The 461,373-nt window shown below is 43.6% G+C and carries 385 protein-coding genes, 23 tRNA genes, 9 rRNA genes, 1 other RNA gene, 8 pseudogenes, 1 riboswitch and 1 other annotated feature (1 of these 428 running past the window's edge); of the genes and pseudogenes, 291 read left to right on the top strand and 135 right to left on the bottom strand.

Annotated features, from left to right (window positions below):
- On the bottom strand, positions 1-397 hold the 5' portion of the coding sequence (locus OCV36_RS15415; RefSeq protein WP_135455757.1) for a glycosyltransferase family 2 protein. 371 nt of this gene lie to the left of the window's left edge; 397 of the gene's 768 nt are visible here — the first part of the coding sequence; the start codon lies at positions 395-397; its stop codon lies beyond the left edge, outside the window.
- A gap of 92 nt (positions 398-489) precedes the next feature.
- Positions 490-1,542: a glycosyltransferase family 9 protein gene (locus tag OCV36_RS15410; protein WP_135455755.1), complete on the bottom strand. Its 1,053-nt coding sequence runs from the start codon at positions 1,540-1,542 to the stop codon at positions 490-492.
- Positions 1,543-1,634: 92 nt separating this feature from the next.
- Between OCV36_RS15410 and OCV36_RS15405 the strand changes: the two genes are divergently transcribed.
- The 8 genes from OCV36_RS15405 to OCV36_RS15370 are packed head-to-tail and all read left to right on the top strand — an operon-like array spanning position 1,635 to position 9,708.
- Positions 1,635-2,348, top strand: coding sequence for a 3-deoxy-D-manno-octulosonic acid kinase (locus tag OCV36_RS15405; protein WP_135455754.1), 714 nt, complete (start codon positions 1,635-1,637; stop codon positions 2,346-2,348).
- Positions 2,349-2,407: 59 nt separating this feature from the next.
- The gene (locus tag OCV36_RS15400; protein ID WP_135455752.1) at positions 2,408-3,598 is read left to right on the top strand and encodes a UDP-N-acetylglucosamine 4,6-dehydratase; all 1,191 of its coding nucleotides are present in this window, start codon (positions 2,408-2,410) and stop codon (positions 3,596-3,598) included.
- A 12-nt stretch (positions 3,599-3,610) separates the two neighbouring features.
- Positions 3,611-4,762, top strand: a complete 1,152-nt coding sequence (locus OCV36_RS15395; RefSeq protein ID WP_135455750.1) for a LegC family aminotransferase — start codon at positions 3,611-3,613, stop codon at positions 4,760-4,762.
- The gene (locus tag OCV36_RS15390; protein ID WP_135455865.1) at positions 4,762-5,754 is read left to right on the top strand and encodes a GNAT family N-acetyltransferase; all 993 of its coding nucleotides are present in this window, start codon (positions 4,762-4,764) and stop codon (positions 5,752-5,754) included. Before OCV36_RS15395 ends, OCV36_RS15390 begins: the two co-directional genes overlap by 1 nt.
- A gap of 8 nt (positions 5,755-5,762) precedes the next feature.
- Positions 5,763-6,764: an N-acetylneuraminate synthase gene (gene neuB / locus OCV36_RS15385; RefSeq protein WP_135455748.1), complete on the top strand. Its 1,002-nt coding sequence runs from the start codon at positions 5,763-5,765 to the stop codon at positions 6,762-6,764.
- Entirely contained in the window at positions 6,764-7,927 is a 1,164-nt protein-coding gene (gene neuC / locus OCV36_RS15380) for a UDP-N-acetylglucosamine 2-epimerase (RefSeq protein WP_135455863.1), read from the top strand. Before neuB ends, neuC begins: the two co-directional genes overlap by 1 nt.
- A 27-nt stretch (positions 7,928-7,954) precedes the next feature.
- Complete coding sequence (locus tag OCV36_RS15375) at positions 7,955-9,013, top strand: nucleotidyltransferase family protein (protein WP_135455746.1); 1,059 nt, start codon at positions 7,955-7,957, stop codon at positions 9,011-9,013.
- Positions 9,014-9,015: 2 nt separating this feature from the next.
- Positions 9,016-9,708, top strand: a complete 693-nt coding sequence (locus OCV36_RS15370) for an acylneuraminate cytidylyltransferase family protein (RefSeq protein ID WP_135455744.1) — start codon at positions 9,016-9,018, stop codon at positions 9,706-9,708.
- Here the strand turns inward: OCV36_RS15370 and OCV36_RS15365 are convergent.
- The 6 genes from OCV36_RS15365 to rfaD form a co-directional block, all read right to left on the bottom strand.
- The gene (locus OCV36_RS15365; RefSeq protein ID WP_135455743.1) at positions 9,701-10,687 is read right to left on the bottom strand and encodes a glycosyltransferase family 52; all 987 of its coding nucleotides are present in this window, start codon (positions 10,685-10,687) and stop codon (positions 9,701-9,703) included. The two genes, OCV36_RS15370 and OCV36_RS15365, sit on opposite strands and share 8 nt — an antisense overlap.
- Position 10,688: 1 nt before the next feature.
- Positions 10,689-11,954 carry a lipid IV(A) 3-deoxy-D-manno-octulosonic acid transferase gene (gene waaA, locus OCV36_RS15360; RefSeq protein ID WP_135455741.1) on the bottom strand — a complete coding sequence of 422 codons (1,266 nt, stop codon included), beginning with the start codon at positions 11,952-11,954 and terminating at the stop codon, positions 10,689-10,691.
- On the bottom strand, positions 11,948-13,003 hold the full coding sequence (gene waaF, locus OCV36_RS15355) for a lipopolysaccharide heptosyltransferase II (protein WP_135455739.1): 1,056 nt from the start codon (positions 13,001-13,003) through the stop codon (positions 11,948-11,950). The genes waaA and waaF overlap by 7 nt, the downstream gene beginning before the upstream one ends.
- Positions 13,000-14,235, bottom strand: coding sequence for an O-antigen ligase family protein (locus tag OCV36_RS15350; RefSeq protein WP_135455737.1), 1,236 nt, complete (start codon positions 14,233-14,235; stop codon positions 13,000-13,002). Before OCV36_RS15350 ends, waaF begins: the two co-directional genes overlap by 4 nt.
- Positions 14,236-14,249: 14 nt before the next feature.
- Positions 14,250-15,263, bottom strand: coding sequence for a lauroyl-Kdo(2)-lipid IV(A) myristoyltransferase (gene lpxM, locus OCV36_RS15345; RefSeq protein WP_135455735.1), 1,014 nt, complete (start codon positions 15,261-15,263; stop codon positions 14,250-14,252).
- Between the two features lie 175 nt (positions 15,264-15,438).
- Positions 15,439-16,380 (bottom strand): ADP-glyceromanno-heptose 6-epimerase, encoded by a 942-nt coding sequence (gene rfaD / locus OCV36_RS15340; RefSeq protein ID WP_135455733.1) that lies wholly within the window; start codon positions 16,378-16,380, stop codon positions 15,439-15,441.
- Between the two features lie 152 nt (positions 16,381-16,532).
- On the opposite strand from rfaD, the gene OCV36_RS15335 reads away from it, so the two are divergent.
- Positions 16,533-17,696 carry a nucleotide sugar dehydrogenase gene (locus OCV36_RS15335; protein ID WP_135455731.1) on the top strand — a complete coding sequence of 388 codons (1,164 nt, stop codon included), beginning with the start codon at positions 16,533-16,535 and terminating at the stop codon, positions 17,694-17,696.
- Positions 17,697-17,853: 157 nt separating this feature from the next.
- On the top strand, positions 17,854-18,492 hold the full coding sequence (locus OCV36_RS15330) for a TetR/AcrR family transcriptional regulator (RefSeq protein WP_017074434.1): 639 nt from the start codon (positions 17,854-17,856) through the stop codon (positions 18,490-18,492).
- A 129-nt stretch (positions 18,493-18,621) separates the two neighbouring features.
- Here OCV36_RS15330 and OCV36_RS15325 read toward each other — a convergent pair whose 3' ends face one another.
- The 5 genes from OCV36_RS15325 to OCV36_RS15305 form a co-directional block, all read right to left on the bottom strand.
- Positions 18,622-19,773, bottom strand: coding sequence for a murein hydrolase activator EnvC family protein (locus OCV36_RS15325; protein ID WP_261887536.1), 1,152 nt, complete (start codon positions 19,771-19,773; stop codon positions 18,622-18,624).
- Positions 19,774-19,857: 84 nt separating this feature from the next.
- Positions 19,858-20,679, bottom strand: a complete 822-nt coding sequence (gene cysE / locus OCV36_RS15320; protein ID WP_135455727.1) for a serine O-acetyltransferase — start codon at positions 20,677-20,679, stop codon at positions 19,858-19,860.
- Between the two features lie 151 nt (positions 20,680-20,830).
- Complete coding sequence (gene gpsA, locus OCV36_RS15315; protein ID WP_017074436.1) at positions 20,831-21,877, bottom strand: NAD(P)H-dependent glycerol-3-phosphate dehydrogenase; 1,047 nt, start codon at positions 21,875-21,877, stop codon at positions 20,831-20,833.
- Between the two features lie 311 nt (positions 21,878-22,188).
- The gene (secB, locus tag OCV36_RS15310; RefSeq protein WP_017074437.1) at positions 22,189-22,665 is read right to left on the bottom strand and encodes a protein-export chaperone SecB; all 477 of its coding nucleotides are present in this window, start codon (positions 22,663-22,665) and stop codon (positions 22,189-22,191) included.
- A gap of 158 nt (positions 22,666-22,823) precedes the next feature.
- Positions 22,824-23,258, bottom strand: a complete 435-nt coding sequence (locus tag OCV36_RS15305; protein ID WP_135455726.1) for a rhodanese-like domain-containing protein — start codon at positions 23,256-23,258, stop codon at positions 22,824-22,826.
- 275 nt (positions 23,259-23,533) lie between these two features.
- Between OCV36_RS15305 and rfbB (OCV36_RS15300) the strand changes: the two genes are divergently transcribed.
- From rfbB (OCV36_RS15300) to OCV36_RS15260, 9 genes are all read left to right on the top strand, one after another.
- Positions 23,534-24,631, top strand: a complete 1,098-nt coding sequence (gene rfbB / locus OCV36_RS15300; RefSeq protein WP_135455724.1) for a dTDP-glucose 4,6-dehydratase — start codon at positions 23,534-23,536, stop codon at positions 24,629-24,631.
- Positions 24,631-25,518: a glucose-1-phosphate thymidylyltransferase RfbA gene (rfbA, locus tag OCV36_RS15295; protein ID WP_135455722.1), complete on the top strand. Its 888-nt coding sequence runs from the start codon at positions 24,631-24,633 to the stop codon at positions 25,516-25,518. Before rfbB (OCV36_RS15300) ends, rfbA (OCV36_RS15295) begins: the two co-directional genes overlap by 1 nt.
- Positions 25,518-26,399 (top strand): dTDP-4-dehydrorhamnose reductase, encoded by an 882-nt coding sequence (gene rfbD, locus OCV36_RS15290; protein ID WP_135455720.1) that lies wholly within the window; start codon positions 25,518-25,520, stop codon positions 26,397-26,399. Before rfbA (OCV36_RS15295) ends, rfbD (OCV36_RS15290) begins: the two co-directional genes overlap by 1 nt.
- A 4-nt stretch (positions 26,400-26,403) precedes the next feature.
- Positions 26,404-26,952 carry a dTDP-4-dehydrorhamnose 3,5-epimerase gene (gene rfbC, locus OCV36_RS15285; protein WP_135455718.1) on the top strand — a complete coding sequence of 183 codons (549 nt, stop codon included), beginning with the start codon at positions 26,404-26,406 and terminating at the stop codon, positions 26,950-26,952.
- A 50-nt stretch (positions 26,953-27,002) separates the two neighbouring features.
- A complete protein-coding gene (locus OCV36_RS15280; protein ID WP_135455716.1) occupies positions 27,003-27,809 on the top strand; it encodes an ABC transporter permease in 807 nt (268 codons plus the stop codon).
- 8 nt (positions 27,810-27,817) lie between these two features.
- Complete coding sequence (locus OCV36_RS15275; RefSeq protein WP_135455715.1) at positions 27,818-29,140, top strand: ABC transporter ATP-binding protein; 1,323 nt, start codon at positions 27,818-27,820, stop codon at positions 29,138-29,140.
- Positions 29,141-29,153: 13 nt separating this feature from the next.
- Positions 29,154-30,215: a sulfotransferase family protein gene (locus tag OCV36_RS15270; RefSeq protein ID WP_135455713.1), complete on the top strand. Its 1,062-nt coding sequence runs from the start codon at positions 29,154-29,156 to the stop codon at positions 30,213-30,215.
- Between the two features lie 149 nt (positions 30,216-30,364).
- Positions 30,365-32,455 (top strand): glycoside hydrolase family 99-like domain-containing protein, encoded by a 2,091-nt coding sequence (locus OCV36_RS15265; RefSeq protein WP_135455711.1) that lies wholly within the window; start codon positions 30,365-30,367, stop codon positions 32,453-32,455.
- Between the two features lie 75 nt (positions 32,456-32,530).
- A complete protein-coding gene (locus tag OCV36_RS15260; protein ID WP_135455709.1) occupies positions 32,531-33,634 on the top strand; it encodes a glycosyltransferase WbsX family protein in 1,104 nt (367 codons plus the stop codon).
- 19 nt (positions 33,635-33,653) lie between these two features.
- On the opposite strand, the gene OCV36_RS15255 is transcribed toward OCV36_RS15260, so the two are convergent.
- Both OCV36_RS15255 and OCV36_RS15250 read right to left on the bottom strand, forming a co-directional pair.
- Positions 33,654-34,397: a glycosyltransferase family protein gene (locus OCV36_RS15255; protein ID WP_135455707.1), complete on the bottom strand. Its 744-nt coding sequence runs from the start codon at positions 34,395-34,397 to the stop codon at positions 33,654-33,656.
- Between the two features lie 9 nt (positions 34,398-34,406).
- A complete protein-coding gene (locus OCV36_RS15250; protein ID WP_135455705.1) occupies positions 34,407-36,272 on the bottom strand; it encodes a polysaccharide biosynthesis protein in 1,866 nt (621 codons plus the stop codon).
- A 172-nt stretch (positions 36,273-36,444) separates the two neighbouring features.
- Between OCV36_RS15250 and OCV36_RS15245 the strand changes: the two genes are divergently transcribed.
- From OCV36_RS15245 to OCV36_RS15180, 14 genes are all read left to right on the top strand, one after another.
- The gene (locus tag OCV36_RS15245) at positions 36,445-37,389 is read left to right on the top strand and encodes a UDP-glucose 4-epimerase family protein (RefSeq protein ID WP_135455703.1); all 945 of its coding nucleotides are present in this window, start codon (positions 36,445-36,447) and stop codon (positions 37,387-37,389) included.
- Between the two features lie 113 nt (positions 37,390-37,502).
- Positions 37,503-38,051 carry a sugar transferase gene (locus OCV36_RS15240; protein ID WP_135455861.1) on the top strand — a complete coding sequence of 183 codons (549 nt, stop codon included), beginning with the start codon at positions 37,503-37,505 and terminating at the stop codon, positions 38,049-38,051.
- A gap of 313 nt (positions 38,052-38,364) precedes the next feature.
- Complete coding sequence (locus tag OCV36_RS15235) at positions 38,365-40,104, top strand: SLC13 family permease (protein WP_210114713.1); 1,740 nt, start codon at positions 38,365-38,367, stop codon at positions 40,102-40,104.
- 18 nt (positions 40,105-40,122) lie between these two features.
- The gene (gene cysD, locus OCV36_RS15230; RefSeq protein ID WP_135455699.1) at positions 40,123-41,037 is read left to right on the top strand and encodes a sulfate adenylyltransferase subunit CysD; all 915 of its coding nucleotides are present in this window, start codon (positions 40,123-40,125) and stop codon (positions 41,035-41,037) included.
- Between the two features lie 6 nt (positions 41,038-41,043).
- Positions 41,044-41,691: an adenylyl-sulfate kinase gene (gene cysC / locus OCV36_RS15225; protein ID WP_135455697.1), complete on the top strand. Its 648-nt coding sequence runs from the start codon at positions 41,044-41,046 to the stop codon at positions 41,689-41,691.
- Positions 41,691-42,653, top strand: a complete 963-nt coding sequence (locus tag OCV36_RS15220; RefSeq protein ID WP_135455695.1) for a DHH family phosphoesterase — start codon at positions 41,691-41,693, stop codon at positions 42,651-42,653. Before cysC (OCV36_RS15225) ends, OCV36_RS15220 begins: the two co-directional genes overlap by 1 nt.
- 142 nt (positions 42,654-42,795) lie before the next feature.
- Positions 42,796-44,202, top strand: a complete 1,407-nt coding sequence (cysN, locus tag OCV36_RS15215; RefSeq protein ID WP_135455693.1) for a sulfate adenylyltransferase subunit CysN — start codon at positions 42,796-42,798, stop codon at positions 44,200-44,202.
- A 353-nt stretch (positions 44,203-44,555) separates the two neighbouring features.
- The gene (locus OCV36_RS15210) at positions 44,556-44,795 is read left to right on the top strand and encodes a hypothetical protein (RefSeq protein ID WP_017629890.1); all 240 of its coding nucleotides are present in this window, start codon (positions 44,556-44,558) and stop codon (positions 44,793-44,795) included.
- A gap of 138 nt (positions 44,796-44,933) precedes the next feature.
- Entirely contained in the window at positions 44,934-45,638 is a 705-nt protein-coding gene (locus OCV36_RS15205; protein ID WP_135455692.1) for a YjbF family lipoprotein, read from the top strand.
- A gap of 21 nt (positions 45,639-45,659) precedes the next feature.
- Complete coding sequence (locus OCV36_RS15200; RefSeq protein WP_135455690.1) at positions 45,660-46,586, top strand: capsule biosynthesis GfcC family protein; 927 nt, start codon at positions 45,660-45,662, stop codon at positions 46,584-46,586.
- A complete protein-coding gene (locus OCV36_RS15195; RefSeq protein ID WP_135455688.1) occupies positions 46,586-48,868 on the top strand; it encodes a YjbH domain-containing protein in 2,283 nt (760 codons plus the stop codon). The genes OCV36_RS15200 and OCV36_RS15195 overlap by 1 nt, the downstream gene beginning before the upstream one ends.
- Before the next feature lie 506 nt (positions 48,869-49,374).
- Positions 49,375-50,508, top strand: a complete 1,134-nt coding sequence (locus tag OCV36_RS15190; protein WP_102571974.1) for a polysaccharide export protein — start codon at positions 49,375-49,377, stop codon at positions 50,506-50,508.
- Positions 50,509-50,621: 113 nt separating this feature from the next.
- Positions 50,622-51,062 (top strand): low molecular weight protein-tyrosine-phosphatase, encoded by a 441-nt coding sequence (locus OCV36_RS15185; RefSeq protein ID WP_102496974.1) that lies wholly within the window; start codon positions 50,622-50,624, stop codon positions 51,060-51,062.
- A gap of 167 nt (positions 51,063-51,229) precedes the next feature.
- Positions 51,230-53,401: a polysaccharide biosynthesis tyrosine autokinase gene (locus tag OCV36_RS15180; protein WP_135455686.1), complete on the top strand. Its 2,172-nt coding sequence runs from the start codon at positions 51,230-51,232 to the stop codon at positions 53,399-53,401.
- Positions 53,402-53,683: 282 nt separating this feature from the next.
- Here the strand turns inward: OCV36_RS15180 and OCV36_RS15175 are convergent, their stop codons facing one another.
- From OCV36_RS15175 to OCV36_RS15165, 3 genes are all read right to left on the bottom strand, one after another.
- Positions 53,684-54,019, bottom strand: a complete 336-nt coding sequence (locus OCV36_RS15175; protein WP_004733275.1) for a hypothetical protein — start codon at positions 54,017-54,019, stop codon at positions 53,684-53,686.
- 431 nt (positions 54,020-54,450) lie between these two features.
- Positions 54,451-55,041: an N-acetylmuramoyl-L-alanine amidase gene (locus OCV36_RS15170; protein ID WP_135455684.1), complete on the bottom strand. Its 591-nt coding sequence runs from the start codon at positions 55,039-55,041 to the stop codon at positions 54,451-54,453.
- Complete coding sequence (locus OCV36_RS15165) at positions 54,993-55,466, bottom strand: hypothetical protein (RefSeq protein ID WP_135455682.1); 474 nt, start codon at positions 55,464-55,466, stop codon at positions 54,993-54,995. The genes OCV36_RS15170 and OCV36_RS15165 overlap by 49 nt, the downstream gene beginning before the upstream one ends.
- 286 nt (positions 55,467-55,752) lie before the next feature.
- On the opposite strand from OCV36_RS15165, the gene OCV36_RS15160 reads away from it, so the two are divergent.
- The 24 genes from OCV36_RS15160 to cysN (OCV36_RS15045) all read left to right on the top strand — a co-directional run bounded on the left by OCV36_RS15160 (position 55,753) and on the right by cysN (OCV36_RS15045) (position 81,472).
- The gene (locus tag OCV36_RS15160; protein ID WP_135455680.1) at positions 55,753-56,928 is read left to right on the top strand and encodes a helix-turn-helix domain-containing protein; all 1,176 of its coding nucleotides are present in this window, start codon (positions 55,753-55,755) and stop codon (positions 56,926-56,928) included.
- A gap of 166 nt (positions 56,929-57,094) precedes the next feature.
- Entirely contained in the window at positions 57,095-57,415 is a 321-nt protein-coding gene (locus OCV36_RS15155; RefSeq protein WP_135455678.1) for a hypothetical protein, read from the top strand.
- Between the two features lie 414 nt (positions 57,416-57,829).
- Positions 57,830-58,954: a non-hydrolyzing UDP-N-acetylglucosamine 2-epimerase gene (gene wecB, locus OCV36_RS15150; protein WP_135455676.1), complete on the top strand. Its 1,125-nt coding sequence runs from the start codon at positions 57,830-57,832 to the stop codon at positions 58,952-58,954.
- Between the two features lie 17 nt (positions 58,955-58,971).
- Positions 58,972-60,234, top strand: a complete 1,263-nt coding sequence (gene wecC, locus OCV36_RS15145; protein WP_135455674.1) for a UDP-N-acetyl-D-mannosamine dehydrogenase — start codon at positions 58,972-58,974, stop codon at positions 60,232-60,234.
- A complete protein-coding gene (rfbB, locus tag OCV36_RS15140; protein WP_135455673.1) occupies positions 60,234-61,319 on the top strand; it encodes a dTDP-glucose 4,6-dehydratase in 1,086 nt (361 codons plus the stop codon). The genes wecC and rfbB (OCV36_RS15140) overlap by 1 nt, the downstream gene beginning before the upstream one ends.
- Positions 61,316-62,203 (top strand): glucose-1-phosphate thymidylyltransferase RfbA, encoded by an 888-nt coding sequence (rfbA, locus tag OCV36_RS15135; protein WP_135455671.1) that lies wholly within the window; start codon positions 61,316-61,318, stop codon positions 62,201-62,203. Before rfbB (OCV36_RS15140) ends, rfbA (OCV36_RS15135) begins: the two co-directional genes overlap by 4 nt.
- A complete protein-coding gene (gene rfbD, locus OCV36_RS15130) occupies positions 62,203-63,081 on the top strand; it encodes a dTDP-4-dehydrorhamnose reductase (RefSeq protein ID WP_135455669.1) in 879 nt (292 codons plus the stop codon). The genes rfbA (OCV36_RS15135) and rfbD (OCV36_RS15130) overlap by 1 nt, the downstream gene beginning before the upstream one ends.
- 5 nt (positions 63,082-63,086) lie before the next feature.
- Positions 63,087-63,623: a dTDP-4-dehydrorhamnose 3,5-epimerase gene (gene rfbC / locus OCV36_RS15125; protein ID WP_135455667.1), complete on the top strand. Its 537-nt coding sequence runs from the start codon at positions 63,087-63,089 to the stop codon at positions 63,621-63,623.
- Between the two features lie 94 nt (positions 63,624-63,717).
- A complete protein-coding gene (locus OCV36_RS15120) occupies positions 63,718-64,647 on the top strand; it encodes a hypothetical protein (protein ID WP_135455665.1) in 930 nt (309 codons plus the stop codon).
- Positions 64,637-65,227, top strand: a complete 591-nt coding sequence (locus OCV36_RS25480; RefSeq protein WP_280953054.1) for an acyltransferase — start codon at positions 64,637-64,639, stop codon at positions 65,225-65,227. Before OCV36_RS15120 ends, OCV36_RS25480 begins: the two co-directional genes overlap by 11 nt.
- Positions 65,228-65,231: 4 nt before the next feature.
- Complete coding sequence (locus tag OCV36_RS15110) at positions 65,232-65,900, top strand: sulfotransferase family 2 domain-containing protein (protein ID WP_135455662.1); 669 nt, start codon at positions 65,232-65,234, stop codon at positions 65,898-65,900.
- 5 nt (positions 65,901-65,905) lie between these two features.
- A complete protein-coding gene (locus OCV36_RS15105; RefSeq protein ID WP_135455660.1) occupies positions 65,906-66,700 on the top strand; it encodes a glycosyltransferase family 2 protein in 795 nt (264 codons plus the stop codon).
- Positions 66,693-67,862 carry an O-antigen ligase family protein gene (locus OCV36_RS15100; protein WP_135455658.1) on the top strand — a complete coding sequence of 390 codons (1,170 nt, stop codon included), beginning with the start codon at positions 66,693-66,695 and terminating at the stop codon, positions 67,860-67,862. Before OCV36_RS15105 ends, OCV36_RS15100 begins: the two co-directional genes overlap by 8 nt.
- Positions 67,852-68,919: a glycosyltransferase family protein gene (locus OCV36_RS15095; protein ID WP_135455656.1), complete on the top strand. Its 1,068-nt coding sequence runs from the start codon at positions 67,852-67,854 to the stop codon at positions 68,917-68,919. The genes OCV36_RS15100 and OCV36_RS15095 overlap by 11 nt, the downstream gene beginning before the upstream one ends.
- Positions 68,843-69,850 carry a sulfotransferase family protein gene (locus OCV36_RS15090; protein WP_135455654.1) on the top strand — a complete coding sequence of 336 codons (1,008 nt, stop codon included), beginning with the start codon at positions 68,843-68,845 and terminating at the stop codon, positions 69,848-69,850. The genes OCV36_RS15095 and OCV36_RS15090 overlap by 77 nt, the downstream gene beginning before the upstream one ends.
- On the top strand, positions 69,835-70,854 hold the full coding sequence (locus OCV36_RS15085; RefSeq protein ID WP_135455652.1) for a hypothetical protein: 1,020 nt from the start codon (positions 69,835-69,837) through the stop codon (positions 70,852-70,854). Before OCV36_RS15090 ends, OCV36_RS15085 begins: the two co-directional genes overlap by 16 nt.
- A gap of 1 nt (position 70,855) precedes the next feature.
- Positions 70,856-72,136, top strand: coding sequence for an oligosaccharide flippase family protein (locus OCV36_RS15080; RefSeq protein WP_135455649.1), 1,281 nt, complete (start codon positions 70,856-70,858; stop codon positions 72,134-72,136).
- A 412-nt stretch (positions 72,137-72,548) separates the two neighbouring features.
- A complete protein-coding gene (locus tag OCV36_RS15075) occupies positions 72,549-74,168 on the top strand; it encodes a heparinase II/III family protein (RefSeq protein ID WP_135455857.1) in 1,620 nt (539 codons plus the stop codon).
- Positions 74,168-75,394, top strand: a complete 1,227-nt coding sequence (locus OCV36_RS15070) for a glycosyltransferase family 4 protein (protein ID WP_135455647.1) — start codon at positions 74,168-74,170, stop codon at positions 75,392-75,394. The genes OCV36_RS15075 and OCV36_RS15070 overlap by 1 nt, the downstream gene beginning before the upstream one ends.
- A gap of 235 nt (positions 75,395-75,629) precedes the next feature.
- On the top strand, positions 75,630-77,369 hold the full coding sequence (locus OCV36_RS15065) for an SLC13 family permease (RefSeq protein ID WP_210114712.1): 1,740 nt from the start codon (positions 75,630-75,632) through the stop codon (positions 77,367-77,369).
- A 24-nt stretch (positions 77,370-77,393) separates the two neighbouring features.
- Positions 77,394-78,302: a sulfate adenylyltransferase subunit CysD gene (cysD, locus tag OCV36_RS15060; RefSeq protein WP_210114716.1), complete on the top strand. Its 909-nt coding sequence runs from the start codon at positions 77,394-77,396 to the stop codon at positions 78,300-78,302.
- Positions 78,303-78,308: 6 nt separating this feature from the next.
- Positions 78,309-78,956: an adenylyl-sulfate kinase gene (cysC, locus tag OCV36_RS15055; protein ID WP_135455644.1), complete on the top strand. Its 648-nt coding sequence runs from the start codon at positions 78,309-78,311 to the stop codon at positions 78,954-78,956.
- Complete coding sequence (locus OCV36_RS15050) at positions 78,956-79,918, top strand: DHH family phosphoesterase (protein ID WP_135455643.1); 963 nt, start codon at positions 78,956-78,958, stop codon at positions 79,916-79,918. The genes cysC (OCV36_RS15055) and OCV36_RS15050 overlap by 1 nt, the downstream gene beginning before the upstream one ends.
- Before the next feature lie 144 nt (positions 79,919-80,062).
- Positions 80,063-81,472 (top strand): sulfate adenylyltransferase subunit CysN, encoded by a 1,410-nt coding sequence (gene cysN, locus OCV36_RS15045; protein ID WP_135455641.1) that lies wholly within the window; start codon positions 80,063-80,065, stop codon positions 81,470-81,472.
- 295 nt (positions 81,473-81,767) lie between these two features.
- On the opposite strand, the gene OCV36_RS15040 is transcribed toward cysN (OCV36_RS15045), so the two are convergent.
- A complete protein-coding gene (locus tag OCV36_RS15040) occupies positions 81,768-82,658 on the bottom strand; it encodes a nucleotidyl transferase AbiEii/AbiGii toxin family protein (protein ID WP_135455639.1) in 891 nt (296 codons plus the stop codon).
- A 14-nt stretch (positions 82,659-82,672) separates the two neighbouring features.
- Positions 82,673-83,197: a type IV toxin-antitoxin system AbiEi family antitoxin gene (gene abiEi / locus OCV36_RS15035; protein ID WP_135455637.1), complete on the bottom strand. Its 525-nt coding sequence runs from the start codon at positions 83,195-83,197 to the stop codon at positions 82,673-82,675.
- 186 nt (positions 83,198-83,383) lie between these two features.
- Between abiEi and OCV36_RS25550 the strand changes: the two are divergent.
- A pseudogene (locus OCV36_RS25550) lies at positions 83,384-83,575 on the top strand (Rpn family recombination-promoting nuclease/putative transposase); the annotation flags it as partial.
- A 320-nt stretch (positions 83,576-83,895) separates the two neighbouring features.
- Here the strand turns inward: OCV36_RS25550 and OCV36_RS15025 are convergent.
- Positions 83,896-84,163 (bottom strand): annotated as a pseudogene (locus OCV36_RS15025) (type II toxin-antitoxin system YafQ family toxin).
- On the bottom strand, positions 84,156-84,434 hold the full coding sequence (locus OCV36_RS15020; protein WP_050652034.1) for a type II toxin-antitoxin system RelB/DinJ family antitoxin: 279 nt from the start codon (positions 84,432-84,434) through the stop codon (positions 84,156-84,158). The pseudogene OCV36_RS15025 and the gene OCV36_RS15020 overlap by 8 nt, the downstream one beginning before the upstream one ends.
- 340 nt (positions 84,435-84,774) lie before the next feature.
- Between OCV36_RS15020 and wecA (OCV36_RS15015) the strand changes: the two genes are divergently transcribed.
- Positions 84,775-85,854, top strand: a complete 1,080-nt coding sequence (gene wecA / locus OCV36_RS15015; RefSeq protein WP_135455635.1) for a UDP-N-acetylglucosamine--undecaprenyl-phosphate N-acetylglucosaminephosphotransferase — start codon at positions 84,775-84,777, stop codon at positions 85,852-85,854.
- A gap of 258 nt (positions 85,855-86,112) precedes the next feature.
- Here wecA (OCV36_RS15015) and wecA (OCV36_RS15010) read toward each other — a convergent pair whose 3' ends face one another.
- On the bottom strand, positions 86,113-87,177 hold the full coding sequence (gene wecA, locus OCV36_RS15010; protein ID WP_135455633.1) for a UDP-N-acetylglucosamine--undecaprenyl-phosphate N-acetylglucosaminephosphotransferase: 1,065 nt from the start codon (positions 87,175-87,177) through the stop codon (positions 86,113-86,115).
- Positions 87,178-87,530: 353 nt separating this feature from the next.
- On the opposite strand from wecA (OCV36_RS15010), the gene gpmM reads away from it, so the two are divergent.
- The 4 genes from gpmM (at position 87,531) to OCV36_RS14990 (ending at position 91,256) form a co-directional block, all read left to right on the top strand.
- Positions 87,531-89,063 carry a 2,3-bisphosphoglycerate-independent phosphoglycerate mutase gene (gpmM, locus tag OCV36_RS15005; protein WP_135455632.1) on the top strand — a complete coding sequence of 511 codons (1,533 nt, stop codon included), beginning with the start codon at positions 87,531-87,533 and terminating at the stop codon, positions 89,061-89,063.
- Positions 89,064-89,854: 791 nt separating this feature from the next.
- Positions 89,855-90,139 carry a type II toxin-antitoxin system RelB/DinJ family antitoxin gene (locus OCV36_RS15000; RefSeq protein ID WP_167853018.1) on the top strand — a complete coding sequence of 95 codons (285 nt, stop codon included), beginning with the start codon at positions 89,855-89,857 and terminating at the stop codon, positions 90,137-90,139.
- Entirely contained in the window at positions 90,136-90,414 is a 279-nt protein-coding gene (locus tag OCV36_RS14995) for a type II toxin-antitoxin system RelE/ParE family toxin (protein ID WP_135455628.1), read from the top strand. The genes OCV36_RS15000 and OCV36_RS14995 overlap by 4 nt, the downstream gene beginning before the upstream one ends.
- Positions 90,415-90,701: 287 nt before the next feature.
- On the top strand, positions 90,702-91,256 hold the full coding sequence (locus tag OCV36_RS14990; RefSeq protein WP_135455626.1) for a nucleotidyltransferase family protein: 555 nt from the start codon (positions 90,702-90,704) through the stop codon (positions 91,254-91,256).
- Positions 91,257-91,605: 349 nt separating this feature from the next.
- On the opposite strand, the gene OCV36_RS14985 is transcribed toward OCV36_RS14990, so the two are convergent.
- The 8 genes from OCV36_RS14985 to OCV36_RS14950 form a co-directional block, all read right to left on the bottom strand.
- Complete coding sequence (locus OCV36_RS14985) at positions 91,606-91,923, bottom strand: CcdB family protein (RefSeq protein WP_135455624.1); 318 nt, start codon at positions 91,921-91,923, stop codon at positions 91,606-91,608.
- Positions 91,923-92,168 (bottom strand): type II toxin-antitoxin system CcdA family antitoxin, encoded by a 246-nt coding sequence (locus tag OCV36_RS14980; RefSeq protein ID WP_135455622.1) that lies wholly within the window; start codon positions 92,166-92,168, stop codon positions 91,923-91,925. Before OCV36_RS14980 ends, OCV36_RS14985 begins: the two co-directional genes overlap by 1 nt.
- Before the next feature lie 103 nt (positions 92,169-92,271).
- Complete coding sequence (locus tag OCV36_RS14975; RefSeq protein WP_245300914.1) at positions 92,272-92,982, bottom strand: hypothetical protein; 711 nt, start codon at positions 92,980-92,982, stop codon at positions 92,272-92,274.
- Entirely contained in the window at positions 92,979-94,142 is a 1,164-nt protein-coding gene (locus tag OCV36_RS14970; protein WP_135455620.1) for a tyrosine-type recombinase/integrase, read from the bottom strand. The genes OCV36_RS14975 and OCV36_RS14970 overlap by 4 nt, the downstream gene beginning before the upstream one ends.
- A 421-nt stretch (positions 94,143-94,563) precedes the next feature.
- Positions 94,564-95,052: a helix-turn-helix transcriptional regulator gene (locus OCV36_RS14965; RefSeq protein WP_135455618.1), complete on the bottom strand. Its 489-nt coding sequence runs from the start codon at positions 95,050-95,052 to the stop codon at positions 94,564-94,566.
- Entirely contained in the window at positions 95,037-96,398 is a 1,362-nt protein-coding gene (locus OCV36_RS14960; protein WP_167853017.1) for a type II toxin-antitoxin system HipA family toxin, read from the bottom strand. The genes OCV36_RS14965 and OCV36_RS14960 overlap by 16 nt, the downstream gene beginning before the upstream one ends.
- 420 nt (positions 96,399-96,818) lie before the next feature.
- Positions 96,819-97,133 (bottom strand): helix-turn-helix domain-containing protein, encoded by a 315-nt coding sequence (locus OCV36_RS14955; protein ID WP_135455613.1) that lies wholly within the window; start codon positions 97,131-97,133, stop codon positions 96,819-96,821.
- Complete coding sequence (locus OCV36_RS14950; protein ID WP_135455612.1) at positions 97,120-97,446, bottom strand: type II toxin-antitoxin system RelE/ParE family toxin; 327 nt, start codon at positions 97,444-97,446, stop codon at positions 97,120-97,122. The genes OCV36_RS14955 and OCV36_RS14950 overlap by 14 nt, the downstream gene beginning before the upstream one ends.
- 28 nt (positions 97,447-97,474) lie before the next feature.
- On the opposite strand from OCV36_RS14950, the gene OCV36_RS14945 reads away from it, so the two are divergent.
- Entirely contained in the window at positions 97,475-97,606 is a 132-nt protein-coding gene (locus OCV36_RS14945) for a hypothetical protein (RefSeq protein ID WP_261887525.1), read from the top strand.
- Between the two features lie 26 nt (positions 97,607-97,632).
- On the opposite strand, the gene OCV36_RS14940 is transcribed toward OCV36_RS14945, so the two are convergent.
- From OCV36_RS14940 to OCV36_RS14915, 6 genes are all read right to left on the bottom strand, one after another.
- Positions 97,633-98,862 carry a hypothetical protein gene (locus tag OCV36_RS14940; RefSeq protein WP_135455610.1) on the bottom strand — a complete coding sequence of 410 codons (1,230 nt, stop codon included), beginning with the start codon at positions 98,860-98,862 and terminating at the stop codon, positions 97,633-97,635.
- Positions 98,859-99,194 (bottom strand): hypothetical protein, encoded by a 336-nt coding sequence (locus OCV36_RS14935; RefSeq protein WP_135455609.1) that lies wholly within the window; start codon positions 99,192-99,194, stop codon positions 98,859-98,861. Before OCV36_RS14935 ends, OCV36_RS14940 begins: the two co-directional genes overlap by 4 nt.
- 7 nt (positions 99,195-99,201) lie before the next feature.
- Positions 99,202-101,772, bottom strand: a complete 2,571-nt coding sequence (locus OCV36_RS14930) for a tyrosine-type recombinase/integrase (RefSeq protein ID WP_135455607.1) — start codon at positions 101,770-101,772, stop codon at positions 99,202-99,204.
- Positions 101,769-103,400, bottom strand: coding sequence for a site-specific integrase (locus tag OCV36_RS14925; RefSeq protein WP_135455605.1), 1,632 nt, complete (start codon positions 103,398-103,400; stop codon positions 101,769-101,771). Before OCV36_RS14925 ends, OCV36_RS14930 begins: the two co-directional genes overlap by 4 nt.
- A 691-nt stretch (positions 103,401-104,091) precedes the next feature.
- A complete protein-coding gene (gene nadS / locus OCV36_RS14920) occupies positions 104,092-104,376 on the bottom strand; it encodes a NadS family protein (RefSeq protein WP_017067989.1) in 285 nt (94 codons plus the stop codon).
- A 148-nt stretch (positions 104,377-104,524) separates the two neighbouring features.
- The gene (locus tag OCV36_RS14915) at positions 104,525-104,764 is read right to left on the bottom strand and encodes a hypothetical protein (protein WP_210114711.1); all 240 of its coding nucleotides are present in this window, start codon (positions 104,762-104,764) and stop codon (positions 104,525-104,527) included.
- A 190-nt stretch (positions 104,765-104,954) separates the two neighbouring features.
- Here OCV36_RS14915 and OCV36_RS14910 point away from each other — a divergent pair, with 190 nt between their 5' ends.
- Positions 104,955-105,113, top strand: a complete 159-nt coding sequence (locus OCV36_RS14910) for a hypothetical protein (protein WP_170962346.1) — start codon at positions 104,955-104,957, stop codon at positions 105,111-105,113.
- 67 nt (positions 105,114-105,180) lie between these two features.
- Here the strand turns inward: OCV36_RS14910 and OCV36_RS14905 are convergent, their stop codons facing one another.
- The gene (locus OCV36_RS14905) at positions 105,181-105,378 is read right to left on the bottom strand and encodes a hypothetical protein (protein ID WP_102481905.1); all 198 of its coding nucleotides are present in this window, start codon (positions 105,376-105,378) and stop codon (positions 105,181-105,183) included.
- A 185-nt stretch (positions 105,379-105,563) separates the two neighbouring features.
- Between OCV36_RS14905 and OCV36_RS14900 the strand changes: the two are divergent.
- The 3 genes and pseudogenes from OCV36_RS14900 to OCV36_RS14890 all read left to right on the top strand — a co-directional run.
- A pseudogene (locus OCV36_RS14900) lies at positions 105,564-105,842 on the top strand (2,3-bisphosphoglycerate-independent phosphoglycerate mutase); the annotation flags it as partial.
- Between the two features lie 441 nt (positions 105,843-106,283).
- Positions 106,284-106,730 carry an HI0074 family nucleotidyltransferase substrate-binding subunit gene (locus OCV36_RS14895; protein ID WP_135455603.1) on the top strand — a complete coding sequence of 149 codons (447 nt, stop codon included), beginning with the start codon at positions 106,284-106,286 and terminating at the stop codon, positions 106,728-106,730.
- The gene (locus OCV36_RS14890) at positions 106,720-107,043 is read left to right on the top strand and encodes a nucleotidyltransferase family protein (RefSeq protein ID WP_017093684.1); all 324 of its coding nucleotides are present in this window, start codon (positions 106,720-106,722) and stop codon (positions 107,041-107,043) included. Before OCV36_RS14895 ends, OCV36_RS14890 begins: the two co-directional genes overlap by 11 nt.
- A 36-nt stretch (positions 107,044-107,079) precedes the next feature.
- On the opposite strand, the gene OCV36_RS14885 is transcribed toward OCV36_RS14890, so the two are convergent.
- A complete protein-coding gene (locus OCV36_RS14885; RefSeq protein ID WP_017093685.1) occupies positions 107,080-107,331 on the bottom strand; it encodes a type II toxin-antitoxin system Phd/YefM family antitoxin in 252 nt (83 codons plus the stop codon).
- 107 nt (positions 107,332-107,438) lie between these two features.
- Positions 107,439-107,924, bottom strand: coding sequence for a methylated-DNA--[protein]-cysteine S-methyltransferase (locus tag OCV36_RS14880; RefSeq protein ID WP_135455601.1), 486 nt, complete (start codon positions 107,922-107,924; stop codon positions 107,439-107,441).
- A 124-nt stretch (positions 107,925-108,048) separates the two neighbouring features.
- Between OCV36_RS14880 and OCV36_RS14875 the strand changes: the two genes are divergently transcribed.
- Together OCV36_RS14875 and OCV36_RS14870 are read left to right on the top strand one after the other, a co-directional pair.
- Positions 108,049-108,327 (top strand): type II toxin-antitoxin system RelE/ParE family toxin, encoded by a 279-nt coding sequence (locus tag OCV36_RS14875; protein WP_102481902.1) that lies wholly within the window; start codon positions 108,049-108,051, stop codon positions 108,325-108,327.
- Positions 108,327-108,623 carry a HigA family addiction module antitoxin gene (locus OCV36_RS14870; RefSeq protein ID WP_135455599.1) on the top strand — a complete coding sequence of 99 codons (297 nt, stop codon included), beginning with the start codon at positions 108,327-108,329 and terminating at the stop codon, positions 108,621-108,623. Before OCV36_RS14875 ends, OCV36_RS14870 begins: the two co-directional genes overlap by 1 nt.
- Positions 108,624-108,685: 62 nt before the next feature.
- Here OCV36_RS14870 and OCV36_RS14865 read toward each other — a convergent pair whose 3' ends face one another.
- The gene (locus OCV36_RS14865) at positions 108,686-110,035 is read right to left on the bottom strand and encodes an MATE family efflux transporter (RefSeq protein ID WP_135455597.1); all 1,350 of its coding nucleotides are present in this window, start codon (positions 110,033-110,035) and stop codon (positions 108,686-108,688) included.
- A gap of 372 nt (positions 110,036-110,407) precedes the next feature.
- Between OCV36_RS14865 and OCV36_RS14860 the strand changes: the two genes are divergently transcribed.
- The 7 genes and pseudogenes from OCV36_RS14860 to OCV36_RS14830 form a co-directional block, all read left to right on the top strand.
- On the top strand, positions 110,408-110,698 hold the full coding sequence (locus OCV36_RS14860) for a co-chaperone GroES (RefSeq protein WP_004733324.1): 291 nt from the start codon (positions 110,408-110,410) through the stop codon (positions 110,696-110,698).
- Between the two features lie 51 nt (positions 110,699-110,749).
- On the top strand, positions 110,750-112,396 hold the full coding sequence (gene groL / locus OCV36_RS14855; protein ID WP_017086888.1) for a chaperonin GroEL: 1,647 nt from the start codon (positions 110,750-110,752) through the stop codon (positions 112,394-112,396).
- A gap of 234 nt (positions 112,397-112,630) precedes the next feature.
- Positions 112,631-113,416 (top strand): transporter substrate-binding domain-containing protein, encoded by a 786-nt coding sequence (locus OCV36_RS14850; RefSeq protein WP_135455595.1) that lies wholly within the window; start codon positions 112,631-112,633, stop codon positions 113,414-113,416.
- A gap of 325 nt (positions 113,417-113,741) precedes the next feature.
- The gene (locus tag OCV36_RS14845; protein ID WP_135455594.1) at positions 113,742-114,689 is read left to right on the top strand and encodes an amino acid ABC transporter permease; all 948 of its coding nucleotides are present in this window, start codon (positions 113,742-113,744) and stop codon (positions 114,687-114,689) included.
- Between the two features lie 17 nt (positions 114,690-114,706).
- Complete coding sequence (locus tag OCV36_RS14840; RefSeq protein ID WP_135455592.1) at positions 114,707-115,441, top strand: amino acid ABC transporter ATP-binding protein; 735 nt, start codon at positions 114,707-114,709, stop codon at positions 115,439-115,441.
- A 249-nt stretch (positions 115,442-115,690) separates the two neighbouring features.
- Positions 115,691-116,248, top strand: a complete 558-nt coding sequence (locus tag OCV36_RS14835; RefSeq protein ID WP_004733330.1) for a VC2662 family protein — start codon at positions 115,691-115,693, stop codon at positions 116,246-116,248.
- A 262-nt stretch (positions 116,249-116,510) separates the two neighbouring features.
- A pseudogene (locus OCV36_RS14830) lies at positions 116,511-117,389 on the top strand (cache domain-containing protein); the annotation flags it as partial.
- Positions 117,390-117,468: 79 nt separating this feature from the next.
- Here the strand turns inward: OCV36_RS14830 and istB (OCV36_RS14825) are convergent.
- A complete protein-coding gene (gene istB / locus OCV36_RS14825) occupies positions 117,469-118,209 on the bottom strand; it encodes an IS21-like element ISVch3 family helper ATPase IstB (protein WP_135459317.1) in 741 nt (246 codons plus the stop codon).
- A gap of 10 nt (positions 118,210-118,219) precedes the next feature.
- A complete protein-coding gene (gene istA / locus OCV36_RS14820) occupies positions 118,220-119,752 on the bottom strand; it encodes an IS21 family transposase (RefSeq protein WP_135459315.1) in 1,533 nt (510 codons plus the stop codon).
- A 230-nt stretch (positions 119,753-119,982) separates the two neighbouring features.
- Here istA (OCV36_RS14820) and OCV36_RS14815 point away from each other — a divergent pair.
- A pseudogene (locus OCV36_RS14815) lies at positions 119,983-120,588 on the top strand (GGDEF domain-containing protein); the annotation flags it as partial.
- 65 nt (positions 120,589-120,653) lie between these two features.
- On the opposite strand, the gene OCV36_RS14810 reads toward OCV36_RS14815, so the two are convergent.
- The 3 genes from OCV36_RS14810 to epmB all read right to left on the bottom strand — a co-directional run bounded on the left by OCV36_RS14810 (position 120,654) and on the right by epmB (position 122,814).
- The gene (locus tag OCV36_RS14810) at positions 120,654-121,142 is read right to left on the bottom strand and encodes an MgtC/SapB family protein (RefSeq protein WP_135459278.1); all 489 of its coding nucleotides are present in this window, start codon (positions 121,140-121,142) and stop codon (positions 120,654-120,656) included.
- 105 nt (positions 121,143-121,247) lie between these two features.
- The gene (locus OCV36_RS14805) at positions 121,248-121,778 is read right to left on the bottom strand and encodes a prepilin-type N-terminal cleavage/methylation domain-containing protein (protein WP_004733334.1); all 531 of its coding nucleotides are present in this window, start codon (positions 121,776-121,778) and stop codon (positions 121,248-121,250) included.
- Between the two features lie 13 nt (positions 121,779-121,791).
- Positions 121,792-122,814: an EF-P beta-lysylation protein EpmB gene (gene epmB / locus OCV36_RS14800; protein WP_135459276.1), complete on the bottom strand. Its 1,023-nt coding sequence runs from the start codon at positions 122,812-122,814 to the stop codon at positions 121,792-121,794.
- Between the two features lie 33 nt (positions 122,815-122,847).
- Between epmB and efp the strand changes: the two genes are divergently transcribed.
- Complete coding sequence (efp, locus tag OCV36_RS14795; protein WP_004733338.1) at positions 122,848-123,414, top strand: elongation factor P; 567 nt, start codon at positions 122,848-122,850, stop codon at positions 123,412-123,414.
- A 278-nt stretch (positions 123,415-123,692) separates the two neighbouring features.
- Here efp and frdD read toward each other — a convergent pair whose 3' ends face one another.
- The 4 genes from frdD to frdA are packed head-to-tail and all read right to left on the bottom strand — an operon-like array spanning position 123,693 to position 127,064.
- A complete protein-coding gene (gene frdD, locus OCV36_RS14790) occupies positions 123,693-124,079 on the bottom strand; it encodes a fumarate reductase subunit FrdD (RefSeq protein ID WP_054547900.1) in 387 nt (128 codons plus the stop codon).
- Between the two features lie 12 nt (positions 124,080-124,091).
- Positions 124,092-124,475, bottom strand: a complete 384-nt coding sequence (gene frdC, locus OCV36_RS14785; RefSeq protein ID WP_004733341.1) for a fumarate reductase subunit FrdC — start codon at positions 124,473-124,475, stop codon at positions 124,092-124,094.
- A 1-nt stretch (position 124,476) separates the two neighbouring features.
- The gene (locus tag OCV36_RS14780; RefSeq protein ID WP_004733343.1) at positions 124,477-125,241 is read right to left on the bottom strand and encodes a succinate dehydrogenase/fumarate reductase iron-sulfur subunit; all 765 of its coding nucleotides are present in this window, start codon (positions 125,239-125,241) and stop codon (positions 124,477-124,479) included.
- Positions 125,241-127,064 carry a fumarate reductase (quinol) flavoprotein subunit gene (gene frdA, locus OCV36_RS14775; RefSeq protein ID WP_017076353.1) on the bottom strand — a complete coding sequence of 608 codons (1,824 nt, stop codon included), beginning with the start codon at positions 127,062-127,064 and terminating at the stop codon, positions 125,241-125,243. Before frdA ends, OCV36_RS14780 begins: the two co-directional genes overlap by 1 nt.
- Positions 127,065-127,548: 484 nt before the next feature.
- On the opposite strand from frdA, the gene epmA reads away from it, so the two are divergent.
- On the top strand, positions 127,549-128,520 hold the full coding sequence (gene epmA / locus OCV36_RS14770; protein ID WP_135459274.1) for an elongation factor P--(R)-beta-lysine ligase: 972 nt from the start codon (positions 127,549-127,551) through the stop codon (positions 128,518-128,520).
- A gap of 152 nt (positions 128,521-128,672) precedes the next feature.
- Here the strand turns inward: epmA and OCV36_RS14765 are convergent, their stop codons facing one another.
- The 5 genes from OCV36_RS14765 to rsgA all read right to left on the bottom strand — a co-directional run bounded on the left by OCV36_RS14765 (position 128,673) and on the right by rsgA (position 136,008).
- The gene (locus OCV36_RS14765) at positions 128,673-129,560 is read right to left on the bottom strand and encodes a DMT family transporter (RefSeq protein ID WP_135459272.1); all 888 of its coding nucleotides are present in this window, start codon (positions 129,558-129,560) and stop codon (positions 128,673-128,675) included.
- A gap of 162 nt (positions 129,561-129,722) precedes the next feature.
- A complete protein-coding gene (locus OCV36_RS14760; protein ID WP_135459270.1) occupies positions 129,723-131,603 on the bottom strand; it encodes a methyl-accepting chemotaxis protein in 1,881 nt (626 codons plus the stop codon).
- A 561-nt stretch (positions 131,604-132,164) separates the two neighbouring features.
- Positions 132,165-133,580, bottom strand: coding sequence for an SLC13 family permease (locus OCV36_RS14755; protein ID WP_135459268.1), 1,416 nt, complete (start codon positions 133,578-133,580; stop codon positions 132,165-132,167).
- A 335-nt stretch (positions 133,581-133,915) separates the two neighbouring features.
- Positions 133,916-134,827: an archaetidylserine decarboxylase gene (gene asd, locus OCV36_RS14750; protein ID WP_135459266.1), complete on the bottom strand. Its 912-nt coding sequence runs from the start codon at positions 134,825-134,827 to the stop codon at positions 133,916-133,918.
- Between the two features lie 125 nt (positions 134,828-134,952).
- Positions 134,953-136,008 (bottom strand): small ribosomal subunit biogenesis GTPase RsgA, encoded by a 1,056-nt coding sequence (gene rsgA, locus OCV36_RS14745; protein WP_135459264.1) that lies wholly within the window; start codon positions 136,006-136,008, stop codon positions 134,953-134,955.
- Positions 136,009-136,157: 149 nt separating this feature from the next.
- Here rsgA and orn point away from each other — a divergent pair, with 149 nt between their 5' ends.
- From orn to OCV36_RS14655, 18 genes are all read left to right on the top strand, one after another.
- Positions 136,158-136,703 carry an oligoribonuclease gene (orn, locus tag OCV36_RS14740; RefSeq protein ID WP_135459262.1) on the top strand — a complete coding sequence of 182 codons (546 nt, stop codon included), beginning with the start codon at positions 136,158-136,160 and terminating at the stop codon, positions 136,701-136,703.
- A gap of 179 nt (positions 136,704-136,882) precedes the next feature.
- Positions 136,883-136,958 (top strand) — tRNA-Gly (locus OCV36_RS14735).
- Between the two features lie 77 nt (positions 136,959-137,035).
- Positions 137,036-137,112, top strand: a tRNA-Met gene (locus OCV36_RS14730).
- 96 nt (positions 137,113-137,208) lie between these two features.
- Positions 137,209-137,284, top strand: a tRNA-Gly gene (locus OCV36_RS14725).
- Between the two features lie 60 nt (positions 137,285-137,344).
- A tRNA-Met gene (locus OCV36_RS14720) sits at positions 137,345-137,421 on the top strand.
- Positions 137,422-137,496: 75 nt separating this feature from the next.
- Positions 137,497-137,572 (top strand) — tRNA-Gly (locus tag OCV36_RS14715).
- A gap of 60 nt (positions 137,573-137,632) precedes the next feature.
- A tRNA-Met gene (locus OCV36_RS14710) sits at positions 137,633-137,709 on the top strand.
- Positions 137,710-137,784: 75 nt separating this feature from the next.
- Positions 137,785-137,860 (top strand) — tRNA-Gly (locus tag OCV36_RS14705).
- Between the two features lie 60 nt (positions 137,861-137,920).
- Positions 137,921-137,997: transfer RNA gene (locus tag OCV36_RS14700), tRNA-Met, on the top strand.
- 75 nt (positions 137,998-138,072) lie between these two features.
- A tRNA-Gly gene (locus OCV36_RS14695) sits at positions 138,073-138,148 on the top strand.
- Positions 138,149-138,208: 60 nt separating this feature from the next.
- A tRNA-Met gene (locus OCV36_RS14690) sits at positions 138,209-138,285 on the top strand.
- A gap of 75 nt (positions 138,286-138,360) precedes the next feature.
- Positions 138,361-138,436: transfer RNA gene (locus OCV36_RS14685), tRNA-Gly, on the top strand.
- Positions 138,437-138,496: 60 nt separating this feature from the next.
- Positions 138,497-138,573: transfer RNA gene (locus OCV36_RS14680), tRNA-Met, on the top strand.
- Between the two features lie 76 nt (positions 138,574-138,649).
- Positions 138,650-138,725, top strand: a tRNA-Gly gene (locus OCV36_RS14675).
- Positions 138,726-138,785: 60 nt separating this feature from the next.
- Positions 138,786-138,862: transfer RNA gene (locus OCV36_RS14670), tRNA-Met, on the top strand.
- Between the two features lie 96 nt (positions 138,863-138,958).
- Positions 138,959-139,034: transfer RNA gene (locus OCV36_RS14665), tRNA-Gly, on the top strand.
- A gap of 60 nt (positions 139,035-139,094) precedes the next feature.
- A tRNA-Met gene (locus tag OCV36_RS14660) sits at positions 139,095-139,171 on the top strand.
- Between the two features lie 77 nt (positions 139,172-139,248).
- Positions 139,249-139,324: transfer RNA gene (locus OCV36_RS14655), tRNA-Gly, on the top strand.
- A gap of 632 nt (positions 139,325-139,956) precedes the next feature.
- On the opposite strand, the gene queG is transcribed toward OCV36_RS14655, so the two are convergent.
- Entirely contained in the window at positions 139,957-141,099 is a 1,143-nt protein-coding gene (gene queG, locus OCV36_RS14650; RefSeq protein WP_135459047.1) for a tRNA epoxyqueuosine(34) reductase QueG, read from the bottom strand.
- Between the two features lie 247 nt (positions 141,100-141,346).
- On the opposite strand from queG, the gene tsaE reads away from it, so the two are divergent.
- The 8 genes from tsaE (at position 141,347) to hflC (ending at position 150,863) form a co-directional block, all read left to right on the top strand.
- Positions 141,347-141,811 carry a tRNA (adenosine(37)-N6)-threonylcarbamoyltransferase complex ATPase subunit type 1 TsaE gene (gene tsaE, locus OCV36_RS14645; protein WP_004735870.1) on the top strand — a complete coding sequence of 155 codons (465 nt, stop codon included), beginning with the start codon at positions 141,347-141,349 and terminating at the stop codon, positions 141,809-141,811.
- Positions 141,805-143,514: a LysM peptidoglycan-binding domain-containing protein gene (locus OCV36_RS14640; RefSeq protein ID WP_017073488.1), complete on the top strand. Its 1,710-nt coding sequence runs from the start codon at positions 141,805-141,807 to the stop codon at positions 143,512-143,514. Before tsaE ends, OCV36_RS14640 begins: the two co-directional genes overlap by 7 nt.
- Before the next feature lie 51 nt (positions 143,515-143,565).
- Positions 143,566-145,809, top strand: a complete 2,244-nt coding sequence (gene mutL / locus OCV36_RS14635) for a DNA mismatch repair endonuclease MutL (RefSeq protein WP_135459049.1) — start codon at positions 143,566-143,568, stop codon at positions 145,807-145,809.
- Positions 145,810-145,905: 96 nt separating this feature from the next.
- A complete protein-coding gene (miaA, locus tag OCV36_RS14630) occupies positions 145,906-146,838 on the top strand; it encodes a tRNA (adenosine(37)-N6)-dimethylallyltransferase MiaA (protein WP_017073486.1) in 933 nt (310 codons plus the stop codon).
- Positions 146,839-147,031: 193 nt separating this feature from the next.
- Positions 147,032-147,298: an RNA chaperone Hfq gene (gene hfq / locus OCV36_RS14625; RefSeq protein ID WP_004735866.1), complete on the top strand. Its 267-nt coding sequence runs from the start codon at positions 147,032-147,034 to the stop codon at positions 147,296-147,298.
- 44 nt (positions 147,299-147,342) lie between these two features.
- A complete protein-coding gene (gene hflX / locus OCV36_RS14620) occupies positions 147,343-148,650 on the top strand; it encodes a ribosome rescue GTPase HflX (protein ID WP_135459051.1) in 1,308 nt (435 codons plus the stop codon).
- A 27-nt stretch (positions 148,651-148,677) separates the two neighbouring features.
- Entirely contained in the window at positions 148,678-149,880 is a 1,203-nt protein-coding gene (hflK, locus tag OCV36_RS14615; RefSeq protein ID WP_017073484.1) for an FtsH protease activity modulator HflK, read from the top strand.
- A gap of 2 nt (positions 149,881-149,882) precedes the next feature.
- Positions 149,883-150,863, top strand: coding sequence for a protease modulator HflC (gene hflC / locus OCV36_RS14610; protein WP_017073483.1), 981 nt, complete (start codon positions 149,883-149,885; stop codon positions 150,861-150,863).
- A gap of 434 nt (positions 150,864-151,297) precedes the next feature.
- Here the strand turns inward: hflC and OCV36_RS14605 are convergent, their stop codons facing one another.
- The gene (locus OCV36_RS14605; protein ID WP_135459052.1) at positions 151,298-151,486 is read right to left on the bottom strand and encodes a DUF2065 domain-containing protein; all 189 of its coding nucleotides are present in this window, start codon (positions 151,484-151,486) and stop codon (positions 151,298-151,300) included.
- Positions 151,487-151,658: 172 nt separating this feature from the next.
- Here OCV36_RS14605 and OCV36_RS14600 point away from each other — a divergent pair, with 172 nt between their 5' ends.
- Both OCV36_RS14600 and motX read left to right on the top strand, forming a co-directional pair.
- Positions 151,659-152,975 carry an adenylosuccinate synthase gene (locus OCV36_RS14600; protein WP_017073481.1) on the top strand — a complete coding sequence of 439 codons (1,317 nt, stop codon included), beginning with the start codon at positions 151,659-151,661 and terminating at the stop codon, positions 152,973-152,975.
- 314 nt (positions 152,976-153,289) lie between these two features.
- Positions 153,290-153,925: a flagellar protein MotX gene (gene motX / locus OCV36_RS14595; protein ID WP_135459053.1), complete on the top strand. Its 636-nt coding sequence runs from the start codon at positions 153,290-153,292 to the stop codon at positions 153,923-153,925.
- Between the two features lie 154 nt (positions 153,926-154,079).
- Here motX and OCV36_RS14590 read toward each other — a convergent pair whose 3' ends face one another.
- Positions 154,080-155,489 carry an amidohydrolase gene (locus OCV36_RS14590; protein WP_135459055.1) on the bottom strand — a complete coding sequence of 470 codons (1,410 nt, stop codon included), beginning with the start codon at positions 155,487-155,489 and terminating at the stop codon, positions 154,080-154,082.
- 248 nt (positions 155,490-155,737) lie between these two features.
- On the opposite strand from OCV36_RS14590, the gene rnr reads away from it, so the two are divergent.
- The 5 genes from rnr to rplI all read left to right on the top strand — a co-directional run bounded on the left by rnr (position 155,738) and on the right by rplI (position 160,756).
- Positions 155,738-158,236 (top strand): ribonuclease R, encoded by a 2,499-nt coding sequence (gene rnr / locus OCV36_RS14585; RefSeq protein WP_135459057.1) that lies wholly within the window; start codon positions 155,738-155,740, stop codon positions 158,234-158,236.
- Positions 158,237-158,392: 156 nt separating this feature from the next.
- Positions 158,393-159,133, top strand: a complete 741-nt coding sequence (gene rlmB / locus OCV36_RS14580) for a 23S rRNA (guanosine(2251)-2'-O)-methyltransferase RlmB (protein ID WP_017073477.1) — start codon at positions 158,393-158,395, stop codon at positions 159,131-159,133.
- Between the two features lie 358 nt (positions 159,134-159,491).
- Entirely contained in the window at positions 159,492-159,905 is a 414-nt protein-coding gene (gene rpsF / locus OCV36_RS14575; protein WP_004735855.1) for a 30S ribosomal protein S6, read from the top strand.
- A gap of 132 nt (positions 159,906-160,037) precedes the next feature.
- On the top strand, positions 160,038-160,265 hold the full coding sequence (rpsR, locus tag OCV36_RS14570; protein ID WP_000090472.1) for a 30S ribosomal protein S18: 228 nt from the start codon (positions 160,038-160,040) through the stop codon (positions 160,263-160,265).
- Between the two features lie 38 nt (positions 160,266-160,303).
- Positions 160,304-160,756, top strand: coding sequence for a 50S ribosomal protein L9 (gene rplI, locus OCV36_RS14565; RefSeq protein WP_017073476.1), 453 nt, complete (start codon positions 160,304-160,306; stop codon positions 160,754-160,756).
- Positions 160,757-160,991: 235 nt separating this feature from the next.
- Here the strand turns inward: rplI and OCV36_RS14560 are convergent, their stop codons facing one another.
- Positions 160,992-161,891 (bottom strand): DUF481 domain-containing protein, encoded by a 900-nt coding sequence (locus OCV36_RS14560; RefSeq protein WP_029224843.1) that lies wholly within the window; start codon positions 161,889-161,891, stop codon positions 160,992-160,994.
- Between the two features lie 175 nt (positions 161,892-162,066).
- Between OCV36_RS14560 and OCV36_RS14555 the strand changes: the two genes are divergently transcribed.
- The 3 genes from OCV36_RS14555 to OCV36_RS14545 are packed head-to-tail and all read left to right on the top strand — an operon-like array spanning position 162,067 to position 165,779.
- On the top strand, positions 162,067-163,458 hold the full coding sequence (locus OCV36_RS14555) for a replicative DNA helicase (RefSeq protein ID WP_017073474.1): 1,392 nt from the start codon (positions 162,067-162,069) through the stop codon (positions 163,456-163,458).
- Positions 163,459-163,464: 6 nt separating this feature from the next.
- Positions 163,465-164,550 (top strand): alanine racemase, encoded by a 1,086-nt coding sequence (gene alr, locus OCV36_RS14550; RefSeq protein ID WP_017073473.1) that lies wholly within the window; start codon positions 163,465-163,467, stop codon positions 164,548-164,550.
- 23 nt (positions 164,551-164,573) lie between these two features.
- Positions 164,574-165,779 carry a BamA/TamA family outer membrane protein gene (locus OCV36_RS14545; protein WP_135459092.1) on the top strand — a complete coding sequence of 402 codons (1,206 nt, stop codon included), beginning with the start codon at positions 164,574-164,576 and terminating at the stop codon, positions 165,777-165,779.
- Positions 165,780-165,873: 94 nt separating this feature from the next.
- Here the strand turns inward: OCV36_RS14545 and OCV36_RS14540 are convergent, their stop codons facing one another.
- Entirely contained in the window at positions 165,874-166,293 is a 420-nt protein-coding gene (locus OCV36_RS14540; protein ID WP_135459059.1) for a secondary thiamine-phosphate synthase enzyme YjbQ, read from the bottom strand.
- Between the two features lie 325 nt (positions 166,294-166,618).
- Between OCV36_RS14540 and pgi the strand changes: the two genes are divergently transcribed.
- A complete protein-coding gene (pgi, locus tag OCV36_RS14535) occupies positions 166,619-168,271 on the top strand; it encodes a glucose-6-phosphate isomerase (protein ID WP_135459061.1) in 1,653 nt (550 codons plus the stop codon).
- 187 nt (positions 168,272-168,458) lie between these two features.
- Here the strand turns inward: pgi and OCV36_RS14530 are convergent, their stop codons facing one another.
- Together OCV36_RS14530 and zur are read right to left on the bottom strand one after the other, a co-directional pair.
- Positions 168,459-168,920 carry a chemotaxis protein CheX gene (locus OCV36_RS14530; RefSeq protein WP_004735847.1) on the bottom strand — a complete coding sequence of 154 codons (462 nt, stop codon included), beginning with the start codon at positions 168,918-168,920 and terminating at the stop codon, positions 168,459-168,461.
- 17 nt (positions 168,921-168,937) lie between these two features.
- Positions 168,938-169,396, bottom strand: a complete 459-nt coding sequence (zur, locus tag OCV36_RS14525) for a zinc uptake transcriptional repressor Zur (protein ID WP_004735846.1) — start codon at positions 169,394-169,396, stop codon at positions 168,938-168,940.
- Between the two features lie 582 nt (positions 169,397-169,978).
- Between zur and OCV36_RS14520 the strand changes: the two genes are divergently transcribed.
- Positions 169,979-170,596, top strand: coding sequence for a hypothetical protein (locus tag OCV36_RS14520; RefSeq protein WP_135459063.1), 618 nt, complete (start codon positions 169,979-169,981; stop codon positions 170,594-170,596).
- A 58-nt stretch (positions 170,597-170,654) separates the two neighbouring features.
- On the opposite strand, the gene OCV36_RS14515 is transcribed toward OCV36_RS14520, so the two are convergent.
- On the bottom strand, positions 170,655-171,263 hold the full coding sequence (locus OCV36_RS14515; protein WP_135459065.1) for a S24 family peptidase: 609 nt from the start codon (positions 171,261-171,263) through the stop codon (positions 170,655-170,657).
- Positions 171,264-171,396: 133 nt separating this feature from the next.
- Here OCV36_RS14515 and OCV36_RS14510 point away from each other — a divergent pair, with 133 nt between their 5' ends.
- The 20 genes from OCV36_RS14510 (at position 171,397) to OCV36_RS14415 (ending at position 180,692) form a co-directional block, all read left to right on the top strand.
- Positions 171,397-171,651, top strand: coding sequence for a pyocin activator PrtN family protein (locus OCV36_RS14510; RefSeq protein ID WP_135459067.1), 255 nt, complete (start codon positions 171,397-171,399; stop codon positions 171,649-171,651).
- 9 nt (positions 171,652-171,660) lie between these two features.
- Positions 171,661-171,891 (top strand): hypothetical protein, encoded by a 231-nt coding sequence (locus tag OCV36_RS14505; RefSeq protein ID WP_102433520.1) that lies wholly within the window; start codon positions 171,661-171,663, stop codon positions 171,889-171,891.
- A 9-nt stretch (positions 171,892-171,900) separates the two neighbouring features.
- Positions 171,901-172,095, top strand: a complete 195-nt coding sequence (locus tag OCV36_RS14500; protein WP_082241958.1) for a hypothetical protein — start codon at positions 171,901-171,903, stop codon at positions 172,093-172,095.
- Complete coding sequence (locus tag OCV36_RS14495) at positions 172,095-173,924, top strand: replication endonuclease (protein ID WP_135459069.1); 1,830 nt, start codon at positions 172,095-172,097, stop codon at positions 173,922-173,924. The genes OCV36_RS14500 and OCV36_RS14495 overlap by 1 nt, the downstream gene beginning before the upstream one ends.
- 64 nt (positions 173,925-173,988) lie before the next feature.
- Complete coding sequence (locus OCV36_RS14490) at positions 173,989-174,297, top strand: hypothetical protein (RefSeq protein WP_135459071.1); 309 nt, start codon at positions 173,989-173,991, stop codon at positions 174,295-174,297.
- Complete coding sequence (locus OCV36_RS14485; protein ID WP_135459073.1) at positions 174,290-174,799, top strand: hypothetical protein; 510 nt, start codon at positions 174,290-174,292, stop codon at positions 174,797-174,799. Before OCV36_RS14490 ends, OCV36_RS14485 begins: the two co-directional genes overlap by 8 nt.
- Positions 174,792-175,229, top strand: coding sequence for a hypothetical protein (locus OCV36_RS14480; RefSeq protein WP_102538004.1), 438 nt, complete (start codon positions 174,792-174,794; stop codon positions 175,227-175,229). The genes OCV36_RS14485 and OCV36_RS14480 overlap by 8 nt, the downstream gene beginning before the upstream one ends.
- The gene (locus tag OCV36_RS14475; protein WP_135459075.1) at positions 175,204-175,953 is read left to right on the top strand and encodes a hypothetical protein; all 750 of its coding nucleotides are present in this window, start codon (positions 175,204-175,206) and stop codon (positions 175,951-175,953) included. Before OCV36_RS14480 ends, OCV36_RS14475 begins: the two co-directional genes overlap by 26 nt.
- A 139-nt stretch (positions 175,954-176,092) precedes the next feature.
- Positions 176,093-176,221, top strand: a complete 129-nt coding sequence (locus OCV36_RS14470) for a hypothetical protein (protein ID WP_017055733.1) — start codon at positions 176,093-176,095, stop codon at positions 176,219-176,221.
- 3 nt (positions 176,222-176,224) lie between these two features.
- Positions 176,225-177,055, top strand: a complete 831-nt coding sequence (locus OCV36_RS14465) for a major capsid protein P2 (protein WP_017078255.1) — start codon at positions 176,225-176,227, stop codon at positions 177,053-177,055.
- An 11-nt stretch (positions 177,056-177,066) separates the two neighbouring features.
- Entirely contained in the window at positions 177,067-177,399 is a 333-nt protein-coding gene (locus tag OCV36_RS14460) for a hypothetical protein (RefSeq protein ID WP_017055735.1), read from the top strand.
- Positions 177,399-177,524 carry a hypothetical protein gene (locus tag OCV36_RS14455; protein WP_017055736.1) on the top strand — a complete coding sequence of 42 codons (126 nt, stop codon included), beginning with the start codon at positions 177,399-177,401 and terminating at the stop codon, positions 177,522-177,524. Before OCV36_RS14460 ends, OCV36_RS14455 begins: the two co-directional genes overlap by 1 nt.
- Position 177,525: 1 nt before the next feature.
- The gene (locus tag OCV36_RS14450) at positions 177,526-177,699 is read left to right on the top strand and encodes a hypothetical protein (protein ID WP_210114741.1); all 174 of its coding nucleotides are present in this window, start codon (positions 177,526-177,528) and stop codon (positions 177,697-177,699) included.
- Positions 177,696-178,070: a DNAase gene (locus OCV36_RS14445; RefSeq protein ID WP_102360657.1), complete on the top strand. Its 375-nt coding sequence runs from the start codon at positions 177,696-177,698 to the stop codon at positions 178,068-178,070. The genes OCV36_RS14450 and OCV36_RS14445 overlap by 4 nt, the downstream gene beginning before the upstream one ends.
- Positions 178,071-178,073: 3 nt before the next feature.
- The gene (locus tag OCV36_RS14440) at positions 178,074-178,505 is read left to right on the top strand and encodes a hypothetical protein (RefSeq protein ID WP_017080092.1); all 432 of its coding nucleotides are present in this window, start codon (positions 178,074-178,076) and stop codon (positions 178,503-178,505) included.
- The gene (locus tag OCV36_RS14435) at positions 178,502-179,107 is read left to right on the top strand and encodes a hypothetical protein (RefSeq protein WP_135459076.1); all 606 of its coding nucleotides are present in this window, start codon (positions 178,502-178,504) and stop codon (positions 179,105-179,107) included. The genes OCV36_RS14440 and OCV36_RS14435 overlap by 4 nt, the downstream gene beginning before the upstream one ends.
- A gap of 1 nt (position 179,108) precedes the next feature.
- Complete coding sequence (locus OCV36_RS14430; RefSeq protein WP_135459078.1) at positions 179,109-179,750, top strand: hypothetical protein; 642 nt, start codon at positions 179,109-179,111, stop codon at positions 179,748-179,750.
- Between the two features lie 20 nt (positions 179,751-179,770).
- Positions 179,771-180,241: a hypothetical protein gene (locus OCV36_RS14425; protein WP_017055742.1), complete on the top strand. Its 471-nt coding sequence runs from the start codon at positions 179,771-179,773 to the stop codon at positions 180,239-180,241.
- A 95-nt stretch (positions 180,242-180,336) separates the two neighbouring features.
- Positions 180,337-180,534, top strand: a complete 198-nt coding sequence (locus OCV36_RS14420) for a hypothetical protein (RefSeq protein WP_048667348.1) — start codon at positions 180,337-180,339, stop codon at positions 180,532-180,534.
- Positions 180,534-180,692, top strand: coding sequence for a hypothetical protein (locus OCV36_RS14415; protein WP_167853064.1), 159 nt, complete (start codon positions 180,534-180,536; stop codon positions 180,690-180,692). The genes OCV36_RS14420 and OCV36_RS14415 overlap by 1 nt, the downstream gene beginning before the upstream one ends.
- 13 nt (positions 180,693-180,705) lie before the next feature.
- Here OCV36_RS14415 and dcm read toward each other — a convergent pair whose 3' ends face one another.
- Complete coding sequence (gene dcm, locus OCV36_RS14410) at positions 180,706-181,956, bottom strand: DNA (cytosine-5-)-methyltransferase (RefSeq protein WP_135459080.1); 1,251 nt, start codon at positions 181,954-181,956, stop codon at positions 180,706-180,708.
- Positions 181,957-182,090: 134 nt separating this feature from the next.
- On the opposite strand from dcm, the gene OCV36_RS14405 reads away from it, so the two are divergent.
- Complete coding sequence (locus tag OCV36_RS14405) at positions 182,091-183,119, top strand: hypothetical protein (RefSeq protein ID WP_135459082.1); 1,029 nt, start codon at positions 182,091-182,093, stop codon at positions 183,117-183,119.
- 94 nt (positions 183,120-183,213) lie between these two features.
- On the opposite strand, the gene OCV36_RS14400 is transcribed toward OCV36_RS14405, so the two are convergent.
- Positions 183,214-184,281 (bottom strand): site-specific integrase, encoded by a 1,068-nt coding sequence (locus OCV36_RS14400; RefSeq protein WP_135459084.1) that lies wholly within the window; start codon positions 184,279-184,281, stop codon positions 183,214-183,216.
- Positions 184,282-184,385: 104 nt separating this feature from the next.
- Here OCV36_RS14400 and dusA point away from each other — a divergent pair, with 104 nt between their 5' ends.
- The 21 genes from dusA to OCV36_RS14295 all read left to right on the top strand — a co-directional run bounded on the left by dusA (position 184,386) and on the right by OCV36_RS14295 (position 208,717).
- Positions 184,386-185,390: a tRNA dihydrouridine(20/20a) synthase DusA gene (gene dusA / locus OCV36_RS14395; RefSeq protein ID WP_004735817.1), complete on the top strand. Its 1,005-nt coding sequence runs from the start codon at positions 184,386-184,388 to the stop codon at positions 185,388-185,390.
- Positions 185,391-185,639: 249 nt separating this feature from the next.
- Positions 185,640-185,861, top strand: a complete 222-nt coding sequence (gene pspG / locus OCV36_RS14390) for an envelope stress response protein PspG (protein ID WP_135459086.1) — start codon at positions 185,640-185,642, stop codon at positions 185,859-185,861.
- A 135-nt stretch (positions 185,862-185,996) separates the two neighbouring features.
- A complete protein-coding gene (locus OCV36_RS14385) occupies positions 185,997-186,668 on the top strand; it encodes a TIGR04219 family outer membrane beta-barrel protein (protein WP_029224841.1) in 672 nt (223 codons plus the stop codon).
- 201 nt (positions 186,669-186,869) lie between these two features.
- Positions 186,870-187,100, top strand: coding sequence for a hypothetical protein (locus tag OCV36_RS14380; RefSeq protein ID WP_017073465.1), 231 nt, complete (start codon positions 186,870-186,872; stop codon positions 187,098-187,100).
- Positions 187,101-187,222: 122 nt separating this feature from the next.
- Entirely contained in the window at positions 187,223-189,088 is a 1,866-nt protein-coding gene (locus tag OCV36_RS14375; RefSeq protein ID WP_135459087.1) for an assimilatory sulfite reductase (NADPH) flavoprotein subunit, read from the top strand.
- Complete coding sequence (gene cysI / locus OCV36_RS14370) at positions 189,088-190,815, top strand: assimilatory sulfite reductase (NADPH) hemoprotein subunit (protein WP_135459090.1); 1,728 nt, start codon at positions 189,088-189,090, stop codon at positions 190,813-190,815. Before OCV36_RS14375 ends, cysI begins: the two co-directional genes overlap by 1 nt.
- Positions 190,808-191,584: a phosphoadenylyl-sulfate reductase gene (locus OCV36_RS14365; RefSeq protein ID WP_017073463.1), complete on the top strand. Its 777-nt coding sequence runs from the start codon at positions 190,808-190,810 to the stop codon at positions 191,582-191,584. The genes cysI and OCV36_RS14365 overlap by 8 nt, the downstream gene beginning before the upstream one ends.
- 664 nt (positions 191,585-192,248) lie before the next feature.
- Positions 192,249-193,803, top strand: a 16S ribosomal RNA gene (locus OCV36_RS14360).
- A 356-nt stretch (positions 193,804-194,159) separates the two neighbouring features.
- Positions 194,160-197,053, top strand: a 23S ribosomal RNA gene (locus tag OCV36_RS14355).
- 95 nt (positions 197,054-197,148) lie between these two features.
- Positions 197,149-197,264, top strand: a 5S ribosomal RNA gene (gene rrf, locus OCV36_RS14350).
- A gap of 413 nt (positions 197,265-197,677) precedes the next feature.
- Positions 197,678-199,232 (top strand): 16S ribosomal RNA (locus OCV36_RS14345).
- Positions 199,233-199,323: 91 nt separating this feature from the next.
- Positions 199,324-199,399: transfer RNA gene (locus OCV36_RS14340), tRNA-Glu, on the top strand.
- 314 nt (positions 199,400-199,713) lie between these two features.
- Positions 199,714-202,607: ribosomal RNA gene (locus OCV36_RS14335) — 23S ribosomal RNA — on the top strand.
- 95 nt (positions 202,608-202,702) lie between these two features.
- A 5S ribosomal RNA gene (gene rrf / locus OCV36_RS14330) occupies positions 202,703-202,818 on the top strand.
- Between the two features lie 413 nt (positions 202,819-203,231).
- Positions 203,232-204,786, top strand: a 16S ribosomal RNA gene (locus OCV36_RS14325).
- A gap of 67 nt (positions 204,787-204,853) precedes the next feature.
- A tRNA-Ile gene (locus OCV36_RS14320) sits at positions 204,854-204,930 on the top strand.
- Positions 204,931-204,951: 21 nt separating this feature from the next.
- Positions 204,952-205,027, top strand: a tRNA-Ala gene (locus OCV36_RS14315).
- A 304-nt stretch (positions 205,028-205,331) separates the two neighbouring features.
- Positions 205,332-208,225 (top strand): 23S ribosomal RNA (locus tag OCV36_RS14310).
- Positions 208,226-208,320: 95 nt separating this feature from the next.
- A 5S ribosomal RNA gene (gene rrf / locus OCV36_RS14305) occupies positions 208,321-208,436 on the top strand.
- Together the 16S, 23S and 5S rRNA genes with 5 tRNA genes alongside form the textbook arrangement of a ribosomal RNA operon.
- A 67-nt stretch (positions 208,437-208,503) precedes the next feature.
- Positions 208,504-208,580, top strand: a tRNA-Asp gene (locus OCV36_RS14300).
- Between the two features lie 60 nt (positions 208,581-208,640).
- Positions 208,641-208,717 (top strand) — tRNA-Trp (locus tag OCV36_RS14295).
- 806 nt (positions 208,718-209,523) lie between these two features.
- On the opposite strand, the gene OCV36_RS14290 is transcribed toward OCV36_RS14295, so the two are convergent.
- Complete coding sequence (locus tag OCV36_RS14290; RefSeq protein WP_135456103.1) at positions 209,524-210,804, bottom strand: cation:proton antiporter; 1,281 nt, start codon at positions 210,802-210,804, stop codon at positions 209,524-209,526.
- A 169-nt stretch (positions 210,805-210,973) separates the two neighbouring features.
- Here OCV36_RS14290 and metH point away from each other — a divergent pair, with 169 nt between their 5' ends.
- Positions 210,974-214,651 carry a methionine synthase gene (gene metH / locus OCV36_RS14285; RefSeq protein WP_135456105.1) on the top strand — a complete coding sequence of 1,226 codons (3,678 nt, stop codon included), beginning with the start codon at positions 210,974-210,976 and terminating at the stop codon, positions 214,649-214,651.
- 116 nt (positions 214,652-214,767) lie between these two features.
- Here the strand turns inward: metH and lysC are convergent, their stop codons facing one another.
- On the bottom strand, positions 214,768-216,135 hold the full coding sequence (gene lysC, locus OCV36_RS14280) for a lysine-sensitive aspartokinase 3 (protein WP_135456107.1): 1,368 nt from the start codon (positions 216,133-216,135) through the stop codon (positions 214,768-214,770).
- Positions 216,136-216,245: 110 nt separating this feature from the next.
- A riboswitch (Lysine riboswitch) is annotated at positions 216,246-216,423 on the bottom strand.
- A gap of 176 nt (positions 216,424-216,599) precedes the next feature.
- Here lysC and OCV36_RS14275 point away from each other — a divergent pair.
- Complete coding sequence (locus tag OCV36_RS14275; RefSeq protein ID WP_017073005.1) at positions 216,600-217,739, top strand: pyridoxal-phosphate-dependent aminotransferase family protein; 1,140 nt, start codon at positions 216,600-216,602, stop codon at positions 217,737-217,739.
- 104 nt (positions 217,740-217,843) lie between these two features.
- On the opposite strand, the gene OCV36_RS14270 is transcribed toward OCV36_RS14275, so the two are convergent.
- From OCV36_RS14270 to OCV36_RS14255, 4 genes are all read right to left on the bottom strand, one after another.
- Positions 217,844-219,607 (bottom strand): PglL family O-oligosaccharyltransferase, encoded by a 1,764-nt coding sequence (locus OCV36_RS14270; RefSeq protein ID WP_135456109.1) that lies wholly within the window; start codon positions 219,605-219,607, stop codon positions 217,844-217,846.
- Between the two features lie 96 nt (positions 219,608-219,703).
- Complete coding sequence (gene uvrA / locus OCV36_RS14265) at positions 219,704-222,535, bottom strand: excinuclease ABC subunit UvrA (protein WP_102573406.1); 2,832 nt, start codon at positions 222,533-222,535, stop codon at positions 219,704-219,706.
- 182 nt (positions 222,536-222,717) lie between these two features.
- Entirely contained in the window at positions 222,718-223,590 is an 873-nt protein-coding gene (gene galU / locus OCV36_RS14260) for a UTP--glucose-1-phosphate uridylyltransferase GalU (protein WP_102573407.1), read from the bottom strand.
- 156 nt (positions 223,591-223,746) lie between these two features.
- Positions 223,747-224,394 carry a LuxR C-terminal-related transcriptional regulator gene (locus tag OCV36_RS14255; protein WP_017073009.1) on the bottom strand — a complete coding sequence of 216 codons (648 nt, stop codon included), beginning with the start codon at positions 224,392-224,394 and terminating at the stop codon, positions 223,747-223,749.
- 278 nt (positions 224,395-224,672) lie between these two features.
- Between OCV36_RS14255 and OCV36_RS14250 the strand changes: the two genes are divergently transcribed.
- The 26 genes from OCV36_RS14250 (at position 224,673) to tldD (ending at position 256,002) form a co-directional block, all read left to right on the top strand.
- Positions 224,673-225,248, top strand: a complete 576-nt coding sequence (locus OCV36_RS14250; protein ID WP_135456111.1) for a single-stranded DNA-binding protein — start codon at positions 224,673-224,675, stop codon at positions 225,246-225,248.
- A 161-nt stretch (positions 225,249-225,409) separates the two neighbouring features.
- Complete coding sequence (csrD, locus tag OCV36_RS14245; protein WP_135456113.1) at positions 225,410-227,425, top strand: RNase E specificity factor CsrD; 2,016 nt, start codon at positions 225,410-225,412, stop codon at positions 227,423-227,425.
- 2 nt (positions 227,426-227,427) lie between these two features.
- Positions 227,428-228,870: an MSHA biogenesis protein MshI gene (locus OCV36_RS14240; protein ID WP_102450757.1), complete on the top strand. Its 1,443-nt coding sequence runs from the start codon at positions 227,428-227,430 to the stop codon at positions 228,868-228,870.
- A complete protein-coding gene (gene pilO / locus OCV36_RS14235) occupies positions 228,870-229,517 on the top strand; it encodes a type 4a pilus biogenesis protein PilO (RefSeq protein WP_017073013.1) in 648 nt (215 codons plus the stop codon). The genes OCV36_RS14240 and pilO overlap by 1 nt, the downstream gene beginning before the upstream one ends.
- Positions 229,510-229,842 carry an MSHA biogenesis protein MshK gene (locus tag OCV36_RS14230; protein WP_135456115.1) on the top strand — a complete coding sequence of 111 codons (333 nt, stop codon included), beginning with the start codon at positions 229,510-229,512 and terminating at the stop codon, positions 229,840-229,842. The genes pilO and OCV36_RS14230 overlap by 8 nt, the downstream gene beginning before the upstream one ends.
- Positions 229,843-229,857: 15 nt before the next feature.
- On the top strand, positions 229,858-231,495 hold the full coding sequence (mshL, locus tag OCV36_RS14225) for a pilus (MSHA type) biogenesis protein MshL (RefSeq protein WP_135456117.1): 1,638 nt from the start codon (positions 229,858-229,860) through the stop codon (positions 231,493-231,495).
- A gap of 53 nt (positions 231,496-231,548) precedes the next feature.
- Positions 231,549-232,388 carry an ExeA family protein gene (locus OCV36_RS14220; protein ID WP_017073016.1) on the top strand — a complete coding sequence of 280 codons (840 nt, stop codon included), beginning with the start codon at positions 231,549-231,551 and terminating at the stop codon, positions 232,386-232,388.
- A 2-nt stretch (positions 232,389-232,390) separates the two neighbouring features.
- Positions 232,391-233,533 carry a tetratricopeptide repeat protein gene (locus OCV36_RS14215; protein WP_135456119.1) on the top strand — a complete coding sequence of 381 codons (1,143 nt, stop codon included), beginning with the start codon at positions 232,391-232,393 and terminating at the stop codon, positions 233,531-233,533.
- Positions 233,523-235,247, top strand: a complete 1,725-nt coding sequence (locus tag OCV36_RS14210; protein WP_017073018.1) for a GspE/PulE family protein — start codon at positions 233,523-233,525, stop codon at positions 235,245-235,247. Before OCV36_RS14215 ends, OCV36_RS14210 begins: the two co-directional genes overlap by 11 nt.
- 12 nt (positions 235,248-235,259) lie before the next feature.
- Positions 235,260-236,483, top strand: a complete 1,224-nt coding sequence (locus OCV36_RS14205; RefSeq protein ID WP_135456121.1) for a type II secretion system F family protein — start codon at positions 235,260-235,262, stop codon at positions 236,481-236,483.
- 3 nt (positions 236,484-236,486) lie between these two features.
- Positions 236,487-236,942, top strand: coding sequence for an MSHA biogenesis protein MshF (locus OCV36_RS14200; protein ID WP_135456122.1), 456 nt, complete (start codon positions 236,487-236,489; stop codon positions 236,940-236,942).
- Between the two features lie 79 nt (positions 236,943-237,021).
- Entirely contained in the window at positions 237,022-237,597 is a 576-nt protein-coding gene (locus OCV36_RS14195) for a prepilin-type N-terminal cleavage/methylation domain-containing protein (RefSeq protein ID WP_102450763.1), read from the top strand.
- Between the two features lie 35 nt (positions 237,598-237,632).
- Positions 237,633-238,109, top strand: a complete 477-nt coding sequence (locus OCV36_RS14190) for a type II secretion system protein (protein ID WP_135456125.1) — start codon at positions 237,633-237,635, stop codon at positions 238,107-238,109.
- A 151-nt stretch (positions 238,110-238,260) separates the two neighbouring features.
- On the top strand, positions 238,261-238,752 hold the full coding sequence (locus tag OCV36_RS14185; RefSeq protein WP_135456128.1) for a prepilin-type N-terminal cleavage/methylation domain-containing protein: 492 nt from the start codon (positions 238,261-238,263) through the stop codon (positions 238,750-238,752).
- Positions 238,749-239,318: a type IV pilus modification PilV family protein gene (locus tag OCV36_RS14180; RefSeq protein WP_135456130.1), complete on the top strand. Its 570-nt coding sequence runs from the start codon at positions 238,749-238,751 to the stop codon at positions 239,316-239,318. Before OCV36_RS14185 ends, OCV36_RS14180 begins: the two co-directional genes overlap by 4 nt.
- Positions 239,318-240,058, top strand: a complete 741-nt coding sequence (locus tag OCV36_RS14175) for a prepilin-type N-terminal cleavage/methylation domain-containing protein (protein WP_135456132.1) — start codon at positions 239,318-239,320, stop codon at positions 240,056-240,058. The genes OCV36_RS14180 and OCV36_RS14175 overlap by 1 nt, the downstream gene beginning before the upstream one ends.
- Positions 240,048-240,476 carry an MSHA biogenesis protein MshP gene (locus OCV36_RS14170; protein WP_135456134.1) on the top strand — a complete coding sequence of 143 codons (429 nt, stop codon included), beginning with the start codon at positions 240,048-240,050 and terminating at the stop codon, positions 240,474-240,476. The genes OCV36_RS14175 and OCV36_RS14170 overlap by 11 nt, the downstream gene beginning before the upstream one ends.
- Before the next feature lie 2 nt (positions 240,477-240,478).
- Positions 240,479-244,939, top strand: a complete 4,461-nt coding sequence (locus OCV36_RS14165; RefSeq protein WP_135456136.1) for a DUF6701 domain-containing protein — start codon at positions 240,479-240,481, stop codon at positions 244,937-244,939.
- A 150-nt stretch (positions 244,940-245,089) separates the two neighbouring features.
- Positions 245,090-246,133, top strand: coding sequence for a rod shape-determining protein (locus OCV36_RS14160; RefSeq protein ID WP_017073028.1), 1,044 nt, complete (start codon positions 245,090-245,092; stop codon positions 246,131-246,133).
- Between the two features lie 94 nt (positions 246,134-246,227).
- On the top strand, positions 246,228-247,115 hold the full coding sequence (mreC, locus tag OCV36_RS14155; RefSeq protein ID WP_135456138.1) for a rod shape-determining protein MreC: 888 nt from the start codon (positions 246,228-246,230) through the stop codon (positions 247,113-247,115).
- Positions 247,105-247,593 (top strand): rod shape-determining protein MreD, encoded by a 489-nt coding sequence (gene mreD, locus OCV36_RS14150; RefSeq protein ID WP_017073030.1) that lies wholly within the window; start codon positions 247,105-247,107, stop codon positions 247,591-247,593. The genes mreC and mreD overlap by 11 nt, the downstream gene beginning before the upstream one ends.
- Positions 247,594-247,600: 7 nt before the next feature.
- Positions 247,601-248,245, top strand: coding sequence for a Maf family protein (locus tag OCV36_RS14145; protein ID WP_017073031.1), 645 nt, complete (start codon positions 247,601-247,603; stop codon positions 248,243-248,245).
- A 20-nt stretch (positions 248,246-248,265) separates the two neighbouring features.
- The gene (gene rng / locus OCV36_RS14140) at positions 248,266-249,735 is read left to right on the top strand and encodes a ribonuclease G (protein WP_004735923.1); all 1,470 of its coding nucleotides are present in this window, start codon (positions 248,266-248,268) and stop codon (positions 249,733-249,735) included.
- Between the two features lie 10 nt (positions 249,736-249,745).
- A complete protein-coding gene (locus OCV36_RS14135; protein WP_135456140.1) occupies positions 249,746-253,618 on the top strand; it encodes a YhdP family protein in 3,873 nt (1,290 codons plus the stop codon).
- Between the two features lie 106 nt (positions 253,619-253,724).
- Positions 253,725-254,537 (top strand): carbon-nitrogen hydrolase family protein, encoded by an 813-nt coding sequence (locus tag OCV36_RS14130; protein ID WP_135456142.1) that lies wholly within the window; start codon positions 253,725-253,727, stop codon positions 254,535-254,537.
- A gap of 19 nt (positions 254,538-254,556) precedes the next feature.
- Positions 254,557-256,002 (top strand): metalloprotease TldD, encoded by a 1,446-nt coding sequence (gene tldD / locus OCV36_RS14125; protein WP_135456144.1) that lies wholly within the window; start codon positions 254,557-254,559, stop codon positions 256,000-256,002.
- Between the two features lie 131 nt (positions 256,003-256,133).
- Here tldD and OCV36_RS14120 read toward each other — a convergent pair whose 3' ends face one another.
- Positions 256,134-257,513, bottom strand: a complete 1,380-nt coding sequence (locus OCV36_RS14120; RefSeq protein WP_135456146.1) for a PhoH family protein — start codon at positions 257,511-257,513, stop codon at positions 256,134-256,136.
- Positions 257,514-257,978: 465 nt separating this feature from the next.
- Here OCV36_RS14120 and rapA point away from each other — a divergent pair, with 465 nt between their 5' ends.
- Positions 257,979-260,888 carry an RNA polymerase-associated protein RapA gene (gene rapA / locus OCV36_RS14115; protein ID WP_017073037.1) on the top strand — a complete coding sequence of 970 codons (2,910 nt, stop codon included), beginning with the start codon at positions 257,979-257,981 and terminating at the stop codon, positions 260,886-260,888.
- 128 nt (positions 260,889-261,016) lie between these two features.
- Here rapA and OCV36_RS14110 read toward each other — a convergent pair whose 3' ends face one another.
- Positions 261,017-262,294 (bottom strand): NRAMP family divalent metal transporter, encoded by a 1,278-nt coding sequence (locus OCV36_RS14110; RefSeq protein WP_135456273.1) that lies wholly within the window; start codon positions 262,292-262,294, stop codon positions 261,017-261,019.
- A 156-nt stretch (positions 262,295-262,450) separates the two neighbouring features.
- Between OCV36_RS14110 and rluA the strand changes: the two genes are divergently transcribed.
- Both rluA and OCV36_RS14100 read left to right on the top strand, forming a co-directional pair.
- Positions 262,451-263,185 carry a bifunctional tRNA pseudouridine(32) synthase/23S rRNA pseudouridine(746) synthase RluA gene (gene rluA, locus OCV36_RS14105; protein ID WP_135456148.1) on the top strand — a complete coding sequence of 245 codons (735 nt, stop codon included), beginning with the start codon at positions 262,451-262,453 and terminating at the stop codon, positions 263,183-263,185.
- Between the two features lie 34 nt (positions 263,186-263,219).
- Complete coding sequence (locus tag OCV36_RS14100; protein ID WP_135456150.1) at positions 263,220-264,182, top strand: D-2-hydroxyacid dehydrogenase; 963 nt, start codon at positions 263,220-263,222, stop codon at positions 264,180-264,182.
- A gap of 149 nt (positions 264,183-264,331) precedes the next feature.
- On the opposite strand, the gene OCV36_RS14095 is transcribed toward OCV36_RS14100, so the two are convergent.
- The 4 genes from OCV36_RS14095 to argR all read right to left on the bottom strand — a co-directional run bounded on the left by OCV36_RS14095 (position 264,332) and on the right by argR (position 269,492).
- Positions 264,332-264,769, bottom strand: coding sequence for a universal stress protein (locus OCV36_RS14095; protein ID WP_029224773.1), 438 nt, complete (start codon positions 264,767-264,769; stop codon positions 264,332-264,334).
- Between the two features lie 107 nt (positions 264,770-264,876).
- Positions 264,877-267,456 carry a TRAP transporter permease gene (locus OCV36_RS14090; protein ID WP_135456152.1) on the bottom strand — a complete coding sequence of 860 codons (2,580 nt, stop codon included), beginning with the start codon at positions 267,454-267,456 and terminating at the stop codon, positions 264,877-264,879.
- A 253-nt stretch (positions 267,457-267,709) separates the two neighbouring features.
- Positions 267,710-268,678, bottom strand: coding sequence for a TAXI family TRAP transporter solute-binding subunit (locus OCV36_RS14085; RefSeq protein WP_017073043.1), 969 nt, complete (start codon positions 268,676-268,678; stop codon positions 267,710-267,712).
- 343 nt (positions 268,679-269,021) lie between these two features.
- A complete protein-coding gene (argR, locus tag OCV36_RS14080) occupies positions 269,022-269,492 on the bottom strand; it encodes a transcriptional regulator ArgR (RefSeq protein WP_017073044.1) in 471 nt (156 codons plus the stop codon).
- 350 nt (positions 269,493-269,842) lie between these two features.
- Between argR and mdh the strand changes: the two genes are divergently transcribed.
- Entirely contained in the window at positions 269,843-270,778 is a 936-nt protein-coding gene (gene mdh / locus OCV36_RS14075) for a malate dehydrogenase (RefSeq protein WP_135456154.1), read from the top strand.
- Between the two features lie 112 nt (positions 270,779-270,890).
- Positions 270,891-271,082 (top strand): hypothetical protein, encoded by a 192-nt coding sequence (locus OCV36_RS14070; RefSeq protein ID WP_135456156.1) that lies wholly within the window; start codon positions 270,891-270,893, stop codon positions 271,080-271,082.
- A 95-nt stretch (positions 271,083-271,177) separates the two neighbouring features.
- Here OCV36_RS14070 and ispB read toward each other — a convergent pair whose 3' ends face one another.
- Positions 271,178-272,149: an octaprenyl diphosphate synthase gene (gene ispB, locus OCV36_RS14065; RefSeq protein WP_135456158.1), complete on the bottom strand. Its 972-nt coding sequence runs from the start codon at positions 272,147-272,149 to the stop codon at positions 271,178-271,180.
- Positions 272,150-272,417: 268 nt separating this feature from the next.
- Here ispB and rplU point away from each other — a divergent pair, with 268 nt between their 5' ends.
- From rplU to folA, 6 genes are all read left to right on the top strand, one after another.
- A complete protein-coding gene (gene rplU / locus OCV36_RS14060) occupies positions 272,418-272,729 on the top strand; it encodes a 50S ribosomal protein L21 (protein ID WP_004740823.1) in 312 nt (103 codons plus the stop codon).
- Positions 272,730-272,748: 19 nt separating this feature from the next.
- Positions 272,749-273,006, top strand: coding sequence for a 50S ribosomal protein L27 (gene rpmA, locus OCV36_RS14055; protein ID WP_004735905.1), 258 nt, complete (start codon positions 272,749-272,751; stop codon positions 273,004-273,006).
- 324 nt (positions 273,007-273,330) lie between these two features.
- Positions 273,331-274,503, top strand: a complete 1,173-nt coding sequence (cgtA, locus tag OCV36_RS14050) for an Obg family GTPase CgtA (protein WP_017073047.1) — start codon at positions 273,331-273,333, stop codon at positions 274,501-274,503.
- Between the two features lie 166 nt (positions 274,504-274,669).
- A complete protein-coding gene (locus OCV36_RS14045; RefSeq protein ID WP_017073048.1) occupies positions 274,670-275,437 on the top strand; it encodes a threonine/serine exporter family protein in 768 nt (255 codons plus the stop codon).
- The gene (locus OCV36_RS14040) at positions 275,437-275,910 is read left to right on the top strand and encodes a threonine/serine exporter family protein (protein ID WP_167853026.1); all 474 of its coding nucleotides are present in this window, start codon (positions 275,437-275,439) and stop codon (positions 275,908-275,910) included. The genes OCV36_RS14045 and OCV36_RS14040 overlap by 1 nt, the downstream gene beginning before the upstream one ends.
- A gap of 71 nt (positions 275,911-275,981) precedes the next feature.
- Complete coding sequence (folA, locus tag OCV36_RS14035; RefSeq protein ID WP_390903428.1) at positions 275,982-276,512, top strand: type 3 dihydrofolate reductase; 531 nt, start codon at positions 275,982-275,984, stop codon at positions 276,510-276,512.
- A 45-nt stretch (positions 276,513-276,557) separates the two neighbouring features.
- On the opposite strand, the gene apaH is transcribed toward folA, so the two are convergent.
- The 6 genes from apaH to lptD all read right to left on the bottom strand — a co-directional run bounded on the left by apaH (position 276,558) and on the right by lptD (position 283,347).
- Complete coding sequence (gene apaH / locus OCV36_RS14030) at positions 276,558-277,370, bottom strand: bis(5'-nucleosyl)-tetraphosphatase (symmetrical) ApaH (protein WP_135456163.1); 813 nt, start codon at positions 277,368-277,370, stop codon at positions 276,558-276,560.
- A gap of 28 nt (positions 277,371-277,398) precedes the next feature.
- The gene (gene apaG / locus OCV36_RS14025) at positions 277,399-277,779 is read right to left on the bottom strand and encodes a Co2+/Mg2+ efflux protein ApaG (RefSeq protein WP_135456166.1); all 381 of its coding nucleotides are present in this window, start codon (positions 277,777-277,779) and stop codon (positions 277,399-277,401) included.
- A gap of 98 nt (positions 277,780-277,877) precedes the next feature.
- The gene (gene rsmA / locus OCV36_RS14020) at positions 277,878-278,693 is read right to left on the bottom strand and encodes a 16S rRNA (adenine(1518)-N(6)/adenine(1519)-N(6))-dimethyltransferase RsmA (RefSeq protein ID WP_017073053.1); all 816 of its coding nucleotides are present in this window, start codon (positions 278,691-278,693) and stop codon (positions 277,878-277,880) included.
- Positions 278,690-279,679, bottom strand: a complete 990-nt coding sequence (gene pdxA, locus OCV36_RS14015; protein WP_029224775.1) for a 4-hydroxythreonine-4-phosphate dehydrogenase PdxA — start codon at positions 279,677-279,679, stop codon at positions 278,690-278,692. Before pdxA ends, rsmA begins: the two co-directional genes overlap by 4 nt.
- Positions 279,669-280,964: a peptidylprolyl isomerase SurA gene (surA, locus tag OCV36_RS14010; RefSeq protein WP_135456168.1), complete on the bottom strand. Its 1,296-nt coding sequence runs from the start codon at positions 280,962-280,964 to the stop codon at positions 279,669-279,671. Before surA ends, pdxA begins: the two co-directional genes overlap by 11 nt.
- A 43-nt stretch (positions 280,965-281,007) precedes the next feature.
- Entirely contained in the window at positions 281,008-283,347 is a 2,340-nt protein-coding gene (gene lptD / locus OCV36_RS14005) for an LPS assembly protein LptD (RefSeq protein ID WP_135456170.1), read from the bottom strand.
- Positions 283,348-283,496: 149 nt separating this feature from the next.
- On the opposite strand from lptD, the gene djlA reads away from it, so the two are divergent.
- Entirely contained in the window at positions 283,497-284,351 is an 855-nt protein-coding gene (djlA, locus tag OCV36_RS14000; protein ID WP_102553877.1) for a co-chaperone DjlA, read from the top strand.
- A gap of 65 nt (positions 284,352-284,416) precedes the next feature.
- Positions 284,417-284,962 carry a DUF924 family protein gene (locus tag OCV36_RS13995; RefSeq protein WP_135456172.1) on the top strand — a complete coding sequence of 182 codons (546 nt, stop codon included), beginning with the start codon at positions 284,417-284,419 and terminating at the stop codon, positions 284,960-284,962.
- Between the two features lie 101 nt (positions 284,963-285,063).
- Here the strand turns inward: OCV36_RS13995 and OCV36_RS13990 are convergent, their stop codons facing one another.
- From OCV36_RS13990 to leuA, 5 genes are all read right to left on the bottom strand, one after another.
- Positions 285,064-285,846: a DUF547 domain-containing protein gene (locus OCV36_RS13990; RefSeq protein WP_135456174.1), complete on the bottom strand. Its 783-nt coding sequence runs from the start codon at positions 285,844-285,846 to the stop codon at positions 285,064-285,066.
- A 224-nt stretch (positions 285,847-286,070) separates the two neighbouring features.
- Complete coding sequence (gene leuD, locus OCV36_RS13985) at positions 286,071-286,673, bottom strand: 3-isopropylmalate dehydratase small subunit (protein ID WP_135456176.1); 603 nt, start codon at positions 286,671-286,673, stop codon at positions 286,071-286,073.
- A gap of 14 nt (positions 286,674-286,687) precedes the next feature.
- Complete coding sequence (leuC, locus tag OCV36_RS13980; RefSeq protein ID WP_135456177.1) at positions 286,688-288,100, bottom strand: 3-isopropylmalate dehydratase large subunit; 1,413 nt, start codon at positions 288,098-288,100, stop codon at positions 286,688-286,690.
- A 117-nt stretch (positions 288,101-288,217) separates the two neighbouring features.
- The gene (leuB, locus tag OCV36_RS13975) at positions 288,218-289,309 is read right to left on the bottom strand and encodes a 3-isopropylmalate dehydrogenase (RefSeq protein WP_135456179.1); all 1,092 of its coding nucleotides are present in this window, start codon (positions 289,307-289,309) and stop codon (positions 288,218-288,220) included.
- A 97-nt stretch (positions 289,310-289,406) separates the two neighbouring features.
- Positions 289,407-290,954 (bottom strand): 2-isopropylmalate synthase, encoded by a 1,548-nt coding sequence (gene leuA, locus OCV36_RS13970; RefSeq protein WP_135456181.1) that lies wholly within the window; start codon positions 290,952-290,954, stop codon positions 289,407-289,409.
- 567 nt (positions 290,955-291,521) lie between these two features.
- On the opposite strand from leuA, the gene OCV36_RS13965 reads away from it, so the two are divergent.
- The 10 genes from OCV36_RS13965 (at position 291,522) to OCV36_RS13920 (ending at position 306,566) form a co-directional block, all read left to right on the top strand.
- Positions 291,522-292,181, top strand: coding sequence for a TetR/AcrR family transcriptional regulator (locus OCV36_RS13965; RefSeq protein WP_135456184.1), 660 nt, complete (start codon positions 291,522-291,524; stop codon positions 292,179-292,181).
- Positions 292,181-293,518, top strand: coding sequence for an efflux RND transporter periplasmic adaptor subunit (locus tag OCV36_RS13960; protein WP_135456186.1), 1,338 nt, complete (start codon positions 292,181-292,183; stop codon positions 293,516-293,518). The genes OCV36_RS13965 and OCV36_RS13960 overlap by 1 nt, the downstream gene beginning before the upstream one ends.
- Positions 293,515-296,622, top strand: coding sequence for an efflux RND transporter permease subunit (locus OCV36_RS13955; protein ID WP_135456188.1), 3,108 nt, complete (start codon positions 293,515-293,517; stop codon positions 296,620-296,622). The genes OCV36_RS13960 and OCV36_RS13955 overlap by 4 nt, the downstream gene beginning before the upstream one ends.
- 285 nt (positions 296,623-296,907) lie before the next feature.
- The gene (locus tag OCV36_RS13950) at positions 296,908-297,432 is read left to right on the top strand and encodes a phosphatase PAP2 family protein (RefSeq protein ID WP_017073067.1); all 525 of its coding nucleotides are present in this window, start codon (positions 296,908-296,910) and stop codon (positions 297,430-297,432) included.
- A gap of 54 nt (positions 297,433-297,486) precedes the next feature.
- Positions 297,487-298,542 (top strand): MJ1255/VC2487 family glycosyltransferase, encoded by a 1,056-nt coding sequence (locus OCV36_RS13945; RefSeq protein WP_017073068.1) that lies wholly within the window; start codon positions 297,487-297,489, stop codon positions 298,540-298,542.
- Between the two features lie 346 nt (positions 298,543-298,888).
- Complete coding sequence (leuO, locus tag OCV36_RS13940; protein WP_004735878.1) at positions 298,889-299,848, top strand: transcriptional regulator LeuO; 960 nt, start codon at positions 298,889-298,891, stop codon at positions 299,846-299,848.
- 201 nt (positions 299,849-300,049) lie between these two features.
- Complete coding sequence (locus OCV36_RS13935; protein ID WP_017073069.1) at positions 300,050-301,858, top strand: AMP-dependent synthetase/ligase; 1,809 nt, start codon at positions 300,050-300,052, stop codon at positions 301,856-301,858.
- Positions 301,859-302,318: 460 nt separating this feature from the next.
- A complete protein-coding gene (locus OCV36_RS13930) occupies positions 302,319-304,076 on the top strand; it encodes an acetolactate synthase 3 large subunit (protein WP_135456189.1) in 1,758 nt (585 codons plus the stop codon).
- Between the two features lies 1 nt (position 304,077).
- Positions 304,078-304,572, top strand: a complete 495-nt coding sequence (gene ilvN, locus OCV36_RS13925; RefSeq protein WP_004735875.1) for an acetolactate synthase small subunit — start codon at positions 304,078-304,080, stop codon at positions 304,570-304,572.
- 110 nt (positions 304,573-304,682) lie between these two features.
- Positions 304,683-306,566 (top strand): sensor domain-containing diguanylate cyclase, encoded by a 1,884-nt coding sequence (locus OCV36_RS13920; protein ID WP_135456191.1) that lies wholly within the window; start codon positions 304,683-304,685, stop codon positions 306,564-306,566.
- A gap of 651 nt (positions 306,567-307,217) precedes the next feature.
- On the opposite strand, the gene OCV36_RS13915 is transcribed toward OCV36_RS13920, so the two are convergent.
- A complete protein-coding gene (locus tag OCV36_RS13915; protein ID WP_245300919.1) occupies positions 307,218-307,841 on the bottom strand; it encodes a GntR family transcriptional regulator in 624 nt (207 codons plus the stop codon).
- Positions 307,842-308,063: 222 nt separating this feature from the next.
- Positions 308,064-309,476, bottom strand: coding sequence for a pyruvate kinase PykF (gene pykF, locus OCV36_RS13910; RefSeq protein WP_017073073.1), 1,413 nt, complete (start codon positions 309,474-309,476; stop codon positions 308,064-308,066).
- A gap of 429 nt (positions 309,477-309,905) precedes the next feature.
- Between pykF and OCV36_RS13905 the strand changes: the two genes are divergently transcribed.
- Both OCV36_RS13905 and glmS read left to right on the top strand, forming a co-directional pair.
- A complete protein-coding gene (locus OCV36_RS13905) occupies positions 309,906-310,676 on the top strand; it encodes a DeoR/GlpR family DNA-binding transcription regulator (RefSeq protein WP_017073074.1) in 771 nt (256 codons plus the stop codon).
- A gap of 105 nt (positions 310,677-310,781) precedes the next feature.
- Complete coding sequence (gene glmS / locus OCV36_RS13900) at positions 310,782-312,614, top strand: glutamine--fructose-6-phosphate transaminase (isomerizing) (protein WP_135456195.1); 1,833 nt, start codon at positions 310,782-310,784, stop codon at positions 312,612-312,614.
- Positions 312,615-312,725: 111 nt separating this feature from the next.
- Here the strand turns inward: glmS and OCV36_RS13895 are convergent, their stop codons facing one another.
- The 6 genes from OCV36_RS13895 to rpsU all read right to left on the bottom strand — a co-directional run bounded on the left by OCV36_RS13895 (position 312,726) and on the right by rpsU (position 319,057).
- Positions 312,726-313,994 (bottom strand): O-acetylhomoserine aminocarboxypropyltransferase/cysteine synthase family protein, encoded by a 1,269-nt coding sequence (locus OCV36_RS13895; protein WP_135456196.1) that lies wholly within the window; start codon positions 313,992-313,994, stop codon positions 312,726-312,728.
- Between the two features lie 321 nt (positions 313,995-314,315).
- A tRNA-Ile gene (locus OCV36_RS13890) sits at positions 314,316-314,391 on the bottom strand.
- 163 nt (positions 314,392-314,554) lie between these two features.
- A complete protein-coding gene (rpoD, locus tag OCV36_RS13885) occupies positions 314,555-316,402 on the bottom strand; it encodes an RNA polymerase sigma factor RpoD (RefSeq protein ID WP_135456199.1) in 1,848 nt (615 codons plus the stop codon).
- 99 nt (positions 316,403-316,501) lie between these two features.
- Complete coding sequence (gene dnaG / locus OCV36_RS13880) at positions 316,502-318,253, bottom strand: DNA primase (RefSeq protein ID WP_135456201.1); 1,752 nt, start codon at positions 318,251-318,253, stop codon at positions 316,502-316,504.
- 119 nt (positions 318,254-318,372) lie between these two features.
- A complete protein-coding gene (locus OCV36_RS13875; RefSeq protein ID WP_017072778.1) occupies positions 318,373-318,816 on the bottom strand; it encodes a GatB/YqeY domain-containing protein in 444 nt (147 codons plus the stop codon).
- Between the two features lie 25 nt (positions 318,817-318,841).
- The gene (gene rpsU / locus OCV36_RS13870) at positions 318,842-319,057 is read right to left on the bottom strand and encodes a 30S ribosomal protein S21 (protein WP_004396009.1); all 216 of its coding nucleotides are present in this window, start codon (positions 319,055-319,057) and stop codon (positions 318,842-318,844) included.
- A 258-nt stretch (positions 319,058-319,315) separates the two neighbouring features.
- On the opposite strand from rpsU, the gene tsaD reads away from it, so the two are divergent.
- Together tsaD and OCV36_RS13860 are read left to right on the top strand one after the other, a co-directional pair.
- The gene (gene tsaD, locus OCV36_RS13865) at positions 319,316-320,332 is read left to right on the top strand and encodes a tRNA (adenosine(37)-N6)-threonylcarbamoyltransferase complex transferase subunit TsaD (protein WP_017072779.1); all 1,017 of its coding nucleotides are present in this window, start codon (positions 319,316-319,318) and stop codon (positions 320,330-320,332) included.
- Positions 320,333-320,492: 160 nt separating this feature from the next.
- Positions 320,493-321,308 (top strand): alpha/beta fold hydrolase, encoded by an 816-nt coding sequence (locus tag OCV36_RS13860; RefSeq protein WP_135456203.1) that lies wholly within the window; start codon positions 320,493-320,495, stop codon positions 321,306-321,308.
- Positions 321,309-321,400: 92 nt separating this feature from the next.
- On the opposite strand, the gene plsY is transcribed toward OCV36_RS13860, so the two are convergent.
- A complete protein-coding gene (plsY, locus tag OCV36_RS13855; RefSeq protein ID WP_016767764.1) occupies positions 321,401-321,997 on the bottom strand; it encodes a glycerol-3-phosphate 1-O-acyltransferase PlsY in 597 nt (198 codons plus the stop codon).
- Between the two features lie 138 nt (positions 321,998-322,135).
- On the opposite strand from plsY, the gene folB reads away from it, so the two are divergent.
- Genes folB through OCV36_RS13840 form a run of 3 tightly spaced genes read left to right on the top strand, consistent with a single transcriptional unit; the run spans position 322,136 to position 323,793 of the window.
- Complete coding sequence (gene folB / locus OCV36_RS13850) at positions 322,136-322,495, top strand: dihydroneopterin aldolase (protein WP_004735969.1); 360 nt, start codon at positions 322,136-322,138, stop codon at positions 322,493-322,495.
- Positions 322,492-322,974 carry a 2-amino-4-hydroxy-6-hydroxymethyldihydropteridine diphosphokinase gene (gene folK, locus OCV36_RS13845; protein WP_017072781.1) on the top strand — a complete coding sequence of 161 codons (483 nt, stop codon included), beginning with the start codon at positions 322,492-322,494 and terminating at the stop codon, positions 322,972-322,974. Before folB ends, folK begins: the two co-directional genes overlap by 4 nt.
- Positions 322,975-322,989: 15 nt before the next feature.
- Complete coding sequence (locus OCV36_RS13840; RefSeq protein ID WP_135456205.1) at positions 322,990-323,793, top strand: undecaprenyl-diphosphate phosphatase; 804 nt, start codon at positions 322,990-322,992, stop codon at positions 323,791-323,793.
- 113 nt (positions 323,794-323,906) lie between these two features.
- On the opposite strand, the gene OCV36_RS13835 is transcribed toward OCV36_RS13840, so the two are convergent.
- Positions 323,907-325,223: a multifunctional CCA addition/repair protein gene (locus OCV36_RS13835; RefSeq protein ID WP_135456207.1), complete on the bottom strand. Its 1,317-nt coding sequence runs from the start codon at positions 325,221-325,223 to the stop codon at positions 323,907-323,909.
- Between the two features lie 36 nt (positions 325,224-325,259).
- Here OCV36_RS13835 and OCV36_RS13830 point away from each other — a divergent pair, with 36 nt between their 5' ends.
- Positions 325,260-326,930, top strand: coding sequence for an ExeA family protein (locus OCV36_RS13830; protein ID WP_210114718.1), 1,671 nt, complete (start codon positions 325,260-325,262; stop codon positions 326,928-326,930).
- Positions 326,930-327,856: a general secretion pathway protein GspB gene (locus tag OCV36_RS13825; protein ID WP_135456209.1), complete on the top strand. Its 927-nt coding sequence runs from the start codon at positions 326,930-326,932 to the stop codon at positions 327,854-327,856. Before OCV36_RS13830 ends, OCV36_RS13825 begins: the two co-directional genes overlap by 1 nt.
- Positions 327,857-328,011: 155 nt before the next feature.
- Here OCV36_RS13825 and OCV36_RS13820 read toward each other — a convergent pair whose 3' ends face one another.
- The 3 genes from OCV36_RS13820 to OCV36_RS13810 form a co-directional block, all read right to left on the bottom strand.
- Positions 328,012-328,623 (bottom strand): TIGR04211 family SH3 domain-containing protein, encoded by a 612-nt coding sequence (locus tag OCV36_RS13820; RefSeq protein ID WP_017072786.1) that lies wholly within the window; start codon positions 328,621-328,623, stop codon positions 328,012-328,014.
- A gap of 205 nt (positions 328,624-328,828) precedes the next feature.
- Positions 328,829-330,091: an inorganic phosphate transporter gene (locus tag OCV36_RS13815; protein WP_004735961.1), complete on the bottom strand. Its 1,263-nt coding sequence runs from the start codon at positions 330,089-330,091 to the stop codon at positions 328,829-328,831.
- A gap of 128 nt (positions 330,092-330,219) precedes the next feature.
- Positions 330,220-330,900: a TIGR00153 family protein gene (locus OCV36_RS13810; protein ID WP_029224734.1), complete on the bottom strand. Its 681-nt coding sequence runs from the start codon at positions 330,898-330,900 to the stop codon at positions 330,220-330,222.
- A 207-nt stretch (positions 330,901-331,107) separates the two neighbouring features.
- On the opposite strand from OCV36_RS13810, the gene OCV36_RS13805 reads away from it, so the two are divergent.
- A complete protein-coding gene (locus tag OCV36_RS13805; protein ID WP_017072788.1) occupies positions 331,108-332,625 on the top strand; it encodes a CYTH and CHAD domain-containing protein in 1,518 nt (505 codons plus the stop codon).
- A gap of 39 nt (positions 332,626-332,664) precedes the next feature.
- Here the strand turns inward: OCV36_RS13805 and OCV36_RS13800 are convergent, their stop codons facing one another.
- A complete protein-coding gene (locus tag OCV36_RS13800) occupies positions 332,665-333,414 on the bottom strand; it encodes a potassium channel family protein (protein ID WP_102553861.1) in 750 nt (249 codons plus the stop codon).
- A 97-nt stretch (positions 333,415-333,511) separates the two neighbouring features.
- Between OCV36_RS13800 and OCV36_RS13795 the strand changes: the two genes are divergently transcribed.
- From OCV36_RS13795 to hldE, 3 genes are all read left to right on the top strand, one after another.
- Positions 333,512-334,768, top strand: coding sequence for a methyl-accepting chemotaxis protein (locus OCV36_RS13795; protein WP_017072790.1), 1,257 nt, complete (start codon positions 333,512-333,514; stop codon positions 334,766-334,768).
- A gap of 297 nt (positions 334,769-335,065) precedes the next feature.
- Positions 335,066-337,915 carry a bifunctional [glutamate--ammonia ligase]-adenylyl-L-tyrosine phosphorylase/[glutamate--ammonia-ligase] adenylyltransferase gene (glnE, locus tag OCV36_RS13790; RefSeq protein ID WP_135456212.1) on the top strand — a complete coding sequence of 950 codons (2,850 nt, stop codon included), beginning with the start codon at positions 335,066-335,068 and terminating at the stop codon, positions 337,913-337,915.
- Between the two features lie 121 nt (positions 337,916-338,036).
- Entirely contained in the window at positions 338,037-339,467 is a 1,431-nt protein-coding gene (gene hldE / locus OCV36_RS13785; protein ID WP_017087492.1) for a bifunctional D-glycero-beta-D-manno-heptose-7-phosphate kinase/D-glycero-beta-D-manno-heptose 1-phosphate adenylyltransferase HldE, read from the top strand.
- A gap of 159 nt (positions 339,468-339,626) precedes the next feature.
- On the opposite strand, the gene tolC is transcribed toward hldE, so the two are convergent.
- A complete protein-coding gene (gene tolC / locus OCV36_RS13780) occupies positions 339,627-340,955 on the bottom strand; it encodes an outer membrane channel protein TolC (RefSeq protein ID WP_017072793.1) in 1,329 nt (442 codons plus the stop codon).
- Between the two features lie 227 nt (positions 340,956-341,182).
- Between tolC and nudF the strand changes: the two genes are divergently transcribed.
- From nudF to parC, 6 genes are all read left to right on the top strand, one after another.
- Positions 341,183-341,812, top strand: coding sequence for an ADP-ribose diphosphatase (nudF, locus tag OCV36_RS13775; RefSeq protein ID WP_135456214.1), 630 nt, complete (start codon positions 341,183-341,185; stop codon positions 341,810-341,812).
- A 4-nt stretch (positions 341,813-341,816) separates the two neighbouring features.
- Complete coding sequence (locus tag OCV36_RS13770; protein WP_017072795.1) at positions 341,817-342,257, top strand: DUF1249 family protein; 441 nt, start codon at positions 341,817-341,819, stop codon at positions 342,255-342,257.
- A 60-nt stretch (positions 342,258-342,317) separates the two neighbouring features.
- The gene (cpdA, locus tag OCV36_RS13765) at positions 342,318-343,142 is read left to right on the top strand and encodes a 3',5'-cyclic-AMP phosphodiesterase (protein ID WP_102553856.1); all 825 of its coding nucleotides are present in this window, start codon (positions 342,318-342,320) and stop codon (positions 343,140-343,142) included.
- The gene (yqiA, locus tag OCV36_RS13760; protein ID WP_135456216.1) at positions 343,142-343,747 is read left to right on the top strand and encodes an esterase YqiA; all 606 of its coding nucleotides are present in this window, start codon (positions 343,142-343,144) and stop codon (positions 343,745-343,747) included. Before cpdA ends, yqiA begins: the two co-directional genes overlap by 1 nt.
- 239 nt (positions 343,748-343,986) lie before the next feature.
- A complete protein-coding gene (gene parE / locus OCV36_RS13755) occupies positions 343,987-345,867 on the top strand; it encodes a DNA topoisomerase IV subunit B (RefSeq protein ID WP_017072798.1) in 1,881 nt (626 codons plus the stop codon).
- A gap of 3 nt (positions 345,868-345,870) precedes the next feature.
- Positions 345,871-348,129, top strand: coding sequence for a DNA topoisomerase IV subunit A (gene parC / locus OCV36_RS13750; protein WP_017072799.1), 2,259 nt, complete (start codon positions 345,871-345,873; stop codon positions 348,127-348,129).
- A gap of 130 nt (positions 348,130-348,259) precedes the next feature.
- Here the strand turns inward: parC and degS are convergent, their stop codons facing one another.
- The 3 genes from degS to zapG all read right to left on the bottom strand — a co-directional run bounded on the left by degS (position 348,260) and on the right by zapG (position 351,416).
- The gene (gene degS / locus OCV36_RS13745; protein WP_029224735.1) at positions 348,260-349,324 is read right to left on the bottom strand and encodes an outer membrane-stress sensor serine endopeptidase DegS; all 1,065 of its coding nucleotides are present in this window, start codon (positions 349,322-349,324) and stop codon (positions 348,260-348,262) included.
- A gap of 154 nt (positions 349,325-349,478) precedes the next feature.
- Positions 349,479-350,834 (bottom strand): Do family serine endopeptidase, encoded by a 1,356-nt coding sequence (locus tag OCV36_RS13740; RefSeq protein ID WP_135456280.1) that lies wholly within the window; start codon positions 350,832-350,834, stop codon positions 349,479-349,481.
- A 126-nt stretch (positions 350,835-350,960) separates the two neighbouring features.
- Positions 350,961-351,416, bottom strand: a complete 456-nt coding sequence (zapG, locus tag OCV36_RS13735; RefSeq protein WP_135456217.1) for a Z-ring associated protein ZapG — start codon at positions 351,414-351,416, stop codon at positions 350,961-350,963.
- 219 nt (positions 351,417-351,635) lie between these two features.
- On the opposite strand from zapG, the gene zapE reads away from it, so the two are divergent.
- From zapE to sspB, 8 genes are all read left to right on the top strand, one after another.
- Positions 351,636-352,739 carry a cell division protein ZapE gene (gene zapE, locus OCV36_RS13730; protein ID WP_135456220.1) on the top strand — a complete coding sequence of 368 codons (1,104 nt, stop codon included), beginning with the start codon at positions 351,636-351,638 and terminating at the stop codon, positions 352,737-352,739.
- Between the two features lie 246 nt (positions 352,740-352,985).
- Complete coding sequence (gene rplM / locus OCV36_RS13725; RefSeq protein WP_010434689.1) at positions 352,986-353,414, top strand: 50S ribosomal protein L13; 429 nt, start codon at positions 352,986-352,988, stop codon at positions 353,412-353,414.
- 15 nt (positions 353,415-353,429) lie between these two features.
- A complete protein-coding gene (gene rpsI, locus OCV36_RS13720; RefSeq protein ID WP_004740758.1) occupies positions 353,430-353,822 on the top strand; it encodes a 30S ribosomal protein S9 in 393 nt (130 codons plus the stop codon).
- A gap of 331 nt (positions 353,823-354,153) precedes the next feature.
- A complete protein-coding gene (gene petA / locus OCV36_RS13715; RefSeq protein WP_017072804.1) occupies positions 354,154-354,744 on the top strand; it encodes a ubiquinol-cytochrome c reductase iron-sulfur subunit in 591 nt (196 codons plus the stop codon).
- A complete protein-coding gene (locus OCV36_RS13710; protein WP_017072805.1) occupies positions 354,744-356,009 on the top strand; it encodes a cytochrome b in 1,266 nt (421 codons plus the stop codon). Before petA ends, OCV36_RS13710 begins: the two co-directional genes overlap by 1 nt.
- A complete protein-coding gene (locus OCV36_RS13705) occupies positions 356,006-356,743 on the top strand; it encodes a cytochrome c1 (protein ID WP_017072806.1) in 738 nt (245 codons plus the stop codon). Before OCV36_RS13710 ends, OCV36_RS13705 begins: the two co-directional genes overlap by 4 nt.
- A gap of 98 nt (positions 356,744-356,841) precedes the next feature.
- The gene (gene sspA, locus OCV36_RS13700; protein WP_017072807.1) at positions 356,842-357,477 is read left to right on the top strand and encodes a stringent starvation protein SspA; all 636 of its coding nucleotides are present in this window, start codon (positions 356,842-356,844) and stop codon (positions 357,475-357,477) included.
- A 21-nt stretch (positions 357,478-357,498) separates the two neighbouring features.
- Complete coding sequence (gene sspB, locus OCV36_RS13695; RefSeq protein ID WP_017067238.1) at positions 357,499-357,978, top strand: ClpXP protease specificity-enhancing factor; 480 nt, start codon at positions 357,499-357,501, stop codon at positions 357,976-357,978.
- 158 nt (positions 357,979-358,136) lie between these two features.
- On the opposite strand, the gene OCV36_RS13690 is transcribed toward sspB, so the two are convergent.
- Genes OCV36_RS13690 through OCV36_RS13675 form a run of 4 tightly spaced genes read right to left on the bottom strand, consistent with a single transcriptional unit; the run spans position 358,137 to position 361,557 of the window.
- Positions 358,137-358,745: a BON domain-containing protein gene (locus tag OCV36_RS13690; RefSeq protein ID WP_017072809.1), complete on the bottom strand. Its 609-nt coding sequence runs from the start codon at positions 358,743-358,745 to the stop codon at positions 358,137-358,139.
- A 16-nt stretch (positions 358,746-358,761) separates the two neighbouring features.
- Positions 358,762-359,352 (bottom strand): phosphoheptose isomerase, encoded by a 591-nt coding sequence (locus tag OCV36_RS13685; protein ID WP_010434705.1) that lies wholly within the window; start codon positions 359,350-359,352, stop codon positions 358,762-358,764.
- A 2-nt stretch (positions 359,353-359,354) separates the two neighbouring features.
- On the bottom strand, positions 359,355-359,753 hold the full coding sequence (locus OCV36_RS13680; RefSeq protein ID WP_135456222.1) for a YraN family protein: 399 nt from the start codon (positions 359,751-359,753) through the stop codon (positions 359,355-359,357).
- The gene (locus tag OCV36_RS13675) at positions 359,740-361,557 is read right to left on the bottom strand and encodes a penicillin-binding protein activator (protein WP_135456224.1); all 1,818 of its coding nucleotides are present in this window, start codon (positions 361,555-361,557) and stop codon (positions 359,740-359,742) included. The genes OCV36_RS13680 and OCV36_RS13675 overlap by 14 nt, the downstream gene beginning before the upstream one ends.
- Positions 361,558-361,618: 61 nt before the next feature.
- Here OCV36_RS13675 and rsmI point away from each other — a divergent pair, with 61 nt between their 5' ends.
- From rsmI to OCV36_RS13565, 22 genes are all read left to right on the top strand, one after another.
- The gene (gene rsmI / locus OCV36_RS13670) at positions 361,619-362,485 is read left to right on the top strand and encodes a 16S rRNA (cytidine(1402)-2'-O)-methyltransferase (protein ID WP_102553848.1); all 867 of its coding nucleotides are present in this window, start codon (positions 361,619-361,621) and stop codon (positions 362,483-362,485) included.
- 177 nt (positions 362,486-362,662) lie between these two features.
- Positions 362,663-363,102: RNase P RNA component class A (rnpB, locus tag OCV36_RS13665), an RNA gene on the top strand.
- Positions 363,103-363,330: 228 nt separating this feature from the next.
- Positions 363,331-364,281 (top strand): 16S rRNA (cytosine(1402)-N(4))-methyltransferase RsmH, encoded by a 951-nt coding sequence (gene rsmH, locus OCV36_RS13660; RefSeq protein WP_135456226.1) that lies wholly within the window; start codon positions 363,331-363,333, stop codon positions 364,279-364,281.
- Positions 364,282-364,284: 3 nt separating this feature from the next.
- Positions 364,285-364,602 carry a cell division protein FtsL gene (ftsL, locus tag OCV36_RS13655; RefSeq protein ID WP_017072814.1) on the top strand — a complete coding sequence of 106 codons (318 nt, stop codon included), beginning with the start codon at positions 364,285-364,287 and terminating at the stop codon, positions 364,600-364,602.
- Positions 364,599-366,356 (top strand): peptidoglycan glycosyltransferase FtsI, encoded by a 1,758-nt coding sequence (locus tag OCV36_RS13650; protein WP_017072815.1) that lies wholly within the window; start codon positions 364,599-364,601, stop codon positions 366,354-366,356. The genes ftsL and OCV36_RS13650 overlap by 4 nt, the downstream gene beginning before the upstream one ends.
- A gap of 18 nt (positions 366,357-366,374) precedes the next feature.
- Positions 366,375-367,862 (top strand): UDP-N-acetylmuramoyl-L-alanyl-D-glutamate--2,6-diaminopimelate ligase, encoded by a 1,488-nt coding sequence (gene murE, locus OCV36_RS13645; RefSeq protein WP_017072816.1) that lies wholly within the window; start codon positions 366,375-366,377, stop codon positions 367,860-367,862.
- The gene (locus tag OCV36_RS13640; protein WP_135456228.1) at positions 367,859-369,232 is read left to right on the top strand and encodes a UDP-N-acetylmuramoyl-tripeptide--D-alanyl-D-alanine ligase; all 1,374 of its coding nucleotides are present in this window, start codon (positions 367,859-367,861) and stop codon (positions 369,230-369,232) included. The genes murE and OCV36_RS13640 overlap by 4 nt, the downstream gene beginning before the upstream one ends.
- A complete protein-coding gene (gene mraY, locus OCV36_RS13635) occupies positions 369,229-370,311 on the top strand; it encodes a phospho-N-acetylmuramoyl-pentapeptide-transferase (RefSeq protein ID WP_017072818.1) in 1,083 nt (360 codons plus the stop codon). The genes OCV36_RS13640 and mraY overlap by 4 nt, the downstream gene beginning before the upstream one ends.
- Before the next feature lie 57 nt (positions 370,312-370,368).
- Positions 370,369-371,685, top strand: a complete 1,317-nt coding sequence (murD, locus tag OCV36_RS13630) for a UDP-N-acetylmuramoyl-L-alanine--D-glutamate ligase (protein ID WP_135456230.1) — start codon at positions 370,369-370,371, stop codon at positions 371,683-371,685.
- 22 nt (positions 371,686-371,707) lie between these two features.
- The gene (ftsW, locus tag OCV36_RS13625; RefSeq protein WP_102513244.1) at positions 371,708-372,904 is read left to right on the top strand and encodes a cell division protein FtsW; all 1,197 of its coding nucleotides are present in this window, start codon (positions 371,708-371,710) and stop codon (positions 372,902-372,904) included.
- Positions 372,905-372,916: 12 nt separating this feature from the next.
- Positions 372,917-373,978 carry an undecaprenyldiphospho-muramoylpentapeptide beta-N-acetylglucosaminyltransferase gene (murG, locus tag OCV36_RS13620; protein WP_135456281.1) on the top strand — a complete coding sequence of 354 codons (1,062 nt, stop codon included), beginning with the start codon at positions 372,917-372,919 and terminating at the stop codon, positions 373,976-373,978.
- 13 nt (positions 373,979-373,991) lie between these two features.
- The gene (gene murC / locus OCV36_RS13615; RefSeq protein WP_135456232.1) at positions 373,992-375,452 is read left to right on the top strand and encodes a UDP-N-acetylmuramate--L-alanine ligase; all 1,461 of its coding nucleotides are present in this window, start codon (positions 373,992-373,994) and stop codon (positions 375,450-375,452) included.
- A gap of 190 nt (positions 375,453-375,642) precedes the next feature.
- The gene (locus tag OCV36_RS13610) at positions 375,643-376,398 is read left to right on the top strand and encodes a cell division protein FtsQ/DivIB (RefSeq protein ID WP_029224737.1); all 756 of its coding nucleotides are present in this window, start codon (positions 375,643-375,645) and stop codon (positions 376,396-376,398) included.
- A gap of 16 nt (positions 376,399-376,414) precedes the next feature.
- Entirely contained in the window at positions 376,415-377,683 is a 1,269-nt protein-coding gene (gene ftsA / locus OCV36_RS13605) for a cell division protein FtsA (RefSeq protein ID WP_017072823.1), read from the top strand.
- Positions 377,684-377,714: 31 nt separating this feature from the next.
- Positions 377,715-378,944 (top strand): cell division protein FtsZ, encoded by a 1,230-nt coding sequence (ftsZ, locus tag OCV36_RS13600; protein WP_135456233.1) that lies wholly within the window; start codon positions 377,715-377,717, stop codon positions 378,942-378,944.
- 95 nt (positions 378,945-379,039) lie between these two features.
- Positions 379,040-379,957 carry a UDP-3-O-acyl-N-acetylglucosamine deacetylase gene (lpxC, locus tag OCV36_RS13595; protein WP_017072825.1) on the top strand — a complete coding sequence of 306 codons (918 nt, stop codon included), beginning with the start codon at positions 379,040-379,042 and terminating at the stop codon, positions 379,955-379,957.
- Positions 379,958-380,345: 388 nt separating this feature from the next.
- Positions 380,346-383,072 carry a preprotein translocase subunit SecA gene (secA, locus tag OCV36_RS13590; RefSeq protein WP_017072826.1) on the top strand — a complete coding sequence of 909 codons (2,727 nt, stop codon included), beginning with the start codon at positions 380,346-380,348 and terminating at the stop codon, positions 383,070-383,072.
- A 339-nt stretch (positions 383,073-383,411) separates the two neighbouring features.
- Positions 383,412-383,810: an 8-oxo-dGTP diphosphatase MutT gene (mutT, locus tag OCV36_RS13585; RefSeq protein ID WP_135456237.1), complete on the top strand. Its 399-nt coding sequence runs from the start codon at positions 383,412-383,414 to the stop codon at positions 383,808-383,810.
- Positions 383,811-383,902: 92 nt separating this feature from the next.
- Positions 383,903-384,727, top strand: a complete 825-nt coding sequence (gene dapB, locus OCV36_RS13580; protein ID WP_017072828.1) for a 4-hydroxy-tetrahydrodipicolinate reductase — start codon at positions 383,903-383,905, stop codon at positions 384,725-384,727.
- Positions 384,728-385,230: 503 nt separating this feature from the next.
- Positions 385,231-386,388, top strand: a complete 1,158-nt coding sequence (gene carA / locus OCV36_RS13575; RefSeq protein ID WP_017072829.1) for a glutamine-hydrolyzing carbamoyl-phosphate synthase small subunit — start codon at positions 385,231-385,233, stop codon at positions 386,386-386,388.
- Between the two features lie 16 nt (positions 386,389-386,404).
- Positions 386,405-389,635 carry a carbamoyl-phosphate synthase large subunit gene (gene carB / locus OCV36_RS13570; RefSeq protein WP_017072830.1) on the top strand — a complete coding sequence of 1,077 codons (3,231 nt, stop codon included), beginning with the start codon at positions 386,405-386,407 and terminating at the stop codon, positions 389,633-389,635.
- A gap of 214 nt (positions 389,636-389,849) precedes the next feature.
- Positions 389,850-390,629 carry a TSUP family transporter gene (locus OCV36_RS13565; RefSeq protein ID WP_135456239.1) on the top strand — a complete coding sequence of 260 codons (780 nt, stop codon included), beginning with the start codon at positions 389,850-389,852 and terminating at the stop codon, positions 390,627-390,629.
- Here OCV36_RS13565 and OCV36_RS13560 read toward each other — a convergent pair.
- From OCV36_RS13560 to gltB (OCV36_RS13510), 11 genes are all read right to left on the bottom strand, one after another.
- Positions 390,580-391,425 carry a LysR family transcriptional regulator gene (locus tag OCV36_RS13560; RefSeq protein ID WP_135456241.1) on the bottom strand — a complete coding sequence of 282 codons (846 nt, stop codon included), beginning with the start codon at positions 391,423-391,425 and terminating at the stop codon, positions 390,580-390,582. The genes OCV36_RS13565 and OCV36_RS13560 overlap by 50 nt on opposite strands.
- Before the next feature lie 134 nt (positions 391,426-391,559).
- Positions 391,560-392,141, bottom strand: coding sequence for a flavodoxin family protein (locus tag OCV36_RS13555; RefSeq protein WP_017072833.1), 582 nt, complete (start codon positions 392,139-392,141; stop codon positions 391,560-391,562).
- 296 nt (positions 392,142-392,437) lie between these two features.
- Complete coding sequence (locus OCV36_RS13550; RefSeq protein WP_017072834.1) at positions 392,438-393,055, bottom strand: TRIC cation channel family protein; 618 nt, start codon at positions 393,053-393,055, stop codon at positions 392,438-392,440.
- A gap of 74 nt (positions 393,056-393,129) precedes the next feature.
- On the bottom strand, positions 393,130-393,999 hold the full coding sequence (gene btuF / locus OCV36_RS13545) for a vitamin B12 ABC transporter substrate-binding protein BtuF (protein WP_135456243.1): 870 nt from the start codon (positions 393,997-393,999) through the stop codon (positions 393,130-393,132).
- A gap of 1 nt (position 394,000) precedes the next feature.
- On the bottom strand, positions 394,001-394,954 hold the full coding sequence (locus OCV36_RS13540; RefSeq protein ID WP_135456245.1) for a cobalamin biosynthesis family protein: 954 nt from the start codon (positions 394,952-394,954) through the stop codon (positions 394,001-394,003).
- 10 nt (positions 394,955-394,964) lie between these two features.
- Positions 394,965-395,660 carry a 5'-methylthioadenosine/S-adenosylhomocysteine nucleosidase gene (mtnN, locus tag OCV36_RS13535; RefSeq protein ID WP_135456246.1) on the bottom strand — a complete coding sequence of 232 codons (696 nt, stop codon included), beginning with the start codon at positions 395,658-395,660 and terminating at the stop codon, positions 394,965-394,967.
- Between the two features lie 127 nt (positions 395,661-395,787).
- On the bottom strand, positions 395,788-396,216 hold the full coding sequence (locus tag OCV36_RS13530; protein WP_017072838.1) for a DUF1499 domain-containing protein: 429 nt from the start codon (positions 396,214-396,216) through the stop codon (positions 395,788-395,790).
- 113 nt (positions 396,217-396,329) lie between these two features.
- The gene (locus OCV36_RS13525) at positions 396,330-397,742 is read right to left on the bottom strand and encodes an FAD-dependent oxidoreductase (RefSeq protein WP_029224738.1); all 1,413 of its coding nucleotides are present in this window, start codon (positions 397,740-397,742) and stop codon (positions 396,330-396,332) included.
- 16 nt (positions 397,743-397,758) lie between these two features.
- Positions 397,759-402,222, bottom strand: a complete 4,464-nt coding sequence (gene gltB / locus OCV36_RS13520; RefSeq protein ID WP_135456248.1) for a glutamate synthase large subunit — start codon at positions 402,220-402,222, stop codon at positions 397,759-397,761.
- A 398-nt stretch (positions 402,223-402,620) separates the two neighbouring features.
- Positions 402,621-404,090: a glutamate synthase subunit beta gene (locus OCV36_RS13515; protein WP_017072840.1), complete on the bottom strand. Its 1,470-nt coding sequence runs from the start codon at positions 404,088-404,090 to the stop codon at positions 402,621-402,623.
- The gene (gene gltB, locus OCV36_RS13510; protein ID WP_135456250.1) at positions 404,090-408,637 is read right to left on the bottom strand and encodes a glutamate synthase large subunit; all 4,548 of its coding nucleotides are present in this window, start codon (positions 408,635-408,637) and stop codon (positions 404,090-404,092) included. The genes OCV36_RS13515 and gltB (OCV36_RS13510) overlap by 1 nt, the downstream gene beginning before the upstream one ends.
- A gap of 529 nt (positions 408,638-409,166) precedes the next feature.
- Here gltB (OCV36_RS13510) and OCV36_RS13505 point away from each other — a divergent pair.
- From OCV36_RS13505 to OCV36_RS13490, 4 genes and pseudogenes are all read left to right on the top strand, one after another.
- Positions 409,167-410,109, top strand: a pseudogene (locus OCV36_RS13505) (TIGR01212 family radical SAM protein).
- Positions 410,110-410,197: 88 nt separating this feature from the next.
- Positions 410,198-411,949 carry a diguanylate cyclase gene (locus OCV36_RS13500; RefSeq protein WP_135456252.1) on the top strand — a complete coding sequence of 584 codons (1,752 nt, stop codon included), beginning with the start codon at positions 410,198-410,200 and terminating at the stop codon, positions 411,947-411,949.
- A gap of 190 nt (positions 411,950-412,139) precedes the next feature.
- On the top strand, positions 412,140-414,545 hold the full coding sequence (arcB, locus tag OCV36_RS13495; protein WP_135456254.1) for an aerobic respiration two-component sensor histidine kinase ArcB: 2,406 nt from the start codon (positions 412,140-412,142) through the stop codon (positions 414,543-414,545).
- Positions 414,546-414,552: 7 nt separating this feature from the next.
- Positions 414,553-414,996: a hypothetical protein gene (locus OCV36_RS13490; RefSeq protein ID WP_017072845.1), complete on the top strand. Its 444-nt coding sequence runs from the start codon at positions 414,553-414,555 to the stop codon at positions 414,994-414,996.
- 207 nt (positions 414,997-415,203) lie between these two features.
- Here the strand turns inward: OCV36_RS13490 and arcA are convergent, their stop codons facing one another.
- Together arcA and OCV36_RS13480 are read right to left on the bottom strand one after the other, a co-directional pair.
- Positions 415,204-415,920 carry a two-component system response regulator ArcA gene (gene arcA, locus OCV36_RS13485; protein ID WP_004741534.1) on the bottom strand — a complete coding sequence of 239 codons (717 nt, stop codon included), beginning with the start codon at positions 415,918-415,920 and terminating at the stop codon, positions 415,204-415,206.
- A gap of 372 nt (positions 415,921-416,292) precedes the next feature.
- Positions 416,293-416,451, bottom strand: a complete 159-nt coding sequence (locus OCV36_RS13480; RefSeq protein WP_135456256.1) for a ribonuclease activity regulator protein RraA — start codon at positions 416,449-416,451, stop codon at positions 416,293-416,295.
- Between the two features lie 46 nt (positions 416,452-416,497).
- Here OCV36_RS13480 and OCV36_RS13475 point away from each other — a divergent pair, with 46 nt between their 5' ends.
- A complete protein-coding gene (locus tag OCV36_RS13475; RefSeq protein ID WP_017072847.1) occupies positions 416,498-416,983 on the top strand; it encodes a putative 4-hydroxy-4-methyl-2-oxoglutarate aldolase in 486 nt (161 codons plus the stop codon).
- Positions 416,984-417,122: 139 nt separating this feature from the next.
- Here OCV36_RS13475 and OCV36_RS13470 read toward each other — a convergent pair whose 3' ends face one another.
- A complete protein-coding gene (locus OCV36_RS13470) occupies positions 417,123-417,599 on the bottom strand; it encodes a DUF7840 domain-containing protein (protein WP_135456258.1) in 477 nt (158 codons plus the stop codon).
- A 317-nt stretch (positions 417,600-417,916) separates the two neighbouring features.
- Positions 417,917-418,036: a sequence feature (Thr leader region), on the top strand.
- 29 nt (positions 418,037-418,065) lie between these two features.
- On the opposite strand from OCV36_RS13470, the gene thrA reads away from it, so the two are divergent.
- Genes thrA through thrC form a run of 3 tightly spaced genes read left to right on the top strand, consistent with a single transcriptional unit; the run spans position 418,066 to position 422,779 of the window.
- Complete coding sequence (thrA, locus tag OCV36_RS13465) at positions 418,066-420,525, top strand: bifunctional aspartate kinase/homoserine dehydrogenase I (RefSeq protein ID WP_135456259.1); 2,460 nt, start codon at positions 418,066-418,068, stop codon at positions 420,523-420,525.
- Between the two features lie 17 nt (positions 420,526-420,542).
- Positions 420,543-421,499, top strand: a complete 957-nt coding sequence (thrB, locus tag OCV36_RS13460; protein ID WP_135456283.1) for a homoserine kinase — start codon at positions 420,543-420,545, stop codon at positions 421,497-421,499.
- Positions 421,496-422,779: a threonine synthase gene (thrC, locus tag OCV36_RS13455; RefSeq protein WP_135456262.1), complete on the top strand. Its 1,284-nt coding sequence runs from the start codon at positions 421,496-421,498 to the stop codon at positions 422,777-422,779. The genes thrB and thrC overlap by 4 nt, the downstream gene beginning before the upstream one ends.
- 78 nt (positions 422,780-422,857) lie before the next feature.
- Here the strand turns inward: thrC and OCV36_RS13450 are convergent.
- A pseudogene (locus tag OCV36_RS13450) lies at positions 422,858-423,028 on the bottom strand (autonomous glycyl radical cofactor GrcA); the annotation flags it as partial.
- Positions 423,029-423,169: 141 nt separating this feature from the next.
- On the bottom strand, positions 423,170-424,015 hold the full coding sequence (locus OCV36_RS13445; protein WP_135456264.1) for a hypothetical protein: 846 nt from the start codon (positions 424,013-424,015) through the stop codon (positions 423,170-423,172).
- Positions 424,016-424,695: 680 nt separating this feature from the next.
- On the opposite strand from OCV36_RS13445, the gene OCV36_RS13440 reads away from it, so the two are divergent.
- Genes OCV36_RS13440 through OCV36_RS13430 form a run of 3 tightly spaced genes read left to right on the top strand, consistent with a single transcriptional unit; the run spans position 424,696 to position 426,475 of the window.
- Positions 424,696-424,986 (top strand): hypothetical protein, encoded by a 291-nt coding sequence (locus OCV36_RS13440; protein ID WP_135456265.1) that lies wholly within the window; start codon positions 424,696-424,698, stop codon positions 424,984-424,986.
- A gap of 25 nt (positions 424,987-425,011) precedes the next feature.
- Complete coding sequence (locus OCV36_RS13435) at positions 425,012-425,536, top strand: hypothetical protein (RefSeq protein WP_104216229.1); 525 nt, start codon at positions 425,012-425,014, stop codon at positions 425,534-425,536.
- A 27-nt stretch (positions 425,537-425,563) separates the two neighbouring features.
- Positions 425,564-426,475: an AbiJ-NTD4 domain-containing protein gene (locus OCV36_RS13430; protein ID WP_135456267.1), complete on the top strand. Its 912-nt coding sequence runs from the start codon at positions 425,564-425,566 to the stop codon at positions 426,473-426,475.
- Positions 426,476-427,238: 763 nt separating this feature from the next.
- On the opposite strand, the gene OCV36_RS13425 is transcribed toward OCV36_RS13430, so the two are convergent.
- Positions 427,239-428,378 (bottom strand): hypothetical protein, encoded by a 1,140-nt coding sequence (locus OCV36_RS13425; protein WP_135456270.1) that lies wholly within the window; start codon positions 428,376-428,378, stop codon positions 427,239-427,241.
- Between the two features lie 542 nt (positions 428,379-428,920).
- On the opposite strand from OCV36_RS13425, the gene OCV36_RS13420 reads away from it, so the two are divergent.
- From OCV36_RS13420 to OCV36_RS13370, 11 genes are all read left to right on the top strand, one after another.
- Positions 428,921-429,808, top strand: a complete 888-nt coding sequence (locus OCV36_RS13420) for a hypothetical protein (protein ID WP_135456271.1) — start codon at positions 428,921-428,923, stop codon at positions 429,806-429,808.
- Between the two features lie 69 nt (positions 429,809-429,877).
- The gene (locus OCV36_RS13415) at positions 429,878-432,100 is read left to right on the top strand and encodes a hypothetical protein (RefSeq protein WP_210114719.1); all 2,223 of its coding nucleotides are present in this window, start codon (positions 429,878-429,880) and stop codon (positions 432,098-432,100) included.
- Positions 432,101-432,411: 311 nt separating this feature from the next.
- Entirely contained in the window at positions 432,412-432,729 is a 318-nt protein-coding gene (tnpA, locus tag OCV36_RS13410) for an IS66 family insertion sequence element accessory protein TnpA (protein WP_017037717.1), read from the top strand.
- Positions 432,726-433,079 (top strand): IS66 family insertion sequence element accessory protein TnpB, encoded by a 354-nt coding sequence (tnpB, locus tag OCV36_RS13405; RefSeq protein ID WP_076645428.1) that lies wholly within the window; start codon positions 432,726-432,728, stop codon positions 433,077-433,079. The genes tnpA and tnpB overlap by 4 nt, the downstream gene beginning before the upstream one ends.
- Before the next feature lie 59 nt (positions 433,080-433,138).
- Positions 433,139-434,668: an IS66 family transposase gene (gene tnpC / locus OCV36_RS13400; protein ID WP_135459318.1), complete on the top strand. Its 1,530-nt coding sequence runs from the start codon at positions 433,139-433,141 to the stop codon at positions 434,666-434,668.
- A gap of 610 nt (positions 434,669-435,278) precedes the next feature.
- Positions 435,279-436,811: an IS21 family transposase gene (gene istA, locus OCV36_RS13395; protein ID WP_135459315.1), complete on the top strand. Its 1,533-nt coding sequence runs from the start codon at positions 435,279-435,281 to the stop codon at positions 436,809-436,811.
- Positions 436,812-436,821: 10 nt separating this feature from the next.
- Positions 436,822-437,562 carry an IS21-like element ISVch3 family helper ATPase IstB gene (gene istB, locus OCV36_RS13390; RefSeq protein ID WP_135459317.1) on the top strand — a complete coding sequence of 247 codons (741 nt, stop codon included), beginning with the start codon at positions 436,822-436,824 and terminating at the stop codon, positions 437,560-437,562.
- A gap of 1,186 nt (positions 437,563-438,748) precedes the next feature.
- Positions 438,749-440,101, top strand: coding sequence for a tyrosine-type recombinase/integrase (locus tag OCV36_RS13385; protein ID WP_135458712.1), 1,353 nt, complete (start codon positions 438,749-438,751; stop codon positions 440,099-440,101).
- On the top strand, positions 440,088-442,511 hold the full coding sequence (locus tag OCV36_RS13380) for a hypothetical protein (RefSeq protein ID WP_135458714.1): 2,424 nt from the start codon (positions 440,088-440,090) through the stop codon (positions 442,509-442,511). Before OCV36_RS13385 ends, OCV36_RS13380 begins: the two co-directional genes overlap by 14 nt.
- 22 nt (positions 442,512-442,533) lie before the next feature.
- Positions 442,534-444,699 (top strand): site-specific integrase, encoded by a 2,166-nt coding sequence (locus OCV36_RS13375; protein ID WP_135458716.1) that lies wholly within the window; start codon positions 442,534-442,536, stop codon positions 444,697-444,699.
- Between the two features lie 8 nt (positions 444,700-444,707).
- Complete coding sequence (locus tag OCV36_RS13370) at positions 444,708-445,190, top strand: hypothetical protein (protein ID WP_135458717.1); 483 nt, start codon at positions 444,708-444,710, stop codon at positions 445,188-445,190.
- 3 nt (positions 445,191-445,193) lie between these two features.
- Here the strand turns inward: OCV36_RS13370 and OCV36_RS13365 are convergent, their stop codons facing one another.
- The 3 genes and pseudogenes from OCV36_RS13365 to OCV36_RS13355 form a co-directional block, all read right to left on the bottom strand.
- Positions 445,194-445,442 carry a plasmid replication protein RepB gene (locus OCV36_RS13365; RefSeq protein WP_135458719.1) on the bottom strand — a complete coding sequence of 83 codons (249 nt, stop codon included), beginning with the start codon at positions 445,440-445,442 and terminating at the stop codon, positions 445,194-445,196.
- 226 nt (positions 445,443-445,668) lie between these two features.
- Positions 445,669-446,046, bottom strand: a complete 378-nt coding sequence (grcA, locus tag OCV36_RS13360) for an autonomous glycyl radical cofactor GrcA (RefSeq protein ID WP_135458721.1) — start codon at positions 446,044-446,046, stop codon at positions 445,669-445,671.
- Between the two features lie 189 nt (positions 446,047-446,235).
- A pseudogene (locus OCV36_RS13355) lies at positions 446,236-446,448 on the bottom strand (autonomous glycyl radical cofactor GrcA); the annotation flags it as partial.
- Positions 446,449-446,774: 326 nt separating this feature from the next.
- Between OCV36_RS13355 and nfo the strand changes: the two are divergent.
- The 3 genes from nfo (at position 446,775) to OCV36_RS13340 (ending at position 449,476) form a co-directional block, all read left to right on the top strand.
- On the top strand, positions 446,775-447,683 hold the full coding sequence (nfo, locus tag OCV36_RS13350) for a deoxyribonuclease IV (protein WP_135458723.1): 909 nt from the start codon (positions 446,775-446,777) through the stop codon (positions 447,681-447,683).
- 474 nt (positions 447,684-448,157) lie between these two features.
- Positions 448,158-448,838, top strand: a complete 681-nt coding sequence (gene ung / locus OCV36_RS13345; RefSeq protein WP_135458724.1) for a uracil-DNA glycosylase — start codon at positions 448,158-448,160, stop codon at positions 448,836-448,838.
- Positions 448,839-448,924: 86 nt separating this feature from the next.
- Complete coding sequence (locus OCV36_RS13340) at positions 448,925-449,476, top strand: hemerythrin domain-containing protein (protein WP_017072855.1); 552 nt, start codon at positions 448,925-448,927, stop codon at positions 449,474-449,476.
- Positions 449,477-449,704: 228 nt separating this feature from the next.
- Here the strand turns inward: OCV36_RS13340 and OCV36_RS13335 are convergent, their stop codons facing one another.
- Entirely contained in the window at positions 449,705-449,893 is a 189-nt protein-coding gene (locus OCV36_RS13335; protein WP_017072856.1) for a DUF3545 family protein, read from the bottom strand.
- A 712-nt stretch (positions 449,894-450,605) separates the two neighbouring features.
- Between OCV36_RS13335 and OCV36_RS13330 the strand changes: the two genes are divergently transcribed.
- Complete coding sequence (locus tag OCV36_RS13330; protein ID WP_029224740.1) at positions 450,606-452,033, top strand: alanine/glycine:cation symporter family protein; 1,428 nt, start codon at positions 450,606-450,608, stop codon at positions 452,031-452,033.
- A gap of 242 nt (positions 452,034-452,275) precedes the next feature.
- A complete protein-coding gene (yaaA, locus tag OCV36_RS13325; RefSeq protein ID WP_135458726.1) occupies positions 452,276-453,052 on the top strand; it encodes a peroxide stress protein YaaA in 777 nt (258 codons plus the stop codon).
- Between the two features lie 161 nt (positions 453,053-453,213).
- Here yaaA and srmB read toward each other — a convergent pair whose 3' ends face one another.
- Positions 453,214-454,479, bottom strand: coding sequence for an ATP-dependent RNA helicase SrmB (gene srmB / locus OCV36_RS13320; RefSeq protein WP_017072859.1), 1,266 nt, complete (start codon positions 454,477-454,479; stop codon positions 453,214-453,216).
- 107 nt (positions 454,480-454,586) lie between these two features.
- Positions 454,587-455,315, bottom strand: coding sequence for a tRNA1(Val) (adenine(37)-N6)-methyltransferase (locus OCV36_RS13315; protein ID WP_102550875.1), 729 nt, complete (start codon positions 455,313-455,315; stop codon positions 454,587-454,589).
- A gap of 314 nt (positions 455,316-455,629) precedes the next feature.
- On the opposite strand from OCV36_RS13315, the gene brnQ reads away from it, so the two are divergent.
- On the top strand, positions 455,630-456,943 hold the full coding sequence (gene brnQ, locus OCV36_RS13310) for a branched-chain amino acid transport system II carrier protein (RefSeq protein ID WP_017072861.1): 1,314 nt from the start codon (positions 455,630-455,632) through the stop codon (positions 456,941-456,943).
- A 152-nt stretch (positions 456,944-457,095) separates the two neighbouring features.
- Here brnQ and fldB read toward each other — a convergent pair whose 3' ends face one another.
- Positions 457,096-457,617 (bottom strand): flavodoxin FldB, encoded by a 522-nt coding sequence (gene fldB / locus OCV36_RS13305; RefSeq protein ID WP_004735008.1) that lies wholly within the window; start codon positions 457,615-457,617, stop codon positions 457,096-457,098.
- A gap of 150 nt (positions 457,618-457,767) precedes the next feature.
- On the opposite strand from fldB, the gene xerD reads away from it, so the two are divergent.
- The 3 genes from xerD (at position 457,768) to recJ (ending at position 461,304) form a co-directional block, all read left to right on the top strand.
- On the top strand, positions 457,768-458,682 hold the full coding sequence (gene xerD / locus OCV36_RS13300) for a site-specific tyrosine recombinase XerD (RefSeq protein WP_135458728.1): 915 nt from the start codon (positions 457,768-457,770) through the stop codon (positions 458,680-458,682).
- A gap of 26 nt (positions 458,683-458,708) precedes the next feature.
- Entirely contained in the window at positions 458,709-459,488 is a 780-nt protein-coding gene (locus OCV36_RS13295) for a thioredoxin fold domain-containing protein (RefSeq protein WP_135458729.1), read from the top strand.
- 79 nt (positions 459,489-459,567) lie between these two features.
- Complete coding sequence (recJ, locus tag OCV36_RS13290; protein WP_135458731.1) at positions 459,568-461,304, top strand: single-stranded-DNA-specific exonuclease RecJ; 1,737 nt, start codon at positions 459,568-459,570, stop codon at positions 461,302-461,304.
- Positions 461,305-461,373 lie beyond the last annotated feature (69 nt).

Raw genomic sequence — 461,373 nt, 5'->3', positions numbered from 1 at the left:
CCCAGTCAGGCGACCAGCCGGAATGGTGAATTACTTTACCAAATGCATCGCTTAGTCGATTTATCTTGTAGGCAGTCTTTGGTAGGGCTGTTTCTATAACATCTATGATTTCTTTTTTTAGTTCTGGAGTGACCCGTTCATCTGCATCTAGCCAAAGTACAAAGTCAGAGGACACATGTTGCTGAGCTAATTGACGCTGTCGACCAAACCCTTTCCAGTCTTCATTTACAAAGAACTTGTCAGTATATTCAAGGGCTATACCTTTAGTATCGTCCGTGCTTCCTGAGTCCAGAATGATAATTTCATCAACCCAGCCGTGAACCGTCTCTAAGCAATCTCGAAGGTGCTTGGTTTCATTTTTTACAATAAGTGCAACTGCAAGGGTTGGTTTCGCCACTGTAATTACCTAAATTTAGTTAAATATCGAATTATACAGAAATATGGACCACACCATATTTAGCCATGGGAATTATGGTTCGCTTGCTTCAATTACAAACGAAGATCTTTAGCCACTGATTCAAACATATCAATGACTTTTTTACTGGGTATCCTCTGCATTGCAAGGGGATCTTTTACACGAGTTCGCCAATCCAATTGATCTGACGGTTTATTATGCTCAGCTTGGATTGCTTCTTCATACGCTGAAACAACATACTGTTGATAGTTGTATGGGCCAGTTCTATCAGGGTTATGGTGTGCATATAAACCAATAACTGGGGTGCTCATAGCATTAGCCATATGAGTCGGTCCAGTATCTGGTGCTATTACCATTGTAGCGTTGTCAATGAGAGCTAACATTTCAAGTATGCTGCTTTTGCCAACGAGGTTTAGACAGGGTGCGCTTAATTTTTTTTGAATATCTTGAGCTAATTCGACTTCAATTTTAGCAGGGCTTCCTGCTAACGTGACATGCCACCCTGATTGCCGTGCATGGATAATGACATCAACGTAACCTTGCACTGTCCAATTCTTATAACCTTTGCTCGCTGCGGGAACAATAACTAGTTTTTTGTTTGATCTAGAGAGTTGTTCTTGTGCCCATAATTTGTCTGCTTTGCTGTAGCTTAACGCCCAAGTTGGTCGTGCTTCTGGCACACCTAAAGTGTGAGTAAAAGCCATTAAACCATCGAGAACGTGCATTGTGGTCGGGGAGGGAACCTTTATATTGGTGAACAAAGTCTGAAAGTCTTGGCTACGTAAAGCATCAAACCCTAACTTATATTTGGCGTTGATGCCTAGAGCCGCAACGCTAGCTCTTAGGGCGTATTGCATGTGCAAGAGAGCATCAAACTGTCTACCCTTCAAAGATTTCCAGAGCTGAATATAGCCTTTTATTCCCGCTTTTTTATCGAATACTATGACATCTACGTTGTCTATAGATTGAAGGAGTTGAGACTCAAGTTTGCCTGTTATCCAAGTTATCTTTGTTTCAGGCCAGTATCGCTGAATCGACTGAATCGCTGCAATGGTGTTACATACATCGCCAATAGCAGAAAGGCGCAAGACACAAAGGGATTTTGGGGCGGACTTGAACAAAGACATATAGCAAACTCTATCGATATGATTAATAAGAATTATGCAGTTGCGACCTAGGAATGTAAAATAAAACGATCTATTAAGACAGGTATCCTTGTATGCAAACACTTAGACTCGACAATCAGATAATTTGGTTTGATCAAACAGTGATTGATGAAAAGCAAGTGCAGTTTGCGTTTGATGCTGACTATTGGCGAGAGAAAAGTTGTATTGTTGGCAGTGCATTAGGGCGAGGAACAACTTGGTTTGTTCAATTAGATTCGTCACAAGCCGCATTACGCCACTACCGACGCGGTGGATTGTTTAGTAAACTAATTGAAGATAGTTATTGGTTTAATGGGGAAGAAAACACTAGAAGTTTCCAAGAGTTGACGCTTCTTAATTACCTTCGAGAGTCTAATGTCCACGTACCACGGCCAATTGCTGCACGTGTTGTAAAAAGCGGATTCACTTATAGAGCGGATTTGTTAAGTGAAAAAGTGGCAGATGCTCGAGATCTTGTTGCTATCCTTAAAGAGAAACCATTAACTAAAACTATGTATCAGAAAATCGGTAACGAGATTCGTAAAATGCATGTTGCACAAGTAAATCATACTGACTTGAATATCCATAATATTCTGATTGACGGTGCTGACAAGGTATGGATTATAGATTTTGATAAGTGCTATCAACAACAAGGCGATACTTGGAAGCAAAGTAACTGGTCAAGATTAAAAAGATCTTTTGAAAAAGAGTGTTTGAAAAACGACATTTTTTGGACCAGTACCGAGTTTAGTCAGATGACTAACGACAAGGTCAATGTAGATGATTAGTTGCGCTTTTGCCTGTGCGCATGACTTAGATAATAAATTATTAGAGTATAGATATTAATATGAATGCCATTCTCCCCCTTATCGGTCGTACCGAATCCCTTTTCCCTCAAGATATTTCTAGTAATGAATCTGAGTTATCGCGCATCGTCTCGGAATCTCGCTTCCTTGTGCTTGGCGGTGCAGGCTCAATTGGCCAAGCTGTGACCAAAGAAATCTTTAAACGAAATCCTAAAAAATTACACGTTGTTGATATTAGCGAAAACAACATGGTTGAACTGGTTCGTGATATTCGTAGCTCATTTGGGTACATCGATGGTGATTTTCAAACATTTGCGTTAGATATTGGTTCTCTAGAGTATGACGCGTTTATCAAAGCTGATGGCAAGTTTGATTATGTGTTGAACCTATCAGCACTAAAACATGTTAGAAGCGAGAAAGATCCTTATACATTGATGCGAATGATCGATGTAAACGTATTTAATACAGATAAAACCATTCAACAATCTATTGATGCTGGCGCTAAGAAGTATTTCTGTGTATCAACAGACAAAGCAGCGAACCCAGTCAATATGATGGGCGCATCAAAGCGTATTATGGAGATGTTCCTAATGCGTAAAAGCGAACAGATGGCTATCTCAACAGCGCGCTTTGCCAATGTTGCATTTTCGGATGGTTCATTGTTGCATGGTTTCAACCAGCGCATTCAAAAGCGCCAACCTATCGTAGCTCCAAATGATATCAAGCGTTACTTCGTGACTCCTCAAGAGTCAGGTGAGCTATGTCTAATGTCGTGTATCTTTGGTGAAAATCGTGACATTTTCTTTCCTAAGTTGAGTGAAGCACTTCATCTTATTTCGTTTGCTGATATTGCCGTGAAATATTTAGAGCAACTTGGCTATGAGCCTCACTTGTGTGAAACAGAAGAAGAAGCTCGACAATTGGCTCATACACTTCCTGAACAAGGAAAGTGGCCATGTTTGTTCACTGCTAGTGATACAACGGGTGAGAAAGACTTTGAAGAGTTTTTTACGGATAAAGAAGAGTTGAACATGTCTCGATTTGCAAATCTAGGCATTATTAAAAATGAACCTCTTTATGAGCAAGAGCTACTTTCTTTGTTTGAAAATAGTATTTCAGAGATGAAAGACAAGCGAGCTTGGACCAAGGAACAAATTGTAAAACTCTTTTTTACAGTGATTCCTGATTTTGGGCACAAAGAAACCGGTAAATACCTCGATAGCAAGATGTAAGCGGAGTAAGTAATGAAAGCGACATCTATTGTTGAATTTGTTAGAGATACTTATAAAACTAATGAATTCATTCCGTTGCACGCACCAACGTTTAATGGCAACGAAAAAGCCTATGTTATGGAAACGATTGAAAGTACTTTTGTTTCTAGCGTGGGCAAATTTGTTGATGACTTTGAGAGAAAGATTGAAGCGTATACAGGTGCGGCTAAAGCGGTAGCGACAGTCAATGGTACTGCAGCACTACATGCGGCCTTGTACATGGCTGATGTTCAACGAGGAGACCTTGTTATTACACAAGCTCTGACTTTCGTTGCAACTTGTAACGCTCTTTATCATATGGGTGCCGAGCCTATTTTTGTGGATGTTTCGCCAGTAAGCTTGGGCCTATGCCCCAAAGCCGTGGATGCATTCTTAAGTGAGCATGCTGAAGTAACCAAGACGGGGTGTATTCACAAGAATACAGGCAAACGAATTAAAGCGGTTGTCCCTATGCATACCTTTGGTCACCCTGTAGAGCTTGATGAGCTGGTTGCAGTTTGCCTGAAATGGAATCTTGTTTTAGTAGAAGATGCAGCAGAAAGCCTAGGCTCTTTCTATAAAGGTAAGCACACCGGTACTATTGGTGATGTTAGTGCAGTCAGCTTCAATGGCAACAAAATCATTACCACTGGTGGTGGCGGTATGGTTCTATGTAAAACTCAAGAATTAGGAGCACGAACCAAGCATGTCACTACGACAGCGAAAGTGCCTCATCCTTATGAATTTTTCCATGATGAGCCTGGTTTTAACTACCGCATGCCAAATCTGAATGCTGCGCTTGGTTGTGCGCAAATGGAAGTGATTGAGGACTACCTTATTCAAAAACGCAGTCTTGCTAATCAATACATAAGTCTATTTGAAGGGACTGACATTAAGTTTGTTGTCGAACCCAAGTACGCTAAATCCAACTATTGGTTGAATGCCATTATTTGTCCTGATGTTGAACTTCGTGAACATATACTGCAGGAGACGAATGCTGCTGGTGTCATGACTCGCCCAATCTGGAAGTTAATGCATCGTTTACCAATGTTTGAAAATGCCATGTGTGGCGATCTAACTCAATCTGAGTTTATTGAAGCGCATTTGGTTAATTTACCTAGTACTCCAATTCTTAGAGCTGAATGATGACGAATATTACCATTACAGATTTGCCGTCAGACATATACTACCAGCGAGAATACTCTGCGCTATATGAAGGCGATGGTGAACATTTTGAATTTCAGTATGATGAGGATAGCTCTTATGTTCGGTTTAGTGCTTTAAAACGTCCAATCCGAAGTGTTGCTGGGCAAGACATCGCTGAAGAGTTGTATGACTTAGAAACACCTTACGGTTACGGAGGTCCAATTTCTAACTCTTCAGATACGTTATTTTTACAGCGTGCATTTAGTGCCTACAGAGAGCATTGCAAAGCTCAGAATATTGTGTGCGAGTTCATCCGTTTTCACCCTTTTAATACTGTCGGTGAAATGCCGTCGTTATTTGACATGCATTTCCCTGAGCGCCAAGTCGTTATTGTTGACCTAGAAAAGAATACAGAAGAGCGCCGAAAATTATACTCAAAAACAACAAGAAACATCGTTAAGAGAGCTGAGAAAAACTTATCTGTCGATACAACATCAGTACAACTCTCTGATTTTATGGAGATGTACTACGAAACAATGAATAAAAACTCAGCCAGTGACTTTTTTTACTTCCAAGAAAACTACTTCAATGATTTGAATGCTTTAGATGGTGTGTCTTTACTCGCCACAAAGAAAGAAAGTACATACGCGTCAGTGGGCTTTTTCATGTGTGGTAAAGAACTCGCGCATTACCACTTGTCTGCTAATAATCAGGACATCGCTAAGGAAAATGGCAATTATTTGCTACTTGATGCCGCTTTTGAGCATGCTAAAAGCCGTGGTTGTCGCTACATGATGCTAGGTGGAGGTCGAACATCTTCTCCTGACGACAGTTTGTTCAAGTTTAAGTCGAAATTCTCTCCTTTAACTATGCCATTTTATATTGCAGGGCTGGATTTTTTGCCCGAAAAACGCCAGATGTTGAATCAAATATGGATTGACCAAAGTAAAGATTCTACTACTCCGAAACTATTTCAGTTATACCGAGCTTAGAGGTAACTATGACAAACAAGACTTTTATTATCGCAGAAGCAGGTGTTAACCATAATGGCGATATTCAATTGGCAAAACGGTTGATTGACGTGGCAGCTGAAGCTGGAGTTGATGCTGTTAAATTTCAAACTTGGAAAACAGAGCTGCTCGTTACAGCAGATGCAAAAATGGCAGAGTATCAAATTGAGAATACTCAAGTCGAGGAATCTCAATTTCAAATGCTAAAGCGCCTTGAGCTTAGCTATGATGATTTCTTTGAGCTAAAAGACTACTGTGATCATAAAGCAATTACATTCATGTCGACTCCAGATGAAGAGCAAAGCGCAACCTTTCTAGATGGCTTGCAAGATGTTTTCAAAATCGGTTCTGGAGAGTTAACAAACATTCCTTTTCTTCGCCATATTGCACAATTTAAAAAGCCAGTCATTCTTTCTACTGGAATGAGTTATCTAGCAGAAGTAGAGCAAGCCCTAAGTGTTTTAGTTGAAGGAGGGTTATTGCTATCTGAAATTACAGTTTTACATGCGACTACCGATTACCCGACGGCACCCGAAGATGTAAACTTGAAAGCGATGAAGACATTAGAACAGGCTTTTCCAGGTATCCAAGTCGGTTATTCAGATCATACGTTGGGAATTGAAGTACCTGTGGCTGCAGTTGCGCTAGGCGCATCTATCATTGAAAAGCACTTTACGCTTGATCAGAACATGTCCGGCCCGGATCATAAAGCAAGCCTTAGTCCTGAACAACTAACCGCTATGGTTCGCGCGATACGAAATGTTGATGTCGCTTTGGGGCATGGTTTTAAGATTCCTACTGCGATCGAGAAAGAAAATCGAAAGATAGTAAGGAAGAGCATTGTAGCCGCTGTTGATATTATGGAAGGAACAGCAATTACTGAAGACATGCTCTCCATCATGAGGCCAGGTGGCGGTTTAGCGCCTAGCCGTTGGAATGAAGTGATTGGTACTCCAGCTCGCAAGTCATATAAGGTTGGAGAACTTATATGATAAAAAAGATTTGTGTGGTCACGGGGACTCGAGCTGAATACGGAGCGCTAAGATGTTTACTCCGTAGAATTCAGTTAGATTCTGATTTAGAGCTCCAGCTAATATCGACTGGAAGCCATTTATCGCATGAATTTGGTTATACCCAGAATCAAATTGAAGCGGATGGTTTTGAAGTATCAAAAAAGATTGAGATATTACTGTCTTCAGATTCCCCTATTGGTGTTAGTAAGGCTATGGGGTTAGCTCAAATTAGCTTCGCAGAAGCATTTGATGAACTCAAACCTGATATTTTGATTATTGTTGGTGATCGTTATGAATTACTTCCGATAGCGTCGGCAGCTAATATTGCACGGATACCCATAGCTCACGTCAGTGGAGGTGAGCTAACCGAAGGTGCAATTGACGATCAAATTCGTCATGCTTTGACTAAGCTCTCAAATGTTCACTTCACTGCAATGGAAGAATATTCAAATCGCGTTATTCAAATGGGAGAGCAACCTAGTACAGTTTTTACTGTAGGAGAGATCGGTTTAGATAACCTCCTAAGTATGAACTTGTTAGGTAGAGACGAGTTTGAAGATTCTATTGGCTGTCAGTTGAAGAAGAAAAACTTACTTTTTACTTACCATCCAGTGACTTCAAACTCAGTTGAAGAGACTCTGGCTGACTTTGAAGAGATATTGTCAGCACTTGATTGCCAAGAAGATACACTTATTATATTTACGAAATCGAATGCAGATGTAGGCGGAAGAGCGATAAATCAATTAATTGATGAATACTGCGCTCAGAATACAGATAAAGCCATCGTTTTTTCTTCTCTTGGACAGCTTCGTTATTTATCGGCCTTACAATTTGTTGATGCGGTGATTGGGAACTCTTCGAGTGGAATTTGGGAAGTACCTTCTTTTAAAACAGCGACGATTAATATCGGCGATAGGCAGAAAGGTCGTGTCATTGCTGATAACACGATTAATATTGATGCGAGTACCGATGAGCTCTTACTTGCCTTAGACAAAGTATACTCGGATGATTTTATTCGATTACTGCCTAATGTTATTAACCCATATGGTGATGGAAATAGCTCTGGTAAGGTCATCGAGATTATCAAATCGTTAGATTTGAAAGGGCTGACTCGAAAATCGTTTTATGACATAGATAAATAACGAGTAAAAATAACTCTAGGTAATTATATGAGCCATAGTTGGAAAAAAATTCTAATTCAGCCATCAACAACGTTGATCGAAGCACTGAAAGTGATCAATACAGAAGCATTAAGAATTGCCGTTGTGGTTGACGAAGATAAGAAGCTACTAGGTGTGCTGACCGATGGCGATATACGAAGAGGGCTGCTTGAAAATCTTCCTTTAACAACGGAAGTAGTAGAGGTGATGAATAAGCAACCCATTGTCGCAAAGTTGGGGACGCCTTGCGATGATCTGATTTCGGTAATGGAGTCTAAAGAGATTTTATCCATACCGTTAGTTGATGATAACGGAGTCGTTGTTGGTTTAGAGACACTTCAACATGCACTTAGCCACCCTGAGCTAGCTAACCCTGTATTTATCATGGCTGGGGGGTTTGGAACTCGTTTACGTCCTTTGACAGATAATTGCCCTAAGCCGATGCTTAAAATTGGCGATAAGCCTATTCTTGAAACTGTGATACGAAGTTTCATCAAGGCTGGCTTTGTGAACTTCTATATATCAACACACTATATGCCAGAACAAATCCAAGATCACTTTGGTAATGGCGATGAGTATGGAGTCTCTATTCGATATGTTCATGAGGAGAAGCCTTTAGGTACAGGGGGAGCTTTAGGGTTGTTACCAAATGACCTTCCTAAAGAGTTGCCAATCATCATGATTAATGGAGACGTGTTAACCAAAGTGGACTTTAAACGTTTACTCGATTTTCATTTAGAAAATGATGCTGATGCAACCATGTGCGTTCGAGAGTATGACTATCAAATCCCTTATGGTGTCGTCAATGGAGAGGGTAATAAAATTACGAGTATGGTTGAAAAGCCTGTTCAACGATTTTTTGTTAATGCTGGTATTTACGTAGTATCCCCAAGAGTTATAAATTCAGTTCCCAAAAATTATAATATTGATATGCCGACTTTGTTGGAGCAGCACATGAAAGATAGGGATAAAGTGCTAATGTTCCCTATTCATGAATATTGGTTAGACATAGGTCGCATGGATGACTTTAATCGAGCTCAAGCCGATATTCATGCATTAGGAATGTAGCGATGTTAAATAATAAGAAGATTATGGCATTTATTCCTGCTAGAGGCGGGAGTAAACGTTTACCTAGAAAGAATGTACTTCCCTTAGCTGGTAAACCGCTAATCAACTGGAGTATAGAGGCAGGAAAAAAGAGCCAATATATAGACCGTGTATTTGTCAGTACTGATGATAAAGAAATAGCAGACGTTGCTTGGCAATTGGATGTTGAATTACCTGAGTTGAGGCCTGCTGAACTAGCCTCTGATACTGCAAAAACAGAAGATGTTTTGCTTTATAGTTTAGAAAAATTTGCACCTGACGTTGATGTTGTGGTCTTACTTCAACCGACATCTCCTCTACGAACAGCTGAACATATTGATGAAGCTCTAGAGCTATTCATGGAACAGGAAGCATTTTCAGTTGTATCTGTTACGCCTTGTGAACACCCCCCTCTTTGGTCTAATACACTGCCTAAAGATAATTCTATGGGTGACTTTATTAGACCTGAGGCTCTATCAAGATCTCAAGACATAAGTCAATATTATCGACTCAGTGGAGCTATTTACATCTTTGATGTGAAAAAGCTCCGCGAATACAATGAAATACGTTATACATCAGAGACCTATGCTTACGTGATGGATAATGATGTCTCATTTGATATCGATACTGAAATCGATTTTGACTTAGCTCAGTTTTTTATGGAAAGGTCTATTTAGCGATAAATTCCTTTATGTTATTGCTTAACATCTGTTCCTTTAATTCCAATTCAAAAGCCTTATCAGGATAGTTACTCGAGATTGAATATATTGGCATTTTGGGGTAGAGAAGTCGACATGAGAACATCACGGTTGAGAATGTCCCGATAAGTGATGATAGCTTTATTTTTTTGTCGATAAGCTCTATTTCTAAAGGGTACTCACTACAATGGTACTTTACTTTCCCCGATTTAATTAGCACATCACGGACTGATTGCTTTTCTGTTCGATGAGGAAAGTAAAGGATCTCTTTTTGTGCATCATGTGAAATTTTTAATATCTCTGCTAAATATTCATCGATAGTTTTTTGGTTTTTGTCACCAATTGCACCTTGACCAATAAAACCTATTGGAGCATTTTCATCATACAGTGTGGGATGTCCATATTTGTCTTTTAGGCTTTTCAGAGAGTTTTTATGTACGGTGAACTTACTGGGTTTTAAATCAAACATAGTAAATATCTCTAGGTTTTCAGATTGAGCTAATCGACCTATTGGCTTACTGCCATTACAGCGAACGACAAAATCTTGAATTAGACGAGGTCGATAGAATTCATTCTCTGTAAGGATGAACTTTTGATACTCAAGAAGTGTTAATGTACCGTCATCAAAATAGATTTCTTTGTCGATGGGAAGGTTCCGAATAAGTAACTTCGTCCACCAAGCGTTATACTCAGCATAAAAAAAGTGAGACAGCCTTTTTGTATTAAGGATCTTTTTAACTTCTTTAATTACTTTAGGAAATACAAAGCTTCTGTTTCCTCGCTCGATTTCAATGACATGATCCCAATCATTTAGGTTTACGATTTTTCGTTGTTGAGTTAGTCCGTGAGTGCCATTTTGATTCATGAGAACTAGAATGTTATTTTTGCAGCGCAAGTGTTCTCGAGCTTCAACAGCACAGATGTACTGTAATGGTGATGTAACTAAAAAAAGATTCATTCTAATACTCGTTAACTAAGGTAAGTGTTTTATTTAGAGAACCGCTATTTTCTTGAACAAAATCAAGGAGCTTACTTGATTGCTCATCACGCTGATTATGTTCTAAAAGTAAGTCTGAGACAGTGCTTCCCAAATTTATGGACGTTGATATTTGGATAGCCCCTATGTTGATTAGGCTCTCGACAATAAATGAAAAATTATAGTAGCTTGGCCCTGTGATAATTGGGACACCTAAAGCTGCTGGCTCGAGAACGTTGTGCCCCCCGACCTCCGTTCCTAATAAGCTCCCGCCCATGAAGCAAGTATCGCTAGCTCCTATAAACGTTAGCATCTCACCCACTGTATCACCTAGATATACCTGAGTGGTTTTACTCACCTGTCTCTTTGATGTTCGTCTAACTGTCTCAAAGTTTTGTTGTGCACACAGCTCAAAAACATCATTAAACCTTTCTGGGTGTCTTGGAACCAATATAAGTAAAGCATTAGGTATTTCTTTTAAAACCTGCTTGTGAGCATTCAGTATGTGAATATCCTCACCTTTGTGAGTGCTCGCAGCTATCCAAATGGGGCGATCACTCCCAATGTTTTGTCGTAGATCTTTGGCCAATTTTTTAGCTGTGGTTGATATCTCAATATCGAATTTAATTGAACCAGTGATTTTCAATTTAGCGTGGGGGATGCCTAAAGAATGGAAATAGTCGGCATCTATTTTATTTTGACATAATACTTGAGTTAAACATGGCGTAATGAGGTTGAAGATTGGCTGAAATTTAGCGTAATTATTGTGCGATTTTTTAGAAAGCCTAGCATTTACAATAATTATCGGTACACCAAATTGGTGTACTTCATTGAGAGTATTTGGCCAGAGTTCGGTCTCTATTATTAGCATCTTGCGAGGCTGAATTATTTTTAGAAAAGACTTAACTGCAAACCTAAAATCTATCGGCATGTAGCGATGTTCGACCAAAGAACCAAGCTTTGAAATTTGTTCCGCGCCGGTACTTGTTGTTGTTGTAACCAAAATAGGTTGTGTTGGATTTTCTTTTTTCAATGCTTTAATTAATGGGGTAGCGGCGATGCACTCACCAACTGACACTGCGTGAATCCAGATCGGGCGATCATTTGATTTTAGTTTCTGGATTATCCCAAAATGTTCTTTCCAACGATTTCCAAATTTTGGCTTGTTTGGTTTGTTTCTATAGAGCCCAAATAATAGTACGGGGGAAACTAAAGCGAGAAATATAGTGTAAAGCGTGCGAATTAACATGAACTAACCGTAATCGCTTCAAGCCTTTGAATACTAGAGAGTACTTGTGCTGGTGATAGCTCACTCAAGCACTTGAGGTGGTTAAATTGACACTCACGCTTAAAACAAGGTCGACAGGCAATATCGGTATGTACGATTTCAACTTTCTTTGCTAAAGGTGGCGTGTATTTGGGTGATGTGGACCCATAAACTGCTACGACTTTACAACCAACCGCGGCAGCAACATGCATTAAGCCAGAATCATTCGCGACTACAGTTTGACATGCTCCAAGCAAGTCTACAGCTTCAATAAGGCTTGTTTGACCTGCTAATACATGAATGTTTTGGCGTAGCCCTTCTGGAACTAGATTCTTAATACTATTACAGGTTTCGAGATCTTTTTGCGAACCAAACAGCCAGACTTGTTTGTTCACTTTACTCATTGCCGTTGCAACTTCTGCGTAGTGCGCCTCTGGCCATTTTTTTGCGGGGCCAAATTCCGCCCCAGGACAAAGGCCGATGATACCGCCATCTAAAGCTAGGTTGAACTTTCTAGCGGTTTCGAGTTGCTCTTTCTTGTCAATTGTTAAAGCTGGTCGAGGTAAATTTTCGAGTCCACCAAGTGAGCTAGAATCAAGCATACTTTCTTTAGGGTGTGCTAACGCGACATAGCGTTCGACCATATATTGAAACGACTTTTTATTTGGTCGAAGGTCGTTCAATAGTCCATAGCGCATTTCCCCCTTCCATCCCGTTCGTTTTGGGATGTTTGCGAACCAAGGGATGAGCGCTGACTTTGCTGAATTAGGACAAATGAAAGCTTGGTCGTATTGAGTTGCTCGTAGTGTTTTACCTAAAGCACGACGACCCCAAAAATTGAACTCCCCATGGCCAATAGGCATATCGATTGCACGGTTAATTTCTGGCATACGCTCCAAAATGGGTTTACACCAATTTGGAGCGATAACATCTATAATCGCGTCTGGATATTGTTGCTTCAGTGTTGTGTATAGAGATTGAGACATCACCATGTCACCAACCCAAGACGGCCCTATTATGAGGATTTTCATGATGTCGTGGTCTCTGCTTTGATATCGTTTGAATAGGTGGCCCCAAAAAATATTGCAGTGCCTATTGTGTAGTAAAGAATACCAGAATGGTGCGCCATATAATGCTGGGTCAAACTAAAACCAATTACAGATGTTATGTGAACAATGCCCGCGATTGCAAAAAAATAATTATCATCTCGTACACATGACAGTTTGATTTTTTTCCACAGAAAGTAGAGTGGCACGCCAAAGAAAGCAAGTATGGCGGCTAATCCAATCAATCCTTTTGTTTGAAGTTCTTCAAAAAACTGGTTGTGAGCTCGTTTATAATTTAGAACACTTTTGTCAACTAAGCCTTTTTTTACTTGCTCTTTTTTTGCCTGTTTTACGCCTTCAAAACCTTGACCGAATATGGGCTTGTCTAAAGCTGAATAAGTCGCTGATTTCCACATCTCTAAACGAAATCCTGAAGATGTTTGAGAATCGTTGTTTTGATATTCATGAATGTCTGAAATCATAGAGCTGATTCTGGGCTCAATAGTCGGGTAAGAGAAAACCACTACAGCAGCTATTGAAAATATAGCTATAGCCTTAGAGCGAAAAGAAAAGTAGCTTCTATAATAATAGAATAAACAAGCAATAATTAGAGGAAGTAACACCCAAGCTCCACGGGCTCCTGCAAGTAAAGTTGCAGATAATCCAAGGATTATGCCTATCATTGATACTAAAACCAACGCACGGTCTTGAGTATGCTTCGCATAAATTAGAGATACAATGGACAGTAAAGCTAGGGAAGAAGCTATACCACCGGCTTGAATAACCATATATCCATTGTCAATAAATGCTCGGCCTCCGGAGCTTGTAAAGTCATAAATCGCTAGGCTCCCTGCAATGCTCGCACCTAAGCATATGGAATAAAAAATCACTTTTATTGAGGGGGGATAGGTCGAAATAAATAGCATGATAATGGTTGCAAATATGACGCGGGTGGGCATATCTAACTGGCCTAAATCACCACCATAAATGATTAATGATAATGCAGTGACCACAAAATAACTAAGTAGAGCACAAATCGTTGCTTTTACCTCTGGGCTATTTTTATGACGAATAGTCCATGGTAAAGAAAACAAAGCAATCAATAGAAGAGGAGTGGCTGCTAATTTATAACTAGAACCCGTTAACAGCAAACACGAAAAAAACACCCCAGAAACGAGTGAACTGGCGATATAGCGATTATTTGTGGATATGGTCATCTCTGGTCTTGTTCTTATCTTTTATGGTTTGTGTTATTGCTTGAACCGACTTTCCAGTCACTGTCATAGCGAGGTTTAAACAAATTATAGAAGTTCGTTCCATCTTGCTGTGTATAGAGAAGTTGGAGAATCCACATGTATTGTTCAGGCTTAGGTTCTACAAATGTTTCAATAGCCTGGTTCATCGCTCGAGCATCTGCTTGTTCTTCGCTTTGCAGTTCAAGGGCTGGTAAAACTTCTAATGAATACTTTCCTGTTTCAGGGTCGATGGATGCGAAAAGCGGTACTATCTTAGCTTTAGATAACTTAGCCAATTTACTTAGCCCTGGTAGGGTAGCTTTCGTTGTATCAAAAAAGCTAACGAACTCACTAAGCTCAGCTCCATGGTCTTGATCTGGAAGGTAATACCCCAAATAGCCATCTTTTATTGATTTGATAAATGGCTTTATTCCACCAGAGCGTTCATACACACGACCGCCATATTGAACTCTTTGACGATGCATAAGCCAATCAGACACCGGGTTCTTTTGCTTCTTTGCCATTGCAGAGACAGGGAGGCCCATTGAAGCAAGCATTACTGCTGGAATATCAATAGCCCATGAGTGTGGAACTAATAATATGACACTTTCACCGTTATCAGTGTGCTTGGTTAGGTTTTCTTTCCCAACGAATTCACATTGCTCCTGTAACCAAGATTTTGATTTTAAAGTCAGTAAGCTAAAGCGAAGTACAAAAACACTAGCTGTGTATAGCGTCTTATAAATTAATTGCTCACGCTCTTGAAAACTGAGGTTCGGAAAGCAAAGTTCAAAATTTACCCGGGCTCTATGAGCTGGGCCTTTTTTTGATTTAGATAGCCTTAAAGCAATAATGCGCGCTAACAATTGATGAAAGCGTAATGGAAGTAGGGCTACTGGGAGTGCCAATATAACGGCTAACCAAGTTCCCCATAGCTTAGGAGCGAGGAATGCCCATCGAAAGCTAGGGTTGTAAGCTTTTGGATCAAAGTCATCGCGTTGATTTGTCATTTAAAATCACTAACCTTAAAAGTTACTTAGCTTTTCTATACCACTTTACATTTATCGTATTCGAGGAAGATATAGAGTACTTGCTTGCAGCACTAATCTAATTTTTGCCTTGCCTGGTATTAGACGTCAGGAGGGCGGGGAGTGTTGTACCCCGCCCTCTAAGTTTAATGTGATGCTACTTATTTACAATTTGCATGTATTGAGCAACGCCTTGCGCTACGGTTTTAAAAACCACATCACAGCCAGCTGCTCGAAGTTTTGTAAGATCAGCTTGAGTAAACTCTTGGTAAGCGCCTTTCAAATGCTCAGGGAAAGGAATCGTTTCGATTTCACCTTTACCGTGATGCTTGATCACCGCTTTTGCTACTTCTAGGAAAGACTCCGCATTACCTGTACCTAGGTTAAAAATACCAGATACACCGTTTTCTAAAAACCATAGGTTTACTGCTGCAACATCACCGACATACACAAAATCACGCTGGAATGTTTCGCTACCTGCGAACAGCTTAGGGCTCTCTCCCGCGTTCATTTGGTTGTTTAGGTGGAAAGCAACAGAGGCCATACTACCTTTGTGCTCTTCACGTGGACCGTAAACATTGAAGTAACGGAAACCTGTGATTTGAGGTAACGTCTCGTTATGCGCTGCAGCATCCGCAGTTAGGCGGCGAACATAGTTATCAAATTGTTGTTTAGAGTAACCATAGACATTTAATGCGCCTTCATACTCTTTCTCTTCGATGAAAGTATCTGTCTCACCGTAAGTTGCAGCTGAAGAGGCATATAGGAAGGGGATCTCACGCTCAACACAGTAGTGCAGTAACTCTTTTGAGTACTCATAGTTGTTAAGCATCATGTATTTACCATCCCATTCAGTCGTTGCTGAACAAGCGCCTTCATGGAAAATAGCTTCAATAGGGCCGAAATCATCGCCAGCCATAACTTGAGTTAGGAAGTCGTCGCGATCCATGTAGTCAGTGATGTCTAGGTCTACAAGGTTCTTGAACTTTTTACCGTTCTTGAGGTTGTCGACAACTAGAATATCGTTGTGGCCTGCGTCATTGAGTGCTTTCACAATATTGCTGCCGATCATGCCAGCACCACCAGTTACGATAATCATATTTTTCCTACTCTTTTGAATATAAAACTACCGCGAGTATAGCAAGGAATGACAAAGACGGGCTAGTGGAATAATTCCTTAAGCGGAGTATGATATGAGCAGATTAGTCTTAGGTAAGTGCGCAGTAAGCACTCGAAATTATAGGTATTATCATGAAAATTGCAGTTGCGGGTACCGGTTATGTAGGTTTATCCAATGCGATGTTGTTAGCGCAGAATCATGATGTTGTTGCAGTTGATATCGTCGAAGAAAAGGTATCGATGTTGAACAACAAGCAATCGCCAATCATGGATGTAGAGATTGAAGAGTTTTTGGCTAATCGTGCTTTGAGTTTTCAAGCCACAACCGATAAGCAAGCGTATCAAGATGCGGATTTCGTTATTATCGCTACGCCAACCGACTATGACCCTAAAACGAACTACTTTAATACCAGTTCTGTAGAGTCGGTGATTCGTGACGTAATGATGGTAAACCCGAATGCCGTCATGGTGATCAAATCAACGGTACCTGTTGGTTATACTGAGCGCGTTAAGCAAGATTTGAACTGTGAAAACATTATGTTCTCGCCAGAATTTTTACGTGAAGGCAAAGCCCTGTACGATAACCTGCACCCATCACGAATCATTGTTGGTGAGTGTTCTGAGCGAGCTAAAGTGTTTGCAAACCTTCTTGTTGAAGGCGCAGAAAAAGAGAATATCGACGTACTATTTACTCACTCCACAGAAGCGGAAGCAGTAAAGCTCTTCTCAAATACCTACCTGGCGATGCGTGTTTCTTATTTCAATGAGCTCGATTCTTACGCGGAAGCGCATGGCTTAGATTCTCGTCAGATCATCGAAGGTGTGGGTTTAGACCCTCGAATTGGCAATCATTACAACAATCCTTCATTTGGTTACGGTGGTTACTGCTTACCGAAAGACACCAAGCAACTGTTGGCTAATTACCAAGATGTACCTAACAACATTGTGGGCGCTATTGTTGACGCTAACCGCACTCGTAAAGATTTTATTGCGGAGTCCATTATTAAGCGCTCGCCTAAAGTGGTGGGCATTTATCGATTGATCATGAAGGCCGGTTCAGACAACTTCCGTGCGTCGTCGATTCAAGGCATCATGAAGCGTTTGAAAGCTAAAGGTATTGAAGTGGTCGTGTTCGAACCTGTGTTGGAAGAAGAACACTTCTTTAACTCGAAGGTTTATTCTGACCTAGAAGAGTTCAAAGCCGTATCTGATGTGATTGTATCCAACAGAATGGTCGATGAAATATCAGACGTTGCAGATAAGGTGTACACACGAGACCTGTTTGGCAGTGATTGATTCCCGCAGCTATTGATTCTAGCAGCTATTAATTACAGGTGTGATGGATTGAAGGTGAATTTTAGCGTTTGCTAATTCGACCAGATGTTATCAGCTCGATCTATCCGCTTAGTGGCGATATACTGAACCACTAAACGGATAGGGATACTTATTATCAATGAAAACACGTGACAAGATTGTTTATGCTGCTCTAGAGCTTTTTAATGAGCATGGCGAGCGTAGTATTACGACCAATCATATTGCTGAGCACATCGAGATTAGCCCTGGTAATCTCTACTACCACTTCCGCAACAAACAAGAAATTGTCCGTGATATCTTTACTCTCTATTCGACAGAGTTGCTTGAAAGGTTCACACCGATTCAAGGGCAACAAGAAAGTCTGACGCTACTAAAGAGCTACTTAGATTCTATCTTCACGCTGATGTGGAAGTACCGATTCTTCTATGCGAACCTACCTGAAATATTGTCTCGTGATGAAAAGCTCCATCTTGATTACATGGCAGTTCAAGAAAAACTGCAAACTAATCTTGTGGGTATCATGAGAGCCTTCGTTGAGTTGAACTTGCTCAAAGCAACAGATGCAGAAATGAAATCGATGGTTACGTCTCTTCACTTGATTGCATCGGGTTGGTTGGCATATCAGTCTGCAATGTCTCCAAAAGCTCAAATTACTGAGCAAGTGGTCCATCAAGGAATGCTACAGATGATAGCGACCGTCAAACCGATTGCAACAACACAAGGCTTCGAGCAGCTGACATTATTGGAAGATGGTGTAAGGGCTTTGAATTCGAAGTAGAAAGAGATGAGTGAGCGAAAAGGGGATTTGAAGAGCGGGCAAGAGCTGACTCGAGTAGCTAGATAGCGGTAATGAAGTTCTCTTCAATTCCTAAATCAGCTCTAAATTTTTCGCATCCCGTATCTGCTTTTACCTAACCAACCAACTCTTCGGGTTCTGAGCTTGGCTGTTTCTACGAATCTCAAAGTACAGTGATGGACGAGTTTGGCCGCCAGTGTTACCAGCAAGTGCAATCGCTTCACCCGCTTTAACTTTGTCACCCTCTTTCTTTAAAAGCGCTTGGTTAAAGCCGTAGAGCGTCATATCGCCTTTGCCATGGTCAAGCAGTACTACTAAGCCATAACCACGCAGATATTCAGCGAATACCACTGTTCCTGAATAAACCGATTTAACTTGCTGACCGTATTTAGCGTTGATCACCATGCCTTTCCAGTTTACTTGGCCGGTTTGGCGCGAACCGTAGTTATGTAGAACTTTATCTTTGATTGGCCAAGGTAGTTTACCTTTACGTTTGGCTAACCCATCCATAGGGACGGCATTGCGTCTTTCACGAGCCGCTTTCTCGGCTTTCGCTATTTCAGCTTTCAGGCGAGTTTCATTTCGCTGAAGCTCTGCCAGATAGTTCTTGTCACCCGAGATGTTTTTCTTAATGCTGCCAACCGTTTGTTTACGCTGCGTTTGAGTCTGAGATAGCTTGTCGCGTTTTGAGGTTTGTTGTTTTAACAGCATAGCTATTTGTTCTTGCTCAAGTTGACGCTGTTTGTGGCTTTCTTCTAATTCAAGCTGCGTTCGTTCAAGCGTTTTGATTGTTGCCGAGCGCGCTTTGGCAAGGTGTTGATAGTAGTGGCTAATGCGATCTTCTTCTACCCCAGTATTGAGAATGTGAGAAGAGGCTTTAGCTCGGCTTGTCATGTAGTAAGTTTGAATGAGCTGTTCTAACTTGTCTGTCTGAATTTTTTTTTGTGCTGTGAGTGCTTCTATCTTGGTACTTAAGTTCGCAATATTAGCATTAGCAGTATTGAGTTGCTTTTTACTGTCTAGAATCGCTTTTTCAAGCGAAGCGATGGAGAGCTCTTGTTTCTTGAGGTTTGCCTGTAGGCTATCGAGTTTTTTCTGCTGTGAGGTAAGGTTTTTTTGTTGGCGAGATATTTCGCTCGATACGCCTTTTAGTTCCCCCTGAGAGGCGGCAAATGATGATGTAGATAAAAGAGCAACACAAAGGCTGGCAGATATCAAAAGAACAGTGCTAATTGCTTGGACTGGTTTCATCATTATCGTCATTTTGCTCTTATTCATTATCAACATCCGCTTTTAAATCTTTTCGCATCTCGGCTATCGGTTATTCATCGGATCCCGAATCTGCTCTTAAATCCCATCACCATGGATGAAGTTCTGAGAGCGACCGTTGAACCCTTGGTCCATATCCAAAGAAGGTTTGTCCGTTTTCGGTTTACCGACAATCTTAGCGGGAACACCTGCAACAGTCGTATGAGGTGGTACGGCTTGCAGAACTACAGAGCAAGAGCCAATCTTAGCGCCTTCACCCACTTCAATATTGCCGAGAATTTTGGCACCAGCACCGATCATTACACCTTCTCGGATTTTAGGGTGACGATCGCCACCTTCTTTACCCGTACCACCTAAAGTTACGTCTTGAAGGATAGACACATCATTTTCAACGACGGCTGTTTCACCAATCACGATACCTGTAGCGTGGTCGAGCATGATTGCTTTACCGATGCGAGCCGCCGGATGAATATCAACTTGGCAAGCAACTGAAATTTGGTTTTGTAAGTAAGTAGCAAGTGCAATACGCCCTTGTTTCCACAGCCAGTTAGCCACTCGGTAACCTTGCAGAGCGTGGTAGCCTTTCAGATAAAGCAGAGGCATCGAGTACATCTCGACCGCAGGATCTCGATTTACCGTCGCGCAAATATCACAAGCAGCCGCATCAATAATAGATTGGTCCTGCTTAAATGCTTGTTCAACCACTTCACGCACTGCCATTGCTGGCATTGAAGCTGTTTTAAGCTTGTTTGCCAAAATGTAGCTGAGTGCAGCCCCCAAGCTTTCATGGTTGATAATCGTGGCATGATAAAAACTCGCAAGCATAGGTTCTTGCTCCGACTGCTGTCGAGCTTCCTTCACAATGTATTGCCAAACTTTTTGTTGTTCACAGTGTTTCATTTTACCATCCATTATTTTTTAAGGGGCAGAGACGAGTGAGTTTAGAAGAGCCGATTAGAGTAGCGAGTAATGAAAAGCATTTTTCGTCGAACTTTGAATGTGCTCTTCATCTTTTCGAATCTAGCTTACTCGAATCTCTTTACTGCTCTTACTATCTTTCTGACTTCTTGTCTCGTGCAAGTAGATCTTGCGCCGCCAGGTGTGCATCTTTCCCTTGATACAACACTTGATAAATTTGTTCAACAATTGGCATCTCAACGCCCATGCGTTCTGATAATAACCAAACTTCTTTGGTGTTGCGATAACCTTCAACGACTTGGCCAATTTCTTCTTGTGCGGTATCCACATCTTTGCCTGCGCCAAGTGCCAAACCAAAGCGACGGTTACGTGATTGGTTATCAGTACAGGTTAGTACTAAGTCACCCAACCCAGCCATGCCCATAAAGGTTTCTGGTTGCGCGCCAAGAGCTGCGCCCAATCGGCTCATTTCCGCTAAGCCTCGCGTGATAAGTGCGGTACGAGCATTAGCACCAAAGCCAATACCATCTGACATGCCTGCGCCAATTGCGATAACATTTTTAACCGCGCCACCCAGTTGCATGCCGATGAAATCAGAGTTTGCGTATACGCGGAATGTTTTGCCGCAATGAATCTTCTCTTGTAGCTCTTCTAGGAAAACTTCGTCAGGTGAAGCGACAGAGATAGCCGTTGGCATACCCATCGCTAATTCTTTGGCGAAGGTAGGACCTGATAGAACAGCCAGTGAGTAACCATCACCAAGTACATCGTGGGCGACATCTTTAAGTAGGCGGCCTGTTTCTGGCTCTAAACCTTTGGTTGCCCAACAAATACGAGAGTTTGTCGTTAAGTGAGGTTTTAGGCTATTTAGAACGATACCAAACACGTGGCTAGGAACAACAACAAGAAGGTCTCGGCTTGCTGTTACCGCTTTCTCAAGGTCTGATTCGATGATGAGACTTTCAGGAAAATCGATATTCGGCAGAAACTCATTATTCGCACGCTCAGATTCAAGACGAGCCATATGAACCGGATCATGCCCCCAAAGAACAACGTTTGCACCGTTACGCGCTAGAGAGATCGCTAAAGATGTCCCATAAGAACCTGCGCCTACCACTGTCATCGCAATGTCTTTACCGTAAGCGTTTGTCGTGTTAATCGGGCGAGTTGTTTCTGTCATGCTTCCACCTAAAAATAATGAGGGAAATCGAAGAGTTCTGGAGAAGTTCTCTATAAAAGAAAGAGGTCTTTACCAAAAGATAGTGCTCCTACCAAATAAAGGCGCTCTCTACTAAATAACAGCGCTCTCCGCTAAAAGAAAACGCTCTTCACTAAAAGAATATACAAAAAATGCACACCGCAGAAGCTGCGATGTGCATTTAAAACTAACTATTTAATAAAAGCCAAGCTTCTAATCAAAACCAATCTTCTAATAAACTAAGAGTTTATAAGGACCATTGGCTAACTAAACGTTAAGTTCTACTTAGAAACTTAAGCTTGCTCGCCTTCAGTTTGTTCTGCTTGTTGAGCTTGGTTTTGTAGGTAGTTCATGAACAAAGCATCAAAGTTTACTGGCGCTAGGTTCAGTTGTGGGAACGTACCTTTAACCACTAGGCTAGAAATCGTTTCACGAGCGTATGGGAATAAGATGTTAGGGCAGAAAGCACCTAAGCAATGTGCTAGTTGACCAGCTTCCATTTCGCTTGCAGAGAAGATACCACCTTGTTGAACTTCACAAAGGAATGCTGTGTCATCTGCGTTCTTAACCGTAACAGTTAGACGTAGGATTACTTCGAACACGCCTTCGCCAAGTTCACGGCTTTGAGTGTCTAGGTCCAGTTTTACATCTGGGTTCCACTCTTTTTGAAACATGTCTGGAGAGTTTGGCGCTTCAAAAGATACGTCTTTTAGGAAGATACGTTGAATTGAGAAGTTTTGTTGTGCGTCTTGTTGTGCTGCTTCAGCCATTTTCTTGTCCTTAAAAATTTATAATTAGGTTTTGTTCGTCATATCTGCCGAACAAAACCTTAAAGTCATATTCGTGTAATTAGGTCAGCTTACTGCTTGTCGTTAACGGCTGTTTGTCTTTAAAGGCTTTTCACCTTTAACTACTTCTTGCCTTTAACCTATTTCTTACCTTTAACCAAAGGTAGGTTTGCTTCGCTCCAAGCCACTAAGCCACTTTTCAGTATGCTTACGTTTTCGAAGCCTGCTTTAACCAGTAGGTTAGCGCTTTCTTGAGCTGTCTGACCTGTCTTGCATACTACGATGATTGGGTCTGCTTTATGACTTTCAAGGCTACCAAAGCTATTTGCTTTGATATCTGACGGCAAAATGTGAAGTGCGTCAGTAATGTGGCCTTTTTTGAATTCATCTTTTGTACGAATATCCACCACAACGCCGTTTTCACGGTTAATCAGATGTGTGGTTTGTGCTGCCGTGATCTCTTTGTAGGCAGCGTTTGATGTTTTGATTACGTTCGCAATAATGGCAACAATCAAGCCAATCCATACGACGGCTAAAATCATATTCTCTTGAACAAATGGAACTAACTCTTGCATATCTTGAACTCTTATTCGTTATTGGGCGAAAAACTATAGGTCCGGAGTATAGCGAGTTTTGGGGTTTGGTGTACATAGAGTTAGCTTACCCGCGCACATAACTGGATTTTTTTTTGATTATATTCATTGATACATAGATAATAGAAGAATTTACATTTTAAAGTTTGAATGCGTAGTGTGGTTTCGCTTTGTGACCAAAGGGCGGTAGCATGCTTGGTGGAGATTGCTGTCGCGTGTTAACTTTTTGATTTTTAAGCTATATTTTAGGAGTTTTTGTGAAGATATTAGTCACCGGTGGCGCTGGTTTTATCGGCTCAGCAGTTATACGTCACATTATAAATAATACAACGGACAGTGTGGTAAACGTTGATAAGCTCACTTATGCAGGTAACTTAGAATCTCTTTTAGAAGTGGATTCGAATGAACGTTACGCGTTCGAGCAAGTGGATATCTGTAATCGTTCAGAGCTTGATCGAGTGTTCGCTGAGCACAAACCGGATGCTGTCATGCACCTAGCTGCCGAATCGCATGTTGACCGGTCTATCACTGGCCCCGCGGCATTTATTGAAACAAATATAGTTGGCACATATACGTTATTAGAGGCGACTCGCGAATACTGGAATTCGCTTGAAGAGTGTGCAAAAGCAGAATTTCGTTTTCACCATATCTCTACTGATGAAGTGTATGGGGATCTTCCACATCCAGACGAAGTGCCTGAAGACTCCGAGCTGCCGATGTTCTTAGAGACAACTTCGTATGAGCCATCAAGCCCATACTCGGCGTCAAAAGCATCGAGCGATCACCTTGTGCGAGCCTGGTTACGCACTTACGGCCTTCCAACGATGGTAACGAATTGTTCAAATAACTACGGCCCTTATCATTTTCCTGAGAAGTTGATTCCATTAGTAATTTTGAATGCTTTAGAAGGAAAAGACCTCCCAATCTACGGTAAAGGCGACCAAATCAGAGATTGGTTATTCGTAGAAGACCATGCGAAAGCGCTCTACAAAGTCGTGACTGAAGGGAAAGTCGGTGAAACCTACAATATCGGTGGTCATAATGAAAAGAAAAACCTCGAAGTGGTTAATACTATTTGTGAGATCCTAGATACGTTAGTACCGAGAGAGTCAGCGTACGCAGATCAGATCACGTATGTTCAAGACCGCCCTGGTCACGACCGTCGTTACGCCATTGACTCATCTAAAATGCAACTTGAATTGGGCTGGACGCCAAAGGAGACTTTTGAAACAGGTCTTCGTAAAACGGTTCAGTGGTATCTAGATAATTCTATGTGGTGCCAAAATGTACAAGATGGTAGCTACCAACGTCAGCGTTTAGGTGTAGAAACAACAGAATCAAAGGTGAAGAAATAATGAAAGGTATTGTTTTAGCTGGTGGCTCTGGCACTCGTTTATACCCGTTGACTCGTGGAGTATCAAAGCAACTTTTACCGATTTACGATAAACCAATGGTGTTTTACCCAATATCGACATTAATGCTCGCTGGCATTAAAGATATTTTGATTATTACCACACCGGAAGACAATGCAGGTTTTCAGCGTTTACTCGGTGATGGCTCTGAATTTGGTATTAACCTTGAGTACGCAATTCAACCAAGTCCAGATGGCCTAGCACAAGCGTTTATTATTGGTGAAGAGTTCATTGGTGGCGATTCAGTGTGCTTAGTCTTGGGTGATAATATTTTTTATGGGCAACATTTCTCTGATTCTTTACTTTCTGCTGCTAGCCAAAGCTATGGTGCTACTGTTTTCGGTTATCAAGTCAAAGATCCAGAGCGTTTTGGTGTCGTTGAATTTGATGAAAATATGAAAGCAATATCTATCGAAGAGAAGCCGGAAACACCAAAATCTAATTATGCAGTTACAGGCTTGTATTTTTATGATAATCGAGTAGTTGAAATGGCAAAGCAAGTGAAGCCGTCTCATCGTGGTGAACTAGAAATTACAACTCTTAATGAAATGTATCTCAATGATGGTTCGCTGAACGTGGAGCTATTGGGGCGTGGTTTTGCGTGGCTAGACACAGGCACCCACGAAAGTCTTCATGAAGCTTCATCTTTTGTACAAACTATCGAAAATGTTCAAGGGCTAAAAGTCGCTTGCTTAGAAGAGATCGCATGGCGCAATGGTTGGTTGAGTGATGAGCAAGTATTAACGTTAGCTAAACCTATGATGAAAAATGAGTATGGTCAATACTTGACACGATTAGTGAATGAAACTAGAGCGAAGGCAGAGGTTTAATGCGTATATTAATTACTGGCTGCCACGGTCAAGTTGGTTCTTGCCTCACTGAACAGTTAGCCAACAATGAAAATATAACAATATTAGCGCTTGATAGAGAGCATCTTGACATTACGAGTCAAGATGCTGTCAATGCTGCCGTTGTTGGGTTTCAACCGACCATCATTATTAATGCAGCAGCGCATACCGCGGTGGATAAAGCTGAAGAGGAAGTTGAACTGTCTTATGCGATAAATCGTGATGGTCCAAAATACTTAGCCCAAGCGGCCCAAAGTATTGATGCAGCTATTTTACATATCTCGACGGATTATGTCTTTGAAGGCAATAAAGCAGGCGAGTATGTGGAAACGGATGCTACAAACCCTCAAGGTGTATATGGTGAAAGTAAGCTCGCCGGTGAAATCGCTGTGGTACAAGCGTGTGAGAAACACGTTATCCTTCGCACTGCATGGGTATTTGGTGAGAATGGTAATAACTTCGTTAAAACCATGCTGCGTTTAGCTGAAAGTAGAAACGCCTTAAGTATTGTTGGTGACCAGTTTGGTGGGCCTACGTATGCCAGCGATATTGCCAATACATTGATCAAAATTGCGAAGCGTATTACTCAAGGTGATACGGTTGAGTACGGTGTTTACCATTACTCAGGTTTGCCACATGTGAGTTGGTTTGACTTTGCTAACGCGATTTTTGATATTGCCGTTGAGCAAAAGGTGCTTGCGAAAAAACCGAGTTTAACAAGCATTACTACTGATCAATACCCAACACCAGCAAAGCGTCCAAGTAATTCTCAATTGAGTACTGCCAAAATCACGAAAAATTTCTCTATTGGAGCGAGTGATTGGAAAGCAGCGTTAAATAATATTCAAGCGTATACAGGATAATAAAATGAAAGTAATTGATACTCGTATCCCTGATGTGAAAATTATAGAGCCAAGCGTATTTGGTGATGAGCGTGGTTTTTTTATGGAGACTTGGAATCAAAATAAATTTGAAGAACTAGTGACAGGTAAACCGACGCAGTTCGTTCAAGATAATCACTCTAAATCTACGAAAGGTATTTTACGTGGTTTGCATTACCAAACAGAAAATACTCAAGGTAAGTTGGTAAGAGTCGTTTCAGGTGAAGTGTTTGATGTAGCAGTAGATATTAGGAAAGGTTCACCAACTTTTGGTCAATGGGTGGGAGAGTATTTATCAGCTGAAAATAAACGTCAATTGTGGGTACCTGAAGGTTTTGCTCATGGGTTCTACGTGACTAGTGAGGCAGCGGAGTTTGTTTATAAATGCACGGATTACTACAACCCATCAGCTGAACATTCAATCCTATGGAGTGACTCTGATATTGGAATTGAATGGCCTTTAGTTGAAGGTGCCCCTTTATTATCCGAAAAAGATAAAAATGGTGAGTCTCTTGAAATCTCGTCATTTTTATAGTCAACAGATACCCCAAAATCGGTCAAGTATTAAAAATAGCTGGTATTATCATGTTTAGTAAATGTAATTATTTTACTCCTTTGCTCAGAAATTATGGACTAACTCATGCCATGGTTAAACGAGATATTATTTCTCGTTATAAAGGGTCAGTTTTAGGGGTATTGTGGAGCTTCATTAATCCATTAATGATGCTTGGAATTTATACGTTTGTATTTCAATATATCTTCAAAGCTAAATGGGGAGATGCACGAGAAATAACAGCGAACTTTGCTTCTATAATGTTTGCTGGTTTACTTATCCATATGTGGTTTGCAGAAGTGGTGACTAGATCAATAAATATGATTACTGGTAATGTAAACTATGTAAAAAAAGTAATATTTCCTCTAGAAATATTAGGTTGGAATATTATATTATCATCAGCAGTTCAATTCATGTGTGGTTTGATAGTTCTTGCACTAGTAATTGTTATCTTTGGTGGTGATCTACATCTAAACATGTTTTTATTACCATTAGCACTAGTTCCATTTGTGTTTTTTTTAATTGGATGTGTTTATTTAATATCAACATTGAGTGTTTTCTTTAGAGATATAGAACAAGTTGTCAATACCTCTCTAACCATGCTGCTTTTTACCAGTACAATATTTTTTCCTATTGATAGCGTTCCGAGTTTTCTTCAAGATATTATCAAAATTAATCCGTTGACGGTACCAGTTGAAACTATTCGTAGTATTATATTTGGTATGCATGGTTTTAATATATCCGATTTTATAGCTTATACTGTTTTTTCATTTTTATTTTCGATTCTTAGTTATTTGTTTTTTACTAGAATGAAAAATTCATTTTCCGATGTTATTTAGAGTGTGTAATGGTCTTAGAAATTAAAAATATATGTAAGGATTATTATATATTCAATAATCCAAGTGAAGTATTTATCAGTAAATTGACAAAAAACAATAAAGTCGAGAGATATACTGCGTTAAAAGATATAAGTTTCAACGTCTATAAAGGAGAAACTTTAGGCATTGTCGGACATAACGGTTCAGGAAAATCTACACTATTACAGATAATAACTGGTGTATTACAGCCAACTTCTGGTGAAGTTAAGTGTAACTTAAGGATCGCTGCACTACTTGAATTAGGTTCCGGATTTAACCCTGAGTTTACTGGTTTAGAAAATATATATTATAATGCTACGATACTTGGTTTAGAAAAAAGTGAGATTGATCGACGACTAGACTCAATAATTAAGTTTGCAGGAATTGGCGAATTCGTTCATAGGCAAGTAAAAACTTACTCATCAGGAATGATGCTTAGGTTAGCTTTTTCTGTGATAATTAATATTGACCCTGAAATATTGATTATTGACGAAGCATTAGCTGTTGGTGATGATGCTTTCCAAAGAAAGTGCTTTTCTAGGTTGCAGGAGTTACAGAACAAAGGTGTGACGATTATCTTTGTATCTCATGCTGCAGGGCAAGTTATCGAGTTATGTGACAGAGCGATATTGTTAGATCATGGTGAAATGTTAGCAAATGGAAATCCGAAATCTGTAATTGATAGCTATCACAAGCTTTTACATATGGAAGATGGAAAGAAGCAGACATTCAAAGAACAGCTTAGATTGATAGATTTTTCCAATGATACCAATAATACTTCTGAAATTTTTAATTTAAATGATGGGGTACAACCAGAATCCGATAGTTCCCAACTAGTAGATATGGATGATGAGTTAGTTACAACATGGTATGGAGAAAGGGGAGCTCAAATCTCAAATCCAAGAATATTGAACTCACAGGGTAAGAAAGTTAACGTATTATCTTCTCGGAACCAGTATCACTTCTGTTACGATATCGTTTTTTCGTTGGATTCATATCATGTAAGTTTTGGTATGATGATAAAGACGATTCAAGGTTTAGAGTTAGGAGGAAATTCTTCTCATAAGTTAAATGAATTGATATTGGAGCAGTGTAAAAAGGGTTCAAAATACACTGTTTCATTTGATTTTGAATGTAACCTAAGTGATGGTACCTATTTTATGAACGCTGGTTGCTTGGGCATGTATGATGGAAGTTTAGAATACTTACATCGAGGTGTAGATGTCCTCTCATTTAAAGTCATTGAAAATAGCTCCTTAGCTACGGGATTAATTGATTTTAAATCGATATTGAAAGTTAAGAATATTCATTGATTAGAGTGTCTATATGAGTACAGTATATGTTGTTTTAGGAATGCATCGTTCAGGAACTAGTTTGATTACTAAATCACTAGAACTATTTGATATCGATCTTGGACAAGAGTTAATGCCCTCATCACCAGATAATCAAAAAGGGTATTTTGAAGATGAGAATATTGTATCTATCAATACTAGGTTAATGGCGAATAGCGGTTGTTTTTGGTTTCAATCTGACATGGAAATAATACCTACAGACTATTATTATAGCCTTAAAAATGAAGCTATTGATGTTCTTAGAAAGAAGATAGATAAGTCAGATAATATAGCAATAAAAGATCCGAGAATGATTTTAACTCTTCCCTTTTGGAAAGAAGTATTCTTTGCCCTTAATCTTGATGTGAAATATATTCTTTCTACTAGAACAATTACAAGTACTGTTGATTCCCTGATTAAACGAGATTTATTTTCTAAAAATTTTTCGCTAGACCTTACTCTTCGCAGCCTTTACAAACAGTTAAATCAAGTCATGTATGAAAATCATGTTTTTATTTCTTATGATTTACTGTTGAGCGACCCAATGTTTGAGCTAGAAAAACTTGGTGATTTTATTGGTAAACCTGCAAAGCCAGATGTTTTAAATGATTATTGTTCAGGATTTATTGATCGCAGCTCAGACCACTCTAAAGGGTGGAGTATAGATGAAATTAATAAATACTCTCTAGAGAAGATTCTTGAATTATTGAGTAATAAAAATATTAATATCAATATGGTATTAGATGAATTAAAAATTGTCATTGATAAAAATGAACTAGTTTATAAATATAGCTCTATCGAATATGAACTACACGCAACTAAAGTATATATTTCAAGGTTTTATCCTGATTACTTTGATAAAATAGACGAAATTGAAGAAATTAAATCGAATAATAAAGCGCTAGTAATTGATCTAAATGAAAAAATACTTTCATACAAAGAGATGTTAAAAGAAAATGAAGCAGAATATGAAAATATAGTGAACTCTGTTAGCTGGAAATTAATGAAACCTCTTAGATTTATCGATAGTTTAATTGGTACTATATTCAATAAATAGACTATTAAAATAGTGTTTTTAGTACAAGCTTCTTTCATTACTAGATATAATTGTTAAATAATAAAATCATATTATAATTATTATGTATATTACTATTTAGTTAGTTATATGTACAATCTTATTTTATAATAGGCTTAAGAGAGATTAAAGTGAAAAAACTGACAAAGTTAGCAAATTCTTTAAGGTATGCATTTAATAAGAATGATGATGTATTCGCATTAATGAAACGTGGTTATTATGTAGCGAAAAATGAAGGTTTAGATGGTATAAAGCATAGAGTAAACGTATTTCATAATAACGATCAGTATGAACGGGGTGTATTTGGTGCCTATAGTGATATAAGCTCCCCTTATAAAGAATCATATCGAACTCGTTTTGAGCTTGCTAATAAAAATAAAAGTGAATATATAGAAGAGTGGAAATCTCGTAATTTTGATTATGAAACAAAGTTAATCGCTTTTTATCTACCGCAATTCCATTGCTTTCCTGAAAATGATGAATGGTGGGGGAAGGGGTTTACTGAGTGGCGCAATGCAACTAAAGCTTGCCCTCAATTTGTCGGTCATGAGCAACCACTACTCCCTAGCGATTTAGGTTTCTATGATCTAGAAAATAAAAATATTTTACCACAACAAGCTGAGTTAGCTAAAAATTACGGTTTGCATGGCTTTTGCTTTCACTATTATTGGTTTTCTGGTAAGAAACTAATGGAACTACCCATCAAACAGTTTTATGAAAATAAAAGCATAGATCTCAATTTTAGTATTTGTTGGGCAAATGAAAATTGGACTCGACGCTGGGATGGTAATGAAGAGGATGTTTTGATTGGGCAAAACCATTCTGTGGAGATAGATAGTAATTTTATAAATGACGTGGCTGATTACCTTCGTGATCCTCGTTATATTAAGGTCGATGGAAAACTACTTCTAACCGTTTATAGACCTGCCGTGATACCAGACATTAAAACTGTAGTAAATAATTGGCGAAAGTACTGTAAAGACAATAATATAGGTGAACTTCACTTAGTGATGGCTAAGTCATTTGAGCAGACAGATCCTAGCGAATATGGATTTGACGCAGCAGTTGAATTTCCCCCGCATCAATTGGGAGAGATTGTTGCACCTGAATCTCCGAGCTCATACGAAATGTTAAATCATAGTTTTTCTGGTTTGATATTTGATTATAACAAAGTAGTTGATGCAAAAGCTAAGCAATACCATGAAGATAAGACTACAGATTTATATCGAACTGTTTTTCCTTCTTGGGATAACGAAGCTAGAAAACCAGGGAGAGGCCATGTTTTTACAGGTTCAACACCTAGTAAATATCAAACATGGTTAGAAAATGCGATCGAATATAGTTTGAACAATAAAGTTAACGATGAGAGTGTAGTCTTTATTAACGCATGGAATGAATGGGCTGAAGGTGCTGTTCTAGAACCAAGCATAAATTTTGGTCATAATTACTTGAAAGCAACCCAACAATCACTCGAACGCTCTAAAGTACATGAGTTGTGTATATCTAAGAATGAAGCATTTTTGAAAAAAGAATCAAAGAGAGAGAACCTTGTAGTATTACACTTGTATTATGATGACTTGTTTGAAGAGTTATTTGAAAAAATATCTAATATTAGTGATGCCGATGTTATTATTAATTTTGGTAACGATATTACATATTTGAGAGCTGAAAAGATACTCAATAGTTTTGGGAACGTTGCAGGATTTGTGTTTGAAAACAGAGGGCGTGATATTCTTCCTCTTTTTGAAGTCATGGAGTTTGTTGAGAACTTACCATATAAACGTGTTATAAAAATTCATTCAAAGAAATCCAAACATCGTATAGATGGCGAGCAATGGAGACAGCAATTAGTCAATTCAATTATTGGCTCTCCAGATGTTGTATCTAAGAATTTCTCATTACTTGATAATGGTGCGAAGTTGGTTGCCCCAACAGGTCATCTTTTTAATTCATTAGATTATTTTGGTTCAAATGAGTCACATATGTCTCGATTGACCGAGCTGAAATCTAGTGAGTTAGCTCGAGTAAATTATAAGTTCCCTGCAGGGTCTATGTATATTGCAGACTTTAAATCTCTGAAAGAATTTTGCCATAAAGTAAATGATTTGGACCTAGATTTTGAACAAGAACTAGGACAAGTTGATGGAACTCTCGCACATGCTTTAGAAAGGTACTTGGGATACTATTTTGAAAATAATGCATTGAAAATGGTAGAGAGTTAAAAACATAATTTTTATTAAACAATAAGTGAAGTTTCATTTTATGTTCTTCACTTTATTTTAGAGTGAAAAATAAAAATGAATATATATGCGATCTATTTTCCTCAGTTTTATCCAATAAAGGAAAACTCAGAATGGTGGGGGAAAGATTTTACTGATTGGGAATTAGTTAAGTCTGCAGTACCTATATTTGAAGGGCATATTCAGCCAAGAAAGCCAAAGTTGGGATATCTAGATCAGTCATTGAGTGATACTATTATTAAACAAGTTGAGCTAGCCAAAGACTACGGTATAGATGGGTTTAATTTTTATCACTATTGGTTCAATTCTACACCTTACTTAGATATGCCTGTTGAAAACTTTCTTAAATCAGATATACATTCGTTTGATTTTTTCTTTACTTGGGCTAATGAAAGCTGGACAAGGCAATGGGTTGGGAAGCCTAATGAATACCTAATAAAGCAGAATCATTATACCTCAAAAAAGGATATCCAAGATCATTATCATTATTTATCGAAGTTTTTTAAAGATATTCGGTATAAAAAAATTGAAAACGAACCTGTATATTGTATTTATAGACCAGAATTAATAAGAAACTTAGATGAGGTTATCGAAGAGTTTAATTATTTAGCTCGAAAGGATGGTTTTTCTGGGGTTCATTTTATTGCATTTAGGTCATATACGACTTTGGATAGCTCAAAGCTATACAAAAATTTCAAAGCAATTGTTAACTTCAATCCTCGATATACAAACAACACATTTGAGAAACGTAAACAAGCACTTTTTTTCGATCGGTTAGTACGCTCTCTGCCCGAGAAAATACAGTCTCTGTTGAGTATTTTACGTATTAAATTACAGAAGAAAAAAATATTTTCTTATAGCTCTTTTCTTCGAGGTCTTGAGGATAGCGATGTTAGATTTGATTCTAAACCTGTTTATAACACTGTTTTCCCTGATTGGGATAATACTCCTCGTTATGGGAAGCGAGCCACCTTGTTTAAAGAAGTATCCTCTGAAAATTTTCATTCGGCACTAAAGATCGCGAGCAAAAAATGCGAAACATTTGATGAGAAAATGATTATTATAAATGCATGGAATGAATGGTCCGAATCTGCATATTTGGAACCAGATGATCGCTATGGTTATTCAAATCTAGAAAAAGTGCAGTCTTTAAAAAAATAGGTTGAGCATGGTTGAATAATCATCGAATAAAATATATGAGTGTACTTTTAAGGTAATATAGGAACTCTTTTGAAAGTAACTTTCTATTTGAGTGTTGAGCTAAGTGTACACCTTTGAGCTCTGGGTAGTAAGTTACTAAATCACCTTCATTCTTAGCTCTTTTGCATATATCCACATCCTCAAAATACATAAAGTATTTTTCATCAAATCCTTGTAGTTTTTTAAATACTTCACATTTGAATAGTAAGAATGACCCTGCGGCCCAGTCTATGTTAACTGGAGAAAAAATCTGACTTTTATCATATTGGTCATCGCGTTTAATATTTAAAATACTTTTTATGGGATTTAGTAATGATGGGAAGTGCCTGATTGAATTGTCAAACTTCGTCATCTCTCTATCTGTGAATAGGTTGATAGTTGAGATCGGTTTTCTTTCAATTGCTACTTTGGATATTAAGCTGTTTATAGTTGAATTATTTACTTCTATATCAGGGTTTAGTATAAGGAAATAGTCTTTATTTTTCATTTCTTTTTTATTAATTAAATAATTAAATACTTCATTATTATTGGCCCCAAAGCCTTTTTTGTTATCTCCTTGTATTAATGTAATCCCCGAACTTTGACAGTATTGTTTTAGCTTATAGGTTGCGATAGTGTTTGATTTTAATACTATAGAGTGCTCTTTAGCTAGTTTTTTCAGTGTCGGGTTAGCGCAAATAATATCGTCATGACTATGATTAACAACTGAGATAAATAGTGCCATTTCTCAACCTTATTGTTGTTTGATGTATCCTGTAGGAGCATCGAGTATAATCCGCATTATGCATTCTTCATCGAAGTTATGGCAACATACATCCAGCTGGTTAAGTAGCGGTTGCATTTCACTCCAACTTAACATCTGTTCTCTGGCCGTCATTATCTTTTGATGGCCGCTGCCTTCCACATTATCCCCAATTAAGAGCTCTTCATAGAGTTTCTCTCCTGGACGTAATCCTGTGAACTTTATAGAAATATCGCCTTCTTGAGAGTCGCCTTCTACATTCTCTTGCATACCCATTAAATGAATCATGCGTTTTGCTAGATCGAGTATTTTTACTGGCTCTCCCATATCAAGCACAAATACTTGACCGTTGTGACCCATAGTTCCAGCTTGAATGACCAGCTGTGCTGCCTCTGGGATCAACATGAAGTAACGAATGATATCAGGGTGAGTGACAGTTACAGGGCCGCCACATTTAATTTGCTTCTTGAACAACGGTACTACTGAACCTGATGAGCCTAAGACATTGCCAAATCGTACCATTGTAAAGTTGGTGGTCTTCTGCTTATCGGCTAGTGCTTGAAGAACCAGCTCTGCCATGCGTTTGGTCGCGCCCATTACGTTAGTTGGTCTTACAGCTTTATCTGTTGAAATGAGAGTAAAGTTCTTCACGCCTGTTTGGATCGCAGCTTCAGCGCAAGCAAGTGTACCAAACACATTGTTACGAACACCTTCAACAATATTATCTTCAACTAAAGGGACATGCTTATAAGCTGCAGCATGATAAACGGTTTCAACCTCATGTGCTGTCATCAACTTTTCTAAGCGGTTTTGTCTCTGAACCGAGCCAAGAGCTGCGACGATTCGAGTCTCGCTTTTTACGTTGATCTTTGTCGAATTGAGTTCTTGATCGATTTTGTAAAGGTTGTATTCATTTAGCTCAAACAGCACAAGTGTTTTGGGTTTCTGTGACATGATTTGACGACATAACTCAGAACCGATAGATCCACCGGCGCCAGTCACCATCACATTCTTATTAAAAATGTTTTGTGCTAAAAGTTCCTTGTCTGGGTCAATGGCTGCTCTCCCAAGTAGATCGGCGACATCAAGATCTTTCACGTCAGTAGCTGCTGCTTTCCCTGCTGCAATATCTTCTACCGATGGTACTGATTGCACTGCGATTGGCCAATGTGACAATTTTTCAACCAACCTCAAGCGCTCACCTTTATTAATCCCATTAATGGCTAAAAGCAGCTTTACGGGTTGATAAAGTGATTGGAGGTGTTCAAATTCACTTGGGTGGTGGACCTTAAGTCCAAATAATATTTGACCTGACTTTGTAGGGTCGTCATCAAGTAATACGACTGGATTGTATTCATCCCCCTGAATCAGAGCATATGTTAAGTCGCGGCCGGTAGCCCCTGCGCCATAAATAAACACATTGGGCTTTTGGCGCTTAAACCAGTGATAATAAATTGAACGGATAAGTATTCTGGGGCCACCTAGCGTCAGGGTAGCCAAGCCAGCATATATAAATGGGACACTTCTAGGGATGAACGATTGGAAAAAAAATCCGCTCATTATTAAAGCTAAGGTCGAGATTATAACCCCAAAGAAAATGTTGCCAACGGCTGGTAGCATCATATAGCGTAGGACGGCTCGGTACATTCCTAATTTAACGAAGCTATAAATTGTGATTGAAACAGTAATAAAAAGAGTGATTAGTTCCTCTATTTCGACTGAAAAAAATGCATTTCCAAGCCTTAAGGCAATGGCTAGATAGAGTGAAATCACGATAGCGAAAATATCATAGCCAATACTGATGAAACGCTTGTTCTTGCGTTTAGCATTAAGCAATATATGTATTGGTCTGATCATGGTGTTCCTTAGCGAGCCACTGAGCGTCTTAAGTTTGATAGTTATAGTTTTTAGACTGTATTTTAATGTTGTTGAGTGCGGTAAGCTAGTTGTAATTGATTGTTATGTGCCACTCGGTACCTTTACTGTTAATCTTGTTTGATATTTGCTCAATAGTTAGGCTTTTTGCATTATGAAAATTTTGGTCACAGGTAGTACTGGTTTTGTAGGCTCTAGAGTTGTTGAGTTGGCCAGAGAGCGTGACTGGGCTGTCATTCCGGTTGTGCGTCAGCAAATAGAGCCACTAACTAATAGCCTGGTTGTCCCTTCCATTGACACTTCTACTGATTGGTCTAGTGCATTCGAAGGTGTCGATTGTATTGTTCACTGTGCTGCTCGAGTGCATCAAATCAATGAGACCGAGCAAGATGCATTAATAGCCTATCGAGATATTAATACGCTGGGTACATTGAACTTAGCAAAGCAAGCTGCAGAAGCGGGCGTTAAAAGGTTTGTATTTGTCAGCTCTATTAAAGTTAACGGTGAATTCAGTGAGCCAAGTTTACCCTTTGAACCGAATTTAAAGAATACTCCACAAGACCCTTATGGCTTGAGCAAGTATGAAGCCGAAGTTGAGTTGGCTAAGCTTTCAAAAGAGGCAGGATTAGAAATGGTTATCATTAGGCCACCATTAGTTTATGGGCCTGGCGTAAAAGCGAATTTCTTATCTATGATGCGTTTGATTGACAAAGGCATTCCGTTACCGTTCGGCGCTATAAAGAACCAGAGAAGCTTGGTTTATTTGGATAACCTTTCCGATTTGATACTGACGGGTTGTGAACATCCTTTGGCTCCAGGGCATACTTTCTTAGCTTCTGATGATCACGATGTGTCGACTACTCAGTTAATGCGGACTATTGCTCAATCAATGGGTAAATCACCGCGATTAATTCCAATCCCAATGGCTTGGATACAAGCTGGATCGTCAGCTTTAAAAAAGAAGCACATAGCTCAAAGGATCTGTGGCAACCTCCAGGTTGAGATAGGTTTGACGAAAGAGATCTTGGGATGGAAACCTCCTGTAAGTTTTGAACAAGGGATCAAAAGCACAGTAGAAGCTTACTTGAAGTCGCATTGATGCGTTTTAGGTAGCTTATGGCTTTCTTATCCATAAATTCTTCAGGTATCCTTTATTGATTAGTGGCGCTTATAGCGCCCCCATGTTTTCAATCCGAATTTGATAGGACACATATTTTGATTCGTTTGTTAGATTTTGTTTTTGCTTTCTTTGGTCTGTTGTTCCTATGGCCAGTATTTCTTATTATTTGTATCCTTGGTTACTTTGATACGGGGTCGCCTGTCTTTTTTCAGACCCGTGTAGGTCGTAACAAAAAACCTTTCACCTTGGTGAAATTCCGTACAATGCCTGTGGAGACAAAGTCTGTAGCGACTCACTTAGTTGGAGCGAGTTCAGTGACTAAGCTCGGTGGATTCCTGCGTAAGACCAAGCTGGATGAGCTTCCTCAGTTATACAACGTACTTAAAGGTGAAATGAGTTTGGTTGGTCCAAGACCATGCCTGTTTAACCAGCAAGAGCTGATTGACGAGAGAGAGTCGAGAGGAGTGTTGTCGGTTAGACCGGGTGTGACTGGGTTAGCTCAAATCAATGATATCGACATGTCGACACCGAAAAAACTCGCGGAGTGGGATCAACACATGATTAACATGTTGAATACTAAATTGTATTTCCAATACATCATTCAAACAGTATTAGGCAAAGGCTCGGGCGACCGCGTTTAATTTGCCTCTTGCTTTCTTACCTATCTTTGACGTTTTTTAGAATCAGTTTTGTATGATAACGAGGCTTAGGCAAGGGGCTATAACGTGTAGTGAATGTGGCTGTTCAGATCTTAGGTTATTGAATTATAACCACCATTTTACGTAGCGAAGTCAGTGTTCGTTAGTTTTAGTGTTGACGAGAGCCATTAACTGACACCTGTATGTCCCTGTTTTATGGTGTCACTATACTTAAGCCTATAACGTCACCATGATAGGCTGTTCTCTTTGGTGTTTGTATTCTCATACCTTAGTTCGTTTATTTGGAGCATTGGTTTTGCTTGATTGGTTAATGAATCCTGCTGTTCAAGTACTTGGCTTGTTCGTTGCAACAATTTGCGGCTTGATACGCTTTCAATCTCAGTCTGATAGAGTGTTTGGTGTATTGTTGTTAGTGCTTTTTACTAGCTCTCTTGTTACGACAGAGCAGGTTATCCAAAGCTTTTCAAATATGGGTTTATTAACTTTGATGCTGTTGATTATTTGCTCTGTAGCATTAGAGAAAACGAAGCTACTAAGAGTAGTTACCAACTATGTTATTGGACCTAATTATCGTCTCACCTTGCTCAGGTTATTCAGCTTAACCACTTTTTCTTCAGCGATATTGAACAATACTGCGGTCGTTTCCACTATGTTGGCACCGATTCGCAACAACCCGCATCACAAAGCCAGTAAACTACTTATCCCTCTTTCTTATGCTGCCATACTAGGTGGAACCTTAACCTTAGTTGGAACGTCCACTAACTTAATCGTCAATAGTTTGGTTATCGACTCAGGTTTACCCAGTTTGAGGTTTTTCGACTTTACCATTGTGGGCTTATGTTTGGTGGTGGGTTGTGGGGCGCTTTTGTTTGTATTAAGCCCATCATTGCCAGAGTACGATAAGGGCCAAGTTCAGATTCGTGACTATATTATTGATACTGAAGTCGCTTCAGATTCGGATCTAATCGGAAAGTCTGTAGAACAGAACGGTCTTCGACATTTAGAGTCCTTATTTTTGGTTGAAATATTGAGAGAGGGGCGCTTGATTTCGCCTGTTACCCCCCAGGAGATTATTGCACCCAATGATCGCTTGTTGTTTAGTGGTGATGTGAAGAAGATCACGATACTAAGGGAGTTCAATGGCCTTTCTTTGTTTGCGAGTAATAGTGGTTTACCCCTCGATAACCTCTCCGAAGTGGTAATTAAACCGGAAAGTAACCTGGTCGGAAAAACACTTAAACATTCAGGCTTTCGTGCTTTGTTTGATGCTGCTGTCGTTGCGATTAAACGCGATGGCGTGGCGTTGTCGGGGAAGCTTGGTGAGGTAACGCTTGAGGCTGGTGACTACTTAGTGCTTGCAGTGGGAAACGATCACTATTCAAGAAATAATATCCGTAAGAATTTTTACTTATTGAGCGAAGTTGAAACGGATCAGTGCTTAAGTGGTTGGAGAGAAAAGCTGACTGTTGTTGGGTTTCTCGGTTCTATCTTGTTGGCGGCGTTAGGTGTTGTGTCTCTTTTTAAAGTGATGTTGATCTTATTAGGTGCACTTTTGTTGTCCGGGTGTTTAACGGCTAATGAGGTTCTGCAGCGTTTACCTAAAAATATTTGGTTAATTATATCCTCCGCCCTGCTCTTGTCTCAGGCTTTAACGAATAGTGGTGCTTTGGGGGGGCTAGAAACAATGGTTCATTCATATGATTATTTGTTTACTCCACTGACGGGCTTGATTGTTGTTTATTTGTTGGCGTGGTTAATGACAGAGTTGGTCACTAACAATGCGGCGGCTGCACTCGTACTTCCTATTGGAGTCGAATTGGCTTCGAGTTTATCTGCAAACCCCCAAGCGTATATACTTGCAGTAGCGTTTGGCGCCAGTGCCAGTTTTATTAGCCCGTATGGCTACCAAACTAACCTGATGGTGTTTAATGCGGGTCAGTATAAACTGCAAGATTTTGTGAAAGTAGGTGTGCCGATGTGCCTGCTTTATGGCGTGATTGTGTTAACCGCAATACCTGCCTTTATTGGATTGTAACTTAAGGACTTCTTTGAAATGAATGTTTCTCCAGAGCGTATGACTCATCTAAAGCAACTAGAAGCTGAGTCTATTTATATCATGCGTGAGGTTGCCGCTGAGTTTGATAACCCGGTAATGCTATATTCTGTCGGTAAAGATTCTTCGGTGATGCTCCACCTAGCGCAAAAAGCATTTGCGCCAGCGACGCCTCCGTTCCCGTTAATGCACGTAGATACCACGTGGAAGTTCAAAGAAATGATTCAGTTTCGTGACTATATGGCGGAAAAAGTGGGTATGAAGTTGATTGTGCATCAAAACCCTGAAGGAGTAGAGATGGACATCAGCCCATTTGTCCATGGCAGCTCTGTACATACTGACATCATGAAAACCCAAGGCTTGAAGCAAGCTCTGGACAAGCATGGCTTTGATGCTGCATTTGGAGGCGCACGCCGTGATGAAGAAAAGTCTCGCGCCAAAGAGCGTGTCTATTCCTTCCGCGATGAGCATCATCACTGGGATCCAAAGAATCAACGTCCTGAGCTATGGAATGTGTATAACGGCAAGGTAAATAAAGGCGAGAGCATTCGCGTGTTCCCTTTGTCAAACTGGACTGAGCTGGATATCTGGCAATACATCTACCTAGAGAACATTGAAATCCCAGGATTATACCTAGCGGCAAAACGTCCAGTGATTAAGCGTGACGGCATGCTCATAATGAAAGACGATGAACGTATGGAGCTCAAAGAAGGCGAAGTGATTGAAGAGAAGATGGTCCGCTTCCGCACGCTTGGCTGTTACCCGTTGACGGGAGCGGTAGAGTCCGAAGCCGCGACGCTGCCAGAAATTATCCAAGAGATGCTACTAACCACAACGTCTGAACGCCAAGGCCGTGCCATTGATCATGATTCTTCTGGCTCAATGGAGAAGAAGAAACGCGAAGGGTATTTCTAAACGGTTATGACGACTCCATACCAATATAAAAATAATGACTCGGTGAGTGATGATGTAGTGTGGCACAACTCAACGGTGACCCATGAAGACCGTGTAGCTCAAAAAGGGCAAAAGCCTGTAATACTTTGGTTCACTGGTTTAAGTGGTTCCGGTAAATCGACCGTTGCAAATGCCGTTGAAAGTAAACTGCTGCAAATGGGCAAGTACAGTTATCTACTTGATGGCGATAATGTGCGCCATGGCCTTAATAAAGATTTAGGTTTTTCAGATACAGACCGCATTGAAAACATCCGCCGCATTGGTGAGGTAGCTAAGCTGTTCGTTGATGCGGGTAATATCGTGTTAACTGCGTTTATATCGCCGTTTATTTCTGATCGCCAACAAGTGCATGAATTGGTAACTGAAGGCGGATTTCTTGAAGTGTTTGTCGATACACCGCTAGAGGTGTGTGAAGCACGTGACCCTAAAGGGCTCTACAAGAAAGCACGTGCTGGTGAGATTAAACACTTCACAGGCATCGACTCAGAATACCAAGCACCGGTAAACCCTGAAATCCATCTGTATACGGCAGATCTATCGATTGAAGCGTGCGCGGATTTTGTCGTAGCTGAACTTGAGAAGAAAGGCTATTTACAACTAGGAGAGCATGCTTAATGCATTATGACGTATTTAACGGTGATGCCGACGGCATCATTGCCTTGTTGCAATTGCGATTCGCTGGGCCAAAAGAGTCTACTTTGATTACCGGCGTGAAGCGTGATATCAAACTGTTAAAACAAGTGGATATCGACAACGCCAGATCAGTGACGGCGCTGGATATATCCATGGAGAAAAACCTACCAGAACTGGAAGCTCTTTTGCAAAACAACGTGAAAGTGTTTTATTGCGACCACCACCGCAGTGGCGATATCCCATCGTCAGACAACCTAGATGCACTAATTAATTTGGATGCAGAAGTGTGCACCAGTTTACTGATTAATGATCGCCTAGGGGGACAGTACGCTAAATGGGCTGTTGCGGCCGCGTTTGGTGACAACCTGTTTGCTTCAGCCAATAAGCTAGCACAAGATATTAGCTTAACCGAATCAGAAACCGAGTTCTTAAAAGAGCTGGGTACGTTGATTAACTACAACGGCTATGGCGCAGCGTTGAATGATTTGCACATTGAGCCTTTAGACCTGTATCAACAATTGACAGCCTACGTTGACCCGTTATCGCTACTCGATGATGAAAGCTCGCCGTATCACACACTGAAGAAAGGCTACGAGCTAGACCGTAACCAAGTGTTGAGCACCACGCCAACTTACTCGGACACGCAGTGCAAAGTGTTTGAGCTGCCGTGTGAAGCGTGGGCAAGACGCATCAGCGGCGTATTTGGCAACGAGCTTGCAAATCAAAGCCCTGACCTAGCGCATGCTGTACTAACGCTAAACGCGAGTGAGCAAGATTACACGGTGAGCGTGCGTGCACCATTGAACAACCGTGTGGGGGCGGATGACATCTGTTCATCGTTTCCAACTGGTGGCGGCCGTAGAGCAGCCGCAGGCATTAACGCGTTAACGCTCGATGACAAGCATAAATTCATTAACACGTTGTCAGCGTATTACGCCCATTAAATGAAATGTAATTGCGGAAGGTACACAGTCACCCTCTGCAATGTGGAGCTAAGGCTCCCGTACTCTAGAGTGCAAAGCATTCGAGTTGACAACCCAATTATACAGGGCATCGAAGCCTGAAAAATAAGATTAGGAGAACGATATGTCTCACAGCTCAGAGCTTATCGCATCGGATATCGAAGCGTATCTGAAAGTTCATGAAAACAAAGATTTATTGCGTTTCCTCACTTGCGGTAACGTTGATGATGGTAAGTCTACATTGATTGGTCGTCTACTTTACGATTCAAAGTTGATTTACGAAGACCAAATGGCGGCGATTGAGAAAGATTCTCAGAAATTCAACACCACCGATGGTGATTTTGATCTGGCGCTTTTGGTGGATGGTCTGCAGTCAGAACGAGAGCAAGGTATTACGATTGATGTAGCATACCGCTACTTCTCAACGGATAAGCGTAAGTTCATCATCGCCGATACTCCAGGACACGAGCAGTACACGCGTAATATGGTGACGGGCGCTTCTACTTGTGAGTTAGCAATTGTAATGGTTGATGCTCGTTACGGTATTCAGACTCAAACCCGCCGTCACAGCTATATCTGTAGCTTGTTGGGTATTAAGCACATCATTGTCGCTGTCAACAAAATGGACTTGATGGACTATAGCCAAGAGGTGTATCAGAAGATTAAGGCTGATTACCGTAAAATGGCGAAGAACTTCAACATCGATGATATCCGTTTTGTGCCAATTTCAGCCCTTAACGGAGACAACGTGGTGAAACCAAGTGAAGCGATGGATTGGTATCTAGGTGCAACGCTGATGAAGCTGCTTGAAACCGTCAAAATTGACCAAGATAAAGACCTTGAACACATGCGCTTCCCGGTGCAATACGTGAATCGTCCTAACCTAAACTTCCGTGGCTTCTGTGGCACGCTCGCGTCTGGTTTGGTGCAAGTGGGCGATGAAGTGACAGCGCTGCCATCAGGTAAGAGCTCTCGCGTAAAGTCCATTTATACCTTTGATGGTGAGCTGGATACCGCACGTCCTGGTCAAGCGATCACGTTGATTCTTGAAGATGAGATTGATGTGTCACGCGGTGATATGCTGGTGCACAACGGTCATGAGCCTAAAGTCACCAATCAGGTCAATGCTTACGTCGTATGGATGGGTGAGAACCCAATGCGTACGCATAAAGAATACATTTTTAAGTTTGCGACCAAATCTTGTGTAGGTAAAGTGACTGGCATCCCTCATAAAATTGATGTCAATACATTAAAACAGCACGCCGAAGAGAGTGAAACGTTAGACCTTAACGAGATTGCTTTGTCTGAGGTTGTATTGACGGACAAGATCGCTGTTGATACTTACCAAACACTGCCACAAACGGGGTCATTCATTGTGATTGACCGTCATAATAATGTGACAGTGGGTGCGGGTATGGTTGCATCGGTACCGGGTGAAAAAGAAAAAGGCCGTGTCTACTCTCCATCAGAAAAAGACTTGAACGCCTACGTGCGTAAGCACTTCCCTGAATGGGGCTGTGCAGAGGTATAACCTAATAATACTGTAGTTGCACACTGAGTTTGAACTACAGTTTTAGGCAAAGGCTCTGGTGTGGCTTGTCTTCTAGGCTTGGCAGAGGGTTTATCTTCTAAGCTTAACAATCGGTTTGTGTGCTTACCTTGCCTTACATAGGCATTAGCATGGGGATAGGTTTCTGCTTTGCACTCATATTTGTGTGACGCTATTTCCTAAATGATGCTTTATAAGGTATTGCTTATGATTTACTCATTTACTTGATTGTGGTTATTATCTATCATGATCAATCAGTTGTTTAAGCTGAGCAACTGATTGAGGGTGTGAAAATCACTCTCTACATATAAACGTTTATATTAATGGAAATCATTATGAAAAAGATGGCTCTAGCAGCTGCATTAGCAGTTAGCTTCTCAGGTGCTGCATTTGCAGCAGAAGAAACAGCGGCAGCTGGTTCAAGCACTGGCACAGCAGCAGGTACTGGTGCATCTGCAGCAGCAGCTGGCACAGCAACAACAGTTGCAGTAGCGACAGCAGCAGTAGCGGCAGCAGCAGCTGTAGCGGTTGCTTCTAACGAAAGCGGTGCAACAACTACAACAACTACTCGATAATTTTTGAGTAATACATGTTTTAGTTAATGTATGTTTAAAACCATTTTATGTGAAAGCATAAAGTGGTTTTTTTATACCTAATTGATTAATTTCCATATTGGACAGCAGCAACCAGATTGCTAGGAAGCAGAACTCGTCATGCTTAAACCTCTAATCATATCTATTGGCCTTTTTCTTGCTGGTTGTTCTCAGCAGTTTCAAGATGTTAACTCTACTTTTGATGAAGCTTTTTTTGGAAGCTCCGATGTTGAGCTATCCAAGGAATACATTCAAACCTTACCTTATTCCAGCATTTATGCAGAAGTGAATGACCAAGGTAAAATCTTTATGGTTTTAGCGTACGTCGGTGAAAACCCGCAAACGGGCGCAGAACAGTTAAAGTGGATGTCTTCTGACAAAGCGATGATCGTCACTGAAAATGGACGTATCGTACAAACACTATTGCTTCCTTACGAAAACCTTTCTGGTTTGGCATTCCAACCATTAAATACGTTCTCGTCTGGAAACAACTCGTCAGCCGATTCTTCTTCTGCGTTTGATGTGTCAGTGAACCCAGGTGCCCAAAAGTGGCAAGCGGTTTACGACTGGCAACCTAACTATCGATTTGGCTATACAGCAAATATTACCCGAACGTATGCGGGAAATGAAACGGTCGAAACACCGTTAGCGTCTTTCGATACTAAGAAATTCCAAGAAAAAATTAACTTCCCTATGTTAGAACAAGAGATCACCAACAAGTATTGGGTCGACAGTAAAGGCAAAGTGGTCAAAACCATACAGTATTTAGGCCCTGATATGACAAGGCTTGAGCTAACCGTCCTTAAGCATTATCAAAGCAATTAACGAATAGGGTAATGAACTAAAATGATGAATTATATGAGTCACGCATCAAAAATGACGGGACGTCGGTTGCCATTGGTGAGAACTTTATTAACGGTGAGAGCTCTGTTAATGATGAGCGCTTTGTTTGCTTTGAGCTCCGCTTCTGCGGCTTCTAATTTTGTTACACCTGATGGCTCTTCTTTAGTGAAAACAACAATCGAGCTTCCTCTTCAAGGTGTGACGCTTGAATATAAAGCTAATGTTCGATTGCTTCAGGTGTTAGACGACGCGAATGCTAGCTCTAACGAAAATGCTAGCGGCAGTATTGGTTACTTCCCCCTTTCGGCTCAACTGTTTGATGAAACCAATACTGAAGCGACTGCAGCTACTAGATTTAAAGAAGCTAACGAATCTATCGAAGCCAAAAAGCGCAATGTACTGAACCAGCTTGAAGCTTTCGCAGTAGAAGAGCCAGAAGCAAATTTAGTGCGCCAACAATTAGCCTCTTTCCAATATCTCAATCGAGTTTTTATTGAGCTAGACCGTAATGCCGTTATCTCGCAATCAGATAAGAATCCACTGCTTGTTTCAAGTTCTCGTACTAACAAGCCGTCAGCCAGTCAAACTCAAGCCTTTTCTCTGTACTTGCCACAACGACCAACGTCAATTCAGTTGATGGGGGCAATGAAAGAGTCGGTAACAATGAATCTGATTGAGCATGGAACCTTGAATGATTATCTCGATGCATTGCCGAACGGCTTTATTGGTGAATCCGCAGATAAAAGCGTGGCGTATGTTGTTCAGCCAGATGGCGTGGTGCAAACCATTCAATACGCTTACTGGAACGAACAGCCAGTTTACCTAGCACCCGGTGCCATCGTATTTATGGCGTTTTACTCTTTGCCATCGGAATACTCAACGTTGAACCAAGATATCGTCGATTTGCTACGTCATAAGGTTGGCCTGTAATGCTGAAACAGAAATCATTCCCTCTATCGGCAGTGTGCACAGCGGTTACCTGCGCCTTGTTAATAACGAACAGTGCACAGGTTTTTGCAGAGACGGTTTTTGCCGAAACAGCCATTGATTCTTCTTCGATTCGAGCAGAAAAATCATCATTCGACGACACCGAATACAAAACATCACAAATGAACTTTGGTGGTGTTGGCTTAATGCAAATGCCAACAGGCCGAATGGCACCAGAAGGCGAGTTTAACTTTAGTGCCTCGTTTAACAATGAATACCATTTTTATAACGTCAGCCTACAGGTGATGCCTTGGCTTGAAACCACCATTCGTTATACACAAGTACAAGACCTGCTTTATAGCGGAGGCGCGGACCAAGATTGCTCTCAAAACTCATTCAGTGGTTGTACTAAATACACAGATAAAGGTATCGACTTTAAACTGCGTTTAATCGAAGAAGGGTACTATTTACCGGAAGTATCGGTCGGTATGCGTGACTTTGGTGGCACCGGTCTGTTTGATGGCGAATTTATTGCGGCTACCAAACGCTTTGGCCCTGTTGATTTTACCTTGGGCATGGCTTGGGGATACATGGGCACCAGTGGTAACTTCACCAACCCATTGTGTAAAGCCAGTGACAAGTATTGTGATCGCCCTTCAGATACTAAAGGCAATGGTGGCAGTGTCGATTTTGAGCGTTGGTTTAAAGGTGATGCGGCGATTTATGGTGGTTTTGAATACCAAACCCCTTATAAGCCGTTAACCTTAAAGCTTGAATACGATGGCAATGATTACTCTCAAGACTTCCCTGTTGTACGTGGTGGTGTCGACATGACACAGCATACGCCATGGAACGTGGGCGCGGTCTACCGTTTCACCGATTGGGGCTCAGCGAAAGTGAGCTACGAGCGAGGTGATACGCTAACCCTTGGTTTTGACCTCTCGACTAACTTCAATGAAATGTATTCTGTGTGGCGAGATACCGAAACAGCAGAGTTACGCCCAAGCGGTGTCGAGACGGTTGACGATATTGATATGGCGGCCCTTGCAGAAGAGCTTGAAACCGTCGCAGGCTATGAACAAGCGCAAATCTTGGTCGACGATAACAGCATTGTAGTAAAGGGCACTCAGGTTAAATACCGAGACAGAGATATCGCCCTTGAACGCGGTGCGACCGTGATCGCCAACGCGGTACCGAGTTACATCGATACCTATAGAATCATCGAAAACGATAAATCGATGGAACTCACTGAGACAACGGTAGATGCACAAGCATTCAAAGCGGCGGCTAACAATCATTACCTTAACGCTCAAACCAGCGACGCAACAAGTACTCACGAATTAGAACGCAAGAAATCCGTGATTTATCATGATGGACGTGAACGATTCGACGTGTCGATTTCACCAAATCTAGCTCAATCGTTCGGTTCGGCTGAAAACTTCTACTTATACAGTTTGGGTTTATACACCAATGCTTCGTTCTGGGCGTTAAACAATGTCGAACTGTCGGGCTCGCTTTATGTCAACTTAGTCGATAACTACGACAAGTTTAATTACGAAGTCCCATCAGACGGCACCGACCAAACGCCAAGAGTAAGAACCTTGTTCCGCTCTTATGTTGACGATACGGTTCGTTTAGATCGCTTACAACTGACTTGGTTTGAAGACTACGGCAGCGGTGTCTACACCCAAGCCTACGGTGGTTACCTAGAGAGCATGTTCGCGGGTGTGGGTGGCGAAATCCTGTACCGCCCATTCAACCAAAACTGGGCCATTGGTGCAGACATGACCGCGATAAGTCAGCGCGATCCTGAAAGCTGGTTCGGCACGTTTGATCAAGAGATCCAAGTCAACCCAGACGACAGCAGCCGAACGTACAAAGTGATCGATAAAGGCACGACTGGCTTTATTACCGGTTACTACACACCACAATGGGACTTCTTGAGCGATACCTTACTGAAAGTCGGTGTCGGTAAATTCCTTGCCGGTGATATCGGTACTCGTGTCGACTTCTCTAAGCAGTTCAAGAGCGGCGTGATTGCCGGTGCGTTTGTCAGCTTAACCGACATGACAACCGAAGAATACGGTGAAGGCAGCTACACCAAAGGCTTCTACGTATCAATTCCGTTTGATTTAGTCACAGTGAAACCAAGCTCAAGCCGCGCTGGCTTTACCTGGTTACCGATCACACGTGACGGCGGCCAAGTGCTGAACAAGCAGTACAACTTGTTCGATCAAACCGATGCGCGCTCACCTTGGTTCCAAAGACCAAGTAGCGTTAAGTAGATTTTGGGGCAGATACGAAATAAAGGTTGATGCGAGATAAAGGCAGATACGAAATAAAGACAGATGCGATTAACGAGATTTGAAGAGTTCTTCGCTTTTCGTCTATTCGCATCTCGCTACTCTCATCCGCTTCTAGGCTCTCGCATCAACCCTTAAGCACTTTAATCTTGAAACCATTCAACTAGGTTGATAATAACCACAATTTGTGGATAATGCTTACGGATTAAACTAACCGTATGCAAGCGCATTTTTTTGCTACGTTTTAGACAAAATACGCCTATTCAAATTCCATATTGATAGGGGCAGATTAACTACGCAGTGTGATGTCGCGGAATATCAAGGGGCGGTAGCGTTTCTATCTTTGATATTAAGGTGGAAGCGAGATCACGGTAATAGCTCTCCTTAACTCTCTTAAATACTGCGTAGCTGATAAAATTGTTTGTTCTAACTTCTTTGGGTGTCCTTTGGGATATCACGACACATTCCGTTTCTATGACTTGGTTAACATGAAGATTAATAAAAATCGTCTCCTTATAGCGCTCCTTCCTGCATTGCTTGCAGGGTGTACTACTCCAGGAACTCACCTTTCTACTGGCAACAAGAATGTGATTCAGCCTTCAGAGGAACAGCAAGAATCTGATATCTCTGATGTGGTTAACCTTTACCCACTGACAGCTCAATCAGTATCGAGTTACCGAAACGAATCTTTATCGGTTTCCCAAGCTAACCCGACATTAGATGTTGATATTGCAAAGTATGAATACCAAGTGGGTGTCGGTGATATCTTAAATATCACGATCTGGGATCACCCTGAACTGACGATTCCTGCCGGTTCTTACCGTAGCAGTGCAGAAGCGGGTAACTGGGTTCATGCTGATGGAACCATCTTCTACCCTTACATTGGTACGGTAGAGGTTGCAGGCAAAACGGTACGCGAAGTTCGCGCTGATATTGCAACTCGCTTAGCTAAGTATATCGAAAGCCCTCAAGTTGATGTGAACGTAGCGGCTTTCCGCTCTAAGAAAACCTACATTACAGGTGAAGTGTCAAACCCTGGCCAGCAAGCCATCACCAATATACCATTAACTCTACTGGATGCAGTAAACCGCTCTGGCGGTTTATCTGAAGATGCTGATTGGCGTAATGTTTCATTAACCCGCAATGGCGTGGAAGAAAATCTTTCGCTTTATGGTTTAATGCAACGTGGTGACCTAACGCAAAACCGCTTACTGCAAGCGGGTGATATTGTTCACGTGCCTCGTAACGACAACCAAAAAGTGTTCGTGATGGGTGAGGTGAACGATCCTCAATTACTCAAGATTGATCGCGTTGGGATGAGCCTAACCGAAGCACTCAGCAACGTAGGTGGTATTAACCAGCTGACGGCAGATGCAACGGGTGTGTTTGTCATCCGAACTTCAGATGATAAATCAGAACGCATGGCGGACATCTATCAACTGAATATGGAAGATGCATCAGCTTTAGTCATTGGTACCGAGTTTGATTTAAGACCTTACGACATTGTTTACGTAACGGCAGCACCAATCAGCCGTTGGAACCGTGTAATTGGTCAGCTTGTACCGACCATTTCAGGCTTCAACGACCTAACCGAAGGTATGTTGCGCGTCCGTAATTGGTAATAAACCCTGATTAATCATCAGGTTGCATTTTGCATTTTGCATGTTACGTGTAACCTGATTTTTACATCTAAAAGTAAACCCAGCTTATAGGCCCAATACAATTAGAGACAATTATGTTTAATAAAATTTTAGTCGTATGCGTGGGCAACATTTGTCGTTCCCCAACTGGAGAGCGAGTTTTACAAAAATTGCTTCCCAATAAAGAAGTGGCCTCTGCGGGTATTGCTGCCGAAAAAAGTCGTTTAATCGGTAAGCCAGCAGATGAAACTGCAATCTTAATTGCCGCTGAAAATGGGGTCGATGTTGAAAATCATCAGTCTCAACAAGTGACGCCACAGCTTTGTGCTCAGTATGACTTGATCTTGGTGATGGAGAAGGGCCATTTAGAAGCGCTGACTCAAATATCGCCAGAGGCACGTGGTAAAACCATGCTGTTTGGTCAGTGGATTGGCCAAAAAGACATCCCCGATCCACACCGTCAAAGCCGTGAAGCGTTTGAATACGCTTACAAGCTGATTGACGAAGCGGCACAAGCTTGGGCAAAAAAGCTTTAGAGAAGAAAGTTAAGCGTTAGCTAAAGCTCGTTAAGCTTTCTATATAGTCAGTTAAGCTTACCCAGTAAAGCTGTGACATATAGCCATTAATAGAATCATATAAAAGAGAAGCAAATAAGCCGTATTTAGCTTCTCTTCAAAATACTAGTTTAGGAAGTAGCAAACAAATGACAACACAACCCTCTCAGCAATCACACACAGATAACTCTGATGAGATAGATCTAGGGAAACTGCTTGGTATTCTGCTGGACGCTAAATGGCTAATCATGCTGACCACATTTGTTTTTGCTGTGTTTGGTATTGCGTTTGCATTGCTTTCAACGCCGATATACAAAGCCGATGCCCTGATTCAAATTGAAGAAAAAAGCTCTGGCGGCATTTCATCGATGGTCGGAGATATGGGCGAGTTGTTCTCTCAAGAATCTTCTGCCACAACAGAAGTCGAGATCATTAAATCTCGTATGATCTTGGGTGAAACGGTTGATAAGTTTAACCTCACGACGGTGACATCACCTAACTATGCACCTATCGTCGGTAAGGGCTTTGCACGCTTAACTGGCGACATCAACCACATTGCGGTTAGCCGTTTTAACATGCCAAGCTATGCAAGCGACTACGGGCACACGATCCAGATCCTAGATGCCGAACAGGGCACTTACCAACTGGTTCGTGACGATGAGCGCGTTATCTTGCAAGGCAAAGTGGGTGAGTTAGCAACAGCCGACGACTACAGCTTGTTTGTGGCAGGTTTTGAATCGCATAACGGTTTTGAGTTCTCGATTGGTCAACGTAGCCGATTACAAGCGATAGAATGGTTGAAATCTTCTTTGTCTTTGTCTGAACAAGGCAAGCAAACCGGTATTCTGAAGCTAAGTTTTGAAGGTGAAAACAAACAGCAGATTTCTGCTCTCCTTAACCACATTAGCCAGATTTACTTTTTACAAAACGTGAAGCGTAACTCAGCAGAAGCAGAGAAGAGCCTAGAGTTCTTAGAAAGCCACCTTCCGGGCATTAAATCTGAGCTAACTGGCTATGAAGACGTACTGAACAATTATCGCCAAAAGAACGAATCGATCGACTTAGGCTTAGAAGCACAATCAACCCTAAAGGTAATGGTAGAGCTTGAAGCGCAATTGAATGAACTGACGTTTAAAGAGAGCGACATCAGCCAGCGCTTCACTAAAGATCACCCCGCATACAAAGCCCTGATTGATAAACGCAAAACGTTATTGGGTGAGAGAGAACGCCTAAACAAGCAAGTACAGAAGCTGCCAAAAACACAACGTGAAGTACTGCGTATGACACGTGATGTAGAAGTAAACCAACAGATCTACATCCAGCTGTTAAACAAGGTTCAAGAGCTGAGTATTATTAAAGCGGGTACGGTCGGTAACGTTCGCATCTTAGATGACGCTCAAGCGTATGCTCGCGCCGTTAAACCGAAGAAGCCGCTGATTGTTGTATTGGCGACGTTACTGGGTGGCATGTTAAGTGTCGCGTTTGTATTGGTGAAAGCGGCGTTCCACCGTGGTGTTGAAAGCCCTGACCAAATTGAACAAATCGGCCTTCCGGTATACGCAGCGGTACCAAAATCAGATTTACAAATTGAGCTAACCAACCGCTTTAAATCGAAGAAACAGCAAACCAAGGGCACTCAAGCACTGCTTGCTGAATCGAACCCTGCGGACCTTTCTGTTGAAGCACTGCGTGGCCTTCGTACCAGTTTGCACTTTGCAATGCTCGAAGCGAAAAACAACGTCTTGATGATCTCTGGCCCTGCGCCAGGCATTGGTAAATCATTCATCTCGACCAACTTTGCCGCAGTAGCTGCAAAAACAGGCCAAAAAGTGTTGTTGATTGATGCCGATATGCGTAAAGGTTACCTTCAACAAAGCTTTGGTGTGAACTGGGACAATGGCCTTTCTGATGTTTTAAGCGGTAAGCAAGAGTTTGCTCAATCTATTAAAGGAACACCAGTAGAGAACCTAGACATTATTACTCGTGGCCAAGTGCCACCCAACCCCTCTGAGCTTCTGATGCACCCACGCTTTGCAGAACTGATGGAATGGGCAGCAAAAGAGTATGACTTGGTGATTGTTGATACCCCACCCGTACTTGCGGTAACCGACCCAAGTATTGTTGGCGCCTTTGCGGGTACCACATTAATGGTGGCGCGTTACGGTCAAAACACCATTAAAGAGATAGAAGTAGCTCGTAACCGCTTCGAACAATCAGGTATCGAAGTGAAAGGCGTTATCTTCAACGCCATCGAGAAGAAAGCATCAAGCTCGTACGGCTACGGTTACTACAACTACGCATATTCGAGCGACAAGAAATAAAGAGCAGTAACGGGATGCGAGTAATCGGGTAACGAAGAGCAGAAAGGCAGATGCGAGATTCGAGTGGCGAGATACGAAAAGCGCCACTCGAATCCGCTCTTCATTTCTTCATCTCTTCGAATCTCGCTATTCTTCACCCGAATCTGCTCTTAAGCCTTTCGCATCCCGTTTACTCGCTACCCGCATCTGCTCTTTCAGCTCTTCGCATCCCGTTTACCCGTTACTCGCATCTGCTCTTTCAGCTCTTCGCATCCCGTTTACCCGTTACTCGCATCTGCTCTTCTACTTCTTCACCACCCCACCCGTTAAATACAATCCAATCGCTGCTAACACCGGATAACCAAACGCCTCATTGGTCATTTCCCCTAAAGGCTTCCAATCGTAACCATGCATGCAGCCCAGAATTACCATCACATGCAGTGCCACATAAGGAATGGTGAACAACAACACAATGTAGCGCTGTACCAACTTAAAAGGTTCATACGCCTTAAGCAGTGCCAGCTTGTGCTTCGCTTTTTCTTCATCAGTAAAAAACATCGCATCTCCTGTGTTGGTGAGTGCATCTAACCCCTTGCTAATAGAAGACTGGCTCCCGAATATTCTTCCGAACAATGTCATACTGCTCCTTGGTTTATTGATTGGCTTTGACCGCCTTTCTCGCCTTTCTCGCCTTTCTCGTCATTCCCCCATTCTGTTGCTTTAGAAGTGAGGAACGAAGTATCTGGAATTTGCTCTTAAGCCTTCCGTATCCTACTGACTCGAATCCCACATCTGCACTTTAAATGATTCGAAGACTTAGCTTTTGGTCCTCCCCCTTGAACGCCGGACTATTGTGAGTGGTGTAGTTAATAAAAGGGGGAGTTAGAGGGGGTTGCTAGCGAATGCCTAACCAACCCCTCCCAGCCTCCCCTTATATTGGATATTTTTTGCCAAGTAACAGTCGTGATAAAGGGGAGGAGCTAAAAGCACCACTCTCACTTTATTGTTCTCACTTTTCTCATCAGCTCTTAAGCCTTTCGAATCTCGATACTCGAATCCCGCATCTGCTCTTAAGCTCTTAAAGCCATAACCGGACATGCTTTATTCACGCCCCAATCTTTATGCCCCTTAACATTCTCATCTGAAATCAAGAACTGCTCTTGTAGCGCAGTCATCAAACCAAACAGCGCCTTACGCTGCGCAAGTGTGAAGTTATCTTCTGGTTGCAGCTCGGCATTACAGCCTCCGACCAAACAAACCCCAATATTGCCCTTGTTGTGTCCTTTCACATGCGCGCCAGTTTGTGACAGTGGCCTGCCAAGTTCGACATCCCCATTGCGACGAATAACAAAGTGATATCCCACATCGCGCCAGCCTTTCTTTTTATGCCATCGACGAATCTCGGCTACGTCTACATCTTGCTGTGGTGGTGTGGCGCTGCAATGCACCGTAATAAATGAGAATGCCGGGCAATGAGGCAAACGGAGTAAAACCGAAACGAGACTGAAGGAATAGGGCGCGAGTGAAAAGCAAGGCTCTAACGAAGGACTTCGCTCTTGCGTGCTAGCCCGCTCTTCCGAGTCATCCAGTTCTTGTGAATCAGCAGACGCTTCTAACGGCTGGTGTGGAACTCGATCAGTTGCTGGTGGAGTGTTTGACAAAATAAATCCTCGTGTTGTTGTAAATAGGCGATTAAAGACGTTGATAACGATTCTTTTAAATTAGGGTGGAATGCGATGTGTTGTCGCAAACTGGCGGCTACGGTTTTTGCATAACCAGAGTGTTGGTTTACATAACGCAAATACATCACGCAATAACCCAGTGGCTGCCTGCGCCGCGCTCGGCTGGTCATCCAACAAATATCCTCATAGCTGGGGACGTCACCGCATTCATCCTCATTAAAATAACAACCTTCCATTTGGCTTTCTTTATAACCGCCGGCTTCATAGCTCAGTACTTGGCCAGACCCATCACTATCAATAAAAAATAACGGCTGGCGTGATTGAATGAGGGAGTTAGCACGGCACTCGATGCTCGCCATACCGGGTTGATACGCTGAAATAAAAAGAGAAACTATCGCCTTCATTAAGCACCTTATTGCTGCATGGGGAGGGCAATGTACTTCACCATTCTTGATTGGGGTTGGCGGGAATAACACGAAAACAGAGGAACACAAAAAAGTGAGAGGTGCTTCGAAAAGTCATTGCTTAATAAGGTTGATGTTGCATATCTATCCGAGGCGATTAACCAAACATCTTTTCTTACAACTTATCTCATAGGCCTTTCGCCCCCAAAGCGCCAAAAAGTGTTGTTAATGCCCTTTATATCAATGGATTTCTGTACGAATGATCATTTAACAAGGAGCGTTACCCATGTGTGTTTCCCTCATTCTTTCTTTCATCCCATTAAAAACCGGATCGCCTATCAGTAAGTTGGTGCTATTAAAATTGGCCGACAATGCAGACGCGCGCGGCGTGTGTTTTCCTTCCCTAAATTACTTGGCGCAATATTGCGAAGTGTCGGTAAGAACCGTGAAACGACACGTTAACGAATTGGAAAAACAAGGCTTTGTGAAGCGGATAAAGCGGTTTGATGATTCAGGACGCCAGCGCAGCAATATATATCAGCTGCGCCTACCCAACGACAGCCACATTCAGCAGGCCGATCTAGACCAAGCAGCCAGAGCTCTAGATCAAGAAGACAGAGATCTAGACCTAAATGATCAAACCGACCTAGATAACGCCAATGTAGAACAAACAGACTTACCGTCAGCCTCGCCAGAAAATGTACAGAAGACAGAACGAGAAAAGAAAACAGAACAGGCGCAGAAAACAGACCATTCAGACACTCCCCTGGGTGACTCAAGATCCAACACGGAGAGTGATCACCTGGCACACATAATCTTTCATAAAGAACATAAAACAGAGTTGAGCTTGAAAAATGGCATCTTAGATGACACCGATGTACTTGATCCCCCAAGCGGTTCTGAACAACATGAGATCTCGACACCTCAAGCCAACGTCACCAAACCAATAAGCCAACAGAATGAAGCCGTGATTCATCTGCTCACTAAAGAGGGCAATGCGCCGATTTATCATGAGTTCACCACCATATTAGAACGTACCTACCCAAAGTTAGATGTGCTGCAAGAACTGCATGCCATGCAAGCGTGGTTGTACATCAACCCGGATAAGCGCAAACCCTTTGAGCACATTGGCCACTTTGTGAATGGCTGGCTAAGAAGAAGCGCCCAAGCCAAAGCGAAGCGAGACTCATCGCCAGTCTTTAAGCAAACACAAGCGGTGAAATCCTCAAAGAAAGCTCAATCGATAAAAGCCGTAGGATCAAGAAAAGTAGATGCGCCTACAACAGCTTCAAATCAAGCGCAGCCAATCAAAAGCAATCAAGCCGAAAGCAAACCTCAACAACCGACTCCTGTCTCTCAGGCACTAGCGGACTACAGAGCCAAAAGCACCACCAATCCGTTCGAAGCACGTATCAAGGCCCTAGTTCAATCCAAATCGCCCGGCACGGGTTCTAAGCAGTGACCATTCGATCATTCACAGACTAAGCGCTTGTTTACGCAGTCCTAAGCTATTGAAAAATTAAGAGCCTATAAAGACAAAATCTTAGGAAAACCAAAGGCTAAGGCAGAGCAAACGCGAATACAGACAAAAAACGGCAAGAAACAAAAGTAGAATTAGGAGAGGGAAAATGGACGATACCAGCCTAAAAAAACTGACAATGGAAGAAAAAGTAACCATTTTAGAAAAAGAGATAGCGCGAGTGGAAGGGCGTATAGGCGAGTTCTTGAAACTGCTGGTTAGCCACTACCCACAAGGGCTAACACGCACTGAAATTAAAGAGCTCTTAGTGGTAAACAACAACCCCAGCTTCGTGTCCCTGTACCGCAACGGCAACATTTTCATTGATATAGAAAAGCGCTATTGCGATGCAGCACAAGAAAACCGCTACCACATAGGCACTCAGTACCTGCAAGACGTACAATGCTTCCGGTGGCTGAATACGTGGTGAGTTGTTTGTCATGCCAGAGTCAATTTCAAACTGGTTAATATGCACTTACTTTGCTAGAATGCCCCGCATATTTAAAACCGTATGAAAAACGCATAAACCTGAAGCACAGTGATAAATTGTGATTCATTGCCTGTAGGAGCCAAACCTAATGGCGGTAGCGTACCCAAATGCAGCTTGTTAGCAAGTAATAGCAAGTTAAAAAGTGCGGCAAGCTTAAAGGTTGAAAAAGCTTTTTTTGCGGCCTATTAGGGCGGTTTTTGAAAAGGTAGTAAAATCTAGGTTTTATAAAGGATTGTCTGCAATAGACTGTCTCAAAATGAATAAAAAGTGTCTCAGTGCGTTTTTAATGCTGAGATCAAAAGTCACAAAAAATCACTTCTTTTAATATAACCTGTCGGTTGGAAACTTCATAAAATGACTAAGAAAAAAATTCTTACGGTTTTTGGCACGCGTCCAGAAGCCATCAAAATGGCACCTTTGGTTCATGCTCTAGCGGCCGATGATCGCTTTGAAGCCAAGTGCTGTGTGACGGCTCAGCACCGTGAAATGCTTGACCAAGTTTTAGAGTTGTTTGAAATAACGCCCGACTACGATTTGAATTTAATGAAAGCGGGGCAAACACTCAATGAAGTGACAGCGCGTATTTTGTTAGAGCTTAAACCCGTACTAGAAGAATTCAAACCTGATGTGGTTTTAGTGCACGGTGATACGGCAACAACGTTTGCTGCAAGCCTAGCGGCTTATTACGAACAAATTGCTGTCGGTCATGTGGAAGCTGGTCTCCGTACTGGTAATATTTACTCACCTTGGCCTGAAGAAGGCAATCGCAGATTAACTGGCGCGTTGACCAAATACCACTTTGCACCAACGCCAACATCACAAGAAAACCTGCTTAAAGAGAACTTTAATCCAGAAGACATTTCAGTAACGGGTAATACCGTCATTGATGCCTTGCTAATGGTCAAAGACAAGATCGATTCTGACAAAGATTTGAACGCTACGCTTTCTGCTCAGTTCCCGTTCTTAGACGTAAACAAAAAGCTGATTCTTGTGACTGGTCATCGCCGTGAAAGTTTTGGTGGCGGTTTTGAGCGCATTTGTGAATCGCTTGCTATTACGGCTAAAGCGCACCCGGATACGCAAATTCTGTACCCAATGCATCTTAATCCAAATGTGCGCGAACCGGTTAACCGCATTCTTGCAGGCATTGATAACATCCACCTTATTGAGCCTCAGCAATACCTGCCATTCATTTACTTAATGAGCCGCGCGCACATTATTTTGACCGACTCAGGTGGCATTCAAGAAGAAGCGCCTTCACTAGGCAAACCAGTTCTAGTAATGCGTGATACCACAGAGCGCCCAGAAGCGGTTGAAGCCGGCACGGTGAAGTTAGTTGGTACTGATGTTGACATGATTGTTGAGAATTTAAATCAGCTACTAACGGATGAAAGCGCTTATCAAGCGATGAGTTTTGCACACAACCCATACGGTGACGGTAAAGCTTGTAAACGAATCTTGAACGAATTAGCAAAATAAAACTTTAGGGAATAATAATGTCTTTTGAAACAATTTCAGTAGTCGGTTTAGGTTACATCGGGCTGCCGACAGCAGCGATGTTTGCATCGCGTAAGAAAAAAGTTATCGGTGTCGATGTCAATCAACACGCTGTAGATACCATCAATCGCGGTGAAATTCATATCGTAGAGCCAGATTTAGATATGTTAGTAAGTGCCGCAGTCCAGCAAGGCTTTTTAAAAGCGGTTACGACTCCAGAAGCTGCAGATGCCTTTTTGATTGCAGTTCCTACCCCATTTCTTCCTACTGAAAATGAAGGTGATATTCCAAAGCCGGATCTTCGTTATATCGAAGCGGCTTCAAAAGCAATTGCGCCAGTATTGAAGAAAGGTGACTTAGTTATACTAGAGTCTACATCACCAGTCGGTGCAACTGAGCAAATGGCGGAGTGGTTGAGTGAAGCGCGTTCAGACTTAACATTCCCACAAACGCACGGTGAAAGTGCAGATGTTAATGTTGCACATTGTCCTGAGCGTGTATTACCCGGTCATGTGGTAACAGAACTTGTACAAAATGATCGCGTAATTGGTGGTATGAGTAAGCGCTGTTCAGAGCGCAGTGTAGAGTTGTACAAAACCTTTGTTATGGGTGATTGTGTGATCACTAATGCACGTACCGCAGAAATGGCCAAGTTGACAGAAAATAGCTGCCGTGATGTTCAAATTGCTTTTGCAAACGAACTATCGATGATTTGTGATGATCTCGATATTGATGTGTGGGAGTTGATTGCTTTAGCAAACCGCCACCCTCGTATTAACATTCTACAACCTGGACCAGGGGTTGGTGGGCATTGCATCGCTGTTGATCCTTGGTTTATTGTTTCAAAAACACCAGAGCTAGCAAAGTTAATTAAAACTGCGCGTGATGTGAATGATAAAAAGCCTGAATGGGTCATTGATAAAGTTAAAATTGCATTGGCTGAATTTTTACAAGCGAACCCATCTAAAACCGCAAAAGATGTGACTATTGCTTGTTATGGTTTAGCATTTAAACCTGATATTGATGACTTGCGTGAAAGTCCTGCGTTAGATATTACAAAATCTATCGCAGATTTTCATTCAGGCCAAGTGTTAGCCATTGAACCTAATATTGAAGAAATTAAGCATGATAATATTAAACTAGTGACAATTGATGAGTCTCTAACAAAGACTGATATTCATGTGATGCTTGTGGATCATAAACAGTTTAAGAAGATTAGATTAACTGATTCATTTGTTATCGATACGAAGGGCATCTGGTAATGAAAATCCTCGTTACCGGCGGTGCTGGTTTTATCGGCTCAGCTGTTATTCGTCATATCATCAAGAATACTTCAGACAGCGTGATCAACGTTGACAAGCTCACTTACGCAGGTAATTTACAGTCTCTTGTTGACGTGGATTCAAGTAAACGTTATGCGTTCGAGCAAGTCGATATTTGCAATCGTTCAGAGCTTGACCGAGTGTTCTCTGAGCACAAACCCGATGCGGTAATGCACCTCGCGGCTGAATCACATGTTGACCGCTCAATCACAGGCCCTGCCGCATTCATCGAAACCAATATTGTTGGCACTTATACGCTGCTAGAAGCGACTCGCGAGTACTGGAATACGCTTGAAGAAGGTGTGAAAGCCGAGTTCCGTTTCCATCATATTTCTACCGATGAAGTGTATGGCGATCTCCCACATCCCGATGAAGTTCCAGAAGGTACAGTGCTGCCAATGTTTTTGGAGACAACCTCGTATGAGCCATCAAGCCCATATTCGGCGTCAAAAGCCTCGAGCGACCACTTAGTTCGTGCATGGTTGCGTACTTACGGACTGCCAACCATAGTAACCAACTGCTCAAACAACTACGGTCCTTATCACTTCCCTGAAAAATTGATCCCGTTAGTGATTCTTAATGCTCTAGAGGGTAAAGACCTTCCTATCTATGGAAAAGGCGATCAAATCCGTGACTGGCTGTTTGTTGAAGACCATGCGCGAGCGCTCTACAAAGTCGTGACCGAAGGTAAAGTGGGCGAGACCTACAATATTGGTGGTCATAACGAGAAGAAAAACCTTGAAGTTGTGAACACGATTTGTGAAATCCTAGACTCGTTAGTGCCGAAAGAGTCAGCGTATGCTGAGCAGATCACCAATGTGCAAGATCGCCGTTACGCGATTGATTCATCTAAAATGCAGCGTGAGCTAGGTTGGACGCCTGAGGAAACCTTTGAAACGGGTCTTCGCAAGACAGTGCAATGGTATCTAGACAACTCAGCGTGGTGTCAAAATGTGCAAGATGGCAGCTACCAACGTGAGCGTCTAGGTGTAGAAATTGTTGAACCAAAGGAAGGTAACGAATGAAAGGTATTGTACTAGCGGGTGGTTCAGGTACGCGTTTATACCCATTAACCCGTGGTGTTTCAAAGCAACTATTGCCTATCTACGATAAGCCGATGGTGTTTTACCCGATTTCAACGTTAATGCTGGCGGGCATTAAAGATATTTTGATTATCACAACATCAGAAGACAACGCAGGATTCCAGCGCTTACTTGGTGATGGTTCTGATTTCGGTATTAATCTTGAGTACGCGATTCAGCCAAGCCCAGATGGTCTAGCACAAGCGTTTATTATCGGTGAAGAGTTCATTGGTGATGACAGCGTCTGTTTAGTGCTGGGTGATAATATATTCTACGGTCAGTCTTTTTCTAAAACGCTGCAAAGCGCGGCGTCAAGAGAATCTGGTGCTACGGTATTCGGTTACCAAGTGAAAGATCCAGAGCGTTTTGGTGTGGTTGAGTTTGGTGAAGAGATGAAAGCCGTCTCTATTGAAGAGAAGCCTCAAGTACCAAAGTCCAACTATGCAGTCACAGGTTTGTATTTCTACGATAATCGAGTGGTAGAAATGGCGAAGCAAGTGAAACCATCACACCGTGGCGAGTTAGAAATTACTACTCTCAATGAAATGTACTTAAATGACGGCTCGCTAAACGTAGAGTTACTCGGTCGTGGTTTTGCATGGTTAGATACTGGCACACACGAAAGTCTGCATGAAGCCTCTTCTTTCGTGCAAACGATTGAGAATGTTCAGGGCTTAAAAGTCGCGTGTCTAGAAGAAATCGCATGGCGCAACGGATGGCTGAGTGATGAGCAGGTATTGACGCTCGCTAAGCCGATGATGAAAAACGAATACGGTCAGTATTTGACGCGTTTAGTGACTGAAACTCAGAAAAAGGCAGTAAGCTAATGCGTATTTTAATTACGGGTTGCCATGGCCAAGTGGGTTCAAGTTTAACTGAGCAGTTAGCGAACCATGAGAATACTGAAGTGTTAGCGCTTGATAGAGAGCACCTTGATATCACAAGTCAAGATGCCGTCAATGCAGCGGTTGCTGAGTTTAAACCGAGCATCATTATTAATGCGGCGGCACATACAGCGGTTGATAAGGCAGAAGAAGAAGTCGACCTTTCTTACGCGATAAATCGTGATGGTCCAAAATACCTTGCACAAGCGGCACAAAGTGTTAATGCTGCAATACTGCATATCTCGACCGATTATGTCTTTGAAGGCAATAAAGCCGGTGAGTATGGGGAAACGGATACGACAAACCCGCAAGGCATTTATGGTAAAAGCAAGCTCGCCGGTGAAATTGCCGTGGCGCAAGCGTGTGATAAACACATTATTCTTCGTACTGCATGGGTGTTTGGTGAGAGCGGCAATAATTTCGTGAAAACCATGCTGCGTTTAGGTGCAAACAGAGGCGCATTGAGTATTGTCGGTGACCAGTTTGGTGGGCCGACGTATGCGGGTGATATTGCGGGGGCATTGATTCAAATAGCCAAACGCATCACTCAGGGGGATGCGGTGGATTATGGTGTTTACCATTACTCGGGTTTGCCACATGTCAGTTGGTTTGACTTTGCTGATGCTATTTTTAATGTAGCGGCTGAGCAAGGAGTGCTAGCGAAGAAGCCGAGCTTAACAAGCATCACCACCGACCAATACCCAACCCCTGCAAAGCGCCCAAGTAACTCTCGATTGAGTAACGAGAAAATCATTCAAGGTTTCTCTGTTGAAGCGAGTGATTGGCACCTAGCCCTGAAAAATATCAATGAATACATGTGATTGACATGAAAGTAATAGAAACAGAAATCCCTGATGTGAAGATTATAGAGCCTGCAGTCTTTGGTGATGAGCGTGGCTTCTTTATGGAAACCTGGCAGCAAAAAAAGTTTGAAGAGCTTGTTACTGGTAAGCCGATCCAATTTGTTCAAGACAATCACTCTAAATCAAAGAAAGGCATTCTCCGTGGTCTTCACTATCAAACTGAAAACACACAAGGAAAATTAGTTCGAGTTGTTTCCGGTGAAGTCTTTGATGTAGTTGTTGATGTTCGTAAAGATTCCCCAACGTTTGGGAGGTGGGTCGGAGTGTACCTGTCTGCAGAGAATAAGCGCCAACTTTGGGTGCCAGAAGGTTTTGCACATGGATTCTATGTTACGAGTGAAGAGGCCGAGTTTGTGTATAAGTGCACTGACTACTATAACCCATCCGCTGAAGTGTCTTTAGCATGGGATGATGATACTATTAATATTAAATGGCCATTATTAGGAGAGCCAAAATTGTCGCTAAAAGACAGAAACGGTGTAATACTAAATGAAATTTAAAAGAATTTCTGGTAAAAGTATAGATATAAAGTTACGTTGAATAAATAGTAAAAAATAAAGACAGACTAAATATAATTTAATTGCGAATCGATAAATGAAAATAATATACATAATGGGCCGTGGTCACAGTGGTTCTACGATACTTGATATTGTTCTTGGAAACAATGATGGTGTTGATAGTGTTGGGGAGTTTATTTCTGGCATATCTCGACTAGAATACGATAACTGTTCTTGTGGGGAATCTATTTTAGAGTGTGGTTTTTGGTCTCAAATAAAAAGAGAGTATGAGCTTAATACTAAGAAAGATTTTAATAATGATATGAAATATTTCAGTGAGTTTTTTCATTTGAAGAATTTGTATAAAATCATTTTCTATAGTAAGGAAAATAGTGAGATTGAGCGTCTGATTTATATTCAAAATTCGGTGTTTAGAGCGATTAGTAAAGTCACTGAATCAGAAGTTATTGTCGACTCATCTAAAGAGATTACTAGGGCGATATTTTTAACAAAGTATATTGATAATTCCCATGTTGTACACTTAATTAGAGAGCCTCTCACTGTATTCTCTTCAACCTACAAAAGGTTTTTGGGTGGAGAACATCTAAAGTTTTTGAGATGTAGATTTAAACCTAGTAAAGTATTGTTTGTATTTTATTCTATCCTCTTATCTTTGTCCTGGTCGGTTGGATACTTTTTAAGTTTGATCACCCTACTTTATGGCAGAAGTAAATACTCGCAAACTAACTATGACAACTTTATAGATAAGCCTTCGGAAGCACTAAAAGAGTTAGAATTAAAGACTTCAGTAAACTTTCAAAATGTAATCGTAAAGATAGAAAGAAATGAGTATCTAAAAATTGGCCATAATATCGGCGGGAATAGAATAAAAAATAACGGGGTAATAAAGATTAAAAAATCGATAGGTAAAACTGATGTTCCTTTTTACCTGAAAGTAATTAATGTTATATTAACTAAACCGGTATGGTATTTAAATAGAATAATTAAGGCAGCCAATGTCATTTGATTTTAAAGTGGGAAGTATATATAAGTTAGCTTTTGTAAAATTAATAAATTTAGTTGATAGGTTTTACTATTATAGGTCTAAAGTTAAATATCATCCATTTATAGAGTCCAATGGTAAATATCGTCTTGGAAAAAATTTTAAATTGACATTTTTAAATGTCAAAAATGGTCAACTTAAGGTTGTGTTGAATGGCAATAACAAGTTAGGTGATTATTGTAATATACAAGGTACCAGCACGATTTTTTTTGGTGAAAGAACTTATTGTGGAGATTTTTGTACATTTGGCTGTAACGAGTCAATCATTATTGGTGATGATGTAATGATTGGACAATATGTATCTATAAGAGACACCAATCACAAATATGAGAGCAATACTCTAAACATGAATAAACAGGGCATTTATACTAGTCCAGTAATTATTGAAAATAACGTTTGGATTGGAGCCGGAGTATCAATTTTAGCTGGTGTCAAAATTGGAAGTGGAGCTATAGTGGCTGCAGGTTCAGTTGTAACTAAAGATGTTAATGCTAATGAAATAGTGGGTGGCGTACCTGCAAAACTAATTAAATATAGAGTTTGATACTATGAATAAATTTAGTTTTAAATATTACATTAAATATGCAAGACACTACTTTCTAATAAAGACCGGCTATAATTTAGTTAGAAAAGACCCATATAAGCCTTACCACAATTCGTTTATATTTATACATATACCCAAATCAGCTGGTATGAGTGTAGTGAAAGAGCTATATGGCATAGATAGCTCAACTCATGCAACGGCTTCAGATTTTATAAGAAAAGATAAAAGTTATTTTGATAGTTTGTATACCTTTAGTGTGGTTAGAAATCCTTATAACAGGCTAGTATCAGCATATGATTATTTGAAGAGAGGGGGAATGAATATAAATGATAGGGTTTGGCGAGATATATATATATCAAAGTACTCAGATCTAAACGATTTTGTAATAAATGGGGGGCTAGAACACGCCATATTAAAGAAGGCAGATCATTTTCGAACACAGACTGATTATGTCTACAACGACGGTAGTTTGGTGTTAAAAGCAGTTTTTAAATTTGAAAACCTAATTGAAATGAAAAAAATTGTAGCTAAAGAAATCCAGAGAGAAATAAATTTAGGTAAGGTCAATACACATCCCATAGACAATAAGAAAAGTGTGCTATCAAATAGAGCTAGAGATATTGTATTTGAACTTTATTCTGAAGACTTTAAAAATTTTGGTTATGAAAAGTAAGATTTATGAATATTGTATTTCTGATAATTATTTATAACAGAGAATTGAAAGAAAGTAGCACTTATCGCTCATTTATTGACAATCATGAAATTTTTGAAGATATGGATACTAGTTTATTAGTTTGGAATAATGGTATAAAGGAGATATTTTTCGAAGATTGTAGTTTGAAAAAAAGCAGAATTGAAATTATTAATAGTAAGAACAACACTCCTCTATCTAATGTTTACAATAGATTTATAAATTCTTATAGTGCTGACTATTATGTAGTGTTAGATGATGATTCTTATCTAACTAAAGAGTATTTTGAAGATCTAAAAAACAAAGCTAGAACATTCGAACATGATTTGATTTTACCATTAGTTACTGTTGGTACGAAAGTAGTTAGCCCAAACTTAGAATGCAACTTGATAAATCGTCCCACCGCAATTGCTAGCGGCATGATAATTAGTAGTCAACTACTAGAGCGAATAAGCGCCAAATATGGAAGTTATTTTGATGAGCGATTTGTTCTTTATGCCGTAGACTATTCATTTATGTGCAGGGCTTCAAACGTAACAAACAATGTCGAGGTTATTAGAGGATTTGAACATGACAAGTCTACCTTGGGTGCATCAATTAGTGATTTTCGGAGAAAAGAACTTGGCTATGCTTTAGGGTTGAAATTAAGATACTATTTCGAATTAAAACATCTGTATGTATTTTTAAGATCCTTTGGGTCTTGGATCATATTCTTACCATATCGTGTAGATTTTTTGTCAGCGCTAAAAGTATTTATTTTAGGGAAACACCCTAATGTATGATAAACATGATATATCTGTTTTTTTGATAGCTATTGTCCCATTTTCCACATTCTTTGACTTTGTTTTTAAGATTTATGGCTTAAATATTCCAGTTAGTTTAAATGTTATATCAATTATTTTTCTATCTATCTTAATTGTAGTTAAAAAACCAAATGAAATAAATAAAAATAGCGCTTTAATTCTTGCGTTATTATCTTTGATGTACATATTTCAATTGCTGAACTATACAGTTAATTATGGTGAATTCAATGCGTTCAAAAGCAAGTTTGCAACATTAAGCTTAACATTAATCTATGGCCTAATAATTAGTTTGACACCTTTAAATGAAAAAAAAATATTAGTTATTCTTGGGCATATTTCTTCTTTCAGCAGTGTGATATTTTTAATGGTGTACCCAAAAATATTTTATGGTGGGACGTTAGAGAACGAAGAGTTTGTTAGTTTGTATATGCATGCAGGTACTTTAAGTGGTGTAGGGATTTTATCATATTATTTACTAATGAAAGAAGAGATAGCAATCAGCAAATCCAAGTTATTATTGTTGATAACTATAAACATTATAGCATTAGTTGTTTCGGGCTCTAGAGGTCCATTAATATTTATGCTTGCTGTTATTTTATTTGATATTTTCTTAATGCAACGTAACATTAAGAGTATATTCTATATGTTACTAGCTTTCTTTGGTTTCTCATGCTTTCTTGGCATAATGTATTTTATCTCTCAAGATCAAGTCGCAATCCTTTTTGATAGGAGTATTAGTAGAATGCTTGATCTATTTAATTCAGGCAACGAGTCTAGAGAAAACATGTTAAATTTTGCCTTTGGATCTAATGAATATATTAGTATTGTTATCGGGAAAGGATTTAGCTCATTCGGTATAGATTATAATAATCATGATATTTACGGCTATCCTCATAATATATTCGCTGAGTTGTATTATGAAGGTGGATTAGTGTCTATGTTTTTATTTATGTCTGTATTATATGTTTATTTCAAAAGTGTGAGGCAGAGGAAAAGTATTTTATTCTTACTCTTTATCTTTATTCTTTTAATGTCAATGAAAAGCTTTTCCTTATCAGGAAATAGGTTTTTGATACTATTTATACTGATTAATTCTTTGTCCTGGGGTAGATTTTTAAGGATGAATAAAATTGAAAAATAAAAACGTATTATATTTACTTCCTCAAGTGGACTTTTTTAAGAAGGGAATGAGAGGTCGGGTGAGTCATGCTTGTGGATTTATCAAAGGTTGCTTAGAGAATAACAATAAAATAGAACTTGTAAGTGGCTACGGTCTAGAGCGATTCTTTGATACAACCAGAATAAAGTATAGGCCGGCAAATTACTTTCTAGTCTTTTACACATTCTGGTTTTTATTTAAGTATGGAAAAAATTATGATGTGGTAGTTTGTAGGTGGAAACCTTTGCTATCATTAGTATTTTATTTCGCAAGGCCATTCTTAAAATGTGATATCACATTCGAAGTCAACTCTTTAACAAGTTTATCTTGGAAGGGTCGTATACTTAAAGAACTAAGTTTGTTTGATTTAAGAATATTAGGTTCAAAATTTCATTTGTTTTTAATGTCAAATCAAGCGCTAAAAGAACTATCCACAGTGACAGGTATAAAAGAAAGTATCATACTATCCAGTATCGTACCAAATGGCTACGACCAAGACATATTTAAAGCACTCGACGTTAAAAACGATGTTAAAGAGCCTATAAGCTTGGTTTACTTTGGAACGAAGCAATCTTATTACGATTGGGACTTTCTATTTAGTACTATTAATAAAATGAAGAAACCTTCGCTCATATCTAATCTGCATATCTTTGGATTTGACGATGGGAATACGTCAGATGGAATATTGTTCCATGGAAAGTTTGAACAAAAAAACTTATTAAGTAAAATTGAGAAAGTTACTAATCCTGTGCTAATTATGCATTCAAAAAATACTGACATGGCTAAGAGCGGCAGTCCTATGAAGCTGTTTGAATATGGTAGTTTAGGTTTACCGATTATTATAGCAGATTGCATGAAAGTAAAGGTAGAAGATTATAATTCATATATACCTTATAAGGCTAGCGATGAAGGTTTCTTTTCTGTGTTATTAGATTTGAATGAAAATTACGAAAACTATTTGAATGAAGCGAAAACAATTAGTTTTGAGATCGCACAAAATGAATCGTGGGCTGCACAGGTCGCGAATATTGAGCTTTAGGGATATTAATTTGAAGAATATATTCATTGTTGGCGTAGGCCGATCAGGTACTTCCTTATTACAGTCGATGATAGGTAGTCATAGCAAAATTACTACCCTGCCAGAGAATTCAATTTTGAGGAGATATCTTGGCTCTAGGAATAGTAGAAAAAGAATGAATCAAGGTGACGTTTCCTTTTTTAATTCTTTAATTGATGATGAGAAAATAAAACGTTTAAACAAAGATATCAGCTCTGAAGAACTAGCGGCTGTTAGTAAAAACAGTGGACCAGAAAAAGTCTATGAATATTTTTTAGAGAGTAATGTAACTACTGAATTTGTCTGTGATAAAGACCCTAAATTAATCGAATACTTAAGTTTGATCCATAATTTAAGACCGAATTCATATATAGTACATATCATTCGAGATCCAAGGGATGTGTTATTATCAAAAAAGAAAGCCGAATGGTCTAAGAAAGGAAGTGTGTTTAAGCATGTGTTCGCAAATAAAGTTCAACTTGAACTAGCCGAGCGGTTAGGTGCTGAATTATTTGCAGGCAGATATATTACTTTAAAATATGAAGACCTAATTCAAAATCCAGAACGTACATTGGATGATATATGTGACAAACTATCCATCGTATTTGAACCAAAAATGTTAAATTTTTCAGATGTTTCTAAGACTCTTGTTTCTAAAGAAGAGGTTAGTTGGAAAAAGGAAACACTAGGGCCTATTTTGGCAACAAACAAAAAGAAGTGGGAAAACGAGTTGTCACATTTTGATATCTTATTGGTAGAATCATGTTTGAGAGATGCTTTTTCAAAGTTTGGTTATCGGAAGTCTATTCTAGAGAGAAATATACTCGAGAAAGGATTTTTTACAATAATAAGGCTCGTTAATGTTATGTTGACTGGTCTGTATATTAAGTATGTATTATGGAAACAAAATTAGAAATTTTAGAGCATATTAAAGGGCGCGTTCTTTACTGTGATGTAGACTATGTGATCTATTCAAAAGGCAGTAGGGTTTTTAAAAAGTATAATCAGCAAGATAGTTCTGAATTACTCTGTGATTTATCCAACAGTTTATTCGATCGTTTTTTATCTAATCTTCACTTAGTATCGAGACTCCTAAGATTGGGAGTGCATCATTTTGTGAGAACCAATAACTTTTATTTTGTAATCTATAACAAAATTATAATTAAGTTGGACCTAGAGTTTAATATTTTGAACTCAATTAAAATAATAGGTAGTCGACCGCTATGTGTTACGCATATCGATGATATGCTGTATTATGGCGAATATATTTCGAATAATGACAACTCAGAAGTCCGATTACTTAAAACCGATGGGAGGTTTCATTACACAGTCACAAAATTTAATAATATAAGACACATACATGGAGTTTTTGTTGATCCTTATAACCAAGACATTTATGTAACGACAGGTGATAGTGATGTTGAATCTGCTATCTGGAAATTTAACAGTAAAAAGGAAAAATTTGTTCCTTTTTTAAAAGGTAGTCAACAACAAAGAACGGTACAACTTTGTTTTACAGATGAAAATATATTTTATTGTACTGATACCCCTTTTGAAACTAATTACTTGTATAGACTTGAAAGGAACGATATCCAAAAGGCTATAGGCTATTTCGATAATCCGCTACCGTCCTCAGTATTTTATACTAAAAATGTAGGTGAAAGCATCATTTTTTCTACAGTATGCGAGCCAAGTTCTTATAACAATACATCTGAATGTTTTTTATATGTGATGAAAAATGGAAGTGTAAAAAAACTATACTCCGAATCAAAAGATTGTCTGTCAATGCGATACTTCCAATATGGGCAGTTTCTATTTCCTGAAATGGATGACAATATTGTCGATTTTATTTGGGTTTATAGCATTGGCACAAATTACCATGGAATATCAATCAAGTTATCACTGAGAGGAATATAAGGTGTTAAAATTGTTTCTCGGTTCAGCTTTTATACAATTCATTGGTAAAATAATACTTATAGTCACAGGTGTAATTATAGCTAGAAATTCAGAGTTAGAGCTATATGGGAATTACAGTTATTTGCTTTCAATTGTTTCATTGCTCGCAATTCCTGTCATAGCAGGACTGCCACAGTTGCTTGTCAGAGAAGTATCTCAATTAAGTAAAGTTAACGACCTTTCAAAACTTAAAGGTATAGTTTCGTGGTCTGGGATATATACTTTAATTGTTTATGTTCTTGTATCTTTTTGCTATCTCGTATTCATATATACCACTTCTTCTGAAATTTCATATCTAAATTTAATCATCTTGCTGATTGTTTTTTTTAAGGTGACTACATTAAGATATTCTGCCATAATAAATGGAACCAAAAAGACGTTGGAATCACAATTGGCGCAAGCTATTGTTTACTCACTTATTTTGTTTGGTTGTACACTTTACCTAGTTTTTGTCCAAGAAATTTTTGACTCTATGGATTTGCTGATTATAAACCTCATATCTTATATTTTTGCTGCGACTTTTTCTTTTGTATTATTCAAAACCATGAAAATTTCTGTCGCTTTAAAAAGTTCCTCTGTTGAAATGGATGTAACATCTTGGCAAAAGTCACTACTTCCGTTTACGTTGATGTTTGTTTTAGTTAATTTTAACGCTGAGCTAGGTGTGCTTTTTTTAGGGATGTTTTCGACTAGTGAAAACGTAGCAATTTTCAAAGTTTCTTCTCAGGGCATTGTTATAATAATGCTAGCTATGAATACGATAAACACTGTCATATCTCCGGATCTCTCTAGTTTATATAAAGAAAATCGGCTACAAGAAATGCAGACGACATTATCGGAAAGTGTTAAAATAACCACTTGTTTTATGATTCCAATCGTGATTTTGTTTTTTGCGTTCGGAGAGCAGGTTATCGTTTTCTTGTTTGGTCAAAAGTATGTTGACGCTTATCCGGTCTTACTTTTACTTACTGTTGGTCAGATTTTTAATACCATGCTTGGTTCCCCCGGCGTACTGCTTAATATGGCAGGGTTTGAAAACTTTACGTTAAAAATCATGGTGTTATCTGTTGTAATCTACTTATCTTTACTTTTTTTATTCGTTTCTCCTTTTGGCGTGCAGGGCGCTGCAATATCGCTCGTTATTACCAATATTTTTTGGAAAGCAAACCTGGCCCTCTTTTCCTACAGAAAACTAGGCCTAGTAACTTGGTTCAAACCAAAATTATTACTCAAAAATATTTGATGTAAAATTTTGTGCGTATTATTCATTTGTTATGATTAAGTTCACAATTTTGTTTTTATACTTCCAAAGTAAATTTCCATAGATTTGTTGATTAGTTAAAAATATATGATAAGTTGTGGGAATTACGTTTTAAATTTACAAGTTATTGATTTGTATTTCTATGTTCATTATTATATTCCGGATTCTTCAGGGGGGAGTACTTTGATTTTTAAAAATAGGTATAATAGTTTCTTTTTATATTGTATTATATTTATCGCATAGTATTGAATGGTTATGGTTATGGTTATGGTTATGGTTATGGTTATGGTTATGGTTAATTTTTTCATTTCAAACCATAGTTCTATTTTTTATCTGGTGATTACCTGAGTTAATACACTTAATGCTAGTGAGAATAAAATTCATGATCCTTTATATAAATAAAATACTAAATCTTTATCACACACTAAAATATCTCAAGCCAATTCAGTTGACGAATCGAGTTTATAGGAAACTGTATAAAGTAAGGTTTAGCGCGCCGATTACCCAATGTAACCATACTTCAAACGACTGGCTTTTGTTTTCTGTTTTACCATCATGCTATCAAGGTAGCAGACAGTTTAAGTTCCTGAACGTGGTAGATGTTCTTAGTGACTGGAATGATAAGAATAAAGCCAAACTTTGGCTTTATAATCTTCATTATTTTGACGATTTAAATCAACTTGGGTGGCAAGAGCGGACTGATATTCATACAGACCTTATCGATACTTGGATTGCGCAGAATCCTCCTATGATGGGTAATGGTTGGGAGCCTTACACAATCTCACTTCGTTCCGTTAATTGGATAAAGTGGTTTTTATACGGAAATGAGCCTAAATCAGAATGGTTATCGAGTCTCTCTCTTCAAGTTCAGGCACTTGACCAACAGTTAGAATACCATTTACTTGGGAACCATCTATTTGCTAACGCAAAAGGGTTAGTGTTTGCCGGTTGTTTTTTCAAAGGGAAGGATGCTAAAGCGTGGTTAATGCGAGGTCTGGCGATTTTAGAAAAGGAGGTTCCTGAACAAATCTTAGCTGATGGCGGTAATTTTGAATTGACACCAATGTATCACAACACCATATTGGCTGATATGCTCGATTTATATCACCTGAGTCTTGTTTATCATGACTTAATTCCGAGTGAAACTCAGAGTGCCTGGTATGAGTACATTTTGAAAATGTTCGAATGGGCAGAGCTGATGGAACATCCTGATGGCGATATTTCATTCTTTAATGACTCTGCATTTGGCATCGCACCGAGACTCAAAAGCCTAAAAGAATATGCCGAAATCTTGAACGTCGATCTACCTAGCTCTATTGGTGAGCAAGTTACTTTGTTAAAGGATAGTGGTTATGTTGTTGCGAAAGTGAACAAGATAAAGCTTATCACTGATGTAGCCAAGGTAGGTCCAGATTATATTCCTGGCCATGCCCATGCAGACACACTTTCATTTGAGTTAAGTATTGGTAATCAGAGAGTTTTTGTGAACAGTGGTACTTCTGTTTACGGACTGGGAGAAGAAAGACACAGGCAGCGTAAAACCGAAACCCACAACACAGTAGTGGTTGATGGTGAAGACTCTTCAGAAGTGTGGAGTGGTTTCCGAGTTGCGAGGCGTGCTTATCCGAGTAACCCAGAAATTAAGGTTAACGAGCAGACCGTTAGTGTCGAATGTTCGCATGACGGTTACATGCGTTTACCTGGAAAGGTGATACATACCCGTAATTGGCAGTTAACTCCTGAAAGCTTGGTTGTCTCAGACTTACTAACAGGTAAGTTTAATGATGCACAGGCACATTATCACTTGCATCCAGATATACAAGTTTTGAATGAGGACGAACTCATCATCCAACTACCGGATAACAGCAAGTACGTGGTTAAAGTAGAGGGCGGTGATACCGTCATACTTGATTCCACATGGCATCCAGAATTTGGCCTATCGGTCGCCAATAAAAAGCTTCTAGTAGATTTTAAGCAGAATGAAGTGACCTTTGTTCTCGAACGGATAACGTAATGCACATTCTATTTTTGACAGATAACTTCCCTCCAGAAGGAAATGCTCCAGCGACAAGAACATACGAGCATGCAATTCGTTGGGTTAACGCTGGTCATAAAGTCACAGTTATTACCTGTGCGCCTAATTTTCCGGAAGGAAAGCTCTTCGAGGGCTTCAAAAACTCTTGGTATCAAACTCATTACTTAGATGGGATTAAAGTAGTTCGAGTTAAAACATACATTACTGCGAACGAAGGTTTTGTAAAACGCATCCTAGATTACATGTCGTTTATGGTGACTGGTTTCTTTGCGGGATTGTTTCAGAAAAAGGCAGATGTAATCGTAGCGACTTCACCACAGTTCTTCTGTGCGTGTGCAGGATGGGCGTTATCAGCGGTCAGAAGAAAGCCTTTTGTGTTTGAGCTTCGTGATATTTGGCCTGCTTCGATAACAGCTGTCGGTGCGATGAAGGAAAGCTTTGTGATTCGCATGCTTGAGAAAATCGAATTGTTTCTGTATCGCCGAGCTGACTCAATTGTTTCAGTGACTAACGCATTTAAGAAAGAGCTCATTGAACGTGGCATTGATGGTGAAAAAATTGATGTCGTTCTAAATGGCGTGGATTTGTCCAAATATGAACCGTCGAAGGCTAAAGACAACTCGCTTGCTGAGCAATACGATTTGGAGGGAAAATTTGTTGTTGGCTATGTCGGCACTCATGGCATGGCACATGGTCTTGAACATATCGTTGATGTTGCTGAACGCTTGAAGAGTCATGATGATATTCGAGTTGTATTCGCCGGTGGAGGTGCTGCTCGTCAAAAGGTAGTTGACCTAGTAAAAGAAAATAACCTTTCCAACGTGGTGCTTATTGATCGTCAGCCTAAAGAAATGATGCCTAAAGTATGGTCACTTTGCGACGTTTCATTGGTTCCTTTGGTGAATAGCGACTTGTTTAGGACTGTGATTCCATCAAAGATATTTGAATGTATGGGTATGGGAATACCCACAGTTATGAGCGTGCCAGAGGGTGAGGCTACTGAGATTATACGTGGCACCAACTCGGGCTTAGTTGTAGAAAGTGAAAATGTCGAACAAATCACTGATGCAGTGCTTAAGTTATATTCGGATAAAGAGCTTTATCAGAATATACGCCAATGTAGCATTGAATCTGCTCCAAAGTTTAGCCGAAACATAATGGCTGGAGATATGGTCTCTATTTTTCTAAAGCAAAACGTTGGTTAACGAGTTATCTAGTTTGGTTGGGGAAGTTCAGAATGTGAACTGTCGATTACCATGTTGGTCATCTAAATATTTTTGTGTTGAACGTATGTGTTTTTGATGTTGGGCCTGAATTCAGATAATAAGTGTGACACTTCATGGGGAGGGAGATGAAAGCCTCAAGTGGAAAGGAGAAAGTGGAAAGGAGAAAGTTGAGGGGGGGAATTGTTTAGGTTTTTAATTGTTTGGGGAATGGGTTTTGTTAGAGTGGTTTGTTAGTCCGGCGATGCAGGTGCTGGTTTTATTCATTGCGACTATCTTTGGGTTAATTCGTTTTCAGGCTCATTCTGACAAAGTGTTCGGTGTTTTGTTGCTCGCCTTATACGTGAGCTCTTTAGTGAGCACTCAGCAGGTGATTGTTAGCTTTTCCAACAAGGGGTTACTGACTTTAATCTTGCTAATGGTTTGTTCTGTAGCGCTGGAAAAAACCAAACTACTGCGTTTGATTACTAATTACATCATTGGGCCTAATTATCGCCTCACCTGGTTGCGCCTTTTTAGTCTTACTACGTTTTCGTCTGCTATTTTAAACAATACGGCGGTGGTTTCGACCATGCTAGCGCCTATTCGTAATAACCCACATCATAAAGCCAGTAAACTGTTGCTTCCGCTTTCTTATGCGGCGATTCTGGGTGGGACGCTAACCCTAGTTGGCACGTCAACCAACTTGATCGTCAATAGCTTAGTGATCGACTCTGGTTTGCCTAGTCTTGAATTTTTTGATTTTACGGCTGTTGGTCTTTGCCTAGTAGTTGGTTGTGGCTTGTTGCTGTATCTATTAAGTCCATTATTGCCCGATTATGGAAAAAGTCATGTGCAGATGCGTGACTACATTATCGATACGAAAGTGTCTGCTCAATCAGATTTAGTAGGAAAAACTGTCGAGCAAAACGGCCTGCGCCATCTAGAATCATTATTTTTGGTGGAAATATTACGTCAGGGTCGTTTAATTTCTCCAGTCACCCCTCATGAAGTCATTCAACCTAACGATCGATTACTGTTTAGTGGTGATGTAAAAAAAGTGACCATCCTAACGCAGTTTGACGGCCTTTCATTATTTGCTAGTGACAGTGGCTTGCCTTTGAATAACCTATCTGAAGTGGTCATTCGTCCTGAAAGTCATTTAGTCGGTAAAACATTAAAATATGCAGGCTTTCGAGCATTGTTTGATGCTGCGGTCGTGGCTATCAAGCGTGACGGTGAAGCGTTATCAGGAAAGTTGGGTGATGTGGAGCTACAAGCTGGTGATTATTTGGTTTTGGCTGTCGGTGAGGACTTCTCTTCAAGAAACAACATTAGCAAAAACTTCTTTTTGCTTAGTGAGCTTGAAACCGATCATTGCTTAGAGGGATGGAAAGAGAAGCTAGCCATTGGCGGTTTCTTAGGCGCAATATTATTGGCCGCCATTGGCGTTGTATCCTTGTTTAAAGTTATGCTAATACTGCTTGGCATTTTCTTATTGACGGGCTGTCTCTCTGCTAATGAAGTACTGCAACGAGTACCAAAAAACATTTGGTTAATTATTTCGTCTGCATTACTGCTTTCTCAAGCGCTGTCTAACAGCGGCGCATTAGATGGAATGGAATCTTTGGTTCATTCTTATGACCAATTGTTTACACCCTTTATTGGGCTTGTGGTTGTGTATTTGTTAGCATGGTTAATGACCGAGTTAGTGACCAACAATGCGGCTGCCGCATTGGTGTTTCCGATAAGTCTTGAACTTGCTTCGAATTTATCGGCTAACCCACAAGCCTACATTCTCGCGGTGGCGTTTGGCGCCAGTGCCAGCTTTATTAGCCCCTATGGATACCAGACCAATTTAATGGTGTTCAATGCAGGACAATATAAGCTACAAGATTTCGTAAAAGTGGGCGTACCCATGTGCCTGCTTTATGGCGTGATTGTGTTAACCGCAATCCCTGCCTTTATTGGATTATAAATTAAGGACTTCTTTGAAATGAACATTTCTCAAGAGCGCATGACTCATCTCAAGCAACTGGAAGCTGAGTCTATTCATATTATGCGCGAAGTAGCGGCCGAGTTTGATAACCCTGTGATGCTGTACTCGGTGGGTAAAGATTCATCGGTGATGCTACATCTTGCGCAAAAAGCGTTTGCTCCCGCGATTCCACCCTTTCCGCTTATGCACGTAGACACCACGTGGAAGTTCAAAGAAATGATTGAGTTTCGTGACTACATGGCTGAAAAAGTCGGAATGAAGTTGATTGTGCATCAAAACTCTGAAGGCCTGGAAATGGGCATCAGCCCATTTGAGCATGGTAGTTCTCTACATACTGACATAATGAAAACACAAGGCTTGAAGCAAGCGCTAGACAAGCATGGTTTTGATGCTGCGTTTGGCGGCGCACGTCGTGACGAAGAGAAATCACGTGCCAAAGAGCGTGTGTATTCGTTTCGTGATGAGCACCATCGCTGGGATCCGAAAAACCAACGCCCTGAGCTATGGAATGTGTACAACGGTAAAGTGAACAAAGGCGAAAGCATTCGTGTGTTTCCGCTATCAAACTGGACTGAGCTGGACATCTGGCAGTACATCTACCTAGAGAGCATCGAAATCCCAGGTTTGTACCTAGCAGACAAGCGCCCTGTGATTGAGCGTGACGGCATGCTTATCATGAAAGATGATGAGCGCATGGAGCTTAAAGAAGGCGAAGTGGTTGAAGAGAAGATGGTGCGTTTTCGTACCCTTGGCTGTTACCCGCTAACGGGCGCCGTTGAATCTGAAGCCGCTACCCTACCTGAAATCATTCAAGAGATGCTGCTGACCACGACTTCTGAGCGTCAAGGTCGCGCCATTGACCACGATTCTTCTGGTTCGATGGAGAAGAAGAAACGCGAAGGGTATTTCTAAACCGCTATGACGACTCCATACCAACGTAAAAACCATGACTCTGTGAGCGGTGATGTCGTATGGCATAACTCAACTGTGACTCATGAAGACCGTGTTGCGCTTAAAGGGCAGAAGCCGGTGATACTTTGGTTTACCGGCCTTAGTGGGTCAGGTAAGTCGACCGTTGCCAATGCCGTGGAAAGCAAATTGTTGCAAATGGGCAAGTATAGCTACCTATTAGATGGGGACAATGTGCGCCATGGTTTAAACAAAGACCTAGGTTTTTCAGACGCCGACCGCGTTGAAAATATTCGACGCATCGGAGAGGTGGCGAAACTGTTTGTGGATGCGGGCAATATTGTATTAACCGCATTTATCTCACCGTTTATTTCTGATCGTCAGCAAGTACGTGAACTCGTCACCGAAGGTGAGTTTATCGAGGTGTTTGTCGATACGCCACTTGAGGTGTGTGAAGCTCGTGACCCGAAAGGTCTGTATAAGAAGGCGCGTGCTGGTGAGATTAAGCATTTCACAGGCATCGATTCTGAATATCAAGCGCCAGTGAATCCTGAAATCCACCTTCAAACCGCTGATTTAAGCGTTGAAGCATGCGCAGATTTTGTTGTGACCGAGCTTGAAAAGAAAGGCTACTTACAGCTAGGAGATCGTGCCTAATGCATTACGACGTGTTTAACGGTGATGCGGATGGCATCATTGCACTGCTGCAACTGCGATTCGCTGAGCCGAAAGACTCCAAACTGATTACTGGCGTGAAGCGTGACATCAAATTGCTAAAGCAGGTGGATATCAACAACGCTAAATCAGTAACCGCGCTGGATATCTCCATGGAGAAAAACCTGCCAGAGCTCGAAGCGCTTCTAGAAAACAACATCAAAGTGTTTTATTGCGACCATCACCGAAGTGGCGATATCCCGCAGTCAGATAACCTGGATGCACTCATCAATCTGGACGCGGAAGTGTGCACCAGTTTATTGATTAATGAGCGTCTTGGCGGCAAACATGCTAAGTGGGCGGTCGCAGCTGCTTTTGGTGACAATCTGTTTACTTCCGCAGAAAAACTGGCACAAGAGATTGGCTTAACCGAATCAGAAACTGAGTTCTTAAAAGAGCTGGGCACGTTGATTAACTATAACGGTTATGGCGCGACACTAAATGACTTGCACATTGAGCCCGCAATACTTTATAAGCAACTGACTACCTACGTTGATCCTCTATCACTTTTAGATGATGAGAACTCGCCGTATCACACGCTGAAGAAAGGGTACGAGCTCGACCGTAACCAAGTGCTGAGGATTACCCCAACGCACTCGGACACGCAGTGCAAAGTGTTTGAACTGCCATGTGAAGCATGGGCAAGGCGCATCAGTGGCGTGTTTGGCAATGAACTGGCCAACCAAAGCCCAGAATTGGCACATGCGGTATTAACGCTCAACACAAACCACCAAGATTACACGGTGAGCGTACGCGCACCACTGAGTAATCGTGTAGGCGCGGATGACATTTGCTCATCGTTTCCCTCTGGTGGTGGTCGAAAAGCAGCAGCTGGCATTAATGCGCTCACCCTCGATGACAAACAGAAGTTCATCGACACACTGTCAGCGTACTACGCCAATTAAAAAAGAACGTCATTCTGGAGGTGATACAGTCAACGCCAGAATTTTAGAGAGCACACTCTCTAACTCATCAAAGCAATAATACTTTGATAGACAAACGAATTACACAGGGTATTGAAGCCCGATAAAGAACATTAGGAGAATGACATGTCTCACAGCTCAGAGCTTATCGCAACGGACATCGAAGCGTATCTGAAAGTCCATGAAAACAAAGATTTATTGCGATTTTTAACGTGCGGTAACGTTGATGATGGTAAATCCACATTGATTGGTCGTCTGCTTTTTGATTCAAAGCTGATTTACGAAGACCAAATGGCTGCGATTGAGAAAGATTCTCAGAAGTTTAACACCACCGATGGTGATTTTGATTTAGCACTTCTCGTAGATGGCCTTCAGTCAGAGCGCGAGCAGGGTATCACCATAGATGTAGCGTACCGTTACTTCTCTACCGATAAACGTAAGTTCATCATTGCTGATACTCCAGGACATGAGCAGTACACGCGTAATATGGTAACGGGCGCTTCTACGTGTGATCTAGCGATTGTAATGGTCGATGCGCGTCACGGTATTCAAACCCAAACCCGTCGTCACAGTTACATCTGTAGTCTGCTGGGTATTAAGCACATCATTGTCGCTATCAACAAAATGGACTTAATGGAGTACAGCCAAGAGGTGTACCAGAAGATTAAAGCGGACTACCGCGATATGGCGAAGAACTTCAACATCGACGACATTCGCTTTGTGCCAATCTCAGCTCTGAACGGTGACAACGTGGTGACGCCAAGCGAAGCAATGGACTGGTATCCTGGCGCAACGCTGATGAAACTGCTTGAAACTGTAAAGGTTGACCAAGACAAAGACCTTGAGCACATGCGCTTCCCAGTGCAGTACGTGAACCGTCCGAACCTGAACTTCCGCGGCTTCTGCGGCACGCTAGCGTCTGGCCTAGTTCAAGTGGGTGATGAAGTAACTGCGTTACCATCAGGTAAGACCTCTCGTGTGAAGTCTATTTACACCTTCGATGGCGAATTGGATACCGCACGTCCAGGGCAAGCGATTACCATCACCTTGGAAGATGAAATTGATGTGTCACGCGGCGATATGCTAGTGCACAACGGTCATGAGCCTAAAGTCACCAATAAAGTGAACGCTCACGTCGTATGGATGGGTGAGAACCCAATGCGCACGCACAAAGAGTACATCTTTAAGTTCGCCACTAAGTCGTGTGTAGGTAAAGTCACCGCTATCCCTCACAAAATTGATGTGAACACCCTTGAGCAACACGCTGAAGAGAGCGAAACGTTAGACCTTAACGAGATTGCTTTGTCTGAGATTACATTGACCGACAAAATTGCTGTCGATACTTACCAAACATTGCCGCAAACCGGTTCGTTCATTGTGATTGACCGTCACAATAATGTGACAGTGGGCGCGGGTATGGTTGCATCGGTATCGGATGAAAAAGCTGAAGAAGGTCGAGTTTATTCTTCATCAGAAAAAGACTTGAACGCCTACGTGCGTAAGCACTTTCCTGAGTGGGGCTGTGCTGAAATTTAACGATATCTAGCGTTAACCTGTTACCGATAAACCTTAGAAGGCTTTTAGCCCTCTAAGGTTTTCTTTTAAGCCGCTTATGTTTTTGGGTGCTCCCAATCGTCATCCCTATTGGGGCGTGATCCTTTTTTTCTACTTTAATACAGTAACCTACAAACAAACTGTCTCAGGACGGAGACGTATTTGAGACAGTTTTCATCCTTGTTAACGAGCCCAATAGGTTGAAAACCAGGAACTATTGGGGGAAGATTTTACGGGGTATGCTCATTGCTAAATGAGACAGTAACCTAAGATAAAGCTAAAGGCTCATATCAAATTTATTTGTTGGTGAGCTTGGTTGTGAAACTCTCTTACCCATGTTACTGATTGTTTCTCTCACATAGTCCCAATACTCAGGTACATCAAGCGTTTTTGCTTGCAATGTTTGAGGTACAAATCGACTCATCTCGCTGTTGAAGTCAGCCTTAACTGCATCATTTTCAGTTAGGTTTTTCATTTGCCTGCCCAGCGCAATCAAAAAGTCATCACGTTCTTTGTCACGGGCCTCTAGTTTGTTGTTGATTAACTGGTTATTGACCTCAATGCCTCTTTGATTTAGCCACACAATATCCCACACATCACGGGGCTTAATTCGCCTTGCCCTGTATGCTAAAGCAATGAATTTATCAGCTAAAATCTCGTCCATTGTTTGGCAACGGATCAGCATACCTTCTGTTGGTGTGTCAATTCCGTAGTGATTTATAGGCACTCGATTTGTCAAATCGAAAGAGGGTAAAGCACAAACATCAATGTGCATTTTCTGTCTGGGCAGATCAGCACGGTTTGGTTCTTTCTCGATGCTGATTTTCCACGATGATGTATTCCCTTGCTTGTCTGGGCTAGGTTTATTGACGTATACAGGTATTTCATATTTCTTTTGCAAAAAGCTCTGTATTTTATCCTCAAGCCCATCAAACATCGATGGCTTAAAATCATGACCACCATTAAAGTCTAAGTCTTCAGATAACCGAGAACTGTTGTAGCAAAGGCGTAGTGAGGTACCGCCAATGAAGGTGAGTCTTTGTAGTGCCCCGTGTTCTGTCATGACATGCAAAATATCATGATGAAGTATCTCTTTTTCGATCACTTCAACAACGGGTGCTAACTCAGGGTTACGTTTTAGAATTTCGTCTATTTTTTGTTTTAGCATAGTAGAGAGCCCAGTTAGTGATTTATCATTTGTAGGTTTCGTTTACAGCTTTTTAAATCGGCTAATGCTCGATGAGGCATAGCTCGATACATTTTCACCTCTTCGTCGAAGAATAGGTCATTTTCAAGCTGTGATACTTTGTGCTTAGTATGTGTAAACTCAACCACTCCGTAGCGAGTTTTAAATGTCCCACTTCGCCCCCGAGTCATTAGAGTCAGGCGATCCATAATGATTTGAGATATCTCTCCAGTACGTGATAATTCACTCTCTAAACTTATATAATTTAGGTAGCCAGGCCTTAATTTACGGGCGACTTCATATATTGCAGTTCGGGGATTTGGAGGGGTGATTGTGCTTTCAAAAAGACCATTAGCGATTCGATTAATGGTGCCTTTTTTAACACAGTCGTACAGAAATTTGTTAAAACGGGGTGTTTGTTCGACATTGAGAAGGTAGGCAAGTTCAGCCTTACTGAATACGCCTTTGCCAAATTTACTTGATTCAGCCATAGCTGAAATTAGTTTTTCTACCTTAGTCACTGGTCTACACTAAGTTACTTATTAAGTAATTTAGTGTAGACCATTTTGTGAGTAAAAGAAACGGTGGCATCCATCAGAAAAAATACAGGACATGTATTTGGCGATACGGTTTAACATTCATTCAGTGTTAAGATAATGAAATGAAAAAGACAATTCCAGCCACACGATGCGTTCTTTAAGCAGTTTATGGCTCATCCTGAAACGGCTAAAGACTTACTGGATATTCACCTGCCCGTTGAGCTGCACGAAGTCTGTGATTTAACGACATTCAAGCTTGAGTCAGGCAGTTTTATTGAAGAAAACTTACGGCCTTATTATTCGGACGTAATTTATTCTCTTAATACTAGCCAGGGCGATGGATACGTCACTTGCTTCATCAGTATCGAAACACGAGGGTACACTTATGACGATTGCAGAGCAGTTACGCCAACAAGGTGAGTAAAGAGGCATTCAACGTGGCCGCCAGAAGGCATCCAATTAGGTGAAGCAAAAGGGCGTCAAGAAGCCCTAAAAGAGATGGTTCGAAAAATGATACTTAATGGAATGGATCATCAATCCGTTGTAGAAGTCACCGGGCTGAGTAAAGACGAAATAGCCCAACTTTCTCACTAGTCTTTACAATTAGCTAGTTTATACAATTAAGAGTTAGCCTTGCCGTTTAGAGCGATTATTTACTACGATTGGTATCGGTGTTGAGGTCAGAACAAATCACTATGCGAGCCAATCCTTGCCAGTTGGAGTTGTCCGTCGAAAATTCGGTAGATGAGTAATAGGTCTGGCTTTATGTGGGTCTCGAAACCCTACCCAATTTCCAGTTAATGAGTGGTCGACATTTTTAGCATCGAGCGTTTCACCACGTTGCAGCTTGGATATTATGTTCCCGACTTCAACAATGTCAGGAATAGACATCTTGTTTACTTTTTTGAAGTCTTTCTTAAATTGAGTTGAGTATTCTAACTCATACATTGTTAACTTTACCTTCTGTGAGTTCAGATAGTAGAGAATCAACTGAATTCGTTTTATGTCCCTTACCTTCAATAAGCTCCATGATGGCAGCAGAAGTCACATCGTTTGGCTGTGGTACCCTCAAATCAAAAGGTATTCCGCCGTGGTTGATTACAGCTTTCGCGAATAGTTTTATTGCCTGGGAAGTGCTTAAACCAACCTCATCACAAATATTTGTAAAAGCGACTTTAGTATCGTGATCAATACGAGTACTCAGCATTTCATTTTTCATGTTTATACCTTTATGTAGTGCAATGTAATACAAAGTGTAACAGTGTTTGAAAGCGCGCAACAATAAACAATAAACAATAAACAATAAGCAATAAGCAATAAGCAATTCAGGGTTAAGCGTTGCATGGCCTATGTTAATTTGAAACCAGTTGAGACCTATGTGGTTCAGTATCACGAAGCGGTGGTTGATATTATGGTTGAAAAATCGGCAATGCTTAACAACAAGTAATTCCCAATTGTGGATACAGAAATTACCGATTTTCCTAACCGATTAAGAGCTAAAAAATTCATCGCTAAGATGTTAGCTAGAGACAAACAATAACCAAAAAAGGCTTAAACCCATGTCACTGTTTGATTACCTTATCGAACTCTCTATGTTCTTCTTTCTCTCCTTTTCAGTGTTGTACTGCATGCGTAAAGTGGGCTATGCCATTGGCTTAGTCGATAAACCGAATGCCAGAAAACATCATGAAGGTGTTGTTCCTTTGGTGGGCGGGATCTCTCTCTGCATCACCGTGTTGTACTTCCTTTACGTGAATGCGGCGGAGTTCAAAAATGTAGAGATAGCCGCAGCGTGCTTAACGGCACTGGTATTGATTGGGGTGGCTGACGACCGCTTTGACATCAGCTTTAAGCTTCGAATGGGTGTGCAAGCCATCTTAGCTCTGATCATCATGCCTTATTCTGGATTAACCCTCTCTCATGTTGGTGATGTATTCGGCTTAGGCGTGCTAGATTTCCCAATAGTGGTCGACAGTATTGTTACTGTGATTGCCGTGATCGCTGCCATTAACGCCTTTAACATGGTCGATGGTATTGATGGGCTGCTGGGTGGCTTAAGCATGGTAGTGTTTGCATCGTTAGGTGTGGTGTTCTTCGCTTATGAACTCGAGTTTTACGCCTTTTTTATGGCAGTGATGGTGGTGATCTTATTACCCTTTGTTCTGTTTAATTTAGGGTGTTTTGGCAAGCTGCGTAAAGTGTTTATGGGTGATGCCGGCAGCATGATGATCGGCTTCATTGTCATCTGGGTTTTAATTGGCGGAACGCAACACGAGGAGGGCAAGTATATGATTCGACCTGTCACCGCCTTGTGGTTAATTGCAGTGCCTTTGATTGATATGATGGCCATTATGATCCGTCGGATTCGTAAGGGGCATTCTCCGTTTAAACCGGATCGCGAGCACTTTCATCACATTATGCAGCGCATCGGTTTCACACCACGCGAGTCTTTAGTGGTGATTTGCTTGGTGCAATTGGTGTACTCAACGCTGGGGCTATTAGGCGAATACTTCCAAGTGCCGGAATACATTATGTTCTACATCATTGTGGCGTGTTTCTTATTCCACACTTACGCGATGACGCATTCGTTTAAGATGGCGAAGATCGTAAGAAAGTGGAAGAAGTTAGAAGCGAAATAGTTTGATGTGCCGTTAACGGACAAGTCTACTATCGCAGTGCTTAGCTGGGTAAATTAGAGAGTTAGAGAGTTAGAGAGTTAGAGAGTTAAAGCAGTTAAGTTACAATAGCTCAAACTAAGACACACATAGAAAAAGGGCCCAATCTCAATATGAGGTTGGGCCCTTTTTGCGTTTAGCTTGAGAAGTTTTAGATGTGAGCGCTTTTGCTCGGAATCATCTTCACTTGAAAACCTAAGCCATTAATACACTTTTCAGTCATTAGTACACTTTCTCAGGAAGGTTACGATAACTTCTAATCCAACTTGTGATGCGCCAAACATAGCTCATGGCTACAGTGTAAGAAGCAAAACAAATCATAAACAGGATGAACATAGTTGATTCTGTGATTCCCAAGAATTCACCGTAGATACCGAAGCCAGCGAAGCTACTTGCGATAGCACAAATGATGGCGAGTGTTTGGCGAGAGGTAAAACCAAGGCGTTGGAAAATGTGGTGTAAATGTTCTCTGTCGGGCTTGAACGGGGAGTCACTGCGTCGTACACGTCTGAACATGATAGCGGCCATATCCATCAGTGGCACTGCAATCAACCACAGTGCAGTAATTGGTCGTATCATGGCTTCTGATGGATCTTGGCTTGCGCCTAGCAATAACCAAATTACGGTAAAGCCAATCATCATGCTGCCAGCATCGCCCATGAACACTTTACGTTCACGGCCAAGAATACCGAGGTTCATTAAGATATAAGGAATGGTCGCGACAATAAACACCACGCATAAATACGCTAAGCCGTGTTGGCTGTCGACTTTGAGTAAAATCGCGATACCTGCAAAGGTCACTATCGCAAGCCCACCTAACAATCCGTCTATGCCATCAACCATATTGAACGCATTAATGGCGCCAATCACAGCAAGAATCGTTACGGCTGTACTTAGAAAGCCTAAATGTAAGTCTCCAGTTCCAAACAGGTTACCAATGCTCTCTAGTCGAATATCGGCAAAATACATCATGCTAATAGAAAGGAGTGCTTGAACCACAAGTCGTATCTTGAAGCTAATATCGTATTTGTCATCAAGTGCGCCGATGACAATAAGCGCCACGATAGAGGCTAAAAATAGCTGACTATGAGGTATGACACCTGGGTGCGTGACGAGAAATTGGCCGATCGATAAACTGATCGCGATTCCGCCTACAAGAGGAATTGCGCCGTTATGCAATTTTCTTTCATTTGGCTTATCTACTAAGCCGACGGCTTTCGCGACTTTTCGCATCAAGAAGAGCGAAGAAAAAGAGAAAAAGCCAACAAATGACAATTCTAATAACATGAGGAACTCTAGCCAGTTTTTTTGTGTGAGTTTTAATTGCATGAATCTTACGCTAAAGTCAACCTGATGTACATGTTGTTGATTATGTTTTGGTTAATATTTGTTCGGTTTTTTTATACGGCTAGATATATGGTTTGTATATGTGGTGCCGCTTGTTTTGAGTCAGTTATTTGATTCAAGTAAGGAAAACGTAATTTTAGCTAACAACCCTAAAACGAATCTTTTTTTCACATCGGATCCTCCTACCTGCGCCCTTTCTTGATCTTCCACTACAGTTTTGACTGTAAACTGTAGTAAAATTACGCTAATTTGTTTTTATACCGATTTATTTTGAATTGAACGAGGTCAGTCCTATGTCAGCTAAGAAGCCAATGGCTCTAGTGATCCTTGACGGTTACGGTTACCGTGAAGACAACCAAGACAACGCTATCGCGAACGCTAATACACCTGTATTAGACGGTCTTATTGCTAACCAACCTAACACGCTAATCTCGGCTTCTGGCTTAGATGTAGGCCTACCTGATGGCCAAATGGGTAACTCTGAAGTGGGTCACACCAACATTGGTGCGGGTCGCGTGGTATACCAAGATTTAACGCGCATTACTAAATCAATCGCAGACGGCGAGTTCGCTCAAACTGAAGCGCTAGTGAATGCTGTTGATAAAGCGGTTAAAGCAGACAAAGCCGTGCACATCATGGGTCTTATGTCTCCAGGTGGCGTTCACTCTCATGAAGATCACATCTACGCAGCTGTTGAAATGGCAGCAGAGCGTGGCGCAGAGAAAATCTACCTACACGCATTCCTAGACGGTCGTGATACGCCGCCACGTAGCGCAGAAAACACATTGGCACGTTTCCAAGAGTTGTTCGCTAAACTGGGTAAAGGCCGTGTGGCTTCGCTTATTGGTCGCTACTACGCAATGGACCGTGATAACAACTGGGATCGCGTTCAAGAATCTTATGACCTTCTTACTGAAGCGAAAGGTGAATTTACGTTTGATACAGCAGTAGCTGGCCTAGAAGCGGCTTACGCTCGTGATGAAAACGATGAGTTCGTGAAAGCGACTGAAATCAAAGCGGAAGGCGAAGAATCAGCCGCTATCGTTGATGGCGATGCGGTTATCTTCATGAACTACCGTGCTGACCGTGCTCGTGAAATCACACGTGCGTTCGTGCCTAACTTCGACGGTTTTGAGCGTAACGTATTCCCAGCGATCGATTTCGTGATGCTGACTCAATACGCAGCAGACATCCCACTTCTATGTGCATTCCCACCGGCTTCTCTAGAGAACACTTACGGTGAATGGCTATCGAAAGAAGGCAAAACGCAGCTACGTATCTCTGAAACAGAGAAATACGCGCATGTGACGTTCTTCTTCAACGGCGGTAAAGAAGACGAGTTTGAAGGCGAAGAGCGTCAGCTTGTTGCTTCTCCAAAAGTAGCAACGTACGACCTACAACCAGAAATGAGCGCGCCAGAGCTGACTGAAAAGCTTGTTGCCGCAATCAAAGGCGGTAAATACGACGCTATCGTGTGTAACTTCCCTAACTGTGACATGGTTGGCCACACTGGCGTTTACGATGCAGCGGTTAAAGCCGTAGAGTCGCTAGACGAATGTCTTGGCAAAGTGGTTGAAGCAATCAAAGAAGCCGATGGCCAACTGCTTATCACCGCGGACCACGGTAACGCGGAAATGATGGTAAACCCAGAAACGGGCGGCATCCATACGGCGCACACTAACCTACCAGTGCCACTTATCTACGTAGGCAGCAAAGACGTTGAGTTCAAAGAAGGCGGCAAGCTGTCTGACTTAGCACCAACAATGCTGTCTCTGTCTGGTGTTGATATCCCAGCAGAAATGTCAGGTGACGTGATCGTTAAGTAATCATTTAACTTTCATCGAATACTAGAACGGCTGCACGCGAGTGTGGCCGTTTTTTTGTATCTGGAATTTGAGTATAGATGCGAGATACGAGTAAACGGGATTCGAAGAGCTTTAAGGGCAGGTATTGGGTGAGAAAAACATGCAGGATATACAGACAGGTAGGGGAGAACAGAAGGACACGACCTTAAATAAAAGACGAAAAGAACGGCCTTGATAAATATCGAAAGAGTGACATTTCTTGAATGATTAGGTAGCTTAAGGCTCATACTATACTTGTCTTTTACCTTATATTTAGGCTGTTTATATGAACTCAAACCCAGACCGTTGGAAGCAACGACTGCAAAACTTAATGAAAGCGCAGCAAAGCCCATATTGACATTTATGGGATTAAACTCAAATAATCGAGCGTATTTTTATTAGCGTGCTGATGGTGTTGATTATTGATACATAATACCAATCGTAGTAAATAATTGCGCATCCTAGCTGGTTAAAACGCTCGATAACTGCGTTACAATTTTTGATTGCTTACCCTAAAGCCGCTCCCTATTCAAAACATCCCCTAAATTCGTGTTCAATTAACCAATAATTAAGCTGAGCAATGTATCCGAGGTGTTGTGATTTAAAGGAAAATCAGCTCCGGAAAAACCTTGGATGCAGGCGATAAATTCTGTAGTAGGCTCTCATTGAATGTGTACAGTAAAAGCATCGTGAAATCTTAAAGGCTAGTTAGTTGCCCATCTAGCGCGCTGGTGCTAACATTTGTGTGTACAGTGCTTTTCAAGGAACTACTCATGGATGCTAGAATCCAATTTCGTGTTGATGACGAAACAAAACGCCTAGCTCAGCAATTGGCTGAGAGCCAAGGTCGCACTCTTAGTGATGCTTGCCGTGAACTGACAGAACAAATGGCAGAGCATCAAAGAAAGACACTATCTCATGATGCTTGGTTAACAGAACAAGTAAAACTTGCTTTTGAAAAGTATGACTCTGGCAAAGCGGTGTTTATTGACAATGATTCAGCCAAATCTCGAATGGAAGCCCGTAAAGCGAGGATTCGTAGCCGAGGTCAACAATGATTTTATGGGAAGAAGAGTCACTTAATGATCGAGAGAAGATCTTTGAATTCCTCTACGACTTTAATCCAGAGGTAGCTGAAAGAACCGATAATATTATTGAAGCCAAAGTCGAAAACTTGCTTGAGCAACCTTTAATGGGAGCGCAACGTGAAGGCGCTCGAGGCAGACTACTCATTATTTCTGAAGTTTCGATGATTGTTTCATATTGGGTTGAAGGTTCAATTATCCGTATTATGCGAGTTCTACATCAGAAGCAAAAATTCCCTACAGACTAATGTGATGTGAAAAATACAGGACACCCAAGTATTTGGCAGTCTCTAAATCGGTACCTAGGCTTACTTTATCAATTTAGATTTCGCTCACTGGTGGTCAGGATGACTCAAGCATGTTCAACTCAAGTTTCCCTTCAAGATACGGCGTACTATCATGGAAAGCGATTGGCTTATGCGGAGAGGCGCTTTTGTGGCTTTTGCTTTAGCTTCCATTCCCAAACTTGCTATACTTCCATCTGTATTTAATCATGTCAGATTATTCATCAGTCCGTTAAATTCGTGGAGGTGGGATGAAAGAGCAAGTTAAAAAACTCATTGAAGAGATCAATAGAATTCACAAAGAGTTTTCTGAGTCTTGTTTTGATAAAGGGGTGTTTGAGCAAGTGAAGCTATCTAGGACAATCTCGAACGTTCCTGCCTCTCATATCTATAAATACCGCTTAGTGCTTCATGAAAGTATCAATGACTATCTCATGACCTCCCATATTGAGTTGAAATACTTTTATCGAGTAAAAACAAGAGAAAGTATCGACGATAAAATTGCGCGTTATAGTGAGCGCGACAATCAGTATCCGGTGAACAATTGGCTCAATGATATTTTTGGGGCAAGGATTATATTAACCAAGTCCGAGATCGCAGAAGTGATGGAAGAGCTGGATAACTGGCAAGATGAACTTGGTTTGAAAAACTGGTATTTGCGCGATAAGCAAGGCTATAAAGGACTTCACATCTATTTTAAAAATAGAAGTAACTTTTACTTTCCGTGGGAACTTCAAATTTGGGATAAAGAAGATTTGAGGTCGAATGTCGAAAACCATGAGAAGTTTAAGCGAAGCTTTATTTAAGGTTCATCACGGATACACAACAACAGCCATGTGTTGTAAGCGTCTTTAAATCGACTCATTCAATCCTTTCAATAAACGTCGTAGCCTTTAACTTTGATCGTTAAAGGTACTCGTAAATGTCTCAGCATCGATCTCAACAAGAATGGCTACGCCTTGAAGCGGGGCATGCTCTCTTCATGTGCCTCGGAATGTGACTCCTCAGTGGTTCGGTCTTCTATTGAAGGAGCTTGCTGTTGTATGAAAATTTTCCTTGATACCTCTGCTATCGATCTTCACAAAGCCCCTTTCATGTGGACTTGGTGGTGAAAGCGAAGGTGAGCTCACCGGAGCTATTGGCGTATATCGAGCGTTACATGCCAGTAATCAGAAAGTCAATAGCAGCAATGATTTCGTTTCTAAATGTACTCAATTCATTGACTGGATCACGTAAGATCTTAGTTGGCACACTTGCCATTTGGTGAGTGAGGAGCACGAAGTCACCTTCATCAATATGGATTACTGGGCATAGGTGAGTAGGGGCTTTCTTTTCTAACATTTCAACTGGTGTTAATGGGATCACCAGTCGGGTATTTAGCGTATCAAGCATTTCACTTTGAACATCAACAAAGTATGGATAAGCGGTAGCAGTGCTTTTATCGTTATTTTGGTATAGTGAAAACTGTGACATTAGAATATTCTGTAAGAATCGGAAAACAGACTGTGGTTTTCGGTTAGTTCGTTGCAAGCACTGATAGCATCTGCATTCTGCTCCAACCACTCAGTTTTACGGCGTTGGCTAACTTCTTTTTCAAGCGCTTTTTCCATTGTTGCTGAGAGGTTTATATTCAGGCGCTTAGCTTCAGCGAGTAATTCGCTATTTAAGCTTAAGTTTGCAGCTTTTTTAGGCGCTTGCGTGCTATATGCGTTTCTCATGATAATTACCTATGCGTATTTAATGTGCGCATTAAGTATAGGTACATGAAAGGCATATAACAAGCGGGTATGAATCACATGGCTATTGTTTGTAGTGGCATAGTTAATTTGGCCACCTGATTAAGAGGTGATGTATGATCATCTCGAGACTAAAACAGGTGACATTATGACTAAGCGTGAAAGACGCACTTTCTGAGTTTAAACTTGAATGAAAAATACGGGACACCCATGTTATCGGTATTCCCGTGTTATCAGGAGCGCTAGTCTTGCCACTGCCAAGGCACTTGCCTGTACTGATATCGGTTGAGCTGAAACACTGCCTGTTATGCGGCTTATCGATAATGACGGTCTTCTCGCCATAACAAATATCACTGCGTGGATCTTGGCAATGTTCATACAAAGCAAAAGATAACGCTTGGCACCATTGAAGGTGTTTTTCCCACACCATCGATCTATCCAAATGCCCATCCGTTTGTTTAAGTGCGCAGTAGTACTTCGCTAAAGTCAGCCCAGGGGACTGAGCGTGTAATCGAACATCGTGAAACATAACCATGCCAGAGGTCATCATACTGTCGGCGTACTTATCGAGTACCAATTGCAACGTTGGATCTTCCATAAAACGCTCATAACATTGCTTGGCTATCGCTTCTAAACGGCGTTGTTCGTTCAATGAACTTAACGCCATTTCTTGTTTGTTGCCGATGAGTGTATAAACCGAAGGCAGTTCAGAGCCTAATGCAAAGGCGCACAGTTGATCATTATCCGTTAGGTTTTGATGGAAGTATTGAGCGCGGTTAAAGGTCAGTATCATCATGCCGCGCCTCCTAACATCATATCGTTAAACGCGTTTCCGTCTTGTCTGGAAGCATTGGCGACATAAGGGGCGTACACCTCAAACAGCAATTTGGTATCGCTGTGTCCGAGTTTGTGTGAGATATAGAGCGGATTCTCATGCGCGGCAATGTGCAGGACCGCAGCCGTATGGCGCGTTTCGTAAGCGCGACGTGGTTTCAGGCCTGCTTTTTTCAACGTTGGGTGCCAAACATGCTTGCTGATGTAATGCGTATCTAACCCTTGTCCTGTTTTAGAGGGAAACACAAATGGGCTGCACTCATCTCTCATTTCCCACTGACGTTTTAACGCCGCGAACAAGGTGTCGCACATCTGCAAATCACGACGTGACTTCGGCGTCTTCACATCACAAATTTCCCCATTCACATAATTTTGTCTCACGCGAATCAAGCGATGGTCAAAATCAATGTGCTCCCAATACAGGCCATGCACTTCACAACTTCGCATGCCCGTCCAAAATCGCAGTAAAAAATAATCATGCCACTGCTCATCACAGCATTCTAAGAAAGTACGGACTTCATCCATGGTCAGCGGTTTCGAATCCGCTTTTTCCTCTTTCAGGGATTTGTAGCGTCGAAATGGGTAATCAAAGTGATGCTCTTCGGCGGCGAGGCTCAGAATGGCAATCAGCGGCCATAAAATATTATTGATGCGCTTGTTGGTGAGTTGTCGCTCGCCATTGGCCTTACGAGCTTCTTGCAGCGTCTGACGAAAAAACTCCACTTGAGACAGTGATACCTCAGAAACGAGCGTATTACCAAAGTGCGGAATGAGGTAGTGTTCCAGCGTGTTTTTGACCACACCTTGGTAGCTGCTTTTCCAATTGCCTTTTTGACGCTCATACCACTGAATCGCAAAGTCATTAAAAAACGGGTACAGGTGGTCGGGGTACTTCTCGCGCTGTAAGCGTTCAAACAAGGCCACTTTTTTACTGTGTGGAAAGTAATCACGGTATTGAAACGTGCCAAGGTCAATCTCGGCGTTCATTTGCTTGAGTGTGGCTTGAGCAAGCCTGACATTTTTGGGCGTGGCCATTTGTTTGGTGCCTTCGCGAAAGCGTTGGCCGTACAAATGAAGATCGAACTGAATGCGCCCATTAGGACGGATGCGAAGGTGAGCCATAGCGGCCTCCATTGATATCAGATCTTAAATAGATCTGTCCCTCACCAATGGAATTCGCTAGAATCGAGCCATCGGCTGGGTTGCTTTAAGGTGCGCAGCCGGTACGGGGTAGGAAGGTTGCCGCCTTCCTATCCCAACTGCATATTGTGTGTGGCGTTGTGACGCAAGGTCATCATCTGCCAACGTATTTCACGGTATCTTCCGAATCTCAAAACGCGTCTTCACGCCCATTTCTTCCGATAGCCTATAAAACGTTCAATATTGACTCTAGTAGTTTACTGGATCGATGTCCAGTGCTTTTGGTGGTTTTTTCATCAAAAATGATGGTTCATTGGTGCGCCGCTGATGTGTCATCAAACCCAAACCTGTCAGCTTGTTCTCCGTCTTTGTGGAATTGCATCAGAATTCACTGTAGTTTGTATCACTCTGTCTCGTTACTGTTTAATAGAGAAATGAGTAAACTCGGCGATGAGGGAATTAACCCCGTTTTCATACCAAAAGGTTTGAATACTTTGTTTAGAACCTCGGTGTTGTAGCTACCTCTATCATTCTCAATATCTGAGAGTGTTTTTCTTGAGACATCGACGAGTTTTGCAAAAACATCCTGTTTTAGGCCTAGTATGTTCACTCGCAGTGTTCTAAGGGCTTGGCCTTGTGTGAGCCCACCAAGCAAGAGTTGTTTGATAATATCGTCCATAGCCGTTTTACGATCAGATGCCCTGATCGCTTTTGAGTTCTTAGATACCTTCTGTTTTGCTTGAGTATTTGGTTGTAATTTACTCTTTCCCGAGTGTGTTGGTTGATGGGAAGCTATTGACTTTGGCTGTTCTCGGCTTGCTCTTAGGCGAGCTACGGTCTCATGTACAGTCTCTTTATTTGATCGGCTACTCTTACTCATGCTAGCCCCCATTTTGTCAATTTTTCAGATATATGATTAAACCCAATTGCTGGCATCTCCAAGATTTGTTTTGGTACACCTTGTTCTTCCAGTCTCTTTTTAAGGTCAAGGCATTTAGCGGCTGTATCTCTTAGTTCTTCAAGAAGGACGGCTGTTGGTACTAGATCTGACAGGGATTCAGCTATTCCTATAAAATCATAGGTTCCGCCGACTTCGAGTGGTGCTTGCCATTTTGTGCTTCTTGGAATGCCCTCGGGATCGGCTTTCATTGGTGCAAAGTCGTATATAGGAGCCAGCTTAATAAAACCGTCCCCTCTCAGGAAGGAAGTATTTCTTCCGTGGTTGTCACTATTCCCAAACAAGATATTGAGTAAATCTCGCTTTACCCACTCAACGACGAACTCCTGGGGGTCGAAAGCATACCCTTGATGTTGAACCATGTGGCTTTGGGTCATCTTTTCTATGAGGCTTCTGATAGTGGCTTCGTGGTTGAGAGTGACTCCTGCACCTTTATTTAGCATGGAGTATACGGATTCCATACCGAATTTTTCCACCTGTTCCTTATTGATTTGAATATCAAATCTAGGTAGCCATAACGAAGGGTAATTAAGACCTTCTTCTAAGCGCATGCCTTGTATTGGAATCGTATCAAAACCCATTTCAGTAAGTGCATGATAGTAATAGAACTCAGCTCTTAGAATATTACAGTCGACGGTGCTTCTCGAACCTCTGGGGTATTTTACCAGGTAGTGTAAATCGTGATTGCTAGGGTCATCTTGATAGGGATCTATCCATATTTTTTCGTCGCCAGTGTGAGGGGTTATCTCGCTACGTAGGAGTAATTTAGGGGCCTCTCCTCCCGCGCCCGTCGCTCCACCTGCCGCTGCGCCTCTTTGCTGTGCATAGTCGAGGAAATCACCCGCTCGGTTCTTAACATCCTCAACAGAGAAATAGAGGTTGTCTGATATTTCGTAACGCTCAGGAAGAGACTCTTTCACCCGTAAATTGCCGATAGGCGACATCGTCCCAAACTTAAGTAAAACAAAGTCTTGTTCATCGAAGCTTAGATCCTCAATATCTAAGTGCTTGACCCAGTACCTTCTACTAGCACCACTTGGCATTATGTCGTCTAGGAATCTTAACCAACCAGGTTTTCCCATATCATCAAAGAAAAAAGAAACAGGGTGATTGATCGAAACTGCATGCAAATCGTCTTTATCATGATGATAGAGAGCATAATCACTGAGATAATTGAGTTCAGAAATTTGGAAGTTATGCTGAGCACTCTTAGGGAATGAGATGAGAGCAACATCGAGCCATTCACCTTTGATAAAAGCTTGTACTGTTAATTCTTCCATTGGCTGCACCTCACTTGTATTTTATGTGTAAAATAATACGCAATAATGCTGTTTTTTTCAAATTGTGAGTAAATAGATACTCATGAAGAGGCGAAGTGGCACAACTGTCTCACAAGACTGCGCAATCAAGAAAGCAGCCTTGCTGGCTTGACCGTGAGTCTAACTTTCGTTGACAAAAACCACGCTGTGATTGTTGAGACGTTGAAATCCAATATGATGAAAAACCGCAAACTGGCGAAACACATAGCGGATGCCTCGTGGCATAGCTTTGTCGTTAAATTGGAGTACAAGCTGCAAAGAAAAAGGTAAGCACTTAGTGAAGCTGCGTAAGTCTCGATACTATCGAGCAATGGCTAACGAAAGAAGCATCGCCCGATAGGCGGTGAGCAGTCACAAAAAGTATTTTAAATTCTTAAGCGCTTAGAGCTCAGTGATGTGAGACAGAGTTTCCGGATGACGCTGAACCAATTTTAGAAGAGTTACCGCTTGTCCATTTGGTGCGCTACGCCCTTGTTCCCAGTTTTCTAGTGTACGAGATGATGTATGCAGCAAACGCGCAAACACACCACGCGACATATTAAACTGTTCACGAATACTCACGATTTCATCAGGTGAAATATCTAGTTCGCGGATATCTTTAACATGATGAGTTTTAAGAGTTAGTTTGCCCTTGGAATACTCTTGAGCCTCAATAAGAGCTGAACTTAACTCTGTAAATAGATCACGATTGCTCATTACGCCACGCCTCCATAAAAGCCTTTAGTTGTTTCTTTTGGTCTGCGGTTAAATCGGACATTTCATTCTTGCCATAAATTGTCAGTAAGTAGAACCGACGCTTTTCATCGAGGAAGTAATAGATAATACGAGACCCGCCACGCTTGCCCTTACTTGCAACTCGAATCTTTCGCAAACCACCTGTACCCTGAATCACGTCCCCCTGTTTTGGATTAGACATTAACTCAGCTTGAAAAAGCCTAAACTCATCATCACTTAGATATTCATTACGATACTTTTCAAATATGGTTGATTCGACAAATATACTTTTCATTCGCAAAGTATACGCAAGTAACGTACAGATGGCGAAGCTATACGTGATTAACGTAGTTGTGACTTTTAAGGCAATGGATCTGATCTTAGACATGTTGATTGTAGAATCACTACTTATCGGCATCGGTCTTGTTATCAAGCCTTCCCTACGCGACGTCTGAGCACTTACTGACTCTCATTAATGGCATTACACGTCATCAAATCCAAACAGATCGTTTTGTTCAGGCTTATCACTTGAGAGCTGTGAGATATCGATGATCCGTTTTAGCTCAGGCAAGAGTGGCAAAGCACGCTCCAAAGGCACACTGTAATAAGGGTGCTTCCCATCTTCGTCATTGTGAAACCCCAATTTGAGTTCACCTTGCGCGCTGCGCAGCACCGTCATCTTGACTTGATCAGCCGATGTGATGTCTTTGATACGTACATTTGATAAGGCGTTGAGGTTGACGCTATACAGTTGCTCTTGTGAAGTAATGATACTCTTGGTCGTGAGTGCCATTAAGGCGCCAACTTTGGGTGCTAAGCTCGCGAAATACATACTCTCAGGGGTGAGGTAAAGTAAGGCTTGGTTGGTTTTTTTAATCTCTTCGATTTTTTGAAAATTGTCCCTTTCGGCTTTAAATTCATGAACATCAATCACCACTTTGGCTTCTAACTCAAAGTGTTGCTGCTGTCTTTCTCGGTAGGCGCGCAAGGGCGCCAGGGAGTGGCAATACACCTGCTCTCCATCGCTAAACATCGCTTGCTCATCATCGATATAGACAGACAAGGTCTCGCTTTGTGTTGTTTGCGCGATCGATTCCAGTGAGTGCTTGGCCTCTGGAGTCAGGGCCATATCGATGTCGATGTTCATACCCTTAGGAAGCGCGAAAGGAATGATGTCGTTGTCTCGCTCTATTTGAACGCGGTTGCTGTCTTTGTTGACCTCAAACACTGAGAAAGGGGTGCAGGTATTGGCCAGTTGACATATCGCCAGCGCTTGCTTGGTCTCAATAATTTGCTTGGGGTGCGTCATGACGCTATCAAAGAAGGCCAGATGATGTTCACAAGCGGGCTGCGCGAGGGCGTAGCGAAAGGAGTTCAGTTCGGTTCGCCCTTCCAGCACGACGCCGTCTTGTTGGTTGTCATGACGGAGCTGCAATGAAATCGTTTCTTTTTGGTCGATATGATTGGTTTGGCACAGCCATAGGTTGGCAAAAGCGGTGGCGCTAAACGAGAAAGCGGCGTTGTCCAATGTGCAATCCGACGCTCTGTCCAACGTGGTCATGATGAGCTTCTCCGTCGCGCCGCCAATGAGGTGAAGCGATTTATCAGTGACAATGAAGGTGACAAAGGGATGCTCGCTGCCTTTTTTGATGCCGCTAACCAGCTCGGTAATGCGTGCGTGTACTTCTGGTTGAAAGTTCAATGTGTTCATAATGTGTGTCCTTTTGGCTGTGAGGCGTTAAGTATCATGGTGTTCCACCAGGTTTGAAATTGCTCAAGAAGAAGTGGATCGGTGACCTCTAACTCCAACGCTATCTTGAGTTGAGTGCGACCGGTGGGGATGATGATTTTATTCGCGGTGTCTTTTGCTGTGAGTAAAGCCGCCTGTATAAAGTCCCATTTTTTACTGTCGAGACGTTTTCGGTTTTGATGCAGCGTGATATGACAATGGTATTTGAGCGGTGATTGCTTGAGGGTGTGGAGCGCTTTTTCCACCTTTTGGTTGCATGGGCTAAGAAAATACAATTGCTTGCCATTGATCATTCCCTCGTCATTGCTTTGCGGCGGTTTCTTTTCGAGGTGTAGCTCGCCAAGGGGACGTAGCGGCTTTATTCCATTCAATGCCTTGGTATTGCCCAAAGGCGCGCCATGCGTCACTCACCATGGAAAAAGCCAAAGGCGTTTCTTTTAAGCGTTTGATTTGCTCTCGAGTTTCCCACTGAAAACGATAAGGGCGGGTTTGGGTTCCACTTGAGACGCCTTTTGTCCAAAGTCCAATCCACTCGTTGTCGTTTGACTCCGCCTCTTGAAGCTGTTCTTTATCACCATTTGGTTTGCGCTTGCTGCCCAAACGTTGGCTCAGAGCCTCCGTCAGCTGTGCATGAGTAAAGCTCGGCAGGTGGCGCTGCTTTTCAGAGGATGAAAGCTCGGCGTATTGAGGGCTGAGCCTCATCAGAAGACGAGTGATATCATTGGAACCTGGCTTCATTCCCCAGAGGTATCTCAGCTCGGCATGTGTGTATTCTCGCTGTTGAGGGAGAAAGGCAGGCGCGACCCATTCCATACCATGCAGGTAATGCAGTCGAGTTGTCGCATAGTGTTGATGGCCCAGCATTCGACCGATTTCATCAAACAGCAGCATATTGTTTAACTCTGAAAATGAACGCCCTTGCAACCAGTATTGAAATCGCTGCTCAACAACGGATGTTGAGAAGAGAGACGCGGTGACGGGTTGATGCGTTTTATGCCAAGCCTTTGGCGCCGCACCGTTAGCAAGGCAAAGTGCTTGTTGATAGAGCAGCTTGGCGCCGCTGTGACGAAGGTGATGAAAGCGCGCTTTTTTACCGTGTAATTGTTTGAGCACTTTCGTGATAGGCAAAAGGTAGTGGCGCGCTCGTAAATGGATGGACTCGTCTTCAAAGCCAATGAATGGCTCGCTAGGAGGGCGGTTGGCTTTGAACGCCAGTAATAACCGTATTAATTTGGCGCCGATTTCGGGCATCACAACCTGAACCGTGCGCGTGTCTCCGCTTTTTGTTTTGCCTTCCTCTGTATTGGTAATGTAGATCGCAAATAACTGACCTTTTTCGTGGGTGCATCGAATATCTTGAAGGCGCAGGCGTAAGAGTTCCCCGCGTCGAAGGGCGCCGTAATAACTCAATAACGCGCTGACACTCGCAAACAACGCCTGCATCGGGGACAGGCTGTGCGTTAATAACTGAGTGACCAGGTGGTGCACCTCTTCAGCGCTAAGAGAAAGGGCATCAATTTTTAGGCTTTGGGTCGGTTTGATGAAGGTCGAGAGATCTAAGTGCTCAGTGATGGATTGCTGAGTAAGAAAACGGAAGAATTGATACAGAGTCCATTTTTCCATTGTCTCGTCTTGGATGAGGCGGTATCGATCTTTGGCCCATTGTTGCAGGGCTTCTCTGTCATTGGCGATCGAGAGAGGGAGTGGGGTCGTCGACAGTTCATTTTTAAAACTGGTGTAGCGCAGCAAGGTGGCGGGGCTGAGGGTGTTTTTTTTCACACCGCCAAATTGCTTCAGTTCTTGCACATAATCAAACAATAAGCGGGGCAACAGGTTGTCTGCTTGCCACTCGGGTTGAGTGGGCGCGGCTTGGTGGGGCGTATTGAGCGACTTGATGAGCATGGCGTGAGGCCAGCGATGAAACGGAGTCTCTTGGTTTGGGGCTCGGGAGGGTATCTTCGCAAACGGTGGCGGCTGATAAATATCTTGCGCTGTGGCTACGCGCGATGAGGCCGCCTCTTGTGGTAACGCACTTACATGGCGCATGGGCTCAGAGAAATCTTTTAATATTTCAGGGGGGATGGCGAAGCGATGGAGCCATAAGGTTTGGACAGATTGTTGCCATTGATGAGGGGTAAGCGCTTTGCGCTGCGCAGAGGGATAAAAATCATCGAGTGAGTTGAGCAATCGGTTAAGTGTCACTCTTGGGTTGCCCGGCTCTTGTCGGCACTGCCAGTCATAGAAGGCGCGGGCAGCAAGCGGTGATACGGCGTAGCGCGTAAAACTGACGGGTTCGGTATCATCAAAATACGACAGGTTAACAGGGTGCGTGATGGTTAGGGTGAGTTGATCGCCAATGCGCTCCAGCGGGGTGGGATCATTGAGTCTTTCACACCAAGCGTTGAGCGGCAGAGGCGCCACTTCTCTCATCAAGGTCAACACGGTCCATGCCAAGTTTGGGGCTCCTCTTTGCTTGATACGGTGCTGGCTCTCTTGTTGGTAGTGCATAGAGATAGCATGAGCCCTTGCACTTTGTTGATACAGCGAGACCAACCACAAGTGTTCATGATCGTTAAATTGTTGCACCTTTACCGGTGGTAAGACCCAGCCACACACCTGGTTTAGGTAGTAAAGCGTCTCATCACGCGCCCGTTTTAAGGCTCTTTGCCGGCCTGTTGGGATACCTGAAATGGCTCGGTTTATCGAGGCCATTTGTGACTCGGTCAATTGGCGTTCATGCTCACTTTCTTGGCCCCTCTCTTGGGAAAGCAGCGTTAAGAAGGCCTCGAAGGTGTCAACTTCAGTGCACGCTATCGACTGCTGTTGATAGAAGTGATGGATGTGTTTTGCGGTGTGGCTTTGACGGTTCATAAGGCACGGTCCTTTTTTGAAGGGCAGGGCGTAATGGCAGAGAGCTGCAGCCGCGATGGCCAGTGGTTCAAATGCGCAATCAATGTTTGGTTGCAAGCTTGAAAAGCATAAGCGCTGCCAAGGTGTTCACCCAGTTCGCTGTGGCCCATCAGTACATCAATTTGTTGGGTGGTTAAGCGTGGGTGAGTGGCCATCAAGGCGTGTTGGGCAAAGCTGTGACGAAGCTGGTAAGGGACGACTTTTTCTTCGGGGGCCCCCAGCCTTTGTTGAAAGCAATGCTGCCACTGTGCATGCATAAACAACCTCAAGGTTTTTGCGGTGAGGGGAACGGCGGCGTTGTTCTCATCAATCAAGTACCACAGGGTCGTCATGGCAGAGGCGTCATTGGGCGCTAACGTTTGGAGCACGTGCGCTTGAAGTTTAAGGTAAGACTCAATCGCTTGTCGTAAGTAGTTCGGAATATCGATAAGGCGGTAGCGTCCCTTGTCTTTGATAAGGGCGCGTTGTAAATCAAAGCAGGCTTCCCGCTCTATCGAGATGTGGTGAGTAGGACGAGCGCCGGTAAGAAGGACAAATAACAACGCCAGCTCGTAGGTGCGCGCGTTGTAATACTCACGAAGCGCGTCTTGGGAGGCGTTTTTCTCTGGTGCCGTTGCCAGTTGTTGGCGAAGGTGACCAAAGAAGAGGCTCAGCTTGGGAATCGGTATCGCGCGCGTAGAGCCAATGGAAATGGGCGGTATTGGAATATAGGTTCGAGCGCCCTCGGTCAGTTCGAGAGTGAACGCCACGATCGCGCCTGCTTTTTTCAGGTAAGGGGGACGCTCGTTAAGTGTTGTAAAGACGGGAATAAGTGCGCCAGTGGTGGGAAGCCTGACATCACAAAAGGGTTTAATATGACGCTGGTTTATTTGGGGAATGAGTCTCTGCAAATAGCGGTTGTGCGCACAAAAAATCTCATAGCGAATTTGATCGCAGTTCAGCATTTGGTAACTCAGTGCACTGTGATGGTGGACTTTCTTGGCTGTGATGAGTTTTTGAGCTGGAAGTGAGAGATAAGGATCGCAATGTGCCATTCGCTCGATGTAGGAATACAAGAGGTCTTTTCGCAGCACAAGTTGGCTTCTCAGCGCCTCCGGCGTGCGTAGCTTTCTCTTTTTTAATCGCCAAAAGAGCTGTTTCTTTTGCATTTTAGTGAGGCGAAGCTCCGTGTCATGATGAGTGAGCCAATAGCTAAAGACGGCATTGAGCGCTTCTGGCATGGGTTGCCATAAATACACGGTTTCCTTTGCCAGGGCGCAAGGTATGGCATATTCGACCCATGAAACGCCACCTTCACGCACTCGGCGAAGGTGATGAAGCGCACAATCGACTCGCCCTGAGACCAACACCAGATCGGGAATATCCTGTTCTCTTTCGATGCCAGACAGATGGCCTGCGATCCATAAATACAGGAAGTAAATGTGATAAAGGTTGAGGGGCGTAGTGGGTTCAGTCAGCACGCCCGACGTCTTGGGTCTGAGTTCATGCAACACATTGGCGATGGCAAGGGCGACGTTATACGCATCGACGGGAACGCCGCCGGCATTGTTGGCTCGGTTGCGTTTTTTTTCATTTGATTGTCTACCCATAAGTAAAATCCTTTAGGCATGATAAAAGTAAGCCGAACGTACGCAATCCGATTATCCGAATGTCGTATGTTTCAGTGAGAAAATAGAGAGTTAAGTGTGATCAGGATGGAGCATGATCAAGTCTGCGCGTGAGGTTATCAGGTCCTTGATGGGCAATCCCATCTCAGCGCTGAGTAACAATCAGCAGCACTGCAACACAGCAATACAAGCGGTGTCGCCAGTTAGTGAGCGAGAGTATGAAGGTCTCGCGAGTGACACTGCATGACGCACAAAGAGGTGCGATCATGGTGCAGTTGAGTGTAAAGGGGACGGCCATTTCCCGTTATTTATAAGGCAGTACCTTAATGGCGAGGTTGAAGCGAGACCGCAATACTTATCTCGCTTAGTGCCAGAACATGACAATATTGAGTTTAAAGACAACCGTGTACGGCTGTTTTTATAAAGTTAGTCAATGAACAGGGGGGGCGTCAAGCTGTTAGGTGTGTTTTAGGCGTGATATCACATTGCATTGCATTTAATCTCATTGCATTTTAGGTGTACCCGCTTCCACTTGAGGGATTAAGGTCACCAGCATAAATCTTTTGGTGGTAGGGACGACCAACACGTTAAACGCCTATAAGAGATAATGTAAGCCGATTCTATTCTAATGGTAGAGCGATAGGAATTAACACTCCTTTAGAGGTGTAGTAGTTCAAGCAAGAGCTCTGATTACTGCTTGGGGATCTTTCGCAAGTACATTCAGTAACACTAAAGCAGGACCTCTTGGTGTTCTATCTCCACGCTCCCAGTGACGTAATGTACCTAGACTGATACCAAATGTAGATGCAAACTCAGTCTGAGTCATTGCTACATTATTACGCACCGCTTTAACGTCAACAGAGTCAAACTTGTGAACTGTAGCCTCTTTGTTTTCGCCATCTGCGAATTCAATGGCTTCCATTAGACCTTGCTGGATACTTTCAAATGCATTAGTCATGATTGCCTCCCGTAACTGTCTGCAAGTATTTTGGTTAGTTTATTAAGAACATTACATTCAGCTTTAGATAAGTTAGCTTTCTCGTTTTTGCCAAAGAGAGAAAGCATAAACAATGGTATTTCTTCACTATGGTAGTAATAGATAACTCTTACACCACCACTTTACCACTGCCCTCTTTTGCCCACCTGAGCTTACGAATTCCACCTGTCCCTTGCATTAACACACCGGCTTTCGGGTGCTCTGCTAGATAATTAATGATTTGCTTGTTCTCTTCCTCAAAAAGGAGCTTTTCAACTCGTTTCTTGTATTCGGGTAATTCAACGATTGTATGCATAAATGAAGTGTAAGCCAATGGATTACTTTTTTGCAAGTTTTGATTAAAACACATATCAACGCCGTATTCTTGCGAATCCCCGGTTCTGTCGCAAACTTGAGTCTTTAAGTTAAGGTTTGCTTAACGTTGAAAAGCGCTGATTCACTTTGCCAGTTGCGACTGATCTTATGAGTTCGTTTTGGTATCGTTTCTGTTAAGCTCAGAGGACAAAAGCAAAGGTTGTGAGCATCAAAGTGAGGATGAGATGAGCGATGTATTGAAGACAGTGAGTGAGACCGTCAATGATTTACACCAATCAGGCGCGATCGATGAAACGACGTTAAATCAATTTGAAGAGGTGTGTTCAAGACGCCCCGATGCCGCTGAAGAGAAGAAAATACAAGACGTGAAAGACAAGCCCTAGCGAAAATGCGCCGTTTTAAGGCGGCGGCTTTCGATACGTTAATGTGAGTAAAAGGTAAGCCTTCGTGTTAACGAGTCGGGCGGTCGTTATCCCGTTGCTTTTCACACCAAGCGATGATTTTATCGGCTTTTAATGTTGCCCAGCCTAGCAACAGCATCAATACGATCAACGCCCAGCCGGTGACATTGAGCCAAGAAGGAACCTTATCACTGACCGCGATAAAGGGAATCGTCATTAACAACGCACTGAGAATTGGGGCTAACATGATGCTGTCCTCTTGATGTAAGCGCCTATCACCAACGCTCGATTTTCACTGAAGGTTACCTGAGGGCCGACTAACCACCTAACAAAATGAGATTAGCATAGCGGCTTAACGGCGCAAGTTTTACCCCACACGAGTCTTTAGTTTTGATTTGCTTGTTGCTATTAGTTTATTCAACGTTGGGCCTATTAGATGAATGTCTTGGTAAAGTGGTTGAAGCAATCAAAGAAGCCGATGGCCAACTGCTTATCACTGCAGACCACGGTAACGCGGAAATGATGGTAAACCCAGAAACGGGCGGCATCCACACGGCGCACACTAACCTACCTGTACCACTTATCTACGTGGGTAGCAAAGACGTTGAGTTCAAAGAAGGCGGCAAGCTGTCTGACTTAGCACCAACGATGCTTTCTCTGTCTGGTATTGCTATCCCAGCAGAAATGTCAGGCGATATTTTAGTTAAGTAGTACTGTTTAAGATAAGCAGTGACTGTTTAAGTTAAGTAGATGTTTTTTAAATAAATAGCTACTTACTTTTCATCGAATACGAAAACGGCTGCACGCGAGTGTGGCCGTTTTTTGTATCTGGAATTTGAGTATAGATACGGGATGCGAGTAAACGGGATTCGAAGAGCTTAAGAGCAGATGGGTGGTATGGGTAAACGAGATGTGAAGAGCTTAAGGGCGGATCCGGGATTCGGGTAAGCGAGTATCGAAGAGCTTAAGGCAGGTATTGGGTGAGAAAAACATGCAGGATATACAGGTAGGGGAGAACAGAAGGACACGACCTTAAATAAAAGACGAAAAGAACGGCCTTGATAAATATCGAAAGAGTGACATTTCTTGGATGATTAGGTAGCTTAAGGCTCCTACTATACTTGTCTTTTACCTTATATTTAGGCTGTTTATATGAACTTAAACCCAGACCGTTGGAAGCAACGACTGCAAAACTTAATGAAAGCGCAGCAAAGGCTTAAGAGAGCGTGCTCACAAGATAGCTACAATGAGTTAGAGCTCGCTGGGTTAGTACAAACTTTTGAATTTTCTTTCGAACTTACATGGAAGACCCTTAAAGACTTACTTGAGTTTGAAGGGTTTGATGTGGCTTCGCCGAGGAGCGTTTTTCGTACGGCCTTAGAAGCTAAGCACCTATCTTCGGAGCAGTGTGAGATCATGCTTGAAGCACTCATAAAACGAAATTTATTGTCCCACACCTATGATGAGGAAAATGTCCTTGAAGCTCAGTCACTGATCTTAGAGTCATTTTCACCAGTGATAGGGCAAGTCACACTCTATTTAAAGCTTAAATGTGATCAAGAGGGTCAATGCGAACAAGAGGTTAAATGTGATCGATAGTTATTTGGTTAGCCCAGGCTCTGTCGGCCTTAAGCCTCATCAATATCAGCTGATTGAGGATGTTGTTTTGAACCATGCTTCAGTCATTCATGCCTGGGTGTTTGGTTCTAGAGCCCTTGGAACTTATAAAGATAACTCTGACATCGATATTGTTATCGAGGGGGACGGTATTTCGTTAAGTGTCGTCGCAGGCTTGCAAGATCGTTTAGAACAATCGTCACTTCCATTCAAGGTTGACTTGCTCGTTAAGCATAGAATTACATCGAATGAGCTACTTGCCCATATTGACACCTATGGGATTAAACTCAAATAATCGAGCGTATTTTTATTAGCGTATCGATGATGTTGATTATTGAACCGATTGTTTACGCTTTGCCAGTTTATCTCGAACCTGAGTACCTGAATTGACTCGGCCATGTTTTTTATCATCAATAGAAAACGATAATAGTTTCATTAGCGCTATAGCTTCTTCTCTATGCTTTCTATCGTCATAAGATTCAATCGTATAAGCGGGCTTACCATTTTGAGTAATGGTCATAGGTTCAGATAAATCGAGGTTGGCTGCGTGCTTTTTTAAGTAACCTATCGTTTCAGTGGACATTATCATTACCTCTTCATATGAAATTTTAAATATAGATTATATGTTGTCTGGTGATAATGGCGCTTCTTGATGGCGAAACGTTTATATTTTTGCTCTAGTGAGACAAATTATTGCGTTTTATCTATAACCGAACGTTCAAAATCCAACAACCACTCTTTGCGGTTCATGCCGCCGGTGTAGCCGGTTAATGTTCCATTTGCGCCGATGACTCTATGGCAGGGGACAACAATACTAAATGGGTTCTTGCCGTTCGCACCACCCACTGCTCTTACGGCTTTTGGGTTGTCCATTCTCTTTGCTTGCTCACCGTAACTGATGGTTTCGCCATAAGGAATGGTTGTTAAAGCCTGCCAAGCTGCTTTTTGAAAGTCAGTGCCTTTTATCGCTCTTAATGGCAAATCGAATTCTATTCGTTGACCTGCAAAGTACTCATCTAACTGTTTCGCTGCCAGTTGGCAAAGGTCATCTGAATTGCTAGTCATTCGCTCTTTATGATTTACATGGTCAATTTCAATAAGCGACACACCATTGCTCACAATGATCATCTTGCCAATTGGTGCGTCATAAAGCATTTTGTAAGTGGTGTCTTCCATGTCATCTTCCTTCTTTTAGTTTTTTCTTCTCTCAAGCTCTTCGAATCTCGATACCCGAATCTCTCATCTGCTCTTAAGTTGCTTGAAGTTTGATTCATGATGCGCAACGCGCTACACTCTCTGTATGATTAAAACATTCAAGCATAAAGGCCTCAAAAAGTTTTTTGAGACTGGCAGTAAAGCCGGTATTCAAGCTAAGCATGAGCGTAAACTTAGGATGCAGTTGGCAGCTATAGATACTGCAACCATTATTGATGATGTTGATCTACCTGGTTTTAAGCTTCACCCATTAAAAGGGGATAGAGATGGTATTTGGTCAATCACAGTAAATGGTAATTGGCGTATTACTTTCGAATTTATTGATGGTAATGCCTATATTTTGAATTATGAGGATTATCTCTAATGAGTATGCACAACCCTCCTCACCCAGGTGAGTTTATTTATGATCTATATATGGAACCGTTTAGTTATAGCTGTCGTTTTGTTGCAAAGCAGCTTGATGTATCACCTTCTACGCTGAATCGTGTTCTTAAAGGCCAAAGTGCCGTTTCTCCTGAAATGGCTTTACGTCTTTCTAAGTCACTGGGTAGAACCCCGGAGAGTTGGTTAACAATGCAGGATCACTATGATCTGTGGCAAGCAAAACAGAACGTTAATCTAGCGAAGGTAAATACGATCAACTTTGCTCTAGCGACATAAATATAACGAAGATGGACTAAGCGCTGCGCAGTCAGCGTTTGTCTTCCAGTTTTTGGTTTGTACTATCCCTCTTCGTATCCCGCATCTGCTTTAGCCCTCACACGAAGCGCAAAGCAATACCCTGAAACACCGCCGACAATGTTCCCCAAGGCTAAGCCTATAAACAACCCTTCGACACCATCAATTTGGCTGCCTATCCACGCAAAGGGCAAGGTAAAGACAAACAAACGCATGAAGCTCCATTGAAAGGCTTTGAGTGGTTGATGCATCGCATTCATCCCACTGATTAGCATCATCACAATACCTTGGAACCCATAGCTAAAGGGAACGACTAATAGGTAATGCCACAAAATGCCTCGTACGGATTCTTCTTGGGAGAACAGGGCGGCTAAAGGAATGCTCAGTGGCACCATCATCAAGAAAATCAAACCTTGGAACATCACAGCAAAACGCATACTGAGAAACAATGCCTTAAAGCTGCGTTGAGGGTTGTTTGCGCCCAAGTTCTGCGCCATGAAAGGCGTAAGGGCAGAGGTCAGAGACATCAACACAATGATAAGAATGGATTCAATACGCTGGGCAGCGCCATAAGCAGCAACGGCTTCGGTTCCTTGTTTGGCCAACATCATCATAATAATGGCACCCACTAATGGATTGAGTGCATTGGACAGCGCAGCAGGCGTGCCGATGGTCAGTATTTGATGCCAATCGCTAAGGATGTTTTTGATATTAGGTAAAGCCAGAAGCTTCTCTCGTTTAATCAAGATGTACAGCGAGCAACACAGAGCACCAAACCAACTGAAACCACTGGCAATTGCAGCACCTTGAATGCCTAATTCAGGAAAGGGGCCGTATCCAAAAATGAGCAAAGGGTCGAGAACGCCGTTGATTAACCCTGCCAGCATCATAATTTTAGCGGGCGTTTTGGTATCGCCACTGGCACGAATGGCACTGTTGCCTGCCATTGGGATAACTAATAGGGGAATGGTGACATACCAGATCAGCATGTACTCGGATATCAGAGGCAGTAACTCCGCTTCGGCACCCAATAAAGTAAATAAGGGTTCGAGTGAGATAATGCCAACGGCGGAAGCGCAACAGACGAGAAGCAGCGCGAGCAATAACCCATGGCAGGTAAATCTCGCCGCATTTTGCGCGCAGCCTTGACCGAGTAAGCGCCCAATACATGTCGAAAGGCCGATGCCGATCCCCATGGTGATGCAGTTAATCGCAAAGGTGATTGGGAAGGTAAAGCTCACCGCAGCAAGGGCTTGCGTACCGAGTAATGAGATAAAGAAAGTATCGACGAGGTTAAACATCAAGATCGCCACCATACCGAATATGGTCGGTATGGTCATGGTACGCAATGTACTCTCAATTGGGGCGGTTAATAGCCCGTGCTTATCTTGCATGCAAAACGCCGATAGAAACCAAAAGCGTAGGATAAACAGATGCGGGCGGGAAGGGAAGAAACGAGTTTTAAAAGCAGATGCGGGATGCGGGTAAACGAGTATCGAAGAGCTAAAAGCGGAGAAAAGAAAAGCGGCCTTCTTTTGCTTAACCCCCTGACATTTACACAGGATTATTCGCAGGGGCGTTTTTGCTTTTCGTATCTCGCATCCCGTTTACTCGCATCTGCTCTTACCTGTTCTTATCTGCCCCTTAGATCACAATTTTTATCTTTTCCCCCTTGGGTTCTTCCACATCGCCCCAACATATTGGGTAACCCCATGCCAATCGTGGCAACTATCAAATTAAATGGAAATTATCAGGAGATCCGACCGATGAATATCCGTCCTCTACACGACCGAGTTATCGTTGAGCGCCAAGAAGTTGAATCTAAATCTGCTGGTGGCATCGTTCTAACTGGTTCTGCCGCTGAAAAATCAACGCGCGGTACTATTCTAGCTGTTGGCAAAGGCCGCATTTTAGAAAATGGTTCAGTACAACCATTGGACGTTAAAGTTGGCGATACTGTTATCTTTTCTGAAGGCTACGGCACTAAAACTGAAAAGATCGACGGCAAAGAAGTTCTGATCATGTCTGAAAACGACATCATGGCGATCGTTGAGTAATCCGCGCCACACATTGAACTGATTTAATAAAGAATTTTAAAGGAAATTAAGATGGCTGCTAAAGACGTTAAATTTGGTAACGACGCACGTATTAAAATGCTAGAAGGTGTAAACGTTCTGGCTGACGCAGTAAAAGTAACGCTAGGTCCTAAAGGCCGTAACGTTGTTCTAGACAAATCATTTGGCGCACCAACGATCACTAAAGATGGTGTTTCAGTTGCACGTGAAATCGAACTTGAAGACAAGTTCCAAAACATGGGCGCACAAATGGTTAAAGAAGTGGCTTCGCAAGCGAATGACGCGGCGGGCGACGGAACAACGACAGCAACAGTATTGGCTCAGTCTATTATCGCTGAAGGCCTAAAAGCGGTTGCTGCTGGCATGAACCCAATGGATCTTAAGCGCGGCATCGACAAAGCGGTTATCGCGGCTGTTGAAGAGCTGAAGAACCTTTCTGTTCCTTGTTCAGACACGAAAGCTATCGCGCAAGTAGGTACTATCTCTGCGAACTCTGATTCGACAGTAGGTAACATCATTGCTGAAGCGATGGAAAAAGTAGGTCGTGATGGCGTTATCACAGTTGAAGAAGGTCAGGCTCTACAAGACGAGCTAGACGTAGTTGAAGGTATGCAGTTCGACCGCGGTTACCTATCTCCTTACTTCATCAACAACCAAGAAGCTGGTTCTGTTGATCTAGATAGCCCGTTCATTCTTCTTATCGACAAGAAAGTGTCTAACATCCGTGAACTTCTTCCGACTCTAGAAGCGGTTGCTAAGGCATCTCGTCCACTTCTTATCATCGCTGAAGATGTAGAAGGCGAAGCGCTAGCAACTCTTGTTGTGAACAACATGCGTGGCATCGTGAAAGTGGCTGCGGTTAAAGCACCTGGTTTCGGCGACCGTCGTAAATCTATGCTGCAAGACATCGCTATCTTAACGGGCGGCACGGTTATCTCTGAAGAGATCGGCTTAGACCTTGAGAAAGTAACGCTAGAAGACCTAGGTCAAGCTAAGCGTATTACGATCACTAAAGAAAACTCAACCATCATCGATGGTGCGGGTAATGAAGACATGATCAAAGGTCGTGTTTCTCAAATTCGTCAACAAATCGAAGATGCAACGTCTGACTACGACAAAGAGAAGCTTCAAGAGCGCGTAGCTAAGCTAGCTGGCGGTGTTGCAGTAATCAAAGTTGGCGCTGCGACTGAAGTTGAGATGAAAGAGAAGAAAGACCGCGTTGAAGATGCACTTCACGCAACTCGCGCTGCTGTTGAAGAAGGTGTGGTTGCTGGTGGTGGTGTTGCACTTATCCGCGCTGCGTCTAAAGTTGCTGGCCTTGAAGGCGACAACGAAGAGCAAAACGTAGGTATCCGCGTTGCACTACGTGCAATGGAAGCGCCTATCCGTCAAATCACGACCAATGCTGGTGATGAAGAATCTGTTGTTGCTAACAACGTTCGCGCTGGCGAAGGTAACTACGGTTACAACGCGGCTACTGGCGAATACGGTGACATGATTGCTATGGGTATCCTAGATCCAACTAAGGTAACTCGTTCTGCACTTCAGTTCGCTGCATCCGTTGCTGGTCTTATGATCACAACAGAAGCGATGATCACTGATAAGCCACAAGATTCTGGCCCTGCAATGCCTGATATGGGTGGCATGGGCGGTATGGGTGGTATGGGCGGCATGATGTAAAAATCATCCCCTGACTTGCTCCTATAAAGTCTGAAAAGCCCGGTAAATGTAGTGTTTACCGGGCTTTTTGATGTTTATCGTCTACCGCAACTTTTCTCTGATTGGCTCTCCAAAATGTTACTGGTGGCTCTAGGACGAGACAGCTCACTATAAGTTTCCCTTGATACAAGTAAATATGGTTTTTTTTTATTTGATCGTGTATAAGAAATTTTCAATATTGATAAGGGAATATCTATGAAAAAGTTATTGTGTGCTGTTGCACTGACGTTTGCTGCTTCTGCTCCAGCTTTTGCTGATCCAATCTTAGATGACATTAAAGATAGCGGAGAGCTAAAAGTCTGTTTCGATTCGGGTTATATGCCATTTGAAATGACGGCGAAAAATGGTCAATACGTTGGCTTTGATGTTGACTTAGGTAAACAGATGGCGCGAGCAATGGGCGTTAAATATGTACCGGTAAACACGGCTTGGGATGGTATTATTCCGACGCTTCTAACAGGCAAGTGTCATGTGATAATGGGTGGTATGACTATCACGCCAATGCGTAACATTCAGGTTAACTTCGCAGACCCTTATGTGGTGATTGGTCAATCCATACTTATGCAAACCAAATACGAAGGCAAGGTCGCAAGTTACCGTGACCTGAACAACCCTGATTTTGTTGTTGCAACTAAGCTGGGTACAACGGGTGAGCAAGCGATCAAGCGCTACCTACCAAAAGCAAAAGTAAACTTATATGAAACGCAATCCGAGGCGGTTCTAGAAGTGACTAACGGCAAGGTAGATGCCTTTATCTATGACTTGCCTTACAACTCTATTTATAATGCTGAGAATAAAGGGCAATTAGTTCACCTAGCTAAACCTTTCACTTATGAGCCCCTAGGTTGGGCTGTTCCTCAAGGCAACCCTGATACTCTCAATTTCTTGAATAACTACCTGCGCCAAATTAAGGGTGATGGTACGTATGACCGCATTTACAATAAGTGGTTTAACGACGATAAATGGCTAAAACAAATCTAATAATATTGTCTCGGTAAGGGCCACTTTATTTAGCTACGGCTCCTGGATTTTTCATATTTTTGAAAGATCCAGGTCTAAGTTGTCTTACCGATCTTGCATTTGTATTGATACTCCTCGTAGCCAATGAATGGTCATCTTAGCTTGTTAACACACTCGACACTCTCAACAATTTTGTTAGAATTTTCGATTGTAGAATGACTACTTATTGAATCGTTCGTTGGAAAGATCCGTCTTGTTCTCAAGCTTTTTTCTTACGTTATCTCTGCTCACTTACTTACTGTGCTTAATGGTGTTAACCGTTATCTAAATGAATTATCAGAAAACTATGCCAAATAATAATAACTCTCTATTTTGGAACGGCATTCTCGTTCTTATTTTACTATCAACCTGCGGACTCGTTTATCTATCAGGTAAGCAAATTGATTACAACTGGAACTGGGAGAGGGTGATTCCATATATTGCGACGGATGCTGCGTCTACTATTACCGCCCCCGAAGATGGTAGTATTGTCATGTCGGAAAACAATCATCTTGTATTAGAGAGCTTAAGTGGTGATGTGGTTGTCGATCTCAGGGCCTATCAATCTATCGAGGTTTATGAAGGCGATCTGATCTTTGAAGGGGATACCCTGGCAACCATAAAAGAATGGCGAAAGGGCCCATTGCTTGATGGTGTTATCACTACGATTAATATCTCGTTCTGGTCACTTATTATCGCTTTGGTATTAGGTCTTATTATCGGCCTGATGCGTATTTCGGCTAACCCTGCCGTTAAAAAATTATCTATCGTTTATATTGAGATCATTCGCGGTACGCCGCTGTTGGTCCAAATTTTTATTGTTTATTTTTTCATCGGTACCGTTCTAGATTTAGAGCGCTTTACCGCGGGTGTGATTGCACTTTCGATATTTACGGCGGCTTATGTTGCTGAGATTGTTCGTTCGGGTATTCAATCGATTCCAAAAGGACAAATGGAAGCAGCGCGCTCTCTAGGAATGAGTTACCCGAAAGCGATGATATACGTTATCTTGCCGCAAGCTTTTAAACAAACCTTACCTCCTTTGGCTGGGCAGTTCATTAATTTGATTAAAGATTCTTCTCTTGTCTCTGTTATCTCAATTACTGATTTGACCAAAGCAGGTCGTGAAGTCGTCAGTGGTAGCTTTGCACCATTCGAAGTGTGGTTCACGGTGGCTGCGCTGTATTTAATTTTAACCAGTGGGCTTTCATGGGCGATTCAAACACTTGAGAAGAAACTGGCCGCTAGCGACTAATTAGGGATTTATAGCTCATGGAACACATAATTGAAGCAACAAAAGTTAATAAGATTTATCCAAATGGCTGTCATGCGTTGAAAGATGTTTCCGTACAAGTTGAAAAAGGTGAGGTGATTGTCATTGTAGGGCCGTCGGGTTCGGGCAAATCCACATTTCTTAGAGCGCTCAACCAACTTGAAACGATCAACAGTGGTTCTATTATTGTTGACAGCGTAGATATGTATGCAAAATCTACGAACATCAACAAATTGCGTGAAGATGTAGGTATGGTTTTCCAAGGGTTTAACCTTTTCCCTCACAAGACCGCTTTGGGAAATGTAATGTTAGCTCCACTCAAGGTTTCTAACCGTAAATTGGAAGAGGTTGAAAGGGAAGCAAAATCAATTCTTCATAAAGTTGGCTTGTCGAACCGAATGGATAATTACCCCAATCATTTGTCTGGTGGTCAACAACAGCGTGTTGCCATCGCTCGAGCGCTAGCGATGAAACCAAGCATCATGTTGTTTGATGAGCCTACCTCGGCTCTTGATCCTGAAATGGTCGGTGAAGTGTTGGATGTGATGAAAGATCTCGCGAAAGATGGGATGACGATGGTTGTCGTGACTCACGAAATGGGGTTTGCCAAAGAGGTCGCAGACCGAGTGTTGTTCATGGAAAATGGTGAATTACTCGTCTCTGACAATCCGAAGAGCTTCTTCGATAACCCGACTAACTCAAGATTAAAGCAGTTTTTATCTAAGATGTTATAAAAAATAGATTTTTGGGTGGGTGTCAGGTAGATCAGAAGCAAGCCATCTCAAGCCAGAGATGCTGCTGGATTTGTTGAGTGACTAAAGAGTTAGCTGCTCTTAACCATTGCTCTTTATGATTTTGCGTCTTATATTCAACAGTACAGTTATGACATTGATCTAACATGGATAGCTGTTGAATACAGGATAATAAATGCTTGATTGAAAATGGATTAATCAAGTCAACAATAAGTCAGTGGAGACTCCCCAATGAAAAAATTACTTTCAGTACTTGCTGTGTCTGCAGCAGTAATGGCACCGGCGGCATTTGCTTCTTCGCCTGTTATGTTTTCAACGATCAACGGCTTCAATGCTCCGGATTCAGATGCGGTTGGCGGTGTGCGCTTGGCTTTGCTTCACGGACAAGTGAACGACGTTAAAGGTGTCGATCTTGCGGTTGTGGGTATGTCAGAAACACAAACCACGACGGGTGTGAACCTGGGTATTTTTGGTGCGCATAAAGTAAACCAAGAAATGACCGGTGCTTCTTTGGGTATATTCAACTGGAACCCAGGAAAAACAACGGGTCTTAACCTAGGTGCTGTGAACATCACTAATGATGTGAAAGGCGCGAACGTGAGCTTCGTCAACTACTCAGAAGGCAACACTATGGTTGATGTGGGTGCGGCGAACCTTTCAGAAGTGTCGACGGTTCAGGTTGGTATCTTCAACAAAACCAACAAAATCGAAGGCGTACAGATTGGTCTGATCAACTGTGCTGATAACGGTTTCTTCCCGTGCTTCCCGATTGTAAACTTTGCTAAATAAAGCGGTCGTTTAGCCTTTGGTTCTACTATTGGCTTAGCGTATTAGCTTTTTAATTAGCGCATTGCTTTTAGTTAGCGCATACGCGATTAAAGACTAAGTATATCAACGCCTAAACCCTTGTTTAGGCGTTATTATATTCAATTCTACGTCTACGATAAACTTCTCCAACCATCCAATAAGCATTCTGTTTTATATTTGCTATTGCAGTATTTTTACTTATAAGTACAATGTGCGATAAATTCCCAACGATGATTTATATGCTTTGATTAATCCCCATACCGTCGATTTTAAAAAGGCTTTTTTAAGTCTAACCGCCAGTTTTTTAGTAGTTTTGAGCTTGTTGCTCGTTGATTCAGCGGAAGAATCAGATAAACAGTATGGAATCGAAAACCAAGGCGTGACACGCTCTTTAGCGGAGCTCACACAGATCATTAATGCGCTTGAGTACAACATCACTGCGCTCTACCCACTGCATGGTGACACCTACGTATTCTCGCATGAGAAAAAGATCGAAGATGAAACGTGCTATTTCACCAGTGAAGAGCAACATGCCCCTCGCTTTGACTTTATGTTCTCTGGCCCTCGCGAGATGTGCGACCCGAAATCGGACCTTTATACCGAGGCGGGGAAGCGCCTGTTTATCGCGCCGACCATGGCTTATTTTGCCAATACCATAGAGACCATCTCTGCGATTTACTTCATTTCGAAAGAGAAGTTTATTATCTCTTCCCCCTCCGATATTGCCCAATATATGAAAGGCGATACGTTTGACTCTGTCGTAAATAGCCGACCATATTGGATTAATACGATTCGCTTTGGCTTAGCTCAAGGCCAAGATCAGGTAGTGTATACCGGTCAATACGATGATTACTTAACAGGTAAGAAAGTGGTGACCTTAACCAAAGGGATCTACGTTAATGGCGAGTTTAAAGGGGTATTGGGTGTCGATGGCTATGTCTCTAACCTCGTATCGAACCCTACCCATGGTTATAAAGTCACCAGTACTCGAGGCGCAAACAAGTACGGTTTTATGGACTTTACCTACTCCAAGCCTCTCTATGTTGATGACATTAACACCCAGTTATATCTGAGTATTGAAGAAGATAAGATCGAGCACTTTCTGCATGTATTGGCGATGGAGTGCGTATTTCGGTGATTGCGATCGCTCGTTTCGGTTTATTCCGATCACCTGATCCTACCGTTTTTCTCTCTTCTTATTTTTACTCTAAGTGATCGGATTGCGCCAGTTTTCTCATTGACTCACCTCCCAGTTCTATTCTATGACTATTGTGTACTAACCGATCCATTAGCGCGTCCGCGACGGTGGCGTTGCCGATCATGTTGTACCACTCCCTTACAGGTAACTGGCTGATGACGATTGTGCTGCTGTTTTGATAACGCTCTTCCAGCACTTCTAATAAGTGACCCGCATGCTCTTGAGTGAGTTTTTCCATCCCCCAGTCGTCGAGGATCAGTAAGGTTTTCTTAGCCAGCGATTGGAGTTGCTTTTGATAGCTACCATCCAGACGACCAGCGGTCAGGTCGTCAAGCAAGCGAGTTAATCGGTAGTACTTAACCGTTTGTTGTTGGTCACAGGCGCTGGTTGCCAGTGCGCAGGCAAGATACGTTTTGCCTGCGCCTGTTGGGCCTGTAACCAAGATGTTCTGGTGTTTGTATAGATAACTGCCCGTCAGAAGTTCGCTCATCTGTTTACGATTGAGGTTTCGTCCCTCCTTATAGATGAGTTGGCTCGGCTGCGCATCTACTCTCAGCTTGGCTTGTCGTTTTAAGCGTTGGATTTTGCTCTGATTGCGATTCAAGATCTCGCTTTCCAGAAGTAGGCTTAGCCTTTCCTCGAAGTCCAGTTCTGCGTAGGTGGTCAGTTGCTCTTGCTGCTGCTCTAATGCTTTCGCTACATGGCTCAAGCGTAGGGTTTTGAGTTGGTCGTTCAGTGCATTCATATCCTTTCTCCTAGTGATAACTGTTCGGGCCACGAACATTGCTATGAACAAGATTTGGCGTACTCGTGTTGTCTTTACTCAGTTGTCCTTCACGATTGTTTTTCAACAAATTGCTGATGAAGGTGTAATTGGATTTTGTCAGCATCAGCGCATCTTTACAGGCTTGCTCTAGGCGCGATTCGCCATAGGTTTTACTGAGGCTGAGCAAGCCAAGGCAGGAACGATAAGACTGCTCTGGATGAGGCTTGGAGTTCAGCATCTTATTGACGACTTCTCGTGTGGCTGGGCCGATATTGGCTCCCCAGCTAAGCAAGCGCCCTGGCGACCACTTCTGATGTTGATGGTTGCTTGGCATGTGCTCTGGTTGGGTGCTGTTTCCTCGCTCTCTTTGGCTACGTGGATGCTGGGCCACCAAGTTACCTTGATGGTAGATCTGCACCAGGCGATTAGAGGCTTCCAACTCGACATGGTGACCAACAAGTTGATGGGGAACCGAGTAGTAATGACGGCGATATTCGATGTGATAGTCAGGGCCAACTTTGGCTCGTTTAGTTTCGGTATACAGGTAACGCTGCCTAGGCAGTGGCTTTAATGCAGGTTTGTCGAGTTTATCGAACAGCGCTTGGCGGCTGGCGCCATACTGTTTCATCTCACGCTGATTTAACTCATTCATGAGTTCACGGATGGCGAGATTCAACTCTTTAAAAGTGTGGAAGGCTTGGTGTCGCAACCGCATCATGATCCAGCGTTCTACTAGGAGCACGGCATTCTCTGCCTTGGCTTTGTCTTTCGGTTTGTAGGGGCGAGCAGGCATCACGGCTGTTTGATAGTGATTAGCCAGCTTTTGATAGCTGTCGTTCAGTCTCGGCTCATAACGATTGGCTTTGGTGACTGCGCTGCGTAGGTTATCGGGAACTAAGAGTTGTGGTACGCCACCGAAGTGTTCGAACGCATTCGCATGCGCCTCTAACCAGTAGGGCTTCCCTTGGCTGGGGAAGGCTTCAACATAAGTGTAATTGGACGCGCCTAAAGTCGCGACGAACACCTCCGCTTCGCGCACTTCGCCTGTGTCAGGGTTGACCACCTGAAGCCGAGGCCCACAGTAATCGATAAACAGTTTATCACCTGCAACATGAAGCTGGCGCATGCTGCGTTTTTGGGTTTTGAACCAACGAGTGAAGTGCTCGCAGAACTGAGTGTAAGCGTAAGCTTGCTCTTGATATTGCTCATGATACTCCTGCCAGAGCAGCATCTTTGTCATACCTTTACGCCTGAGTTCGACTGCGTATTGAGTGAAGTCTGGCATAACTTTATCTCGACTGACTTTCTTGCCGTGATACAGCGTCTGTGTGAGATCTGCATCGCTGCAACTGTCGGGTAGAGGCCAACCAAGTTGGCTTTGTTTAAAGCGAGTAAGGAGTTCTGATACGGTGGACGGGCCGAGTTTAAGGCAAGAAGCGATACCACGATTTGAGAGACCGCAGTCGTATTTAAGGCGTAATACCTCTTTGATTTTGTTCATTGGAGTTCTCTTTTTGGCCATTGTCGCTTCCTTTCCTTCTTGTTTAAGAAGTAAAGAATAGCGAGCTATTGATTTAAAAGAGAAAAAGGAAGGATTTCGGCCATTACGATCGCGGTTTTCGCTATTCCGATCACCGATTTCGGAGTTTGACTAAAAGTGATCGGATAATCGCGGAATCAGTGATCGGTTTAAACCGAAATGGGTGATCGGATAATCCCGAAATGACTGATCGGAATGCTCCGAAATATGCAATGGAGAAGATTCAGCTTTCGATACTGTTGGTTTTGTATTTGCTCTCGGTTTTATGGCTATGGCGTTTTTATACAAGACAAGAACACCAGCGTTTGAATGACCTAGCAATGCGCGATCCATTAACGGGCTTACTGAATCGACGTGGCTTTGAAGCTCGATTACTGGCTCAGGATGAACAGCCGATTATTGGTGTTGGCGTGTTTGATATCGATGATTTCAAAGTGGTTAATGATCAGTATGGCCACAAAACGGGGGACGAGGTGATTTGCCATGTTGCTCAGTTGATGCTGAACAGCGTTAGGCAGCAAGATATCGTGGCACGGTTTGGTGGTGAAGAGTTTGTTGTCGCGATCACGGGTGAATCCTCAGAGCTGCTTTCATCGATCTTTGAACGAATTCAAAACGACATTAGCCTACAGAGTTATCGATGCCCAACAGGTGACAAGGTGAATATCTCAGTGTCTGGTGGCGCGACGCTCTACTCTCTGTATAAGTTCGACAGTGTCGGGCACTTGTGGGAAAACCAGAGTATTCGTTCGTCTGATGAGCAGCTCTATAAGGCCAAGGCTGCTGGTAAGAACCAGGTGTGTATTCAGGTGTATTAATTAGTTGGATACACAAAGGCCTAGTCGTGTGACTAGGTCTTTTTAATGTCTGTTTCAGGTTGAGGTTACTTCTTCACGCGGCCTTTTCTCATCCACTTCTGATGCACACCACGACGCAGGCTCTGGAAGCTGTTTTCCACTTTATCGACACCAAGCAGGATAACCAGCGCCATTAGCGTGATGATGACAGACTGAGAAAGGTGCCCTAAGGCAATCATCATCCCTAATGCAGCGAGTACCCAGATAATCGCTGCTGAAGTCACGCCATGAATCTTGCCATCCAATGTCATCATGACCCCTGCACCAAGGAATCCAACCCCCGTAATGATCTGACCAAGTACACGGGCCTGATCGAGCGTGTTAGGAGATAGGCTAATCGCCATGGTGAGAAAGAAATAGGTACCACTGATGATCAGAATCGATGTTCGGATTCCGACGGGTTTACCGCGTATTTGCCTTTCTATTCCGATTAAAGAACCACATAACATGCATGCAGCGAGGCCTGCCCAGCTAAAGGGGGCAAGGTTGAGAGTTTGTTCTATAAATTGTGACATATCACCCCTCCTAAAAATTTAGAATAGAGCCGAGTATGCTAATAATAGACCGGACGATCGAACAAAAAATTTTTGTCTTAACGACTGATAGAGGTGACTTAAAAGCTAGCAGCCGTTTGTCGTTAATTCAAAGCTAGGTGCAGAGGAAGAGGTTGCTTCGTTGTAAAGTAAGAAGCAGTCTTCCGAAGATTTCTTCTTACTTTTGGTCATGAAACGAATCCATGGTATTTCTTTAGAAGTATTATGGAAATACCATTCAGCAGGATCATTCGCATTAAATATGGAATCTGCGAAAGTACTTTCAATCAACAGACTCCAAGCATTTGCTGAGTCTGCCGCTGGGTACCCATATGCAAGTTCTATGTTGTCACCTTCGATTGTAATTTTAGCAGCGCTTAACTTTTCTAAACCTTGCTGAATTGCAATCGGGTAAACCATGTCAGCAGCACTTTGCATACCGCCTCTCAAACCTTGAAGGGCTGAAATTCGAGCATCACTCTGTAGATTGAGAAATTTCGACGCCGCAGTCACTGAAATAATGCCTAGAATCACGATCACCACAACCAGTTCGATAATGGTGAAGCCTTTCTGTTGAGTCTGTGATTGTGAGCGAGCGGGTAAGGCATTGGGGTTCATTGATACGACTTCTTTATTCAATATGTAGATCGAGTGGCGTCTTGCTGCTGCGTCCGCCAATTTCACGAGTTAACTTAGGTACGAGGTAGCCAGAAACCTCAGAGATTAATCCCTTAAAGTGACGCTTGGCTTCTTCATCAGAAATATAGAAATGAGCGGCGCCCTGAACTTTATCAAGTACATGCATATAGTAAGGTAAAACACCGGCGTCGAATAGCTTTTCGCTTAATTCTTTCAATGAGTTAGCGCTGTTATTTATACCTTTTAGCATCACTCCTTGATTGAGTAGAGTGGCCCCACTTTGCTTAAGCTTATGAAAGGCTTGCTTGAGTTCTAAGTTAATCTCGTTGGCATGATTAATATGGCTGACCATCACTACATTGAGGCGAGTTTGAGCTAACAGTTGGCACAGTTCATCCGTCACTCGAACTGGGATTACAACCGGTAATCGGCTATGAATTCGAACGGTTTTCACATGCGGGATCTGTTCGATGGCATTGATCAGCCATTCGAGTTCACTGTCCTTTGCCATCAACGGGTCGCCACCGGATAAGATAACTTCGTTTATCTCGGGATGTTGGGCTACATAGTCGAGGCTGGTTTGCCAAACAGACTTCGATCCCTTGTTATCTTGATAAGGGAAGTGACGGCGGAAGCAGTAACGGCAGTTAATCGCGCAGCCTCCTTTTACAATCATCAGTGCACGATTTTTATATTTGTGCAGCAACCCTGGGATCGCGTTTTCTTGCTCTTCTAGTGGATCGGCTGAATAGCCTTGATGAACCTCGAACTCTTCGTTGAGTGGTAACACCTGACGCAATAGAGGGTCGTGTGGGTTGCCTTTTTCCATTCGTTCGACAAAGCTAAGGGGTACCCTAAGTGCAAATAATTCACGAGCAGCGAAGCCTGCTTGCCACGGTGTTGGGTCTATTTCCAATGCCTCAAGCAGTTTTGACGGGTCAGAGATCGCATTCGATAGTTGTTTGAGCCAGTTTTGCTCAACAGATTCGACTTTTCGGGTTATGATATGCGGCATTGAAATTAACTCAAAGATGTGGAAGAGAAAATCATGGCGTCAGTAAGCACCAATGAATTCAAAGGCGGTTTAAAATTCATGTTAGATAATGAGCCTTGCGCAATTATCGACAATGAATACGTTAAGCCAGGTAAAGGCCAAGCGTTTAACCGTGTAAAACTTCGTAAACTGCTGTCAGGCAAAGTGTTAGAGAAAACATTCAAGTCAGGCGAAAGCTTCGAGCTTGCAGATGTTGTTGACGTTGAATTAGGCTACCTATACAACGATGGCGAATTCTACCACTTCATGAACAACGAAACATTTGAGCAAATCGCAGCAGACGTAAAAGCAGTCGCTGATTCAGCAAAATGGTTAGTTGAAAATGACGTTTGTACTCTAACGTTGTGGAATGATAACCCTATCACTGTTACTCCGCCAAACTTTGTTGAGATCCCAGTAACTGAAACTGATCCTGGCCTGAAAGGCGATACACAAGGTACTGGTGGTAAACCTGCGACTCTAGCAACAGGCGCGGTCGTTCGTGTACCTCTATTCATCGCTATCGGTGAAGTTGTTAAAGTTGATACTCGTACTGGCGAATACGTTGGTCGTGTGAAGTAATTTGATTGTGTCCACCTTGTTTAGGGTGGCTCAGTGAAATAGAAAAGGTCGCTTATGAGCGGCCTTTTTTGTATCTGGCGATCAGGAAAAGCAGAAGGGCAGATGCGCGTAAACGAGATGCGGGATACGAAGAGCTTGAAGAGCAAGAGCGAGTTAGAGGATAAGAGATTCGACAAGCAATAAAAAAGCAGAGCTGGATAACCTAGCTCTGCTTTCGCTTTTCTGCTTTTAAGCTCTTCGAATCTCGATTACTCGAATCCCGCATCTGCTCTTAACTGTTAGATCATAAAGATGAAGATAACAGACAACGCGCTGATTAGGCCTGCAACGAAGTAACAGCCCACTTTACCTGCAACGCCGACGTGGAACTTAAGGTCGTGCATGCCGTGGTGAAGACGGTGCATTGCGTGCCACATTGGCAATGCTAGCGTACCGATGATGAATAGAGCACCGATAATGCTGGTGGCGAATTCAGAAACACGCTCGTAGCTCATTGCATCTGCATCGATAATGCCCATAGGCACTAAGATACCCAGCACTAGAATCGTGATCGGAGTGATCATCGCGAACCAAGTACCGCCAGCGCCGAATAGGCCCCACCAGATTGGTTCATCAGAGCGCTTAGGATCGTGGTTAACAGGTTTCATTTTGTAATTTGTGTTCATAACGAAAGCTCCTTACACCACCATGAGAACGATTAAAGAAATAAATGCCACCGCTGCCCACTGGGTCAGTACGATGATTCTTTTATCTACCAATTTGCCTTTAAGGCGGATTGGCATTACTTGAGGCATCATGCTGAAGAAGGTCTGAGCGTGCAGTAAGCTGCCTAGCAGTGCCACGATGTTGATACCAACAACGACAGGGTTAGCCATAAAGCTCAACCAACCTTCCCACGCTTCAGGCCCTTTCACTAGCGAACCCAAACCGAAGGTTAGGAACAGAGTGAACAGAATCAAAGGCAGTACAGTCGCTTCACGTAGCATGTAGAAACGGTAGAACGGATGGTTGCTCCACCACGTTCTCTTCATTTCACGAACATAAGGTTTACGATTGCTCATATTACGCTTCCTCCGTCGCTTTAACCGGTTCGCCATCAGGTTTGAACATCGAGATAACGAAGTCCATTGAAGACTCAACTTTACCTTGGTTTACTGCAGCCGCTGGGTCTACTTTCTTCGGACAAACGTCAGAACAGTAACCTACAAACGTACAGCCCCAAGCGCCATTGTCGCCATTGATAAGCTTCATACGTTCAGCTTTACCATTGTCACGGCTATCTAGGTTGTAGCGGTGAGCAAGAGCAAGTGCCGCAGGGCCGATGAACTCAGGGTTTAGACCAAACTGAGGACACGCTGCGTAACACAAACCACAGTTGATGCAGCCAGCGAACTGTTTGTACTTCGCCATTTGCTCTGGAGTTTGGATGTTAGTGCCGTCTTCTGGCTTGCGGTCGTTACCAATGATGTAAGGTTTGATTGCTTCAAGGCGCTCGATGAACGGCGTCATGTCGACAATCAAATCTTTCTCGATTGGGAAGTTAGCCAAAGGCTCAATCTTGAAGCCATTCGGGTAGTCACGTAAGAAGCTTTTACATGCCAGTTTTGGCACGCCATCAACCATGATGCCGCAAGAACCACAAATCGCCATACGACAAGACCAACGGTAAGACAGGTCTTTATCTAGGTTATCTTTGATGTAACCAATCGCATCAAGTACTGACATGGTTTCATCAAACGGAACTTCAAAGGTTTGAAAGTGAGGTTCTGCATCGTGCTCAGGGTCATAACGCAGGATTTCAATTTTTTGGATTCGATTCGCTGACATTATGCTTGCTCCTCTTCGCTCTTCTTAGCATTCTCTTCTGCCGCTTTTTCAGCAGCAGCGGCTTTCTCAGCTGCTTCACCGTATAGACGAGCTTTAGGTTGAGATTTAGTAATCTTAACGCCGCTGTAGTCGATAGTTGGTGCTGCATCTTCGTTGTAGAAAGATAGAGAGTGTTTCAGGTAGTTCACATCGTCACGTTCTGTGCAGTTGTCGTCTAGACGTTGGTGTGCACCGCGAGATTCTTTACGAAGAATCGCTGAGTGAACCATTGCTTCAGCAACTTCAAGACCGTAGCCCACTTCGATAGCGTAAAGTAGGTCAGTGTTGAACACTTTGCCTTTGTCTTTAATGCTGATCTTCTTGTAGCGTGCTTTCAGTTCAGTGATTTTGTCGATGGTTTCTTGCATCAAGTCTTCTTGACGGTAGATACCACAACCCGCTTCCATGGTGTGACCCATTTCAGTACGGATATCAGCCCAGTTCTCATCGCCTTCTTGAGCCAAGATACCTGCGATGCGATCTTCAACCGCTTTAATTTGCTTAGTGATAGCTTCTTCATTCCAGCCTTTGAATTCAGCTGCACGTTTTACGGCTTGTTCACCGGCTACGCGGCCAAATACTACAAACTCAGCCAGAGAGTTAGAACCTAGGCGGTTTGCACCGTGTAGGCCAACTGAAGCACATTCACCAACGGCGAATAGGCCTTTAATGCGAGTTTCACACGTACCGTTAGTTTCAATACCACCCATGGTGTAGTGAACGGTAGGGCGAATTGGGATTGGCTCTTTTGCTGGGTCAACGTTTACGTACGCTTTTGCAAGCTCACAGATGAACGGAAGACGCTCTTGCAGATACTCTTCACCAAGGTGGCGAAGGTCAAGGTGTACGACATCACCAAGCGGGTGCTTGATAGTGTTGCCTTTCTGCTGCTCGTGCCAGAATGCTTGAGAAACTTTGTCACGAGGACCCAGTTCCATGTATTTGTTTTTCGGCTCGCCCACTGGAGTTTCAGGGCCCATGCCGTAATCTTGCAGGTAACGGTAGCCGTTCTTGTTGACGATGATACCGCCTTCACCACGACAACCTTCAGTCATCAAGATGCCAGTACCCGGTAGGCCTGTTGGGTGGTATTGAACGAACTCCATATCACGCAGTGGAACACCGTGGCGATAAGCCATTGCCATACCGTCGCCAGTTACGATGCCGCCGTTGGTATTGCAGTGGTAAACACGACCTGCGCCACCCGTTGCTAATACAACAGATTTCGCTTTGATCGTAACAAGCTCACCTTCAGACATATGAATCGCGATTAGGCCTTGTACTTCGCCATCTTCAACGATCAAATCCACCACAAAGTACTCATCAAATCGTTTGATTGTGTCGTACTTCATCGAAGTCTGGAACAGAGTATGAAGCATGTGGAAGCCGGTTTTATCCGCTGCGAACCACGTTCTCTCTACTTTCATACCGCCGAATCGGCGTACGTTTACTTCACCGTTTTCTTTACGACTCCATGGGCAGCCCCATTGTTCCATTTGGATCATTTCGCGAGTCGAGTTTTCAACAAAGTATTCAACAACATCCTGTTCACATAGCCAGTCGCCACCGCCAACAGTATCGTTGAAGTGGTTATCTAGGCTATCTTCGTCTTTAATTACTGCTGCTGAACCGCCTTCTGCTGCTACCGTGTGCGAACGCATTGGGTAAACTTTAGAAATCAGTGCTACTTCCAATTCAGGATTAGCTTCAGCCGCAGCGATAGCTGTACGAAGACCAGCGCCGCCTGCGCCGATGACTGCGATATCTGTGGTAATTGTCTTCACAGTTATTCTCCAGTGTGATGCGGAGTATTCCGCTTGTTATTATAAAAAAGCTTATTGGTAGTACTTACTAATTGGCAGTACTTACTTATTGAGAGCAATAAACGGCAGCAACCGTTTCTCACCCCTAAGCCTTAAGTGGTAGGTTCAGTGTACGAGAGGAAGGTATTTGAAAAGTTGATGTATTTGGGTTTTTAGGTCGGTAATGCATATGGGGGCATAGAAATTATAGGTTATGTGACTGCAATCACGGCAATGAATTGTTGATAACCATTCCCCCACAAGACACGTGTTAACGGCTTGTTGAGTATGATTTTTGTTATCAATATGGGTTATGGTCAAATATTAGTAAATGTATTGTAGAACGTAATTTTCTGGCTTCATAAAATCTACATTCTGCTTTCATTAAGAGAAAGATAGAAGCTTACAAAAGAGATGAAAGGTGGTAATTTTCGTCACCTAGAACTCAGTGATATGGAACCTAACAATGCACTCCACATGGCAGCCTGCCGCAACCATTAAGCAGTTAAAGCAACGTGCTGATATCCTTAATCAAATTCGCCAGTTCTTTACAGAACGAAACGTGATGGAAGTGGATACGCCAGCGATGAGTCACGCCACGGTGACGGATGTGCATTTGCATACGTTCAAAACTGAATTCGTAGGGCCGGGTTATGCGCACGGCCAGCCACTGTTCTTTATGACGAGCCCAGAGTTTCATATGAAACGACTGTTAGCGGCGGGCAGTGGCTGTATCTACCAAATTTGTAAGTCTTTCCGTAACGAAGAAAATGGCCGTTATCACAACCCTGAGTTCACTATGTTGGAGTGGTATCGCGTTGGTTTTGATCATCATGACTTGATGGACGAAATGGACGTGTTGTTGCAACAGATACTGAAGTCAGGCACTGCAGAAAGAATGACGTATCAACAAGCCTTTATTGATGTGTTGGGTGTTTGTCCGTTGGAAGATTCGATGGATACGTTGAAGCAAGCGGCTGCACCACTTGGACTCAGTGATATTGCAGATCCAGAACAAGACCGCGATACGCTATTGCAGCTTCTTTTCAGTATTGGCGTTGAAGCGAAAATAGGCCAAGACGTTCCTGCCTTTGTTTATGATTTCCCAGCATCGCAAGCAGCGTTAGCTAAGATCAACCCTAATGATGCTAGGGTAGCGGATCGCTTTGAGGTGTATTTCAAAGGAATCGAGTTGGCCAACGGCTTCCATGAACTCGATAAACCACAAGAACAACTTCAGCGCTTTGAAAGTGATAATGCCAAACGTATTGAGATGGGCTTATCGCCTCAACCGATTGACCATCACTTAATTGAGGCGTTAAAAGCAGGCTTACCAGACTGTGCCGGTGTTGCATTAGGCATCGACAGGCTGATCATGCTGGCTTTGGGCTACGACCATATCGATGACGTGACGGCTTTCCCGTTCCCGCGTTCTTAGTTTTTTGCTTTTGCTTTTGTTTTTACTGAGAGTTAGTAGTCCTTAGCTATTAACGGTTAACCATTTACTCTCAGCTTTCAATCCGCTTCTAATCAGCTTAACTATCTGACCAAAATACCTGTACCCACTAGTTGACCAGAATACCAGTGCCACTAGCTGACCAAGATACCGGTACCCACTACGGCAACAATGGCGCCGAACCAAGCGTAGGCATTTGGTCTCTGCTTGGTGTACAACCAGAGTATCGGTAACAACATGATGGGCGTGGTCGAAGATAACAGAGCGACCATGCCGACATTGCCTTCCTGCAGCGCATACAAGATCAGCGTCATTCCTACAGCCATTGCCAAAAACCCGTTAACCGCGGTAATTGCGAATATCTGTTTATTCATTGGATTGATCGCGCGCGAAAGTTTGGCGCCCGTTAAACGAAAAAGTGAGTGAGCAACAAAGGCGGTGATCATTCGAATGGCAGAGGCGGCTATTGGGTCAATGCTAGTTTGCATCACGGGTTTGGCAATAATGCCGCCCAATGCTTGGCAGATCGCGGCGGTGATTCCCAACGCAACACCAATCCACACCGTGCCCTTAATGGTTTCGAGTTGGTTGTTCGCTTGTCCACGACGACCAAAGAATATCGCGGTTAATACACCACTAAACACCAACGCCGAGCCAATAAGCTCCACCGAAGTCATGCTTTCGCTAAACAGGAAGTAACCGAGAATGGCCGAGAACACGGCGTGACAAGAGAACAGCAAACCCGCTTGGCGTGGACCCATGCGGTTCAAACAGGCAAATAGGGCCGTATCACCAATGAAAATGCCAATTAGACCCGACAGCATCATCGGCGTGACTAAGTCAGCTTCCACACTTGACCAACCGCCAGTAAACCAAGCCATGCTTGATAAGATGATCGCGGTACAACCCATTCGCCAGCGGCTATAGGCGAAAGAACCTAAGTGTTGAGCAGGCTTTACTGACATTAGGCTCGCAATCGCCCAAAGAAAAGCGGCAGCTAGAGCTAACCATTCGAATCCCATCTGAATAACATCCTTGTGTCTGGGATAAATTAGCTCATCAATATGCATCAAACCGAACTGAGAACAAAGTGATTCTTATGAAAGAACGACTTTGTTTCAGTGATTAGTTTATGTCAGCTGTCGCTTGCTGGTGTGGCTCAACTTACTTTGCTTGAGGCGGCGCTATACCTTAAAGCGCTCTACGTCTTGGCGCATTGACTCTGCAGCGCTGCTCATTTCATTTGAGCTATTGCGACTGCTTTCCGCTTGTTGTGCTAGATCGTCAGAGGCATCTTTGATCCCTTGCGTATTGCGGCTGATGTCTTCGCTTACGGCGCGCTGTTCTTCTGCGGCACTCGCGATTTGCAGCGCCATGTCGTTGATTTCAGTGATCGCTAGCGTGATTTTAGTGAGGCTGCCATGGGCTTGCTCGGCGAAGCCAACACTGTTTTCGGCCAGTTGAGTGCTGGTGGTCATGCTTTGAACGGCATGTTCGGTATTCTTCTGTAGCGTATCAATCATCACGCGGATTTCTTCCGTTGAGCCATGAGTTCTCTGACTTAGCACTCGGACCTCATCAGCCACAACGGCAAACCCACGACCTTGTTCACCCGCTCGAGCGGCTTCAATCGCCGCATTCAATGCCAACAGGTTGGTCTGTTCGGCAATGCCTTGAATGGTGGATAGGATCTGGTTGATGCTTTGCGCGTTACTCTCTAATTCACGAATAACATTGGCGGCGTCTTCAACTTGAGTTGCGAGGCCAGTAATCGCATCTCGGTTTTGTTGGATAACTTCTTGGCCTTCGTTACAAGCGGTAGCGGATGCCTGAGAAGCGGATGCGGTTAATTCGGCATGGCTAGCCACTTCGGCTGCGGTGGCCGACATCTCATGAATCGCGGTCGCAATTTGGTTGATATCGTTTTGTTGATTCTCAACGCTAATCGAAGATTGGGTCGCCAGTTGATTGGCTTTCTCTGCATGGTTGTTGAGATCATGGCTGTGCTCTATTACGCCTTTCAGCATGCTTTGCATCTGGCTTAAGAACTGGTTCACAAGCTCGGCAAGTTTTCCAATCTCATCCATACGTGTGATATCAATGCGTTGGGTGAGGTCGCCTCTGCCTTGAGCGAGTTGAGTTAACGCTTCAGACAATGTTTGTAATGGGGAAAGTAGACGGTTGATGACCATTGTGCTCGCAATTGAAATGACGATGTACAAAATCAAAGAAGTCAGAGCGATGAATTGAATGGCATCGGAGACTGCAGAAAACGCCATTTCCTTATCGATAACAATACCTAACGACCAATCGGTGTTCGGTACATTGGCAATGTAGACCAGCTTATCGCCTTGACCAGGCCAAGTGAGAGTGGTGATCATTTGGTCTTGGAGCAGCTGTGACACCTTGTTGGTTGTTAGCTCTGGGTTCAAACTGGTCAGTGGTTTTTGACTCAAGGCTTCATCACTGTAGGCAACGATGTTGTTGTTACCATCCACTAAAAACGCAAAACCATCGTTCTCGAGTTTTACATTGAGTACGGTATCTATAATGCTGGTTACGGTTAAGTCCGCCGCGAGAACGCCCTGTTTTTCACCGTTGAATGCTTTAGCAAAACTGATGACGATGCTGCCGTCAAAGTCTTGATAAGGTTCGGTAATGATGAGGTCTGATGTCGCGTTGGCATCTTTATACCAAGGGCGAGTGCGCGGGTCGTAGCCTGCTGGCCAATCTTCACCTTTGTCGCCATAAGCGATAGTGCCATCGCTGAACCCTGCATATACAGACAGGAATTGTCCGGCTTGCTTGGTGATCAATAACTCGCGGTCAGAGTTACTATTATTTGAAATCGTAGATTCATTAGCAAGCATCATATCGCTGCGGATTGAGAGCCAATCGGCAATGTAATTCGTCGTGCCAACGCTAACATTTTTCATTTCTTGGTTGATCGCTACTTCAGTCTCTTGATTGAGTTGAGTAACCGATATCCAAGCTTGAGCGCCACTTACGACGGCAATAATGACCGCAATGGCGATCTGAATTTTAAACTTAATGGTATGTCTCAAGGTCTATTCCTCTCTATTAGACAAAAACCTAGGGCGTGTTGACCTTTCGTGGTTCAATTTTTTTCGAGATAAAAGCGTTTTAATCGCGGCGAGGGGGGAAGTAGCCTAGTCATTTTAAGCAAATCCCCCTCAACAAAGAGTAAAGCGCTTTTAGCCGAACCCTTCGGGCAGCGTTTGCTGGTCATTTCTGCTACGTCATCGGCTTCTCTTGTAGGCTAACTACACATCAAAACCTCTGCCTTGTCGAAATACCCAGCAATTCACTGCAAAAATCAGATCGAAAGGTCAATACGCCCTAATGACAGTGACGTACTTGATGGTGAACTGATGTGTCTCTGATAGGTGTCTAGTGTCGTCATATTTAAAATGCGAAACGTGTCTAAAATCATAATTTAAATATATATATGATTGTTTTTACTAAACAGTGAAGTGGAATCACAATAGGCTGTTACTAAGGTGTTAATTATTATCGATTTTATCTTGTCGCTTACAGCTTGATAAACCCTCCAGTTAGCGAAATTATGATTGCTATCTGGAGAGTTGTAACGAGGAATTGACGTGCTAGGTGATAATAAACAGTGCGAGGTAGACCATTAATAAGCCGACAATACCTAAGATGAGCCCCATCTTAGCCATGTCTTTACTCTCAATGAGCCCTGTCGAGTAAGCCAGCGAGTTCGGTGGTGTGGAAACCGGAAGGATCATACCCAATGAAGCCGAGAAGGCGACGACAACTAACAAGCCTTGCAAGCCGCCAATAGCGATTAAACTTTCCATCGAAGCACCAATAGCCGCGGCAATTGGCATCAATAAGTTAGCGGTGGCAGTATTCGACATAAAGTTAGCCATCAGCCAGCATATGATCGACAAAGTAAGCACCACGGACGTCGGGGAGAGCGATTCATAGTCAATCGCGTGTGCCAGTGCTGCAGCTAAACCCGTTTTATCAAGCCCAATGCCAATCGCGATACCACCGGCCACCAACCACAATACATCCCAGTTAATTAGCTTAAGTTCTTCTTTGCCCATGATGCCCGTTAGGGTAAAGACAGCCAGTGGAATGATAGAGACCACATAAGTGTTCATGCCATGCAGTTTGGTGGTCATCCATAGCAAGATAGTCGCGGCAAAAGTGACGTACACAACGATCGCACGCCAGCTTTTTCTAAATTGCCCATCGAGCTTGAGCACCATGTTTTTTTGCTTGGAAGGAAAAAATTTCTGAAGAAGGAACCAAGCGATGGTGAGTTGGATGATCACAAAGGGTAAACCCATCATCATCCAGCTAAGGAAATCGATACTGTTCTCACCCGTCAGGTATTGCAGTGCGATGGCATTGGGCGGTGTGCCGATTGGTGTCGCGATACCACCGGTGTTGGCCGCAATTGGAATACACAACACGAGCGCTTTAATCCCCATGTCGCCTTTTGGTGCTGACGCCACGATTGGGCCTAGCAGCGCGAGCATCATTACCGTTGTTGCGGTATTTGACATGAACATTGAGAACACGGCGGTGATCAGCATTAAGCCGAGCATAATGAAGCGCGGTTCGGTGCCGAATGGCTTAAGCAGCACTCGTGCTAAGTTGTTGTCGAGTTCGTACTTAGATGCCGATATCGCGAGAGCGAAACCACCCATGAAGAGGATGATGATTGGTGACGAAAATGCACCGAATATGTCGGTATATTTGATTAAATCACCGAGATCGTGTCCTGCTGGTGGGTTTCTAAATAGGTGTAGACCTTTGTCGGAAATCATCACCAGTTCAAGCGCAATGATCAAAATGGAAGTGGCGAATACCGGAACGGGTTCAAGCACCCACAGTAGAGCGGCCAACAAGAATATTGCCAACAAGCGGTGTTGAATCAGCGTGAGATCATCGATTGGGATTGAATCTATCGGCATGAATAACACGCCCAAGGGAATCGCAAAACAAATCAACAGCTTGACCAGAACGCCAACATTGAGTTTAGGCATGTACAAAGACCCCATGAATAAAATATCTTGAAATAGAGTAAGTTATCTGGATGTTTGGTACTTGGAGGCGAGTTGTAAAATCGAAAAGTTGTTTGAGATTTCAGCAACTGTTTTGTTTCTGGTCAATATTTCTTCTTGGTAATTCGACGTACTGCTCGTTGGGAGCAAGGTTGTCGGTAGTTAGATTGGTTGAAATCTTAAAGGGAAATATCTCGAAATAGATAAGAAAAAGGCGCGTTCTTCTCTGATATAGAAATAGAAAAAGTAACGCGCCTTTAATATGTCTATGAGTGAACTTGAATTGACAAGTAATATCGACAAGTTAACTCAGATCGTTAAGCTTGGTCAGTGTTCTCTGCTGAATCAACAGCTTCAGTCTCAGCTTCTTTACCCACAATGTGCGCGAAAGGTGTACCAAGAACGGTTTTCTCACCATTTTGCATCGTTTCGTCAAACTTGATTGCATCTTTAGCAAACAGGTTGATAACCGTTGAACCAAGCTTAAAGCGACCCATCTCTTCGCCTTTCTTCAAGACGACGGCTGTATCACCTTGTGCAGGGTAATCCCATTTGTAAACCGAGTTGCCACGAGGTGGTGTGATGGTGCCAGCCCATACTTGCTCGATGCTGCCAACGATAGTTGCGCCAACCAGCACTTGTGCCATTGGGCCAAACTCAGTATCAAAGATACAAACCACACGCTCGTTACGTGCAAATAGGTTTGGAACGTTCTCTGCCGTTAACGGGTTAACTGAGAAAAGGTCACCCGGAACGTAGATCATCTGACGCAGTGTGCCGTCACATGGCATGTGCACGCGATGGTAATCACTTGGCGACAAGTAAAGCGTTGCGAATTCGCCGTCTTTAAATTCATCCGCTAGAGCAGCATCACCACCCAATAGCTCACGCGCTGAGTAGTTATGGTTTTTAGCTTGAATCAGTTGACCGTCAGTAATTGGGCCAAACTGACTTACGCGTGCATCTGCAGGGTGAACAATCACAGATTCACCATCAGCTACAGGGCGCATGCCTTCTTTCAATTCACGTACGAAGAATTCATTGAATGTTTTAAAGTGTTTTGGATCGCTATGCAGAGCTTCATCCATGTTCACTTTGTATTGCTTGATGAACCAGTTGATGATCGCTGTCGTTAAGCCGCCCGCTTTAGCAGATGCCAGTTTACCAACTAAACGAGTCAGCCCATGCTGTGGGATCCAGTACTGCAATCCAACTTTAATCTTATCCATTGTATTAATTTTCCAATGCTAATTGTTTTTCAATTAAATCTGTCGATGACGGTTTAGGGCGCGAGATGTTACTTAAATTCGCGCCAATTGTCAGTAAATGCACACATTTGTTCACAAAAACGCGATTAGAGATCGGCTTTCTTGCTTCGTGAGTACTGACGGTTATCTTTGTTGTCAGCCATTGTTTCAATAATGCGATGGTAGCTAGCAAAACGTAAGCGGCTAATTCTACCGTCTTCAACGGCTTCACGCAGAAGGCATCCTGGGTCGTCATTGTGTTTACAGTCACGGAATTTACAACCACCTAGGTATGGCTTGAATTCAATGAAAGCATCAGTGACTTCATCGGGTTCTAAATGCCATAGGCCGAATTCACGTACCCCTGGGGAATCGATAAGATCACCACCAGAAGGGAAGTGATACAAACGCGCCGCAGTCGTCGTGTGTTGACCCAGTCCTGAGTTTTCAGAAACGGCGCCTTCTTCAATGTCTAATGTTGGCATTAGTGCATTCACTACGCTGGATTTACCCACGCCAGATTGACCAACGAAAATGTTGATACGATCTTTCAGTTCGGCTTCCAACTCTTTGATGCCGTAGCCAGACTCTTTACTCACGAACATCACTTTATAGCCGATTTTCTCGTATATTTTCAGCGTTTCGCGGTATTCCGCAATTTGCTGTTCAGTGAGTAGGTCGACTTTATTGAGAACCACAAGTGGTGCGATGTTGACGGTTTCAGAGGCAATTAAGTAGCGGTCGATGATATTAAGTGATAGCTCCGGCAGTACAGCAGATACGATAACCATTTGGTCAACGTTAGCAGCAACCGGTTTTAGGCCGTCGTAGTAATCAGGGCGAGTTAGCATTGACGTTCTAGGTTCAACAGCTTCTACAACACCAGAAATGCCAGCCATTGATTCAAGTCCTGCGCGCCAAATGACTTTGTCTCCGGAAACTAACGTTTCGATACTACGGCGTAAGTTACAACGGTGAACTTCGTTGGTTTCAAGATCTTCGATATCGACATGTTGGCCAAAGCGTGTAATAACGAGCCCACTCTTTGTTCCGCCAAGCATGTTCTCATCCCACTGGATAGAATCTTCTTTCTTGAGTCGCTTGTTCTGGTTGCTACGTACGCGACGTACCTGACCTTTGGTTAACTTCTTTTTTTTAGCCACAATTTTTCACTTAACACATCTAACTTGATGATTGAGGACTCAAACGGGATGTTGTTGGTACCACTGATTTCGATGGCCCTAAAGCTAGTTTGAGTATAGTTATTTGGGTATAGTACCTCTTTTATACATAAACAAATAGGCGACGCCTTATGTCCTTTAGCGATCAGAACCTTATTTGGGTTGATCTAGAGATGACCGGACTTGATCCTGAAACTCATAAAATTATTGAAATTGCTTCTATCGTTACAGATAGTGAGCTCAACATCCTGGCTGAAGGGCCTGTTTTGGCCATTCACCAGCCTCAGAGTGAACTGGACAAGATGGATGAGTGGTGCACGACAACTCATACTGGCAGCGGTTTAGTGAAGCGAATTCAAGAAAGCACTGTTTCAGAGCAGGACGCAATTCAACAAACGATTGAGTTTCTTGAGAAGTGGGTACCAAAAGGTAAATCGCCTATTTGCGGCAACAGCATTGGCCAAGACCGTCGTTTCTTATACAAACACATGCCAGAATTGGAAGAGTATTTCCATTACCGTTATGTTGATGTTAGTACTCTGAAAGAGCTTACTCGCCGTTGGAAACCTGAAATCCTAGATGGTTTTTCAAAGTCGGGAAGTCATCTTGCATTGGATGATATTCGAGAGTCGATCGCTGAGCTGCAGTACTACCGAAAAACGATTATTAACATTTAATCTGATCAAATGATCACGTTTGTCTAACTTTTCAGGGACATAAGAGTTGTTTTTTTTGCAAATTTGTGTGCTTTTTCAGCAGTTGAGTAAAAACTTACTGATTTTTGCATTAAGGACTTGCATCACAAAAAAATGCTCTTATAATTCGCAGCCCTGAACGACGAAAGACGTTTCAGATTGCGATACTAGCTCAGTTGGTAGAGCGCAACCTTGCCAAGGTTGAGGTCATCGGTTCGAACCCGATGTATCGCTCCAATTTCTTTCTTAGGATTGATGTTGGGAAATAGAGTCATTGACTTAAGCGTTTATGACGTAAAAAAGAAACATCCGGACGCGGGATGGAGCAGTTTGGTAGCTCGTCGGGCTCATAACCCGAAGGTCGTCGGTTCAAATCCGGCTCCCGCAACCACATTACAGCTAAACGTTGATAGCTTCTTTGCAGTAAGAACCTAGTTTATTGTCGTAATAACCTAGCTTCTAGCAGACAAGTTTAACGGTTAACTAAGCGATACTAGCTCAGCTGGTAGAGCGCAACCTTGCCAAGGTTGAGGTCATCGGTTCGAACCCGATGTATCGCTCCAATTTCTTTCTTAGGATTGATGTTGGGAAATAGACTCATTGTCTTAAACAATGCATCCGGACGCGGGATGGAGCAGTTTGGTAGCTCGTCGGGCTCATAACCCGAAGGTCGTCGGTTCAAATCCGGCTCCCGCAACCACATTACAGCTAAACGTTGATAGCTTCTTTGCAGTAAGAACTTAGTTTCTAGCAGACAAGTTTAACGGTTAACTAAGCGATACTAGCTCAGCTGGTAGAGCGCAACCTTGCCAAGGTTGAGGTCATCGGTTCGAACCCGATGTATCGCTCCAATTTCTTTCTTAGGATTGATGTTGGGAAATAGACTCATTGACTTAAACAATGCATCCGGACGCGGGATGGAGCAGTTTGGTAGCTCGTCGGGCTCATAACCCGAAGGTCGTCGGTTCAAATCCGGCTCCCGCAACCACATTACAGCTAAACGTTGATAGCTTCTTTGCAGTAAGAACTTAGTTTCTAGCAGACAAGTTTAACGGTTAACTAAGCGATACTAGCTCAGCTGGTAGAGCGCAACCTTGCCAAGGTTGAGGTCATCGGTTCGAACCCGATGTATCGCTCCAATTTCTTTCTTAGGATTGATGTTGGGAAATAGACTCATTGACTTAAACAATGCATCCGGACGCGGGATGGAGCAGTTTGGTAGCTCGTCGGGCTCATAACCCGAAGGTCGTCGGTTCAAATCCGGCTCCCGCAACCACATTACAGCTAAACGTTGATAGCTTCTTTGCAGTAAGCACTTAGCTTCTAGCAGACAAGTTTAACGGTTAACTAAGCGATACTAGCTCAGCTGGTAGAGCGCAACCTTGCCAAGGTTGAGGTCATCGGTTCGAACCCGATGTATCGCTCCAATTTCTTTCTTAGGATTGATGTTGGGAAATAGACTCATTGACTTAAACAATGCATCCGGACGCGGGATGGAGCAGTTTGGTAGCTCGTCGGGCTCATAACCCGAAGGTCGTCGGTTCAAATCCGGCTCCCGCAACCACATTACAGCTAAACGTTGATAGCTTCTTTGCAGTAAGAACTTAGTTTCTAGCAGACAAGTTTAACGGTTAACTAAGCGATACTAGCTCAGCTGGTAGAGCGCAACCTTGCCAAGGTTGAGGTCATCGGTTCGAACCCGATGTATCGCTCCAATTTCTTTCTTAGGATTGATGTTGGGAAATAGACTCATTGTCTTAAACAATGCATCCGGACGCGGGATGGAGCAGTTTGGTAGCTCGTCGGGCTCATAACCCGAAGGTCGTCGGTTCAAATCCGGCTCCCGCAACCACATTACAGTTACACGTTGGTCACTGCCTTGCAGTAAGCACTTAGCTTCTTAGCAGACAGGATTAACGGTTAACTAAGCGATACTAGCTCAGCTGGTAGAGCGCAACCTTGCCAAGGTTGAGGTCATCGGTTCGAACCCGATGTATCGCTCCAATTTCTTTCTTAGGATTGATGTTGGGAAATAGACTCATTGACTTAAACAATGCATCCGGACGCGGGATGGAGCAGTTTGGTAGCTCGTCGGGCTCATAACCCGAAGGTCGTCGGTTCAAATCCGGCTCCCGCAACCACATTACAGCTAAACGTTGATAGCTTCTTTGCAGTAAGAACCTAGTTTATTGTCGTAATAACCTAGCTTCTAGCAGACAAGTTTAACGGTTAACTAAGCGATACTAGCTCAGCTGGTAGAGCGCAACCTTGCCAAGGTTGAGGTCATCGGTTCGAACCCGATGTATCGCTCCAATTTCTTTCTTAGGATTGATGTTGGGAAATAGACTCATTGTCTTAAACAATGCATCCGGACGCGGGATGGAGCAGTTTGGTAGCTCGTCGGGCTCATAACCCGAAGGTCGTCGGTTCAAATCCGGCTCCCGCAACCACATTACAGTTACACGTTGGTCACTGCCTTGCAGTAAGCACTTAGCTTCTTAGCAGACAGGATTAACGGTTAACTAATGCGATACTAGCTCAGTTGGTAGAGCGCAACCTTGCCAAGGTTGAGGTCATCGGTTCGAACCCGATGTATCGCTCCAGCTTTCTTCTTAAAAAGCTATTAAGATTCTTTAAACCACCGTGTTTTTCTTTAGATCACAGAGTTTAAAGGCGACCTTAAAGGTCACGCTCTTTCTTTAATGCTGCGAAGCATAATCCCCCCAAAAAGCAAATAATCCTCCATCATGGTGGATATTTTTTTGTCTTAAATTTTTCTTAGCAACTGGAATGCTAGTAAACATCAGGTCTCTGAAGCAGATACTTGAGGTTTTTCACATCTATAAACAGACTTATCCACAATAAGTCGGATGTGGATAACTTGGTTGATAAAGTTATTTCAGGCTTAATTCTTTACATATCTCTAAAAGATCTTTCTTGTTTTCAATATATTAGCTGAATTGAGGCGATCGTAACTTGTTGTTTTTTATCAAGTTGACTACTCATCTTGAATTTGACAAAAGATCGTTAACTTATTGTTTTTTGATCTTAATCATTTATCGCTACTGTGTTTAACTTTGTGAGGGTGTCGGAAGTTTACGAGAGATCTGAATTTTTTCCACATTGTTAAAATTGAGAACAAGGTCAAACATTGTTCTAAAATTATGTGCAACGAGTTGTCTTAAATCTTGGACTGTTGGTGTCCGTTAGTCCGCCAATCGTTGGTACCTAAAGGCTAGGCGTCTCTCGGTAGTCCTTTTTCCACGATACGGATAAGTCTGTGCTTTTTGGTGGAGACTTTATTCTTGCCTTCTTGGATGCTACTGGCATTCGGCAACTGCTGTAGTTGTTTTTCCAAAGCCCACTCAATATGCACATCCAACATGTCGTTTTTGCCTTGATGAGATTCCAGTGTTTCAACAATACGTTGTTGAAATGGCGCATTGCCCATAGCAACAAAGATATTGCGCAACCACTGGGTGTGGCCGATGCGTCTTATTGCTGAGCCTTCCATTTTCTTCAGGAAGGTTGCTTCGTCCCAACTTGAAAGTGAAACCAGATCGGCTTCTTGAAAATCTTCTCTGCGATGAAAGTCTTTTTGCTCTGTGAGTTCGGCATGGCGATTCCACGGGCAAACTAACTGGCAGTCATCACAACCGTAGATACGGTTACCAATTGCGTCTCTATACTCTTCAGGTATGACGCCATCGTATTCAATGGTGAGGTAAGAGATACACTTGCGAGCATCCACTACGCCATCAGCAATAATGGCACCCGTTGGGCAAGAAGTGATACATGCGGTACATTTCCCGCACTCATCGATACTTGGCGTATCTACTGGGAGAGGGATGTTAACGAGCAGTTCTCCTAGGAAGAACCAAGACCCCGCGTCTTTATCTAAAATTAGCGAATGTTTTCCTGTCCATCCAAGCCCTGCTTTTTGAGCAAGCGGTCTTTCTAAAATAGGCGCTGAATCCACGAAAGGACGCGAGTCTAAACCTTCGACTTCTTTCTCAATTCTTTGTCCCAGCTTTTTCAACTGGTTACGGAACAATTTGTGATAATCGCGGCCTAAAGAATAACGGCTGATATAGCCTTGAGTGGTATCGCTTAGGTTAGAGGCAAACTGAGCTTCTGGTGGTAGGTAGTTCATTCGGGCGCTGATCACTCGAATGGTACCAGGATGAAGCTCATTAGGGCGAGCTCGCATCATGCCATGTCGTGCCATCCAATCCATTTCGCCGTGATTGCCAGCATCTAGCCATGTTTGAAGAGGGGCTTCGTGTTCACTTAAATCGACATCACAGATGCCAACTTTTTGAAAGCCTAGCTCTTTTCCCCAGATTTTAATTTTTTCAGCAAGATGGTCTAGATTCATGGCTTCATTCTTAATTCTTATTTTCTCTGTTTTACAATTAGAGATAAGGCTAATTAAAATTAGGTTCGGCAAAAATGGGGGCGGATCTTAACGGATCTTAGTGGTATTGACCAGAACAGACGTGTTTTGAGCAGTATTTTTCATAGAACTTACACTTGAGTGCTTGTCTCCCAAAAGCATCACGGTTTACTATTCTTGTTCTTTTGATTTTTATATAGTCAACGATCGATTTTTAGAGAACGTATTCATGAGCACGAAACAATTTACTTTGAAAGATGAACAAGCAACGATTCAATTAGGAACGGAGCTTTCTAATCTTTGCTCACAGCAGACGACTATTTATCTGCATGGTGATCTTGGCGCAGGCAAAACGACGTTCAGTCGTGGCTTTGTAAAAGCACTTGGCCATCAAGGAAATGTAAAGAGCCCAACGTATACTCTAGTTGAACCTTATCAACTTGCAGATTGGCAGGTGTATCACTTTGATCTTTATCGCCTAGCCGACCCTGAAGAGTTAGAGTTCATGGGAATTCGTGATTACTTTACTCCGGACGCTATCTGTTTGGTTGAATGGCCTGAAAAAGGTTATGGGATGCTACCAGAAGCGGATTTGGACATTGATATTCGTTACCAAGACGATCACCGTATTGTTTCTTTAACCGCTAATAGTGAATACGGACAGCGCTTACTCAGTCAGTTGGAGTTATGTTGATTTCTAGACGCCTTTTTTCAACAGTAGCAATGGTAGCTACTGTTTTCTCTTTATTGTTTTCTTCACTTGTTTCTGCGAACTCACTGAAAGGGTTGAGGGTTTGGCCTTCACCTGAAGAAACTCGTGTGGTTATCGATCTTAAATCCGAAGCCGACTTTAGCTATTTCACTTTGAGTAGCCCGAGTCGCTTAGTTGTCGATTTGAAACATACCGGCCTTGCGACCCAGTTACCTGTTGTGGTGAAGGATAGCCCTGTTCTGACGAAAGTTCGTAAGAGCTCTCCACCGGACAAAAATACTTTTCGCTTAGTTTTCGAGTTAAAGAAATCCTCTAAAGCCGATTTGTTTAAACTCAACCCAACACCGGGAGGTCAGTACGGTCATCGTCTGGTGATTGACTTCCCTCATGGTGCGGCAAGCAAAGGAACATCGACGCCGAGCAAGCCAACGGTAAGTAAGAACATTAACCAAGTGAAGCGCCAGCGAGATGTTCTTATTGTGATTGATCCTGGCCATGGTGGTGAAGACCCAGGCTCGATTGGTCCTTCTCGTAAATATGAGAAGAATGCGACGCTGAGTATCTCTCGCAAGCTTGCTGCACAGTTGAATGCCGTTCCGGGTATCAAGACACGCTTAACGCGTAATGCAGACTACTTTGTAAACCTTAACCGACGTGTTGCGATCGCTCGTGAAAATGAGGCGCACTTGTTTATTTCTATTCACGCCGATGCCTTTACAACGCCTCAACCAAGAGGTGGTTCGGTATTTGTGTTGAATACTCGACGAGCGAATACTGAGATTTCTCGCTGGATTGAGAATAAAGAGAAACAATCAGAATTGCTGGGTGGTAGCGGTGCGGCTTTCACTGGCAATACTGATGATAAGAACGTAAACCAAACGCTGCTTGATCTGCAGTTTAGCCACTCTCAAAAAGAGGGCTATAAACTGGCAACAACGATTCTGTCTGAGATGGGTAAGGTTGCTAAGCTTCATAACAGTAAACCAATCAATACCAGTTTGGCCGTATTACGTTCACCACAGATTCCATCGGTATTAGTAGAGACTGGCTTTATCTCGAACCCGACTGAAGAAAAGCTTCTTTTCCAACGTTCGCATCAAGATAAGCTTGCTCGTGCTGTGACTAAAGCGGTTGTTAAGTATTTGAAAGCGAACCCACCAGAAGGGATTATTCTTTCAAACGCGACAGTGCCGTCTAACTCTACTGGTCAGCATAAAGTGAAGCGTGGTGAATCGTTGTCTGTGATTGCTAAGAAGTATGGGACATCTACACAAGCGCTAGTGAAGTTAAATGGCTTGAAGTCGACGAGCTTAGCAATAGGTCAAACTTTGAAGGTTCCAAGTTCAGGTTCGCAAACCTCGACCACAACAAACCGTAAAACGGTGACGCATGTGGTTAAGTCAGGTGAGTACCTTGGAGGCATCGCTAAAAAATACGATGTTACGGTTGCTGCGATTAAACGAGAGAATAATCTACGCAGTGATACGCTTAGAGTCGGGCAGAAGCTCCGAGTCACCCACGATGTCAAAGCATTGCCTTTGCGAAAGCACAAAGTCGCAAGAGGTGATTATCTTGGGAAGATTGCCTCTAAGTACGGTGTGAGCGTTGATTCTATCCGTAAAGCAAATAATCTACGATCTGATGGCCTAGCTGTCGGGCAGGTGTTGATTATTCCGCACAAGTAATCTTTTTAACGAAGACATGTTTCCATTAATGGCAGTAAGGTAACTATACATATGACGATCAAAATACTGCCAGCTCGGTTAGCGAACCAAATCGCAGCAGGTGAAGTGGTAGAAAGACCCGCTTCTGTTGTGAAAGAGTTGGTTGAGAACAGTTTGGATTCAGGTGCCACACGTATCGATATCGATATCGAGAAAGGTGGCGCCAAGATGATTCGTGTTCGTGACAACGGTAAGGGCATCGTTAAAGATGAACTTGCTTTGGCATTAAGCCGTCATGCGACCTCTAAGATTCATACACTGGATGACCTTGAGGCGATCGTCAGCCTTGGTTTCCGTGGTGAGGCGTTGGCGAGTATCAGCTCAGTCGCGCGTTTAACCATGACCTCTCGTCCTGCCACTCAAGATCAAGCTTGGGCAGCGCACAGTGAAGGTCGTGATATGCAGGTGAAACTGCAGCCTGCCGCGCATCCAATTGGCACCTCGGTAGAGGTATTGGATCTGTTCTTCAACACACCAGCAAGACGTAAGTTCTTACGCACCGAGAAAACCGAATTTACGCACATCGATGAATTGCTTAAGCGAATTGCGTTAAGCCGCTTTGATGTGACGATTAATCTTCGTCACAACGGCAAGATGATTCGTCAGTACCGCGCGGCTAAAACAGACGTTCAAGCTGAAAAGCGTATCGCAGCGGTGTGTGGTAATGCCTTTGTTCGCCATATGCTTAAGATTGAGCTGGAGCATCAAGGTTTGAAACTTCATGGCTGGATCACCACGCCAGAAGGGGCAAGGCAACAAAGCGATCTGCAATACTGCTATGTAAATGGTCGTATGATGCGCGATAAATTGATCAATCACGCGATCAGACAAAGCTACGAAACCAGCCTACGTCCAGACCAATTCGCAACTTATGTACTGTTTATTGAATTAGACCCGCATCAGGTGGATGTGAATGTTCACCCTGCAAAACATGAAGTGCGTTTCCACCAAGCTCGCCTTGTGCATGATTTCATTTATCAGGCATTGAGTGATGGACTCGCCCAAAGCAAACAGATTAATGCGGTACCAATCAAGCAGTCTGCGTTTCATCAATCAGAAGCAACGAATTATCAGCAAGATAATGCAATTCCTGAATCTAGTGATGCGACGAGTTACCCTACGCAAGAAAGCGCTGTCCCTGCTTATTCAGATCAAAACCCAGCATTTGATCAAAGCCCTCCATCTGAAAGGGCGCGACATGCTATTGATCAAACGCCTTCATACCCAAGAAAGGCTGAGTCTGAACAAGCGAATGATCAGCCTCAATACGGCGTTAATGATGGTGGACAACACTATAGCTCAACAGCCAACCGAGGTTCATCGTCTAGCCGAGGTTCTTCATCGAGGCTTGGTTCGTTATCGAATCAAGGCTCGTCGGCTCGCGACACCAGTTTTACGGGTTCTCCTCGCCAAGAGTGGATCGAGTCTCGACCTGAACCTAAAAAAGAGAAAGAGCCACATCAGCATCATGGTGACCCCGCACCCTCTAAGCGAGAAGTGAAAGCCTACAAAGAGCTTCTGAAAACGCCAGATTTTGATGATCAAGTTGTAGCTCCATCATCTCCTCAAGAGCATGTGGCACCAGTAGGAACCAGAGAAAATAGAGAAAATATAGAAGCTAAGCCCGCTCAACAGAATCCTGTTCATTCAAAGCCAAGAGCACCTGTGACGGACTTAGGCAAAGCTGTCTCGGTAGTGGAACGCCAATATTTGGTAATGGGAAACAAAAACGGCAGCGTATTGCTGTCTCTAGCCAAAGCGGAATTGCTACGTGTGATTGGCCAACTTGATACTCGAGAAGGGGCGTTAAAAAGCCAACCGTTATTGGTGCCTTTATCGATTAAGCTTGGCAGTGAACTTGTCGAGGTTGCTAAGGCGTTGAGCCAAACACTGGCGTTATTGGGGATTGAGCTTAAGGCGCGAAACAGTGAAGCGGTAATGGTGATGGGCGTGCCTTCTCCTTTGAGGCAGCAAAACTTACAAATTTTGATCCCAGATCTGTTATCTTACGCGGCTTCATTAAACGCTCAGATTGTCGATAATCACGCAGATACTGTTTTTAACGATATGTTGCCATCATTGGTCAACTGGATCGGGATTCAAACGGCACAAGTAAAAAGCGACTACACTTTATCTGAAGCGGTTCAACTAGTTGGGGAACTTGAACAGCTTTGGCATGGTCTACTTCCATTAGATGATCCAGAGTTTGTCAATCCTATCGACTTTTCAGCGACCATAGCCGCGTTTACGGTTTAACTTTTTCGCGATGGCATTTGTCTTTTTAGCTGAATACGTCGCGACACAAAGCCCTTTTTATAAAGCGCTCTAACAGAGAAACAAATACAAAATATCATGACTGAAAAATTACCTTTAGCGTTGTTTTTAATGGGCCCAACGGCATCAGGAAAAACAGATTTAGCTATCCGCTTACGCCAGAAATACCCAGTAGAAATCATCAGTGTGGATTCGGCATTGATCTACAAAGACATGGATATTGGCACCGCTAAACCAGACGCGGAAGAGCTCGCGCTCGCGCCTCATCGCTTGATTGATATTCTGGATCCAAGCGAAGCGTATTCTGCGGCAGATTTTCGTCGTGATGCGATCAATGAAATGAATAAGATTGTAGCGGAAGGCAAAATCCCGCTACTTGTTGGTGGCACAATGCTGTACTACAAGGCATTGCTGGAAGGTTTATCGCCACTACCCGCGGCAGATAAAGAGATTCGTCAGCAGATTGAAGCAGAATCTATCGAACAAGGTTGGCAGGCTCTGCATGATCAATTAAGAGAGATAGATCCCGTATCCGCTGAAAGAATACACCCAAATGATCCACAAAGGCTTTCAAGGGCATTGGAAGTTTATCGAATTTCGGGTAAAACATTAACTGAGCTAACTCAAACGAAAGGCGATAGCCTGCCATTTCGTGTAAAACAATTTGCTATAGCTCCCAAGGAAAGGACTGAACTCCATCGCCGTATTGAACTGCGTTTCGAGAAGATGATTGAGGCGGGTTTTGAAGAGGAAATGAAGGCGTTACACGCCAGAGAAGATCTTCACCCGGAGCTACCATCGATCCGATGCGTCGGTTATAGGCAGATGTGGGATTATTTAGACGGGAATTGTGATTTGGACGAAGCGGTTTTCCGTGGTGTCTGTGCAACTCGTCAGTTGGCCAAGCGACAAATCACCTGGTTGCGCAGTTGGGATGATTTAACTTGGTTAGATAGCGAAAACATTGATCAAGCGTTAGAAACTCTTTCAGATGCAATAGCATCTGATTAGTATTGCTGTGTATAATGTGATCGCTTTTGCGTGAATATACTCTGGAAAGGATCCGTTATTGAGGCTTTTAAAAAATCACAGCCTTTCAATAACAACGGAGTTTTTTTATTCATTTAGCTCAGAGGCAAAGGCCGCACCTTTTTGTGCACCGCTAGCTAAATAATTACAACAAAATACAAATAAGGAAAATAAAATGGCTAAGGGGCAATCGCTACAAGACCCATTCCTGAATGCACTCCGTCGTGAGCGCATTCCAGTCTCTATCTATCTTGTGAACGGCATCAAGCTGCAAGGTCAGATCGAGTCTTTCGATCAATTCGTGATCTTATTGAAGAACACGGTAAACCAAATGGTTTACAAGCATGCGATTTCTACTGTGGTTCCTGCTCGTGCAGTTAGTCACCACAGCGGCGAGCAACAGCGTGCGCCATCTGATCGTCCAGAGAAGACTGAAGATTAATCGTTCAACAAATACAGCACACGCTGTAATAAGGAGTTGGTTGCTTGTTTGACCGTTATGAATCCGGCGAGCGAGCCGTACTTGTTCATATCAACTTCACGCAAGAGGGAGAATGGGAAGACCTAAGCGAATGTGAAATGCTGGTCTCCTCAGCAGGGGTAGAAACGCTACAAGTGATTACTGGTAGCCGCCAATCCCCGCTCCCTAAATACTACGTTGGAGAAGGTAAAGCCCAAGAAATCGCTCAAGCCGTTCAGCTGACTGGGGCTGAAATCGTGGTGTTTAACCACTCTCTCTCTCCTGCCCAAGAGCGAAATCTCGAACAGTTGTGTAAATGTCGTGTGATTGATCGCACGGGTTTGATCTTAGATATCTTTGCACAGCGTGCACGAACTCACGAAGGTAAGCTACAAGTTGAGCTCGCTCAGCTTCGTCATATCTCTACTCGACTGATTCGTGGTTGGACTCACCTTGAAAGGCAGAAAGGTGGTATTGGTCTTCGTGGTCCAGGTGAAACTCAACTGGAAACCGATCGCCGTTTGTTGCGTGACCGTATAAAGGCAATACTGCGTCGTTTAGCGAAAGTGGCTAAGCAACGTGAACAAGGACGACGTGCTCGAAATCGAGCTGAAATCCCAACTATTTCTTTGGTTGGTTATACCAACGCAGGGAAATCAACACTTTTCAATCGCATTACCAGTGCGGGTGTTTATGCTGCAGACCAACTGTTTGCAACCCTAGACCCAACACTACGTAAGATTGATTTGGCAGATGTAGGGCCTGCAATTCTCGCAGATACCGTAGGTTTTATCCGTCATCTACCACACGATTTGGTCGCTGCATTTAAGGCAACGTTACAAGAGACGCAAGAAGCTGACATTTTGTTACATGTTGTTGATGCCAGTGATGACCGCTTTCGTGAGAATATTCAGGCTGTTCATGATGTATTAGAAGAAATCGATGCTCATGAAGTGCCAACCCTTGTAGTCATGAATAAAATTGACTGCATGGAAGACCAAAAACCTCGAATTGAAAGATACGAAGAGGGCGCTCCACGCGCTGTTTGGGTTTCTGCAATGGAAGGAGTAGGTATTGAACTGTTGTTTGAAGCTTTAACCGAGCGTTTAGCAAGTCAAATGGTTCAATTCCGTTTGTGTATTCCACATAAACATCAAGGCCGTGTTCGTAGTTTATTTTTCCAGATGAAATGTATTCAACAGGAAGAGTATGATGAAAATGGTAACTTGTTGATAGATATCCGAATGCAACAAATAGATTGGTCTAAACTTGAAAAAAGAGAAGGGGCGCTCTTAGGTGACTTTATCGTTACCAAAGAGACTGCTACAGTATAACGTCATATCAAATGATGGAGCTTTCTAATGGCGTGGAATGAGCCTGGAAATAACAACAACGGCGATAATAACGGCCGCGATAACGACCCTTGGGGTAAGAATAATAATCGCGGCGGCCGAGATCAAGGACCGCCAGACTTAGACGAAGTGTTTAGTAAACTAAGTCAAAAGTTAGGTGGCAAGTTTGGTAAAAAAGGTGGCAACGGTAAAGGGCCATCTATTGGTGGTGGCGGTGCGATTGGCTTTGGTGTCATTGCTGTCATTGCGATTGCTATCTGGTTCTTCGCTGGTTTCTACACCGTTGGCGAAGCAGAAAGAGCCGTTGTACTTCGACTGGGTCAATTCGACCGTATCGAAGAACCTGGCCTTAACTGGCACCCACGCTTCATCGATGAAATCAAAGATGAGCAACTGGTCAACGTTCAAGCGATTCGTTCTCTACGTGCTTCTGGCACGATGCTAACGAAAGATGAAAACGTTGTGACCGTTGAAATGGGTGTTCAATACCGTGTTTCTGACCCGTACAAGTACTTGTATCGTGTAACGGACGCGGACGACAGTTTACGCCAAGCAACCGATTCTGCGCTTCGTGCGGTAATTGGTGACTCACTAATGGATAGTATCCTAACAAGTGGTCGTCAGCAGATTCGTCAAAGCACTCAAGAAGAGCTGAATCGTATTATTGATAGCTACGATATGGGTATTCTTATTGTTGACGTGAACTTCCAATCAGCGCGTCCACCTGAGCAAGTGAAAGATGCATTTGATGATGCTATCGCAGCTCGTGAGGATGAAGAGCGTTTCGAACGTGAAGCTGAAGCTTACCGTAATGATATTATTCCAAAAGCAACAGGTCGAGCTGAGCGTTTGAAGAAAGAAGCGGTAGGTTATTCTGAGCGTATTGTTAATGGTGCTTTGGGTCAGGTTGCTCAATTCGAGAAACTTTTACCTGAATACCAAGCTGCTCCTGAAGTAACACGTAACCGTATGTACCTAGATACAATGGAAAAAGTGTACTCAAGCACATCTAAAGTTCTGATTGATTCAGAATCAAGTGGTAACTTGTTGTACCTACCAATTGATAAGCTAGGCGCTCAAGGTGGAGACCAATCGGGTAAACGCTCGACAAAAGCTCCATCAACTTACGATCAAATTGAGTTAGAAACTCAAGCGGATCCAAAGTCTAGCTCTACAACTCGTTCAGACAGTTCACGTCAAGGGAGATACTAATAATGCGTAAGTTAATGATCCCTGTTTTAGTTGTGACGATTGCCCTTCTATTGATGTCACTATTTGTGATTCAAGAAGGCGAACGTGGCATGGTAATTCGTTTTGGTCGAGTTCTCGATGACAACGGCGTATCACGAATCTATGAACCAGGCCTACACTTTAAGATGCCGCTGTTTGATCGCGTTAAAGTACTTGATGCGCGTATTCAAACGATGGATGGTCGTTCAGACCGTTTCGTAACATCAGAGAAAAAAGACGTTCTAATTGATACTTACGCAAAATGGCGTATTGCTGATTTTGGACGTTTTTATCTGAGTACGGGCGGCGGCAATATCCTGACGGCAGAAGCACTTCTTGAGCGTAAAGTGACAGATGTTCTTCGTTCTGAAATTGGTTCTCGCGAGATCAAGCAAATCGTTTCAGGCCCGCGTAACAAAGACGTATTACCTGATAGTGTTGATAGCGAAGAAGTAACAACTGAAGCCGCTAAAGAAGCACTAGAGATTGATGGTGAACGAGATAAAGTTATGGCGAACGTTTTGTCTGGAACGGCAGAAAGTGCGATGGCTGATTTGGGTGTTGAAGTTGTTGATTTCCGAATGAAGAAGATTAACCTTCCTGACGAAATCAGTGAATCTATCTACCGCCGTATGCGTGCAGAGCGTGAATCGGTTGCTCGTAGACACCGTTCTCAAGGTCGTGAGAAAGCAGAAGTTATCCGTGCTCAAGCTGAGCTAGAAGTAGCGACTGTTCTTGCTGAAGCTGACCGTACTGCTCGAGTGACTCGTGGTGATGCTGATGCAGAAGCGGCGAAGATCTACTCTGATGTGTACAGCAAAGATCCTGAGTTCTATGGCTTTATGCGTTCACTGCAAGCTTATGAGACATCATTTAGCGATAAGAGCGATATTCTAGTATTGGATCCGAAGACAGACTTCTTCCGATACATGAATCAATCAAGCGGTGTACCAGCAGCAAAATAAGCTAATTTGTTATTCAAAAGCTGACTCTAGTTTAGATAACAAAGTACGTTAAAAATCAAAAGGCTCCCTGATGGGAGCCTTTTTGTTTTCTGGCGGTTTATTTTGGTCGCTTCACTTTTTATCAGCCTATCTTGTTAGTTGATTAGCTGGTTAGTTGACTTGCTTGCTTGGCGCTTCTGTTGATTAACCATGTTGTTACCCCCGAGGACCTATACTGCTGTTACCGATTATCTACGCTGCTGCCGAGCACCTATGCTGCTGTTAACGATGACTTGCGATGCCTTTACATGACAGGTGGCCCCTTGAGCGTTAGGCTCATGCGTGAGTCGCAATCGGTATAGTGAGTGCGTAAATCATCGGTATAGTGAGTGCGTAAACCTCTTACTTGTACCGGCAAGGTTTCGGAAATAATGAGTAGGTTTCTAGAAGGAAGATTAGCTGTGGGTCATGAAAGCGATAACCGCTCCAGCAACAACAAGACAGCCGCCAATACGGCGCAGTTGAGAGTCTGGTTGTTGGCTGAGCTGGGCAACCATGTTTCTCCAACCGTTTGGTGCAATCAAGGGACCAAGCCCCTCTACGATAAGAACAAGCCCAATTGCGAGCCAAATTGAATGAGACATGACACTGCCCTATATTTATAAAAATACAATGATATCAGTATCTTTACGGTTCCGCCCTGAGTTCTCACTGATTTGTTTTTGAACAGCCTTGTCGATTATGAACAAAAAGTGACTGCAAGAAGTGTGATTCGGTGCTAGAATCCATTTTTAATTAGCAACAGAAATTGGAAAGATGGGAAATAACGTAGTTGTTCTAGGCACCCAATGGGGTGACGAAGGTAAAGGTAAAATCGTTGACCTTTTAACTGAAGATGCAAAATACGTGGTTCGCTACCAAGGCGGTCACAATGCAGGTCATACACTTGTAATTGACGGTGAAAAAACCGTTCTTCACTTAATTCCATCAGGTATCCTACGCGATAACGTTAAATGTGTTATCGGTAACGGTGTAGTATTATCACCTGACGCACTTCTTAAAGAAATGAAACCTCTTGAAGATCGCGGTATTCCAGTACGTGAACGTCTTTTCATCTCTGAAGCTTGTCCTCTAATTCTTCCGTACCATATTGCTATCGACAACGCGCGTGAAATCGCTCGTGGCGCTAAAGCTATCGGTACAACGGGTCGTGGTATCGGTCCAGCTTACGAAGATAAAGTTGCTCGTCGCGGTCTACGCGTTGGCGATCTTTTCGATAAAGAAGCATTTGCTGAGAAGCTAAAAGAAGTTATGGAATTCCACAACTTCCAACTAGAGCATTTCTACAAAGCTGAAACAGTAAGCTACGAAGAAGTACTTGAGCAAGCGATGAGCTACGCAGACATGTTAACTGCGATGGTTATCGACGTAACTGACGAACTAGACGCAGCACGTAAGCGCGGCGACAAGATCATGTTCGAAGGTGCTCAAGGTACGCTACTAGATATCGACCACGGTACTTACCCATACGTAACGTCTTCTAACACGACTGCTGGTGGTGTTGCTGCAGGTTCTGGTTTCGGTCCTCGTCACATTGGTTACATCCTTGGTATTACTAAGGCTTACTGTACTCGTGTTGGTTCAGGTCCATTCCCAACTGAGCTTTACGATGGCCTTGATAAGCAAGACCCAGTTGGTAAGCACCTAGGCGATGTTGGCCACGAATTTGGCGCAACAACTGGTCGTCTACGTCGTACTGGTTGGTTCGATGCCGTTGCTATGCGTCGTGCAATCCAAATCAACTCTCTATCTGGTATCTGTCTAACTAAACTAGACGTTCTAGATGGCCTAGAAGAACTGAAAATCTGTACTGGTTACAAGATGAAAGATGGTTCTATCCTAGAAGTTTCTCCAATGGCTGCTGAGTCATTCGAAGAAGCAACGCCAATCTACGAAACAATGCCTGGTTGGTCTGAAAACACATTTGGTGCTAAATCTATCGACGCGCTTCCACAAGCTGCTCTAGATTACATCAAGCGTATCGAAGACCTAACTGGCGTTCCAATTGATATCGTATCAACTGGCCCAGATCGTAACGAAACTATCATCAAGGTTCACCCATACGGCGCATAATGCCCGCTGAGTGATTACCAGGCACTAGCCGTGCTGTGGTAATTAAAGTGCTCTGATAATGAAATAGTTTTCTAAAAGCCGACTTTATTAAGTCGGCTTTTTAATGCCTGCAATATAGAGCTTAAGCTTTGGGTGATGATCTTTTAAACGTCATCAGGCAAAATATTGCCCATTAGCGGCAAGTTTTGTCTAAAGCCGTCAAGGTTGTTGCCGATACAGATATCATGGAAAGTGAAGTTCACCCTATTTTTGACGTTTACCTCGGTAGCCAATAAGAAATAGATAACTTTAGCGACAGATAATTGAGTGCAGGTATGAAGCTACGAATTGTGGCAGCTTCATTGATAATGGCGCTGAGCTCACCCTTGAGTCATGCAAATTTGGCTGAAGTGGGAGACCCAGTTCCAATCTATACAGAAGCTGAGCTGATTAAGTTAATTGAAAATAATCAACATCTTGAGCGTGTAAAGGCGGATAAGTGCCAGCTAGTGGAAGATATCGTTGCGCGTGCAACGCGTATTAGCTTGCCTTCTTATGAGTTTTTATACGGTGATATGTTGGCGTGGGGTGTATGTGTTCCACAAGATGTAGAGCTTGGTCTTTACTATATGGAAAACGCAGCGCATCAAGGTCTACCCGCTGCATTAGAGCAGTTAGGTCGTTATTACTCCCGAGGCACTTTGGTTCAACAAGACAAAGAGCGCGCGATTCCGTATTTACGTGAAGCGGCGTCTATGGGAAATCTAAGTGCGAGTATTCACTTAGCTGAGTTGTTGTTGCGAGATTACGGTAGCCCGCTAGATTATGAAGATGCTTATCGCTGGTTGTATAATTCGGTGACGGCTGACCAAAGACAGCATAAACGTATCACTGTGCTTAGAAGCGGTTTAGAACAGAGAATGCCAGACAACATTATCGCGCGAGCAAAACGTCGAGATGTGTTCTGGTAATTACGAATATTAATTAAGGTTGATGGTGAACGACTGCACTCGTTAGCCATCTATCTTGATATAGAAAGATATCGTATTAAAAAGGCCTCGTAGGTAAATACCTATGAGGCCTTTTTTGATCTTAACGGTAAACCGTTTATCTTACTCGGTGGCGTTATTGAACAACTTCACCAGATTCAATCACCGTCTTACGAACGACTTTAGTGAAATCGAGTGCTTCTTGGCGAATCTTATCTTCATCGACCGTTAGCATGTCGCGGTCTTGCATGATGATTTTACCATCAACGATCGTATGGCGAACGTTACCCGCGTTAGCTGAGTAAACTAATGCCGAGTATGGGTTGTAGACCGGAACCATGTTTGGCGCTTTAGTATCGATCACTATGATGTCAGCGAGTTTGCCGTCCTCAAGAGAACCGATCTTATCTTCCATGTGCAGCGCTTTTGCTGCGCCCATTGTTGCCATGTCGATCACTTTGATCGGAGGCATCGCGGCGCGATCTTTATTAACTAGCTTATGTACTTTAGCGACTTGGTTGAACTCATCGATGGTGCTCAGTGTATTACCTGACATTGGCCCATCGGTACCTAAACCGATACGTACGTTCTCGTTATACATCTTAAGCGCCGGTGATACGCCTTTTGCTGACTTGATGTTAGCACTCATGTTGTGAGCCACACCCATATCCGATTTTTTCACCAGTTCGATATCATGATCGTCAACGAGGATCATGTGTGCACCCACCAAGTTTTTATTGAGTGCACCAATGCTGTCCATGTATTGAACTGGCGATAATCCGTCTGAACGCTCTGCGATTTTTTCTGCTTCACGGTGTGATTCTGCAAGGTGAATCATCACAGGCACATCTAATTCTAGAGACAGCTTTGAGATCTTCTGCAGAATCTCTGTGGTATTGGTGTAAGGCGCATGTGGTGCAAACGCTGGGGTGATGCGTGGATGATCTTTGTATTCTTCAATGAAGTTTAACGCGTATTTAATGCCTTCTTCAGCATTAGCCGCATCAGCGACTGGGAACTTAATCACTGTTTCGCCGAGGATAGCACGCATACCGATCTTGTCGACAGTTTTCGCCACTTCATCTTCGAAGTAGTACATGTCGGCGTAAGTGGTTACACCGCCTTTAACCATTTCGACGTTACCTAGGTTAGCGCCAATGCGTACCATGTCTCGTGACACTAACTTCTTCTCTAATGGGAAGATGTAACGGTGAAGGCGATCAGGCACATCATCGGCTAACGAGCGAAACACGGTCATTGATACGTGAGTATGAGTATTGATGAGACCTGGCATCACGATATCACCATCCACGTCTAACACTTGCTTGGCTTGGTATTGCTTCTCTAATGATGCATCGCCGACAGCAATGATTTTGTTGTCTTTCACAACAACAGTGCCGCTTTCATATACCGTTTTGTCTTGGTTCATCGTTAGAACCATCGCATCGGTAATCATTAGGTCGGCTTTTTCCATCGCAGAACTCGCGAATGGAAATAGAGCGAGACTTGCCATTGCTGAAGCCAATAGGGTGCGTTTTAGTTTCATATCAATACTCAGAACAGGAGTTGGTAAAGTGTCAGGATAATAGTGTATTTCATTCATGGCGCAAACGTTTGTTTTATCGTTTGCTCAAAATTTTGATGAGAGACAATGGCTATGAAGTGATGTTTCACAAAATGAAGAGATGTATCAATCTGAGGTTATTTGAGGCTTTTCCAAAGCATATCTGTAGCTTACCCCTAGCATCAGATATACTAGGGGTATATACATTCCTTGCTTAAGCAGGCCCGCCTATGTCAAAAAATACACCGATGTCAGAAAACACGACAGCTACAACCACTATTGATCCCTTTGCAGACCGAGAGTCTAAAAACTACGAAAATCCAGTACCAAGCAGAGAGTTCATTATTTCGTTTCTAACAGAAGCGAATATTCCGATGAACCGTAACGATCTATTTGAAGCTTTGGGTCTTGCTGGAGAGGAACAATATGAAGGCTTGCGTCGTCGTTTACGTGCAATGGAGCGTGATGGACAGCTAATCTTTACTCGTCGTCAGTGCTACGCATTGCCGGAGAAGATGGAACTGATTAAAGGCTATGTGATTGGTCATAAAGACGGTCATGGCTGGGTTCGCCCAGACGGCAGTGTTGGTAAAGATAACGATATCGTGTTGCCGCATCACCAGATGAAAACCATCATGCACGGTGACTATGTATTGGCTCAGCCTACTGAAAACAGTAAGCGTGGCCGTCGTGAAGGGCGCTTAGTACGTGTTCTTGAAGAGCGTAAAACACCACTTGTTGGTCGCTTCTTCCTAGAATACGGCCATTCTTATGTGGTTGCCGATGATTCACGTATTAGTCATGACATTCAGATCCCAACTGAGCATAAAGGCGGTGCTCGAATGGGTAATGTGGTTGTGATTGAAATTACGGATCGCGGTGGTCGTTCTCGTAACATGATGGGCAAAGTGACCGAAGTTCTCGGTGAGAACATGGCTCCGGGTATGGAAACGCAGATCGCGATCCGTACTCACCAGATCCCACAAGAGTGGCCTGAAGCGGTTGATAAGCAAATCGTAAACCTAGGCGAGCATGTTCCTGAAGAAGCAAAAGAAGGGCGTGTTGATCTACGTAAACTGCCATTAGTTACGATTGATGGCGAAGATGCACGTGACTTCGATGATGCGGTTTACTGTGAAGCGAAGAAAGGCGGCGGCTGGCGTCTTTGGGTAGCGATTGCTGACGTAAGTTATTACGTTCGCCCAGACACTGCGCTAGACAAAGAAGCGATTAACCGTGGTAACTCGGTATATTTCCCATCGCAAGTTGTCCCAATGCTGCCTGAAGTACTTTCTAATGGCCTGTGTTCATTGAACCCTCAAGTAGACCGTTTATGTATGGTGTGTGAGATGACTATCTCAGACAAAGGTAAACTGTCGGGTTACAAGCACTACGAAGCGGTAATGAACTCTCATGCTCGTCTTACTTACAACAAAGTCGGCGCGATCTTAGATGGCAATGAAGAACTTCGTGAGCGTTACGAGCCTGAAGTACCACATCTTGAAGAACTTCATAAGATGTACAAGGTACTTAAGAAAACGCGTGACGAACGTGGTGCGATTGAATTTGAAACCGTTGAAACGAAATTTATCTTCAATGCGGATCGTAAGATTGACCGTATTGAACCCGTAATTCGTAACGATGCACACAAGATCATCGAAGAATGTATGATTCTTGCGAACATTGCATCGGCGTCTTACGTAGAAAAAGCGAAAGAACCGGCACTGTACCGTGTTCACGATACTCCGGGCGAAGAGCGTTTAACGGGCTTTAAGAGTTTCCTTAGTGAGCTAGGTTTAACGCTGGAAGGGGGCCTTTCGCCATCACCAGTCGACTATGCACAGCTGATGAAACAAATTAACGAGCGAGAAGATCGTGAGTTAATCCAAACCATGTTGCTGCGCTCAATGAAGCAAGCGGTATACAACGCGGATAACGCGGGTCACTTTGGTCTAGCTCTTAAGCGCTATGCTCACTTTACCTCGCCGATTCGCCGTTACCCTGACTTGCTTTTGCACCGTGCGATTAAGTACCTTATTGCGAAAGAAGAAGGCCGTAACAGCGAACGTTGGACGCCAACGGGTGGTTACCACTACACTTTCGATGATATGGACTTCTACGGCGAGCAGTGTTCAATGACTGAGCGTCGTGCTGATGACGCAACACGTGAAGTGAACGACTGGCTGAAATGTGAATACATGCAAGACCATGTTGGTGAAGTGATGGATGGCGTAATTGCTAACGTTACTGGTTTCGGCTTCTTTGTTCGTTTGACTGAACTGCACATTGACGGCTTGGTACACATCTCAGCGCTAGCGAATGATTACTACCAGTTTGATGCTATTGGTCAGCGCCTAGTGGGTGAAAGCTCAGGTAATATTTACCGTTTGGGTGATTCGGTTAAAGTGAAGGTTTCTGCGGTTAACCTAGAAACTCGCCAAATTGATTTTGACATGGAAGACACTGATCGTCAGCCTCGTGGTAAAGGTAAAACTGCCAAGAAGCGTGCAGCCGAAGCGATGAATAAAGCGAAAAGCAAGAAGCGTTCAGCGGTGAAGAGTAACAAGCCAGGTGTACCTGCGAAGGCTTTGATTGAACCCACTAAGCGACCAGACGGAAGTAGTGAAAGTCCAACTAAGAAGAAGTCAGCGAATAAAACAGGTGCCGCTAAAGCTCGAGCTAAAAAAAAGCGCGCAGCAAGCCGTAAGCCAAAAGCTGATAAGTCTTAATTTTTAAGGCTTATAAGGACGAGCAAGACTTAACGTCTGACTAATTTAATGCGAGGGTATCAGGCGGAAACGCATGCTCTCGAACTAAACAACACAGAGGTGGATGTGTCGGTATTGATGTCATTCATCTCTGAGCAATAAGAGTAATTTGAGACAATGAGTAACGAATTTATTTACGGTATTCACGCGGTGAAAGCCGTACTAGAAAAAGATCCAGCGCGCTTTATAGAAGCATATGTACTGAAAGGCCGCCAAGATGATCGCCTGCTTCCGCTATTGAATCAGCTACAACAGTTTGGTGTGTCGATCCAACAAATGGGCCGTAAGCCGCTTGATGAAAAAGCACAAGGTGCGAATCACCAAGGTCTTATTGCTAAGGTAAAGCCTGCTAAGCAGCTTAATGAAACACACCTAGATGATATCCTAGCTAAGCATGAACAGCCTTTATTGTTGGTTCTAGACGGCGTAACAGACCCTCATAACTTAGGTGCTTGCTTACGTAATGCGGATGCTGCAGGTGTGGCGGCTGTTATCGTGCCTAAAGACCGCTCTTCGCCGCTAACGGCAACGGTAAGCAAGGTAGCGTGTGGCGCGGCTGAAACCGTTCCTCTAGTACGTGTAACCAACCTAGCCCGCACAATGCGCGCACTGCAAGAGCAGGGTGTATGGTTCGTGGGTACGGCAGGTGAAGCGACGCATGATATCTACCAAGCGAAGCTAACTGGCCCGCTTGCTGTTGTGATGGGTGCTGAAGGTGACGGTATGCGTCGTTTAACGCGTGAAACTTGCGATGACCTTATTAAGATTCCAATGTCAGGTAGTGTGTCGAGCCTGAATGTTTCTGTGGCGTCGGGTATCTGCCTGTTCGAAGCAGTAAGACAGCGTTTAGCTCAGTAATGCTAGGTTCAGCAACATTTGACTAAGTCACGCTTGGTTTAGTTATGCTTGTCTATGTTGTTTAGAGATACTTGCTACATAAAGAGTTAAACGACTTTAAGTCTATGAATTTATTAACGCTCACTACTCGCTGGTGGGCGTTTCTTTTTAGGCTGTTAGGACGGAATCGATTGGTTTATCAGATGGCTAGATGGCGAAAGAAAAACTGTTTCATTATTAGCCAAATACCGCTTGCCAATACCGGGTTCTTTCTATAATATTTGCCGTCCTTAAAACTCGGTCATTTTTCTTTAGTTCCTTGCTTCCCTTGGACGACCGAGCCTTTCGTGGAAGCTAATAATCCGTAAGGAGCAACCAAATGCGTCATTATGAAATCGTATTCATGGTTCACCCTGATCAAAGCGAGCAAGTTGCTGGCATGATCGAGCGTTACACTGGTTCAATCACTGAAGCTGGTGGTACTATCCACCGTCTAGAAGACTGGGGCCGCCGTCAAATGGCTTACCCAATCAATAAACTTCACAAAGCTCACTACGTTCTTATGAACGTTGAAGCTGGCCAAGAAGTGATGGACGAGCTAGAAACTGCTTTCCGTTTTAACGATGCAGTTCTACGTAACATGATCATGCGCACTAAAGGCGCTGTGACTGAGCAATCTATCATGCTTAAGCAAAAAGAAGAGCGTGCAGAGCGTGCTCCTCGTCGTGATGACCGTGAAGAACGTGCACCACGTCGTGAAGAAGAAGCTAAGCCAGAAGCTGCTGCTGAGTAATTCTTTTTTGGCCTTTTAGGTCATTAAATATTATTCAACTCGTTTAGGTATTTCCACTACAAGCATTTGCTTAAGCTTATTTATAAGTTCGTGTGAATACCGCATTATTAAATTTAGATCAGGAGATAGCCCATGGCTCGTTTCTTCCGTCGTCGTAAATTCTGCCGTTTTACTGCAGAAGGCGTACAAGAGATTGACTACAAAGACGTAGCAACTCTAAAAAACTACATCACTGAAGCTGGTAAAATTGTACCTAGCCGTATCACTGGTACAAGTGCTAAATACCAACGTCAACTAGCTCGCGCTATCAAGCGTTCTCGTTACCTAGCACTACTACCGTACACTGACAAGCATCAGTAATCGGTAATAGTTAACAATAGTTTAAGAGGACTAAGATAATGCAAGTTATTCTACTTGATAAAATCGGTAACCTAGGTGGCCTTGGCGACCAAGTAAACGTTAAATCTGGTTACGCTCGTAACTTCCTTATCCCACAGGGTAAAGTAGTTATGGCAACTAAAGACAACGTTGCTATGTTCGAAACTCGCCGTGCTGAACTAGAAGCTAAAGTTGCTGAGCAACTAGCTGCTTCTGAAGCTCGTGCTGAGAGCGTTAACACTCTAGAAGGCGTTACAATCGCTTCTAAAGCTGGTGACGAAGGCAAGCTATTCGGTTCTATCGGTACTCGTGACATCGCTGACGCTATTACAGCGGCAGGTGTTGCAGTAGTTAAGAGCGAAGTACGCCTACCTGAAGGCGCTCTACGTAACCTTGGTGAATTCGAAGTAAGCATCCAACTTCACTCTGAAGTTTTTGCTACTGCGAAAATCACTATCGTTGCTGCTGAGTAATTTCAGTACCAAGACGAATTCTTTCTTTTGAAAGTTTTAAACACCAGCTTCGGCTGGTGTTTTTTTATGCCTGAAATATAGGAAAGCACAAGGAAAGGCTACTGTAGGTAAAAAGCTTACAGTGAGCCATAAGCTCTTATTGCTGAACAGGCCGTTCTCAAGGTTAGAAGTGGCGTTAAGATTAGAATAGTTCTTGAGACTAGAACTGCTCTTGAGATTAGAATAGTTCTTGAGATTAGAACTGAAAGAGCAGGTTAATCGACAGTACTGAGTCTTCTTTGCTTAACCCGCTAGGTACTTTGTCATGGTATTGACGAGAGTGAGCGATCTTCAGTGCGATATTGTCGGTGATATCGTTGATGGCTTCTAATTCAGTATCAAATTTCAGGTTACTGTGGCCAGACACTAACGTTACATCTGCCTTGAGCTGCAAATTCTTCAACACCTGCCATGATGTATTCACATTGCCACGGAAAATCGCCTCTTCAACAATCTCTGGGAAGATGATGTCATCGTCGTCCAATTCATCGAGATTAGGTTCTTGGTAACGAAAACCCGGTCCGACTTCGACTTCCAACACAAACTCTTCAGTGTTCGAGAACTGATAACCCAAACCACTAGAGATTGTGTAGTCTTTAAAGTAAGCGCTGTATCGTGAATCGACACCTTTAAAGCTGCCATAAAGGTAGGTTTTAGGGCTTAACTTATAGTCACTCTGAGCCGAGTAAGTCGATTGCCTTTTATCTTCTTCGCCATCTTTGTAGAGGTTGTAGTATTTCCATTCGCCACTGGTTCTATGACGGCCAGCCGTATACTCACCGTTTAGGCGGGCATTTAGCGATCGTGAATCAGAATTACCAGTATGCGACTGATACCCAAATTCGACTTCCGTCTTGAGTGGGTTCGGCAGCTCTGTGTCACTCGTATCACTTGGTGCGATATCCATATCTTTTTCAGGTGTCGGTGCAACGACGATCGGCTCAACAGTAGGTTCTGAAACTACTATAGAGTCGAGGATTGCATCGACAGAGGCTTTAGCATCATCATCAGCTAAGGCCAACGGAGAGCTCAGAAGGCTGGTGCTTAGAAGACCAGAGCTTAGAAGACCAGTGCTCAGAGCCAATAATTTGGACACGCATACCTCAGTTATACAGTGAATGAATGGAAGGATCGTAATGCTACCCTTGGTTAATTCCGTCAGCAATAGGTAAATTCTTACTGAAGAATAAAACAATCCCCGAGGATTGCATTACAAATGAATGTTCTTGGGTATAATGAACGATCATTATTAGTTATTGAGTGTAGTCATAGTGGATACCAGAAGTCAGAAATCAGCCAACGATCAGGTGGACGCCATCAAGGTCCCGCCACATTCATTAGAAGCTGAGCAATCTGTTATCGGCGGTTTGTTGCTGGACAACGAACGCTGGGATACGGTTTCAGAAAAAGTCGTGAGTAAGGACTTTTACAGTCGCCCTCACCGTCTGATCTTCGAAGCGGTAAAAGACATTCTGGAAGAAAGTGCTCCTCTGGATCTTATTACACTCTCTGAACATTTAGAGTTGCGTGAGCAGCTCGAAGAAGTTGGCGGCTTTGCCTACCTTGCCGACCTTGCTAAAAATACCCCAAGTGCGGCGAATATTAACGCTTACGCGGATATCGTGGCACAGCGTGCATTGGTTCGTAGCCTGATTGGTGTTGCGAATGAGATTGCCGATTCTGGTTATGACCCTCAAGGGCGTACATCAGAAGAGTTGGTGGATCTGGCTGAGAGTAAGGTCTTTGCGATTGCAGAAGGTCGAGCAAGTGAAAACGAAGGTCCCCAAAATGTTGATAGCATTCTAGAGAAGACTCTGGAACGTATCGAGATCCTATATAAATCGCCACAAGATGGTGTTACTGGTGTCGATACTGGCTTTAACGACCTTAACAAGAAGACGGCAGGCCTACAGGGTTCTGACTTAATCATTGTTGCTGCGCGTCCATCGATGGGTAAAACCACCTTTGCGATGAACTTGTGTGAAAACGCGGCGATGAAACAAGATAAGCCCGTTCTGATTTTCTCGCTAGAGATGCCAGCTGAACAGCTGATGATGCGTATGTTAGCGTCACTTTCTCGCGTAGACCAAACCAAGATTCGTACCGGTCAATTAGACGATGAAGATTGGGCGCGTATTTCATCGAGTATGGGTATTCTTATGGATAAGAAGAATATGTATATCGATGATAGCTCGGGTCTAACACCAACAGAGGTTCGTTCGCGTGCTCGACGTATCGCTCGTGAGCATGATGGTATCTCTATGATAATGATAGATTACCTTCAATTAATGCGTGTACCTTCATTGTCTGAAAACCGTACCTTAGAGATTGCCGAAATTTCTCGTTCCCTAAAAGCCCTTGCGAAAGAGTTGAATGTTCCGGTTGTTGCACTTTCTCAGCTTAACCGTTCCCTAGAGCAACGTGCAGATAAGCGCCCAGTAAACTCGGATTTGCGTGAATCAGGTTCTATCGAGCAAGATGCCGACTTAATCATGTTTATCTATCGTGATGAGGTTTATAACCCAGATAGTTCATTGAAAGGCATTGCTGAGATTATCCTTGGTAAGCAGCGTAACGGTCCTATCGGTTCTGTTCGTTTGACATTCCAAGGGCAACACTCCCGATTTGATAACTATGCAGGCCCTGCATTTGATGATGAGTAATCGTTAATGACTTACATGAAAGCTGCGGCGGCGAGCATTGATTTAAACGCGCTCGAACATAACCTGAACCAAATAAAGTTGAAGGCTCCTCAGTGCAAGGTCATGTCTGTAGTGAAAGCCAACGGCTACGGACACGGTTTACTGCATATCGCTAAACATTCTAAAAGCTCAGATGCTTTTGGTGTGGCGCGTATTGAAGAAGCGTTACAACTGCGTGCTGGTGGAATCGTTAAGCCGATATTATTGTTAGAAGGTTTTTACTCTTCGGGCGATTTACCCATATTGGTGACTAATAACATCCAAACCGTTGTGCATTGCGAAGAGCAATTGAGCTCACTAGAGAATGCTGATTTGGAAACGCCTGTTGTGGTATGGCTAAAGGTCGACAGTGGCATGCACCGCTTAGGTGTTCGCCCGGAGCAATACCAAAATTTTGTAGAGCGTTTGCATCAATGCCCAAATGTGGCAAAGCCATTGCGCTACATGAGCCATTTTGGATGTGCTGACGAGTTAGATAGAACCACAACAGTTGAACAGACTGAACTTTTTTTATCTCTAACGGATGGTTGCGAAGGTGAACGTTCACTTGCTGCTTCTGCTGGGTTACTCGCTTGGCCGGATAGTCATCTTGATTGGGTGCGCCCTGGAATCATCTCTTACGGTGTTTCTCCATTTGCTGATAAGTCGGCTCAAGAGCTCGGTTTTTTGCCTGTAATGACTCTGACATCTCACCTGATTGCGGTTCGTGATGTTAAAGCGGGTGAAAGTGTGGGTTATGGTGGAAACTGGACCAGTAAACGTGACACCAAGGTTGGTGTTATTGCTATTGGTTACGGAGATGGCTACCCGCGCACCGCACCAAATGGCACGCCTGTACTTGTTAACGGTAGAATAGTACCGATTGCAGGTCGAGTATCAATGGACATGCTCACGGTTGATCTCGGCCCTGATGCCGTGGATCAAGTGGGTGATGGGGCGACTCTGTGGGGTAAAGATTTACCTTCAGAAGAAGTCGCGGAACATATCGGCACTATCGCTTACGAGTTAGTCACTAAGCTGACTTCGCGTGTTGCGATGGAGTATGTGAAGTAGTTATGGATCTTGTAAACTAAATGATGTTCAAGAGAGCCTCTCGACATTGGTTAACGTCAGTCATGGCACTGCTCGGTGTCAGCTTTTCCTCTTCTGCTCTGAGTGAAGAAAAAGATTCAGCCTTCGTTCCTTTCTATTTCAGTACTGAAACCATGGGTAACACCGTTGGGGTTGCTGGTGTCGCAAAGGGTGTTTGGCAACCTCAGGCTGCTCTGTTTGGGATGGCGTTGTATTCAGACAAAGACAGTTATGTCGGGTTTTTATCAGCCTTTAATTATGCATTGTCTGAGAGTGTTCTGTTTAGTACACAGATGTACCAAGCACGTTTCAATGACAATCCTTATTACATTGGCTCTCAAGGTGACAATGATTCATCAATTGATGACAAAACCATTGCCGATGGCTTAGAGCAGAACTACCAGTTTGAATTTAAGTATCTGCTGCCTTGGGGCAATGTTGCAGACCATGGCTTGTTAGGGGCTTTTCAACCAATCAAAGATGTGAGCTTTGCTTCGCCAGTCGAGTCGGGCGTCAGCTCTATTATCTTCACGCCTTTTTATACCGCTCGTGAGCTAGAAGGGTTAAACAACACGGAAGAGGCGACAGGCTTTAGCTTGGCGTTTGATTGGGATAACCGTGATAGCACACGTAATCCAACCAAAGGGTCTCATACCAATCTTGAGTTCACTACTGGTGCTGAAAGTTGGTCCAATGACGACTTGTGGCTGAAATGGACATTCCAAAATAGTCAGTACTTCGCTTTAGGTCCTTTAGGGGACTTGTTCGACCAACAAGTCGTGGCTTTCGATTTCTATACAGCCGATACACCTACGTGGGATAACTGCTCAGGACAAGATTGTGCTCGTCCACCGGAAACAGAACAAGCTCGACTCGGTGGTTTGTATCGTCTTCGCGGTTATACCGGCGGTCGCTACCATGGCCGTTCAGCGGTGCATTACTCCGCTGAATACCGAGTGCTTCCAGATTGGCAACCACTCGGCGATATTCCTTTGATTAACTACTATGACTTGCCTTGGTGGCAATGGGTCGCGTTCGCCGAAATAGGGCGAGTGGCTGATGAGTACGATATCAAAGAATTGCACACTGATATGAAATGGAGCTTAGGTGGCGCTGTTCGTTTTCAAGTGGAAGGTATTGTCGTTCGTGCTGAGTTAGCTCGAGGCGGTGATGAAGGGACCTTTAGGGTCATGATAAACCAGCCTTTCTAGATTTCACTGCTTCAGTTGAAAGTGAATCCACATTGTATTCTTAAAGGGTGACTGCATTTGCGTCACTCTTTTTTGTTCGAATTAGCTTAACTGTTTATTCACCTTGAATCGTGGCGATCACAGTGCGGCTTCCTCCGCAATCTCGGTGCTCACCCAAGTATATGCCCTGCCATGTTCCTAAAGCTAAACGCCCGTTGGTTATTGGAATTGTCACACAACTGCCAAGTGTCGATGCTTTAATATGAGCTGGCATGTCATCATCACCCTCATAAGTATGTCTGTAATAAGCCGCTCGCTCGGGTACGAACTTGTTAAAGTGTGATTCCATATCAGTACGAACGGTTGGGTCGGCATTTTCGTTGAGTGTTAGGCTAGCAGAAGTGTGTTGTATGAAAAGATGTAATAAACCAACAGAGAGAGAGTTCATATCGTTTAACTGTTGTTCAATTTCATCAGTAATGAGATGAAATCCCCGCTTTCGTGCATTGAGGTGTATAGTCTTCTGAATCCACATACGCCATCCCTTATAATGTATTTGGAAAAAAAGCAGTTTAACGCTATCTTTTGAACTTGAATTTATACGCTATCGCTCACATTTAATTATGTTAGAGCTAGAGTAAGTACCGATTTTTCTATCAGGAAATCGATTTCTGATTTATCTCAAGGTACAGCTCTTCATATACGGCATAATACGTCGTGAAAATAAATTACAAAGAATCTTTCAGTGGTGATGCGTTTTATCGTCACAGAAAAATATAAACTTTCGCCTAATCGGGGGTTCTATTCATCACCCTAGTGACGTTTAGAATAAAACCTACAGTAATATCGGGATAGATACCATGTTGAAAAATATCAACCCAACGCAAACACAAGCGTGGAAAGCTCTAACTGCACATTTTGAGTCTGCTCAAGATATGGATATGAAAGAGCTGTTTGCTCAAGATGCAAAGCGTTTCGAGAGCTTTTCTACTCGTTTCGGTTCTGACATCTTAGTGGATTACTCTAAGAACCTTATCGATGCTGAAACGATGCAGCACTTATTCGCTCTTGCGAACGAGACTGAAGTTAAGTCTGCAATCGAAGCAATGTTCGGCGGTGATGCAATCAACAAGACTGAAGGTCGTTCAGTACTTCACACTGCTCTACGTAACCGTAGCGACAACCCAGTAATGGTTGATGGCAAAGACGTAATGCCAGCAGTGAACGCAGTACTAGCAAAAATGGAACTGTTCACGCACCGCATCGTTTCTGGTGAGTGGAAAGGTTACACAGGTAAACAGATCACTGATGTTGTAAATATCGGTATCGGCGGTTCGGACCTTGGCCCATACATGGTGACTGAAGCACTAACACCATACAAAACTCGCCTAAACATGCACTTCGTTTCTAACGTTGATGGTACTCACATCGTTGAGACGTTAAAGCCGCTGAACCCAGAGACAACTCTGTTCTTGGTTGCTTCTAAAACATTCACAACTCAAGAAACAATGACGAATGCACACTCTGCACGTGATTGGTTCTTGGCTGAAGCGGGTGATAGTGCACACGTTGCTAAACACTTCGCAGCACTATCAACTAACGCAACTTCAGTTGCTGAGTTTGGTATTGATACTGACAACATGTTCGAATTCTGGGACTGGGTTGGTGGTCGTTACTCACTATGGTCTGCAATCGGCCTTTCTATCTCTCTTTCTATCGGCTTCGATAACTTCGCTGAGCTACTAGATGGCGCACACGAGATGGATAACCACTTTGCTTCAACTGAGTTTGAAAGCAACATTCCAGTGATTCTTGCTCTTATTGGTGTTTGGTACAACAACTTCCATGGCGCTGAGTCAGAAGCGATTCTACCTTACGATCAATACATGCACCGTTTTGCTGCTTACTTCCAGCAAGGTAACATGGAATCAAACGGTAAGTTTGTTGACCGTGAAGGCAACCCAGTAGAATACCAAACAGGTCCTATCATCTGGGGTGAACCAGGTACAAACGGCCAGCACGCTTTCTACCAACTGATTCACCAAGGCACTAAGCTGATCCCATCAGACTTTATTGCTCCTGCTATCAGCCACAACCCTGCATCTGATCATCACCAGAAGCTAATGTCTAACTTCTTTGCTCAAACTGAAGCACTTGCTTTCGGTAAGACAAAAGAGACAGTAGAAGCTGAATTCCTAGCGGCAGGCAAAACAGCAGAAGAAGCAGCTGAACTTGCTCCTTTCAAAGTATTTGAAGGCAACCGTCCAACGAACTCAATTCTTGTTAAGCAAATGACTCCTCGCTCTTTAGGTAACCTAATCGCGATGTACGAGCACAAGATTTTTGTTCAAGGCGTTATCTGGAACATCTTCAGCTTTGACCAATGGGGTGTAGAGCTTGGTAAGCAACTAGCAAACCAAATTCTTCCAGAGCTTGCTGACGATGCTCAAGTGACCTCTCACGACAGCTCAACTAACGGTCTTATCAATGCATTTAAAGCGTTGAAAGCTTAAGACTGTTTGAGTAGTACAGAGTAAAAACAGTAATAAATAATAAAAACGCCAACCCGAAAGGTTGGCGTTTTTTATATCCGTCGATTTTACGGCAATAAAAAAGGCTGACGCACGTGTGTCAGCCTTCTTAATATTTTAGTTACCGCTTCTAGATTGTAGCGAATACTCTATATATCAGTAAGTCGTTTTATTCGAAACAGATCTCGATGAAGGCATTACCCCACTGAGATGTGAAAGGCATAATGATAATAGCACCTTCACACTTATGACGAATGGTGTGGCCTTTGCCTGATACGACGATTGGCGTTGCCATATCGAAGTCAAAGCCGCTTTCCGCAAGAATACGTTTTGCACCGCCAGTAACCATGTTGGTAATTTCACCGACCATATCGGTCACTTCTTCGTTCAAGCCGTTTGGTCGTTCACCTAGCATGTTTTCCATGATTTCAAGAGCGAGACCTTCATCGAAGGTGATCGACATTGAACCACGAGATTGTGTACCAACCATGCCAATTAGGCCTGATACATCACCACGAGCGATTTCATCTTTCTTAACTCTTGGTTTTTGTGGCTTTAATTCTAGAGAAGCCATCGTTTTTAATACGTTCATCAAAGAAGCTAAAAACGGGTTTACAAATTCAGCGCGCATAATGTTCTTCTATAATCTTATTCTTTCATATCGGAGGAGCAAGTTTGGCAAATGCCATGCGACTCAATGACTTGATTAGTCAATTTAAAGCCATGCTTCTCAGCGTTACTAGCGAGTAGAGTGACAAGCGCATCGTCTTGTAATTCTACCACCGTGCCACATTTATCGCAGATCAGTAGTTGGGAGAAATGTTTATTGGCATTGCAAGAACAGCAGCATATAAAGCTATTGGTTGATTCAACTCGGTGAATGAAACCTTGTTCCAACAAGAAATCCAAAGCGCGATATACTGTCGGAGGCTTGGCTTGTGGTTCACTGACTTTCAATTGCTCTAACAATTCATAAGCACTAGAGGCTTTTTTATTAGAGAAAATGAGCTCAAACACTCGCTTTCTCTGAGGTGTTAATCTAACGCCTCGAGATGCGCATATCCCTTCAACTTGCTCTATTAATGTGTGGTCCAAATTTTTCACCATTCAATCGGACATCCCTATTCAAACCTTATTTATAGGTTACTACGTTTTGGGAGCCAATGATTTCTATTAAAGTCAGGTACAGAGCGTATTGTGACCCACGACTTTGAATAAGACAAGGTAACTCAAAATGACAGTGTGACTCAAGGCATAACTGATTAGTGAGGCTGAATTAGAGGTTTGGTGAATAGGTTTAAATAAAAAATGTGAGGTAAAGTTCATATAGCACAAACCGGGCATAGCATTTACAATAGCTGACCTTGCTTTTGCTGGGTGTTCCAGCATATTTTTTTGACTCGCTACTAGGGTACTTTGCCATGACACATTCATGTAGGTTGTCTGTCGCTCCAATGCTCGATTGGATTGATTAATCAGCCTTAGCAAGGGCTGTGCGAGTTTGAGGGGGACTATAGGGAACCTATAAACATATTACCTGAATTTCACATCACTACATGCAGTATTCTAAATCGGTCAATTACTTCAGTTTTCGATAAAAGTGTATATAAGTCTAGTTACATAACCTGCGTTCTTTACCAAAAATGATGAACAGTATATAAACCCCCTTTATAAAAGGAGTATATATATATGTCTAAGCTAATTGAAAAATTTGGTCTGCCAACCGTTTTGTTCTTTGCTCTAATGATATTAGGGCCTATCGCTATCTATGCTTACAAATTTCAGTTTGGTTTGTGGGAAAAAAATGCAGATTGGGGAGCTCTTGGAGGTTACCTATCTGGCATTTACAGCCCTATGGCTGTTGGATTAACGTTGTATGTCTTAGTGCGACAGCAGGACCATTCTGAGAAGGTGATTGAAGTTAACCAACAGAGAGAAGATTTGAATTTTTTGCTCACTCGATTAGATACTTACCTACATCAAACAACCGCAGAAGATGGTGTTGTTCTGCATGAGTGGTTCAAAAAAGAGTTAGCTTTTTCTGATAACAACAAGCTTAAAAGTCAGCAGGATCTTCTTAGGGCTATAAATGCAGAACATTTAGTAATTTCTACGACTTGGTATGCCGTGTGGCTTCTTTTGACCGATATTCTGGAAAGTGATAGTAAACCTCAACATAAAAACATGAGCGAAACTAAGGTTGTGACAATTCTTTCTTACGATACGTGTGTTGCATTAGATAAGTTTCTGTATTCAACGCAGTTAGAAAAAAATATAGCCAAGAAAGATCTTCATTTTTGGTCATAACATTTTAAATTTCGTTTACCACAAGCCCTAGTACCACTAAGTTCCAAAGTTCATAGGGCTATAATTTCCCTCCGCCCCAAATTGCTTGTCCTAAGATCTCGAAGTCTGTCGATCCCACTTCTTTATGCGTTAGTTCCCATGGGTCGTAAAACTGAAAGTTGTCGCTCTTAAAAATAATCTTAGCTGGCTGAAACTGCAGACGTTTCACCATAACTTGGCCATTGACTCGAAATACATATACGCCATCACCACTAAAGTCATTTAGACGTTTCACCATCATTAAAGAGCCATCTTTTAACGTTGGGTACATCGAATCGCCTTTTGCTCTCATCAAAAAAACTTCACTTGGGTTTACATGGAGCTCATCGCGAAGGTATCGCTCTGCGAAACTCATTTCGGTTGAGGTTTCGACTTCAATTAATGAACCATGACCAGCACTCGCTTCTACATCGTAATAAGTCAACTCTACCATCCCAGATAACTCAGAAAGTGGGTTTTGTGATGTTTGTCTCGCTTTTAGAAAAATATCTTTAGGGATATTTTCTCGTGCTCTCCAGTTCTGAATTGACCTTGGAGCTATGCCCAAAGCCTTTGCTAAATCTACGTTTTTTGCCGTATTGGTAAGTGCTTTTAAATCATCAATTTGTTCATCAATTGACTTGTTCATGATGTACTCCGATGTATAAATGATGTTGTTTTGTGTTTTTCTGATGTTAGTATCATCAAATGTGCATCGTTGACGCTATGGATGTACATTCGAATCACCTTGAGTTGTTTTAAGTGTACTACATGGAGAACTTATGAACACAAACTTTGCATTACTTGCGCGTTTTGAGAGCCCTACGGTCGAACTGAAGCAAGTTAGCCAAGAATTTTTTGGCATCACACCTAAAACGGCAGAGCAACGAGCGAAAGCTTGTGACTTTCCCGTCCCTACCTTTAAGTTGCGCGATTCAGAGCGTAGCCCGACCTTAATCAAAATTGATGATTTAGCTGCCTATATCGACAAGCGATATGAGCAAGCTAAAACCGAATGGCAATCAGTGAATCTTTAAGGGGGGCTTATGAAAAATACCAACCAACTCAAACAAGACTTCAAAAGTTTACGGTTAGTTATCAGAGGGAAAGCGTCGGCTTATACAGCTTTTAGTCTTGGCCAGAAATATCCCTATTACTCGACTGTTTATTTTGCTGCGTACGAGGCCGAGTTAAAGAGTGACAAGTTTCCAATGCGATTAAGGCTAGAGCATTTCCGTGAAACGGGACTAGTCGTTGCCGTTCGAAACTTTGCTTAGAGGTTCGTTATGACCGTATCTGACCCGATCCACTTACCTTGTCCCGATATGCTTGGCATGGTTGACCCAAAACCGGAACTACGCGAACGCTCTATTCATTTGATAGAGCAGTTACGTGAAAAACATGGTTTATCGAAGCGTTCAAAGCGCAAAGCTAGACCGATGAATTACGTTTGCACAAATCATTCGTGTACGGGGCTGTAATGAACGAACAAGCGATGATAGCCGCACTTGCTAACATGGAAGCGAAAAGTGACGCAGGGGAACTCACTCGTTACTCTGCGTTCACTAAACGCTTCTTTCCTCGCTTGCCTAAAATCGTGCGTAACGATGTGAAGCGCAAAATAGCCAAGCGTAAACAACGCCAAAACCCGACCAAAGAAAATCTGATACTAGCGGCAGAAGATGCCGTTAAATTTGGGCTGAAAAGAGCGCACTTCATTGAAGATAAATTCCCGTTTGTTGATAGTCGCGCTAAGAGCCGAACTCAACCTTTAAGCCACGATATTTTGATGCGTGATGATGCCGTTAGTGAACTAGCAAAAAAGTTCGCTGATAAGTGCGCGTTACTGCTTACCGAAGAAAGCCAACCCGAAGTATTCAAAAGCTTTTTAGATGCGATAGAGCATGTTTACCAATTGCAGGAAGCTGAACTAAAAACGATTCATGTTAACGCGCCACAAGTGAACCTTAAAAAACGCGATAAGAAACCGGAAGAGTTAGAACAAGACCTACAGGTAGCCGTACTCAAGATGCAATCTGAATCTTGGATTGAGGGACGCTTGTTACACCTCCGAGCACAATACATTGAGTATTCACAAATCACGCTTGAGCGAGTTGGTGAGGGAAAGCATCAGTCACCGGTGATCAGTGCGTTGTCATTTGCCAACTGGAAACAGAAACAGCGTGACGCTAAAGCGTTCCTTGAAACTATGGCAGTAATGAATAACGAGACAGGCGACTCTTTCAATCTTGAGGATGTGGTCAAGCGAACGACTGTGAATCCAGAAAACCGTCGTATTGAAATGATGGTGCGATCTCGTGGCTTTGAAGAGTTGGCTCAAGACTTAGGTTATACCGCGCTCTTTATTACTTGGACGTTGCCGAGTAAATACCACCGAGTCTCTAAAAAGTGGAATGGTGCGAGTATCAAAGACGGCCACCAAGTTCTCATGCAGCAATGGGCGTTAGGTCGAGCACTGCTAGCGAAAGAAGAGATTCATTATTTTGGTTTTCGAGTGGCTGAACCACACAAAGACGCGACCAGTCATGCTCACTACTTTCTGTTTTGTTCGCCTGACGACAAAGACTTCATTATCGAAACCTTAAAATTGTGCGCTATCTCTGAGGATAAGCACGAACTAGGTTCTGATATTTCACCTCGTTTTGATGTGAAAGAAGCTGACCCTAAAAAAGGCGGGGCGACTGCCTACATTGCTAAATACGTCTCGAAGAACATTAACGGTAAGCACATGCCAGAAAATGAGGGGGAGGAATCTGCCTATCGTGCACGTGCTTGGGCTTCCACTCACCGAATCCGTCAGTTTCAGCAATTTGGTGGTAAGCCAGTTTCCCTTTGGCGAAATCTACGCAGGGCAAAACCGGAACAGACCATGATAGACCCAAAGCTCGAAGAGCTGCGCCAAGCGGCAGATTCTTCGAAGTGGTCGCTGTTCTGCCAATTGGCTGATAGTGCAAAAGTGGCCTACCAATCAAAACAAAACCAATACGGTGAAACAACCAAAAAGGTGATCGGCTTTTTTTGGCTCGGTCGTCTTATCGAAACGTCTAGCGAGTGCTATTCGCTCGTTAAGAAAAAAGACGTGAAGCGTCTTCAAGAGGCGCGGAGCGTCTCACCTTGGAGCACTGAAAATAACTGTAACTCTCCCTTAGTTGAACATCTTCAACGCGTGACCGGATGGAGCGTGGAGGGAGTCCAATGTCTAATCTCACCGCTAATGCGGGGGGCAAAAGTTCAAATAGATAAATACACGAATATCAGTTTCAAAAACAATCGTCTGATTGTGTATTAAACCATTGCCAACGATGTGAATCAGGGGCTAAACACTAAACAACGTCGTGAGACAGAGGAACACTATGAACACACTTTCTAAAGAAGAATGCCAAGCAGAGCTAAAACGCCTAGATACTATTGATGGATTGGAGCAAGAGCTTGAAATCGCCTTCGATAAAGTTAAAGACCTCTCACCAAGTGACCTACTAACGCTTGCCCCTAAACTTTTGATGGGAAATGCCAACCCTTTAACTGAGCTTGGCCTTGACCCCCAATTGGTAGACAAAGCAAAGCTTGTCGCTAAAGCCAATCGCATCATTCGTTCAGAGCGTAAAAAGCAGCTTCAAAAGCAGATGGGTAATGTGATTGAAGAGGTGCAAACCGATGAGTAAAACACCGAATCCAACACGGGGCTATGTGTCTTGCCCCGTGTGCAGTCGAGCGTCAACCGTTCACATGGTGGGCGAGGGCAAACTGATTGATACAGGCGAAACCGTTAAGAACGGGCGCAACCTTGGATTGCTTTATTACAAGTGTCCGAGCTGCGGTAATAGTTCAATGAGTAAAACGGTGAGTGATTATTGCAGTGAGCACATGCAAGAGTCGGTGGCTCAGCTGCCAGTGCTAAACGAAGTCGTTGAGCTTGAGCTAACCGAAGATGAGCCAACGGTCATTGAAGTGCAAACCAATACCGATTCAACTGAAATGACTACGGTAGACCAAGCGCTCCCAACCGAAGAAATCCAAGACGAAGTGCAACCACCAAAACCAAGCCTTAAACCGCAATTGCTCAAGGTTGGAGCATGTTTGGGTTTGATTCTCGTGTTGCTCTTCACCATTAAACGTTTATTGGCAACGCCAAAATCAACGCAGAAGGGTAACGCCAATGGATGAATCAACCGTTGAAATGAGTGCTGACAACCTTGCTGAGCTTGATATGTACGTTGCGGAGCTGCAATCGAGCGCTTCAACCGAAAACCAACCGAGTGGCAGCACTGAACAAGAGCCCGAAGTCGATGTTAGTGAAGCATTGGATGCGTTGGTTACAACGGGGTTAGTGGTTGTTGAGCAAGCCGTGTCTATTATGAAAGACATTGATTTTGAGTTTGATGATCGCGCTAAACAAAGCGTTATCAATGCAGCTCGACCTGTTGCTAAACAATACGGTGGCGCATTGCTTGAACATTGTGGTGATTACATGAACTTGATGACGCTCACCTTGGCGATTTTAGGTTTGTGGTGGGCTTCTAAGAAACAAATCACCGCATTAGAAATGCAGAAAGAAGAGGAGGCGAAGCATGTCGCTAATCGTAAATCCGATTAACTCTAATCCCTCTCATGATGCTGAGCACACCGTTTATTTAGGTGGTACGGGTAGCGGAAAAACCAGTGCCGTGAAATTCATGGGGCTAGTACCCAAAAAAGGACAAGTCCTGTTCTTTGACCCGTACCGAAATTATGCGGGGCAAAAGTTTCACGGCCAGATGTGTCATGGCTTTGATGACCTTGCCAAGTTTATCAAAGCGGCAGTGCATGGTCGTCGTGTTGGCTGTTCGTTTAAGCTTGCCTATGTCCCGCCCCAAGGAGCATGCATGTCAGAACTTGAAGCTTTTAGCGCGATTGCTTGGGCGTTGGGGGATGGTCATAAAACTAAGCTGAATGTGGTGATTGAAGAACTCGCAAGTTGCGCGGAAACCTCTGGAAAGCTAGAAGGGAAAACAGGTGAGCTTTTACGTGGCGGCCGTCAGTTTGGTCATGTGGTGCACACCATCTTTCAGCGTGGGCAAGAAGTACCTAAAACCGTGACTAATCAATCTTCGGTTTGGTGGTTGGGTGCGGTGAACTCTGGCGTGGATGCGGATTGGGTTGCCAAACAAAAAGGCATTCACTCAAACGAAGTTGCTGATCTTAAAAGTGCCAAGGTTAATAAACGTCTTATCGGCAAGGCGATCGCGGAATACCTAATTGTTCGTGATGGGATTGGCAACATAGAGCGTGGTGCTCTGAACTGTGAAAGTGGGAAGCTCCTATCTCGCAATTACCGTTAAACCCTTCGTGATGCCTCTCTCATTTCAACCTATAGGTTAAAAGTTCTACCTATAGGTTGAAACCTCATGACCTTGCTTCGGTTGTCTGATTTGATAATGACTCTTAAAAACTTTCCAACGTTGTGAAACAGGGGAAACCATGAAAGCAAGTCATAAAGCCATGCTAATCACAGTCGTCTTAGTGCTGTTGGCATTAGCGGTAATCAACAATGTAGGCGCGCTCAAGCCTCTCAAAGAGCAAATCAATGGTAATTCGGGGTGGTTTTAAATTATGGAACTACTGAATACACCATTTAACCCACGTCCACTCGATTTAGACCCTGTTGAAGGAGCTAATTGGGGCAACCAAGCAAGCTTACGTTTGGTTAGTGGTCCAACATACCAATCCATTGAACTGGTAACGAACATTACTAACCCTGCTGATATTGAGCGTGTACGTATCACGTTAAACGGCAAGGAAACGTACAACCTAACAGGTCAAGATTTAGTAGACCTTCAGGAGCATCGCAAACAGTTCACACAAGCGGGTCGCTATGTCATCCCATTTGCAGATTTAACGCTTCGCACCAAAGGCGGTGTTCGCACTGGTGAACTTGTTACCCTGCAAGGTGAAATCTGGTTTGTGTATATCCAGTTAGCTCCAAAATCGGGTGGTACAGCTGCGCCAAGCATCCGTGCACGTTCTCATACTACACAAGCTCAATCACAGCGTGTTTACTTACCGCGTATTTACTCTTTGTCTTGGTTTGCCAGTGCATCGGGTCGTACTCCGTTTGATTTTTCTGAGCGTTCTCCGCTTCTGTCCTTAAAGCGTATTCACTTCAAAGACTCGTCGATTGATCGCGTTCGTGTTCTTCGCGATAGCGTTGAAGAAATCAACGTCAACAAAGCAGACAACGCATTCGACCTCGCTATCTGTGGCTTAGAGCAAAATCCAGATTGGTTCAGTCTTGATTTTGTTCGCACTGGTTTTGGTGTGGAAGGTCGCTTACCGACTAATGCTATGAAGCAGCTTCAATTCGAGCTTGATAAGTCTCAAACGGGCAGCGTGTCTGTGTTGATTGAAGCGATTGAGCAAGTAGGCGTTATCACAGTGAACTAAGGGGGTGGGCGATGTCCTTACCTGACCAACCTAAAGCCACCGCCAGTTCTGGCGGTTGGTTTGACAGCATCCTTGAAGGTGCGGGTGAACTTGTTGGTGGCGCTGTCGATGTGGTGGGCGATTTTGGCGGCAATATGCTTGGTATCAAGATGGATAACGAGCTAGAACGCGCTAAGTCGGCCAGTCCAGACGAGAATCGCGCCAACAATAACGACTATCAGCAACCCAATGGACAGCCCGTGAATACGAGTAGCGGTGTTCAATGGCAGACCATCGCCATTGTTGTGGTGTTGTTGCTTGTGGTGTTCGGCGGATTGGCGTTTGCGCTCAAAGGGGGCAAATAATGCCAATCCTCTATCTCGGTGTGGCGGGCTTAACTCTTGGGTTTTTGACCGCCAAGGAAATCAACAAATCAGCGTGGATCATTGTGGTGATACTGGCGCTGATTATCTGGCTGAAAATGGGTTGATATGTTTGGAGCAATGACCAGTTTAACGGGCGGTAGCGCTGGACCATCTACAGCCACAAGTAGTAACCAGTCGGGGCAATCAATTGGTGGAATCAACATGGGTGGTGGGGTGAGTCCTTGGCTCATTCTTGCTATCGCAGTGTTGGCCATCGTAGCCCTAAAGGTACTCAAATGATCCAAGTGGTAACGCATTCAAAAAGTACACAAGAGCGATTGCGAGTTGCTTTTCGCGCTTGTCCTGATGACTTCGAGTTAATGGAGCAAGCTATAAGCGATGGCCTTGTTAGCATCTATCTGATTCAAGGTGATAACTATGACCTTGCTGTTGCAGGTGAGGTGTTTGGCAATAGCTATTTTGTGTGGGCGGTACAGGGAACTGGCGCAGTGAAAGCGACCCGTGAACTGGCAGCTTATGTCAAAAGCAGCGGTTTGAAAGCGATTACCACGAAAACGTATTTTCCTTTGGTGGCGCGCTTATTAAAGCGGCTTGGAAAAGTCTCAAGCATAGAGCGAGACCGTCACCAATTATTACGATGGGAGGTGTAGTGCATGGGTGGTAAATCCAGTTCAAGCAATAGCACCAGTACAAAGAATACCAGTAGTCAAAATGCTATCAGCGGTGACAACCTCGGCGTTGCACTGAGTGGTATTGAAGGTTCAACGATTAATGCCACGTCCACCGATTATGGCAGTGTGGCTAAGTCGTTTGATTTTGCAGGTGACGCGCTCGATGAATCATTAGCGCTCGCCAATGGTGCGCTCAAAGAATACAGCTCAAGTAATAGCGAAAACCTTCAAATGATAGCAGGGCTTGCGGGTAATCAAGCGGCTCAAAATACACAGAACCTCGACAAGCTAACTGAGCTTGCCAAGTTCAAACAAGACAACGGACAAAGCGCTCTCAATAAACAGCAATTAGTTCTTATGGCCGTGATTGTATTTGTGTTTGGTTTTGTTTTATTTAAGGCGGTGAAAAAATGAACCTCACTCTAATAAAAGGGCAAGTCGTTCCCTTAACCGTAGAATCTAGTTGGCTTTTTATTGAGTCGTATAAAGGCAAATTGTCAGTTCGATTAGATGATGCTGGCGAGGAATTTACTTTGCCTAGTGGCTCGGTTCTTCGTTATGGAAAACCAATGGGGCGCATCTTACTTAGTGGTGAGGGTAGCCTTTCACTGGAGCATGGTCGTGGGGATTTTACCCCACCAGTTGAAGGACAAAAGCTAGAAATTCAAACTATGCCGCAAATCGAATTGGTACCTGGTCAAAGTATGAAAGTCAGCGAGTTGCCAGAAGTACGTCTTGAACCTAATCAGAGCGTACGTCTTGAACCCAATCAGATAGTAAGCGTAGCTGTTAGTAATGAACTCCTTGGGCGTTCTGGTGAATTGCCAATGCCTGTTCCCGCTAATGCCAACCGTAAAGGGATAATTATCAAAGCGCCTGCAAGTAATACAGGGGTGTTGAGTCTCAAAGGTTTTGAGTTAGTCGCGGGTGAGTCGGTCACGCTTGAAACCACTGCGGGATTCACTTTGTCAGGAACAGAGCCTGATACAGATACAGCGCATATATTGGAGTATTAACATGCTATTACCACCACTACCTACGGGTAACAGTCGAAATAAAATCGAATTTCTGTATGAGCACATGAACTTTGGTGAACCCAGTTCTGATGCACCATTAGCGATACCGATTATTCAAGGTGATTTTTATCGAAGTGGCCGAGAAGGTTGGAACGAAGACCTAGACGGATTTTTGCTTACATACAGTGTATCTGAGTTCTCTGAATTTGGAGACATGGATATCTTGCCATTGATTTCTTTAGCTCCTGAAAGTGATGAGCCCTTTGTTAAGTTTTTCTTCAACCTTTCAACCATGCTTCGCCTATCCAATTTTGAGGGGGAATTGGGCTTTGCTGTTGTTTTAGCTGATGAGCAAGGCAACGTCATCAAATCCCCCGATGGTTACGTTACAAAGTTAGACCTAAAAAGTACGACGGTTCACGGCACTCCTTCAGAGCTAGGGCAGCGAGTCACTGCAAATGAAACGGCTGTCTTATGGGTTGATAAGGAACTTATCAAAGGAAAAGAAAAAGTCATTCTACATCTGATGATCAGAGGCGATGCAGCTTACACCTCCGATAGTGGAAGAACGGACAAAGAAATTTTGTCGAGAGTGTTCCTGCATGGTGGTGATGTGACTTTGGTTGGTTTGGGCGTGTCGTAAGTCTAATCGTAGGAGGCTACATGATTCGCGCACTTATTGTTATTGCCTTAATCCTTTCTCTATATCAGGGGCAAAAAGTTATGAAATCACAACTTAATCGCGGGGTTCGTAATAACAACCCGCTCAACATTCGCATTAGTGGCAATGCTTGGACGGGTAAGGTCACGCCATCGAAAGATAAGGCTTTTGAAACTTTCTCTGATTCAAAGTACGGCTTTCGAGCTGCGACCAAACTCATCCGCAACTATCAGAACCTTTATGGACTGAATACGCTCTCGGGCATTATCCATCGTTGGGCGCCAGAGAGTGATAACAACGATACCGAAAATTACATTCAGTTTGTGGCTAGCAAAGTGGGCGTGAATCCAAGTGCAGCTTTAAATCTTTATGACGATCACTTCATGACTCGTCTCGTTCATGCCATGTCCATCATGGAAGTTGGTCGATATTACTCAGTGAGTGATGCAGCCGCAGGGGTAGCGCTTGTATGACCAAGCAAGAAGCAATGCAACGTTTGGCGGTTGGGATTCTGACCGCTTTAATCAGCGCTTATATCTGGAAGCGCATCAACAGCTAGGGGCTAAAAATGAAAGTGGATTTTAAACAGCTATCGACTAAGAAAGGGCTTGCGTTAATAGGGGCGGGTATTGCTCTTGCTGCGGGACACCCTGAATTACTCACAGCGAGCGTATCAGAAACGGGCGTTCAGTATGGCGGGCTTTTGGGTACCTTAGTTCCATTAGCAATTGGCCTATGGGAAACCCTACGCAATGAGTTCAAGTAATGGCGGAGTATCAAACACTAATAATCGCCGTTGTCAGTGCGCTATCTAGTGGGGTAGGTGTAGGTATCACACTTAAAACTGATGTTAAGTGGCTGCGCTTAATGATGGAAAAGATGGATGAGCGTTTGACTCGACTTGAAAGTAAAAGCCCTCAATAAGAGGGCTTTAGTTTTATGAGCATTTTTTGTCGCTTAGAACGCTTTGGGTAAAGAAGTCTTTGATTACATGCTTTATGACAGGTACAGATACACCATTACCCATCTGCTTGTACACCGCATTATCATTTTCGAGCAATTTATAGCTTTCTGGATAGCCTTGTAATCGTGCGCACTCTCGAGGAGTTAGTCTTCGAGCTATGTTGTTTTGTATTATGCCTAATCGATTAGAGTCTGAAGCTGTCAACGTTAAAGATATACTTTTAGGGTCTAAGAACTTAAACACCTCAAAGGACATGTTCCCGCATACTGGTTTGTATTTGCCTTCGATATTTTTCAAGTAACCTTTTTCGATCAGAGACTCGCTTACATCATCAAAGTTTCCAAGTGAATAAAAGGTTAGAATCTGCTCTTTAGTTAAGCTCTTACCATCTTGATGTGTACCAAATATTTTCTTTCGCCTGTTAGCTATGAGTAAATTCAAAAACTCAACTTCGTCTACAGAACATTCACCTTTTATTCCAAGGTTCCATGAGTGAAGTGTTTTTCCACCACGGTAATCGCTAAGTCTGTAGCCGTTAAGCTTAGATAAATCACTACCAATAACTGTTTGAAGCTTCTCTTGGAACGACTCACTACAATGGTACTTTTTGTCAACGTTAGTTTCTAGAATGTCTGAGACTGTGGCTGCGCCCTGTTTACTAATAAACTTGTTGGTATCGATGGCACCTAAACTATCTTCAAGTGATAATTTAGCTTCCTCGCCTAGCGTTCCCACTATATAAATCCTGACTCGGTTTTGAGGTAATCCAAACTCACTTGAATTTAAGAGTGCAAAATCAATGCTATAACCAAGCTCGATAAGTGATTCTTTGATAACACGGAATGTATTTCCTTTATCGTGAGTCGTTAGGCCGCGAACATTTTCTAATAATAAGTGCTTTGGTTTTTTATCTTTTAGAATTCGGAGTATGTCAAAGAAAAGGGTTCCTCGAGTTTCGTCAGAAAATCCGTTTTGATTCCCTGCATAAGAGAATGCCTGGCATGGGAATCCAGCAAGCAAAAAATCGAAATCAGGTAGTTCTTTTATTTTTGTTATATCGGATAGAGGGTTCTCGCCGAAATTAAGCTCATAAGAGGACGCTGCTTTTTTATCTATCTCTGAACTGAAAACACACTGAGTCTTGATGTTTAGTTCGTTGCAGGCTTGTTCAAACCCAAGGCGAATACCGCCGGTGCCAGCGAAAAGATCTACGAATTTAATCATTCAATGCCTACTTCTAATAAACCCTTAAAGAGGATGGTTTTTTTCTAAGTCTCTGATATAAAATGGCCACTATACAGTAGGGGCCATTTTCTGGTCATTCTACTATCTTTGGCTTTTTGATGCGAATTAGAAATATGAACCAACATAAACGTACAGTAGAAGATTTAAAGGCTAATGCAGTCATGCATTGGTCTAAAGATATGCTCCAAAAGGCAGATGCCCATAGTGCCATGCCTATACTTCTTGAAACTCAAGACGAATTTATCGCACTGTTGACTATAGCTTCTAAATCTTTTAATTCATGGGAAAGCGTTTTAAAAGAGTCAGAAAATCTAACGCCATCTATTTTTCTCAAGCATTTGATGGTCTTGTCAGATTTAGGAGGTGAAGCCTTAAATAAACTGAAGCCTCTGTCTGACAGTTTTCCGAAAAATCGAATGGTATTTCAATTTAAAGGACAAGAGGTCAACTATGACTTCAAAGAGATTGGGGATGAATGTAGCTTAACGAATAGCTCTCTTAAAGTTGATGCAAAGAATGTTATGAACTTTGAGCTTTTAACGGATAGGATGCACGATGTAATTATGCTTCTATTATTCGGTGCATTAGATCCAGATAATATGCTACCTCAAGATGCTCAGGATAGATGTAATATTGGCTCTCTCCTTGGTAAGAGTGAAGAAATTGAGACATTTGTTAAGCAGAATTATATTAGAGTTAGTAAGCAGTTAGCTGGTGAAAAAGCTAACAGCTTAGGTCACGCTTCACAGAAATTTGTCGCCAAAAAGTTAAAGGATCTACTGCCTTTTGATTGGACTGTTCAGTTAGAAGGGTCTCTTTCTGGAGTAAGACATCTAGAAGAGGGAAGTAAGGAGACTAACTTTGATTTAGTCGTTAAATCTCCTGCGGGTCTTGAATTTGGCATAGAAGTTAGTTTTCAAGTTACGACCAATAGCACTATTGAGAGAAAAGCTAGAGAAGCGCAGTCTGTATACGAGAAAGTAACAGCAAAAGGGCACAAAGTTTGTTATGTGATTGATGGAGCCGGTAATATTAATGTCCGTAAACATGCTATTTCGACCATTTGTGAGTTTAGTCATTTCACTGCGACAATGGCCCCAAGTGATATAGAGCTTTTAGCTCAATTCATGCAGGAAGCCTAGGTGTTCCTGCACTAACCATTAAGCAAAAAGAGCGGTTGTTGCTCTTAAATCGAAATTATTTATGGGAGACTAAATTGGTTATTTAGTTCTTTTGTTACGATTTTGAGTGTAACCGTGATGGGTAGAGCTGAGTATAAACTTGCCATAGTATATTTAGATTTCGGTGTCCTGTTACTTGGGCTACTTCTTCAATCGAGTAGCCCTTTTCAAATAATCTACTAGCCCCCTCTCTTCTCAAGTCGTGATATCTCAAGTCCTCAATGCCTAATTCGTTTCTAACTCTCTGAAAGCCTGCGCTAACACTTCGTGAGTTGTACGGGAAAATAAGCTCACATTTATCTGGTTGTTTTAGCGCGATCCCATAGGATTCACCAAGTAACGGAACAATCATGTGATTCCCTTCTTTTTTTCTTGGGTCTTTTCTATCTCTAACGAGTATCGTTTTATGTTCTTGGTTGAGGTCTTCCCAACGCAGCTTGCAGATTTCACCAATTCTCATACAAGTAAGAATGCTAAATTCAAGAATATCGGTGAATGGGATTCGAGTTGTGCCGTTTGGACGAAAAGACTCACGTTGTTCTAATCCAAGCTTTAAGAGTTTCAGTTCTTCAGAAGTAGGGCGACGTGTTCGTTTCTGACTCTTGCCGACTAACCCCATATCAATTAGAACAGGTACGGCTTCATCAAATATCTGGTGATTGGTGTCGATGTTGAAGACAGGTTTAGACTTTTTCATGACAGAACGTAGGTAAGCAATATCATGATAAATCGTTGCGGGTTTGGCTCCTGCGCCTCTTCTATTTTTACAGTGCTCGATTAAGTCGCTAGTTCTTAGCTGATTACTCTCAACTTGGGCTATGTCGCAATCCCTAAGCATTTTAATAACGTAGCGTTTTGTTCGGCCTGTATTGTCCCAGAGATCACGCTCAGCCATGAACAAATCGAGGAGTACCGAAAGGGGGACTGTTTTTGGCTGATTGAGTACCCCTTGAGCTTCTAGTTCAGCTACCCTTTTTTTACCGAAAGCTTTAGCGAGTGCTTTCTTTTTTAGAGTTTTGCTTTCCCTGTGTATAATGCGCGAATTCTTTTTAACGATGATTGTTACCTTGAACCTTGGTTCACCGCTTTTTAGCTTTCTGGTCTCGATGGTATAACTTGCCATTGTCCAACTCCTAAAGGGGTACTTGAGGGGTACTACAGGAAGTAATTCCGTTTAATTCTAGGTAATTCACTGTATGTTTGTACAGTATTAATTGAGACTGAATCATGACAAACACTAATAAAACCAGTAAATACGCTAGTAACCGACTTTCTGTTGCACCCATGCTCGATTGGACTGACCGTCACTGTCGTTACTTTCACCGTTTGCTTTCTCAGCAGACGCTTCTGTACACGGAAATGATAACAACAGGTGCGATCTTACATGGTAAGGGCGATTTTCTAGAATATAACGAACAAGAACATCCTCTTGCGCTTCAACTCGGCGGTTCAAACCCGGTTGATCTGGCTGCTTGTGCCAAGCTTGCTGGTGAGCGTGGCTATGATGAAATCAACCTTAATGTCGGTTGCCCTTCAGACCGAGTTCAGAATGGCCGCTTTGGTGCTTGCCTAATGGCTGAGCCTGAGCTGGTGGCAGATTGTGTGTCGGCGATGAAAGAAGTCACTGATATTCCAATTACCGTGAAAACGCGTATTGGTATCGACGACCAAGACTCTTATGAGTTCTTAACTAAGTTTGTTTCGACGGTTTCTGAAAAAGGCGGCTGTGAGCAATTTACTATTCATGCTCGTAAAGCATGGTTGAGTGGTCTTAGCCCGAAAGAGAACCGAGAGATTCCACCGCTAGATTACGATCGTGCATACCAAATCAAGAAAGACTTCTCTGATCTTGTGATTGCCGTGAATGGTGGCGTTACTACTCTGGAGCAAACTAAAGAGCACTTGCAACACCTTGATGGTGTGATGATCGGTCGTGAGGCTTACCATAGCCCGTTTATCTTGGCTGAAGTCGATCAGCAGATCTTTGGTTTAGACACGCCAATCAAGAAGCGCTCACAAGTGGTTGAAGAAATGTACCCGTACATTGAGCGTGAGCTTTCAAATGGTGCAAGCTTAGGACACATCTCTCGTCATATGCTTGGTTTGTTCCAAAGTATGCCGGGCGCAAGACAATGGCGTCGCTACATCAGTGAAAACGCACATAAGAAAGGTGCAGGTATCGAAGTGATGCAGACAGCATTAGCTAAGATCCCTAAAGAGCTAAACGTATAACCTCCCTCGAGGTTAAAAGTTCGAGCTAAAAAACCTAAGCTTAAAAACTTAAGCTTAAAAATCTAAGGCTAAATTCGCCACTAGAGGCTAAATTTACCATTGATAGTTTCTTTAAAAGCCACGCATTTAGATGTGTGGCTTTTTATTTGCCTGATAAGTAAGGGTTTTATTGGTTTCACTAACTTGGTATGGAAGCTGCAATGTTAGAAAGTAGGAAAGATAGGTCATTAACTCATTAGGGAGACCATTATGTTTGAATTAATCTTTGTTCTTATTTTCGTCGCAACTCTACTTGTCACTGGTATTACGTTTATGACGGTATTGGCTGCCACTGGAGTCGCGTTAGTCGTAATGCTGGTTTTAGGTATGATGGGTGTCGTGTTTAAGTTGTTACCTTGGTTGATCGTGATTGCAATCGGTGTGTGGTTTTTCAAAAACTTTGTACACAGTTCTAACCAAAAAAGATATTAAGGTCATGGTGCCGTTAAATCTTTACTCGTCAGCGGTTTATCGTTTTAGTATTTAAGATGTGTGATAGAATTTTCCCCAATAATCTATGAATGTGCATACAATTAGCACAACGATATGGAATTGGAGCTATCTCAAATGAATAAAATGCCATTAATTGCTTTAGTGGGAATGCTATCTTTAAGTTCGGCAGTGTCTGCTGAAGAAGAGTTTTCTTACACGGCTAAAGTCGGTGCCGATATGTGGTGGGGAAGTACAAAACTAAACGAAGTTAGACAAGATGACGACTCTAACTCACCTTCGTTGTATTTCGCATTTGAGCATAATGCCCCAATGCTACCAAACGCTAGTTTCCGTTATACCTCTGTTGACGCCGATTCATTGGCTTTCGATAAGTACGACTACACGTTCTACTACACATTGTTAGAGCATAAGTTGATGAACTTCGATGCAGGTGTGACGTTTACACAGTATTCAAACTCGAATTACATCGAACCAAAAGCGACCGGTGCGAAAACATCAACCTTTGATGAGTTTACGTGGAGTTTCTACGGTAACGCAGAGATCAACGTGCCTAATACTCAATTCGATATCATCGGTACGATGGAGTTTGGTGATAGCAGTGGTATTAAAAGTACTGACTTGATGGCTGGTGTTCAGTACCGAATCCCTGTAGCGGAAACCGAGATAGCACTGCGTGGTGGCTACCGTGTGATCGACCTTGAGTCTGAAGAGTTCTTCTCTTCAGAGTTAGGTAAAGAGTTTGTCATGGTCGATGGCTGGTTCGCTGGTGCAGAAGTGCGCTTCTAGGCTATTCAAGCTCATTAAGAACGAATTTTAAGAACGCCACTTTATTAAGTGGCGTTTTTTTATATCTATTGGTTACTTGGGTATATATCTTTCTGGAATTAGTTAGCACATTCATCACTTTCGACCATCCTTAATACAGAGATCTAATTAGCGTCTATTCTTATAAGGTCTATGTTGTGAGGTCAAAGCAAGGGATGAAATATGACACTCAATGAATTACGAAATTTGTATCGAGAAAATCTGTTAGTTGAAGCGGTTATTGAGCCCTCGATTCAAGAAGGGACGTGGGTTGTCGAGTTTCGCCATATGGGAGGAGGCTTCGTTCTGCTTACCGATGTTCATGGTGAAGAGTGCCATTACGCTGATCTAGATTTAGCATCAAAGTCGGCAATGGCGGTTGGCTTTCAACAAGTCCGGATTGAAAACCAATAATCAATTTAGTGTTCAATCGCTTTTTACTTCCAAAAAGTTATAAAACATACGTTTCTATTCTTTCTAGTTATTAAAGGGAGTGGTTAATCTATTGTCACGCAATGATTAGGGATGTCGTGACCATGTCTTTAAATAAGAAAGAGTCTTCACAAAATAATAATGCACAGTCTGGAACTAATGAGTTACCTGGGCTGGCAGCTCCACTTAATGACCAACAACTGGGTCATCTTCAACACACTGTTTCTGAATTATCTTCTCAACAACTGGCATGGGTCAGCGGCTACCTTTGGGGTGTGAGCCAAGCTCAGCCTGTCGGTGCAGCTGCGCCAATTGCTCAAGCTGCCGCTGCAGTCGCGGTTAAACCTGCGGGTAAGTTAAGTATTATCTTCGCTTCTCAAACGGGTAATGCTAAAGGTGTTGCTGAATCACTTGCAGCAGAAGCGAAAGCCTTAGGTATTGCTGTTGAGCTTTTCGATGCAAGTGACTATAAAGGTAAGAACCTAGCCAAAGAGACACACGTCATTTTTGTTGCTTCAACTAATGGCGAAGGTGAAGCTCCTGATAACGCCATTGAGTTGCACGAATTCCTACAATCGAAGAAAGCACCAAAATTATCAAACCTACAATACGGTGTGATTGGTTTAGGTGATTCAAGCTACGAGTTCTTCTGCCAAACCGCGAAAGACTTCGATAACTTCTTAGCTAAGCTTGGTGCTAAATCGTTTGTTGACCGTCTTGATTGTGATGTTGATTACGAAGCATCAGCAACGGAATGGCGTGCTAAAGCATTAGAGCAAGTAAAAGAGACGTTATCGACAGGCACTGAAGCCGATGTGGTTCAATTACCTGTTGGTCAAGTGGCCGCTGGTCATTCGCAATACACCAAACAAAACCCATACACGGCGACATTACTGACGAGTCAAAAGATCACGGGTCGCGACTCGGGCAAAGATGTTCGTCATATCGAGATTGATCTTGATGAGTCAGGTATCACTTACCAACCTGGTGATGCGCTAGGTGTATGGTTTGAAAACAGTTCAGAACTCGCAAATCAGATCCTTTCTAAGGTTGGGTTGTCTGGTATCGAAAGTGTTGACGTCGATGGTGACAACTTATCTGTCCACAGCGCACTCGTTAGTAAATTCGAGATTACATCTTCAAACCCTCAACTTGTGTCTAAGTTTGCTGAGCTATCGGGCAGCAAGAAGTTGATCAAGCTGGTGGAAGATAAAGACAAGCTTCGTGAATATGCGGGTAACACTCAAATTGTCGATGTGCTAGCAGAGAAGAAGACCAAGCTATCGGCTGATGAATTGATTGGTCTACTACGTAAGTTAACTCCACGCCTCTACTCTATTGCATCAAGCCAAGCAGAAGTAGATGAAGAAGTTCACTTGACGGTTGGTCTGGTTGAATACCAAAAGGGCGATGAATCCCGTTTAGGCGGAGCTTCTAGCTTCTTAGCTCAACGTCTTGAAGAAGGTGGTGAAGTGAAGGTGTTTGTAGAGAACAACAATAACTTCAAACTCCCACAAGACGACAATACGCCAATCATCATGGTCGGCCCGGGTACCGGTATCGCACCGTTCCGCAGTTTTGTTCAAGAGCGTGAAAACAATGATGCTGAAGGCAAAAGTTGGCTCTTCTTTGGTGACCGAACTTTCACTCAAGATTTCTTATATCAAGTTGAATGGCAGAAGTGCCTTAAATCTGGTGCGCTGACCAAGCTTGATGTTGCCTTTAGTCGTGACCAAAAAGAAAAGGTTTATGTTCAAGATCGCTTAATCGAACAAGCAGCTCAGGTTTGGCAATGGCTTCAAGAGGGCGCGTACCTCTATGTATGTGGCGATGCGACTCGAATGGCGAAAGATGTTCATGAAGCGTTAGTTACAATTGCGGAAAAACATGGCGATCAGAGCCGCGAGCAAGCTGAACAATATATTAATGATTTACGCAAAGCGAAACGTTACCAAAGGGATGTGTACTAATGAGCAAGCAAGTAATAGAGCAAGAAGTGCTAGGTCAAGTACTGGGACCTTTGGCTGACAATGAACGTCTGAAGCGTGAAAGTAAAAACCTTCGCGGTACGATTGAACAAGATCTCCAAGATAGAATTACGGGTGGCTTTACTGCCGATAACTTTCAGTTAATTCGTTTCCACGGTATGTATCAGCAAGATGACCGTGACATCCGTAATGAACGTACCAAGCAAAAGCTAGAACCTTTACATAATGTCATGCTGCGTGCGCGTATGCCTGGCGGCATTATTACTCCGAAGCAGTGGCTCGCGATTGATAAATTCGCAGATGAAAGCACCTCTTATGGTTCTATCCGTCTCACAACTCGTCAAACTTTCCAGTTTCACGGTGTGTTGAAGCCGAACATTAAGTTAATGCACCAAACACTCAACAGTATTGGTATTGATTCCATTGCGACTGCGGGTGACGTAAACCGAAATGTTTTGTGTACGACAAACCCGGTTGAGTCCGAGCTCCATCAAGAAGCTTACGAGTGGGCGAAAAAGATCAGTGAACATCTATTACCTAAGACTCGTGCTTATGCAGAAATCTGGTTAGATGGTGAAAAGCTAGCAACAACGGATGAAGAACCTATCTTAGGTAGCAACTACCTACCACGTAAGTTTAAGACGACGGTTGTAATTCCTCCGCAAAATGACGTAGATGTTCATGCTAACGATCTTAACTTCATCGCGATTGCTAAAGACGGAAAGCTGGTGGGCTTTAACGTATTAGTGGGCGGTGGTCTTGCAATGACGCACGGCGATACTTCTACTTATGCGCGTAAGGCTGACGACTTTGGTTTTGTGCCATTAGAGAAGACGTTAGATGTAGCTGCGGCGGTGGTAACGACTCAGCGTGATTGGGGTAATCGTTCGAACCGTAAGAACGCAAAAACCAAATACACACTAGACCGTGTTGGTATTGATGTATTCAAAGCAGAAGTAGAAAAACGTGCAGGCGTTGAGTTTTCTGAAAGCCGTCCTTATGAGTTTACTGGCCGTGGCGATCGTATCGGTTGGGCGGAAGGCATTGATGGTAAGCACCACTTAGCGTTATTCATCGAAAATGGTCGTTTACTTGATTTCCCTGGGAAAGCGCTGAAAACAGGTGTTGCTGAAATAGCGAAGATCCACAAAGGTGACTTCCGCATGACAGCGAACCAAAACCTAATTGTTGCAGGTGTGCCTAAGAGCCAAAAGGCAAAAATTGAAAAGCTGGCACGTCAATACGGTCTGATGGATGATGCCGTTTCCGAGCAGCGTAAAAACTCAATGGCTTGTGTGGCATTCCCAACATGTCCTTTAGCAATGGCAGAAGCTGAGCGTTTTCTTCCTGAGTTTGTAACGGATGTTGAAGACATTCTGAAGAAACATGGATTACCAGAAGAAGATAACATCATCCTTCGTATCACGGGCTGTCCAAACGGTTGTGGTCGTGCAATGTTGGCTGAACTGGGGTTAGTCGGTAAGGCTCCGGGGCGTTACAACATGCACTTAGGTGGCAACAAAGCCGGAACGCGTATCCCGAAGATGTATAAAGAGAACATCACTTCAGCTCAGATCTTAGAAGATATTGATTCGCTGGTGGGACGTTGGGCTACTGAACGTAAAGACAATGAAGGGTTCGGTGATTTTACAATCCGAGCTGGCATCATCGAAGAGGTGATCATTTCAAAGAGGGATCTGCATGCATAATTCTGTCGCTTCAAAACTGAAGTTAGCAGAGCTACTCGCATTGACTAAGACGGAGCAGATACTTCGTCTTGGACAAATCAATGCTGAGTTAGAGCAGCTAACCGCATTAGAAAGAGTTAAGTGGGCACTCGAACATTTAGAAGGGACACATGTTGTGTCTTCTAGTTTCGGAATCCAAGCGGCGTTGATGCTGCACTTAGTGACTCAAGCAAAACCAGATATTCCGGTTATTCTTACGGACACTGGGTATCTATTCCCGGAAACGTATCAATTTATTGATGAGTTAAGTCAGAAGTTGACTCTAAACCTTCAAGTTTTTCGTTCTCAGCAGAGCCCTAATTGGCAAGAAGCGCAATATGGCAAACTTTGGGAGCAAGGTATAGAAGGGATAGAGAAGTACAACAAGCTTAATAAAGTTGAACCGATGAGAAGAGCGCTGGATGAACTCGAGGCTGGCACTTGGTTTTCTGGGTTGAGAAGAGAGCAATCTCAATCGCGTGCAAACTTGCCTATCTTATCTATCCAAAATGGTGTGTTTAAGTTCTTGCCAGTAATTGATTGGACAAATAAAGATGTTCATTATTACTTAGAAGAGCATGGCCTCAGCTACCACCCACTTCGCGAACAGGGATACCTTTCTGTTGGAGATACTCATACGACTAAGAAATGGGAACCGGGTATGACTGAAGAAGAAACCCGTTTTAATGGTCTAAAACGAGAATGTGGTCTCCATGAAGACGATGGAGAGCAATATGGCTCTGGGATTTAGACTCATTGCCATTAAAAAAGCTGCCTCAAGGCAGCTTTTTTAGTTTCTAGGATGAAAATTAGAGCAATTGTGGATAAGTCTGTGGTTATTCTGTATGTACTTTGTAGTTAAACTTGCATAAATAAGGCTTTGAGTGTTTATTCGTCATATAACCGTTATTTTTACATTTTTCTTTAATAAACACTTGCCAATGTGAGGAACATCTCTATAATGCCGCCTCACTGACACGGTAGACGCCACAAGGCTTCAGCGAAGAATGTTAGTAAGGCAACTAGCTTTAAGCGATTATTCGCTCCTACTTTTTAGAAGTAGAAATTAATTTTCAAAAGTGTTTGACACTGAGAATTAAAACGCTAGAATGGCCGCCTCTTCCGAAGTGATGTAAGTCACAACGAAGAGAAGCTCTTTAACAATTTAAACCTATCAATCTGTGTGGGCACTCGTTGATGAATATCAAAACGTTTTATCCTTTGGATAAAACAGTTACTTCGGTAACAAACTTGATTTCAATGAACTGAGTGACCAATACAAAGTTAAGTTTACTTAATTTTGGCACAGTCAATTCATTACCATTCTGTTGGAATGGTAATAGCTTTAGAATTACATGTTCATTTTCGAATGAATATTAGTTTTGAAGTCAGTATTCGTTGAGTCACAAAATCTTAAATTGAAGAGTTTGATCATGGCTCAGATTGAACGCTGGCGGCAGGCCTAACACATGCAAGTCGAGCGGAAACGACACTAACAATCCTTCGGGTGCGTTAATGGGCGTCGAGCGGCGGACGGGTGAGTAATGCCTAGGAAATTGCCTTGATGTGGGGGATAACCATTGGAAACGATGGCTAATACCGCATAATGCCTACGGGCCAAAGAGGGGGATCTTCGGACCTCTCGCGTCAAGATATGCCTAGGTGGGATTAGCTAGTTGGTGAGGTAATGGCTCACCAAGGCGACGATCCCTAGCTGGTCTGAGAGGATGATCAGCCACACTGGAACTGAGACACGGTCCAGACTCCTACGGGAGGCAGCAGTGGGGAATATTGCACAATGGGCGAAAGCCTGATGCAGCCATGCCGCGTGTATGAAGAAGGCCTTCGGGTTGTAAAGTACTTTCAGTTGTGAGGAAGGGTGTGTAGTTAATAGCTGCGCATCTTGACGTTAGCAACAGAAGAAGCACCGGCTAACTCCGTGCCAGCAGCCGCGGTAATACGGAGGGTGCGAGCGTTAATCGGAATTACTGGGCGTAAAGCGCATGCAGGTGGTTCATTAAGTCAGATGTGAAAGCCCGGGGCTCAACCTCGGAACTGCATTTGAAACTGGTGAACTAGAGTGCTGTAGAGGGGGGTAGAATTTCAGGTGTAGCGGTGAAATGCGTAGAGATCTGAAGGAATACCAGTGGCGAAGGCGGCCCCCTGGACAGACACTGACACTCAGATGCGAAAGCGTGGGGAGCAAACAGGATTAGATACCCTGGTAGTCCACGCCGTAAACGATGTCTACTTGGAGGTTGTGGCCTTGAGCCGTGGCTTTCGGAGCTAACGCGTTAAGTAGACCGCCTGGGGAGTACGGTCGCAAGATTAAAACTCAAATGAATTGACGGGGGCCCGCACAAGCGGTGGAGCATGTGGTTTAATTCGATGCAACGCGAAGAACCTTACCTACTCTTGACATCCAGAGAAGCCAGCGGAGACGCAGGTGTGCCTTCGGGAGCTCTGAGACAGGTGCTGCATGGCTGTCGTCAGCTCGTGTTGTGAAATGTTGGGTTAAGTCCCGCAACGAGCGCAACCCTTATCCTTGTTTGCCAGCGAGTAATGTCGGGAACTCCAGGGAGACTGCCGGTGATAAACCGGAGGAAGGTGGGGACGACGTCAAGTCATCATGGCCCTTACGAGTAGGGCTACACACGTGCTACAATGGCGCATACAGAGGGCAGCAAGCTAGCGATAGTGAGCGAATCCCAAAAAGTGCGTCGTAGTCCGGATTGGAGTCTGCAACTCGACTCCATGAAGTCGGAATCGCTAGTAATCGTGAATCAGAATGTCACGGTGAATACGTTCCCGGGCCTTGTACACACCGCCCGTCACACCATGGGAGTGGGCTGCAAAAGAAGTGGGTAGTTTAACCTTTCGGGGAGGACGCTCACCACTTTGTGGTTCATGACTGGGGTGAAGTCGTAACAAGGTAGCCCTAGGGGAACCTGGGGCTGGATCACCTCCTTATACGAAGATAGTCACGATGAGTGTCCACACAGATTGATGGTTTAGATTTAGTTAAAGCCAGAGCTTTAATTAATAACGTAAGTTATTGATTAAAGCTTTTTGCTTTATGCTCTTTAACAATTTGGAAAGCTGACTGATTGATTTACTTACGAGTAATTCAATCAAATTTAAAAGTTCTCAATGTTTATCTTTCATTAGATAAACACAACAAACACATTCAAGTGTCTTGTATTCGAATCAATGTTTACATTGATTCACAATTGAGTCCGGCAAACAGTTATCAGGAATTAACCCTTCTTGATGACAACCAAAAACCTTGGTTAGTTGCCATACACTAAGACCCTTTCGGGTTGTATGGTTAAGTGACTAAGCGTACACGGTGGATGCCTTGGCAGTCAGAGGCGATGAAGGACGTAATAACTTGCGATAAGCCCAGATTAGGTAGTAATAACCTTTTGAGTCTGGGATTTCCGAATGGGGAAACCCACGTGCATAAGCACGTATCCTGTTGTGAATACATAGCAACAGGAGGCAAACCGGGGGAACTGAAACATCTAAGTACCCCGAGGAAGAGAAATCAACCGAGATTCCGAAAGTAGCGGCGAGCGAAATTGGATTAGCCCTTAAGCTTTTAATGATGCAGGTGAAGAGTCTGGAAAGTCTCGCAGTAAAGGGTGATAGCCCCGTAACCGACACATCATAATCAGTGAAAACGAGTAGGGCGGGACACGTGATATCCTGTCTGAATATGGGGGGACCATCCTCCAAGGCTAAATACTACTGACTGACCGATAGTGAACCAGTACCGTGAGGGAAAGGCGAAAAGAACCCCTGTGAGGGGAGTGAAATAGAACCTGAAACCGTGTACGTACAAGCAGTAGGAGCACCTTCGTGGTGTGACTGCGTACCTTTTGTATAATGGGTCAGCGACTTAATTTTAGTAGCAAGGTTAACCGTTTAGGGGAGCCGTAGGGAAACCGAGTCTTAACTGGGCGTACAGTTGCTAGGATTAGACCCGAAACCAGGTGATCTAGCCATGGGCAGGTTGAAGGTTGAGTAACATCAACTGGAGGACCGAACCGACTAATGTTGAAAAATTAGCGGATGACTTGTGGCTAGGGGTGAAAGGCCAATCAAACCTGGAGATAGCTGGTTCTCCCCGAAAGCTATTTAGGTAGCGCCTCGGACGAATACTACTGGGGGTAGAGCACTGTTAAGGCTAGGGGGTCATCCCGACTTACCAACCCTTTGCAAACTCCGAATACCAGTAAGTACTATCCGGGAGACACACGGCGGGTGCTAACGTCCGTCGTGGAGAGGGAAACAACCCAGACCGCCAGCTAAGGTCCCAAAGTATAGCTAAGTGGGAAACGATGTGGGAAGGCTCAGACAGCCAGGATGTTGGCTTAGAAGCAGCCATCATTTAAAGAAAGCGTAATAGCTCACTGGTCGAGTCGGCCTGCGCGGAAGATGTAACGGGGCTAAGCTATACACCGAAGCTGCGGCTACGTACCTTAGGGTATGTGGGGTAGGGGAGCGTTCTGTAAGCCGTTGAAGGTGGTCTGTAAGGGCTGCTGGAGGTATCAGAAGTGCGAATGCTGACATGAGTAACGATAAAGGGAGTGAAAAACTCCCTCGCCGGAAGACCAAGGGTTCCTGTCCAACGTTAATCGGGGCAGGGTAAGTCGACTCCTAAGGCGAGGCCGAAAGGCGTAGTCGATGGGAAACGGGTTAATATTCCCGTACTTCTTACAATTGCGATGGGGGGACGGAGAAGGCTAGGTGGGCCTGGCGACGGTTGTCCAGGTTCAAGTATGTAGGCGGGTGGTTTAGGTAAATCCGGACCACTACTAACGCTGAGATACGATGTCGAGCTACTACGGTAGTGAAGTCATTGATGCCATGCTTCCAGGAAAAGCCTCTAAGCTTCAGATTGTAAGGAATCGTACCCCAAACCGACACAGGTGGTCGGGTAGAGAATACCAAGGCGCTTGAGAGAACTCGGGTGAAGGAACTAGGCAAAATGGTACCGTAACTTCGGGAGAAGGTACGCTCTTATCAGTGAAGTCCCTTGCGGATGGAGCAGACGAGAGTCGCAGATACCAGGTGGCTGCAACTGTTTATTAAAAACACAGCACTGTGCAAAATCGTAAGATGACGTATACGGTGTGACGCCTGCCCGGTGCCGGAAGGTTAATTGATGGGGTTAGTCTTCGGACGAAGCTCTTGATCGAAGCCCCGGTAAACGGCGGCCGTAACTATAACGGTCCTAAGGTAGCGAAATTCCTTGTCGGGTAAGTTCCGACCTGCACGAATGGCGTAATGATGGCCACGCTGTCTCCACCCGAGACTCAGTGAAATTGAAATCGCTGTGAAGATGCAGTGTACCCGCGGCTAGACGGAAAGACCCCGTGAACCTTTACTACAGCTTGGCACTGAACATTGAACCTACATGTGTAGGATAGGTGGGAGACTATGAAATTGCGTCGCTAGATGTGATGGAGTCGTCCTTGAAATACCACCCTTGTAGTTTTGATGTTCTAACGTTGGTCCCTGAATCGGGATTACGGACAGTGCCTGGTGGGTAGTTTGACTGGGGCGGTCTCCTCCCAAAGAGTAACGGAGGAGCACGAAGGTGGGCTAAACACGGTTGGACATCGTGTGGTTAGTGCAATGGCATAAGCCCGCTTGACTGCGAGAATGACAATTCGAGCAGGTGCGAAAGCAGGTCATAGTGATCCGGTGGTTCTGAATGGAAGGGCCATCGCTCAACGGATAAAAGGTACTCCGGGGATAACAGGCTGATACCGCCCAAGAGTTCATATCGACGGCGGTGTTTGGCACCTCGATGTCGGCTCATCACATCCTGGGGCTGAAGTCGGTCCCAAGGGTATGGCTGTTCGCCATTTAAAGTGGTACGCGAGCTGGGTTTAGAACGTCGTGAGACAGTTCGGTCCCTATCTGCCGTGGGCGTTGGAAAATTGAAAGGGGCTGCTCCTAGTACGAGAGGACCGGAGTGGACGAACCTCTGGTGTTCGGGTTGTCATGCCAATGGCATTGCCCGGTAGCTAAGTTCGGAATCGATAACCGCTGAAAGCATCTAAGCGGGAAGCGAGCCTTGAGATGAGTTTTCCCTGGCACTATAAGTGTCCTAAAGGGTTGTCGTAGACTACGACGTTGATAGGCAGGGTGTGTAAGTGCTGCGAGGCATTGAGCTAACCTGTACTAATTGCCCGTGAGGCTTAACCATACAACACCCAAGGGGTTTTGTGGACTCAAAGACAGACCTTGAATGAGTTTGAAGAGATATAACTTTTAAATAAGCTTTCCGAATTTTAAAATTTGCTTGGCGACCATAGCATTGTGGACCCACCTGATTCCATGCCGAACTCAGAAGTGAAACACAATAGCGCCGATGGTAGTGTGGGGTTTCCCCATGTGAGAGTAGGACATCGCCAGGCTTTAATTTCGACTTTGTCTATTTAATAGACAAGTCACCATAGAGTTCTAAGTTTTCTTAGTGTTTTATGTTGACTTTCAAAGTGGAAAGCGTATTATACGCGTCCTGCTTAAGTGCTAAGGCACTGAAAGCGTTCTCTTTTTAGAGAACACGCTCTTTAACAATTTAAACCTATCAATCTGTGTGGGCACTCGTTGATGAATATCAAAACGTTATTACTTAGGTAGTAACAGTTACTTCGGTAACAAACTTGATTTCAATGAACTGAGTGACCAATACAAAATTAAGTTCACTTAATTTTGGCACAGTCAATTCATTACCATTCTGTTGGAATGGTAATAGCTTTAGAATTACATGTTCATTTTCGAATGAATATTAGTTTTGAAGTCAGTATTCGTTGAGTCACAAAATCTTAAATTGAAGAGTTTGATCATGGCTCAGATTGAACGCTGGCGGCAGGCCTAACACATGCAAGTCGAGCGGAAACGACACTAACAATCCTTCGGGTGCGTTAATGGGCGTCGAGCGGCGGACGGGTGAGTAATGCCTAGGAAATTGCCTTGATGTGGGGGATAACCATTGGAAACGATGGCTAATACCGCATAATGCCTACGGGCCAAAGAGGGGGACCTTCGGGCCTCTCGCGTCAAGATATGCCTAGGTGGGATTAGCTAGTTGGTGAGGTAATGGCTCACCAAGGCGACGATCCCTAGCTGGTCTGAGAGGATGATCAGCCACACTGGAACTGAGACACGGTCCAGACTCCTACGGGAGGCAGCAGTGGGGAATATTGCACAATGGGCGAAAGCCTGATGCAGCCATGCCGCGTGTATGAAGAAGGCCTTCGGGTTGTAAAGTACTTTCAGTTGTGAGGAAGGGTGTGTAGTTAATAGCTGCGCATCTTGACGTTAGCAACAGAAGAAGCACCGGCTAACTCCGTGCCAGCAGCCGCGGTAATACGGAGGGTGCGAGCGTTAATCGGAATTACTGGGCGTAAAGCGCATGCAGGTGGTTCATTAAGTCAGATGTGAAAGCCCGGGGCTCAACCTCGGAACTGCATTTGAAACTGGTGAACTAGAGTGCTGTAGAGGGGGGTAGAATTTCAGGTGTAGCGGTGAAATGCGTAGAGATCTGAAGGAATACCAGTGGCGAAGGCGGCCCCCTGGACAGACACTGACACTCAGATGCGAAAGCGTGGGGAGCAAACAGGATTAGATACCCTGGTAGTCCACGCCGTAAACGATGTCTACTTGGAGGTTGTGGCCTTGAGCCGTGGCTTTCGGAGCTAACGCGTTAAGTAGACCGCCTGGGGAGTACGGTCGCAAGATTAAAACTCAAATGAATTGACGGGGGCCCGCACAAGCGGTGGAGCATGTGGTTTAATTCGATGCAACGCGAAGAACCTTACCTACTCTTGACATCCAGAGAAGCCAGCGGAGACGCAGGTGTGCCTTCGGGAGCTCTGAGACAGGTGCTGCATGGCTGTCGTCAGCTCGTGTTGTGAAATGTTGGGTTAAGTCCCGCAACGAGCGCAACCCTTATCCTTGTTTGCCAGCGAGTAATGTCGGGAACTCCAGGGAGACTGCCGGTGATAAACCGGAGGAAGGTGGGGACGACGTCAAGTCATCATGGCCCTTACGAGTAGGGCTACACACGTGCTACAATGGCGCATACAGAGGGCAGCAAGCTAGCGATAGTGAGCGAATCCCAAAAAGTGCGTCGTAGTCCGGATTGGAGTCTGCAACTCGACTCCATGAAGTCGGAATCGCTAGTAATCGTGAATCAGAATGTCACGGTGAATACGTTCCCGGGCCTTGTACACACCGCCCGTCACACCATGGGAGTGGGCTGCAAAAGAAGTGGGTAGTTTAACCTTTCGGGGAGGACGCTCACCACTTTGTGGTTCATGACTGGGGTGAAGTCGTAACAAGGTAGCCCTAGGGGAACCTGGGGCTGGATCACCTCCTTATACGAAGATAGTCACGATGAGTGTCCACACAGATTGATTAGGTTTAGAAAAGTAAAGAGACGAAGAACTCCCAAGTTCTTCAATATCCAGTGTCCCGTTCGTCTAGAGGCCTAGGACACCGCCCTTTCACGGCGGTAACAGGGGTTCGACTCCCCTACGGGATACCATTTTTAAAAGTTCTCTTTCGAGAGTCTTTAACAATGGTTTCAAACACTTAGTGTTTAGAAATTCATGCTCTTTAACAATTTGGAAAGCTGACTGATTGATTTACTTACGAGTAATTCAATCAAATTTAAAAGTTCTCAATGTTTATCTTTCATTAGATAAACACAACAAACACATTCAAGTGTCTTGTATTCGAATCAATGTTTACATTGATTCACAATTGAGTCCGGCAAACAGTTATCAGGAATTAACCCTTCTTGATGACAACCAAAAACCTTGGTTAGTTGCCATACACTAAGACCCTTTCGGGTTGTATGGTTAAGTGACTAAGCGTACACGGTGGATGCCTTGGCAGTCAGAGGCGATGAAGGACGTAATAACTTGCGATAAGCCCAGATTAGGTAGTAATAACCTTTTGAGTCTGGGATTTCCGAATGGGGAAACCCACGTGCACAAGCACGTATCCTGTTGTGAATACATAGCAACAGGAGGCAAACCGGGGGAACTGAAACATCTAAGTACCCCGAGGAAGAGAAATCAACCGAGATTCCGAAAGTAGCGGCGAGCGAAATTGGATTAGCCCTTAAGCTTTTAATGAGACAGACGAAGGCTCTGGAAAGTGCCGCAGTAAAGGGTGATAGCCCCGTAGTCGACATCTCATAATCAGTGAAAACGAGTAGGGCGGGACACGTGATATCCTGTCTGAATATGGGGGGACCATCCTCCAAGGCTAAATACTACTGACTGACCGATAGTGAACCAGTACCGTGAGGGAAAGGCGAAAAGAACCCCTGTGAGGGGAGTGAAATAGAACCTGAAACCGTGTACGTACAAGCAGTAGGAGCACCTTCGTGGTGTGACTGCGTACCTTTTGTATAATGGGTCAGCGACTTAATTTTAGTAGCAAGGTTAACCGTTTAGGGGAGCCGTAGGGAAACCGAGTCTTAACTGGGCGTACAGTTGCTAGGATTAGACCCGAAACCAGGTGATCTAGCCATGGGCAGGTTGAAGGTTGAGTAACATCAACTGGAGGACCGAACCGACTAATGTTGAAAAATTAGCGGATGACTTGTGGCTAGGGGTGAAAGGCCAATCAAACCTGGAGATAGCTGGTTCTCCCCGAAAGCTATTTAGGTAGCGCCTCGGACGAATACTACTGGGGGTAGAGCACTGTTAAGGCTAGGGGGTCATCCCGACTTACCAACCCTTTGCAAACTCCGAATACCAGTAAGTACTATCCGGGAGACACACGGCGGGTGCTAACGTCCGTCGTGGAGAGGGAAACAACCCAGACCGCCAGCTAAGGTCCCAAAGTATAGCTAAGTGGGAAACGATGTGGGAAGGCTCAGACAGCCAGGATGTTGGCTTAGAAGCAGCCATCATTTAAAGAAAGCGTAATAGCTCACTGGTCGAGTCGGCCTGCGCGGAAGATGTAACGGGGCTAAGCTATACACCGAAGCTGCGGCTACGTACCTTAGGGTATGTGGGGTAGGGGAGCGTTCTGTAAGCCGTTGAAGGTGGTCTGTAAGGGCTGCTGGAGGTATCAGAAGTGCGAATGCTGACATGAGTAACGATAAAGGGAGTGAAAAACTCCCTCGCCGGAAGACCAAGGGTTCCTGTCCAACGTTAATCGGGGCAGGGTAAGTCGACTCCTAAGGCGAGGCCGAAAGGCGTAGTCGATGGGAAACGGGTTAATATTCCCGTACTTCTTACAATTGCGATGGGGGGACGGAGAAGGCTAGGTGGGCCTGGCGACGGTTGTCCAGGTTCAAGTATGTAGGCGGGTGGTTTAGGTAAATCCGGACCACTACTAACGCTGAGATACGATGTCGAGCTACTACGGTAGTGAAGTCATTGATGCCATGCTTCCAGGAAAAGCCTCTAAGCTTCAGATTGTAAGGAATCGTACCCCAAACCGACACAGGTGGTCGGGTAGAGAATACCAAGGCGCTTGAGAGAACTCGGGTGAAGGAACTAGGCAAAATGGTACCGTAACTTCGGGAGAAGGTACGCTCTTATCAGTGAAGTCCCTTGCGGATGGAGCAGACGAGAGTCGCAGATACCAGGTGGCTGCAACTGTTTATTAAAAACACAGCACTGTGCAAAATCGTAAGATGACGTATACGGTGTGACGCCTGCCCGGTGCCGGAAGGTTAATTGATGGGGTTAGTCTTCGGACGAAGCTCTTGATCGAAGCCCCGGTAAACGGCGGCCGTAACTATAACGGTCCTAAGGTAGCGAAATTCCTTGTCGGGTAAGTTCCGACCTGCACGAATGGCGTAATGATGGCCACGCTGTCTCCACCCGAGACTCAGTGAAATTGAAATCGCTGTGAAGATGCAGTGTACCCGCGGCTAGACGGAAAGACCCCGTGAACCTTTACTACAGCTTGGCACTGAACATTGAACCTACATGTGTAGGATAGGTGGGAGACTATGAAATTGCGTCGCTAGATGTGATGGAGTCGTCCTTGAAATACCACCCTTGTAGTTTTGATGTTCTAACGTTGGTCCCTGAATCGGGATTACGGACAGTGCCTGGTGGGTAGTTTGACTGGGGCGGTCTCCTCCCAAAGAGTAACGGAGGAGCACGAAGGTGGGCTAAACACGGTTGGACATCGTGTGGTTAGTGCAATGGCATAAGCCCGCTTGACTGCGAGAATGACAATTCGAGCAGGTGCGAAAGCAGGTCATAGTGATCCGGTGGTTCTGAATGGAAGGGCCATCGCTCAACGGATAAAAGGTACTCCGGGGATAACAGGCTGATACCGCCCAAGAGTTCATATCGACGGCGGTGTTTGGCACCTCGATGTCGGCTCATCACATCCTGGGGCTGAAGTCGGTCCCAAGGGTATGGCTGTTCGCCATTTAAAGTGGTACGCGAGCTGGGTTTAGAACGTCGTGAGACAGTTCGGTCCCTATCTGCCGTGGGCGTTGGAAAATTGAAAGGGGCTGCTCCTAGTACGAGAGGACCGGAGTGGACGAACCTCTGGTGTTCGGGTTGTCATGCCAATGGCATTGCCCGGTAGCTAAGTTCGGAATCGATAACCGCTGAAAGCATCTAAGCGGGAAGCGAGCCTTGAGATGAGTTTTCCCTGGCACTATAAGTGTCCTAAAGGGTTGTCGTAGACTACGACGTTGATAGGCAGGGTGTGTAAGTGCTGCGAGGCATTGAGCTAACCTGTACTAATTGCCCGTGAGGCTTAACCATACAACACCCAAGGGGTTTTGTGGACTCAAAGACAGACCTTGAATGAGTTTGAAGAGATATAACTTTTAAATAAGCTTTCCGAATTTTAAAATTTGCTTGGCGACCATAGCATTGTGGACCCACCTGATTCCATGCCGAACTCAGAAGTGAAACACAATAGCGCCGATGGTAGTGTGGGGTTTCCCCATGTGAGAGTAGGACATCGCCAGGCTTTAATTTCGACTTTGTCTATTTAATAGACAAGTCACCATAGAGTTCTAAGTTTTCTTAGTGTTTTATGTTGACTTTCAAAGTGGAAAGCGTATTATACGCGTCCTGCTTAAGTGCTAAGGCACTGAAAGCGTTCTCTTTTTAGAGAACACGCTCTTTAACAATTTAAACCTATCAATCTGTGTGGGCACTCGTTGATGAATATCAAAACGTTATTACTTAGGTAGTAACAGTTACTTCGGTAACAAACTTGATTTCAATGAACTGAGTGACCAATACAAAATTAAGTTCACTTAATTTTGGCACAGTCAATTCATTACCATTCTGTTGGAATGGTAATAGCTTTAGAATTACATGTTCATTTTCGAATGAATATTAGTTTTGAAGTCAGTATTCGTTGAGTCACAAAATCTTAAATTGAAGAGTTTGATCATGGCTCAGATTGAACGCTGGCGGCAGGCCTAACACATGCAAGTCGAGCGGAAACGACACTAACAATCCTTCGGGTGCGTTAATGGGCGTCGAGCGGCGGACGGGTGAGTAATGCCTAGGAAATTGCCTTGATGTGGGGGATAACCATTGGAAACGATGGCTAATACCGCATAATGCCTACGGGCCAAAGAGGGGGATCTTCGGACCTCTCGCGTCAAGATATGCCTAGGTGGGATTAGCTAGTTGGTGAGGTAATGGCTCACCAAGGCGACGATCCCTAGCTGGTCTGAGAGGATGATCAGCCACACTGGAACTGAGACACGGTCCAGACTCCTACGGGAGGCAGCAGTGGGGAATATTGCACAATGGGCGAAAGCCTGATGCAGCCATGCCGCGTGTATGAAGAAGGCCTTCGGGTTGTAAAGTACTTTCAGTTGTGAGGAAGGGTGTGTAGTTAATAGCTGCGCATCTTGACGTTAGCAACAGAAGAAGCACCGGCTAACTCCGTGCCAGCAGCCGCGGTAATACGGAGGGTGCGAGCGTTAATCGGAATTACTGGGCGTAAAGCGCATGCAGGTGGTTCATTAAGTCAGATGTGAAAGCCCGGGGCTCAACCTCGGAACTGCATTTGAAACTGGTGAACTAGAGTGCTGTAGAGGGGGGTAGAATTTCAGGTGTAGCGGTGAAATGCGTAGAGATCTGAAGGAATACCAGTGGCGAAGGCGGCCCCCTGGACAGACACTGACACTCAGATGCGAAAGCGTGGGGAGCAAACAGGATTAGATACCCTGGTAGTCCACGCCGTAAACGATGTCTACTTGGAGGTTGTGGCCTTGAGCCGTGGCTTTCGGAGCTAACGCGTTAAGTAGACCGCCTGGGGAGTACGGTCGCAAGATTAAAACTCAAATGAATTGACGGGGGCCCGCACAAGCGGTGGAGCATGTGGTTTAATTCGATGCAACGCGAAGAACCTTACCTACTCTTGACATCCAGAGAAGCCAGCGGAGACGCAGGTGTGCCTTCGGGAGCTCTGAGACAGGTGCTGCATGGCTGTCGTCAGCTCGTGTTGTGAAATGTTGGGTTAAGTCCCGCAACGAGCGCAACCCTTATCCTTGTTTGCCAGCGAGTAATGTCGGGAACTCCAGGGAGACTGCCGGTGATAAACCGGAGGAAGGTGGGGACGACGTCAAGTCATCATGGCCCTTACGAGTAGGGCTACACACGTGCTACAATGGCGCATACAGAGGGCAGCAAGCTAGCGATAGTGAGCGAATCCCAAAAAGTGCGTCGTAGTCCGGATTGGAGTCTGCAACTCGACTCCATGAAGTCGGAATCGCTAGTAATCGTGAATCAGAATGTCACGGTGAATACGTTCCCGGGCCTTGTACACACCGCCCGTCACACCATGGGAGTGGGCTGCAAAAGAAGTGGGTAGTTTAACCTTTCGGGGAGGACGCTCACCACTTTGTGGTTCATGACTGGGGTGAAGTCGTAACAAGGTAGCCCTAGGGGAACCTGGGGCTGGATCACCTCCTTATACGAAGATAGTCACGATGAGTGTCCACACAGATTGATTAGGTTTAGAAAGTAAAAGAGACGATATTGGGTCTGTAGCTCAGCTGGTTAGAGCGCTCGCCTGATAAGCGGGAGGTCGGTGGTTCGAGTCCACTCAGACCCACCAATATCGACTAGATACAAAGATGGGGCTATAGCTCAGCTGGGAGAGCGCCTGCCTTGCACGCAGGAGGTCTGCGGTTCGATCCCGCATAGCTCCACCATCTTTAAGTGTTTTTATTTGAAAATATTTAGAAATGGTTCATTAGTTTGAATCAAGCTCTTTAACAATTTGGAAAGCTGACTGATTTGATTACTTACGAGTAATTCAAATCAAATTTAAAAGTTCTCAATGTTTATCTTTCATTAGATAAACACAACAAACACATTCAAGTGTCTTGTATTCGAATCAATGTTTACATTGATTCACAATTGAGTCCGGCAAACAGTCATTGAGAATTAACCCTTCTTGATGACAACCAAAAACCTTGGTTAGTTGCCATACACTAAGACCCTTTCGGGTTGTATGGTTAAGTGACTAAGCGTACACGGTGGATGCCTTGGCAGTCAGAGGCGATGAAGGACGTAATAACTTGCGATAAGCCCAGATTAGGTAGTAATAACCTTTTGAGTCTGGGATTTCCGAATGGGGAAACCCACGTGCATAAGCACGTATCCTGTTGTGAATACATAGCAACAGGAGGCAAACCGGGGGAACTGAAACATCTAAGTACCCCGAGGAAGAGAAATCAACCGAGATTCCGAAAGTAGCGGCGAGCGAAATTGGATTAGCCCTTAAGCTTTTAATGATGCAGGTGAAGAGTCTGGAAAGTGCCGCAGTAAAGGGTGATAGCCCCGTAACCGACACATCATAATCAGTGAAAACGAGTAGGGCGGGACACGTGATATCCTGTCTGAATATGGGGGGACCATCCTCCAAGGCTAAATACTACTGACTGACCGATAGTGAACCAGTACCGTGAGGGAAAGGCGAAAAGAACCCCTGTGAGGGGAGTGAAATAGAACCTGAAACCGTGTACGTACAAGCAGTAGGAGCACCTTCGTGGTGTGACTGCGTACCTTTTGTATAATGGGTCAGCGACTTAATTTTAGTAGCAAGGTTAACCGTTTAGGGGAGCCGTAGGGAAACCGAGTCTTAACTGGGCGTACAGTTGCTAGGATTAGACCCGAAACCAGGTGATCTAGCCATGGGCAGGTTGAAGGTTGAGTAACATCAACTGGAGGACCGAACCGACTAATGTTGAAAAATTAGCGGATGACTTGTGGCTAGGGGTGAAAGGCCAATCAAACCTGGAGATAGCTGGTTCTCCCCGAAAGCTATTTAGGTAGCGCCTCGGACGAATACTACTGGGGGTAGAGCACTGTTAAGGCTAGGGGGTCATCCCGACTTACCAACCCTTTGCAAACTCCGAATACCAGTAAGTACTATCCGGGAGACACACGGCGGGTGCTAACGTCCGTCGTGGAGAGGGAAACAACCCAGACCGCCAGCTAAGGTCCCAAAGTATAGCTAAGTGGGAAACGATGTGGGAAGGCTCAGACAGCCAGGATGTTGGCTTAGAAGCAGCCATCATTTAAAGAAAGCGTAATAGCTCACTGGTCGAGTCGGCCTGCGCGGAAGATGTAACGGGGCTAAGCTATACACCGAAGCTGCGGCTACGTACCTTAGGGTATGTGGGGTAGGGGAGCGTTCTGTAAGCCGTTGAAGGTGGTCTGTAAGGGCTGCTGGAGGTATCAGAAGTGCGAATGCTGACATGAGTAACGATAAAGGGAGTGAAAAACTCCCTCGCCGGAAGACCAAGGGTTCCTGTCCAACGTTAATCGGGGCAGGGTAAGTCGACTCCTAAGGCGAGGCCGAAAGGCGTAGTCGATGGGAAACGGGTTAATATTCCCGTACTTCTTACAATTGCGATGGGGGGACGGAGAAGGCTAGGTGGGCCTGGCGACGGTTGTCCAGGTTCAAGTATGTAGGCGGGTGGTTTAGGTAAATCCGGACCACTACTAACGCTGAGATACGATGTCGAGCTACTACGGTAGTGAAGTCATTGATGCCATGCTTCCAGGAAAAGCCTCTAAGCTTCAGATTGTAAGGAATCGTACCCCAAACCGACACAGGTGGTCGGGTAGAGAATACCAAGGCGCTTGAGAGAACTCGGGTGAAGGAACTAGGCAAAATGGTACCGTAACTTCGGGAGAAGGTACGCTCTTATCAGTGAAGTCCCTTGCGGATGGAGCAGACGAGAGTCGCAGATACCAGGTGGCTGCAACTGTTTATTAAAAACACAGCACTGTGCAAAATCGTAAGATGACGTATACGGTGTGACGCCTGCCCGGTGCCGGAAGGTTAATTGATGGGGTTAGTCTTCGGACGAAGCTCTTGATCGAAGCCCCGGTAAACGGCGGCCGTAACTATAACGGTCCTAAGGTAGCGAAATTCCTTGTCGGGTAAGTTCCGACCTGCACGAATGGCGTAATGATGGCCACGCTGTCTCCACCCGAGACTCAGTGAAATTGAAATCGCTGTGAAGATGCAGTGTACCCGCGGCTAGACGGAAAGACCCCGTGAACCTTTACTACAGCTTGGCACTGAACATTGAACCTACATGTGTAGGATAGGTGGGAGACTATGAAATTGCGTCGCTAGATGTGATGGAGTCGTCCTTGAAATACCACCCTTGTAGTTTTGATGTTCTAACGTTGGTCCCTGAATCGGGATTACGGACAGTGCCTGGTGGGTAGTTTGACTGGGGCGGTCTCCTCCCAAAGAGTAACGGAGGAGCACGAAGGTGGGCTAAACACGGTTGGACATCGTGTGGTTAGTGCAATGGCATAAGCCCGCTTGACTGCGAGAATGACAATTCGAGCAGGTGCGAAAGCAGGTCATAGTGATCCGGTGGTTCTGAATGGAAGGGCCATCGCTCAACGGATAAAAGGTACTCCGGGGATAACAGGCTGATACCGCCCAAGAGTTCATATCGACGGCGGTGTTTGGCACCTCGATGTCGGCTCATCACATCCTGGGGCTGAAGTCGGTCCCAAGGGTATGGCTGTTCGCCATTTAAAGTGGTACGCGAGCTGGGTTTAGAACGTCGTGAGACAGTTCGGTCCCTATCTGCCGTGGGCGTTGGAAAATTGAAAGGGGCTGCTCCTAGTACGAGAGGACCGGAGTGGACGAACCTCTGGTGTTCGGGTTGTCATGCCAATGGCATTGCCCGGTAGCTAAGTTCGGAATCGATAACCGCTGAAAGCATCTAAGCGGGAAGCGAGCCTTGAGATGAGTTTTCCCTGGCACTATAAGTGTCCTAAAGGGTTGTCGTAGACTACGACGTTGATAGGCAGGGTGTGTAAGTGCTGCGAGGCATTGAGCTAACCTGTACTAATTGCCCGTGAGGCTTAACCATACAACACCCAAGGGGTTTTGTGGACTCAAAGACAGACCTTGAATGAGTTTGAAGAGATATAACTTTTAAATAAGCTTTCCGAATTTTAAAATTTGCTTGGCGACCATAGCATTGTGGACCCACCTGATTCCATGCCGAACTCAGAAGTGAAACACAATAGCGCCGATGGTAGTGTGGGGTTTCCCCATGTGAGAGTAGGACATCGCCAGGCTTTAAATTAAATCTTTAGGTTGACCGACCTGGGGATATGGACGCTCACTTAGTGAGTTGACCACTGCGGAGTGGTAGTTCAGTTGGTTAGAATACCGGCCTGTCACGCCGGGGGTCGCGGGTTCGAGTCCCGTCCACTCCGCCACTTATTCGATAACCTCGCCTAGTGCGAGGTTTTTTCGAATCTGAAGCAAGATAAAGTTTTAGGGGTGTAGCTCCAATTGGCAGAGCAGCGGATTCCAAATCCGCGTGTTGGGAGTTCGAATCTCTCCACCCCTGCCATATTCAAGGCTCTAGCAGAAATGCTAGGGCCTTTTTACTTTCTGAATCTAATATACGGCATTATCAGAGCAGCGGATTCCCCGACTTACCCAAATAGCGCGTGTTGGGAGTTCGAATCTCCGGAGTGCCGACTCAGTCCAGCCCTACCATATTTAAGGCTCTAGACTACGCGTCCCGGCAGAAATGCTAGAGCCTTTTTTATGCCTGTCACCTTTAGCCTAACGCTAGAAATATTAAGTGTTCCTCTAGTTACACCTATTTAGTCGAACCGCTTTAATACCTACTTAGTACAATCTTGTCGCATTTAAGTACTTAGTTGAAAACTAGAGCTTCCTGTTCAACACTCACCAAGCTCCGAAGTTTCCGCTAACGACAAAATCAATTACTGCTAGACGTTGAGTCTCATTATTTTTATTTCAATCATCGGATGCTGAAGCCTTGCGAGTTATGCTTATACAACTGAAGATTGGTCTATTGGGAGACTCGCTAGTACGTAGAAGAAAGGGTTTTTTACATGGTTTCAATTCCAGTAAAATTTCTGGCTAAGATCGCTATCGCTGTTTACATGTCGTCTTTATCAGGATTAAACATCCTTTGCCTTCACTTTGGTGCTAACCAAATCCAGTGTTCAATCTACATAAGGTTTTTGATTACTCTAATAATAGTGCATCAAATGTCGAGATAGGCTCTATGTTTCACGTATACCTTTCAGCTAGAGCTTTAGTGAGGATATTGATGAATCTGACTTTCATCAGGTATAAAAAAGGCCACCTATATTAGGCAGCCTAGTTTAATATTTTGAGATGTTAATCTAGCTCTTTCTCAGCTTGTTTCGCTTTCTCTATCATCGGAGTAATTGTTGAGCCTTGAACTAAGATTGAGAACACAACAACAGCGTATGTCATGACAAGGATAATCTCTTTAACATCTATTGCCTTGCCTTCTATCACCCAGATACCTGAAGGGATTGAAAGTGCCATGGCTAGAGCTAGGCCACCACGCAAGCCACCCCAAGTTAAGATCTTGATTGACCAAGGGTTGTAAGTTCTAAAGCGTTTAAATCCGATATAAGACAAGAAAACACTTAGGTAGCGTGCGCTTAGCACTAGAGGCACTGCGAACGCCATTAAGATCCAGTCTTCTTGGTGGAATTTGAATAACAGCATCGACATACCGATCAATAAGAACAATACACCATTCAAGAATTCATCGATTAGTTCCCAGAAGTGGTCTAGATGATCCTCACTCTCTTTCGAGAACCCAATAAAGCGCGTCCAGTTACCAATCATGATTCCTGAAACTACCATCGCCAATGGTCCTGATACATGTAGAACTTCAGCAAAGGCATAACCAGAAGTTGGGATACCGATAGTCAATAGCAGCTCCATCGAGTGGTCATCGGTGTTGCTAATTAGGTAATGGAATATTAAACCTAGAACCAAGCCATAGACGATACCGCCAATCGCCTCTTGGACGAATAACATGGTCACGCTACCTACAGTCGGTGCTTCTGTACCGAACGCAATGGTAAATAGGGTAACGAAGATAACTAAGCCAAAACCATCGTTGAATAGAGATTCTCCCTCGATTTGAGTTGAGATTCGTCTGGGAGCGTCGAGCTTTTTGACTATAGCTAACACCGCAATGGGATCGGTTGGTGAGATTAGAGAGCCAAAGAGTAAGCAATAAATCAAATCAAATTGAATGCCGATGAATTGACAGAATCCATAGAGCACAAAACCAATAAAGAATGTCGAAAACAGTGTAGCGCCAAGAGCTAGTACTGTTATTTCCCATTTCTGATCTTTTAGATTAGGTAACTTAATCCCAAGACCACCAGCAAAGAGTAAGAATCCCAATATTCCTTTCAGGAGGAAATCTTCAAAGTTGATACTGGCAACAGTTTCTGAGGCGATGTCAGCCAATTGAAACCAATTGTTTTGTCCCGCAATGATAATCAATAGAGATAACATCATTGAACCAGCTGTAATGGCGATGGTTGTCTGCATTTTACCAATTTTGGTATTCACGAAAGCAATAAGCATGGCAGCAGCGGACAAGAAGCATAAGGTGTAGTAGACCGACATTGGGATCCCAACATGTAACAAAGTATGAATATTAATTTTCGTTGTCTCATGCTCAAATAGCAAACATTTTTTTGTTATGAGTCGGTAATCAATTTCCTTTTTTAGACGTCTAGACTCCTTTTTAATGTGTGATAGGATGGAGAGATAATTAAAGGAATGAGGTTGTATTGTGGGAAGTAATGTAAGGCAAAAGATTGAAGCTCTGTTGAAGCAACGAATTTTACTGATCGATGGTGGCATGGGTACCATGATTCAGGATTATAAATTGGAAGAGCAAGATTATCGCGGTGAACGCTTTGCTGATTGGCATAGTGACTTAAAAGGCAACAATGACCTTTTAGTACTTACACAGCCTAAGCTTATCAAAGATATCCATTCAGAATATTTGGAAGCTGGGGCCGACATCCTCGAGACCAACACCTTTAACTCTACAACCATCGCTATGGCTGACTACGATATGGCAAGCCTTAGCGAAGAAATTAACTTTACGGCTGCTCAACTGGCACGTGAAGCTGCTGATGAGTGGACAGCAAAGACTCCGGATAAACCTCGTTTCGTTGCCGGTGTTTTAGGCCCTACTAACCGAACCTGTTCTATCTCTCCTGATGTCAATGACCCGGGTTACCGTAACGTTAGCTTTGATGAATTGGTTGAAGCTTACTCTGAATCGACTCGTGCTCTTATCAAGGGTGGTTCAGATCTTATTCTTATCGAGACCATTTTTGATACGCTAAACGCGAAAGCATGTGCTTTTGCTGTTGAATCGGTTTTTGAAGAAATTGGTATTAAATTGCCAGTAATGATCTCCGGCACCATAACTGACGCATCAGGCCGTACGCTTTCAGGGCAGACTACAGAAGCATTCTATAACGCCCTTCGTCATGTTAGACCTATCTCATTTGGACTGAACTGTGCGTTAGGTCCTGATGAACTCCGCGAATACGTCAGTGAGATGTCTCGTATCTCTGAATGCAATGTTTCTGCTCACCCTAATGCAGGTTTACCCAACGCGTTCGGTGAATATGACTTATCTCCGGAAGAGATGGCAGAACATGTTAAGGAGTGGGCTGAAAGTGGCTTCTTGAACTTAATTGGTGGTTGTTGTGGTACGACGCCAGAACATATTCGTCAAATGGCCGATGTCGTTGAAGGCGTAACTCCGCGTCAACTACCTGATTTGCCTGTGTCTTGCCGTTTATCTGGCTTGGAGCCATTAACGATTGCCAAAGAATCTCTATTTGTGAACGTAGGTGAGCGTACTAACGTTACCGGTTCTGCTCGATTTAAGCGATTGATAAAAGAAGAGCTTTACGATGAAGCCTTGAGTGTTGCTCGAGAGCAAGTTGAGAACGGCGCTCAGATCATCGATATCAACATGGATGAAGGGATGCTAGACGCTGAGGCGTGCATGGTTAAATTCCTTAATTTATGTGCGTCTGAGCCTGAGATCTCGAAAGTGCCAGTCATGGTCGACTCTTCAAAATGGGAAGTTATCGAAGCGGGTCTGAAATGTATTCAGGGTAAAGGCATCGTTAACTCTATCTCATTGAAGGAAGGGAAAGAGAAGTTTGTTGAACAAGCGAAACTGGTTCGTCGTTATGGCGCAGCAGTCATCGTGATGGCGTTCGACGAACTAGGTCAGGCAGATACTCGAGAACGTAAGGTTGAGATTTGTACTAATGCCTACAACATTCTTGTTGATGAAGTAGGTTTCCCGCCAGAAGATATTATTTTTGACCCGAACATTTTCGCAGTGGCTACGGGTATTGATGATCATAACAATTACGCGGTGGACTTCATTGAAGCGGTAAGTGATATCAAACGCGATCTTCCTCATGCGATGATCTCGGGTGGTGTGTCGAATGTTTCATTCTCTTTCCGCGGTAATAACTACGTTCGTGAGGCTATTCACGCGGTATTCCTGTATCACTGTTTTAAAAACGGTATGGATATGGGCATCGTTAATGCGGGTCAACTTGAGATCTACGATAATGTGCCTGAAGACTTACGTGAAGCTGTTGAAGACGTGGTGCTTAACCGTCGTGATGACTCGACGGAGCGCTTATTGGATATTGCGACTGCATACTTAGAGCGTGCAGTTGGAAAGGTTGAAGATAAATCGGCGTTAGAGTGGCGCACCTGGCCAGTAGAAAAGCGCTTAGAGCACTCTTTGGTGAAAGGCATTACTGATTTCATCGTTGAAGACACAGAAGAGGCTCGTGTTAATGCTTCTCGCCCTATTGAAGTGATTGAAGGTCCTTTAATGGATGGCATGAACGTAGTTGGTGACTTATTTGGTGAAGGTAAAATGTTCCTTCCTCAAGTGGTGAAATCTGCCCGTGTAATGAAGCAAGGTGTCGCCCATCTTGAGCCATTTATCAATGCAACTAAAGACGTCGGTGCGACTAACGGGAAAATACTGTTAGCAACAGTGAAAGGTGATGTTCACGACATCGGTAAGAATATCGTTGGCGTGGTTTTACAGTGTAATAACTACGAAATTATCGATCTAGGCGTGATGGTTTCATGTGAAAAAATTCTCAAGGTAGCCAAAGAAGAAAACGTCGACATCATTGGTCTCTCGGGTCTGATTACTCCCTCTCTCGATGAAATGGTGCATGTTGCGAAAGAGATGGAAAGACAAGGCTTTAAGTTGCCTTTGTTGATTGGTGGCGCAACCACGTCTAAGGCACATACAGCGGTTAAAATTGAACAGAACTATTCTGAGCCCGTTGTTTATGTTAATAACGCTTCACGTGCTGTTGGTGTATGTACCTCATTGTTATCTAATGAATTGAAGCCCGCATTCGTTGAGAAGTTGGTTCTAGATTATGACCGTGTTCGTGATCAACACAACCGCAAGAAGCCGCGCACCAAGCCTGTCTCGCTTGAGAGAGCTCGTGCTAACAGAGTGGCCATTGATTGGAATGCTTACACTCCGCCAGCACCCGCTAAGCCAGGAGTGCACATCTTCAAGGATTTTGATGTCGCTACTTTACGTAAGTACATCGACTGGACCCCATTCTTTATGACGTGGTCTTTGGTTGGTAAGTACCCGGCAATTTTTGATCATGAAGAAGTAGGCGAAGAGGCGAAGCGCTTATTTAAAGACGCCAATGATTTATTGGATCTAGTACAAAGAGAGAAGTTGCTTGAAGCTCGTGGTATGTGCGCTATGTTCCCAGCGAACAGTGTTGGTGATGATATTGAAGTGTATACCGATGAATCTCGTACCGAGGTACTAAAGGTTCTGCACAACCTTCGTCAACAAACCGAAAAGCCAAAAGGTTTTAACTACTGTTTGTCAGATTACATTGCGCCGAAAGATAGCGGTAAAGCGGACTGGATTGGTGGCTTTGCGGTGACGGGTGGTATTGGTGAGAGAGAACTTGCTGATGAATACAAAGCCAATGGTGATGACTACAACGCGATTATGATTCAAGCTGTGGCTGATCGATTGGCAGAAGCGTTCGCTGAATACCTGCATAAAGAAGTGAGAAAGGACATTTGGGGTTACTCGCCAGATGAGGATTTGTCTAATGATGATTTGATTCGAGAGAAGTACCAAGGTATTCGTCCAGCTCCGGGTTATCCAGCTTGTCCTGAGCATACTGAGAAAGGTTCGTTGTGGGAGTTGATGGATGTTGAAAAAGCGATCGACATGTCACTAACAACTAGCTATGCGATGTGGCCAGGTGCTTCTGTGTCTGGTATGTATTTCTCGCATCCTGATTCACGATACTTTGCGATTGCTCAGATTCAACAGGATCAAGTGGATAGCTATGCTGATCGTAAAGGTTGGGATATGTTGGAAGCTGAGAAGTGGTTAGGTCCAAACATTAACTAGCTTTTAGGCTATGACGAGCTTTGATTCGTAAAGTAAAAAAGAGAAAGGGTTGCTTAAGAGCAACCCTTTTTGTATCTGTGATTTAGTTATTTATCCGTCGATGATAAACGGACTTTCTACTCAAACAGCTCTTGATGCAGCTTTTGAATCGCTAATTTGGAGACTGATTCATCAAGCAAGAAGCACAGGTTGTGTGGGCTCGCTCCGTAACAAATCATACGTAAGTTGAAGTCTTCAAGCGTGCCGAATACTTGCTTCGCATAGCCTTTGCTTTCACTCATGTTGTTGCCAATAAGAGCAACAAGGCATAGGTCGTGTTCAATATCCACAGAACACAGCTCTTCAAGCTCAATTCGAGCGGCTTCTGGTAACTGAGGAGCACCACCTGATGTATCTGTTTGATCGAGAGTGAGTGAGACACTGATCTCTGAGGTAGTGATAAGATCGACAGAGATCTTATGCTTAGCCAGGATCTCGAACACTTTTGCGAGGAAGCCATAAGCATGGAACATGTTAGCGCTGCGTAGCGTAACCATGGTTTGATTGCAGCGTAGGGCAAGCGCTCTGAACAGAGGGGAGCTTTCAACTTGTTGACGAATCCATGTGCCACCGAGCTCTGGTGCTTTTGATGAGCCGACAAATACCGGAATTTGGTGGCGTAGTGCCGGGACTAGAGTCGATGGGTGCAAGATCTTCGCGCCAAAGTTTGCCATTTCTGATGCTTCGCTGAAGCTAATCTCTGGGATAGGGGATGCTTTCGATGCGATCCGTGGATCCGTGGTGTAGATGCCCGGAACATCGGTCCAGATCTCTAAACCAATCGCTTGTACAGATTCTGCAATCAGTGCGGCAGAATAATCACTACCACCACGACCCAAAGTTGTGGTGTTACCTTCGCTATCGGCGCCGATAAAGCCTTGGGTAACGACAACTTGCTGTTGGCATAGTGGAATCAATTTCTCTTGTGCTAAGGCTGCAATATCTTTTAACTGTGGTTCTGCTTTGCCGAAGTCATCATTGGTGCGCATCACTTCTCTGATATCAAAACGGACAGCGGGTGTTCCACGTTCACGAATGATTTGAGCGAGGATATGTGTCGACATCAGTTCGCCACATGCCACTAGGTGATCGGTGAGTTTGGTACTGGCTTGGAATGATGCCGCTTCTGCAGCGCTCGCAATGTCATCGAGAATACAGTGCACATCTTTTTCAATGCTAATTGGGTCAGCTAGCTGATCAAGAATCGCGTTATGAATGTCAGTCAATTGCGTCAATAATTCCTGACGACGAGTTTTGTCTTGCACACCATTGGCGAGCTCAACAAGCAAGTTGGTGACGCCTGAGCAGGCACTGCTTACCACCAGTTTCGTATTTGAGTTGTTTTCAATAATGGCAGCACAACGGCTCATTGCTTCAAAGTTGGCAACACTTGTTCCGCCAAACTTAGCGACATTAAAAGAACCAGCTACATTAGATGCACTCACGATATATCTCCCACGACTTCCTAAAATAAAATTACGATTGGGTAATCCAACGTCCGATGTTTTTTCGAAGAGAGTATTTAGAGCAAAAAGAGAGGAATTATTAGAATAGTAACCTCAGAAGCTCTTCACCATATAGAAATGGTGACAGTTGAAGGGATTCAGCCCGCTCAACCGATAATAAAGGTCCTACATCCTTTTATTATCTCGGCACTGCTCCCCATAAATGTTTTGTATTGGAAATGCGGTTCCACAAAACATCTGCCTGGGCAGTGCTCCTCTTCTGCTAGATAGCCGTTTCATTGAACGTTTTTGTGGTAACAATGTCAATCCGTAACTGGAGATATTTAAAAAATAATTTTAACAATTATGTGACACTGGTGTGACCTCAATACTTTTAGCTAATTGCTGAGGTGATCGATTTGCTTTAGGGTGGAATGTTCACACCATTAACGTAAGGGATGTACATGTCTAATTTAACACTCACTACTGCTATCGAGAGCTTTTATCCGCCACACCGAACGTTAATGGGGCCGGGGCCTTCAGACATTTCTCCTCAAGTTTTACAGGCCTTAAGCCGTCCAACCATTGGTCACCTCGACCCGTTATTTATCGCGATGATGGATGAGCTGAAACAACTTCTTAAGTACGCATTCCAAACAGAGAATGAATTTACGATTGCTGTTTCTGCTCCAGGCAGTGCGGGTATGGAAACGTGTTTTGTTAACTTGATTGAGCCTGGCGAGAAGGTGATTGTTTGTCGCAACGGTGTTTTCGGTGAACGTATGCGAGAGAATGTTGTGCGTTGTGGTGGCGAAGCGATCCTTGTTGATGACGAGTGGGGCAAGCCAGTTTCCGTTGAAAAGGTCGAAAAAGCATTGGCAGAAAACCCTGATGCTGTAGCTGTCGCATTTGTGCATGCAGAAACGTCGACTGGAGCGTTATCGGATGCTAAAGCTATTTCCGCAGTAGCTCGTCAGTTTGATGCATTGTCGATTGTTGATGCGGTGACATCATTAGGTGGTGTACCACTCTTGGTTGATGAATGGCAGCTTGATGCGGTTTATTCTGGCAGTCAAAAATGTCTATCTTGCGTTCCTGGTCTGTCTCCTGTGACTTTCTCTCAACGTGCGGTTGAGAAGATGAAGGCGCGTCAAACGCCAGTACAAAGCTGGTTCCTAGATCAGAGCTTGGTACTCGGTTACTGGAGTGGAGAAGGTAAGCGTAGCTACCACCACACGGCACCCGTGAACAGCCTGTATGCTTTGCATGAGTCGTTGGTTTTACTGAAAAATGAAGGGTTAGACAACGCTTGGTCACGTCATTACGCGATGCACCAAGATCTTAAAGCTGGCGTAGAAGCTTTGGGGTTAAAGTTTGTCGTTGATGAAGAGAGCCGCTTGCCTCAATTGAATGCGCTTTACTTCCCTGAAGGGATTGACGAAGCCAAAATAAGAACACAGCTGTTAGAAGAGTATAATCTTGAAATCGGTGCAGGCCTTGGCTCTTTAGCTGGGAAGGCTTGGCGTATTGGTTTAATGGGTTATGGTGCTCGAAAAGAGAATGTCGCATTGTGCTTAAAAGCGTTGCAAGACGTTTTAAAATAGCGGTAATAAACTGAATTTCAAAAGAAAAGCGCACGAGAGATCGTGCGCTTTTTTGTGTCTAGACTAAACGTCAATATGGTGAATTCACTCTAGATTCCTTGGCATCATTTAGCAGAAGAAATGTTGTTTTCAGCTTCTGATATTTTCTTATATTGAACCTTGGAAAAGTCTCTATTTGGGAACAAAAAGCTCGCTTCGCTACGAATTTGTTCTGCCTTGCTGTGATCGCCCAACCCTTGATAAGCAAGAATAAGATTGCTGTAGAAAGCAGGCCTTGGTTTGCTCTTTATTATTTCCAGAGACCAATCAACATAAGGTTGGATCAGGCTAGGATCAGCTTTGTAGAGGCCAATATTTAGATACGTGCTGTACACATCCCAATCATAGCGATCTTTCCAAACCACCGGGTTTGTCACCTGCTTAAGAATATCCGGGTTCTTAGGCTTAGACAGTTCAAATTGAGTTAGCACATAATTGGTATGCAGCGCGCTCAACATATAGAAACTCACCAAGATCGGAACCACCAAGCTAGATACTCTAAACAGGGTTTTACTCACGATACTAAACGGCTGTTGATAGTGCCGAGAAGAACGTTGATCAACCCAGTAAATCAATACGATGAATGTTATCCAGTGAATCGCAGAATGATAAAAAGGATACTCGAGCTGAGAGTGCAAGAGTATGGGGATAAATAGCGCGAGCAGTGCTAGACGTGTTCCGTTCGTTGAGCTTGCTATACGTGACATGACTAAAAACGCAGCAATTAAGATCCCGATAATTGGTACTATTCCGCCTTCAACTCCCCAAAACAGGAATTCATTGTGCGGGTGATCCATTGAAGGAAGGCCGGGATGATAATTTGAGTTGAGTTGATGCTGGCGAGCCGTGTATAGCGTGTACTCGGATTCGAATTTCCCGTAGCCATAACCTGTAAATGGCTTTTCTATCATCATGTCCAACGCTTGTGGGAAGGTATAAGCTCTTGGGCTTTCTAGGTTTGCCTTCTTACTCGCGAAACTATCTGTTGCACTGAGACTGATCACCGAAAAAGCGATGGCGATACCGACTAGCACTGATGCGCACCATCCGTAAAATCGCTTCTTAGTCGAGAATTTGTATAGGTAAGGCAGAATACATATTAACCCTATTACGGCGGCCAACCAGCCAGTTCGTGATGCAATAATAATTAATAGCGGCACGGTTAAGGTTGGGGTTAAATAAAGTAAAATCGATTCGCTAATCTTATGGTTATATTTCGCAGGTTGCCTCGCCAAAAGATACGCTGAAAGCACAAAACCAGTAGCTAAAAAGCTAGCCATTACATTCGGTTGTTGGAATATTCCATAAGGTCGATTAGCCGCAGTGTTGTAACCAAATAGATTGCCGGGTTCCAGTAAGAAATATTGCACGTAACCAAAGAGTGCTTGTATAACCACAGCAAGCACAATGAACCACAACATGCGTTGCTTGTGTTTATTGCTGAATTTGAATTGTTGAAGGACTACGAATAAGGCAAAGCCCGCCCATAATCCAAGTAAGCGGCCTGACACTCCTTGAGGTGAGGCATTACTGTATAGAATAGGCAGTGTGAGTATGATGCAGCTAATCAGCAAGCCAACGGTTAATTTGGAATACTTGAGTACTCGGTTGGTTGCGAGTTGGTAGAAGCCAATTGCCAATGTAAAACTAAGAGCTAACCAAGTGGTCGGATTAAAAGATAAAGCAAGGCCAGAGCCGCCAGGGTTAGGCATGAAAAAATGCATGGCTAATAAGAATACAACAGCTAAAGAGGCTAGAAATGCCTTATTCAGCGGTAGTTGGGCTCTCTGATTTTCTAGCTGGGTACCGCTAGTATGTATTGTTGCCATAAATCCCTAACCTTATAAAAACGGAGCTTGTTCCTTTTGAAACAAGCTCCGTTACTTTAACATTTTTCTGTCTGCTCGCAGGGCGCTATTTTACACCTACTTCAAATTTAACATAGGCTTAAGGAAGCGAGCGGTGTGTGAGCCTTCGACGAGTGCCACATCTTCAGGTGTACCTTCTGCAACAATTTCACCACCACCTTGACCACCTTCAGGTCCTAAATCTAGGACCCAGTCTGCAGTTTTGACAACATCTAGGTTATGTTCAATCACGACAACGGTATTTCCGTGATCACGTAACCTGTGTAATACCGTTAATAGCTGCTGAATATCATGGAAGTGTAGCCCAGTTGTTGGCTCATCAAGAATGTATAGGGTTTTTCCTGTATCTCGTTTAGAAAGTTCACGCGCAAGTTTGACTCGTTGTGCTTCTCCGCCAGATAAGGTTGTCGCCGCTTGCCCTAGTCGAATATAAGAAAGGCCCACATCCATTAAAGTTTGCAGTTTACGCGCAATGACCGGAACTGGATTGAAGTACTCGCGAGCATCTTCTACAGTCATTTCTAGCACTTCATCAATGGTTTTTCCTTTGTAGCGAACTTCTAAGGTTTCACGGTTATAGCGTTTACCTTTACACACATCACACGGTACATACACATCTGGTAAGAAGTGCATTTCTACCTTGATTACGCCATCACCCTGACACGCTTCACAGCGTCCGCCACGAACGTTGAAACTGAATCGTCCCGGTTTATAGCCACGAGATCGCGACTCTTGTGTACCCGCAAATAACTCACGGATTGGAGTGAAGATCCCAGTATAAGTGGCAGGGTTTGATCTTGGCGTTCGACCGATAGGGCTCTGATCGATGTCGATTACCTTATCAAAATGTTCTAACCCTTTAATCTTCTTATGTGGCGCGGCTACCGCTGTGGTTGCACCATTGAGTTGGGTATGGGCGACTTTAAAGAAGGTATCGTTGATCAGTGTTGATTTACCTGAACCTGATACGCCGGTAATGCAACTAAATAAGCCGACAGGAATGGTTGCGGTGATATTTTTTAGGTTGTTACCCGTTGCTCCAATGATCTCTACGACCTTTTTTTTGTCGATAGGTGTTCTTTCTTTGGGTATGGAAATTTCTTTGGCGCCGCTCAGGTACTGCCCAGTCAATGATTCTGGGTTATCGAGAATATCTTGCATTGTCCCTTCTGCGACCACATGGCCACCGTGAACTCCCGCTCCTGGACCAATATCGATAACATGGTCAGCACAACGGATTGCATCTTCATCATGTTCAACGACAAGAACGGTATTACCTAAATCTCTTAAGTGAACCAGAGTTTTCAATAGACGTTCATTATCACGCTGGTGGAGGCCAATCGACGGCTCATCGAGTACGTACATAACGCCAACTAAGCCAGCTCCTATTTGGCTTGCTAAGCGGATACGTTGTGCTTCACCGCCAGATAACGTTTCTGCACTGCGTGATAGATTAAGGTAATTCAAACCAACGTTCACTAAGAAGTGCAGGCGGTCATTGATCTCTTTCATCACCTTGTCTGCGATTTGTCCACGCTGACCGTCCAATTTTAATTCTTGGAAAAATTGCAGTGCGTCGGCAATGCTGAGTTCAACAATTTCAGGGAGTGTCGTGTCACCAATAAAGACGTTTCTCGCTTCTAATCTCAAACGCGTGCCGTTACAGCTAGAGCAAGATTTCGTCGAAATGTATTTAGCTAAATCTTCACGTACAGCGCTCGATTCAGTGTCATGGTAACGACGTTCTAACGTGTTGAGAATACCTTCAAATGGGTGACGCTTGACTCGGATATCACCACGATCATTGATATATTTGAATTCGACCTCTGTGCGGCCAGATCCTTTCAGAATGATCTCTTGAGTTTTCTTTGGCAAAGAATTAAATGGTGCATAAAGATCAAAACCATAATGATCCGATAGCGACGTCAGCATCTGAAAATAGTAGTAATTCTTTTGATCCCAGCCTTTTATAGCACCTTCTGCAATGCTTAGGTTCTCATCCAAAATCACTCGACTTGGGTCGAAATATTGTTGAACACCAAGTCCATCACAAGTACCACATGCACCTGCTGGGTTGTTGAATGAAAACAGACGAGGCTCAAGTTCCTGCATGCTGTAGCCACATTTGGGACAAGCGAAGTTTGCAGAAAATACGATCTCTTCTTGTTCGGTGTCGTCCATCCAACCGACAACAGCAATGCCGCCAGAGAGTTCTAATGTGGTTTCAAACGATTCAGCCAGGCGTTGTTGAAGATCAGGGCGAACCTTAAATCGATCAACGACCACCTCGATGGTGTGCTTCTTATGTAACTCAAGTGTTGGTGGATCGGATAGGTCACAAGTTTCTCCGTCAATTCGAGCGCGGATAAAACCTTGAGCGGCTAAATTTTCAAGTGTTTTGACATGCTCACCTTTACGCTCTTTGACGATAGGCGCCATTAGCATCATCTTTGAACCTTCAGGGAGTTCCAACACTTTATCGACCATTTGGCTGATGGTTTGCGCAGCCAGAGGGGTATTGTGATCTGGACAGCGTGGTTCACCTACTCGCGCATAGAGCAACCTTAAGTAATCATAGACTTCCGTAATGGTCCCCACGGTTGAACGAGGGTTGTGAGAGGTCGATTTCTGTTCTATTGAGATAGCGGGAGATAAACCTTCGATGTGGTCGACATCAGGCTTTTCCATAAGAGATAGAAATTGGCGAGCATAAGCAGACAAAGACTCGACATAGCGACGCTGCCCTTCTGCGTAGAGAGTATCAAACGCAAGTGACGATTTTCCTGACCCGGATAATCCCGTGATAACAGTGAGTTTGTCACGAGGTATGGTTAGGTTAATGTCTTTGAGGTTATGCGTACGAGCGCCTCTGATTTCTATTTTATCCATCTCAACAGACCATGTAATTTTAAGTGGATAAAGTATTACATAGAGTGAGATTTGTGCAAAGTTTTACTGGATAAAAAAACAGTAAACAAAAAAGGGTGACTCTTTTGAGTCACCCTTTGAATAATTTATTACGCAGCTAACTAACCGTTAATTGTTATTAGTTAATAAGCCAAAACCAGTGATTAAGCTTCTTTTGTTGTTGAGTGCTTACCTAGCTCGATTTGTTGCTGGTCTTTTTTGTATAGGTTTTCAAAGCAGTAGTTTGTTGCCTCGATATAGCCTTCTACACTACCGCAGTCAAAACGTTGGCCTTTAAATTTGTAGGCTAATACACAGCCTGATTTTGCTTGTTTTAACAATGCATCAGTAATCTGGATCTCGCCGCCTTTACCTGGCTCTGTCTGCTCGATAAGTTCAAAGATGTCTGGAGTCAGAATGTAACGGCCAATGATCGCGAGATTACTTGGTGCAGTGCCTGGCTCTGGCTTCTCAACCATGTCGTCAACACGGAAAAGATCATCTTTAATCATTTCACCAGAGATAACACCGTATTTGTGTGTTTCGTTTTCTGGCACTTCTTGTACTGCAACAATTGAACAACGGAATTGTTTGTACAGCGCAACCATTTGAGCCAGAACGCCCTGCTGCTCATTTACACAAAGGTCATCGGCAAGCACAACTGCGAATGGTTCATCACCCACAAGTTCGCGACCCGTTAAGATAGCGTGGCCAAGGCCTTTCATTTCACGTTGACGAATGTAAGTGAAGTTTGCTGCTTCAATCGTCTCACGGATATTGATCAGCAGGTCTTCTTTATTTGTACCGCTGATCTGATGTTCGAGTTCGTAGTTTTTATCGAAGTGATCCATCAGAGAATGCTTACCACGACCGGTAACAATGCACATGCCGTCCATACCGGCTTCGATAGCTTCTTCAACGCCGTATTCAATTAAAGGCTTGTTTACAACAGGCATCATTTCTTTAGGCATTGACTTAGTCGCAGGTAAGAAGCGTGTACCGTAGCCAGCTGCCGGGAAAAGGCACTTTTTGATCATGATAAGACCCTTTATCTATAATAATTATTATTCAACCTGAATGGCTGATATTTCTGAGGGCAACTCTAGCATAAGTTATGTCGAAAATTCAGCAACAATACGTATGGTTTACTAGAGTTTCCCTCAAAATTATCATCAGTTTAAGAGGCTGATCAATTATGCAAGTAAGTTCTGATTAGCCCAGGCGATGGCTTGGACTCTATTTTTAACCGCTAACTTACGGAATATCTGATAAAGGTGAGATTTGACGGTGAATTCGCTAATAAACAAATCATCGGCTATTTGAGTGTTTGATGAGCCAGATTGAAGGCAACGAATCACCTGGATCTCCCTAATGGTTAAATCGACATTGGTGGGTGTCGTGTTGGTGTTGACCATATTGCGGTAATAAAAAAGAAGTTGGTTCGTTACCTTTCTGGGTAACCAGTTGTCACCATTAATGACCTCTTTAAGCCCTTTTGCTATTTTAACTTTTTGTTCAGAATCATAAAACAACCCTTTTAAGACACCATAGGTAAGTAGCTCTGATGTAGTAAGTTGCTGGGGGACGTTGAACAATATGATCTCATGATTTTTCCACATGACGGGTAAATTAGGGAACACCATGACTAACTTTGGTACCTCTTTGTAATCGATGAGCAAGATACGGTTGCTCTGTTTTCTATCGAAAAGCATCAAGTCGTCCGCTGTCATCTTGTAGAGTGGAATAAATAAGTGCTTTTCTATCTCTTTTACATGCAGATAGGTGTCGCTTGGGTCGATGCACAGAAAGTGTAAAGTGCGAGCGTATCGAGATTTTCTCATTGAAACTCCTTGTTCAATTTGGGTTAGATTTCACGTTGTCATGCATGCTTCGGCTTCTCTAGCGCCTTAATGGTGACTTGCGTTGAATATCAATTCCCAAAGTAAATGAGTGGTTTGTAAGTGGAGAAAAAAGCAACATCGCTCTGAATATCATGATTTGTTACGTTTTTATTCTTTGTATTAGAGCGAGAATAGGAATGCGATTTATCACTGTAGAAAAGCATGCTATTCTTGTGCGCTAAAATTTTCTGAGACTATGAATTTAGACGGAGCAAATCATGGCTAGCCGTGGAGTTAACAAAGTTATATTAGTGGGTAACCTAGGTAATGACCCTGAAATTCGTTACATGCCCAATGGCGGCGCAGTAGCGAACATTACCATTGCAACGTCAGAGTCATGGCGTGACAAAGCAACTGGCGAACAGCGTGAAAAAACAGAATGGCACCGTGTTGCTCTGTTTGGCAAGCTGGCGGAAGTTGCTGGTGAATACCTACGTAAAGGTTCTCAAGTTTACATTGAAGGTCAACTTCAGACACGTAAATGGCAAGATCAAAGCGGTCAAGATCGCTACACAACTGAAGTGGTTGTTCAAGGCTTCAATGGTGTAATGCAAATGCTTGGTGGCCGTGCTCAAGGTGGTGCTCCTGCTCAAGGTGGTATGGGTAACCAACAGCAAGGTAGTTGGGGTCAGCCACAACAACCACAGCAGCAGCAGCAACAACCACAACAACAGCAACAGCAATACAGTGCTCCTGCTCAACAGCAGCCGAAAGCACCTCAACAAGCTCCTCAGCAGGCTCAACCTCAATATAATGAGCCGCCAATGGATTTTGATGATGACATCCCATTTTAAGCCCTGTTTTTAATATATTATAAAGACAGTATTAAATTGGAAAAAGCCGCGTTCATCGCGGCTTTTTGTTACCTAGAATTCTTAACGCTTTATTTACAACGTCAATTTATAGTATAAGTAGCAATACGGTATAATGTGAGTTGAAAAGGATTTCGTTATTCATGAGATATACCCCCACACTAAAATTGAGCACTCGCTTAGTGGCGTTTGTCACCGTGATTGTTATCAGTGCGATGTTCATTCTTTTTATCGGTGGCACACTGTCTTTTAAGCGTATTGGGCAGGAATATTTAGACCATTATTTGGTTGGTATTGTCGACGTTGTAGATAAAGAGATGGAAGATCCAGACGCTGCGTATTCGATGCAGCGTTGGATGCCTAAGATGTTGCAGGCGAGCAATATTGTTGAGATGAAACTCTCGAACAAGACGGGCATCGTTTATCGCTTCAAAGATACTTCCCCGCAAATTGACCCTAATCGCCTCTATGAAAGAAGTTTTGTTTTAGAGCGAAATGAAGGCTATCGAATCGAGTTTAAAGCTCTTCCTCCTTACATTGGTTATAACTACTCAATGGAAGCGATGTGGTCGATTACTTTAGCGGTTGCTTTGATTATTTTCTGTCTGGTACGTGGTGTCCGATGGCTGAAAGAGCAGCTAATGGGATCCGAAATGTTGGAGGAGCGAGGAAGAATGCTTCTCGCTGGGCAAGTTGAAGCTCATGCAAAAGGAGATGAGCGAGAGTGGCCATATACTGCGAGTGAAGCCCTTGATGTACTGATTGAGGAGTTACAAGATGCTCGTCAGGAGCGAAGCCGCTTTGATACCTTTATCCGCACCCATACCTTCTTAGATAAGCTTACTGGCACAGCCAATCGAGTCTTATTTGATAACAAGCTTGAATCGGCCCTGCATGAAAGTGGTGCTAGAGGTGGCGTATTGTTGATTCGCATTGACGAATGGGAACCAGTTCGTGATGCCAATGATAAACAAATCACTGACGGCTTTATTATTGAAGTCGGAGAAGTATTGTCGAATATTGTTCAGCGCTATCCTGATGTTATTTTCTCTCGCTATTACGAAGCAGACTTTGCGGTGTTTATTCCTCACCAAGGATCAAAGGATATTGCAACGTTGGCGGCTCAATGTTTAAGACAGTTAGATAAACTAACGCCACCGGAGCCTTTGGAACCTGACAATTGGTGTCATATTGGTGTGACAATGTATACCGAAGGCGAACGCCATAGTCAGATTATGGATGAAACTGAAACGGCATTAAAAAGCGCCCAGTTGGAGCGCATTAATAACTGGAGCCGTTACCCTAAGCAGAATACAAATGAGTTGGATAGAGGCAGTGTTCGTTGGAGAACACTACTTGATAAAGCTCTGCTCCCTGAAAATTTAGTAATCTTTGCTCAGCGGTGTTATCTTATGCCGGAATCTGGTCAAGCTAATGAATTACATAGAGAAATATTCACTAGAATTCAGGATCCTGATAAAGGTTTATTGAAATCGTCTCGATTTATGCCCGCAGTAGAGCAAGTTGGTTATCAAGCTCAAATGGATCAATCGGTTCTGAAGGTGTTGCTGAAGTCGCTAAAAGAATCAACAACCCTTACCAACTATTCGGTGAACTTGAACGTTACGCCGTTTGCTAATAAACAGCATTTTAAGTGGTTTAGAAGTGAGTTGTTACAGCTCTCCGCTCAGCATCGCTCCCAATTAGCTTTTGAGTTTCCAGAAGGACATCTTATTGCTCATCTCGATTATATGAGACCGGTGGCAAAGATGTTGAAGGGGTTAGGGTGTAAAGTCATTGTTGGCCAAGCAGGGCGAACCATTGTTAGTACTCACTATATAAAAGATTTAAAGGTTAACTTTATTAAGCTTCATCGAAGCCTAATAAAGAAAATAGATCAAAGGCATGAGAACCAACTGTTTGTCCGTAGTTTAATTGGGGCATGTGGTGACTCCCCAACTCAAGTTATTGCGGTGGGAGTCGAGACAAAGCAAGAAAAGAATACCTTGATAGAGTTAGGTATTAACGGCTATCAAGGGAGATATTTCGACGAAGAACAACAGATCATCCCTTTGCCTAACCAAGGTGAAAATACAGTGAAAACTGAATCTGCTGTAAAAGTTGGACGAAGAAATCGATGGCGTAAGAGTAGTAGTTAAAAATGAATTTTAAAGCGATTTTAGACAAGATAAAGCCAACGAATAATCAAGGCAGCTCTCAAGTTGTCATGTTAGGCAACGATGCCGTTTATATGTCATCAACAGAACCTGAACTGCAAGTAACCAGTATTCCTGTCGTTAACGGGGACTGGGAAAGCGCGCTGAAGAAATCGCTTAATAGTGAGGCGTTTACTAGCAATAGCCTGCAATTAATTGTTTGTGCTAACTACTACCAAACTTTCCAAATTGATAAACCGGATATTCCCGAGAGCGAATGGTCGGTGGCCCTGCCTTTTTTACTGAAAGACCTTGTTTCTGAAAGAGTGACCGAGATTACGGCGAGTGCTGTAGCACTGCCTACGTCTAATAAGCTACAAGTGTATGTTTTACCGAAAAAGCTGTTAGATAAGCTTGTGAATATTGCTAACTCAACGCAGGTTGAGTTAAGTGGTGTCGCCCCTGAAGACGAAATTTGGGGCTATAGCGCAGGTGAACTTTCTAATTTTATCTTGTTGCAGCGGAGTATTAACTCGCACTTTAAGCTTGGCGCATTTGTTGAAAATACGGTTTGCTTCCAAAGAACGATCCGCAGTGTTGTCCCTCCCTTAACGGGAGTTGCATCAAGTGCTCTGCAGTTAGATGGTCTTGCCTTAGAGCTCCAACGCTCGATTGATTACCTTTCTTCACAAATTAAAGGCACTCAACTTCATCAGTTAAAAATCTGCTGTGATGAAGAAGACGAGGCTGAATTACAAAACGCGTTAAACAACACATTGAGTTCAACGGTTTCTCTATTAGTTGAGGGAGAGCGCGAAAATTCAGAAAGTTTGTTGGTTAAGCTTGCGGCTGAAAAAACTGTTTTTAACGTCAATCTTTATCCTGAACACCTGAAGCCTAAAAAAGAATATTTCACCCTCACAAATGTGGCCGCGAGTTGGGGGCTTGTTTGTATATTGCTACTTGGTGGCTACTTTGTAATGCAATATCAAACGTCGAACTTGGATAAAGAACTCACAGCTTTGCAACATGACTCGAACCAGCTTAACAAGCAAGTTAACCAATTGAATAGTAAGTTAACTCAGCATAAACCGTCTCCAGAGAAAGTGGCTGCAGTTGCGCGTCTCAAACGTGAGACACAAGCAAAAAAAGAAGCTTTAAAGGCGGTTGGACAATACGACGAATCACAACAAGTCGGGTATTCTGGCGTCATGAATTCCTTAGCTAAATTAGGTCGAAATGATATCTCGCTTTCGCACATTTACATGACTCACGATATTCTAGATCTTAGTGGTTTTGCTCGTAACGCAAATGTCGTTCCTAATTGGATCGGTCAGTTTAAAAGTGAGCTTAATTTAGTCGGGCGTGCCTTTGAAAAATTAAAAATTGGTCGCAATGACCAAGATGTGGTGACATTTGAGTTAAGTACTCGCAGGGAGAGTAAATAATGCAACAGTGGAACCAGCTTAACGATAAGTTTCTTGCCTTAAGTCAGAGAGAGAAATGGCTACTTTTCGTATGCGGTTTTGTTGGGCTATCCATGTTGTTGTTCACCTTGTTGGTTGAGCCTGCTTATCTTAATTTACAGGCAAAAAATGCTAAGGCGATGAGCCTGACTCAATCAAATCAAAGACATCAGGGAGAGTTGCTTGTTCTGCAAGCTAAGCTCAATAAAGACCCAGACAAAGAAATTAATCTTGAGTACAAAAAACTACTAATAGAAAGCCAAGACCTTTCACTTCAGTTATCAGAGATTGTGGATGGATTGATCTCGCCTTCTCAAATGTCTCAGCTATTGGAGAGCGTTCTCAATGCCGGAAATGGACTTAAGCTCGAATCGCTAGAGTCGTTAAAACCAGAAGCTATTTCGAACAATCAAGAGACCAGTGAATATTCAGGTTACTTTCTTCACCCGGTGAGAATGGAATTGACGGGCAGCTACTTTGATATTTCCGCTTATCTTCAAGCGCTTGAATCACTTCCTGTTAGTTATTACTGGCGAACATTTAAATACTCAGTTGAAGAGTATCCAAAAGCTCGATTGGTGTTCGAAGTTTACACATTAGGTACTAGACAGGAGTTTATCGGTGGTTAGAACTCTATTGTTTGCCTTACTTTTTAGTAGCTCAGTGGTTTGGGCTGAGCAAGACCCAACGGCGCCATTAGGCTGGTTGACGCCACAACAAAAAACAACGTCAGCTAAAAAGGCGCCAACTCGATACCGCTTACCTTCTCTAGAAAGCATTGTGTGCAAAGGCGATACACCTTGCTATGCCATTATGAATGGTCAGATTCTCGGCCAAGGAGAAACGATCAGAGGGTACCGAGTTAAGAATATAGATCCAGAATACGTCACTCTGCAGAGAAGCTCTAAGCAGTGGAAATTAGAGATGTTCTCTTTAGATGTTAAGAATAATTAAGGTTAGAGTGAAGACATGCGTAAACTTGTAGTAGCAATTCTAGTGTCATCTTTAGTCGGCTGTTCGATGGGACATAGAGATCCTGTTGAGATAAAAGAATCTTTGAACGAATCAATTAATGAAGCGAATAGTAGAGCGCTTCATGAGCTTCCTACGTCGGTTCAAGACGACCTCATGCCACAACTTGACTCTGACTCGATGTCTCCGAATATGGAAACGGTTAAGCGTTTTCGTATTCAAGCTAATGGTGTTGAAGCAAGAACCTTCTTTGCTAGCCTAGTTAAAGGCACCGAATATAGCGCAGCTATCCACCCCAACGTTGCCGGAAAACTTACTTTAAATCTAACCGATGTGACGTTAGACGAAGTACTTGCGGTTGCTCAAGATATGTATGGCTACGATATTGAAAAGCGCGGCAAAGTGATTCAGGTCTATCCTGCCGGCCTTCGAACGGTAACGATTCCTGTCGATTACTTACAAGTTAAGCGTTCTGGTCGTTCATTAACGACGATTACCACAGGCACGATCTCTAACTCAGACTCGAACTCATCAAGTTCTTCAAGTTCTAACTCTAGCTCGTCGAATTCATCTAACTCCTCTAATTCATCGAATTCGACCTCGAACGGTGGTACTGAGATTGAAACGACCTCTGAAAGCGATTTTTGGCCACAACTTGAAGCGGCTGTTGCTCACCTCATTGGTTCTGGTGAAGGACAAAGTGTTGTGGTAACTCCGCAAGCCAGTGTGATTACGGTGCGAGCTTACCCTGATGAAATCCGTGAGGTGCGAGAGTTCTTAGGCATTTCTCAGAAACGTTTGCAGCGCCAAGTTATTTTGGAAGCAAAAATCATGGAAGTCACCTTAAGTGATGGCTATCAGCAGGGGATTAGTTGGTCTAATTTATCTAAATCTATTGGCAGCGGTGGGGTTGTTATTGACCGACCAGGTGGAACATTACCTCCATTAGATGCAATCAGCTCTTTGTTAGGCGGACAAACCAACGTAACGATTTCAGATGGCAGCTTTGAAGCGGTTTTGAGCTTTATGGATACTCAAGGTGACCTTAATGTTCTATCGAGCCCGCGAGTAACGGCTGCAAATAACCAGAAAGCCGTTATCAAAGTGGGTACTGATGAGTATTACGTAACAGATCTATCAAGTTCGGTCGGCAGTGGTGATAACGCAAATGTGGCTCCTGAAGTCGAGCTAACTCCATTCTTCTCTGGTATCTCTTTGGATGTGACCCCTCAGATAGATGATAAAGGCAGTGTATTCTTACATGTTCATCCTGCCGTTATTGAGGTAGAGGAAGAAGTGAAGGAGCTCAACCTAGGTTCAACAACAGGCTTGGTGCAACTTCCTTTGGCGAAAAGCTCTATTCGTGAATCTGACTCAGTGATTCGTGCAAAAGATGGCGACGTGGTTGTGATTGGTGGATTAATGAAATCAAATACCAGTGATATCACTTCTAAAGTTCCATTCCTTGGTGATATCCCAGGGTTAGGTCACCTGTTCCGCAACACCAATCAATTGACTCAAAAAACTGAGCTTGTGATCTTGCTTAAACCGACAATCGTCGGCGTGAACACATGGCAAACTGAGTTAGAGCGTTCTCGAGATCTATTGCAGCAGTGGTTCCCTGATGAAGAGTAATCGCTCACTTTCTCAATGTAGATTGGCAGCATCTAACTAAGCTAGGTCATCTTATGTATCAAGCTCACTTTGGTTTTGAACAGCTGCCATTTACCTTAACGCCGAATACCGATTTCTTTTATGGTTTAGCGCCTCATTTCGAAGCGATTCAAACGGTGATCTCGGCGTTAGAGATGGGAGAGGGCGTAATCAAAGTTACTGGCGAAGTCGGTACGGGGAAAACCATGGTTTGTCGGATGCTGGTTAATCACTTAAAGGATTGTACGGCGTTAATCTACCTGCCAAACCCTGTGTTGTCTGGTGCAGACCTGCGTCAAGCCGTCGCTAAAGAGTTAGGTTTGACTATTGAGAATGAAGCAACCTTGGTTGATAACATTCAGCATAAGCTCATTGAATTGCACAATTCAGGTTTAAGAGTGGTAGCGATTCTTGATGAGGCTCAAGCTCTATCGGATGAAGCGTTAGAAACATTAAGGTTGTTCGGTAATCTTGAAACTGAAGATAAAAAATTACTTCAGATAGTGTTACTCGGACAACCTGAACTGGATGTCAGGCTAGAGGCTTATCATCTTAGGCAGTTTCGCCAAAGAATTACTTTTAGTTCAACACTGAGGCCACTCACTCTCGATGAAACGGTGGCGTATATTGATAATCGGATCGCTAAATCTGGTGGTAATCCTGAGTTGTTCAGCTTGAATCAAAAAAAAGCGATTTGTCGCTCATCGTTAGGTATTCCAAGATTGATAAATCAACTATGCCATAAGGCTCTTTTGCTCTCGTTCAGTGAAGATAAGAAAAGTATCGACAACCAGCACCTATTTTCAGCCATGCATGAAACATACGATGTGTGTAAGCCTAAATTTAAAACGCCAATACTGTGGGGTTGGAATTAACTATGAGCGTCATTAATAACGCCTTGTCTGAATTGGCAAAGAAAAAATCAGCAACCTCGATTGAAGCCGCCGTAGTGCCTAAAATCAAAACGCGCTCTCCATTGGTTTGGTTAGTGGCAGGTTTTACTCTGAGCTTGGCAATGGGCGGATGGGCGATATCACAAGGTCCTGCCGTTGAACATTCAATCTCAACTCGAGATTCACAAATTCAGGTTTCTGTCGTAGAGAGTTCGGGAGAAATGGCGGATGTTGTTACTCAAACTCTCTCATCGCCAACCAAGAAATTAGTGACGTTAGATTTAACGCCCCGCTCAGCAGAAAACACAGTGGCGGCAAATAGTGCTCAAGCTAAGCCAACGACAACGTCTAGTACTTCTAAAGCAACAAAACCCCACGTTACGCCTAAACAGTTAAGCTCGGCTAAAACGAGTAATGCTGACATTCCAAAGCCGATGTATGTGGCTAATGTAGCGAAAAGCAGTCCGACATCTAGTTCTGATGAGTTGAAAGGCTCAGAAAATAGCGAAATGCTGATTGAGCAAGTAGAGCTAACGCCAGAGCAATTATCGGAGAATGCACAAGGGCGAGCTCAGAAAGCGTTAGATGCAAATGATCTTAACGGTGCTTTAAAAGGTTATACCGAGGCCCTGCGTTACTCCTCAAGAAACGAGGACGTCCGTCAGAAACTCGCAATTCTCTATTTTGGTAAGGGTGATACTCGTAAAGCCTATGAGCTTTATCAATCAGGTATCAAACTTAATACCAATAGTGAAAAGCTGCGCCTAGGTTTATCAAAACTGCTCGTCAAAGCAAATCAAGCAGAAGCCGCTTTGAGTCCATTAGTACACTTACCGCCAAATCCAACCAAAGACTATTTAGCAATGCGTGCGGCTTTGAGTCAAAAATCGCAACAAGAAGAGATAGCATTAGAGAGTTATCGAAAGTTAGTTGAAGTCGATTCAGATAATGCACGCTGGTGGCTGGGCTTGGCGATTCAACAAGAACGACAGCTTGATTTTACTGCAGCAAAAGAATCATACCAAGGCGCTTTGACCAGAGTTGGAATCTCATCTCAATCGCAAAACTTTGTGCGTGACCGGTTAAAAATACTCGATGCCTTAGAGGAGAGCGACGATGCAAATTAGATTAAGAAAGCGATTGGGTGATTTGCTTGTAGAAGAAGGCATTATTACCGAGGCTCAAGTAGAACAGGCTCTGGCCGCTCAGAAAAGTACCGGTCGTAAGCTAGGTGATGCGCTGATTGAACTTGGCTTCTTATCAGAGCAGCAAATGCTGAGCTTTTTATCCCAACAGCTTGCTATTCCTCTTATTGATTTGAGCCGAGCCGTTGTCGATGTTGAAGCGGTGCAGCTTTTACCTGAGGTACATGCTCGTCGACTTCGTGCATTGGTTATTGGACGTCAAGGCGATACGTTACGTGTCGCGATGAGTGATCCCGCCGATCTATTTGCGCAAGAATCGTTACTGGGTCAGCTAGGTGATTACGCTTTAGAATTTGTGGTTGCTCAAGAACGACAATTAGTCGATGGCTTTGATCGCTATTACCGCCGAACTAAAGAAATCGCCTCTTTCGCTGAGCAGCTACATGCAGAGCATCAAGTTAATGATGCCTTTGATTTTGATATAGCAGATGAAGACAGTGACGAAGTTACCGTCGTTAAACTCATAAACTCATTGTTTGAAGATGCAATCCAAGTTGGTGCTTCTGATATCCATATTGAGCCCGATTCAAACGTCTTGCGTCTTCGTCAGCGTATTGATGGCGTGCTGCATGAAACACTGTTGAATGAAGTGAATATTGCTTCCGCACTTGTACTGCGTTTGAAGCTGATGGCCAATCTTGATATCTCAGAGAAACGTCTTCCTCAAGACGGCCGCTTCAATATTCGCGCGAAAGGCCAATCTGTCGATATTCGTATGTCGACCATGCCTGTGCAGCATGGCGAATCTGTAGTTATGCGTTTACTTAACCAATCAGCAGGTCTTCGTAAATTAGAAGCATCAGGCATTCCGAGTGATCTTCTGATTAGACTTCGTCAACAGTTACGACGCCCACATGGGATGATCTTGGTAACTGGCCCGACGGGTTCAGGTAAAACAACCACCCTTTATGGCGCGTTAAGTGAATTAAACGAACCGGGTAAAAAGATCATTACCGCAGAAGATCCGGTGGAATATCGTCTTCCTCGTGTTAATCAGGTTCAAGTAAACCCTAAGATCAATCTCGACTTCTCAACTATCTTGAGAACTTTCTTGCGTCAGGATCCCGATATTATCCTTATTGGTGAGATGCGTGACCAAGAAACCGTCGAGATTGGCTTGCGAGCGGCACTTACCGGACACTTAGTATTGAGTACATTACATACTAACGACGCGGTAGACAGTGCGCTGCGCATGATGGATATGGGTGCACCCGGTTATCTAGTGGCAAGCGCTGTTAGAGCGGTTGTCGCACAACGATTGGTTCGTAAAGTGTGCGCCGATTGTAAGGTTGACGATGAGCTGGATGAACCTCGCAAACAGTGGCTAAGTGTTCGCTTCCCTAATCAAGTAGGCGTCCCATTCATGAAGGGACGTGGTTGTCAGAACTGTAACTTAACGGGTTACCGCGGGCGTATTGGTGTATTTGAAATGCTAGAACTAGAGCAAAACATGATGGATGCGCTTAGAGCTAATGATGCGGTTGGTTTTGCTCAAACAGCAAGGCAGTCTGAAAATTACAAACCGCTATTGGCTTCTGCGATGGAACTGGCTTTACAAGGTGTGGTGAGTCTCGATGAGATAATGCACCTTGGTGAAGGCGATGCTTCCGGAGCAACCGACCCAATTTATCTGTAGGGGTAAAGAGATATGCCAACATATCGTTATGTAGGTCGTAGTTCTGATGGTAGCCAAGTCAGTGGTCAATTAGATGCGAATAACGAAGATCTTGCTGCTGAAAGCCTGATGAATAAGGGGATCATTCCAACCTCTATCAAGCTGGGGAAAAGTGGCGGTTCAGTATTGGATATGGACGTATCTAGCTTGTTTTCGCCGAATGTTCCTTTGGAAGTATTGGTTCTGTTTTGCCGACAGTTATACAGCCTCACTAAAGCGGGTGTTCCATTATTACGGTCGATGAAAGGCCTGACCCAAAACTGTGAAAATAAGCAGTTAAAAGCCGCCCTCGAAGAAGTGGTCGCTGAATTAACGAATGGTCGTGGATTAGCGGCATCGATGCAAATGCATCCAAATGTGTTTAGTCTGCTATTTGTTTCGATGATCAGTGTGGGTGAAAATACCGGTCGTTTAGATCAGGCGCTGCTGCAATTAGCGGGATACTATGAACAAGAGGTTGAAACTCGTAAGCGAATCAAAACGGCGATGCGTTATCCAACCTTCGTGATCAGCTTTATCTTGATCGCGATGTTCATTCTCAACATTAAGGTTATCCCACAGTTCTCGAGCATGTTCTCGCGCTTTGGTGTGGATCTTCCGCTACCCACTCGTATCTTAATTGGTATGTCTGAGTTCTTTGTGAATTATTGGGGCTTAATGCTTGCGGTGATCTTTGGTCTTATCTTTGCTTTTAAAGCATGGGTTAAAACCGATAAAGGGCTAGAACGATGGGATAGGATGCGTCTAAAAATACCAGTAATTGGTGGTGTAGTTAATCGAGCTTTGTTGTCGCGTTTTTCTCGTACTTTCGCATTGATGTTGAAAGCGGGTGTGCCATTGAATCAGTCATTATCTCTATCGGCTGAGGCGTTAGATAACCGCTTTTTAGAACTACGAGTTCAGGCTATGAAAGCAGCTATAGAAGCCGGTAGTACCGTATCTTCTACCGCAATAAACAGCGAAATTTTCACACCCTTAGTGATACAAATGATCTCGGTAGGTGAAGAGACAGGTCGTATTGATGAGCTATTGCTCGAGGTGTCAGATTTTTATGATCGAGAAGTTGACTACGATTTGAAAACCTTAACCGCTAGGATTGAGCCGATTTTATTAGTGGTTGTTGCTGGCATGGTACTGATTCTGGCTTTGGGTATATTCCTACCAATGTGGGGAATGCTAGATGCAATCAAAGGCTAGGGAATGCTAAATAACCTACAACGCTCACGTTTTGTTATTTGGAGTGTGGTTATTCTTTTTCTAATTGTAGGGTTGCTTTCTGCATGGGAAACCGTCGAAGAAGAAGCGACTAATACGGCATTGATCGTCGCGAGTAAGCGGATTTTAGAGCAAGCAAACCTGTACAAACAACAGTATATTTTGAAGGGAAATCAGCTAAAAAAAGATTCAGAACAATCGAGAGTTTATAGCCGAACAGGTTGGGTAAAGCCGATTCAAGGGGCGGATCGTGATTGCGATTATTGGCTGGAACAATTGTTTCCTCAACAGAGCATTTTAGGGCTAAGTTCTCCCAGTATTGAAGATAAAAGTGATAACATACAATTTCACTGCCTTTATCATTATAGTGATAAGTATCAGATAGATATATTACTCAAAAAAGAAAGATTTAGTGTGAGAGCCAATATTTTGGCTTTGTGAAAATATTGACACTGTTTTTATGGTTTTATACGTGTGCAAATGTATAATGCGCGTTAACAATTAGATGAGTAGGTAGAAAATGCTTAAAAATCAAAAGGGTTTCTCCCTAGTCGAATTGGTCATCGTTATTGTCGTCGTTGGTTTATTGGCGGTAGCTGCTTTACCTCGCTTCTTAGACGTGACAGATGAAGCCAAAAAATCAAGCATTGAAGGTGTTGCTGGTGGTTTTGCAACCGCAGTTTTGTCGGCGAGAGCACAATGGGAAGCTGAAGCAAGACCATCTGAGAAGATTGGTGTTGAAACATACAATACTGTAAACTACGATGGTGTTGATTTTTGGTTAACAAGATCAAAGAACAGCAACAATGTGGAAACCGACTTTCGAGACGGCTACCCATGGACTCTGAATAACAACTCTGGCGTAGCGCCACAAGATATTTCAGACCAAACCTGTTCTGAATTGATGGAAAACTTACTGCAGAACCCACCTAAAGTTGGTGCGGTTTCAGATGTTGATAGCGATTCAAATTACAAATATTCAGCGCAAGCAAATTCAGGTGATGCAACGTGTACTTACATTCAGTTAGAAGGTAATACCGAGCACCAATTTGTTTACGAAATTAAAACTGGTCGTGTGACCGTAACTTTGCAGTAAGTCTGCGTAAAATTAAACATAGAGAGAGCTTAACTATGAAAAGACAAGGCGGTTTCACCCTAATTGAACTAGTGGTTGTAATTGTTATTCTGGGTATTCTTGCTGTAACTGCGGCACCACGTTTCCTAAACCTGCAAGATGATGCGAAAGACGCAACGCTTGAAGGTTTAGCTGGTGCAATTCAAGGCTCTGCAAGTATTATTTATGGTAAGTCTGCAATTGAAGGTTTTGAGAGCACTTCTGGTGCTCTGAGCGCTAGTGGTGCAACAATCAACACTACTTTTGGCTACCCGAACGCAACTCAGAATGACATTACAAATATTGTTCAAGGCATCGGTGATGATTTTGAGTTTATTGGAACTGTAGATAATTCAAACCCAGCGCAAGTAACTTTTGGTATTCCAAACTACACGACTAACTGTGTTGTATACACTCAAGCAACTAATGCGAATACGGCAGCTACTGCAAACGTAGTGTCTACGGGAACAAATACAATTTGTTCTTCTAACTAAAGCAAATTGTATATCAGTGTTTTATTAGGCCAGCACCTGTGCTGGCCTTTTTTCCATCTGCTACACAAATATCAAAACTATTCATATACATAAGATCGTAAGCTTCGTTATCTTGTATAATCAGTATTCGCTAGGCAGTTAGAGGCTCATTATGGATAACAGCCCCAAATCCAGCGGCTTTACTCTGGTAGAGCTGATCATCGTTATTATTATCCTTGGTATTGTTTCAACTTTCGCTGCGAGTCGCTTCGTTGGCACTTCTAGCTTTTCTACTTTTACTGCTCAAGAGCAGGCCATTTCCGTTATTCGCCAAATTCAAGTGAACCGAATGCAATCAAACGTTTCCGCTGCTAATGGCAGCTTTCGTCTTGCTGTTAATAGTGATTGTCTAGGTTCAGTAACTGCTTGCAGTTTAAACTTGTCTAATAGTGCTCAAAAATCACAAGCCGATGCGCGTAGTGATTATGTTCGTGGATCCGATATCTCATTTTCTCCAACCAACACCATTATCGATTTTGACTTATTGGGTAACCCTTCGGTGAGCGCTGGAGTTAACATTACGATTAACTCAACCACTTCAAGTAATAGCGCCCAGGTCTGTATCAATTCTCAAGGTTATGTGCGTGAAGGGGCGTGTCTATGATTCGTTCCCGTGGTTTTACTCTCATAGAGAGCATTATTGTGATTATCGTACTGAGTATTGCGATGGTCACGATTACCAGTTTTTTAGCACCTCAAGTGGCAAGTTCGGCCGACCCACAATATCAAAACCGTTCCGTAGCCTTAGGTCAGAGTTTGATGAATCAAATTTTAGCTCGTGGCTTTGACGAACATAGTGACTTTGATGGTGGTCTGGTGCGCTGTGGGGATGCAGGTGCGACCGCTTGTTCTGCTCCCAATGAACTCGGAGTGGATGGGGCAGAGGCAACCCCCGCAGCTTTCAATGATGTCGATGACTATATCGGTTGTTGGTACACAGATACTACTGAGTCAGCTTGCGTTTCATCAACTAAATACCCACTAGCCAATATCCTAGACGAAAATATTGAAGGCAGTTATGCCAATTTTCGTGTTGAGATTTCGGTGGTTTATGATCAAAACATGGACGGAACTAACGATAATACTATTGGTACGATGAAGCGCGTTGAAGTACAAATCTTTGGTGGTAATAACCGCTACAGCGTGATTGCCTATAAGGGGAACTACTAATGAAACAACGTGGTTTTACTCTGATAGAAATGATCGTAACCATTGTTGTAGTTGCCGTCATCGGTCTTGCAATTGCCGGTTTTGTTGAGTATGGCATGAAAGGTTATGTCGAAACTATCGACCGACAAAAGGTACAAATAAAAGGGCAATTCGTTGTAGAGAAAATGTCGCGAGAGATAAGCCACGCGGTTCCTAACAGTTTTGATTCGAGCATTATGCCTGCTTCGGCTTTTGCTCAAAAATGTCTCACCTTTTACGCAATTAAATACTCAGGCTTTTATCACCTTGACGAATCGACGGATGAGCTTGATTTTATTATCGGGCAAGACTCGCCCACGTTAGATGCCGGCGATTACCTCATTATTAATCCCAGCACTTATTCTGAATATGGAGCTGGTTCGACTAAACGGATTCCAGTCTCAGGTTTAGTTTCCACGAGTAATGTGTTTACCGCTAACTCTGTTAGCCTTAGCAGCCAGTCTATTGCTCAACGCCATTATATTTACGATGAGAGTGCTTCGGTGAGTTACTGTTTAGTGAATGATAGCGTTCAGAACAAAGGCCTAATTCAACGTAATGGAATCACCGTTGCGGATAGCATCAATTATGCTGACAGTAATTTTCGTTATGAAGAGCCAAGCTTACAGCGCGGTGGTGTGATTCATATCGATCTCGTGCTTGAGCAAAATAGTGAAGTAAGCGTTTACCAACAAGATGTGCAGGTACTCAATGCGCCATAGAAAATCATCTCAACAAGGCAGTGTTTTGGTCGTTGCAGTATTTGTTATTGTGGTAATGGGCTTCCTAGCGACTTCTTTAGTGCAAGTCCAGTGGTCAAATCACGATACATTGACGCGTAAGCAGCTTGGAACACAGGCTTGGCTGCTGGCACACTCCGCGAATGAGTGGGCACTCACTCAAGTTTATCCTTTGACGGTATCACCTGCGGTTTCAACAAGTGTTAGCACTGTCTGTAGCAACTTAAATTCAAATCAAGTGAGCAGCGGCATGTCGACTATCTGTACTGTAGACCAACTAACTTGTAGTCAGATCGGTGTGTTAGATGGTGTTGGCTTTTTCAAAATAGAATCAACGGCCATTTGTGGTTCGGGTATCAACCAAGTACAGCGTATTCAAGAAGTTTGGGTGAGGGAGTAATTATGAAATTCTTGGTTGGTCTTTTCAGAACACTTAAAAATTATGCTCATTGTGATGTTAACTTTTTGAAGCTATGTGCAACCATGGTTGCCTTATGTGGAACTTCTTTTGTTGCGATAGCTGATGATTTCTCACCTGAACAATGTAGCGACTTAAAAAGACAGGATGGCTTTTCTATTGCTTTTACTGTGCCAAACCCAAAGACAGTTACAGTGATACTTGAGTCAAATAAACCAGATGTTGTCTTATGGTCGAGTGTAACTAGTAGCGCTGCCAAGATAACTGATGAGAGTGTGAGCCCAGGAGAAAGAGTCCTGCTAGTTTACAAACCTATATCTAATGATGGTAAGTATGGGCGCTTAATTTACAAGCTTGATACCGGTGCGGGGTATATACAAAAACAGTCATCTCTAATTTGGATTAATGGGGGGAATGGTACTTTACAAGTTTCGGGAGATACTGTTGTCGTTGAGTGCGCCGATGGAGAAGAAGAACCCGACCCGAGTCCTGAGTTAGAAGACGTATCTTATGAATTTGGCTCTGTTGAAGGGATGGATTGTACTCATGGTTGTAACTTGTTATTCCAGAATCAATATGAGAATCCGATCGTTTTCTTAATGTCGACCATCAACCCTGATGACATCGCCAATAGCGTACCAACAAAGGCCAGTGTTGCAACTATTTGGGACTCAAAGAAAGGCGCAACAATAGAAAGTGAATCGGCTGAGAGTTATAGTTCAACAGATCGAATGTCACCTATTTATTATTTTGTTACTGAACCGGGAAGGCTGACTTTTTATGATCAAAATGGTGCGAAAGTCTACGGTGAAGCTGGAAATATCATAACCTCCAAAGCGCAATGTAAGGGTAATGCGTGTGGTAGCTCCGATTGGGAAACCGTTTCATACCAAATTGGAAATATTACCAACCCTGTGATAATGGCTCAGGTTCAGGGCAAGGATCGAGATTGGGCTACAACAGCTATATCTGGTTTAACTAACCAAAAATTTAAGCTTGCCTTAGAGCGCGGGAGGCAAGGGCCAACATCTTCACCTAAGACAATTGCTTATTTAGCTGCCCCTACGTTTTCAGGCCAAGACGAGTCTCAATCATCGAAAATTGAGTTTTATCAAGCGCCAGGTACATACAATCAAAAAACTGAAATAGAGCCAGAGAAATCTATTGGGTGGTCGTGTTTAAATAATGAGATATCGCTACATCAAAGCTTTAATAAGTTCGGTGTTATTGCTAATAAGCAAACCCGAAATGGTGGCGATGGTGGGTGGTTGCGATACTGCAAACAGTACGTTAATGGTGGGGAATCCCAATTTACGTTTGCATTTGATGAAGATGCTACTTCTCTTAGCACTCGTAAGCATGGCGCTTATGAATCTGTTGGGTATTTTGCGTTTGAAATTCCTGAGGTTGAGATACCAGTCAACGTATGTAACCTGTTCCCTGAGCCAATCCAAAGTTGGACAGGGGTGAATAGTGAGCTAACCGTAACCAATAATTCGGTTCGTTTTTTAGGTTGGTCAGATGATTATATATCTAGGTATCTGAACAATAAATCTGACGATTACCCATTCTATGATGAATCACCTAGCTTGCGTCATGCTATGCAGCAATATTTAATGCTTGGTTTTGATCATGCGAACTATGACACTTTAGATAAAATATATAATAACCCTGTTTGTGAAGGGCAATATGGTTGTGATGTTGGTAACAATGATTCATTGAATAGTTTACGTAAAGTCGACGGTGCCAATGTGGTGTCTATCCCAACACAAACACCTAGCGACTCACTAATCTTGAATGCTGGTAATGACAACATAGCGCTTTCATGCGGACCAGGTTCATCTCTATGTTCATATCAAGAAAGCGGACGAAACGTTGACGTTACTATAGAGAAAAACCTTGCTAGCTTGACACTCAACAAGTGGGGTTCTGATTATAACGTCGTTCGAGTGAAGCTTAAGGATGGGATTTATATTTCAAACCTAGATATATCAAACGGGAATGATGTTGAATTGGTTGTTCCTAGACTTGCTAGGGTGACATTTGGAACGTTCAAATATAGTTCAGGCTCGACTCAGTTCATTTTTGAATCGGGAAGCCAACTTAATGTCATTGATGAAATTCGTTTTTCAAATCGTGTTGAAATATCTTCGGAAGATGCGTATCCAATAATCTATGCCCCAGATGCTAAGGTAATCTTTGAGGGAAACAATTCTATGTTTAAGGGGTTTATTCTTGCGGATTATCTTGAATTAAATCAATCATCAATAGAAGGTGCCGTAACTGCTCGAACTACTAAGTTTAATTCAAATGTAACCATCCATAAACCTGACTATAGTTGTCCGCTTCCTCCGCTCCCAACAGGCTCTCTTGTCGTAACCCCAAAATACTCGCACGTTCTAACTTGTGAGGTCGCTGAGGTTGAATTCAAGATCGTAGATGATGATGGCAATGTGATTAATACCGTTCAAGATAGTTTCACTGCATCACATACACCAAACTCTACTGGGAAGTGGTGTGAAGATGAGAATGGAAGCAGTTGTTCTACATCCACTGGGGACTATCAAAGCAACTTTATAAATGGACAAAAGACGTTGTATTTATCGTCTTCGAAATTGGAAAGCTACGGTGTAAGCGGAAATTGGAATGGTGAAACTGAAACTACAGCATCAAAGATTAACTTTGTACCTTATAAGTTCGATGTAGATGAGCAGTTTGTTGTGGCTGGCATGGATTACTCAGTGACGGCTAAAGTGTCTTCTTGTAATACGCAAGATTCGTCGTTGTCACAAGATTATGTGGGCACGCCTACTGTGAGTTTAGATATCGTCCAACCAGTGAGCGGTGATTATGCGATAAGCTTACTAGATTACACGCCTGATTTTGAGGTGAGTGATAACGGTGAAACAACCGACACTCTTTCGATTCAAGAGGCAGGCCAGTTTAAAGTAACGCTGATTGACAGTAGTTTTGACTGTAGTGAAATATCAGGTTGCCCTGAAAGTGGCGTTGATAAACTCTCTGGAAGTTTCTTAATTAATTCTCGCCCTTGGCAATTCGCGGTCTGTACGGATAGTAACTCTGACGGAACTAGTAACAAAGGAAGTGCTTTTGTGGCGGCTGGTGAAACATTTAACGTGTTTGCCAAACCAATTAAGTTCACGAATGACTCTAGTCAGCTGTGCAACAATAGCTTAGTGACGCAAAACTATTTGATTTCCACCGCGGGTGTAAGTGCGACCCACACGCTAGATACGCCAAACAATACTGGCGCAGTACTTGGCAGTTTAGAACCAAGCAATCAACTTACTCAATCTAGCTCTGATATATCACTCGTTGATAATGGCTATAAATTTAAAAACTTAAACTACTCAGAAGTGGGTAGTTTTAATTTTGAAGTGACTGAAGACTCGAGCAGCTTTTATGGCAAGATTCTTGGTGGCTTCTCTGCAAGTAAATCAATTGGCCGTTTCTATCCGAAATACTTCCTACAAAAGAGCCCTGAATGGAATGTCGCTAATCAAAACGACATTGCTTATTTAGGTCAGCCTTATGACTCAACTGTCCATCAAGTGTATCCAATGGCATCGGGTGAAAATAGTACTGGTAACGCGCTTAACAACTATCAATTCTTTGCCCCAAGCCTACAAGCTAATTTTAGGGTTTTGGATGACACTAGTGTAGATAATGAGTTTTTATTAGATACAATTCCTGGTTCTTGGGCGACAAGCCGTAAATATTGGTTATTGAATGATAGTGCGGCGGTTCTTAAGCGAGTTACGGACTCAGATGATGTTAGCCGCAGAGATGCTCCGTTTAATACGTCAGATGCTAACTCTACTGCTACAAACTTTGGTTTAACGATTGAAGGAACAGATCCTGTGTCATTCACGGATTCTGATCCTGTTACCAGTTCGGCAGCATTCCCAGTTCAACCTCCTGCTCGCTACGGTCGAATAGCGCTCGATGATATTGGTGGCAATTCCAGTACTACTCTAACGATTCCACTCCGTGCTGAGTTTTGGGATGGCAATGAGTTTGTTGTTAACGAAGATGACGATCGCAGCACATTCAATGGCTCAAATTTTTGTAAGCAAGTTATTTGGACCAGTAATGAGGTGAAAACTACATTGGCTTCACTTAATGGTAGTGGAAATGTGGATGATGGAGAGGAAGACGTCACAGCGAACCAAAATACGCCTTCTGGTGCAGATGCACCACGTGAGCAGGTACGATTGTGGTTAAGAATGGATGCATCGACACCATTGGCTCAAACTGGTGAGAATCCTGTTGCATGCTCAGGCAGCGATCAAGATCAGCCATGGCTGCGCTACAACTGGAGACAGTTAGGCGATGAAGATCCCTCCACCGTCGTCACATTCGGTATCTACCGCGGTAACGATCGAGTGATCTACCGAGGTGAAAGTGGTTTAACAGGTCAGTAAAAATATAATTTTTGCCCCTTAAGTTAGGAATCTGTAAGAAATTGCGGGTTTCAGTCCATGTTTATACCTCAATGCCTTGCCGTGACAGCAAGGCATTGGTACATTTAGTGCAATTTTTGTCTTCTAATTCTTGCAGGATGAGCGAAGAATATGTTTAAAAAACTTCGTGGCATGTTTTCAAACGACCTATCGATTGATTTAGGTACAGCCAATACCCTTATTTATGTAAAAGGCCAAGGCATTGTTCTTGATGAGCCTTCTGTTGTAGCAATTCGCCAAGATCGTGTGGGCTCTGGAAAGAGTGTCGCTGCTGTTGGTCATGCTGCGAAGCAAATGCTTGGACGTACGCCTGGTAATATTTCAGCGATTCGTCCAATGAAAGACGGCGTAATTGCTGACTTTTACGTAACAGAAAAAATGCTTCAGCACTTTATTAAACAAGTGCATGACAACAGTGTGCTTAAACCAAGTCCTCGTGTTTTGGTTTGTGTTCCTTGTGGTTCTACTCAGGTAGAGCGTCGTGCTATCCGTGAATCAGCGCTAGGTGCTGGTGCGCGTGAGGTTTACCTTATCGATGAGCCAATGGCTGCTGCGATTGGTGCAGGCCTACGTGTATCTGAACCAACAGGTTCAATGGTTGTTGATATTGGCGGTGGTACTACTGAAGTTGCGGTTATCTCACTGAACGGTGTGGTTTACTCGTCTTCTGTACGTATCGGCGGTGACCGTTTTGATGAAGCTATTATTAATTATGTGCGTCGTAACTACGGCAGCCTGATTGGTGAAGCAACAGCAGAAAAGATCAAACACGAAATCGGTTCAGCTTACCCTGGCGATGAAGTGGAAGAGATCGAAGTACGTGGTCGTAACCTTGCTGAAGGTGTACCTCGTAGCTTTAGCCTAAACTCAAACGAAATCCTTGAAGCGCTTCAAGAGCCACTATCAGGCATCGTATCTGCAGTGATGGTTGCACTTGAACAATGTCCGCCAGAACTGGCTTCTGATATCTCAGAAAACGGTATGGTACTGACAGGTGGTGGTGCACTGCTTAAAGACCTTGATCGTCTGCTAACAGAAGAAACAGGAATTCCTGTTGTTGTTGCAGAAGAGCCATTAACGTGTGTTGCTCTGGGTGGCGGTAAAGCCCTAGAGATGATCGACATGCATGGCGGCGATCTGTTCAGCGAAGAATAATATCTAGTGTTAGGCTCTTTTATTACCGAGTTTTATGTAAAGAGCCTAGGACCTTGTCTATAGGACCAAATGTAGCTCTAGGACCAAATATAGAATGAAGCCAATTTTTGGTAGAGGTCCCTCTCTACAATTGCGCCTGTTTTTTGCTGTAACGTTATCAGCCAGCCTTATGCTGGCTGATAGTCGTTTAGATACTTTCTCAAATGTCCGCTATCTATTAAACAGCATGGTTGCACCTATTCAATATGCTGCCAACTTACCTCGCACTATGTTCGATGGTGTCTACGAACGTTTTAGTACTCGTAAAGGCCTGATCGAATCCAACCATAATATTAAACGAGAAGTTTTGCGTCTGAAGAGCGAACTGATTCTGCTTGAGCAATATCAAGAAGAAAACAAACGCCTTCGTAAGTTATTAGGATCTCCGTTTATCCGTGACGAAAAGAAAGTCGTCACAGAGGTTATGGCAGTAGATACTTCACCATATCGCCATCAGGTTGTGATCGATAAAGGTCAGATTGATGGGGTATATGAAGGTCAACCGGTGATCAACGAGAAAGGTATTGTAGGTCAAGTGACTTTTGTTGCAGCTCACAATAGTCGTGTCCTGTTACTGACTGACGCAAACAATGCGATTCCTGTTCAGGTTATTCGTAACGATATTCGAGTGATCGCTTCGGGTAATGGCATGATTGATGAGATCCAGCTAGAGCACATTCCAACCAGTACCGATATACAAGAAGAAGATCTATTGGTGACATCTGGACTCGGTGGAGTATATCCAGAAGGTTATCCAGTCGCCTACGTTACTGCCGTTGATTATGACCCGAAACGTGAGTTTGCGGTTATCAAAGCAGAGCCTGTGGTTGAGTTTGATAAGCTCAGGTATTTACTGCTTGTATGGCCGGATGAAAACAAACAGATGCAAGCGGATCAATCCAGCATAGAACAAGCATTGTTAGAGGGCGAAGATGGCCAATAGCGTTTTAAGAAGCAAGGTAGTAATTGGTTGCTCATTTTTGATCGCGCTTATTCTGCAGACGATCCCGTGGCCCGGTAGTTTGGATCTATTCAGACCCTCTTGGTTGCTATTGGTGACCTGTTACTGGGTTTTGGCTCTACCTCACCGTGTTAACGTGGGTAGCGCTTTGATTCTAGGCTTGTTGTGGGATCTTTTGATCGGTTCAACATTGGGTATTCGCGGGATGATGATGGCAATAGTGATGTACATTATTGCGATGAACTTCCTGGTAATACGCAACATGGCGCTATGGCAACAAGCCATGATTATTGCTGCGTTGACTGTGCTGTTTGAAGTGTTGATCTTCTTTGGTGAATATTTGATCCAAGATGTCGTGTTCAATCCGTTATCGTTATGGAGCGCATTGATAAACTGTATACTTTGGCCTTGGATGTTTTTATTAATGAGGCGCGTGCGTCGCCATTGGCATGTGAGGTAGCGTGACGATGAAAAAGAAACATTTAGTTTTGGCATCGGGTTCCCCACGCCGCAAAGAGCTTCTTTCTCAACTGGGCTACGAGTTTTCTATCCTGGTAACCGATGTTGAAGAATGTAAGCACGCACAAGAAACCGCCGAAGGGTACGTTAAGCGACTATCTTTAGATAAAGCCTTAGCGGCGCTCTCTTTATTAACAACGAATACCGATGAAAAGCAGCATGTCGTTCCTAGTTCTGATAATGTAGATCTTGGCTCTGATGCTATTTCTCTTGATTCTGAAATAGTGGTTCTTGGTTCTGACACAGTTGTCGTCAGCCAAGGGCAAGTGCTCGAGAAACCAGCCGACTTTTCTGACTCTAAGCGTATGCTTACTCAGTTAGCCAACGAACGCCATCAAGTGATGACGGCCGTTTCTGTGGTTTCGGCTGAAAAACAAAAAACAGAAATCGTTATTACCGACGTATGGTTTAAACCCCTCAGTGAAAAAGAAATAGAACAATACTGGCAAACAGGGGAGCCATGCGATAAAGCCGGTAGCTATGGGATCCAAGGTTTGGGTGGACGCTTTGTTACCCGAATCGAAGGTAGTTATTACGCCGTTGTCGGCTTACCTTTATTTGAAACGGACCAGCTACTGCAAGAATTCTTATAATTACTAATCTGAGGTGCAGCATGAGTGCTGAATTGTTGCTGAACGTGACCCCGAGTGAAACTCGTGTGGCCATGATTGAAGGGGGGGCTCTTCAAGAGATCCACGTCGAACGAGATGCTCGACGCGGTATCGTGGGAAATATCTATAAAGGACGTGTAAGCCGTGTTCTTCCTGGAATGCAGGCAGCTTTTGTGGATATAGGCCTTGAGAAAGCAGCTTTTTTACACGCCTCTGATATTGTTCCGCACACTGAATGTGTTGCTGAAAATGAAAAAAAACAGTTTCAAGTCCGTGATATTTCGGAGCTTGTCCGTCAAGGTCAAGACATTGTGGTTCAAGTTGTCAAAGACCCTCTTGGTACTAAAGGTGCCCGCTTAACCACTGATATCACTCTGCCATCTCGTTATTTGGTCTTTATGCCAGGCGCAAGCCATGTCGGTGTTTCTCAGCGAATTGATAGTGAGTCAGAACGTAACCGTCTTAAAAAAGTGGTATCTCGTTACTGTGATGAACACGGTGGCTTCATTATCCGTACGGCCGCAGAAGGGGCTGACTCGAATGAATTGGCACAAGATGCCGCATTCTTGAAACGATTATGGCTAAAAGTGCTAGAGCGTCGTGGTAAACACAAAGCTCGTACTCGTCTATACGGCGAACTTTGCCTAAGCCAGCGTATCTTGCGTGACTTTGTGGGTACTGAGTTGAGCCGAATTCAGGTCGATTCGCGTTTAGAGTATGAAAACCTAAAAGAATTTACTTCTGAGTACGTGCCAGAGCTTACTGAAAAGCTTGAGTTGTATGAAGGCGACAAGCCTATCTTTGATATGTACGATACCGAGAATGAAGTTCAACGCTCTTTGGACCGTAAAGTCGAATTAAAATCTGGTGGATATCTGATTATCGACCAAACGGAAGCGATGACCACTGTCGACATTAACACCGGCGCATTTGTTGGTCGCCGTAATCTAGAAGAAACGATTTTCAATACTAACGTAGAAGCGACACAAGCCATTGCTCGTCAGCTGCGTCTACGTAACTTAGGTGGCATTATCATTATCGATTTTATTGATATGTTGTCAGAAGAGCACCGTAAGCGAGTACTAACTTCTTTAGAAGCTGCGCTAGACAAAGATCGTGTGAAAACCAATATCAATGGCTTCACACAGCTTGGCTTAGTTGAGATGACTCGTAAACGTACTCGTGAAAGTATTGAGCATATTCTGTGTTCTAGTTGCCCTGCCTGTGAAGGTCGTGGCAGTGTGAAGACAGTCGAAACAGTTTGTTATGAAATACTTCGAGAAATCACACGTGTGAATCGTGCGTATGACGCTGACAAGTTTGTTGTGTATGCGGCAGCCGCTGTTGCTGAAGCGTTAGAGGGCGATGAATCTCACGCGCTCGCTGAGCTTGAAGTGTTTATTGGTAAACAAGTTAAAATCCAGGCTGAGCCTCTGTACATACAAGAGCAGTTTGATGTTGTTATGATGTAATGGATATTTTGTGAGCTCAAGCGTTACTCTGATTCTTCGTGCATGTTTATGGTTAGTGGTTACTCTCTTAGTAACGCTAGCCATTGCCGTTACTACACTGCGTGTAGCCTTACCCAATTTAAACAAGTATCAATCTGAAATTGAAGTTTGGGTAAATCAACATTCCGGTTTTGAATTTTCAATTCAAGACGTGGGTGGTTTTTGGCGCAACACTCACCCCTCTATTGCCCTACAAGGCGTTAAAGCCAGCCTTCCAAATGCTGAAGATGTGACCTTCTCTGTTGAGCGTGTTGAAGTCGAGTTTGACTTGATTCAATCGCTTGTTCAGATGCGTCCGGTTGTGGCCGATCTGGTCATGAATCAAATGTACCTTGATATCCGCTCTATTGATTTGTTTGCTGGGCAAAACGGCAAAGATAAACCTAAAGAATCGAACTCTTCAAAGCGAATTATGCAAGAGCTGGATAACTTGTTGTTGAAAACGTTAGTGGATGTTACCGCTAAAAATTCAACCCTTGCATATCGGACTATTTCTGACGAAGACCGCCAACTCGACATTGAAACTTTAAAATGGCAAAACTCAGGTAAACATCACCTTGCGGAAGGTGTGGTGAGTATTAAAGACGCCAACCTAAATTCCTTGTCAGTGAGTGCTAACTTTGTTGATGGTGGATCGTTGACCGATATGACGGGCGAGTTCTATGTGAGCGCGGATAATATCTCGGTGAAGCCTTGGTTAACCCGCTACATGCAGGCGGAGTCAGGTGTTGAAACCGGTACGGTCAGCCTTAATAGCTGGTTAACGTTGAAAAACAGTAAGCCAGTTAATGCTTATGTTGAGGTATTACCTTCTGAACTGACTTGGAACGAGGATGGCCGCCACGATTTGATGATTGAATCTGGTGTGTTTAAGCTTTCTCCATTGGAAGATGGTTGGCAAGTAAATGGTCACTCACTTAATTTGAGAACCGATGACACGCCTTGGCCTGAACTTGATGTCGCATTTAAGTGGAACAAAGGTCCGTGGCAACTCAATGTTTCTGAGCTTGATGTTGCAACACTAACGCCGTTGATTAAGTTGTTGCCGGATTCTGAACAGTCCTCCCAAATGATTAACTCGTTGGCTCCCGGTGGTTTGGTTTCTGATATTCGTGTATCAATGGATTCAGGTATTGAAAGCTTACGTTATTCTGCGAGTTTTTCTGATATGGCTATCGAGCAATGGGAATTAGTCCCGGGTTTTAGCCAAGTTTCAGGGAGTGTGTTTGGTTCTGCATCAGAAGCGAAAGCCAGCTTGCATGTTATTGATGATGTGTTTCCTTATGGCGATGTATTCCAAGCCCCTCTAAATATCAAACAAGGTCAGGTTGATATTGTTTGGCAGCAAGATGAAAACGGTTGGAGGCTTTGGTCGGATAAAATTACGGCTGCAACGCCAGATTTACAAGTTTTGGGCGCATTTCGCTTGGACTTCCCGAATGATGCAAGCCCATACCTGTCTTTTTACGGTGAAGCGGACGCTTACAATGTGGGCGAAACATGGCGTTACTTACCGACATTAGCGCTTGGCCAAGATTTAACTGATTACCTTTCTACTGCGATTCAAGCCGGTAAAGCCGACACCGTTAAGTTACTTTGGCATGGTGAGTTAGCCCAATACCCCTACACCAATCACGATGGTATTTTCCAAGTTTGGGTTGGGTTAGAGAACGCTAAATTTAGTTTTGATACCGGTTGGCCACTGATTACCGATCTTCAACTTGATCTGTTATTTGAAAATGATGCGATGCATCTAGATTCTCGTTCGGCTCAATTGATGGATGTAACCGCCGATCGTATTACTGGTCGTATTCCCTATTTAGGGGAAGGCGGTCATATTGAAATTGAAGCGAAGGCCACCGCGTCGGGCAATGCAGTACGCGATTACATGACCGCTTCTCCATTAGTCGATTCCGTCGGTGCAGCCTTAACGGCTCTGCAAGTGAGTGGCGATGTGTCATCTGAATTCCAACTCAATATTCCTTTTGATTCCGAAAAAGAGCCAAGAGCGTGGGGTTATGCCGATCTGAGTGGGAATCATGTTGAAATTGAAGCTCCGCCAATGGTGCTTGAAAACACGACAGGACGTATCGAGTTTGATAATGATGTCATCACGGCGAATGGCTTAGCTGCTGATTTACTGAAACAGGGCATCTCTGTTGATTTTAAAGGCCTCAATGATGGCCCAGGATACGCAGTTGATATCGATGTTTTAGGCGATTGGGACGTTAAACCTCTAGAGCCTTATATTGGCGAGCAATGGTTAAGCCGTTTATCGGGTCATGCTCAGTGGCAAAGTCAGATTGATATTCAGCTCAACGATATCGGTTTTAGTTACCAACTGGATTTGCAGTCAGATCTTAAGTATTTGGCCAGTGATTACCCATACCCATTGGCGAAAAAATCATTAGAAAGTGGCTCAGCAAGGCTACAAGCGTCGGGTAACCAAGAAGCGATTACCGCACGTTTACAGCTCCCTAGCACCAAATATCAGGCTGAAATTGATATTACAGGCGATGTTCCCAAGTTAACGGCGACTAACTTAGTGCTTGGTCGGGGTGGTTATAAAATTAGTCCTGTTGTTGGCCATCATGCGTTAATTCGCACTGACAAGTTCAATGCCGATGATTGGTTATCGGTAGTGATGGAACCGGTGAAGCCTTCAGATGCTGTGCTCAGTCAAATGAACACGCCAACCATTCCTGCACCAAGTCGCATTACGTTCGAAAGTAAGGAACTGATCTTAGGCGGTATTCCTTGGAATGATGTCGATTTTAGCGCTCGTAAGAACAAACAGGCGTGGCAGATGGAAGTGTCTAGCCAAGAGATCGAAGGGGATATTAATTATCTGCCTCCATACGATTTAACGGTTTCGCTGGATCGCCTACATTTGTTTGTTCCTGAGTGGAGTGACAAGAAAAACCAAGAACAATTGCTTCAACGAAAAGAGCAAGAAGCCCCATTGATCTCTGAATTGGATAGAAAGATCCATGATGCGATGCCAAATCTAAAATTAACCCTTAACGATTTTTGGTTGCAAGGCTATAAGGTCGGTAAGGTCGATGTTGAACTGGCTAGGCAAGACGATCGTATTGAGTGGAAGAAGATTCAGGTTCGAAGCGGCGGAAACAAAGCGGATGTGAGTGGCTGGTGGGAATTGAAAGGCGATAAGAGTCATTCATCGCTCGCCGTTGATGTTGAAGGCGAGAACAACAGTGAATTAATGGAACGTTTTGGTATTACTTCAGGGATTCAAAAAGCGCCTTTCGCGCTTGAAGGTCAACTGCAGTGGGATGGATCTCCTTGGGGTATTAAAATGGATACCCTTGACGGAAACGTTGAAACCAAATTCGGCAAAGGCATTATTTCAGACGTAAGTGGTGCTGCTCGATTGCTTGGTTTGTTTAGCCTAGATTCAATCATTCGTAAGATGCAGCTCGATTTCTCTGATGTGTTTGATAAAGGCATGGCGTTCAACAGCATCACAGGTACGGGTAAAATTCAAAATGGCATATTTCTGACGAATGACTTAAACATGGATGCCGTCGCAGGCGAGATGCAAATCAAAGGTATCGCTAACCTGAATACGCGTCAGGTTGATGCTGAAGTGAACTTTACCCCAGATATTACATCCGGTATTCCGGTATTAACGGCATTTGCTGTGACTCCGCAAACCGCACTGTACGTATTGGCGGTAACTACCGTTATTTCGCCAGTGGTTGAGGTCTTTACCCAAGTTAATTACTCGGTGAAAGGACCTCTGGATTCACCAACGGTAAGTGAACTTTCACGCAGTTCCGGTGAGTTCCAGTTACCAGAAAAGCTTAGGAAACTCGCTCAGTAACCGTTGCTAAGCGAGCCGATTAATAGACGAATTAGTTAAAGTACTCGCTGATTAATATACGGTAAATGCTGATTTCTGAATCATAATGAATGAAGGAGCGATACACATGGATTGTGTTGGGTTGATTCAAATGACATCTGGCCCCAGCCCTGAATTGAACTTTGACTACCTTGTTCAAGAAGTAGCAAAGTGCAAAGCGTTAGGGGCTAAGTGGGTGGTTTGCCCTGAAAACGCGTTAGTTTTTGGTAGCAAAGCCGATTATCACCAGTATGCAGAGCCCTTAAATGATGGCCCATTGCAGAAGAAACTGTCTGAGTTGGCTACGCTTCATCGAATCTGGATTATTGTCGGTAGCATGCCGATAAGTACGGCTGAAGGCGTGACTACTACAACATTGGTGATTGATGATTTTGGCAGCTTAGTGGCTCATTACGACAAGCTACATATGTTTGATGTTGATGTAGCCGATGCGCATAAGTGTTATCGAGAGTCCGATATTTTCACTCCGGGTGACCGAGTTGTGACGACAGAAACGCCTTTTGGTCGCTTAGGTTTGAGTATTTGTTATGATGTGCGCTTTCCACACTTGTATTCAGAGTTACGTAAGCAGGGTGCGCAGATCATTATCGTTCCAGCGGCGTTTACAGCAGTGACTGGTCAAGCGCATTGGGAAGCCTTATTAAGGTGCCGTGCGATCGAAACACAATCGTGGATTGTCGCGGTAGGGCAAGGTGGCAAACATCCTTGCCAAAGAGAAACATGGGGACACTCAATGGTGGTTGATCCATGGGGACGAGTGGTCGCACAGCTAGACCAAGATCCTAAAAGTATGGTGGTTGAGATAGACACATCCAGTTGCGAATCAATCAGGCAAAATATGCCAATAGCGCAACATTCTCGATTCACCAATCAATTTTAATTACAAACAAGAGCCATTTATGAGCATTAATCAAATTGAAGAAGCACTACTGAACCCGACAGGGCTTACGGAGCAAAATATCGCAGATACATTGGCGAGCATTGCTACCCGCCAAATTGATTATGCTGATATCTATTTCCAGTCAAGCTGGCATGAATCTTTGGTGCTAGAAGATAGCATCATTAAAGACGGTTCTTTCAACATCGACTGCGGTGTTGGTGTTCGAGCGGTATCTGGCGAAAAAACCGGTTTTGCGTACTCTGATCAAATCCAATTAGAGGGTCTGAAGCAAAGTGCGATTGCTGCTCGTGGTATCGCGAAGCAAGGTCAAAACGGCAAGGTTCACGCTTTCAAACGCAATTCGAACCAAGCTTACTATGACGCGGTTAACCCGCTAGCAAGCTGGGAAAAACAACAAAAAACAGAATTACTAAAAGCGCTTGATGCTTACATTCGTACCAAAGAGCCTATGGTCACTGAAGTATCAGTGAGTTTAAGCGGTGTGCATGAGCAGATGCTTGTTGCTGCTACTGACGGCACTTTCGCGGGTGATATTCGTCCGCTTGTTCGTTTGTCTATCAGCGTACTGGCACAAAAAGGCGATCGTCGTGAGCGTGGCAGTGCTGGCGGTGGCGGTCGTTTTGGTTACGACTTCTTCCTAAGCGATGCTAATGGCTCTCAGGTTGCTTACCAATTTGCAGATGAAGCGATTCGCCAAGCGTTAGTTAACCTTGAAGCAGTAGCCGCTCCTGCTGGTGCGATGCCAGTCGTATTAGGTTCTGGCTGGCCAGGCGTTTTACTGCATGAGGCGGTAGGTCACGGTTTAGAGGGTGACTTCAACCGTAAAGAATCTTCAGTATTCTCAGGTAAGATCGGCGAGCAAGTAACATCAAGCCTATGTACGATCGTTGATGATGGTACATTGACAGATCTTCGTGGTTCATTAAACGTTGATGATGAAGGTGTAAACGGTCAGTACAATACCTTAATCGAAAACGGCATCCTAAAAGGTTACATGCAAGACAAGCTTAATGCTCGTCTAATGGGTGTAGCGCCTACGGGTAACGGTCGTCGTGAGTCTTACGCGCACCTTCCTATGCCGCGTATGACAAACACTTACATGCTGCCGGGTGAACATACTCCTGAAGAGATTATCTCAACGGTTGAAAGAGGCATCTACGCGCCAAACTTCGGTGGCGGTCAGGTTGATATTACTTCTGGTAAGTTCGTGTTCTCAGCTTCTGAAGCGTACATGATTGAAAACGGCAAAATCACTCACCCAGTGAAGGGTGCAACGCTCATTGGTTCTGGTATAGAAGCGATGCAGCAAGTGTCTATGGTAGGCAACGACCTTAGCCTAGACCGTGGTGTTGGTGTGTGTGGTAAAGCCGGCCAAAGCGTTCCAGTCGGTGTTGGTCAACCAACATTGAAGCTAGACTCTCTTATAGTAGGTGGTACTGAGTAATTCAGGCTAACCCCGCGTTTGATTAGAGTTTCAGTTTCTTAGAAAATAGAAGCTAGAAGCGCCTCCAATGTGAGGCGCTTTTTTGTTTCTGGGCTTTTTGTTGCTGGATCGCTATTTACTAAACCGAACAGTTACATATTTTCTTCAGCAAACTCGGCCAGTCGGCTTCGTACCACACCATTGAGGTGAATATTAGCACTGCCTTCGAAGTCTTTAAAACGCTCGACCATGTAGGTTAAGCCTGAAGTTACAGGGGTTAAGTAGGATGAATCTATCTGAGCTAGGTTTCCTGAACAGACGATCTTGGTGCCTTCACCACAACGGGTGATGATGGTTTTGATTTGTGAAGCGGTGAGGTTCTGACACTCATCCAAAAGGACAAAGGCATTTTGAATTGAGCGGCCTCGCATGAAGTTAATCGATTTGAACTGGATATTGGCTTTGTCACAGATGTACTTCATTGACCCTTCGGTGCAGTGATCGTTCTTGTGCAGAGCTTCCAGTGTATCGGTCACTGCCGCTAACCAAGGCAGCATTTTTTCTTCCTCGGTGCCGGGAAGGAACCCAATCGACTCACCGATATCGGGCGTGTTTCGGGTTACGATGATCTTATCGAAATGTTTACGCTCAATGGTTTGTTCAAGCGCGGCAGCCATGGCTAACAGTGTCTTACCACTCCCGGCAGCCCCCGTTAGTATTACAAGGTCAATATCAGGATCGAGTAGGGCATCGATCGCCATACCTTGGTAGATGTTTTTCGGTGTAATGTCCCACGCTCTGCGGTTCATTAACCGTTCGCGACTGAGATCTCTTAAAGTGATGGTTTCGGTTTCAATCTCTTCGACACGAGCGGCAAAGTCACTCTCCTCGTCAATCACATATTGGTTGAGAAAGGTCGGTTCGAAAGGCCCTCTTGCTAGGGTGTGTAACGTTTTTCCCCCTAAAGCCTTACTCTCGACATTATCGATGCCATCCCAAAATGCCCCTTCAAGTTGTTGAAAGCCTTTAGTCAGGTATTGGATATCATCAATCAGTTGGTCTGTTTGATAATCTTCAACAAAGCGAACGCCAGCGCCTTTTGCTCGTAAGCGCATGTTGATGTCTTTGGTGATGAGAACCACTTCGCGCGGCGCACGTTTGTTCTGAAGGTATAAAACAGCGTTGAGGATTCGGTTATCGCCGGCCTTGTCGTCGGCAAAGGCTTTGACGCTTTCTTGAAGTTCGTAGTCAGCGAGTATTGAAATACTGCCAGATGCGTTAATGTCTTGAGAAAAAGGAATGCCTTCCGATATTTGGTCTGGTGTGGCTTCCCTGAATAAGTCTTCGAGCGTTCGAATCGCAATTCTTGCATCTCGAGCAACGTCTCTTTTACTGTCTTTGATTCTGTCGAGTTCTTCTAGCACTGTCATCGGAATAACGACATCGTGCTCTTGGAAAGAAAATATAGCGAAGGGTTCGTGAAGTAGGATATTAGTATCTAAAACAAATAGCTTCCGGTTGGTCTCGCTCATAGCATCTCCTTGCCGACATGCGGCTGCTTTGCATCCATTGAACGTAGATAAAGCTCATATAAAGGTTAGTATCTCACTAAGGTTATAGTCAACTACTCACCTAAACTTCATCTAAAGGAATATCGACATATCGTTGTGGGTGGATATCGAGTATTCATTTGAGAGCAGCAATCTGCTACCTGTAGATTAACCATGATTTTTTGACAGTTTGATTGCATTAGCGAAAACAGAAAAAAAGTATGAAATCATGTCCTTTAGGCGTGACCTAAATCACAGCATCGAGTAAGATTAGCGACCTTTTTCTGCACCATTTCCTCAAGATATTTATTATCGAGAGCGCACTTAAAAAGTGGCTGCAAACTAGGCATCTTTGGCTATATTTTTAATTCAGGAGCGAAAACGTTCTTGTTTAAGATTGCAGTTCAAATGACCAAATTCCAACTATAAGATTGAGGTAGTCGATTCATGACATTTGCTTTGGGGCAACGCTGGATAAGCGATACGGAGAGCGATTTAGGTTTAGGTACCGTTGTAGCAATGGATGCTCGAACAGTGACAGTAATGTTTGCAGCGTCAGAAGAAAATCGTGTGTACGCACGTACTGATGCTCCCGTAACCCGAGTAACGTTTAATATAGGCGATGTCATCGAATGCCAAGAAGGTTGGTCTTTATCTGTCGAAGAAATTATCGAAGATAAAGGGCTGCTGACTTACTTAGGTACTCGCGAAGATACCCAAGAAACAGAGGTGACTCTGCGTGAAATATTCTTAAGCAATCAAATCCGCTTTAACAAACCGCAAGACAAACTGTACGCGGGGCAAATCGATCGTATGGATAACTTTGTCCTACGTTACCGCGCGTTAAGCAACCAATACCAACAACACAAAAGCCCAATGCGTGGCTTGTGTGGTATGCGTGCTGGCTTGATCCCTCATCAGTTGTACATTGCTCATGAAGTCGGTCGCCGTCATGCTCCACGTGTTTTACTTGCTGATGAAGTTGGCTTAGGTAAAACAATCGAAGCGGGTATGATCATCCACCAACAAGTCTTATCTGGTCGCGCTGATCGCATTCTGATTGTGGTGCCTGAAACTCTTCAACACCAATGGTTAGTTGAGATGATGCGTCGTTTCAACCTGCACTTCTCGATCTTCGATGAAGAGCGCTGTATTGAAGCCTTTGCCGAATCGGATAACCCATTCGATACACAACAATACGTTCTGTGTTCTTTGGATTTCCTACGTAAGAGCCGCAAGCGCTACGAACAAGCACTTGAAGGTGAGTGGGATCTGTTGGTTGTCGATGAAGCGCACCACCTTGAGTGGAGCCAAGACAAACCAAGTCGCGAATACCAAGTGGTTGAAGGTTTGGCTGAAAATACCTCTGGTGTACTACTGTTAACCGCAACACCGGAACAGCTGGGTCGTGAGAGTCACTTTGCGCGTCTGCGTCTGCTTGATCCTGACCGTTTCTATGATTACGAAGCATTCGTTGAAGAAGAAGATCAATACGCGCCCGTTGCTGATGCAGTCACTGCATTGTTCTCAGGCGTGAAGCTTGAAAATAGCGCCAAAAATCAGATTACAGAGCTTCTTTCTGAGCAAGATGTTGAGCCTTTGTTCCGTATCATCGAAGGTGATAGCAGCGAAGAAGAACAAGCGTTAGCGCGCCAAGAGCTAATTGATAACCTGATGGACCGCCATGGTACTGGTCGTGTTCTATTTAGAAACACGCGTGCAGCAATCAAAGGCTTCCCTAAGCGTAATGTAAACCTACTGCCGATGGACATTCCAACGCAGTACACAACATCTATGCGTGTATCAGGCATGATCGGTGGCAAAATGGCCCCTGAAGCTCGTGCGATGAAGATGCTTTATCCAGAAGAGATTTTCCAAGAGTTTGAAGGTGAAGATTCAAGCTGGTGGCAGTTCGATTCACGAGTGAACTGGTTGATTGAAAAGATCCAAGACAAGCGTAGCGAAAAGATCCTAGTGATCGCTTCGCGTGCGAGTACGGCTCTTCAATTAGAGCAAGCACTGCGTGAGCGTGAAGGTGTGCGTGCAACGGTATTCCACGAAGGCATGTCTATTTTAGAGCGTGATAAAGCGGCGGCTTACTTTGCTCAAGAAGAGGGCGGTGCTCAGGTTCTTATCTGTAGCGAGATCGGTTCTGAAGGTCGTAACTTCCAGTTTGCAAACCAGTTAGTGATGTTCGACTTACCGTTCAACCCAGATTTGCTTGAGCAACGTATTGGTCGTTTGGACCGTATCGGTCAGCTTCGTGATATCGACATTCATGTTCCTTACCTAAAAGGCACATCGCAAGCGATTCTAGCGCGTTGGTTCGATGAAGGTCTGAACGCATTTGCAGAGACTTGTCCAACAGGTCGCACAGTTTACGATAAGTATTCTGATGTTCTAATCGAAATGCTAGCTTCTGGTAATACCGAGCAACTTGATGAAGTAATTGAAGAGTCTGCCAAGCTAAACCAAAGCCTGAAATCAGATCTAGAAAAGGGCCGAGATCGCCTACTCGAGATGCATTCAAATGGTGGCGAAAAAGCGCATGAGATTGCAGAAAAGATCGCGTCTACTGACGGTGATACTAACCTAGTGTCTTTTGCTCTGAGTCTGTTCGATACCATTGGTTTGAACCAAGACGACAAAGGTGAGAATGCTCTAGTCGTAACACCTTCTGAGCACATGATGGTTCCAAGCTACCCAGGCTTACCTTATGAAGGTGCAACCATCACGTTTGATCGTGAAACTGCACTTTCTCGTGAAGACATGAATTTTATTAGCTGGGAACACCCAATGATTCAGGGCGGTATTGATCTGCTATTGAGTGAAGGTGTCGGTGCTTCTGCGGTATCTCTGCTTAAGAACAAAGCTCTACCCGTGGGAACTATCCTGCTTGAGTTGGTTTACCTTGTGGATGCGCAAGCACCAAAGCGCAGCGGTATCAGTCAGTTCTTACCTAAGACACCAATTCGCTTGATGATGGATGGTCGTGGTAACGACTTATCAGCTCAGGTTGAGTTTGACAGCTTTAACCGTCAACTAAGTCCTGTAAACCGTCATTTAGCGAGCAAGCTCGTGAATTCGGTACAAGGTGAGATTCATAAGCTTATCGAAGCGGGTGAGGCGCACGTGGTTCCTAAAGTGGAAGAAGTGCGTGAACAAGCTCAAAGAGATATGCAGACTAATCTGAACGGTGAATTAGAGCGTCTACAAGCGCTTAAAGCCGTGAACCCTAATATTCGTGATGAAGAGCTAGAGGTTATCGAAGCTCAAATCAATGAACTGACGGGTTACATCAGCAAAGCTCAGTTTCAGTTAGATTCACTACGTTTGATTGTGGTTTCTCATAACTAAGCCAAGAACTGGTATATCGCTAGCTTAACGCTTTAACGAAATAAGGCCTTCATTGCGAAGGCCTTATTTGTATCTGTAGTTTGGTTAAGAGTTCGGTTAACAGTTTAGCTAATAATTTGGAGAGCTGATTACATCAACCATTTCCACCAAACGAATAGAGCTAAGAAACCAAACAAGTAAGTAAGACCAGCTATCGATAACCATTTTAGTTTTGGACCAATCGCAAGCACTTCCGGAAGCTTAGCTTTGTTTACCAAGATGAAGTTAAGTAGGGCGAAGAATGGCGTAGTTACAAACGCAAGTACCATCGCAAAATCGAGCATTGGCATCAGTGCTGCGCTGAAGAACATCACAATTGCCAATGCCGCGATAGAAACAATGATGATCCAGCCTTGCAGCATTCTTGGGCTCGATTCTTTTTTCAATAACAGGCGCTGTGATTCTGCAAGCACACGTGAATAGCCATCGATAACGGTAATGGTACTGCCAAAAATACAGAAGAAGGCGATAAGTGCGATTAATGGACGAGACCATTCGCCAATTGTCGAGGCGTAGATGCCGACTAATTGATGAGTGAAGCCAACACCTGAGCGAGACAGTTCAACACCTGAGCCGTGAAGTACTAGGGCGCCTAACGCGACAAATACCAGCGCCAGTAATGCTGTACCAATGTAGCCTACGTTGAAATCAAACAATGCTGATTGAGCGGTCACTTCTTGTTTCTCTTTTTGGCTTTTTAACCACATTGAGGTGATGCTTGATATCTCGATAGGCGCAGGCATCCAACCCATGGTTACCACGATAAAGCCAATAGCAGCCAATGACCAAGGCGACGGTGGAACAAATGCAGCGTCAGGTTCGACTGGAGAGCCAATAGCGATAGCCACAGCAGCTAGAGTAGTGATGGTCAGGATCGCCATGATCGCTTTAGATAGCGTATCAAGAGCTCGATAGTGACCCGCAAATAGAATGACCAAACACGTTGCTAAAACAATCATGCAAAGTGTGCTGGTGGCTAAATCGAAAGGGATAAAGTAGCTGAGTAAGCTTGCGCTGAATAACAGTAAGGCTGCCGTATTCACAACCGCGGAAATCGCACTCAAAATAGAAAAGATCACAAGGTAAGGGCGACCTAAGTTAGAGTAACCTTCAACTAAGCTTTGACCCGTGCCCAATGTATATTGGATGCCCGCTTTAAAGAACGGGTACTTAAACACGTTAACAAGGATAATAAGAGCGGCAAGTTGCCAACCATAAATGGCACCAGCTTTAGTGGATGCAACTAAGTGCGATCCTCCTACAGCTGCAGCAGCCATCATAATACCTGGGCCAAGAGACTTAATTAAAGTTGATAGGGGGGCAGAGGTTTGTGCTTCTTTTGTGGTTGTTTTAACCGTACTTTCCATCATTTTTCCTTTGATGCTGACTTCTTATTTTCCGTTACCTTATCAATACCATGTTTTGTAAGGTCGTCAACTTTTATGTACAAAAATGATGGAAATTGTATTTTTTTATAAACAAGTTAACCGTAAATTATTATTCAACCGTAACTAGAGGCTGGAATGGCATTAGAACAATACGTACCACCGCGTGAACCTTGGATTGATATTATTTATCAAGATGACGATATTCTAGTTGTGAACAAGCCTTCGGGTCTGCTTTCTGTGCCGGGTAGGTTACCAGAGCATTACGATAGTATGTGGAGTCGGCTTGTCGAAGGGTTTCCGGAGGTTCAGGTTGTACATCGACTGGATATGTCGACATCTGGCTTGATGTTATTGGTCAAGCACAAACAAGCTGAGCGTCATTTAAAAAAGCAGTTTCAATACCGGCTGACACACAAACTCTATTACGCCCGAGTATGGGGTTCAGTAGAAGAAAAAGAAGGTTTGATAGACCTTCCGCTTATTTGTGATTGGCCAAATCGACCAAGACAAAAAGTGTGTTTTGAAGATGGCAAATCATCTCAGACTCGTTATGTCGTCGAACAACAAGAGCCTCAAACCACACTGTTGAAGCTGCTTCCTATCACGGGTCGTTCACATCAATTGCGTGTGCATTGTATGGAGCTCGGCTTTCCAATCGTGGGTGATGAGTTTTATGCAAAGCCAGACGCGTTTAAATATAGCGACAGGTTAGCTTTGCACGCTTGTGAACTGAGCTTTTATCATCCAGCGAATGACGAACTCTTCACAGCCTTTGTTCCATGTGATTTTTACCCTCAAGCATCACCACAAATTGAACAGCACTTTGAAATTGCGCCCGAGCTTCCAGACTACAGTAAGCTAAAAGCTTAGAATGATTCAATTGACATAAATTCAAGGACGTACAATGCCGAAGTTGAAAGTGGTCTTCCTCGATAGAGCCACCATCCCATCTCAAATTCATTTAAAACCTCTCAGCTTTGAACATCAATGGGTTGAGTATGACTTCACGGCACCAGAGCAAGTGCCTGAGCGAGTTGAAGGCGCTGACGTGGTTATTACCAACAAGGTCGTACTTAACAAATCGAATTTGTCTCAAGCACAACAACTTAAGTTAATAGCCGTTTCTGCGACGGGTGTGAACAATGTCGATGTTGGTTACTGTAATAGCAAGAATATCGCCGTTACCAATGTGCAAGGCTATGCGACTCAATCGGTGCCTGAACATGTTATCGCGATGCTGTTTGCATTAAAGCGAAACCTTGTTGGTTACCATCAGGATATTGAATCTGGCGAGTGGCAAAAGGATAAACAGTTCTGTTTCTTTACTCATCCGATTCAAGATGTTGCAGGCAGTACATTAGGCTTAATCGGTAGTGGTGGCTTAGGACAAGCAACGGCGATATTGGCTAAAGCGATTGGTATGAACGTCATCTTTGCAGAGCGTAAAGGGGCCGATTCTTGTCGAGAGGGATATCTACCTTTTGATACGGTGTTACAACAAGCAGATGCAATCAGCTTACATTGTCCATTGACCGAAGCGACCCTAGATCTGATTTCAGTGCGAGAGCTAACATTGATGAAACCAACTGCGGTTTTGATTAATGCGGGTCGTGGAGGATTAGTGAATGAACAAGCCTTGGTTGACGCTTTAAAAAATCACGAGATTGCGGGCGCGGGTATGGATGTGTTCACACAAGAACCCGCAGACAACTCGAATCCATTGTTGGCTAATAGTCATTTACCAAACTTGTTACTAACACCTCACGTCGCATGGGGCAGTGATAGTGCAATTCAAAAGTTGTCGGATATTTTAATGGACAACATCGAGGCATTTGTCGCGGGTAAGTCGCAGAATCTAGTGAGTTAGTGAGTTAGTGAGTTAGTGAGTTAGAGAGTTAGTGAGTAGGTTCATGATATGAACGACTTAGCGGGTGTTACTTAAGTCGTCGCAGAAATAAAAAAGGTTGGCTTTAGGCCAACCTTTTTAGGTATTTATCTTAACGTTTATTGGGTGGGTTAGCCTTGAGGCTTAACGACCAATACATTGATTGGTGAGTTCTGTACGACTTTGCTTGCCACTGAACCCAGTACCACTTTATCGATCTTCGAACGTTTATGACTAGGCATGACGATAAGGTCGGCACCAAGTTTTTCTGCGTAATCTAGAATCGTTGTGTAGGTTTTGCCTTCGGCAACGTGAACCTTATACACGACTTCATCATCGATGTGTTTGTCTGCAAACTCTTTCAGCTGATTTTTAACATCAAGCTTCATTTGGTTCGCGGCGTCTTTCGGGAAGTAAGACGCAACCATTGACATATGAATGCCTGGAAGAACGTTCAGAATGTGGATTTGCGCATTACTGTGTTTTGCGTGCCATACCGCTAGCTCAACTGCTTTATCAGAAAAGCCTTTGTCGTTTAGATCAACGGGAACAAGGATTTGTCTATACATGTATTCGTCTCTTTTTGAGCTGCGCTTAGTACACACTAAGCGCTGTAATTATCTTTTCCATGTAGTAAAAAAGCCAAATAGAGTAGAGCGTTACTTGGCTCTATCCATTACGCGCTAATCTCATCCTTACGAGCACGCCTTCTTTGGTTCATTGCTAAACCAATCAAAATCAGTAGGGCAGGTAAGAATACCCACTCTTTCATCGGTCTTTCTGCGTCTTGGATAACTGATTTAATTTCCCAATCAAAGTCAATGCCAGCGGCTTCTGCTGGGCTACCAAACTCAACCATATCAACAATCATTTTGTCGTCAGCTTGTGTCAGCATTAAGCCCATTGAAGCAATGCGGTCTTCACTTGTTGTCGCAGAATCTTCAAACGGAAGGCGAACCGTCTTCTCAGAATAGTTACCTTCTAAGTTTTCGCCACCTACTCTCAATTCAAGTGATTGTCCCACAGATAAGTTTTCTGTGATTTGAGCAATCTCAACTCCAGGTGAAAGAACTTTCTCTGGATAAATCATGTCCCACCAGAAGCCTGGGCGGAAGAAAGAGAAAGTTAGAACTAATAATAGGATCGTTTCCCACCATTTGTTCTTGGTAAACCACCAACCTTGCGTTGCAGCGGCAAAGATAAGTACCGCAGTCACAGAAGAGAAAATAGTTAGGAATAGATGCCACCAAGAATCAATGCCCATCAACAATAGTTGGGTATTGAAAATGAACATGAATGGCAATATCGCGGTCCGGATATCATAGGTAAAACCTTGAATACCCGTTCGAATTGGATCTGATTTCGCAATCGCGGCGGCCGCAAAGGCTGCCAAACCTACTGGTGGTGTATCATCAGCTAAGATACCGAAGTAGAACACAAACAAGTGAACCGCAATCAATGGAATGATCAGGCCGTGTGCTGCACCTAGGGTTACAATTACCGGAGCCATCAACGTTGATACAACAATGTAGTTCGCCGTTGTTGGTAAGCCCATACCTAAGATCAAGCTGATTACCGCAGTGAATAGCAACATAAGAATGATGCTACCGCCTGAGATAAACTCAACGAAGTCAGTCATTACCAAGCCGATACCCGTCAGAGTCACCACGCCGACAACCGTACCTGCAGCCGCTGTCGCTACGCCGATACCGATCATGTTACGTGCGCCTGAAACCAAGCTCTCTAGTAAGTCAACAAAGCCCGCTTTAGTCTGCTCTGCAAGATCGTCCGATTTGTTCATCAGAGTCATCAAAGGACGCTGTGTGATCAAAATGAAGATCATGAATACAGTTGCCCAAAACGCAGATAGACCTGGAGAGAAGCGCTCTACAGTCAGACACCAAACAAGAACCACAATAGGCAGTAAGAAGTGCAGGCCAGATTTAATCGTTGGACCTGGATCGGGAACTTCTGTTAGCTCGGCATCGATGTCCATACCACCTTCAGCGGCATATTTTGCTGAAACTCGAACCAAGGCAACATAAGCGATCAATAGAGCAACAGTAACCATTGGGGTTGCTGCATCGCCAAAGACATCTTTCGTCCAACCGACACCGTAGTAAACCGCAGCACTGATCACGCATAGCCCAAGAATGGTGCCTGTGAATGAAAGTAAGCTTTGTACGATAGTGGGTGTGTGACGACGAGGTAAGCCAGTCATACCTGCTTTACATGCTTCTAAGTGAACAATGTAAATCAAGGCGATGTAAGAGATAAGAGCAGGCAATAGCGCCGCTTTAATCACTTCTACGTACGAGATGCCTACATATTCCACCATTAAGAATGCAGCAGCACCCATGATTGGTGGGGTCAATTGACCATTCGTTGACGCGGCAACTTCTACAGCACCGGCTTTTTCACCTGAGAATCCGACTCTTTTCATTAGAGGGATCGTGAAAGTACCTGTGGTTACTACGTTAGCGATAGATGAACCAGACACTAGGCCAGATAGACCAGAAGCAACAACCGCCGCTTTTGCAGGGCCGCCTTTCATGTGGCCAAGCAAGGAGAATGCGACTTTGATGAAGTAAGCACCTGCGCCAGCACGCTCTAGCATTGCACCAAACAATACAAACAAGAATACGAATGACGTTGATACGCCAAGAGCAACACCGAATACACCTTCTGTTGTTAACCACAGATGCGACATTGCCTTGTTCAGGCTCGCACCTTTATGGGCGATAACGTCTGGCATGTGTGGACCGCCAAAGGTGTAAAGTAAGAATACTGCCGCCACAACCATAAGAGGTGGACCTAAAGCGCGTCGCGTTGCTTCAAGCAGTAGAACCATACCGATTACCGCCGCAACAATATCAAATGTTGTTGGAGCGCCAGAACGCTCAGCGAGTTCAGTATAGAAAATATAGATATAAGAAGCGGCAAAACTACCTGCCAACGCTAATACCCAATCTATCGCAGGGATACGATCCCGTGGCGAATTCTTCATGGCTGGATAAGCGGTAAAAGCTAGGAAAATAGCAAAAGTAAGGTGAATTGCTCGAGCTTCAGTGTCGTTTAAAATCGCGAAGTTAAAAATGAACGGTAGCGGAGATGCATACCAAAGTTGGAACAGTGACCAACATAGAGGCACAAACCATAAAATACGACCTTGGAAACCGCGAGGGCTACGCGCGCCAGTGTCTGATTGTGCCACCATTTCTTGCACATCTGGAGACGGTGATGTTGTCTGCGTCATGTACTTTATCCTTATTATTGATGGTCTGCCTTTCTTACGAACAACGAGACGTTATTTATTTCCTATCTAGTGTAGTGAATTGACAGGAAAATGCGTTTTGTTCGTCTTTGTCTTAGGCTTGATACGAAGGTAAGTTCGCCAAATTGGAGAAACTTAAAGGTTTGTTTCTTTCCACTTAGATTATTTTTATAAAACGTGAAAAGCCAATAAGGAGGACATGCCTCCTTATTGGTAGAGCAGGCTTAAAGTAGAATTACTTTAGAAGGCCTACTTCTTTGTAGTATTTTACTGCGCCAGGGTGAAGTGGGATTGAGATACCCGCTTTAACCATGTCTTCTTTCTTCAGGTTAGCAAATGCTGGGTGCAGGCGTTTGAATGTAGCGAAGTTTTCAAATACTGCTTTAGCAACGTTGTATGCTACTTCATCAGAAACGTCAGACGTTGTTACCATTGTTGCTGCAACACCGAAGCTGTTTACGTCAGCATCTGTACCACGGTACATGCCAGCCGGAACTGTGCTGTATGCGTAGTATGGGTTTTCAGCTACGATTTTGTCGATCTGTGGACCGGTTGCTGAAACCAATTTTGCATCACAAGAAGTTGTTGCTTCTTTGATTGATCCGTTCGGGTGACCAACCATGTAGATGAATGCATCAATCTTGTTGTCACAAAGTGCTTGTGAGCGCTCTGAACCTTTCAGTTCAGAAGCAAGCTTGAAGCTGTCGTTCGTCCAACCCATCGAGTCCATTACAACACCCATCGTTGCACGGTCACCAGAACCTGGATTCCCAATGTTTACACGCTTACCAGCTAGGTCAGACACATTGTTGATGCCTGCATCGGTACGAGCGATGATGTTGAACGGTTCTGTATGTAGAGAGAACATAGCGCGAAGTTTTTTGTATTCGCCCTGATCTTTGAACTTACTTGTACCGTTGTAGCCGTGGTATTGCCAGTCTGATTGAACAACACCGAAATCTAGTTCACCAGCACGGATGGTGTTAACGTTGTAGATTGAACCACCAGTAGACTCTACAGAACAACGAATGTTGTGGTCTTTGCGGCCCTTGTTCACTAGCTTACAAATTGCACCACCCGTTGGGTAGTAAACACCTGTAACTGAACCAGTACCAATTGTGATGAACTCTTGAGCGTTAACTGCGCCAGCGCCCATTACAGCAGCTGCAATAGCACCAACTTTAATAAGTTTGGTAAATGCCATGAATTTCCCTTCCTTTATTCATTATTAACCCTGAAACAAGTGTAGTTGCTTCTGGAGTTTCCTATTTGGAAACGGCATCTTTTTCAATCCATGTGATGAAAAAGTGTCTGAATAATATCAAAAATTGGCAGAAAATTACTCGAATGTTAAAAGATATAGCTAATAAATCTAACAAATGAGGCTTAGATATCGTGTTTAATTTGCTACTGATTTTTTTAAAATCAATGGTTTAGTGTGGATAATAGGGCGGGGAGGTAGATATTCTAGGATGTGATTTGGATCACGAAGCGAATAGATATTCGTGATCCATTAGTATGCTTGATAGTTATGAAACTGTGAGTAATTACCCTGCGTATTCAAACAGTTCGCAGACTGAATCGAACAATTGCTTAGTGGTTACTGTCAAGGTTGGGGTAATGAAGATCGTATCATCGCCTGCGACTACACCCAGTATGCCTTCCGACTTACCTAATGAGTCTAATAGACGAGCAATAAGTTGTGCTGCACCGGGGCCTGTGTGTATCACAACTAACGCATTGTTGTGGTCAATATCTAGTACTAATTCTCTTAGAGAACTCGAAACGGTTGGAACGCCAAGCTCAGCTGGAAGGCAGTAAACCATCTCCATTTTTGCATTGCGAGTTCGAACAGCACCAAACTTGGTTAACATACGCGAAACTTTAGATTGGTTGATGCTTTCAAAACCTTCATTTTTGAGGGCGTCAACAATTTCACCTTGTGAACCAAAACGTTCTTCTTTTAATAGAGATTTAAAAGCGCGAACTAAGTTGTCTTGTTTTTCTGTATTGCGCATATGTCATTCTTATTTATTAATAAAGATATTTGCATATTCTCGCATACATATTCAATTTTAGCCAAAACATCACAATAATTTGTTAGTCATATCACTGTAAATTTTTAATAGAATAATATGCCATTTACGATGACTTGTTTTGTTATTTCAGTCGATTATCGCCATAATGCGAACTTGCTGTGTAGCACGGTTTTATTGACTTGCGCGAAGTCGCAAAGCTAGCGTTAATTGATTGTAATCACTTTGTGATTAATATAGTTTTTTAATCATAATTTAGCTTTTTAGCCTTAATTAGCTCAAGAACTACCCTACAAAGAATCTATAAGAGAAAGCTCTCAAGGAGAATAACAATGAAAGTAGCTGTTATTGGTGCCGCTGGTGGCATCGGTCAAGCCCTAGCCCTACTACTAAAGAACCGCCTACCTGCTGGTTCAGATCTTGCACTTTACGACATTGCACCGGTAACACCGGGTGTCGCTGCCGATCTTAGCCATATCCCAACGCCTGTTTCGATCAAAGGTTACGCGGGCGAAGATCCAACGCCAGCACTAGAAGGTGCGGATGTTGTGCTTATTTCTGCGGGTGTTGCTCGTAAGCCTGGTATGGATCGTGCGGATCTTTTCAATGTGAACGCTGGCATTGTTAAGTCTCTTGCAGAGAAAGTCGCAGTTACTTGTCCTACTGCTTGTGTTGGTATTATCACTAACCCAGTAAACACAACAGTACCAATCGCTGCTGAAGTACTTAAGAAAGCGGGCGTTTACGACAAGCGTCGTTTATTTGGTATTACGACTCTTGATGTGATTCGTTCTGAAACGTTCGTTGCTGAACTGAAAGATAAAGATCCAGGTGACATCCGTGTTCCTGTTATCGGCGGCCACTCTGGTGTAACGATTCTTCCTCTTCTTTCTCAAGTTGAAGGTGTTGAGTTCACTGACGAAGAAATCGCAGCGCTAACGACTCGTATCCAAAATGCAGGTACTGAAGTAGTAGAAGCGAAAGCGGGTGGCGGCAGTGCAACTCTATCTATGGGTCAAGCGGCTTGTCGCTTCGGTCTTGCTCTAGTGAAAGCACTTCAAGGCGAAGAGAATGTTATTGAGTGTGCATACGTTGAAGGTGAAGGCGAGCACGCACCATTCTTCGCTCAACCAGTTAAACTAGGCAAAGAGGGCGCAGAAGCGATCCTTAGCTATGGTGAGCTGAGTGATTTCGAACGCAACGCATTAGACAGCATGCTTGAAACGTTGAACGGCGATATTGAAATCGGTGTTGAGTTCGCTAAATAAGCGTCACACCATTTAATCTAATTGACGAAGCCGATCATTATGGTCGGCTTTTTTGATCCTTGGACTCAAGTCATTCGTAGTTCCTTCTATAATTAAAGTAAAGGGGAAGGTCATGTCTAGTGTTCAAAAGGGTATGAATGTCGAGTATTTGGGGCGTTTAGGAAAAATATTGGTCATTGATGAACAAGAGCAATATGCCTTGGTAGAGACCTACAATGGTCATGATCAGTACGCAGTGCCAATGGCTGAGCTTGAAGAGGTTGAAGCTGAGCAGCCATTATCGTTAGAATCAAGCCGATACTGAATTTAGCTTCAGTGCAGTTAAAACCAAAAAAAGAGCCTCAAGGCTCTTTTTATCTATTTATACTGTGTAGTTTTTCTAAGGTAGGTGCCTTTGAATTATTTACTACGTTTAACAGCAAGATGAGCGAGCGTGGTTAATGCCTGCTTATATTCTGAGTCAGGAAGTACAGAAAGCTCAGAAATAGCCTTGTCTGCTTCTTCATAAGCTTTATTCGTTGTGTATTCTAAAGAGCCTGTCTCTTCCATCGCCACAAGAATATCTTTGAGCTTATCCATGCCGTTGGCTTTTTCAATTGCTTCACGAATCATGCTTGCTTGCTCTGGCGTACCATTGCGCATGGCATAAAGTAAAGGCAATGTTGGTTTGCCCTCAGCAAGATCGTCACCTACGTTCTTACCCATCTCTTTACCATCAGCAGTGTAATCCATCACATCATCAATCAACTGGAATGCGGTGCCTAGGTATTTACCATAGTTCTGCATTGCCGTTTCTATTTCTGGTGACGACTCTGTAAGAATAGCGCCGATTTGTGTCGCAGCTTCAAATAAGCGAGCGGTTTTAGAATAGATGACCTGCATATAGCTTTCTTCTGTCGTGTCCGGGTTATTACAGTTCATTAATTGTTGAACTTCACCTTCGGCAATCACGTTTACGGTTTCACTCATTAACTCAAGGATCCTTAAAGATCCTAGCGTCGTCATCATCTGGAATGAGCGAGTGTAAATAAAGTCCCCGACCAAAACGCTAGCGGCATTACCAAAAGCGGCATTGGCAGTCGCTTTACCACGTCTCATGTCCGATTCGTCGACGACATCATCATGAAGTAAAGTTGCTGTGTGAATAAACTCAATAAAGGCAGCAGAGGTGATATGAGCTTCACCTTGATAACCAAGAGCACGAGCAGATAAAAGAGCAAGCAAAGGGCGTAGGCGTTTGCCTCCACCGCTAACGATATAAAAACCAAGCTGGTTGATTAAACTTACGTCAGAATTAAGTTGGGCTTGAATTGTTTCATTCACTTTTGCCATATCATTGGCAGTAAGCGTTTGGATAGCTTTAAAATCCATTGTTCATCCGGCTGAAGTTAGACCCTGTAAGGCTTATACGTTGTATTTAATTGTTGAATAATACACTAAAAAACGTTGATTAATACATCACTTAAAGGCATGATTGCCGCACTTTTCTTTGGCGAACATGTTTTCGCCAATATTTTAAAAATATGGCTTGTCATAGCGGCATGATTCCCGTAGAATCTGCGCCCTATTGATTAGTTTAGCGCACACCCGAGTTGTACAATTAACAACCATAGGCTGTGCGGAAAAAGCGGAGTAAAATATGTACGCTGTTTTCCAATCTGGTGGCAAACAACACCGAGTAAGCGAAGGTCAAACACTTCGTTTAGAGAAATTAGACGTTGAAACTGGTGCAACTGTAGAATTTGATAAAGTTCTTCTTGTTGCTAACGGCGAAGAAATCGCTGTTGGTGCACCTCTTGTTGAAGGTGGCAAAGTTACTGCAGAAGTAGTACAACACGGTCGTGGCGATAAAGTTAAAATCGTTAAGTTCCGTCGTCGTAAGCACTCGCGTAAGCAAGCTGGTCACCGTCAGTGGTTCACAGAAGTGAAAATCACTGGCATTAACGCTTAAGTATTAGGAGAGTTTAACAATGGCACATAAAAAAGCTGGCGGTTCTACTAATAACGGCCGCGATTCAGAAAGCAAACGTCTTGGTGTTAAGCGTTTTGGTGGTGAATCTGTTCTTGCAGGTAACATCATCGTTCGTCAACGTGGTACTAAATTCCACGCTGGCACAAACGTTGGCATCGGTAAAGACCATACTCTTTTCGCTCTTACTGAAGGTAAAGTGAAATTTGCAGTAAAAGGTCCTAAAAACCGTAAGTTTGTAAGCATCGAAGCTGAGTAATTTAATCTTTTACTAGATTATATTTACATAGCTTTCAAGCTGAATTCAAAAGCCCTGCCGATTCGGCAGGGTTTTTTATTTATAGCGAGAATAAAAAAGTAGACGCTCTGGCTTTGGTTTTGAGAAGCTGTGTGGTTTTTGAGAAACCGTTTAGTTTTAAGAAGCCGTTTGTTTTTTAAGAAACAGAAAGCAAAGAACCTCTCCTTATTTGTTCCTTGGTTGCAGATCGATCTAGATCTTAGGTGATCGATCTAAACACGGATCTGCTAGAATTTATATCATTCCTTGATGAGTGATAACGCAACGTAAGTGCGGAGTTAAAAAATGAAATTCGTTGATGAAGCATCAGTAAAAATAGAAGCCGGTGATGGCGGTAATGGTACAGTAAGCTTTTGGCGCGAAAAATTCATCGCTAAAGGTGGTCCTGACGGTGGTGATGGCGGTGATGGTGGTGATGTTTACATTCAAGCGGATGAGAACTTAAACACACTGATCGATTACCGTTTCCAGCGTTTTTACAATGCAGAGCGTGGCGAAAATGGCCGCGGTGGTAACTGTACGGGTAAACGTGGTAAAGATATGACAATGAAAGTACCTGTAGGTACTCGCGCCGTTGATATCCACACTAATGAAGTCGTTGCTGAAGTTGCTGAACATGGCAAGAAAGTCATGGTTGGTAAAGGTGGTTGGCACGGTCTTGGTAACACGCGTTTTAAGTCGTCTGTTAACCGTGCTCCTCGTCAAAAGACAATGGGTACTAAAGGCGAAGTTCGTGAACTACGTTTAGAGCTTCTTCTATTAGCTGATGTTGGTATGCTTGGCTTGCCAAATGCAGGTAAATCTACCTTTATTCGCTCAGTATCTGCTGCGAAACCAAAAGTGGCTGATTACCCATTTACTACGTTGATCCCAAGCTTGGGTGTAGTGAGTGTGGTTCCTGAAAAGAGCTTCGTAGTTGCTGATATTCCAGGTCTAATCGAAGGCGCAGCTGATGGTGCTGGCCTTGGTATTCGCTTCTTGAAGCACCTTGAGCGTTGTCGTGTTCTTCTGCACATGATCGATATTTTACCAATTGATGGTTCTGATCCTATTCAGAATGCATTGACGATCATCGATGAGCTTGAGCAGTACAGTGAGAAAGTTGCACAGAAACCTCGTTGGTTAGTGTTCAACAAAGTTGACCTAATGCCTGAAGAAGAAGCTGACGAAAAGATTCAAGAAATCGTCGAAGCTTTAGGTTGGGAAGGCGAGTACTTCAAGATCTCTGCTGTGAACAAAATAGGCACCAAAGATCTTTGCTTTAAACTGGGTGAGTTCATGGAGAACCTACCTCGTGAAGTTGAAGCTATTGAAGAAGAAGAAAAAGTTAACTTTATGTGGGATGACTACCATAAAGATGCGATGGCCGGTAAGAATGTCGTTACTGAAGATGACGACGACTGGGATGACTGGGATGACGAAGAAGATGACGGCCATGTTATCTATGTTCGTGACTAATCCTCGTTGTTTCTTATAAACACTTTGGTCGCTTTTTCTAAGATACGCTGATAGTTTTGTTAAACCGCAATGAAAATTGCGGTTTTTTTGTATCTAAATCATGACGTCACGTTGTTTTTTATGCAAAATTTATCCTTATATAATTAACGCCTATGGGAAGGAAATCATGGCATCAAAACAAAGAGCGATCTCAAGACTCGTCGCTCAATCAGGACAAATGTTATTGGCACATGGCGCAGAGAGCACACTAGTCGGCGATATCATGCGTCGTATCGGTATCTCTTGTGGAGTCGATGAAGTAGAAGTTGCACTGTCTGCCAATGCGCTTGTTGTGACAACGGTAATGGATGATCACTGTATTACGACGACTCGAAGCTGTGCTGATCGTGGTATCAACATGCAAGTGATCACTGATATTCAGCGAGTCTGCATCATGATGGAGAAGGGAATTCTTGATTATGGAATGGCTTATAGAAAGATTCAAAACATTAGTCCTGAACGCTACAACCGTTGGTTAGTTGTCGTAATGATAGGGTTATCGTGTGCTTCTTTTAGCCGTCTTGCTGGCGGAGATTGGCATGTCTTTATGATGACGTTTATAGCTTCGGCTTGCGGTATGATTGTTAGACAAGAGATCGGTCATCGTCACTTCAATCCGTTATTGAATTTTGCCATTACGGCTTTCGTTACCACGACTATCTCTGCCCAAGCTGTGCTTTACAATATAGGAGGTCAACCCACCATCGTGATGGCTTCTTCAGTATTGATGCTCGTGCCCGGATTTCCTCTGATTAACTCCGTTGCGGATATGCTTAAAGGCCACATTAATATGGGATTGGCGCGCTTTACTATGGCCAGTCTATTAACTCTAGCGACTAGCTTGGGTATTGTCGCAGCGATGAGCTTGTCAGATGTTTGGGGATGGGCAAACTAATGAGTATTTTTGAACTTTTTGTTGGGTTACTCAACGATATGTTTTTTGCCGCGATTCCTGCTGTCGGTTTTGCTCTGGTGTTTAACGTTCCCCAGCGAGCTCTAATTTACTGTGCGTTGGGAGGTTCCATTGGTCACGGTAGCCGTTATTTGATGATGCACTTTTGTATTCCTATTGAATGGGCGACGTTTTTCGCGGCTACTATTGTGGGGATGATTGGAGTCCATTGGTCACATAAGCTCTTGGCACACCCTAAAGTGTTTACCGTCGCAGCATTGATTCCGATGGTGCCTGGTGTGTTTGCCTTTAAGGCGATGATTGCCATGGTTGAAATTAACCGGGCAGGATACAACCCAGAACTATTGGCCTTGTTGATGGAAAACTTTTTGAAATCGATGTTCATTATCGCAGGGCTTGCAGTTGGCTTAGCGGTACCAGGGCTGCTCTTTTATAGAAGAAGACCGATAGTATAATCGCATAATGATTTACCCTATGAGGGAAATCGGTATAATCTGTGTCTCAGAAATTACAGAGGTATAGAGTTGTGAAAATTAGCTTAATTGCAGCTATGGCTCATGGTGGGAAAATTGACAAGGAAAATGGTTTTTATTTACCTGAAGCTGGTGACAGAATTATTGGTAAAGAGAATGCCATGCCATGGCACTTACCTGCTGATTTTGCTTGGTTTAAAAAGCACACTCTAGGAAAACCAGTAATTATGGGGCGCAGAACTTATGATTCTATAGGTCGCCCTCTTCCTGGAAGACAGAATATAGTTATCAGTCGTGATCCTGAGTTATCCATCGACGGGGTAACAACAGTTACATCTACAGAGGAAGCTCTAAAAGCTGTTGGAGACGTTGAAGAGGTAATGGTTATAGGTGGTGGTTCTATATATGAATCTTACCTTCCTATAGCAAATAAACTATATCTAACATTTATTGAAGCTGAAATTGAAGGTGACACTCGCTTTCCTAGCTGGGGAAGTGAAGGTTGGACTTGTGAGTACGATGAATATTACACTCATGACACTAAGAACCGATTTGATATGCACTTTGTTATATTAGAGCGATAATTTATAGTATGGCTTGCTTTCTTGAAATATAAAGCAAGCCCTATATTAAACTATAGTTAGAGCTTCTTGAGTGAAGAACTGTTTGTCTTCCCAGCGAAGTGCCGTTAACTGTCCCCCCCAAACGCATCCTGTATCTAAACCAATCACATCTTTTCCTGAGTAGCCTTCTAGCGCAGCCCAGTGTCCAAATAAAACCGTCTTATCCAGTTTTATACGTTGTTTAAGGTCAAACCAAGGCACCAAAGGCTCAGTGGTAATTTCGTTTGGTGGAAGTTTACAGGCCATATCGAATCGACCATTAGTAAAACAGAATCGCATTCTAGTCAGGCTGTTGATCGCATAGCGATAGCGCTCAATCCCTTCTAAATTTTGATTCCATAAATCAGGCATGTTGCTGTACATGTTTTCGATCAGCCATTGCCACTTATCGGATTTTAATAAGGCAGCTATCTCTCGATTTTCAATCCTTGCTCGCTCTAAATCCCACAGCGGTGAAATACCAGCATGAGACATCACAAATTCCGGATGTTCCTGCAACAAAGGTTGATGTCTTAACCATTCCAGCAATTGGTCACGATCTTCAGCATCCAGAATTGGTTGAGTCTTATCTTTAGGTTTCGCTGGAAACAGACCTAATGAGACAGCAAGCAGGTGTAAGTCATGGTTGCCTAATACCACCTTTGCGGCACTACCAAGGCTACGTATAAAACGCAATGTTTCTAGCGATTTAGGGCCTCTAGCGACCAAATCACCAGCCACCCATAAGGTATCTTGTTGTTTGTCAAAGTTGACTTTTTCAAGCAGTAACTGAAATTCGTCGAAGCATCCTTGAATGTCTCCGACAATATAATTCGACACAGTGAGTTCCTGTAGATGCTGAGGATAACTAGTTAAGGATATTGGGTATTGCTAACCTAAATGGGTCAACTTCGGTTATGAAATTGATACCTTTATGATCAGTCATAACATAATGACCTTGCATAACTCCAACAGGAGTTTCGATGACAGTACCACTTGTGTAAGTGTATTCGTCGTTGGCCTCGATAACAGGTTGCTGTCCAACCACACCATCACCTTCAATGGTGAGTTGCTTTCCGTTAGAGTCGGTAATCAACCAACGGCGAGACATTAGTTGAACCGTTGTTTTGCTAAGATTTCTGATAGTAATGATGTAAGCGAAGACGTAACGGTTCTTCGTTGGCTCAGATTGTTCCTCTATGTATTTAGAGTGAACTTGGCATTTGATACAAGGCGTAGATATATCCATATTCGCACCTTTTATTGTTGGTATGCTAAGGGCAATAGATCACCCCAAAATATTACATAAAAAATAGGCTCCTCACCGAAGTGTAGGAGCCTTTCTATCTATTTGTCAGCGTTTTGACTGTCGTATAACCAGTTTGCCATGTCGACAAATTGTTCGAGTGTCAGGTTCTCAGGGCGCATGCCAGGGTTAACGCCTAGCTCTTCAAGCACTTCTTTACTGATCAAACTCTTGTAGCAGTTACGTACCGTTTTACGGCGCTGGTTAAAGCCTTCGCGACATACGCGATCCAAGCACTTAAGATCTTTTGCCGGATAAGGCAGCACTTCATAAGGCTGAAGGCGTACGACGGCAGAATCAACTTTCGGTGGCGGAACGAAGGCTGTTGGTGGTACTTCTAGTACAGGCGTTACTTTACAGTAGTATTGAGCCATTACAGTAAGACGACCGTAAGCTTTAGTGCCAGGGCCCGCTGCCAATCGATTAACGACTTCTTTTTGAAGCATAAAGTGCATGTCTTGCACGTCTTTATGAAACTCAAAAAGGTGAAACATCAATGGTGTAGAGATGTTGTATGGCAAGTTACCGAAGATACGTAGCTTGTTGTTCGGTTTAACAAGTTGTTCGAAATCGAACTTCATTGCATCACCTTCATAGATCGTTAACTTTTCAGCTAGATCCGGGTGATTACGCAGACGTTCAGCAAGATCTCTATCCAGTTCAATCACAGTGAATTTGTCGACAAGCTTGCCAACTGGCTCAGTGATCGCACCAAGACCAGGGCCGATTTCGACTAGGTTTTGACCTGGAAGTGGGTTAATACTCGATACGATGCCATCAATAATGTATGGATCGTTAAGGAAGTTTTGACCAAAACGTTTACGCGCTTTGTGCCCTAAGTGGACATCATTTCTCATTGTTTTTTCTCTACTAATTCAATGGCGTGCGTGAGCGCTGTTCTAAAGCTCCCTGTATCGGCTTGGCCTGTACCTGCCAAGTCTAAGGCAGTACCGTGATCGACTGATGTACGAATGAACGGTAAGCCAAGTGTGATGTTCACTGAGCGACCAAACCCTTTGTATTTCAATACTGGGAGTACTTGGTCGTGATACATACCTAAAACAGCATCTGCATCTTGCAAATATTTTTCATTAAAGATGGTATCTGCTGGCAATGGGCCAACTAAATTGATGCCATCTTGTTTACGAATTTTTTCTAGCGTAGGGGTGATAGTTTCTATCTCTTCACGGCCCAAACAACCATCTTCACCAGCATGCGGATTTAAACCGCACACGTAGATAGTTGGTTTCTCAATCGCAAATTTATCGACCAAATCTTTATTCAGAATCGCAATAATTTGCTCTAATCTGTCTTCGGTCACTGCTTGAGATACATATGCTAGTGGGATATGTGTTGTTACTAATGCAACACGCAGCCCTTCAGTTGCCAACATCATCACGACTAGCGGTGTGTTGGACTTCTCTGCAAAGAACTCGGTATGGCCACTAAAAGCAACGCCAGCACGGTTAATTACACCCTTATGAACAGGGCCGGTGACAATAGCATCAAATTCATTATTCATACAGCCAATTGCTGCGGTTTCTAAGGTATTTAATACGTAATGACCATTAGCCTCGTTGAGTTGGCCTGCGATGGCAGTTTCAGCTAGTGGAACGTGTTTCACTACCAGTGTGCCTGAGCGCTGAGGTTGCTTGGGAGCGGCTGCATCGTAATCTAACAGCTCAACTTCAATCCCTAGTATTTCCGCTCGCTGTGCAAGTAGAGTTTTATCTGCACACACTACGAGTTGATGAGGCCAGCTTTCTTGAGATAAAGCCAAAGTTAAATCTGGACCTATCCCTGCGGGTTCACCTGCGGTAATGACCAGGCGTTTAGTTGTCATCTTGGTCGTCCTCAACCATTTCAACAAAGGCACTCGCTCTGACTTCTTGTAGCCAAGCGCCTGCTTCTTCGTTGAACTTACGGTTAAATAGAATTTGGTAAGCTTTGTTCTTTAAAGCTGAATCCGTTCGGTCAACTTCTCTACGGTCGAGTACTTCAACAATGTGCCAACCATGAACGGTTTTAAAGGGTGCGCTGATTTTGCCTTGAGGTAGAGTCTCTACTTGGTGCTTGAACTCAGGTACATATAAATCAGGGGTTTGGTAACCTAGTTCACCATCTCGCACAGCAGAACCAGGATCTTGGCTGTATTGTTGAGCAAGCTCGCCAAAGGTGGCTTCGCCAGCATTAACGCGACGAGTGATTTCTTCAAGTTGCTCTTTTGCACCGTCATCACTCAGGATTACGGTAGGTTTAATCAAGATATGACGGGCATTAACTTCGGTAACGGCAACAGTTTCTAAGCCTTTTACATCTTCAATTTTAAGAATGTGGAAGCCAACACCGCTTCGGAAAGGACCTATGATGCTGCCTTTATTTTGCATTTTGATTTGGTCTGCAAAAATGGTTGGCATCTCTTCTTTACGCATCCAACCCCAATCACCACCTTGCAGTGCTTTTGGACCTTTCGAGTAAGTGTAAGCCATGGTGCTGAAATTTTTGCCGCCGTTTAGTTCTTCTACTAAATCGTTCGCTTGTGCTTCTAACTCTTCTTTGGTTTGGTCATCATTAAATCGAAGTTGAATGTGGCCAATTTTGTATTGAACAGTAGCATTGGTTTCTTGCGCTAGGATATCCGCTAGGTTGTCCACTTCTGCAGGAAGAATGTTGATACGACGACGGACTAATGCGTTACGAGCTTCACTGGCTGCAATCTCTTTTCTTACTTGTTCACGAAAGGCATTGTAGCTAAGGCCTTCTTCAGCAACGGATGCTGTAAGTTGCTCCACGGTTTGGTTGTTATCTTTTGCAATGCCTTCAATCGCTTGATCAAGTCGAGCATCATCAATACGAACACCAATACGTTCTGCTTCTTGAGTTTGAATCGTATCAATGATCAGTTTTTCGAGTACTTGCTCATTGAGTACGTCTTGCGATGGCAGCGTTTGGCCGCTTTTCTTAGCATTTGCGCGCAACGTTTTCATTGAAGCATCAATGTCACTTTGTAAGATCACGCCTTCGTTAACGATAACTTTTACGCTGTCGAGCTCAACCGGTGCTGCATAGCTCGTTGATACAGTGCAAGCTGCTGCGATAGCGATTAATGTGTGTTTCCACAATGTCATGTGTAATCCTTTATATTTACGGATGTTTTATCAGTAAAGAAAATTAGTTGTTTAAGAAGAATGGGCGACCATAGCTTAGAGAGTTGTCTGAACTGCTCTCACCAACAGCGCCTGAATCAGAGCCTAGGTTAGTACCAAAGCCGACAATACCGAAATTCACACCAAAGTTATTTTCATATTCAGGCGTAGTATTTGGATCACTAATATTATTTGTCAACTGGTTACTATACGTAAATCCGATATACCAACAATCCGATTTATAGTTCAAGCGAGCCAACCACTCTAGATTCTCTTGTGTGGTTAAATCATAGAAATATTGAGCACTGGCATTCCACTTCCGCGAAATCTGGTAAGCACCAAGCAAACCGGCTTGCGAGATGCCATCTCTAGTTATTGATCCAACATTTATACTTTCGCCTACATTATCTTCAATGTATTCTTCCGTAACATAGCGATAGTTGGTTTGTATGTAACCACCAGTAAAACGGTATTCTAACGTACTGTTTGCAAGCTGCATCGCAGTGGTATCAATATCGTATTGCACGCCGCCGTGATAAAACAGGTAATCGTCATAGTTGAAGTCCATTTCAATAGCCCAAGACGAATAATTAGTTTTTTCACTGGAGTCTTCGCTGCTCAGAGTTTGTTTTGTGTCTTTATCAAAATAGAAAATTTGGCCAAAGGATATATTAAGTCGTTCTTTATATTCATCATCAAAGAAGCGCGATGATGCACCGTAACTGACTTGGTTTGCCGCTGCGATGCGGTCCACACCACTGTATTTACGACTTCTGAATAAGCCATAGTAGTCGGTCTGTAGTAGTGTTGTATCGTAAAGACCAATTTCACTTTGATCCTCTTCGGGTACGTAAAGGTACTGCACCTGTGGCTCTAACGTTTGTGTGTAGTTACCCACAATCGTGGTATCCCGCTCCAGAACGATACCTGCATGGCTTCTAAATTCAGGGATAACTCGGCTTACTGATTCTTCTAAATCTTTGTATTCGTCACTTGTTGTATCAACGCCATCTAGATCTTGCTGGTAATATGTACCAAGCAACCGAGCTTCTGTTGTCCATGTACCCCAAGTATTGCCTACCGGGATAGTTATACCAGGTTCAACGTGGACACGAGTTGCAGATGGTTTGCCCGAGGCATCAGTATCGAACAACGACACATGACTAATGAGGTCAAAATCTAGGTAATCCATGACCTCCGGAGCATAGTAGTTGTACTCAAGCTGCGGCATTAAACGATAAGGCAAATTATTTGTTGTATCGGTGAGGACTTGGAAATCCCTTACAAGTACAGAAGCATCCCAGTTTTGAGAACGGTACGTTGCTTTACCTTCTTGAAGTAGTTGTCCATCTTCACGGTTACCGATTCCTGAGCTCATATCCGTAAAGTAGTCAATATCACTGACTTTAGAGTAATCAATTTCGAACAACCAAGATTGTTGAAATATTCCTGAATGTTCTAGTTGGAAACCCCAACGATCGCCTTCATCTGTGTATTTTTGATCGTCTGGTAAATATTCAGACTCGATACTACCTGAACCGAAATCGCTCAAATATCTGAATTTACTGTTTAGTTGAGTGCCTCGTTCTTGCATGTACTTGAAAGTGGTTTCTAAATCGTAGTCTGGCGCCAAGTTCCAATAGACGGGGATTTCAGCTTCAAAACCATCGCTTGAACCGTATGAAACGGTTGGATATAAGAAACCGGTTTTACGTGTGTCACCGACTGGTACGGTTAAGTAAGGTAAGTAAAAAACTGGGACACTTTGAATTTCAAAACGTGGATTATAAAAGGTGGCTTGCTCTTCGTCTTGGTCAACACTGATACTTGATGCTCTTAGACGCCAAGCGTTGTCACCAATAGGACAAGAGGTAATCGAGCCATCTTCAATCTCATAAACCGCCTTGCCTGTTTTCGCAATATATACCGCATTACCTCTACCTGGTTCGCAAAGAAATTCGTAATCGGTATTTTCTAGCGTCATTTCATCAGTAGTGAGGTTATTGGTCGCCTTGTCTGATATAGACTTGATTTGACCATCACTAAAGTTTACGTTGCCTTCAGCTACAACGATATTTTCTTGTTGATGCAGAGTTACATTGTCGGCAAGAATGGTTTTATTTCCTTGCGTAACTCTTACATCACCTGAATATATTGCCTTATCACCATTGATAGCTTCTAAGCGATCAGACTCAACATGAGCGGGTAGCTGTGTCTCGTTTTCTGCAGCGGGTTCGATCAAGCATTGATCTATAGAGGGCATTTCCTGCACACTATTATCGGTGATTGTTTCAGCTTGAGTTGTTGACACGTATAACGCTGTAGTTATCGACGCGGCTAACAAAGTGCGGGAAAAACATTGCATGAAGTTGAACTATCCTGTTTCACTAGATGAAGGGTTGATCTAGTATCAATCCAATAAATAAAGCATTTTCCTTATGATAAAGGAAATATTAGCATTCAGCATCATCAGACAGCATTACTCAGACAAAATTCATAGATAGAGAACACATAATGCAAATATTTGGCAAAATTTTGGGCGCTTTTTTTGGCTTTTTATTTGGAGGGCCACTTGGTTTAGTTTTTGGCCTATTTTTAGGACACCAATTCGATAAAGCTCGCCGATTGAACCAATCGGGATTCAATAGCTCTGGTTTTGGTCGAGGACCAAGCCAAGCAGAAAGACAGAATGAGTTTTTTAAAGCGGCTTTTGCGGTTATGGGACACGTTGCTAAAGCGAAGGGGCAAGTGACACCAGAAGAGATTCAACTGGCTTCTACAATGATGGAGCGTATGAACCTGCATGGTGAACAACGCAAAGCTGCGCAAGAAGCTTTTCGCGATGGCAAAGAAAGTGACTTCCCGTTAGGTGATGTGCTTGAGCGTGTGAAGATCTCATCGGGCGGCCGTTTTGATCTTCTGCAGTTCTTTTTGGAGCTACAAGTCTCTGCCGCATTTGCTGATGGAAGCTTGCACCCAAGTGAGCGTCAGGTTCTTCATAAGATAGCGCAAGGGCTTGGATTTTCTGCAGAACAACTAGAACGACGTTTGCAGATGCAAGAAGCAGCATTCCGTTTTCAACAACAAGGTGGAAGTTTTGGTGGCCATCAAGGTCACGGGCAGTCATCGGGGTGGCAACAAGCTTCACAGCAAAACCAACTGGCAGATGCTTTCAAGGTACTTGGGGTAAGTGAAAGTGCGGATGGTAAAGAAGTGAAGAAAGCTTACCGGAAACTGATGAATGAACACCACCCTGACAAGTTGATGGCGAAAGGTTTACCGCCTGAGATGATGAACGTTGCGAAAGAAAAATCTCAAGAGATTCAAAATGCTTATGACCTAATCAAAAAGGTTAAAGGCTTCAAATAATCATTACTATCTGAATTGTATTTGAGTGGTTCGCTTTGTGAACTACTCTACCTAAAGGGAATTATATGACGTTAACTTATAAGGATGTTCTAGAGTTTTGGTTCGATGAACTAACGCCCAAAGACTGGTTTACTGGCGGTGAAGAGATTGACGCTTTGATTAAAACTCGCTTCTCTGAACTGCACCAAATAGCCATTCAAGGTGAGTTGTTTGAATGGCGCCAGACAGCAGAAGGACGCTTGGCTGAGATCATCGTACTTGACCAATTCTCTAGAAATATTGCTAGAAATAGTCTGGCAGCGTTTTCGGCTGACCCTATGTCGTTGGCTTTAGCTCAAGAAGCGGTTGGTGGTGGTTTTGACCATCAACTTAACCAGCAGCAAAAAAGCTTTCTCTACATGCCTTACATGCACAGTGAATCTTTGATGATGCATGAGCAGGCTGTGATGCTTTTTTCTCAGACGGGTCTAGAAAATAACCTGGATTTTGAGTTTAAGCATAAGGTCATCATTGAGCGTTTTGGTCGCTATCCACACCGTAATGAGGTGTTAGGACGAGCTTCGACTCCTGAAGAAGTTGAGTTCTTGCAGCAACCAGGCTCAAGCTTTTAATTGTAGAAGTACGGTTCAATAGATAAAAAAGAGGCTAGAGGTTAATAAAAACCTTTAGCTTCTTTTTTGTTTAGCTTCATTCATGAGCTTTAACGTTAAAACTAGTTTGCTTGGTTAAGCGACCAATCATAGTCATAACTGATTTGTTCAGTGTTTGTTACCTGCTTTGTTCTGTATTGATCTAAGTGTTGAATAAGTTGTTGTTGGTTGCCAAAATCTACAGCAAACCATTCGTAAATCGATGATAGTTGAAGCTTGTTGTTTTCAATCAACACGCCCTTATCGCTATTGATATACTCAGCAGCAGCGAGTTCTAGCAATGTCTCTGTATTATCAGACGTAAAGGCCTGAGGTTGCAGATTAGGACAACCCAGACTCGCACAATTCACTGCGTAATGCGTACGTGGGTCTTGCCAAATCGGTCTTAAAATTCGATGTTCGATATCATTCAGTGACATTGACTTTCCATTGACTTCAACCACATCGTCTCCCCATGGCCCAAAACTAAACAGTCCGCCGAGCTTAGTAATTGATTTGATAGGGTATGCATCAAGAATCAAATCGACAGTCACGGCGTTATATAGATTAACCCAGTAGGCATACTGCTCCGCTCTTGAATAGTCGAGTGGGTTGATCTGCTCAAGTCGGTTTATGTACTGGTTTAACTTTGTCTTGTCTGAAGAGCTCACCGCTTTATATCTCACTAGGGTGTGCTGCTCTTGTTTTACTAAGTAGCTATCGAGGAATTGCTGCCAATCTTGATGAGACACCTGTGTTGAGTTCGCTTCATTACTTTGGTTCCAGTATGGCCAAAGTTCGGATTTAGGCGCAGACCAAGCTAAGGTTGAGAAAAGTAGACTGATAATAAAGAGTAGTTGTTTCATGGCATTCTCCTGATGACTGACTACTAAGACCCTACGGCTCACTATTTTCTTTCATGACCCTTTCGTTAAATAAACAAGTGAATTAAATAAACCATTTAAGTTAAACAAGAAAGTTTAGTCCAACCAAAATTGAATCTAATAAAAAAGGTTGGCACTAGGCCAACCTTTTAGGTGTTTTTGAAACCGCTTGCTCTATTTCAAGACTGTGCTATTTCAAGATCGTTTTATTTCAGGAAGCTAGGAATCTTAGCTTCAAATTCTGAAATCTTATCTGCGTGTTGAAGTGTTAGGCCGATGTTATCTAGGCCATTCAGCAAGCAGTGACGACGGAACTCATCAATTTCAAACGAGTATTCTTTTCCATTGGCAGCGACTTTTAGTGCTTCAAGATCAACTGTAATTTCTGCGCCTTCGTTTGCTTCAACGAACTGGAAGAGCTCATCGACTTCTTGTTCAGTCAATCGAACTGGAACCATCTGGTTGTTGATTGAGTTGCCGTAGAAGATGTCTGCGAAGCTTGGTGCGATCATCACTTGAATACCGTAATCGGCAAGCGCCCACGGAGCGTGCTCACGAGATGAACCACAACCGAAGTTTTCGCGAGCGAGTAGGATAGAAGCACCTTTATAGCGGGGTGCGTTCATTACAAACTCAGGGTTTGGCTGCTGGCCTGCATCATCTAGGAAGCGCCAATCATGGAACAAGTGCTTACCAAAGCCAATACGATTCACTTTCTGTAGGAACTGCTTTGGAATGATCGCATCAGTATCGATGTTGGCCGTATCTAGAGGAACGACTAATCCGGTGTGTTGTTGAAAACCTGACATGTTAAATCCTCTAATTAAAGTTCACGAATATCGACAAAGTGACCAGCGATAGCCGCTGCAGCTGCCATTGCTGGACTAACTAGGTGCGTACGACCATCACGGCCTTGGCGACCTTCAAAGTTACGGTTTGATGTAGAAGCACAGCGCTCTTGTGGACCTAAGCGGTCGTTGTTCATTGCAAGACACATAGAGCAACCCGGTAGGCGCCATTCAAAGCCTGCTTCGATGAAGATCTTATCTAAGCCTTCAGCTTCAGCTTGTGCTTTTACTTGCTCAGATCCTGGAACGATCAATGCTTGAACATGTTTTGCTACTTGGCGGCCTTTTGCTACGGCTGCAGCTGCACGCATGTCTTCGATACGAGAGTTAGTACAAGAACCCACAAAGACTTTATCGACGTTGTAATCAGATAGAGATTTACCCGCTTCAAGGCCCATGTAAGCAAGGGCTTTTTCAGCAGATGCCTTTTCAACAGGGTCTGCGAAGCTTTCTGGTGCAGGGATTGGTGTGTCTACTGAGATAACCTGACCTGGGTTTGTTCCCCAAGTGACTTGTGGTTTGATGTCAGCGGCTTCTAGCGTTACAACCGCATCGAATCCTGCCTCAGCATCGGTTTTTAGTGTGCTCCAGTATTCAATCGCCGCTTCTAAATCTTGACCTTCAGGAGAAAACTTACGACCTTTGATGTACTCGTATGTCGTTGCATCTGGAGCGATTAGGCCCGCTTTCGCGCCCAGCTCGATTGCCATGTTACATACCGTCATACGACCTTCCATCGTAAGATCGGTAATCGCCTCACCACAGAACTCAACTACATAACCAGTACCACCAGCTGCCGTTGTCTTGCCGATGATCGCGAGTACGATATCTTTTGCTGTAATGCCTTCTGCTACTTTACCTTTTACTTCGATCTTCATGGTTTTAGCGCGAGCTTGTTTTAGCGTTTGAGTTGCTAGAACGTGCTCAACTTCAGAAGTGCCGATACCAAATGCTAATGAACCAAATGCACCGTGAGTTGCCGTGTGTGAGTCACCACAAACGATGGTCATGCCCGGCAGAGTAATACCTAACTCAGGGCCCATTACGTGCACAATACCTTGGTATTTGTGGTTTAAGTCGTAAAGCGTGACACCAAACTCTTCACAGTTTTTCGATAGCGTTTCCATTTGGATACGAGCCATCTCGCCAGAAGCGTTAATGTCTTTGGTTTGAGTCGATACGTTATGATCCATCGTCGCAAAAGTTTTGCTAACTTGGCGAACTTTACGGCCTTTTTCACGCAGACCATCAAAGGCTTGTGGCGACGTTACTTCGTGGACTAAGTGACGATCGATATAAAGAATTGGAGTTTCACCCTTAGCTGCAACCGCAACGTGAGCGTCATAAACTTTTTCGTATAAGGTTTTTGCTTGCTGGTTTGTCGACATAGCTTTTCTTCCTTGGGAGCATCAGTCCCAGTGTTTGTTTCGAACCAAGTCATGCAATTTAACCTGACTTGGCTTGATATTATTTTTATGTACTTGCTTCTATCTTTGAGCGTTAGCTTATGAAGCTAAGATGTACTCTGCGATCTTATCACCCATTTCAGAGGTGGTTAGCGCTTGGTTTTTACCTGCTAGATCGGCCGTTAGTTCGCCAGCTGAAAGCGCTTTAGATACGGCTATTTCGATATCCTGTGCAGCATCTTCTTCACCTAGGCTGTAGCGAAGCATCAAAGCTGCAGAAAGAATCTGTGCTACTGGGTTAGCGATGTTCTTACCTGCGATATCTGGAGCACTGCCGCCCGCTGGTTCGTATAGGCCGAAGTTGCTTTCGTTCAAGCTTGCAGAAGGAAGCATGCCCATAGAGCCGGTGATCATTGCACACTCATCAGAGATGATGTCACCGAAGATGTTCGAACAAAGCATCACGTCAAACTGAGATGGGTCTTTGATTAGCTGCATGGTCGCGTTGTCGATGTACATGTGGCTCAATTTCACATCTGGGTAGTCTTTCGCTACTTCTTCAACCACTTCACGCCATAGAATAGAGCTTTGTAGAACGTTCGCTTTATCGATTGAGTAAACGTTTTTGTTACGTAGACGTGCAGATTCAAACGCAATCTTTGCAATACGTTCGATTTCGTAACGGTGATAAACCTCAGTATCAAACGCTTTTTCAGTTGCGCCTTCGCCTTCACGGCCTTTTGGTTGACCGAAGTAGATACCGCCCGTTAGCTCACGAACAACAACGATGTCGAAACCGTTGCCTGATATATCAGCACGTAAAGGAGAGAAAGACTCTAAACCCTTGTGGATTTGCGCTGGACGTAGGTTACAGAACAGTTGGAAATGCTTACGCAGAGGAAGTAGGGCACCACGCTCTGGTTGGTCGTTTGGTGGAAGGTGTTCCCATTTAGGACCGCCGACAGAACCAAAAAGTACCGCGTCAGATTCTTCACAGCCTGCAACGGTTGCTTCTGGAAGTGGACAGCCGTGATTATCAATTGCAATGCCACCAACATCATACTCTTCGCGAGAAAAGCTAATCGCGTGCTTCTTTTCGATCGCGTCTAACACTTTATGTGCTTGTTGCATTACTTCTGGGCCAATGCCATCACCAGGTAGTACGGCAATTTTGTATGATTTATCTGTCATGTTAATCCTTTAATTCTTGTTACTGAGCGGTTTGGCTCGTTTTAAATTTTGTCCCTAAAGCCAACAACATCGGCTCTAGGGCTCTGTTATTGGGGTCTTAAACTGTCGCGAATTTTTGCTGCTTCATTTCAGCAATAGTGTCTGCGCGTTGAATGCTATTGATAACGTGTAGCAACGCTTGACCAGAAGCTTCAACGATATCCGTTGAAACGCCCGTACCGTGGTACTTACGGCCTTTATAGTTAGCAATGATGTCCGCTTGACCTAAGCCATCTTCGCCTTCACCTTTCGCAGTAAGGTCGAATTTATCCAACGCGATTTCGTAGCCTGTTAAGCGGTAAATACATTGGTATAAAGCATCAACAGGACCGTTGCCGACAGCCGCTTCGCATTTCTCTTCATCACCACATTGCAGCTTGATGCTAGTGGTAGACATAACACTACCAGATTGTACGCTTAGGTAGTTAAGTTTATAGAAGTCATCTTCGTCACGTAGATTCGCGAAGTGCATTAATGCTTCTAGGTCGTAATCGAAGACTTGTCCTTTACGGTCAGCAAGCTTCAAGAAGTCTTCGTACAATGAATCTAGGTTGTACTCATTATCTTTATAACCCATTGCGTCCATGTGGCTCTTAACTGCCGCACGGCCACTACGGCTGGTTAGGTTCAATGCTTTGTTTTTCAAACCAATCGACTCAGGTGTCATGATCTCGTAAGTGTTTTTGTTCTTAAGCATGCCGTCTTGGTGGATACCTGAAGAGTGGCTAAATGCATTCGCACCGACGATAGCTTTATTGTCTTGAATTGGCATGTGGCAAAGCTGGCTAACCAACTTACTGGTGCGGTGAATCTCTTTATGATCTAAACCAGTATGAACACCTAACAACTCTTGGCGAGTTTTGATGATCATTGCGATTTCTTCTAGAGAACAGTTACCAGCACGTTCACCAATACCATTGATTGTGCCTTCAATTTGACGAGCGCCCGCTTGCACAGCAGCAATTGAGTTCGCAACCGACATACCTAAATCATCGTGACAGTGAACAGAGATGATAGCGTTATCAATGTTTGGTACGCGATTGAATAGCATTTGGATAATGCCACCAAACTCGTTTGGAACGGTGTAGCCTACCGTGTCTGGAATATTGATGGTTTTAGCGCCTGCGTTAATCGCGGCTTCAACCATTCGGCATAAGTTGTCGATGGGTGTACGACCTGCATCTTCACAAGAGAACTCAACATCGTCGGTGTAGTTACGTGCATGCTTAACAGCTTTCACCGCCATTTCAACGACATCGTCGTAGCTGCGACGTAGCTTATCTTGTACGTGTACCGTCGATGTTGAAATGAAGGTGTGAATACGGAATTGGTCCGCTACTTTTAGTGCTTCTGCTGCGGCGTCGATATCTTTAGCAACTGCACGAGAAAGTGCACAAATTCGGCTGCCTTTGATGTGTTTTGCAATCGTTTGAACCGATTCAAAATCACCTGGAGAAGAGATAGGGAAGCCAGCTTCAATAACATCCACACCCAGTCTCTCAAGAGCATAAGCGATCTGTAACTTCTCTTTTACTGTCAGGCTTGCTGCAAGTGCTTGCTCGCCGTCACGTAAGGTCGTATCAAAAATTATTACTTGATCGTTCATGGGTGCTTCCTTATATCGATAATGAATCGATTGCTATCCAAATTATTATTAAGAATGATGTTCTTTTAAAAGTGCCAGTTACAAAAAAACCCGCTCAGCGCGGGTTTTAATATTTGTGTAGTTCTTGACCCACAACTTACCCGCGCGATTGGTTCACGATAAGGAGAAGTTTCAGCAGTCGAGAAGAAGAAAAAATCATTACACAAATATCCGTAAATAAACTGTTAACACCATATTTACCGTAATTTATTCTAAGCGTCAAACAAGAAAACCCAATAACAGTGTACATTGCCAGTGTTTTTGTTTGGTTTATGCTGTTAGGTGTTTATTTCTTGGTGTAATCGTTTGTTTGTTGGTTTTTTGTTGGCGGGTTAGTTTATCGATTGGCTTATGTCTAGGTTAAAACTTTGTAGTAAATCTTTTTGTTGGAACGATTCACCAGCAAAATCGAATGTGTGGCGACATTAATTAATCACTTGATTAAATAGTGAGTAATTAATCTTCTGCAGTTGTGCTTGTTTATCTCTATAATTAATCAAACGATTAATTATAGAGATGGTCAAAGCAATGACAGCACGTAAGGCCGGGCGACCCCAGCAGAACCTTGATGTACGGCAGCTACTCATCGAACACGCTCGTGATCTGTTCGTTGTTAAATCCTACGATAAAGTATCGACACGCCTAATTGCAGAACGTGCTGGAGTGAACATTGCCATGATCCGTTATTACTTCGGTAATAAAGCAGGATTGTTTGAAGCGATGCTGCGGGAAACGCTTCGTCCAATGCAGCTACAAATGCAAAAGTTAGTTGAAGAGAGCAGTCATGAGAACTTTCTTGATTTAATGCGGACTTACTACAAAGAGATGGTCAAGGTACCAAAGTTTCCTCGCTTGATAGCCCAGGTGATGAATATGCCTCCTTCAGAAGTGCAAAGAGAGTTACTAGAAAAGGTTTTCTTAGACGTGGCCAAACCGGCGCAAGATGTCATCTTTGAAAAGCTTGTTGAGCAGGGCATTTTGAAACAAAACATGGATCCGAAACTGTGTCGCGTTTCGTATATAAGCTTGATGGTCTTTCCTTTTATTGCCCCACCCCCTTTGTTAGCCATTCATGGCATTGAGTTAAATGAAGAATTTCTTAATCGTTTAATCGAACACAACATTCAACTGATGACCGAAGGCTTTATCAATGTAGCGAGCACTTCACCCTTGCAGGAACCAAGATAATGAAAATAAGCAAAAAACTCCTCTTTTTTCCAGCACTAGCGATTGGAATCATCGGACTTGTGGCGGCGATTAATTTAAAACCTGATCTTCCAACTAAACCTGCGGGTGACCGAGCTCGTTTAGTGGAAACCGTAAGTCTAGAGCAGCAATTGATTGCGCCTTTGGCGGTTGGTTTCGGCAAAGTTGTGCCAAAAGTCGAATGGAAAGCCATATCTGAGGTGACGGGGCAAATTGTTTATCGACATCCTGACCTGGAAAAAGGGCAAGTGATCCCTGCGGGAACCGAGGTATTAAAGATTGATCCATTGGATTACGAACTGAAGCTGATACAAGCGGAAGCTGATCTTAAATCAAGCCAAACCTCGCTAGCGAAATTGAATCAAGAAGAAGACAACCTGAATCAGACTCTAAAGATCGAAAAGAATCGCTTAGTGATCAGCAATAAAGAGCTACAACGTAAACAAGATCTACGTAAGAAAGGGTTAACTTCTCAATCGGATGTCGATCTGCAGCAACAAAGCGCATTGTCTCAACAGAAGTTGGTGTTAGATATTGCTAACCAAATTACCCTGATTCCTGATGAAAAACGCGTCGCGGAGGCCGTGATTAAAGTGAACGTGTCTAAGGTGAAAGAGGCACAACGCTCTTTGGATAAGACGACCATCACGTTACCTAGAGCCATGCGAATTGCTCAAGTCGATATCGAACAAAACCAAGTAGTTAATCTTCAGCAAGAAATGTTTGTTGCTCATGGGATTAATATTATGGAAGTTGAGGCGCAACTTTCTATTCACGATATGCAAACTTTAGCCTCAAGTTTTACTCAATTTCCCCGTGACGCTGCTGGAATTCCAACGCCTGATCAAGCGCCAATCAAAGCGAGTGTTCAACTGAACAGTGGCAGTCTGAATCTGAGCTGGCCTGCAAAGGTAGCGAGAATCAGTGAAACCGTTGATGAAAACCAAGCGACGGCAGGGATCATTCTTGAGATCGCTCAAGACTACTCACAACTGCAACCAGACAGTGCGACACCTTTGGTCAATGGCATGTTTGTTAAAGCTGAAATTGAAGGTGTAGCAAATCTAAGCTGGGTGTTGCCTGAACGAGCGCTGCATGGTGATAAAATTTATCTAATGGACGATAACTCCCGTCTGCAAATGGTTAATGTTGAAGTGCTTTATCGTAGAGACAACCAAGTGGTTGTGAACGGGGATCTTCAAACGGGCGATAAACTGATTCTTAATGATTTGCTGCCAGCAATTGAAGGTATGTTACTTAAAGAGTCAAATTCTCAAAAGGTTGAGCTTGTACCCGGTGTCGAGGAGAGTGCGTCATGATCAAGTTCTTCTCTAGGCACCCAACAGCAGCAAACTTGTTGATGCTTGGGCTGTTGATAATGGGTTTAAGCTCATTATCAACCATTAAACGTGAAACCTTCCCGGCTTATGATCCTCTGTATATTATGGCGGCGATTGTTTACCCGGGCGCTTCTCCGCAAGAAGTGGAAGAGAGCCTTTGTGTGCGAATGGAAGATGCCGTCGATGGCCTAGCTAACATTGAAGAAACTCAATGTGAAGCCGTTGAAGGTAGTGCTAGGCTCATTCTCAAGTTAAATGAAAAAGCAGATATTGGCCGAATGCTGGTGGATGTTCAAACTCAAATTAACTCGATCAACGATTTCCCATCCGAGATTGAATCTCCTGTTGTTCAAGAGTTGGATTGGAACGAACCCGTTGTCGATATTGCCATCACAGCAGAAACCTCATGGCCGGAACTCAAGGCATACGCTGAAGATCTTAAACGCACCATGAAGCTCGATTATGATGTTTCTTTGGTTGAGGTGAGCGGTTTTTCCGATCATCAATATCGTGTTGAGTTGGATACCCAAGCCATTCGTCAGTTGGGTTTGAGTGTTGGTGATATTGCCGATCAAATTGGTCGTCAGAATGTAAAATTGCCGAGTGGTAACATTGAAACACCAGATAAAAATTTCCTGATTCGTTTTGACGAGAGACGGGTCACGCCTGTTGAGCTTGAGAGTATTGTTGTTGGATCGGCACCAAATGGTTCTGTGATCCGTTTAAGAGATATCGCGAAGATCACCGATCGTTTTGAACTTGATGAACAGAAAGTCCTGTTCGATGTCAAGCCTTCTGCTTTGTTGAAGATCAGCAAAAACAAAGAAGACGATGCGCTTCGAATTAAAGAAAACGTGACACGATTTGTTGAAGATCAGAGTGCGATTGCCCCTGATGGTGTGACGCTACAAATGACCAACGATCTCTCTTCTGTGCTTTGGGATCGTCTAACCATGATGGTGCGTAATGGTTGGCAAGGTATTGTGTTGGTTTTTGCCACCATGTGGTTGTTCTTTAGTTTACGTTACTCATTTTGGGTCGCTGCAGGTTTACCCGTTGCCTTCCTTGGTGGCTTATTTTTAATGGCCAACCTTGGCTTATCGATCAACATTATGTCGCTTGTAGGCTTACTAATGGCGATAGGTATTATGATGGATGATGCCATCGTGATTGCCGAATCGATAGCCTCACATTTAGACAGGGGGCAGAGTGTTGATGATGCCGTGTACAACGGCGTTAAGAAAGTACTCCCCGGGGTGTTGTCTTCATTCTTAACCACGGTCTGTATTTTCGGCAGCTTGTTGTTTCTTGATGGGGAGATGGGGGCAGTGCTTAAAGCGGTGCCTCAGGTACTTATCTTGGTGTTGTCGCTAAGTTTAATTGAAGCGTTTCTTATCCTACCCAATCACTTATCTCATTCATTACACAAAGAAAAAAATGATAAGCCAGCGTTGCGTTTCAAGGTGGTGTTATTAGAGAAGTTTGAGAACTTTCGTAACACCACGTTGACGAACATGGTTGAGAAAGTCGTGACGTTCCGCTACGCCTTTATGGGCGGAGTGATGACGCTGTTGTTACTTTCTATTGCCTTGATTGCGGGCGGTGCTGTTAAGTTTCAACCTTTCCCTGAATTGGACGGTGATATCGCTGAGGCGCGTATCATTCTTCCACCGGGCGCATCACTGTCTCAAACCGAGAGAGTCGTCGATAAAATCGTGGCTTCTGCTGAGCGTTTGAACGTGCAGTGGAGTGAAGATGTCGAAGAGGGTAATGAGCTGGTGGAACACATCACTAGCCAATTTAATGCTAATGCTGACGCCAGTGAATCCGGGCCGCACCTCGCGACTGTGCGTTTAGATTTGCGTGGCGCTGAAAGTCGAAACACGGTGATTGATGATTTCATTGATGCATGGCGCGCAGACATAGGTGATTTGGCTGATCCTATCTCGCTAGTTTTCAAACAACCCACTATGGGGCCGGGCGGTCGTGCTATCGAGATCCGCGCCAAACATGATGATCTTGCAGCGTTGAAATCGGCTTCTTTGGATATTCAGGAATATCTCAATCAGTTTGATGGAGTGCATGGTGTTCTAGATGACATGCGCATGGGTAAAGAAGAGATCTTAGTTAAGCTGCGCCCAGGAGCGGAAACTTACAACGTGAACGGGCAGATGATTGCTTCTCAGTTGCGTGCTGCATTCTTCGGTCAGACAGCCGATGAGATTCAAATCGGCGTTGAGAATATCTCGATTGAGGTTCGCCTCGATAAAGAACAAGCAGGTGACTTACAGCAACTCGCAAACTTCCCAATTATTACTGCTGATGGCAGTCAGATCCCCTTAGCGACTTTAGCGACGTTAGATTTTCAACGTAACTATGTGCGTATCCAGCGTATTGATGGACTTCGAACGATCAGTATCTTTGGTGATGTTGATAACAAGAAAGCCAGCTCTTCGGCGATTTTGGCCCAGTTCCAAAAAGATGAAGCCGCCAAGTTAATTCAAAAGTACCCAGGTTTACGTTTTGATTTCGAAGGGGAAGCTAAAGATGCGGCTAAGACCGGTGCTTCTATGGGTAAAGGCTTTTTACTTGGCTTATTCGGTGTGTTTGCGATTCTTAGTTATCAATTCAGAAGTTACCTCGAACCTGTGGTCGTGATGCTAGCGATTCCACTCGCCTTTATTGGTGTAGTGGTTGGTCATTGGCTATTGGGGCACGCCTTGAGCATGCCGAGCATGATGGGTTTTGTGTCGCTTGCCGGGATCGTGGTCAATGATTCCATCTTGCTGGTGCAATACATTCGTCATCATGTCGATGAAGGGGATAGCGTGCATGACTCGGTGGTGAAAGCCAGTCGCGAGCGTTTCCGAGCCGTATTTTTGACTTCAATGACGACAGCTGCAGGGCTACTACCACTGTTAACAGAAACCAGCCTACAGGCTCAGGTTATCCAACCACTGGTGATCTCCATTGTGTTCGGAATTTTTGCTTCCACCTTGCTGGTGCTGTTCATGATCCCTGCCGCTTATGCGATCTTGGCTGACTTTGGTTTAGTGAAAAAGCACGAACCCCTCGAACTATAGAAGTGGCATTTATACCTTTGTAAAAATAGCGAAGACCTAACAAAAACAAAGCGACCATGTGTCGCTTTGTTTTTATTGATTGTGTCGCTGACTATTTGGGTTAACTCGCAGGGAACGCTTTCTTGGTTCGCATGCTTGGTTCATACGCTTGGTTTGCTGGTATTGGATCGTGGCAGCGCAGCGTCCATAACAAATTTCATTTTAGTTCATTCAAAACGTCACTTAACTGTCATTTCAGGGGCATACCTTGAGCCTTAACTGAATAAGGATTGTTAAGGAGATCGTATGCGTACTATCGAACCTATTGTCCGCTGGGATGTGGCATTTTCTGTTTTTTGTTTAAAGAATCGTTATAACGGCCAACATGCAACGCTGAGTAAAGCGGTGTCTCATACTGGAGATGGACACCTTTACGTTTTGATTGCTCTGGTGGCGTTGTTAGTGGATAGCAATGCTGGCCGAGATTTTCTGTTGGTTGGTTTAACGGCTTTTGCTATTGAGCTACCGATTTACTGGTTAGCTAAAAATACCCTCAAACGCCGCAGGCCGGCTGAATTCTCTTCACTGCTTTACTCTCATATCGTTCCATCTGACAAATACAGCCTGCCATCTGGGCATTCCGCTGCTGCTTTTGTTATGGCGACCTTAATCGGACATTTTTATCCAAGCTTGTACCCCTTTAGTTTGGTTTGGGCTACAGCCATTGCGGGTTCTCGGATCTTACTCGGTGTGCACTTTTTAACAGATGTCTTAATTGGCGCAGCCTTAGGTATTGCTTGTACTAGCCTGGCTATCAACTTCATTTTGTAATTATTTTGTTGGCAATCAATGCCGATCTTAAGCTGCAAATTTAAAGGAATATGCATGAAAATCTTATATGGCGTCCAAGGCACAGGAAATGGTCATATCGCTCGCGCGAGAGCAATGGCGGTGGCTTTTCGCCAACAAAATATCGATGTCGACTTCCTATTCTCAGGACGAGAAGAGAGCAAGTACTTCTCAATGGAAGAGTTTGGACACTATCAAACTCGCAATGGCTTAACTTTTTTCAGTGAGCAAGGGCAGGTTAAGTACGGCAAAACATTCATCAAGAATAATATCTGGCGATTTATGCGTGAAATTAACCAGATCGATCTTACGCCTTATGATCTCGTCCTTAATGACTTTGAACCAGTGACCGCTTGGGCGGCTAAGAAGCAAGGTGTACCTTGTATTGGTATAAGTCATCAAAATGCTTTTCGCTATGACGTGCCTAAAGAAGGGGGAAACTGGATTGAACATTCAGTGATTCAACATTTTGCGCCAACCGAGCACTCTATTGGCCTCCATTGGTATCACTTTGAGCAACCTATATTGCCACCGATTGTTCACACGCTTTCTAACCATGAGCAAACTAAAGCATCACAAAACTTCACTTTGGTCTACTTGCCGTTTGAAGATCTTGAGGCGATCTCGGAGCTGTTGATGAAGTTCATTTCTCATCATTTTGTCTGTTATCACCCTAACGTTATTGAGTACAGTCGAGTCGAAAATATTGAGTTCAAACCGCTCAGTCATGCCGGCTTCCAATTCGACCTGAATCAGTGCTCTGGTGTGGTCGCCAATGGTGGCTTTGAATTGCCATCGGAGGCCTTAACTTTAGGGAAAAAGTTGCTTCTTAAGCCGCTTGAAGGGCAGTTTGAACAACAGAGTAATGTTGCGACGCTTGAAGCCCTTGGGTTAGCCCAAACCATGAGCTTTTTAGATGCCGCTATTTTACGTAGTTGGCTCAGTGAAAAAGAGGCAGAGGTAGTGACCTATCCTGACGTGGCAAGTGCACTCGTTGAGTGGGTATTAGCAGGGAATTGGTCGAATCAAGATGACTTAAGAAAACAGCTTTGGGACAAGGTCGATTTTCCTAGTTATGCATCGCTGACTTGAATTATAAGTGGCGTTTTTGAATCAACCAGTCAAACAATTCACGAGTTCAATAAATTGTAACAAATGTAACCAAACGATAGAACAGCTAAATAAGTCGAAATCAAACTCATAAATGCTGCATTTTATGTTTTTTTATAACTCTGTAATTGCATGATTTTAATGTATTAATTAATCATTAAGGTAAAATAAAATTATTCTTTATCAATCTTGTTGGTAGCTCGGGATGTATTGGTTAATAGTAGTGGTAATCCGAAAAACATCGGTCTGATAAATATAAGAATTAGTGGTTATCTATTCCCATACCATTACCAATTTAACCCTGTCGAACCGACAAGAGGCAACTTGAATGTTAGAGAAAAAAGACGCAATGAGTGCAATTGCAAGCTACAGAATGGAAAGCACACTTCGTGGAGTCGACTTAAATCTTTTGACTGTATTTGATGCAGTTATGCAAGAACAAAACATCACACGTGCAGCTCATAACCTGGGCATGTCTCAGCCTGCTGTAAGTAACGCTGTTGCTCGTCTAAAAGTGATGTTCAACGACGAGCTATTCATGCGTCAAGGTCGTGGTATTCAACCGACTCAACGTGCTCGTCAGTTGTTTGGCCCAATCCGCCAAGCACTACAGTTAGTACGCAACGAACTACCAAGTTCTGTGTTCTCTCCAGAGTCGTCTTCTCGCCTATTCAAACTTGCAATTTGCAGCCCATGTGACATGCGTTTTGCTCCTAAGATTATGTCGACAATCAACGACCAAGCACCTAGCGTTAAATTGCACATGGATGCAGAATTCGATCGTCAACTTTCTGAGCGTATGCGCTACCAAGAAATCGACTTCGTGATTGATTACGCTCGCTTTGATGAGCAAGGTTTCTCAAGCACTGAAATCTTCCAAGACGAATTAGTTGTGGTTGCATCTGCTTCTCACCCTCGTATCAATGGTGAAGTTTCAGCCGCTGAATTGCTTAACGAAAAGCACGCAAAACTGTCTCGCATCCATGGTCAACGCAGCTTCTCTGAGCAAGCTTACCGTGATCTAGATTGCACGCCTTTCTACGAAGGTACCAGCTTGAGCAACGTTCTTTACGTTGTAGGTCAATCTGAACTTGTGACGATTGCACCTCGTTGGATGGTAGAACATGCAGCAAACAAAGATCAGCTTCAAATTCTAGATTTCCCATTCGATAATGCGGCTATCTCTGGTTTCCTAAGCTGGCACGAATCAAGTGAGAAGGACAAGGGACACATTTGGTTACGAGATCAGTTAATGATGATCTGTGGCGAAGTAGTGGCACTTAACTAAACACTAATCCCTATGATTTATAAGCCCTAAGCTAGGAATCTGGCTTGGGGCTTTTTTATGCTTACTATTCTGGTGAACATAAAATTTAGCGTGAGACGTACTATTACTGATAACTTTGAGCTTCGTCAGTTGCCTTTTCTATGATCAGAGGTACACTTGTGCGCTCAAAAAAGCTTACAGGTGTAAGCCAAAGGTAAAGAGATGGCCAATTTAGATTTTCATATCGTAAAAAGACTTCGTGACCAAATTGCCCAAGGTGGCAACCGTACAGCTTTGAAGCACAAAGTAGACAATGTATGGCAAGGTATTAGCTGGGAGCAGTTTGGACAACAAATCGATACGCTTTCATTAGCTCTATTGGCTCAAGGATTGAGAATCCAAGACAAGATCGGTATCTATTCAAATAATATGCCTCAGTGGACCGTGGCAGATTTCGCATCTTTGCAAGCTCGCCTTGTGACAGTGCCGATTTATCCAACCAATACCGCTGCGCAGTCTTCTTACATTATCCAAAATGCGGATGTGAAGATCTTATTCGTTGGCGAACAAGCTCAGTTTGATGCGGCAGTGAACATCTTTGATGAGTGTGAACAGCTTGAAGTTGTTGTGGCAATGTCTGCTGATATCGACACACAAGAACATAGTTTTGCTGTTTCATGGCAGGACTTCATGGCTCGTGGTGTTGAAGCTCAACAAGCGGAACTTGACGTTCGCTTAGCTGATGCCAACATGGATGACTTACTGACCCTTATCTATACCTCTGGTACCACAGGCCAACCAAAAGGTGTGATGCTTGATTACACTAATATTGGCTATCAATTAAAAGGTCACGATGAACGTCTCAGCTTAACTAAAGATGACGTATCACTGTGTTTCTTACCTTTGTCACACGTATTTGAGCGCGCTTGGACTTTTTATGCCCTCTATAAAGGTGCAACCAACTGTTACCTGCAAGACACGATGCAAGTACGCGACGCTCTAAGCGATGTGAAACCGACAGTAATGTGTGCAGTTCCACGTTTCTACGAGAAGATTTTCTCAGCGATTCACGAGAAGGTATCTAAAGCACCGTTTATCCGTAAAGTGTTGTTTACTTGGGCGGTAAATATGGGAGCGAAGCTTTCTGTTTGTCATCAAGAAGGTCGTACTCCATCTTTTATGCTAAAGAAGAGTCATGCTTTAGCCGATAAACTTGTGCTATCTAAATTGAGAGCTCTGTTAGGCGGTAACATTAACTTCATGCCATGTGGTGGCGCGAAGCTTGATGAAACCATTGGTCGCTTTTTCCATGCTATTGGTATCAACGTAAAACTTGGTTATGGCATGACTGAAACTACGGCGACTGTATCGTGCTGGGATGACCGTTGCTTTAACCCTGATTCCATCGGTATGTCGATGCCGGGCGCAGAAGTAAAAATTGGTGCGAAGGACGAAATCCTTGTTCGCGGCCCCATGGTAATGCGCGGCTACTACAAGATGCCTGAAGAAACTGAAAAAACATTTGATGAGCATGGCTTCCTAAAAACGGGTGATGCTGGGCGTTTCGATGAAAATGGTAATCTGTTTATTACCGATCGCATCAAAGAATTGATGAAGACATCTGGTGGTAAATACATTGCTCCACAAGTCGTAGAAGGCGCGATTGGTAAAGATCACTTTATCGAACAGATAGCCGTTATTGCTGATACGCGCAAATTCGTTTCTGCTCTGATTGTTCCTTGTTATGACTCGCTAGAAGAGTATGCCAAAGAGCTTAATATTAAGTATCACGACCGCGTTGAACTTGTTAAGCACCACCAAGTTGTGGAAATGCTAGAGAAGCGTGTAAATGACCTGCAGCAAGAGTTGGCTAAGTTTGAGCAAGTGAAGAAATTCAAACTGTTGCCAAAAGCATTCTCTATGGATGATGGTGAACTGACACCGACTCAGAAATTGCGTCGTAAAGTTATCAACGATAAGTATCAAGACGAAATCGAAGAAATGTACAATGAAAAGCCTAAAGATAAGTAGTTTTCTGCTTAGATAAATTTTCAGTTGTTCAAAAATCCCCCTACGAATGTGATTGCATTTTTAGGGGGATTTTTTATGCCTGCTGACACAGCACAATGTGCGAAAGCGCACACCAATAATGGCGTAATTAATCGATAAATCGTGATTCATTTGAATATTAAGCTCTTTTTTTTGGGTGTTAATTGGTTTTTAAACCTAAATATCGTGTTTGGTTTGGGTTTTATTTGATGCTTTCAGCTAATAGTTGGTTTTTTGACGTAATTGTCGGATAACAGGTGTTAGACCAGATGATAATAAAGCGTTAAAGTTGTTTCGTATTACTGTTTGTTGTTATCACGATAAACAGCCATAGCCGAAAAAGTGGAAGTATTTCGAATTAGGCTACGAATAAGCCCTAGACTATGTAAAACCAGCCCAACATGTTCACCAAATGTGATTGGAAACTGGTGAGGAGAGCAATATGACAACAAAACCTGAAACAGCCATGTCATCCGGCGCTGAAATGTTATCTGGCGCTGAGATGGTGGTGCAGTCTCTAATTGAAGAGGGTGTAGAACAAATCTTTGGTTACCCAGGTGGTTCTGTACTTGATATCTATGATGCGCTGCATGCTAAAACTGCTGAAATTAAACACGTATTAGTACGACACGAACAAGCCGCTACCCACATGGCAGATGGCTATACTCGTTCTACCGGTAAGCCGGGCGTAGTACTTGTGTGTTCTGGTCCGGGTGCGACCAATACCGTTACTGGTATTGCCACAGCCTACATGGACTCAATCCCAATGATTGTTATTTCTGGTAACGTACCAAATAGCTTAATTGGTAATGACGCCTTCCAAGAGTGTGACATCGTGGGTGTATCCCGTCCGATCGTTAAACACAGCTTCCTCGTTAAGAAAGCGGAAGATATCCCTGAAGTCGTTAAAAAAGCATTCTATATTTCAACGACAGGACGTCCTGGTCCTGTGGTTATTGATCTGCCAAAAGACATCTTAAACCCACAAATCAAGCTTCCTTATGAATACCCAGAAACGATCAAAATGCGTTCGTATAACCCAACGGTTACGGGTCATAAAGGTCAAATTAAGAAAGCACTCAAAGCTCTTCTTGAAGCGAAGAAACCGGTACTTTATGTCGGTGGTGGTGCGGTTATTTCTGAGGCAGATAAGCCGCTGTTAAAATTAGCAGAAGCACTGAATTTACCTGTCGTAAGTACCCTAATGGGACTTGGGGCTTTCCCTGGTACCCATAAAAATTCTTTGGGTATGTTGGGCATGCATGGTTTATATGAAGCCAATATGGCGATGCACAATGCGGACTTGATCTTTGGTATTGGCGTGCGTTTCGATGACCGCACCACCAATAACTTAGATAAGTACTGCCCTGATGCGAAGATCATGCACATTGATATCGACCCATCTTCTATCTCTAAAAACGTAAAAGTGGATCTACCGATTGTAGGCTCAGCAGAGAAAGTTCTAGAGAGCATGGTTAACCTGCTTGTTGAGCAAGGCGGAACCAACGACTCGCAAGCGATGGAAAGCTGGTGGAGTGAGATTAAGCAATGGCAAGAACGTGACTGCTTAGCGTATGACAAGACGTCTGGTCGTATTAAGCCTCAACAAGTAATTGAGACCCTACATAAAGTAACCAATGGCGATGCCTATGTTGCTTCGGATGTAGGTCAACACCAAATGTTTGCTGCTTTGTACTATCCGTTTGACAAGCCACGCCGTTGGATTAACTCTGGTGGTCTAGGCACTATGGGCTTTGGCTTACCTGCTGGTATGGGCGTTAAGTTTGCGAAACCAGATGAAGAAGTTGTGATTGTTACTGGTGACGGCAGTATTCAAATGAATATCCAAGAGCTGTCGACTGCGCTGCAATACAATATTCCCGTTAAGATTATTAACCTTAACAACCGTTTCTTAGGCATGGTGAAACAGTGGCAAGACATTGTTTATCAAGGTCGTTACTCTAATTCATATATGGACTCTGTTCCTGATTTTGCTGCGATTGCCGAGGCCTATGGCCACGTTGGCATGCGTATTTCGTCTCCGGATGAACTGGAATCAGGTTTGGAAAAAGCACTAGCGATGAAAGACCGTTTGGTATTTGTCGATATCAGTGTGGATGACACCGAGCACGTATACCCAATGCAGATTAAAGGCGAGGGTATGGATAACATGTGGCTAAGCAAAACGGAGAGAACATAATATGAGACACATCCTTTCACTATTAATGGAAAACCAACCAGGTGCACTTTCTCGAGTGGTTGGCTTGTTTTCTCAGCGTGGCTACAACATTGAGTCTTTGAATGTATCTCCAACCGATGATCCAACGCTTTCTCGTCTGAATGTCACCACTAACTCGAGCGAAATGCAGCTTGAGCAGATCCAAAAACAGCTACACAAGTTAATCGACGTACTTAAGGTACAAGAAGTGTCTGAGCTTGAGCATATCGAGCGTGAACTTTTGATGGTAAAAGTACGCGCTAGCGGCTTTGCTCGCGCGGAAGTGAAACGCACAGCGGATATCTTCCGTGGCCAGATTGTCGATGTGACAGCTTCTCAATACACGGTTCAAATGGCTGGAACTAGCGAGAAGCTTGATGCTTTCATTCAGGCTTTGTCTGAAGTGACGGAAGTTCTTGAAGTGGCTCGAAGTGGTGTTGTTGGTATTGCTCGTGGTGAACGAGCGTTGAAGGCCTAAACGATAAGTCTGTAAAAATAGTTTTTAAGCCGCTTTTTTAAGCGGCTTTTATTTTGTTAATTTTATAGAGTGCTATAATCCTCCGCTCTCTTTTTCCTTCTGAGCTAGTAATGAGAAATAAAAAATCAATAATTACATTACTAATTATCTCAATCACTCTCTGTTCTGCCGTTGCTCTTTATTACTTACAGCGCTACAAAGAAGTAAAACAACAGAGCTTTGACTATTCGGCTAAACAAGCTGTCTATCAATTAGTGTATGCCAAGCGAGACTATGATCTTCTTAAGACTCAATTAGCCTCGGTGATGGGGTTGCTCAGTCACAGTCAAAGTCTTGTCAATTTTGCTGAATCTCCGTCGGAACAAACCAAAGATCTACTCGAAGAAGTTTGGCAGTCTGTCTTAGTGAACCAGAAGTGGTACACGAAGATTCATCTGTTGGACATTACGGGCAAAGAGCTGGTGCGCGTTAATTACTCGGCTGATACCGGGAGTGTGGCGGTCCCTCAAGAGCTACAAGACAAGTCTGATTCTAGCTATTTTCAACATGCACAAAATCTTGAAGCCGAGCAAATTGGTGGCTGGGGGATTGAACTTGAAACGGAGCATGGTGAGCTAACCTTCCCTTATGTACCTGTAATCCGTGTATTTACTCCTGTTGAAACACCAGAAAAACGCGTTGGTTACCTTGTTATCAATTTGGATGTATGGGGCTTATCGTCACGTCTTAGCTTTTCACCTGATAATGACCTAAGAGCGGAAATCATTAATGAATCCGGCTATTACATTGCGAGTAATAACAGCAGTAAGCTGTTTGGTGATTCTATCCCTGAAAGAAAAGGGTATAACCTGAAACACATCGCACCACAAACGTGGGAAGCGATTAACAACGATCAGGTTGGACACGTTTTTGAAGATGGTAACTTGTTTGCGTTTAACACCGTTATGCTCGCGAATAATCAAAAAGCTCACTTGCTGATTCAACTCAATCAGAAGCAGTTGATGGATAGGGCTGAACAGAGTCTAAATGATCTCTCCCAAGAAGAAGTTTTCGTATTACTGACGGTACTTGTTTTTGCGTTTCCGTTTGCATATTTAGTGACCCATTATCGACGTCGGAGCTTAGAAAGTAAGTTGGCGCGCGCCGCATTGAGTGGTATGTCTGCCGTGATGATCTCCGATAAGCAGCATCGTACTATGATGATCAATAACGAGTTTGAGAACATGACCGGGTACTGCAAAACCCAAGTTCTCGGGAAAAATGCATTGCAGCTGTTGCTTGAAAATACCGATCAAGTGCTCTCTAGCTCAGTTATCTGGAGTCATTTAGAACAGGAAGAAGTATGGGAAGGTGAAGTACAGTGTAAGAATAAACTGCGTATTCCTTTCACCGTTATCATGAGAGTACAGGCGGTTAAAAATAATTCTGGAAAGGTCAGCTATTATATTACTTCCTTGGTCGATATTTCGGTAAGGAAAGAGCTTGAAGTCCGTTTGCGTGTTTTAAGTGAAAGGGATTCTTTGAGTAACCTTTGGAACCGACGAAAATTCGAAGAGCAACTCGCGTACTATTCTCGTTTGGTAGAGCGTTACCCAAATGAAGCGACCACTTGCCTAGCCTTGGTCGATATCGATAATTTTAAACGTATCAATGATGAGCTTGGCCACGATGAAGGCGACCGTGTTATCGCGAGTGTTGCTAGGCTCTTGCAAGACAGCCTTCGCAGTACTGACTTTGTTGCTAGAGTCGGCGGCGAGGAGTTCGCATTACTGATGCCACATACTTCATTGCCTGAAGCGAAACGCGTACTGGATCGCTTGCGAATAGAGATAGAGTTGTCTGTTGGTACGAAAGTCACGGTCAGTGTCGGCTTTACTGATTTGACGAGCAACAGTACACGTTCGTATAAATGTGCTGATGTAGGGCTTTACGAATCTAAATCATCTGGGCGTAATACCGTTTCTATGTGCCCGAGCCATGCCGATGTAGCGTAGCTATCTTATTGGTTCAGTAGACCAAAAAAATAGATAATCGCCTGCTCTAGTTCTGTCTAACGCTTTAATACAGCCCTGAAACACCACATGAGTTCCACGCTTTAATTCCCACTTTAACTCGTCATAACCAGCACTCTGGTCGGTGCTATTTCTATGAATCTCACTTTTGAGCGATCTGTGTCACGAAATTCTTACAGTTAGACTAAAGTCTAATGATGGTGGAAATTTGAGCTAAACTGAATGGTAAGTAAACTACCTTGCTTCAAATTGGACCGTTCTGAGCGGTGCAGTAAATAAAAGTATTTACCAGATGTAAAAGGACGACACCGTTAACGTAATTCAGCTAGTTATCCTTTCTTATCAATAGTTTGAAAGGCAATAGCGGAATTACGTTAGCTGGAGCAAGAGTTTGGGGATCATACTGTCTGGTTAAAAGAGGCGTAGTATGTTTGTCGATTTTTTAGTGAGGTTAACCATAGGGGCATTAGCCATTCTTGGCTTTCAACTCAGTGCGTTGTATTTTTTACCTATGGTTGTATTGCTCAATACTCATCACAAAGAGTTTTTTGGGTGGTAGTTCAGTCGTAATACTGGAAATAAAAAACGGAGCCATCGGGCTCCGTTTTTATATGGTTAGAACTTATCTTCGCTTTATGCGGCTTCGATAATCTCTTCAATTCGTTTCATTGAACCTAGTAAGTGCTGATCAAGCAACTCAGCGGCTTGTTCTGCATTTTTAGCGAGTACCAGTTTCATGATCATTTCGTGTTCATCAATATTGAACAGATCATCAGCGACAGTTTCAGCCGACATTGCTAAAAAGCGGTAGCGCTTTACTTGGTTAATCAGATCGTCAAAGAACTTAAACATGTTCTCTGAATCTGCACCTTCAAGCAATGCTGCATGAAATCTCTGGTGACGCTCTTCCCACTCAATACAGTCAAATTCTTCTGACAGATGCTGTATTCGAGAAAGTTTATGGTAAGACGTTAGTACTTCTAATTCCCAGCTTTCATCACCGGCAGAAATCGCTTTCTTAAGCAAAACAGAAGAGACAACTCGAAGGCTTTCGTATAAGTCATTGAGCTCTTTCTTTGAGACTGGAGATACCCAGCAACCTTTTTGTGGCTCTAGCTTAACGTATTTACTCCAAGACAACTGCACCAAGGCTTCACGAATTGGAGACGCGCCTACGTTGTATCTATTTTTAAGATCTGCAACAACGAGTTTTTGGCCTGGGGTTAATTCACCATTAAGAATATCTTGGCGAATCATTTTTGATACTTTGTCTGTGAGAGTAGGACTAGACATTACAAACCTCATGTATATTTGATTTCTAGTCTGCTAATCCGTCTCTTAGAAAGAGTCCATGGATATTAACAGTACGTAGTTCTATCTTGATTGATAATACAGCGTACTGAAAAGTTAGGCAAGATTTGTTTCATAAAAAAAGAGGGCCGAAGCCCTCTTTTATATTTTATGCGAATCAGTTCATTCTTATAGAACGTGAACAGATGCTGTGTTTGTAGTACCAGAAGCTACTAGAGCACCAGAAACCATAACTACGATGTCGCCTTTGTTACCTAGGCCAGATTGTAGAGCGATTTCTTTACCGTTGATGTAGAACGTGTCTGTGTTCTCGATAGAGTCAACAAGGACAGGCTTAACACCTTTAGTAAGAACTAGCTGTGCAGCTGTCTTTTCGTTAGTTGTTAGAGCAAGGATGTTTGCAGTTGGGAAGTACTTACGTACTGAACGTGCAGACTTACCGCCTTCAGTTGCAACAACGATTAGAGGAGCAGCTAGCTTCTCTGCTGTGTCTACAGCGCCTTTACATACAGCTTCAGTGATGCGTAGACGTGGGCTGTCTAGACGAGAACCTAGCTCAGCTTTAAGAGCTGAATCAGTACGGTTCGCGATTTGAGCCATGATAGTAACAGCTTCAACTGGGTATTTGCCTTTAGCAGTTTCACCAGAAAGCATTACAGCATCAGTACCATCCATGATTGCGTTCGCAACGTCACCCGCTTCTGCGCGAGTTGGACGTGGGTTGCTGATCATAGAGTCAAGCATTTGAGTTGCTGTGATAACCATCTTACGTGCACGGTTACACTTCTCGATCATCATTTTCTGAGCGAAGATTACTTCTTCAGCTGGGATTTCAACACCTAGGTCACCACGAGCAACCATGATGCCGTCAGAAGCTTCAAGGATTGAATCGAAGTTATCGACACCTTCTTGGTTTTCGATCTTAGAAATGATGTGGATGTTTTCGCCACCGTTAGCGTTTAGAAGCTCACGGATTTCTTTAACATCGTCTTCTTTACGGATGAAAGAAGCAGCAACGAAATCTACGCCTTGCTCACAACCAAACTTAAGGTCAGCTTTGTCTTTCTCAGAAAGAGCTGGAAGTTGAACAGAAACGCCAGGAAGGTTAACACCTTTATTTTCGCCTAGAGCACCGTTGTTAAGAACTTTACACTTAACTTCAGTTTCTGTTGTTGCGATAACTTCCATTTCGATTAGGCCGTCATCAACAAGAATAGTGTTACCTGCTGATAGGTCTTTAGCGAAGCCTAGGTAAGTTACTGCTACTACGTCTTTGTTACCAACAACTGTTGCGTCAGTTGTGAAAGTGAACTCTTGACCAGCTACTAGATCTACGTCGTTACCATCTTCAAGCTTGATAGTACGGATTTCTGGACCTTTAGTATCTAGAAGGATAGCAAGTTGCTCACCATTGTTTTCCATTACTTTACGGAAGTTCGCGATACGAGTGCCGTGTTCTGCGAAATCACCGTGAGAGAAGTTAAGACGCATAACGTTCATGCCAGCATCTACTAGTTCAGTTAGCTTCTCTACAGATTCAGTTTTAGGGCCAATCGTACATACGATTTTGGTCTTTTTCATGGAAGGTACTCTCCGGTAAGTATTGTTACAATTTGAAATTTATTTAAGTTCTGAAGATTGGTCCGCTACATCAACATTTTGTGCCTGTTGAGTAAAAGCGCGGGACTTCCAATATGTCCTTCAGAGTTGTAAGTCTTTCATCAATTTTAGTCATTTTATGACTAAAATGTTTTGATTCAATATCGGTTTTCTGTGACTTACACCATGATATAGGGGGTAAGTTGCAAAAAAATAACAGTCAGTTTTGTAATTTTTTTTCTTTTCGGGTGCGGATTCTACCACCTAATGAGTTCAATATCACTGCTTAACAATTGTCTTAGGACAAGGTTTCATCGCTATTTATTAATTTTTTGGATCAAAATAAATGGACTAAATAGTTTCGCTGTAACTATAATATGTTTCACATCGAAACTTATTGGCCTTTTTTAAATGTCGAAACGAAACACCCAGCTCAGAAGACATGCAATTTCTAACCTAGTGAATGAAAAAGGGGAGGTTAGTGTTGATGAATTATCCGCTAAGTTCGAAACCTCAGAGGTCACTATTAGAAAGGACTTAGCGTCTTTAGAGAAAAACGGTCAGCTTTTACGCCGTTATGGTGGTGCGATTTCATTACCGAAAGAGGTTGTGAACGAAGAACTGGGTCAACAGGTTTCGACTCGAAAGATTTCATTAGCAAAAGCCGCTGCAGATTTGATTCGCGACCATAACCGCATTGTGATCGACAGCGGTAGCACAACAGGCGCGCTAATTCAGCAGCTCAACAGCAAACGTGGATTGGTTGTTATGACCAACTCACTGCACGTTGCTAATGCACTTAACGAGCTTGAAAGTGAACCGACGTTATTAATGACGGGTGGAACTTGGGATACGCATTCTGATTCTTTCCAAGGCAAAGTCGCGGAGTCGGTGCTTCGTGCTTACGATTTTGACCAATTGTTCATCGGTGCTGATGGTATCGACCTTGATAGAGGCACGACCACGTTCAATGAACTGATTGGCCTGAGCAAAGTTATGGCTGAAGTGTCACGAGAGGTGATCGTGATGGTTGAGTCTGAAAAAGTGGGACGCAAAATCCCTAATTTGGAGTTAGCGTGGGAACACATCGATATTTTGATAACAGATACAGATTTGGGCAAAGAATCCCAAGCAAGTATTGAATCACATGACGTTCGAGTGATCTTAACTGATCCAGCTTAAAACTAATTTAAAATATTATGCATTTAACTTCCTATAATTGATCTGTTGAAGATATGGCCTTTGCTTGCTGCCAGTAGGAATAAACGAAATTGATGGAGTAAAACTATGTGTGGAATTGTTGGTGCAGTAGCACAACGTGATGTAGCTGAAATTTTAGTAGAAGGCCTTCGCCGCCTAGAATACCGAGGCTATGATTCAGCGGGTGTCGCTGTGGTTGATACCGAATCCAACCTAACTCGTGTACGCCGCCTTGGTAAAGTGCAAGAGCTAGCAGACGCCGTCGATCAGCAACATGTTATTGGCGGTACTGGTATCGCTCATACACGTTGGGCGACACACGGTGAGCCTTCTGAAGCAAACGCGCACCCACACATGTCGGGCGATATTGCCGTTGTACACAATGGCATTATCGAAAACCACGAAACACTGCGTGCTCTTCTTCAAGAACGTGGTTATGTGTTTACTTCACAAACGGATACTGAAGTTATCGCTCACCTAGTTGAATGGGAACTTCGTACTTCTAACTCATTGGTTGAAGCGCTGCAAAAGACTGCGAAACAACTGGACGGTGCTTACGGTACCGTTGCCGTTGATCGCAAAGATCCTAGCCGTATCGTTGTTGCTCGTTCTGGTAGCCCGATTGTTATCGGTTTCGGTGTGGGTGAGAACTTCCTAGCATCGGATCAATTAGCGCTACTAAGCGTAACTCGTCGTTTCATGTATCTTGAAGAAGGCGATGTTGCTGAGGTTACTCGTCGTGATGTAACTGTATTTGATGTCGCGGGCGAACGTGTTGAGCGTGAAGTCGTAGAGTCAAACGCAGAGCACGATGCAGGTGACAAAGGTCAATACCGTCACTTCATGCAAAAAGAGATCTTTGAGCAGCCATCTGCGTTAATCAATACAATGGAAGGTCGTATTTCTGAAACGGCTGTTATCACTAACGCAATTGGTGTTAAGGCTGAAGAGATCCTAAGCAAGGTAGAGCACGTGCAGATCATCGCATGTGGTACATCTTACAACTCAGGTATGGCAGCTCGTTACTGGTTTGAGTCTCTAGCAGGCGTAAGCTGTGACGTAGAGATTGCTTCTGAATTCCGTTACCGTGACTTCGTTGTTCGCCCGAACAGCCTATTGGTGACTCTGTCTCAGTCTGGTGAAACGGCTGATACGCTTGCTGCACTTCGTCTTGCAAAAGAGAAGGGTTACATGTCAGCAATGACTATCTGTAACGTTGCAGGTTCTTCGCTAGTTCGTGAATCTGATTTTGCCTTTATGACTCGCGCAGGAACTGAAATCGGCGTAGCTTCAACTAAAGCCTTCACTACCCAACTAGCAGCGATGCTGATGATGGTAACGTCAATTGGTCGTCTACAAGGTCGCATCAATGAAGAGAAAGAAGCAGAGATCGTTCAAGCACTGCATCAACTGCCTGCTGATATCGAGAAAGCATTAGCGTTTGATAAAGAGATCGAAGCGCTAGCACCTGATTTTGCAGATAAGCACCACACATTGTTCTTAGGTCGTGGTGAGTTCTACCCAATCGCGATGGAAGCGTCTCTTAAACTGAAAGAGATCTCTTACATCCATGCAGAAGCATACGCGGCTGGTGAGCTTAAGCACGGTCCTCTAGCGCTTATTGATGCAGATATGCCAGTAGTCGTTATTGCACCAAGCAACGACTTACTAGAGAAGCTAAAATCAAACGTTGAAGAAGTACGTGCTCGTGGCGGTCTACTTTACGTATTCGCAGATGAAGATGCCGGCTTTGAAAGCGATGAGAACATGAAGATCATCAAGATGCCTCACGTAAGTGAAGTAACAGCACCTATCTACTACACAGTACCGATGCAGCTGTTGTCTTACCACGTAGCACTAATCAAAGGTACCGATGTTGACCAACCTCGTAACCTAGCGAAAGCGGTTACGGTTGAATAATCGTTAGCTTGTCTAAGAAAATTAGATAATAAGAAGCCCATCCAGTGATGGGCTTTTTTGTGTCTGTTAGCTAACGAATAGCGTTAGATCTAGCTTTAACGGCATTAAGCATTAAGCATTAAGTGCTTGCTCTAGGTCAGCCAAGATATCTTCAATGTGTTCAATACCGACCGACAGACGAATCATTTCTGGTGATACGCCTGCTTGCTTTTGTTCTGCTTCGCTTAATTGACGGTGTGTCGTGGAAGCCGGGTGACAAGCGAGAGATTTTGCGTCGCCAATGTTTACCAAACGCTTGAATATTTGCAGTGCATCGTAGAAGCGCACACCGGCTTCATAACCATCTTTTAAGCCAAAAGACAAAATAGCAGATGGCTTACCTTGCATGTATTTCTCAGCCAATGGATAGAACTCAGACGTAGGTAAACCAGCATAGCTCACCCAACTGACGTTCTCGTGTTGCTTAAGGTACTCAGCCACTTTCAATGCGTTCTCGGTGTGTCGCTCCATACGTAACGACAATGTCTCTAAACCTTGCATCAACATGAAAGCATTCATTGGCGACAGTGCTGCGCCTGTATTACGCAATGGAACGGTTCGAGCGCGACCAATAAATGCAGCATCACCAAAAGCTTCGGTATAAACCACACCATGATATGAAGGCTCAGGTTGATTAAACACTGGGAAACGATCTTTGTGTTCTGCCCAAGGAAATTTCCCTGAATCGACAATCACGCCGCCGAGTGTAGTACCGTGACCACCAACGTATTTGGTTAGCGAGTGAACCACAATATCAGCACCAAAATCGATAGGTTTACACAACACAGGCGTCGCCACCGTGTTATCAACAATCACTGGTACACCTTGTGCGTGAGCAAGTTCAGCAACACGTTCTAAGTCAATTATATTACCTGCTGGATTACCGATACTCTCACAGTAAACCGCCTTGGTTTTTTCATCGATTAACGCAGCCAAGCTTTCAGGTTTGTCGTCTTTGGCAAAGCGAACTTCTATCCCTTGGTTTGGCAACATGTGAGCAAACAAAGTGTAAGTACCGCCGTAAAGCTGAGGGGTAGAAACGATGTTGTCGCCGATTTGAGCTAATGTTTGAATCGCGTAGTTGATCGCCGCGCTGCCTGCACTCACCACTAAGCCTGCAATACCACCTTCTAAGGCTGCCATGCGCTTTTCTAGTACATCATTGGTTGGGTTCATTATACGAGTGTAGATATTACCTGGTACCGCAAGGTTAAACAGGTCGGCGCCGTGTTGTGCGTCATCGAATTCGTAAGCAACGGTTTGGTAAATAGGAGTCGCAACTGATTTGGTTGTTGGATCAGTGTCGTAGCCGAAGTGAATCGAGAGCGTTTCGTCTTTCATGAGTCTTCCCTGAACTATTGAATGATTAGTGTTACCTCATATTGCCGATTTTTTTATAAAAGAAAAGTATGTTTAGTCACATAGAGACGATTGCTCTTATTAGACTGGCTATTAAAGAATTGTCTTGTGAGTTTGAAAAGTTGGGTAAGGTGGTTTACTGGTTTACTGGTTTACTGGTTTTAGAGGGAGGTTGTGGCTGATATCAAAACGGTGATTTAGCCATAGGAAGGATGAGGGGCAGACGTTGTTACTAAGTGAAATAACCAAAGGCTAGAAAAGCAAAAAGCCAGAGCAGCGTAAACTGTTCTGGCTTTTCTAATTTGGTGGCCCCTCCCAGATTTGAACTGGGGACCGAACGATTATGAGTCGTGCGCTCTAACCACTGAGCTAAGGGGCCGTAGGGCATAGATTATAGGGGAAGCATTCAATGGTGTCTAGACACTATAGGGGGCAATTCCGCTTACATCTTAGCCACTTAAATCATACAGGCACAAAAAAGGTGAGCCAACGCTCACCTTTTCTATTTTAAGCTTAAAAGCTAATCACATTAAAGCGTGTGATTACTCGTCTAGGAAGCTGCGCAGAGTTTCTGAACGGCTTGGGTGACGAAGTTTACGTAGTGCTTTTGCTTCGATCTGACGGATACGCTCACGAGTAACGTCGAACTGCTTACCAACCTCTTCTAGAGTATGGTCAGTGTTCATGTCGATACCGAAACGCATACGCAGTACTTTCGCTTCACGAGGCGTTAGGCCTGCAAGAACATCTTTAGTTGCACCGCGCAGGCTTGTTGCCGTTGCAGAGTCTAAAGGAAGCTCTAGAGTCGTATCCTCGATGAAATCACCTAGGTGCGAATCTTCGTCGTCACCGATTGGTGTCTCCATTGAGATAGGCTCTTTAGCGATTTTCAGTACTTTACGGATCTTGTCTTCAGGCATTTGCATGCGCTCAGCCAATTCTTCCGGTAGCGGCTCACGACCCATCTCTTGTAGCATTTGACGAGAGATACGGTTTAGTTTGTTGATCGTTTCGATCATGTGAACCGGGATACGGATAGTACGAGCTTGGTCGGCAATCGAACGAGTGATTGCTTGACGGATCCACCACGTAGCGTAAGTCGAGAATTTGTAACCACGACGGTATTCAAACTTATCTACAGCTTTCATCAAACCGATATTACCTTCTTGGATTAGATCCAGGAATTGTAAACCGCGGTTTGTGTACTTTTTAGCAATCGAGATTACTAGACGTAAGTTCGCTTCAACCATCTCTTTCTTCGCACGACGAGCTTTCGCTTCACCGATAGACATACGACGGCTGATATCTTTAATGCTTTGAACAGTAAGAGACGTTTCGCGTTCGATGATATCCAATTTTTGGATTGAACGACGAATATCGTGCTCGTTACGTTTGATCTTTTCTGCGTATGGTTTGTCTGAAGCAAGAACTTCATCCAACCATGCTTCGCTAGATTCATTACCCGTAAATAGAGCGATGAACGATTTCTTCGGCATCTTGCCGTACTCAACTGTTTGACGCATGATTAAGCGTTCTTGAGTACGTACACGATCCATTGAAGTACGAAGTTCGTTTACTAGGTAGTCAAACTGTTTTGGCGTTAAACGGAATTCTTTGAATACATCTTGCATCATTGTTGTTGCAAGTGTTGCTTTCGGACTTTCGTGGCCGTATTCATTGATCGCTAACTGACGATTTTGGTAGCTGGTGCGAAGTGCTGTGAACTTCTCAAGAGCAAGCTCAGGATCGATACCTGTATCTTCTTCCTCTTCGTCCTCTTCTTCTTCTTCAGCTTCTTCTTTGTCTTCGTCTTCCAAATCAGTTTTAGCAAGTTCCGAACCGATGTGTGTCGCCGTTGGCGCAGCTGTGCCATCGTCGTCTGGATCAACGAAACCATTGATTAGGTCTGTTAAGCGAATCTCTTCAGCCAGTACGCGGTCGAACTGTTCCAAGATGTATGGAATTGTGCCAGGGTACTCAGCAACTGATAGTTGAACAGTGTTGATACCATCTTCAATACGCTTCGCAATGTCGATCTCGCCTTCACGAGTTAGTAGCTCAACTGTACCCATTTCACGCATGTACATACGTACTGGGTCAGTAGTGCGGCCAATCTCGCTTTCTACGCTTGAAAGCGCAGCAGCAGCAGCTTCAGCTGCATCTTCATCTATATTTGCATCGTCATCATTAAGTGCTAGATCATCAGCATCAGGTGCAGTTTCTACTACCTTGATACCCATGTCGTTGATCATTTGAATGATGTCTTCTACCTGTTCAGAATCCACGATTTCTGCAGGTAGGTGGTCGTTTACTTCGGCGTAGGTCAGATAGCCTTGTTCCTTGCCTTTAATAACAAGTAATTTAAGCTGTGACTGCGGATTTTGATCCATAGATGATATCCAACTTCAGGTCTGGTGAAGGACGTTGCATTCTCAAATGCAAACCAATTATGTTAACAAATTTATTAAATGCTGACTAATCAAACAGGGTTACGCTTTTAGATCTAGCATTAAAGCTAGTAGCTCCCTTTTTTCTTCGGCTGATAAACCGACACTTCTTGCTTTGGCCTGCAGGTTTTCAATTTGTTTTTCAACGCACTGGGCAAGGATATTGTCCAATGAATCTAAAAATATGTCTTCTTGGTTGTCTTCGTCGAGAGGGATTTCCCAGCTCGCGAGACGAGACAGAAGTGCCTCATGTTTATTATGTCGCCAATGCTCTAATAGCTGGCCGGTGTTGATATGGGGGTGCGAATGGCATTTATCAAGTACTTCGACGAATAAACTTAGTCCAGGCAACTGTAAGCCATTGACACTTGATAAATCCGGTACCATATCAGCATAGCTCGGATTTTGGATAAGCAAAGCGATAACTTCACGCATTGGAGTGCGCTTGAGCTCTTTATGCGGTTGAGGTGTCGGGTTCTTTGTGTGAACGCGAGCACGCCTCAATTGGTTATCAAATCCGGTTCGCTCATCGAGCAATTTTTCGAGCAGTTCTTGGAAGTAACTGTCAGGAATTTTATTAATCAAGGCGCTCGCGTGTGCACGCAGTGCCGATTTTCCTTCTGTTGTTCCTAAATTCAGCTTGTGTATTTCAATCAGGTTATCGAACAAATAGGTCGAAAGCGGCGTCGCATTGTGAACGAGCTGTTCGAAAGCAGCCTGACCGTGTTCTCTAATATAGCTGTCTGGGTCTTCACCGTCTGGCAAGAACAGAAACTTGAGTGTGTTACCGGTTTTTAGGTATTCAAGCGCATTTTCTAGTGCGCGCCACGCGGCCTCTTTACCTGCTCTATCACCATCGTAACAACAAACCACAGTCTTGGTCTGGCGGAACAACATCTGAACGTGGTCACCGGTTGTTGAGGTGCCCAGTGATGCTACCGAGTAATCCACACCATATTGCGCGAGTGCGACGACATCCATGTAACCTTCCACAACAAGTATCTGAGGCGGTTCACGGTATGCTTGCATTACTTCATAAAGGCCGTAAAGCTCTTTGCCTTTATGGAAAATAGGCGTTTCAGGTGAGTTCAGATATTTTGGTGTACCGTCTTCCAATACACGACCACCAAACCCGATAACTCGACCACGACGGTCTCGAATCGGGAACATCACACGTCCACGGAATCGATCGTATCGGTTGCCTTTATCGTTCTCGATTAACATGCCGCCAGTAAGAAGCATGTCTTGGGCTTCTTTTTGTTGCCCAAAGTTTTTACGAACGAGATCCCATTCGTCGGCAACGTAACCAATACCAAACTTCTGGACAATTTCGCCAGAGAGACCACGATTTTTTAGGTATTCAATCGCTGGTTTGTTGGTTGATATCTTGAGTTGTGAGTGGTAAAAATTGCTAATGCCGCCCATCAAGTCATAGAGGTTACGTTTTTGTTCGCTGTTGGCTCTTGGTGTTGTTGATATTTCACCGCTGCGCTGCTCTCTTGGGACATCTAACCCTAGAAATGAAGCAAGCTCTTCAATCGCTTCTACAAAGTCGAGGCGTTCGAACTCCATCATGAAGTCGATGGCATTGCCATGTACGCCACAACCAAAGCAGTGATAAAACTGTTTTTCTTGGCTTACGCTGAAAGAAGGAGTCTTTTCGTTGTGAAATGGGCAACAAGCACCATAGTTTTTGCCTTTTTTCTTAAGTTTCACGCGTGCGTCGACGATATCGACAATGTCGAGACGTGCTAGGAGATCATCGATGAAACTACGCGGGATGTGTCCTGCCATAAAACCTTAGAAAAATGCACTAACTGAGAGTGTGGGTAATAATAGTTTGAATAGGTTACAGATACAAACAAGCCGTGCGTTCCGAAGGATTGCACGGCTTGTTGCAATTTGATTTGGGATTAAGCGAGTTTAGAACGAACTAAACCACTAACTTTACCCATATCTGCACGCCCTTGAATTTGTGGTTTCAAGATAGCCATTACTTTACCCATGTCTTGCATGCCCGAAGGTTGAGCTTCAGCGATTGCGCTATCAAGTAGTGCAATAACTTCTTCTTCAGTCAACGGTTGAGGCATAAAGCCTTCAAGTACAGTAATTTCTGCTTTTTCCACATCAGCAAGATCTTGACGATTTGCCGATTCATATTGAGCAACAGAATCGCGACGTTGCTTAACCATTTTAACTAATATAGCAATAATGTCGTCGTCGTTCAGAGTGATCCGTTCGTCAACTTCACGTTGCTTAATTGCTGAAAGAGCTAAGCGGATAGTGCCAAGGCGCGGTTTGTCCTTGGCTTTCATCGCTAATTTTTGCTCTTCTTTGAGTTGTTCAATAAGAGCCATAACTCAGTCCTTATGGATTAAGTTATTAGTACAGACGAACGCGACGTGCGTTTTCGCGAGCTAGCTTTTTAGCGTGACGCTTTTGAGCTGCTGCTTTAGCGCGTTTGCGAACTGTAGTTGGCTTTTCGTAATGCTCACGACGACGCACTTCAGAAAGGATACCTGCTTTTTCACAAGAGCGCTTGAAACGACGTAGTGCAACGTCGAACGGTTCGTTTTCACGTACTTTAACTATTGGCATATGCCTTTCACCTCAGGGGTTATTCATTATCGCTGGTTACTCAGTACCAAATCAGAGAAGTTACCCATCGAGCTAACTCTCTATTCGCGTTTGGCCATTAACCAGCTTGATCAAAAATGGTGCGGAATTTTAATCCGATCACAGTGGCTTTGTAAAGCACTTTGTCGATTATAGTCTGTACAATATTTGTTTGAAGAGCTTAGGCAGGGTAATATTGCGCTAATTTCCCATTTTAGACGAAAGCGTGCCGAGAAAATTATGCGCATTATTGGTATTGAAACCTCTTGTGATGAAACAGGAATCGCGATTTATGATGATGAGCAAGGGCTGCTTTCTCATCAATTATACAGCCAAGTAAAGCTGCACGCCGATTACGGTGGCGTGGTACCTGAGCTAGCATCTCGTGACCATGTAAAAAAGACAATTCCACTGATTAAAGCTGCGCTAGCAGAAGCTAACCTGACCTCGAAAGATATTGATGGTGTGGCTTACACTGCTGGCCCTGGTTTGGTTGGAGCACTGCTTGTGGGGGCAACCATTGGTCGCAGTATTGCTTACGCTTGGGGCGTGCCTGCGGTGCCTGTTCATCATATGGAAGGTCACCTACTTGCTCCAATGTTAGAAGATAATCCACCGCCATTCCCATTTGTTGCTCTGCTGGTTTCTGGCGGTCACACCATGATGGTAGAAGTGAAAGGCATTGGTGAATACCGAATTCTTGGTGAATCGATTGATGATGCGGCGGGTGAAGCGTTTGATAAAACCGCGAAGCTGATGGGTTTAGATTACCCAGGTGGCCCACTGTTGTCTCGACTAGCAGAAAAAGGCACACAAGGTCGCTTCAAGTTTCCACGTCCAATGACCGATCGCCCAGGGCTAGATATGAGCTTTTCAGGTCTAAAAACGTTTGCAGCAAACACGATTCGTGCGAATGATGATGATGAGCAAACGCGTGCTGATATCGCTTACGCGTTTCAAGAAGCTGTTTGTGCAACCTTGGTAATCAAGTGTAAGCGTGCCTTGGTGGAAACAGGTATGAAACGTATAGTGATTGCGGGTGGTGTAAGCGCCAACAAACAACTGCGTATTGAACTTGAAGCGCTGGCTAAGAAAATCGGTGGTGAGGTGTACTACCCACGCACTGAATTCTGCACAGATAACGGTGCCATGATTGCTTATGCGGGTATGCAACGCCTGAAAAATGGTGAAACAGCCGATTTGTCGGTTCATGCCACGCCGCGTTGGCCAATTGACCAACTAGAGCCAATTGCTTAACTAGTAGCAATCGTTCAACGAGAAACAGTCGGTCAACAAAAGCTAAGCGCAAAATAAATCATAGTATTTCGATAAACGGTCGCTGAGTGCGGCCGTTTTTATATCCTAGCTTACCGACTATGTGTCGATAAATAATTGCTGATAGAGATTAGGGAAGAAAATGAACAAGTTTACAGTAGACAATCAGTCGATGGCATACCTAGATGAAGGTCAAGGCCCTGTTGTTGTGTTAGGCCACAGCTACCTTTGGGATAGTGCAATGTGGAAGCCGCAGATCGATGCATTAAAAACTCAGTATCGCTGTGTTGTTCCAGAGCTTTGGTCTCATGGTGAGTCTCAAGCTGCACCAGCATCGATGCGTAACTTGAAAGATTACGCTCAGCACGTTTTGGCTCTGCTTGACCATTTAGAGATCGAAGAATTCTCTGTGGTTGGCTTATCGGTTGGTGGTATGTGGGGTACTGAGTTGGCGGAGTTAGCTCCTGCACGAATCAAGTCATTGGTACTTATGGATACTTTTGTTGGTCTGGAACCAGAAGTGGCTCACACTAAATACTTCAGCATGTTAGACACCATCACCCAAACAAAGATGGTGCCTCAACCGATTGTAGAAGCGGTTGTTCCATTGTTTTTTGCTAATGATGCTCAGACAAACACGCCAGCTTTAGTGGAAGGCTTTACTAAGCAGCTATCGTCACTTGAGGGTGAGAACGCAGAAGAAGTCGCACGAATTGGTCGAATGGTGTTTGGTCGCCGAGATATGATTGAAGCGGTAGAGAACTTTGCATTGCCTGTTTTGATTGCCGTAGGGCAAGAGGATAAGCCGCGTCCGGCATTGGAGTCATACCTAATGCATGATTGCATTACCGGAAGTGAATTGGTGGTGATTCCTGGGGCGGGTCATATTAGTTCGCTAGAGCAACCAGAGTTTGTGAACACAATGCTGAAGACGTTTTTAGATAAACATCTGCTGTAAGCTCTTAAAGACTGAATATTGCTGATCGGCTTAGACTTGTGTCGGTTTGAATTTATCTCGGTTTAAAAATGATTCGGCTTAGACACGACAGTTTAAGCCGATTTTTTTTGCCCGAGTTTTGGTTCGCTGCCATCGAGTAGGCGACGGATATTCTGGTGGTGACGCAGCACAATTAAGCAACACAACATGGCTACAGGCAGTGTGTATTGGGGTTTGACTAACCAAGCGTAGAACGGCGCAAGTAATACAGTAACCAGAGCCGCTAAAGAAGAATAACGAAACAAAAACGCCACGACTAACCATGTCGCCATGATCATGCCTGTTAAATCGAATCCAATTGGGGCAATGGCTCCGAGTGCGGTGGCAACGCCTTTTCCGCCTTTGAAGTGGAAGAATATTGGGTACATATGACCAAGGCACGCTGCAATGGCGACTACGCCTAAAATGATCGAGTCGATATTGAGGTAGTAGCCAAGCCAGACTGGAATGGTGCCTTTAAGCATGTCACAAAGTAGAACGGCTGCAGCGGCACCTTTGCCGCCCAAGCGAAGTACATTCGTTGCCCCTGGATTGTTGGAGCCTACCGTTCTTGGATCAGGAAGTCTTAAGACTCGGCATATCAAGACCGCACTCGAAATTGAACCTAGTAAATAGGCTGCAATGATCATGATAAGTGCCAAAGGGGTCATGTTTTTCCTTAAACGGTTATAAGCCTAACGATGGGAAAATAATGCTCAATCCAAGAGTAATTGATATCATATCCGGAATTACACGAATAATACGTTTTTTTCCCCAATATGGGTATCCGACCTCTAAAAGGACAAGTCATGGCATTGGATAAAGTTTTCATTGAACAGCTAGAAGTAATTACAACGATCGGTGTTTACGATTGGGAACAAGAGATTAAACAAAAGCTTGTGCTTGATATTGAAATGGCTCATGACAACCGCCCCGCGGGAAAAAGTGACGATGTAGTCGATGCTTTGGATTATTCGACAGTGAGCACTGCGGTATTAGACCATATTGCTAATGGTCGCTTCCTATTGGTTGAACGTGTAGCAGAAGAAGTCGCTGAATTGATCATGACTCAATTCTCAGTACCTTGGATTAAGATCCGTTTGGCTAAACCTGGCGCAGTGCCACAAGCGAAAGCTGTGGGTGTGATCATCGAACGAGGTCAAGCATGACAATAGCCTATGTTGGTGTTGGTACGAACATAGACCGCGACAAGCATGCAAGGGTGGCATGGACAGAGCTTCAATCGTTAGGGACTAACCTTAAATGCTCTAAAATCTATCACTGTGAGCCTGTAGGGTTTAAAAGCCACCCGTTTTATAACTTTGTGATAGAACTCGACACATCACTTTCATTGACTGAATTTTCACAGCAACTGCGTAAAATTGAGTTTAAATGGGGTCGTTCTCAAGATGCGCATAAACTTGAAGACCGAAAGCTCGATCTTGATATTGTGTTGTTTGGAGAGGTGATTTCTGTGAGCGATCCAGAATTACCACGCAGTGATATCTATAAATATCCTTTTGTAACACAACCACTTTATGATCTCTGTCCTGCGAGAGTGATCCCGCAAGACGGACGAACCGTCGGTGAAATATGGCAGAAGATGCAGCAATTAGACTCGCTCTCTGTCGTAGATATAAAACTATAATTTTTAAGGTAAGTAATGAGTTATTTTGAAGCGTTTTTGTTGGCGTTGGTACAAGGCTTTACTGAATTTCTACCTATTTCCAGCTCTGCACACCTAATTCTTCCTTCTGCTGTTTTAGGTTGGGAAGATCAAGGTTTGGCTTTTGATGTCGCAGTCCATGTCGGTACTCTGGCTGCTGTGGTTATTTATTTCCGCAAAGAAGTGGTCTCTCTTTTGAGCGCGTTCTTTGGTTCGGTATTTAAAGGCGATCGTAGTAAAGAAGCTAAGTTAGCGTGGATGATCATTCTCGCGACGATTCCAGCGTGTATTTTTGGCTTGCTGATGAAAGATATTGTCGAGCTTTACTTACGCAGTGCGTGGGTGATTGCCACGACCACTATCGTGTTTGGTTTGTTGTTATGGTGGGTAGATAAGAACTCAAGTCTACGTGATGATGAATACCAAGCGGGTTGGAAAAAAGCGTTGTTTATTGGTCTTGCTCAGGCAATGGCAATTATCCCAGGTACGTCTCGTTCTGGCGCAACCATTACCGCAGCGCTTTATCTTGGCTTTACACGTGAAGCTGCCGCTCGATTCTCATTCCTGATGTCTATCCCAATCATCACGTTGGCTGGTGGTTACTTGGGTCTTAAGCTTGTGACAAGCGGTGACCCAATTCATGTCGGCACTTTACTGACTGGTGTTGCAGTGTCTTTCATCAGTGCTTACATCTGTATTCACTTCTTCTTGAAGCTTATCTCACGTATGGGCATGACACCGTTTGTTATCTACCGCCTGATTCTAGGTTTTGGTCTGTTTGCTTTCTTGATGATGCAGTAGCACTCGATTTAAGTTTACGATCTACGAAAACAAATATTTCGTCCTACAGATTGAAACGGAAAAACCCGCCTAGTAGCGGGTTTTTTAATACCGGAGAATCAGCGCTATTGCGATTAATTATCAGCGAGTTCTGATAGGGCGTTTTCAATTGCGGCAGCTCTACGCTTTTCTTGTTCTTCTCGAATATCTTTGCCTTGAAAACCATCAGCAATTATCGCTTTGACTTCTACTTGAAGCGCTGCTTGGTAAGCGACTTCAAAACGTGCTTTTTGAGGGTAAGGCTGAGCTTCTAACCCTTTACGGCCAGCGTGATCAGCTTGGCAGCAAAGCAGTATGTCGTTGAGTCGATCTGGTTTACGCCAAACATCAAACTTATTCAGAACCTTTAGGAAAGTAGTGGGCTTGAGTTCGCCTGCGCGATGGATATTAGAGTGTTGCTCGCATACCAGCAGTGCTAAATCTCTAAACTCATTGGGCACTCGTACTCTTTGGCAAAGCCTTTTAATGATCTTTAAACCAGTGTGACAATGCATTTTGTGGCTTGGCCATTCTTTCTCTGGTGTGACGCCTTTGCCTAAATCATGTACTTGAGCGGCAAAACGCACGGGTAATGATGAGCTTAATAGCGCAGCTTGCTGAGCAACCATCAGAGTGTGGATGCCCGTGTCGATTTCTGGGTGCCATTTTTCAGGTTGAGGCACGCCAAATAGAGCGTCAATTTCAGGCAGCACAACAGCCAATGCACCACACTCTTTAAGTATCGAAAGGAATACTTCAGGGTGCGGAGTGCTGAGTGATTTATGCCACTCTTGCCAAACTCGTTCGGCAGTGAGATGTGCCAGTTCACCGGATTGAACGATTTCGCTCATCATGACCATAGTTTCTGGTGCAACCGTGAAGTTAAGGTGATGAAGCTTCGCAGCAAAGCGAGCCACACGCAGCACACGCAGAGGATCTTCAACAAAAGCATCTGAGACGTGTCTTAAAATTCGATCAGACAGATCTTTCTGTCCATGGTAAGGATCGCAGAGTTGGCCTTTGTCATCTTGAGCGATGGCGTTGATCGTTAGATCTCGGCGCATCAAGTCTTCTTCTAAACTCACGTCTGGAGCAAAGTAACATTCGAAGCCTGTGTAACCTGAGCCTGACTTTCTCTCGGTACGAGCCAGTGCATGCTCTTCTTTGGTTTTTGGATGTAAGAAGACAGGGAAGTCCTTCCCGACAGCGGTAAAGCCAAGGCTCTCCATTTCTTGCGGGGTACTTCCGACCACGACCCAATCTTTATCATAGCTTTCAATGTTGAGCAGTTTGTCGCGTACCGCACCGCCAACGAGATAGCGTTGTAGCCCATTCTCTTTTGGTAGGCTATCGAATATTTGCAACGTATCACCTCGAAATGTTTTATCACTGCTGGACTTTACTGCAAGCAATGGTACTTTCCATTAATCGTAATTATAGGGCAGCACATGTATAAGGAATATTTTGGCTTCGTTGAGATGCCATTTTCGATTGTACCAAATTCTCGCTATTTGTTTTTGAGTCAGCGTCACCAAGAAGCGATGCAGAACCTACAAGCCGGTTTAGGCGAGGGTGGGGGCTTTGCAATGCTTACAGGAGAGGTCGGTACAGGGAAAACAACGGTCGCCAAGGCAATGTTGTCTTCTCTCGATAGCCATACCCAAGCTGGCCTTATACTTAACCCTACATTTTCCAATACGGATTTACTTGAAGCTATCTGCGATGAGTTTGAGGTCGAGTACCCTGAACAGGCATCGTTAAAACAGTTGAGTCAGGTTATTCATCACTTCTTGTTGGATAGTCATGCTCAAGGCATTCAAACCTTATTGGTGATCGATGAAGCCCAACACCTTGCTGCTGATGTGTTGGAGCAGTTACGCCTACTGACCAACTTGGAAACCGACAGTCGCAAACTATTAAAAGTCTTGTTGGTTGGCCAGCCTGAATTGCAGCAACACTTACAAACGACTCAGTTGCGTCAGCTTGCACAGCGTATTACGGGTCGTTATCACTTGTTGCCACTCAATACTGAAGAAACTGGCAAGTACATCGCGTTTCGCCTGGAAATGGCGGGTGGCGAGCAAATGTTGTTTTCAAATCGCTCGGTTAAGTTAATCGCCCAATATACCCATGGTATTCCAAGGCTGATTAACTTGGTGTGTGATAAATCGCTTCAGCTCTCTTTTCACAATGGTGATCAAGCGCCTTCTAACGAGACAGTAAGCCAAGCTTGCCAACAAATCATGGCTTTTCAAGCTGATGTGTATCATGTTGAAAAACCTCGCAGCGCCCATGTGACACCAAAATTAATCCAATACGCAAGTGTCGCTACATTAAGTATTGGTTTAGCTTTCGCGACCTTCAATTTCGCTCCATCTTATATAGATTCTTGGCCAGAAAAGGAGTCTTCAAGCAAAGCACAAACTGAAGTGTCTGCACAGCTTCAGCGTTCTTTAGTGGCAGATTCATCCAAGCTAGTCGCTGAGCCTGAACCTTCAAAATTTGCATTACCGCAACACATTCAGCAGCACTTAATGCAAGGGACCAACCGTTCTCTGGCGATTAAGAATCTCTATACGCTTTGGGGATATCAGTCTTCTTTGCGTGATGGCTTGTGTTTAAGTGAGCCACAAAGTGTGTTCGTGTGCGAGCAACACCAATCCAACCTAGAGTCGTTGTTAGAGCTTGGTGTGTCTGTCGTTCTTAATTTAGATATAGAACAAGAGTCAGTGTTTGTGGTTCTTTATGGTGTATCTGGGGACTCGGTGGAGCTGCTCGTCAACGAAAAGCTGTTGGTGATGCCTAAGCGCTCTTTAGAACAAATATGGGACGGCGATTATGTCGCGATTTGGAAACAACCACTAAGAGAGACACTCAAAGTAGGCTACCAAGGCGAGGCAATTGCCATGCTTGATCTGTTACTTTCCGAAGTTTTGGATGAAGTTGTATCTGGCAGTGATGTGTTTGATAACGAGTTGAAAATGAAAGTTGAAGCCTTCCAGATTTGGCAGGGAATGTCGGTCGATGGCATTGCTGGCAAACGTACATTAGCAAGGCTACAACGATTAGCTCAACTCGACTCACCTAAGCTGATGTCATTAGATGGAGGTGCAAGCTGATGTCTCGCATTATGCACGAGCTCAAACAATCTGAGCTTAGAGGTTATCAAAGTCATTACGTACCGAATTCTGCAATGGCGATCAATAGAAAGAAAGGTTCATCGCTCGCTATGGGGTTACTCCTTGTGTTGGTTCCTTCCCTGCTAGTGGGAGGCGTTTTAGTTTACCAATCTCATAACCAACAACAGTCACCATCAGCAAATCAATCCGTTGATGTCATGCAGACAGAGCAAGTACCTCAACCTGACGTTAAACCTCAAATAACTGACGCTGACACACAAGCTATGGAGGCAACGTCAGAGGGAGTTCAAAACGAGGCGTTGTTTGCTGTTCGTGCTGCTCCGGCAAGTCAGACGTTAAAAGCACTACCGCGCCAAGCTGTGTATGCGAAGATTGACCTAGATAGCGGTAATAGTGCTGGTGGTTCAAATGTGATGTTGGCAAATGCAGATAAGCGCGCACAAACGACAACCAACGCTGACCTATCCACTGCGCAGTCATCAGTTCAATCAACTGCGAGTGATGAGAGTAGTGATTTGCAATCGGACAGTGATTTACTGCAAGGGCTAGATCTCAGTGAGTTACCACCGGATCTGGCATTGAAGCTTGAATCCATGATGGATGAGCAGCAAAACACGCCTGAGCCGATGGATTCTAGGCCTGCCGGGCGAGAGAATTCACAAGTCATCGAGTTAGAAACTCATATTAATAGCTTGTCTGGGGTATTACCCAAGTTAGACCTACAAACTCATATGTACTCTAGTAGTGAGATGAAACGTTGGGTTAAAGTGAATGGTCAAGAAATTGCTCAAGGAGACTGGATAGGGCAGGACATTCAGTTGCTTGAGATTAAACCACAATCGGTGATCATTGAGTTCAATCAGCAGAAGATAGAAATCCCAGCTCTGTACGAGTGGAAAGGCTAGTGTAATAGGGATTCGTTTTTCCAGTCGTACAGAGTGGAGATTTGAACGCGGAACCAAGACAAATAAAAAGGAGCACCGAGGTGCTCCTTTTTGATATTCGATACTGAATTTACTTTGATTCACGCAAAATACGTAAAGTAAGCAAAACGAGTCGCTTACGCCCAGCCGTTTGGTGACTTTCTGCGACGAGGCATAATGTGTGGCAGGATAAGGCCAAGTAGTAGACCAATACCAGCAACACCACCACCGTACATGAAGTACTTCAGTAGTAAGTCATCTTTTTGTGTGTCTAGCTTAGCACGTAGCTCACGGTTCTCTGTTTGAGAGCTGGTTAGCTGTTGGCTAATCTCGCTGTAGTTCTGTTCAAGCTCTGCAATTTGCTTGTTACGAGAATCTAGAGAGCTCGCTAGGCCAGCTTTTTCACTGTCAGCACTTTGACGAGCATTTGCTAGCTTGCCTTTTACTTCAGTTAGCTCTTTCTCTAGTTTAGGCATGCGTAGTGCCATGCTCTCTTGTGTGCTTACGAACTTGCTTTCAACCCAACCTTTACGACCACGGCTATCTTGTACTTCGGTATAACCAGTGCTCTTGTTGGTTTTTAGATAGGTAATCTTTTCACCAGCATCAACACTACCGATGATACGGAATGTGTTGTTTGGGCCAGAGTGCATATAAGTAAATAGTTTGTCAGCAATATAACGGTCTTGTGCAAAGGCAGCTGGAGCCGCAAGCATTGCGAACAAAACTAAGCTAATCAGTTTTTTCACAGTAAATCCCTTAACGATTCAAATTGGTTAGGCAGATGAGTCAGCCTCAATTAGCAAATAATATTTAGTTTCTTTATGCGGTGCAACAAAGAAGGGAGGCAAAGCCTCCCTTTCTGTGCGTTTGAGTCAATAATGACATGGTATTTACATATCATTACCGAAGCTCACCGTTTTCTGACGCTAATATTTACTAACGTCAGGGCTATTACATTGTAAACATAGCCTGAATTGCGTAGAAGAACACAACTGCAAGTAGTGCACCAGCAGGTAGCGTTACAATCCAAGAAGCAACGATGTTACGCACAACACCTAGGTTTAGAGCTGCGATACCACGAGCAAAACCTACACCTAATACCGCACCAACCAATGTTTGCGTTGTTGAGATTGGAAGACCAGTACCAGATGCAAGAACAACGGTACATGCTGTTGCAAGTTGAGCTGCAAAACCACGGCTAGGTGTTAGTTCTGTAATACCAGTACCCACTGTCGCCATTACTTTATGGCCCATGGTAGCAAGACCAACAACGATACCAATACCACCTAATGGAAGAATCCACCACGCAATACTGCTTTTCGCTGTAAGTTCACCCATATTCTCAACGGTTGATACTACAGCAGACAATGGACCAATCGCGTTTGCTACATCGTTAGAACCGTGAGCGAATGCCATCGCACAAGCGGTAATAACCATTAGAACGCTGAAGATACCTTCTACACCGGCAAAGCCATGGTCTTCTTCGCGATTAGCAAATTTCTTTTGAATGTATAAGTAACCGCCAACCATGACTACAGCAGAAACACCTGCTGCCCATAGCCATGCTTCAGTGCCGCTTAGGTGAAGGCCAACGTGCTTAAGGCCTTTCTTGATCGTTACAAGTGCAATGACCATTGTAGTAATGAACATGTACACAGGCACAAAACGCTTAGCGTTAAACAACGGATTTTCTGTATCAAATATCAGTCGTTGGGCACTTACGAAAATGAGATAGGCGAAGATGCCGGAAATCAACGGTGTGACAATCCAACTACCCACAATACCTTGAACGCTGTTCCAGTCTACTGCTTCTGTACCTACAGACACACACGCGAAACCGATGATTGCACCGATGATCGAGTGAGTCGTTGATACTGGCCAGCCCATGTATGATGCTAGAAGCAACCATGTACCAGCAGCCAGTAGCGCAGACATCATGCCGTACACAAGTACGTCAGGTTGATGAGCGAATAGAGACGTTTCGATAACACCTTTACGGATCGTGTCAGTTACTTCGCCGCCCGCAAGGTAAGCACCTGCGAATTCAAAGATCATTGCGATAATGATCGCTTGTTTTACGGTTAGAGCTTTAGAGCCTACTGAAGTGCCCATTGCATTCGCAACGTCATTTGCACCAATACCAATAGCCATCAAGAAACCGAAAGCTGCTGCAACAATAATCAGGACAGTGCCGTAGTTAGCAAGGATATCCATCGTAATACCTAGTTTTTTGATAACAAGCGGAACAAATTTAGACGCAAAAAACCGCTCAGCGAGAGAAATACTCAGCGCATAAGTGGTTTGGTTAAAAAATGCTCTTCGTTATATAGTTAGCGTATGATTTAAGATCGAGAAAGCATTACTTCAAGACGAGCGCCTACACGCTGTGCTTGATCTGCAATACCACCAACCCATTCAAGAATTTTGTATAAGAACATGATGTCAACTGGATTCATATCGTCTTCAATCGCCATTAATTGTTGGCGTAATTCGATCTGCATCGCGTCCGTGTCATCTTCAATTACATCTAATTGATGAATCATTTCAGCAACGAGTGTTACTTCACGGCCTTTAAAGCCTGTCTCAAGTAATTCGTCTAGTTCATTGATTACGTTTTGTGCTTGGTTCGCTGCATCTAGACAACGTTTAACGTAAGCGATGAAGTTCTGTTGCATTGGAGCTGGAATGACGAGTTGACGACCATATACACGGCCAGCAATGTCTTTCGCTAGGTTTGCGAGTTTGTCTTGTTGCGTTAATAGCTCCAACATATCGGTGCGATCAACTGGCATAAACAAACCACGAGGAAGTTTAAGGCGAATTTCACGTTTTAGTACGTCAGCTTCTTTCTCAAGGTGAGAAATTTGAGCTCGAATTTCAGATGCTTTCTCCCAGTCACCTTTTGAAGAAACTTCAAAGAAATTAACTAGGTGAGAACAACATTCGTTCACGCATACTACGTGACGCTGCAAAGGTTTAATTGGGGACTTTGCAAATAACCCCATAATTGTATTTACTGGCATGGTCATCCAACCTAATAAATAATAACCTTAAAACAACATACACCATATTCATGGTGAAATGTTAAGCGATGGCTACAAAGTCGCGCATGTTAACCTAATCAATGTCTCATTAAAACTGTTTTAGATCATCATAAGGGCGATATTTCTGACTTGCTGAGTTTTCAAATTGGCAATATCCTGTCCCTATCTTCACAGAAAGGTATAACTATGGAAACCGAGATAGAACTGAAGTTTTTTGTTTCTCCTGATTTTTCAGAGACTTTACGCAATAAAATTGCTGAAACTAAAGTACTTCAGCACAGTTGTCGTGAGCTAGGTAACATCTACTTTGACACCCCTGACAACTGGCTACGCAAGCACGATACAGGCTTGCGCATTCGACGCTTTGATGACGTATTTGTACAAACCGTAAAGACCGCTGGTCGTGTGGTCGCGGGCCTGCATCAAAGGCCTGAATACAATGCTGAACATGACAGCAATGAACCTAAGTTATCTTTACACCCAGAGGAGATTTGGCCTGAGGGTAAAGATATTGAAACGCTGCAAGCTGAGCTTACGCCTCTGTTTTCGACTAACTTCATTCGCGAACAGTGGTTGATTGGTATGCCTGATGGCAGTCAAGTCGAGGTTGCGTTTGACCAAGGCTTTGTCGAGTCAGGTGAACTACAAGACCCTATTTGTGAAGTTGAGTTAGAACTTAAATCGGGCCAAACGGATGCTCTATTTACTCTGTCTCGTCAATTCTGCGAACAGGGTGGTATGCGTCTAGGAAACCTCAGTAAAGCGGCCAAGGGTTATCGTCTTGCCCAAGGTTATCAAGGAGATGAGGTCACTCCTTTGACCTTAGTTGATACAAGCAAAAGTGATACTGTTGAATCGTGTTTCATTCAATCTTTAGAGCACGCTCTCGCTCATTGGCATTATCACGAACAGATTTTCACTGAACGTCAATCGATTGAGGCGTTGCATGAGATCAGTCATTCACTGAGTTTTATTCGTCAAACCTTTACTATTTATGGCGGCATTGTGCCTCGCCGTGCGAGTGCTATCCTGCGACAAGAGCTGAAATGGCTTGAGCAAGAGCTCGATTGGCTTAAGAGCTATGACCATTTTGAGGATTTACTTGAAGATAAAGGTCATGTGCTTCGCAAACTGGATGCGCGTAAGTTCTTAGTTGCTGAACTTAAAGAGATGGAAGAACAGCTTCCTGATCGTGAAGATTTACTTACCTTACTGAGCTCTGCCCGCTACACCGGTCTGCTGTTGGATTTAAGCCGCTGGATCTTATCTCGTGGCTGGCAGCCGTTTTTAGATGATAAAGCCCGTGAACAAATGGCGCACGGCATTGAATGGTTCTCTGTACAGCAGCTCGATCGCACATGGGCAGAGTTGATGGAAGCTTTCCCGCCAGAGCGAGTGATGACGAGCCAAGCGTATATTGACCAACAGTATCGCCTAATGCGCAACCTTTATACTGGTGTTGGTTTTGCGAGTTTATACGATGACGATGAACGTAATAGTTTCCGTTTGCCGTGGGCCGATCTAGTGCAAGGTATTGATGACTTACTGGCTCTTAGAACGCTTGCACCACTTACTGATAAGTTGGAAGGTGGAGAGAAGGTTCAACTGGAACGTTGGCTAGCTCGCCAAGAAGTATCGATTCTGCATGCGATGGAACAGACACGCCAAATCAGCGTGGAAGTTGAGCCATACTGGCAAGACTAAATTTAAGACCAATATGAATGATAAAGTAGGGCTTCGGCCCTATTTTTTTGTTTGTTTCTCAAGCGCCTCTATCCGTTCAAGTATCAGTTGTTGCTGCTCTAAAATCTTATCCAGTTTACGTTCTTTATTTTCAGCTCGTTGACTCTCATGATGAGTTGGTGAGGTGATCAACGAAGTAATCAAACCTGAAATCATACCAAATACACCCACACCGCAAACAATCACCAGAGACGCCACTAATTTTCCTGAACTGGTCACTGGATAATGATCACCGTATCCCACCGTACTGATGGTAACGAAAGCCCACCATAAGGCATCTTGGCCAGTGGTAATGTTGGCATTGGGATCCTTATGTTCCAACAAAAGGATCGTTCCGGCGCCTATGGTCAGGAGAATGACCAGTAGCAGAATAATCGATGCGAGCGTGGTCTCTTTTCTATTACGAAAGAGTTCTCTGAAAACACGTTTACCTGAACGCAAAACGAGAATCACACGCAAGATCTGAAAAATGCGAGCGAAACGAAGAGGTTCGATCATTGGGATGCTTGCTAAGAAATCGATCCAGTGTACTTTCAGATATTCTTTCTTGTTTTGTGATCTGAATAGATCAATCGTGAGCTGAAAAAGAAAAACACTACAGATTACAAAATCGAGGCCGATAAGGACTTGTTTTGATTCTTTATCAATCGGTACAAACAATAAGCCTGAGATCACAAATAACGCTAAGAAAGAGAGAATCAGTGATAATAAGCTCATCGGCTTGGTTGTGTCTTTGGTACTATTTAACATTCATACGAGGCTCAAAATAAATCGCGAACTTTGACTGACATAGCCACCTCGCGGATATAGAAGTCATCAATATATAAGAATTAATGGAGAACTGACAATGACTAAACTGTCATTCAAGCCGTGGGAAAGGATAATCTCTGACGTTCGTCTCGTTCCAAAAATGGTCATGCTGATGATATTCAGCACTATTTTGATCATTTCGAAACAGTTATGGGACGCAAGTACGTTTTACGATTCATTGCTTGCTGTAACCAATAATGCGCAAGTTGCACAGCAGCATTACGAGACTTACCTAGTTCAAGTGGCCTGGCAAACAGCCTTAATGATCGTTGTGTTTGTGGTTCTCTTATTGGCAGCAGCTCGTGTGATGTTGCGTCAAACTCAATATCTTAACGATGCGATTAAAACCATGGCCGATAAAAACTTATCGGTGCCTATTCAAATGGATTGTAAAGATGAATACGGCGATGTGGCTCGTGAACTAGAAAAAACGCGTGTCCAATTGAACGACATGATCAAAACTCAGGTGTCCTCTTCAGACGAGTTATTCGCTTTGACCGAAGTGATGACCATCAGCATGTCTGAAACTAAAGATTCGGCTCAAGAAGAATTCAATGAGATCGATCAACTTGCGACAGCAATGAGTGAGATGACTTCTACAGTGCAAACCGTAGCTGAGCACGCGCAAAGCGCCTCTTCACTAACTGAGCAAGCTTCAGGGCAAGCTCTTACGGGTCAGAAGTTCGTACAAGGCTCTGTTTCTAAGATGAGCGAACTGTCTTCAGATATCGCAGCCTCTGCAGCGGCGGTAAACCAAGTTGAAGAGCGTGTTGATTCGATTGGTAGTGTTGTTGGCACTATCCAAGGTATCTCAGAACAAACTAACTTATTGGCACTGAACGCAGCAATTGAAGCCGCGCGTGCAGGTGAAGCTGGTCGCGGTTTTGCAGTCGTTGCCGATGAGGTCCGTAACCTTGCGCAGCGTACTCAACAAGCAACGGTAGAAATTCAAGACATGATCAGTCAGCTACAAAGCAGTGCAAATTCAGCTGTCGAGTTGATGGAAAAAAGCGTTGTAGAAGCCGCTGAAGGCGTTGATCTTGTTACCAATGCTGGATCTGAGCTTGATGGTATTGTGAGCCAAGTAAACCAGATTAATGATATGAACTTCCAGATCGCGACAGCCGCAGGTCAACAAAGCAGTGTTGCTGAAGAGATGAGTGTCAACCTGACCAATGTTCGTGAGCTTGTTGAAGCGTCCGTTGTGGTAGTCAGTGAGCTGCTTGAAACGTCTCAACTTATGGAAACTAATGCGCAAGAGCTGGACGGTAAGATTAAGCAGTTTAAGGTTTAATCTTTAGCTTCTGGTTTTTATGTTGAAGGGCTTATTCCCAGAGGTTTGTTTCTACAGATAGATAGAGAGTAGATAGATAGAGGCTTATTTCTATAAGCAAAGGCTCAACTCGATAAGTTAACCGATAAAACGCCCACATTACTGATGTGGGCGTTTTTTATTGGCGTAACTTTGGTATAACTTATCTTTAGTTTTTAAAATTCACTATCAAAGCTAGTTGTCAAAATTAGCCTGTTAAAACGATTTATTAAAGTACAGAACCGATTGTTCGGCGCGCAGCTTACACAAGGAAGAAACATGCCATTGCCTTCTCAACTCATCACACATTCTCAGTCTGCTTTTGAGCAATTGTTAGAACATCAAAATGAAGCCATCAATACTTGGTCAGAGCCATTGATTGATGATCTCAAGCGTGTATTAGGCTTGAGCTGTTTTGTTGGGGATTGCTTACAGCGCGATGCGATTCTATCCAGTACTTTGCCTGATATGTTGGCATGCGAAGAGCGTGCAGAAGGGTATCGTGAGCGATTGGCTGAATTGCTTTCTGGTTGCGCGGATGAAATGAGTGGCCAACGTGTATTACGCCAATTCCGCAATCGTGAAATGACCTATATTGCTTGGCGTGATTTTATGGGTTCTTGGGCGTTAGAGCAGAGCTTAAGCCATCTATCAATGCTTGCCGAGGCGATGATCTTCGAGACCTACCAATGGCAATATAACATTTGCTGTAAAGAGTGGGGCACACCTTGTAATGACCAAGGTGAAGCACAACCTATGTTGATTATTGGTATGGGTAAGTTGGGTGGTGGCGAGCTTAATTTCTCTTCCGATATCGATTTGATTTTTACCTACCCTGAGAATGGTGAAACTCAAGGTGCAAGACGCAGCATTGCGAACGCACAGTTTTTCACGCGTTTAGGGCAACGTATTATTAAGGCGCTTGATCAGCAAACCTTTGACGGATTCTGCTACCGAGTAGACATGCGCCTGCGCCCCTTCGGTGAGAGTGGTCCACTGGTCATGAGTTACGCTGCGCTAGAAGATTATTATCAAGAACAAGGCCGAGATTGGGAACGCTACGCGATGGTTAAGGCGCGAGTGATGGGTAGTGAAATGTACCCTGAATATCAAGAGCTTCGCCAGATGTTGCGCCCGTTTGTGTTTCGTCGTTATATCGATTTCAGTGCCATTCAATCTCTGCGTCGAATGAAGTCGATGATCAGCAGTGAAGTTCGCCGTCGTGGCCTCTCCAATAACATCAAGCTTGGTTCTGGTGGTATTCGTGAAGTTGAATTTATTGCGCAAGTTTTTCAATTGATTCGTGGCGGGCGCGAGCCTAGCCTGCGTGGTCGAGGGTTACTAGAAACGTTAAGTGCTATTGAGTCTCTCAATTTATTAGAGACCAAAGAAGTCGGTCATTTACGTGAGGCCTACCTGTTTTTACGTCGCCTTGAAAACCTATTGCAAGCGATGGCCGATAAGCAAACTCAAACCTTACCAGACGGTGAACGTGAACAACTGCAACTCGCTGTAGCAATGCAACTTTCAGATTGGGACGGCTTAATCAATGCAACTCGTACTCACATGGCCAATGTGCATACCGTGTTTGAAGATCTGATTGGAGTTGACGAAGACGATACTAACCCTATCCCGAGTCACTTTAGTGAGTTGTGGGACATGGCCCATAAGCCCGATGTGATTGAGCAAGTGTTAGAGCATGATATTGCCGCAGTTAGCCCTCCGGAAGCGGCGAAAACCATTATCCAATTTAAAGCGGATTTAGCGAAGAAAACCCTTGGCCCACGTGGACGGGAGGTTTTAAATCGCTTGATGCCTAAAGTGTTCCAAGCGTTGTACACCGCCAAGGATGCAGAGTTTGGTTTATCTCGAGTGTTGCACCTTCTCCATAAAATAGTCACGCGCACCACTTACCTTGAGCTATTGGATGAACACCCAGCCGCGTTAACTCAGTTAGTTCGTTTATGTACTGCGAGCCCGATGATTTCGGAGCAGCTTGGCCGTTATCCTATTCTATTAGATGAACTTATTGACCCTCAGCAACTTTATAATCCCGTACCTTTAGAGTCTTACAAGACTGAGCTGCGAGATTACCTAGCTCGTATTCCTGAAGATGATATGGAGCAACAGATGGAAGGTCTGCGTCAGTTTAAGCAGACTTGTATCTTGAGGATTGCAGCCGCGGATATTGCAGGTGCTCTGCCTGTCATGAAGGTCAGTGATCACCTGACCTATTTAGCCGAAGCGATTGTTGAGGCGGGTATTAACCAAGCTTGGTTACAAGTATCGGCCAAGTTTGGTGAACCGACTCATGTAAAAGATCGTGAAGGTCGTGGTTTTGCGGTTGTCGGTTATGGCAAAGTTGGCGGCTGGGAGCTGGGGTATAACTCAGACCTTGATATTGTCTTCATGCACGACTGTCCGGTACACATCTATACTGATGGTAAGAAAGAGATTGATGGACGCCAGTTTTATCTAAGATTGGCACAGCGAATTATTCATATTTTCTCAACTAGAACCGCTTCCGGTATTTTGTATGAGGTCGATACTCGTCTGCGCCCTTCAGGTGCCTCTGGTCTATTGGTTAGTCCAACGGATGCCTTTGACGAGTATCAGCACAATGATGCGTGGACTTGGGAGCACCAAGCTCTAACTCGTGCTCGCATGATTTACGGCGATGACTTATTGGCTTCGGCATTCAACAAAACTCGCCATGAGGTTCTGTGCTTGGCTCGTGATGAGGCAACACTCAAAAAGTCCGTTGTGGATATGCGTGAAAAAATGCGCGGTCATTTAGGCGGTAAAAAAGCCGATCGGTTCATGCTGAAACAAGATGCGGGCGGTATTACTGATATTGAGTTCTTGGCGCAATATTTAGTGCTGAGATACAGCAACGAAAAACCTAAGCTCACCCGTTGGTGTGACAATGTACGAATCTTTGAAAGCTTGTTGTCACAGGGGATTATGGACGAGCAGCAAGGCATGGCATTAACCAATGTCTATACGACGTTAAGAGATGAAATCCATCATCGTAATCTACTCAACCTTGATGCGGATGTGGCGATTGAGAAGTTTGAGATGGAAAGAGAACATGTTGTTCAAGCATGGAAGCAATGGATGGAAGCTTAACCAAGTCATAACGTAGTGACTGATGTGTCTATCTTGATAGGCTTTTACTCATTTATCTATAGTTTAGCCACTGTAATCAGTGTGCTAGACTCTAGCCAGATTCGATTTTTGGAGATCCATAATGAAACCAATTCTACCTGACTACAGCCAATCAGGCGTTCTTGTTGTCGGTGACGTAATGCTTGACCGTTACTGGTATGGCCCAACTGGCCGTATTTCACCAGAAGCACCTGTACCCGTTGTGAAAGTAGAAAATAACGAAGAGCGTCCTGGTGGTGCTGCCAACGTAGCAATGAATATTGCCTCTCTTGGTGGGCATGCTCATATCGTTGGTTTGACTGGAAAAGATGAGCCTGCTGAGGTGTTAAAAAACACCCTAGGTGCACTAAAAGTTAAATGTGATTTCGTTGAGTTAGAAGACTATCCAACTATTACTAAATTGCGAGTGATGAGCCGAGGACAACAGCTAATCCGCCTTGATTTTGAAGACAAATTTGAGAACACGGATCCCGAGCTTGTTTTGTCTCGCATGGAGCAAGCGCTTCCTAATGTACGTTCGGTGATCCTATCTGATTACGCAAAAGGTGCCTTGGAGCATGTGCAAAGTTTTATTCAAAAAGCACGTGCGGCAAAGGTTCCGGTATTCATTGACCCGAAAGGCGCAGACTTTGAACGTTACCGTGGTGCGACTTTGCTTACGCCTAATATGGCTGAGTTCGAACTGGTTGCGGGCAAAGTAAAATCTGAAGAAGAAATGATCGAAAAAGGACTCGCGTTAATTGAAGAGTTCGACTTTGAAGCATTACTTGTTACTCGTAGCGAACACGGTATGACTTTGCTTCGCAAAGGTTTGGAACCATTCCACTTGCCGACTCAAGCGAAAGAGGTGTATGACGTAACAGGTGCTGGTGATACGGTTATTTCTGTATTGGCTGCTTCTGTTGCGGCGGGAAAACCACTTGATGAAGCGTGCGCATTAGCAAATGCTGCTGCTGGCGTGGTCGTCGGTAAGCTGGGTACATCGACACTTTCTACTATCGAGTTAGCGGAAGCTATTCATGGTAGCCAAGACACAGATTACGGTGTGATTTCTGAAGCTGCACTGGTTGAAGCGGTGAAGCGTGCTCGTGCGAAAGGCGAGAAAGTGGTTATGACCAATGGCTGCTTTGATATTCTACATGCCGGACATGTTTCTTATATGAACCACGCTGCTGAATTAGGCGATCGTTTGATCGTCGCAGTGAATACTGATGAATCAGTGAAACGCTTGAAAGGCCCAGGTCGCCCTGTGAACCCAACCGATCGTCGTATGGCGGTATTGGCTGGCTTAGGTGCGGTTGATTGGGTTGTTCCTTTCTCTGAAGATACTCCTCAACGTTTGATCTCTGAGGTATTGCCAAGTATTTTGGTGAAAGGTGGTGATTACAAACCTGAAGAGATTGCTGGTGGTGAGGAAGTGATTGCAGCGGGTGGTGAAGTGAAAGTACTTAACTTTGAAGACGGTTGTTCTACCACTGAAATCATTAAAGCGATTAAAGGCGGTCGAGGTTAGTTCTTAGCCTTCTGGTTTGCTAGCCTTAAGTCTTTGGTTAGGTAGTAAATCTAGCTTTCAATAGACAATAAAAATGCCGCTCAATGAGCGGCATTTTTTTATCTGTAATTTGGTCGCTTTTTAAAGACTCAGGTTAGAGCCTTCAACTAGGATTTAAAATTACTTACTTGCTACTTTTAGACCTGCGTTTACATCAACAATGTCTTGTTCGCTTAGTGTACCAACCGCTTGACGAAGTTGAAGTACACTTAGGATGTAGTTGTAACGAGCATCTGAAAGGTTTTTGTTCGCATCGTATAGACGACGAGTTGAGTCTAGTACGTCAACGATAGTACGAGTACCGACATCAAAACCTGCTTCTGTTGCTTCTAGAGCAGACTGAGCAGAAACAACAGACTGTTCGTAAGCGCGTAGAGCACCGATCGAAGCTGTGATGTTGTTGTTGAATGCACGTACGTCTTTTACAACACTACGGTAAGTGGCTTCTAGATCTTCACTTGCTGCAACGTAGTTGTATTCAGCCTGTTTAGTCAAAGAAGTTGTGCTACCACCGGTGTATAGAGGTACATTTAAGTTAACGCCAACATTGAAGTTGTTTGTTGTACCGTCAGAAGTATCACTTGAACCAATATCAGTGTAGTCATATCCGCCATCAAGAGTTAGCGATGGTAGGTGACCTGAACTCTGTAGGGAAATATTGTCTTTAGCTATATCTTGCGAGATACGTGAAGCTAGAAGGCTCAGGTTCTTTTGTTCTGCTTGTTCAACAAGTGCTGCTGCAGATTCAGAAGATTTGCTTGCTGAGAAACGATCAGTATCTAGGATGCTTAGGTTAGAGTGTTCCTGACCTGTAATCTCACGTAGACCTTCGTAGTTATTAATCAGAGTGTTCTCTGCTAAAACTTCGTCAGCCAATACGCCATCGTACTGAGCTTGCGCATCATGTACATCGGTGATTGCTGAAAGACCTACTTCAAAACGTTGCTTAGTTTGCTCTAGTTGACGAGCAACCGCGGCTTTTTCTGCACGAACAAACTCTAGGTTATCCTGAGCTCGAAGTACTTCGAAGTATGCCGTTGCAACACGAAGGATCAAAGCTTGTTGCTCTGCTGCGTACGATGAATCAGATTGACGAGCAGTTTTCTCAGCAGTATCTAGCGTGATCCAAGAAGAGCGTTGGTACAGTTCTTGAGAAAAGCTAATGCCGGCTGTCAGAGCATTTTGATCATTATCTCGCGTCGGTGATGAATCTAAATCTGTCTCACCACGAGTAAGGTTGTATCCCGCAGTCAAATTGATTTGCGGTAATAAAGAGCTACGGCTTGACGTTACTGCTTCAAAAGCGGCATCGCGCTGCGCTGCTGAACGAAGAAGTTGTGGATCGTTCTGTTTTGCTTGGTCGTAAACTTCAGCTAGCGTATCAGCAAAAGCTGACGAACTCAGGCTGCCGATTGCTGCACTGATAAATAGTGGAAGCAGTTTTTTCATTTTCCTATTCCTGCCTTTAATGGAATTTTCTTCAAAAGAGTTTAACCCAGTTTGGTGGTAATTTACTCGAAACTTTGCACTTTTTTACATTTAACTGTCCACTTGTGCAATATTTATTTTTTAAAACTTAACTTTAATTATAAATTTTATATAAAAAGTTGAACCTTATCCTTGGTAGTTAACTCGGACAATGAGTAAACTATAAAGATCACTTAGTGAGGTACCAAATGCAACAGTATGACAATCAACGACATGAGTTTACTCCTGAAGATGTGGAAATAGTCTCAAAAGAGACTCTGTTTCGTGGCTTTTTCAAAATGGTTAAATACACATTTAGACATAAGTTGTTTGAGGGGGGCTGGAGCCAACCAATAGAGCGCGAAATGTTTGAGCGTGGTCATGCTGCCGCTTTGTTACCTTATGATCCTATTCGTGATGAAGTGGTGATCGTTGAACAGATCCGTGTTGGGGCTTTAGAGCATGAAAACCCATGGCAATACGAAATTGTTGCAGGGATTATTGATACGGATGAATCACCACAAGATGTTGCCCGTCGTGAAGCAATGGAAGAGGCGGGAGTTGAAGTCGGATCTGTATTGCCTATCACTTCGTATTACCCTTCGTCTGGCGGTTGTTCAGAAAAGCTCGACGTCTTTGTTGGCTGTATTGATGCCACGACAGCAAAAGGTGTACACGGATTGGATTACGAAGGTGAGGATATTCGTGTGCAAGTGATGACTCGCGATACGGCTTATCAGTTAGTAAAAGAAGGTGTGTTTGAAAATGGAGCCACGATCATTGCGCTGCAGTGGCTACAATTGAACTACCAAGAATTACAGTCAAAGTGGAACGGTTAACGTCATGCCAAATATAGCGGTCAAAAAGCCGTATCATGTTGATCTTGCTGAATTGATGCGAGTTTACGAGACTAACTATGCCAAACTTAACGCTCTGTTACCGGTTGGGCATGAGGTTGGTGACGTTCGCTGTTACCAAGCCGTTAATATGGTGTATCAATTGACAGTGAATGAGGTCACAAAATACACCACATTAATAGATATATGTCAGAGTGACGAGACACCAGTGTTTCCTTTGCCAAAAATGTCTGTCAGGCTATATCACGACGCTCGAGTTGCAGAAGTGTGCGCCAGCGGGGATTTTTCGCGTGTTAAAGCGAAATATGACTACCCCAACGCTAAGCTTATGCAAAAGGATGAGAAATTTCAGTTGAACAAATTTCTTGGAGAATGGTTAACGTTTTGTTTAAAAACGGGTATCAGCCGTTCGCCAATGCCTTTTTAATTGAGCCCATTGTAAGAACACTTTTAAAGTTTAAACAGTAACGTATCTGGATTTGTTATTTTGGAATTATCACACACTTCAAAATTTGATGAGAGCAGTATTAAGCTCGTGCAGCTAACGGACACGCATTTATTTGCGCCGAGCAACGGCAGCTTATTAAGCATCAATACACAAGATAGCTTTCGTGCTGTAGTCGATGGCATTGTTAACCAAGGCTTCGACTATGAAGCGATCTTGGCGACGGGTGATATCTCTCAAGATCACAGTGCTGAGTCGTACCAAAAATTTGAATCAGGCATTCAACCTTTGGAAAGGCCATGTTATTGGCTGCCAGGTAATCATGATTTCAAGCCTAATATGGGCAGTGTTTTACCATCACCACAAATACAATGTGTTGAGCATGTCTTGCTAGGCGATAACTGGCAAATGGTGATGCTCGACTCTCAAGTTGTAGGTGTTCCACACGGACGTCTCAGTGATCAACAACTTGACCTGCTCGAAAAAAAGTTGACGGAGTTCCCAGAGCGTAACACCTTGGTTTTGCTGCACCATCACCCATTATTGGTTGGTAGTGCGTGGCTAGATCAACACAACCTAAAAGACGCTGATCAATTTTGGGATGTGGTTCAACAACACACCAATGTCAAAGCGGTACTGTGTGGTCACGTTCATCAAGACATGAACCGAGATCATCATGGTGTACAAGTCATGGCAACCCCATCGACTTGTGTTCAATTCAAACCAAACTCGAACGACTTTGCTGTTGATACATTATCTCCAGGCTGGCGAGAGATTGAATTGCATCAAGATGGTACGGTTACTACAGAAGTTCGCCGTTTACCTCATGGGCAATTCCTACCTGATTTTACTGCAGGAGGATACTAATGACGGATTTTAATCAGCAAACCGCTAAGCCATCACTGCTTCTCTACATTCACGGTTTTAACAGTTCATCACGCTCCCACAAAGCGATGGTGATGGCAGACTATTGCGCTGAGCATCGAGCAGATATTAAGGTGATTACGCCTCAACTGCCGAGTTTTCCTCAGCAAGCTGCACTTCATTTGCAGCAGCTGGTGGAGCAATATAAAGAGCAATACCAGATAGCGTTAGTCGGTAGTTCATTGGGTGGCTATCTTTCTACGTGGTTGAATAGTCACTATGGTTTTAAAACGGTGGTTGTAAATCCTGCAGTGAAGCCGTATGAACTTCTTGCCGACTATCTCGGTGAACAAGTAAACCCATATACAGATGAGCGATATGTGCTGGAAACAAAACATATCGATGAACTGAAGGCATTAGATGTACCGGCTCTCGCTAAGCCGAGTGACTTCTGGTTACTTCAGCAAACGGAAGACGAAGTTCTGGATTACCGACAAGCGGTAGATAAGTACCAAGGTGCAACACAAACAGTAGAAGAGGGCGGTGATCATAGCTTTGTGGATTTTGAGCGCTACCCACAACAAATCATCACCTTTCTAAATCTTTAATCTGTTTCACCAACCGAGTGATTTTCTCTTGTTTGCCTGTTATTTCATCTATCAATGGTGAAATATCATAGTTTGATGTCTTAGTTTTTGAACTAGCTTGACATCATTACTCAGCTTCCAGACTATATTCCCCAATACTTCGCTCATTCGCTCTACTATGACGGTTCATAGTATTAATTCTGCTTTAGTGAAACTAGAGCCCGCGAACTGACGCAAACTTTTTGAGTAAACTCCGTATTATGACTGAACAATATAATGCAAAAGACCTCGAGGTACTTGAAGGTCTCGATCCCGTGCGACACCGCCCGGGAATGTACACCGAGACTGAAAGACCTAACCACCTTGCCCAAGAAGTCATTGATAACTCGGTCGATGAAGCACTAGCGGGACACGCTAAGAAAATTAAAGTCGTGCTTCATGCTGATCAATCGTTAGAAGTTACTGATGACGGCCGTGGTATGCCGGTTGATATCCACCCTGAAAAAGGGATCTCAGGTGTTGAGCTGATTTTAACTAAGCTCCACTCTGGCGGTAAATTCTCAAACAATAACTACAAGTTTTCAGGTGGCTTACACGGTGTAGGTATCTCGGTCGTAAACGCACTTTCAAAACGTGTTGAAGTAACAGTTCGTCGTGATGGTCAAGTTCATGAGATAGCCCTTGAGGGCGGTCATGCAGTGACTGATCTGACAGTGACGGGTACTTGTGGTCACCGTAATACCGGTACTACGGTGCATTTCTGGCCCGATCCAAAATACTTCGATAGCTCTAAGTTTTCAGTTTTACGTCTTATCAATAACCTGCGCGCGAAAGCTGTACTTTGCCCGGGTTTAGAAATTACCTTTGTCGATAAAGTTGGCGGTGAAGAACATAAGTGGTATTACGAAGACGGCCTAAAGGACTACCTTGCTGAAGGTGTGAAGGGTTACACCTTATTGCCTGAAGAACCTTACGTTGGCGAATTCGTTGCTGAAACAGAAATGGCGAACTGGGCGATTATCTGGCAACCAGAAGGCGGTGATATGATCACCGAGAGTTACGTGAACTTAGTACCAACTAAGCAAGGCGGTACTCACGTAAATGGCCTGCGCCAAGGTTTGCTTGATGCAATGCGTGAGTTCTGTGAATTCCGTAATCTACTACCACGTGGCGTTAAGCTAACGGGTGATGACATCTTCGATCGTTGTTCATACGTACTCTCTGTGAAGATGCAAGACCCTCAATTCGCGGGTCAAACTAAAGAGCGCTTATCTTCTCGCCAAACTGCTGCGTTTGTTTCTGGTGTAGTGAAAGATGCGTTTAGTCTTTGGTTGAATGAAAAGCCTCAGCTCGCAGAATTACTTGCAGAAGCGTGCATTGCTAACGCGCACCGTCGTATGCGTGCGAGTAAAAAAGTCGTACGTAAGAAAATTGCTTCTGGTCCAGCACTGCCGGGTAAATTAACCGACTGTTCAGTTCAAGATTTAAGCCGTACCGAAATCTTCTTCGTGGAAGGGGACTCTGCGGGCGGTTCTGCTAAGCAGGCTCGTGACCGTGAATTTCAAGCGGTAATGCCACTGCGCGGTAAAATCCTCAATACATGGGAAGTTTCGGCTGACCAAGTGTTAGCTTCACAAGAAGTTCACGATATCTCGGTTGCTCTGGGTATAGACCCTGACAATGATGATTTATCGGGTTTGCGTTACGGTAAAATCTGTATCCTTGCCGATGCGGACTCGGATGGTCTTCATATCGCGACACTATTGTGTGCATTGTTTACTCGCCATTTCCATGCATTGGTTGAAGCGGGCCATATCTATGTGGCAATGCCTCCTCTGTACCGAATCGATTGCGGTAAAGAAGTGTTCTATGCACTCGATGATTCAGAGAAAGATGGGGTACTTGAGCGACTATCTCAGAAGAAAGCCAAGATTAACGTGCAACGATTCAAAGGCCTGGGTGAAATGAACCCGCTTCAGTTGCGTGAAACCACTATGGATCCAAATACTCGTCGCCTTGTTCAGCTGACTATTGATGACAACGACGCGACCAACGAGATGATGGACATGCTGCTTGGTAAGAAACGTGCAGATGATCGCCGTGCATGGCTACAGACTAACGGTGATATGGCCGAGGTATAATGGATGTCTAACGAAATTACATATGATGGTGTTGAACAATTGCCGATGCGCAAGTTCACCGAAGACGCCTACTTAAATTATTCAATGTACGTGATCATGGATCGTGCATTGCCTTATATTGGTGACGGTTTGAAGCCCGTTCAACGTCGTATTATCTACGCGATGTCGGAACTCGGCTTATCAGCTGCATCGAAATATAAAAAATCAGCTCGTACGGTTGGTGACGTGTTAGGTAAGTATCACCCACACGGTGATTCTGCTTGTTACGAAGCGATGGTACTGATGGCGCAACCATTCTCTTACCGTTACCCGTTGGTTGATGGTCAAGGTAACTGGGGTGCTCCGGATGACCCGAAATCATTCGCTGCGATGCGTTATACCGAAGCAAAGCTGTCGAAATTTGCTGAAGTGTTACTTGGTGAATTAGGTCAGGGTACCGTTGATTGGCAGCCAAACTTTGATGGCACGATGAAAGAGCCTCAAATGTTGCCAGCTCGCCTGCCTCACATCTTGCTGAACGGTATTACCGGTATCGCGGTAGGTATGGCGACCGATATTCCGCCACACAACGTGCGTGAAGTCGCGAATGCAGCGATTCATTTGATTGATACGCCTAAAGCTGAACTTCCAGATGTGATGGGTTTCATTCAAGGCCCAGATTACCCGACAGAAGCTGAAATTATTTCGCCGAAGTCGGACATCGAAAAGATCTACCGTACAGGCCGTGGCAGCATCAAGATGCGCGCGGTATGGCACAAGGAAGGCTCTGATATTGTTATCACGTCTTTACCTCATCAAGTGTCAGGTGCGAAGTTACTTGAGCAAATTGCGAACCAGATGCGAGCTAAGAAGCTCCCTATGGTGGACGATCTGCGTGATGAATCAGATCACGAGAATCCAACACGTATCGTCGTAGTTCCTCGTTCAAACCGTATCGACTGTGACCAACTGATGAGTCACCTGTTTGCTTCGACGGATCTTGAGAAAAACTTCCGCGTTAACTTGAACATGATTGGTTTAGATAACCGTCCTCAAGTTAAAGGTCTGGTTCAAATCCTGAAAGAGTGGATTGAGTTTCGTCGTTCGACCGTTCGCCGTCGTTTGCAATACCGTTTAGATAAAGTACTGGCACGTTTGCACATCTTAGAAGGCTTACTTGCCGCTTATCTAAATATTGATGAAGTGATTGAAATCATTAGAACAGAAGATGAACCATGTCCTGTTTTGATGAACCGTTTCAACATTTCTGAAATTCAAGCCAATGCGATTCTCGATATTAAACTTCGTAACTTAGCTAAGTTAGAAGAATTTAAAATTCGAGCTGAGCAAGAAGAGCTTGAAGCTGAACGTGAAAAGCTTGAAAAACTACTAGGTTCAGAGCGTCGCTTGAATACGCTGATCAAAAAAGAAATCCAAGCAGATGCAGATAAATATGGCGATGATCGCCGCTCACCGTTGATTGAACGTGCTGAAGCAAAAGCGCTAACAGAACGTGACTTAGTTCCAAGCGAACCAATTACGGTTGTGCTTTCTGAGAAAGGTTGGATTCGTCATGCTAAAGGGCATGAAGTTGACGCTGAAGGCTTGAACTACAAATCAGGTGATAAATTCTTAGCAAGCACTAAGGGTAAGAGTAACCAACAAGCGGTGTTCCTCGGCAGTGATGGCCGAAGCTACTCCCTTGAATCTCACTCACTGCCATCGGCGCGAAGCCAAGGTGAGCCAATTACAGGTCGCTTGAACGTCAGCCCTGGTACGTCTATTCGCCAAGTAGTGATGGGAGAGAATGAACAGTTATGGTTAGTCGGTTCTGATGCGGGTTATGGCTTTGTTTGTAAGGGCAGTGATTTATTGTCTAAGAATAAGAGCGGTAAAGCGTTAGTTAACTTGCCGCAAGCTTCTGAAGTGATGTTACCAAGCCCGATTGCTGACTTGGACACTAACCAGATTCTGGCGATTACTAATCAAGGTCGTATGTTGTTGTTCCCGATTAAAGACCTACCTCAATTGAGCAAAGGTAAGGGTAACAAGATCATTAATATCCCTTCTGCGAAAGCAAAAGAGCGTGAAGAGTTTGTCTCGCATCTAATGGCTATCCCTGAGAATGCAACGCTGACTATCTACGCGGGTAAACGCAAGCTTGGCTTGAAACCTGCGGATCTTGAAAACTTCCGTGGTGAACGTGGTCGTCGTGGTGGTTTACTGCCTAGAGGGTTGCAGCGAGTTACTCGCATTGATATCGATGAGCCAAGTGAATCATAGGCGACTATGTTAGTTTGATGCCATGATCGGATAAAAGAAAACCCAGCCTGAGAGCTGGGTTTTTTGTATTTGCATTTTACAGTTTGAGTTCAAGTCACCGCGTTATATGGGACTATAGATAAATATATAATTACAGGCGAGTATCTTCAGCAATAGTAACCTCAAGAGTTTTACTCTCTCCTTGGCGCAATATGCCAACATCAATGACAGTGCCTGGTCGCAAATCAGTCACGATGTCCATCACGCTTTGTCGACCGTTAATTTGGGTGTTGTTGATGCTGACAATGATGTCTTGTGCTTCAAAGCCTGCATCTGCAGCAGGGCCGTTAGGATCAATACCCAGTACGACAATGCCGCCAATGTTCTTGTTTCCAAGCAAGCGCGACGTTACTGAATTGATATCTTGCCCGTCAATACCAATATATCCACGAATCACACGACCATCTGCGATGATCTTCTCCATGATTTTATTAGCAAGTGGGTAGGGGATAGCAAACGAAATACCGTAGGTTTCCATATCGGTTGCTTGTTGGAAAGAAGCCGTATTAATGCCGACCAGTTCGCCTTGTGAGTTGACGAGTGCACCACCAGAGTTACCTTCATTGATTGCCGCGTCTGTCTGGATAAAGGCTTGGTGACCATCGGCACTGATTGAAGAGCGACCGGTTGCCGAAATAATACCAAAGGTCGTCGTTTGGCCTAGATTGTATGGGTTACCGATAGCCAATACTACGTCACCTACGTTTGCTTTGTAATCTTGGTTCAGTGGAATCACAGGTAAGTTGTCACCGCTGACTCTGAGTATCGCGATATCGGTGCGCTTGTCTGAACCGACAAGCTGCGCTGCGGCTACTCGTCCGTCTTGAAGTGCCACGACGATTTGGTCAGCTTGAGCAACAACGTGGAAGTTGGTAATGATGTAGCCTTTTTCGCTGACAATGACTCCGGACCCCAAGCCTTGAGTCAGCAGCTTGTTGCGATCGCTTTCTGCGTATTTACGGCTATAAATATTTACCACAGCAGGTGCCGCTCGGCGTACCGCTTGGTTAAATGAAATCTGAAGAGAGGCGATATTATCCACTTTAGGGATAGTGACGTCTGAAACAATGCCTGATCTTAAGCTCGGAAATGCGAGAAGAATAAGCGCCGCTGAAACAAGTCCAAGGGAAATAGAACGAAATAGAAAGGACAGCATGTTTCCCTCTTCAACAAGTAAGGTGTGAAGCCTCCGAGGATGGATGACTTGATTACTAGTGAAGCATAGCATTTTGATTCATCTAAAGAAAAGGGAGACTGAGTAAGTTTCAAGCAAACTTATTCAGTCTCCCTCTGGTTATACTGACAAATTGTTAACGAATGACAAGGTAGATAGTTCTATCACCTCGTTGAATATTCAATGCCAAAACACCAGGTTGTTTCTCTAAGATATCTCTAAACTGTGCCAGGTTTTTAACTGCTTGGCGGTTTACTCCGATGATGATGTCATCTTGGAGAAGCTGGTAAGCTTCAGCTGGTGAGCCTTGAGCGACACTCGATACTTTGACGCCTGTTGCAACATCACTTTCAGTTGTGTTGGTTAACTCAGCTCCGGCTAATCCTTCATGGAGTTTTTCCGCTTGTGTCTTACTATTGGTTGATTCACCTAGTGTGACATCAAAGGTTTTGTCTTTTCCGTCACGAACGACACCAAGCTCAATTTGTTTCCCTGCTCCCAAAGTGGCCACTTTTGCTCTGAGCTCACTAAAGGTATCAATACTTTTGCCATTAATAGAGGTAATAACATCACCCGCTTTCAGGCCAGCTTTGTCTGCTGCGCTGTCCGGTACAATTTGGCTGACAAAAGCACCTTTACTTGATTCATAACCGAGCGCTTCTGCTAATTCAGAGGTCACTTCTCCACCTTGAACACCCAGCATGCCACGTTTAACTTCGCCGAAATCGAGAATTTGTTCTGTCAGGTTTTTCATCATATTGGATGGGATTGCAAAGCCGATACCGACATTACCTCCGTTAGGGCCAAGGATCGCGGTGTTAATACCAATTAACTCGCCGTTAAGGTTTACTAACGCACCGCCAGAGTTGCCACTATTTATGGCTGCATCGGTTTGAATGAAGTTTTCAAAATTTTCTAGGTTTAGGCCGCTACGACCCAATGCCGAAACGATACCGGATGTCACTGTTTGACCGAGTCCAAATGGGTTGCCGATAGCCACACTAAAGTCACCAACTCGTAATTGGTCTGAGTCTGCGAGTTTTATTTGGGTTAAATTTTTGGCTTTTTCTAATTTGAGCAGTGCGATATCAGACATTTGGTCGCCACCGATGAGTTCAGCATCGTATTCTCGACCATCATGAAGTTTTACTTTGATATCGTCAGCACCATTAATGACATGGTAATTAGTTACGATATGACCTTTCTTGGCGTCGATGATGACACCAGAACCTAAACCTCGGAATGGGCGCTCTCGTGTTTGCTCTGGGCCAAAAAAGAATTGGAATTGTTCAGGGATTTGCTGACGTTGTACCTGTTTGCCTTCTACGGCAATACTAACCACAGCGGGGGTAACGTGTTCAAGCATAGGAGCTAGGCTAGGTAATTGCTCATTACCCACACTCAGTGGCAGTGCGGCTGTCGCTTGAATTGGCGTGATGATTGAACTTAAGCTTAAAGTCAGTACCGATAAAGCAAGCAAAGGTTTTTTCATCATAAACTCCTCTCTAGTTAAGGTCTTGCCCCTCTCATATTTGTTATATATATGAGAGGTTTCAAATGACCTGAGTGAAAGTTATGACTCAAAAACCTTTGTAAAGTTCACAGAAGTGTTAAATGTTTACGACGCTTTTGCTGTGACGACATCCGGAGCATCAATGATTTCTTTCTTCTGCTCTTTAAATAAACCGGTTGCGCCATTAGCGTAATCTTTTGGTTGCTCCTCAAGTGTTGCTTCTTTCACGGACGCTTTTTCTTGTGGTTTATCTGAGTGGGCAGCCGCTGTTTTCACAAATGGATTATCTTGCTCAGGTAGGTTGGGGATGAGTTCTGAGCTCGTTTTTTCCATGTGTTGATACAGTTTTGTGTAGTCCTTACCTAAGGTATCCAGCATTTCTGCTGACTTCGCAAAGTGGTCAGCAAGCTCTTGTCGCTGTTGCTCAAGGGCAAACTTTGCGCTATCTAATTCTTTCTGTACGTTCTTTTGTTTTTTGTATTCAGGCGTCATGAGACGGGAAATAGCGACTCCTAGAATAACTCCGACTAGTAAACCGGCAACGGCATACATCCAAGGCATAACAGCTCCTTATTATTGTTTTTTAACATGTTTGTTACTGCTTAGTTACACGTGATACGGCTCCATGGTACTATGAGAAAGCCGCAGTATAAAGAGAAATGCGTGTGCGCTACTTAGCAGTTTGGTGCTGCTTTATTCGCCGCATGACATTTATTCTCTAATTGCTTAGGCCCATTTTTCTTCGCTGTCTGATATCGATTTCATTGTGGAAATGTCGTCATGAATCCCGTTAAAAAATACGAACAAGATATAAAAGAACATGGATTTCAAAGAGATCCAGCACAAGAGCAAGCCGTTAAATCTTTAGATGAACTCTTTCATCAATTCCAAGATTACATGAATACTCCAACTCCTCAGTTGACTCGATTTCAAAAGTTGCTTGGAAAAAAGGCCGAATCGCCAAAGCCACCCAAAGGCCTCTATTTTTGGGGTGGTGTAGGGCGCGGTAAAACTTATCTTATGGATACGTTTTACGAGGCCTTACCGACCACAAAAAAAATGCGAGTACACTTTCACCGCTTTATGTATCGCGTCCATGATGAGTTGAAAGCATTAGGTAATGTAAGCGATCCATTACCTTTAGTGGCGGACAAGCTAAAAGAAGAAGCCGATATCATTTGCTTCGATGAATTTTTTGTTTCAGACATTACAGATGCGATGATCCTAGGGACTTTATTCCAAGAACTATTCGCACGAAACGTTATTTTAGTCGCGACCTCAAATATCCCACCTGCAGATTTGTATCGTAATGGCTTGCAGCGAGCGCGTTTCTTACCTGCTATCAAACTGATTCAAGACAACTGTTATACTCTCAATGTTGATAGTGGAATTGATTATCGACTGCGTACTCTAGAACAAGCTGAAATCTACCACTACCCATTAGACAGCCAAGCGAATATCAATCTTGAAAAATATTACGCACAGCTTGTGGGGGAAGATAAAGAGAAGTTAAAACAGATTGAGGTTAATCATCGTCAATTGGACGTAGTAGAAGCGAGTGACGGTGTACTGCATGGAACCTTTGCTCAGCTTTGTCAGTCGGCTCGTAGCCAGAATGACTATATAGAACTGTCTAAGGTTTATCACACGGTACTATTGGCAAATGTTTTGCAAATGGGTTCCACCTCAGATGATGCGGCAAGACGCTTTATTGCATTAGTGGATGAGTTCTATGAACGCAATGTGAAATTGATAATCTCAGCAGACGTTGAGTTAGAAAATTTGTACACCCATGGTCAGCTAGAGTTTGAGTTTAAACGTTGTCAGTCGCGTTTAATCGAAATGCAGAGCCATGAATATTTGGCAAAAGAGCACTTAATTTAGCTCTGATTATCTCGAATAAGAAATAGAATTAAAAAAATCGTGATTTTGTTCAAAAAGAGGTGATTTTTTCTTCGCTCTTCTCTATAATCCTGCGACCTACCGTTACTGCGGGCCTCTAGCGATGAGTAAAATCACGTTATGCCAAGAGTTTTCCAACACTCGAAGGGGTGATGATGGTAACTCTTAGACAGTGGGAATACGCGAGTATTCCTTAAGTGTAAATTTTTTAAATAGGTAATTATTAGCATGAAAACTTTCGTTGCTAAACCAGAAACTGTAAAACGCGACTGGTATGTTGTAGACGCTGAAGGCAAAACTCTTGGCCGTCTAGCAAGTGAAATCGCTTCTCGCCTACGCGGCAAGCACAAAGCAGAATACACTCCTCACGTAGACACTGGTGATTACATCATCGTTGTTAACGCTGAGAAAGTTGCTGTGACTGGTAACAAAGCTAAGGGTAAGGTTTACTACCGTCACTCTGAGTTCCCAGGTGGTCTTAAAACTATCACTTTTGAAAAGCTTATTGCTAAGAAACCAGAAATGGTTCTTGAACTAGCAGTTAAAGGTATGCTTCCACGTGGTCCTCTAGGCCGCGCGATGTACCGTAAGCTTAAAGTATACGCTGGTACTGAGCACAACCATGTTGCTCAACAACCACAAGTACTAGACATCTAATTGGGGATTAAGACAATGGCAGAGAATCAATACTACGGCACTGGTCGTCGCAAAAGCTCAGCAGCTCGTGTTTTCATCAAACCAGGCTCTGGTGAGATCGTAATCAACAAGCGTAGCCTTGATGTTTACTTCGGTCGTCCAACTTCTCGTATGGTTGTTAAGCAACCTCTTGAGCTAGTTGAACTAACTGAGAAACTTGACCTTTACATCACTGTTTCTGGTGGTGGTATTTCAGGTCAAGCTGGCGCAATCCGCCACGGTATCACTCGTGCTCTTATGGAATACGATGAAACTCTACGTCCTGCTCTACGTGCAGCTGGCTATGTTACGCGTGACGCTCGTTGCGTTGAACGTAAGAAAGTTGGTCTACGTAAAGCACGTCGTAAACCTCAATTCTCTAAGCGTTAATTTTTCCTTACCGAAAAATACACGCGACCAGTTTTATTACTGGAATTGTGGTTCAAAGCTCGGCTATATGCCGGGCTTTTTGTCTTTCTAGCTCCCGCTAAACGCTTTTCCCTCCTCGTTTTATTCCCAAATTCTTATATTTTGAAAGCTTTTGTAACCCAATGTGCGCTTTGCCTCATGATTGTTACAAAAAGGTAGCTTTATCTTGTCAAAAAGTAGGGTTTTATTTATCATTTGCCGTCAATAAATAGAACTAAATACATATTTTGTTAGCCATGCTCTTTAATCGGAATTATTTCAATCCATAAGGAGCAAATGGGAGAATGTTTGGATGAGCAACGCGCCTTTAAATAACGGTCGCAGGCGTTTCTTAACCGCAACAACAGCCGTTGTTGGTGGTTTAGGAGCAGCTGCTGTAGCCGTGCCTTTTATTAAATCATGGAACCCGAGTGCCAAGGCGAAAGCTGCAGGTGCGCCGGTGGAAGTGGAAGTCAGTAAGTTAGAACCGGGACAAATGGTTCGTGTCGAGTGGCAAGGTAAACCTGTATGGGTTGTACGCCGAGCTGAATCGGTACTAGAAAACCTAAAAGCGATCGGTGGTCAACTACGTGACCCTCAATCTGAGACTGAACAACAACCCGATTACGCACAGAATGAATTCCGTTCAATTAAACCGGAGTTCTTTATTGCTGTCGGTTTTTGTACGCACTTAGGTTGTTCTCCTACTTACTTGCCTGATTCTTTCGCAGAGCAAGTTCAAGGTGTTAAGTCCGGTTTCTTCTGTCCTTGCCACGGGTCAAAGTTTGACATGGCAGGTCGAGTGTTTCAGGGCGTACCAGCACCGTTGAACCTTGTTGTGCCAAAGCATATGTATTTGAGTGACACGAAGATCATGATCGGTGTCGACGAGGGAGACGCATAATGCAAGGATTGCTTGATTGGGTAGAAAAACGTCTACCTGCGATGAATGCTTATAAAAAGCACTTATCTGAATATCCAATGCCTAAGAACTTTAACTTTTGGTACCTTTTTGGTTCTTTGGCAATGTTGGTATTGGTTAACCAAATCCTTACGGGGATCTGGTTAACAATGAACTACGTACCGTCTGGTGATGGTGCGTTTGCTTCTGTCGAATACATCATGCGTGATGTTGAATTTGGTTGGTTACTGCGTTATATGCACTCGACTGGCGCTTCTGCGTTCTTCGTCGTTATTTACCTGCATATGTTCCGTGGTCTAATCTACGGTTCTTACCAAAAACCTCGTGAGCTACTATGGATCTTCGGTATGTTGATCTTCTTAGTGCTTATGGCTGAAGCTTTCATGGGTTACTTACTACCATGGGGCCAAATGTCTTACTGGGGCGCGCAGGTAATCATCTCTTTGTTCGGTGCAATCCCTGTTATAGGTGATGACTTAACGCTTTGGATCCGTGGTGATTACATCATCTCTGGTGCAACGCTAAACCGTTTCTTCGCACTGCACGTTATCGCTCTACCAATTGTACTGTTGCTGCTTATCGTACTTCACGTACTAGCGCTACACGAAGTGGGCTCGAATAACCCTGACGGTATCGAGACAAAACTTCCGAAAGGCACAATGGGCGACGATTACAAAACTCAGTTCCCATTCCACAAGGATTACACTAAGAAATACGACATCATCGATTCTATTCCTTTCCACCCATACGGGACCGTGAAAGATATGGTAGGTGTTGCTGGTTTCCTATTCCTGTTCTGTTACGTGCTGTTCTTTAACCCAGAGATGGGTGGGTATTTCCTTGAGCCGCCTAACTTTGAAGCTGCAAACCCACTGAAAACGCCTGAGCATATCGCTCCAGTTTGGTACTTCACGCCGTTCTACGCTGTACTACGTGCTGTTCCAGATAAGCTGTTAGGTATTGTTGCAATGGGCGCTTCTATTGTGGTGCTATTCCTACTTCCATGGTTCGACCGTTGTAAAGTGCGCTCTTACCGTTACCGTAGCAAACTGCATTTGATTAACATCATCCAATTCACAATAAGCTTTATTGCGCTTGGTATACTTGGTGCGCTTCCAGCAACGCCAACATACACGCTACTCGCTCAAATCTTTAGCTTAGGTTACTTCATGTTCTTCGTTCTGCTGTGGTTCTACAGTAAAAATGAAGCGACGAAACCATTACCGGAAAGGGTGACGTTCAAATGAAAAAGTGGATTGTAATTTTATTTGCTATGTTGCCGTCATTGGCGATGGCAGCAGGCGCAAGTGTACCGTTAGACAAAGCGAACTATGATTTAACAGACAAGGCCTCATTGCAAAATGGCGCTAAGATGTTCATGAACTACTGTTTTGCTTGTCACTCAACGCAGTACCAGCGCTATGAGCGTGTCGCTAATGATTTGGAGATTCCGGTAGACCTGATGAAGGAAAACCTGATCTTCGATCCAGAAGCTAAAATTGGTAGCTTGATGGTTAACTCGATGCCAGCGGATCAAGCAGCAAGTTGGTTTGGTGCTCCACCACCTGACCTGACATTGGTTGCTCGTGTTCGTGGTGCAGACTGGTTGTACACGTACCTTCGTACTTTCTATGAAGATCCATCTCGTCCATTTGGTGTGAACAACATTGTTTTCCCAAGTGTTGGTATGCCACACGTTCTTGAAGAGCTACAAGGTATCCCTACACCAATTTACGAAACGCACATGGTAGACGGTGAAGAAGTTACCGTTGTTGTTGGTACTGAAACTGATGGTTCTGGTGAGTTAAGTACTGGTGAATACGATGAAGCGGTTCGTGACTTGGTCAACTTCCTAGTTTACTCGGGTGATCCAGTACAACTTGAGCGTCATGCGATGGGTTGGTGGGTTATGGCCTTCTTAGTAATATTCACTATCATTGTGATTTTGCTGAAGAAAGAGTATTGGCGTGATGTGCACTAATTATGCTATAATACCGTGCTAATTCCCAAATTATGTTAATGTTCAATGGAGGCTTTTAGGCCTCCATTGTTTTTATTTAAAGTGTACTGGAGGGCTCCATGGCTGTAGCTGCCAATAAACGTTCTGTGATGACTCTTTTCTCAAGTGCTTCTGATATGTATAGCCATCAGGTGCGCATTGTTCTTGCTGAAAAAGGCGTAAGTGTTGAAGTTGAGTTGGTTGATGAGAAAAATCTACCAGCAGAGCTTGTTGAACTGAACCCGTACAAATCAGTACCTACCCTAATTGATCGCGAGCTTGCGTTATATGACTCAAAGATCATTATGGAATATCTTGATGAGCGTTTTCCTCATCCACCATTGATGCCTGTATACCCGGTTGCTCGTGGTAATAGCCGTCTAATGATGTACCGCATTGAGCGTAACTGGTATTCAGTTGCTGAGAAGATCGTTAAAGGCAACGCTGAAGAATCAGAAGCTGCTCGCGTTAAACTGCGCAACGACCTACTGACTCTTGCTCCTGTTTTCGCTGAATATGAATACTTCATGAGCGAAGAGTTTAGCCTAATCGATTGTTACCTAGCTCCGCTATTATGGCGTTTACCTGAGCTTGGTATCGAACTAATTGGTCCTGGTTCTAAAGAGCTTAAGATTTACATGAACCGCGTATTCGAACGTGATTCATTCCTAGCTTCTCTAACGGAAGCTGAGCGTGAGATGCGACTCGTTCGCTAAGCGTTTATGGATATTTCAAATATGACTCCACGCCGACCATACATGCTTCGTGCATTTTATGAATGGCTGGTTGATAACGAATTAACTCCTCACCTTGTTGTTGAAGCAACACTACCAGGTGTGCGAGTTCCAGAAGAGTTTGTTCAAGATGGTCAGATCATTCTGAACATCGCGCCTCGTGCCGTTGGACAACTTGAACTGGGTAACGAAGCTGTGACGTTTAGTGCGCGCTTTAGCGGTCGTCCACATTCTGTGATCGTTCCTCTTTATGCAGTGCAAGCGATTTACGCTCGTGAAAATGGTGCCGGTACCATGTTTGAACCTGAAGAGGCATACATGGAAGCGTTTGAAGAAGGGATTGAAGAAAGTCCTTTTGAAGAACCAGAAAAAGGTCCATCTTTGAGCGTAGCTACGGCAGACGTCGATGCTGAAGAGCCTGACTCAGATCCTGAGCCACCTCGACCAGCAAAAGGTCGCCCAAGCCTTCGTGTTATCAAATAACGTTAGTAAAATGACGACCAAATAAAAAAGCAGCGATTTATCGCTGCTTTTTCTTTTTGTGCTTTCGGGTTATGTCTTCAGTGAGTTAAGGCTGCCCAGCTTTTTGATCCAGCTTCTGAGCACCTGCATTAGCCAGTATTGAACATATAAGTGACTAGTTAATTAACCGAAGTCTCTTCTTCTTCACCATATTCGAATGCTCGTATTACTTGCTTTACGCCTGAGACATTACGTGCAACTTCCGTCGCGATATCAGCATGTTCTCGAGAAACTAATCCAAGTAAGAATACCTCTGAGTCCTCAGTTATCACTTTAACCTTGATGCCGTTTAGATCAGCGTTCGCCAGTAAAGCGGATTTCACCTTAGTAGTGATCCAGCTATCTTTACTGATCGCACTGATCGAAAGTGGCTCTTTTACGCGCACCTGATTGTGAATGCTCTCTACGCCCGCCACATCTTTAGCTTGGCTTTCAAAGGCGCGACGCTCTGAATCTGTGGTCGCTTGTCCCATCAATACAACTGAACCTCGATAAGAGCTAGCTGTAACTCGTACATTTCCGCGGTAAGGTTGTTTGTTGGTGATAGCGGCGACTTCAAATTCAATATTGTTGTCGTTCCAAATTTCTTTGGTCGTTCGCGTATCAGTGACTAAGTTCGCTGTGGTTGCTGCACCAGCAATGAAAATTCCAGCACAACCAGACAGGGAAAGTGTAAGTAGCGAAACACTAATCAGCTTAAACAGCCTCATAGAGGTTAATGATTTCATTGTGATGCTCCGTGTATCACTCTTCGTGAGCAGGGAAGAGTACTTGATCGATTAGGTCACATAGGCAATGCAGTGTCACCATGTGCACTTCATGAATACGCGCTGTACGGTGTGAAGGGATACGAATTTCGACATCGTGTTCGCCAAGCAAACCTGCCATTTCACCACCATCTTTACCAGTAAAGGCAATGATCGTCATGTCACGTGTTACCGCGGCTTCCATTGCTTTAATGATGTTCTTGCTGTTACCGCTGGTAGAGATAGCCAGTAAAATATCACCCGTTTGACCAAATGCACGTACTTGTTTAGAGAAGATCTCTTCATAGTGGTAGTCGTTTGCTACTGCCGTTAACGTGGTGTTATCAGCCATTAGTGCCATCGCTGGAAGGCTAGGACGCTCTGTTTCAAAACGGTTGAGCAAGCACGAGACAAATTGCTGAGCATTCGATGCCGAACCACCATTACCACAACAAAGGATTTTGTTTCCGTTGAGCAAGGTAGCAACCATTGCTTGTGCGGCATGCGTGATTGCGTCTGGCAGTGCTTCTGCAGCCGCAATTTGGATTTGAATACTTTCTGTAAAACTTTCTTTAATGCTGTCTAGCATGTTTATCCTTGGGTAATCGCGTTTTGAATCCAGTCGATATTGTCATTCGGCCCTTCAATGGCAACGATATCAAATCTGAAATCTGTAGAGTGCACCGACAAGCCTTGCTGCATAAGCCAAACATTGGCTGTTTTGAGCAGCTTCTGTGACTTCTTTGTTGTTACCATTTCAGCGGCATGTCCGTAGCTGGTTTGCTTGCGGTATTTTACCTCAGCAAACACAACCGTATTGTTATGGCGCATTATAAGATCAATCTCGCCACATTTAGCTATGAAGTTTTCTTGAATTAACGATAAACCGTGGCCAACTAAATAATTTTTAGCCACGGTCTCGTATTTATCACCCACTTGTTTGTGGGTGATAGGTGCTTTAGACAGGAACTTTCGGCTAAAAAGCCCCATGCTCTGCCCAGCTGATTTCACGTTGAACAACACAGTTGTTGTCGATGGTTAACACGCCAGTTTCACCTGGAATGCTGTAACCCTGTACGGCTTTCATCTGTGGCAGTGCATCCATTAGGTAATAGGCATCCATCCCCAGCGCTTGCAAACGTTTTTGGCCGTTTGAATGTGCAGGCCATAAATCGTTTAGCTCTTTGTTAAGCTCGTTCTTGTTCTCAACTAACAGTGGAATATCGCTGTAGAAAACACCAGTTAGGTCTTCATACTGTTTATCACCGCTGTTGCTGCGAGAGTTTGAGAACAGTGCTGGTTGGCTAGCATCTGGGTTGATTGCTACTTCAATGAAAGGTTTGATCAGCGTTAGTTCAGAGTTCTTCGCCACTATGTAGACAGAATCGATATCACGACGACTGCGAGGCTCTGTTTCTAGATCTAGGTTCAGTAACCCGTCCATTTGAGCGATACGTTGCTGGCTTTCTTGCAATCCGAAGACTTGGTTCACATTGCGCTGTAGTTGACGTTTATCTGAGAAAAAGCTCATCGCGACATCGTTGCTGCTGTATTTTTTCCACTCTTCTTTAAACGCTTGCTCAACTCGGTCACCTAAACGACCTTTCGGAGCTAGGATCAGTGGGAACTTGTAGCCCTGAGCAAAAAGGTGTTTCGCGGCCTGAGCGACTTCTTGTTCTGGCGATAGAGCGAGATAACAAATGTTGGTATCAGGTTCTAGCTGCGTTGGAATGTTCAGAGCCAAAGCTGGAATTGAATTCTCGTGATTCTTTTGCGCTTGCTGAAGCTTAGTGATGTTGCTCTTAATCAGCGGGCCGACAATGAAATCAACGTTGTTTTCTTCCAGTGTCGCTTTAATTTCAGCGGCACTTTGCACGTTAGTGTCCATAACGGTCAGCGTCGCGTCTTCTTCGCGTTCTTTGTCATTCATCATGGCAAAGATGAAACCATCACGTACAAGCTGAGCTTGTTTGCCGTACTTACCCGTTAACGGCAGTAGCAGAGCTGTGCTGGTTGGCTTGCTGATTTCTAACGCTAAGATGTCGGTAATCGCTTGAGGTGTGTAAGTTGCGGCCGGATGACGAGGATTCTCCGCTAACCAATCAGACAGTGTTTTTTGTAGATCTGGAAGGTTAGAGTTGAGAGTTTTCATGTAAATAGCCAGCTGTAACCAACCTGCTAACACGTCTTCTGTCGGAGACGTTTTAAGCTCTAGAATCTCATATTGAGAGTAGCTGTTCAGGTTTTGCCAAATACGGTCGGCAGTTTGTTGTTGGAGCTCATCGTCCGCGTCCAAGTACTCTGAATAAAGCACTAACTCACGGCTCGCTTCGAAATATTCGCTCTGCATTTCAGAAATGTTAGCGCGTAGCTCGTGATAATCTTTCCATTGCTCGTTAGGCAGTTTCCACCAAGGCTGGAAGTTCAGTTGGCTGTAAGCCTGCTCCGGTTGTGAGTTGTTCACCAGCAGTTGAGCTCGGGTTAATTGCCACTCCGCTTGTTGAACTTCACTTAGCTCTTGTTTTGCTAAGCGTTTGATAAGCAGAGTCGCTTGATCGGTTTTTCCAGCTTGCACAGAAGCCTTAAGTGCCATGATTAACCAGTCGTTTTGTAGACTTCCTTTGCTACTATCCGCCTGCATCATGTAACTTTCAGTTGATTGCGCTGGATCGAGTGTAATATCAACACGCGTTGGTGCTTGAGGGCCTGAAGAACAAGCCGCCAATGTAATTGCTAATGCAATTGGAGTGAGTAAGCGTGGTACACTGAGTCTCTTATGGTTCATCGTTGCCATGAGTTCTTTAAATTCCGTATAAATTTGTATCTATATTAATCGTTGAAGTGATGGTAAACAAATGACAGATAACAAAACCTTGCTCACAGAGAGCCCAACTCTCTACATTGTGCCAACCCCAATCGGAAATTTGGGAGATATCACTCAAAGAGCAATTGAAATTTTATCAAGTGTCGATGTTATTGCAGCTGAAGACACACGCCACACGGGTAAGCTGCTTGCTCACTTCAATATATCAACCAGAACGTTCGCTTTACATGATCATAATGAACAAACTAAAGCGCAAGTTCTAGTCGAAAGGTTATTAGAAGGTCAGTCTATCGCATTAGTCTCTGATGCGGGTACTCCTTTAATCAGTGACCCAGGTTACCATCTTGTTTCACAATGTCGTCAAGCGGGTGTGAGAGTTGTGCCACTTCCTGGTGCTTGTGCAGTGATTACTGCGTTAAGTGCTTCTGGTTTACCGTCGGATCGCTTCAGCTTTGAAGGCTTCTTGCCACCAAAGAGCAAGGGTCGCAAAGATAAGTTCTTAGAGATCGCAAAAGCAGAGCGTACTTGTATCTTCTACGAATCACCGCACCGTATTACCGACTCTTTGCAAGATATGCTTGAAATCTTAGGCCCAGAACGCGAAGTTGTGTTGGCGCGCGAGCTGACCAAGACATTCGAAACCATCCAAGGGTTGCCACTCGGTGAACTTATTGAGTGGATTGAAGAAGATTCGAACCGTAAGCGCGGTGAGATGGTGCTGCTGATTCATGGTCACCGTGAAGAGGCGACTACAGAACTGCCAGACGAAGCAACTCGAACCCTTGGTATCCTAACCAAAGAATTGCCCCTTAAAAAAGCGGCAGCGATGACGGCAGAAATCTACAACTTGAAAAAGAACGCGTTATATAAGTGGGGCTTAGAGCATCTAGACAACTAGATTGCGCTTTATATTGTAGAAGCCCTCTACTGAAAAAGCTTCTGAGGAATGATGGTATTACCGTTATTCCTCTTTTTTTGTCTAGATTGTGTGAAATTCATGCATTTGCTCCGTAGTTTGCAGCATATTTGTGATCTCGCTAGACACTGCCCTTTAATGTCTATATAATCCGCCCCCGGAGTTGAACGGGTAATCGCTGCTTTGCTGATGTCCTTCGGGAGACTGACGTTGAGGTCCTTCGGGAAACTGACGTTGAAGTCCTTCGGGAGACTGGTAGAGGGGAGGAACGTCCGGGCTCCATAGAGCAGGGTGCCAGATAACGTCTGGGGGGCGCGAGCCCACGACAAGTGCAGCAGAGAGAAGACCGCCGATGGCCTCATTTCTTCGGAAGAGGCACAGGTAAGGCTGAAAGGGTGCGGTAAGAGCGCACCGTGCGGCTGGCAACAGTTCGTAGCAAGGTAAACTCCACCCGGAGCAAGATCAAATAGGCCCTCGCATTGCGCTGCTCGCGTATGGGGGCGGGTAGATTGCTTGAGCCTGTGAGCGATTGCAGGCCTAGACGAATGGTTACCGCCGCGCAAGCGGAACAGAACCCGGCGTACGTGTCAACTCCACCTATATAAAGAACCCATCATTACTTAACGGTAGTGATGGGTTTTTTGCTTTATATTGACGTAAATTATTTAGATTTCCTTAGAATCCTTCATCCTGATATGAGCTTGGGTCAAAAATTCCCAAAGCCTATACACAATATGGTGGAGATACGGCGTGAAATCAGTACACTAAAACGTTAATAGAACAAATTATTGCCGAACTAATGGCTCAATCCACTCACTGAGAAGACTATGACAGAAGCATTCAAACATATTTCAGTATTGCTTAACGAATCTATTGACGGACTTGCGATCAAACCTGACGGTACCTACATCGATGGTACTTTTGGCCGAGGTGGTCACAGCCGTACAATCCTGTCTAAACTGGGCGAGAATGGACGACTCTTTAGTATCGACCGCGATCCACAAGCGATTGCAGAAGCTCAGAAGATTGATGACTCTCGTTTTACGATTATTCACGGCCCATTCTCAGGTATGGCTGAATATGCAGAGCGTTATGACTTAGTCGGTCAAGTGGATGGTGTTTTACTGGATTTAGGTGTTTCTTCACCACAGCTAGATGATGCTGAACGTGGCTTTAGCTTCATGAAAGATGGCCCGCTAGACATGCGTATGGATCCAACAACGGGTATTCCGGTTTCTCAGTGGCTAGTTGATGCGGATCTTGATGACATTACATGGGTTATTCGTGAGTTCGGTGAAGACAAACACGCTCGTCGTATCGCGAAAGGCATCATTGCTTATCAAGAGAACGAAGAGAACGAACCGTTAACACGTACTGGCCAATTGGCTAAGCTTATCTCTGATGTCGCTCCAAAGAACTTTAAAGAGAAAAAGCATCCCGCGACACGTGCTTTCCAAGCATTCCGTATCTACATCAATAGCGAACTTGAAGAGATCGATACAGCTCTGAAAGGCGCAGCAAGTATTCTTGCTCCTCAAGGCCGTATTTCTGTTATCAGCTTTCACTCTCTTGAAGACCGTATGGTTAAGCGTTTCATCCGTAAAGAGAGCCAAGGACCACAAGTTCCTCACGGTTTGCCATTAACAGAAGATCAAATTAAAGCTTTAGGCAGTGCTGATCTAAAACCAGTAGGTAAAGCGATTAAGCCTTCTAAAGATGAAGTGGATGAGAATACTCGTTCACGTAGCTCAGTACTACGAATCGCAGAAAAGCTATAGTCAATGAAGACCTCCAAACCGAACTTAGCCAAGATAATATTTTTCGATTTGATCTCCGTGGGCAGGGTTCCATTGGTGATTCTTATTTGTATCTTTGCGAGTGCGATGGGGGTCGTTCTCACGACGCATATGTCACGCCAGGCGATTACGCAAAAAGACATGGCATTAGTTGAACGAGAACAGCTTGATGATGAGTGGCGAAATTTAATGCTTGAAGAGACAGCACTGGCTGAACATAGCCGCGTTCAAGCATCGGCAAAACGAGAGCTAGACATGAAACGTCCAGACTCTGATAAAGAAGTTGTGATCATACTGAAATGACCGGTAAAAAGGAAAAAGCACCCGCGAAAACCGTTAATAAATCAACGAAAGAGCGAGTGAAGAGCGAAAAGGATTCGGATCCAATTCTAATTAAATGGCGTTTTAACGTCGTTATTGCTTTCGTGTTTCTTGCCTTTGCTGCACTTGTTGGTCGTGTGGCTTACATCCAAATCATTGAACCAGATAACTTAATTCGTCAGGGTGACCTTCGCTCGGTACGTGTTAAGGCTATTCCTTCCGCCCGCGGCATTATCTCAGACCGCAATGGCGAACCGCTTGCTGTGAGTGTTCCAGTTGAAGCGGTATGGGCTGATCCGAAAACCATTTTCGATAAAAATGGTATGGCCCAAATTGATCGTTGGTATGCGTTAGCCGATGTACTTGGCCTAGAACGACAATCAATGATCGATAAGATCTCTAGCAACAAATCCCGCCGATTTATTTACCTGCAAAGACAAGTTAGCCCCGCGATGGCTAAGTATATTCGTGAACTAAAGCTGGTGGGTGTTGGCCTTAAAGCTGAATCCCGCCGCTATTATCCAGCAGGTGAAGTCAGTGCGCATCTTATCGGTGTGACCGGCATTGATGGGCACGGTTTGGAAGGCGTTGAACGCAGCTATGACAAATGGCTCACGGGCGAGGCGGGTAAGCGGACGATTCGTAAAGATCGCTATGGACGCGTTGTTGAAAACATTGCTTTAGAAGAGCGTGAAGAAGGCAAACCACTCGAATTAACGATCGATCAACGATTACAAGCCATTGCTTATCGCGCTATTAAGCAAGCCGTGGCCGATCACAAGGCGACTTCAGGCTCTGCTGTATTACTCGATGTAAAAACGGGTGCTGTGTTAGCCATGGTTAACGCCCCTTCTTATAATCCGAACAACCGCGCTGACTTACAAAGCTTCAAAATGCGTAACCGCGTTCTTACCGATGCTATGGAACCGGGTTCTACCGTGAAACCTTTTGTAGTTTTGGCGGCGCTAGAGAACGGTACTGCAGATCCTGATATCGTTATTGATACTGGCAATGGCATTATGCAGATTGGTGGTAGCCGCGTGCGAGACTCTTCCAAAGTTGGCAAGGCTGACTTAGCGCTGATCCTCAAAAAGTCGAGTAACATCGGCGTTGCGAAATTGGCGCTTAATATGCCACTTGAAGCTCTGCTTGGGATGTACAGTTCGGTTGGTCTAGGCGAGATGTCTGGGCTCAACTTGGTTGGTGAAACGAGCGGTATTTTTCCGAATCGCCGTCGTTGGTCAAAGTTTGAAATTGCTACTTTAGCGTTTGGCTATGGTTTGTCTGTTACACCAATGCAGTTGGCACATGCTTATGCGACGTTAGCTAACAAAGGTTTGTATGAGCCTATTCATATTATTAAGAGCAACGACCAAGATTTTTCTAAGCAAATCATCAAGCGCGAGAACGCTGAACTGGTTTTGAACATGCTCGAAGGGGTAACTCAAAAAGGTGGTACGGCGACAAGAGCCGCTGTTCCGGGTTACCGCGTTGCAGCCAAAACGGGTACTTCTCGTAAGGCTGAAGCGGGCGGCTACAGTGATGAATACATCGCGGTGACCGCAGGCTTTGCTCCAGTCAGTGACCCAAGAGTGGCGCTGGTTGTTGTAGTCAATGAGCCTCAAGGTGACCTTTACTATGGCGGTTCGGTCGCAGCCCCCGTTTTTTCTGAAATTATGAAGGGTGCACTGCAAATACTGAACGTCCCTGCTGATGAAAACAAGTTTCAAGAATAGAGCCAATCAGGATTCAATATGAGTAATAGCCTCACGCTGTCATCTTTACTTTCTCCTTGGGGAGACTTTCGTTCTCCTGAACTAGAATCGATTGCTGTTGAGCAGTTGGAATTGGATAGCCGAGCCATCAAGGAAGGTGATGTTTTTGTTGCCGTCGTCGGACATGCTGTCGATGGTCGTCGGTTTATCGACAAAGCGGTCGCTCAAGGTGCGAAAGCCGTCATTGCACAAGCTGGCGATGAGAAAGCTCATGGCTTGGTTGAGTGGTTAAACGCGGTTCCTGTGGCTTATGTTACAGACCTTAACTCAAGACTCTCTGAATTGGCTGGTCGTGTTTATTCTTCTCAAGCGACTAAGTTGATTGGTGTTACAGGCACCAACGGCAAAACCACCATCACTCAATTGATTGCTCAGTGGCTTGATCTTGTTGGTCAGCGTTCGGCGGTAATGGGCACCACAGGTAATGGCTTCTTAGATAATCTAAAAACCGCGGCTAACACCACAGGCAGTGCTATCGAAATACAGCGCACACTGAGTGAGTTAGCTGCAGAAAAAGCGGTTTATACCGCGATGGAAATATCCTCTCATGGTTTGGTGCAAAGTCGAGTAAAGGCTTTGGACTTTGAGGTAGGCGTATTTACTAACTTGAGTCGTGATCACCTTGATTACCATGGCACGATGGAAGAGTACGCATTGGCTAAGAAGATCTTGTTTACTCAGCACAAGTGCAAGCACGCTGTCATCAATGTTGATGATGAAATTGGCAAAGCTTGGATGTCAGATTTATCCAATGCCGTCGCAGTTTCACTATCACCGCTAACGGGCTATCAACAGTCAGTATGGGCGTCTGATGTCGCCTATGCAGAGACGGGCATCAAGCTCTCGTTTGATGGTCGTTGGGGGCAGGGGAAACTTTCTGTTCCATTGATTGGTCAGTTCAACGCCTCAAACGTACTGGTTGCTTTTGCTACTCTGCTTTCATTGGGTATCGACAAGCAAATATTAGTCGACACTGCACCTCAGCTTCAGCCTGTTATTGGTCGTATGGAACTGTTCCAAGTGCCGAGCAAAGCAAAAGTGGTTGTTGATTACGCTCATACGCCAGATGCGCTAGAGAAAGCCTTGGCAGCATTGCGTGTGCACTGCTCGGGAAAATTGTGGGCAATTTTTGGTTGCGGCGGAGATCGCGACACCGGTAAGCGTCCAATGATGGCGGTAACGGCGGAGCAGTTCGCAGATAAGATCATTATTTCAGATGACAATCCTCGCAGCGAAGATCCTGCACTGATTGTCAAAGACATGCTGGCTGGTTTAAGCGAACCGGAATCGGCGTTTGTCGAGCACGATCGCTACCAAGCGGTTAAGTTCGCTCTTGAGCAAGCAGGCAGTGATGACATTATTCTTTTGGCTGGCAAAGGCCATGAGGATTACCAAGTGTTGAAAGATAAAACGGTACATTACTCAGACCGAGAGTCTGCGCTACAACTTTTAGGTATTTCACAATGATTGATGTATCACTCGAACAGATTTACTTGGCTGTCAGCGGTGAGTTGATTGAGGCTAACAACTCGAACAATGAGGTAATTAATGCCGTTTCAACCGACACTCGAACAGTCGAAGAAGGCGCATTGTTTGTTGCTATTGTTGGTGAACGTTTCGATGCTCATGACTTTTGTCATCAGGCGGTTGAAGCGAATGCGAGCGCGTTGTTAGTCGAACGAAAACTTGACCTAAATATTACCCAAGTTGTTGTTGAAGACACTAAACTTGCTTTAGGTCAGCTAAGTGCTTGGATCCACAAACAATGTAATGTTCCAACCATGGCGATTACTGGCAGTTGTGGCAAAACGACTGTAAAAGAGATGGTGGCAAGTATTCTACAACAACGTGGCAAGGTGCTGTTTACAGCAGGTAACTTCAATAATGATATTGGTGTGCCATTGACCTTGCTTCGTAGTGAACCAAACGACGACTATGCTGTGATCGAATTAGGTGCTAACCATATTGGTGAGATCGCTTATACCACCCAGCTTGTGAAACCACAGGTGGCATTAGTCAATAATGTAGCCGCGGCGCATTTAGAAGGCTTTGGTTCTATCGATGGCGTGAAACAAGCGAAAGGTGAGATCTTTCAGGGTCTTGCTGCCGGCGATACTGCTATTGTTAACTTAGAGAGCAATGGTGGTGACTTTTGGAATGAAGTACTTGCGGATAAAACGGTACTGACATTTTCTGAAAGTAGCTGTGAAGCCGATTATTTTGCTGAAAATATCGAAATCAACGATCAAGGCGAAGCCTGCTTTGATATGCAAACGCCACAAGGTACAGCGGCTGTTGAACTTGGGATTATCGGTCAGCATAACGTAGCGAATGCGTTGGCTGCAGCAGCGTTGAGCATTCAATTTGGTGCAACGCTTGATGAAATAAAAAATGGTTTAGCGAATCTTATCTCGGTTAAAGGACGAGTTGAGGTTCAGCAATTAAGTCAGAATATCAAGCTGATAGATGATAGTTATAACGCCAGCGTACCTGCAATGAAGGCGGCAGCTAAATTGTTGTCGAGCTTCAAAGGTCAACGTTGGCTGATTTTAGGCAATATGGCTGAATTAGGCGACGAAAGTCTTGCACTTCACCGTCAAGTCGGTGAATATGCTGCCCCATTCGCTTTTGAGCATGTACTCACTTACGGTAATGATACCAAGGTGATTAGTGAGGTCTGTAATGGGACACACTTTGCAACGCATCAAGCGATGATCGCACACATAGAGCAGCAATTATGCTTGCCAGAAAACGCGTCTCATACTTTGTTAGTTAAAGGCGCAAATAGTGCAGGAATGAGTAAAATAGCCGCTGCTTTAAAGGAGAACTTTTCATGATAATTTGGCTTGCAGAGCTACTACAGCCACACCTTTCTTTTTTCCGTTTGTTCGAATACCTATCGTTTCGTGCAATCGCGAGTATTTTGACGGCTTTATGTCTGTCGCTGTGGATGGGACCTCGTTTAATTGAGCGTCTGCAAATGCTACAAATTGGCCAAGTTGTTCGTAATGACGGCCCTGAATCTCACTTTAGCAAACGTGGTACACCAACCATGGGTGGCGTGATGATCCTTGCTGCGATCATTATTACGGTATTAATGTGGGCTGACCTTTCTAACCCTTACGTTTGGGCTGTACTGGTTGTCCTCGGCGGTTACGGTGCGGTCGGCTTTGTTGACGATTACCGTAAAGTCGTTCGTAAAAATACAGACGGCTTGATTGCTCGTTGGAAGTACTTTTGGCAATCTGCGATTGCATTGGTTGTCGCGTTTGCTCTATACGCTCACGGACACGATACTGCGGCAACACAATTGGTTGTTCCTTTCTTTAAAGATGTGATGCCACAGTTAGGCTTGTTCTACATAGTGCTAACGTACTTTGTTATTGTGGGTACCAGTAACGCGGTAAACCTAACGGACGGCCTAGATGGTTTGGCAATTATGCCAACGGTTATGGTTGCGGCTGGCTTTGCTGTGATTGCATGGGCGACAGGTAACGTTAACTTCGCGGCATACTTACACATTCCATATATCCCATACACCTCTGAACTGGTTGTGGTTTGTACGGCTATCGTGGGTGCTGGTCTTGGTTTTCTATGGTTCAACACTTACCCAGCCCAAGTATTCATGGGCGATGTGGGCTCTCTTGCACTTGGTGGTGCACTGGGGGTGATCGCTGTGTTAGTTCGCCAAGAATTGGTATTGGTTATCATGGGCGGTGTGTTTGTAATGGAGACCTTGTCAGTTATTTTGCAGGTAGGCTCTTACAAATTGCGTGGTCAGCGTATTTTCCGCATGGCACCGATTCATCACCACTACGAACTTAAAGGTTGGCCGGAGCCGCGTGTAATCGTGCGCTTTTGGATCATCTCAATGGTATTAGTATTGGTTGGCCTAGCGACACTGAAAGTTCGTTAATTCTATGTGAGCCTCAGATTAGAGGCTCTTTAAAACTATTAAGAGCATCTTGTTTAAATGGAACGTTGGCAAAATATTCAAAATGTAGTGGTTGTGGGGCTCGGTATTACCGGGCTCTCTGTCGTTAAACATCTCGTAAAATATCAACCTCACACACATGTGAAGGTGATTGATACTCGCGAGCTACCACCGGGCAGAGAATCTTTGCCTGAATCGGTAGAACTGCATTCTGGAAGTTGGAATAGCCAATGGTTAGCGGGAGCGGATTTAGTCGTTGCTAACCCGGGTATCGCCTTAGCGACCCCTGAAATACAAGATGTTATTCAAGCGGGTGTTCCGGTTGTTGGTGATATTGAACTGTTTGGCTGGGCGGTAGACAAACCCGTTGTGGCAATAACAGGATCCAATGGTAAGAGTACGGTGACCGATCTAACGGGTGTGCTTGCTAAGGCTGCTGGTCTTAACGTTGGTGTCGGTGGCAACATCGGTATTCCGGCCTTAGATCTTTTAGAGCTTGATGCCGATCTATATGTCCTTGAGCTCTCAAGCTTTCAGTTAGAGACAACATCTAGCTTGAACCTAGCAGCGGCGGCCTTTTTGAATTTGTCAGAAGATCATATGGATCGCTACCAAGGCATGGCCGATTACCGCGATGCTAAGTTAAGAATCTTTAACAATGCTCAGTGCGCGATTGTAAACCGCGACGACAAAGAAACTTATCCAGATCACGAGATGCAGGTAGTGACATTTGGTCTCGATGACCAAGAGTTTGGTGTGGCAACAATTGATGGCACTGAATGGCTAATCGATAACGCTAAGTCAGTACTTCCTACCCAAGATTTGACATTGGTTGGACGTCATAATGTGGCGAATGCGTTAGTCTCGTTGGCACTACTTAAGCTAGTCGGTATCGATTACAACAAAAGCCTTGAAGCTTTGAAAACCTACAACGGTTTAACTCATCGTTGCCAAGTGGTGGCAGATAAACGCGCTATCAAATGGGTTAACGACTCGAAAGCAACCAATGTAGCCAGCACATTAGCCGCTTTGTCGGGGCTAGAGTACCAAGGTACTTTATATCTTTTGGTTGGTGGCGTGGGTAAAGGTGCCGATTTCAGTGAGCTTGAACCTGTGTTGTCACAGCTAGAGCGTGTTCAACTGTGTTGCTTCGGTGAAGATGCAGCGCAATTTATGCCATTACATCCATCGGCGAAGACGTTTGATACCATGCGTGACATCATCGAGAGTATCTCTGCACAACTAGCCTCGGGTGACATGGTGATGTTGTCTCCTGCGTGTGCGAGCTTCGATCAATTTAATAACTTCATGGCGAGAGGTGATGCGTTCACTGACCTTGCTCATGAGTATGCCTAACGTGTTGAAGGACTAACATTCAGTGCAAAGAGTGAAAGAGATTAATCAATCCATTTGGCAATGGCTAAACCGTGCCACACCAGAGGCGCTCTACGATCGTCAGTTGGTTTGGATTGCTCTTGGACTGATGCTGACCGGATTGGTGATGGTGACGTCTGCTTCGTTCCCAATCAGTGCTCGTTTAACCGATCAGCCGTTTCACTTTATGTTCCGCCATGCCATTTTTCTTGTGTTGGCGTTAATCGTATCCAGCGTCATATTGCAAATTCCAATGAAGCGTTGGTTTCAATACAGTATGTACCTATTGGGCTTATCTTTCTTTTTGCTGGTCGTGGTATTGGCTGTCGGTAAGTCAGTTAATGGTGCATCGCGCTGGATCCCTCTTGGATTATTTAACTTACAACCCGCTGAAGTCGCTAAGTTATCGCTGTTTATCTTTATGGCGGGTTATTTAGTTCGTAAACAAGACGAAGTGAGAAAAACCTTCTTCGGTGGCTTTGGTAAACCGATCATGGTATTCGGTGCTTTTGCTGTGTTACTACTTGGCCAGCCCGATTTAGGTACGGTAGTTGTAATGCTGGTGACCTTGTTCGGTATGCTATTTATCGCAGGCGCCAAGCTTTCACAGTTTATTGCCTTGATGGTGGCGGGTATTGCCGCGGTCGTTGGATTGATTGTAATAGAACCTTATCGTGTTCGACGTGTGACCTCATTCTGGGAACCTTGGAATGACCCGTTCGGCAGTGGTTACCAGTTAACCCAATCATTGATGGCGTTTGGCCGCGGTGATTGGATGGGGCAAGGCCTTGGTAACTCAGTTCAAAAGTTAGAATATTTGCCAGAAGCACATACCGATTTTGTGTTTGCTGTATTAGCAGAAGAGCTAGGCTTTGTTGGTGTAACTTTAGTGCTGATTCTTATTTTTAGTTTGGTACTGAAAGCGATTTTAATTGGCAAGAAAGCATTTGAGAACGACCAGTTATTCAGCGGTTATCTTGCCTTTGGTATTGGTATTTGGTTTGCATTTCAGACGCTTGTTAACGTAGGTGCCGCTTCAGGTATTGTTCCAACTAAAGGTCTAACATTGCCGTTGATCAGTTACGGTGGATCAAGTCTCATCGTGATGTCTGTTGCGGTTTCAATGCTATTACGCATTGATCACGAATGTCGGGTGCAACAAAAAGAACAAGCCGATAATCAAAACGAATTAGTAGAATAAGAATCTAACGTGATGAAACAAAACAAAAAACTTTTAGTGATGGCTGGTGGTACTGGCGGTCATGTTTTCCCTGGCTTAGCGGTGGCTAAAAAGCTACAGCAACAAGGTTGGGAAATTCGCTGGTTAGGAACTGCAGACAGAATGGAAGCGGATTTGGTACCAAAGCATGGTATTGAAATCGATTTCATTAAAGTGAAAGGCCTGCGTGGTCAAGGCATTAGCAAATTAATTAAAGCTCCATTCCAGATTATTAATGCCATACTTCAAGCAAGGCAACACATTAAAGCGTGGCAGCCGGATGTGGTACTTGGTATGGGTGGTTATGTCAGTGGCCCCGGTGGGATAGCGGCATGGTTGTCTGGTATTCCAGTAGTTTTGCATGAACAAAACGCGGTGGCAGGTTTAACCAACCAATGGCTCTCTAAAATTGCTAAAAAGGTTTTCCAGGCTTTCCCAGGTGCTTTTCCTACTGCTGAAGTTGTGGGTAATCCAGTGCGTGAAGATGTGGTTAGCCTTCCTGAACCAGAACTTCGCCTTGCAAAGCGTGAAGGCGATATTCGTATCTTGGTCATGGGCGGCAGTCAGGGCGCTAAAATTCTGAACGATACCTTGCCGGTTACCATGGCACAGCTTGGCGAGGGCTTCACGGTGATGCACCAAGCCGGAAAGAACAATCAACAACAAGTGATTGAACAATACAAATCACATTCTGTAGGTAATGTTCAAGTAACTGAATTTATTGATGATGTGGCGCAAGCTTATGAATGGGCAGATCTATTAGTTTGTCGTTCAGGTGCATTGACCGTATCTGAAGTGTCAGCCGCTGGTGTTGGCTCTATCTTTGTTCCATTTATGCATAAAGATAGGCAGCAAGCGTTGAATGCTGATCACTTAGTTGAATGTGGCGCGGCGTTAATGATTGAACAGCCTCAACTGACGGCTGATAAGCTAGCGAATGCTATCGCTCAGTTAGATAGAAATGAATTGAAAATGATGGCAACAAAAGCTCGTCAAGCAGCCAAGCTTGATGCTGATGTTACTGTCGCTGAAGCAATTAAAGCTTTAGCAAAATAATGAGATTGAATTGATGACGATTGAACATACCCAAGACTTAGCGCAAATCCGTGCAATGGTGCCAGAGATGCGCCGTGTTAAATCTATCCACTTTATTGGTATTGGTGGTGCCGGAATGAGCGGGATTGCTGAAGTCTTGCTAAATGAAGGCTACCAGATTACGGGTTCTGATATTGCTCAAAACCCAGTGACCGATCGTTTAGTTAGCAAGGGCGCTATTGTTTATATTGGCCACCAAGCAAGTAATGTTGCCGATGCTAGTGTGGTGGTGGTTTCAACCGCTATCAACGAAGAGAATCCTGAGATTGTTGCTGCTCGTGAATCACGCACTCCTATCGTTCGTCGTGCTGAAATGCTGGCTGAACTGATGCGTTTTCGTCATGGTATTGCTGTGGCAGGTACGCACGGTAAAACAACCACAACCGCGCTTGTCACTCAGATTTACTCGGAAGCAGGCTTGGATCCAACCTTCGTAAACGGCGGTTTGGTGAAGAGTGTGGGTACTAATGCTCGCTTAGGTTCGAGTCGTATTCTTATCGCTGAAGCTGACGAAAGCGATGCGTCATTCCTACATTTGCAACCCATGGTTAGTATCGTGACTAACATTGAAGCTGACCACATGGATACCTATGGTGGCGATTTCGAAACGTTAAAGCAGACGTTTATTGATTTCTTACACAACCTGCCATTCTATGGTCAGGCTGTGATGTGTGTTGATGATCCTGTCGTACGTGAGCTTATTCCTCAAGTTAGCCGCCAAGTCATTACATACGGCTTCTCAGAAGACGCTGATATCCGCATTGAGAATTACGTACAACAAGGTCAGCAAGGCAAATTCACAGTTGTACGTGAAGGCAAAGCTAACCTTAATATCACATTGAACATTCCGGGTCGTCATAACGCGCTGAATGCATCCGCGGCGATCGCGGTTGCTACTGAAGATGACATCAGTGATGAAGCTATTCTAAAAGCAATGGCTGGAACGGAAGGTACAGGTCGTCGTTTTGAACACCTTGGTGAATACGAAACCGGTAAAGGCGTTGCAATGTTGGTTGATGATTATGGTCATCACCCAACTGAAGTGGATGTAACTATTCAAGCCGCACGCAGTGGCTGGACTGACAAGCGTCTTGTGATGATATTCCAACCACACCGCTACAGCCGAACGCGCGACCTGTATGATGACTTTGCAAACGTTCTTGAGCAGGTAGATGTTCTCATCTTGTTGGACGTGTACTCTGCCGGTGAGAAACCTATTGCAGGTGCTGACGGGCGTTCATTGAGTCGAACTATTCGTGGGCGTGGTAAGATTGATCCAATCTTTGTTGCTGATATCAACACGCTGCCATCGGTTCTCGCGAACGTAATTCAAGGCGGAGACCTTGTTTTAACGCAAGGTGCAGGTGATGTAGGTCGTGTAGCGAAGCAACTTGAATCGTTACAATTAGACATTAATAAAATGCAGAACGCGTAACAGAATACTGTCTACAGACTGTGGTTGAGCGCTCACTTCTTGCGATTGACCTAAAATTGACCAAAAATCTTATTATCAACGTTTGATAGTTTGATTTTGCTCAGTATAATTCATAGGTTAAAGTAAGTGCTTTTACCTCTATTACAAAATAGGGAATAGAATTGCGAACCAACGACAGGGAATGCGGGCTTTGGTAGAAAGTGCTTTTAGCGAAAACCGCCACCTATTCAGTTTACCATCACTTAAGAAACACGCCCTAGGTGGGTCTTTTTTTGTAGTGGTATTGCTATTCATTGGGTTTCTTTTCTATACCACACTGACTTGGATGTGGGACGATCAGCGATTGCCTCTTTCCAAAATAGTACTTCAAGGCGATTTAACTTACGTGACCGCTGGTGATGTTCAGCATGCTTTTGGCGAGCTAGAACATATTGGAACATTCATGTCGCAAGACATCGGTGTGTTGCAAGACAGTTTAGAAGCATTGCCTTGGGTATCTGTTGTCTCTATTCGTAAGCAGTGGCCAGACACAATAAAAGTATTTTTGACCGAATACCACGCGGCAGCAATCTGGAATGGCAACATGTTGCTGAATGAGAATGGTCAGGTGTTCAATGGTGATATCGGCCTTTTGAAGGGCGATAGAGTCAAGCTTTACGGCCCAGACGGCACCAGCCAAAAAGTGATAGAAAAATGGCGACAGATAACCCCTTTGATTAACAGTCTTGGGTTAACCGTTACCTCGCTCGTTCTCAATGAGCGTCGCGCTTGGCAAATAATCCTAGATAACGGTATTCGTTTAGAACTAGGTAAAGATTCTTTAGATGAGCGTGTTGAACGCTTCATTTCGCTTTACAACGAATTAGGTAGTAAGGCGAATCAAGTGAGCTACATCGACCTCAGGTATGATACGGGAGCCGCTGTAGGCTGGTTTCCAGAGCAATAGTTAAAAGAGAGCACAGATGACTAAGACCGCAGATGACAACTTAATCGTTGGTCTTGATATAGGCACTGCGACCATATCCGCTCTGGTTGGTGAAATATTGCCTGATGGTCAAATCAATATCATTGGATCAGGGCAAAGCCCATCCAGAGGTATGGATAAAGGTGGTGTAAACGACCTAGAGTCGGTAGTTAAGTCGGTTCAGCGAGCCATTGATCAAGCAGAGTTGATGGCGGAATGCCAAATCAGCAATGTGTTTATCTCGCTATCGGGCAAACATATCGCAAGCCGAATTGAAAAAGGCATGGGCACTATTTCAGATGAAGAGGTGTCTCAAGACGATATGGATCGAGCGATCCATACCGCGAAATCAATTAAAATAGGTGATGAGCAGAGAATTCTGCACGTGATTCCACAAGAATTTACCATCGATTACCAAGAAGGGATTAAGAATCCGCTTGGTTTATCTGGTGTTCGAATGGAAGTCAGTGTTCACCTAATTTCTTGCCATAGCGACATGGCGAGAAACATTATTAAAGCTGTTGAACGATGTGGTCTCACTGTAGAGCAAATCGTGTTTTCAGGACTTGCCTCAAGTAATGCGGTAATTACTGACGACGAGAGAGAGCTTGGAGTATGTGTTGTTGATATTGGTGCCGGTACGATGGATATCTCCATTTGGACTGGCGGCGCACTGCGACACACAGAAGTCTTTTCCTACGCAGGAAATGCAGTAACCAGTGATATTGCCTTCGCTTTCGGCACGCCAGTGAGCGATGCTGAAGAGATAAAAGTAAACCATGGTTGCGCTCTGAGTGAACTCGTAAGCAAGGATGATTCTGTTAACGTCCCTAGTGTAGGTGGCCGTCCATCGAGAAGTTTGCAACGACAAACTTTGTCGGAAGTGATTGAACCACGTTACACTGAACTTATGGGCCTCGTTAACCAAACTATTGATACGGTTCAATTACAGCTACGAGATGAAGGTATTAAACACCACCTTGCAGCTGGCGTCGTTCTCACTGGTGGAGCGGCTCAAATTGACGGATTAGTAGAGTGTGCGGAACGCGTTTTCCGCAATCAAGTTCGAGTTGGTAAGCCATTAGAAGTTAGTGGCTTAACTGATTATGTTAAAGAGCCGTATCATTCTACGGCGGTTGGTTTACTTCATTACGCAAGAGATTGTCAGATAAGTGATGAGGGTGATTACAGCGAACCTAAGCGTTCAGCACCTTCTATGTCAGGCTTGTTTGGTAAATTGCGTAATTGGATACAAAAAGAGTTTTAACCTGAGTTGCAGGAAAAAACGGAGATAACACATGTTTGAACCGATGATGGAAATGTCTGACGATGCAGTAATTAAAGTCGTTGGAGTTGGTGGCGGTGGCGGTAACGCTGTTGAGCACATGGTACGTGAGTCAATCGAAGGCGTAGAATTCATCAGTGTTAACACTGATGCTCAAGCTCTTCGTAAAACAAGCGTGAGCAGCGTGATCCAAATTGGTGGTGATATCACTAAAGGTTTGGGCGCTGGTGCAAACCCACAAGTAGGCCGTGATGCAGCTCTCGAAGATCGAGAAAGAATTAAAGAAGTTCTAACTGGCGCCGATATGGTATTTATCGCAGCTGGTATGGGCGGTGGTACTGGTACTGGTGCTGCTCCAGTTATTGCTGAAGTTGCGAAAGAGCTTGGTGTGCTAACGGTTGCTGTTGTAACTAAGCCATTTAGCTTTGAAGGCAAAAAGCGTTTAGCGTTTGCTGAGCAAGGTATTGAAGAGCTTTCTAAACATGTGGATTCTTTAATTACGATTCCAAATGAAAAGCTACTTAAAGTACTTGGCCGTGGTGTAACACTGCTTGAAGCTTTCGCAAGTGCAAATGATGTACTTAAAAACGCTGTACAAGGTATCGCAGAGCTAATTACTCGCCCTGGTATGATTAACGTCGATTTCGCGGATGTTCGCACCGTAATGTCTGAGATGGGTCATGCAATGATGGGTAGCGGTATCGCAAAAGGTGAAGACCGTGCTGAAGAAGCTGCTGAAACAGCAATTTCTAGCCCACTACTAGAAGACATCGACCTAGCTGGCGCGCGTGGCGTTCTTGTGAACATCACAGCAGGCCTAGATATGCGTCTAGATGAGTTCGAAACTGTGGGTAATACAGTTAAGGCATTCGCTTCTGATAACGCAACTGTCGTGATTGGTACTTCTCTAGATCCTGATATGACGGATGAAATCCGTGTAACTGTTGTTGCAACAGGTATCGGAACAGAGAAAAAACCAGACATCACATTAGTTGCTGGTGGAAAAGCAAAAGTTGCACCAACTCCTCAACCACAGGTAGCGGCTCAAACTGCACCAAAAGTGGAAGAGAAAGTGGCACAACCATTGCAACAAAAAACTGAGGTTAAACCTCAAGTTAAACCACAGCCAACAACGTTACCTGTTTCTTCAGGTACAGGCGCTAGCCAAAGTGCTGCACCTAAAGCTGAGAAAGAGAGTGGATACTTAGATATTCCAGCATTCTTACGACGTCAGGCTGATTAACAAATACCCAAAATTTGACTATCGTCGAATTAATGGTAAAATTCGCGGTCGGTAAATACTGACCGTGATTTGTAGCACTGATAAGAGGCAAGCAGATGATCAGACAACGTACTCTGAAAGAAATTGTGAAAACAACTGGTGTGGGTCTCCACTCTGGTCGTAAAGTCACACTTACTCTTCGCCCTGCAGCTGCAAATACAGGTATTGTTTATCGTCGTACTGATGTAAATCCACCTGTAGATTTCCCAGCTGATCCAGCATCAGTTCGTGACACTATGCTATGTACTGCTCTTGTTAATGACGAAGGCATACGTATCTCTACAGTGGAGCACCTTAACGCAGCTTTAGCGGGTATGGGCATCGACAACATTATTGTTGAAGTAGATGCACCAGAGATTCCAATTATGGATGGTAGCGCAAGCCCATTCGTATATTTGCTACAGCAAGCGGGTGTAGAAACACTGAATGCAGCGAAGCGTTTTATTCGAATCAAAAAGCCTATCCGTTTTGAAGATGGCGATAAATGGGCAGAGTTTGTTCCATTTAACGGCTTCCGTATGGACTTTGAGATCGACTTTAACCACCCAGCAATTGAATCTGATGAGCAACGTTTGTTGTTTGATTTCTCTTCACAAGGTTTTGTGAAGCAGATTTCACGCGCTCGTACTTTCGGTTTCATGCGTGATATTGAATATCTACAATCTCAAAACTTAGTACTTGGCGGTAGCTTCGATAATGCTATCGTACTTGACGAATACCGAATTCTTAATGAAGAAGGTCTGCGTTTTGATAATGAGTTTGTCACTCATAAAGTACTCGACGCGATTGGTGACCTTTACATGTGTGGACACGCTATTATTGGTGAGTTCCGTGCATACAAATCAGGTCATGGCCTAAACAACCAACTACTACGTGCAGTACTTGCTGACGCAGAAGCTTGGGAGTGGGCAACATTCGAAGAAGAAGTGGGCTCTCCTGTTGCATTTGCAGAACCAGGAATGGTTTTAGCGTAATTGTTGCTTACAACAATATAAGATTTCGAAAACCAGGTCATCGACCTGGTTTTTTTGTATCTATTTTCCAGATACAGTGTCATCAACATCCGAAAGTTGCCTACTAAAGAGCTGTTGTTTGGCTATTCCATCAGCAATTAGAAAGAAAACTTCCAAGCACATCAAACAAATGGGGTTATAAATGGTCGTTGGTGTGAAAATTACTTACACTAGAGAGCATTAATTTTAACTCAAGCCTTGAAAACTCTACTCTCAAGTACAATATCAAAGATACTAGATTTATCTCAGTATCCTTGGTTAGTAACTGAAGACTAGTTCATAACTAGTAGAGACTGACGGCATTTAAAATAGATCGCGGACGATCTGAGAACGAAGAGATTCCAAGCACATGATTACTAAGCTGCTGACAAAGGTAATTGGCAGTCGCAATGACAGAACACTGCGCCGCCTTAGAAAAATTGTAAAAGAAATTAATAACTACGAACCAACGTTAGAAGTTCTTTCTGATGAAGAGCTAAAAGCAAAAACCGTTGAGTTTCGTGAGCGCTTAGATAAAGGCGAATCGTTAGATCAACTTCTACCTGAAGCATTTGCTACGGTACGTGAAGCGTCTAAACGTGTTTACGGTATGCGTCACTTCGACGTGCAATTAATTGGTGGCATGGTTCTAGATGCTGGTCAAATTGCAGAGATGCGTACTGGTGAGGGTAAGACTCTTACAGCAACCCTACCAGCTTATCTTAACGCTCTACCAAGCAAAGGTGTTCACGTAGTAACGGTGAACGATTACCTAGCTAAGCGTGATGCTGAAACAAACCGTCCATTATTTGAATTTCTTGGTATGACTGTTGGCGTGAACGTGCCAAACATGGCTCCGCCAGAGAAAAAAGAAGCGTACCAAGCGGATATCCTATACGGAACAAACAACGAGTTTGGTTTCGATTACTTGCGTGACAACATGGCTTTCCGTGCCGAAGATCGTGTTCAACGTGAACGTTTCTTCGCTGTTGTCGATGAAGTTGACTCAATCTTAATTGATGAAGCCCGTACTCCGTTAATTATCTCTGGCCCAGCCGAGGATAGTTCTGACCTTTATACGCGCATCAACACTCTAATTCCTTCTCTAGAGCGTCAAGATAAAGAAGATTCAGAAGAGTACCGTGGTGAAGGTCACTACACCATGGACGAAAAATCGAAACAGGTTCACCTGACTGAAAACGGTCAAGAATTTGTTGAAGAGCTAATGGTCAAAAATGGTCTGATGGAAGAGGGCGACACACTTTACTCTCCAACCAATATCAGTCTATTGCACCACGTGAATGCTGCGCTTCGTGCACACGTATTGTTTGAGAAAGACGTCGACTACATCGTTACTGAAGAAGGCGAAGTGGTTATCGTTGATGAACATACTGGTCGTACTATGCCAGGTCGTCGTTGGTCTGAAGGTTTACACCAAGCTGTTGAAGCGAAAGAAGGTGTGAAGATTCAAAATGAAAACCAAACGCTAGCATCGATTACATTCCAGAACTTTTTCCGACTGTACGAAAAACTGTCAGGCATGACAGGTACTGCCGATACTGAAGCTTTCGAATTCCAGTCTATCTACGGCCTAGAAACGGTGGTTATCCCAACCAACAAACCTATGGTTCGTAACGATATGCCAGATGTGGTTTATCGTACCGAAGAAGACAAGTTCAATGCGATCATTGAAGACATCAAGGACCGTGTAACTGCTGGTCAGCCATCATTGGTTGGTACGGTTTCTATCGAGAAATCTGAACTGCTGTCTAACGCACTGAAAAAAGCAAAAATTAAGCACAACGTACTCAATGCTAAGTTCCACGAAATGGAAGCTGAGATCGTTGCGCAAGCTGGTATGCCGAGTGCGGTAACTATCGCAACTAACATGGCTGGTCGTGGTACCGATATCGTGTTAGGTGGTAGCTGGCAGGCACAAATTGAGAAACTAGATAATCCAACTAAAGAGCAGATCGACAAGATCAAAGCTGACTGGAGAATTATCCACGATAAAGTTCTTGAGTCAGGTGGTCTGCACATTATTGGTACTGAGCGTCATGAATCTCGCCGTATCGATAACCAGCTACGTGGTCGTTCTGGTCGTCAAGGTGATGCAGGTTCTTCTCGTTTCTACCTATCAATGGAAGATTCGCTATTACGTATCTTTACATCTGATCGTATGGCTGGTCTTATCCAAAGTGGTATGGACGAAGGCGAAGCGATTGAATCTAAGATGCTGTCTCGCTCAATTGAAAAAGCGCAACGTAAAGTTGAAGGTCGTAACTTTGACATTCGTAAGCAGCTTCTTGAGTACGATGATGTTGCCAATGACCAACGTAAAGTGGTTTACGAGCTTCGTGATGAACTGATGAGCTCAGATGACATCAGTGAGATGATCGAACACAACCGTGAAGATGTACTGGCGTCAGTCATTGATGAATACATCGCTCCTCAGTCTCTTGAAGACATGTGGGATATCGCGGGTCTGCAAGACCGTCTGAAGAATGACTTCGATCTAGACTTTGATATTCAAGGTTGGTTAGACGAAGACGACAAGCTTTATGAAGAAGCGTTGCGTGAGCGCATTCTTGGTATGGCGGTAGATTCGTACAAACAGAAAGAAGAAGTGGTTGGTGCTCAGGTACTGCGTAACTTTGAGAAGTCTGTGATGCTACAAACGCTAGACGGTCTTTGGAAAGAGCACTTGGCTGCGATGGATCACCTTCGTCAAGGTATCCACTTACGTGGTTATGCTCAGAAGAACCCGAAACAAGAGTACAAGCGCGAGTCGTTTGAACTGTTTGAAGGCCTACTAGATGTACTAAAAACAGACGTTGTTACCATCCTTTCTAAAGTTCGCGTTCAGCAACAAGAAGAAGTTGAAAAGATGGAAGCTCAACGTCAAGCTCAAGCTGAAGAAGCGGCGCGTCGTGCACAAGCACAACATGCAACTGCTGAGAATCAGTTGGCTGGCGATGAAACTGACGCTGTATCTCCACAAACGGTAGTACGCGATGAGCGTAAAGTGGGTCGTAACGAACCATGCCCATGTGGAAGTGGTAAAAAATACAAACAGTGTCACGGTAAAATTGACTAATGCTTTGCTGTAGTGGCTGATAACTTCGTCGGCGATGCTCATTTACACTTGTAAACTCCGCGTCGCCTCCTCGTTCTCAACCAATACAGCTTTGCCTTAATATAATTTTGATAAAAAGAGTCGCTTAGGCGGCTCTTTTTGTATGTAAATTTCATGGCTTACCTTTAATGGGAGGGTAAGTCATCATTCCCTATACGATGAACGAGCGCGGTAGGGAATCTCGTTTAATAGTTAGGCTCACGCTGCTGTATTCGATCCCAACTCAGTCATTCCTCCTTCTTGAGGGGGATGTATTTAGGGGCTACGTGAGCGAAACGTTTTATTAAGGAACATCATCATATGAAAAGAATCCATATTGTCGCGGGTATTATCTTCAACCAAGATAAGTCACAGGTATTTATCACTAAACGCCCAGATGACAAGCACAAAGGCGGTTTCTGGGAATTTCCTGGTGGTAAAGTAGAAGTGGGCGAAACCATTGAGCAGGCGATGGCTCGTGAACTTGATGAAGAGATTGGTATTAAGGTGACTGAACAGTCTCTGTTTGAACACCTTGAGTTTGATTACAGTGACAAGTCGCTTGAGTTTGATTTCATCCTTGTGACTGATTTCGAGCAACAGCCTTATGGTAAAGAAGGCCAGCAAGGTGAATGGGTCGATCTTGAATCATTGAGCCAATACGCATTCCCTGAAGCGAATGTGCCAATTTTAGAGCGAGTAATAAAAGAGTTTTCGTAATTGCTAGCCTGAGTTTGAGATTGTTGTTAGTTTAAAGAGATTAATCGAATGAACGTTGCTGCGACAGATGAGCAGTGACGGTAACCAAAACAATGGAGATATTCGCAGTGGTAAGAATTGCAATTGCAGGAGCAGCTGGCCGTATGGGTCGTAACTTGGTGAAAGCCGCTCACCATAATTCAGAAGCAAGCGTTGGTGCTGGTTCAGAGCGTCCAGAGTCATCTTTGGTCGGTGTTGACGTTGGCGAGTTATGCGGTGAAGGTCGTTTTGATGTAGCTCTAGTTGATGACCTTTCGAAAGCGATTGAAGAGTTTGATGTGATCGTCGACTTTACCGCACCTGTGAGCACATTAGCGAATATTGAACTTTGTAAGCGTCACGGTAAAAAACTGATCATCGGCACTACTGGTTTCTCTGAAGAAGAAAAGCAGGTTATCGATGCAGCATCAAAAGAGATGTCTATTGTAATGGCACCTAACTACAGCGTTGGTGTAAATCTGGTATTTAAGCTGCTAGAAAAGGCCGCTAAAGTGATGGGCGATTACTGTGATGTTGAAATCGTAGAGGCTCACCACCGTCATAAAGTCGATGCACCTTCTGGTACTGCGATTGGCATGGGCGAAGCGATCGCCGGTGCGATGGGCAACGAGCTAAACGATGTCGCTGTATGGTCACGCGAAGGCATTACGGGCGAGCGTACAAAAGATGAGATCGGTTTTGCGACCATTCGTGCCGGTGACATCATTGGTGAGCATACCGCTATGTTTGCTGATATTGGCGAGCGCGTTGAAATTACCCATAAAGCAACGGATAGAATGACCTTTGCCAATGGTGCGATCAAGGCGGCTGTTTGGCTAAATGACAAGCCAGCAGGCTTTTATACCATGACGGATGTCCTTGGTTTGAATGACCTATAAATAGATATTTATGCGCTGGCAATTGCCAGCGCTTTCTTTATTTACCGCTTTTCCCCGCTTAAACTCCTCTTGGTTACTTTCTTCTTATTCTCTAATTTTCCTGATTAGAACTGCATTTAGCTGTTATTTATAGCTGCTTTGTCATTGTTTTTGGTTTAGAGCTTTAAATGTATATGTTTTCTCATTGTATTTATCGATTGCGTTTTGTTGGTGATATTTTTTCCACCTAATGGTGGGTGAAAATGACGGGCGAAAATTAGAAAATCGTAATATTCCTATTAATAGAGTATGAAAGTTGAACTTTTGAAGCTTTGATGGGGGAAATTGAATTAGTTCTTACAAATGTTTAATTTCTTTCTCGTTAAATGTTGACACGTATCACGCAGATCACTAGAATATCGCCAATTTGTCTAATTTCCATAAACACGCAGTTTTTGGTGTTACAGGAAGGTAGATTTGCAAATTAAATCAATTTTAATGCATTTTTATTTCTGGAGGTTGTCTTGAAGAAGTCAGCACTACTCGTCCTAGAAGATGGGACAGTATTTCACGGTGAAGCCATTGGCGCTGTAGGTTCTGCAGTTGGTGAAGTCGTTTTTAATACCTCGATGACGGGGTACCAAGAAATCCTCACTGATCCTTCCTATTCTCAACAAATCGTTACCCTTACTTACCCTCACATTGGCAATACCGGAACCAATTCCGAAGATGAAGAATCTTCTTCAATCCACGCTCAAGGCCTTGTGATTCGCGATCTCCCTCTAATCGCTTCTAACTTCCGTAATGAACAATCCCTTTCTGATTACCTTAAGTCGCAAAACGTTGTTGGTATCGCTGATATCGATACTCGTAAGCTGACGCGTATTCTTCGTGAAAAAGGTGCTCAAAACGGTTGTATCGTAGCGGGTAACAACCTTGATGAGGCTCTAGCTCTTGCTAAAGCAAAAGAATTCCCTGGCCTGAAAGGTATGGACCTTGCGAAAGAAGTTACAACAAAAGAAGCGTATCAATGGAAACAAGGTTCGTGGACGCTTACGGGTGGACTTCCTGAAGCGAAAGCAGACTCTGAATTGCCATACCACGTTGTTGCTTATGACTTCGGTGCAAAACGAAATATCTTACGAATGCTTGTTGACCGCGGCTGCCGCCTAACGGTTGTTCCTGCTGAAACTTCAGCAGAAGAAGTACTCGCTCTGAACCCAGACGGTGTTTTCCTTTCAAATGGCCCTGGTGACCCAGAACCATGTACTTACGCAATTGAAGCAACAAAAGTGTTTCTAGAAAAAGGTTTGCCAATCTTTGGTATCTGTCTAGGTCACCAGATTCTTGCTCTTGCGTCAGGCGCTAAGACAGTGAAGATGAAGTTTGGTCACCACGGTGCAAACCACCCGGTTAAAGATTTAGATCGTGATGTTGTGATGATTACTTCACAAAACCACGGCTTTGCTGCTGACGAAGATACGCTTCCAGAGACATTACGAGCGACTCATAAGTCTCTATTTGATGGTTCTCTACAAGGTATCCACCGTACAGACAAACCAGCATTTAGCTTCCAAGGTCACCCAGAAGCAAGCCCAGGTCCAGAAGATGCGGCACCGCTATTCGACCACTTCATTGAATTAATTAACCAGTCTGTTGCAAACAAACAAGACAAAGCGTAATCCGGAGTAGTAGATAATGCCAAAACGTACTGACATTAAAAGTGTTCTAATTCTAGGTGCTGGCCCGATTGTTATCGGTCAAGCATGTGAGTTTGATTACTCTGGTGCTCAAGCTTGTAAAGCACTTCGTGAAGAAGGTTACCGAGTTATTCTTGTAAACTCGAACCCTGCGACAATCATGACTGACCCAGAGATGGCTGATGCGACTTATATCGAACCTATCCAATGGGAAGTGGTTCGCAATATCATCGCTAAAGAGAAGCCAGATGCAGTTCTACCGACAATGGGTGGCCAAACTGCACTTAACTGTGCGTTAGATTTAGAAAAATACGGTGTACTTAAAGAGTTCGGCGTAGAGATGATTGGCGCAACCGCTGACGCTATCGACAAAGCTGAAGATCGCTCTCGCTTTGATAAAGCAATGAAATCGATTGGTCTTGAGTGTCCAACGGCTGATACAGCGAAAACGATGGAAGAAGCTTACAAAGTTCAAGAAATGGTTGGTTTCCCTTGTATCATTCGTCCATCGTTTACGATGGGTGGTACAGGCGGTGGTATCGCTTACAACAAAGAAGAATTTGAAGAAATCTGTCGTCGTGGTTTGGACCTTTCTCCAACCAACGAACTTCTAATCGATGAGTCGCTTATCGGTTGGAAAGAGTACGAGATGGAAGTGGTTCGCGATAAAAACGACAACTGTATCATTGTATGTGCGATTGAAAACTTCGATCCAATGGGCATCCACACTGGTGATTCGATCACAGTGGCTCCGGCTCAAACGCTAACAGACAAAGAATACCAACTGATGCGTAACGCTTCTCTAGCGGTATTGCGTGAGATTGGTGTTGAAACGGGTGGTTCAAACGTACAGTTTGGTATCAACCCGAAAGATGGCCGTATGGTTATCATCGAGATGAACCCACGTGTATCTCGTTCTTCTGCACTAGCTTCTAAAGCAACAGGTTTCCCAATCGCGAAGATTGCAGCGAAACTGGCTGTTGGCTTTACGCTAGACGAGCTGATGAATGACATCACTGGCGGCGCAACTCCGGCATCATTCGAACCAACAATCGACTACGTAGTAACTAAGATTCCTCGTTTTAACTTCGAGAAATTTGCAGGCGCTAACGACCGTCTAACGACGCAAATGAAGTCTGTTGGTGAAGTTATGGCTATCGGTCGTAACCAACAAGAATCACTACAAAAAGCGCTTCGCGGCCTAGAAGTTGGCGCGACTGGCTTTGACGAAATGGTAGACCTAGATGCACCTGATGCGCTAACTACAATTCGCCATGAGCTTAAAGAAGCAGGTTCTGACCGTATTTGGTACATCGCAGATGCTTTCCGTGCTGGTATGTCAGTCGATGGTGTATTCAACCTAACGCAAGTTGACCGTTGGTTCCTAGTTCAAATCGAAGACATCGTAAAACTAGAGCAAGAACTTAAAGCGAAAGGCTTTGCTGGTCTGAATAAAGACGAGCTAATGAAGCTTAAGCGTAAAGGTTTTGCTGATGCTCGCCTGTCTAAGATTCTAGGTGTAGCAGAAAGTGAAATTCGTCGTCTGCGTGACCAATACGATATTCACCCAGTCTACAAGCGTGTAGATACGTGTGCGGCTGAGTTCTCTTCTGATACGGCTTACATGTACTCATCTTACGATGACGAATGTGAATCGAATCCAACAGACAAAGAGAAAATCATGATCTTAGGCGGCGGTCCAAACCGTATCGGCCAAGGTATTGAATTCGATTACTGTTGTGTACATGCTTCTTTAGCACTACGTGAAGATGGCTACGAAACAATCATGGTTAACTGTAACCCTGAGACCGTTTCGACAGACTACGATACGTCTGACCGTCTGTACTTTGAACCAGTAACTCTGGAAGACGTACTCGCAATCGTTCGTGTAGAGAAGCCAAAAGGCGTTATCGTTCAGTACGGTGGTCAAACACCACTGAAACTAGCTCGTGAGCTTGAAGCTGCTGGCGTACCTATCATTGGTACTAGCCCAGACGCAATCGACCGTGCAGAAGACCGTGAGCGTTTCCAAGTTGCTGTTGACCGTCTTGGTCTTTTACAACCAGAAAACGCGACAGTAACAACAATGGAGCAAGCGGTAGAGAAATCTCGCGAGATTGGCTTCCCATTGGTTGTTCGTCCTTCTTATGTTCTTGGTGGTCGTGCGATGGAAATCGTATATGACGAGCAAGACTTACGTCGCTACTTCAACGAAGCGGTAAGCGTTTCAAATGAATCTCCAGTACTACTTGATAGCTTCCTAGATGATGCAATTGAAGTCGACGTTGATGCAATTTGTGACGGTGAGCGCGTAGTTATTGCGGGTATCATGGAGCATATCGAGCAAGCGGGTGTTCACTCTGGTGACTCAGCATGTTCTCTTCCTGCTTACACGCTAAGCCAAGAAATCCAAGACGTAATGCGTGAGCAAGTTGAAAAGCTAGCATTCGAGTTGGGTGTTCGTGGCCTAATGAATACGCAGTTTGCTGTTAAGAACAACGAAGTGTACCTAATTGAGGTTAACCCTCGTGCTGCACGTACTGTACCGTTCGTATCGAAAGCAACAGGCGCGCCTGTCGCTAAGATTGCAGCTCGTGTTATGGCGGGTCAATCGTTAGAGTCTCAAGGCTTTACGAAAGAAATCATCCCACCATACTACTCTGTGAAAGAAGTTGTGCTTCCGTTCAACAAGTTCCCTGGTGTTGACCCACTTTTAGGCCCAGAAATGCGCTCTACTGGTGAAGTTATGGGTGTTGGTGCAACGTTTGCTGAAGCATACTCTAAAGCTGAATTGGGTTGTGGCAACATCTACCCAGAAGGCGGCCGTGCGCTTCTTTCTGTTCGTGAAGGCGACAAAGAGCGCGTCGTTGACCTAGCATCTAAGCTGTCTAAGCTTGGTTACCAGCTAGACGCAACACACGGCACTGCGGTTATTCTTGGCGAAGCGGGTATCAACCCACGTCTAGTAAACAAGGTACACGAAGGTCGTCCTCACATTCTTGACCGTATCAAGAACAACGAGTACACGTACATCGTGAACACTGCTGCTGGCCGTCAAGCGATTGAAGATTCGAAAGTTCTTCGTCGTGGCGCATTGGCTGAGAAAGTTAACTACACGACGACGCTAAATGCTGCATTCGCGACTTGTATGGCGCACACTGCAGACGCGAAAACGTCAGTAACTTCAGTTCAAGAGCTACACGCACAAGTTAAAGCTTCTCTAGCTTAAATTTGTTTAAGCGTCGCTAATTTCAAATGAAGTTAGCAATTAAGCGGATATAAATGCTCAAAGCCCACTCATCGGAGTGGGCTTTTTTATGTCTGCTGTTTAGTGATAACTAAATGATGAAAATTTGGAATAGGTTACAATCTTGTGTTTCGTTGTTGATCGTTTGCTCTGGGTGGTAAGTTGTCGCTACACGAGAATTTAAGGCGTTGGGTATATGGAAATCACTCTAGAGATATTGGCTATCTTGTTTGTTGTTGCGACGGCGGCAGGCTTTATTGATGCAATGGCTGGCGGCGGTGGGTTGTTGACTCTACCTGCATTGCTAGCGGCAGGCGTGCCACCAACGCAGGCATTGGCCACCAACAAACTTCAAAGTTCTTTTGGCAGCTTCTCGGCCAGTTGGTATTTCGTACGCAATGGTATCGTGAACATTAAAGAGATGCGGCTTGCCATTCTCTGTACTTTTATTGGTTCTGCGATTGGTGCAGAGTTAGTACAGCATATTGATGCGAGCTTGCTGACGAGTATGATCCCATTACTGCTTATCGCCATCTCTCTCTATTTCCTATTAGCACCACAAACCAGAACTTCTGAAGGTAAACAGAAGATGTCTGAGGCGGTGTTTGCTTTGTGCATTGGTGGCGGTGTTGGTTTCTATGACGGATTTTTTGGACCAGGAACGGGCTCTATTTTCACCGTCTGTTTTGTGGCTATCGGGCACTTCTCTTTGGTGGATGCTACTGCCCGAACTAAGGTTCTCAACTTTACCTCGAATATTGCTGCTCTAATCTTCTTTGTTATTGCTGGCTTACCCATTTGGGAGTTGGGTTTAGTGATGGCAGTTGGTGGCTTTATGGGCGCTCAGCTTGGCGCTAAAGTTGTGGTGACAAAAGGGCAGAAATGGATTCGCCCCCTTGTGATCGTAATGTCGATGTTAATGGCATCTAAACTGCTTTGGGAACAGCATCAACAATGGATTCTATCAGTGTTTTAACTCGTGGAGACTGATAGCTATTTGGCCTGACACAGATATGAATGGGTCGAATTAACCCCTTCAATTCGGCAAAACTAAACAGGTATTGAGGCTCAATATTGAGTGTTTTTACTATAGATAGCGGGATTAGTGCTGGTCCTGTCCCACCCAACGCTAACTGGGCTGCTGCGGTGTAGGCATCCATCTCCATCAAGGGTTTGATGCCGAACTTTTCAAGCACAGATAACTGATATGAGTTTGCCGGATTAGTCATGTCGTTGGTAATGACTGAAGGAGGAAGCTCACTAAGTGGCGCCTTACTCACAATATAAAACGGTTCGTCAAACAGGTGGAAAGTCATTAACCCATGATGAGGTGGCAATAAGCCTGCGCATAGTCCTAAGGTTGCCTTACCAGATTGAACTCGTTCTATAATTCTTGGGGTGTGATTAGTAGTAATCGTGATGTATTTATCTTGTTGGATAAATTGCCCCATCATCTCTCCTAAATAACCTGCGATCAGAGACTTAGAGCTATCTAAGGTGATGAGAGTAGTGTCTTCCAACTCTTGCTGTTCATAAATAAGACCACGGAGCTCATTGAACGCAGGGCCGATACTCTCGATTAATGCAATCGCATCGGGAGTTAGTTTTATCTGTCGGCCACTTGGTTCTATGAGCTTTTTACCTAGTTTCTTTTCTAAGTTAGCAATCCGTTTGCTGACTGCTGATTGGCTGATATAAAGCAGACTGCCGGTGCGGCTCATGGTCTTTGCTTTGCTCAGCACTAATAGAGTTTCGATTCCTTCGAGTAGCATTTAGTGATATTCATGAAAGTTGGGAATGATTGAACCAAGTTACCTTAAACACCATTCATTCTCTAGTCTGAGCTTATAGATATCAGACAAGCTAGGATTTTTGACGTTAGCTCGTTAATTAGGAAATTAGCTAGTTAGATTTTCTTAACTAGACTCGCAATGCGTTGACCAAAATAGAAAGCGGTTTTTAGATCATTACTGTTAATGTGATTATTGGTGCTCTCAGCCGTTTGATCATTACTGGCGACCAAACCAATACTTGAACCTGTGCGATTCAAACCTAGGTCATCAATATGCTTTGAGATATCAAGCCCTGCCCAAATCATGCCATGCTGACAAGCCAGGGTGAAAAAGCTTAGCAAGGTTTGTTGCTGCTCACCGTTAAGGCTACCACCAGTAGTGAAACCTGCAGCGAGCTTATTTCGCCATGCTTTCTTACAATAGGTATCACTGCTCGCATCCATAAAGCTCTTAAATTGAGCCGCTGGTGATCCCATGTAGGTTGGCGCGCCAAAGATAATCGCATCACAACTGTCTAATGCGTTGAGCTTATCGTCATTGACATATCTTCCTTCGACTACTTCAGTCGAGAGTACTTCAATGAGCAGTGCAGAGTTAGATTGTTGAGTGTTAATGCCTTCAGCGATTGTCTCTGCGACTTGTTTAGTCGCTCCATTCTTAGAGAAGAAAACAATGCCCACTTTATTGATACTCATCTCGAACTCCCTATTGTCACTGTTAGTAAATAGAATTATTTATAAAGTCATTTATTTACTAATGTAGCCTGTTAACTAGATAAGTAAATAAAAAACATTACTAACATGGTAATTAATGAGCTAATGAGCTAATGAGCTAATGAGTTAATGAGTTAAAGAGTTAATGAGTTAATGAGTTAACTAAATTGAGTCTCAGGAAAGAAGGGGGGATCTTTGTAGGGTGAAACTGAGGATATAAGTGATTTGAAAACGAATTAAAAAGGCTCCTTGACGGAGCCTCTTAGTTATCGATCTCTTTATTTGATTGCGAAGGTCGGCAATGATAAATGCCAACGAATAGCGCCAAGCCTAATGAGTAGCGTTGATAACACTCCGGCTAAAAATGCGGTTTCTGAATCGTGGCCCATGCTAATAGCGATGGTGTGGAAGGAGCCGCCAATGATACAAGCGGTCGCGTAGACTTCGCTTCTTAGGATCATTGGCACTTCTCTGGCTAAAACGTCACGAATAATGCCGCCACCACAGCCAGTAATTACGCCCATGATGATAGCGACTAATGCTGAGTCTTGATAAATCAATGCTTTTTCAACACCGATCCCAACAAACACCGCTAATCCAATAGCATCACAAACGGGCAGTATCCACCACGCCAAACGCTTTGGACGTCTCACTATGATCATAGTCAACAAGCAGGTGGTGATAATCACCCAAAGGTAGGTGGTATCGGTGATCCAAAACACGGGAGTCGCACCCAATGCCATGTCACGAATAGTACCGCCACCAATTGCGGTGACACTGCCTAAAACGGCAACGCCAAAGGGGTCCATCTTAAGACGGCCTGCGACAAATACGCCTGATACAGCAAAAATGGCAGTACCAAATAAATCGATAATATAAAGCAGCATGGAGTCCATGATACTGGTGCTCTTATGGTTGAAATTGTAGGGACAGGTCGGTGGCGAATTGTACGAAAAAATACAGCAAATAGTTAGTGATTTTGGCGAGCTCTATCGAAGAAATCGCATACTTGCTGGATAGCCTTCAAAGTTCTTGTCGTTGGGCGGTTAATCCAGTCAGAGTTGAGTGACCAAATCTGATTTTGAGCAACTGCTGGGATCTCATTTTCCCAAGTTTGCCACATGGTTCCATTCTCAATCGCATGCTGAGAAGTGAAGATCACTTGTGGTTTCCGTAAGACAACTTGCTCGATACCCACTTGTGGATAGGGGGATGCGCTGTCTTCGAAAATATTGTTGCCACCACAAAACTCAAACACTTCACTTGGCCAGTGCCCTTGAGCAACGGTGATGATCGGCTTTTCACTTAGCTGGTAAAAATAATTTACGGGCTCGGCGTTTTTATATTTTAGCCTTAACGCGTTGAGTTGTTCTCTGTATTTTTGGGCATTGTTCTCACCGATACTAGGGTCAGCGGAATATTGGCTGAGTTGCTCAATATTGGTCGCGATGCTGTCTAAGCTTTTGGTTCTTGAGTAGTAAATATTGAAACCAAATTGCTCTAGCTTTGCGAGTTCTCTTGGTGGGTTACCAGCAGGCCACGCGAGAATGAGATCAGGTTGAAGCGCGATGATTTTCTCAACCTTGATACCTTGATAGTTCGCTACTTTTTCAAGCTTATCGGCTTGTGGTGGGTAATCACTTCTCTCACTTACCGCAACAAGATTGTCGCCCAAACCTGCGCTATACGCGAGTTCAGTAGCATGAGGAGCAAGGCTTACTACGCGTTGAGCGGGCTGTACTTTTTCTGGAGTCAGTGATGTTTCTTCTGCAAATGATAAAGGTAGCCATAAGCTGGAAGACAAAAGAGTAAGGCTTGTAACAAGTGCTGAACGTTTCACTCTAAATCCCTTGGTGAACAAATAGTAAGATTAGGCTTTGTAAAAATATCCAGATAGCGATGCGGCCAAATAATAGCTTCTGAACCTGCGATAAATGCAGGGCTGATGGGGCGATTCTGCCGCCTAATTTTGCACGAATGGCTTTGGTATTGTCGTAAATCGCAGGGCCACCCAATGATAATTCCAGCTTGTTACCTACAGCGGTGATTAACCATGCCGGGCCTGGTAGTGGCCAAGATGAGCTTTGGACCAACATCATTTTAAATGTGTGTGTGGCTTTATCACCACATACGATCATCAAAGCAAACAGACGTATCGGTATGAATTCGAGGATAGCGACTATCTTAATCGCTGTTGACCCGAATGGAGCAAATCGCTTGCGACTTGGTGACCAAGCTCGAGCTAACTCGACTACAAGGCGATACATTAAAGCCGCAATTCCACCACCAATGGCGTACCAGAATAAAACACATACCACATTGCGAGCGTAACCCATGATGATGGTTTCTGCGGCGGCTTTGCCTAGGCCAAGTGATGAAAGTGATTCAGTCTGACGATTGACAACCGGAGCCAGCAACTGACGAGCTGCGACTTTATCTTCTCGGCCAAGTGCTTTGATCAGTTGGTTTGTTAGCTTTTCATTGTTGCGCCAATCAATCGCCAGTAATAACAGCGCTAATTCAAACAGTTGAGATTGCCAAACCAGTGGTTGCAGTGCCAATAGAATAACCAGAGCCGGTAATACCATTACGCCCCAGGCTAATGTGCCCGAGATTAAGCTTTGGGAATAATTTTGGTTGTTATTAACCTTGCTTGCTAAAAGCTCAGCAAACTTATGCCATAAGGTCGTGGGGTGTGCGGCATGGGGAATAGGTAAGATTAAATGAAAAAGCAGTGCTCCCCACATTACAAGGAGCACGCCATTTGCAAATACCTGATCAAACAGTGTTTGCATGTCTAGTCGCTTACTTTAGTAGGGCAACCATTTTGATAACCATTTCTGAAGAGCTTTGTGCTGCTAGTGGCAGGAACTCTTCGAAGCTCATTGGTGATTCTTTGTCTGCAACGTCAGAGATTGCACGAACAACCACGAATGGTACTTGGAATTGGTGACAAGCTTGAGCTATAGCAGATGCTTCCATCTCTACAGCAACGACAGATGGGAAGTGCTTGCGGATGAACGCTTGGCGTTCTGCTGTGCAAACAAATGCGTCGCCAGTACAGATAAGACCGCGAACGGCGTGCTTATCTTCCATTTTTGCTAATGCTTGTTCAGCAACAGCCATCAGTTTGTCGTCCGCTTTGAACGCTGCAGGTTGACCTGCCATTTGGCCGATTTCGTAACCGAAAGCTGTAACATCTGCATCGTGGTGACGAACTTCAGTTGAGATAACCACATCGCCAAGGTTCAGTGTTGAATCAAAACCGCCAGCAGAGCCAGTGTTTAGTACTACATCTGGTTGGTATTCGCTTAGTAGGATTGAAGTACCCACTGCAGCGGCTACTTTACCAATGCCTGATTGAAGCAAAACAACGTCAACACCATTTATCTGACCAGAGAAAAAGGTACAACCGCCTTTATTAACTTCAATAATGTCTGAAATTGCTGCCTTTAGGATCGCAACTTCTTGCTCCATTGCGCCAATGATGCCGATTTTCATGTGTAGTCTCTTAATAAATAATATTTAAACAGTAGAGCGAAATTGTAGCATGGATAAGAAGTGTCGAGCGACTGCCCAGAGGCACTTCTCATCTGAATAGCAGCGATTTATCTGCGTATTCTTTTATCTATTTGATCAGGCCTTCGCTTTTTAAGCTAGCGCGAAGTTGTTCAGCTCGTTTTCGGTTCACACCAAAATCTGAGTGGCCAGTGCGAGACTCTGAACGCACGATCAGTTTGCCATCTACCGTTTTGAGCTCTAAATCATCGACAAAACGCATGATACGAGACGTACATTCAACTCGTAGATAGTCTTCCGTTTTACTGGCGGTTTTTGCGCCCGGTAAGGTGAGGGCAACTTGTTCAATCTGATCGAGAGTTACAGAATCTGACAGGGAAAATTCCGTTAAAGCATGTTGTTCACGGTTATCTTGAGTTGATACACAGTTGGGTTTATCACCACAAGGCGATGAGGTTCTATCTGTCATGGTTGTCACTCCTTGGCTACACGCAGTTAAGCCGACAAGGGATACAATGAGGAGAGCGGCTTTAGTCATAGTTATTTCCGTTTATCTATTTGTTATTGTGCATTTATGGATAAAGTTGTTCTATAAAAAAGGATCCAATAACGGATCCTTTTAATAGTAACTAACTTAGCGGTAAAGGAAACCTATACGTCTAAATAGTCCAAGATCCCTTCTGCGGCTTTACGGCCTTCATCAATGGCCGTAACCACTAAATCAGAACCTCGCACGGCATCGCCACCTGCAAAGATCTTACTGTTGGTGGTTTGGTATTGAAACTCTTGTTTGCCGGGAGCCTTGATGCGTCCCCATTGATCGAGTTCAACACCAAATGGTTCTAACCATTCCATTGCATGAGGTTGGAAACCAAACGCCATGATTACCGCATCGGCTTCAAGAACATGCTCACTGCCTTCAACGGGTTCTGGACGACGACGACCTGCGTTATCGGGTTCACCTAGAGCTGTTTTCACCACTTTTACACCAGTTACGTGTCCGGATGAGTTGATTTCTAGTCCTAATGGTTGAAGGTTGAACATGAATTTCACACCTTCTTCTTTAGCATTCTTCACTTCACGGCGAGAACCCGGCATGTTGGCTTCATCTCGGCGATAAGCACAAACAACATTGGCAGCATGCTGACGAATTGAGGTTCTAACACAGTCCATCGCAGTATCACCGCCGCCAAGCACGACAACTTTTTTACCCTGCATGTCGATATATGGAGTTGGGTTATCGAGGCTCATTACTTTGTAAGTATTCGATACTAAGAAAGGCAAGGCATCGTAAACACCTGGCGCGTCTTCATTATCTAACCCTGCACGCATGTTTTTATAGGTACCAACGCCCAAGAAAACGGCATCGTAGTCATCAACTAACTGTTGAAGCTGAACATCTTTACCGACTTCAGTATTCATTTGGAACTCAACGCCCATGTCGCTAAAGATACGGCGACGGTTTTCCATGATGCCTTTTTCAAGCTTGAATGACGGAATACCAAAGGTAAGTAGGCCCCCGATCTCAGGGTAACGATCAAACACCACGGCTTTTACGCCATTGCGTACTAAAATATCTGCCGCGGCAAGGCCTGCAGGGCCAGCACCAATGATAGCGACTTTTTTATCAGTCCACTCTACATTAGACATGTCCGGCTTCCAGCCCATTTCAAAGGCTTTGTCGGTAATGTATTTTTCAATGTTACCTATCGTTACTGCGCCAAAGTCATCATTAAGGGTACAAGAGCCTTCGCACAGTCGGTCTTGAGGACAAACGCGGCCACATACTTCTGGCAAGCTGTTGGTTTGATGAGCAAGTTCAGCTGCTTCGATAATGCGCCCCTCATTGGCGAGCTTTAGCCATTGAGGAATATAGTTATGAACAGGGCACTTCCATTCACAGTAAGGGTTACCACAGTCTAAACAACGGTCAGCCTGTGCTTTGGCTTGTTGTTTAGTGAAAGGTTCGTAGATTTCTACGAACTCAATCTTACGTATTTTGATTGGTTTCTTCGCTGGATCTACGCGATTCACATCAATAAATTGGTATACATTCTGGCTCATTATTGGCTCCTTCCAATTATTGCGCTTGAACACGAAGTTCAGCAGAACTGCGGCTTTGGTGGCCGAGCAAGGTATTGAGATCTGCCGTCTTAGGCTTCACTAGGTAGAACTTCGGAATCCATTCATCGAAGTTCGCCAGAATAGCCTCAGCGTGCACTGAACCAGTCTCTTCTAAGTGCTCCGCAATCAAGCCGCGCAGGTGTTCTTGATGGATAAATAAGTCAGATAACGAAAGTGCTTCGACCGATTCGTTGTTCACACGGCCTTGGAAGTCTTCATTCTTATCCATGACATAGGCAAAGCCACCCGTCATGCCCGCACCAAAGTTAACTCCGGTTGCGCCAAGAATGGCAACGATACCGCCAGTCATGTATTCACAGGCGTTGTCACCTGCGCCTTCAATCACGGCAACAGTACCTGAGTTACGCACACCAAATCGTTCGCCTGCGGTACCCGCTGCAAATAGTTTGCCTCCAGTCGCACCATATAAGCAGGTGTTACCAATGATGGTCGCCTCGTTACAAATAAAGGCTGTGCCTTGGTGAGGTTTGATAACCACCTTACCGCCCGCCATGCCTTTGCCGACATAGTCATTGGCATCACCCGTTAGATACAGCTCTACGCCGCCAGCGTTCCAAACCGCAAAGGATTGGCCTGCTGTACCATCGAGATACAACTTAATGGGTGAGCCTGCCATGCCTTGGTTACCGTAACGTTTGGCAATTTCACCAGAGATACGAGCACCAATCGAGCGATCGGTGTTGATCACGTTGTAGTAAAGGCTGGTGGATTGACGTTTTTCAATTGCCTCGAGTGCGTCATCAAGGATCTGTTGGTTGAGCTGAGCCTTATCAAACGGTGCGTTTGGCTCTGTCCAAAACAGTGGGTGCCCTTCTGGAGATACCGGAGCTTCCAATATCGAAGAGAGATCGAGCTTGCTCTGTTTCGCAGTGAGGCCTTGAACGGCTTCAAGCAAATCAGTACGGCCAATCAGGTCAGTGAGTTTTTCTACGCCAAGCTCTGCAAGGTATTGGCGAACCTCATCGGCTAGGCCGGTAAAGTAGTTCACCACCATGTCTGGTAGGCCTTTGAAGTATTCACGACGAAGAGTTTCATCTTGAGTAGCAACACCTGTTGCACAGTTATTTAGGTGACAAATTCTCAAGAATTTACAACCCATTGCAACCATCGGAGCAGTGCCAAAGCCAAAGCTTTCAGCGCCTAAAATCGCGCCTTTGATAACATCGAGGCCAGTTTTCAAGCCTCCATCAACTTGTAAGCGAATCTTATGACGAAGCCCGTTGGCGACTAGTGCTTGTTGAGTTTCGGCTAAGCCAAGTTCCCAAGGGCAACCTGCGTATTTTACTGAGGTTAGTGGGCTGGCTGCGGTACCGCCGTCGTAACCTGAAATGGTGATCAGGTCGGCATAAGCTTTCGCTACACCCGTTGCAATGGTACCAACGCCTGGCTCTGACACTAACTTAACTGAAATTAATGCCTTAGGGTTGACTTGTTTAAGGTCGAAAATTAGCTGCGCTAGATCCTCGATAGAGTAGATATCGTGGTGTGGAGGAGGGGAGATCAGTGTTACCCCTTGCACTGAGTATCTTAGTTTAGCTATTTCTGCGGTGACTTTATGTCCCGGCAGTTGACCGCCTTCGCCCGGCTTCGCACCTTGAGCGACTTTGATTTGCAGAACATCCGCATTGGTTAAGTAATGTGGCGTCACACCAAAACGACCGGAAGCTATCTGCTTGATACGAGAATTACGATCAGTACCAAAGCGTCTTGGATCTTCACCACCTTCACCAGAGTTGGAGTAGCCACCTAAACGGTTCATCGCCATGGCCAGTGCTTCATGAGCTTCAGGGCTCAAGGCACCAATCGACATGGCCGCTGAGTCGAAGCGTTTAAACAGATCGCTATTAGGCTCTACTTGCTCTAGCGGCAGAGGCTGGTCGGCTTTTTTGAGGCTCATTAAGTCGCGTAACATCGCTGCTGGTCTGGCATTCACTTGCTTAGCAAAGGATAGATAATCCGATGTTTCACCTGTTTTAACGGCAGTTTGTAGCGTGCCAACAACGTCTGGGTTATAGGCATGATATTCGCCGCCATGGACGTATTTAAGTAAACCGCCATGTTCAATTGGTTTACGTTTGGTCCATGCCTTACGAGATAAATTATAGATATCTTGTTGGAAATCGCTAAAGCTAGCGCCTTGAATACGAGTAGTAACGCCCCGGAAACAGAGCTCAACTACATCACTATGTAGGCCAACGGCTTCAAACAACTGCGAACAGCGATAAGAGGCAATCGTTGAGATGCCCATCTTCGACATGATCTTATACAGACCTTTGTTGATGCCGTTTCGGTAATTTTGCATTGCTGTGCGGTAGTCTTTATCCAAAGAACCATCATCCAACATTTTACCTAGCGCTTCATAAGCAAGATATGGATAAACTGCCGTTACACCGAAGCCAAGTAGCACTGCGAATTGGTGCGGATCACGAGCGGTTGCTGTTTCAACCACAATATTGGCATCACAACGTAGGTTGGTGTCTGCAAGCCTAATCTGTACGGCACCGACTGCCATCGCTGCTGGTATTGGGAGCTTACCTTTCTCTAAACCTTTGTCCGATAGTACAATCAGAACGGCGCCTTCACGCACCTCTTGCTCTGCACGATCACACAAGGCTTTTATCGCTTGTTCGAGATCTTGATGACTCGGGTCATAGTGCATGCTGAGCATGACGTGACGATAATGCTTTTGATTCAATTGAAGAAGCTGCTGCATATCTGAATAAAGCAGAACTGGAGAATCAAATGTCACGCGGTAGGCGTGGCCGTCTGTCTCACAGAATACGTTCATCTCTTGACCAATACTGGTCGCCAGAGACATAACGTGTTTTTCACGCAGTGGGTCAATCGGTGGGTTGGTTACCTGAGCAAACTTTTGACGGAAATAATCGGTGATTAGGCGCTCTTTAGAAGACAGTACCGCCATTGGCGTATCATCGCCCATTGAGCCGACGGCTTCTTGTCCCATATCACCAAGTACACGCAGTACTTGGTCCGACTCTTCGTTGCTCATCGCAAACTGTTTTTGGTAGGTCTTGAGCGTGTCATCGTCAAAGCTGCGCTTACCGACTTGATCATCTGGTAACTCGGAAAATGGTGTTAATTTGTGAACGTTCTTATCCATCCACTCTTTATATGGGTGACGGCCTTTAAGATCATTGTCGATCTCGTTCGATTGCCACAGTTTACCGCGGCGAGTATCAATAACGAGCAGTTCGCCCGGTCCCACTCGACCTTTTTCGGCAACTTCATCAGGTGCATAGTTCCAAATACCGACTTCAGATGCCAAGGTAATTAGGTTGTCTTTCGTTATGACATAACGCGCTGGACGCAAGCCGTTCCTATCTAGATTACACGCCGCGTAACGACCATCAGAGAGAACGATACCGGCAGGGCCATCCCACGGTTCCATATGTTTGGAGTTGAAGTCGTAGAAAGCGCGCAGCTCTGGATCCATGTCTGGGTGATTTTGCCAAGCAGGCGGCACGAGCATACGCATCGCTCGGAATACATCCATACCCCCGGCAAGGAACAGGTCGAGCATGTTATCTAGGCTTGATGAATCTGAGCCTGTCTCATTCACAAAGGGTGCGGCCGTTTGTAAATCGGGCAGCAGTGGTGAAGAGAATTTATAGGCACGAGCTTTAGCCCACTGACGGTTACCTTCGATGGTATTGATCTCACCATTGTGCGCCAAATAGCGGAATGGTTGAGCCAGTGGCCAACGCGGCTGAGTATTGGTTGAGAAGCGCTGGTGGAACAGGCATATCGCCGATTCCATACGTAAGTCAGCAAGATCGAGGTAAAATCGCGGAAGATCGGCCGGCATACACAAGCCTTTGTAAACCATGACTTGTGTCGAAAGGCTACAAATATAGAAATCTTTGTCTTCGGTGATCTGTTTTTCAATTCGACGACGAGCGATGTAAAGGCGTCGTTCAATATCGCGTTCACGCCAACCTGCGGGTGCCGAGATAAACACTTGCTGAATATTGGGAACGGAATCTTTTGCGATTGGACCTAGCACATCTGTGTTGGTCGGCACTTCACGCCAACCAGCAATAGTTAAGGTTTCTTGAGCGAGCTCTTTATTGACGATGTCTTGAGCAGATTGTGCTTTGATTGGATCTTGGCTGAAGAAAATCATGCCGACAGCGTATTGCTTACCGAGATTGAAGTTATTTTCTTCTGCAATAATTCTGAGGTATGAGTCTGGTTTCTGTAGTAATAAACCACAGCCATCTCCGGTTTTACCATCCGCAGCGATACCACCACGGTGTGTCATACGATCGAGGGCTGAAATAGCAGTTCGTACCAACTTATGACTAGGTTGGCCTTCCATTTGCGCTATTAAACCAAATCCACAGTTGTCTTTTTCAAGACTAGGATCATATAGAGCCATTGCAATTCTCCCTTTTGCTTCTCTGTCATCCAGACAGTAAATGACTAACTATTCATATACTTGTTATTTTTCTAGCTAGTTAAACGTTATTGGTAGTGTTAACAAAACCCAGTGGTTTTATTTTCATCAGCTTTACAACGTATAGCTAATTGTGTTTAAGGTCAAGTTCGTGGTTAATTATCATGCGTAAACGCGATTAACCACGTAATAATCTAGAATAGTAGTGTTATATCAAAGGGATACAAAGTTGATTGTTAACGTGATTTAACAAACCTTGTAAAGGCAAGGAAAGTGACAGATAGAAAAAAGGCTAGCATCGAGTGCTAGCCAAATATAAAAGTTAGGAAGGGTGTTGCTTTTTCCCTAAGCTAACGTCAGTGACGTTAGCCCGAGAAATATTATGCGGAAAGCATGAGTGAATCAGCTTTCGCTTCTAAGTTTGAGTTACCCATTAAGAAGTCATCAATAGCAATTGCACATTCACGACCTTCGTTAATACAACGCACAACCAGAGATTGACCAGTACGCATATCACCTGCAGCGAAAACGCCTTTCTGGTTGGTTGCGTAGCCTTGAGAAGCAACGTTACCGCGCTCGTCCAGTTTAATATCTAGTTGAGCAAGCACGCCAGTTGGTTCTGGGTGTAAGAAGCCCATTGCTAGGAACGCCATATCACAAGGAATAACGCGTTCAGAGTTAGCCACTTCATCAAAACCCGGACGTTCACCTGGTTTCGCATCTTGCCAAACAATGTCAGCAATGCGAAGTCCGGTTACATTACCGTTATCGTCAGAGATGAACTCTTTAGTCAAGATGTTCCAATGACGCTCACAACCTTCTTCGTGAGAGGTAGTGGTCTTCATGATCATTGGGTACTGAGGCCAAGGCATATTCACAGGGCGCTGCTCTGGTGGGATCGGCATGATCTCAACCTGAGTAATGCTTGCTGCTTTATGACGGTTTGATGTACCAACACAGTCAGAACCAGTATCACCGCCACCGATAACCACAATGTGCTTATCTTTAGCGTGAAGCTCTTCTGTTTTTAGATCTAGGTCGTTGGCACGGCGGTTGTTTTGACCAAGGAACTCCATGGCAAAATGAACGCCTTTAAGCTCACGACCTGGGATTGGCAAGTCACGTGGGACAGTAGAACCACCAGTGAGCAGGACCACATCAAACTCTTGACGTAGCTGTTGAGCGTTAACATCAACACCAATGTGTTGGTTTACTTTAAACTCAACACCCGCTTCAGCCATTAAGTTGATCTTACGATCAATTACGTCCATACCCAGTTTGAAATCTGGGATACCAAAACGCAGCAGACCACCGACTTTTTCGTCACGTTCAAATACCGTTACTGAGTGACCCGCGCTGTTTAGCTGCTCAGCTGCGGCTAGGCCAGCAGGGCCTGACCCGATAACTGCTACAGATTTACCTGTGCGAGAGCGAGGCGTTTTCGGTTTTGCGTACCCTTCACGGTACGCAGTTTCAACAATCGTTTTCTCGATATTACAAATAGTGATTGGATCTTGGTTGATACCCAGAACACACGCACTTTCACAAGGAGCAGGGCACACGCGACCCGTAAACTCAGGGAAGTTATTGGTAGAACTTAGAATGTTCCAAGCTTCTTCCCAGCTGTCACGATAAACCGCATCATTGAATTCTGGGATGATGTTACCAATCGGACAGCCGTTGTGACAGAAAGGTACGCCACAGTCCATACAACGAGATGCTTGAGTATTGATCTTTTCACCAAACTCTTCGTTAAGTACGAACTCTTTGTTATCTTCGATACGAACAGATGGGTCGAGCTTCTTTGGAAGCTCACGACCGTGTTCTAAAAATCCAGTAGGCTTACCCATTATACTGCCTCCACTTCTTCCGTTTGTGCCTGTTGTGCTTCAGCTTTACGCTTTTCAAGAACCGCTTTGTAGTCACGTGGCATTACTTTAGCGAGTGATGCAACGCTTGCTTCAAAGTTGTCTAGGAAAGACTGAGCAACTTCACTTCCTGTGAATTCAACATGCTTCGTTAGCATATCGAGTAGAAGATCTTTATCTTCTTGTTCAATTGGATCGATGTCTACAAGCTCTGCGTTTAGCTTAGTTTCGAAATCGCCTGCTTTATCCCAAACATAAGCGACACCGCCACTCATACCTGCAGCAAAGTTACGACCTGTTGAACCTAGGATAATGGCAACACCGCCAGTCATGTATTCACAACCGTGGTCACCAACACCTTCAACAACAACCTTCGCACCAGAGTTACGAACACAGAAACGTTCGCCAGCCATACCGCGAATGAAAGATTCACCAGAAGTTGCGCCGTAGAAACAGACGTTACCAACCACGATGTTATCTTCAGCAACGATAGAAGATCTCGCGTCTGGGTACAGTACTAAAGTACCGCCAGACAGACCTTTACCCCAGTAATCGTTCGCGTCACCTTCAACTTCGAACTTCACGCCTTTCGCAAGGAATGCACCGAAAGATTGGCCTGCACTACCGTGGAACTTAACGTTCATTGGTTGTGGTAAACCTTGGTCTTTGTAAACTTTAGATATTTCGTTCGACAGCATCGTACCCGCTGAACGGTCCGTGTTGATGATAGGGAACTGAGCGGTAACCGCTTCACCTTTCTCAAGCGCTGGGATTGCAGCCTGAATCAACTTACGGTCTAGAACGTCCTCAAGATTATGATTCTGTGTTGTCTGGTTGTAGATACCATCTTCTGCACGAGCCTGCTCAATGTGCAGTACCGGTGTTAGATCTAGGTTCTTGTACTTCCAGTGACCGATGTCATCACGAACTTTAAGTTTGTGCGATTGACCAACCATCTCATCGATAGAGCGGAAGCCAAGTTCAGCCATGACTTCACGTAGACCTTCAGCCATGTATTGGAAGAACGTTACTACGTCTTCTACGCGGCCGTCGAAACGCTCACGAAGAGTTTTGTTCTGTGTTGCGATACCAACAGGGCAGGTATTCTTGTGACACTTACGCATCATGATACAGCCTTCAACAACTAGAGCAGCTGTTGCTACGCCCCATTCTTCAGCGCCAAGTAACGTTGCAACTGCAAGGTCACGTGGTGTTTTCATCTGACCATCAGACTGAACAACGATACGGTTACGTAGGCCGTTTTTCAGTAGTGTTTGGTGCGTTTCAGCTAGACCCAGCTCCCAAGGCAGACCAGTGTGACGGATAGAAGACATCGGAGATGCCCCCGTACCACCATCAAAACCTGCAATAAGTACCACGTCAGCTTTCGCTTTTGCTACACCCGATGCAATCGTACCTACACCTGCTTCCGATACTAGCTTCACATTTACACGGCCATTACGGTTCGCGTTTTTCAGATCGTAGATTAGCTGAGCCAAATCTTCGATTGAGTAGATATCGTGGTGTGGCGGTGGCGAAATAAGACCTACGCCCGGAGTCGAGTGACGCGTTGCGCCAATCCAATCATCTACCTTATCACCAGGTAGTTGACCGCCTTCACCAGGTTTCGCACCTTGAGCCATCTTGATTTGAAGCTCATCAGCGTTAGATAGGTAGTAAGACGTTACACCAAAGCGGCCAGAAGCCACCTGTTTGATTGCTGAACGTTCCCAGTCGCCGTTTTCTTTGCGTTCGAAACGTGCTGGATCTTCACCACCTTCACCTGAGTTCGACTTCGCGCCAATGCGGTTCATTGCAACAGCGAGTGTTGAGTGAGCCTCATGCGAGATAGAGCCAAAGCTCATTGCACCAGTAGCAAAACGCTTAAGGATTTTTTCGATTGGTTCTACTTCAGCTAAAGGAACTGAACCCGCTGGATTCTTGATGAAATCAAGTTGGCTACGTAGCGTTGCTGCGTTGTCGCCTTGGTCATCGACTGCTTTAGCGTATTTCTTGAATTGGCCGTAATCTTTGTTACGCGTCGACTCTTGAAGTAGAGAAATGGTTTCTGGGTTAAATAAGTGTTTCTCACCACGTTGTTTCCACTGGTAAACACCGCCAACATCAAGGATCTGAGCTGGGATTTCACGAGCAGGGTAACCAACACGGTGGCGAACCAGTACTTCTCGTGCGATATCATCGATCGTTAGACCTTGGATACGAGAAACAGTACCCGTGAAGTATTTTTCAACCACTGATTTGCTCACACCAAGTGCTTCAAAGATTTGTGCACCGTGGTAAGACTGCAGCGTAGAGATCCCCATCTTAGAGAAGATCTTCAGTAGACCGCCGTTCACACCTTTACGGTAGTTATCGAATAACTCACGTGGGTGTACGTTTGGATCTAGCTTTTTAGTACGTTGCAGTTCAACAATCGTTTCGATAACTAGGTATGGGTTAACTGCGTTCGCACCGTAACCGATAAGCGTTGCAAAGTGGTGAGTTTCACGAGCATCGCCCGTTTCAACTACGATGTCACACTTAGCTCGTAAGCCCTTGCGGATTAGATGGTGGTGAACTGCGCCAACAGCCAGCATTGCTGGGATAGCGGCGTGGTTTGAGTTAACCGCACGGTCAGTCAGTAGAATGATAGAGTAGCCGTCAATCACTGCATCTTCAGCGTATTGGCAGATACGTTTAAGTGCGCGCTCTAACTTACCTTGGTCTCCGTTCGCTTGGAATACGATATCCAGCGTCTTCGACTGAAGGTGCTCATTATCGATTGCACGCAGTTTTTCTAGCTCAGAGTTAGAAAGAACAGGAGACTCAAGTTCCACTTTTTGACAGTGTTCAGGTGTTTCAGCAAGTAGGTTCTGATCTTTACCTAGGTAAGTATTCAGAGACATAACCATACGCTCACGAATCGGGTCGATCGGCGGGTTAGTTACTTGTGCAAACAGCTGTTTGAAGTAGTTTGAAAGGTGCTGCGATTGATGAGAAAGAATCGCGAGCGGCCAGTCAGCACCCATTGCAGAAAGTGGCTCGTAGCCTGTTTTTGCAAGAGGGAGAATGATTTCGTTTACTTCTTCAGAGCTCACACCAAACGATTGTTGTTTGTGTAGCAGTTTCTCTGGAGAAGGTTGGTTAAACTCGTTGCTCGCATCTGGTAGCTTTTTCAGGCTCAGAAGATTCTCTTCAACCCATTTCTCGTAGGGTTGAGATTTAGCGATACCGTCTTTCACTTCTTCATCAGAAATGATGCGGCCTTGCTCAAGGTCAGCAACGAAGATACGACCAGGCTGCAGACGACCACGGTATTCAACGTTTTCTGGTGCGATTTCTACTACGCCAGACTCAGACGCCATTACTAGGAAGTCGTCTTTTGTCACTGTGTAGCGAGAAGGGCGTAGACCGTTACGGTCAAGTGTTGCACCAACTTGAACACCATCGGTGAAACATACTGATGCCGGGCCATCCCATGGTTCCATTACGTTCGCGTGGTACTGGTAGAACGCACGACGAGTTGGATCCATGTTTTTGTTTTCTTGCCATGCTTCAGGGATCATCATCATCAATGCATGCGGCAGAGTACGACCTGAAAGAACAAGTAGCTCAAGCGCCATATCGAAGTTTGATGAATCCGAACTACCTTCCTGACAGATAGGAAGCAGCATGTCGATTTCAGCTTGTGTGAAGAGATCCGATTCAAGGATCGCTTCACGCGCTTTCATCCAGTTTAAGTTACCGCGAACCGTATTAATTTCGCCATTGTGCGCGATGTAACGGAAAGGCTGAGCTAGACGCCAACGTGGGAATGTATTGGTAGAGAAGCGAGAGTGTACTAGTGCTAGAGCTGTCACCATGGTTGGGTTTTGCAGATCTAGGAAGTACTGAGGAACTTGTTCTGTTGTTAGCTGACCTTTGTACACTAATGTCTTGTAAGACATAGAGTTGATGTAGAAGTCATCACCAATGTTTGACACGCTTTCTAGGCATACACGAACAGTGTAGTTACGTAGAACATACAGTTTTCGCTCAAGCTCTTCTGGTGTAATACCAGGGCCGCCAGAGATAAAGACGTGTTCAAATTGAGGTTCAGTGCTTAGTGGGTCAGCACCAATCATTGAATTGTCAGTTGGAAGTTCACGGTAACCGATAACTTCTAACTCTAGGCGCTGTGCATTGCGTTCTAAAATGTCACGACACTGTGCACGTTTGTGTTCATCTTTAGGGAAAAGTACAACACCAACACCATATTTTTCAAAAGATGGCAGTTTAATTCCAAGCTTAACGGCTTCTTCTAGTAAGAATTCGTGAGGCTTCTGTAGCAGGATACCTGCACCATCACCAGAACACGGATCGCAGCCTTGGCCGCCACGGTGTTCCATACGTGCAAGCATATCGAGTGCTTGAGTTACTACATCATGAGATTTGCGATTCTTAAGATGAGCAACAAAACCGATACCACAAGCGTCATGCTCCAATTCAGGAGTATACAGACCCTGTGAGTTCTGCTCTTGATCTACCATAGATACATCCTTCCAGTTAAATCTAGGCGCAACTTATTTGTATAAAGTCAGCCTTGTCCTTTTATATTTATGGGTCTAAACCTGCCTATGCTGGCGGTTTGAATCCTTTCCGTATCTCGCAGGAAAAGTATTGCGAGAAAAACAATCCTTAGTGATATCCGTTTATTTTTAACCACAAACTAGTGGTTTATATAGGTGGGATATGGGTATCACCGACTTATTAACAAGTTTTCGTTGTAAGTAAATACTCAAAAACAGCCAATATGTGTAAGTATCCTACAATTTTGTCTAGGCGAATTGCAATGAAAGTTGACCCATGTAGACCATTTTTTTCGTTTTATTTTGAATTTAATGCCCAACAAATGTGCAACATTAGGCAAATAGAGCCGATTTTTTGCATGTTTATTGATATTTGATAGGTTGCTCGCAAAAAGCCTTGCGTAAACTAATTGGTCGAATTTTGCAGGGATGTAATTTTTTTTCAAAAAAAGACTGATATTCATTCTTATTTACTGAGCACTTTGAAAATATGCAATTACACGAGTTGGTTAATACTATCGGCCAAGATCTTCAGCGTCGTTACGGTGAGAAGGTTCATAAGCTGACACTTCATGGTGGTTTTAGCTGCCCAAATAGAGACGGAACGATAGGTCGGGGTGGATGTACCTTTTGTAATGTCGCTTCATTTTCCGACGAACAAACTCAAATTCAAAGTATTGCTGATCAGTTAAAAGATCGCGCGAGCGAAGAAGTATCTCGCCTATTTTCAGGCGTACACCAGCACCTATGCTGAAGTACAAGTGCTTAAAAATATGTATGAAGAGGCGCTTAAAGCACCAGGTGCCGATATCGTAGGTCTTTGTGTTGGGACAAGGCCAGACTGCGTACCGGACTCAGTATTAGAACTTTTAGCGGGTTACGTTGAGCAAGGCTATGAGATTTGGCTTGAACTTGGTTTGCAAACAGCCAATGACAACACTCTGAAACGGATTAATCGTGGTCATGATTTTACGGTGTATGAAACGATCACTCAGCGCGCACGAGCTTTAGGTATCAAAGTGTGTACGCATCTTATTGTCGGCCTGCCAAAAGAAACCAAAGCCGATAATCTTGAAACGTTAGACAAGGTGTTAGCCGTTGGCACTGATGGTATCAAGCTTCACGGCCTTCATATTGTTGAGGGTAGTACCATGGCTAAAGCTTGGAAAGCTGGCAAACTCGAAGCTCCGACTTTGGAAGAGTACATTGATATCGCCAGTGAAATCATACAGAGTACGCCAGCGAATGTGGTTTACCATCGTGTCTCTTCAGCCGCTCGTCGCCCGACTCTTCTTTCTCCGTTATGGTGTGAAAACCGCTGGTTAGCGATGACAGAAATTGGTCGTGCGCTTGATAAAACCGGTGCGCAAGGTATTAAAACAGGTACGGCTTTCGAGTACACATTACCTGTACTAAATAGCGCTAATCTATAGAAATAGGTGAAAGTCGGTAACAGCAGATAAAACCAACAAATAGTGGTAACATTTCCCTCACAGATTTTATGGTATAGATTGAGAGTTAATGGAACTGGTAATGACTTGGTTGTGGGACAAGGCGTATGGCTACGGTATTTATATCGTGATCGTATTGCTGATTGCTCTCATCTGCTGGCATCTTTCTTCACGTTATCAGTCGCATATTGAAAAACTTTTACTCTCTACTCCATCGCCACTGTACTTTGTTGATGTACGAAGTGGTGAAATTTTGTATGCCAATCTCCAAGCCATGCAATTACTCGGTATCCGCCAGATTGGCGTTAACTTTCGCTTCCCTACCGTGGAGAGTGAGAACAGCTTTCGCCACTACCTAACTAATCACATTCATTCTCGATCGTTTGAGCAGATCTCATTTTGGGCACTTTCTGAATTTGATTCTTTTAAGATCAATTTGGTGGGTCGTAAGATCCACTTTAGAAACAAAAGAGCTTGGATGATTCATGCCTCGCCCTACAAAAACACTAACGATGAACTGTCCCAAGAAGTTCGTGAACTTAATATCGCTCGCACGGCTTTGGATTCTTTATCTGAGCTTATCTATGTAAAAGATCAAAAAGGTGAATTGGTTGCGAGTAATCGTTCATTTAAAAAGTTTTGGCATGGTCGCCCAGATGAAGGCACCTTGAGTGTTTCTGGTGGGGTATTAAAAGGTCGTGTGAGTGAACGGTCGTGGACCACAGATCAAGACGGCAAGGGTTGCCTTCTTGAAACCTATCAAAGTGTTCTACTCTCCCAAGATGGAGGAACGATTGGCACGCTGTCGATCAGTCACGATGTGACGGATTGGCATGACATGCAGCAAAAACTGCGTGGTGAAATGGAAAAGCGAAAAGATACCGAAGTCGCCCTTGCACAACGAGACACCATTTTACAAAACATCTTAGAAGCTAGCCCTGACTCCATTGGTATCTTTAACGAAAATATGGTTTACCAAGCGTGTAATAAGCCATTTGTGGCGGCTCTTGGTATATCGGAAGTCAGTGACTTAGTCGGTAAACGCTTACAAGATGTGGTGCCAAATAGCATTTATATGCGCATTTCGAAGACCGATGACCAAGTACTTCATCAAGGTAAATCGCTACGTTATATCGACAAAGTGGTTTCGAGTGATGGAGAGTTTACTTGGTATGACGTAGTCAAATCACCCTTTAGAGATCCGGCTTCGAGCACCAATGGTGTGTTGATCATGGCTCGAGATATCACCGAGCGCTATTTAGCTGAACAGAAGCTTGAAGAGGCTAACCTTGAGCTTGAGCGCCTCAGTTTTATGGATAGCTTAACTCAGGTGTCTAACCGACGTCGTTTTGATGAGCAGTTGTCGACATTGTGGCATTACCATGTGCGCGAAAAATTGCCATTGACGATCATGTTATGCGATATCGATTTCTTTAAAGGGTATAACGACTTTTATGGACACCAGCAAGGTGATGACGCGCTAATTCAAGTTTCACAAGCATTCAAACAAGTACTCAGTCGTTCATCGGATTGTGTGGCTCGTTATGGTGGGGAAGAGTTCGGCTTTATTCTGCCAAATACGACAACGGATGGCGCATTGTTGGTCGCAAAGCGCATTCATGAAGAAGTCCATAAGTTAGCGCTTATACATGAAGAGTCCACGGTCTCTGAATTCATCACTGTAAGTATTGGAATCATCTCTTATATTCCGACGCCTGATGACGAAATGGAGTCAGCGGTTGCCATGGCAGACAGCGCACTCTATCAAGCTAAATCAGATGGCCGAAATCGTTCGATGGTTCATCCTTCTTCAATCAACTAACTCTATAAAGTCTTTGATTTGGTTAATCTATCTGTTTTTGCTGGATTAACATTATATTGATTGGTTAACGCTATATTGACTGGTTAACCATGATATTGCTGCGGATCTCTTGCTGCGTGTGATGTAGCTAGCTTACCTCCCATCTTCAAACAGGGTAGAATGTTGCTAGTCTTATCGCATGGAGCGCTAAATGAAACCCATGAAAAATCTCGCTCAGTATTACGTGGATCTACTCGTAAAACTGGGGATTGTCCGCTTTTCTATCTTACTCGCCTTAGCGCTTGTTGCCCTCGCTGTTGTTGTGCAAGTTGGTATTACCCTCGCACTCAAAGGTAATGTTGATGATATCGACATTGTCCGCTCTGTTTTCTTCGGTTTAGTGATTACACCTTGGGCGGTTTATTTCTTGTCAGTGGTTGTTGACCAACTGGAAGAGTCTCGTCAAAGGTTGGCGAAGCTAGTGTCTAAGCTTGGCGATATGCGTGAACGAGACCAAGAGCTCAATAATAAATTACAGCTTAATATCGAGAAGCTTAATCAAGAAATTGAAGAGCGTGAAAAAGCCGAAGAAGCGCGTGCTGAAGCGATGCATGATCTCGAGAATGAAGTATTCCAACGTGAACGAACTCAGCTTGAATTGGCTGAGCGTACTGCGCTGCTGCGCTCGTTTATCGACGCCTCTCCCGACCTTATTTACTATCGCAACGAAGATGGTGTGTTCTCTGGATGTAACCGTGCGGTAGAAGAACTCACTGGCAAGACAGAAAAAGATCTGGTTGGTTTAACGCCTTGGGATGTTTATAGCAAAGAGATTGCTCAACAGGTTGTTGAAACTGATAAGAAAGTGTTTGCTGATAATCAAGCTCTGACCTACGACCAATGGCTAGAATATCCTGATGGCCGTAAGAGCTACTTCGAACTGCGCAAGGTGCCTTTCTACAGTAAAGATGGCCGTCACTTGGGCTTAGTGGGCTTCGGCCGTGATATTACGGAACGCAAAGAACACCAAGAGTCGTTAGAGAAAGCCAGTCGTGATAAGACCACCTTTATCTCAACCATTAGTCACGAATTAAGAACCCCACTCAACGGTATTATCGGCCTGAGTCGTATGTTGTTGGATAGTCAATTGACGACCGAGCAGCGTAAGCAGATGCAAACTATCAAGGTTAGTGCCGTGACATTAGGTAATATCTTTAACGATATTATCGATATGGATAAGTTTGATCGTCGCAAGCTAGAGTTATTCCCAACCCCGATTAACTTTGAAGATTTCGTTGTCGAGATTGAGAGTATTTCGGCATTGATGGCAGAACAAAAAGGGTTGAGATTTGATCTAGAAAGATTGTCCGATCTGCCTGCTTCAGTTGAAGTTGATGGCACTCGACTTAGACAGGTGCTGTGGAATCTCGTCAGTAACGCAATGAAATTCACCAAAGATGGTGGTGTGGTAATGACGGTCAGCGCGGATATTGATGGTGATTTTGCTAACATCACGATGGAAGTTGAGGATACCGGGATTGGTATCCCTGAAAGTGAAATCGAGAAGATCTTTGCGATGTACTACCAAGTGAAATCGGGAACGGACAACCTACATGCTGTCGGTACCGGGATCGGCCTTGCGGTTTCCCAACAGTTGATCAACATGATGGAAGGCGATATTGATGTGACCAGTGAAGAAGGTTTTGGTAGCACCTTTACGGTTTCTATTCGCGTGCCGGTGAATCACGATACTCAAGCTCTGATCAAAACCCCGAGAAAGCAGTCGAACCTTAAGATTTTCATGGTGGAAGATATTGAACTCAATATCACGGTAGCTCGCTCATTGCTTGAAAGCTTAGGCCACGAAGTGACGGTGGTGATGACAGGTAAAGAGGCGCAAATCGTCTTTAATCCAAAAGACTATGATTTGGTGCTGTTGGATATCCAACTACCAGACATGACAGGTTTCGACATCGCTCAGTATTACCGAGAAAAATACAGTAAATTGCCACCTTTGGTAGCATTGACTGCGAATGTTTTAAATAACAAACAAGAGTATTTTCAGAAAGGTATGGACGAGGCGATCAGCAAGCCGCTATCGGTTCGTGCCATTCAAGACGTAATCAGCGAGCTTATTGAGGATGCGCCAGAGGTTAATGAGAAATCCGGGGGCATTAATACGGTAAAGGATGTTGAGAAAGTCGCAGGTGTTGAGAAAGTCATAGGTGCTGAGAAAGTAACAGCGAGTAAGCCCGTTCTTTCTTCGGTTGATACCACTCTGCTTGATGTTGATATGCTAGAGTCTTATGTTGACATTGTTGGGCCGAAACCGGTTTTGGATAGCATCGTGATGTTTGAAAATATGATGCCGGAATATATGGAAATCTTGAACTCCAACATGGTCGCGAAAGATCAAGACAGTATCGTTTCTGAAGCGCATAAGATTAAGGGCGCAGCAGGTTCAATTGGCTTGAAGCGCATACAGCAAGTCGCTCAGAAAGCTCAATCTCCCGATATGCCAGCGTGGTGGGAAAACATTTCGGATTGGGTCGATGAAATTAATAATGAATACCAAAATGACATTGAAGTCTTAAAGAGTTGGTTAAATCAAAGGTAGAAGAATAATGAAAAAATTAGCATTCGCCGCATGCGTAGTGGCATTAGCAGGTTGTTCTGCACCACAAGTGGAATGGCAACAAGATAATCAAGTAGAAGTCTCTGCAGCGACAGTCACAATGAAAAGCAACCTTTGGTTGAACAAGATGCCAACGATTGGAGAGGCTCAAGATAAGACGCTGCACGGTTCTATCTACCTAGAGTCAGACTCACAACTACCAGCAACGCTTGCTGTCGAGAGTGTCACGGTTAAGCAAGGTGCGGATACTTTGTTGGTGACTGCGGACGATCTTGATTTGAGAACACACAGTGAAACTCAGTGGGAAGTCGCTTTTGTATGGCAGCTAGAAATCGATAGTGAAAAACCGGTCGATGTAGCGGTTGAGCTTAAAGATGGTGAAACGGTGAAGTGGCTGGTGGAGAAAGACGTTAAGGTTGATACGGTCTACTAAACCCTACCTATCAATGAACAATAAAAAAGGGAGAATGCGTTGGCATTCTCCCTTTTTAATAACAATTGATTATGCTTCGATTCCTAGAAGTACTAACTAACTGTTTAGAACTTCTAGCTGTTTAGAACTTCTAGCTGTTTAGAAGTGCTAACTGGTTAGAAGAACTAACTGGTTAGAAGAACTAAAAGGCCAGAAGCGCTAATCGAATTAGTCTTCTAGGTCACCACAAAAGCGGTAGCCTTCACCGTGAATCGTTGCAATGATTTCTGGAGTACCAGAAACAGATTCAAAGTGCTTACGAATACGACGGATTGTTACGTCTACAGTACGATCGTGTGGCTTAAGCTCACGACCTGTCATCTTCTTAAGAAGATCTGCACGTGTTTGGATCTTACCTGGGTTCTCACAGAAGTGAAGTAGAGCTCGGAACTCTGAACGAGGCAGTTTGTAGCCTTCGCCATCTGGGCTAACCAGAGAACGACTGTTGATATCTAGAACCCAACCGTTGAACTCGTACTTCTCAACGCTGCGCTTTTCTTCTTGAACAGAGCTAGTGCTCATTGAACGGTTCAGAAGGTTGCGTGCACGGATAGTCAGTTCACGTGGGTTGAAAGGCTTCGTGATGTAGTCATCAGCGCCAATCTCAAGGCCAAGGATCTTATCAACTTCGTTATCACGACCAGTTAAGAACATTAGCGCTACGTTTGCTTGCTCACGTAGTTCACGCGCAAGTAGTAGGCCATTCTTACCTGGAAGGTTGATGTCCATAATTACAAGGTTAACTTGGTTGTCAGATAGCACTTGGTGCATCTCTTCACCGTCGCTAGCCTCAAAAACAGCATATCCCTCTGCTTCAAAAATACTCTTTAGAGTGTTACGAGTTACTTGCTCATCTTCAACGATCAGAATCTGCGGGGTTTGCATTTGGCGGTACCTAAATTTGTGACGAAACTGTGCTAATAGAATAAATTCTAGGCAAAAACATAACATACAGGTAATGTAATTTTGATGATAACTTAAAGTTTTCAAAAAAACACTTACTTCCAGCTATCTGCCTTCCTTGAAGTATTGCCCAATAACGTAGATCCAGTACGCCTTTTAATCATTCTTTTAGTGATTGAAGAGGATTCTATAATGTTAACAGCATGCTAACAATGCGAGAATGTTAATTCCATTCACTTTGTTGATTTACATCAATTGCCGGATCGCAACAAACTTTAATAGTATGGCTACAACTTAACCAATGTTATGGTGATTATTTAGCAGCAAAACAAGAATGATTATTCGAGATGATTCTCATATCTCACCTGCTAAAGACAAGAATATGAACCAAGGAAGCTGAAAGCTGTCCTTAGAGTCTAGTAGATAAATATGCTCAATCAACTTTTTATTATTATTAGATTGAGCATAGAACAATGAAAACAAAGGATTAATTTTAATAACATATAAAAGCATAGAGGTACGCCTGACTTAACAGGTAACGCCTACTCACGGAGGATATATGCACGATATAACACCCGACTTGTGTGATGAGTTTGAAAGCAAAGTCACATTACTGAACCTACCATTACAGAACTTCGGCCAACGTGGTGCGTTCTGGGGAAAAATTGTAACAGTTCGTTGTTATCACGATAATTCCAAGGTTCGCGAGGTTTTAGAGACCGATGGGCAGGGTAAAGTGCTTGTCGTAGACGGTAATGGCTCGTGCCAGAAAGCGCTTCTTGGCGATCAACTTGCAATTGTAGCGATAGAAAATGGTTGGGAAGGCGTTATTGTGAACGGTGCCGTGCGTGATGTCGCTATGATGGCTCAAATGGATCTTGGCGTGCAGGCGCTGGGTGCATCACCATTCAAAACAGAGAAACGTGGTGTGGGCCAGGTTAATGTCACTCTTTCTGTCCATAATCAGCTGATTCAACCTGGTGATTACATTTATGCTGATTGGAATGGCGTATTAATTTCACCTGAATTGTTAATTGAGTCTTAACAGGTTTAAGTACAAGTCTGTTGGACTTATTTGACTGGGGAATGGTTTGTTACGTGTAGAGCTAAGAGCTAAGAGCTAAGAGCTAAGAGCTAAGAGCTAAAGGCAAAGCCATGAAGTAATAAGTGACAACCAGACTCGATTAAAATCGAAACCCTAATCCCACTTCAACACCTTGCTGCCACTCTTCATAATCAAGGGTGGCATGCAAATCCAAATTATCGGTAAGCTGCACTCGGCTTGAAACTTCCGCTGCTACTGACTTCTCGTTGTCTTCTTCTTCGTCTTTATAGGTATGCAGAGAACTGTTAAAAGAGATCCTTTCTGAAAATTGATAACTGACACCACTCAAAAATCCACTTTCATATTTGAGGGAATCGCTGTTGATACGTGTACCGACATAAAGATCAACATCAGCGAATAAGCTATAAGCGTAACCACTGTCAACTTTCCAAGTATCGAAGCTTTCACTTGACGCATTCTGCGTTGAGATGAAAAATTTATGAGATGAACGATCTATTTGACCGGGAAGTAGGGGTAAGTTGTTTAGCAAAGGCAAACTATTCGCTGAACAAACGACAGGCATAGCAAAGGCTAAAAGAATAAGTAATCTCTTCACTTCCCACTCCTGATGTCATTATTATTGTTCTACGAACGTTATCGTTCAATTAAAGCACAGAATTTGTATACTTGCCGCACAATCGATATGGCATTTTGTTATAGAGGTATATGCAACTTATGATTTTTGGGCGTTAGCATATTGAATCCCTTTGTTACGTTGGAGGTTGTTATAGGACGTTTTGTCACTGAAATGGCGGTTTGCTCTGAAAAATGATGCGAATGTAAAAAAAACGCAACTTTTCATTGACGCCTAGTGGTAAAAATTGATACACGTAGAGTAAAGCACAAGCAGAGAATTTGATATGCAGCACTTAAGCCACCTAGTAATGACCACCACCATTATTATTACCGACATTCACATTGTTGGGGCAGGCTGCTAAGTAACGGATTTTAAAAAAAAAGGCCTGTATCCAACAAGATACAGGCCTTTTTTTGTACCATTTTTATGACTTATGGAGAAAGGGATGCGCGTTTTAAAGTTTGGAGGTTCATCATTAGCTGATGCAGATCGTTTTTTACGAGCGGCTGATATCATCGCTAATAATGCCCAGCAAGAAGAGCTAGCCGTTGTACTATCGGCTCCAGGAAAAACAACCAATAAGTTGGTCGCTGTTATTGAAGCTGCACTAAAAAATGGTGAAGCTGACGTACAAATTACAGAGATTGAATCATCATTCACGGATCTTTTTACAGAGATTCAAGCAGTATTACCGGCTGTTGATGGTTCTGCATTTCAAGAGCAGATGGATACGTCTCTTGCTCAACTGAAACAGTTTGTGAATGGCATTAACCTACTAGGTATGTGTCCGAATCACGTGAATGCTCGCATCATCAGTAAGGGTGAGCGAATCTCTATCCAGCTAATGAAAGCGGTACTTGAAGCGAAAGGTCAGCCTGCAAGCCTGATTGACCCAGTTCAATACTTATACGCTAAAGGTGACCACCTTGAAGCTATGGTTGATGTGGATGTATCTACACAGAATTTCCGCCAATCACCCCTTCCACAAGGCCACGTGAACATCATGCCTGGCTTTACGGCTGGTAATGAAAAAGGTGAGTTAGTAACGCTTGGTCGTAATGGCTCCGATTACTCAGCCGCGGTACTTGCAGCGTGTCTACGTGCTGATTGTTGTGAGATCTGGACGGACGTCGATGGCGTTTACAACTGTGATCCACGCTTAGTGGATGACGCTCGTCTGCTTAAATCGCTTAGCTACCAAGAAGCGATGGAGCTTTCTTACTTTGGCGCTTCAGTTCTGCATCCGAAAACTATTGCCCCAATCGCACAATTCCATATTCCTTGCCTAATCAAAAACAGCTTTAACCCACAGGGTGCAGGTACTTTGATTGGTCAAGATACGGGTGAAGATAACCTAGCAATCAAAGGTATCACTACGCTTAGCGACCTAACCATGGTTAACGTGTCAGGCCCTGGAATGAAGGGCATGGTAGGCATGGCGAGTCGTGTATTCGGCGCGATGTCTTCTGCTGGCGTTTCTATCGTCCTTATTACGCAATCTTCTTCTGAGTACAGCATCAGCTTCTGTATTGAATCGGCTGACAAAGTGAAAGCGAAACAAGTGCTATCAGACGCGTTTGAACTTGAACTAAAAGATGGTTTGTTAGAGCCCGTTGAGTTCATGGACGATGTAGCGATAGTTACGCTGGTCGGTGACGGTATGCGTACTTCACGTGGCGTTGCTTCTCAGTTCTTCTCTTCTCTAGCTGAAGTGAATGTCAATATTGTCGCTATTGCTCAAGGTTCATCTGAGCGAGCTATCTCTGCCGTTATCCCTGAAGATAAAATCTCAGAAGCGATCAAAGCGTGTCACGAGAACCTATTTAACTCGAAGCACTTCCTTGACGTATTCGTTGTCGGTGTTGGCGGTGTTGGTGGTGAGCTTGTTGACCAGATCCAACGTCAACAAGGCAAACTGGCTGAAAAAGGCATCGTGATTCGCGTATGTGGTTTAGCTAACAGCAAAGGGTTATTGCTAGACAGCGACGGTCTACCTTTAGATCAGTGGCGTGATCGCATGTCGAGTGCGACAGAAGAGTTTAGCTTAGCCCGCTTGAATGCACTTGTTCAGCGTAACCACATCATCAACCCAGTACTGGTTGATTGTACGTCTAGCGAAGGTATTGCTGCGCAATACGCTGATTTCCTAGCGGCTGGTTTCCACGTGGTAACACCAAACAAAAAAGCCAACACGGCAAGCATGGCTTACTACCATCAGCTTCGTGAGGTTGCACGTAACTCTCGTCGTAAGTTGATGTACGAGACAACAGTAGGCGCAGGTCTGCCGGTTATCGAAAACCTACAGAACCTAATCTCTGCAGGTGATGAACTTGAGAAGTTTAACGGCATTCTTTCTGGCTCATTGTCTTACATCTTCGGCAAACTTGATGAAGGTATGACACTAAGCCAAGCAACAAACATTGCAAAAGATAATGGCTTTACTGAACCTGACCCTCGTGATGACCTGTCAGGTATGGATGTCGCGCGTAAGTTGCTAATTCTTGCTCGAGAAGCGGGCATGGCACTTGAGCTAGAAGATGTTGAAGTTGACCAAGCATTGCCACCGGGTTTTGATGATTCAGGTACGGTTGATGAGTTCATGGCTCGTCTTCCAGAAGCGGATGCATACTTCAAAGAGCAGTCAGCGATTGCAGCAAAAGAAGGCAAAGTGCTTCGTTATGTGGGTGAAATCGCGGAAGGTAAGTGTAAGGTTCGTATCGCTGCTGTTGATGGCGACGACCCAATGTTCAAGATTAAAGATGGCGAGAACGCTTTGGCATTCTACAGTCGTTACTACCAACCAATCCCACTAGTATTGCGCGGCTACGGTGCCGGTACTGAAGTTACAGCAGCAGGCGTATTCTCTGATGTAATGCGTACTCTTGGTTGGAAATTAGGAGTTTAGGAATGATTTCAAGTGATATGGATGTTGTCGTTTATGCTCCTGCATCAATCGGTAATGTCAGCGTAGGGTTTGATGTTCTGGGGGCTGCAGTGTCTCCAATCAACGGCACATTACTGGGTGACCGAGTAATGGTTAAAGCCGGTGAGGAATCGTTCTCACTAAAAACATCGGGCAGCTTTGTTTCTAAGTTGCCGACTGAAACCAAAGAAAATATTGTCTACGACTGTTGGGTTGTGTTCTCTCGTGAGTTAGACAAGAAAGGCGTTTCTATTAAGCCTTTGGAGATGACACTAGAAAAGAACATGCCTATCGGTTCTGGTTTAGGTTCAAGCGCATGTTCAATAGTAGCTGCATTGGATGCTTTAAACCGTTTTCATGGTCAGCCATTGAATGAAACTGAACTGCTTGCCCTCATGGGTGAAATGGAAGGTAAGATTTCAGGCGGCATACATTACGATAATGTTGCACCCTGTTACCTCGGTGGTGTGCAGCTTATGCTTGAAGAGTTAGGCATCATTAGCCAAGAAGTACCGTGTTTTGATGACTGGTATTGGGTAATGGCTTATCCAGGTATTAAGGTTTCAACTGCTGAAGCGAGAGAAATCTTACCATCTCAATATCGTCGCCAAGATGTGATTGCTCATGGTCGCCATTTAGCGGGCTTCATCCACGCGTGTCACTCAGGCCAACCTGAACTCGCAGCGAAGATGATCAAAGACGTGATTGCGGAACCATATCGTGAGAAACTGCTTCCAGGGTTTGCTGATGCGCGTAAATACGCAACGTCGGCCGGTGCATTGGCTACTGGAATTTCTGGTAGTGGTCCCACTCTGTTTAGCATTTGCAAAGAACAAGATGTCGCCGAGCGTGTAGCACGCTGGTTAGAACAAAATTACGTACAAAATGAAGAAGGATTCGTTCACGTTTGTCGCTTAGATAAGCAAGGTTCGATCGTTACAGGAAGTGAGTTATGAAGCTGTACAACATCAAAGAAAATGACGAACAAGTCTCTTTTAGCCAAGCTGTTCGTCAAGGTTTAGGCCGTAATCAAGGTCTATTTTTCCCATCAGAGCTGCCTAAGTTCGATGATATCGATGCGCTGCTAGCAGAGGATTTTGTCCCTCGTAGCTCAAAGATTCTGTCGGCTTTAATCGGCGATGAATTACCAAAAGAACTGATTGATCAATTAGTGGATGCGGCGTTCCAATTCCCTGCACCTATTAAGCAAGTAAAAGACGGTGTTTACGCACTTGAGCTTTTCCACGGCCCGACACTCGCGTTTAAAGATTTTGGCGGCCGCTTTATGGCTCAATCTTTAGCCGCTGTTTCTGATGGTGGTCAAATCACTATCTTAACGGCAACATCAGGTGATACTGGCGCTGCTGTTGCGCATGCTTTCTACGGTATGAAAGACATCAATGTTGTGATTCTTTACCCGAAAGGCAAGATCAGCCCGCTGCAAGAAAAACTGTTCTGTACGCTAGGTAAGAACATCCACACCGTTGCGATTGATGGCGACTTTGATGCGTGCCAGGCGCTAGTGAAAGATGCGTTTGATGACGCTGAACTGCGTAAAGAGATTGGCTTAAATTCAGCAAACTCAATCAACATCAGCCGTCTAATGGCTCAAATTTGTTACTACTTTGAAGCGGCTTCTCAGCTAACTAAAGCGCAGCGTGAAAACCTTGTTATCTCTGTTCCAAGTGGTAACTTCGGTAACCTAACGGCTGGCCTTTTAGCTAAAGCTCTTGGTTTACCAGTGAAACGCTTCATTGCAGCAACTAACGAAAACGACACGGTTCCTCGTTACCTTGAAACGGGGAAATGGGATCCAAAGCCAACGGTTGCGACGACTTCAAACGCTATGGATGTAAGTCAGCCAAACAACTGGCCTCGTATCGAAGAGCTTTGCCAACTGAAAGGTTGGGGCTTAGATACATTGGGTAAAGGTAAGGTATCTGATGAGCAAAGTGCTGAGTCAGTACGTGATCTAAAAGCACAGGGTTACCTATGTGAACCACATGGTGCGATTGCTTACCGTCTACTGGAAGAGCAACTGCAAGAGAACGAAACTGGTCTGTTCTTGTGTACTGCACACCCGGCTAAATTCAAAGAAGTGGTTGATGAAATTCTAGGGACTGATATTGAGTTGCCAGGCCCATTGGCTAAGCACGCAGTGATGGAATTGTTATCTGAAGATCTAGACAATGACTTTGACGCTCTGAAAACGGTACTTCGCCGAGTTCAACCGTAACGTTTATCTGTATTGTTGAATAAATAAAAACGGCGCTCAATGAGCGCCGTTTTTGTATTCTAATCTAAGTTCTAAAAATTATAGAGACTCAGTGAAAGTACGTGCGATAACGTCACGTTGCTGTTCAGTTGTTAGAGAGTTGAAACGTACAGCGTAACCCGATACACGGATCGTTAGCTGTGGGTAGTTCTCTGGGTGAGCAACGGCATCTTCTAGCGTTTCACGCTTAAGAACGTTAACGTTTAGGTGTAACGTTGCGACTCCAGTATGACTTAAAATATTGTTTATATAGATCTATAAAATCATGACTTATGTTCTCTTGATGAAGATAACCATATAGAGATTTTAAGTTTTATTCATCTTAGTTGATTGAGTGTCCGTGCTCCCAAATTATGATCTAATATATGCACGATAAATATTGTTGATCTTACGATTCATCGATGACGTTTCCTGCGAGAACTCGCTATCATAAAATGATTCGCCATAGTCGAGGCTCAGGTTATGACGTTGACTACCAGTCAAACTATTCCAGCTCGATACGTATGTGAATATTGATTTTAGTAGTTGATGGAAAACATCTAGGTCGGCTACTAAGGTAAATGTCATTAGAGACTGAGGAGAGCCCTCACTAGTTTGATATCTTATAAAATTAAGCTTTAAATGATCTCTGCTCAACCTTGAAGTGATTAACTCAACTTTGGTATTCAAAATACGCAACAAACTGTCATTGATTGTTTGATATCTAGGTTCAAAATTTTTGGTTATACGTGGGTTAGTCAACATAAGGATCTCCTCTGTGGTAAACATAATGAGACCACCACGATATGCTTGCTTTTTGTCCAAAAATAAAAGCAGCGCGATCAATATAGGTAGATCTGAGAACATCATAATTTGATACTTCTCGGCAGAACTAAGAGCTGTGTATTCAAAACGAAACTTTAGCTCATCCTCGTTGGGATGCGATACGTCATAAATCAATTCGTTGAAGGCTTTTGAGATGGGCTCATTTGGTAATCGCCACGCCAATTCTTCTAAAACTGAAGGCACTGTGGTCATATTACTAGCTAGATGACGATGCGTGACTCTAGATCCATGAATCAGCTTCTGTGGGCAAGTTGAGTTCAGAGCAGACTGTTTATAAGGAGTTAAATTTGGATCTGTAGCTTTAACGGACAATAGTTCACTAATAGGTTCATTCGTTGAAGATAGGAGATGATTTTTCGTTGGGATCGACATTTTGCCCTCAAAAAGCGGCCAATACTTCCAGTTGTTGATGGTATTGTCAATTGTTGTTCGTGGGTGAGAGTACTATCATCTCTTTACCCGATCAGGTGTATAATAAATATTTTGAATCATACACTTATTACGCAACCAAAGTTTGGTCACCAAACCTTGGTTGCGTGAGTTTTCGATTCAGAGCTTATAAATGACCTAAACTTTAGTAGCGTCGTAGATGACATACAATGCCTAGTAGCGCAGCTGTATTTACTCATCAATATAGGGCAAAGAAAAGTCAATAAAACTTCGTAGTGAACTAATAATTAAGTTGTTGTTTACAAATGGATTAAAGAACCTTCAGCTTACTCTTGTTGGGCATCTGGAGTTACCTCTATTAATGATTCCTAGCACACTTTCCCCCCAAAGCTTGTTAGACCTTTTTCAATAAGAAAACTGCTAGCTTGATTTATCCCTATCTATGCTAATGTTTCAACATGGCACACAGAACAAACACAAAAACCTTCGTATATTCAATCCAGCATTTAGGTATGCTTGGGGTGAAAAGGATGTGATAAACATCCAACATCGACATATTCAGCTGTTAGGCATTTGCGTTAAAACACTCCAAAAACAGCAAGTACTCTTGAAATATATACAATGATTTAGAGTCGAAAAAATCATAAATATAGGCAAGCATTATGAGTGGAAAAGAAGAAGTAGTATTGAAAATACTGGATTACCTAAATGAAATTGAAGTGCGTGCTACTTATGGCGCTGTTGCTGAGGTGTTGGGAGTATTACCTCGCTCTGTTGGACAGCAGTTTTTAGGTGAAAAGCGACCATATGCTTCTTGGGTTGTTCGTGAAGACACGGGTTTACCTACAGACTATTTGGAAGACCAACTACATCCTAAGTTACTTTCCAAGAAAAGCCTTATAAAGTCTGGTTCTGTGTTGAGGCGTAACATCGGACTGAGCCAGAGTATCTAACAAGGCGTTAGCATTCAGGAGCAATATGAATATTTTTGAGGTTGACTATGGCCTTGGCCCATTAATCGATGTAGAGGAAACGATCCAAGCAGGTATCGCAAAGTTGTTTGAGAGGAACCGCACTGAACCTTGGTTCGATGGGGTGTGGATGAACGAATACGGTGAAGTTCTTTACGGCTCTTTGCTTGTTTCAGCTCAAGCTTACTGCATCAGTAGCTTACGAGATATTAACGAAATCCGAGTCAGCTTAGGGCTCAATAAATTGACCAAAGAAAAAGCATATCAAAATCACCGTGTAAAAGTTCAGGGTTATTCTCTAATAGAGATGGTTAATTGTACTGCCAATTATTTCAAGCACCGAGATGAGTGGAGCGATACTTGGCCTGATAATTACACTACACGTGTTCTAACAGCATTCTCAATGGACTGTGAATTTCTGATAAATGAATTTCAGGGGTTAATTGACTCAGAATATGGTTATAAAACACTTTCCGACTTAGTATCAGAGTGGAGAAATGATCTAATTGATCAATCGAAAAATGAAAGCTAACAAGGCGTCAACTAAATTGAGGCAATTATGAAGTACTTTAGTGATCAAGAAAGAGGTACTACGCCTCGAACAAACAATGAGATTCCGCACAATGTTTGGTGTGGGCTCGTTGCTTTAATTCAAAAGCTAATCAATACGGGATATTTTGGAGAAAATTTTCCAGAGCTTTGCCTTGATGGACAAGGGTGCTGTGGTACTGATGAGACAGGGTTCACCTTTGCTCTAAAAGCTGAAATATTGGGAATTGAATACCCACTTGTTACAGAAAAAGACGAAAATCCTGATGGTTGGTCGCATAAAAAAGTCCCGTTTGTTCCTAACTATTTGGACGCACTAGATTTAGTACAGTTTTGCTACGCAAATGTATCTAAGCCTACACAAGGAAGTTATCATTCGTACTATAGGCATCACCATATAGATTCGTTTGATCGTACAACTGGACGAGCCGATTTCTTAGAGAAGGTTAATACCATTTTCACTCGAAATGGTTTGGCTTATGAGCTACTAGCTGACGGCCAAATTAAAAGGGTTATGAGTGGGGCTCTAAGTTCTGTTATTCAACAAGCTCCGAAAACATCTGAGCAGGAGCTAAATGACCTACTTGAGCATGCAAATAGAAAAATTTGTAATACTGACGTACGAGTTAGGTATGAAGCCTTAAAAGAGCTTTGGGACGCTTTTGAACGCATAAAGACAGTCGCTGAACCAGAGAAAAGAAAAAAGCAATCATTTGCCACCTTACTAGACAACTGTTCATCTGACCCTGATTTTCGAGCAGAACTAGAAGCAGAAGCTAAGGCTTTGACAAATATAGGAAACGCATTCTTCATTCGTCACTCAGAGATAAGCCAGATTAAACTTACTGATAGCAGTCATATTGAATATCTCTTTCATCGACTTGCAAGTTTAATGTTGTTGCTGGCTAAAAATCTAGAGTAAATCAGGGTAGTCTAAGTAAGTATAGTAAGGAGAGGGCTACCCGCTAGCTGTTGAGCTAGCGAGCGGGTTTACCTTACCAACCCTATAAGCGTGACAGAAACCCTGTCGCACTCAATGCACACACAAAAGCTGTAACGGGTTCAAAGCTTGCAACCAAAATTACAAACAATCCCCCAAAAGCAGTGATGAGCTTTGGTAAGGATGCTGAACCCGCATTATCTCGTTTCACCATAGGCTACTCCTCAAATACGTTCCTCTCAGTCTCATGAAGAGTCAGGAAGAGGAGTTCAGACTTTGCCATCTATTTTGTTTACGAGCAGTCGCAATGGTGATGGCAACCTGACTGCACTGATTTGCACATTATATAAATCAGTTGATTGCAGTCAATCAAAAGCCGAACTTCTTGTGAGTGAAAATTTTCAATACGTGAGCTAATACATAAATAACGAATCTAGCAATCCTTTTAACCATTTATCCCCAATACAGAGGCTACTACTTTACGTTGCGTATATGTTGATTCTTACGACTCAACGGTTACAGTTCTATGAGTTCTTCCGTTCACTGAGAATATAAATTATCAGTGTTATTAGCAGAAGGTTTTCTGTAGGTAGCTCGGCTAAAACCTTTATCAAATCAATCATAAGTTACCTTTGCCTGTTGTGGGTCGATTTAGGTAAATTAAAACTTATTAGAGGGGAGGTTAGGCAAGTGGGGTTACCTGTTAAAAGGCTAGGGGTTACCTAGGTTACCCCTAGTTTTTCTCCTACCTAGATTTGATCATTGAAGCTATTCGCTCTAGTTTTACTTGGCTCAATCCCTGAACTTGATCAGAACCATCCTTGTGGGTGATTCCTCTCTGTTTGCTTTCTGCTTTCAGCCAGTGTTGTATTACTTTGTTTGTTGGAGGAGTAGCTTCGTTTAAACATAGCTCTTCATAAGCATCAATAGCTATTTGTAATTCAGGCGGGTATGAATTATTTGTGGTTTCTGGAGTCATCGAATCTTCATTAATGAGTAAATCTCTTAATCGTGAAATTTCCTCTTCTGATTCAGAAAGTCTCATCTCTAGTAATTCAACTGACTTGCTTATGCTTTCAGGTTGATAATCCAAACCAATATCTAATCTTTGATATTCAGACCATCTTAAAAATTCTTGCTTTGAGATTATTGTAAGCTCGTAATCCAATACTGCTCGCTGTTTTAGTAACGTTCCATTCTTGTAATTTTTAGAATACCTTTCACCGAACTCATCATTACATGATGTCCAAAGCTCTACTGTATGCAATTTAAATCCATGTTGATTTGTTCCTTTTATACAGTCGCTTAATAGTTCAAGGTAGTGATTGTATGAGTACCTCTGTGATGGCATTTCTATTGATGTCGTAGGTTCAATATTCGCAGCTATTTTTGCGGCGGCACTTAAAGTAAAGTTACTTTTTTGGTTGATAACCTTCACATCATAAGCATGGTCTTTTGCGAGAAGTTGAAGTTTTTCGATTGGCTTAGGGTATCCAATTTCTGATGCTATTTTGCAAAGCTGTTCATATGAGAACAACGCTTCATCTTCTACCTCGGTCTTAGTTTTTAGTAGGTAAACATTCCCAATTAATTCCTCGTTATTGCTGTATTTTGTGCCTTTAACCTCAACTACGAAATTAAAAACTGGCATATCCGGATCACAGATCGCATAGCCACTTTCGATTTCCTCTAGGGTAAATTGGGGACCAACGACTTCAGTTTTGTGGACTATAAAATAACCGTCAACATAACTGATTTTGTCACCTTTAAAAATTAGGCCTTTGAAGTATATGTAGGGGTCTAGCATCTCTTCTATATCAGCGAATGGAATCGAAATAGACCTAGCTATTTGCGATGCCGTAAAAAAGTTTGTGTCCTTATCCATACTGTCTTCGTACCTTTACTCAAATTACAAGGCCCCAAATTGGTAGGTGAGCAATTTATTTTGGGACTTTCCCCAAGCCTTAGTAATACTAGATTTTTGTAATTATCACAGATATTTAGGTGGAATTAAAGGTGTGGCTAGAGACTGTAGATTGCGAAACTCTTTCGTACTTAAGGTGGTGGGGGGGGCGCAAGTTAGCACACATAAACTAATGTAGTGGTTGGTATTTAGGCGATCGAATTTAAATGATTTCTGTCCGGAAACCTCTCAGCGCGATCATCGCTAACAAATCTTTGCCCCCTTTCAAGTTAGAGTAAAAGTTCATTCATATTGCAATACAATAGATTTACCCTGCTTAAACTTATCTAAAGGTCGTAAAAAAGTCCCCTGTATCCTACCTAAGCAACAACTTTCGAACTAGTTTGCTCTAGTCGTCATTAACACACTGATTTTTTTGATATAGCAGAATAAAGGGGGCATTATAACGATACAAAAGATGTAGGTTCGCTGTCTAAGACGCGTTATGTACTGGAGGAATTTGAATGATCATCAGCAGTAAAACGAGTGAAAAACTTCGAGATTTAATAAACGAAGAGACTGAGTATCGTTCTGGGCCAAATTTGGTTAAATTTTTCAATGGTCTAGGTTTCAATCATTCTTATGGACAAGGTTTCCCTTCTCGTTGGAAGTATACAGACGATTCGTTAGAAGCAATCAATGGAACACCTCAACTTGATAAGTGCATTAAAGCAGTATTCAATCCCGTCAATTTTATTAGCCGTATTGACGAGTTGGATCGCTTGATTGCCGATCTTAACCAGTATTTAGTTTTTGACAAATGGCAAGTTGTTAGAAATGAAGCTGAAATATCATTCAAGAAGCTTCATAAAGTGAAGTTAAACGAGGGGGGCGTGAAATCAAATAGTCTGTCTGAGTCTGACTTTTTACGTCGTGAGTTTAGCGGTTTCACTATCTCTGATTTAGGCTTAGACCCTACTGTAACTGACGTACTGAACAAACGAGTAGATGAAATTGAAAAAACTTATAGTTCAGCAGCTTATCTTTCTACGATTCTAATCGCTGGTAGTACTTTAGAAGGGGTTTTTCTTGGGTTAGCTTCTAGTTATCCGAGAGCATTTAACACGGTGAAGTCTTCCCCCAAAAATCGTGAAGGTAAAGTTCAACCGTTTCATGACTGGACTCTCGCCGCATTTATTGATGTGGCAAAAGACTTAGAGCTAATTCAGCTAGATACACATAAATTTTCACATACTTTGAGGGATTTTCGTAATTATATTCACCCTTATCAACAAATGTCATCAGGCTTCACGCCAAGAGAGCATACAGCTAAGATTTGCTTACAAGTACTTAAGGCTGCAATTACTGAAATCACTTTAAGTATCAACAAACTACGCATTCAAGGTAGCTAAACTTCATTCGAATACTGAAATGCAATGAAATTCAGTACTTTTTTATGACATATGTAGAATAATCCCAAATTGGATAATCAAGTAGTTGTCGTTACCTATAAGATAGAACTCTTTAACAGTTTTACAGCGCTATTTATGTATCCTAACCTTGTTGAAACTTCGATTTTGCATGTGCTGATAATGCCGCGATCAGAAGACATTAAAGATCAATCGCCTTTTCAAGGCTATTTGATCGATTTGATTTCTAGTCACCACTCTAGATTGCTTGAATACATGAGCATACTTCCAACTTCAGCAAATGAACTATTCATTTCACATGAAGAGCTCATACAACATCGCATAAACTTATCTGTAAGCAATAATTTTTTGCTTGATAAAATCTCCTTTAAAAAATGGTTTGAAGTCTTTCAAGCTCATCCATTTATATTTTGTTACTGCGTAGATGAAGAGAGTGCTAAGTATGTTAAGGATGTTAGTAAAGCTTCAAAATATCCGCTGTTAGTCGTGGGCTGGTCAGATATCTGCGACATTGTGTTAGGGGATGAATTTACTCCTTTTCTTTTGGATGAAAAAATTTCGGAAAGATTCAATTTACTAAAAGAAAATGGCGACTTAAATGAAAAGTCGAAAGACTTCTTATCATCAAGAGTAGCAAGAACTACTCAACTGATAGAACTGGACCAAAAATCGTATAGCCATGCTGTTTCAAATGCGAATGAAGCAGTCTTATACTCACTTGGTTACAGCCTCTCAGGTACAAATGTCTTACAAGGAAGTCATGAACGTCAACCATACATTGAAGCTATTCTGGATACCTCACAAAAAGTTCTTTCCTTAACAAATGAGTATAAAACCACATCACTAAAATCAGACATAGTCCTATACTGTCCTAGCATTTTTACTCACCTGTATAACTTCAAAGATCAGTTCTGGAACAGAATTAGAAGAGATTTAAAAAATAAGAAATCCCGAGATTTTCTAATTGACGGAGTATTTAGAAATAACTCTTATTCCGGAATTAACATGCAAGACTTCAACAAAGAAGATGTTAAGCAAGTTTTTGAAAACAAAGTCCTTCAAATGATACTTTCAACCAGACAGAGTGAATTACGTTTGTCATCGGCAGCGATCAATATGTTATGTACTTCTTATTGCGTGCCAGCAATTCGTCTAGCTAACTCATTAAATTTTTTCCATGGTAATTTTAAAGATATTGAAAGCTTAGTTTCTTCTGGTACAGATAAATCCAAAAGAAAGCTTGATCGAAAATTCAAAGATTTGGTTGAAAAAATGAGGGGGGAGATTGATGAGCCACTTATTGATTTTATCGTTCAAAATTCTAATTCAATCACACTTTGTTCAGACATACATCTAGATTGGGTTTCTCTTGATCGAATACCACTCATGTTCACACATGAAACATCTAAAATCCCTACTACACCGGGTAACCTGTTTCTTCAAAATTGTACTAATTTTTCCAATGTTACCGTTAAACAAAATGAGTTGCTAAACATCACTGTAATCCGTTCATTTAGAGAACATGATCCTTTGAAATATAAACTCGAAGAGGCACTAACTCATTACTCAAAGTTAGTTGATGACATCGAAATCACGATTGTAGATGTGGGATCTGAAGACGAGTTTGTAAGTGCCTTCAACGAAATTAAAGGAAGTATTTTAATAATGGATTGCCATGGAAATCATGGAGGGGCTGATTCACATGGTTGGCTACAAATTGGTGGTGATCAAGTTGACATTTGGCACCTGCCGATAATATCACCACCAATTATTATTCTGAGTGCATGCTTAACTTCAGCATTAGCCGGATCACATGCATCAGTTGCAAACTCATTTCTTGCGAGAGGTAGTATCTCTGTACTGGGTACATTATTACCTGTAAATGCAATTAAATCTGCCATTTTTGTTGGTCGATTAGTATATAGAATAAGCGCTTTTCTAAAGGCTATTCAGAAAATGAGAGTAGATGTATTAACATGGCGTACATTTATTACTGGCTTTCTACGCATGTCCTTTTGCACAGATTTTTTAATGTTGTTTAGAGACGAGCTGAAATGGATTACACCTGAAGAGTATACGGAACTACATACTCAGTGTAGCTACTTAATAAATACGAATCATCCAGATTGGTATGATGAATCTTTAAAGTTAATTAGCGAAGTTGCTAATAAGCCGATAGAAACGGTCGACATGACAGTTCAGGATATAGGCTTAACCGAAACAATGTATTACTCTCAATTAGGTCGACCGGAAAGTATAGTTATTGAGTTGTAATGGGAGTCGGTTTAGCTAAAACTGGATGTTGGCAAAAGAACTTCGGGCAAAACCTTAGCGGCTATTAAGGTGACACACATTTCTATTGATGGTGTGTGTCCCTTTCGTCGTATCAAATCTAACAAAATCCTAATCTCGCTAACTCAGACTTGTTCAGAGGCGTGTTATGCCGCATCCTCGTAGCCAAGTTCTTTCTTATCAACAAGCTCCAAATCTACAATGCCAACAAACGTAAGCGTGTCATGAACACCGCATTCTAATCTTTCAGCACGAAGAATAAGATCATCTCTCCAACCCAAAGGAGAGTTGAAATGGCAAAACGACGCACCAACCTAGAATGGCAATCACTGTTTGAACAATATGAAAGTAGCAGTGTTACTCAACGCGCTTTTTGTGAAGAGCATGGACTGAGTTTATCCACGTTCTTCGCCAAACGGCGTCAACTCCAAACAGCAAACCAATCGGAATCTGTCGGATTTGTTAGAGCCGAAATCGTTGAAAAGACAACCAAGTATCAGGCCCAGATAGCTACGGCGAACATGACACTTCTCATCAATGATGTGGAGCTGAGCATTCCTCAAGGCACGCCAGCCACCTATCTTGCTGAACTCATTGGAGCGTTGTCATGAAAGGTATGCTCAGCGCTCCAGACATTTACCTTTATCGTGAAAGCGTCGATTTTAGAAAGTCCATCAACGGCCTTACAGCGATTATCGAAAATGATACTGACTTGCCTCTTGGCAGCGGTGCGCTGTTCCTGTTTACCAATAAACAGCGCGATAAGATTAAAGTGTTGTACTGGGATAAAACAGGCTTCGCCCTCTGGTATAAACGCCTTGAAAAAGCCAAGTATAAGTGGCCTTCAAAAGAGAAAAATCAGGTGTTTACCCTCACTCAATTTGAGCTTGATAGACTGCTTTCAGGCTTCACAATTATCGGCCACGAACCCATCAAAATAAACGATTTTACAATGAGTTAATCGAGAATAAAGCCTTATTCTCCAAGCGTTAACGGCACGATTTTAGTATAATCAATGCTATGAAAAAGACGCCAAATATCAACCCAGAAAGCCAAGATGTTGCCGAGCTACAAGCGATGGTAGCTGCTCTGATGTCGGAGAAAAATGAGTGGAAACAAGAGCGCCAATCGCTGCTTGAACAACTCAAACTCGCCTTCGACCGTCAGTTCGCGAAACGCTCGGAGGTATTAAAGCCTTACGATGAATCACAAGGTGACCTCTTCAACGAAGCGGAGTGTGAAGCCGTTAAAGAAGACGAGGTTGAGGTGACAACCACGACCACAACGAAAAAGCGCGGTAAACGTAAACCTCTGCCTAAGACCTTGCCTCGTGAGGTTATCGAACTTGATGTAGACGACCATGAAAAGCAGTGCGCTTGCTGCAATCATAGCCTGCATAAAATCGGTGAAGACCGCAGCGAGAAGCTAGAGTTCACGCCAGCGGTACTCAAAGTGTTGGAATATGTTCGTCCTAAGTACGCTTGCCGCCAGTGCGAGAAAACAGGTGACAGCAGCCGTATCGTTCAGAAGCCATCCCCTCAGAGTCTCATCCCTAAAAGCTTCGCCACAGAAAGCTTGCTGACCAACATCATTCTTGGCAAATACCAATACGCGATGCCACTTTATCGCCAAGAATCGCTGTTTACCCAGTCGGGTATCGAGCTATCACGCACCACCATGGCAAGGTGGGTTATCCAAGTCAGTGAGAAGTTCGCCCCGCTGTATGCGGCCTTGAAGGATAACCTGCTTCAACAAGTGGTGGTTCAGGCGGATGAAACGCCGCTCAATGTGCTCAAAGAAGAGAAGAAGTGTTATATGTGGCTCTACTGCTCAGGCGCTGACTCACCCGAATCGGCACTGCCGAATGTGAAAAATATTGCCTTGTACGACTATCAAAACAGTCGCGCGAGGGCGTGTCCCGTGGACTTTTTAGGTGACTACAACGGTTATCTACAAACCGATGGCTACGCGGCTTATGATGGTCTGCATCACGTCACCAATGTAGGGTGCTTAGCGCATGCTCGTCGCAAGTTCATGGATGCGAAGAAGCTTCAAGGGAAAGGTAAATCAGGCAAGGCTGATAAGGCGCTGGCTAAAATCCAAAAACTCTACGGGATAGAATCACGCTTAAAAGGTGCGCCTGCCCAAGAGCGAAAAGCAGAGCGTCAAGCGCTTGCCAAGCCGATACTGGATGAGCTTTACCAATGGATGACGACCCAGAAGGTGATTGGCTCTAGCCCACTAGGCAAAGCGATAAAATATACGCTTGGGCAGTGGTCAAAGCTTATTCGTTATATCGACGATGGTCACTTATCTATTGATAATAATCGCGCTGAACGCGCAATTAAACCACTGGTCATTGGCAGGAAGAACTGGCTGTTCTCTAACACACCAAACGGTGCTGATGCGAGCGCGATGCTTTACAGCATCATCGAGACCGCGAAAGCCAACGGTCTTATCCTCTACGACTACATGGTCAAGTGCATGAAAGAGCTGGCGAAAGCTGAGCCTGATATCGACGCACTCCTGCCTTGGAACTTCAAACACTGACAAGTCGCCCCGTGGGTTCATGGGGCGGATACCAACAAACTATCAACGAGCGGCTCATAAGTTCAGTGATGCTGACACTACTGATGCTTATCTTCTTCCATTGTTACTAGATGAGCTTGCAATACTATAATTTGACAGTGACATTTGTCACAAAAAAAACGCCCCGTAACTTGGAAAAAAACGCGTTTTTATCAAGCCTACTTAGGTGTTTAACTTCCTTGATTAGCAGGTGGTTGCGTTTGTTTGTGGGGTGTGGTTTGTCGTTACAAAGCATGACTCTGAATTTTTGAGTCGATAAAATTAAGCAGTTTTTAAACTCTCCAGTATTTCATTTACTAATTAGTATTTTCGATACTAATTCATACTAAAACAGCCAACAGTGCATATTTCGGAGCATTCCGATCAGTCATTTCGGGATTATCCGATCACCCATTTCGGTTTAAACCGATCACTGATTCCGCGATTATCCGATCACTTTTAGTCAAACTCCGAAATCGGTGATCGGAATAGCGAAAACCGCGATCGTAATGGCCGAAATCCTTCCTTTTTCTCTTTTAAATCAATAGCTCGCTATTCTTTACTTCTTAAACAAGAAGGAAAGGAAGCGACAATGGCCAAAAAGAGAACTCCAATGAACAAAATCAAAGAGGTATTACGCCTTAAATACGACTGCGGTCTCTCAAATCGTGGTATCGCTTCTTGCCTTAAACTCGGCCCGTCCACCGTATCAGAACTCCTTACTCGCTTTAAACAAAGCCAACTTGGTTGGCCTCTACCCGACAGTTGCAGCGATGCAGATCTCACACAGACGCTGTATCACGGCAAGAAAGTCAGTCGAGATAAAGTTATGCCAGACTTCACTCAATACGCAGTCGAACTCAGGCGTAAAGGTATGACAAAGATGCTGCTCTGGCAGGAGTATCATGAGCAATATCAAGAGCAAGCTTACGCTTACACTCAGTTCTGCGAGCACTTCACTCGTTGGTTCAAAACCCAAAAACGCAGCATGCGCCAGCTTCATGTTGCAGGTGATAAACTGTTTATCGATTACTGTGGGCCTCGGCTTCAGGTGGTCAACCCTGACACAGGCGAAGTGCGCGAAGCGGAGGTGTTCGTCGCGACTTTAGGCGCGTCCAATTACACTTATGTTGAAGCCTTCCCCAGCCAAGGGAAGCCCTACTGGTTAGAGGCGCATGCGAATGCGTTCGAACACTTCGGTGGCGTACCACAACTCTTAGTTCCCGATAACCTACGCAGCGCAGTCACCAAAGCCAATCGTTATGAGCCGAGACTGAACGACAGCTATCAAAAGCTGGCTAATCACTATCAAACAGCCGTGATGCCTGCTCGCCCCTACAAACCGAAAGACAAAGCCAAGGCAGAGAATGCCGTGCTCCTAGTAGAACGCTGGATCATGATGCGGTTGCGACACCAAGCCTTCCACACTTTTAAAGAGTTGAATCTCGCCATCCGTGAACTCATGAATGAGTTAAATCAGCGTGAGATGAAACAGTATGGCGCCAGCCGCCAAGCGCTGTTCGATAAACTCGACAAACCTGCATTAAAGCCACTGCCTAGGCAGCGTTACCTGTATACCGAAACTAAACGAGCCAAAGTTGGCCCTGACTATCACATCGAATATCGCCGTCATTACTACTCGGTTCCCCATCAACTTGTTGGTCACCATGTCGAGTTGGAAGCCTCTAATCGCCTGGTGCAGATCTACCATCAAGGTAACTTGGTGGCCCAGCATCCACGTAGCCAAAGAGAGCGAGGAAACAGCACCCAACCAGAGCACATGCCAAGCAACCATCAACATCAGAAGTGGTCGCCAGGGCGCTTGCTTAGCTGGGGAGCCAATATCGGCCCAGCCACACGAGAAGTCGTCAATAAGATGCTGAACTCCAAGCCTCATCCAGAGCAGTCTTATCGTTCCTGCCTTGGCTTGCTCAGCCTCAGTAAAACCTATGGCGAATCGCGCCTAGAGCAAGCCTGTAAAGATGCGCTGATGCTGACAAAATCCAATTACACCTTCATCAGCAATTTGTTGAAAAACAATCGTGAAGGACAACTGAGTAAAGACAACACGAGTACGCCAAATCTTGTTCATAGCAATGTTCGTGGCCCGAACAGTTATCACTAGGAGAAAGGATATGAATGCACTGAACGACCAACTCAAAACCCTACGCTTGAGCCATGTAGCGAAAGCATTAGAGCAGCAGCAAGAGCAACTGACCACCTACGCAGAACTGGACTTCGAGGAAAGGCTAAGCCTACTTCTGGAAAGCGAGATCTTGAATCGCAATCAGAGCAAAATCCAACGCTTAAAACGACAAGCCAAGCTGAGAGTAGATGCGCAGCCGAGCCAACTCATCTATAAGGAGGGACGAAACCTCAATCGTAAACAGATGAGCGAACTTCTGACGGGCAGTTATCTATACAAACACCAGAACATCTTGGTTACAGGCCCAACAGGCGCAGGCAAAACGTATCTTGCCTGCGCACTGGCAACCAGCGCCTGTGACCAACAACAAACGGTTAAGTACTACCGATTAACTCGCTTGCTTGACGACCTGACCGCTGGTCGTCTGGATGGTAGCTATCAAAAGCAACTCCAATCGCTGGCTAAGAAAACCTTACTGATCCTCGACGACTGGGGGATGGAAAAACTCACTCAAGAGCATGCGGGTCACTTATTAGAAGTGCTGGAAGAGCGTTATCAAAACAGCAGCACAATCGTCATCAGCCAGTTACCTGTAAGGGAGTGGTACAACATGATCGGCAACGCCACCGTCGCGGACGCGCTAATGGATCGGTTAGTACACAATAGTCATAGAATAGAACTGGGAGGTGAGTCAATGAGAAAACTGGCGCAATCCGATCACTTAGAGTAAAAATAAGAAGAGAGAAAAACGGTAGGATCAGGTGATCGGAATAAACCGAAACGAGCGATCGCAATCACCGAAATACGCAAACAGCCACCGTTATGAGATGTTAGATACTCATAACTAAGGTCTAGTGACCAAGATTTAGTTGCTGCATAAGTTGTTGATAGTAAAGCAAGATAATAGAATTGCGCGCTAATTTTGTTATTGCCTGTGTTTTGTAGTACGAGGGGTGAGTACTACCATTTATTTACCCGAGTAGGTGCATAATAAGAGTATGATTCAGGACTTATAAATGAACTAGCGTGAGAATTTTACATAGTTTGTTAGATCAACACATTGGGGCAATTCAAGCCAAATTTTATTAGCGTCGTAGATGTTATTCAGTGCATTAGTAGCACTGCTGTATTTACTCATAAAAGTTAGCAAAGAAAGCTTAATGAAATTTCGAAATGACCCAATACTTAAATTTTTGTTTATTAAACAATTTTATTTTATTTGCTCGGATTGGGCATCTGGAGCCACCTTCATTTTGCATTTGGGGTGGCTCCCATTGAGCATTTATGGCCATATCTATCAATGATTTCTAGCACACTTTCCCTCATTATGAGCTTTGTTGATTAAGTAGGTAGAAAATCGCGCCCTTTTGAGTTATTTCCTCTCATCAAGGTACTCGAATGATGCGGCCAAGTTTTCCAATCAACCACAGTTACTTATTTATTTAGGATTAAGTTACTTATTTATTTAGGATTGGACTGCTTGATTATCTCTGAGTTTAACTCCAATTCATCCGTTTATCTTGAGCTATCCTCATCAACATTGTGGTAAATGGATAACTATGTTTAGTAGTGAAATGCACCATAAGGGAGCTTCACACATGATTGAATTTGTTAATGGGCTATGCCATACCTTTGTCCTACTCTATTGTAAGTGAATAAGTAGCTTTCTTTAGTCGCCTACGCTCTAATTTGAAGTTTGTGTAATAAAACACTTGACCCTTGCTTTGTTGTGTTGTATAGTTGGAAATATTGCTGCTGAAGCTATATTATGATATGTTGACTGTAATTTCATATCTAATGAGTTTTCGAGTGATTAATATTCAAGTCTCCCTTATCCAAAATTCAAGTTGGTGTAGTACAACCTTTTTACCGCTGCCATTGGTCAATGACTTTCCCACTTCAGTGGTAAACAACTTTTGATTAATAGAAATGAGGGGGCCGATAGTAAAGGATATTATTCCTATGCTCTCACTACTCTTAACTGTGATTTATACCCAGAATTAAAAGTTAGAGTTAATGATGAAGGTGAGATTGAGCCTTATGCTCCATCTCGCTCTAAGAAAAAAGAAAACAAACTTCCTCAGATCGTTACTTCTCTAGGTAAATTGGTATACCCACAAAACCTCTATCTAACAGTCTACGCTCGTAAGACCCAGTCTATTGCTACTCGTGCCCAAGCCCTGCTGATGTTTACTCGATGGCTTGATTTAACAGATAAGTCTTACAGGGATGTATTTGCAGATCCTTCTGATGGTGTTGGGTGTGAATTTGCTGATTTTCTCGTTCGGTGTGTTATAGGTGATCATGAAGCAGGGTTAAAGCTCGCCTTGTCTACAGCGAAGACGTACATGCGATTTGTTGTCGATTTTTACAAATGGATGAATCGAGAAGGTGTACTAGTTTGGTCTGATAAAGTAAAACCGTTTGAATTCACACTGAAGCGAATACCTCGTAAATCTAACAAGAATGTAGATATGTTGAGCCACACAAAAAGAAATCATGAGATTGTGGTTCAAACAACTAGTGTCATGAATAAGTTCCCTCGCTCCGCAAAAGTCCCACCACATAAGAAACTGAAGCCATTACCAGAGTATGAATTAGAGGTTCTCGACACTTATATACATCGAGTTGAGTTTTCGGTGCGTAATCGACTAATGATTGAGTTGGCTTACAAAGGAGGGCTTAGAGTTAAAGAAGTTGCCTCATTGAATGAAGGGGCAATCTATCAACCATCTTTAGGCGAGGTCGAGTGCGAACTAGCGCTAAATACATCAAATGGTGTCCAAACTAAGAATGACCTTTCAAGAGTCACTAAAATACCAGCATCTCTAATGACAGTACTCTATGACTATAAGATTTCAGAAGGTAGACAAAGCATAGTTGATTCGTTAGGCAAGCTGTCCGAGGGGAGCCAGTTTGAGCCCCGCTTATTTCTCAGTAATAGAACTCTCCTAGGGTCAATTCACCCAAATACAATTCAAGGAATTTGGTCAGATCTGAGATCTGAAATTCGACTTGTTCACACAACTTGGTACTACAAGTTCCATGATTTACGAGCAACTTTTGCAACAGATTTTCTACTGCAAAAAGTGAGAGATTCTGACTTGCCATTGGACTTCTTTTTCAGCGAACTGAAAAGCCTTATGGGACACAGCGAATCAACAGACACTATGGTTTATATCGATTTTTTAAAAGACCTAAAGCTCAACAGGGAAGCCGCATTGAGAAGGAATCAGGAAGCACAGGAGGCTGCTCATGGCGAAAAGTAACATTTCGGATTTATACGTTTCTGACCTTGATAATAGAAAAGAATCTCCATATGACAATGATGTTATAAATTTCACAAGGCAAGGCGCAAATCGGGAAATTAACCTTGCATGTCTAGACCATCTATTTGCTGATCTTAATCAGCCGCAGGTTGAGTGCAGTGCAAGGTTTACAGTGATTGATAAGCTGAAACAGCAGATAAAAAGTCACGTTGAGCTAGGTAGGACTAGCTCGGCACATCAACTTAATCTCACCTTGCAATCATTCATTCGAAATGCTGATAACCAACAACTTGAAGCGTTCTCTAAGGAATCATGGAAGTCATATTTTGGTGCGAAGGGTTATATGTGGAGATTAGTTGAATCCGCAGAGCGCCAGTATGCCCAACCCTATATGTACGATGACGGACAGGTAATTGGTATTTCAGAGAAAACTGCCGCTGGCACTAAGAGACTTATAAAGAATGCACTCTCTCAACTGAGTTTAGATGTTTTTGAGTGGGATAAAGGGTTGAAAGACTTTTCAGTTAGTGGAAAGAATAAAAAAGCGCTCGAAAATTACAGCAAAAATGAACATGAAACTGTACTTAGGCGCTTGCATAACAAGTTTTTCTTACTTGCTCCTATCTTAATTGCGGAGCATAAGTTGGGGCGCTCTTCAGAGGACTCAAAAGGCATCGTCTATAGCCTAGCCCAGTCCACACTTAACTCAAAAAAACAAACTCTTGATGTGGAACTGATGTTTCTAGAGGGAATGACCCTAACTGAAGTTTTTAATTTCATAATGGAAGTAGGTTATTACCTCTTTTGTCATTATACGGCTTTCAATGACTCTGTAGTTACATCAGTAAGAAGACCAATTGACTTTGTTACGGAGAAGGCCGAAGGAAAAGTTTCTAAATATGCCGTCATAAAAGGTTTTAAGGGGCGAGCAGGGAAGGAGGTTACAGGTGTTATCGGTGAATCTGAACTAGAAGGAGTCTCTGCACGAGTAGATAAGCGTACAGGGGCTGCGTTCCTGAACATGTTGTTGGAGCTGTCATCTATTTTTAACCCTGATGAGCACGGTTTGTTGCTGTATCAATTAAGTGTTGAAGGCTTGTGTCAAGAGTTTAAAAGTGATTTCCAAAATGACAGAATTCCTAGAAAGTTAGAGCTTTATTCCGATAAGCGCATCGGGCTAGCTGAAAGGCTAGCAGAGAGCATTAATTCACTTTGTGAGCACAGTTATGTTGAAGTGGTCAAAAGGGTTGTTGATGATGAGGGGGTTAGACGTATTTCAAAGTCTAAAAAATATTATAAACCTACCAGCAATCAATACACCTCAATAATGCACCGCTTATCAGTCGCATTTATGCAGTGTTTTACATCCCAATCATTAAGATATGCGCAACTACCTCTCCTCTATTCCGCGATAGATGACAATGGGAAGTCAACGGTAACATGTACTTCGTCATTAATAGCTACAGCCAGTCATCAAAACTCTGTAATTAGCTTCTATGCAGATGAGCAGTTTCTATCAACAATACAGAGAATCGAAGCTTGGGCTGTAGGAAGAAACCCCCTCCAAAGAAAACGGATCAAAGGCAATCAGTACACGTCAAAATCAAGTATTGATTGCTCGAAATATAATGTGGAACCTACTAAGGGGGTGCCATATCTATTTCCACAAGGGCGGATCGGTGAAACTAGGCATTTTAAGCAGCACCCCGTAAGCCGTTCATCTCTATTAGAGATAGGACTTACACCTAGTCATTTTTTCTGTACATTAAATTCTACAAAATTCCGTAAAACCGTAGCAGATAACGAGTATCGATATGGATCTGAAGCCTCTGCTATGGCAGTTCTACAGAACTCTAAAAGAGTGTTTGAAGAACACTATGCCAACGGTCATCAGGGTCTAAATAATGAGATTATTGCACAAGCACTAGATGTGATTGAGCTGGTTATTAAAGGTGTGGAGCTTGAAGAAGCAAAGCAAAAGGTCAAGGACAATTGGAAAATTGAAATCCTCTCTTTTGATGAATACAAGAAAAGAGGTAAGCCTAGTAACCCCAATGGTATCTGCTGTGATGGCAAGCCAGATTTTGAAGGTAAAGAGGATAAACTAGCTCAGTCGGCGGCTAAAACAATGGGAGTTATAGATGGCTCATCAAAACTCCATTGCTATCAGTTTGATAAATGTTATGAGTGCCTTAATGCCAAGTTGGTCGATGAACCTAATCAGGTCTATAAACTTTTGTCATTTATAGAGTCACTAATGGATGCTGCTGATCTTCATCCTGAAAATGAGGAGTTGGAGGAGCGAATCGAATCATTTGAAGAGATTTTATCTCAAAACATATCAGATGAGGTTCTGGAAGAAGCAGAGGCTTTGTTAGAGGCTAATGGTCGCTATTTTTTGTATGCATAGACTACATGGGGAACACTAAAACATGAAAACTATTAAAACAGTAAGTGGCGCAAATGTTAGTTTTGAAGAGTTTGTTGAGGATATCGATACCGACCATATTGATGATGTACTTTTGCCAGCAATTGAACGTGGAAATTGGGATGAGTTGGAGTCTCTTATGGTAATTAGTGGTTCTAAATTGCCAGTGATGTTTAAGCAAAATGTATGGGATCTAAGCCAGATTGGTGACGGCTATCAAACACAACGTTTGCTATTCAACCACTCAACAAGGAAGGGCTTTGATGGTTATATCTTACCAAGAAATATACGCAATGAAATCAAGTGCTTTGCTGCTGTGGAACTGCTAACTGAGTATGGTAAATACTCGTATTTATCGATTGTTGATACGGTTGGGAAGCTTACTCTGATAGCCAAATATGCTACAGATTTAGGCATTACTAGCTTTTCGGATATCGATGAAGATGCCATATTTCAACTTCAAGAGAGCGGTTTAAATATAAATGATAAGGGTAATAAAACTTTATCTGCTATTAACAGGCTAGTTCAGTGCCAAGAGCCATTACCTATCCAGATCGAGATAAACAAATCGTTGCAGCCGAAGCATTTTAATTTGGCGCTATCGCCAGCTAATCAGCACTTTGCTATCCCATTCCGAATTTATTTTGAAATGCTGAATAGTGCGATTTCGGGCGTTAATGAAGCATACAAAAATAGAATTCAACTAGAGAAGTCGGTCGAGGATTACCTTGCTCATTCAGAATTGGTTAAAGCCGAGCTGATGATGAAGGTTAGGACTGGTGAATTAGCCTTATCGACAGTCATAGTTGATAAAAATAGGACTGAGATTATTGAATCTCACTTTAAGACTAGCGGGGTCTTAGTTGTTGATAATATGCAAGATGCAAGTTGGGAAGATGTTTGGTCAGATTGTGTATTTGGAAGCTATCAAGGTAATAAGTCGGTTGTTTGGAAAGAGTTCTCTGTAATAGTTGGTTCTCGATATTTCGATCAGCGCTCTAAGTTTTCTGATTATATCCGTGACTTACAGGCGTCTTCGGCTTTTCTAGCTATGGCATTAAGTGGAATGAGAATTAGTGAGTTTTATAGAATGTCTCCTGTGTACGGTGCTCAGGATCACATAAAGATAGGAACAAATACCATTTATGCGCTTACGACAAAGCAGGAGAAGTTGACGCTAGACTCTCAGACTGCCGATGATGTCTATATAACAAATCGCACAGGTTTTCAGGCTTTTCATGTTCTCAACGCTATCCATAGACCTTATCGTAAGTGCTTTAAGGAAGGCTCTAACAGTAGTTTTTTTGCTGCTTTAACAGAGGTGTACCACCCTAGACCCATAGAGAAGGTCGGATTAGGACAAACAATTCGAGAGACCATAAAGCGTCAATATAAAGATACATTTTTTTTAAACTCTAATGATTTGGATGCTCTTCGGACATCTAATCCAGACCATAGCTGTCTCCCTAAAATTGGTGATAGCTTTCCTTACACAAACCATCAATGTCGCAGAAGTTTTGCTTATTACTTGATTGGTCTGGAGTTAATGGACTTCCCTCAGTTAAAGCAGCAGCTGGGTCATATATCCATCGCTATGACACGTTGGTATGCAAGAAATGCACACTCACTTAAGAAAATTTACGGTGAGATTAAAGAAGAAAGAACTGAACGTTCGGCTAAGGCGTTAGCTCGTACCTATAACAAACTAGCAAATAAAGAGCGCTTGGCAGGAGGCTTCGGTAAAAGTCTTTTAAAGGAAATTATTGAGAATGAAAATTTCTTTGAACAAGGAATCAATGATAGAAAGCTCTCTTCTAGGTTTTGGAAAGAGGAAATTAAAACTGGCAAAGTACATATCCATGCGATTGGAAAGGGGATGTATTGCACAAAGAGGCAGTGTGCAATGAGATCCGCAATCGACCTTTCAGAGTGTAGAGATTGTGGCTGGGACATTATTGAAGATGCAAGCACAGCGGAATCTATACGTATGACAGCAATGAGAAATCTATTGGTTTTGCAGGAGTCAGGGGAGCTTAATGGCAGCTCAGCTTCGAAGTATGTAATGGATATACGCTCAGCAGAGAAAATTATGTCTGATCTAAACTTCCCGTTTGAAGCCTTTGAAGTTCCACATGGTATATCGCAATTAATCCCTGTACATAATATATAGAGGTAAGCATGGCACGTAATAAGGACGCTTCTCACAAAGCATTGCTCGATGCAATTTCTCGAATTAAAGAGCAGACCTATACGCATAAGAACTTGAAAAATAAAGCAATTGTAAAACTAAATAAGTCAAATGTTGAAAAGGAAGCTGGGCTATCTGCTGGTGCCCTTCGTCATCATCCTGATATTATAAAAGTGATAGAGGGAGTTAGTCTTAGTTACAATAGTAGCTCAGATGATACGGCTAGCTTGACTGAAAAGGTTAATAAATTGGAAGCTTCAAATAGAAAGCTAAAAGTCGAGATCGCCCGTGAAAAAAAAGATGCAGAGCAAGCGGAAAAGACCCTAAAAGAGTATCAGTCTGAGTATCATCAAACAGTAACAGCTTTGTTCTTTAAAATACCGATTAATGAAAGAGAGGAGGTAATCAAGTCAGTTTATAACTCCTCTTTGAACGGAGGTGTCACGAATATAAGTGAATATAGGCATAAGTAGTGCCTATCTAGCTAGCTCTGAGAACTTTACGGATACTTCAATAAAGCCAATTTTGCGTGCGACTTTTGCTGCTGCATCGATGGTTTTGAATCTTCGTGGTTCATCGCCACGCTGTGGAGTAACGATGTATTGTGTTGATTTGTTTTTTCCTTGAAGCATTAGATTCCAATCTGTTCCAAATGCTTCAGAAATCACAATAGCTTTAGTTAATTCACCTGCTTCAAATCTAATTTCTAGTTCCGCTTGTTGCATTCAAACTTACCTTAATAATTCCAAGAATAACAGTACAATACGAGAAGAACAGTAGTAAATCAATATGCGATTTTGATTCATCAAATCCCCCTTTTGATATTCATTTCTTTTTTAAGTATTGAGGAATGAAAATTAGATATCGAGTAGTACCTTGGTTATTTGACTAAAGTAAACTGTGGGCATAAAAAAAGGCGCATTGAGCGCCTTTCTAATTCTACCTAACTACTTATAGAGATTCAGTAAAAGTACGCGCGATAACGTCACGTTGCTGCTCTGTAGTTAGAGAGTTGAAGCGAACTGCGTAGCCAGATACACGAATTGTAAGCTGAGGATAGTTCTCAGGGTGTGCAACTGCATCTTCTAAAGTTTCACGTCGAAGAACGTTCACGTTCAAATGTTGCCCGCCTTCTATCTTCGCTGGAACTTCAATTGCAACGTCACGAGACTCGTATTCGCCTAGATCTGCTGATGGAACTACTTGGTCTGCTTCGTAGCCTTCAACTGCAACAACACAGCGTGCTTCGTTCTTTTCTGTATCTAGCAACCAGATTGAGTTTAGTAGAGAATCGTTAGCCGCTTTAGTGATTTGGATACCTTGGATCATATGGATTTCCTTTTAATTTTTGATTTGATTTTTATGACTTAAAGCATGACTCTAAGTGCTGACTTCTTAAAAAACATGACTAATAAAAAATATGAGATTGTTTTCTCTTTATGACTATCAAATCCATTGTTGAGAAAGGGTTTGATGCGATTAAGTCATACTTTTTAGTAGTTAGGCTTTCCAATATTAAAGATGTTGACCACCTTCGATGCGTGGTGCTGCTTCGATAGCAACTTCACGGCTTTCGTACTCGCCTAGGTCTGCTGCTGAGATAACTTGGTCAGCTTCGAAACCTGAAGTAGCAACAACACAACGAGCTTCATTCTTCTCGCTATCTAGTAGCCAGATTGAGTTTAGTAGGTCATCGTTTGCTGCTTTAGTAATTTGAATACCTTGGATCATAACTATCTCCTAGTCCACTGAATGTGGTTTGATTATGGTGTTAACTTTCGATTTTTATTGAGCTGGGTAATATATACCTAATATCAGTAAGGTTAACATTGATTTAAGTCAAAAAACAACCAAAAACCATATTTTTACAAAGGTGATTATATTGAGGTAAATCAATAAAACCTTTGAAAACAAACTAATTACAAAATATTTTAAAGTATAAAAAATATTTAACAGTCTTATTTGTTGTAAGTTTACTACATTTGTTGTGTTTTTATTGAACTACAAACGATACGACCCTTTATTTATTAAGCATTCTAAAAGTGTAAAGTGATTTAATGACAAACAATAATTCATCCTCAAAACCTGAAACTAATATTAAGTTTATTGGTGCTCATGTGTCTGCTGCTGGCGGTGTTGATCAAGCGCCAATGCGCGCTCGCGAGATTGGTGCGAATGCGTTCGCACTGTTTACTAAAAACCAGAGACAATGGGCTGCAAAACCACTCGAAGCTAAAACCATCAGCGCCTTTAAAGCCAACTGCAAAATGTTAGGTTTTAGTGCCGAACACATTCTTCCTCATGACTCCTACCTTATTAACTTAGGAGCACCAGAAGAAGAGAAGCTAGAGAAATCGCGTGCGGCCTTTATTGATGAAATGGAGCGTTGTAATCAACTTGGGTTAACGCTGTTGAATTTTCATCCTGGGAGTCATTTAAAGAAAATCTCAGAAAGCGAATGTTTGGCGAAGATCGCTGAATCGATCAACCTGGCTCACCAAGCGGTACCTGATGTGATTGCGGTGATTGAGAATACTTCAGGGCAGGGCACTAACCTAGGGTGGAAGTTTGAGCACCTAGCAGAGATCATCAACCAAGTAGAAGATAAGTCACGCGTGGGTGTGTGCTTAGATACCTGCCATACCTTTACTGCCGGTTATGACCTACGAACAAAAGAAGCGTGTGAGCATACTTTTGCAGAGTTCGATCGTATCGTGGGTATGCACTATCTAAGAGCAATGCACATCAATGATTCAAAAGCTGAGTTCGCAAGCCGAGTTGATAGACATCATTCTTTAGGAAAAGGTGAAATTGGCTGGGATTGTTTTGAGTATATCGCTTCAGATTCTCGCTTTAATGGTATTCCTTTAATCTTAGAAACTATTGATTCAACGATTTGGAAAGAGGAAATTCAACAACTTAGAATGTTTCATTACTCAGTAATGGCTGAAAGTGAAGATGCGTAATAATAGAGGGGAAAATTAATTTCCTTCTATTTCTCATAATTGGCACCTTTCTTTCATAGTCTTAAAGTGAATATGTAGTTCACGAAGTCTTATAGGAGGTGCCTTTATGTATTCACAAGCCCAAACTTCAACTGTAGCTGTAGCCAGTCGTTTACCGACACCAAACCGTCATGTTCATAGTCACGGCCACCATCGTACACCGCAAAAAAGTGGTTAATCGAACTTAATTTAAATTGCAGTACCTCTATTAGTTTTCAAGAAACAGTGTTTACTTAATAAAGGTGACTACTCAAGAGAGGACGGTTTATCAAGAAACAGCGACTTCTCAAGAAGCGAACCCTACACATCATGTTTATTGATAGCTGTATGAGGTATAACTAGAGCCTTATTTAGGACAGTTAGCCGATACAGCTATTTTTTGTCTGGTGAAAGGTCAACACGCCCTAGAAACCTTGATGATTGGGAAGTAAAACGATGAGCGCACCAAAAACTTGGGAATCCATTATTAATGATGAACGTGAGAAAGAGTACTTTCAGAGTGTTCTCACTTTTGTCGAACAGCAACGTAATAGTGGGAAAACCATCTACCCTCCCCAGGAGCAGGTGTTCAGTGCTTTCGAGATGACGCCTTTTGAGTCTGTACGCGTGGTTATCCTAGGGCAAGACCCTTATCACGGTGCTAACCAAGCTCACGGTTTAGCATTCTCTGTGCTACCTGGCATTAAAATCCCACCTTCGCTGCGTAATATGTACAAGGAACTCGCACAAGACATAGAAGGCTTTGAGATCCCTAGCCATGGATATCTTGATACTTGGGCGTCACAAGGGGTATTGATGCTAAATACGGTACTGACAGTAGAAGAGGCAAAAGCGCACTCACATGCTAAGTGTGGTTGGGAAACTTTTACTGATGCCATTATTGCTGAGTTGAATCAGCGTTCTCAACCGGTCATCTTTTTGCTTTGGGGCGCACATGCTCAGAAGAAAGGCCAAACGATTGATGCAGACAAACATCATGTGCTGGTCGCACCTCATCCATCGCCATTATCCGCACGTCGTGGTTTCTTCGGTTGTCAGCACTTCTCAACAACGAATAAGCTGCTTTCTTCTATTGATCAACAACCTATTGATTGGCTATTACCAACAGAATTGTAGATTGGTGGTTTTCTGAGCAGGGTCAAACCATAAATAAGTATCTTCGTATACACTTGTAAATAGTAGGTGTAATGGAGTGCAATACTATGATGATTGAAAGGATAAGACGAGAGCATGGTTATATGGCGCGTTTGCTCGCGATTCTCAATAACAAGTTAGAGTGTCTAAAGCAAGAGCGTGAAATAAACTATAGCCTGATTGCAGAGGTGGTTCATTACTTGATGAACCATTCAGACAAGGTGCATCATCCTAAAGAAGATGTCATCTATCGGTATTACCTTAAGCAATATGGCAGTGACCAAGTGATTGAAGACTTGGAGCTAGAGCATCAATTGCTTTCGGAAAAAACCGCCGATTTTTTGGGTTTAGTCGACATGATCCTCCAAGACGCGGTGGTTCCTCAGCACGTGTTTATTGAGCAGCTTGAAGCCTTTGTAAAAGCGCAGCGAAAACATATGGAATATGAAGAGAAGCATGTGTTGCCGATGATTATTGAGGCATTTACTGTAAAAGATTGGCAAGAGGTTGAGTTGCAATGGCTTCAACCGGAAAACGATCCTGTCTTTGGAGAGACGATTGCTGATCAATACCGCCAGCTCGCGGCTCGTGTACGACAAAATGAACAAGAGTGCGTTTAGTTCATGAATAACCGCTAATATGAGTTTTTAAGCGCCTCTTTTTTTAGGTGTCTTCTATATTAGTCATCTTGTACTTACTCGGCCTTTATCTTCGGTTATTGGCGTTCAAAAACGCTTTGAATTGGCGAGTGACCATATTCAGGACGGGACACATACAATAAAAAGGCACCTATAAAGGTGCCTTTTAGTTTCTATTTATTATCGTACTGTATTTTCTTGTCGTGCTGATTAAAGCTTTATATCGTCGAGGCTAAAGTCGAGACCTAGGTTCATCTCTCTTAGCTCTTTCTCAAGCTGTTTACGATCGTTGATTGCCTCGATTTCACGCCATTTACGCTTGAGTGGTTTAGAGCGTGTTTTTTGAGTTGTTCGAGGCATTTCTAGTTCTGATATATCATCGAATTGAAAGCTATCCATAAGCCATATCTCCTTCCGTGGGACTCGTTCTTACGAACCATTAAATATCATATTTAGTTCTACAATAACCTTGATTTGTTTCTCATTTGTTTCAAATCTATGAAGTTTTTGTTCTGTTTTTTTATGCATGCTCACACATTGCAGTGATTTTAATGTACAAAAAACAAGCAAACAAACCTAAGTAAACGATTAAATTAGGGGTTCTTGAATGTTAATTCATTGTGCGAAAGGGATATCATTTTGACTACAATGCATTGAGTTGCTCATTATGCTGTGCGATATGGGAATCTTGTTGTTCTAGAAAAATGCACAGATCTTCACTATACCTTGTAAAGCCTAGGCTGACGCCATTTTTATGGGATGGTGTTCTTGTTCTGGTGAGGTACTGGTTGTTGTTGAGATTATGTCCCGATAATGTGACTTTTATTGGGCTCAATTGTTTTAAATTGTGTTAACAAAAGGTGTATTATTAGTGAAATGTCATTTAAATATAAATGTGATTGCATATTGATTTTTAGGCCGTCTCGCTGCATTATCCGCCCGTCAAAAAATACACTGATACGTAAAATGGATGCATGAAGCGACATTTACAATCTAGATCGCAGCAAATAAATATAAAACTAATGCCGACACAACTATTGACACTGGCATAGGTGATCTAGAGGAAGGCTCGGAAGCAAGATCAGTGCTTAAACTCAATTACGAGGTTCACGTGACAGACTTAATCAATTTGATGAACGATCTCCTTTGGGGATCTATCTTAGTTTACTTGCTAGTTGGTGTGGGTATCTACTTCACTGTACGACTAGGCTTCATTCAATTCCGCCATTTTGGCCATATGTTCTCTGTTCTTCGAAACAGCCGTAAAGCAGACAGTGCTGGTATCTCTTCTTTCCAAGCTCTTTGTACTAGTCTTGCTGCTCGTGTCGGTACAGGTAACATGGCAGGTGTTGCTGTTGCTCTTACCGCTGGTGGCCCAGGTGCTATCTTCTGGATGTGGCTAATCGCAATGCTAGGTATGGCAACATCGTTTGCAGAAAGCACACTAGCACAGCTATACAAAACGCGTGATAACGACGGTAACTACCGTGGCGGTCCTGCATACTACATGGAGAAAGGCCTAGGTATGCGTTGGATGGGAGTTTTATTCTCTATCTTCCTAATCATCGCATTCGGTCTTGTATTCAATGCCGTTCAAGCTAATGCAATCGCAAGTGCGATGAATACAGCATTCGATTTTGAGCGCGGTTATGTTGGTGTTGGTATCGTAATTATCTCTGCATTCGTTATCTTCGGTGGTATCCGTAAGATTGCGCGTACCGCAGAAATTATTGTTCCAGTCATGGCATTGGCTTACCTAGCGATAGCTATCTACGTAATGCTAATGAACATTGAGAAAGTGCCTGAAGTTTTGGCTCTTATCTTCAAGAGTGCGTTTGGTCTACAAGAAGCCGCAGCGGGTGGTTTAGGCTATGCGATTGCTCAAGCGATGATTAACGGTATCAAACGTGGTTTGTTCTCGAACGAAGCCGGTATGGGTTCTGCGCCAAACGCAGCAGCTTCTGCAACGCCTTACCCGCCGCACCCAGCATCACAAGGTTATGTGCAAATGCTAGGCGTATTCATGGACACTATTGTTATCTGTTCTGCAACAGTAGCAATTATCTTGATGTCTGGTGAGTATGTACCACACGGTGAAGTAACGGGTATCGAACTAACGCAGCGTGCACTAACAGCACAAGTGGGCGAATGGGGTGGTATCTTTGTCGCGGTAGCAATTTTCTTCTTTGCTTTCACTTCAATCATTGCAAACTACTCGTACGCTGAAACGAACCTTATCTTCCTAGAGCACAACAACAAGAAAGGTCTAGTACTGTTCCGTATTGTTGTTCTGGGTATGGTGATGTTTGGTTCTTTAGCGACACTGCCAACGGTATGGGCTCTTGCTGACGTATCTATGGGTCTAATGGCGATTGTTAACTTGGTAGCGATTATCTTGCTATCAGGCATCGTGATTAAGCTAGCGAAAGATTACAACCGTCAACTAGACGCGGGTAAAGTACCAACGTTCGATGCGGACGATTTCCCTGAGCTTAAGGCTCAATTGGAAGACGGTATTTGGGTTAACAACAAGAAGTAATTTTTGTTGGAGCGATGGATAGCTCAACCTAAAACGATTAGAAAGGCTAAGGTTTCGACCTTAGCCTTTTTCTTTACCTGCGATTTCTATGTGTCTGATTTTTCTTTGTCTGCGACCTTTTCTTTGTAAGCGGCTTATAGCTAGATCTGTCTATCAAAGTAATAGGAAGAGTCATAAAGACAAGTTAATGTTTTTTCTATACTCTAGCTGCATCCAGTTAGATAACCGATTAGGGTAAAGTTATGTTAGTTGTCGTTTCTCCAGCCAAAACACTTGATTACGAATCACCATTAGCGACTGAGCGCTTCAGCCAACCTGAGTTTGTTGAACATTCCGCTGAGTTGATTGAAGAGTGCCGTAAACTGACGCCAGCAGATATCTCTGCATTGATGAAAGTTAGCGATAAAATCGCAGGGTTGAACGTAGCGCGCTTTGAGCAGTGGAATGAGACTTTTACCCAAGATAACGCTCGCCAAGCTATTTTGGCGTTTAAAGGTGACGTCTACACTGGCTTAGATGCTGAAACTCTGTCGAACGATGATTTTGACTACGCACAGAATCACCTGCGCATGCTTTCTGGCTTATATGGTTTATTGAAGCCATTGGATTTGATGCAACCTTACCGCCTAGAGATGGGTACACGCTTAGCCAATGCTCGCGGTACTAACCTGTATCAATTCTGGGGCAATATCATCACAGATAAGCTGAATGAAGCTCTGAACGCTCAAGGTGACAATGTGTTGATCAACCTGGCATCGAACGAATACTTTAAAGCCGTCAAGCCGAAGAGCCTTGATGGTCAAATCATTACGCCAGTATTTAAAGACTGTAAGAACGGTCAGTACAAGGTGATCAGTTTTTACGCGAAGAAAGCGCGTGGCATGATGGCTCGCTATATTATTGAGAACAAAATCGATTCAGTCGAAGCGCTGACTCAATTTGATACGGCGGGTTACTACTTCGTTGAAGAAGAATCGAATGCTAAAGAGTTAGTCTTCAAGCGTGAAGAGCAAAACTAACGGCTCTCGATTCGAGATATCAATAGACTGCAGTAACGACATACTGCAGTAACAACATATTACGATAACAACATGTTCTGATTTTAATATATCCCTGATAGAGAAAAGCCCCATGCAGAGAACTGCATGGGGCTTTTTATTGAATCATTGAAGACGTTAAATTACTTGCTCTTAACGGCTTTCTTTTTCTTAGCGATTTTCTTTTTCTTAGCGATTTTTTGTTTCGCTACCGCTTTCTTATCTTCTTTATTCGGCTTCTTCTTCTTAGTCACCGCGGCTTTCTTATGCGTAGGGCGCATGCCTTCGATAAAGCGTTCTTTGATCGCGTCTTCAGTGTAACGAGCTACACGTTCAATCATTAACTGATCGTGCGCTTCAATGATAGAAACCGCGTTACCTTTCTTACCTGCACGAGCCGTACGGCCGATACGGTGAAGGTATACATCAGCGGTACGTGGCATGTCGTAGTTGATCACGTGACTGACATCTGGAAGGTCGATACCACGAGCTGCCACATCGGTTGCTAGCAATACGTTGATAGAACCATCACGGAAACGAGCGATAGCGTTGTTACGACGATCTTGAGGCATTTCACCTTGGATCCACACACATGGGATTTTTGCGCTTTCTAGCTGAGCACGAAGATCACCTAGGCGATCACGAGTCTTCAAGAAGATGATGCTGCGTTCAGCTTGTTCTGTGATGATATGTTTTAGGATATCAAGTTTGTGTTTAGCTGAATCGGCACGGTGGTACCACTGAGTGATTTTCTTACGCTCACGAAGCGATGATTTAGCATCGATCTCCGCTGGGTTTTTAAGTAGATCTTCAGTGAAGCCTTCAATACCTTTACCTTCTAGCGTTGCTGAGAACAGTAAAGTTTGTTTACGCCAGCGACACTCTGCTGACAAACGGTCAACAACAGGACCAAAGCCCATATCTAGCATACGGTCGGCTTCATCCAGTACTAGCCATTCAATCGCACGACAGTCAAAACGCTCGCCTTCAATGTATTCCATTAAACGACCAGGTGTTGCTACTACGATATCTTGGGTAGTACTTAAGATATCAGCGTGCTCTTGGTACATCACACCGCCTGTGATCGTAAAGATATTCAGGCTAGTGTATTTGGCCAGTTCACGTGCTTGTTCGGTGATTTGCATTGCTAGCTCACGCGTTGGCGTCAGGATAAGCATACGTGCAGGGCCAGATTTCTTACGTGGGAAATCCAGTAGGTATTGCAATGCTGGCAATACAAATGAAGCTGTTTTACCAGTACCTGTTGGCGCAGAAGCCAAAACGTCTCTTCCATCTAACGCTTGTGGGATAGCTTCAGCTTGTATCTGTGTTGGGCGTTCGTAGCCCATTTCGTCAATTGCTTTAAGCAGCTCTTGGTTTAGATCGAGTTCTGCAAAGGTTCTGATCACTGTTGTTTCTCCACAAGCAATAAATGTTTCTGCCTCAAAAAGCAGACGATAAAAAAGAGTAGTCGGACATTATAGAAGCATTAGTGATTAGGATCACATGGTATTTGCTACATCTTGAGATAAAAATCTTTAGTAAGTGCAATAAATGCCTCGCTATAACCATTATTGTTGTGGATCGTGAGCGATTCACACTGCAAATCTTGCTCGCAAGCAGGATCTTTAGATAACTCAAACAAGATTCGGCTAGCTGGTTTTTTGTCTGTTGTTTTCACATCAAGGCGTTTTGCTAGATACCAACCACATTGCTGGGCAAGCTTAATGAAACCTTCTCCTTCTGGAGTCGGTAGTATGAAGCTGGCGGTAGCGGCTTCGGTCGTGATCTCGAAACAGCGCTGAGCAAGCTCAAGATGCTCCAAGCTATCGGTGTGTCTGGCCGTGGCTCTTTGGCTTTGTTGTGCCTGTTCACCAGAGTTGAAGTAGGGCGGGTTACAGATGATTGCATCAAACACGAGCGGGAAATCAGAGGTTAAAACGCTGCCATGATGAAGACATATACGATCTTGCCAAGGCGACTGTTCAATGTTGACTGTAGCTGCGTTAATCGCGTGCTGATCAATATCTATCGCAGAGATTAAAGCATCCTCAAAACGCTGCGCAGCCATCAAGGCCAGCAACCCTGTTCCTGTTCCTATATCGAGTACCGATGATTTCGGAGCAAGGTTAGTCCACGCTCCGAGTAGCACGCCATCTGTGCTGACTGGCATACCGCTTTGTCCACCGTAAATAGAGAATTTTTTAAAATTGAAGCTTTTGGTTTCTATTGTTTTATCTGTCATTAATGTTCTGAGTATCGAGATATTTTAAGTGATTAGCTCTAATGTTAACCAGTTGTATGGATCAATGTTCTGGTTGGGTAACTATTGTTGTGCGTTATGGTTAGTTTATAATTATGTCTATTTTTCCATTTCCAGTGTAATCCACTGCTTTTGGTTCGCATATGCAAATTTATATGGTGTTTTTTTATGGTGACTTGCAGCTAGCTAAGTGTTTCGTCATTATGCGCGACTATTTTAAAGATTGATTGGCAGCCTTGAGCTGTAACATTCATGTAAGCACAACATAAACTCATAAATATAATTAAGGATTATCTGTGAAACAGAGTCTAAAACTAACAGATATAACGGCATTGGGCTTTATGCTTTTTGCGTTTTTCTTAGGTGCGGGTAACATTATCTTCCCACCTCTTGCTGGCCAATTGGCTGGTGACCACTTTCTTCCCGCTATGTTTGGTTTCTTGCTGACTGCCGTTGGTCTGCCATTAATCACTATTATTGCTGTGGCAGTGGCTGGTGGTTCTTGGGGTCACCTAACTAAAGATCTTCCTAAGCGAGCAGCAACCATCATGGCTGTGCTGATCTTTATTATCATTGGTCCTGCATTTGCTGCACCGCGTACTGGCCTTGTTGCTTATGAGATGGCGGTGAAGCCGTTCTTCATTGATGCCTCTCAAGCTCACCTTACGCTCTTTTCTATTGCATTCTTTGTGGTAGCGATGTTCTTCTCATGGTCGCAAGGTAAACTTATTGACGTCATTGGTAAGGTACTTACGCCTGTACTATTCGTTGGTTTGGTTGTACTTGCAGTTGCTGTGTTTGTTAACCCTCAGGGTGACATTCTTGCGGCACACGGTGAATACATTACTCAGCCACTAACCAAAGGTTTCCTTGAAGGTTACAACACCATGGATACTTTTGCTTCTTTGATGTTTGGCATGTTGATTGTTGATGCGATTCGCAGCAAAGGCATTACTGATCGCGCGGCGACGACTAAGTATCTGATCAGCGCAGGTTGCATTGCAGCAGCGGGTCTAGCGTTTGTTTACATCTCTTTGTTCTTCTTAGGCGCAACGAGTGCAACAGTTGCAGCGGGTGCTGACAATGGCGGCGCTATCTTAAGCCTTTACGTTCAATCACTGTTTGGCCCATCAGGTCAGCTTGTACTTTCAGTGATCGTATTGCTAGCTTGTCTAACAACGGCGATTGGCCTTGTATCCGCATGTTCTGATTACTTCAGCTCGTTAACACCGCTGTCTTACAAGACTTGGGTAATCATTAACGGTGTGGCTTGTGCAACCGTAGCGAATGTTGGCCTTTCTCAGCTTATTTCTCTGTCTGTACCCGTGCTGTTTGCACTGTACCCAGTCGCTATCGCGTTGGTTGCTCTGACGTTCTTGCGTAGCCGTTTCCCTAATCCAAAAGCCGCTTACCGTGTGGTTGTATTAGTGTCTCTACTGTTTGCTCTTATCGATGGCGCTAAAGTAGCGGGTATCGATGTATCTGCACTTAACATGCTGCCATTGTTTGAGATCGGCATGGGTTGGTTATTACCAACGACTGCGGCAATCATCTGCATGTTCTTTGTTGGTAAAGCAACAGAGCAAGAGATGGCAGAAGAGACGGCTTAATCTTCCGTTGAGATTAAATCGCTAGTCTGTATTCAATCAAAAATTGAATAGAAAAGGCCTCATTACTTCGCAGTAATGAGGCCTTTTTGTATCTAATCGATGATGTTCTTTCTGCCTGAAGCTCTTAGCTCTGAACTCTAAGGAAGCAGAACTTATAGCTTTTCGCTGTACTCGACGAGTACTTGTTCAACCCAAGTTGCGATACGTTCGTCGCTGAGTTCGTACTGTGAATCTTCATCCAGAGCCAAACCAACAAACTGAGACTTGTCTTCTGTTAATGCTTTAGATGCTTCGAATTCGTAGCTATCATCGTTTGGCCAGAAGCCAACAAACTCTGCTCCGGCGGTTTTTAGTTCGTCGTGCAATAGACCCATCGCATCCAAGAACCACTCTCCGTAACCTTCTTGATCGCCTAGACCAAACAGTGCCACAACCTTGCCTTTCATTGGTGTGGTTGCGATGTCTTCCCACAGTTCATTCCAGTCTTCTTGAATCTCACCGAAATCCCACGTAGAGATGCCAAGCAGTAAAAGGTCGTAGTCCGCCATAAAAGAAAGAGGGGTTTCTTTCACGTTATGGATATCAACTAGGTCTTCACCAATAATGCCGCGAATTTTCTCTGCTGCCATTTCGGTATAGCAGGTGGTTGAGCCGTAAAATAATCCAATTTTCATAGCAAACGTTCGATTTTAATTTCAGATGGCGAATTCTAACCATAAATCGACTTCGATTGCAGCGATTATCCGCTCAAGTCGTAATTTTTATGGCATTCATATTTGCTCTGACATACTCTCAAAACAGTTTCCAATATTGTGAGTAACACTATGCAGTCGCCTCAAGGGCAGAGCGCAGACCACGGTCTCGTTGAACAGTTTTTAGATGCTATGTGGATGGAGAGAGGGTTATCTGAGAATACTCTTGTCTCGTATCGTACCGATTTGTCAAAGCTACTTACGTGGATGGAAAAAAATAATTATCGTCTCGATTTTATTAGCCTTTCAGGGTTACAGGATTATCAAGGTTGGTTAGCCGACGCCGATTTTAAACAGACTTCTCGAGCTCGTATGTTGTCGGCAATTCGTCGTCTGTTCCAATACCTGCACCGCGAGAAAGTGAGAGGGGATGACCCAAGTGCATTGTTGATCAGCCCTAAACTGCCACACCGCCTACCGAAAGATTTAAGTGAAGAACAAGTTGATGCTTTGCTTGAGTCACCTGATCCCAACGATCCTATTGAGCTTCGCGACAAAGCGATGCTTGAGTTACTCTATGCTACTGGGTTGCGTGTTACGGAACTGGTCAGTTTAACGATGGAAAACATCAGCCTAAGACAAGGCGTGGTTCGTGTAATTGGTAAGGGCGGCAAAGAACGCTTGGTTCCGATGGGCGAAAATGCGGTGGATTGGATAGAGACTTTTATTGAACAAGGTCGCCCGCAATTACTCGGTGAAAAGAGTTCTGATGTCGTTTTCCCTAGCAAACGTGCCAAGCAAATGACCCGTCAGACGTTTTGGTACCGTATTAAGCATTATTCGGTTATTGCTGGTATCGATACTGAGTTATTGTCACCACACGTATTAAGACACGCTTTTGCGACTCATTTACTGAACTATGGTGCAGATCTCAGGGTCGTACAGATGTTGCTTGGGCATAGTGACTTATCGACAACTCAAATTTATACTCACGTGGCGACAGAAAGGCTGAAGCAAATTCACGCTCAGCATCATCCACGTGCTTAAATCCATTTATTTTTAAGGTGAACTTAATGAGCGTATTACGCCGTCTTCCTTTACTAGCGCTTCCTCTTATTATTACTGCATGCAATGCATCAGAAGCAAAAGTAGAACCAACATCAACAGCCGTAGAAGTTGCTCCAGCTCAAGCTATCGATACTGAAGCGTTAACTCAGCGTTTTGAAAAAATCGGTATCAAAGTAGATAAGATTGTTCCTTCGGATATCGATGGTCTGTTAGAGGTTCAAACGAACAGCGGTGTTATCTTTTCTTCTCCAGAGGGCGATCACTTTTTAGCCGGTACACTTTACTCTTTGGACGACAACGGTAAATTCAGCGATGTGCTTGCTGAGCGTCAAGCTCCATTAAATGCTGAAAAAGTTGCAGCAATGTCGGATACCGTCATCGAATATAAAGCAGATAACGAAAAGTACGTCGTGACAGTATTTACTGATATTACGTGCGGTTACTGTGTTCGTCTGCATAGCCAAATGCAAGGCTATAACGACCTAGGTATCACCGTTCGCTACATGGCTTACCCGCGCCAAGGCGCAACTGGACAAGTTGCCGACCAAATGGCAGCAATCTGGGCATCAGAAGATCCAAAAGCAGCGATGCACAATGCGAAAGTTAATCGTGAAATGCCATCGGCTGGTACTGATCTCACAGAGCAGAAGCAAATTATTGCGAAACAGTATCAACTGGGTCGTGAGCTTGGCATTAACGGCACTCCAGCTATCGTGCTAGCAAGTGGCGAGTTGGTGAGTGGTTACTTACCGCCAGCACAACTTATCCAACGTTTAGAGCAATAATATCGTTTCTGTATTGCCAATTTATCCCCCATGTTTTTGATTTAAGGAGTGGCCTGATTGATATCGGGCCCATTTTTATATGATAGAGATCCAACGCCGCCCTGAGGTCGACATTTCAGTCTTACCTGCTCACTTACCTGACTTGTTAAAGCGCATTTATGTGAGTCGCGGAATCGACAGTGCTGAGCAACTGGAGACGGCTGCGAAAGGCTTACACTCCTATCAAAAACTGGGTGGTATCGATGCTGCGGTAGAGCTGTTGTTCAACGCGATTCAGCAGCAAAAACGCATTATCATTGTCGGTGATTTTGATGCCGATGGCGCAACCAGTTCTGCACTGTCTGTGCTTGCTCTGCGTATGTTGGGCAGCTCTAACGTTGATTATCTGGTACCAAACCGTTTTGAAGATGGTTATGGCTTGAGCCCTGAGGTTGTCGAGCAGGCAATCGAACTTGGCGCTGAAGTAATCATGACGGTCGATAATGGTGTCTCTTCGATTGATGGTGTCCGTTTCGCGAAAGAGAAAGGGCTAGACGTTCTGGTTACAGACCATCACTTGCCAGGGAATGAATTGCCAATCGCTGATGCGATGGTCAATCCGAACTTAGAGAGCTGCGCTTTTCCTTCGAAAGCCTTGGCGGGTGTTGGTGTCGCTTTCTATCTGATGATGGCACTTTGTGTTCATATGCGTAAATTGAACTGGTTTGCAGAGCGCGGTATGACAGAACCTAAGCTGATGGAACTGATTGACCTTGTGGCACTTGGTACGGTCGCGGATGTGGTTCCACTCGATGAGAATAACCGAATCTTGGTACACCAAGGGCTACAACGCATTCGTGCGGGTAAAGCTCGTCCGGGTATTCAAGCCTTGATTGAAATTGCTAAGCGAGATGCTAAGCGTTTAGTCGCCTCCGATTTTGGTTTTGCGCTTGGTCCACGTATCAATGCGGCTGGCCGATTGGATGACATGTCTTTTGGTGTTGAGTTGTTGATGAGCAATAACATTCACGCCGCGCGTCGAATGGCCAGCGAGTTAGATGGCTTGAACCAGACACGTAAAGAGATCGAAGAGGGCATGAAACAAGAAGCGATGGCTTTTTGTGAGCGCCTTGAGTTTGGTAAAGATGACTTGCCTTCTGGCTTGGCGCTGTTCCAACGTGATTGGCACCAAGGTGTGATTGGTATTTTGGCTTCGCGTATCAAAGACAAATACCATCGTCCTGTTATTGCTTTCGCAGATGGCGGAGAAGGGACGATCAAAGGTTCTTGTCGTTCGATTCCGGGTTTGCATATGCGTGACGCTTTAGATCGTATTGATACACAAAACCCTGGATTGATTCTTAAGTTCGGTGGTCACGCAATGGCTGCAGGTTTGAGCATCATGGAAAAAGACTTTGATCGCTTCAATAAACTGTTCGACGATGTTGTGAAAAAAGAGCTCGGAGAAACTGCGCTCAAAGGCATTATCTTATCGGATGGTGAGTTGTTGCCAGAAGAGTTCTCAATGCATACCGCCGAAACTCTGCGTTCAGGTGGCCCGTGGGGCCAGGCTTTCCCAGAACCCATCTTTGATGGTGAATTTAAAGTGCTGCATCAAAAGCTGGTAGGTGAAAAACACCTTAAATTGATGCTAGAACCTCTATATAAAGGCCACCCAACCAATGTGATGATTGATGGTATTGCCTTCAATGTTGATTTACGTCGTTGGCCTGATGCGTCAGTGAAAACGGTTCATCTAGCATTTAAGCTGGATATCAACGAGTTTCGTGGCAACCAATCGTTGCAGTTGATGGTTGACCATATTGAAGCCAAATAGTTGAAGCTAAATAGCGTTATCGTTCACTGAATGATGTTCATCATTTAGTGCTAAATTCAACAAGCTCTG

Source organism: Vibrio echinoideorum (assembly GCF_024347455.1).
Lineage (GTDB): Bacteria > Pseudomonadota > Gammaproteobacteria > Enterobacterales > Vibrionaceae > Vibrio > Vibrio echinoideorum.
This window is presented reverse-complemented; position numbering and strand designations above follow the sequence as displayed.

What these genes read in the sequence shown, in the direction of transcription:
- OCV36_RS14980 (WP_135455622.1), bottom strand. Translation starts at nt 92,168, where the DNA reads ATGAGAAACGCATATAGCACGCAAGCGCCTAAAAAAGCTGCAAACTTA.
- rpsR (WP_000090472.1), top strand. Translation starts at nt 160,038, where the DNA reads ATGGCTCGTTTCTTCCGTCGTCGTAAATTCTGCCGTTTTACTGCAGAA.
- OCV36_RS14520 (WP_135459063.1), top strand. Translation starts at nt 169,979, where the DNA reads ATGTCTAAGCTAATTGAAAAATTTGGTCTGCCAACCGTTTTGTTCTTT.
- OCV36_RS13805 (WP_017072788.1), top strand. Translation starts at nt 331,108, where the DNA reads ATGGAAACCGAGATAGAACTGAAGTTTTTTGTTTCTCCTGATTTTTCA.
- sspA (WP_017072807.1), top strand. Translation starts at nt 356,842, where the DNA reads ATGGCTGTAGCTGCCAATAAACGTTCTGTGATGACTCTTTTCTCAAGT.
- glmS (WP_135456195.1), top strand. Translation starts at nt 310,782, where the DNA reads ATGTGTGGAATTGTTGGTGCAGTAGCACAACGTGATGTAGCTGAAATT.
- OCV36_RS15155 (WP_135455678.1), top strand. Translation starts at nt 57,095, where the DNA reads ATGGACGATACCAGCCTAAAAAAACTGACAATGGAAGAAAAAGTAACC.
- rfbA (WP_135455671.1), top strand. Translation starts at nt 61,316, where the DNA reads ATGAAAGGTATTGTACTAGCGGGTGGTTCAGGTACGCGTTTATACCCA.
- OCV36_RS15000 (WP_167853018.1), top strand. Translation starts at nt 89,855, where the DNA reads ATGGATGCTAGAATCCAATTTCGTGTTGATGACGAAACAAAACGCCTA.
- OCV36_RS14940 (WP_135455610.1), bottom strand. Translation starts at nt 98,862, where the DNA reads ATGAACACATTGAACTTTCAACCAGAAGTACACGCACGCATTACCGAG.
- OCV36_RS14465 (WP_017078255.1), top strand. Translation starts at nt 176,225, where the DNA reads ATGGAACTACTGAATACACCATTTAACCCACGTCCACTCGATTTAGAC.
- OCV36_RS14130 (WP_135456142.1), top strand. Translation starts at nt 253,725, where the DNA reads ATGGATTGTGTTGGGTTGATTCAAATGACATCTGGCCCCAGCCCTGAA.
- OCV36_RS13710 (WP_017072805.1), top strand. Translation starts at nt 354,744, where the DNA reads ATGCAAGGATTGCTTGATTGGGTAGAAAAACGTCTACCTGCGATGAAT.
- OCV36_RS13740 (WP_135456280.1), bottom strand. Translation starts at nt 350,834, where the DNA reads ATGAAAAAACCTTTGCTTGCTTTATCGGTACTGACTTTAAGCTTAAGT.
- OCV36_RS13380 (WP_135458714.1), top strand. Translation starts at nt 440,088, where the DNA reads ATGGCGAAAAGTAACATTTCGGATTTATACGTTTCTGACCTTGATAAT.
- cysC (WP_135455644.1), top strand. Translation starts at nt 78,309, where the DNA reads ATGACGACTCCATACCAACGTAAAAACCATGACTCTGTGAGCGGTGAT.
- OCV36_RS13815 (WP_004735961.1), bottom strand. Translation starts at nt 330,091, where the DNA reads ATGGATATCCTTGCTAACTACGGCACTGTCCTGATTATTGTTGCAGCA.
- OCV36_RS14540 (WP_135459059.1), bottom strand. Translation starts at nt 166,293, where the DNA reads ATGTGGATTCAGAAGACTATACACCTCAATGCACGAAAGCGGGGATTT.
- OCV36_RS14945 (WP_261887525.1), top strand. Translation starts at nt 97,475, where the DNA reads ATGGCGAAGCTATACGTGATTAACGTAGTTGTGACTTTTAAGGCAATG.
- OCV36_RS14375 (WP_135459087.1), top strand. Translation starts at nt 187,223, where the DNA reads ATGTCTTTAAATAAGAAAGAGTCTTCACAAAATAATAATGCACAGTCT.
- OCV36_RS15105 (WP_135455660.1), top strand. Translation starts at nt 65,906, where the DNA reads ATGAATATTGTATTTCTGATAATTATTTATAACAGAGAATTGAAAGAA.
- OCV36_RS15370 (WP_135455744.1), top strand. Translation starts at nt 9,016, where the DNA reads ATGTTAAATAATAAGAAGATTATGGCATTTATTCCTGCTAGAGGCGGG.
- ftsA (WP_017072823.1), top strand. Translation starts at nt 376,415, where the DNA reads ATGACTAAGACCGCAGATGACAACTTAATCGTTGGTCTTGATATAGGC.
- rsmA (WP_017073053.1), bottom strand. Translation starts at nt 278,693, where the DNA reads ATGAGAAATGATGTCCACTTAGGGCACAAAGCGCGTAAACGTTTTGGT.
- OCV36_RS15050 (WP_135455643.1), top strand. Translation starts at nt 78,956, where the DNA reads ATGCATTACGACGTGTTTAACGGTGATGCGGATGGCATCATTGCACTG.
- OCV36_RS13795 (WP_017072790.1), top strand. Translation starts at nt 333,512, where the DNA reads ATGACTAAACTGTCATTCAAGCCGTGGGAAAGGATAATCTCTGACGTT.
- OCV36_RS14810 (WP_135459278.1), bottom strand. Translation starts at nt 121,142, where the DNA reads ATGTCACAATTTATAGAACAAACTCTCAACCTTGCCCCCTTTAGCTGG.
- OCV36_RS13675 (WP_135456224.1), bottom strand. Translation starts at nt 361,557, where the DNA reads ATGGCAACGATGAACCATAAGAGACTCAGTGTACCACGCTTACTCACT.
- parE (WP_017072798.1), top strand. Translation starts at nt 343,987, where the DNA reads ATGACTGAACAATATAATGCAAAAGACCTCGAGGTACTTGAAGGTCTC.
- OCV36_RS14865 (WP_135455597.1), bottom strand. Translation starts at nt 110,035, where the DNA reads ATGCAAGATAAGCACGGGCTATTAACCGCCCCAATTGAGAGTACATTG.
- glnE (WP_135456212.1), top strand. Translation starts at nt 335,066, where the DNA reads ATGCCATTGCCTTCTCAACTCATCACACATTCTCAGTCTGCTTTTGAG.
- lpxM (WP_135455735.1), bottom strand. Translation starts at nt 15,263, where the DNA reads ATGACAAATCAACGCGATGACTTTGATCCAAAAGCTTACAACCCTAGC.
- dcm (WP_135459080.1), bottom strand. Translation starts at nt 181,956, where the DNA reads ATGATTAAATTCGTAGATCTTTTCGCTGGCACCGGCGGTATTCGCCTT.
- OCV36_RS15195 (WP_135455688.1), top strand. Translation starts at nt 46,586, where the DNA reads ATGCTGAAACAGAAATCATTCCCTCTATCGGCAGTGTGCACAGCGGTT.
- OCV36_RS14470 (WP_017055733.1), top strand. Translation starts at nt 176,093, where the DNA reads ATGAAAGCAAGTCATAAAGCCATGCTAATCACAGTCGTCTTAGTGCTG.
- uvrA (WP_102573406.1), bottom strand. Translation starts at nt 222,535, where the DNA reads ATGGATAAAATAGAAATCAGAGGCGCTCGTACGCATAACCTCAAAGAC.
- OCV36_RS14380 (WP_017073465.1), top strand. Translation starts at nt 186,870, where the DNA reads ATGACACTCAATGAATTACGAAATTTGTATCGAGAAAATCTGTTAGTT.
- OCV36_RS13490 (WP_017072845.1), top strand. Translation starts at nt 414,553, where the DNA reads ATGAAAAAATTAGCATTCGCCGCATGCGTAGTGGCATTAGCAGGTTGT.
- surA (WP_135456168.1), bottom strand. Translation starts at nt 280,964, where the DNA reads ATGACATTGTGGAAACACACATTAATCGCTATCGCAGCAGCTTGCACT.
- rpsU (WP_004396009.1), bottom strand. Translation starts at nt 319,057, where the DNA reads ATGCCAATAGTTAAAGTACGTGAAAACGAACCGTTCGACGTTGCACTA.
- OCV36_RS14780 (WP_004733343.1), bottom strand. Translation starts at nt 125,241, where the DNA reads ATGTCAGCGAATCGAATCCAAAAAATTGAAATCCTGCGTTATGACCCT.
- OCV36_RS14880 (WP_135455601.1), bottom strand. Translation starts at nt 107,924, where the DNA reads ATGGAAGACACCACTTACAAAATGCTTTATGACGCACCAATTGGCAAG.
- wecC (WP_135455674.1), top strand. Translation starts at nt 58,972, where the DNA reads ATGTCTTTTGAAACAATTTCAGTAGTCGGTTTAGGTTACATCGGGCTG.
- OCV36_RS15375 (WP_135455746.1), top strand. Translation starts at nt 7,955, where the DNA reads ATGAGCCATAGTTGGAAAAAAATTCTAATTCAGCCATCAACAACGTTG.
- OCV36_RS13920 (WP_135456191.1), top strand. Translation starts at nt 304,683, where the DNA reads ATGAGAAATAAAAAATCAATAATTACATTACTAATTATCTCAATCACT.
- sspB (WP_017067238.1), top strand. Translation starts at nt 357,499, where the DNA reads ATGACTCCACGCCGACCATACATGCTTCGTGCATTTTATGAATGGCTG.
- OCV36_RS14895 (WP_135455603.1), top strand. Translation starts at nt 106,284, where the DNA reads ATGAACTTAAACCCAGACCGTTGGAAGCAACGACTGCAAAACTTAATG.
- zapG (WP_135456217.1), bottom strand. Translation starts at nt 351,416, where the DNA reads ATGCCTTGGATGTATGCCGTTGCCGGTTTACTAGTCGGAGTTATTCTA.
- lpxC (WP_017072825.1), top strand. Translation starts at nt 379,040, where the DNA reads ATGATCAGACAACGTACTCTGAAAGAAATTGTGAAAACAACTGGTGTG.
- OCV36_RS14180 (WP_135456130.1), top strand. Translation starts at nt 238,749, where the DNA reads ATGATTCGTTCCCGTGGTTTTACTCTCATAGAGAGCATTATTGTGATT.
- OCV36_RS14805 (WP_004733334.1), bottom strand. Translation starts at nt 121,778, where the DNA reads ATGAACCCCAATGCCTTACCCGCTCGCTCACAATCACAGACTCAACAG.
- OCV36_RS14275 (WP_017073005.1), top strand. Translation starts at nt 216,600, where the DNA reads ATGTCTAATTTAACACTCACTACTGCTATCGAGAGCTTTTATCCGCCA.
- OCV36_RS13830 (WP_210114718.1), top strand. Translation starts at nt 325,260, where the DNA reads ATGTATAAGGAATATTTTGGCTTCGTTGAGATGCCATTTTCGATTGTA.
- OCV36_RS13540 (WP_135456245.1), bottom strand. Translation starts at nt 394,954, where the DNA reads ATGCAAACACTGTTTGATCAGGTATTTGCAAATGGCGTGCTCCTTGTA.
- motX (WP_135459053.1), top strand. Translation starts at nt 153,290, where the DNA reads ATGAAGCTACGAATTGTGGCAGCTTCATTGATAATGGCGCTGAGCTCA.
- OCV36_RS13945 (WP_017073068.1), top strand. Translation starts at nt 297,487, where the DNA reads ATGAAAATCTTATATGGCGTCCAAGGCACAGGAAATGGTCATATCGCT.
- lptD (WP_135456170.1), bottom strand. Translation starts at nt 283,347, where the DNA reads ATGCAATGTTTTTCCCGCACTTTGTTAGCCGCGTCGATAACTACAGCG.
- OCV36_RS13995 (WP_135456172.1), top strand. Translation starts at nt 284,417, where the DNA reads ATGACGTTAACTTATAAGGATGTTCTAGAGTTTTGGTTCGATGAACTA.
- frdC (WP_004733341.1), bottom strand. Translation starts at nt 124,475, where the DNA reads ATGAGCAATCGTAAACCTTATGTTCGTGAAATGAAGAGAACGTGGTGG.
- OCV36_RS14640 (WP_017073488.1), top strand. Translation starts at nt 141,805, where the DNA reads ATGTTGATTTCTAGACGCCTTTTTTCAACAGTAGCAATGGTAGCTACT.
- wecA (WP_135455633.1), bottom strand. Translation starts at nt 87,177, where the DNA reads ATGTTATTAGAATTGTCATTTGTTGGCTTTTTCTCTTTTTCTTCGCTC.
- ftsL (WP_017072814.1), top strand. Translation starts at nt 364,285, where the DNA reads ATGAAGACCTCCAAACCGAACTTAGCCAAGATAATATTTTTCGATTTG.
- OCV36_RS15250 (WP_135455705.1), bottom strand. Translation starts at nt 36,272, where the DNA reads ATGATCAGACCAATACATATATTGCTTAATGCTAAACGCAAGAACAAG.
- OCV36_RS14950 (WP_135455612.1), bottom strand. Translation starts at nt 97,446, where the DNA reads ATGAAAAGTATATTTGTCGAATCAACCATATTTGAAAAGTATCGTAAT.
- thrB (WP_135456283.1), top strand. Translation starts at nt 420,543, where the DNA reads ATGGATGTTGTCGTTTATGCTCCTGCATCAATCGGTAATGTCAGCGTA.
- OCV36_RS13650 (WP_017072815.1), top strand. Translation starts at nt 364,599, where the DNA reads ATGACCGGTAAAAAGGAAAAAGCACCCGCGAAAACCGTTAATAAATCA.
- OCV36_RS14495 (WP_135459069.1), top strand. Translation starts at nt 172,095, where the DNA reads ATGAACGAACAAGCGATGATAGCCGCACTTGCTAACATGGAAGCGAAA.
- OCV36_RS14975 (WP_245300914.1), bottom strand. Translation starts at nt 92,982, where the DNA reads ATGATGATACTGACCTTTAACCGCGCTCAATACTTCCATCAAAACCTA.
- OCV36_RS15120 (WP_135455665.1), top strand. Translation starts at nt 63,718, where the DNA reads ATGAAAATAATATACATAATGGGCCGTGGTCACAGTGGTTCTACGATA.
- rpmA (WP_004735905.1), top strand. Translation starts at nt 272,749, where the DNA reads ATGGCACATAAAAAAGCTGGCGGTTCTACTAATAACGGCCGCGATTCA.
- murG (WP_135456281.1), top strand. Translation starts at nt 372,917, where the DNA reads ATGAAACAAAACAAAAAACTTTTAGTGATGGCTGGTGGTACTGGCGGT.
- OCV36_RS14165 (WP_135456136.1), top strand. Translation starts at nt 240,479, where the DNA reads ATGAAATTCTTGGTTGGTCTTTTCAGAACACTTAAAAATTATGCTCAT.
- rlmB (WP_017073477.1), top strand. Translation starts at nt 158,393, where the DNA reads ATGAGTAACGAATTTATTTACGGTATTCACGCGGTGAAAGCCGTACTA.
- orn (WP_135459262.1), top strand. Translation starts at nt 136,158, where the DNA reads ATGTCCTTTAGCGATCAGAACCTTATTTGGGTTGATCTAGAGATGACC.
- murE (WP_017072816.1), top strand. Translation starts at nt 366,375, where the DNA reads ATGAGTAATAGCCTCACGCTGTCATCTTTACTTTCTCCTTGGGGAGAC.
- rpsI (WP_004740758.1), top strand. Translation starts at nt 353,430, where the DNA reads ATGGCAGAGAATCAATACTACGGCACTGGTCGTCGCAAAAGCTCAGCA.
- OCV36_RS14590 (WP_135459055.1), bottom strand. Translation starts at nt 155,489, where the DNA reads ATGAAACTAAAACGCACCCTATTGGCTTCAGCAATGGCAAGTCTCGCT.
- OCV36_RS14365 (WP_017073463.1), top strand. Translation starts at nt 190,808, where the DNA reads ATGCATAATTCTGTCGCTTCAAAACTGAAGTTAGCAGAGCTACTCGCA.
- OCV36_RS14935 (WP_135455609.1), bottom strand. Translation starts at nt 99,194, where the DNA reads ATGATCAATGGCAAGCAATTGTATTTTCTTAGCCCATGCAACCAAAAG.
- OCV36_RS13480 (WP_135456256.1), bottom strand. Translation starts at nt 416,451, where the DNA reads ATGCTTTTATATGTTATTAAAATTAATCCTTTGTTTTCATTGTTCTAT.
- OCV36_RS14170 (WP_135456134.1), top strand. Translation starts at nt 240,048, where the DNA reads ATGCGCCATAGAAAATCATCTCAACAAGGCAGTGTTTTGGTCGTTGCA.
- OCV36_RS15390 (WP_135455865.1), top strand. Translation starts at nt 4,762, where the DNA reads ATGACGAATATTACCATTACAGATTTGCCGTCAGACATATACTACCAG.
- rfbA (WP_135455722.1), top strand. Translation starts at nt 24,631, where the DNA reads ATGAAAGGTATTGTTTTAGCTGGTGGCTCTGGCACTCGTTTATACCCG.
- murC (WP_135456232.1), top strand. Translation starts at nt 373,992, where the DNA reads ATGACGATTGAACATACCCAAGACTTAGCGCAAATCCGTGCAATGGTG.
- rsmH (WP_135456226.1), top strand. Translation starts at nt 363,331, where the DNA reads ATGACAGAAGCATTCAAACATATTTCAGTATTGCTTAACGAATCTATT.
- rpoD (WP_135456199.1), bottom strand. Translation starts at nt 316,402, where the DNA reads ATGGATCAAAATCCGCAGTCACAGCTTAAATTACTTGTTATTAAAGGC.
- OCV36_RS14840 (WP_135455592.1), top strand. Translation starts at nt 114,707, where the DNA reads ATGGAACACATAATTGAAGCAACAAAAGTTAATAAGATTTATCCAAAT.
- groL (WP_017086888.1), top strand. Translation starts at nt 110,750, where the DNA reads ATGGCTGCTAAAGACGTTAAATTTGGTAACGACGCACGTATTAAAATG.
- leuD (WP_135456176.1), bottom strand. Translation starts at nt 286,673, where the DNA reads ATGTCAGGTTTTCAACAACACACCGGATTAGTCGTTCCTCTAGATACG.
- OCV36_RS15325 (WP_261887536.1), bottom strand. Translation starts at nt 19,773, where the DNA reads ATGACGATAATGATGAAACCAGTCCAAGCAATTAGCACTGTTCTTTTG.
- OCV36_RS15210 (WP_017629890.1), top strand. Translation starts at nt 44,556, where the DNA reads ATGAAAAAGATGGCTCTAGCAGCTGCATTAGCAGTTAGCTTCTCAGGT.
- csrD (WP_135456113.1), top strand. Translation starts at nt 225,410, where the DNA reads ATGAGATATACCCCCACACTAAAATTGAGCACTCGCTTAGTGGCGTTT.
- OCV36_RS14040 (WP_167853026.1), top strand. Translation starts at nt 275,437, where the DNA reads ATGAGTATTTTTGAACTTTTTGTTGGGTTACTCAACGATATGTTTTTT.
- OCV36_RS14600 (WP_017073481.1), top strand. Translation starts at nt 151,659, where the DNA reads ATGGGAAATAACGTAGTTGTTCTAGGCACCCAATGGGGTGACGAAGGT.
- OCV36_RS14970 (WP_135455620.1), bottom strand. Translation starts at nt 94,142, where the DNA reads ATGGCTCACCTTCGCATCCGTCCTAATGGGCGCATTCAGTTCGATCTT.
- cysI (WP_135459090.1), top strand. Translation starts at nt 189,088, where the DNA reads ATGAGCAAGCAAGTAATAGAGCAAGAAGTGCTAGGTCAAGTACTGGGA.
- OCV36_RS14530 (WP_004735847.1), bottom strand. Translation starts at nt 168,920, where the DNA reads ATGCGCGCTGAATTTGTAAACCCGTTTTTAGCTTCTTTGATGAACGTA.
- pdxA (WP_029224775.1), bottom strand. Translation starts at nt 279,679, where the DNA reads ATGACAACTAAACGCCTGGTCATTACCGCAGGTGAACCCGCAGGGATA.
- rfbC (WP_135455667.1), top strand. Translation starts at nt 63,087, where the DNA reads ATGAAAGTAATAGAAACAGAAATCCCTGATGTGAAGATTATAGAGCCT.
- pgi (WP_135459061.1), top strand. Translation starts at nt 166,619, where the DNA reads ATGTTGAAAAATATCAACCCAACGCAAACACAAGCGTGGAAAGCTCTA.
- wecA (WP_135455635.1), top strand. Translation starts at nt 84,775, where the DNA reads ATGTCACTGTTTGATTACCTTATCGAACTCTCTATGTTCTTCTTTCTC.
- OCV36_RS15090 (WP_135455654.1), top strand. Translation starts at nt 68,843, where the DNA reads ATGAAGCGAAAACAATTAGTTTTGAGATCGCACAAAATGAATCGTGGG.
- tsaD (WP_017072779.1), top strand. Translation starts at nt 319,316, where the DNA reads ATGCGCATTATTGGTATTGAAACCTCTTGTGATGAAACAGGAATCGCG.
- OCV36_RS14605 (WP_135459052.1), bottom strand. Translation starts at nt 151,486, where the DNA reads ATGTCTCATTCAATTTGGCTCGCAATTGGGCTTGTTCTTATCGTAGAG.
- wecB (WP_135455676.1), top strand. Translation starts at nt 57,830, where the DNA reads ATGACTAAGAAAAAAATTCTTACGGTTTTTGGCACGCGTCCAGAAGCC.
- istA (WP_135459315.1), bottom strand. Translation starts at nt 119,752, where the DNA reads ATGGCCAAAAAGAGAACTCCAATGAACAAAATCAAAGAGGTATTACGC.
- waaA (WP_135455741.1), bottom strand. Translation starts at nt 11,954, where the DNA reads ATGTTAATTCGCACGCTTTACACTATATTTCTCGCTTTAGTTTCCCCC.
- OCV36_RS14490 (WP_135459071.1), top strand. Translation starts at nt 173,989, where the DNA reads ATGAACACACTTTCTAAAGAAGAATGCCAAGCAGAGCTAAAACGCCTA.
- OCV36_RS14220 (WP_017073016.1), top strand. Translation starts at nt 231,549, where the DNA reads ATGTATCAAGCTCACTTTGGTTTTGAACAGCTGCCATTTACCTTAACG.
- rluA (WP_135456148.1), top strand. Translation starts at nt 262,451, where the DNA reads ATGGCATTAGAACAATACGTACCACCGCGTGAACCTTGGATTGATATT.
- OCV36_RS14925 (WP_135455605.1), bottom strand. Translation starts at nt 103,400, where the DNA reads ATGGGTAGACAATCAAATGAAAAAAAACGCAACCGAGCCAACAATGCC.
- parC (WP_017072799.1), top strand. Translation starts at nt 345,871, where the DNA reads ATGTCTAACGAAATTACATATGATGGTGTTGAACAATTGCCGATGCGC.
- leuC (WP_135456177.1), bottom strand. Translation starts at nt 288,100, where the DNA reads ATGTCGACAAACCAGCAAGCAAAAACCTTATACGAAAAAGTTTATGAC.
- OCV36_RS15245 (WP_135455703.1), top strand. Translation starts at nt 36,445, where the DNA reads ATGAAAATTTTGGTCACAGGTAGTACTGGTTTTGTAGGCTCTAGAGTT.
- efp (WP_004733338.1), top strand. Translation starts at nt 122,848, where the DNA reads ATGGCGTCAGTAAGCACCAATGAATTCAAAGGCGGTTTAAAATTCATG.
- pilO (WP_017073013.1), top strand. Translation starts at nt 228,870, where the DNA reads ATGCAACAGTGGAACCAGCTTAACGATAAGTTTCTTGCCTTAAGTCAG.
- rfbD (WP_135455720.1), top strand. Translation starts at nt 25,518, where the DNA reads ATGCGTATATTAATTACTGGCTGCCACGGTCAAGTTGGTTCTTGCCTC.
- OCV36_RS13905 (WP_017073074.1), top strand. Translation starts at nt 309,906, where the DNA reads ATGTCGAAACGAAACACCCAGCTCAGAAGACATGCAATTTCTAACCTA.
- OCV36_RS15200 (WP_135455690.1), top strand. Translation starts at nt 45,660, where the DNA reads ATGATGAATTATATGAGTCACGCATCAAAAATGACGGGACGTCGGTTG.
- dusA (WP_004735817.1), top strand. Translation starts at nt 184,386, where the DNA reads ATGACAAACACTAATAAAACCAGTAAATACGCTAGTAACCGACTTTCT.
- tolC (WP_017072793.1), bottom strand. Translation starts at nt 340,955, where the DNA reads ATGAAAAAACTGCTTCCACTATTTATCAGTGCAGCAATCGGCAGCCTG.
- OCV36_RS13930 (WP_135456189.1), top strand. Translation starts at nt 302,319, where the DNA reads ATGACAACAAAACCTGAAACAGCCATGTCATCCGGCGCTGAAATGTTA.
- OCV36_RS14405 (WP_135459082.1), top strand. Translation starts at nt 182,091, where the DNA reads ATGAACCAACATAAACGTACAGTAGAAGATTTAAAGGCTAATGCAGTC.
- dnaG (WP_135456201.1), bottom strand. Translation starts at nt 318,253, where the DNA reads ATGGCAGGACACATCCCGCGTAGTTTCATCGATGATCTCCTAGCACGT.
- hflK (WP_017073484.1), top strand. Translation starts at nt 148,678, where the DNA reads ATGGCGTGGAATGAGCCTGGAAATAACAACAACGGCGATAATAACGGC.
- yqiA (WP_135456216.1), top strand. Translation starts at nt 343,142, where the DNA reads ATGACGGATTTTAATCAGCAAACCGCTAAGCCATCACTGCTTCTCTAC.
- OCV36_RS15100 (WP_135455658.1), top strand. Translation starts at nt 66,693, where the DNA reads ATGTATGATAAACATGATATATCTGTTTTTTTGATAGCTATTGTCCCA.
- OCV36_RS13500 (WP_135456252.1), top strand. Translation starts at nt 410,198, where the DNA reads ATGGAACTGGTAATGACTTGGTTGTGGGACAAGGCGTATGGCTACGGT.
- OCV36_RS15305 (WP_135455726.1), bottom strand. Translation starts at nt 23,258, where the DNA reads ATGCAAGAGTTAGTTCCATTTGTTCAAGAGAATATGATTTTAGCCGTC.
- mutL (WP_135459049.1), top strand. Translation starts at nt 143,566, where the DNA reads ATGACGATCAAAATACTGCCAGCTCGGTTAGCGAACCAAATCGCAGCA.
- mshL (WP_135456117.1), top strand. Translation starts at nt 229,858, where the DNA reads ATGCGTAAACTTGTAGTAGCAATTCTAGTGTCATCTTTAGTCGGCTGT.
- OCV36_RS14755 (WP_135459268.1), bottom strand. Translation starts at nt 133,580, where the DNA reads ATGCCTAAACTCAATGTTGGCGTTCTGGTCAAGCTGTTGATTTGTTTT.
- folK (WP_017072781.1), top strand. Translation starts at nt 322,492, where the DNA reads ATGACAATAGCCTATGTTGGTGTTGGTACGAACATAGACCGCGACAAG.
- rfbB (WP_135455673.1), top strand. Translation starts at nt 60,234, where the DNA reads ATGAAAATCCTCGTTACCGGCGGTGCTGGTTTTATCGGCTCAGCTGTT.
- OCV36_RS13800 (WP_102553861.1), bottom strand. Translation starts at nt 333,414, where the DNA reads ATGTTAAATAGTACCAAAGACACAACCAAGCCGATGAGCTTATTATCA.
- OCV36_RS15350 (WP_135455737.1), bottom strand. Translation starts at nt 14,235, where the DNA reads ATGACCATATCCACAAATAATCGCTATATCGCCAGTTCACTCGTTTCT.
- secB (WP_017074437.1), bottom strand. Translation starts at nt 22,665, where the DNA reads ATGGCTGAAGCAGCACAACAAGACGCACAACAAAACTTCTCAATTCAA.
- cysE (WP_135455727.1), bottom strand. Translation starts at nt 20,679, where the DNA reads ATGAAACACTGTGAACAACAAAAAGTTTGGCAATACATTGTGAAGGAA.
- OCV36_RS14385 (WP_029224841.1), top strand. Translation starts at nt 185,997, where the DNA reads ATGAATAAAATGCCATTAATTGCTTTAGTGGGAATGCTATCTTTAAGT.
- OCV36_RS15160 (WP_135455680.1), top strand. Translation starts at nt 55,753, where the DNA reads ATGTGTGTTTCCCTCATTCTTTCTTTCATCCCATTAAAAACCGGATCG.
- OCV36_RS14845 (WP_135455594.1), top strand. Translation starts at nt 113,742, where the DNA reads ATGCCAAATAATAATAACTCTCTATTTTGGAACGGCATTCTCGTTCTT.
- petA (WP_017072804.1), top strand. Translation starts at nt 354,154, where the DNA reads ATGAGCAACGCGCCTTTAAATAACGGTCGCAGGCGTTTCTTAACCGCA.
- rpsF (WP_004735855.1), top strand. Translation starts at nt 159,492, where the DNA reads ATGCGTCATTATGAAATCGTATTCATGGTTCACCCTGATCAAAGCGAG.
- OCV36_RS15270 (WP_135455713.1), top strand. Translation starts at nt 29,154, where the DNA reads ATGAGTACAGTATATGTTGTTTTAGGAATGCATCGTTCAGGAACTAGT.
- ftsZ (WP_135456233.1), top strand. Translation starts at nt 377,715, where the DNA reads ATGTTTGAACCGATGATGGAAATGTCTGACGATGCAGTAATTAAAGTC.
- OCV36_RS13935 (WP_017073069.1), top strand. Translation starts at nt 300,050, where the DNA reads ATGGCCAATTTAGATTTTCATATCGTAAAAAGACTTCGTGACCAAATT.
- OCV36_RS14870 (WP_135455599.1), top strand. Translation starts at nt 108,327, where the DNA reads ATGAGTATGCACAACCCTCCTCACCCAGGTGAGTTTATTTATGATCTA.
- OCV36_RS15110 (WP_135455662.1), top strand. Translation starts at nt 65,232, where the DNA reads ATGAATAAATTTAGTTTTAAATATTACATTAAATATGCAAGACACTAC.
- OCV36_RS14835 (WP_004733330.1), top strand. Translation starts at nt 115,691, where the DNA reads ATGAAAAAATTACTTTCAGTACTTGCTGTGTCTGCAGCAGTAATGGCA.
- OCV36_RS14095 (WP_029224773.1), bottom strand. Translation starts at nt 264,769, where the DNA reads ATGTATAGACAAATCCTTGTTCCCGTTGATCTAAACGACAAAGGCTTT.
- OCV36_RS14250 (WP_135456111.1), top strand. Translation starts at nt 224,673, where the DNA reads ATGGCTAGCCGTGGAGTTAACAAAGTTATATTAGTGGGTAACCTAGGT.
- OCV36_RS13550 (WP_017072834.1), bottom strand. Translation starts at nt 393,055, where the DNA reads ATGGACTCCATGCTGCTTTATATTATCGATTTATTTGGTACTGCCATT.
- yaaA (WP_135458726.1), top strand. Translation starts at nt 452,276, where the DNA reads ATGTTAGTTGTCGTTTCTCCAGCCAAAACACTTGATTACGAATCACCA.
- arcB (WP_135456254.1), top strand. Translation starts at nt 412,140, where the DNA reads ATGAAACCCATGAAAAATCTCGCTCAGTATTACGTGGATCTACTCGTA.
- cysC (WP_135455697.1), top strand. Translation starts at nt 41,044, where the DNA reads ATGACGACTCCATACCAATATAAAAATAATGACTCGGTGAGTGATGAT.
- xerD (WP_135458728.1), top strand. Translation starts at nt 457,768, where the DNA reads ATGCAGTCGCCTCAAGGGCAGAGCGCAGACCACGGTCTCGTTGAACAG.
- OCV36_RS13435 (WP_104216229.1), top strand. Translation starts at nt 425,012, where the DNA reads ATGAATATTTTTGAGGTTGACTATGGCCTTGGCCCATTAATCGATGTA.
- OCV36_RS13445 (WP_135456264.1), bottom strand. Translation starts at nt 424,015, where the DNA reads ATGTCGATCCCAACGAAAAATCATCTCCTATCTTCAACGAATGAACCT.
- frdD (WP_054547900.1), bottom strand. Translation starts at nt 124,079, where the DNA reads ATGAACACAAATTACAAAATGAAACCTGTTAACCACGATCCTAAGCGC.
- OCV36_RS13420 (WP_135456271.1), top strand. Translation starts at nt 428,921, where the DNA reads ATGATCATCAGCAGTAAAACGAGTGAAAAACTTCGAGATTTAATAAAC.
- istB (WP_135459317.1), bottom strand. Translation starts at nt 118,209, where the DNA reads ATGAATGCACTGAACGACCAACTCAAAACCCTACGCTTGAGCCATGTA.
- nfo (WP_135458723.1), top strand. Translation starts at nt 446,775, where the DNA reads ATGACAAACAATAATTCATCCTCAAAACCTGAAACTAATATTAAGTTT.
- OCV36_RS13370 (WP_135458717.1), top strand. Translation starts at nt 444,708, where the DNA reads ATGGCACGTAATAAGGACGCTTCTCACAAAGCATTGCTCGATGCAATT.
- zur (WP_004735846.1), bottom strand. Translation starts at nt 169,396, where the DNA reads ATGGTGAAAAATTTGGACCACACATTAATAGAGCAAGTTGAAGGGATA.
- leuA (WP_135456181.1), bottom strand. Translation starts at nt 290,954, where the DNA reads ATGAACGATCAAGTAATAATTTTTGATACGACCTTACGTGACGGCGAG.
- OCV36_RS14100 (WP_135456150.1), top strand. Translation starts at nt 263,220, where the DNA reads ATGCCGAAGTTGAAAGTGGTCTTCCTCGATAGAGCCACCATCCCATCT.
- nudF (WP_135456214.1), top strand. Translation starts at nt 341,183, where the DNA reads ATGCAACAGTATGACAATCAACGACATGAGTTTACTCCTGAAGATGTG.
- recJ (WP_135458731.1), top strand. Translation starts at nt 459,568, where the DNA reads ATGATAGAGATCCAACGCCGCCCTGAGGTCGACATTTCAGTCTTACCT.
- plsY (WP_016767764.1), bottom strand. Translation starts at nt 321,997, where the DNA reads ATGACCCCTTTGGCACTTATCATGATCATTGCAGCCTATTTACTAGGT.
- pspG (WP_135459086.1), top strand. Translation starts at nt 185,640, where the DNA reads ATGTTTGAATTAATCTTTGTTCTTATTTTCGTCGCAACTCTACTTGTC.
- OCV36_RS13530 (WP_017072838.1), bottom strand. Translation starts at nt 396,216, where the DNA reads ATGACTAAAGCCGCTCTCCTCATTGTATCCCTTGTCGGCTTAACTGCG.
- OCV36_RS14500 (WP_082241958.1), top strand. Translation starts at nt 171,901, where the DNA reads ATGACCGTATCTGACCCGATCCACTTACCTTGTCCCGATATGCTTGGC.
- pykF (WP_017073073.1), bottom strand. Translation starts at nt 309,476, where the DNA reads ATGAAAAAGACCAAAATCGTATGTACGATTGGCCCTAAAACTGAATCT.
- cgtA (WP_017073047.1), top strand. Translation starts at nt 273,331, where the DNA reads ATGAAATTCGTTGATGAAGCATCAGTAAAAATAGAAGCCGGTGATGGC.
- OCV36_RS14985 (WP_135455624.1), bottom strand. Translation starts at nt 91,923, where the DNA reads ATGTCACAGTTTTCACTATACCAAAATAACGATAAAAGCACTGCTACC.
- OCV36_RS15165 (WP_135455682.1), bottom strand. Translation starts at nt 55,466, where the DNA reads ATGAAGGCGATAGTTTCTCTTTTTATTTCAGCGTATCAACCCGGTATG.
- OCV36_RS13560 (WP_135456241.1), bottom strand. Translation starts at nt 391,425, where the DNA reads ATGCTACTCGAAGGAATCGAAACTCTATTAGTGCTGAGCAAAGCAAAG.
- rfbC (WP_135455718.1), top strand. Translation starts at nt 26,404, where the DNA reads ATGAAAGTAATTGATACTCGTATCCCTGATGTGAAAATTATAGAGCCA.
- OCV36_RS14145 (WP_017073031.1), top strand. Translation starts at nt 247,601, where the DNA reads ATGAAAAAGAAACATTTAGTTTTGGCATCGGGTTCCCCACGCCGCAAA.
- OCV36_RS13565 (WP_135456239.1), top strand. Translation starts at nt 389,850, where the DNA reads ATGGAAATCACTCTAGAGATATTGGCTATCTTGTTTGTTGTTGCGACG.
- OCV36_RS15255 (WP_135455707.1), bottom strand. Translation starts at nt 34,397, where the DNA reads ATGGCACTATTTATCTCAGTTGTTAATCATAGTCATGACGATATTATT.
- OCV36_RS14200 (WP_135456122.1), top strand. Translation starts at nt 236,487, where the DNA reads ATGCTAAATAACCTACAACGCTCACGTTTTGTTATTTGGAGTGTGGTT.
- apaG (WP_135456166.1), bottom strand. Translation starts at nt 277,779, where the DNA reads ATGGATATATCTACGCCTTGTATCAAATGCCAAGTTCACTCTAAATAC.
- OCV36_RS14875 (WP_102481902.1), top strand. Translation starts at nt 108,049, where the DNA reads ATGATTAAAACATTCAAGCATAAAGGCCTCAAAAAGTTTTTTGAGACT.
- OCV36_RS13960 (WP_135456186.1), top strand. Translation starts at nt 292,181, where the DNA reads ATGAAAATAAGCAAAAAACTCCTCTTTTTTCCAGCACTAGCGATTGGA.
- OCV36_RS15260 (WP_135455709.1), top strand. Translation starts at nt 32,531, where the DNA reads ATGAATATATATGCGATCTATTTTCCTCAGTTTTATCCAATAAAGGAA.
- waaF (WP_135455739.1), bottom strand. Translation starts at nt 13,003, where the DNA reads ATGAAAATCCTCATAATAGGGCCGTCTTGGGTTGGTGACATGGTGATG.
- OCV36_RS13340 (WP_017072855.1), top strand. Translation starts at nt 448,925, where the DNA reads ATGATGATTGAAAGGATAAGACGAGAGCATGGTTATATGGCGCGTTTG.
- OCV36_RS14510 (WP_135459067.1), top strand. Translation starts at nt 171,397, where the DNA reads ATGAACACAAACTTTGCATTACTTGCGCGTTTTGAGAGCCCTACGGTC.
- gpmM (WP_135455632.1), top strand. Translation starts at nt 87,531, where the DNA reads ATGTCAGCTAAGAAGCCAATGGCTCTAGTGATCCTTGACGGTTACGGT.
- OCV36_RS14160 (WP_017073028.1), top strand. Translation starts at nt 245,090, where the DNA reads ATGTTTAAAAAACTTCGTGGCATGTTTTCAAACGACCTATCGATTGAT.
- thrC (WP_135456262.1), top strand. Translation starts at nt 421,496, where the DNA reads ATGAAGCTGTACAACATCAAAGAAAATGACGAACAAGTCTCTTTTAGC.
- tnpA (WP_017037717.1), top strand. Translation starts at nt 432,412, where the DNA reads ATGGCAAAACGACGCACCAACCTAGAATGGCAATCACTGTTTGAACAA.
- rfbD (WP_135455669.1), top strand. Translation starts at nt 62,203, where the DNA reads ATGCGTATTTTAATTACGGGTTGCCATGGCCAAGTGGGTTCAAGTTTA.
- OCV36_RS14460 (WP_017055735.1), top strand. Translation starts at nt 177,067, where the DNA reads ATGTCCTTACCTGACCAACCTAAAGCCACCGCCAGTTCTGGCGGTTGG.
- gpsA (WP_017074436.1), bottom strand. Translation starts at nt 21,877, where the DNA reads ATGACAGAAACAACTCGCCCGATTAACACGACAAACGCTTACGGTAAA.
- OCV36_RS14255 (WP_017073009.1), bottom strand. Translation starts at nt 224,394, where the DNA reads ATGAGAAAATCTCGATACGCTCGCACTTTACACTTTCTGTGCATCGAC.
- folB (WP_004735969.1), top strand. Translation starts at nt 322,136, where the DNA reads ATGGCATTGGATAAAGTTTTCATTGAACAGCTAGAAGTAATTACAACG.
- OCV36_RS15180 (WP_135455686.1), top strand. Translation starts at nt 51,230, where the DNA reads ATGACAACACAACCCTCTCAGCAATCACACACAGATAACTCTGATGAG.
- OCV36_RS13430 (WP_135456267.1), top strand. Translation starts at nt 425,564, where the DNA reads ATGAAGTACTTTAGTGATCAAGAAAGAGGTACTACGCCTCGAACAAAC.
- mreC (WP_135456138.1), top strand. Translation starts at nt 246,228, where the DNA reads ATGAAGCCAATTTTTGGTAGAGGTCCCTCTCTACAATTGCGCCTGTTT.
- OCV36_RS14545 (WP_135459092.1), top strand. Translation starts at nt 164,574, where the DNA reads ATGTTCAAGAGAGCCTCTCGACATTGGTTAACGTCAGTCATGGCACTG.
- OCV36_RS15410 (WP_135455755.1), bottom strand. Translation starts at nt 1,542, where the DNA reads ATGTCTTTGTTCAAGTCCGCCCCAAAATCCCTTTGTGTCTTGCGCCTT.
- tldD (WP_135456144.1), top strand. Translation starts at nt 254,557, where the DNA reads ATGAGCATTAATCAAATTGAAGAAGCACTACTGAACCCGACAGGGCTT.
- cysN (WP_135455641.1), top strand. Translation starts at nt 80,063, where the DNA reads ATGTCTCACAGCTCAGAGCTTATCGCAACGGACATCGAAGCGTATCTG.
- OCV36_RS13525 (WP_029224738.1), bottom strand. Translation starts at nt 397,742, where the DNA reads ATGAGCCAGAATGTATACCAATTTATTGATGTGAATCGCGTAGATCCA.
- OCV36_RS13955 (WP_135456188.1), top strand. Translation starts at nt 293,515, where the DNA reads ATGATCAAGTTCTTCTCTAGGCACCCAACAGCAGCAAACTTGTTGATG.
- tnpC (WP_135459318.1), top strand. Translation starts at nt 433,139, where the DNA reads ATGAAAAAGACGCCAAATATCAACCCAGAAAGCCAAGATGTTGCCGAG.
- asd (WP_135459266.1), bottom strand. Translation starts at nt 134,827, where the DNA reads ATGGATAAGATTAAAGTTGGATTGCAGTACTGGATCCCACAGCATGGG.
- rplM (WP_010434689.1), top strand. Translation starts at nt 352,986, where the DNA reads ATGAAAACTTTCGTTGCTAAACCAGAAACTGTAAAACGCGACTGGTAT.
- leuB (WP_135456179.1), bottom strand. Translation starts at nt 289,309, where the DNA reads ATGACAGATAAATCATACAAAATTGCCGTACTACCTGGTGATGGCATT.
- OCV36_RS13475 (WP_017072847.1), top strand. Translation starts at nt 416,498, where the DNA reads ATGCACGATATAACACCCGACTTGTGTGATGAGTTTGAAAGCAAAGTC.
- OCV36_RS14965 (WP_135455618.1), bottom strand. Translation starts at nt 95,052, where the DNA reads ATGGGGGCTAGCATGAGTAAGAGTAGCCGATCAAATAAAGAGACTGTA.
- OCV36_RS14400 (WP_135459084.1), bottom strand. Translation starts at nt 184,281, where the DNA reads ATGGCAAGTTATACCATCGAGACCAGAAAGCTAAAAAGCGGTGAACCA.
- OCV36_RS14210 (WP_017073018.1), top strand. Translation starts at nt 233,523, where the DNA reads ATGCAAATTAGATTAAGAAAGCGATTGGGTGATTTGCTTGTAGAAGAA.
- OCV36_RS15280 (WP_135455716.1), top strand. Translation starts at nt 27,003, where the DNA reads ATGTTTAGTAAATGTAATTATTTTACTCCTTTGCTCAGAAATTATGGA.
- OCV36_RS13685 (WP_010434705.1), bottom strand. Translation starts at nt 359,352, where the DNA reads ATGCTAGACAGCATTAAAGAAAGTTTTACAGAAAGTATTCAAATCCAA.
- OCV36_RS14850 (WP_135455595.1), top strand. Translation starts at nt 112,631, where the DNA reads ATGAAAAAGTTATTGTGTGCTGTTGCACTGACGTTTGCTGCTTCTGCT.
- miaA (WP_017073486.1), top strand. Translation starts at nt 145,906, where the DNA reads ATGACTGAAAAATTACCTTTAGCGTTGTTTTTAATGGGCCCAACGGCA.
- OCV36_RS14995 (WP_135455628.1), top strand. Translation starts at nt 90,136, where the DNA reads ATGATTTTATGGGAAGAAGAGTCACTTAATGATCGAGAGAAGATCTTT.
- mdh (WP_135456154.1), top strand. Translation starts at nt 269,843, where the DNA reads ATGAAAGTAGCTGTTATTGGTGCCGCTGGTGGCATCGGTCAAGCCCTA.
- OCV36_RS15040 (WP_135455639.1), bottom strand. Translation starts at nt 82,658, where the DNA reads ATGCTAAAACAAAAAATAGACGAAATTCTAAAACGTAACCCTGAGTTA.
- rfaD (WP_135455733.1), bottom strand. Translation starts at nt 16,380, where the DNA reads ATGATTATCGTAACTGGTGGTGCTGGCATGATCGGCAGCAATATTGTG.
- mutT (WP_135456237.1), top strand. Translation starts at nt 383,412, where the DNA reads ATGAAAAGAATCCATATTGTCGCGGGTATTATCTTCAACCAAGATAAG.
- OCV36_RS15335 (WP_135455731.1), top strand. Translation starts at nt 16,533, where the DNA reads ATGAAAATTGCAGTTGCGGGTACCGGTTATGTAGGTTTATCCAATGCG.
- OCV36_RS13770 (WP_017072795.1), top strand. Translation starts at nt 341,817, where the DNA reads ATGCCAAATATAGCGGTCAAAAAGCCGTATCATGTTGATCTTGCTGAA.
- hflC (WP_017073483.1), top strand. Translation starts at nt 149,883, where the DNA reads ATGCGTAAGTTAATGATCCCTGTTTTAGTTGTGACGATTGCCCTTCTA.
- OCV36_RS14045 (WP_017073048.1), top strand. Translation starts at nt 274,670, where the DNA reads ATGGCATCAAAACAAAGAGCGATCTCAAGACTCGTCGCTCAATCAGGA.
- fldB (WP_004735008.1), bottom strand. Translation starts at nt 457,617, where the DNA reads ATGAAAATTGGATTATTTTACGGCTCAACCACCTGCTATACCGAAATG.
- dapB (WP_017072828.1), top strand. Translation starts at nt 383,903, where the DNA reads ATGGAGATATTCGCAGTGGTAAGAATTGCAATTGCAGGAGCAGCTGGC.
- OCV36_RS13315 (WP_102550875.1), bottom strand. Translation starts at nt 455,315, where the DNA reads ATGACAGATAAAACAATAGAAACCAAAAGCTTCAATTTTAAAAAATTC.
- OCV36_RS13690 (WP_017072809.1), bottom strand. Translation starts at nt 358,745, where the DNA reads ATGAAATCATTAACCTCTATGAGGCTGTTTAAGCTGATTAGTGTTTCG.
- OCV36_RS15275 (WP_135455715.1), top strand. Translation starts at nt 27,818, where the DNA reads ATGGTCTTAGAAATTAAAAATATATGTAAGGATTATTATATATTCAAT.
- istB (WP_135459317.1), top strand. Translation starts at nt 436,822, where the DNA reads ATGAATGCACTGAACGACCAACTCAAAACCCTACGCTTGAGCCATGTA.
- ispB (WP_135456158.1), bottom strand. Translation starts at nt 272,149, where the DNA reads ATGGATTTTAAAGCTATCCAAACGCTTACTGCCAATGATATGGCAAAA.
- gltB (WP_135456250.1), bottom strand. Translation starts at nt 408,637, where the DNA reads ATGGTAGATCAAGAGCAGAACTCACAGGGTCTGTATACTCCTGAATTG.
- thrA (WP_135456259.1), top strand. Translation starts at nt 418,066, where the DNA reads ATGCGCGTTTTAAAGTTTGGAGGTTCATCATTAGCTGATGCAGATCGT.
- OCV36_RS13875 (WP_017072778.1), bottom strand. Translation starts at nt 318,816, where the DNA reads ATGGCTCTTATTGAACAACTCAAAGAAGAGCAAAAATTAGCGATGAAA.
- galU (WP_102573407.1), bottom strand. Translation starts at nt 223,590, where the DNA reads ATGATCAAAAAGTGCCTTTTCCCGGCAGCTGGCTACGGTACACGCTTC.
- secA (WP_017072826.1), top strand. Translation starts at nt 380,346, where the DNA reads ATGATTACTAAGCTGCTGACAAAGGTAATTGGCAGTCGCAATGACAGA.
- OCV36_RS15220 (WP_135455695.1), top strand. Translation starts at nt 41,691, where the DNA reads ATGCATTATGACGTATTTAACGGTGATGCCGACGGCATCATTGCCTTG.
- OCV36_RS14175 (WP_135456132.1), top strand. Translation starts at nt 239,318, where the DNA reads ATGAAACAACGTGGTTTTACTCTGATAGAAATGATCGTAACCATTGTT.
- OCV36_RS14455 (WP_017055736.1), top strand. Translation starts at nt 177,399, where the DNA reads ATGCCAATCCTCTATCTCGGTGTGGCGGGCTTAACTCTTGGGTTTTTG.
- OCV36_RS14930 (WP_135455607.1), bottom strand. Translation starts at nt 101,772, where the DNA reads ATGAACCGTCAAAGCCACACCGCAAAACACATCCATCACTTCTATCAA.
- OCV36_RS14270 (WP_135456109.1), bottom strand. Translation starts at nt 219,607, where the DNA reads ATGGCAACAATACATACTAGCGGTACCCAGCTAGAAAATCAGAGAGCC.
- OCV36_RS13825 (WP_135456209.1), top strand. Translation starts at nt 326,930, where the DNA reads ATGTCTCGCATTATGCACGAGCTCAAACAATCTGAGCTTAGAGGTTAT.
- gltB (WP_135456248.1), bottom strand. Translation starts at nt 402,222, where the DNA reads ATGGCTCTATATGATCCTAGTCTTGAAAAAGACAACTGTGGATTTGGT.
- OCV36_RS13335 (WP_017072856.1), bottom strand. Translation starts at nt 449,893, where the DNA reads ATGGATAGCTTTCAATTCGATGATATATCAGAACTAGAAATGCCTCGA.
- arcA (WP_004741534.1), bottom strand. Translation starts at nt 415,920, where the DNA reads ATGCAAACCCCGCAGATTCTGATCGTTGAAGATGAGCAAGTAACTCGT.
- rplU (WP_004740823.1), top strand. Translation starts at nt 272,418, where the DNA reads ATGTACGCTGTTTTCCAATCTGGTGGCAAACAACACCGAGTAAGCGAA.
- OCV36_RS14910 (WP_170962346.1), top strand. Translation starts at nt 104,955, where the DNA reads ATGAGCGATGTATTGAAGACAGTGAGTGAGACCGTCAATGATTTACAC.
- OCV36_RS13810 (WP_029224734.1), bottom strand. Translation starts at nt 330,900, where the DNA reads ATGCCAGTAAATACAATTATGGGGTTATTTGCAAAGTCCCCAATTAAA.
- leuO (WP_004735878.1), top strand. Translation starts at nt 298,889, where the DNA reads ATGTTAGAGAAAAAAGACGCAATGAGTGCAATTGCAAGCTACAGAATG.
- argR (WP_017073044.1), bottom strand. Translation starts at nt 269,492, where the DNA reads ATGCGCAATACAGAAAAACAAGACAACTTAGTTCGCGCTTTTAAATCT.
- OCV36_RS15185 (WP_102496974.1), top strand. Translation starts at nt 50,622, where the DNA reads ATGTTTAATAAAATTTTAGTCGTATGCGTGGGCAACATTTGTCGTTCC.
- OCV36_RS14955 (WP_135455613.1), bottom strand. Translation starts at nt 97,133, where the DNA reads ATGAGCAATCGTGATCTATTTACAGAGTTAAGTTCAGCTCTTATTGAG.
- rsmI (WP_102553848.1), top strand. Translation starts at nt 361,619, where the DNA reads ATGACAGATAACAAAACCTTGCTCACAGAGAGCCCAACTCTCTACATT.
- OCV36_RS13640 (WP_135456228.1), top strand. Translation starts at nt 367,859, where the DNA reads ATGATTGATGTATCACTCGAACAGATTTACTTGGCTGTCAGCGGTGAG.
- hfq (WP_004735866.1), top strand. Translation starts at nt 147,032, where the DNA reads ATGGCTAAGGGGCAATCGCTACAAGACCCATTCCTGAATGCACTCCGT.
- OCV36_RS13950 (WP_017073067.1), top strand. Translation starts at nt 296,908, where the DNA reads ATGCGTACTATCGAACCTATTGTCCGCTGGGATGTGGCATTTTCTGTT.
- carB (WP_017072830.1), top strand. Translation starts at nt 386,405, where the DNA reads ATGCCAAAACGTACTGACATTAAAAGTGTTCTAATTCTAGGTGCTGGC.
- OCV36_RS14885 (WP_017093685.1), bottom strand. Translation starts at nt 107,331, where the DNA reads ATGTCCACTGAAACGATAGGTTACTTAAAAAAGCACGCAGCCAACCTC.
- mtnN (WP_135456246.1), bottom strand. Translation starts at nt 395,660, where the DNA reads ATGAAAATCGGCATCATTGGCGCAATGGAGCAAGAAGTTGCGATCCTA.
- OCV36_RS15085 (WP_135455652.1), top strand. Translation starts at nt 69,835, where the DNA reads ATGGAAACAAAATTAGAAATTTTAGAGCATATTAAAGGGCGCGTTCTT.
- mreD (WP_017073030.1), top strand. Translation starts at nt 247,105, where the DNA reads ATGGCCAATAGCGTTTTAAGAAGCAAGGTAGTAATTGGTTGCTCATTT.
- cysD (WP_135455699.1), top strand. Translation starts at nt 40,123, where the DNA reads ATGAATGTTTCTCCAGAGCGTATGACTCATCTAAAGCAACTAGAAGCT.
- OCV36_RS14445 (WP_102360657.1), top strand. Translation starts at nt 177,696, where the DNA reads ATGATCCAAGTGGTAACGCATTCAAAAAGTACACAAGAGCGATTGCGA.
- OCV36_RS14960 (WP_167853017.1), bottom strand. Translation starts at nt 96,398, where the DNA reads ATGGAAGAATTAACAGTACAAGCTTTTATCAAAGGTGAATGGCTCGAT.
- OCV36_RS15190 (WP_102571974.1), top strand. Translation starts at nt 49,375, where the DNA reads ATGAAGATTAATAAAAATCGTCTCCTTATAGCGCTCCTTCCTGCATTG.
- OCV36_RS14190 (WP_135456125.1), top strand. Translation starts at nt 237,633, where the DNA reads ATGAAAAGACAAGGCGGTTTCACCCTAATTGAACTAGTGGTTGTAATT.
- OCV36_RS13295 (WP_135458729.1), top strand. Translation starts at nt 458,709, where the DNA reads ATGAGCGTATTACGCCGTCTTCCTTTACTAGCGCTTCCTCTTATTATT.
- epmA (WP_135459274.1), top strand. Translation starts at nt 127,549, where the DNA reads ATGCACTCCACATGGCAGCCTGCCGCAACCATTAAGCAGTTAAAGCAA.
- OCV36_RS14195 (WP_102450763.1), top strand. Translation starts at nt 237,022, where the DNA reads ATGCTTAAAAATCAAAAGGGTTTCTCCCTAGTCGAATTGGTCATCGTT.
- OCV36_RS14425 (WP_017055742.1), top strand. Translation starts at nt 179,771, where the DNA reads ATGATTCGCGCACTTATTGTTATTGCCTTAATCCTTTCTCTATATCAG.
- OCV36_RS14905 (WP_102481905.1), bottom strand. Translation starts at nt 105,378, where the DNA reads ATGTTAGCCCCAATTCTCAGTGCGTTGTTAATGACGATTCCCTTTATC.
- OCV36_RS14860 (WP_004733324.1), top strand. Translation starts at nt 110,408, where the DNA reads ATGAATATCCGTCCTCTACACGACCGAGTTATCGTTGAGCGCCAAGAA.
- OCV36_RS13680 (WP_135456222.1), bottom strand. Translation starts at nt 359,753, where the DNA reads ATGGGGCTTTTTAGCCGAAAGTTCCTGTCTAAAGCACCTATCACCCAC.
- OCV36_RS13375 (WP_135458716.1), top strand. Translation starts at nt 442,534, where the DNA reads ATGAAAACTATTAAAACAGTAAGTGGCGCAAATGTTAGTTTTGAAGAG.
- OCV36_RS15365 (WP_135455743.1), bottom strand. Translation starts at nt 10,687, where the DNA reads ATGAATCTTTTTTTAGTTACATCACCATTACAGTACATCTGTGCTGTT.
- epmB (WP_135459276.1), bottom strand. Translation starts at nt 122,814, where the DNA reads ATGCCGCATATCATAACCCGAAAAGTCGAATCTGTTGAGCAAAACTGG.
- OCV36_RS13990 (WP_135456174.1), bottom strand. Translation starts at nt 285,846, where the DNA reads ATGAAACAACTACTCTTTATTATCAGTCTACTTTTCTCAACCTTAGCT.
- OCV36_RS13895 (WP_135456196.1), bottom strand. Translation starts at nt 313,994, where the DNA reads ATGAAAGACGAAACGCTCTCGATTCACTTCGGCTACGACACTGATCCA.
- OCV36_RS13840 (WP_135456205.1), top strand. Translation starts at nt 322,990, where the DNA reads ATGAGTTATTTTGAAGCGTTTTTGTTGGCGTTGGTACAAGGCTTTACT.
- tnpB (WP_076645428.1), top strand. Translation starts at nt 432,726, where the DNA reads ATGAAAGGTATGCTCAGCGCTCCAGACATTTACCTTTATCGTGAAAGC.
- OCV36_RS14515 (WP_135459065.1), bottom strand. Translation starts at nt 171,263, where the DNA reads ATGAACAAGTCAATTGATGAACAAATTGATGATTTAAAAGCACTTACC.
- OCV36_RS14110 (WP_135456273.1), bottom strand. Translation starts at nt 262,294, where the DNA reads ATGGAAAGTACGGTTAAAACAACCACAAAAGAAGCACAAACCTCTGCC.
- OCV36_RS13860 (WP_135456203.1), top strand. Translation starts at nt 320,493, where the DNA reads ATGAACAAGTTTACAGTAGACAATCAGTCGATGGCATACCTAGATGAA.
- OCV36_RS14215 (WP_135456119.1), top strand. Translation starts at nt 232,391, where the DNA reads ATGAGCGTCATTAATAACGCCTTGTCTGAATTGGCAAAGAAAAAATCA.
- OCV36_RS13915 (WP_245300919.1), bottom strand. Translation starts at nt 307,841, where the DNA reads ATGATTCGCCAAGATATTCTTAATGGTGAATTAACCCCAGGCCAAAAA.
- rnr (WP_135459057.1), top strand. Translation starts at nt 155,738, where the DNA reads ATGTCAAAAAATACACCGATGTCAGAAAACACGACAGCTACAACCACT.
- OCV36_RS14185 (WP_135456128.1), top strand. Translation starts at nt 238,261, where the DNA reads ATGGATAACAGCCCCAAATCCAGCGGCTTTACTCTGGTAGAGCTGATC.
- OCV36_RS15330 (WP_017074434.1), top strand. Translation starts at nt 17,854, where the DNA reads ATGAAAACACGTGACAAGATTGTTTATGCTGCTCTAGAGCTTTTTAAT.
- OCV36_RS15405 (WP_135455754.1), top strand. Translation starts at nt 1,635, where the DNA reads ATGCAAACACTTAGACTCGACAATCAGATAATTTGGTTTGATCAAACA.
- nadS (WP_017067989.1), bottom strand. Translation starts at nt 104,376, where the DNA reads ATGACTAATGCATTTGAAAGTATCCAGCAAGGTCTAATGGAAGCCATT.
- tsaE (WP_004735870.1), top strand. Translation starts at nt 141,347, where the DNA reads ATGAGCACGAAACAATTTACTTTGAAAGATGAACAAGCAACGATTCAA.
- OCV36_RS14915 (WP_210114711.1), bottom strand. Translation starts at nt 104,764, where the DNA reads ATGTGTTTTAATCAAAACTTGCAAAAAAGTAATCCATTGGCTTACACT.
- OCV36_RS15205 (WP_135455692.1), top strand. Translation starts at nt 44,934, where the DNA reads ATGCTTAAACCTCTAATCATATCTATTGGCCTTTTTCTTGCTGGTTGT.
- cysN (WP_135455693.1), top strand. Translation starts at nt 42,796, where the DNA reads ATGTCTCACAGCTCAGAGCTTATCGCATCGGATATCGAAGCGTATCTG.
- OCV36_RS15020 (WP_050652034.1), bottom strand. Translation starts at nt 84,434, where the DNA reads ATGAAAAATGAAATGCTGAGTACTCGTATTGATCACGATACTAAAGTC.
- OCV36_RS13440 (WP_135456265.1), top strand. Translation starts at nt 424,696, where the DNA reads ATGAGTGGAAAAGAAGAAGTAGTATTGAAAATACTGGATTACCTAAAT.
- OCV36_RS14480 (WP_102538004.1), top strand. Translation starts at nt 174,792, where the DNA reads ATGGATGAATCAACCGTTGAAATGAGTGCTGACAACCTTGCTGAGCTT.
- OCV36_RS13705 (WP_017072806.1), top strand. Translation starts at nt 356,006, where the DNA reads ATGAAAAAGTGGATTGTAATTTTATTTGCTATGTTGCCGTCATTGGCG.
- OCV36_RS14085 (WP_017073043.1), bottom strand. Translation starts at nt 268,678, where the DNA reads ATGGCATTTACCAAACTTATTAAAGTTGGTGCTATTGCAGCTGCTGTA.
- OCV36_RS14765 (WP_135459272.1), bottom strand. Translation starts at nt 129,560, where the DNA reads ATGGGATTCGAATGGTTAGCTCTAGCTGCCGCTTTTCTTTGGGCGATT.
- OCV36_RS14120 (WP_135456146.1), bottom strand. Translation starts at nt 257,513, where the DNA reads ATGAGCGAGACCAACCGGAAGCTATTTGTTTTAGATACTAATATCCTA.
- rng (WP_004735923.1), top strand. Translation starts at nt 248,266, where the DNA reads ATGAGTGCTGAATTGTTGCTGAACGTGACCCCGAGTGAAACTCGTGTG.
- OCV36_RS14205 (WP_135456121.1), top strand. Translation starts at nt 235,260, where the DNA reads ATGCCAACATATCGTTATGTAGGTCGTAGTTCTGATGGTAGCCAAGTC.
- OCV36_RS14440 (WP_017080092.1), top strand. Translation starts at nt 178,074, where the DNA reads ATGGGTGGTAAATCCAGTTCAAGCAATAGCACCAGTACAAAGAATACC.
- OCV36_RS13425 (WP_135456270.1), bottom strand. Translation starts at nt 428,378, where the DNA reads ATGGATAAGGACACAAACTTTTTTACGGCATCGCAAATAGCTAGGTCT.
- alr (WP_017073473.1), top strand. Translation starts at nt 163,465, where the DNA reads ATGACTTACATGAAAGCTGCGGCGGCGAGCATTGATTTAAACGCGCTC.
- OCV36_RS15400 (WP_135455752.1), top strand. Translation starts at nt 2,408, where the DNA reads ATGAATGCCATTCTCCCCCTTATCGGTCGTACCGAATCCCTTTTCCCT.
- djlA (WP_102553877.1), top strand. Translation starts at nt 283,497, where the DNA reads ATGCAAATATTTGGCAAAATTTTGGGCGCTTTTTTTGGCTTTTTATTT.
- OCV36_RS14485 (WP_135459073.1), top strand. Translation starts at nt 174,290, where the DNA reads ATGAGTAAAACACCGAATCCAACACGGGGCTATGTGTCTTGCCCCGTG.
- grcA (WP_135458721.1), bottom strand. Translation starts at nt 446,046, where the DNA reads ATGATCCAAGGTATCCAAATCACTAAAGCGGCTAACGATTCTCTACTA.
- rapA (WP_017073037.1), top strand. Translation starts at nt 257,979, where the DNA reads ATGACATTTGCTTTGGGGCAACGCTGGATAAGCGATACGGAGAGCGAT.
- OCV36_RS14990 (WP_135455626.1), top strand. Translation starts at nt 90,702, where the DNA reads ATGAAAGAGCAAGTTAAAAAACTCATTGAAGAGATCAATAGAATTCAC.
- rplI (WP_017073476.1), top strand. Translation starts at nt 160,304, where the DNA reads ATGCAAGTTATTCTACTTGATAAAATCGGTAACCTAGGTGGCCTTGGC.
- OCV36_RS14415 (WP_167853064.1), top strand. Translation starts at nt 180,534, where the DNA reads ATGGCGGAGTATCAAACACTAATAATCGCCGTTGTCAGTGCGCTATCT.
- OCV36_RS15070 (WP_135455647.1), top strand. Translation starts at nt 74,168, where the DNA reads ATGCACATTCTATTTTTGACAGATAACTTCCCTCCAGAAGGAAATGCT.
- OCV36_RS15395 (WP_135455750.1), top strand. Translation starts at nt 3,611, where the DNA reads ATGAAAGCGACATCTATTGTTGAATTTGTTAGAGATACTTATAAAACT.
- OCV36_RS13515 (WP_017072840.1), bottom strand. Translation starts at nt 404,090, where the DNA reads ATGGGTAAGCCTACTGGATTTTTAGAACACGGTCGTGAGCTTCCAAAG.
- OCV36_RS14090 (WP_135456152.1), bottom strand. Translation starts at nt 267,456, where the DNA reads ATGACGCAGACAACATCACCGTCTCCAGATGTGCAAGAAATGGTGGCA.
- OCV36_RS14475 (WP_135459075.1), top strand. Translation starts at nt 175,204, where the DNA reads ATGTCGCTAATCGTAAATCCGATTAACTCTAATCCCTCTCATGATGCT.
- OCV36_RS14505 (WP_102433520.1), top strand. Translation starts at nt 171,661, where the DNA reads ATGAAAAATACCAACCAACTCAAACAAGACTTCAAAAGTTTACGGTTA.
- neuB (WP_135455748.1), top strand. Translation starts at nt 5,763, where the DNA reads ATGACAAACAAGACTTTTATTATCGCAGAAGCAGGTGTTAACCATAAT.
- zapE (WP_135456220.1), top strand. Translation starts at nt 351,636, where the DNA reads ATGAATCCCGTTAAAAAATACGAACAAGATATAAAAGAACATGGATTT.
- mraY (WP_017072818.1), top strand. Translation starts at nt 369,229, where the DNA reads ATGATAATTTGGCTTGCAGAGCTACTACAGCCACACCTTTCTTTTTTC.
- hldE (WP_017087492.1), top strand. Translation starts at nt 338,037, where the DNA reads ATGAAACCAATTCTACCTGACTACAGCCAATCAGGCGTTCTTGTTGTC.
- OCV36_RS14070 (WP_135456156.1), top strand. Translation starts at nt 270,891, where the DNA reads ATGTCTAGTGTTCAAAAGGGTATGAATGTCGAGTATTTGGGGCGTTTA.
- istA (WP_135459315.1), top strand. Translation starts at nt 435,279, where the DNA reads ATGGCCAAAAAGAGAACTCCAATGAACAAAATCAAAGAGGTATTACGC.
- OCV36_RS25480 (WP_280953054.1), top strand. Translation starts at nt 64,637, where the DNA reads ATGTCATTTGATTTTAAAGTGGGAAGTATATATAAGTTAGCTTTTGTA.
- OCV36_RS13555 (WP_017072833.1), bottom strand. Translation starts at nt 392,141, where the DNA reads ATGAGTATCAATAAAGTGGGCATTGTTTTCTTCTCTAAGAATGGAGCG.
- OCV36_RS14430 (WP_135459078.1), top strand. Translation starts at nt 179,109, where the DNA reads ATGCTATTACCACCACTACCTACGGGTAACAGTCGAAATAAAATCGAA.
- OCV36_RS14240 (WP_102450757.1), top strand. Translation starts at nt 227,428, where the DNA reads ATGAATTTTAAAGCGATTTTAGACAAGATAAAGCCAACGAATAATCAA.
- OCV36_RS14450 (WP_210114741.1), top strand. Translation starts at nt 177,526, where the DNA reads ATGTTTGGAGCAATGACCAGTTTAACGGGCGGTAGCGCTGGACCATCT.
- OCV36_RS14420 (WP_048667348.1), top strand. Translation starts at nt 180,337, where the DNA reads ATGAAAGTGGATTTTAAACAGCTATCGACTAAGAAAGGGCTTGCGTTA.
- OCV36_RS15175 (WP_004733275.1), bottom strand. Translation starts at nt 54,019, where the DNA reads ATGACATTGTTCGGAAGAATATTCGGGAGCCAGTCTTCTATTAGCAAG.
- OCV36_RS13965 (WP_135456184.1), top strand. Translation starts at nt 291,522, where the DNA reads ATGACAGCACGTAAGGCCGGGCGACCCCAGCAGAACCTTGATGTACGG.
- OCV36_RS14290 (WP_135456103.1), bottom strand. Translation starts at nt 210,804, where the DNA reads ATGTCGGTCTACTACACCTTATGCTTCTTGTCCGCTGCTGCCATGCTT.
- OCV36_RS14435 (WP_135459076.1), top strand. Translation starts at nt 178,502, where the DNA reads ATGAACCTCACTCTAATAAAAGGGCAAGTCGTTCCCTTAACCGTAGAA.
- OCV36_RS13365 (WP_135458719.1), bottom strand. Translation starts at nt 445,442, where the DNA reads ATGCAACAAGCGGAACTAGAAATTAGATTTGAAGCAGGTGAATTAACT.
- queG (WP_135459047.1), bottom strand. Translation starts at nt 141,099, where the DNA reads ATGAATCTAGACCATCTTGCTGAAAAAATTAAAATCTGGGGAAAAGAG.
- degS (WP_029224735.1), bottom strand. Translation starts at nt 349,324, where the DNA reads ATGCTGTCCTTTCTATTTCGTTCTATTTCCCTTGGACTTGTTTCAGCG.
- murD (WP_135456230.1), top strand. Translation starts at nt 370,369, where the DNA reads ATGGAACGTTGGCAAAATATTCAAAATGTAGTGGTTGTGGGGCTCGGT.
- ung (WP_135458724.1), top strand. Translation starts at nt 448,158, where the DNA reads ATGAGCGCACCAAAAACTTGGGAATCCATTATTAATGATGAACGTGAG.
- ilvN (WP_004735875.1), top strand. Translation starts at nt 304,078, where the DNA reads ATGAGACACATCCTTTCACTATTAATGGAAAACCAACCAGGTGCACTT.